General features: G+C 69.1%; 437 protein-coding genes, 5 tRNA genes and 1 pseudogene (1 of these 443 only partly in view). 205 read left to right on the forward strand and 238 right to left on the reverse strand.

The features are described 5' to 3' along the window. Positions 1-48: 48 nt before the first annotated feature. Positions 49-534 carry a DUF3592 domain-containing protein gene (locus EV668_RS04530; RefSeq protein WP_166652338.1) on the forward strand — a complete coding sequence of 162 codons (486 nt, stop codon included), beginning with the start codon at positions 49-51 and terminating at the stop codon, positions 532-534. Here the strand turns inward: EV668_RS04530 and EV668_RS04535 are convergent. Next, positions 506-1285, reverse strand: a complete 780-nt coding sequence (locus EV668_RS04535) for a GntR family transcriptional regulator (RefSeq protein ID WP_166652339.1) — start codon at positions 1283-1285, stop codon at positions 506-508. The two genes, EV668_RS04530 and EV668_RS04535, sit on opposite strands and share 29 nt — an antisense overlap. 163 nt (positions 1286-1448) lie before the next feature. On the opposite strand from EV668_RS04535, the gene EV668_RS04540 reads away from it, so the two are divergent. Beyond that, positions 1449-2615: an MFS transporter gene (locus EV668_RS04540; protein ID WP_166652340.1), complete on the forward strand. Its 1167-nt coding sequence runs from the start codon at positions 1449-1451 to the stop codon at positions 2613-2615. A gap of 32 nt (positions 2616-2647) precedes the next feature. Here EV668_RS04540 and EV668_RS04545 read toward each other — a convergent pair whose 3' ends face one another. Next, positions 2648-3535, reverse strand: coding sequence for a LysR family transcriptional regulator (locus EV668_RS04545; protein ID WP_133768634.1), 888 nt, complete (start codon positions 3533-3535; stop codon positions 2648-2650). 92 nt (positions 3536-3627) lie between these two features. Between EV668_RS04545 and EV668_RS04550 the strand changes: the two genes are divergently transcribed. From EV668_RS04550 to EV668_RS04565, 4 genes are all read left to right on the forward strand, one after another. Next, positions 3628-4245, forward strand: coding sequence for a pyridoxamine 5'-phosphate oxidase family protein (locus EV668_RS04550; protein ID WP_133768635.1), 618 nt, complete (start codon positions 3628-3630; stop codon positions 4243-4245). Between the two features lie 125 nt (positions 4246-4370). Continuing rightward, complete coding sequence (locus tag EV668_RS25190; RefSeq protein WP_133768636.1) at positions 4371-5150, forward strand: ImuA family protein; 780 nt, start codon at positions 4371-4373, stop codon at positions 5148-5150. After that, positions 5041-6789: a Y-family DNA polymerase gene (locus EV668_RS04560; protein ID WP_133768637.1), complete on the forward strand. Its 1749-nt coding sequence runs from the start codon at positions 5041-5043 to the stop codon at positions 6787-6789. Before EV668_RS25190 ends, EV668_RS04560 begins: the two co-directional genes overlap by 110 nt. Further along, entirely contained in the window at positions 6786-10154 is a 3369-nt protein-coding gene (locus tag EV668_RS04565; RefSeq protein WP_133768638.1) for an error-prone DNA polymerase, read from the forward strand. Before EV668_RS04560 ends, EV668_RS04565 begins: the two co-directional genes overlap by 4 nt. A 22-nt stretch (positions 10155-10176) precedes the next feature. Here EV668_RS04565 and EV668_RS04570 read toward each other — a convergent pair whose 3' ends face one another. Both EV668_RS04570 and EV668_RS04575 read right to left on the reverse strand, forming a co-directional pair. Continuing rightward, on the reverse strand, positions 10177-11010 hold the full coding sequence (locus tag EV668_RS04570; RefSeq protein ID WP_133768639.1) for an OmpA/MotB family protein: 834 nt from the start codon (positions 11008-11010) through the stop codon (positions 10177-10179). 10 nt (positions 11011-11020) lie between these two features. Further along, positions 11021-11791: a motility protein A gene (locus EV668_RS04575; protein ID WP_133768640.1), complete on the reverse strand. Its 771-nt coding sequence runs from the start codon at positions 11789-11791 to the stop codon at positions 11021-11023. A gap of 108 nt (positions 11792-11899) precedes the next feature. Here EV668_RS04575 and EV668_RS04580 point away from each other — a divergent pair, with 108 nt between their 5' ends. From EV668_RS04580 to EV668_RS04600, 5 genes are read left to right on the forward strand one after another with little or no spacing between them, the layout of a single operon-like run. Further along, a complete protein-coding gene (locus tag EV668_RS04580) occupies positions 11900-13060 on the forward strand; it encodes a DUF3095 domain-containing protein (protein WP_245512840.1) in 1161 nt (386 codons plus the stop codon). Positions 13061-13101: 41 nt separating this feature from the next. Next, positions 13102-13953 carry a dihydropteroate synthase gene (folP, locus tag EV668_RS04585; protein WP_208111514.1) on the forward strand — a complete coding sequence of 284 codons (852 nt, stop codon included), beginning with the start codon at positions 13102-13104 and terminating at the stop codon, positions 13951-13953. Further along, positions 13950-14315, forward strand: coding sequence for a dihydroneopterin aldolase (gene folB, locus EV668_RS04590; RefSeq protein ID WP_133768643.1), 366 nt, complete (start codon positions 13950-13952; stop codon positions 14313-14315). The genes folP and folB overlap by 4 nt, the downstream gene beginning before the upstream one ends. Next, positions 14308-14820: a 2-amino-4-hydroxy-6-hydroxymethyldihydropteridine diphosphokinase gene (gene folK / locus EV668_RS04595; protein ID WP_133768644.1), complete on the forward strand. Its 513-nt coding sequence runs from the start codon at positions 14308-14310 to the stop codon at positions 14818-14820. The genes folB and folK overlap by 8 nt, the downstream gene beginning before the upstream one ends. Further along, positions 14817-15107, forward strand: a complete 291-nt coding sequence (locus EV668_RS04600) for a 4a-hydroxytetrahydrobiopterin dehydratase (RefSeq protein WP_133768645.1) — start codon at positions 14817-14819, stop codon at positions 15105-15107. The genes folK and EV668_RS04600 overlap by 4 nt, the downstream gene beginning before the upstream one ends. A 49-nt stretch (positions 15108-15156) precedes the next feature. Here EV668_RS04600 and EV668_RS04605 read toward each other — a convergent pair whose 3' ends face one another. The 3 genes from EV668_RS04605 to ligD all read right to left on the reverse strand — a co-directional run bounded on the left by EV668_RS04605 (position 15157) and on the right by ligD (position 20945). After that, entirely contained in the window at positions 15157-17718 is a 2562-nt protein-coding gene (locus tag EV668_RS04605; protein WP_133768646.1) for a DUF3772 domain-containing protein, read from the reverse strand. 111 nt (positions 17719-17829) lie between these two features. Then, complete coding sequence (locus tag EV668_RS04610) at positions 17830-18117, reverse strand: hypothetical protein (RefSeq protein ID WP_133768647.1); 288 nt, start codon at positions 18115-18117, stop codon at positions 17830-17832. An 83-nt stretch (positions 18118-18200) separates the two neighbouring features. Further along, positions 18201-20945, reverse strand: a complete 2745-nt coding sequence (gene ligD / locus EV668_RS04615) for a DNA ligase D (RefSeq protein ID WP_133768648.1) — start codon at positions 20943-20945, stop codon at positions 18201-18203. Between the two features lie 97 nt (positions 20946-21042). On the opposite strand from ligD, the gene EV668_RS04620 reads away from it, so the two are divergent. Next, positions 21043-22389 carry a malonyl-CoA decarboxylase gene (locus EV668_RS04620; RefSeq protein ID WP_133768649.1) on the forward strand — a complete coding sequence of 449 codons (1347 nt, stop codon included), beginning with the start codon at positions 21043-21045 and terminating at the stop codon, positions 22387-22389. A 299-nt stretch (positions 22390-22688) separates the two neighbouring features. Continuing rightward, complete coding sequence (locus EV668_RS04625) at positions 22689-24194, forward strand: malonate--CoA ligase (protein WP_133768650.1); 1506 nt, start codon at positions 22689-22691, stop codon at positions 24192-24194. 116 nt (positions 24195-24310) lie between these two features. Here the strand turns inward: EV668_RS04625 and EV668_RS04630 are convergent, their stop codons facing one another. Beyond that, positions 24311-24646: a hypothetical protein gene (locus EV668_RS04630; protein WP_133768651.1), complete on the reverse strand. Its 336-nt coding sequence runs from the start codon at positions 24644-24646 to the stop codon at positions 24311-24313. A gap of 200 nt (positions 24647-24846) precedes the next feature. Between EV668_RS04630 and EV668_RS04635 the strand changes: the two genes are divergently transcribed. Genes EV668_RS04635 through EV668_RS04645 form a run of 3 tightly spaced genes read left to right on the forward strand, consistent with a single transcriptional unit; the run spans position 24847 to position 27341 of the window. After that, entirely contained in the window at positions 24847-25641 is a 795-nt protein-coding gene (locus tag EV668_RS04635; RefSeq protein ID WP_133768652.1) for an ABC transporter ATP-binding protein, read from the forward strand. Beyond that, positions 25634-26491 carry an ABC transporter permease gene (locus EV668_RS04640; protein WP_133768653.1) on the forward strand — a complete coding sequence of 286 codons (858 nt, stop codon included), beginning with the start codon at positions 25634-25636 and terminating at the stop codon, positions 26489-26491. The genes EV668_RS04635 and EV668_RS04640 overlap by 8 nt, the downstream gene beginning before the upstream one ends. Positions 26492-26504: 13 nt before the next feature. Further along, positions 26505-27341 (forward strand): universal stress protein, encoded by an 837-nt coding sequence (locus tag EV668_RS04645; protein ID WP_133768654.1) that lies wholly within the window; start codon positions 26505-26507, stop codon positions 27339-27341. An 18-nt stretch (positions 27342-27359) separates the two neighbouring features. Here EV668_RS04645 and EV668_RS04650 read toward each other — a convergent pair whose 3' ends face one another. The 5 genes from EV668_RS04650 to EV668_RS04670 all read right to left on the reverse strand — a co-directional run bounded on the left by EV668_RS04650 (position 27360) and on the right by EV668_RS04670 (position 31753). Then, positions 27360-28286: a dihydrodipicolinate synthase family protein gene (locus EV668_RS04650; RefSeq protein WP_133768655.1), complete on the reverse strand. Its 927-nt coding sequence runs from the start codon at positions 28284-28286 to the stop codon at positions 27360-27362. Between the two features lie 52 nt (positions 28287-28338). After that, a complete protein-coding gene (locus EV668_RS25720; RefSeq protein WP_133768656.1) occupies positions 28339-28665 on the reverse strand; it encodes a DUF559 domain-containing protein in 327 nt (108 codons plus the stop codon). Next, positions 28586-30307 carry an L-arabinonate dehydratase gene (gene araD / locus EV668_RS04660; RefSeq protein ID WP_133768657.1) on the reverse strand — a complete coding sequence of 574 codons (1722 nt, stop codon included), beginning with the start codon at positions 30305-30307 and terminating at the stop codon, positions 28586-28588. Before araD ends, EV668_RS25720 begins: the two co-directional genes overlap by 80 nt. A 250-nt stretch (positions 30308-30557) precedes the next feature. Then, positions 30558-31277, reverse strand: a complete 720-nt coding sequence (locus tag EV668_RS04665; RefSeq protein WP_133768658.1) for a ribonuclease activity regulator RraA — start codon at positions 31275-31277, stop codon at positions 30558-30560. A gap of 92 nt (positions 31278-31369) precedes the next feature. After that, complete coding sequence (locus tag EV668_RS04670) at positions 31370-31753, reverse strand: PaaI family thioesterase (protein ID WP_133769979.1); 384 nt, start codon at positions 31751-31753, stop codon at positions 31370-31372. A gap of 294 nt (positions 31754-32047) precedes the next feature. Here EV668_RS04670 and polA point away from each other — a divergent pair, with 294 nt between their 5' ends. Further along, complete coding sequence (polA, locus tag EV668_RS04675) at positions 32048-35326, forward strand: DNA polymerase I (RefSeq protein WP_245512843.1); 3279 nt, start codon at positions 32048-32050, stop codon at positions 35324-35326. 64 nt (positions 35327-35390) lie between these two features. Here the strand turns inward: polA and EV668_RS04680 are convergent, their stop codons facing one another. The 6 genes from EV668_RS04680 to EV668_RS04705 form a co-directional block, all read right to left on the reverse strand. Further along, positions 35391-35684 (reverse strand): hypothetical protein, encoded by a 294-nt coding sequence (locus EV668_RS04680; protein ID WP_245512845.1) that lies wholly within the window; start codon positions 35682-35684, stop codon positions 35391-35393. A gap of 104 nt (positions 35685-35788) precedes the next feature. After that, positions 35789-35974 (reverse strand): hypothetical protein, encoded by a 186-nt coding sequence (locus EV668_RS04685; RefSeq protein ID WP_133768659.1) that lies wholly within the window; start codon positions 35972-35974, stop codon positions 35789-35791. Positions 35975-36065: 91 nt separating this feature from the next. After that, the gene (locus tag EV668_RS04690) at positions 36066-36551 is read right to left on the reverse strand and encodes a DUF3828 domain-containing protein (protein ID WP_166652342.1); all 486 of its coding nucleotides are present in this window, start codon (positions 36549-36551) and stop codon (positions 36066-36068) included. An 11-nt stretch (positions 36552-36562) separates the two neighbouring features. Continuing rightward, the gene (locus EV668_RS04695; RefSeq protein ID WP_133768661.1) at positions 36563-38611 is read right to left on the reverse strand and encodes a protein meaA; all 2049 of its coding nucleotides are present in this window, start codon (positions 38609-38611) and stop codon (positions 36563-36565) included. Between the two features lie 142 nt (positions 38612-38753). After that, complete coding sequence (poxB, locus tag EV668_RS04700) at positions 38754-40484, reverse strand: ubiquinone-dependent pyruvate dehydrogenase (protein ID WP_133768662.1); 1731 nt, start codon at positions 40482-40484, stop codon at positions 38754-38756. Between the two features lie 42 nt (positions 40485-40526). After that, the gene (locus EV668_RS04705; protein ID WP_133768663.1) at positions 40527-41786 is read right to left on the reverse strand and encodes a glycosyltransferase family 87 protein; all 1260 of its coding nucleotides are present in this window, start codon (positions 41784-41786) and stop codon (positions 40527-40529) included. 174 nt (positions 41787-41960) lie between these two features. On the opposite strand from EV668_RS04705, the gene EV668_RS04710 reads away from it, so the two are divergent. Beyond that, complete coding sequence (locus tag EV668_RS04710; protein ID WP_245512849.1) at positions 41961-42917, forward strand: alpha/beta fold hydrolase; 957 nt, start codon at positions 41961-41963, stop codon at positions 42915-42917. 45 nt (positions 42918-42962) lie between these two features. Here the strand turns inward: EV668_RS04710 and EV668_RS04715 are convergent, their stop codons facing one another. The 6 genes from EV668_RS04715 to EV668_RS04740 form a co-directional block, all read right to left on the reverse strand. After that, complete coding sequence (locus EV668_RS04715; protein WP_245512851.1) at positions 42963-45239, reverse strand: TonB-dependent receptor family protein; 2277 nt, start codon at positions 45237-45239, stop codon at positions 42963-42965. A gap of 176 nt (positions 45240-45415) precedes the next feature. Beyond that, the gene (locus tag EV668_RS04720) at positions 45416-46420 is read right to left on the reverse strand and encodes a DUF1775 domain-containing protein (protein WP_133768665.1); all 1005 of its coding nucleotides are present in this window, start codon (positions 46418-46420) and stop codon (positions 45416-45418) included. A gap of 40 nt (positions 46421-46460) precedes the next feature. After that, positions 46461-46826, reverse strand: coding sequence for a hypothetical protein (locus tag EV668_RS04725; RefSeq protein ID WP_133768666.1), 366 nt, complete (start codon positions 46824-46826; stop codon positions 46461-46463). Positions 46827-46913: 87 nt separating this feature from the next. Then, entirely contained in the window at positions 46914-47933 is a 1020-nt protein-coding gene (locus EV668_RS04730) for an NADP-dependent oxidoreductase (RefSeq protein WP_133768667.1), read from the reverse strand. 255 nt (positions 47934-48188) lie between these two features. Further along, entirely contained in the window at positions 48189-49079 is an 891-nt protein-coding gene (locus EV668_RS04735) for an NAD(P)-dependent oxidoreductase (RefSeq protein WP_280960085.1), read from the reverse strand. Positions 49080-49122: 43 nt separating this feature from the next. After that, positions 49123-50355, reverse strand: a complete 1233-nt coding sequence (locus tag EV668_RS04740) for an ABC transporter substrate-binding protein (RefSeq protein WP_166652343.1) — start codon at positions 50353-50355, stop codon at positions 49123-49125. A 95-nt stretch (positions 50356-50450) separates the two neighbouring features. On the opposite strand from EV668_RS04740, the gene EV668_RS04745 reads away from it, so the two are divergent. Beyond that, on the forward strand, positions 50451-51575 hold the full coding sequence (locus EV668_RS04745; RefSeq protein WP_133768668.1) for a zinc-dependent alcohol dehydrogenase family protein: 1125 nt from the start codon (positions 50451-50453) through the stop codon (positions 51573-51575). A 13-nt stretch (positions 51576-51588) separates the two neighbouring features. On the opposite strand, the gene ada is transcribed toward EV668_RS04745, so the two are convergent. After that, entirely contained in the window at positions 51589-52656 is a 1068-nt protein-coding gene (ada, locus tag EV668_RS04750) for a bifunctional DNA-binding transcriptional regulator/O6-methylguanine-DNA methyltransferase Ada (protein ID WP_133768669.1), read from the reverse strand. Between the two features lie 96 nt (positions 52657-52752). Continuing rightward, a complete protein-coding gene (locus tag EV668_RS04755; RefSeq protein ID WP_133768670.1) occupies positions 52753-53925 on the reverse strand; it encodes a hypothetical protein in 1173 nt (390 codons plus the stop codon). Positions 53926-54018: 93 nt separating this feature from the next. On the opposite strand from EV668_RS04755, the gene EV668_RS04760 reads away from it, so the two are divergent. The 3 genes from EV668_RS04760 (at position 54019) to der (ending at position 56718) form a co-directional block, all read left to right on the forward strand. Continuing rightward, positions 54019-54600, forward strand: a complete 582-nt coding sequence (locus tag EV668_RS04760) for an NnrU family protein (RefSeq protein WP_133768671.1) — start codon at positions 54019-54021, stop codon at positions 54598-54600. A 107-nt stretch (positions 54601-54707) separates the two neighbouring features. After that, a complete protein-coding gene (locus tag EV668_RS04765) occupies positions 54708-55373 on the forward strand; it encodes a tetratricopeptide repeat protein (RefSeq protein WP_133768672.1) in 666 nt (221 codons plus the stop codon). Positions 55374-55383: 10 nt separating this feature from the next. Beyond that, a complete protein-coding gene (gene der / locus EV668_RS04770) occupies positions 55384-56718 on the forward strand; it encodes a ribosome biogenesis GTPase Der (protein WP_133768673.1) in 1335 nt (444 codons plus the stop codon). Between the two features lie 112 nt (positions 56719-56830). On the opposite strand, the gene EV668_RS04775 is transcribed toward der, so the two are convergent. The 11 genes from EV668_RS04775 to EV668_RS04825 form a co-directional block, all read right to left on the reverse strand. After that, positions 56831-57163: a hypothetical protein gene (locus tag EV668_RS04775; RefSeq protein ID WP_133768674.1), complete on the reverse strand. Its 333-nt coding sequence runs from the start codon at positions 57161-57163 to the stop codon at positions 56831-56833. Next, positions 57160-58368, reverse strand: a complete 1209-nt coding sequence (zigA, locus tag EV668_RS04780; protein WP_133768675.1) for a zinc metallochaperone GTPase ZigA — start codon at positions 58366-58368, stop codon at positions 57160-57162. Before zigA ends, EV668_RS04775 begins: the two co-directional genes overlap by 4 nt. Before the next feature lie 417 nt (positions 58369-58785). Then, positions 58786-59280, reverse strand: a complete 495-nt coding sequence (locus tag EV668_RS04785) for a DUF3617 domain-containing protein (protein ID WP_133768676.1) — start codon at positions 59278-59280, stop codon at positions 58786-58788. Positions 59281-59498: 218 nt separating this feature from the next. Further along, the gene (locus tag EV668_RS04790; protein ID WP_133768677.1) at positions 59499-60236 is read right to left on the reverse strand and encodes an SDR family NAD(P)-dependent oxidoreductase; all 738 of its coding nucleotides are present in this window, start codon (positions 60234-60236) and stop codon (positions 59499-59501) included. Positions 60237-60240: 4 nt separating this feature from the next. Beyond that, a complete protein-coding gene (gene purF, locus EV668_RS04795; protein ID WP_133768678.1) occupies positions 60241-61725 on the reverse strand; it encodes an amidophosphoribosyltransferase in 1485 nt (494 codons plus the stop codon). An 86-nt stretch (positions 61726-61811) separates the two neighbouring features. Further along, positions 61812-62381: a CvpA family protein gene (locus tag EV668_RS04800; RefSeq protein WP_133769985.1), complete on the reverse strand. Its 570-nt coding sequence runs from the start codon at positions 62379-62381 to the stop codon at positions 61812-61814. A 201-nt stretch (positions 62382-62582) separates the two neighbouring features. Then, positions 62583-63956, reverse strand: a complete 1374-nt coding sequence (radA, locus tag EV668_RS04805; protein ID WP_133768679.1) for a DNA repair protein RadA — start codon at positions 63954-63956, stop codon at positions 62583-62585. Next, the gene (locus EV668_RS04810; RefSeq protein WP_133768680.1) at positions 63956-64276 is read right to left on the reverse strand and encodes a type II toxin-antitoxin system RelE/ParE family toxin; all 321 of its coding nucleotides are present in this window, start codon (positions 64274-64276) and stop codon (positions 63956-63958) included. The genes radA and EV668_RS04810 overlap by 1 nt, the downstream gene beginning before the upstream one ends. Further along, entirely contained in the window at positions 64273-64632 is a 360-nt protein-coding gene (locus EV668_RS04815) for a hypothetical protein (protein WP_133768681.1), read from the reverse strand. The genes EV668_RS04810 and EV668_RS04815 overlap by 4 nt, the downstream gene beginning before the upstream one ends. After that, positions 64629-65753, reverse strand: coding sequence for an alanine racemase (gene alr / locus EV668_RS04820; RefSeq protein ID WP_133768682.1), 1125 nt, complete (start codon positions 65751-65753; stop codon positions 64629-64631). The genes EV668_RS04815 and alr overlap by 4 nt, the downstream gene beginning before the upstream one ends. 4 nt (positions 65754-65757) lie before the next feature. Beyond that, complete coding sequence (locus tag EV668_RS04825; RefSeq protein ID WP_133768683.1) at positions 65758-67251, reverse strand: replicative DNA helicase; 1494 nt, start codon at positions 67249-67251, stop codon at positions 65758-65760. A 325-nt stretch (positions 67252-67576) separates the two neighbouring features. Between EV668_RS04825 and EV668_RS04830 the strand changes: the two genes are divergently transcribed. Continuing rightward, positions 67577-67825 (forward strand): hypothetical protein, encoded by a 249-nt coding sequence (locus tag EV668_RS04830; protein ID WP_133768684.1) that lies wholly within the window; start codon positions 67577-67579, stop codon positions 67823-67825. Between the two features lie 6 nt (positions 67826-67831). Here EV668_RS04830 and EV668_RS04835 read toward each other — a convergent pair whose 3' ends face one another. From EV668_RS04835 to rpsF, 5 genes are all read right to left on the reverse strand, one after another. After that, positions 67832-68197 carry a GrlR family regulatory protein gene (locus EV668_RS04835; RefSeq protein WP_133768685.1) on the reverse strand — a complete coding sequence of 122 codons (366 nt, stop codon included), beginning with the start codon at positions 68195-68197 and terminating at the stop codon, positions 67832-67834. A 232-nt stretch (positions 68198-68429) separates the two neighbouring features. Beyond that, the gene (gene rplI, locus EV668_RS04840) at positions 68430-68996 is read right to left on the reverse strand and encodes a 50S ribosomal protein L9 (protein ID WP_133768686.1); all 567 of its coding nucleotides are present in this window, start codon (positions 68994-68996) and stop codon (positions 68430-68432) included. A gap of 29 nt (positions 68997-69025) precedes the next feature. Continuing rightward, positions 69026-70000, reverse strand: coding sequence for a DUF2232 domain-containing protein (locus EV668_RS04845; protein ID WP_133768687.1), 975 nt, complete (start codon positions 69998-70000; stop codon positions 69026-69028). A 128-nt stretch (positions 70001-70128) separates the two neighbouring features. Then, positions 70129-70371 carry a 30S ribosomal protein S18 gene (gene rpsR, locus EV668_RS04850; protein ID WP_133768688.1) on the reverse strand — a complete coding sequence of 81 codons (243 nt, stop codon included), beginning with the start codon at positions 70369-70371 and terminating at the stop codon, positions 70129-70131. A 2-nt stretch (positions 70372-70373) separates the two neighbouring features. Next, positions 70374-70793 carry a 30S ribosomal protein S6 gene (gene rpsF / locus EV668_RS04855; protein WP_133768689.1) on the reverse strand — a complete coding sequence of 140 codons (420 nt, stop codon included), beginning with the start codon at positions 70791-70793 and terminating at the stop codon, positions 70374-70376. A gap of 314 nt (positions 70794-71107) precedes the next feature. Between rpsF and EV668_RS04860 the strand changes: the two genes are divergently transcribed. The 7 genes from EV668_RS04860 (at position 71108) to era (ending at position 75579) form a co-directional block, all read left to right on the forward strand. After that, a complete protein-coding gene (locus tag EV668_RS04860; protein WP_133768690.1) occupies positions 71108-71302 on the forward strand; it encodes a hypothetical protein in 195 nt (64 codons plus the stop codon). A 66-nt stretch (positions 71303-71368) separates the two neighbouring features. Beyond that, positions 71369-72124: a pyridoxine 5'-phosphate synthase gene (locus tag EV668_RS04865; protein ID WP_133768691.1), complete on the forward strand. Its 756-nt coding sequence runs from the start codon at positions 71369-71371 to the stop codon at positions 72122-72124. Between the two features lie 11 nt (positions 72125-72135). Continuing rightward, complete coding sequence (gene acpS / locus EV668_RS04870) at positions 72136-72540, forward strand: holo-ACP synthase (protein WP_133768692.1); 405 nt, start codon at positions 72136-72138, stop codon at positions 72538-72540. A 299-nt stretch (positions 72541-72839) separates the two neighbouring features. Further along, a complete protein-coding gene (locus tag EV668_RS25195; protein ID WP_245512853.1) occupies positions 72840-72953 on the forward strand; it encodes an SEC-C metal-binding domain-containing protein in 114 nt (37 codons plus the stop codon). A 162-nt stretch (positions 72954-73115) separates the two neighbouring features. Then, positions 73116-73886 (forward strand): signal peptidase I, encoded by a 771-nt coding sequence (gene lepB, locus EV668_RS04880; RefSeq protein WP_133768694.1) that lies wholly within the window; start codon positions 73116-73118, stop codon positions 73884-73886. Positions 73887-73955: 69 nt separating this feature from the next. Next, the gene (gene rnc / locus EV668_RS04885) at positions 73956-74672 is read left to right on the forward strand and encodes a ribonuclease III (RefSeq protein ID WP_133768695.1); all 717 of its coding nucleotides are present in this window, start codon (positions 73956-73958) and stop codon (positions 74670-74672) included. Beyond that, positions 74665-75579: a GTPase Era gene (era, locus tag EV668_RS04890; RefSeq protein WP_133768696.1), complete on the forward strand. Its 915-nt coding sequence runs from the start codon at positions 74665-74667 to the stop codon at positions 75577-75579. Before rnc ends, era begins: the two co-directional genes overlap by 8 nt. A 20-nt stretch (positions 75580-75599) precedes the next feature. On the opposite strand, the gene EV668_RS04895 is transcribed toward era, so the two are convergent. Further along, the gene (locus EV668_RS04895; protein ID WP_133768697.1) at positions 75600-76697 is read right to left on the reverse strand and encodes a DUF2865 domain-containing protein; all 1098 of its coding nucleotides are present in this window, start codon (positions 76695-76697) and stop codon (positions 75600-75602) included. Positions 76698-76821: 124 nt separating this feature from the next. Between EV668_RS04895 and recO the strand changes: the two genes are divergently transcribed. Next, positions 76822-77553, forward strand: a complete 732-nt coding sequence (gene recO, locus EV668_RS04900; protein WP_133768698.1) for a DNA repair protein RecO — start codon at positions 76822-76824, stop codon at positions 77551-77553. 21 nt (positions 77554-77574) lie between these two features. Here recO and EV668_RS04905 read toward each other — a convergent pair whose 3' ends face one another. Next, the gene (locus EV668_RS04905; protein ID WP_133768699.1) at positions 77575-78936 is read right to left on the reverse strand and encodes a cytochrome P450; all 1362 of its coding nucleotides are present in this window, start codon (positions 78934-78936) and stop codon (positions 77575-77577) included. Between the two features lie 59 nt (positions 78937-78995). On the opposite strand from EV668_RS04905, the gene EV668_RS04910 reads away from it, so the two are divergent. Further along, positions 78996-79673: a TetR/AcrR family transcriptional regulator gene (locus EV668_RS04910; RefSeq protein ID WP_133768700.1), complete on the forward strand. Its 678-nt coding sequence runs from the start codon at positions 78996-78998 to the stop codon at positions 79671-79673. A 12-nt stretch (positions 79674-79685) separates the two neighbouring features. Here the strand turns inward: EV668_RS04910 and EV668_RS04915 are convergent, their stop codons facing one another. Further along, positions 79686-80294 (reverse strand): PilZ domain-containing protein, encoded by a 609-nt coding sequence (locus EV668_RS04915; protein WP_133768701.1) that lies wholly within the window; start codon positions 80292-80294, stop codon positions 79686-79688. A gap of 186 nt (positions 80295-80480) precedes the next feature. After that, positions 80481-81068, reverse strand: a complete 588-nt coding sequence (locus tag EV668_RS04920; RefSeq protein ID WP_133768702.1) for a PAS domain-containing protein — start codon at positions 81066-81068, stop codon at positions 80481-80483. Positions 81069-81304: 236 nt separating this feature from the next. Between EV668_RS04920 and EV668_RS04925 the strand changes: the two genes are divergently transcribed. Together EV668_RS04925 and EV668_RS04930 are read left to right on the forward strand one after the other, a co-directional pair. After that, positions 81305-82075: a rhomboid family intramembrane serine protease gene (locus EV668_RS04925; RefSeq protein ID WP_245512855.1), complete on the forward strand. Its 771-nt coding sequence runs from the start codon at positions 81305-81307 to the stop codon at positions 82073-82075. Positions 82076-82138: 63 nt separating this feature from the next. Beyond that, positions 82139-82570, forward strand: a complete 432-nt coding sequence (locus tag EV668_RS04930) for a CBS domain-containing protein (protein WP_133768704.1) — start codon at positions 82139-82141, stop codon at positions 82568-82570. On the opposite strand, the gene EV668_RS04935 is transcribed toward EV668_RS04930, so the two are convergent. Both EV668_RS04935 and hisI read right to left on the reverse strand, forming a co-directional pair. Next, positions 82552-83538 carry a patatin-like phospholipase family protein gene (locus EV668_RS04935; RefSeq protein ID WP_133768705.1) on the reverse strand — a complete coding sequence of 329 codons (987 nt, stop codon included), beginning with the start codon at positions 83536-83538 and terminating at the stop codon, positions 82552-82554. The genes EV668_RS04930 and EV668_RS04935 overlap by 19 nt on opposite strands. Positions 83539-83632: 94 nt before the next feature. Continuing rightward, positions 83633-84031 carry a phosphoribosyl-AMP cyclohydrolase gene (gene hisI, locus EV668_RS04940; RefSeq protein WP_245512857.1) on the reverse strand — a complete coding sequence of 133 codons (399 nt, stop codon included), beginning with the start codon at positions 84029-84031 and terminating at the stop codon, positions 83633-83635. Positions 84032-84130: 99 nt separating this feature from the next. Here hisI and EV668_RS04945 point away from each other — a divergent pair, with 99 nt between their 5' ends. Next, complete coding sequence (locus EV668_RS04945; protein WP_133768707.1) at positions 84131-84568, forward strand: iron-sulfur cluster assembly scaffold protein; 438 nt, start codon at positions 84131-84133, stop codon at positions 84566-84568. 2 nt (positions 84569-84570) lie between these two features. Beyond that, a complete protein-coding gene (yidD, locus tag EV668_RS04950) occupies positions 84571-84951 on the forward strand; it encodes a membrane protein insertion efficiency factor YidD (RefSeq protein ID WP_133768708.1) in 381 nt (126 codons plus the stop codon). Here the strand turns inward: yidD and EV668_RS04955 are convergent. After that, positions 84882-85808: a hypothetical protein gene (locus tag EV668_RS04955; protein WP_133768709.1), complete on the reverse strand. Its 927-nt coding sequence runs from the start codon at positions 85806-85808 to the stop codon at positions 84882-84884. The genes yidD and EV668_RS04955 overlap by 70 nt on opposite strands. After that, positions 85805-88303 (reverse strand): YfhO family protein, encoded by a 2499-nt coding sequence (locus EV668_RS04960; protein ID WP_133768710.1) that lies wholly within the window; start codon positions 88301-88303, stop codon positions 85805-85807. Before EV668_RS04960 ends, EV668_RS04955 begins: the two co-directional genes overlap by 4 nt. A gap of 263 nt (positions 88304-88566) precedes the next feature. On the opposite strand from EV668_RS04960, the gene EV668_RS04965 reads away from it, so the two are divergent. Next, complete coding sequence (locus tag EV668_RS04965; RefSeq protein WP_133768711.1) at positions 88567-89130, forward strand: nitroreductase family protein; 564 nt, start codon at positions 88567-88569, stop codon at positions 89128-89130. 7 nt (positions 89131-89137) lie between these two features. Further along, positions 89138-89749, forward strand: a complete 612-nt coding sequence (locus EV668_RS04970; RefSeq protein ID WP_133768712.1) for a flavin reductase family protein — start codon at positions 89138-89140, stop codon at positions 89747-89749. On the opposite strand, the gene EV668_RS24675 is transcribed toward EV668_RS04970, so the two are convergent. Next, positions 89670-90518, reverse strand: coding sequence for a hypothetical protein (locus EV668_RS24675; RefSeq protein ID WP_166652344.1), 849 nt, complete (start codon positions 90516-90518; stop codon positions 89670-89672). The two genes, EV668_RS04970 and EV668_RS24675, sit on opposite strands and share 80 nt — an antisense overlap. Before the next feature lie 132 nt (positions 90519-90650). Between EV668_RS24675 and EV668_RS04980 the strand changes: the two genes are divergently transcribed. Both EV668_RS04980 and EV668_RS04985 read left to right on the forward strand, forming a co-directional pair. After that, entirely contained in the window at positions 90651-91682 is a 1032-nt protein-coding gene (locus EV668_RS04980) for a lytic transglycosylase domain-containing protein (protein WP_133768713.1), read from the forward strand. Then, positions 91679-92890, forward strand: coding sequence for a DUF2336 domain-containing protein (locus tag EV668_RS04985; protein ID WP_133768714.1), 1212 nt, complete (start codon positions 91679-91681; stop codon positions 92888-92890). Before EV668_RS04980 ends, EV668_RS04985 begins: the two co-directional genes overlap by 4 nt. A gap of 12 nt (positions 92891-92902) precedes the next feature. Here the strand turns inward: EV668_RS04985 and hmgA are convergent, their stop codons facing one another. Continuing rightward, positions 92903-94258: a homogentisate 1,2-dioxygenase gene (hmgA, locus tag EV668_RS04990; RefSeq protein WP_133769986.1), complete on the reverse strand. Its 1356-nt coding sequence runs from the start codon at positions 94256-94258 to the stop codon at positions 92903-92905. A gap of 303 nt (positions 94259-94561) precedes the next feature. On the opposite strand from hmgA, the gene EV668_RS04995 reads away from it, so the two are divergent. Next, the gene (locus tag EV668_RS04995) at positions 94562-94996 is read left to right on the forward strand and encodes a MarR family winged helix-turn-helix transcriptional regulator (RefSeq protein WP_245512859.1); all 435 of its coding nucleotides are present in this window, start codon (positions 94562-94564) and stop codon (positions 94994-94996) included. 182 nt (positions 94997-95178) lie between these two features. On the opposite strand, the gene EV668_RS05000 is transcribed toward EV668_RS04995, so the two are convergent. From EV668_RS05000 to EV668_RS05020, 5 genes are all read right to left on the reverse strand, one after another. Continuing rightward, positions 95179-96153, reverse strand: a complete 975-nt coding sequence (locus EV668_RS05000) for a TAXI family TRAP transporter solute-binding subunit (protein WP_245512861.1) — start codon at positions 96151-96153, stop codon at positions 95179-95181. A gap of 38 nt (positions 96154-96191) precedes the next feature. After that, on the reverse strand, positions 96192-97139 hold the full coding sequence (locus EV668_RS05005) for a TAXI family TRAP transporter solute-binding subunit (protein WP_133768716.1): 948 nt from the start codon (positions 97137-97139) through the stop codon (positions 96192-96194). Between the two features lie 65 nt (positions 97140-97204). Next, the gene (locus EV668_RS05010; RefSeq protein WP_245512863.1) at positions 97205-99226 is read right to left on the reverse strand and encodes a TRAP transporter permease; all 2022 of its coding nucleotides are present in this window, start codon (positions 99224-99226) and stop codon (positions 97205-97207) included. 143 nt (positions 99227-99369) lie between these two features. Beyond that, the gene (locus tag EV668_RS05015) at positions 99370-99744 is read right to left on the reverse strand and encodes a helix-turn-helix domain-containing protein (RefSeq protein ID WP_133768718.1); all 375 of its coding nucleotides are present in this window, start codon (positions 99742-99744) and stop codon (positions 99370-99372) included. A gap of 9 nt (positions 99745-99753) precedes the next feature. Continuing rightward, positions 99754-100008 carry a type II toxin-antitoxin system RelE family toxin gene (locus tag EV668_RS05020; RefSeq protein ID WP_133768719.1) on the reverse strand — a complete coding sequence of 85 codons (255 nt, stop codon included), beginning with the start codon at positions 100006-100008 and terminating at the stop codon, positions 99754-99756. Positions 100009-100112: 104 nt separating this feature from the next. Here EV668_RS05020 and EV668_RS05025 point away from each other — a divergent pair, with 104 nt between their 5' ends. Beyond that, positions 100113-101711, forward strand: coding sequence for an OpgD/OpgG family glucan biosynthesis protein (locus EV668_RS05025; protein WP_133768720.1), 1599 nt, complete (start codon positions 100113-100115; stop codon positions 101709-101711). Positions 101712-102013: 302 nt separating this feature from the next. Here EV668_RS05025 and EV668_RS24680 read toward each other — a convergent pair whose 3' ends face one another. The 3 genes from EV668_RS24680 to EV668_RS05035 all read right to left on the reverse strand — a co-directional run bounded on the left by EV668_RS24680 (position 102014) and on the right by EV668_RS05035 (position 104022). Beyond that, positions 102014-102169 carry a hypothetical protein gene (locus EV668_RS24680; RefSeq protein WP_166652346.1) on the reverse strand — a complete coding sequence of 52 codons (156 nt, stop codon included), beginning with the start codon at positions 102167-102169 and terminating at the stop codon, positions 102014-102016. A 5-nt stretch (positions 102170-102174) separates the two neighbouring features. Further along, positions 102175-103131: an acetyl-CoA carboxylase carboxyltransferase subunit alpha gene (locus tag EV668_RS05030; RefSeq protein ID WP_133768721.1), complete on the reverse strand. Its 957-nt coding sequence runs from the start codon at positions 103129-103131 to the stop codon at positions 102175-102177. Positions 103132-103215: 84 nt separating this feature from the next. Further along, complete coding sequence (locus EV668_RS05035) at positions 103216-104022, reverse strand: undecaprenyl-diphosphate phosphatase (RefSeq protein ID WP_133768722.1); 807 nt, start codon at positions 104020-104022, stop codon at positions 103216-103218. A gap of 188 nt (positions 104023-104210) precedes the next feature. On the opposite strand from EV668_RS05035, the gene EV668_RS05040 reads away from it, so the two are divergent. Genes EV668_RS05040 through EV668_RS05050 form a run of 3 tightly spaced genes read left to right on the forward strand, consistent with a single transcriptional unit; the run spans position 104211 to position 107109 of the window. Then, complete coding sequence (locus EV668_RS05040) at positions 104211-104885, forward strand: glutathione S-transferase family protein (RefSeq protein ID WP_133768723.1); 675 nt, start codon at positions 104211-104213, stop codon at positions 104883-104885. Between the two features lie 11 nt (positions 104886-104896). Beyond that, complete coding sequence (gene queG, locus EV668_RS05045; protein ID WP_133769988.1) at positions 104897-106021, forward strand: tRNA epoxyqueuosine(34) reductase QueG; 1125 nt, start codon at positions 104897-104899, stop codon at positions 106019-106021. Next, complete coding sequence (locus tag EV668_RS05050; protein WP_133768724.1) at positions 106018-107109, forward strand: SDR family oxidoreductase; 1092 nt, start codon at positions 106018-106020, stop codon at positions 107107-107109. The genes queG and EV668_RS05050 overlap by 4 nt, the downstream gene beginning before the upstream one ends. 171 nt (positions 107110-107280) lie before the next feature. Here the strand turns inward: EV668_RS05050 and EV668_RS05055 are convergent, their stop codons facing one another. Both EV668_RS05055 and EV668_RS05060 read right to left on the reverse strand, forming a co-directional pair. Further along, positions 107281-108801, reverse strand: coding sequence for a bifunctional aminoglycoside phosphotransferase/ATP-binding protein (locus tag EV668_RS05055; RefSeq protein ID WP_133768725.1), 1521 nt, complete (start codon positions 108799-108801; stop codon positions 107281-107283). A gap of 89 nt (positions 108802-108890) precedes the next feature. Then, positions 108891-110276: an aspartate aminotransferase family protein gene (locus EV668_RS05060; protein WP_133768726.1), complete on the reverse strand. Its 1386-nt coding sequence runs from the start codon at positions 110274-110276 to the stop codon at positions 108891-108893. Positions 110277-110531: 255 nt separating this feature from the next. On the opposite strand from EV668_RS05060, the gene EV668_RS05065 reads away from it, so the two are divergent. Further along, positions 110532-111086 (forward strand): gamma-glutamylcyclotransferase family protein, encoded by a 555-nt coding sequence (locus EV668_RS05065; RefSeq protein WP_133768727.1) that lies wholly within the window; start codon positions 110532-110534, stop codon positions 111084-111086. Beyond that, positions 111083-111373: an acylphosphatase gene (locus EV668_RS05070; protein WP_133768728.1), complete on the forward strand. Its 291-nt coding sequence runs from the start codon at positions 111083-111085 to the stop codon at positions 111371-111373. Before EV668_RS05065 ends, EV668_RS05070 begins: the two co-directional genes overlap by 4 nt. A 4-nt stretch (positions 111374-111377) precedes the next feature. Here the strand turns inward: EV668_RS05070 and EV668_RS05075 are convergent, their stop codons facing one another. After that, positions 111378-111935, reverse strand: a complete 558-nt coding sequence (locus EV668_RS05075; RefSeq protein WP_133768729.1) for a CoA-binding protein — start codon at positions 111933-111935, stop codon at positions 111378-111380. A 2-nt stretch (positions 111936-111937) separates the two neighbouring features. After that, complete coding sequence (locus tag EV668_RS05080) at positions 111938-112753, reverse strand: enoyl-CoA hydratase (protein ID WP_133768730.1); 816 nt, start codon at positions 112751-112753, stop codon at positions 111938-111940. Positions 112754-112833: 80 nt separating this feature from the next. Here EV668_RS05080 and EV668_RS05085 point away from each other — a divergent pair, with 80 nt between their 5' ends. The 5 genes from EV668_RS05085 (at position 112834) to rpsI (ending at position 114950) form a co-directional block, all read left to right on the forward strand. After that, a complete protein-coding gene (locus tag EV668_RS05085; RefSeq protein ID WP_133768731.1) occupies positions 112834-113265 on the forward strand; it encodes a PaaI family thioesterase in 432 nt (143 codons plus the stop codon). 31 nt (positions 113266-113296) lie between these two features. Continuing rightward, entirely contained in the window at positions 113297-113560 is a 264-nt protein-coding gene (locus EV668_RS05090; protein WP_133768732.1) for a CopG family ribbon-helix-helix protein, read from the forward strand. Then, positions 113557-113835, forward strand: a complete 279-nt coding sequence (locus EV668_RS05095) for a type II toxin-antitoxin system RelE/ParE family toxin (protein ID WP_133768733.1) — start codon at positions 113557-113559, stop codon at positions 113833-113835. The genes EV668_RS05090 and EV668_RS05095 overlap by 4 nt, the downstream gene beginning before the upstream one ends. 172 nt (positions 113836-114007) lie before the next feature. Next, positions 114008-114469 carry a 50S ribosomal protein L13 gene (gene rplM / locus EV668_RS05100; protein ID WP_133768734.1) on the forward strand — a complete coding sequence of 154 codons (462 nt, stop codon included), beginning with the start codon at positions 114008-114010 and terminating at the stop codon, positions 114467-114469. Between the two features lies 1 nt (position 114470). Further along, positions 114471-114950: a 30S ribosomal protein S9 gene (gene rpsI, locus EV668_RS05105; RefSeq protein ID WP_133768735.1), complete on the forward strand. Its 480-nt coding sequence runs from the start codon at positions 114471-114473 to the stop codon at positions 114948-114950. Positions 114951-115056: 106 nt separating this feature from the next. Here the strand turns inward: rpsI and EV668_RS05110 are convergent, their stop codons facing one another. Together EV668_RS05110 and EV668_RS05115 are read right to left on the reverse strand one after the other, a co-directional pair. After that, positions 115057-115926 carry a sigma-70 family RNA polymerase sigma factor gene (locus tag EV668_RS05110; RefSeq protein ID WP_166652347.1) on the reverse strand — a complete coding sequence of 290 codons (870 nt, stop codon included), beginning with the start codon at positions 115924-115926 and terminating at the stop codon, positions 115057-115059. 2 nt (positions 115927-115928) lie between these two features. Further along, complete coding sequence (locus tag EV668_RS05115) at positions 115929-116387, reverse strand: carboxymuconolactone decarboxylase family protein (protein ID WP_133768736.1); 459 nt, start codon at positions 116385-116387, stop codon at positions 115929-115931. Positions 116388-116579: 192 nt separating this feature from the next. Between EV668_RS05115 and EV668_RS05120 the strand changes: the two genes are divergently transcribed. Continuing rightward, positions 116580-116654: transfer RNA gene (locus EV668_RS05120), tRNA-Val, on the forward strand. 32 nt (positions 116655-116686) lie between these two features. On the opposite strand, the gene gph is transcribed toward EV668_RS05120, so the two are convergent. Continuing rightward, positions 116687-117382 carry a phosphoglycolate phosphatase gene (gene gph, locus EV668_RS05125; RefSeq protein ID WP_133768737.1) on the reverse strand — a complete coding sequence of 232 codons (696 nt, stop codon included), beginning with the start codon at positions 117380-117382 and terminating at the stop codon, positions 116687-116689. 96 nt (positions 117383-117478) lie between these two features. Here gph and rpiA point away from each other — a divergent pair, with 96 nt between their 5' ends. Genes rpiA through gor form a run of 3 tightly spaced genes read left to right on the forward strand, consistent with a single transcriptional unit; the run spans position 117479 to position 120112 of the window. Next, positions 117479-118216: a ribose-5-phosphate isomerase RpiA gene (gene rpiA / locus EV668_RS05130; RefSeq protein WP_133768738.1), complete on the forward strand. Its 738-nt coding sequence runs from the start codon at positions 117479-117481 to the stop codon at positions 118214-118216. Then, positions 118207-118710 (forward strand): DUF2059 domain-containing protein, encoded by a 504-nt coding sequence (locus EV668_RS05135; protein WP_133768739.1) that lies wholly within the window; start codon positions 118207-118209, stop codon positions 118708-118710. Before rpiA ends, EV668_RS05135 begins: the two co-directional genes overlap by 10 nt. 13 nt (positions 118711-118723) lie before the next feature. Then, positions 118724-120112 carry a glutathione-disulfide reductase gene (gene gor / locus EV668_RS05140; protein ID WP_133768740.1) on the forward strand — a complete coding sequence of 463 codons (1389 nt, stop codon included), beginning with the start codon at positions 118724-118726 and terminating at the stop codon, positions 120110-120112. Between the two features lie 30 nt (positions 120113-120142). On the opposite strand, the gene hspQ is transcribed toward gor, so the two are convergent. From hspQ to EV668_RS05175, 7 genes are all read right to left on the reverse strand, one after another. Further along, positions 120143-120484 carry a heat shock protein HspQ gene (gene hspQ / locus EV668_RS05145; RefSeq protein ID WP_133768741.1) on the reverse strand — a complete coding sequence of 114 codons (342 nt, stop codon included), beginning with the start codon at positions 120482-120484 and terminating at the stop codon, positions 120143-120145. Between the two features lie 69 nt (positions 120485-120553). Beyond that, entirely contained in the window at positions 120554-121582 is a 1029-nt protein-coding gene (locus tag EV668_RS05150; RefSeq protein WP_133768742.1) for an HpcH/HpaI aldolase/citrate lyase family protein, read from the reverse strand. A gap of 80 nt (positions 121583-121662) precedes the next feature. Next, on the reverse strand, positions 121663-125115 hold the full coding sequence (locus tag EV668_RS05155; protein ID WP_133768743.1) for a chromosome segregation SMC family protein: 3453 nt from the start codon (positions 125113-125115) through the stop codon (positions 121663-121665). Between the two features lie 192 nt (positions 125116-125307). Next, entirely contained in the window at positions 125308-125925 is a 618-nt protein-coding gene (locus EV668_RS05160) for a thioredoxin domain-containing protein (protein WP_133768744.1), read from the reverse strand. A gap of 22 nt (positions 125926-125947) precedes the next feature. After that, positions 125948-126589 carry a DsbA family protein gene (locus EV668_RS05165; protein ID WP_133768745.1) on the reverse strand — a complete coding sequence of 214 codons (642 nt, stop codon included), beginning with the start codon at positions 126587-126589 and terminating at the stop codon, positions 125948-125950. Between the two features lie 37 nt (positions 126590-126626). After that, a complete protein-coding gene (locus EV668_RS05170) occupies positions 126627-127127 on the reverse strand; it encodes a DUF721 domain-containing protein (protein WP_133768746.1) in 501 nt (166 codons plus the stop codon). Between the two features lie 45 nt (positions 127128-127172). Further along, the gene (locus EV668_RS05175) at positions 127173-127985 is read right to left on the reverse strand and encodes a formyltransferase family protein (protein ID WP_133768747.1); all 813 of its coding nucleotides are present in this window, start codon (positions 127983-127985) and stop codon (positions 127173-127175) included. A gap of 112 nt (positions 127986-128097) precedes the next feature. Between EV668_RS05175 and mutY the strand changes: the two genes are divergently transcribed. Then, positions 128098-129216: an A/G-specific adenine glycosylase gene (gene mutY / locus EV668_RS05180; RefSeq protein WP_133768748.1), complete on the forward strand. Its 1119-nt coding sequence runs from the start codon at positions 128098-128100 to the stop codon at positions 129214-129216. Here mutY and EV668_RS05185 read toward each other — a convergent pair. The 6 genes from EV668_RS05185 to EV668_RS05210 all read right to left on the reverse strand — a co-directional run bounded on the left by EV668_RS05185 (position 129194) and on the right by EV668_RS05210 (position 135163). Then, positions 129194-130372, reverse strand: coding sequence for a site-specific DNA-methyltransferase (locus EV668_RS05185; protein WP_133768749.1), 1179 nt, complete (start codon positions 130370-130372; stop codon positions 129194-129196). The genes mutY and EV668_RS05185 overlap by 23 nt on opposite strands. Before the next feature lie 139 nt (positions 130373-130511). Continuing rightward, positions 130512-131147, reverse strand: coding sequence for a ribonuclease HII (locus tag EV668_RS05190; RefSeq protein WP_133768750.1), 636 nt, complete (start codon positions 131145-131147; stop codon positions 130512-130514). Positions 131148-131394: 247 nt separating this feature from the next. Next, complete coding sequence (locus tag EV668_RS05195; protein WP_133768751.1) at positions 131395-132573, reverse strand: PA0069 family radical SAM protein; 1179 nt, start codon at positions 132571-132573, stop codon at positions 131395-131397. Positions 132574-132760: 187 nt separating this feature from the next. Then, on the reverse strand, positions 132761-133306 hold the full coding sequence (moaB, locus tag EV668_RS05200) for a molybdenum cofactor biosynthesis protein B (protein ID WP_133768752.1): 546 nt from the start codon (positions 133304-133306) through the stop codon (positions 132761-132763). A 16-nt stretch (positions 133307-133322) separates the two neighbouring features. Further along, positions 133323-134231: a KPN_02809 family neutral zinc metallopeptidase gene (ypfJ, locus tag EV668_RS05205; RefSeq protein ID WP_133768753.1), complete on the reverse strand. Its 909-nt coding sequence runs from the start codon at positions 134229-134231 to the stop codon at positions 133323-133325. Between the two features lie 80 nt (positions 134232-134311). Then, entirely contained in the window at positions 134312-135163 is an 852-nt protein-coding gene (locus EV668_RS05210; protein ID WP_133768754.1) for a uracil-DNA glycosylase, read from the reverse strand. Between the two features lie 159 nt (positions 135164-135322). Between EV668_RS05210 and EV668_RS05215 the strand changes: the two genes are divergently transcribed. The 5 genes from EV668_RS05215 (at position 135323) to EV668_RS05235 (ending at position 141150) form a co-directional block, all read left to right on the forward strand. Then, positions 135323-137002 carry an electron transfer flavoprotein-ubiquinone oxidoreductase gene (locus tag EV668_RS05215; RefSeq protein WP_133768755.1) on the forward strand — a complete coding sequence of 560 codons (1680 nt, stop codon included), beginning with the start codon at positions 135323-135325 and terminating at the stop codon, positions 137000-137002. 24 nt (positions 137003-137026) lie between these two features. Then, the gene (locus tag EV668_RS05220; protein ID WP_133768756.1) at positions 137027-137440 is read left to right on the forward strand and encodes a hypothetical protein; all 414 of its coding nucleotides are present in this window, start codon (positions 137027-137029) and stop codon (positions 137438-137440) included. 187 nt (positions 137441-137627) lie between these two features. After that, complete coding sequence (locus tag EV668_RS05225; RefSeq protein ID WP_133768757.1) at positions 137628-139457, forward strand: tetratricopeptide repeat protein; 1830 nt, start codon at positions 137628-137630, stop codon at positions 139455-139457. 9 nt (positions 139458-139466) lie between these two features. Further along, positions 139467-140504 carry a 4-(cytidine 5'-diphospho)-2-C-methyl-D-erythritol kinase gene (locus EV668_RS05230; RefSeq protein WP_133768758.1) on the forward strand — a complete coding sequence of 346 codons (1038 nt, stop codon included), beginning with the start codon at positions 139467-139469 and terminating at the stop codon, positions 140502-140504. A gap of 160 nt (positions 140505-140664) precedes the next feature. Beyond that, on the forward strand, positions 140665-141150 hold the full coding sequence (locus EV668_RS05235) for an invasion associated locus B family protein (protein WP_133768759.1): 486 nt from the start codon (positions 140665-140667) through the stop codon (positions 141148-141150). Positions 141151-141525: 375 nt separating this feature from the next. On the opposite strand, the gene EV668_RS25015 is transcribed toward EV668_RS05235, so the two are convergent. Then, positions 141526-141969 carry a hypothetical protein gene (locus EV668_RS25015; RefSeq protein WP_208111478.1) on the reverse strand — a complete coding sequence of 148 codons (444 nt, stop codon included), beginning with the start codon at positions 141967-141969 and terminating at the stop codon, positions 141526-141528. A 428-nt stretch (positions 141970-142397) separates the two neighbouring features. On the opposite strand from EV668_RS25015, the gene EV668_RS05245 reads away from it, so the two are divergent. The 6 genes from EV668_RS05245 to EV668_RS05270 all read left to right on the forward strand — a co-directional run bounded on the left by EV668_RS05245 (position 142398) and on the right by EV668_RS05270 (position 145771). Continuing rightward, the gene (locus tag EV668_RS05245; RefSeq protein ID WP_133768760.1) at positions 142398-143636 is read left to right on the forward strand and encodes a tyrosine-type recombinase/integrase; all 1239 of its coding nucleotides are present in this window, start codon (positions 142398-142400) and stop codon (positions 143634-143636) included. Continuing rightward, a complete protein-coding gene (locus tag EV668_RS05250; RefSeq protein WP_133768761.1) occupies positions 143633-144028 on the forward strand; it encodes a hypothetical protein in 396 nt (131 codons plus the stop codon). Before EV668_RS05245 ends, EV668_RS05250 begins: the two co-directional genes overlap by 4 nt. Before the next feature lie 118 nt (positions 144029-144146). Next, positions 144147-144335, forward strand: coding sequence for a helix-turn-helix transcriptional regulator (locus EV668_RS05255; RefSeq protein ID WP_133768762.1), 189 nt, complete (start codon positions 144147-144149; stop codon positions 144333-144335). After that, positions 144335-144577 carry a hypothetical protein gene (locus EV668_RS05260; RefSeq protein WP_133768763.1) on the forward strand — a complete coding sequence of 81 codons (243 nt, stop codon included), beginning with the start codon at positions 144335-144337 and terminating at the stop codon, positions 144575-144577. Before EV668_RS05255 ends, EV668_RS05260 begins: the two co-directional genes overlap by 1 nt. Positions 144578-144641: 64 nt before the next feature. Next, the gene (locus EV668_RS05265) at positions 144642-144947 is read left to right on the forward strand and encodes a hypothetical protein (RefSeq protein ID WP_133768764.1); all 306 of its coding nucleotides are present in this window, start codon (positions 144642-144644) and stop codon (positions 144945-144947) included. Continuing rightward, a complete protein-coding gene (locus EV668_RS05270; RefSeq protein ID WP_133768765.1) occupies positions 144944-145771 on the forward strand; it encodes a hypothetical protein in 828 nt (275 codons plus the stop codon). Before EV668_RS05265 ends, EV668_RS05270 begins: the two co-directional genes overlap by 4 nt. A gap of 1015 nt (positions 145772-146786) precedes the next feature. Here EV668_RS05270 and EV668_RS05275 read toward each other — a convergent pair. Beyond that, a complete protein-coding gene (locus EV668_RS05275) occupies positions 146787-147089 on the reverse strand; it encodes an HU family DNA-binding protein (protein ID WP_133768766.1) in 303 nt (100 codons plus the stop codon). Positions 147090-147176: 87 nt separating this feature from the next. Between EV668_RS05275 and EV668_RS05280 the strand changes: the two genes are divergently transcribed. Then, positions 147177-147413, forward strand: a complete 237-nt coding sequence (locus EV668_RS05280; RefSeq protein ID WP_133768767.1) for a hypothetical protein — start codon at positions 147177-147179, stop codon at positions 147411-147413. 327 nt (positions 147414-147740) lie between these two features. Here the strand turns inward: EV668_RS05280 and EV668_RS05285 are convergent, their stop codons facing one another. Further along, positions 147741-148196 (reverse strand): hypothetical protein, encoded by a 456-nt coding sequence (locus EV668_RS05285; RefSeq protein ID WP_133768768.1) that lies wholly within the window; start codon positions 148194-148196, stop codon positions 147741-147743. A gap of 285 nt (positions 148197-148481) precedes the next feature. On the opposite strand from EV668_RS05285, the gene EV668_RS05290 reads away from it, so the two are divergent. The 4 genes from EV668_RS05290 to EV668_RS05305 all read left to right on the forward strand — a co-directional run bounded on the left by EV668_RS05290 (position 148482) and on the right by EV668_RS05305 (position 152544). Continuing rightward, positions 148482-148751: a hypothetical protein gene (locus EV668_RS05290; protein WP_133768769.1), complete on the forward strand. Its 270-nt coding sequence runs from the start codon at positions 148482-148484 to the stop codon at positions 148749-148751. Between the two features lie 303 nt (positions 148752-149054). Further along, complete coding sequence (locus tag EV668_RS05295) at positions 149055-150167, forward strand: phage major capsid protein (RefSeq protein ID WP_245513052.1); 1113 nt, start codon at positions 149055-149057, stop codon at positions 150165-150167. A gap of 209 nt (positions 150168-150376) precedes the next feature. After that, a complete protein-coding gene (locus tag EV668_RS05300; RefSeq protein WP_133768771.1) occupies positions 150377-151846 on the forward strand; it encodes a hypothetical protein in 1470 nt (489 codons plus the stop codon). Further along, the gene (locus tag EV668_RS05305) at positions 151846-152544 is read left to right on the forward strand and encodes a hypothetical protein (protein WP_133768772.1); all 699 of its coding nucleotides are present in this window, start codon (positions 151846-151848) and stop codon (positions 152542-152544) included. The genes EV668_RS05300 and EV668_RS05305 overlap by 1 nt, the downstream gene beginning before the upstream one ends. Before the next feature lie 71 nt (positions 152545-152615). Here EV668_RS05305 and EV668_RS05310 read toward each other — a convergent pair whose 3' ends face one another. The 3 genes from EV668_RS05310 to EV668_RS05325 all read right to left on the reverse strand — a co-directional run bounded on the left by EV668_RS05310 (position 152616) and on the right by EV668_RS05325 (position 156723). After that, positions 152616-152822: a hypothetical protein gene (locus EV668_RS05310; RefSeq protein ID WP_133768773.1), complete on the reverse strand. Its 207-nt coding sequence runs from the start codon at positions 152820-152822 to the stop codon at positions 152616-152618. Between the two features lie 94 nt (positions 152823-152916). After that, a complete protein-coding gene (locus EV668_RS05315) occupies positions 152917-153783 on the reverse strand; it encodes a transglutaminase family protein (RefSeq protein ID WP_133768774.1) in 867 nt (288 codons plus the stop codon). A gap of 2583 nt (positions 153784-156366) precedes the next feature. Beyond that, positions 156367-156723: a hypothetical protein gene (locus EV668_RS05325; RefSeq protein ID WP_133768776.1), complete on the reverse strand. Its 357-nt coding sequence runs from the start codon at positions 156721-156723 to the stop codon at positions 156367-156369. A 743-nt stretch (positions 156724-157466) separates the two neighbouring features. On the opposite strand from EV668_RS05325, the gene EV668_RS05335 reads away from it, so the two are divergent. Genes EV668_RS05335 through EV668_RS05345 form a run of 3 tightly spaced genes read left to right on the forward strand, consistent with a single transcriptional unit; the run spans position 157467 to position 158421 of the window. Then, on the forward strand, positions 157467-157826 hold the full coding sequence (locus EV668_RS05335) for a hypothetical protein (RefSeq protein ID WP_133768777.1): 360 nt from the start codon (positions 157467-157469) through the stop codon (positions 157824-157826). Further along, positions 157823-158035: a hypothetical protein gene (locus tag EV668_RS05340; protein ID WP_133768778.1), complete on the forward strand. Its 213-nt coding sequence runs from the start codon at positions 157823-157825 to the stop codon at positions 158033-158035. Before EV668_RS05335 ends, EV668_RS05340 begins: the two co-directional genes overlap by 4 nt. Further along, on the forward strand, positions 158032-158421 hold the full coding sequence (locus EV668_RS05345; RefSeq protein ID WP_133768779.1) for a hypothetical protein: 390 nt from the start codon (positions 158032-158034) through the stop codon (positions 158419-158421). The genes EV668_RS05340 and EV668_RS05345 overlap by 4 nt, the downstream gene beginning before the upstream one ends. A 322-nt stretch (positions 158422-158743) precedes the next feature. Here EV668_RS05345 and EV668_RS05350 read toward each other — a convergent pair. Continuing rightward, positions 158744-158818, reverse strand: a tRNA-Asn gene (locus EV668_RS05350). 272 nt (positions 158819-159090) lie between these two features. Here EV668_RS05350 and EV668_RS05355 point away from each other — a divergent pair. Continuing rightward, positions 159091-159164, forward strand: a tRNA-Cys gene (locus tag EV668_RS05355). Between the two features lie 104 nt (positions 159165-159268). Here the strand turns inward: EV668_RS05355 and EV668_RS05360 are convergent. Further along, the gene (locus EV668_RS05360; RefSeq protein WP_133768780.1) at positions 159269-159499 is read right to left on the reverse strand and encodes a hypothetical protein; all 231 of its coding nucleotides are present in this window, start codon (positions 159497-159499) and stop codon (positions 159269-159271) included. A 262-nt stretch (positions 159500-159761) separates the two neighbouring features. Here EV668_RS05360 and EV668_RS05365 point away from each other — a divergent pair, with 262 nt between their 5' ends. The 4 genes from EV668_RS05365 to EV668_RS05380 all read left to right on the forward strand — a co-directional run bounded on the left by EV668_RS05365 (position 159762) and on the right by EV668_RS05380 (position 164706). Continuing rightward, on the forward strand, positions 159762-160418 hold the full coding sequence (locus tag EV668_RS05365; RefSeq protein ID WP_133768781.1) for a protein-L-isoaspartate O-methyltransferase family protein: 657 nt from the start codon (positions 159762-159764) through the stop codon (positions 160416-160418). A 255-nt stretch (positions 160419-160673) separates the two neighbouring features. Continuing rightward, positions 160674-162011 carry a TolC family outer membrane protein gene (locus EV668_RS05370; protein ID WP_245512864.1) on the forward strand — a complete coding sequence of 446 codons (1338 nt, stop codon included), beginning with the start codon at positions 160674-160676 and terminating at the stop codon, positions 162009-162011. 140 nt (positions 162012-162151) lie between these two features. Then, the gene (locus EV668_RS05375) at positions 162152-162766 is read left to right on the forward strand and encodes a PopZ family protein (RefSeq protein ID WP_133768783.1); all 615 of its coding nucleotides are present in this window, start codon (positions 162152-162154) and stop codon (positions 162764-162766) included. Between the two features lie 287 nt (positions 162767-163053). After that, positions 163054-164706, forward strand: a complete 1653-nt coding sequence (locus EV668_RS05380; RefSeq protein ID WP_133768784.1) for an acetate--CoA ligase — start codon at positions 163054-163056, stop codon at positions 164704-164706. 34 nt (positions 164707-164740) lie between these two features. On the opposite strand, the gene EV668_RS05385 is transcribed toward EV668_RS05380, so the two are convergent. Together EV668_RS05385 and EV668_RS05390 are read right to left on the reverse strand one after the other, a co-directional pair. Beyond that, on the reverse strand, positions 164741-165649 hold the full coding sequence (locus EV668_RS05385) for an MBL fold metallo-hydrolase (protein ID WP_133768785.1): 909 nt from the start codon (positions 165647-165649) through the stop codon (positions 164741-164743). A 39-nt stretch (positions 165650-165688) separates the two neighbouring features. Then, a complete protein-coding gene (locus tag EV668_RS05390; protein ID WP_133768786.1) occupies positions 165689-166270 on the reverse strand; it encodes a DUF2939 domain-containing protein in 582 nt (193 codons plus the stop codon). Between the two features lie 165 nt (positions 166271-166435). Here EV668_RS05390 and EV668_RS05395 point away from each other — a divergent pair, with 165 nt between their 5' ends. After that, positions 166436-167116, forward strand: a complete 681-nt coding sequence (locus EV668_RS05395; RefSeq protein ID WP_133768787.1) for a YoaK family protein — start codon at positions 166436-166438, stop codon at positions 167114-167116. A 538-nt stretch (positions 167117-167654) separates the two neighbouring features. Here EV668_RS05395 and EV668_RS05400 read toward each other — a convergent pair. From EV668_RS05400 to EV668_RS05415, 4 genes are all read right to left on the reverse strand, one after another. After that, a complete protein-coding gene (locus tag EV668_RS05400; RefSeq protein ID WP_133768788.1) occupies positions 167655-168800 on the reverse strand; it encodes a DegT/DnrJ/EryC1/StrS family aminotransferase in 1146 nt (381 codons plus the stop codon). 15 nt (positions 168801-168815) lie between these two features. After that, positions 168816-170186 carry a nucleotide sugar dehydrogenase gene (locus EV668_RS05405; RefSeq protein ID WP_133768789.1) on the reverse strand — a complete coding sequence of 457 codons (1371 nt, stop codon included), beginning with the start codon at positions 170184-170186 and terminating at the stop codon, positions 168816-168818. A gap of 89 nt (positions 170187-170275) precedes the next feature. Next, positions 170276-170689, reverse strand: a complete 414-nt coding sequence (locus tag EV668_RS05410) for a hypothetical protein (RefSeq protein WP_133768790.1) — start codon at positions 170687-170689, stop codon at positions 170276-170278. Further along, complete coding sequence (locus EV668_RS05415; protein ID WP_133768791.1) at positions 170686-170937, reverse strand: type II toxin-antitoxin system prevent-host-death family antitoxin; 252 nt, start codon at positions 170935-170937, stop codon at positions 170686-170688. Before EV668_RS05415 ends, EV668_RS05410 begins: the two co-directional genes overlap by 4 nt. Before the next feature lie 104 nt (positions 170938-171041). On the opposite strand from EV668_RS05415, the gene EV668_RS05420 reads away from it, so the two are divergent. Next, positions 171042-171986, forward strand: a complete 945-nt coding sequence (locus EV668_RS05420) for an NAD-dependent epimerase/dehydratase family protein (protein ID WP_133768792.1) — start codon at positions 171042-171044, stop codon at positions 171984-171986. A gap of 263 nt (positions 171987-172249) precedes the next feature. Next, positions 172250-174205, forward strand: coding sequence for a nucleoside-diphosphate sugar epimerase/dehydratase (locus tag EV668_RS05425; protein ID WP_133768793.1), 1956 nt, complete (start codon positions 172250-172252; stop codon positions 174203-174205). A gap of 15 nt (positions 174206-174220) precedes the next feature. Here the strand turns inward: EV668_RS05425 and EV668_RS05430 are convergent, their stop codons facing one another. Further along, positions 174221-175255, reverse strand: a complete 1035-nt coding sequence (locus tag EV668_RS05430) for an L-idonate 5-dehydrogenase (protein WP_133768794.1) — start codon at positions 175253-175255, stop codon at positions 174221-174223. Positions 175256-175418: 163 nt separating this feature from the next. Here EV668_RS05430 and EV668_RS05435 point away from each other — a divergent pair, with 163 nt between their 5' ends. Then, a complete protein-coding gene (locus EV668_RS05435) occupies positions 175419-176234 on the forward strand; it encodes an ion transporter (protein WP_133768795.1) in 816 nt (271 codons plus the stop codon). On the opposite strand, the gene nth is transcribed toward EV668_RS05435, so the two are convergent. Then, positions 176194-176904, reverse strand: coding sequence for an endonuclease III (gene nth, locus EV668_RS05440; protein WP_133768796.1), 711 nt, complete (start codon positions 176902-176904; stop codon positions 176194-176196). The two genes, EV668_RS05435 and nth, sit on opposite strands and share 41 nt — an antisense overlap. Before the next feature lie 20 nt (positions 176905-176924). Between nth and EV668_RS05445 the strand changes: the two genes are divergently transcribed. Further along, positions 176925-177440: a DUF2244 domain-containing protein gene (locus EV668_RS05445; protein WP_133768797.1), complete on the forward strand. Its 516-nt coding sequence runs from the start codon at positions 176925-176927 to the stop codon at positions 177438-177440. A 44-nt stretch (positions 177441-177484) separates the two neighbouring features. Here EV668_RS05445 and EV668_RS05450 read toward each other — a convergent pair whose 3' ends face one another. The 5 genes from EV668_RS05450 to EV668_RS05470 all read right to left on the reverse strand — a co-directional run bounded on the left by EV668_RS05450 (position 177485) and on the right by EV668_RS05470 (position 180840). Then, a complete protein-coding gene (locus EV668_RS05450; RefSeq protein ID WP_133768798.1) occupies positions 177485-178144 on the reverse strand; it encodes a transglutaminase-like cysteine peptidase in 660 nt (219 codons plus the stop codon). 232 nt (positions 178145-178376) lie between these two features. Beyond that, a complete protein-coding gene (locus tag EV668_RS05455; RefSeq protein ID WP_133768799.1) occupies positions 178377-179009 on the reverse strand; it encodes a transglutaminase-like cysteine peptidase in 633 nt (210 codons plus the stop codon). Between the two features lie 187 nt (positions 179010-179196). Continuing rightward, entirely contained in the window at positions 179197-179898 is a 702-nt protein-coding gene (locus EV668_RS05460) for a DUF899 domain-containing protein (protein ID WP_133768800.1), read from the reverse strand. Between the two features lie 40 nt (positions 179899-179938). After that, positions 179939-180478, reverse strand: a complete 540-nt coding sequence (locus EV668_RS05465; RefSeq protein ID WP_133768801.1) for an SRPBCC family protein — start codon at positions 180476-180478, stop codon at positions 179939-179941. Beyond that, positions 180475-180840, reverse strand: a complete 366-nt coding sequence (locus EV668_RS05470; protein WP_133768802.1) for an ArsR/SmtB family transcription factor — start codon at positions 180838-180840, stop codon at positions 180475-180477. The genes EV668_RS05465 and EV668_RS05470 overlap by 4 nt, the downstream gene beginning before the upstream one ends. 147 nt (positions 180841-180987) lie before the next feature. Here EV668_RS05470 and parC point away from each other — a divergent pair, with 147 nt between their 5' ends. The 6 genes from parC (at position 180988) to EV668_RS05500 (ending at position 188981) form a co-directional block, all read left to right on the forward strand. Then, the gene (gene parC / locus EV668_RS05475) at positions 180988-183234 is read left to right on the forward strand and encodes a DNA topoisomerase IV subunit A (RefSeq protein ID WP_133768803.1); all 2247 of its coding nucleotides are present in this window, start codon (positions 180988-180990) and stop codon (positions 183232-183234) included. Positions 183235-183252: 18 nt separating this feature from the next. After that, positions 183253-184035 carry a bestrophin-like domain gene (locus EV668_RS05480; RefSeq protein WP_133768804.1) on the forward strand — a complete coding sequence of 261 codons (783 nt, stop codon included), beginning with the start codon at positions 183253-183255 and terminating at the stop codon, positions 184033-184035. A gap of 167 nt (positions 184036-184202) precedes the next feature. Further along, complete coding sequence (locus tag EV668_RS05485) at positions 184203-185345, forward strand: TRAP transporter substrate-binding protein (RefSeq protein ID WP_133768805.1); 1143 nt, start codon at positions 184203-184205, stop codon at positions 185343-185345. 80 nt (positions 185346-185425) lie between these two features. After that, entirely contained in the window at positions 185426-186094 is a 669-nt protein-coding gene (locus EV668_RS05490; RefSeq protein ID WP_133768806.1) for a TRAP transporter small permease subunit, read from the forward strand. Beyond that, a complete protein-coding gene (locus EV668_RS05495; protein WP_133768807.1) occupies positions 186091-187839 on the forward strand; it encodes a TRAP transporter large permease in 1749 nt (582 codons plus the stop codon). Before EV668_RS05490 ends, EV668_RS05495 begins: the two co-directional genes overlap by 4 nt. A gap of 77 nt (positions 187840-187916) precedes the next feature. Continuing rightward, on the forward strand, positions 187917-188981 hold the full coding sequence (locus tag EV668_RS05500; protein WP_245512866.1) for an alpha/beta fold hydrolase: 1065 nt from the start codon (positions 187917-187919) through the stop codon (positions 188979-188981). 169 nt (positions 188982-189150) lie between these two features. Here EV668_RS05500 and aqpZ read toward each other — a convergent pair whose 3' ends face one another. The 6 genes from aqpZ to EV668_RS05530 all read right to left on the reverse strand — a co-directional run bounded on the left by aqpZ (position 189151) and on the right by EV668_RS05530 (position 194197). Then, entirely contained in the window at positions 189151-189879 is a 729-nt protein-coding gene (gene aqpZ, locus EV668_RS05505; RefSeq protein ID WP_133768808.1) for an aquaporin Z, read from the reverse strand. 289 nt (positions 189880-190168) lie between these two features. Beyond that, complete coding sequence (locus EV668_RS05510; RefSeq protein ID WP_133768809.1) at positions 190169-190915, reverse strand: arginyltransferase; 747 nt, start codon at positions 190913-190915, stop codon at positions 190169-190171. A 154-nt stretch (positions 190916-191069) separates the two neighbouring features. Beyond that, positions 191070-191564: an RDD family protein gene (locus EV668_RS05515; RefSeq protein ID WP_133768810.1), complete on the reverse strand. Its 495-nt coding sequence runs from the start codon at positions 191562-191564 to the stop codon at positions 191070-191072. A 33-nt stretch (positions 191565-191597) separates the two neighbouring features. After that, positions 191598-192884, reverse strand: a complete 1287-nt coding sequence (locus EV668_RS05520; protein ID WP_133768811.1) for a threonine ammonia-lyase — start codon at positions 192882-192884, stop codon at positions 191598-191600. Positions 192885-192970: 86 nt separating this feature from the next. Then, positions 192971-193372 (reverse strand): hypothetical protein, encoded by a 402-nt coding sequence (locus tag EV668_RS05525; RefSeq protein WP_133768812.1) that lies wholly within the window; start codon positions 193370-193372, stop codon positions 192971-192973. A gap of 57 nt (positions 193373-193429) precedes the next feature. Continuing rightward, entirely contained in the window at positions 193430-194197 is a 768-nt protein-coding gene (locus EV668_RS05530) for an NUDIX hydrolase (protein ID WP_133768813.1), read from the reverse strand. 161 nt (positions 194198-194358) lie between these two features. Here EV668_RS05530 and metC point away from each other — a divergent pair, with 161 nt between their 5' ends. Next, positions 194359-195543: a cystathionine beta-lyase gene (gene metC, locus EV668_RS05535; protein ID WP_133768814.1), complete on the forward strand. Its 1185-nt coding sequence runs from the start codon at positions 194359-194361 to the stop codon at positions 195541-195543. A 130-nt stretch (positions 195544-195673) separates the two neighbouring features. Here metC and EV668_RS05540 read toward each other — a convergent pair whose 3' ends face one another. The 6 genes from EV668_RS05540 to EV668_RS05565 all read right to left on the reverse strand — a co-directional run bounded on the left by EV668_RS05540 (position 195674) and on the right by EV668_RS05565 (position 201020). Continuing rightward, the gene (locus EV668_RS05540) at positions 195674-196540 is read right to left on the reverse strand and encodes a penicillin-binding transpeptidase domain-containing protein (RefSeq protein WP_133768815.1); all 867 of its coding nucleotides are present in this window, start codon (positions 196538-196540) and stop codon (positions 195674-195676) included. Positions 196541-196612: 72 nt separating this feature from the next. Next, positions 196613-197374, reverse strand: coding sequence for a sulfite exporter TauE/SafE family protein (locus tag EV668_RS05545; protein ID WP_133768816.1), 762 nt, complete (start codon positions 197372-197374; stop codon positions 196613-196615). Positions 197375-197398: 24 nt separating this feature from the next. After that, entirely contained in the window at positions 197399-197743 is a 345-nt protein-coding gene (locus EV668_RS05550; RefSeq protein WP_133768817.1) for a lipid-A-disaccharide synthase N-terminal domain-containing protein, read from the reverse strand. 4 nt (positions 197744-197747) lie between these two features. Beyond that, positions 197748-198479, reverse strand: a complete 732-nt coding sequence (locus tag EV668_RS05555; RefSeq protein ID WP_133768818.1) for a glycosyltransferase family 2 protein — start codon at positions 198477-198479, stop codon at positions 197748-197750. A 2-nt stretch (positions 198480-198481) separates the two neighbouring features. Beyond that, positions 198482-200200 (reverse strand): ArnT family glycosyltransferase, encoded by a 1719-nt coding sequence (locus tag EV668_RS05560; RefSeq protein WP_133768819.1) that lies wholly within the window; start codon positions 200198-200200, stop codon positions 198482-198484. A 184-nt stretch (positions 200201-200384) separates the two neighbouring features. After that, on the reverse strand, positions 200385-201020 hold the full coding sequence (locus EV668_RS05565; RefSeq protein ID WP_166652349.1) for a PRC-barrel domain-containing protein: 636 nt from the start codon (positions 201018-201020) through the stop codon (positions 200385-200387). A 472-nt stretch (positions 201021-201492) separates the two neighbouring features. Here EV668_RS05565 and EV668_RS05570 point away from each other — a divergent pair, with 472 nt between their 5' ends. The 9 genes from EV668_RS05570 to blaOXA all read left to right on the forward strand — a co-directional run bounded on the left by EV668_RS05570 (position 201493) and on the right by blaOXA (position 210616). Next, a complete protein-coding gene (locus EV668_RS05570) occupies positions 201493-201852 on the forward strand; it encodes a hypothetical protein (RefSeq protein ID WP_133768821.1) in 360 nt (119 codons plus the stop codon). Between the two features lie 18 nt (positions 201853-201870). After that, positions 201871-202677 (forward strand): DUF3108 domain-containing protein, encoded by an 807-nt coding sequence (locus EV668_RS05575; protein ID WP_133768822.1) that lies wholly within the window; start codon positions 201871-201873, stop codon positions 202675-202677. Between the two features lie 123 nt (positions 202678-202800). Continuing rightward, positions 202801-206289 carry a helicase-related protein gene (locus EV668_RS05580; protein ID WP_133768823.1) on the forward strand — a complete coding sequence of 1163 codons (3489 nt, stop codon included), beginning with the start codon at positions 202801-202803 and terminating at the stop codon, positions 206287-206289. 28 nt (positions 206290-206317) lie between these two features. Next, positions 206318-206623 carry an RNA-binding S4 domain-containing protein gene (locus tag EV668_RS05585; RefSeq protein WP_133768824.1) on the forward strand — a complete coding sequence of 102 codons (306 nt, stop codon included), beginning with the start codon at positions 206318-206320 and terminating at the stop codon, positions 206621-206623. A 108-nt stretch (positions 206624-206731) separates the two neighbouring features. Then, positions 206732-207067 (forward strand): ferredoxin FdxA, encoded by a 336-nt coding sequence (fdxA, locus tag EV668_RS05590; protein WP_133768825.1) that lies wholly within the window; start codon positions 206732-206734, stop codon positions 207065-207067. A 229-nt stretch (positions 207068-207296) separates the two neighbouring features. Beyond that, complete coding sequence (gene leuD / locus EV668_RS05595) at positions 207297-207899, forward strand: 3-isopropylmalate dehydratase small subunit (RefSeq protein ID WP_133768826.1); 603 nt, start codon at positions 207297-207299, stop codon at positions 207897-207899. Between the two features lie 119 nt (positions 207900-208018). Next, entirely contained in the window at positions 208019-208357 is a 339-nt protein-coding gene (cutA, locus tag EV668_RS05600; RefSeq protein ID WP_133769992.1) for a divalent-cation tolerance protein CutA, read from the forward strand. A gap of 1 nt (position 208358) precedes the next feature. After that, positions 208359-209798 (forward strand): hypothetical protein, encoded by a 1440-nt coding sequence (locus EV668_RS05605; protein ID WP_133768827.1) that lies wholly within the window; start codon positions 208359-208361, stop codon positions 209796-209798. 29 nt (positions 209799-209827) lie between these two features. Next, complete coding sequence (gene blaOXA / locus EV668_RS05610) at positions 209828-210616, forward strand: class D beta-lactamase (RefSeq protein ID WP_133768828.1); 789 nt, start codon at positions 209828-209830, stop codon at positions 210614-210616. Positions 210617-210638: 22 nt separating this feature from the next. Here blaOXA and EV668_RS05615 read toward each other — a convergent pair whose 3' ends face one another. Then, entirely contained in the window at positions 210639-211598 is a 960-nt protein-coding gene (locus tag EV668_RS05615) for an alpha/beta fold hydrolase (RefSeq protein ID WP_425359583.1), read from the reverse strand. 172 nt (positions 211599-211770) lie between these two features. Here EV668_RS05615 and EV668_RS05620 point away from each other — a divergent pair, with 172 nt between their 5' ends. After that, positions 211771-212232, forward strand: a complete 462-nt coding sequence (locus tag EV668_RS05620; RefSeq protein ID WP_133768830.1) for an Hsp20 family protein — start codon at positions 211771-211773, stop codon at positions 212230-212232. Between the two features lie 78 nt (positions 212233-212310). On the opposite strand, the gene EV668_RS24685 is transcribed toward EV668_RS05620, so the two are convergent. Then, on the reverse strand, positions 212311-213258 hold the full coding sequence (locus EV668_RS24685; protein WP_166652351.1) for a hypothetical protein: 948 nt from the start codon (positions 213256-213258) through the stop codon (positions 212311-212313). A 93-nt stretch (positions 213259-213351) separates the two neighbouring features. Continuing rightward, entirely contained in the window at positions 213352-214425 is a 1074-nt protein-coding gene (locus EV668_RS05630) for a threonine aldolase family protein (protein WP_425359584.1), read from the reverse strand. 425 nt (positions 214426-214850) lie between these two features. Here EV668_RS05630 and gltB point away from each other — a divergent pair, with 425 nt between their 5' ends. The 3 genes from gltB (at position 214851) to EV668_RS05645 (ending at position 221512) form a co-directional block, all read left to right on the forward strand. After that, entirely contained in the window at positions 214851-219548 is a 4698-nt protein-coding gene (gltB, locus tag EV668_RS05635) for a glutamate synthase large subunit (protein ID WP_133768832.1), read from the forward strand. Between the two features lie 112 nt (positions 219549-219660). Then, a complete protein-coding gene (locus EV668_RS05640; protein ID WP_133769994.1) occupies positions 219661-221085 on the forward strand; it encodes a glutamate synthase subunit beta in 1425 nt (474 codons plus the stop codon). Between the two features lie 10 nt (positions 221086-221095). Next, positions 221096-221512: a PaaI family thioesterase gene (locus EV668_RS05645; RefSeq protein ID WP_245512869.1), complete on the forward strand. Its 417-nt coding sequence runs from the start codon at positions 221096-221098 to the stop codon at positions 221510-221512. A gap of 15 nt (positions 221513-221527) precedes the next feature. Here the strand turns inward: EV668_RS05645 and EV668_RS05650 are convergent, their stop codons facing one another. Further along, complete coding sequence (locus tag EV668_RS05650; protein ID WP_133768833.1) at positions 221528-222373, reverse strand: EamA family transporter; 846 nt, start codon at positions 222371-222373, stop codon at positions 221528-221530. Positions 222374-222672: 299 nt separating this feature from the next. On the opposite strand from EV668_RS05650, the gene dgcN reads away from it, so the two are divergent. The 6 genes from dgcN to EV668_RS05680 all read left to right on the forward strand — a co-directional run bounded on the left by dgcN (position 222673) and on the right by EV668_RS05680 (position 227333). After that, positions 222673-223695 carry an N-acetyltransferase DgcN gene (gene dgcN, locus EV668_RS05655; protein ID WP_133768834.1) on the forward strand — a complete coding sequence of 341 codons (1023 nt, stop codon included), beginning with the start codon at positions 222673-222675 and terminating at the stop codon, positions 223693-223695. 3 nt (positions 223696-223698) lie between these two features. Beyond that, a complete protein-coding gene (locus EV668_RS05660; RefSeq protein WP_133768835.1) occupies positions 223699-225162 on the forward strand; it encodes an MDR family MFS transporter in 1464 nt (487 codons plus the stop codon). After that, entirely contained in the window at positions 225159-225794 is a 636-nt protein-coding gene (gene queE, locus EV668_RS05665) for a 7-carboxy-7-deazaguanine synthase (RefSeq protein WP_133768836.1), read from the forward strand. Before EV668_RS05660 ends, queE begins: the two co-directional genes overlap by 4 nt. A 10-nt stretch (positions 225795-225804) precedes the next feature. Continuing rightward, on the forward strand, positions 225805-226161 hold the full coding sequence (queD, locus tag EV668_RS05670) for a 6-carboxytetrahydropterin synthase QueD (protein WP_133768837.1): 357 nt from the start codon (positions 225805-225807) through the stop codon (positions 226159-226161). Between the two features lie 2 nt (positions 226162-226163). Continuing rightward, positions 226164-226781: a GTP cyclohydrolase I FolE gene (gene folE, locus EV668_RS05675; RefSeq protein ID WP_133768838.1), complete on the forward strand. Its 618-nt coding sequence runs from the start codon at positions 226164-226166 to the stop codon at positions 226779-226781. A 249-nt stretch (positions 226782-227030) separates the two neighbouring features. Next, positions 227031-227333, forward strand: coding sequence for a hypothetical protein (locus EV668_RS05680; RefSeq protein WP_133768839.1), 303 nt, complete (start codon positions 227031-227033; stop codon positions 227331-227333). 2 nt (positions 227334-227335) lie between these two features. Here the strand turns inward: EV668_RS05680 and EV668_RS05685 are convergent, their stop codons facing one another. From EV668_RS05685 to EV668_RS05710, 6 genes are all read right to left on the reverse strand, one after another. Further along, on the reverse strand, positions 227336-228232 hold the full coding sequence (locus EV668_RS05685; protein ID WP_133768840.1) for an alpha/beta fold hydrolase: 897 nt from the start codon (positions 228230-228232) through the stop codon (positions 227336-227338). Continuing rightward, positions 228229-228639 carry a type II toxin-antitoxin system VapC family toxin gene (locus EV668_RS05690; RefSeq protein ID WP_133768841.1) on the reverse strand — a complete coding sequence of 137 codons (411 nt, stop codon included), beginning with the start codon at positions 228637-228639 and terminating at the stop codon, positions 228229-228231. The genes EV668_RS05685 and EV668_RS05690 overlap by 4 nt, the downstream gene beginning before the upstream one ends. Next, positions 228639-228878, reverse strand: coding sequence for a type II toxin-antitoxin system VapB family antitoxin (locus EV668_RS05695; RefSeq protein ID WP_133768842.1), 240 nt, complete (start codon positions 228876-228878; stop codon positions 228639-228641). Before EV668_RS05695 ends, EV668_RS05690 begins: the two co-directional genes overlap by 1 nt. Before the next feature lie 286 nt (positions 228879-229164). Then, positions 229165-230442, reverse strand: a complete 1278-nt coding sequence (purD, locus tag EV668_RS05700; RefSeq protein ID WP_133768843.1) for a phosphoribosylamine--glycine ligase — start codon at positions 230440-230442, stop codon at positions 229165-229167. A gap of 130 nt (positions 230443-230572) precedes the next feature. Continuing rightward, positions 230573-230977 carry a type II toxin-antitoxin system VapC family toxin gene (locus EV668_RS05705; protein ID WP_133768844.1) on the reverse strand — a complete coding sequence of 135 codons (405 nt, stop codon included), beginning with the start codon at positions 230975-230977 and terminating at the stop codon, positions 230573-230575. Continuing rightward, positions 230977-231231 carry a type II toxin-antitoxin system Phd/YefM family antitoxin gene (locus EV668_RS05710; RefSeq protein WP_133768845.1) on the reverse strand — a complete coding sequence of 85 codons (255 nt, stop codon included), beginning with the start codon at positions 231229-231231 and terminating at the stop codon, positions 230977-230979. Before EV668_RS05710 ends, EV668_RS05705 begins: the two co-directional genes overlap by 1 nt. 104 nt (positions 231232-231335) lie before the next feature. Between EV668_RS05710 and xseA the strand changes: the two genes are divergently transcribed. Next, positions 231336-232931: an exodeoxyribonuclease VII large subunit gene (gene xseA / locus EV668_RS05715; RefSeq protein WP_133768846.1), complete on the forward strand. Its 1596-nt coding sequence runs from the start codon at positions 231336-231338 to the stop codon at positions 232929-232931. Positions 232932-232957: 26 nt separating this feature from the next. Then, positions 232958-233173, forward strand: a complete 216-nt coding sequence (locus EV668_RS05720) for a DUF2093 domain-containing protein (protein ID WP_133769996.1) — start codon at positions 232958-232960, stop codon at positions 233171-233173. 57 nt (positions 233174-233230) lie between these two features. Here EV668_RS05720 and lpxK read toward each other — a convergent pair whose 3' ends face one another. Genes lpxK through EV668_RS05745 form a run of 5 tightly spaced genes read right to left on the reverse strand, consistent with a single transcriptional unit; the run spans position 233231 to position 237355 of the window. Then, positions 233231-234226 carry a tetraacyldisaccharide 4'-kinase gene (lpxK, locus tag EV668_RS05725; RefSeq protein WP_133768847.1) on the reverse strand — a complete coding sequence of 332 codons (996 nt, stop codon included), beginning with the start codon at positions 234224-234226 and terminating at the stop codon, positions 233231-233233. Then, a complete protein-coding gene (locus EV668_RS05730) occupies positions 234223-235527 on the reverse strand; it encodes a 3-deoxy-D-manno-octulosonic acid transferase (protein ID WP_133768848.1) in 1305 nt (434 codons plus the stop codon). Before EV668_RS05730 ends, lpxK begins: the two co-directional genes overlap by 4 nt. Beyond that, positions 235524-236273: a lysophospholipid acyltransferase family protein gene (locus tag EV668_RS05735; RefSeq protein ID WP_133768849.1), complete on the reverse strand. Its 750-nt coding sequence runs from the start codon at positions 236271-236273 to the stop codon at positions 235524-235526. The genes EV668_RS05730 and EV668_RS05735 overlap by 4 nt, the downstream gene beginning before the upstream one ends. Positions 236274-236282: 9 nt before the next feature. Continuing rightward, positions 236283-236525 (reverse strand): DUF4170 domain-containing protein, encoded by a 243-nt coding sequence (locus tag EV668_RS05740; RefSeq protein WP_133768850.1) that lies wholly within the window; start codon positions 236523-236525, stop codon positions 236283-236285. A 29-nt stretch (positions 236526-236554) separates the two neighbouring features. Further along, positions 236555-237355, reverse strand: a complete 801-nt coding sequence (locus tag EV668_RS05745) for a 3'(2'),5'-bisphosphate nucleotidase CysQ (protein ID WP_133768851.1) — start codon at positions 237353-237355, stop codon at positions 236555-236557. Between the two features lie 276 nt (positions 237356-237631). On the opposite strand from EV668_RS05745, the gene EV668_RS05750 reads away from it, so the two are divergent. Next, positions 237632-238090: a DUF6101 family protein gene (locus EV668_RS05750; RefSeq protein WP_133768852.1), complete on the forward strand. Its 459-nt coding sequence runs from the start codon at positions 237632-237634 to the stop codon at positions 238088-238090. Positions 238091-238146: 56 nt separating this feature from the next. On the opposite strand, the gene EV668_RS05755 is transcribed toward EV668_RS05750, so the two are convergent. Then, a complete protein-coding gene (locus EV668_RS05755; protein ID WP_133768853.1) occupies positions 238147-238602 on the reverse strand; it encodes a hypothetical protein in 456 nt (151 codons plus the stop codon). A gap of 154 nt (positions 238603-238756) precedes the next feature. On the opposite strand from EV668_RS05755, the gene EV668_RS05760 reads away from it, so the two are divergent. The 4 genes from EV668_RS05760 (at position 238757) to EV668_RS05775 (ending at position 242639) form a co-directional block, all read left to right on the forward strand. Continuing rightward, the gene (locus EV668_RS05760) at positions 238757-239500 is read left to right on the forward strand and encodes a 16S rRNA (uracil(1498)-N(3))-methyltransferase (RefSeq protein ID WP_133768854.1); all 744 of its coding nucleotides are present in this window, start codon (positions 238757-238759) and stop codon (positions 239498-239500) included. Positions 239501-239623: 123 nt separating this feature from the next. Then, positions 239624-240997, forward strand: coding sequence for a glutamate--cysteine ligase (locus EV668_RS05765; protein ID WP_133768855.1), 1374 nt, complete (start codon positions 239624-239626; stop codon positions 240995-240997). A 324-nt stretch (positions 240998-241321) separates the two neighbouring features. Further along, positions 241322-241678 carry a DUF6481 family protein gene (locus tag EV668_RS05770; RefSeq protein ID WP_166652425.1) on the forward strand — a complete coding sequence of 119 codons (357 nt, stop codon included), beginning with the start codon at positions 241322-241324 and terminating at the stop codon, positions 241676-241678. A 67-nt stretch (positions 241679-241745) separates the two neighbouring features. Then, a complete protein-coding gene (locus EV668_RS05775; RefSeq protein ID WP_133768857.1) occupies positions 241746-242639 on the forward strand; it encodes a DUF937 domain-containing protein in 894 nt (297 codons plus the stop codon). Between the two features lie 11 nt (positions 242640-242650). Here the strand turns inward: EV668_RS05775 and EV668_RS25725 are convergent, their stop codons facing one another. Then, positions 242651-243100 carry a DUF1127 domain-containing protein gene (locus EV668_RS25725; RefSeq protein ID WP_133768858.1) on the reverse strand — a complete coding sequence of 150 codons (450 nt, stop codon included), beginning with the start codon at positions 243098-243100 and terminating at the stop codon, positions 242651-242653. Between the two features lie 27 nt (positions 243101-243127). On the opposite strand from EV668_RS25725, the gene EV668_RS05785 reads away from it, so the two are divergent. Beyond that, entirely contained in the window at positions 243128-244024 is an 897-nt protein-coding gene (locus EV668_RS05785; protein ID WP_133768859.1) for a LysR substrate-binding domain-containing protein, read from the forward strand. 16 nt (positions 244025-244040) lie between these two features. Here EV668_RS05785 and EV668_RS05790 read toward each other — a convergent pair whose 3' ends face one another. Further along, positions 244041-244253 carry a Flp family type IVb pilin gene (locus tag EV668_RS05790; RefSeq protein ID WP_245512871.1) on the reverse strand — a complete coding sequence of 71 codons (213 nt, stop codon included), beginning with the start codon at positions 244251-244253 and terminating at the stop codon, positions 244041-244043. A gap of 232 nt (positions 244254-244485) precedes the next feature. Here EV668_RS05790 and EV668_RS05795 point away from each other — a divergent pair, with 232 nt between their 5' ends. Together EV668_RS05795 and rnhA are read left to right on the forward strand one after the other, a co-directional pair. Then, on the forward strand, positions 244486-245454 hold the full coding sequence (locus EV668_RS05795) for a homoserine kinase (protein ID WP_133768860.1): 969 nt from the start codon (positions 244486-244488) through the stop codon (positions 245452-245454). Further along, the gene (gene rnhA / locus EV668_RS05800; protein ID WP_133768861.1) at positions 245451-245909 is read left to right on the forward strand and encodes a ribonuclease HI; all 459 of its coding nucleotides are present in this window, start codon (positions 245451-245453) and stop codon (positions 245907-245909) included. Before EV668_RS05795 ends, rnhA begins: the two co-directional genes overlap by 4 nt. 39 nt (positions 245910-245948) lie before the next feature. Here the strand turns inward: rnhA and EV668_RS05805 are convergent, their stop codons facing one another. Then, positions 245949-246446 carry a peroxiredoxin gene (locus EV668_RS05805; RefSeq protein ID WP_133768862.1) on the reverse strand — a complete coding sequence of 166 codons (498 nt, stop codon included), beginning with the start codon at positions 246444-246446 and terminating at the stop codon, positions 245949-245951. 129 nt (positions 246447-246575) lie between these two features. Between EV668_RS05805 and EV668_RS05810 the strand changes: the two genes are divergently transcribed. Further along, positions 246576-247202: a YqgE/AlgH family protein gene (locus EV668_RS05810; RefSeq protein WP_133768863.1), complete on the forward strand. Its 627-nt coding sequence runs from the start codon at positions 246576-246578 to the stop codon at positions 247200-247202. A 12-nt stretch (positions 247203-247214) separates the two neighbouring features. On the opposite strand, the gene EV668_RS05815 is transcribed toward EV668_RS05810, so the two are convergent. The 3 genes from EV668_RS05815 to thrC form a co-directional block, all read right to left on the reverse strand. Beyond that, entirely contained in the window at positions 247215-250100 is a 2886-nt protein-coding gene (locus EV668_RS05815) for an EAL domain-containing protein (protein ID WP_425359585.1), read from the reverse strand. A gap of 259 nt (positions 250101-250359) precedes the next feature. Beyond that, a complete protein-coding gene (locus EV668_RS05820) occupies positions 250360-251643 on the reverse strand; it encodes a M16 family metallopeptidase (protein ID WP_133768864.1) in 1284 nt (427 codons plus the stop codon). Continuing rightward, positions 251640-253055, reverse strand: coding sequence for a threonine synthase (gene thrC / locus EV668_RS05825; protein ID WP_133768865.1), 1416 nt, complete (start codon positions 253053-253055; stop codon positions 251640-251642). Before thrC ends, EV668_RS05820 begins: the two co-directional genes overlap by 4 nt. 104 nt (positions 253056-253159) lie before the next feature. Here thrC and sugE point away from each other — a divergent pair, with 104 nt between their 5' ends. Continuing rightward, a complete protein-coding gene (gene sugE, locus EV668_RS05830) occupies positions 253160-253474 on the forward strand; it encodes a quaternary ammonium compound efflux SMR transporter SugE (RefSeq protein ID WP_133768866.1) in 315 nt (104 codons plus the stop codon). A 9-nt stretch (positions 253475-253483) separates the two neighbouring features. Here sugE and EV668_RS05835 read toward each other — a convergent pair whose 3' ends face one another. Together EV668_RS05835 and EV668_RS05840 are read right to left on the reverse strand one after the other, a co-directional pair. Further along, positions 253484-254845 (reverse strand): aminotransferase class I/II-fold pyridoxal phosphate-dependent enzyme, encoded by a 1362-nt coding sequence (locus EV668_RS05835; protein WP_245512873.1) that lies wholly within the window; start codon positions 254843-254845, stop codon positions 253484-253486. Further along, positions 254842-262278: a type I polyketide synthase gene (locus EV668_RS05840; protein ID WP_245512875.1), complete on the reverse strand. Its 7437-nt coding sequence runs from the start codon at positions 262276-262278 to the stop codon at positions 254842-254844. The genes EV668_RS05835 and EV668_RS05840 overlap by 4 nt, the downstream gene beginning before the upstream one ends. Before the next feature lie 292 nt (positions 262279-262570). Between EV668_RS05840 and EV668_RS05845 the strand changes: the two genes are divergently transcribed. Beyond that, a complete protein-coding gene (locus tag EV668_RS05845; protein WP_133768867.1) occupies positions 262571-262747 on the forward strand; it encodes a DUF1328 domain-containing protein in 177 nt (58 codons plus the stop codon). A gap of 87 nt (positions 262748-262834) precedes the next feature. Here EV668_RS05845 and EV668_RS05850 read toward each other — a convergent pair whose 3' ends face one another. Both EV668_RS05850 and EV668_RS05855 read right to left on the reverse strand, forming a co-directional pair. Continuing rightward, a complete protein-coding gene (locus EV668_RS05850; RefSeq protein ID WP_133768868.1) occupies positions 262835-263386 on the reverse strand; it encodes a sigma-70 family RNA polymerase sigma factor in 552 nt (183 codons plus the stop codon). Next, positions 263383-263649 (reverse strand): NepR family anti-sigma factor, encoded by a 267-nt coding sequence (locus tag EV668_RS05855; protein WP_133768869.1) that lies wholly within the window; start codon positions 263647-263649, stop codon positions 263383-263385. The genes EV668_RS05850 and EV668_RS05855 overlap by 4 nt, the downstream gene beginning before the upstream one ends. Before the next feature lie 105 nt (positions 263650-263754). On the opposite strand from EV668_RS05855, the gene EV668_RS05860 reads away from it, so the two are divergent. Next, a complete protein-coding gene (locus tag EV668_RS05860; RefSeq protein WP_133768870.1) occupies positions 263755-264552 on the forward strand; it encodes a response regulator in 798 nt (265 codons plus the stop codon). A gap of 71 nt (positions 264553-264623) precedes the next feature. Next, the gene (locus EV668_RS05865) at positions 264624-264941 is read left to right on the forward strand and encodes a hypothetical protein (RefSeq protein ID WP_133768871.1); all 318 of its coding nucleotides are present in this window, start codon (positions 264624-264626) and stop codon (positions 264939-264941) included. A 447-nt stretch (positions 264942-265388) separates the two neighbouring features. On the opposite strand, the gene EV668_RS05870 is transcribed toward EV668_RS05865, so the two are convergent. Next, the gene (locus EV668_RS05870) at positions 265389-265589 is read right to left on the reverse strand and encodes a con-10 family general stress protein (protein WP_133768872.1); all 201 of its coding nucleotides are present in this window, start codon (positions 265587-265589) and stop codon (positions 265389-265391) included. Positions 265590-265872: 283 nt separating this feature from the next. On the opposite strand from EV668_RS05870, the gene EV668_RS05875 reads away from it, so the two are divergent. Both EV668_RS05875 and EV668_RS05880 read left to right on the forward strand, forming a co-directional pair. Further along, a complete protein-coding gene (locus tag EV668_RS05875; RefSeq protein WP_133768873.1) occupies positions 265873-267330 on the forward strand; it encodes a DEAD/DEAH box helicase in 1458 nt (485 codons plus the stop codon). A 163-nt stretch (positions 267331-267493) separates the two neighbouring features. Next, positions 267494-268813, forward strand: coding sequence for a TMEM43 family protein (locus EV668_RS05880; protein WP_133768874.1), 1320 nt, complete (start codon positions 267494-267496; stop codon positions 268811-268813). 161 nt (positions 268814-268974) lie between these two features. On the opposite strand, the gene EV668_RS05885 is transcribed toward EV668_RS05880, so the two are convergent. The 7 genes from EV668_RS05885 to EV668_RS05910 all read right to left on the reverse strand — a co-directional run bounded on the left by EV668_RS05885 (position 268975) and on the right by EV668_RS05910 (position 273822). Continuing rightward, entirely contained in the window at positions 268975-269211 is a 237-nt protein-coding gene (locus tag EV668_RS05885; protein ID WP_133768875.1) for an Lrp/AsnC ligand binding domain-containing protein, read from the reverse strand. Positions 269212-269272: 61 nt separating this feature from the next. Beyond that, positions 269273-269914 (reverse strand): pyroglutamyl-peptidase I family protein, encoded by a 642-nt coding sequence (locus tag EV668_RS05890; protein ID WP_245512877.1) that lies wholly within the window; start codon positions 269912-269914, stop codon positions 269273-269275. Continuing rightward, a complete protein-coding gene (gene meaB, locus EV668_RS05895; RefSeq protein WP_133768876.1) occupies positions 269914-270891 on the reverse strand; it encodes a methylmalonyl Co-A mutase-associated GTPase MeaB in 978 nt (325 codons plus the stop codon). The genes EV668_RS05890 and meaB overlap by 1 nt, the downstream gene beginning before the upstream one ends. Before the next feature lie 67 nt (positions 270892-270958). Next, positions 270959-272107 carry a YbfB/YjiJ family MFS transporter gene (locus EV668_RS05900; RefSeq protein ID WP_166652353.1) on the reverse strand — a complete coding sequence of 383 codons (1149 nt, stop codon included), beginning with the start codon at positions 272105-272107 and terminating at the stop codon, positions 270959-270961. A gap of 259 nt (positions 272108-272366) precedes the next feature. Next, positions 272367-273107: a DUF3750 domain-containing protein gene (locus tag EV668_RS05905; protein WP_133768878.1), complete on the reverse strand. Its 741-nt coding sequence runs from the start codon at positions 273105-273107 to the stop codon at positions 272367-272369. Between the two features lie 91 nt (positions 273108-273198). Further along, on the reverse strand, positions 273199-273366 hold the full coding sequence (locus EV668_RS24690; RefSeq protein WP_166652354.1) for a hypothetical protein: 168 nt from the start codon (positions 273364-273366) through the stop codon (positions 273199-273201). A 78-nt stretch (positions 273367-273444) separates the two neighbouring features. Further along, complete coding sequence (locus EV668_RS05910; protein ID WP_245512879.1) at positions 273445-273822, reverse strand: metalloregulator ArsR/SmtB family transcription factor; 378 nt, start codon at positions 273820-273822, stop codon at positions 273445-273447. Positions 273823-273975: 153 nt separating this feature from the next. Here EV668_RS05910 and EV668_RS05915 point away from each other — a divergent pair, with 153 nt between their 5' ends. Both EV668_RS05915 and mfd read left to right on the forward strand, forming a co-directional pair. Continuing rightward, positions 273976-274941, forward strand: coding sequence for an acyl-CoA desaturase (locus EV668_RS05915; protein WP_133768879.1), 966 nt, complete (start codon positions 273976-273978; stop codon positions 274939-274941). 97 nt (positions 274942-275038) lie between these two features. Then, complete coding sequence (gene mfd / locus EV668_RS05920; protein WP_133768880.1) at positions 275039-278674, forward strand: transcription-repair coupling factor; 3636 nt, start codon at positions 275039-275041, stop codon at positions 278672-278674. Here mfd and EV668_RS05925 read toward each other — a convergent pair. Continuing rightward, on the reverse strand, positions 278628-278972 hold the full coding sequence (locus EV668_RS05925; RefSeq protein WP_133768881.1) for a response regulator: 345 nt from the start codon (positions 278970-278972) through the stop codon (positions 278628-278630). The two genes, mfd and EV668_RS05925, sit on opposite strands and share 47 nt — an antisense overlap. Positions 278973-279226: 254 nt before the next feature. On the opposite strand from EV668_RS05925, the gene EV668_RS05930 reads away from it, so the two are divergent. Then, positions 279227-279976 carry an invasion associated locus B family protein gene (locus tag EV668_RS05930; protein ID WP_133768882.1) on the forward strand — a complete coding sequence of 250 codons (750 nt, stop codon included), beginning with the start codon at positions 279227-279229 and terminating at the stop codon, positions 279974-279976. Between the two features lie 126 nt (positions 279977-280102). Here the strand turns inward: EV668_RS05930 and EV668_RS05935 are convergent, their stop codons facing one another. Beyond that, entirely contained in the window at positions 280103-281110 is a 1008-nt protein-coding gene (locus EV668_RS05935) for an OmpA family protein (RefSeq protein ID WP_133768883.1), read from the reverse strand. Positions 281111-281272: 162 nt separating this feature from the next. Here EV668_RS05935 and EV668_RS05940 point away from each other — a divergent pair, with 162 nt between their 5' ends. Then, positions 281273-281635: a hypothetical protein gene (locus EV668_RS05940; protein WP_133768884.1), complete on the forward strand. Its 363-nt coding sequence runs from the start codon at positions 281273-281275 to the stop codon at positions 281633-281635. Between the two features lie 4 nt (positions 281636-281639). On the opposite strand, the gene EV668_RS05945 is transcribed toward EV668_RS05940, so the two are convergent. Both EV668_RS05945 and EV668_RS05950 read right to left on the reverse strand, forming a co-directional pair. Beyond that, complete coding sequence (locus tag EV668_RS05945) at positions 281640-282074, reverse strand: MarR family winged helix-turn-helix transcriptional regulator (RefSeq protein ID WP_166652355.1); 435 nt, start codon at positions 282072-282074, stop codon at positions 281640-281642. After that, on the reverse strand, positions 282071-282844 hold the full coding sequence (locus tag EV668_RS05950) for a ferredoxin--NADP reductase (protein ID WP_133768885.1): 774 nt from the start codon (positions 282842-282844) through the stop codon (positions 282071-282073). The genes EV668_RS05945 and EV668_RS05950 overlap by 4 nt, the downstream gene beginning before the upstream one ends. Positions 282845-283042: 198 nt before the next feature. Here EV668_RS05950 and EV668_RS05955 point away from each other — a divergent pair, with 198 nt between their 5' ends. Next, positions 283043-284242 carry an amidohydrolase family protein gene (locus EV668_RS05955; protein ID WP_133768886.1) on the forward strand — a complete coding sequence of 400 codons (1200 nt, stop codon included), beginning with the start codon at positions 283043-283045 and terminating at the stop codon, positions 284240-284242. 15 nt (positions 284243-284257) lie between these two features. Here the strand turns inward: EV668_RS05955 and EV668_RS05960 are convergent, their stop codons facing one another. Next, the gene (locus EV668_RS05960; protein WP_133768887.1) at positions 284258-284791 is read right to left on the reverse strand and encodes a TMEM70/TMEM186/TMEM223 family protein; all 534 of its coding nucleotides are present in this window, start codon (positions 284789-284791) and stop codon (positions 284258-284260) included. Positions 284792-285064: 273 nt separating this feature from the next. On the opposite strand from EV668_RS05960, the gene EV668_RS05965 reads away from it, so the two are divergent. From EV668_RS05965 to EV668_RS05975, 3 genes are all read left to right on the forward strand, one after another. Further along, positions 285065-285493 carry a hypothetical protein gene (locus EV668_RS05965; protein ID WP_133768888.1) on the forward strand — a complete coding sequence of 143 codons (429 nt, stop codon included), beginning with the start codon at positions 285065-285067 and terminating at the stop codon, positions 285491-285493. 90 nt (positions 285494-285583) lie between these two features. Further along, positions 285584-287584, forward strand: a complete 2001-nt coding sequence (locus tag EV668_RS05970; RefSeq protein WP_133768889.1) for an acetyl-CoA carboxylase biotin carboxylase subunit — start codon at positions 285584-285586, stop codon at positions 287582-287584. 137 nt (positions 287585-287721) lie between these two features. Next, complete coding sequence (locus tag EV668_RS05975; protein WP_133768890.1) at positions 287722-288486, forward strand: SDR family oxidoreductase; 765 nt, start codon at positions 287722-287724, stop codon at positions 288484-288486. 7 nt (positions 288487-288493) lie between these two features. Here EV668_RS05975 and EV668_RS05980 read toward each other — a convergent pair whose 3' ends face one another. Continuing rightward, positions 288494-289684 carry an O-antigen ligase family protein gene (locus tag EV668_RS05980; protein ID WP_166652356.1) on the reverse strand — a complete coding sequence of 397 codons (1191 nt, stop codon included), beginning with the start codon at positions 289682-289684 and terminating at the stop codon, positions 288494-288496. Positions 289685-289791: 107 nt separating this feature from the next. Beyond that, complete coding sequence (locus EV668_RS05985) at positions 289792-290160, reverse strand: hypothetical protein (RefSeq protein ID WP_133768892.1); 369 nt, start codon at positions 290158-290160, stop codon at positions 289792-289794. A 186-nt stretch (positions 290161-290346) separates the two neighbouring features. On the opposite strand from EV668_RS05985, the gene guaB reads away from it, so the two are divergent. The 4 genes from guaB to EV668_RS06005 all read left to right on the forward strand — a co-directional run bounded on the left by guaB (position 290347) and on the right by EV668_RS06005 (position 294263). Continuing rightward, the gene (gene guaB / locus EV668_RS05990) at positions 290347-291843 is read left to right on the forward strand and encodes an IMP dehydrogenase (RefSeq protein ID WP_133768893.1); all 1497 of its coding nucleotides are present in this window, start codon (positions 290347-290349) and stop codon (positions 291841-291843) included. Positions 291844-291867: 24 nt separating this feature from the next. Then, positions 291868-292431 (forward strand): hypothetical protein, encoded by a 564-nt coding sequence (locus EV668_RS05995; protein ID WP_133768894.1) that lies wholly within the window; start codon positions 291868-291870, stop codon positions 292429-292431. A 99-nt stretch (positions 292432-292530) separates the two neighbouring features. Beyond that, a complete protein-coding gene (locus tag EV668_RS06000) occupies positions 292531-292998 on the forward strand; it encodes an MAPEG family protein (protein WP_425359586.1) in 468 nt (155 codons plus the stop codon). After that, positions 292995-294263 (forward strand): RsmB/NOP family class I SAM-dependent RNA methyltransferase, encoded by a 1269-nt coding sequence (locus tag EV668_RS06005; protein ID WP_133768895.1) that lies wholly within the window; start codon positions 292995-292997, stop codon positions 294261-294263. Before EV668_RS06000 ends, EV668_RS06005 begins: the two co-directional genes overlap by 4 nt. Before the next feature lie 13 nt (positions 294264-294276). Here the strand turns inward: EV668_RS06005 and EV668_RS06010 are convergent, their stop codons facing one another. From EV668_RS06010 to EV668_RS06040, 7 genes are all read right to left on the reverse strand, one after another. Further along, positions 294277-294552, reverse strand: coding sequence for a DUF2312 domain-containing protein (locus tag EV668_RS06010; protein ID WP_133768896.1), 276 nt, complete (start codon positions 294550-294552; stop codon positions 294277-294279). A gap of 294 nt (positions 294553-294846) precedes the next feature. Further along, positions 294847-296277, reverse strand: a complete 1431-nt coding sequence (locus EV668_RS06015) for an FAD-linked oxidase C-terminal domain-containing protein (RefSeq protein WP_133768897.1) — start codon at positions 296275-296277, stop codon at positions 294847-294849. Between the two features lie 343 nt (positions 296278-296620). Next, complete coding sequence (kce, locus tag EV668_RS06020) at positions 296621-297547, reverse strand: 3,5-dioxohexanoate:acetyl-CoA acetone transferase (protein ID WP_133768898.1); 927 nt, start codon at positions 297545-297547, stop codon at positions 296621-296623. Between the two features lie 223 nt (positions 297548-297770). Then, complete coding sequence (locus tag EV668_RS06025; RefSeq protein WP_133768899.1) at positions 297771-298709, reverse strand: 3-hydroxyacyl-CoA dehydrogenase; 939 nt, start codon at positions 298707-298709, stop codon at positions 297771-297773. Positions 298710-298883: 174 nt separating this feature from the next. Then, the gene (locus tag EV668_RS06030) at positions 298884-301403 is read right to left on the reverse strand and encodes a branched-chain amino acid ABC transporter ATP-binding protein/permease (protein WP_133768900.1); all 2520 of its coding nucleotides are present in this window, start codon (positions 301401-301403) and stop codon (positions 298884-298886) included. Then, positions 301403-302278, reverse strand: a complete 876-nt coding sequence (locus EV668_RS06035) for a branched-chain amino acid ABC transporter permease (protein WP_133768901.1) — start codon at positions 302276-302278, stop codon at positions 301403-301405. Before EV668_RS06035 ends, EV668_RS06030 begins: the two co-directional genes overlap by 1 nt. A 179-nt stretch (positions 302279-302457) precedes the next feature. Further along, a complete protein-coding gene (locus tag EV668_RS06040; protein ID WP_133768902.1) occupies positions 302458-303729 on the reverse strand; it encodes an ABC transporter substrate-binding protein in 1272 nt (423 codons plus the stop codon). A 200-nt stretch (positions 303730-303929) separates the two neighbouring features. Here EV668_RS06040 and EV668_RS06045 point away from each other — a divergent pair, with 200 nt between their 5' ends. Beyond that, on the forward strand, positions 303930-304616 hold the full coding sequence (locus tag EV668_RS06045) for a GntR family transcriptional regulator (protein ID WP_245512881.1): 687 nt from the start codon (positions 303930-303932) through the stop codon (positions 304614-304616). Positions 304617-304648: 32 nt separating this feature from the next. Continuing rightward, positions 304649-305425 carry an SDR family oxidoreductase gene (locus EV668_RS06050; protein ID WP_133768904.1) on the forward strand — a complete coding sequence of 259 codons (777 nt, stop codon included), beginning with the start codon at positions 304649-304651 and terminating at the stop codon, positions 305423-305425. Positions 305426-305434: 9 nt separating this feature from the next. Here the strand turns inward: EV668_RS06050 and EV668_RS06055 are convergent, their stop codons facing one another. Together EV668_RS06055 and EV668_RS06060 are read right to left on the reverse strand one after the other, a co-directional pair. Further along, positions 305435-306382, reverse strand: coding sequence for a Bug family tripartite tricarboxylate transporter substrate binding protein (locus EV668_RS06055; RefSeq protein ID WP_133768905.1), 948 nt, complete (start codon positions 306380-306382; stop codon positions 305435-305437). 30 nt (positions 306383-306412) lie between these two features. After that, the gene (locus tag EV668_RS06060) at positions 306413-307633 is read right to left on the reverse strand and encodes a CaiB/BaiF CoA transferase family protein (RefSeq protein ID WP_133768906.1); all 1221 of its coding nucleotides are present in this window, start codon (positions 307631-307633) and stop codon (positions 306413-306415) included. Positions 307634-307698: 65 nt separating this feature from the next. On the opposite strand from EV668_RS06060, the gene EV668_RS06065 reads away from it, so the two are divergent. The 8 genes from EV668_RS06065 (at position 307699) to EV668_RS06100 (ending at position 321494) form a co-directional block, all read left to right on the forward strand. After that, positions 307699-308625: a LysR family transcriptional regulator gene (locus EV668_RS06065; protein ID WP_166652357.1), complete on the forward strand. Its 927-nt coding sequence runs from the start codon at positions 307699-307701 to the stop codon at positions 308623-308625. A 154-nt stretch (positions 308626-308779) separates the two neighbouring features. Next, positions 308780-313405, forward strand: a complete 4626-nt coding sequence (locus tag EV668_RS06070; protein WP_133768908.1) for an nSTAND1 domain-containing NTPase — start codon at positions 308780-308782, stop codon at positions 313403-313405. 7 nt (positions 313406-313412) lie between these two features. Continuing rightward, positions 313413-314780 carry a protein kinase domain-containing protein gene (locus EV668_RS06075; protein WP_133768909.1) on the forward strand — a complete coding sequence of 456 codons (1368 nt, stop codon included), beginning with the start codon at positions 313413-313415 and terminating at the stop codon, positions 314778-314780. Further along, the gene (locus tag EV668_RS06080; RefSeq protein WP_133768910.1) at positions 314777-315595 is read left to right on the forward strand and encodes a PP2C family serine/threonine-protein phosphatase; all 819 of its coding nucleotides are present in this window, start codon (positions 314777-314779) and stop codon (positions 315593-315595) included. The genes EV668_RS06075 and EV668_RS06080 overlap by 4 nt, the downstream gene beginning before the upstream one ends. 295 nt (positions 315596-315890) lie before the next feature. Then, on the forward strand, positions 315891-317366 hold the full coding sequence (locus EV668_RS06085; RefSeq protein WP_133768911.1) for a PrsW family intramembrane metalloprotease: 1476 nt from the start codon (positions 315891-315893) through the stop codon (positions 317364-317366). A gap of 28 nt (positions 317367-317394) precedes the next feature. Further along, positions 317395-318834 (forward strand): PrsW family intramembrane metalloprotease, encoded by a 1440-nt coding sequence (locus tag EV668_RS06090; RefSeq protein WP_166652358.1) that lies wholly within the window; start codon positions 317395-317397, stop codon positions 318832-318834. 46 nt (positions 318835-318880) lie between these two features. Then, the gene (locus EV668_RS06095) at positions 318881-319600 is read left to right on the forward strand and encodes a vWA domain-containing protein (RefSeq protein ID WP_166652359.1); all 720 of its coding nucleotides are present in this window, start codon (positions 318881-318883) and stop codon (positions 319598-319600) included. 25 nt (positions 319601-319625) lie between these two features. Next, positions 319626-321494, forward strand: coding sequence for a hypothetical protein (locus tag EV668_RS06100; RefSeq protein ID WP_166652360.1), 1869 nt, complete (start codon positions 319626-319628; stop codon positions 321492-321494). A gap of 111 nt (positions 321495-321605) precedes the next feature. Here the strand turns inward: EV668_RS06100 and EV668_RS06105 are convergent, their stop codons facing one another. The 3 genes from EV668_RS06105 to EV668_RS06115 form a co-directional block, all read right to left on the reverse strand. Then, positions 321606-322052, reverse strand: coding sequence for an NfeD family protein (locus tag EV668_RS06105; protein WP_133768915.1), 447 nt, complete (start codon positions 322050-322052; stop codon positions 321606-321608). 15 nt (positions 322053-322067) lie between these two features. After that, entirely contained in the window at positions 322068-323048 is a 981-nt protein-coding gene (locus tag EV668_RS06110; protein WP_133768916.1) for an SPFH domain-containing protein, read from the reverse strand. A gap of 95 nt (positions 323049-323143) precedes the next feature. After that, positions 323144-324082, reverse strand: a complete 939-nt coding sequence (locus tag EV668_RS06115; RefSeq protein WP_133768917.1) for a LysR family transcriptional regulator — start codon at positions 324080-324082, stop codon at positions 323144-323146. Positions 324083-324236: 154 nt separating this feature from the next. On the opposite strand from EV668_RS06115, the gene EV668_RS06120 reads away from it, so the two are divergent. Continuing rightward, complete coding sequence (locus tag EV668_RS06120; protein WP_133768918.1) at positions 324237-324935, forward strand: type 1 glutamine amidotransferase domain-containing protein; 699 nt, start codon at positions 324237-324239, stop codon at positions 324933-324935. Between the two features lie 134 nt (positions 324936-325069). Continuing rightward, on the forward strand, positions 325070-325918 hold the full coding sequence (gene sseA / locus EV668_RS06125; protein WP_133768919.1) for a 3-mercaptopyruvate sulfurtransferase: 849 nt from the start codon (positions 325070-325072) through the stop codon (positions 325916-325918). A gap of 111 nt (positions 325919-326029) precedes the next feature. Here sseA and EV668_RS06130 read toward each other — a convergent pair whose 3' ends face one another. Genes EV668_RS06130 through EV668_RS06170 form a run of 9 tightly spaced genes read right to left on the reverse strand, consistent with a single transcriptional unit; the run spans position 326030 to position 337765 of the window. Continuing rightward, entirely contained in the window at positions 326030-327190 is a 1161-nt protein-coding gene (locus EV668_RS06130; protein ID WP_133768920.1) for an ABC transporter permease, read from the reverse strand. After that, positions 327187-328209, reverse strand: coding sequence for an ABC transporter permease (locus tag EV668_RS06135; protein ID WP_133768921.1), 1023 nt, complete (start codon positions 328207-328209; stop codon positions 327187-327189). The genes EV668_RS06130 and EV668_RS06135 overlap by 4 nt, the downstream gene beginning before the upstream one ends. Then, positions 328206-330260: an ABC transporter substrate-binding protein gene (locus EV668_RS06140; protein ID WP_133768922.1), complete on the reverse strand. Its 2055-nt coding sequence runs from the start codon at positions 330258-330260 to the stop codon at positions 328206-328208. Before EV668_RS06140 ends, EV668_RS06135 begins: the two co-directional genes overlap by 4 nt. Beyond that, a complete protein-coding gene (locus EV668_RS06145) occupies positions 330257-332125 on the reverse strand; it encodes an ABC transporter ATP-binding protein (RefSeq protein WP_133768923.1) in 1869 nt (622 codons plus the stop codon). The genes EV668_RS06140 and EV668_RS06145 overlap by 4 nt, the downstream gene beginning before the upstream one ends. Then, the gene (locus EV668_RS06150; protein WP_133768924.1) at positions 332122-332904 is read right to left on the reverse strand and encodes a polysaccharide deacetylase family protein; all 783 of its coding nucleotides are present in this window, start codon (positions 332902-332904) and stop codon (positions 332122-332124) included. The genes EV668_RS06145 and EV668_RS06150 overlap by 4 nt, the downstream gene beginning before the upstream one ends. Further along, positions 332901-334049 (reverse strand): glycosyltransferase family protein, encoded by a 1149-nt coding sequence (locus EV668_RS06155; protein WP_133768925.1) that lies wholly within the window; start codon positions 334047-334049, stop codon positions 332901-332903. The genes EV668_RS06150 and EV668_RS06155 overlap by 4 nt, the downstream gene beginning before the upstream one ends. Beyond that, complete coding sequence (locus tag EV668_RS06160) at positions 334046-335203, reverse strand: glycosyltransferase family 4 protein (protein ID WP_133768926.1); 1158 nt, start codon at positions 335201-335203, stop codon at positions 334046-334048. Before EV668_RS06160 ends, EV668_RS06155 begins: the two co-directional genes overlap by 4 nt. Then, entirely contained in the window at positions 335200-336492 is a 1293-nt protein-coding gene (locus EV668_RS06165) for a glycosyltransferase family 4 protein (RefSeq protein ID WP_133768927.1), read from the reverse strand. Before EV668_RS06165 ends, EV668_RS06160 begins: the two co-directional genes overlap by 4 nt. Before the next feature lie 7 nt (positions 336493-336499). Then, positions 336500-337765: a glycosyltransferase family protein gene (locus EV668_RS06170; protein ID WP_133768928.1), complete on the reverse strand. Its 1266-nt coding sequence runs from the start codon at positions 337763-337765 to the stop codon at positions 336500-336502. Between the two features lie 189 nt (positions 337766-337954). Between EV668_RS06170 and EV668_RS06175 the strand changes: the two genes are divergently transcribed. From EV668_RS06175 to EV668_RS06185, 3 genes are read left to right on the forward strand one after another with little or no spacing between them, the layout of a single operon-like run. Next, complete coding sequence (locus EV668_RS06175) at positions 337955-340735, forward strand: ABC transporter transmembrane domain-containing protein (protein ID WP_133768929.1); 2781 nt, start codon at positions 337955-337957, stop codon at positions 340733-340735. Positions 340736-340755: 20 nt separating this feature from the next. After that, on the forward strand, positions 340756-341202 hold the full coding sequence (locus tag EV668_RS06180) for a cyclic nucleotide-binding domain-containing protein (RefSeq protein ID WP_133768930.1): 447 nt from the start codon (positions 340756-340758) through the stop codon (positions 341200-341202). Between the two features lie 44 nt (positions 341203-341246). Then, positions 341247-341999 (forward strand): SDR family NAD(P)-dependent oxidoreductase, encoded by a 753-nt coding sequence (locus tag EV668_RS06185; RefSeq protein WP_208111479.1) that lies wholly within the window; start codon positions 341247-341249, stop codon positions 341997-341999. Positions 342000-342041: 42 nt separating this feature from the next. Here the strand turns inward: EV668_RS06185 and EV668_RS06190 are convergent, their stop codons facing one another. Further along, positions 342042-343253 (reverse strand): PQQ-dependent sugar dehydrogenase, encoded by a 1212-nt coding sequence (locus tag EV668_RS06190; protein ID WP_133768932.1) that lies wholly within the window; start codon positions 343251-343253, stop codon positions 342042-342044. A gap of 143 nt (positions 343254-343396) precedes the next feature. On the opposite strand from EV668_RS06190, the gene EV668_RS06195 reads away from it, so the two are divergent. The 3 genes from EV668_RS06195 (at position 343397) to EV668_RS06205 (ending at position 345478) form a co-directional block, all read left to right on the forward strand. Beyond that, entirely contained in the window at positions 343397-343927 is a 531-nt protein-coding gene (locus EV668_RS06195) for a gamma carbonic anhydrase family protein (RefSeq protein WP_133768933.1), read from the forward strand. Positions 343928-344006: 79 nt separating this feature from the next. Next, on the forward strand, positions 344007-344750 hold the full coding sequence (locus EV668_RS06200) for a VWA domain-containing protein (protein WP_133768934.1): 744 nt from the start codon (positions 344007-344009) through the stop codon (positions 344748-344750). Then, a complete protein-coding gene (locus EV668_RS06205) occupies positions 344747-345478 on the forward strand; it encodes a DnaJ domain-containing protein (RefSeq protein ID WP_133768935.1) in 732 nt (243 codons plus the stop codon). Before EV668_RS06200 ends, EV668_RS06205 begins: the two co-directional genes overlap by 4 nt. Positions 345479-345515: 37 nt before the next feature. Here EV668_RS06205 and EV668_RS06210 read toward each other — a convergent pair whose 3' ends face one another. Beyond that, positions 345516-346976, reverse strand: coding sequence for a D-alanyl-D-alanine carboxypeptidase (locus EV668_RS06210; protein ID WP_133768936.1), 1461 nt, complete (start codon positions 346974-346976; stop codon positions 345516-345518). Positions 346977-347298: 322 nt separating this feature from the next. Here EV668_RS06210 and EV668_RS06215 point away from each other — a divergent pair, with 322 nt between their 5' ends. From EV668_RS06215 to EV668_RS06235, 5 genes are all read left to right on the forward strand, one after another. Next, on the forward strand, positions 347299-347631 hold the full coding sequence (locus EV668_RS06215) for a phasin family protein (RefSeq protein ID WP_133768937.1): 333 nt from the start codon (positions 347299-347301) through the stop codon (positions 347629-347631). A gap of 250 nt (positions 347632-347881) precedes the next feature. Beyond that, positions 347882-348247 carry an ATP-dependent Clp protease adapter ClpS gene (gene clpS, locus EV668_RS06220; protein WP_133768938.1) on the forward strand — a complete coding sequence of 122 codons (366 nt, stop codon included), beginning with the start codon at positions 347882-347884 and terminating at the stop codon, positions 348245-348247. A gap of 110 nt (positions 348248-348357) precedes the next feature. Then, positions 348358-349044, forward strand: coding sequence for an ATP-dependent Clp protease adaptor ClpS (locus EV668_RS06225; RefSeq protein ID WP_208111480.1), 687 nt, complete (start codon positions 348358-348360; stop codon positions 349042-349044). Then, positions 349025-351481, forward strand: a complete 2457-nt coding sequence (clpA, locus tag EV668_RS06230) for an ATP-dependent Clp protease ATP-binding subunit ClpA (protein WP_133768940.1) — start codon at positions 349025-349027, stop codon at positions 351479-351481. Before EV668_RS06225 ends, clpA begins: the two co-directional genes overlap by 20 nt. Beyond that, positions 351481-351777, forward strand: a complete 297-nt coding sequence (locus tag EV668_RS06235; protein WP_133768941.1) for a hypothetical protein — start codon at positions 351481-351483, stop codon at positions 351775-351777. The genes clpA and EV668_RS06235 overlap by 1 nt, the downstream gene beginning before the upstream one ends. A 298-nt stretch (positions 351778-352075) precedes the next feature. On the opposite strand, the gene EV668_RS06240 is transcribed toward EV668_RS06235, so the two are convergent. Continuing rightward, positions 352076-353980, reverse strand: coding sequence for a SurA N-terminal domain-containing protein (locus EV668_RS06240; protein WP_133768942.1), 1905 nt, complete (start codon positions 353978-353980; stop codon positions 352076-352078). Between the two features lie 148 nt (positions 353981-354128). Between EV668_RS06240 and tpiA the strand changes: the two genes are divergently transcribed. From tpiA to EV668_RS06255, 3 genes are all read left to right on the forward strand, one after another. Further along, a complete protein-coding gene (tpiA, locus tag EV668_RS06245; protein WP_133768943.1) occupies positions 354129-354890 on the forward strand; it encodes a triose-phosphate isomerase in 762 nt (253 codons plus the stop codon). A gap of 136 nt (positions 354891-355026) precedes the next feature. Further along, the gene (secG, locus tag EV668_RS06250) at positions 355027-355434 is read left to right on the forward strand and encodes a preprotein translocase subunit SecG (protein ID WP_133768944.1); all 408 of its coding nucleotides are present in this window, start codon (positions 355027-355029) and stop codon (positions 355432-355434) included. Between the two features lie 138 nt (positions 355435-355572). Further along, positions 355573-357201, forward strand: a complete 1629-nt coding sequence (locus tag EV668_RS06255; RefSeq protein WP_133768945.1) for a CTP synthase — start codon at positions 355573-355575, stop codon at positions 357199-357201. Positions 357202-357207: 6 nt separating this feature from the next. Here EV668_RS06255 and EV668_RS06260 read toward each other — a convergent pair whose 3' ends face one another. Then, positions 357208-357708, reverse strand: coding sequence for a hypothetical protein (locus EV668_RS06260; RefSeq protein WP_133768946.1), 501 nt, complete (start codon positions 357706-357708; stop codon positions 357208-357210). A gap of 150 nt (positions 357709-357858) precedes the next feature. Here EV668_RS06260 and EV668_RS06265 point away from each other — a divergent pair, with 150 nt between their 5' ends. Both EV668_RS06265 and EV668_RS06270 read left to right on the forward strand, forming a co-directional pair. After that, complete coding sequence (locus EV668_RS06265; protein ID WP_133768947.1) at positions 357859-358254, forward strand: DUF350 domain-containing protein; 396 nt, start codon at positions 357859-357861, stop codon at positions 358252-358254. Positions 358255-358336: 82 nt separating this feature from the next. Beyond that, the gene (locus tag EV668_RS06270; protein WP_133768948.1) at positions 358337-358618 is read left to right on the forward strand and encodes a YARHG domain-containing protein; all 282 of its coding nucleotides are present in this window, start codon (positions 358337-358339) and stop codon (positions 358616-358618) included. Between the two features lie 61 nt (positions 358619-358679). Here the strand turns inward: EV668_RS06270 and EV668_RS06275 are convergent, their stop codons facing one another. Beyond that, positions 358680-358994, reverse strand: a complete 315-nt coding sequence (locus EV668_RS06275) for a putative quinol monooxygenase (protein WP_133768949.1) — start codon at positions 358992-358994, stop codon at positions 358680-358682. A gap of 129 nt (positions 358995-359123) precedes the next feature. Between EV668_RS06275 and EV668_RS06280 the strand changes: the two genes are divergently transcribed. After that, on the forward strand, positions 359124-359546 hold the full coding sequence (locus EV668_RS06280; RefSeq protein WP_245512883.1) for a hypothetical protein: 423 nt from the start codon (positions 359124-359126) through the stop codon (positions 359544-359546). Between the two features lie 70 nt (positions 359547-359616). Then, complete coding sequence (locus tag EV668_RS06285) at positions 359617-361077, forward strand: L-lactate permease (RefSeq protein ID WP_133768950.1); 1461 nt, start codon at positions 359617-359619, stop codon at positions 361075-361077. Between the two features lie 23 nt (positions 361078-361100). Here the strand turns inward: EV668_RS06285 and EV668_RS06290 are convergent, their stop codons facing one another. After that, positions 361101-362090 carry a Bug family tripartite tricarboxylate transporter substrate binding protein gene (locus tag EV668_RS06290; RefSeq protein WP_133768951.1) on the reverse strand — a complete coding sequence of 330 codons (990 nt, stop codon included), beginning with the start codon at positions 362088-362090 and terminating at the stop codon, positions 361101-361103. 98 nt (positions 362091-362188) lie between these two features. Next, positions 362189-362611 carry a YciI family protein gene (locus EV668_RS06295; RefSeq protein ID WP_133768952.1) on the reverse strand — a complete coding sequence of 141 codons (423 nt, stop codon included), beginning with the start codon at positions 362609-362611 and terminating at the stop codon, positions 362189-362191. A 74-nt stretch (positions 362612-362685) separates the two neighbouring features. On the opposite strand from EV668_RS06295, the gene tenA reads away from it, so the two are divergent. Next, entirely contained in the window at positions 362686-363357 is a 672-nt protein-coding gene (tenA, locus tag EV668_RS06300) for a thiaminase II (RefSeq protein ID WP_133768953.1), read from the forward strand. 180 nt (positions 363358-363537) lie between these two features. Here tenA and EV668_RS06305 read toward each other — a convergent pair whose 3' ends face one another. The 5 genes from EV668_RS06305 to cpdR form a co-directional block, all read right to left on the reverse strand. Then, positions 363538-364482 carry a hydroxyacid dehydrogenase gene (locus EV668_RS06305; protein ID WP_133768954.1) on the reverse strand — a complete coding sequence of 315 codons (945 nt, stop codon included), beginning with the start codon at positions 364480-364482 and terminating at the stop codon, positions 363538-363540. 88 nt (positions 364483-364570) lie between these two features. Next, positions 364571-365542 (reverse strand): Bug family tripartite tricarboxylate transporter substrate binding protein, encoded by a 972-nt coding sequence (locus tag EV668_RS06310; RefSeq protein WP_166652361.1) that lies wholly within the window; start codon positions 365540-365542, stop codon positions 364571-364573. 77 nt (positions 365543-365619) lie between these two features. After that, positions 365620-366183, reverse strand: a complete 564-nt coding sequence (locus EV668_RS06315) for a GNAT family N-acetyltransferase (RefSeq protein ID WP_133768956.1) — start codon at positions 366181-366183, stop codon at positions 365620-365622. A gap of 16 nt (positions 366184-366199) precedes the next feature. Next, positions 366200-368080, reverse strand: coding sequence for an ABC-F family ATP-binding cassette domain-containing protein (locus EV668_RS06320; protein WP_133768957.1), 1881 nt, complete (start codon positions 368078-368080; stop codon positions 366200-366202). A 58-nt stretch (positions 368081-368138) separates the two neighbouring features. Further along, positions 368139-368501 (reverse strand): cell cycle two-component system response regulator CpdR, encoded by a 363-nt coding sequence (gene cpdR, locus EV668_RS06325; protein ID WP_133768958.1) that lies wholly within the window; start codon positions 368499-368501, stop codon positions 368139-368141. 188 nt (positions 368502-368689) lie between these two features. On the opposite strand from cpdR, the gene EV668_RS06330 reads away from it, so the two are divergent. Further along, entirely contained in the window at positions 368690-369580 is an 891-nt protein-coding gene (locus EV668_RS06330) for an N-formylglutamate amidohydrolase (RefSeq protein ID WP_133768959.1), read from the forward strand. A gap of 266 nt (positions 369581-369846) precedes the next feature. Continuing rightward, positions 369847-370635, forward strand: coding sequence for a histidinol-phosphatase (hisN, locus tag EV668_RS06335; protein WP_133768960.1), 789 nt, complete (start codon positions 369847-369849; stop codon positions 370633-370635). 34 nt (positions 370636-370669) lie between these two features. On the opposite strand, the gene EV668_RS06340 is transcribed toward hisN, so the two are convergent. Next, entirely contained in the window at positions 370670-371764 is a 1095-nt protein-coding gene (locus tag EV668_RS06340) for a branched-chain amino acid aminotransferase (protein ID WP_133768961.1), read from the reverse strand. A 236-nt stretch (positions 371765-372000) separates the two neighbouring features. Between EV668_RS06340 and EV668_RS06345 the strand changes: the two genes are divergently transcribed. From EV668_RS06345 to hisE, 9 genes are all read left to right on the forward strand, one after another. Beyond that, the gene (locus EV668_RS06345) at positions 372001-373269 is read left to right on the forward strand and encodes a glutamate-5-semialdehyde dehydrogenase (RefSeq protein ID WP_245512884.1); all 1269 of its coding nucleotides are present in this window, start codon (positions 372001-372003) and stop codon (positions 373267-373269) included. A 26-nt stretch (positions 373270-373295) separates the two neighbouring features. Beyond that, the gene (locus EV668_RS06350; RefSeq protein WP_208111481.1) at positions 373296-373877 is read left to right on the forward strand and encodes a nicotinate-nucleotide adenylyltransferase; all 582 of its coding nucleotides are present in this window, start codon (positions 373296-373298) and stop codon (positions 373875-373877) included. A gap of 166 nt (positions 373878-374043) precedes the next feature. Beyond that, positions 374044-374376: a ribosome silencing factor gene (rsfS, locus tag EV668_RS06355; protein ID WP_133768962.1), complete on the forward strand. Its 333-nt coding sequence runs from the start codon at positions 374044-374046 to the stop codon at positions 374374-374376. 23 nt (positions 374377-374399) lie between these two features. Further along, positions 374400-374891: a 23S rRNA (pseudouridine(1915)-N(3))-methyltransferase RlmH gene (gene rlmH / locus EV668_RS06360; protein ID WP_133768963.1), complete on the forward strand. Its 492-nt coding sequence runs from the start codon at positions 374400-374402 to the stop codon at positions 374889-374891. After that, entirely contained in the window at positions 374891-376276 is a 1386-nt protein-coding gene (locus EV668_RS06365; protein WP_133768964.1) for a murein hydrolase activator EnvC family protein, read from the forward strand. The genes rlmH and EV668_RS06365 overlap by 1 nt, the downstream gene beginning before the upstream one ends. Further along, positions 376276-377628, forward strand: a complete 1353-nt coding sequence (locus tag EV668_RS06370) for a S41 family peptidase (RefSeq protein WP_133768965.1) — start codon at positions 376276-376278, stop codon at positions 377626-377628. The genes EV668_RS06365 and EV668_RS06370 overlap by 1 nt, the downstream gene beginning before the upstream one ends. Before the next feature lie 204 nt (positions 377629-377832). Further along, positions 377833-379032 carry a divergent polysaccharide deacetylase family protein gene (locus EV668_RS06375; RefSeq protein WP_133768966.1) on the forward strand — a complete coding sequence of 400 codons (1200 nt, stop codon included), beginning with the start codon at positions 377833-377835 and terminating at the stop codon, positions 379030-379032. Continuing rightward, positions 379029-379589 carry an RNA pyrophosphohydrolase gene (locus EV668_RS06380; protein WP_133768967.1) on the forward strand — a complete coding sequence of 187 codons (561 nt, stop codon included), beginning with the start codon at positions 379029-379031 and terminating at the stop codon, positions 379587-379589. Before EV668_RS06375 ends, EV668_RS06380 begins: the two co-directional genes overlap by 4 nt. Further along, positions 379589-379924 carry a phosphoribosyl-ATP diphosphatase gene (gene hisE / locus EV668_RS24695; RefSeq protein WP_166652362.1) on the forward strand — a complete coding sequence of 112 codons (336 nt, stop codon included), beginning with the start codon at positions 379589-379591 and terminating at the stop codon, positions 379922-379924. Before EV668_RS06380 ends, hisE begins: the two co-directional genes overlap by 1 nt. Before the next feature lie 45 nt (positions 379925-379969). Here hisE and EV668_RS24700 read toward each other — a convergent pair whose 3' ends face one another. Then, a complete protein-coding gene (locus EV668_RS24700; protein ID WP_166652363.1) occupies positions 379970-380602 on the reverse strand; it encodes a S24 family peptidase in 633 nt (210 codons plus the stop codon). A gap of 172 nt (positions 380603-380774) precedes the next feature. Between EV668_RS24700 and EV668_RS25200 the strand changes: the two are divergent. Both EV668_RS25200 and EV668_RS25205 read left to right on the forward strand, forming a co-directional pair. Next, a pseudogene (locus tag EV668_RS25200) lies at positions 380775-381113 on the forward strand (DUF952 domain-containing protein); the annotation flags it as partial. Positions 381114-381284: 171 nt separating this feature from the next. Beyond that, positions 381285-381569, forward strand: a complete 285-nt coding sequence (locus EV668_RS25205; protein ID WP_280960098.1) for a PaaI family thioesterase — start codon at positions 381285-381287, stop codon at positions 381567-381569. Between the two features lie 57 nt (positions 381570-381626). Here EV668_RS25205 and EV668_RS06395 read toward each other — a convergent pair whose 3' ends face one another. Both EV668_RS06395 and EV668_RS06400 read right to left on the reverse strand, forming a co-directional pair. Further along, positions 381627-381890, reverse strand: a complete 264-nt coding sequence (locus tag EV668_RS06395) for a DUF6460 domain-containing protein (RefSeq protein ID WP_133768969.1) — start codon at positions 381888-381890, stop codon at positions 381627-381629. Between the two features lie 13 nt (positions 381891-381903). Beyond that, positions 381904-383136, reverse strand: a complete 1233-nt coding sequence (locus tag EV668_RS06400) for a glycosyltransferase family 4 protein (protein ID WP_245512885.1) — start codon at positions 383134-383136, stop codon at positions 381904-381906. Positions 383137-383210: 74 nt separating this feature from the next. On the opposite strand from EV668_RS06400, the gene EV668_RS06405 reads away from it, so the two are divergent. Continuing rightward, the gene (locus EV668_RS06405) at positions 383211-384023 is read left to right on the forward strand and encodes an alpha/beta hydrolase (RefSeq protein ID WP_133768970.1); all 813 of its coding nucleotides are present in this window, start codon (positions 383211-383213) and stop codon (positions 384021-384023) included. Here the strand turns inward: EV668_RS06405 and EV668_RS06410 are convergent. The 4 genes from EV668_RS06410 to EV668_RS06425 all read right to left on the reverse strand — a co-directional run bounded on the left by EV668_RS06410 (position 384002) and on the right by EV668_RS06425 (position 387750). Beyond that, entirely contained in the window at positions 384002-384265 is a 264-nt protein-coding gene (locus EV668_RS06410; protein ID WP_133768971.1) for a BQ00720 family protein, read from the reverse strand. The genes EV668_RS06405 and EV668_RS06410 overlap by 22 nt on opposite strands. Positions 384266-384326: 61 nt before the next feature. Next, on the reverse strand, positions 384327-384755 hold the full coding sequence (locus EV668_RS06415) for an Hsp20 family protein (protein ID WP_133768972.1): 429 nt from the start codon (positions 384753-384755) through the stop codon (positions 384327-384329). Between the two features lie 135 nt (positions 384756-384890). Next, the gene (locus EV668_RS06420) at positions 384891-386579 is read right to left on the reverse strand and encodes a sensor histidine kinase (RefSeq protein WP_133768973.1); all 1689 of its coding nucleotides are present in this window, start codon (positions 386577-386579) and stop codon (positions 384891-384893) included. Between the two features lie 160 nt (positions 386580-386739). After that, positions 386740-387750, reverse strand: coding sequence for a cysteine synthase A (locus tag EV668_RS06425; protein ID WP_133768974.1), 1011 nt, complete (start codon positions 387748-387750; stop codon positions 386740-386742). A gap of 125 nt (positions 387751-387875) precedes the next feature. Between EV668_RS06425 and EV668_RS06430 the strand changes: the two genes are divergently transcribed. The 3 genes from EV668_RS06430 (at position 387876) to infC (ending at position 390064) form a co-directional block, all read left to right on the forward strand. Next, positions 387876-388193 (forward strand): polyhydroxyalkanoic acid system family protein, encoded by a 318-nt coding sequence (locus tag EV668_RS06430; protein WP_133768975.1) that lies wholly within the window; start codon positions 387876-387878, stop codon positions 388191-388193. Positions 388194-388212: 19 nt separating this feature from the next. Further along, complete coding sequence (locus tag EV668_RS06435) at positions 388213-389331, forward strand: malate/lactate/ureidoglycolate dehydrogenase (RefSeq protein ID WP_133768976.1); 1119 nt, start codon at positions 388213-388215, stop codon at positions 389329-389331. Positions 389332-389533: 202 nt separating this feature from the next. Continuing rightward, positions 389534-390064, forward strand: a complete 531-nt coding sequence (infC, locus tag EV668_RS06440; protein ID WP_133768977.1) for a translation initiation factor IF-3 — start codon at positions 389534-389536, stop codon at positions 390062-390064. Between the two features lie 68 nt (positions 390065-390132). On the opposite strand, the gene EV668_RS06445 is transcribed toward infC, so the two are convergent. Continuing rightward, positions 390133-390459 (reverse strand): NIPSNAP family protein, encoded by a 327-nt coding sequence (locus EV668_RS06445; RefSeq protein WP_133768978.1) that lies wholly within the window; start codon positions 390457-390459, stop codon positions 390133-390135. Positions 390460-390599: 140 nt separating this feature from the next. On the opposite strand from EV668_RS06445, the gene EV668_RS06450 reads away from it, so the two are divergent. Then, positions 390600-391763 (forward strand): 2'-deoxycytidine 5'-triphosphate deaminase, encoded by a 1164-nt coding sequence (locus EV668_RS06450; RefSeq protein WP_245512887.1) that lies wholly within the window; start codon positions 390600-390602, stop codon positions 391761-391763. Between the two features lie 182 nt (positions 391764-391945). Beyond that, positions 391946-393787: an ABC transporter ATP-binding protein/permease gene (locus EV668_RS06455; RefSeq protein ID WP_166652364.1), complete on the forward strand. Its 1842-nt coding sequence runs from the start codon at positions 391946-391948 to the stop codon at positions 393785-393787. A gap of 13 nt (positions 393788-393800) precedes the next feature. Here EV668_RS06455 and EV668_RS06460 read toward each other — a convergent pair whose 3' ends face one another. The 5 genes from EV668_RS06460 to EV668_RS06480 form a co-directional block, all read right to left on the reverse strand. Continuing rightward, complete coding sequence (locus EV668_RS06460; RefSeq protein ID WP_133768980.1) at positions 393801-394076, reverse strand: hypothetical protein; 276 nt, start codon at positions 394074-394076, stop codon at positions 393801-393803. A 99-nt stretch (positions 394077-394175) separates the two neighbouring features. Next, positions 394176-396206, reverse strand: coding sequence for a DNA topoisomerase IV subunit B (parE, locus tag EV668_RS06465; protein ID WP_425359611.1), 2031 nt, complete (start codon positions 396204-396206; stop codon positions 394176-394178). A gap of 212 nt (positions 396207-396418) precedes the next feature. Beyond that, a complete protein-coding gene (locus tag EV668_RS06470) occupies positions 396419-397204 on the reverse strand; it encodes an enoyl-CoA hydratase/isomerase family protein (RefSeq protein ID WP_133768982.1) in 786 nt (261 codons plus the stop codon). A gap of 68 nt (positions 397205-397272) precedes the next feature. Next, positions 397273-398085 carry an arylamine N-acetyltransferase family protein gene (locus tag EV668_RS06475; protein WP_133768983.1) on the reverse strand — a complete coding sequence of 271 codons (813 nt, stop codon included), beginning with the start codon at positions 398083-398085 and terminating at the stop codon, positions 397273-397275. A gap of 110 nt (positions 398086-398195) precedes the next feature. Next, positions 398196-399254 (reverse strand): transglycosylase SLT domain-containing protein, encoded by a 1059-nt coding sequence (locus EV668_RS06480; protein WP_133768984.1) that lies wholly within the window; start codon positions 399252-399254, stop codon positions 398196-398198. 112 nt (positions 399255-399366) lie between these two features. Between EV668_RS06480 and EV668_RS06485 the strand changes: the two genes are divergently transcribed. After that, on the forward strand, positions 399367-399876 hold the full coding sequence (locus EV668_RS06485) for a hypothetical protein (RefSeq protein WP_133768985.1): 510 nt from the start codon (positions 399367-399369) through the stop codon (positions 399874-399876). Positions 399877-399952: 76 nt separating this feature from the next. On the opposite strand, the gene EV668_RS06490 is transcribed toward EV668_RS06485, so the two are convergent. From EV668_RS06490 to EV668_RS25555, 5 genes are all read right to left on the reverse strand, one after another. Beyond that, positions 399953-400423 carry an META domain-containing protein gene (locus EV668_RS06490; RefSeq protein WP_133768986.1) on the reverse strand — a complete coding sequence of 157 codons (471 nt, stop codon included), beginning with the start codon at positions 400421-400423 and terminating at the stop codon, positions 399953-399955. Continuing rightward, positions 400420-400833: a hypothetical protein gene (locus EV668_RS06495; RefSeq protein WP_133768987.1), complete on the reverse strand. Its 414-nt coding sequence runs from the start codon at positions 400831-400833 to the stop codon at positions 400420-400422. The genes EV668_RS06490 and EV668_RS06495 overlap by 4 nt, the downstream gene beginning before the upstream one ends. Positions 400834-400923: 90 nt before the next feature. Then, positions 400924-401664, reverse strand: a complete 741-nt coding sequence (locus tag EV668_RS06500; RefSeq protein WP_342636819.1) for a spermidine synthase family protein — start codon at positions 401662-401664, stop codon at positions 400924-400926. Next, on the reverse strand, positions 401661-401897 hold the full coding sequence (locus EV668_RS06505) for a hypothetical protein (protein WP_133768988.1): 237 nt from the start codon (positions 401895-401897) through the stop codon (positions 401661-401663). The genes EV668_RS06500 and EV668_RS06505 overlap by 4 nt, the downstream gene beginning before the upstream one ends. Positions 401898-402085: 188 nt before the next feature. Further along, complete coding sequence (locus EV668_RS25555; protein ID WP_133768989.1) at positions 402086-403273, reverse strand: calcium-binding protein; 1188 nt, start codon at positions 403271-403273, stop codon at positions 402086-402088. 223 nt (positions 403274-403496) lie between these two features. Here EV668_RS25555 and EV668_RS06515 point away from each other — a divergent pair, with 223 nt between their 5' ends. Then, a complete protein-coding gene (locus EV668_RS06515) occupies positions 403497-403817 on the forward strand; it encodes a hypothetical protein (RefSeq protein ID WP_133768990.1) in 321 nt (106 codons plus the stop codon). A gap of 396 nt (positions 403818-404213) precedes the next feature. Here the strand turns inward: EV668_RS06515 and EV668_RS06520 are convergent, their stop codons facing one another. From EV668_RS06520 to EV668_RS06555, 8 genes are all read right to left on the reverse strand, one after another. After that, positions 404214-404789, reverse strand: a complete 576-nt coding sequence (locus EV668_RS06520; RefSeq protein WP_133768991.1) for a hypothetical protein — start codon at positions 404787-404789, stop codon at positions 404214-404216. Further along, on the reverse strand, positions 404786-406015 hold the full coding sequence (locus tag EV668_RS06525; protein WP_166652365.1) for an HD domain-containing protein: 1230 nt from the start codon (positions 406013-406015) through the stop codon (positions 404786-404788). Before EV668_RS06525 ends, EV668_RS06520 begins: the two co-directional genes overlap by 4 nt. A gap of 744 nt (positions 406016-406759) precedes the next feature. Beyond that, positions 406760-406837: transfer RNA gene (locus EV668_RS06530), tRNA-Pro, on the reverse strand. Between the two features lie 100 nt (positions 406838-406937). Continuing rightward, entirely contained in the window at positions 406938-407375 is a 438-nt protein-coding gene (locus EV668_RS06535) for an acyl-CoA thioesterase (protein WP_133768993.1), read from the reverse strand. Beyond that, positions 407372-408847, reverse strand: a complete 1476-nt coding sequence (locus tag EV668_RS06540) for a tripartite tricarboxylate transporter permease (RefSeq protein WP_133770011.1) — start codon at positions 408845-408847, stop codon at positions 407372-407374. Before EV668_RS06540 ends, EV668_RS06535 begins: the two co-directional genes overlap by 4 nt. Before the next feature lie 37 nt (positions 408848-408884). Then, positions 408885-409388 carry a tripartite tricarboxylate transporter TctB family protein gene (locus tag EV668_RS06545; RefSeq protein WP_133768994.1) on the reverse strand — a complete coding sequence of 168 codons (504 nt, stop codon included), beginning with the start codon at positions 409386-409388 and terminating at the stop codon, positions 408885-408887. Between the two features lie 4 nt (positions 409389-409392). After that, positions 409393-410376, reverse strand: a complete 984-nt coding sequence (locus EV668_RS06550) for a tripartite tricarboxylate transporter substrate binding protein (RefSeq protein WP_133768995.1) — start codon at positions 410374-410376, stop codon at positions 409393-409395. Between the two features lie 245 nt (positions 410377-410621). Beyond that, positions 410622-411947 (reverse strand): hypothetical protein, encoded by a 1326-nt coding sequence (locus EV668_RS06555; protein ID WP_133768996.1) that lies wholly within the window; start codon positions 411945-411947, stop codon positions 410622-410624. A gap of 239 nt (positions 411948-412186) precedes the next feature. Between EV668_RS06555 and EV668_RS06560 the strand changes: the two genes are divergently transcribed. Next, complete coding sequence (locus EV668_RS06560; protein ID WP_245512890.1) at positions 412187-412963, forward strand: lytic transglycosylase domain-containing protein; 777 nt, start codon at positions 412187-412189, stop codon at positions 412961-412963. 16 nt (positions 412964-412979) lie between these two features. Here EV668_RS06560 and EV668_RS06565 read toward each other — a convergent pair whose 3' ends face one another. Further along, positions 412980-414407, reverse strand: a complete 1428-nt coding sequence (locus EV668_RS06565) for an amidohydrolase (RefSeq protein WP_245512891.1) — start codon at positions 414405-414407, stop codon at positions 412980-412982. Between the two features lie 350 nt (positions 414408-414757). On the opposite strand from EV668_RS06565, the gene EV668_RS06570 reads away from it, so the two are divergent. Next, a complete protein-coding gene (locus EV668_RS06570; RefSeq protein ID WP_133768997.1) occupies positions 414758-417148 on the forward strand; it encodes a TonB-dependent hemoglobin/transferrin/lactoferrin family receptor in 2391 nt (796 codons plus the stop codon). Between the two features lie 198 nt (positions 417149-417346). Here EV668_RS06570 and scpA read toward each other — a convergent pair whose 3' ends face one another. The 4 genes from scpA to gltX all read right to left on the reverse strand — a co-directional run bounded on the left by scpA (position 417347) and on the right by gltX (position 423026). Further along, the gene (gene scpA / locus EV668_RS06575; RefSeq protein ID WP_133768998.1) at positions 417347-419512 is read right to left on the reverse strand and encodes a methylmalonyl-CoA mutase; all 2166 of its coding nucleotides are present in this window, start codon (positions 419510-419512) and stop codon (positions 417347-417349) included. 149 nt (positions 419513-419661) lie between these two features. After that, the gene (locus EV668_RS06580) at positions 419662-420054 is read right to left on the reverse strand and encodes a VOC family protein (RefSeq protein ID WP_133768999.1); all 393 of its coding nucleotides are present in this window, start codon (positions 420052-420054) and stop codon (positions 419662-419664) included. Positions 420055-420146: 92 nt separating this feature from the next. After that, the gene (gltA, locus tag EV668_RS06585) at positions 420147-421439 is read right to left on the reverse strand and encodes a citrate synthase (RefSeq protein ID WP_133769000.1); all 1293 of its coding nucleotides are present in this window, start codon (positions 421437-421439) and stop codon (positions 420147-420149) included. A 129-nt stretch (positions 421440-421568) separates the two neighbouring features. Continuing rightward, the gene (gltX, locus tag EV668_RS06590) at positions 421569-423026 is read right to left on the reverse strand and encodes a glutamate--tRNA ligase (RefSeq protein WP_133769001.1); all 1458 of its coding nucleotides are present in this window, start codon (positions 423024-423026) and stop codon (positions 421569-421571) included. 168 nt (positions 423027-423194) lie between these two features. Between gltX and EV668_RS06595 the strand changes: the two genes are divergently transcribed. Then, positions 423195-425492 (forward strand): ComEC/Rec2 family competence protein, encoded by a 2298-nt coding sequence (locus EV668_RS06595; RefSeq protein ID WP_245512892.1) that lies wholly within the window; start codon positions 423195-423197, stop codon positions 425490-425492. A gap of 228 nt (positions 425493-425720) precedes the next feature. Here the strand turns inward: EV668_RS06595 and lexA are convergent, their stop codons facing one another. Next, positions 425721-426413, reverse strand: a complete 693-nt coding sequence (gene lexA / locus EV668_RS06600; protein ID WP_133769002.1) for a transcriptional repressor LexA — start codon at positions 426411-426413, stop codon at positions 425721-425723. 282 nt (positions 426414-426695) lie between these two features. Between lexA and argC the strand changes: the two genes are divergently transcribed. Continuing rightward, the gene (argC, locus tag EV668_RS06605) at positions 426696-427664 is read left to right on the forward strand and encodes an N-acetyl-gamma-glutamyl-phosphate reductase (protein WP_133769003.1); all 969 of its coding nucleotides are present in this window, start codon (positions 426696-426698) and stop codon (positions 427662-427664) included. A gap of 13 nt (positions 427665-427677) precedes the next feature. Further along, positions 427678-428928 carry an MFS transporter gene (locus tag EV668_RS06610; RefSeq protein WP_133769004.1) on the forward strand — a complete coding sequence of 417 codons (1251 nt, stop codon included), beginning with the start codon at positions 427678-427680 and terminating at the stop codon, positions 428926-428928. Here EV668_RS06610 and EV668_RS06615 read toward each other — a convergent pair. From EV668_RS06615 to EV668_RS06660, 10 genes are all read right to left on the reverse strand, one after another. Continuing rightward, on the reverse strand, positions 428843-429304 hold the full coding sequence (locus tag EV668_RS06615; RefSeq protein ID WP_208111482.1) for a hypothetical protein: 462 nt from the start codon (positions 429302-429304) through the stop codon (positions 428843-428845). The two genes, EV668_RS06610 and EV668_RS06615, sit on opposite strands and share 86 nt — an antisense overlap. Next, positions 429301-429513: a cbb3-type cytochrome oxidase assembly protein CcoS gene (gene ccoS / locus EV668_RS06620; protein ID WP_133769005.1), complete on the reverse strand. Its 213-nt coding sequence runs from the start codon at positions 429511-429513 to the stop codon at positions 429301-429303. The genes EV668_RS06615 and ccoS overlap by 4 nt, the downstream gene beginning before the upstream one ends. Beyond that, positions 429513-431780 carry a heavy metal translocating P-type ATPase gene (locus EV668_RS06625; RefSeq protein ID WP_133769006.1) on the reverse strand — a complete coding sequence of 756 codons (2268 nt, stop codon included), beginning with the start codon at positions 431778-431780 and terminating at the stop codon, positions 429513-429515. The genes ccoS and EV668_RS06625 overlap by 1 nt, the downstream gene beginning before the upstream one ends. A gap of 9 nt (positions 431781-431789) precedes the next feature. Then, a complete protein-coding gene (locus EV668_RS06630) occupies positions 431790-432575 on the reverse strand; it encodes a DUF2189 domain-containing protein (protein ID WP_133769007.1) in 786 nt (261 codons plus the stop codon). A gap of 24 nt (positions 432576-432599) precedes the next feature. Beyond that, positions 432600-432821, reverse strand: a complete 222-nt coding sequence (locus EV668_RS06635; protein WP_133769008.1) for a hypothetical protein — start codon at positions 432819-432821, stop codon at positions 432600-432602. Then, a complete protein-coding gene (gene ccoP / locus EV668_RS06640; RefSeq protein ID WP_133769009.1) occupies positions 432818-433696 on the reverse strand; it encodes a cytochrome-c oxidase, cbb3-type subunit III in 879 nt (292 codons plus the stop codon). The genes EV668_RS06635 and ccoP overlap by 4 nt, the downstream gene beginning before the upstream one ends. After that, positions 433687-433857, reverse strand: coding sequence for a cbb3-type cytochrome oxidase subunit 3 (locus tag EV668_RS06645; RefSeq protein WP_133769010.1), 171 nt, complete (start codon positions 433855-433857; stop codon positions 433687-433689). The genes ccoP and EV668_RS06645 overlap by 10 nt, the downstream gene beginning before the upstream one ends. A gap of 5 nt (positions 433858-433862) precedes the next feature. Continuing rightward, a complete protein-coding gene (gene ccoO, locus EV668_RS06650) occupies positions 433863-434594 on the reverse strand; it encodes a cytochrome-c oxidase, cbb3-type subunit II (protein ID WP_133769011.1) in 732 nt (243 codons plus the stop codon). A 5-nt stretch (positions 434595-434599) separates the two neighbouring features. Continuing rightward, entirely contained in the window at positions 434600-436252 is a 1653-nt protein-coding gene (gene ccoN, locus EV668_RS06655; RefSeq protein ID WP_208111483.1) for a cytochrome-c oxidase, cbb3-type subunit I, read from the reverse strand. A 172-nt stretch (positions 436253-436424) separates the two neighbouring features. After that, the gene (locus tag EV668_RS06660) at positions 436425-437153 is read right to left on the reverse strand and encodes a Crp/Fnr family transcriptional regulator (RefSeq protein WP_133769012.1); all 729 of its coding nucleotides are present in this window, start codon (positions 437151-437153) and stop codon (positions 436425-436427) included. Positions 437154-437257: 104 nt separating this feature from the next. On the opposite strand from EV668_RS06660, the gene EV668_RS06665 reads away from it, so the two are divergent. Both EV668_RS06665 and EV668_RS06670 read left to right on the forward strand, forming a co-directional pair. Further along, a complete protein-coding gene (locus tag EV668_RS06665) occupies positions 437258-438436 on the forward strand; it encodes an NnrS family protein (protein ID WP_133769013.1) in 1179 nt (392 codons plus the stop codon). 92 nt (positions 438437-438528) lie between these two features. Beyond that, positions 438529-439284, forward strand: coding sequence for a Crp/Fnr family transcriptional regulator (locus tag EV668_RS06670; RefSeq protein WP_245512893.1), 756 nt, complete (start codon positions 438529-438531; stop codon positions 439282-439284). On the opposite strand, the gene EV668_RS06675 is transcribed toward EV668_RS06670, so the two are convergent. Then, a complete protein-coding gene (locus tag EV668_RS06675) occupies positions 439217-439975 on the reverse strand; it encodes a Crp/Fnr family transcriptional regulator (RefSeq protein WP_133769014.1) in 759 nt (252 codons plus the stop codon). The genes EV668_RS06670 and EV668_RS06675 overlap by 68 nt on opposite strands. A gap of 292 nt (positions 439976-440267) precedes the next feature. Here EV668_RS06675 and EV668_RS06680 point away from each other — a divergent pair, with 292 nt between their 5' ends. Next, a complete protein-coding gene (locus EV668_RS06680) occupies positions 440268-440786 on the forward strand; it encodes a cysteine dioxygenase family protein (RefSeq protein WP_133769015.1) in 519 nt (172 codons plus the stop codon). A gap of 54 nt (positions 440787-440840) precedes the next feature. Here EV668_RS06680 and EV668_RS06685 read toward each other — a convergent pair whose 3' ends face one another. Further along, positions 440841-441305: an Lrp/AsnC family transcriptional regulator gene (locus EV668_RS06685; protein ID WP_245512894.1), complete on the reverse strand. Its 465-nt coding sequence runs from the start codon at positions 441303-441305 to the stop codon at positions 440841-440843. Positions 441306-441511: 206 nt separating this feature from the next. Between EV668_RS06685 and EV668_RS06690 the strand changes: the two genes are divergently transcribed. From EV668_RS06690 to EV668_RS06705, 4 genes are all read left to right on the forward strand, one after another. Then, positions 441512-442279, forward strand: coding sequence for an SDR family NAD(P)-dependent oxidoreductase (locus EV668_RS06690; protein WP_133769017.1), 768 nt, complete (start codon positions 441512-441514; stop codon positions 442277-442279). A 47-nt stretch (positions 442280-442326) separates the two neighbouring features. Beyond that, positions 442327-443127 (forward strand): enoyl-CoA hydratase/isomerase family protein, encoded by an 801-nt coding sequence (locus tag EV668_RS06695; RefSeq protein WP_133769018.1) that lies wholly within the window; start codon positions 442327-442329, stop codon positions 443125-443127. Between the two features lie 182 nt (positions 443128-443309). Then, positions 443310-444173, forward strand: coding sequence for a glycosyltransferase family 2 protein (locus EV668_RS06700; protein WP_133769019.1), 864 nt, complete (start codon positions 443310-443312; stop codon positions 444171-444173). A gap of 14 nt (positions 444174-444187) precedes the next feature. Beyond that, positions 444188-444280 (forward strand) — tRNA-Ser (locus EV668_RS06705). Between the two features lie 48 nt (positions 444281-444328). Here the strand turns inward: EV668_RS06705 and EV668_RS06710 are convergent. From EV668_RS06710 to EV668_RS06730, 5 genes are all read right to left on the reverse strand, one after another. Further along, positions 444329-444943 carry a TetR/AcrR family transcriptional regulator gene (locus tag EV668_RS06710; RefSeq protein ID WP_245512895.1) on the reverse strand — a complete coding sequence of 205 codons (615 nt, stop codon included), beginning with the start codon at positions 444941-444943 and terminating at the stop codon, positions 444329-444331. Between the two features lie 47 nt (positions 444944-444990). After that, complete coding sequence (locus tag EV668_RS06715) at positions 444991-446811, reverse strand: AMP-dependent synthetase/ligase (protein WP_245512896.1); 1821 nt, start codon at positions 446809-446811, stop codon at positions 444991-444993. Next, positions 446808-447617, reverse strand: coding sequence for an ABC transporter ATP-binding protein (locus tag EV668_RS06720; protein WP_133769021.1), 810 nt, complete (start codon positions 447615-447617; stop codon positions 446808-446810). The genes EV668_RS06715 and EV668_RS06720 overlap by 4 nt, the downstream gene beginning before the upstream one ends. A 30-nt stretch (positions 447618-447647) precedes the next feature. After that, entirely contained in the window at positions 447648-448832 is a 1185-nt protein-coding gene (locus EV668_RS06725; RefSeq protein WP_133769022.1) for an ABC transporter substrate-binding protein, read from the reverse strand. A gap of 61 nt (positions 448833-448893) precedes the next feature. Continuing rightward, positions 448894-449150: the 3' portion of a branched-chain amino acid ABC transporter permease gene (locus tag EV668_RS06730; RefSeq protein ID WP_133769023.1), read on the reverse strand. Its footprint extends 784 nt past the window's final position; 257 of the gene's 1041 nt are visible here — the last part of the coding sequence; its start codon lies off the right edge, out of view; the stop codon is at positions 448894-448896.

Below are 449150 nucleotides of genomic sequence, written 5' to 3' on the forward strand. Positions count from 1 at the left end.
CCTGCGCACGGCTACGGTAGGTTCGCCTCGATCGGAGGGGAGATCGGCTTGTATCGGATGGTGTTGGGTGTGCTGCTGAGCGTCGTCGCGGCGGGGCTGCTCTATGTCGGAGGGGCGAAGATCGTCGAACAGGAAAGGCGCGCCGCGACGATGAAGCGTGCCACCGGCACGAGCCTCGGCACCAGCGCGCCCGGTCATGGCCGCAACCGTGACCGGTGGGCGGTGGTGGAGTTCCGGACGGAGGACGGGGGCATCGTCAAGACGCGCTATCCGGTCATGGGCGACTTCCTGGTGCCGGACGACGGCACGCCGACCGAGGTCCTCTACGATCCCCGGGAGCCCGGCGCGGTCCTGCCCGCCTCCCTGGTCCGGCGGCTCTTCGCCCCGGTCCTGGGTGTCTTGACGACGGCCGTCGGCCTTGTGCTCGGCCTTGCCCTCGCCGTCTCCTGCTGGCGTTCGGTCCGCCGCGCGACGACGCCTCGGAGCCCCGTGACGGCGCGACCGGCTAAATCCCCGCGTCGCGGCGCAGGGTGATCGCGTAGGTGAAGCTGTCGGCGAGGTGCCAGTTGATCGAGGTCAGCATCGGTCCGCCGCCGATGTCGAGATAGCGCCGGATGACGCGAATGCCGGCGGTCCCCTGCGGGACGCCGAGAGCGTCCGCCGCCGCCGCCGGCAGCGTGCCGCCCGTGATCACCTGGCGGGCCTCGATGACGAGTTCCCCGGTCCGCTCTTCGATGGTCGCATAGACCGGGCCGGTCTGATCGCGGATGTCGTGCAGGGCCGGCGCGAAGCGCAGGTGCACGAACACGATCGAATAGCTGACATCCTCGCGCGTCGCCGTCGTGCGGCGGACGCCCGTGATCTTCAGCCAGCGGGAATCCGGAGCCGCCGGAATGTCGTCCCCGCCGGTTTGCGGCGACACCTCCACGATCGAAACGTCGCCGATCTCGAGGCGCGTGTCGCGCGTGTACTGGAAGATTTCCGACAGCGTGTGCAGGCTGTGCACGTAGTCCGAGGGCTCAGCGCGCGCGATGACGCGGGTTCCGGCGCCCTGCCGACGCTCGACGAGGCCCAGATCGCCGAGGATGCGCAACGCCTCGCGCACGGTGTGCCGGCTGACCCCGAACCGCTCGCACAGCTTCGCCTCGGTCGGCAGCCACGAGTCGACCGGGAACTGGCCGAGCGCGATCTCGGTGCGGATCGTATTGGCGATGCGGCTGTAGAGGAGGGCGTCGGACCCTGTCCGCTCCCCTGAGCCGCCGCGCTCGGGAGATGCCTTGCCCACGAAGGTTATCCTGTCCTGCTCGGATCGGGGCTTAGCGGCGCCGAACCCGCCGGTCAACGAAGCGTCGGCGGGCTCTTCCCTGTTGCGGCGGCCGGGTTATGAAGCCGTCGCGATGGGAGGGCCGCAGACTTTGCCGACAACCACACGTCTCAGGTCGCCGAGGATGGGGCAGGCCGCGATCTTCTTCGCTTTGTTCAGCAACGTGGTCGGACAGACCTTCCTCCTGGCCGTGCTGCCGCCGATGGGACGGCGCCTCGGTTTCTCCGATATCGAGACTGCCTCGATCCTCAGCGTCTCGGCGCTCGTGCTGATCGTCGCGGCGCCGATCTGGGGCTATCTCAGCGAACGGATCGGGCGCCGGCCGGTTCTGCTGGCGGGCCTCGCGGGCGGCGCGCTCGGGCCCTGCGCATTCGGAGCGGTGGTCGGCCTGCGGCTCGACGATGCGATTCCCGTCGCCGCGGCCTTCGGGTTGTTCTTTGCCGCTCGCGTCGCTCAGATGCTGGTCACGGCCGGCCTGCTGCCGGCGGCTCAGGCCTACATGGCCGATACGACCCCGCCCGATCGGCGGGCCGGCGGGATGGGGCTGATCGGAGCCGCCTACGGCCTCGGCGCCATCGGAGGGGCCCTGCTCGCCTGGCAACTGGCCGATCGCTTCATGCTCGCCTTCGGGTTGGTCGCGGGGCTCGTCGGCCTCGCCTTCGCGGCGATGCTCCTGCTGCTCCCGGAGCCCGCCCGGCACGCGCGCGAGGCGGAGGCCGGCCGCCTCGAGATCGGGCGCATCTGGCCCTGCATGGCCATCACCCTCGTCGCATTTTCCTCCTACAGCATCGTCCAGCAGGTCCTGGCGCTGCAGCTTCAGGACGTCCTCGGCTTCTCGTCCGAGGCCTCGATCGCGCGGGCGGGCCGGGCGCTGATGCTGGCGGCGCTGGCGATGGTCGTGGTGCAGACGCTGGTGATGCGCTTCTTCCTCGGCAGGCCCGAGCATCTGCTGGTCGTCGGCACGGCCCTCGGCGCCCTCGCCATGCTGCTCTGCGGCTGGGCGCGGAGCTATGGCGAGATCACGGCCGTCCTCGCCCTGTTCGGTGCTGCGCTCGGCTGCATCTTTCCCGGCAATCTCGCGATCATCAGTCTTCGCTCCGGGACGGGAGCGCAGGGCAAGGCGGCGGGCTGCAACATGATCGCCCAGGGCTTCGGCCTGATGATCGGCCCCCTGATCGGTGCGGTGCTGCATCAGGTCTCGCCGCAGGCGCCCTTTGCCGCCGCGGCGGCCTTTCTCACTCTGGCCTTCGCCATCGCCGTCGCGACCGTCCGGATGCGGGCGAGGGGGTAGGCGGCCGTCATCTGCCGGCGGGGGGCGGGCGGTCAGTCCCAGCCGGCCCGGGCGCGTTCGCGCATGCCGTCGATGAAGAGACGGAGGGCGGGCATCCGGGCGCGGCTGGCATGGAACAGCAGGTGGACCGGAACCGGGGGCGGGGCATGGTCGTCCAGCACGCTGCAGAGCGTGCCCGCGGCGAGGGCCTCGGCGGCCTGGTAGCTCAGCACGTTCGTCATCCCGAGCCCTGCCGCAGCGGCGGCGATCTGGGCGTCGATCGAGGTCACGGTCAGCCGCGGCGCGATCCGGATGGCGTCCATCCCGGGTCCGAAGCGCCATTGAGCGCCGGTCCGGATGGTGTCGCCTGCGATGAGATCGTGCCCGGCAAGATCCTGCGGCCGAGCCGGACGGCCCCTGTCGGCGAGATAGGCCGAGCTCGCGACGATGACCTGCCGCACCGATCCGATGGCGACCGTCCGGAGGCTGCTGTCCTGCAACTCGCCGATCCGGACGGCCACGTCGATCCCCTCCTCGACGAGGCGGATGTTGCGGTCGAGCAGCATGAGCCGCGCCTTCATCTCCCGATATCCGGCGAGGAGGCTCGCGAGGACAGGGAGGACGTGCAGGCGGCCGAAGACGACGGGGGCCGTGACGTGCAACTCGCCCTGAGGGGTCGACTGCCCGCCCATCACGACGCGCTCCGTCTCCTGCAGTTCGGCCAGGATCTCGCGCGCCCGGTCGAGCAGGGCGACGCCCTCGCCGGTCAGGGCGAGGCTGCGGGTCGAGCGGCGGAACAGCGAGACCCCGAGATGCCGTTCGAGCGCGGCGATCATGCGCGTCACGGCAGGCGGGGAGGAGCCGAGATGGCGTGCGGCCGCGGCGAAGCCGCCCTGATCCGCAACGGCGACGAAGGTCTGCAAAGCCGCGAAGCGGTCCATCGGCAGGGCTCCGCAATTATTCCGTAAAGTGGAATTCTGAAGTGAACGCTTGGCTTATTATAGGCGCCGAGTGAAGCGATTATCTTCCGACCATGTCCAAGGCCTATTTCCATCACCTCTTCGGCGAGACGGCGCGTGCGCTTCAGGCGGAAGCCGGCTCGCGAGCCAGCTATGCGAGGCGCGAAGCCGCCTCGCCGGAGGATCGCGATGCGCTGACGGAGCGGGAATTGTCGTTCCTGGCCGCCCGTGACAGCGTCTATCTCGCCAGCGTCGCCGCGGAGGGCTGGCCCTATATCCAGCACCGCGGCGGGCCGGTGGGCTTCATCAGGGCCCTCGGCGACAACCGGATCGGCTTCGGCGACTATGCCGGCAACCGCCAGTACATCTCGCGCGGCAACCTGATCGAGCGGGAGCGGGTGGCCCTCTTCGCGATGGATTATGCGGCGCGCCGCCGCCTCAAGCTCATCGGCCATGCCCGCCTCGTCCCCGCCTCGGAGGATCCGGACCTCGTCGCCCGCGTCGCGCATCCCGACGCTCCGGCAGCCGAGGCCGTCATGGTCATCGACGTCGTGGGCTTCGACTGGAACTGTCCGCAATTCATCGAGCCGCGCTTCACGCAGGCCGAGGTCCGGCACGCCGTCCGCCCGCTCCTGGCGGAGAATGCGAGCCTGCGGGCCGAACTCGCGCGTCTGAAGGGAGACGCAGCCTGAGGGCGCGAGGGCGAGCTTCCGCTTTCGGGGAGGGCGGGCGGCATTCCGGCCGCTCCGGCTGCCTTGACTCTTTCATCGGGCAGGAGCGTTATAAGAACAAACCAGGAACATTATGACCTTCCGCCATGCCCGATCTGTCTGCGTTGAAACGCGCCATCGCGGCGCTCGAACCCGATTCCGCCCTCCGGCCCGCCGATCTCTTCGCCTTCGGCGAGCCGGGGATCGACGGCCCGCTGGGCGGCGGGCTCGCGCGGGGCGCGCTGCATGAGGTCTATGCCCGCCGCGTCTCGGTCAGCGCGTCGGCGGCGGGTTTCGGGCTCTGCCTCGCGCTCCGGGCCGGGGAGGGGCGGCCGCTCGTCTGGGCCCGGCAGGATTTCGTCGATGTCGAGACCGGTGCCCTCCACGGGGAGGGCATCGCGGAATTCGGCGGCGATCCCGACCGGATCGTCGTCGTCAGGCCCCGGGACGCGACCGGCGTCCTGCGGGCCGCCCACGAGGCCGTCCGCTGCGCCGCGATCGGGGCTGTCCTCGCCGAGATCTGGGGCGAGCCGAAGGTCGCCGATCTCCGGGCGAGCCGGCGGCTCGGTCTCGCGGCGGCGGGGTCCGGGGTGACGCTCGTCCTCATCCGCCGGGGCGCCGCCCCCCAGCCGAGCGCGGCCGCGAGCCGCTGGAGCGTCGAGGCGGCGTCCTCGACCCCGCTCGAGGCGGGTGCTCCCGGTCCGCCGGCCTTCGATGTCGAGTTGTTGCGTCATCGGGCGGGATGTCCGCCCCGGCATTGGCGTCTGGAGTGGGATCGTGACAGCCTGTCCTTCGCGGCCCCGCCGCTACCTCGCCCTGTGGTTCCCCTTCCTGCCGATCGAACGGTCGCGGCAGCGGACGGAACGCCCTGGCGCCTCGCCGGGTGAGGGCGCACCAACTCCCCTCGTCCTCGCGACCCCCGTCAAGGGCGCGCTGCGGATCGCGGCGGCGAGCCGGGAGGCGCTGGCGCTTGGGATTTCGCCGGGGCTCGCCCTCGCCGATGCGCGCGCCCGGGTGCCGAACCTCGCCGTGCGCGACCATGAGCCGGAGGAGGATGCGGCCTTCCTCGTGCGGCTTGCGCAGATCTGCGACCGCTGGACGCCGCTCGTCGCGCCCGCGCCGCCGGACGGGCTGATCCTCGACGTGACGGGCTGCGCGGCTCTCTTCGGCGGCGAGGAGCGCCTGCGGGACGATGTCCTGCGCCTCTTTCGCGCCGGCGGCCTCACCGTGCGGGCCGCGCTGGCGGGCACGCCGGAGGCCGCCCGCTCCCTCGCACGCCATGGACGGGTTGCGATCGTGCCTCCGGGAGAGGAAGGGCTGGCCTTGCGCCCCCTGCCGGTCGCCGCCCTCGGCCTCGCGGAGACGGAGCGGATCGCGCTGTCGCGCGCGGGTCTGAAACGCATCGGCGATCTCGCCGATCTGCCCTCGGCCGCGCTGGCGTCGCGCTTCGGCGAGGAGATCAATGCCCGCCTCCGGCGGCTCCTCGGCCGCGAGGATCTCCGGCTCACGCCCCTGCGCCCGCCGCCGCCCTACCGGATGGACAGGCTCCTCGCCGAGCCGATCGGCGACCTGACCATGGTCGAGCAGGTGCTGGACGACCTCGTGCGGGAGGCCGTCGCGCGGCTGGAGGCGGAGGGCCGGGGTGGGCGGGTCTTCGAGGCGGATGTCTTCCGGACGGACGGGGCGGCGCGGCGCATCGCCGTCTCGACGGGCCGTCCCTCGCGCGACGCCCCGGCCATCCTGCGCCTCCTCCGCGAGAAGCTCGACGCGCTCGCCGACCCGCTCGATCCCGGCTTCGGCTTCGACCTCGTCAGGCTTTCCATCCCCGTCGTCGAGCCGCTCGCCCAGGCGCAGGCGGGGCTGGACGGCCGGGCGGTCGAGGAGGACGAGGTCTCCGATCTCGTCGACCGTCTCGTGGCGCGGTTCGGTCCCCGGCGCGTCCTCCGCTTCGTCGCCGCCGACAGCCACGATCCGGTCCGCGCCTCGCAGTTGCGGCCGGGGAGCTTTCCTCCTCAGAGCCTGACGGGACAGAGGCCTCCCTCCCTGCGTCATGCTGAGGAGCGTCTGGAGGCCGCGCCTCGAAACACGCCCCAACAGGTCCGAGCGTGCTTCGAGACGCATCGCTGCGCGACGCTCCTCAGCATGACGCAGGGAGGGAGGGGCCGATCGGTCCCGAGCCGGAAGGAGCGGGGAGGGGCCGTATCCGGATTTCTCCAGCCCGCCCCCCTCGAGCCGCCCACACGCCCGCTCCAGGTCTTCGATCCGCCCCAGCCGATCGAGACGATCGCGGAGTTGCCGGACGGGCCGCCGCTCCGCTTCCGCTGGCGGCGCGTGCTGCATCGGGTGGTGCGGGCCGAGGGACCCGAGCGCATCGCCGCCGAATGGTGGCGCGCGCCCGACGATCCGACGCGCGACTATTACCGGGTCGAGGACGACGAGGGCCGCCGCTTCTGGCTCTACCGCGCCGGGCTCTACGGCCGGGAGACGGATCGCCCGCTCTGGTATGTGCACGGGCTGTTCGCATGAGCGCGGCCGGTGTCCCGTCCTATGCGGAGCTCGTGGCCGCGACCAATTTCTCTTTCCTGCGCGGCGCCTCGCATCCGCAGCACATGGTGCTGGCCGCCCTCCTCCTCGGCCAGAGCGGGATCGGCATCGCCGACCGCAACACCGTCGCGGGGGTGGTGAGGGCCCATAGCGCATTGCGCCAGCTTCGCGAGGACGGCGCGCCGCCTCCGGAAAAGGTGCGCGAGGGGTCGGGGCCCGGCGAATACACCCTCGTCGAACCGTCTTCCGCTCTCGACCTCGTCCTGACGGAGGAGGAACTGAAAAGCCGCGCCAAGGCATTCCGGCTCGCGGTCGGGACGCGGCTCGTCTTCGCCGACGGCACGCCCGACATCGTCGCCTATCCGACCGACCGGGTCGCCTGGGGGCGCCTCTGCCGCCTCCTCAGCCTCGGCAACGGCCGGGCGAAGAAGGGCGAGTGCATCCTCCGGCTGGAGGATCTCCTCACCGACACGACCGGCCTCCTCCTGATCGTCGTGCCGCCCGCGCGGCCTGAAGGGCTCGGGACGATCCTCGATCAGGCCGCCGAGGCCGCGCCGGGCTCGCTCTGGCTCGGGGCCGCCATGCACCGGCGCGGGAGCGACCTGCGCCGCCTCGAACGCCTGAAGGCCATTGCGCGGGCAGCCGGCATCCCGCTCCTCGCCGTCAACGACGCGCTCTACGACACGCCGGAGGCGAGGGACCTGCAGGACATCCTCACCTGCATCCGCGAGGGCGTGACGATCGAGACCGCCGGGCGCCGGCTGGAAGCCAATGCCGAGCGTCACCTGAAGACCCCTTCGGAGATGGCGCGCCTGTTCCGGACGGCCCCGGAGGCGCTCGCCGAGACGCAGGATCTCCTGGCCCGCATCGACTTTTCCCTGGACGAGCTGAAATACGTCTATCCCGACGAGCCCATCCCGCCCGGCTGGACGCCGCAGGCCTGGCTCGAGAGCCTCACCTGGCGCCATGCCGCGATCCGCTATCCAGGGGGAATCCCGGACAAGGTCGAGAGATTGCTGCGCGACGAACTCGTTCTGATCCGGAAGCTCGACTACGCGCCCTATTTCCTCACCATCCACGACATCGTCCGCGTCGCCGAGGACAAGGGCATCCTCTGCCAGGGGCGCGGCTCGGCCGCCAATTCCGCCGTCTGCTTCTCGCTCGGCATCACCTCGGTCGACCCGGCCGAGAACGACGTCCTCTTCGCGCGCTTCATCTCCGAGGAGCGGCGCGAGCCCCCCGATATCGACGTCGATTTCGAGCACGAGCGCCGCGAGGAGATCATCCAGCACATCTACCGTCGCTATGGGCGCGAGAAGGCCGGCATCGCCGCGACCACCATCTGCTACCGCCCGCGCAGCGCGATGCGCGAGGTCGGCAAGGCGCTCGGCCTCACCGAGGACATCACGGCCCGCCTCTCCTCCACGCAATGGGGGAGCTGGGACAGGATCGACGATCGGCGCATCCGCCAGGCGGGGCTCGATCCGCAGAACCGGGTCCTCCGCCGGGCGCTCGATCTCGCGCGGCGCCTCCTCGGCTTCCCGCGCCATCTCTCCCAGCATGTCGGCGGCTTCGTCCTGACGCGCGGGCGGCTCGACGAGACGGTGCCGATCGGCAACGCCGCCATGCCCGAGCGCACCTTCATCGAATGGAACAAGGACGACATCGACGAGCTCGGCCTGATGAAGGTCGACGTGCTCGCCCTCGGCATGCTGACCTGCATCCGCAAGGCCTTCGACCTGATCCGTGCGCACGAGGGCCGCGACATCCAGCTCGCCGACATCAAGAGCGAGGACGACGATACGGTCTACGCCATGCTCCAGCGCGGCGAGTCGCTCGGCGTCTTCCAGGTCGAGAGCCGGGCGCAGATGAACATGCTGCCGCGCCTGAAGCCCCGCACCTTCTACGATCTCGTCATCCAGGTCGCGATCGTCCGCCCCGGCCCGATCCAGGGCGACATGGTCCATCCCTATCTGCGGCGGCGGGCGAAGATCGACGCGGTCGACTATCCCAAGCCGGGACCTCCGCACGATCCGAACGAGCTGAAAAACGTGCTCGAGAAGACCCTGGGCGTCCCGCTCTTCCAGGAACAGGCGATGAAGCTCGCCATGGTCGCCGCCGAGTTTTCGGATTCGGAGGCGAACCAGTTGCGGCGCGCCATGGCGACCTTCCGCAATGTCGGCACCATCGGCACCTTCGAGGCGATGATGGTCGAGCGGATGGTGGGGCGGGGCTACGAGCGGGCTTTCGCGCAGCGCTGCTTCGAGCAGATCAAGGGCTTCGGCTCCTACGGCTTCCCCGAGAGCCACGCCGCCTCCTTCGCGAAGCTCGTCTACGTCTCCTCCTGGATCAAGCACTACTACCCCGCCGTCTTCGCGGCGGCGCTGCTCAATTCCCAGCCGATGGGCTTCTACGCGCCGGCGCAGATCGTGATCGACGCGCAGCAGAACGACGTCGAGGTGCGCCCCATCGACATCAATCACAGCACCTGGGACAACATTCTGGAGCGCGGGGAGGGCGGCGCGCTCGCGCTCCGGCTCGGCTTCCGGCAGGTCGATGGAATCGGCGACAAGGAGGGACCGTCCATCGCCTCGAAACGGGGGGCGGGCTACCCGGATGTCGAGACGCTGCGGACGCGCGCAGGCCTGTCAGCCCGCACCCTGCGGCGCCTCGCCGACGCGGATGCCTTCCGCTCGATCGGCCTCGATCGGCGGGCGGCCCTCTGGGCGGTGCGGCGCCTGCCCGACGATTCCCCGCTCCCGCTCTTCGCCGCGGCGGATGCGCGCGAGCTCGGGAGCGATCCCGACGTGCGGCTGCCGACGATGCGGCTCGGCGAGCATGTCGCGGCCGATTACCAGACCACCCGCCTGTCGCTGAAGGCCCATCCGATGGCGATCCTGCGGCCCGTCTTCCGGGCCGAAGGCATCGCGAGCGCCGCGGAGACTTCCCTGAAAGGCGACGATTCCTGGTCCCGGACGGCGGGCATCGTCCTCGTCCGCCAGCGGCCGGGCAACGGCAAGGCGATCTTCGTCACGCTCGAGGACGAGACGGGGATCACCAATGTCGTGATGTGGGCCTCGGTCTTCGAACGCTTCCGCGGCCCGGTGATGAGCGCGCGGCTGATGCTGGTCGAGGGGCGGGTCCAGAAGAGCCCGGAAGGGATCGTCCACCTGATGGCCCGGCGCATCCTCGACCGGAGCGGCGACCTCGCCCGCCTGTCCGAGGACCACGATCCGACGCTCACGCTCTCGCGAGCCGACGAATTCGTGCATCCCCAGCATCCGCGCAATCTTTCCGGCCACCCCCGGAACGCCCGGGTCATGCCGAAATCCCGCGACTTCCATTGAGGCCGCCGCCGGGGCGATCCGGCTAAGGCTTCGCCCCGGCCGGGATCGGGGGCTCCTCCTTCAGCAGCGTGATCGTCACGCGCCGGTTGGCCGCGATATACGGGTTGTCCGGGAACATCGGGTCGGTATCCGCCTTGCCGGCGATCGAGGCGAAGCGGTCGTCCGGCACGCCGTTCTCCGCCAGGATCGAGCGGACCGCCGTCGCCCGCGCGGCCGAGAGGTCCCAGGCCGGGCCTTCGGGCTTCTGTCCGGCCCGCGGTGCGGCCGTGTGCCCGGTGATGGCGACGCGCTGGCTGCCCCGCCGCAGCGTCGGCGCGACGGCTTCGAGGATCTGCCGCAGCCGGTCGTAGGGCTTGGCCGAGCCCGCTCCGAACATCGAGCGCCCGTCATGATCGACGAGCGAGACGTTGAGGCCGTTCGGCGTGTCCTCGAAGACGATGTGCTTCGAGAGTTCGGCGATGTCGGGCAGCGCCTGGAGGGCCTGCCGGAGCGAGGCCGCGGCGAGCGAGGTGCCTCCCGGCCGCCCGGGAAGGTCGCGCCCGTCCGGATCGTGATGGTCGCTGCGCGGGGAGGGGCGGTCCGTCGACATCTCGGGCGGCACGTCGCGCGCGTTGCGCACATGGCCGTCCTGGACCGGCAGCCCGCCGACCTCGACGATGCCGGAATAGCGGCTCTCCTTGGAGACGCCGAAGGCGTCGCGCATCGAGCCGGCGACGAGCTGGAGCTTCTTCTGGTCCTGCGTCGAATAGGCGGCGATCATGACGAAGAAGCTCATCAGGAGCGCCATCAGATCGGCGAAGGTCACGAACCAGCCGTGACCGCCATGGTCCCCGCCGCCCTTCTTCTTGCGCGCCATCGGCCGGGCCTCAGGCCGCCTCGGCCAGTTCGTGCCGGGTGTGCTCCGGCAGGTAGGCGACCAGCATCTCGCGGATCAGCGAGGGGCTCTTCGCGTCGCGCAGCAGCAGCACCCCGTCGATGATGAGCGTGCGCGAGATGTCCTCCTCCTCCTTCTTGACGTGCAGCTTGTCGGCGATCGGCAGGCAGAACATGTTCGCGATCACCGCCCCGTAGAGCGTCGCGAGGAGGGCCGTCGCCATGGCGGGGCCGAGCTTCGAGGGGTCCGACATGTTGGCGAACATCGTCACCATGCCGACGATGGTGCCGATCATCCCCCAGGCCGGCGCGCAGTCGCCATAGGCGCGGTACACCTTCGAGCCCTCGTCGAGATGCTGGAGGAAGATGTCGCGGTCCGTCTCCATCGTCGTTCGGATGAATTCCTTGTCGTAACCGTCGACGATGTAACGGATTCCTTGCGCCAGGAACGGGTCCGGGATCTCGACCGATTCGAGAGCCATCGGGCCGCCCTTGCGCATGATGTCGGCGATCTTCGTTAGCTCCTCGATCAGCGCGCGGGGATGCATCGCGCGGCCGCCGAAGGCGAACTTGATCCCCATCGGCAGGCCGTGGGCGATGACCGAGAACGGGAACCGCGTCATCGTCGCGGCGGTCGCGCCGCCGAAGATGACGAGGACGGCGTGCTTGTCGAAATAGGCGGCGAAGTTGCCGCCATCCATCATGATCAGGCCGACGACGACGCCGACCCCCCCCAGAAGCCCTGCGGCTGTTGCGATGTCCATGAGTCGGGGGCAGTCCGGAAGGGCGCGATGAGGCACGCTAGGCGGACCCGCTAAAGGAAGCGTAAAGGTTACCGCCCTGCTGCCTCGATGGCGGCGAAAGAGGCGGTCATGAGCCAGAACCCCGGCGCGCCCGCTCTTCCGGCGGAGGTCCCGACCTTCGAAAGCTTCGCGCGGATCGCCGAGACGGATCTCTACGCGCCGCTGCCCGACGATTGGATCGTCGGCACGGCCGACATCGTCGATTCGACGCTCGCCATCGAGGCGGGCCGCTACAAGACGGTGAACATGGCCGGCGCGGCCGTGATCGCCGCGGTCTCGAACGCCGTCGGCCAGCGCGACTATCCCTTCGTCTTCGGCGGGGACGGGGCGAGTTTCGCCGTGCCGCCGCCATGGGCGGAGGCCGCGCGCGGCGCGCTCGCCGCGACGGCGACCTTCGTCGAGGAGGAGTTCGGCTTGTCCCTCCGCGTCGCCGCCGTGCCGGTCGCCGCGATCCGCGAGGCGGGGCTCGACCTGCGCGTTGCGCGGTTCGCGGCCTCCCCGCATGTCAGCTACGCGATGTTCTCGGGCGGCGGCCTCGCCTGGGCCGAGGAGCAGTTGAAGGCCGGGCGCTTCGCCGTGCCGAAGGCGCCGGCCGGGTCGCGGCCGAATCTCGATGGCCTGACCTGCCGCTTCGACGCCGTACCCTCGCGGCGCGGGGTGATCCTGTCGCTGATCGTCCGCCCGCGCCCTGCCGGCGATCCGGAGCGCTATCGCGCGACGATCGCGCGGGTGCTCGCGCTTGTCGGGAGGGCGCGGGACGAGGGCCGGCCCTTGCCGGCGCAGGGTCCCCGCTTCGGCGCGCCGACGCGCTGGGTCGGCAGCGAGGCCCGGATCGCGGCGCCGCCCGGACGGGGGCGCTGGGCGACGCGGATCGGACTCGTGCTGCGCGGCATCCTCGCCTATGTGTCGCTCACTTTCCGCATCCCCGTCGGACGTTTCGATCCCGCGCGCTACATGGCCGACCTCGTCGCGAATTCGGATTACCGGAAGTATGACGACGGTCTGCGCATGACGATCGATTGCGCCCCCGAGGTCGCCGACGCGATCGAGGCCTTTCTCGCCGAGGCGGCCGGGCAGGGGGATGCCCTGTATGGGCTCCACCGTCAGGATGCGGCGCTCGTGACCTGCATCACGCCCTCGCCCTTCGAGCGGGACCATATCCATTTCATCGACGGGGCGGCGGGCGGCTATGCCCAGGCGGCGCTCCGGCTCAAGGCCAGCATGTCATGATCGCGTCGCCCCAAGCCCTCGCCGGAGCCGCCGGCTCCGCGATGCCTCTCCCGCCCGTCCTGCCGGAGGGGCTGACCGGACCCGGCCGCCGCACCCTGATCATGGGCGTCCTGAACGTGACGCCCGACAGCTTCTCCGACGGCGGCCGGTTCGCGCGGCGTGACGATGCGATCGCGCAGGCGCTCCGGCTCGAGGCCGAGGGCGCGGCGATCGTCGATATCGGCGGTGAATCGACCCGGCCGGGCCACGCCCCGGTCTCCGCAGCCCAGGAGATCGCCCGTGTCGTCCCCGTGATCGAGGCGATCGCGCCCCGCCTTGCCGTGGCGGTCTCGATCGACACCTACAAGGCCGAGACGGCGCGGGCGGCGCTCGCGGCCGGTGCCCGGATCGTCAACGACGTCTGGGGCCTGCAGCGCGATCCCGCGATCGCCGAGGTCGCCGCCGAGTTCGGCGCGCCGGTCGTCGTCATGCACAACCGCGAGGCGCCCGATCCCTCGGCCGACGTGATCGACGAGTTCCGGCGCTTCTTCGACATCTCGATCGGGATCGCGCGCCGGGCCGGCATCCCGGACGGGCACATCATCCTCGATCCGGGCATCGGCTTCGGCAAGACGCCCGCGCAGCAGATCGACGCGCTGCGGCGCCTTCCGGAGCTTTGCGCCTTCGGTTTCCCGGTCCTCGTCGGCGCCTCGCGGAAATCCATCCTCGGCCGCATTGCCGATCGCGAGACGCGGCCGGACGAGCGCCTTCATTCCTCGATCGCCGCCCATGTCCTCGCGGCCTCCCTCGGCGCCGCGATCGTGCGGGTCCACGATGTCGGCCCCCATCGCGAAGCGCTCCGCGTGATCGACGCGGTGATGCACGGATCGACGGCACTCCGGGAGCCCGCATGAGCGATCGCATCATCGTCGATCGCATCGCGGTCTTCGCCCATCACGGCGTGCTGCCGGAGGAGCAGAAGACGGGACAGCGCTTCTACGTCTCGCTCGATTGCGAACTCGATCTCCGGGACGCCGCGTCCCGCGACGATATCGGCGCGAGCGTGAACTACGCCGAACTCGCCGGCCGCGCCGCCGCCATCGCGGGCTCGCGCCGCTTCTTCCTGATCGAGGCGCTCGCCCAGGCCATCGCCGAGGATGCGCTCGCCGCCTTCGCCCGGATCGAGGCGATCACGGTGCGTGTCGACAAGCCGAGCGCCCCCGTGCCGCATCTGCTGGAGGGCATCGCGGTCGTGATCACGCGGCGCCGTGGCTGAGCCCGGCCCGGCCGAGCGCGAAGCCTGGCTCTCGCTCGGCGCCAATCTCGGCGACCGGGAGGCCGGTCTTCGCGAGGCCGTGCGGCGCCTCGGGGCGACGCCCGGGATCGTCGTCGAGGCGGTCTCCAGCCTCTATGAGACGCCGCCCTGGGGCGATGCCGACCAGGGCCCGTTCCTCAACTGCGCGGCCGCGATCCGGACCACGCTCGCGCCGCAGGCGCTGCTCGGCGCCGCGAAGGCGATCGAGGCCGCGATCGGGCGGACGGAGACGCGGCGCTGGGGGCCGCGCGTGATCGATATCGACATCGTGCACATGGCCGGGATCGCGCTCTCGGACGAGACCCTGACCCTTCCCCACCGCCATTGGCGCGAGCGCGCCTTCGTCCTCGTGCCGCTGGCCGAGATCGCACCGGAACTCGTGATCGATCGGACGGCCGTCACGGCGGCGCTGGCCGCCTGCGACGTCTCGGGCATCCGGCGACTGGACGGGGAGACAAGAGCATGACGCGCCTGACCGACGACGCGATCGAGGCCGCCCTCGTGCGCCTTCCCGGATGGCACCGCGACGGCGAGGCGATCGTGCGGATTGTCGCGCTGAAGGGGTTCATGCGTCCGCTGCTGCTCGCGAACGCGATCGGCCATCTCGCCGACCAGGCGGACCATCATCCCGAACTCACCGTCGCCTGGGGCTCGCTGACGATCCGCCTCTGGACGCATGTGGCGGGCGGCCTGACGCAGCGCGACTTCGACCTGGCGGAGCGGATCGACAGGATCGTGGACGTCCCGCGATGAGGCGAACCGGCGGCGCCCGGCTGCCGGCGGCCGCGACGTTCCCGCAGCGTCAGCTCGCCTTCGCGGCCCCTTCCGACTGGCTAGTCTTGCCGCCGATCGCCTCCGCGATCTGCTGAAGCGCCGTCTGGACAGGCTCGAGACCGCCGACATTCATGGCGCCCGGGCCGGGTGTCGGGAAGATCCCTTCGGTGACGAGCGACTTCAGGATCGCGAAGTTCAGCTCGCTCTGAACGCGGCCCTGTTTCGACACGTCGTCGACGAAGCAGACGAGGTCGAATTCGAGGAACGTGTCGCCGATCTTCTTGAAGAAGACGCGGGGCGGCGGCTCCTTCATCACGTCGGCATTGGACGTCGCCTGTTCCACGAGAAGCTCGGCGGCCCTCACCGGGTCCTGCGTGCGCGCGACGTTGATGCTGATGACGATGCGGCTGATGGTGTCCTGCCGCATGCGGTTCTTCACCGTGCCGGAGATGAGGCTGGAATTGGGCACGATGAGCGTCGAGCGGTCGAAGGTCTGGATCTCGGTCGCCCGCACGCTGATCTTGCGGACATGCCCCTCGTCCCCGCCGACGACCACGAGATCGCCGACCCGGATCGGCCGTTCCCAGAGCAGGATGAGGCCCGAGACGAAGTTGTTGACGATCGATTGCAGGCCGAACCCGATACCGACCGACAGCGCTCCGGCCACGATCGCGATCCGCTCGAGGGAAAGACCGAGATAGGCCATGGCCGCACCGGCGGCGAGGAAGAAGCCGAGATAGCCGGCCGCGGTCGAGAGAGAGTTTCGGAGGCCGGCATCGAGATCGGTCGTCGGCAAGAGTGTCGACGAGAGCCAGCGCTGGACGAGACGCGTCGCTCCCATCACCGCGCCGAACAGCAGGAAGGCGCTGATTATGGTCGAGAGGGAGATCGTCACGTCGCCGATCCGGAAGCCGAAGAAGGCCAGGCGGAAGCTGGACGTGAAATCGTCGGACTGGATGCCCCAGGATGCGAGGGCCAGCATCGCGGCGGAAACCCAGAGCATCACCCGGATCACGCCGCTCGCCACCACGCCGAGCTGCTGCAGGGCCTTGCGGCGAAGGCCGAGATTGGTCTGCAGGATGGTCGAGATGCGACTGTCCTGCTCCAGCGTGCCGCCGATGAAGTGGTCGCAGGCCTTGAGGGCGAGATAGAGGATCCCCGCCAGCGAGGCGATCCAGGTGATCTGGTCGAGAAGGAAGCTCGAGAACGCCACGTAGCCGGCGATGGTCCCGCCGATGATGAGGATCACCAGAAGCCAGCCCAGCATCCGGATCGGGCCGGCGACGGCCGCGCCCGTCGGGATGTAGGGGCCGAGGCAGGCATCCTCCGGCGGGGCATTCTCCGCAGCCAGTCGGTGGAGCAGAAGAGCGAGGGCAGCGGCCGCGACGATCGCGGTGATGCTTTTGACGGCGATGCTGAGCGGCAGCCCGGCGGCGATGGCTTGGTTCACGGAATCGGCGATGCGCCCGATCACGACGATCAGAGCGAAGGTGGCGCTGAGCGCGAAAATGGGAGTGATGACGGAATCGGGCATCTCGACCAGCCGCCAAGCCGGTCGGCTCGGAGCGAAGATCGCGTCGATCAGACCCCGCACGAACGCCAGGAAGGCGATGCCGGCGAGCAGCGTCCAGGCGACAGGGACCGCCCGGATCGGCAGCACGTCGAGAAGAATGAGCGCCTGGTAGAGGACGATGCTCGCGAGCACCGCCGGCAATGTTTCGACCGCGAGAACCCCGAGCGCCGAGAGGATCTTGCGCCCGGCGCTGACGCGGGTGACGTCGGGGTCGCGGTGGATGAGGCGCGGGATGAACTTCCGCCGGACGATGTGGAGGCCGATGCAGATGCCGAGCGCCAGGGCGAGGAGCCCGTTCGTCGCCGGCGAGGATCGCAACTGGAACCGCCAATGTGCATCGTGGGCGAGCATCTCCAAGGCCGCGAGGTCGCGCGGGAAACTGCTGGCGGCCGCCACCCACAGGCTCGGGCTGAGGATGCTGTAGCTGCGTTGGAACAGCGCCCGCGTGAAGGTTGCGCGGCGGCGGTCGCTGATCTGTGCCGTCAACTGCTCGGCCTGAACCAGAAGCGCACGGCTCCGCTTCAGGATGTCGTCGAGCTGACCGACCTCCGCCGTGCGCTCCACCCTGTCGCGGGCGACCTCGGCGCCTTCCGCTTCGCTGGGCTTCGGTCCGAGCTGGTTCAGGCGAACGCGCGCCGCATCGAGCTTCGGTTCGAGGCCGAGGATCGTCTGCCGCAGGCGATCCGTGAGCGGATCGACGAAGGCGCGCAGTTCCTGAAGACGGTCGCTGGTGGCCTCCGGATCCGCCGCGTCCTTCTCGGCGCGCTCGATATCCTTTCGGATGCCGTCCAGCGTGGCCTGGAGTTCCTTGATCTCCGGCGACGGCTCCGGCGGCGCAGGGGCGGGCGCCGGGGCAGGGGCCGGAGTTGCTGGCGCCGCGGGCGCTTCGGCCGGGGCTGCGGCGGGTGGGCGGTTCGCGACGGGAGCCTGAGCTTCGAGGGGAAGCGCACCGGCGATGAGAACCAGAACGACGAGAAGGAGCGTCAGAGCCCCCGTGAAGAACGGTCTGAAGGTCATGCGGCTCCGCCCGGGACACTGGCGCCGAATCGGGACGGGCGCCCGAGAGCGCCCGTCCATCACGCGATTCGTAGGGGAAGAATAGGGCAGGGCAAGGACCCGGCCCCCGCCTTATTGCGGGTTCGCGCCGCCCTGCGGAGCCGCCTCGCCTTGCGGGTTCGCCGACGGAGCGGCCGGAACCGGGTAGGCCGGATTGCCGGCCGGGACTCCGGACGTATTCGACGACGAAGTCGAACCCGTGGTGGCCGGCTGCTCGCTCGGCGGGGAGGTCGTCCCGCTCCATCCGACCATGGTGATCAGATAAACCCCGACCAGCGCGAGGCTGGCGATGAGCACGTACAGAACCGGCCGCCCCGGAGGAGCCTGTCTTGCCTTGTCGTCCTCGACCACTTTGGTCATGACGCACCTCTCTCCTTTGCGTTGCTGCCTTTGGTCGGCAACTCGGGCCTGCTGGACAGGTTCCGATCTTCGTCCGGAAGCCTTCAGCCCCGGCGGCGGGAGGCGGGCGTTTTCGCGGGAGGCAGCGACTGACGGAGCTCGGTCAGGCTCGCCCACGGATCGCGCTTCAGCGAGGCGAGGCGCGCCGGCACCGTCTCGGTCGTGTAGGACGAGGGTTTCAGCGAGGCCTTGAGTTCGCTCCAGTCGAGCGGCACCGCCACGGGCGCGCCCGGCCTGGCACGGCTCGAATAGGCGGCAATCGCCGTCGCGCCGCGCCCGTTGCGCAGGTAGTCGACATAGATCAGTCCCCTGCGCGCGCTCTTCGAGGCTTTTGCGATGTAGCGGCCCGGATCGTCAGCCGCCATCTCGTCGGCGAGGGCCTTGGCGAAGGCCTTGACCTCCGGCCATGGGGCCTCGCCCGAGAGAGGCACCACGACGTGCAGCCCCTTGCCGCCGGTCGTCTTCACGAAGCTTTCGAGCCCGAGCGTGCGGAGCCGCTCCCGCACGTCCTTCGCGGCGGCCATCACCTCGGCGAAGGCGACGCCCTCGCCCGGATCGAGATCCATGGTGATCCGGTCCGCCCGTTCGACGTCGGCCATGGTGCAGCCCCAGGGGTGGATCTCGAGCACGCTCGCCTGGACCAGCGCAACGACGCCGGCGATGTCGCGGACGTAGAGCACTTCCTCCTCGCCCTTCGCCTCCCGGACGGTTTCGCGCAGGATGTGGTCCGAGAGACCGGCCCAGGAATGCTTCTGAAAGAAGCACTGCCCGTCGAGCCCGCCGGGGCAGCGCACGAGCGAGAGCGGGCGATCGGCGACATGCGGCAGCAGCCAGGCGGCGATGCTCTCGTAGAATTCCGCGAGGCGCTGCTTGGTGATGCCCGCATCGGGCCAGAGCACGCGCTCCGGGTGGGTGAGAGCGACGCCGGCGATCTCGGCCGTTCCGCTGCGGGGACGCTTGACCGCCGCGTTCGCGGCGGGTCTCGCCGGCTTCCGGGCCGCCGTCTCGGCGGGCAGGTCGCGGGGGCGCTCGCGCACGACCTCGTCCGGGCTCTTGTCCTCGCGCAGGCCCTTGAACGCGGCCTGACGCAATCGGCCATCGTCGGTCCAGCCCCGGAACTCCGCCTCGGCGACGAGCGCGGGCTCGACCCAGACGACGTTGCGCCGCTCGTCCGTGCTCGGCCGCGCCGCGAGCACCGGCGTCTTCCGGCGCAGCGGGTCGAGACGCTTGAACAGGTCGCGGGCGATCTCGGCGGTGTAGCCGGTGCCGGCCCGGCCCGCGAGCCGGAGATCGCCTTCCTCGTGATAGGCGAGGACGAGCGAGCCGACCGCGCGGCGTGAGGCGGAGGACGGCATGAAGCCGACGATCACGAATTCCTGACGCTCGGTGCACTTGACCTTGAGCCAGTCGTCGCCGCGACCCGACCGATAGGGGCGGTCGCGCCGCTTCGAAATGATGCCTTCGAGGCCGAGCCGGCACGCGCTGCGCACCATGGCCTCGCCGTCCGCCTCGAGATGTTCGCCGAGGCGGAGGTGCCCGGTGCCGCCCGCCGGAACGAGGTCCGCGAGCCGGGCCTTGCGCTCCTCGAGGGGGAGCGGGCGGAGGTCGTGGCCCTCGAGATGGAGAAGGTCGAACGCATAGAAGACGGCCTCATGCGCGATCTTTCCGTTCGTGTCGGACAGAGCCTGCTGGAGGGCGGAGAAGCTCGCGACGCCGTCCTCGCCCTCGATCACGGCTTCCCCGTCGAGGATCGCGGTCGATACCGGAAGCGCTGCGACGGCCTCCGCGATGGCGGGAAACCGCTTCGTCCAGTCCAGCCCGCGCCGTGTCGTCAGCCGGACGCCTTTGGCGGTCTTGAAGGCGATCAGACGGTAGCCGTCCCACTTGATCTCGTGCAGCCAGCGGTCGCCCTTCGGGACGACCGTCGCGAGGGTCGCGAGGCAAGGTTCGACGGAGCGGGGCATCGGCGCCTTGGCCGCCGTCTCGGTGTTCTTCCCCTCCTCATCCTGAGGTGCGCCGCGGAGCGGGGCCTCGAAGGACGTACCTCGGCTGCGCGTGCTTCGAGGCCGGCCTTTGGCCGGCACCTCAGCATGAGGAGGATTGGAATCCGTCCCGCCCTTCGCTCGCGCAGCGGAGCGTGACGGGGGCTTGGTGGCGCCCGCCTTCCGCGCCTCCGCCGCGACGCCGCGGCTCGAATCCCAGACCTTGCCCGACGCGTCGCCCGCGATCTCGCTCATGCTCCGGCCGGTCGCGACGGAGAGGGGCTTCTCGTCGAGGATATCGGGCTCGCCCTCGCCGCGCGCCGCCTCGTCCTCCGTCTTGATGAGGAGCCAGTTCTCGCGCGTCTCGCCCGGCTTTCCCTTCATCCGGACGAGATGCCAACCCCCGGAGAGCTTCTCGCCGTCGAGCCGGAACTCGAGATGGCCCTTGGCATAGCCCTTCCGGGCATCGCCCTCCGGAAGCCAGTGGCCACGATCCCACAGCAGCACCGTGCCGCCGCCATACTGGCCCTGCGGGATCGTGCCTTCGAAGCTGTTGTACTCGACCGGGTGGTCCTCGACATGGACCGCGAGCCGCTTCTCGCCCGGTGAAAGGCTCGGTCCCTTCGTCACGGCCCAGCTCTTCATCACGCCGTCGAGTTCGAGCCGAAGATCGTAATGGAGGCGCGTCGCGTCGTGCTTCTGGACGACGAAGGCGAGCCCGTCTCCGGCCTTGCGCCGCTCGCGGCCCTTCGGTTCGGCCGTCCTGTCGAAATCGCGCTTGGCGCGGTAGGCCGCAAGCTTCGCCATTCCGACCGAACGCCGCCGCCCCAGCGCCCGTTCCCTCGTGCGCTCAGCGACGATGGTGCAGGCTGACCACGGCCCCGCTTTCGGCTAAGCATGGCGTATGGCGACTTCGTTCCTCAACGATCTGATGCAGACCCTGAGCGATCGGGGCCGCTCCTGGATCGGCCGGCCGCGGGAGGCTGCCCGTCCGGGCGATCTCGCCGAACTCGGCGATGCGCTGCTCTCACGTCGCGGCGAAGCCTCGGGGGTCGTGCTGGCGCGCGCTCTTCTCGACGGCTATGCGGCCGCCCCCCTCGCGGCACGGCTCGCCTTCCTGACCGCGCTCGCGGACCGGTTCGGGCCAGATCGCGAGAGGCTCGACCGGGCCATCGCCGCCTATCAGGCCGATCCGACGGCGCGGGCGATGCACGAGCTTCAGGAGGCGGCCGAGCCGCGCCGGCAGGAACTCGTGCGCCGCCTCAATCTCGCGCCCGGCGGCACCGCCGCGCTCGTGCGCATGAGGCAGGAACTGCTCGGCCATCTGAAGTCGCGCCCCGATCTCGCCGAGGTCGACCGCGACTTCACGCATCTCCTCTCGTCCTGGTTCAACCGCGGCTTCCTGGTGCTGCGTCCGATCGACTGGACGACGCCCGCCAACATCCTCGAGCGCATCATCCGCTACGAGGCCGTGCACGCGATCGACGGTTGGGAGGATCTGCGCCGCCGGCTCGAACCCGCGGACCGGCGCTGCTACGCCTTCTTCCATCCCCAGCTCGTCGACAAGCCGCTGATCTTCGTCGAGGTCGCGCTGACGAACGGCATTCCCCGCGCCATCGCTCCCCTGCTCGATTCGAACCGCCTGCCGCAGCGGGCCGAGGATGCCGACACCGCCGTCTTCTATTCGATCTCGAATACGCAGAAGGGGCTCGCCGGCGTCTCCTTCGGCCACTTCCTGATCAAGCAGGTGGTCGAGGAACTGAAGCGCGACCTGCCGAACCTCAAGACCTTCGTCACGCTCTCGCCCGTGCCGGGCTTCGCGCGCTGGCTCGACAGCGAGCGCCGGCTCGATCATTCGCGCTATTTCAACGCCGACGCGAAGGAGGTGCTGTCCGCCCTCGACACGCCCGGCTGGCATCAGGACAAGGCCATCGCCGAGCGCGTGCGCGCGGAGCTTCTGCCCGCCGCGGCGGCCTACTTCCTGCGCGCCCGCAGTCCAGGCGGCCGGCCGGTCGATCCGGTGGCGCGTTTCCATCTCGGCAACGGCGCTCGGCTCGAATTCCTGAACTTCCTCGGCGATCTCTCCGAGAAGGGGTTGAGCCAGGCCCACGGCCTGATGGTGAATTACCGCTACGATCTCGACGAGATCGAGCGCAACCACGAGCTCTATGCGGAGAAGGGCGACGTCGTCGCCGCGCCTGGCGTCCGCAAGCTCGTCAAGGCCGAGGCGCCGGTCCGCGAATTGGCGTGAGGCCTCGGCACAGCCGGCAGCCCGCCATGCCGGGAGGCCGATCCCGGCTCCCGATATGCTCATGTCGAGGTCGCCGGCACAGCCGGCCCTCGAAGCACGCGGCACCGTTGTGGGTCCTTCGAGGCTCGGCGTCGCCGAGCACCTCGGAATGACGAGCAGCGTGAGTCTGGGGCGAGGCTCAAGCCGGAGCCCGTAATTTCTTTGACTCGCCAGGCCGCGCCTGCCGCGGCGCTTGTTCTCGCCGCCGGAACGGCGCTATCTCGGTTCCCTGCCCGAGCGATCCTTCCGAGAGCGAGCCCGTGAACGCGAACCTTTTCCAGCACATCTCCGACGCCGTCCAGGAGACAGGCAAGGTCGCGATCGAGGCCAGCGACCGGAACTGGACCTATGAGGACCTGTTTCTCGCCGCGGGCCGCACCGCGAACGCGCTCGTTGCGAGGGGCGTCGTGCCGGGGGATCGTGTCGCCGCGCAGGTCGAGAAGTCGGTCGAGGCGCTCGTGCTCTATCTCGGGTGCCTGCGTGCCGGCGCGGCCTTCCTGCCGCTGAACACCGCCTATACCCCGGCTGAGGTCGAGTATTTCGTCACCGATGCCGAGCCGGCCCTCGTCGTCTGCGATCCCGCCCGGGCCGAGGCCGTGAAGGGGTTTGCCGGCAAGGCCGCCGTCGAGACCCTGGATGCGAAGGGGCGGGGGAGCCTCACCGATCTCGCCGCCGAGCAGTCGCATGCCTTCCCGACGGTGGTCGTCGGCGAGGATGACCTCGCCGCGATCCTCTACACCTCGGGCACGACCGGGCGCTCGAAGGGCGCCATGCTGACCCACGGCAATCTGGGTTCGAACGCCCTCACGCTCCGCGAATACTGGCGCTTCACGTCGAACGACGTCCTCATCCACGCCCTGCCGATCTATCACACGCACGGCCTGTTCGTGGCCTCGAACGTGGTGCTGCTCTCGGACGCCTCGATGATCTTCCGGCCGAAATTCGACGCCGACGAGGTTCTGAAGCTGATGCCCCGCGCGACCTCGATGATGGGCGTGCCGACCTTCTACACGCGCCTTCTGAAGAATCCCGGCCTCACCCCCGAGGCGACCAAGACGATGCGCCTCTTCATCTCGGGCTCGGCGCCGCTCCTCGCCGAAACCCATCGCGAGTGGCAGGAGAAGACCGGCCACGCCATCCTCGAACGCTACGGCATGACCGAGACGGGGATGAACACCTCGAACCCCTATGACGGCGACCGCATCGCCGGCACGGTCGGCTTCCCCCTGCCGGAGGTCGAGGTCCGGGTGGTCGATCCCGAGAGCGGCGCAGAGCTGGCGCAGGACGAAGTCGGCATGATCGAGGTGCGCGGCCCGAACGTGTTCAAGGGCTATTGGCGCATGCCGGAGAAGACCAAGGCCGAGATCAAGCCCGACGGCTTCTTCATCACCGGCGATCTCGGCAAGATCGACGAGCGCGGCTACGTGCACATCGTCGGGCGCGGCAAGGACCTCATCATCACCGGAGGCTTCAACGTCTATCCGAAGGAGGTCGAGAGCGAGATCGACGCGATCGCGGGCGTCGTCGAAAGCGCCGTGATCGGCATCGCCCATGCCGATTTCGGCGAGGCGGTCACGGCCGTCGTCGTGCCGACGCCCGATGCCAAGCTCGACGAGAAGGCGATCCTCGCCGCGCTCGACGGGCGTCTCGCCAAGTTCAAGCTGCCGAAGCGCGTGATCTTCGCGGACGACCTGCCGCGCAACACCATGGGCAAGGTGCAGAAGAACGTCCTGCGCGAGCAGAATGCCGGGCTCTACCAGGCCTGAGGAGCCGATCGCGAAGCGAACGGCGTCCCGGAGCACGCACGGGGCTTTCCGCGCCAAGGACGCGAATCTGAACGGCGGTCCCGCCGTTCAGGAGGACAGCGATCGGCTTGGATCGATCAGGACGCGGCCGGACGCAGCCCGTCTTCGGCGGGCAGGGCGTCGAAGGACGGCCGGGACAGGCGCCAGGGCCGGGTCATCGAGAGGCGGGCCACTTCGGAGGGGCGCAGCTTGCGCGCCGACCCGTCGGTGTTGATTTCCGAAATGTTAAGAAACCCGAAGACCTGAAGACGCGACGCCAGCGCTTTGGTCTCGCGGTCATCCGCAGCGACCATCATGGCGCCGCTGGTATACACCATATCCAGAAGACCTTTTTGCTCGGTCTTGCTCGACTTCAGCGCGCGGGGGCCAGGAAAGCGGATAACATTGGAGGAAACCGCGGCGGAAGAACTCATGGACGCAACTCACTGAGCGATTCGACACGCGCAATTTGATCCGAAACACTTAAGGCGTGGCTAACTCTGACCGCGCTCCCGATCGAACGGTTCCGGGACTTTCGCGAACGGCGAAGCTCGGGCAGTGTGCCCGCCGCGGCCGCACGAGACGGCAGGGAGGGGCAGATCAGGATGATGGCGAGGACAGGCGAGGGCGGCCGATGACGGCGCTCCTCGAGGTGGACGGCGTTACGCTGACCTACAAGACGCCGCAGACGCTCGTGACGGCGACGCGGCGCGTCAGCTTCCATGTCAACGAAAGCGATCGCTACGTGCTTCTGGGGCCGTCGGGCTGCGGGAAATCGACGCTGCTCAAGGCCGTCGGCGGCTACATGAAGCCGACCGAAGGACAGATCCGCATCAAGGGGCGCGAGGTTCAGGAGCCGGGCGCCGACCGGATGATGGTGTTCCAGGAATTCGACCAGCTGCTGCCCTGGAAGACGGTGCTCGAGAACGTGATGTTCCCGCTCAGCGTCGCGCGGAAGCTGCCGCGGAAGGAGGCCGAGGAGAAGGCCCGGGCCTATGTCGAGAAGGTCAAGCTCACGCGCGCGATCGACGCCTACCCGCACACGCTGTCGGGCGGGATGAAGCAGCGCGTCGCCATCGCGCGCGGCATGGCGATGGAGCCCGACATCCTGCTGATGGACGAGCCCTTCGCGGCGCTCGACGCGCTGACGCGGCGGCGGATGCAGGACGAGTTGCTGCAGCTCTGGCAGGACACCCGCTTCACGGTGCTCTTCGTCACCCATTCGATCGCCGAGGCCATCCGCATCGGGAGCCGCATCCTTCTCCTCTCGCCGCATCCGGGAGAGGTGAAGGCGGAGGTCGAGGACGTCGAGAGCGCCGCGACCACGGAAGGCGGCGCCCAGCGCCTCGAGAAGGAGATCCACGATCTCCTCTTCTCCGACGAGGTCGAACCGGAAGCCGAGGACGAGGAGGAGGCCGCCCATGGCTGAGCCGCGAATCATCCTCCACGAGACCGGCCAGGCCCTGGCGGAAGGGGCGGTCGAGCGCGAATTGCCGCTTCTGGAGCGGCTCTGGGCCAGCGCCGTCGTCCGCAAGACGCTCCTGCTCGTCGCGCTGGGCCTCGTCTGGGAGATCTATGCCCGCCATCTCGACAACCCGCTGCTCTTCCCGACCCTGACGGAAACGCTCGGCGCCGTGATGGAGCGGACGCGCGACGGCACCTTGCCGGCCCGCGCGGCGACGTCGCTCCGCATCCTGCTGATGGGCTATGCGGCGGGCATCCTGCTCGCGGCGATCATGACGGTGCTCGCGATCTCGACCCGGATCGGCACGGATCTGCTCGAAACCCTGACGGCGATGTTCAACCCGCTGCCGGCCATCGCGCTCCTGCCTCTCGCGCTGATCTGGTTCGGGCTCGGCTCGGGCAGCCTCGTCTTCGTGCTGATCCATTCGGTGCTCTGGGCGGTGGCCCTCAACACCCATGCCGGCTTCCTCGGCGTCTCGCAGACGCTGCGCATGGTCGGCAAGAATTACGGCCTCAAGGGGCTGTCCTACGTCCTCCGCATCCTCGTCCCGGCGGCCTTCCCGTCGATCCTGACGGGACTCAAGATCGGCTGGGCCTTCGCCTGGCGCACCTTGATCGCGGCGGAACTCGTCTTCGGCGTCTCGTCGGGGCAGGGCGGGCTCGGCTGGTTCATCTTCGAGAACCGGAACGTGCTCGACATCCCCTCGGTCTTCGCCGGCCTCTTGACGGTGATCCTGATCGGGCTTGTGGTCGAAAATCTGGTATTTCGCGTCATCGAGCGCCGCACCGTGCGGCGCTGGGGTGTTCAATCCTGAGGAGGACCGGACGATGCTGAACCTGCTCGTTCCGACCGAGCCGCACGACGTGATGGGGTCCGTGCTTCAGACGGCGTTGCTGTGTCAGCGGCGCTTCGAGAGCTACGTGGAGAGCTTTGCTCTCCGCCCCGCGATCCCGGACTACGTTCCGATCGACATGGTCTCGGGCCTCGCCTGGCATGTCGACGAGAAGGCGGACGAGGATGCGCGCCGCGAATCGCACGCCATCTTCACCAAGTTCGCCGAGGCGAACGACCTTCCGGCGGCCCGCCCCGGCATCGTCGAGCCGGGCTGGGGCTGGCATCCGAAGGCGCCGGCGGGCGATGCCTTCCTCGCCAGCCACGCGCGCATCTTCGACGTCACGATCCTCGGCCGGCCGATCTCGGGCAAGGCCGTTCCCTCCATGGCGACGCTCGAAGCCGCCCTGTTCGAATCGGGCCGGCCGATCCTGATCGCCCCGCCGACCCCGCCGACCAGCATCGGCGAGACCGTCGTGATCGCCTGGAACGGGTCGTCGGAGACGGCCCGGACGGTGGCCTATGCCGGCCCCTTCCTGCGCCAGGCGAAGCAGATCCTCGTCCTCACGATCGAGGGCTGGACGACGCAGGGGCCGACCGGGGAGCAGCTCGCGATGTCGCTCCGCCGGAACGAGGTCGCGGCCGAAGCGATCCATGTCGCGCCGGGGCGCCGCTCGATGGGCGAGGTCATCCTCGAGGAGACGACGGCGCGCGGCGGCGACCTTCTGCTGAAAGGCGCCTATACGCAGAGCCGGCTGCGCCAGATGATCTTCGGCGGCGCGACGGCCCACGTCCTCGCCGCGGCCGACGTCCCGGTCCTGATGGCGAACTGAGCGAGGGCAGGGGCCGGCTCAGCCGGCCGCCGCCCGGGCGTCGACGAGGCCCCAATCCGCCAGCATCGTCCCGAGCTTGCGGCTCTGCGCCTCGGTGAGGGGCCAGGCGGAAGGCGGACGCGTCGGCCCGCAATCGTTGCCCATCAGCGCAAGCGCAGCCTTCACGCCCGTGACGTTCGTGCCGTTCTGCTCCTCGGCCCGGATCTCCTCGAAGCCCTGCATGATCGCGATGAGGCGGTTCGCCTCCTCGTAGCGGCCCGCATCGAGCGCCGCGTGGATCGCGACCGAATGGGCCGGCCAGACATTGATCAGGCCCGAGGTGAAGCCGCGCGCGCCGACCGCGTAGAGGGGAGGGGCCCAGGTCTCGGCGAGGCCGCCGACCCAGACGATGTCCGGGCTCGACCGCCGGATCGCCTCGGCGAGCTTCAGCGGCGTCGGGCAGGCCCATTTGACGCCCGCGACGCCCTCGACGGCGCAGAGCTTTTCGATCGTGTCGAGGCCGATGCCGTCATTGCGCAGGTAGAGCATCAGCGGCAGGCCGTCCCCGGCTTCCGCCACCCGCTGCACATAGGCGACGACCCCGCGCGGGGACACGAACGGATCCGGCGGCTGGTGAACCATGAGCGCGGTCGCGCCCGCCTTCTTCGAGGCCTTGGCCAGAGCCACCGCATCCCCGACAGAGCGCCCGACGCCGCCAAGCAGCGGCACCCGCCCTGCGATCTGCTCGGCGACGGATTGCACCATCGCCTCGGCCTCCGCTGTCGTCAGGCCGTAGAACTCGCCCGTATTGCCGTTCGCGACGAGGATATGGACGCCGGCTCCGATGGCTCGGTCGATGATCGGCTTCAGCTTGCCGGGCTCGATCCGGTCATCCGCATCGAAAGGCGTCACGAGGATGCCCGAGATGCCGGTGAGGGCTTGGCGGAAGGCGGGGGAGATCGTCATCGAAGTTCTCCGGGTATTGCTTCTCCCCTTGCGGGAGAAGGTAGCCCTTGCGTCAGCAAGGGTCGGATGAGGGGGCGCGCGCCAACGCTTTTCGGATTTCCTTCAAAATCAGATCGCCGGAGCCGGCGAGCAGAAGATCGTTTGAGAAGCGGAGCACCCGAAATCCTTGTGCCTCCAGCCATCGGCTGCGTCGAGCATCATCATCCATCTGGGCCGGAATCGGTGCGTCATCACCCCTCATCCGACCCTGCTTCGCAGGGCCACCTTCTCCCACAAGGGGAGAAGGGAATGCGTCAGCCTCAATGAATCTCCGGCTCCGGGATGCCCTGCGCGCCCTCGAGATAGTCGAAATCGCAGCCCTCATGGGCCTGGAGGACATGCTGCGCGAACATCTTGTAGTAGCCGCGCGGATAGTTGCGCGGCGGGGGCGTCCAGGCCGCGACGCGCGCCTGGATCTCCTCGTCCTCGACATGGAGGTGGATCGAGCGCTTCGTGACGTCGACCGTGATCAGGTCGCCCGTCCGCACGGCCGCCAGCGGGCCGCGGATCGCCGATTCCGGGGAGACGTGCAGGATGCAGGCGCCGTAGCTCGTGCCGGACATCCGCGCGTCCGAGACGCGCAGCATGTCGCGCACGCCCTCCTTCAGCAGCTTCTTCGGGATCGGCAGCATGCCCCATTCGGGCATGCCCGGCCCGCCGATCGGGCCGGCATTGCGCAGCACCATGACGTGGTCGGGCGTGACGTCGAGATCCATGTCGTTCACCGCCTTCGACATCTCGTCGTAGCTGTCGAAGACGATGGCCGGGCCGGTATGGTGCAGGAGGCGCGGATCGGCGGCCGGCGGCTTGATCACGCAGCCATGCGGCGCGATGTTGCCGTAGAGGATCGCGGTGCCGCCCGAGGCCGCGATCGGCTTGTCGAGCGGGCGGATGACGTCGTCGTTATAGACCTCGGCCCCCTCGAGCCCCTCGCCGATCGTGCCGAAGACCGTCCGCGCCTCGAGATGGAGCAGGTGCTCCAGCCGCTTCATCAGCCCGCGGATGCCGCCGGCGATGAAGAAATCCTCCATCAGCCACTCGCCCGAGGGGCGGAGGTTGCAGATCACCGGCACCTTCTGGGCGAAGTCGTCGAAATCGGTGAGCTTGATCGGCACCCCCGCGCGCCGGGCCATGGCGACGAGATGGACCATGGCGTTGGTCGAGCCGGCGAGGGCGTTGTGGATGACGAGGGCGTTCTCGACCGAGCGCCGGTCCATGATGTCGGAGGGCTTCAGGTCCTCCCACACCATCTCGACGATGCGCTTGCCGCATTGCATCGCCATGCGCGAATGGGCGGCGTCGCCGGCCGGGATCGAGGACGAGCCCGGCAGCGAGAAGCCGAGCACCTCGGCGATCGAGGTCATGGTCGAGGCCGTGCCCATCGTCATGCAGGTACCGGCCGAGCGGGCGATGCCGGCCTCCATGTCGTTCCATTGCCGCTCGGAGATCGTGCCCGCCTCCTTCTCGGCATAGTATTTCCAGACGTCGGAGCCCGAGCCGAGGATCTTGCCGCCGAAATGGCCGCGCATCATGGGGCCGGCCGGCATGAAGATCATCGGCAGGTCCATCGAGATGCCGCCCATGATGGTGCCGGGCGTGGTCTTGTCGCAGCCGCCCATCAGCACCGCCCCGTCGACCGGATGCGAGCGCAGCAATTCCTCGACCTCGAGCGCGAGGAGGTTGCGGTAGAGCATCGAGGTGGGCTTGACGTATTGCTCGGAGAGCGAGAGCGCCGGCAGCTCGACCGGGAAGGCTCCGGCCTGCCAGATGCCGCGCTTGATGTCCTCCACCCGCTGCGGGAAATGGGTGTGGCACTGGGCGAGGTCGCTCCAGGTGTTGATGATGCCGATGACCGGCTTCGCCATGAAGTCGTCGAGGGCATAGCCCATCTGCATCATGCGGGAGCGATGGCCGAAGCTGCGCAGGTCCTTCGGCCCGAACCAGCGCTGGCTGCGCAGTTCCTCCAGCGTCTTCCTCGCCATCGCGCTTCCTCGTGCTCCCGTTTGGGACCGTTCTAAGCCTTGCCATCCGTCATTGCGAGCGCAGCGAAGCAACCCAGACCGGAAAGGCAGGCAGACTCTTTACGCCGCCCGCTTCTCCCCTTGCGGGAGAAGTCGAGTCACGCCTCGGCGTGACCGGATGAGGGGGAACCCGCTATCGGCGTCGAGCCGCGCCCCTCATCCGTCAGCGCTTCGCGCTGCCACCTTCTCCCGCAAGGGGAGAAGGGCGCGCCTATCGTCCCCGTTCCTTCCGCCAGGCGGCGAAAACCTCGAGGTTGCTCTCGTCGGTCGGCGGATAGAGGCCGAGGATGCTCTGGCCGGCGAGGACGCGCTCGGTGACGAAATCCTCGTAGGCCGTCATCTCGGTCGCCTCGTCGGCGATCTCGTCCGCGAGATGGGCCGGGATGACGAGGCAGCCCTCGGCGTCGCCGACGATCACGTCGCCGGGGAAGACCGGTGCATCGCCGCAGCCGATCGGCACGTTGATGTCGATCGCCTGGTGCAGGGTCAGGTTGGTCGGGGCCGAGGGCCGATGGTGGTAGCAGGGGAAGTCGAGCGTCTCGAGCTCCGGCGTGTCGCGGAAGCCGCCATCCGTGACGATCCCAGCCGCTCCGCGCACCATCAGCCGCGAGATCAGGATCGAGCCGGCCGAGGCCGCGCGTGCGTCCTTGCGGCTGTCGATGACGAAGACGCAGCCGGGCGGGCATTGCTCGACGGCTGCGCGCTGGGGGTGGTTGCGGTCGCGGAAGACGGTGATCGGGTTCAGGTCCTCGCGGGCCGGCATGTAGCGGAGCGTGAAGGCCTCGCCCACCATCGTGCCGGCATTCGGATTGATGCGGCGGACGTCCTGGATCCACTGGTTGCGCAGGCCGCGCTTGAACAGGGCCGTCATGATGGTCGGCGTCGCGACCGCCTTCAGCTTCTCCCGCGTCGCCTCCGACAGCGAACCCATGGCTTTCCTCCGATTGCGTTCTTCCGGCGGCCATCGGTGGGCTTCGGCGCCGGCGCGTCAAGGGAGAATGGCGTGGGCCGCGCCAGACGGGCTCAGTCGCCGATGCCCTCGCGGCCCTGGATCGTCATCAGCGTCGCCGTGAGGAGCGCGATCAGCCGCTCCTTGCCCTCCGCCTCGGCGAAGACCTCGGCCTGGGCGAGGGTCAGGGTACGGCCCGCCTTCACCACGCGGCCTCGCGCGACGATCCGCTCGCCGGTCGCAGGCGCGAGGAGGTTGATCTTGAACTCGGTCGTGAGCACCCCGGCCCCGTCCGGCATCAGGCTCAAAGCCGCGTAGCCCGCCGCGCTGTCGGCAATGGCGCTGACGGCGCCGGCATGGACGAAGCCGTGCTGCTGCGAGACGGCCGCAGCCGGACGGAGCGCGATCTCGACGTGGCCGGGCGAGACGGCCTCCAGCGTCGCTCCGAGCGTCGCCATCAGGCCCTGCTTGGCGAAGCTCGCCCGTATGCGCGCGTCGCAATCCCTCGACGTAGCGTCCACACCTTTCTCCTTTCACGCCTGTCGGCGCCTCACCCCGTCCTCATCCTGAGGAAGGCCTGTGAAAGCAAGCCGTCTCGAAGGGCGCGCCACGTCGAGCGTGCTTCGAGACGGCCCGCGAGCGGGCCTCCTCAGCATGACGCAGGGCGAAGGACCATGCAGCGTCGATCTCCGACCCTTCCCCCGCATCATGCCCCAGTGGCATCGGGGCCGGCGAGGGGCTATCTCCTTGCCATGAGCGCAGCCCCGCCCCCGCTTCCCGGCCCCGGCGATCAGGTCTTCCTGGTCGACGGCTCCTCCTTCGTGTTCCGGGCCTATTTCCAGTCCATGAACCAGGACCGGAAATACAACACCCGCGCCGGCGACAACCTGCCGACGGGGGCCGTCCGGCTCTTCTGCACGAAGCTGATGCAGTTCATCAGGGACGGGGCGACGGGCCTCAAGCCCACCCATCTCGCCATCGTCTTCGACAAGTCAGAGGTCTCGTTCCGGAACGAGCTCTACGCCGATTACAAGGCCCACCGGCCCGATCCCCCGGCCGAGCTGATCCCGCAATTCGGCCTGATGCGCGAGGCGGTGCGGGCCTTCGGCCTCGTGCCGATCGAACAGGGGGGCTTCGAGGCGGACGACATCATCGCGACCTATGCCTGCCAAGCCTCCGCGAACGGGGCGGAGGTGCTGATCGTCTCCTCCGACAAGGACCTCATGCAGATGGTCCGGCCGGGTGTGACCATGTACGATTTCGAGAGCGGCATTCCGGGCAAGCCCGGCCACCGGCCCGAGCGCCGGCTCGATCGCGACGGCGTCATCGACAAGTTCGGCGTGCCGCCCGAGAAGGTGATCGACGTCCAGGCGCTGATCGGCGACCCGACCGACAACGTGCCGGGCGTGCCGGGGATCGGCCCTAAGGCCGCGGCGACGATTGTTTCGGAAGTTGGATCGATAGACAAAATCCTGTCGTACAAGGGGCGCGCCTCTGAACTTGATGCCTTTTTGCAGGAGAAGCTCAATAAGTATCAATCTGATATCGATGAGGTGGCCGGGAGATCGATAAAGATTGGTTCAGGTGCGCAGATTGCCGATATTCTGCAGACAAGATTTGGTATATCTGATTTGCCGAGAGATAAGAAAGGGAGTGCGACGATCGATGCTGCTCTCCTGGAGTCGTTAGCGATAGAGAACGAATGGTGTCGTGCGATTGTTCTTGCTCGTAATTTGTCGCGAGTGATTGGCAGTGCCGTTCAGAAAATACTTGATGCCGATGAACAGGCCCGCATCTCGAAGAAGCTGGTGACGCTCACCTGCGACATGGAGGTCGACGTACCGCTCGGGGTGACGCGGATCGGCGATTTCGACCCGAAGCCCCTCGTCGCCTTCGGCAAGGCCCTGCGGCTCGACGCCTTCGTCAAGCGCGTCGCGACCCTCTACGATGTCGATCCGGATGCGGTCGATCCGGACCCCGTCCTTTCGCGTCCCTGGGATGCGGCGAGCGGCGCCTGGCTCGACGGCGATGCTCTCGCACCTCCGGTCGCGCAGGCGGCGGACGAGAGCCGCGGAAGCGAGGGCGCGACGAGCGCGAACGGCTCCGCCGGCCCGAGCCCGGCGCGGACGCCCGCCGTCCTCGCGGAGGAGCGCAAGGGTGCCATGCGGGCGCTCGCTTTCGACACCGCCCGCTACCGCACGCTCTCCGATCTCGCCGAACTCGACCGCTGGATCGCTGCCGCGCGCGAGCATGGCGAGGTCGCGATCGACCTCGTGACCGAGGGGCCGGACCCGATGCGCGCGGCGATCGTCGGCATCGCGCTGGCGCTCGAGCCGGGCCTTGCCGGCTACATCCCGCTCGCCCATCGCTCGGGCGAGGACCTCCTGTCGAACGGCCTCGTGCCGGACCAGATCGCGGAGGGCGAGGCGCTGGCGCGGCTGAAGCCGCTGCTTGAGGACGGGGCCGTCCTCAAGGTCGGGCAGAACATCAAGCGGGATGCGCTGACGCTCCGCCGCCACGGCATCGACATGGCGCCGCTCGACGACGTCATGCTCGTCTCCTACGCGCTCGATGCCGGCCGGGCCGGGCTCGCCAATCACGGGCTCGATGCCGCCTCCGCGTTCTATCTCGGCCACGCGCCCGCCGCCGTCACCGAGGTGACGGGCAAGGGTCGGGGCGCGGTCGCCTTCGCGCTCGCGCCCCTCGACCGCGCGACCCAGCACGCGGCCGAGAGCCCGGATGTCGCGATCCGCCTCCATCGCGTCCTGAAACCGCGCCTCGCGGCCGAGCGGATGACGACGGTCTACGAAACGCTGGAGCGGCCGCTCGTCCCCGTCCTCGCCCGGATGGAGGAGCGCGGCATCCAGGTCGACCGCCAGATCCTTTCGCGCATGTCCGGCGATTTCGCGCAGACCATCGCCCGCGTCGAGGACGAGGTCTACGAGACGGCGGGCGAGCGCTTCACCATCGGCTCCCCGAAGCAGCTCGCCGAGATCTTGTTCGGCAAGTTCGGCCTGCCGGGGGCGAAGAAGACGGCGACCGGGCAATGGTCGACCGGCGCACGGCTGCTGGAGGATCTGTCGGAGACCTCGGATCATCCGCTGCCGCGCAAGGTGCTGGAATGGCGCCAGCTGACGAAGCTCAAGAGCTACACGGACGCGCTGCCGACCTACATCCATCCCGAGACCGGCCGCGTCCACACCTCGTATTCGCTGGCAGCGACGACGACGGGCCGGCTGTCATCGACCGATCCGAACCTCCAGAACATCCCGATCCGCACCGAGGAGGGCCGCAAGATCCGGCAGGCCTTCGTGCCGGCGCCGGGGATGAAGCTCGTCAGCGCGGATTATTCGCAGATCGAACTGCGCATCCTCGCCCACATGGCCGACATCCCGCAGCTCGTCGACGCCTTCGCCAACGGCATCGACATCCACGCGACGACGGCCTCCGAGATGTTCGGCGTGCCTGTCGAAGGGATGCCGCCCGAGATCAGACGGAGGGCCAAGGCGATCAATTTCGGCATCGTCTACGGCATCTCGGCCTTCGGGCTCGCGAACCAGCTTGGCATCCCGCGGGCCGAGGCGTCCGACTACATCCGTCGGTATTTCGAGCGTTTCCCCGGCATCAAGACCTACATGGACGAGACGAAGCGCTTCTGCCGCGAGACCGGGTATGTGCGCACGATCTTCGGGCGCCTCTGCCATTACCCCGACATCACCGCCTCGAACCCGTCTCTGCGCGCGGCGGTCGAGCGGCAGGCCATCAACGCGCCGATCCAAGGCTCTGCCGCCGACATCATCCGCCGCGCCATGGTCCGGATGGAGGATGCGCTGGCCGAGGCGAAGCTCTCCGCCCGGATGCTGCTTCAGGTCCACGACGAACTCGTCTTCGAGGTGCCGGACGAGGAGGTCGAGGCGACGCTTCCGGTGATCTCGCGGGTGATGCAGGACGCGCCCCATCCCGCCGCCGCGCTCAAGGTGCCGCTGGCCGTGGATGCGCGGGCAGGCGCGAACTGGGACGCGGCGCATTGACAAGCGGCGCCCCGAAGCGGGCGCCGCTCCTCGTCCGCTGCGAGAAGCGGCGCCGCGGTCCGGCTTAACGGTAGCGCGGGCCGCCGCTCACATTGCCGAGATTCTGCTGGTGAGCGGGGCGCGACGGATTGCGCGCATGCGGCGAGCCGGCGGCGCCATAACCGCGACGATAGTGCATCCGGCGCGCGGCGCGGCGCTGCTGGATCCGATGGCGCCTCGTGTGCCGGACGCTTTCCACCTGGAGTTCGGGGGCTGCGACCGGTCCGAACGTAACGGGCGCCGCCTGAGCGGGGGCCGTGGGGGCGCCGATCAGCAGGATGCCGGCTGCCATCACGGCCGGAACGATGAAACGCATCATGGGAAGATTCTCCGATCGATCGGTATGTCGTCGGAGCATCCAAGGCGGGCACGCCGCCTTTGTTCCTGATTCGAGGCTCTTTCCGCCCGCGCAGCGGCCAACGGTCAGGAAAAAGACGAGCCTTGCACGAATTCCGAGCTCTTCCGCTTCGTCCGCTTCTTCTTGGACTTCGTCTTCTGCTCGTAGCCGCCGCCGGCTCCCGGGCCTGCGCTGGCGGGGGAGGGGGCGAGGGTCGTTGCCGCGAACGCGAAGGCGCCGAGGAGGCCGGAGAGGATGAGAAGGGACCGCATGGGCACTGGGCTCCGATGATCGCACTGGGTGAACGCTAAGCGCGGGGTCGTTTCGGCCCGATGTCGTCGCCTCGCGAGCACGCTGCGTGCTCTAACGCGCCCGACCGCCCTTCTTGGGCGACAGCAGCGTCGTCAGGCGCCAGCGGAAATCCTTGGGCTGGAGCGCCACGATGTCGTCGAGCCTCCAGGCCTCTCCCTCGCGGATGAACTCGTACCGGGTCTCGTGGCGGCCGCCCATGTTCAGGAAGCGGGCCGTCACGTTCGCCCTGTCGCCTTGCGTGTCGACCGGCGAGACCTCGACCTTCTCGATCTTGTAGTCCTGTCCGTTCACGATGAAGTCGAAGCCGAGATTGCAGATGCTGTTGGTCCTGCGTGTGCAGGCCTCGTCGCGGTCGAGGAGGGTGCGCAGCCGCTTGCTCGTGATCGGGCGGACGGTCTTCGTCGCGTCCGGCGCGTCGGCCCCTTCCTTCTCGTAGGGGCGGTACAGATCGCGCACGCGGCCGCCGAGGTCGTCGGCAAGAGCGCCCCCCGCGAGGACGAGGAGACCGGCGACGAGAGGTATCGAAACACGAAGCATGGCCGCTCCGATCAGTGCGAGCCGCCTGCGGTGCGCCATTCCGGTTCGGGACGGGCGACCGATGCGGGCGGCGCATCTTGGCGCCGAATCCGCGCTCTGTCGATGACGCCGACCATGCCTTTCATGATGTCGTCGAGCACGTAGTCCTTCGGCGTGTAGACGGCCGTCACGCCCATGTTCTTGAGGACGTTCTCGTCCTCGGCCGAGATGATGCCGCCGACGACGACGGGGATGTGGTCGAGGCCTTCGACGCGCAGCCGCGACATCACCTCCCGCACCAGCGGCACATGCGAGCCCGAGAGGATCGAAAGCCCGATCAGGTGCGTCTCCGTCTGGCGGGCCTTGGCCACGATCTCGGACGGCGTCTGGCGGATGCCGTCATAGGTCACATCCATGCCGACATCGCGGGCACGGAGCGCGATCTGCTCGGCGCCGTTGGAGTGGCCGTCGAGGCCGGGTTTGCCGACGAGGACGCGCGGGGTGGCGTCGAGCTTCTCGGCGAGTTCGGCCACCATGAGCCGGACCTCGTCGGTTGCGGGCGCCGTGATGGTTTCGATCGTCACCCCGGTCGGGGCGCGATACTGGCCGAAGACCCGGCGAAGGGTCTCGCCCCATTCGCCGGTCGTCACGCCCACTTTCGCGGCGGCGATCGAGGCCGGCATGATGTTGCGGTCCTCGCGCGCGGCGGCTTCGAGCTCTGCGAGGGCGGCTTCGACCGCACCCGCATCCCGCGCCGAGCGCCAGGCCCGGATCCTCGCGACGGCGTCCATCTCAACCGTCTCGGGCACCGACAGGAAGATGCCGTCGCCGGCCGTGAGAGGGGAGGATTCGGCCTCGGTGAAGCGGTTCACCCCGACGACGATCTGTTCGCCGGTTTCGACCTTGGCGATGCGGCGGGCGTTCGATTCGACCAGCGCCCGCTTGAGGCTGCCGGATTCGACGGCCGAGATCGCGCCGCCCTCGCTGTCGATCCGCGCGAGTTCGGCGCGCGCGGCCTCCTTTAGCGCCTCGACCTTCCGCTCCATCACGACCGAACCGTCGAACAGGTCCTCGTGTTCGAGGAGGTCGGTTTCGTAGGCGAGGATCTGCTGCATGCGCAAAGACCATTGCTGGTCCCAGGAGCGCGGCAGGCCGAGGGCCTCGTTCCAGGCCGGAAGCTGCACGGCGCGCGCCCGCGCCTTCTTCGAGAGCGTGACGGCCAGCATCTCGATCAGGATGCGGTGGACGTTGTTCTCGGGTTGCTGCTCGGTGAGGCCGAGGGAGTTCACCTGCACGCCGTAGCGGAAGAGGCGCTTCTTCGGGTCCGCGACGCCGTAGCGGTCGCGCGTGATCTCGTCCCAAAGTTCGCTGAAGGCGCGCATCTTCGCGATCTCGGTCACGAAGCGCAGGCCCGCATTGACGAAGAACGAGATGCGCGAGACGGCGTTGGCGAAGACCTCGTCGTCCACCTCGCCGGAGGCTTTCACCGTGTCGAGCACCGCGACCGCTGTCGCGAGCGCGAAGGCGAGCTCCTGGACCGGCGTCGCTCCCGCCTCCTGCAGGTGGTAGGAGCAGACGTTCATCGGGTTCCACTTCGGCATCTCGGCCGTCGTGAACAGGATCGTGTCCTTGATGAGCCGCATGGAGGGCGCGGGCGGGAAGACGTAGGTCCCGCGCGAGAGATACTCCTTGATGATGTCGTTCTGCGTCGTGCCCTGGAGAGCCCGGCGATCCGCGCCCTGCTCCTCCGCCACGGCGACGTAGAGCGCGAGCAGCCACGCCGCCGGCGCGTTGATCGTCATCGACGTGTTCATGGTGGCGAGCGGGATCTGGTCGAACAAGGCCCGCATGTCGCCGAGATGGGCGATCGAGACGCCGACCTTGCCGACTTCGCCGCGCGCGAGTTCGTGGTCGGGGTCGTAGCCCGTCTGCGTCGGCAGGTCGAAGGCGACGGAGAGGCCGGTCTGTCCGCGCGCGAGGTTCGAGCGGTAGAGGGCGTTCGATTCCGTCGCTGTCGAATGGCCTGCATAGGTGCGGAACAGCCACGGCTTGTCGCGTTCGCGCTGGGCGGGATCCATCATGGCTCTCCGTCGGGTTTCGACCCGGACATTGTGCATTGCGGCACGAAACCCGTCGAGCGAAAACCCGGCCTTTTGGATGAGATGGCGCGATGCCCGGCCCCTCCGCTCGTCCCGGCTTTCGCCGGGACGAGCGGAGATCGGATCACCGCAGCAGGTTGCTCTTCGCGAGGTCGAGCAACTCGTCGCCGCGGCCGCTCATCACCGTCTTCAGCGCCCAGAGGCTGAAGCCCTTGGCCTGTTCGAGGGTGATGGAAGGCGGCATCGCGAGTTCCTGCGGGTTCGAGACGACGTCGAGCAGCGCGGGGCCATCGCTCGCCAGGATGTCTCGCAGGGCTTCGTCGAGATCGCTCGGATCATCGACCCGGATCGCATGGAGACCGGCTGCCCGCGCCACGGCCGCGAAATCGGGATTCTGCAGGTCCGTCCCGATCTCGAGGAAGCCGGCCGCCTTCATCTCGAGCGCGACGAAGCCGAGCGAGCCGTTGTTCAGGACGATCACCTTCACCGGCAACTTCTCCTGGACGAGCGTCAGGAGGTCGCCCATCAGCATGGCGAAGCCGCCGTCGCCGGACAGGCTGATCACCTGCCGGCCGGGGAAGGCGGCCTGCGCGCCGATGGCCTGCGCCATGGCGTTCGCCATCGAGCCGTGGACGAGCGAGCCGAGGAGGCGGCGCCGGCCGTTCATCCGCAGGTAGCGCGCGGCCCAGACCGTCGGCGTGCCGACGTCGAAGGCCATCACGGCATCGTCGGCCGCTCGCTCGCTGACGAGCCGGAAGAGGTGCTGAGGATGCACGATCTTGCGATCGGACTCGCCCGTCGCGAGGGCGTCGAGGCCCTTCCGCGCTTCGCGGTAATGGGCGAGGCTGGTGTCGAGATGCTTGCGGTCGTCCTTGGGCTCGAGCATCGGGACGAGGGCGGAGAGGGTCGTCTTCACATCGCCGACGAGGCCGAGATCGAGCCGCGTCCGGCGCCCGAGATGCTCCGGCCGAATGTCGATCTGCGCCACCTTGGCCTTGGCCGGGTAGAATTGCCGGTAGGGGAAGTCGGTGCCCAGCATCAGCAGCGTGTCGCAGGACAGCATGGCGCGATAGCCGGACGAGAAGCCGATGAGGCCCGTCATGCCGACGTCGTAGGGGTTGTCGTGCTCGACGAATTCCTTGCCGCCGAGCGCGTGCACGATCGGTGCTTTGAGCACCTCGGCGAGTTCCAGCAGCTCGGCATGGGCGCCCGCGCAGCCTCGCCCGGCGAGGATGGTCACGGCAGAGCCGTCGTCGAGCAGTTCGGCGAGGCGGTCGAGGTCGTGATCGGCCGGCCGCACGATGGGGCGTCCGAGATCGAAGGAGGCGGGATCGGAGATTGCCGCGCCCTTGATCGCGCTCAGAGCGACATCGCCCGAGAGCACGATGACGGAGACGCCGCCCCGCCCGATCGCCGTGCGGATGGCGGCTTCGAGCACGCCCGGCATCTGCTCCACATGGGTGATCGCCTGGCAGAAATGGCTGCATTCCTGAAACAGGGCGACCGGGTTCGTCTCCTGGAAATAGCCGCGCCCGATCTCGGCGCTCGGGATGTGGGCCGCGATCGCGAGGACCGGGGCGCCCGAGCGATGGCAGTCGTAGAGGCCGTTGATCAGATGGAGATTGCCCGGCCCGCAGCTTCCGGCACAGACGGCGAGCCGACCGGTGAGCTGGGCCTCGGCCCCGGCCGCGAAGGCGGCGACCTCTTCGTGACGCGTATGGACCCAGCGGATCGAGCCGTCGCGGCGGAGCGAATCCGTCAGTCCGTTCAGGCTGTCCCCGACGACGCCGAAGATGCGCGAGACGCCCGCCGCGCGCAGGGTGGCAAGGACGACATCGGCAACGGTTTCGGACATGAGGGCTCCTTCGCGGCGCGAGGATGGCCGACGGTCCTCACGCTATGATGACGGGCGGGCCGAAGTCGAGGCGCTTGTCCGATCGGGCCACGCGACGACCAGCCTGCCCGCGACGACAGCGCCGACGAGAAGTGCGGCGGCGTAGCCGAGATGGGCGCGCGTCATCATCGTGGCGATGAGGCACAGCATGGCGAGGAGGAGGAGGGCGATCTCGCCCCGTCCGGCGCCTTCGGCCCTGGCGAGGCGCCACCAGAACGCCATCGCGACCGCGAGCATCGCCTCGTCGTAGATGAAGACATAGGGCTGGACGAGCACGATCGCGACGGCCGCGACGGCCGCCTTCAGGTCGCTCGGCAGCGGCCGTGCCCAGGCGAGGCAGGCGAGGATCGCGATGGCGACGCCCCATGCGGCCTGGATCGACCAGGCGAGAGCGGGCGCGACATCGAGATGGCGCAGCACGCCGAACAGGCTCTGCACCTTGCCCCAGCCGGTGCGGCCATCGCCGAGCACGGTCCCGCCCGCCTCGGCGAAGGAGTGCAGGAAGCCTGCCCAGGTCTCGGGCCCGAAGGCGAGGAGCGAGGCCAGCATCAGCGCCGAGGCGGAGAGGGCCGCGCCGGCGAAGGCGCGCCAGTTCCCGCTCGCGGCGAGGAGGAACGGGAAGAGCACCGCGAGCTGCGGCTTGATGACGAGCGCGCCGATCAGGATACCGCCGAGCCATGGCCGCGCCGGGAGCAAGACCAGCGCCGCCCCGACGATCGCGGCCGTGAGGAGGCCGTTCTGCCCGGAAACGACGTTGAGGAAGACCACGGGCACGGCGAGGGCGGCAAGCACGATCCGCGGATGCGGCTCGATGCGGCGGGCGACGACGAGGAAGGCCGCGAGCGTCGCCGCGAGCCAGGCGACCTTCGCCGCGACGTAGCCGAGGAGACCGAGCGGCGCGACGACGAAGAGGAAGGGCGGAGGGTTCAGGTATTCGTGGGCGCGCGCCACCGGTCCGAGCGCCTCCCGCACCACGGCGCCCTGCCGCGCCTGATCGTAGACGAAGGCCGCCTCGCCCGAGACAACCATGCGGCCGGCCGACCAGAAGGCGGCGAAATCGGTCGAGACGTGATTGCGCACCTCGCCGGCGAGCCAATCGTGCTGAGCGAGGACGAAGAGCCAGAGGGCCCAGATCGCGACGATGACCGATGCGCCGACGAAGAACCAGTCGATCCCGCGAAGGCGGTCGCCGATGCTCGGACGCACGGTCGGGCGCGCGGTCGGGGATGACGCGCCCGAGGCGAGGGAGAGAGGGCCGGCCATACCGCCCCTTACCGGAGCGCCGTTAATGGGCGCTTGCGGCGATCGGATAGTCTTGGCCCGATCATCGCCGCCGCTCTGCCTCGTGTCGGAATTCGATGCAGCACGTGCGAAGTCGCGCACCGGGTCGCCGATCCGTATGCCAGAGTTCCGTCGTTGGAGGCTCGTCGGTGCATGATGGATCGTCGGTTGTTCGGACGGGGGGCGGCGCAATCGGTCTTGGCCGGCGTCGCGTTGGTCGCGGCTGGTGAAGCGATGGCCGAGCGGGATTCCCGGCTGCCTCCGCCCGCCGATCCGCCTCTGCCGACCGGAGCGGAAAGCCGGTTCGCAACCGTCAACGGCATCCGGATGCATTACGTCGTCGCGGGACAGGGACCGACGGTCATCCTCCTGCACGGCTGGCCGCAGACATGGTTCGCCTGGCACGGTCAGATCGAACGGCTGGCCCGCCGGTTCCGCGTCGTCGCTGCCGACTTGCGGGGGACGGGGCTCTCGGAGGTGACGCCGTCCGGCTATGACAAGCGCACGATCGCCGAGGATATCCGCGCGCTGATCGGGCATCTGGGCGTTCCGCAAGCCCATGTGGTCGGCCACGACATGGGCGGCAAGGCGGCCTACATCCTCGCGCATCTCCATCCGGGGGTGGTCTCGAAACTCGTCCTCGTGGATTGCCTGCTGCCGGGAACGGAGAACATGGACGCCCTGCGCGGGGGCGCCTGGCATTACGGCTTCCACATGGCGCCGGACTTTCCCGAGATGCTCACGAAGGGCCGGGAGCGGGATTACATCGCGGCGCAGATCAGAGCCTGGTCACACAGAAAGGACGCGATCGGGGAAGATGCCATCACGGTCTTCGCCGCGCATTATGCGCAGCCGGGCCGGATGACGGCCGGCTTCAACTATTATCGGGCGCTCCGCGAGGACGCGCCTCTGGCCGCCGAGCTCCGTGGGCGCAGGCTGCCGATGCCCGTGATGGCGGTTGCCGGGCGACAATCGGGGGGATCGCGGCTGGCCGATTCCCTGCGCGCGGAGGCGCCCTCGCTGACGAGCGTCATCATCGACGATTGCGGCCATTTCGTCGCCGAGGAGGCGCCGGACCCCTTCGCCAAGGCGGTCGAGACCTTCCTCGCGTGAACGGCATGCGGGCCGGCCGCCCCGCCCGCATGCCCCCGGCGCCCGTCAGTAGACGTAGCGCAGCCCGGCGAAGACGGACCGGCCTTCGCCGGGATAGAAGTTCGCGGCCGGCGTCGTCACCGCGTTCGTCACCGGTCCGAGATCGCTGATGTAGCGCCGGTTGGCGAGGTTGCGGGCGTCGACATAGACCGAGAGGCCGTTGCCGAAATCCATCCCGGCCTGAAGGCCGATCAAGGTGTAGCCCGGAACCTTCAGGGCATTGGCGTGGTCGGCAAAGGCGCCGACCGGGACCCAGTCGAGCGTCGGCGCGACATAGAAGCCGTCAGGGCGCCGATAGGCGAGGATCGTACGCAGAACGTGAGGCGGCAGGCCCGCGATGCGGTTGTTGCCGTAGGCGGCGTCGCCCACGAACCGCGCGTCGGTCATGGTCCAGATCTGGCTGATGCTGATCGTATCGCCCGCTCCGGGCCCCGAGACGTCGCGGACGAGATCATAGGAAGCCGCGAGTTCGATGCCCGTGCGCGAGGTCCGCGGGGCGTTGAAGGTCGTCGCCGGTACGCTCCCGTTGCCGGTGCGCGAATAGGTCAGCAACTCGTCCCGGATCGTCGAGTGATAGAAGGTGACGTCCCAGCGCAGGCGGTCCCAGCGTCCGCGCGTGCCGATCTCCGCCGTCCAAGCCTTCTGCGCCTCGAGCGGCACGAACATCAGCTGGTAGTTGTTCGATTGGGCGAGGTCGCTGAAATCCGGCACGTCGCGCGAGCGGGTGAGGTTCGCGAAGGCCTGGATGTCGGGGGTCGGCTGCCAGAGGACGCCGATCTTCGGATTGAAGCCCTGGTAGGTCCGGTCGGCCCTCTGAGCCGGGACGGTGAACAGGTTCGTCAGGTCCCGGTCGTGACGGAGCCATTTCGCTCCGGTGGCGAGCGCGAGTTGCGGGTTAAGCCAGAAGCGGTTGTCGACGAAGGCTTCGAGGTTCCGGGCATGCTGGCGGGCGCTGGCGGTCAGCGCGCCCGTCTGCCCGGAGATGTTGACGTATTGCCGAGCCGCGTTCTCGCCCGCATAGGCGCGCCCGCCGACGAGGAAGTCGTTGCGGTGGCCGGCGATGTCGAAGCTGCTCGTCCAGCGCGGCGCGATGCCGTAGGTCAGGCCATCCTGGTCGATCACCTGGAAGATCGGGTGGTACAGCCGCTTGTGGATCAGCCAGCTGTCGAGGTCGAACCGGCCGGCCTCGAACTCGAACGTCGTGCGGTTCGCGATGCGCGCCATCGTGACGTCGCGCTTCTGGTTGCCCGAGATGGTGGTCGAGGACGCGCGTTCGGGGAAGGTCAGGGCCTGGAAGAGGTCGAGCGTGCCCGGCAGCTTCTGATCGGTGCGGTTGTAGCCGAAATAGAACCGGGTCTCGGCGCCCGGGGCGAAGCGGTAGCCGACATTCCCGTTGAGCTGGAGATAGTCCTGCGCCTGGTGGCGTCGGAAGCCGTCCTGATGGGAATAGGTCGCGCTGATGAGCCCGTCCGCGGCGCCCTCGATGCGCGACGCCTGGACGTTCGTCCGAAGCGCTCCGAACGAGCCGCCCTCGATCCGGACCATGTTGGGCGCGATCGCGTTGTGGGCCGTGGGCGTCACCGCGTTGATTGCGCCGCCGAGGGTGGTCGCGCCGAAGGCGAGGGCGTTGCCGCCGCGATAGATCTCGAGCGAGCGCAGCGACAGCGGGTCGATGCCGTAGAAGTCGCCCGATCCGTCGGCGAAGTTGAGCGGGATGCCGTCCTGAAGCAGCTCGACGCCGCGCAGGTGGAAGGCGCGGCCGAGGCCGGAGCCGCGGATCGAGAGCCGGATCTCCTGCCCATAGCGCGTCTGCGCCCAGACGCCCGGCTGCTCCTTGAGGATGTCGGGCAGGCTGTTGGTGTAGCGGTTCTGGAACGAGGTCGCATCGATGAAGGAGACGGCGCCGGGGATGGCGAGAACGCTCGCGCGCTGTGCCTGGACGGAGGGTGCCGTCGGCGAACCTCCCGTGTTCGGGCCGGCGGACGGATCGAGGCCGGGGACGGCCACGGGCGACGGCCCGGCCTGCGCGGACGGCGCAGGCGCATCCGCCTGACGGGACGCCGCGCGCCGGTTCCGGGCCGGCAGGCGGGCCTGCCGCCTCGGCGCGACTGCGCGCGCAGCGGGCCGCGCGCTCCGGACGGCTTGCCGCGGCGCCTGGACCGTCACGGGAGGCAGGATGTTGCCGCCGGCGGGGGGCGGCTGCTGCGCCAGGCCGGTGCCCGCGAGGAGGAGGGCAGGAAGGGACATCAGGACGGGACGGATCGTCCTCGAACGACGGGACATGATGGAACTCCGGAAGCGGTGCCGCGCTCGCCGTGGCGCTTCTCCAGGGGGCGGCCCGCGCGCGGCCGGCGCTGCGCGAGAGGGCGCTCGCGACCGCGCGGCCGCAATGAGGGAGGGCCCGCGCCGGGAGCGCGGGCGATGGGGGTGAACCGGCCCGCCTCGCGGGCCGGAGCGGATCAGTGGTGGTGGTGGCCGCCGCCGGCCTTGCCGGCCGCACCCGCATCCGGGGAGCGCGCGCCGAGGGCGCCGACCTCGAAGACGACCTCGACGGTGCCGGCCTTCTCGAAGACGAGCGTCCCCTTCACGCTCTGGCCCTGGCTTAGGCCGCCCTTCAGCCCCATGAACATGAGGTGGTTGCCGCCGGGCTTGAGTTCGACCGTCTCGCCGGGAGCGAGGACGAGGCCGCCCTCGATCTCGCGCATCTTCATGACGCCCGCCTCGGTCTTCATCTCGTGCAACTCGCCGCGTTCGGCGAGCGGGATGGAGGTGCCGACGAGGCGGTCCGGCGCCTTGCCGGCATTGGTGATGCGGACATAGCCGCCGGCGACGCGCGCACCGCCGGGCGTCGCCCGCAGCCACGGCCGCTCGATGACGAGGTCGCCGGCCCGGATCGTCGTCGCGGCCGAGGTCTTGGCCGAGGTCGCGGCGGGAGCGCGCGCCTGCGCCTCGACGATGCGCAGGGCCGGCGCGGGCTCGGCGAGGTCATGGGCCGATTGGCCGGCCGCCGGGATCTGGACCCAGCGATGCGCCCCGGTCTCGCAGGTCTGCTCGACGGGGACATGGACCGTCTCGCCCGGCTTCAGATCGTCCGAGAGGCGGGCCGAGAAGGTGAACTCGTCGAAGGTGTCCGCCGAGAGCTTTCCGCCGCTCCAGACGATCTCGCGGACGCCTTCGGTCAGCGTGCCATGCGGGCCCGCATAGGGCTTGGCATAGGGACGCCGGATGGTCTCGATCGACCAGCCGGGTTTGGCCATGGGCTTCGCGCCGACCATGCCCTCGGGCACGGTCACGCGGACGGAGATCGTGGGAGAGCCCTTGCAGCCATGCGGGACCTGAAGCACCGCGCGATATTGCGATCGGGCGGGAGCCTCGGGCCTGTCGAGGAAGACGTGGGCGGAGGCCGAGGAGATGCAGGCGAGGGCGGCGGCCGCGACGGCGCTGCCGAACAGGGAACGTGACATGAGGTGAAATCCCGACAGGAGTGATCGAAAGGGCGGTCGATCACGCGGCCGGGGGACCTCGCGGAGCATGAGCGTGGACGGGCGGCCCGCGGGCCGGAGGGGGCGCGGAGGCCGGGAAGGAGACGGCGACCGCCTGGCGATGCGACCACGCGGCCGGCGCCGCCGAGGCTTCGGGCACGGGCGCGGCGAGCGGGGAACAGGCCAGCGTGCAGCAGGCTTGGTGCGGCTGCTTGGCCGGGCTCTCGCCCGCATCCTGCACGGGCGCGCAAAGCTCGGCGAAGCCATGAGCGTCGGCGCCTCCGATCGGGACGAATCCCGTCAGGAAGGCCTGCAGCACGAGCCCATAGAGCGCGATGACGGCGATCGTCGCGCGCGCTCCCCTGGACAGGCTGCTCCGGCTGGACATGGCTTGGGTTTGATCCGGACGGACGGTTCCGTCAATCGCGCCGGAGCGAGATTGACGGGCCGTGGCGCCGATGACGCAGTGGTGCCGCTATCGCACCTTCACCAGCAGCTTGCCGAAGTTGCGGCCCTTGAGAAGTCCCATGAACGCCTCGGGTGCGTTCTCGAGACCTTCGACCACGTCCTCCCGGTACTTGATCCGGCCCTCGCGGATCCAGGCTCCGGCCTCCCGGTAGAAGTCCTTCGCCTGGGAGGCGAAGTCCCGCACGATGAAGCCCTGGATGCGGAACCGCTTCGTCAGGATCGCGCCGAAGAGCTGCGGGGTCCGGTCCGGGCCCGGAGGCAGTTCGGTGTCGGAATAGTTCGCGACGCGGCCGCAGACCGGGATGCGCGCGAAGTCGTTCAGGAGCGGGAAGACGGCCGTCCAGACGTCCCCGCCGACATTCTCGAAATAGATGTCGATGCCGTCGGGGCAGGCGGCCTTGAGCTGTTCGGGAAAGTCCGGAGCGCGGTGGTCGACGGCGACGTCGAAGCCGAATTCCTCGATCAGGGCCCGGCATTTCTCGGGGCCGCCCGCGATCCCGACCGTTCGGCAGCCCTTGATCTTGGCGATCTGCCCGACCGTCGCTCCGACGGGGCCGGTGGCGGCGGCCACGACCAGCGTCTCGCCCTCCTTGGGCTGGCCGATATTGAGAAGGCCGGTATAGGCCGTCATGCCCGGCATGCCGAGGACGCCGAGCGCGGTCTGGATCGGCGCTTCGGCCGGATCGACCTTGCGCAGAAGGCTCGCATCCGCGAGGCCGTATTCCTGCCAGCCCCAATGGCCGAGCACGATGTCGCCCGGCTTGAAGCGGTCGCTCGTGGACGAGATCACCTCTCCGACCGCGCCGCCCTCCATCACGTCCCCGATCTCGACCGGCTTCGCGTAGGATTTCCCGGCATTCATGCGCCCGCGCATGTAGGGGTCGAGAGACAGCCACAAGGTCCGTGCCAGGACCTGACCCTCGGAAGGGGAGGGGACGGGAGCGGTTTCGAGGCGGAAATTCTCCGCCACGGGTTCGCCGTGCGGGCGGCTTGCGAGCACGATTCGGCGGTTCTCGGCGTCTGACATGGCGTTCCCTGCTGAGGCCGGTTTCCGGTGCGGCCTTCCATGTCCCGGCGACCGCTGCGGCCGGCATCGGCGCGACCGCGACAGGAGCGGGACGGATCGTCGTTGGACGCCGAGAAGAGCATTCGAGGGGTCGAATGTCCATCGGTGCGCCAAGGCGGGCTCGCATGCGCGTTCGCTGCGAGCCGCCGATCCGATGAAAGCGCCGGCAGCGCTCGGACCTCGCCCGTCCCCGCACCGGCGGGGACGGGTGTCGGGTCAGCTCTTCGGCTTGGCGACGTAGGCGTCGATCGCGGTGTGGTCGGCCTGAGGGCCAAGGGCGTCGGTCGCTTCCGTCCAGAGGTCGCTCGTCGCCTTCGAGAAGGGCGCGGGCACGCCGAGATGGCGGGCGAGATCGTCCGCGGTGCGGAGGTCCTTCGCCATCAGGCCCATCGAGAAGCCGGAGGTGTAGCTCTGCGGGATCACGAAAGGCTTCAGCTTCACCTCGGTCGAGTTGTTGCGGCCGGTCGAGACGTTGAGGATGTCGGTCATCAGCTCCGGATCGAGGCCGAACCCCTTGCCGACCTGAAGCGCCTCGCAGGCGGCGGTGAGGCCGGCGGCGGAGACGTAGTTGTTCAGCGCCTTCATGGCGTGCCCGGAGCCGATCGGCCCCGTCTCGAAGATCGCCTTGCCCATCTGGTCGAGGAGCGGGCGCACCTTCGCGATCACCGTCTTGTCGCCGCCGGCCATGATGGCGAGAGAGCCGTCGACCGCGCGCTTGACGCCCCCCGAGACCGGCGCGTCGATGAGGTCGATCCCCTGCCCCTTCAGGTCCTCGGCGAGGTCGCGCGTGCCGACCGGTGCCGAGGAACTCATGTCGATGACGACCGCGCCCGGCGCGAGACGTCCTGCGATGCCGCCCTCGCCGACGAGGACCGCGCGGACGGCCTTGCCGTCCGGCAGCATCGTGATGAGGACCGCGGCCCCATCAGCCGCCTCCGCCGCGCTCGCGGCGACGGCGCCGGCATTGCCGCGATGCGCCTCGCGCGCCGCTTCGAACGGGTCGAACCCGACGACCGTGTAGCCGGCCTCGATGAGCCGGGCAGCCATGGGAACGCCCATCTTGCCGAGGCCGAGGAAGGCGATGCGGGAGGTCTTGTCGATCGTCACTGGCTGCGTCCTGCGATGGGGGGCGGAGAGGGAGAGGAAGCCCTCAGGTCTTCTTCAGATACGGGCAGCGCGTTTCGGAGAGCGGCTGCATGGCCTCCGCGCCCGCGATCTCGCCCACCGGCTTGTAATAGTCCCACGGATACTTCGACTCGGCCGGGCTCTTCACCTCGACGATGTAGAAGTCGTGCACGAGGCGCCCGTCGGGACGGATCACGCCGTCCTTCGTGAAGACGTCGTTCACCCGCATGCCACGCATCGCCTCGGCGACGACGCGGCCGTCCTCGCTCTTCGCCTCCTTCATGGCGCGCAGATAGTGCAGGACCGAGGAATAGACGCTGGCCTGGATCTGGCCGGGCATGCGCTTGGTCTTGTCGAAGAAGCGCTTCGACCAGACGCGGCTCTCGTCGTTCCGGTCCCAGTAGAACCCGTTCATCAGCAGCAGCCCTTTGGCCTGCTCGAGACCGAGGGCGTGGACGTCGCTGATGACGGCACCGGGGAGGTAGAATTTCTGCTGGCTGGAGATGCCGAACTCGCTCGCCTGCTTGACGCAGTTGATCGTGTCCGAGCCCGCGTTCAGAAGGCCGATGACCTGGGCGCCCGAGGCCTGAGCCTGGAGCAGGAAGGACGAGAAGTCGGGCGAACCCGTCGGATGCTGGGCGACGCCGAGGACCTTGCCGCCTGCCTTCTCGACGCTCTTGGTGAGATCGGCGCGCATCTGGTGCCCGTAGGCGTAGTCCGCGACGATCAGGAACCAGGTCTTCTTGCCCTGCTCCATCAGGATGCGCGAGGGGCCGACCGTGTTCGAATAGGTGTCGAGCGCCCACAGGAAGCCTGTCTTTGAACAGGCCTCGTTCATGAGCGCGCCGCTCGCCGGCCCCGACAGAAGCGTGATCTTGCCCCGCTCGGAGGCGAGGTGCTGGACGGCCAGCGCGACGGAGGAATTGGGCAGGTCGGCGATGGCGCCCACGCCTTCCCGGTCGAACCAGCCGCGCGCGAGATTCGCTCCGACATCGGCCTTGTTCTGATGGTCGGCCGCGAGGATCTGGATCGGGCGGCCGAGCACGGTCCCGCCCATGTCCTCGGCTGCCATCTCGGCCGCCGTGACGCAGGTCGGGCCGCTGTAGTCGGACAATTGCCCCGACAGGTCGCTCAACACGCCGACCTTGACCGGCGCGCCGGCCTGGGCCCGGGCCTCTTGGCGCAGAAGGGCCGGCATCGCGAGCGCGGAACCGGCTGCGGCCAGAACGAGCCGGCGGCTCGGAAGACCTCTTGTCATGGCGTTTACTCCCAAAATCGGCCGCCCTATGCGACAGCTTTTCTGTCCAGTCAACATATTGTAAGACAATCTGTCAGACAGTCAGGATGTCCATGATGAAGTCGAGATCCGCGCTCCTTCGCAACGCGCCCGTGCAGCGGCCGTACAAGGACACGAAACCCCTCACGATCGAGGAGGTCGACCTCGATCCGCCGGGCCGCGACGAGGTGCTGATCAAGATCGCCGCCGCGGGCGTCTGCCATTCGGACCTGTCGGGCATCAACGGCGATCGGCCGCGGCCCACCCCCGTCGCGCTCGGCCACGAGGCCTCCGGGACGGTCGCGGCGCTCGGGCCGGGCGTCGACGATCTCGAGATCGGCGACCACGTGGTCATGTCGTTCCTGCCCGTCTGCGGCCATTGTGCGCCCTGTTCGGAGGGTCGCGGCCAGCTCTGCGAGCCGGGTCACGCTGCGGGGATGAAGGGAACGCTTCTCTCGGGCGAGCGCCGCATCCGCTGCGAGGGCGTCGAGATCAACCATCACAGCGGAGTGTCGGCCTTCGGCCAGTACTCGGTCATCTCGCGGCGCTCGGTCGTGAAGATCACGAAGGACGTCGATCTCGTCGAGGCGGCCCTGTTTGGCTGCGCCGTGATGACGGGCGTCGGCACCGTCATCAACACCTGCCGGGTGAAGATGGGCGAGAGCGTCGCGGTGATCGGCCTCGGCGGCGTCGGGCTCTCCGCCGTGCTCGGCGCGGCGGCGGCGGGCGCGAGCCGGATCGTCGCCATCGACCTCAATCCCGGCAAGTTCGAGACGGCGAAGGCGGTCGGGGCGACCGATACGCTGCTCGCGAATGATCCGGACATCGTCGCGAAGGTGAAGGCGATCACGGGCGGCGGCGTCGACCACGCCGTCGAGATGGCGGGCGCGCCGGCTGCCTTCGACCTCGCCTTCCAGATCACGCGCCGCGGCGGGACGACGGCGACGGCCGGCCTCGCGAACGCGAATTCGCGCTTCCAGCTCCCGCCCGTGGCGCTGGTCGGCGAGGAGCGGACGATCAAGGGCTCCTACATGGGCAGCTGCGTGCCGTCCCGCGACATCCCGCGCTTCATCGAGCTGTGGCGACAGGGCCGGCTGCCGGTCGAGAAGCTGATGTCGAGCAAGGGGCCGCTCGAGGGCATCAACGAGGCCTTCGACCGCCTCGAGCGCGGCGAGGTCGTCCGGCATCTCATCGTGATGTGAGGGGCGAGCGGCGTCAGCCGCCCGCCTCCCTTGCGAGGAGGTCGCGCTTGCGCTCGACGCCCCAGCGGTAGCCCGAGAGCGAGCCGTCGGTCCGCACGACGCGGTGGCAGGGAATGGCGACCGCGATCGTGTTCGCGGCGCAGGCTCCGGCCACCGCCCGCACGGCCTTCGGGTCGCCGATCCGGTGGGCGATCTCGGCATAGGTCGAGGTCTGTCCCGCCGGAATCTGGCGCAGAGCCGCCCAGACGCGCTGCTGGAAGGCCGTGCCGCGGATGTCGAGCGGCAGATCGAGGCCGATCCCGGGCGCTTCGACGAAGCCGATGACGGCCGCGACCGTGGCTTCGAACGCCGCATCGCCGCCGACGAGCGAGGCGCGCGGGAAGCGGTCCTGAAGCTCGCGGACGAGCGCCTCGGGATCGTCTCCGATCGCGATCGAGCAGATGCCCTTGTCGCTCCGCGCCACGAGGATCGAGCCGAGCGAGCATTCGCCGATCGCGAACAGGATCTTGGCCTCCGCGCCGCCGTTCCGATAGGCCGTGGGCGTCATCCCCAGCACCGCGTTCGACGTCTCGTAGAAGCGGCTCGAGGCGTTGAAGCCGGCATCGTAGATGGCGGCGGTGACGCTGCCGCTGCCGGCCTCGAGCTGGGCGCGGACGCGTTTCGCCCGCTCCGCGACGCCGTAGGCGCGGGGCGTCAGCCCGGTTTCCGTCTTGAACAGCCGGTGGAAATGGAAGGTGCTGAGCCCAGCCTCCGCCGCGAGGTCGCCGAGGCTCGGCATCTCCTCGGCCTCACGGATCGTCCGGCAGGCCTGGGCGACGATCCGCGCGCGACGGCCGTCCGAGCGGTCCTCGTCCGGCCGGCAGCGCTTGCACGGACGAAACCCGGCCGCGCGGGCCTCGGCTCCGGTCTCGAAGAAGGCGACGTTCTCGGGCCGCGCGGGACGGGCGGCGCAGGACGGGCGGCAATAGACGCCGGTCGTCCTCACGGCATAGACGAAACGCCCGTCCTCGGCGGCATCGCGCCGCCGCATCGCGGCGAAGCGGGGATCGTCGGTGATCGCCCCGGTCGTCATGACACTCATCTCTCGCTCCTCGATCATGTCGGGAGAGATACGGGAGGGCTCAAGGCCCCGAACTCCGCCGCTTGCGGGCGAATTCGGATCGCTCCACCGGCGCGGCTACGGCCAGACCTTGATCGCCACATGCCGGCGCAGCAGGTCGCGGTCGGACGTCGTCTTGCAGCCGTCGACGACAAGGCGCGTGTAGTAGAGGTCGGCGCTGTCGCCGACATCGTCGAAGTTCCGCCCCTCGGCCTTGGGGTCGAGGAGCGACGGATAGTTGATCAGCGTCCCCCCCGAGTCGCAGGCGCCGTCGTAGAGCGTCGGTCCCGCGAGGAGCAGGCGCGGCTTGTCCCATGAGATCAGGTCGCGCGAGGCGGTGGTGTAGAAGCCCGATTGCGGAAAGCGTCCCCCGTCGCCCTTGGCCTGGAACACGGCGAGCCAGGCTCCCGTCCCGCGATGCCGCACGATGGCGCCGACGGGGGCGGGGAAGGGCGCGATGACGCGGCAGGGCGCCGGCTTCGCGTCGCTGCGATAGGGATCGCCGTAGCGGATCGAGAACTCCTTGCCGTCGAAGGCGCGCCAGGAGGTCGGGTCGGCCGGGTCGGCGGTCCGGAACAGGCAGGGTCCGCTTGCCTGGCCCGGCCAGCCGGTGGTCGAGACCATCATGTACCGGTGGCGGCCATGCGCGACGATGTTCGACGGGTTGAAGAAGCCGCGATGCCGGCCCTGGCCGACCTCCTGCCGGAAGGGCGGCGCCGCCACGACGACGGGCGGGCTCGCGCGCTCGAAGGTGCGGCCTCCATCCATCGAACGGGCCGCGACGACGGTGTTGTACCAGCAGGCGAGGTACTCCTTGTGCGTGCACCGGCCGGGATGGGTGTTCGCCCGGTATTCGTGGTGGAGCAGCGCCTCGATCCGCCGGCCGTCCTCAGTCCAGGTGGCCGTGATCCAGGTCGCGTCGTCATAGCGGGCCGGATCGGCGTCACCCTGCGAGGGGAGGGGCGAGGCGCAGTCGATCTTGAGGTTGGCGAGATCGGGTCCGCGCAGGGCGCGGTTCTTCATGTGCATCGCGAAGACGACGACCGAACCCGTCGCGTCCCGGAAGGCGCGGGCATTGGCGTCCGGGACGTCGTCGCCGTCGCAGGCATCCCGCTTCGGCGTGAAGACGGTCTCGACGGCGCCGACGATCGTCACGGCCGCGAGCGGCGGATCGGCGGCCCGAGGCGTTCCGCCGCACAGAAGAAGGCCTGCGAGAAGCGCCGCCGTGGGGATCGCACGCACCGTGCTCATCGCCTTTCCGTTTCGATCTGGTCTAAGTCGTAACACGTCGTCCTATGGGCACCGTAGGCCGTTCGGGTTGTCAGGCCGTTTCGGAGATCGTCGATGTTGCCGCTGATCGCGGGCCTTGTGCTGTTTCTCGGCATCCATGCCGTCACCATGCGGAGGGGGACGCGCGCCGCCCTCATCGAGCGGTTCGGCGCCGGCCCCTACAAGCTGGGCTATTCCGTCGTCGCCCTGATCGGCCTCGTCCTCGTCTCCTACGGCTTCGGCCTCTACCGGCGCGAGGGCTGGATCGACGTCTGGTACCCGCCGCTCTGGACCCGCCATCTCGCCTTGCTGCTGGTCTGGCCCGCCTTCGTGTTCTTCGTCGCCGCGTATCTGCCGGGACGGATCAAGCGGGTTCTGAAGCACCCGATGCTGGCGGCCGTGAAACTCTGGGCGCTCGCGCATCTTCTCGCGAATGGCGACCTCGGCTCGATCCTCCTGTTCGGCTCGATCCTCGCCTGGGCGGTCGCGGCCCGCATCAGCCTCAAGCGCCGGGCCGACGCGGTCGACCTCGCTCCGGGGCCGCCGCAGCTCTGGGCGGACCTCGCGGCTTTCGGGATCGGCACCGCGGCGTGGTTCGTCTTCGCCCGCTGGCTGCATCCGATGCTGATCGGGGTTTCGGTCTGGCCGGGACAGTAAGACGCCGCGCGCGGCGCGCGTGCGGTGAGACGCGCCTCGCCTTGATGACGCTCTCGTGTTAGGCGGCGCGGCTGAGAACGATCACGGCCGGGACGCAGCGGGACCGAATGGACAATTTCATCCGTGAAGTGGACGAGGAGTATCGCCGGCAGCGGATCAGCCAGATCTGGAACCGCTTCGGCATCCTCATCATTGCGCTCGTCCTGCTGGTGGTCGCCGGCGTCGGCGGCTGGCGCTATTGGCTGCATCTCGACGCGAGGAAGCAGGAAGCCGCCGCGACCCGCTTCGCCGAGGCGGTGCAGCTGTCGCGCGACGACAAGAGCGCCGATTCCGAGGCTGCCCTCAAAGGGATGATCGCGGATGCCCCCGCCGGCTATCGCCTGCTCGCTCGGTTCCGGCTCGCGGCCGAACTCGGCAAGAGCGGCAGCGGCGAGGACGGCGCCAAGGCCTATGACGCCATCGCGGCCGACGCCGCCGTCGAGGCGCCTCTGCGCGATCTCGCCCGCATCCGCGCCGCCGCGCTCCGGCTCGAAGCGGGCGAAAACGCGGCCTCGCTCAAGGAACTCGAATCGATCGCGGTGCCGACGAATCCGTGGCGGCATTCGGCACGCGAACTCCTCGGCCTGACCGCCCTCAAGACCGGCGATTTCGACGGCGCGGCGAAGTGGTTCGATCAGATCGCCGCCGACCGGACCGCGCCGCAGAATCTCCGCGGGCGGCTCGAAATCTATTCGGCTCTTGCGGCGGGCGGCCCCGTCCAGACCACGCAGTAAGGTTCACGTCATGGCGGTCGTCGCGATCGTCGGCCGGCCGAATGTCGGCAAGTCGACCCTTTTCAACCGGCTCGTCGGCCAGAAGCTCGCGCTCGTCGACGACCGGCCCGGCGTCACGCGCGATCGGCGCGAGGGCGAGGCGCAGCTCGGCGACCTCTCCTTCCGCATCATCGACACGGCGGGACTGGAGGAGGCGGAAGCCGGCTCCCTGTCCGACCGCATGCGCCGCCAGACCGAGGCGGCGATCGACGAGGCCGATGCCGTCCTCTTCCTGATCGATGCGCGCAGCGGCATCATTCCCGACGACCGCGCCTTCGCCGATCTCGTGCGCCGGGCGGGCCGGCCGGTCATCCTCGTCGCCAACAAGGCGGAAGGGAAGGGCGGCCTTGCCGGAGCCTACGATTCCTTCTCGCTGGGGCTCGGGGACCCGGTTCCGTTTTCCGCCGAGCATGGCGAGGGGCTGAGCGATCTCTACGACGCCCTGGCGCCCATCGTCGGCGAGGAGGGCGAGGACGGCGAGCGCGGCGACAAGCCCCTCAAGGTCGCGATCGTCGGCCGCCCCAATGCGGGCAAGTCGACCCTCGTCAACCGGATGGTCGGCGCGGACCGCCTGCTGACGGGTCCCGAGGCCGGCATCACGCGCGATACGATCTCGCTGGAATGGCGCTGGAAGGGCAAGCCGATCCGCCTCTTCGACACCGCGGGCCTGCGCAAGCGCGCCCGGATCGAGGACAAGCTCGAGAAGCTCTCGGTCGCCGATGCGCTGCGCGCGATCCGCTTCGCCGAGGTGGTGGTCGTCCTGCTCGACGCGACGATCCCGTTCGAGAAGCAGGACCTGACCATCGTCGACCTGATCGAGAGCGAGGGCCGGGCCGTCGTGATCGGGCTCAACAAATGGGACCTCGTCGCCGACCAGCCGGGCCTCCTGAAGGAGCTGCGCGAGGAGGCGACGCGGCTCCTGCCGCAGGTGCGCGGCGTCCCGGTCGTGCCCCTGTCGGGGCTTGCGGGCAAGGGGATCGACGCGCTGATGGGCGCGGTGGTGAAGGCGGCCGAGGTCTGGAACCGGCGCGTCTCGACGGCGCGGCTGAACGACTGGCTCGGCGAGGCCCTGGCCGCCCACGCGCCGCCGGCCGTCTCCGGTCGGCGCATCAAGATCCGCTACATGACGCAGGTGAAGGCCCGCCCGCCGCATTTCGCCGTCTTCGGCAACCAGCTCGACGCCCTGCCGAAGGCCTATTCGCGCTACCTGACGAACGGCCTTCGCGAGGCCTTCGACCTTCCCGGCACGCCGATAAGGCTGTCGCTGAGGTCCGGCCCCAATCCGTTCGACCGGAAGAAGCGCTGAGCCGCACGTCTTCCGTCTTTGCGAGCGGAGCGAAGCAACCAGGCAGGCCACATCCCAGGCCTCCTGGCTTGCTTCGTCGGCTTCGCCTCCTCGCAATTGCGCAACCGGCGCCTCACCACGTGGGGAGCGTGTCTGCCGCGCACGGACACGACCCGGCGACCTCTCCTGCCAATTCCCGGCACGCCGCCTCGATCTCCTCCTCGGTCACATCCGCGACGGCCGCCGCGATCTTGTAGGCGCGGGGCCGCTCTCCGGCTCTCATCAGCAGGATCACCGTCTCGATCCCCGGGCAGGCGGGATCGTGGCAGACGATCTCGCTGAGCGTCAGGGAATCGTCCTCGCCGAGGGCGAGGTGCTCGACGAAGCGGGCCTTGAGCGCGCGTCGCCGATCGGCCTCCTCCGTCGAGCGCTTCCGCGAACCGCGGAAGCCGGCGAGAAGGCTCATGCGGCGCGCCGCCAGACCGGAAACGGATCGGGCAGATCGCGATAGGCATCCGCGTCGAAGCGGGGCGCCGTGGCGGAGCCGAGAAGGCAGGAATCGAGCGCTGCCCGCATCGCCCCCTCGTCGAGATTCGTGCCGATGAAGACGAGTTCCTGGCGCCGGTCGCCCCAGGTCGGGCTCCAGTGCCGCGAGATCAGAGCGGTCCAGTCCGGATGGTCCGGCCAGCGCGATTTCGGGACCGCGGCCCACCAGGTGCCCATCGGAGTGACGCGGCTGATGGCGCCTGCGATCGAGAGCTCGCCCACCCAATCAGGCCGCGTCGCGAGCCAGAAATGGCCCTTCGCCCGGATCAGTCCCGGCCAGGCGCGGTTGAAGACCTCGTTCAACCGTGCCGGATGGAAGGGGCGGCGGGCGCGGTAGACGAAGCTGCCGATGCCGTATTCCTCGGTCTCGGGCTTGTGCTCGTGCGGCGCATACAGCTCCTTGTACCAGAGCGGATGGCGCTGGGCCTTCTCCTCCTCGAAGAGCCCCGTATCGAGCACCGTATCAAGGGGCACGCGGCCGAAATCCGCTTCCACGATCCGCGCATCGGCGTTCAGCCCGCGGACGACCTTGCGGCAATGGTCGCGCTGTTCGGCGCCGACGTCGCCCGCCTTGTTGATCACGACGACGTCGGCGAATTCGATCTGCTCGACCAGGAGGTCGACGATGGTGCGCTCGTCGTCCTCGCCCGCCGTCTCGCCCCGCTGCCGCAGGAAGTCGTGCGAGCCGTAATCCCGCAGGAGATTGATCGCGTCGACGACCGTGACCATCGTGTCGAGCCGGGCGACGTCGCTCAGCGAACGCCCGGCCTCGTCGCGGAACGAGAAGGTCGAGGCGACGGGAAGGGGCTCGGCGATGCCGGTGCCTTCGATCAGGAGATAATCGTAGCGACCCTCGGCGGCGAGCCGGCCGACCTCCTCGAGCAGGTCGTCGCGCAGGGTGCAGCAGATGCAGCCATTGGTCATTTCGACGAGCTTCTCGTCGGTCCGCGAGAGGTCCGCCCCGCCCTCCCGCACGAGGTCGGCATCGATGTTCACCTCGCTCATGTCGTTCACGATGACGGCGACGCGCCGTCCCTCGCGGTTGTTCAGGACATGGTTGAGGAGGGTCGTCTTGCCGGCGCCGAGGAAGCCGGAGAGGACGGTGACGGGGAGACGATGGGGCATGGCATCCAAGCGCTACGGCATGTTTGATATGTTATAATATAACATACTCTGAAGCGGCAAGGGAACGGGTCCGCGTGACGTCAGGGGCCGAACGGTCCGGGACCGTGCAAGCCAGCCGTGCGGCGGTGTGGTTCAGCGGCTCAATGCGGAATGTTCATCCCCAGCGGATGAACCGCGGGAGTTTGCCGATGTCGTTGATGCGCCTGTCTCTCGCCGCTGCCCTGGCGGCGCCGACGCCTCTGGGCCGGTCTGACGGCCCCGCTCTTACGGCTCGGCAGGAGCGCATGAGACCCGCCATGATGGTGCGCTGCGCGAGGAGCCTGAAGGGCCAGGAGCGCAGCGCCTTCGTGTGCACCTGCCTCGAGGGCTGATGCTCGGAGGCGGCCCCGAGGGACCGCCTCGCCTCAGGACGCCGCTTTACTTGGCGCCCGGCATCTTCACGACCTGGCCGTTCGGCATGATGACGTCGCCGGGCGACTGGCCGGCCGCGCAGTCGCCGGTGCGCTTGGTCTCGATCACCATCTTCTGGACCATCGGATTGGGCATGTTCGGCATCTTGATGCTCGTCGTCATGTCCATCTTGATGGCGCTGCTGAAGTCGCCGGTGATCGTTCCCTTGCCCTCGGCCGTCATGCCCTGGACCGTGCAGACGGATTCGATCTCGTAGCCAGCCGCCACCTTGCGGATCTCGCGCTTCGAGCAGGTCGCGCCGGGGGCGGCCGCCGATTCAGCGAGCTTGTCGGTCTTCTCGTCGATGCACTGCTTGATGGCCGGGCTCGCGGGCGCGCCGGGTGCAGTGATCGTCATCTCCCACAGGCCGGGTTTGCGCGACGGCAGCGTGTCGGCAGCGCTCGGCAGGGTGCCGGCGAGCAGCAAGGGCGCGACGGACAGCGCGACAACGGCGAATCTCATGAGAACTCCTTCGATTGAGGACGCGTGCCGTGATCCCGCGAGGAGACCGAAATAAGGCCGATATCGCCGCCGGAGGGGATGAACGGTGCCGCTCGCCGCAATGCAGCCCGGCGCAGAACGCAGTGCGCGCGCCGTCGCAGGACGCTTCGATCAGCGCTTCCGGCGTCGCGGGAGGCGCGCCGCTGTTCTCGGCGGCGCCAGGCGCGCCGGCCGGATTGTCAGCTCGGTCGGTTGAAGTCGAGGACGCGATCCTGCGGGAAATCGTAGAGCTTGCCGCTCTCCGTCCACGAGGGCGAGGCCATCCGGACGATGTGGGGCACAAGCTCCTCGGGCGTCTTCAGGGTCGCCGGGTCCTCGCCCGGCATGGCGGAGGCGCGCATGCGGGTGCGGAGGGGGCCGGGATTGACCATCATCACCTTGACCGGCGTCGTCGCCGTCTCGGCGGCGTAGGTGCGGGCGAGCGCTTCGACGGCGGCCTTCGAGACCGAATAGGGACCCCAATAGGCGCGGCAGGAATGCGCGGCGCCCGACGAGACGACGATCGCACGGCCGGCATCGGAGGCTTGCAGCAACGGGCCGAGCGAACGGATCAGCCGCCAGTTCGCGGTCACGTTCACCGCCATGACGTCGTCCCAGATCTTCTGGTCGTAATGGCCGAGCGGAGCGAGGCCGCCGAGGAGGCCCGCATTGGCGAAGAGGATGTCGAGCTTGCCCCAGCGCTCGAGGATGGCCGCGCCGAGCCGGTCGAGCGCGTCGTAATCCTTCATGTCGACCGGCACGAGAGTTGCCGAACCGCCTCCGGACTGGATCTCGTCGTCGAGTTCCTCCAGGGCGCCCTGGGTGCGGGCGAGGGCGATCACATGCGCGCCGGCCTTCGACAGGGCGAGCGCAGCCGCGCGTCCGATTCCGCGGGACGCGCCCGTCACGACCGCGATGCGGCCGTTGAGTTCCGTCATGATGTCAGCCGGCTTCTGCGAGGAGCGAGATCTGCTTCGAGGCCTCGCCGAGATGGTCCGAGATCGGCGTCGGATACTCGCCCGTGAAATAATGGTCGGTGAACTGAGGCATCGCGTTGTTGCGGCCGGGCTGGCCGAGCGCGCGGTAGAGCCCGTCGATCGACAGGAAGGCGAGGCTGTCGACGCCGAGATAATCCGCGATCTCCTGGACCGACATGCGCGCCGCGATCAGTTTGTCCTGCGAGGGCATGTCGATGCCGTAATAGTCGGCGAACTTGATCGGCGGGCAGGCGATGCGGAAATGGATCTCCGCCGCTCCCGCCTCGCGCATCATGGCGACGATCTTGCGCGAGGTCGTACCGCGGACGATCGAATCGTCGACCATCACGATGCGGCGTCCGGCGACGACGGCCTTGTTGGCCGAATGCTTCATGCGCACGCCGAGTTCGCGCCCCGTCTGGCTCGGCTGGATGAAGGTGCGCCCGACATAATGGTTGCGGATGATGCCGAGCTCGTAGGGAATGCCCGATTGCTGGCTGAAGCCGATGGCGGCGGGCACGCCCGAATCCGGCACCGGAACCACGACGTCGGCCTGGACCGGGCTTTCGATGGCGAGGGTCGCGCCGATCTTCTTGCGGACCTCGTAGACGTTGTGACCGCCCAGCACCGAATCCGGCCGGGAGAAGTAGACGTATTCGAACAGGCACGGCCGCGGCCGCAGGGCAGGGAAGGGGCGCAGGCTCTCGATCCCTTCGGGACCGACGATCACGACCTCGCCATTGGCGATCTCGCGCACGAAGCGCGCGCCGATGATGTCGAGCGCACAGGTCTCGGAGGTCAGGATCGGGCACCCGTCGAGGTCGCCGAGGACCAGCGGGCGGATGCCGAGCGGATCGCGCGCGCCGACCATCTTCTTGTTGGTCATGCCGACGAAGGCATAGGCACCCTCGACCTGCGAGAGCGCGTCCGTGAAACGGTCGACGAAGCGGTTGCGTCGCGAGCGCGCGACGAGGTGCAGGATCACCTCGGTGTCGGAGGTCGCCTGGAAGATCGCGCCCTCGCCGATGAGCTGGCGGCGAAGCGTCAGGCCGTTCGAGAGATTGCCGTTGTGGCAGACGGCGAAGCCGCCGGTGCCGAGTTCTGCGAAGAGGGGCTGGACGTTCCGCAGGATCGTCTCGCCGGTCGTCGAGTAGCGCGTGTGGCCGATCGCGGCCCGACCCGGCAGGCGCTCGATCGTCGACGCCTTCGAGAAGGCATCGCCGACAAGACCGAGGCGGCGCTCCGAATGGAAGCGCTGCCCGTCGAAGGAGACGATGCCGGCCGCTTCCTGGCCACGATGCTGCAGCGCGTGCAGGCCGAGCGCCGTGATGGCCGCCGCGTCGGGATGGCCGAAAATGCCGAAGACGCCGCATTCCTCGCGCAGATGATCTGCGTCGAGGTCGTCATCGTCGTGACATTGATCGGGTGAAATCTGCGATCCTGGCGCCATGGGCCGGAGTCCCTTTCGCATTAAGGGCACAATCTAGGGCAGGGCGCGCCGTTTTTCTACTACGGCCGCCGCGACGCTGCAGCGCGTCAGCCGCGCGGAGGGGTCGTCGGAGCCGGGGTGGGGGCCGGAGTTCCGTCGCCCTGGCCTTCCTGGCGCTTCTTGAACTGCGCCATCACGCCGTCCGGATCGGGAAGCATGGAGATCAGGGTCGCGCTGGAGTTCTCGAGCATGGGCCGGGCGCGGGCGTTCGTCGCCCATTCGGGCAGCTTGCCCTGAACGAGCCAGGCGAGGCCCGCCCAGCCGATCACGCAGATCAGGAAACCGCGAGCGGCGCCGAACAGGAACCCGAGCGTCCGATCGAGCGCGCCGATGCGGGAATCCAGGATGAAGTCCGACAGCTTCACCGTGATGATCGAGACGATCAGCAGCACGACGATGAAGACGCCGCCGATCGCGATGGCGAGCGCGATGTTCGGGTTGGTCACATATTCCTTCACGCGCGGCAGCACGAGGGGATGGAACACCCAGGCGGCAGCCGCCGCCGTGACCCAGGCCACGATGGCCAGCACTTCGCGCGTGAAGCCGCGGACTGCGGCGAGCAGGGCGGAGATGAGGATCACCCCGATCACGACGAGATCGAGGATGGAGATGGGCATCGAGGCCATGAAATCCTGTCCGAGATGGGGTCGGCCCTGGCCGCGCGATCGGCGCCCCCTATAGCGGTCCGTCCGTCACGCGTCATCCGACTGCGAGGTCGCGGGAGGGAGTTTGCGGAACTCTGTTGCCGCTGCGCATCGGGGCTCAACGGACGCTGCGAACGCCTTGAACTCGTTGGCGCATCGTCGCCGGCGCCCCGATCAGCGCTTCCCGCCGCCGCCGGATGCGATCCGCGCCACGAGATCGGCGACATGGGCGAGGGCGGCCGGCGGGGCGGCCTCCCCGGGCGGCGGAGGCCCGATCGCACGCGCGAAGCCGAGCTTCTGAGCCTCCTTGATTCGGGCGCCGATCTGCGTGACGGGGCGCACTGCGCCCGACAGGCCGATCTCGCCGAAATAGGCGCCGTCGGTCGGAAGCGGCGTGCCCGTGAGGGACGAGACGAGGGCCGCCGCGGCGGCGAGATCGGCGGCCGGCTCCTGGATGCGCAGGCCCCCCGCGACGTTGAGATAGACGTCGTGCTGTCCGAGCCGGACGCCGCCATGCGCCTCGAGCACGGCGAGCACCATCGACAGCCTGGCCGGGTCCCAGCCGACGACGGCGCGGCGCGGCGTGCCGAGCGGGGACGGGGCGACGAGGGCCTGGATCTCGACGAGAAGGGGGCGCGTGCCCTCCATCCCGGCGAAGACGGCGGTGCCGGGGCTCGCGAGGTCGCGCCCGGCGAGGAACAGTTCGGACGGGTTCGGCACCTCGGCGAGGCCCCGATCGGTCATCTCGAAGACGCCGATCTCGTCGGTCGGGCCGAAGCGGTTCTTGGAGGCGCGCAGGATGCGGAAATGATGGCCTGCATCGCCCTCGAAGGACGCGACGCAATCGACCATGTGCTCGACGACGCGAGGCCCCGCGATCTGCCCGTCCTTGGTCACGTGCCCGACGAGGATGATCGACGTGCCGTGCTGCTTGGCGAAGCGGATCAGCGCCTGGGCCGAGCCGCGGACCTGGCTGACGGTGCCGGGCGCCGATTCCACGGTCTCGGTCCACATGGTCTGGATCGAGTCGATCACCGCGAGGCGGGGCGGGGCGCCGGAGCCGAGGGTCGCGACGATGTCTTCGACATTGGTCTCGGCGGCGAGCTCGACGGGGGCCGAGGCGAGGCCGAGGCGCTCCGCCCGCAGCCGCACCTGCGCCACCGCCTCCTCGCCCGAGATATAGGCGACGCGGTGCCCGGACCGGGCGAGGGCGGCGGAGACCTGGATCAGGAGGGTCGACTTGCCGATGCCGGGATCGCCGCCGAGCAGGATGACGGAGCCCGGCACGAGCCCGCCGCCGGCCACGCGGTCGAACTCGCCGTTGCCGGTGCGGATGCGGGGCGCATCCTTGGTTTCGCCCGAGAGCCCTTCGAGCGGGAAGACGCGGCCCTTGGCGCGGGACGGCCGCATGGACGAGGGGCCGACCATCGGATGCGAGGCCGCCTCTTCGGCAACCGTGTTCCAGCCGCCGCAGGCCTCGCACTTGCCGCGCCAGCGATTATAGACCGCGCCGCAGCTCTGGCAGGCGAAGGAAGGGGATTTGGCCATCAGACCGGCTCCTCTGGCCAGCCCGGATCGCGCAGCAGTTCCACGTCGATGGCCCTCGATCCGCGCATCACGCGCGTGACGAGAACGTCCTCTTGGCGAACCAGATAGAAGATGAGGAACGATCCTTCGATGAGGCGCCGCAAGGCGATGCCATCGTGTTCGGCCACGACGCGTCCGCGTGCGGGATGCTCCGACAGGCTCGCGAGCCGCTTGAGAAGGTTGGACTTCAGCCGGCGGGCGGCCATCGGATTGTCGCGGCCTATGAAATCGACGATGTCGCGGAGATCGCGCCGGGCGGCTGACGATGTCCTGACCTTCATTCGGCCGCGTCTCGCCGGGCCTCGTGTTCCCGAATGATGTCGTCCAGTTCGGCGGAAATCTCGTCGAGATCGTGGGTGCGGCCCGCCGCGAGATCAGCGAGCCCGTCGGCGATCTGCGCCTTGAAGGCTGCGATCTGATCGTCCTGTCTGCGGTGGAGGTCGTCGAGCAGGGATACAGCCTTGCCCACGAGCGCGTCGGCGCTATCGTAACGCCCGCTCGCGAGAAGACGGTCGACGACGACGTCGAGTTCCGGGCTCAAGTGGATATGACGCGGCATCGCGATGCGGCCTCCGCTGGAACGGTAGCATAACCGATGCCGCGCAAAAAATGCGTCGATTTCCCTGCCGCGGGTCATGCCGCATCGAGATACCTCCGCCCGTAGCGCCGTCCGAGGCCCGTCAGCATCTCGTAGCCGATGGTGCCGGCACGGCGCCCGACCTCGTCGATGTCGAGCGCATCCCCGATCAGCGTCGCGACGGAGCCGCGCCGCGCCTCCGCCTCCGGGACGTCGGTCACGTCGAGCACGATAAGGTCCATCGAGACGCGCCCGGCGAAGGGGCAGAGGCGCCCGGCGACGAGCGCGGCGCCGCCGTCGTGAGCGTCGGTGGCGCTGGCCTGACGCAGATAGCCGTCGGCATAGCCGACCGAGATCGTCGCGAGGCGGCGAGGCGCCTTCGCCGTCCAGGCTCCGCCATAGCCGACCGGCGTACCCGCCGGGATCGTGCGGGTCTGCACGATGCGCGCCTCGAGCCGCACGACCGGCCGCATCGGGTTCGGATGGCCCGGAACCGGATTGCCGCCATAGAGCGCGTAGCCCGCACGCGCGACGTCGTAGGCCGGTGTCGGATCGAGGAAGTGGCCGGAAGAATTGGCGAGGGAGGCCGGAACGCCCGGCAGCGCCGCACGCGCACGGTCGAAGGCCTCGACCTGGAGCCGGCTCGCCGGCTTCTCCGGTTCGTCCGCGGAGGTCAGGTGGCTCATCAGGAGAGCCGGCTCGATCGCGCCAAGGCGCGGATCGGCGGCGAGCCTCTCGACCTCGTCGGGCTGGAAGCCCAGGCGGTTCATGCCCGTATCGACATGGATCGCGGCCGGCAGGCGCCGCCCGGCGTCGCGCGACGCCTCCGCCCAATCGGCGAGTTCGTCGAACGAGCCGATCACCGGCCTGATCCCGTCCCGCACGAAGGCGGCGGACGCGCCGGGAAGAAGCCCGTTCAGGACGTAGACCGTCGCATCGGGCGCCGTCGCTCTGACGCGGACGGCCTCGCCGTGATGAGCGACGAAGAAGGTGCGACAGCCAGCCTGGTGGAGGGCTCCGACCGCCGGCTCGATCCCGATCCCGTAGGCATCCGCCTTCACCACCGCCGCGCAGTCCGGCGCACCGGAGCGGTCGCGCAGGAGGCGCCAGTTCGCCGCGAGGGCCGCGAGGTCGATCGTCAGGGTGGCGGGAGCGGATTCTGGAGAAGGAGAGCTGGTCACGACATCAATCACCGTAGGGTTCCGGCAACTTGTCCTCGTCGGCGAGATTCGTGAAGCGCGTGACGTCGGCCTGGAAGGCGAGCTGCACGGCTCCGGTCGGGCCGTGGCGCGACTTGCCGATGATGACCTCGGCCTTGCCGTGGACCCGCTCCATCTTGCTCTGCCAATCCTGATACTCGGGGGTGCCGATCGCGGGCTCCCTGCCCTTGAGGTAGTATTCCTCGCGAAAGACGAAGAGGACGACGTCGGCGTCCTGTTCGATCGAGCCCGATTCACGGAGGTCGGACAGCTGCGGCCGCTTGTCGTCTCGTGATTCGACCTGGCGCGAGAGCTGGGAGAGCGCGACGATCGGCACCGCCAGCTCTTTGGCGAGGGCTTTGAGGCCGGTCGTGATCTCCGTCACTTCCTGAACGCGGCTTTCACCCTTCTTGGAGCTGCCGGACAGGAGCTGGATATAGTCGACCACGAGGAGGTCGAGGCCGCGCTGGCGCTTGAGGCGCCGAGCCCGCGCGACGAGCTGGGCGATCGAGATGCCGCCCGTCTGGTCGATGTAGAACGGGATCGTCTGCATCTCGCGGGCGGCGTCGGTGATCTTGTAGAAATCGTCCTCGCGCATGTCGCCGCGGCGGATCTTGTAGGACGGCACGCCCGATTGTTCGGCGATGATACGGGTGGCGAGCTGCTCGGCCGACATTTCGAGCGAGAACAGGCCGACGATGCCGCCGTTGATCGTCTTGAGCGAGCCGTCGGGCTGCTTCTCCCCCTCGTAGACCTTCGCGATGTTGAAGGCGATGTTGGTGGCGAGTGCCGTCTTGCCCATGCCGGGACGCCCGGCGAGGATGATCAGGTCGGAGCTTTGCAGGCCGCCGAGTTGCCGGTCGAGATCGGCGAGGCCGGTCGAGATGCCGGAGAGCTTGCCGGCGCGCTTGTAGGCCGCCGCTGCCATGTCGATGGCGGCGGCCATCGCGTTCGAGAAGGTCTGGAAGCCGCCATCGGTGCGCCCGGTCTCGGCGAGTTCGTAGAGCCGCTTCTCGGCCGCCTCGATCTGGTCGCGCGGCGAGGATTCGACCGGCGCGTCATAGGCGACGTTGACCACCTCCTCGCCGATCGAGATCAGGTTCCGGCGGATCGCGAGGTCGTAGATCGTGCGGCCGTAATCCTCCGCGTTGATGATCGTCGTCGCCTCGGCCGCGAGGCGCGCGAGGTATTGTGGCAGCGTGATGCCGCCGAGATCCGCGTCGCCGAGGAAGGTCTTCAGCGTGATGGGGTTCGCGACCTTGCCCGCCTTGATGAGGCTCGACGTCACCTCGTAGACGCGCCGGTGCAGCTCCTCGTGGAAATGCGGGGGAAGGAGGAAGTCCGAAACCCGGTAGAAGGCGTCGTTGTTGACGAGGATCGCCCCCAGCAGCGCCTGTTCCGCGTCGACGTTGTTCGGCGCCTCGCGGAAGGCGCGCTGGTCCTGATCGAGACGGGCGACAAGCGCGGTGGCGGAAGCCATGGTGACGATGATCCTCGAGACGATCTGACGATGGGCGCGATTGGCCCGATTCGGGGACGGGCTGATAACCCGAATTCGCGCTCTCCCCGCAACACACAGGCTTGCTGTCTTACGATATCGCCTTTCGGCTCGGAACACATCAAGAACAAATGCGCGGCGGGCCTCGTGCGCCGCCGCAGCCGTGCTAAGCAGGTCGGCTGGCGGTGGAGCATGCTCCGGAAATCGGGATCCGATTGTCCGAGTAAAGCACGCTCCTACCGCAACCTGGAGCATGCCGCCGTGTCCGCGACACAACGGCATGCGCTGGCTCAACGTGGAGACATGGATGCTGCAATCCTGGTGGAATCTCGCGCTTCTCGCGACCGAGTCCCAGCACGTCGTCTGTCTGCGGCTGATCAAGCTCGGAAGTGGTGGCTTCGAGGCGCAGGAGGAGGCGTGCCTGATGGTGTCGGAGAAGGTCGAGGCCGGCATCCAGACCGGTCTCGCGGTGATGATGGGCGGCTCGCCCGACCGGATCGTCTCGACCTATCGCAGCAGGGTTCAGGCCAACGTGGCGCGGCTGTCGAAAGCGTAGGGTGCCTCAGGCCGCCGGAGGGTCCGTGTCCTCCAAGGCGGCCAGGAACATCAGCGAGGCGCGGAAGATCATGCTCTCCCGCCCGACGAGTGCGGTCCCGTCGAGGACGATCCGGCCACCCGAATCGGTCCCGCTGAAGCCGATCCCGACCTGTCGTCCGCCGAAAAGGGGAAACTGGCTGGTGCTGGGCGTGTGCTGGTTCACCACCACCTCGCCGTAGAGGGTCTCTCCGCGAGCCTCGTAGCTGCCGACATAGTGCAGGAACGAATCGCCGCCGAGGATGCGCCCGTCCCGCAGAACCAGGACGCCGCTGCCTTTGCCGGTCCGGCCGTCGCCGAGATGGACGTGGATCGAGTACAGACCGTTCTTCATCGCGCTCGCCCCGAGCCGGGCCGCCGGCACGCGCGTCGTTCCGCCTCGTGAAAGCGGAGGAGCTTTCGACTAGAGCGCTTTCCGCGGAAGCGAAAGCCGCTGTTCTCCGTCTGTCCCTATAAAACTGACGATAGAGTCAAGATCCGAACCGCACCCCTTCGTGGCGAGGGGCGCGCGCCCGGACGGGGGCGGCCCCCTCCGAGCCGACAAGACCCGGAGGGAGCCGTGGAACTCAGAGTTCCTCGCCGGGGCCGGCCTCGGCCAGGGCGGCGCCGACTTCGAGGTCGAGCTCGTCGAGATCGAATTCATCGCGCTCGAAGACGCTCTCGCCACGGGCCTGACGCTCGGCCTCCTCGGGGCTGCGGGCGACGTTCAGAGTGATCTCGACCTCGACCTCCGGGTGGAGCGAGACCGGGATGGCATGCAGTCCGAGCGTCTTGACCGGCTTGTTCAGCATGAACTGGTCGCGGCCGACCTTGAAGCCCTCGGCGGTGACGACCTCGGCGAGGTCCCGCGCGGCGACCGAGCCGTACAGGATGCCCGTGTCGCCCGCCTGGCGGATGATGGTGAAGCTCTGCCCGCCGAGCTTCTCGGCGACGGCCTCGGCATCCGAGCGGCGCTCGAGGTTGCGGGCTTCGAGCTCGGCCTTCTGGTGCTGGAAGCGCTCCTTGTTGGAGGCGGTGGCGCGGAGCGCCTTGCCCCGGGGCAGGAGGAAGTTGCGGGCATAGCCGTCCTTGACGCGGACGGTCTCGCCCATCTGGCCGAGCTTGGCGACCCGTTCGAGAAGAATAACCTGCATGACGTGAACTCCTTCGATTGGCTGAGTGATCAGATTGAGGGGGGAGGCGGCGCGGCCCGGCCCTTGCGGAAGGGCAGCAGCGAATCCGCGAGGCCGAGGAGAGCGAAGACCGGCAGAAGGACGTAGCTGAAGAGAGCCACGAACACGTAGGTCGTCGTCAGGATCAGCGATCGCGCCTGTTTTCCGCGCGTGACGTCGTGCATCACCGCCATGCCCTGGAGGGCGAAGGCGACGCCCAGAGCGCCGATGAGCGACATCGCGGCGAAACCGGCGAGGCCGGACATGCCGGTCGCGAGGATCGCTGCGAGCAGCACGATCGCCGCCGCGGCCGGCATCCGTGTCAACGGGATGTCGGGCCACGGCCTCACGAGCCGTCCCGAGATCGCAACCGCCTTGCTCGCGAGCCACAGATTCGCCGCCAGCATCAGCGTCAGCGCAAAGCCGAAGGCGGCAGGAGCCAGCCAGAGCATCATGGCCGCGAAGTCGCGGGCCGGGATGCCGAGCGATTCCGGAGAGGCGCTGCCGCGCCCGGAGCCGGACGAGCGTTGCATCAGTTCGGTCGCCGTCTGTTCGAGCGCCTCACGATAGCGTTCGAGGTCGCCCCCGGTCGCCGCATAGATGGCGGTGCAGGCGATGGCCGCGGCCGTCATGGCGAGCCAGAACAGGATATGCCCGACGGGAAGCCAGCGCAGGGCGCCGCCGTCATTGGCGGAGAGGGGCGGGCGGGCGAGAAGAACGAGATAGGCCGGAAACCAGGCCGCGAAGCCGGGACCGAGAGCGAAGGCGATGCCTGTCGAGGAGCGCAGGCCGACCGACAGGGCGAACGCGCCGACGGACAGCGCGAGCAGGCCGAGCAGATGGTGCCAGCCGAGCGCGACGATGAGGATGGGAAGCGGCGCGAGATAGATCAGCATCGCGCTCGCGACCGAGCCCGTGCTGGCGGCCGCGAAAAGGATGGCGGAGACGAGGCCGGCCGCGATCCCGAGGGTTACATAAGTTATCATCGCTCGCTGTCCCGCCGCGGCGTCGCGGGGTTAGGGACGGAATGTCCCAGCGTGGCGCGGGCGGCTCGTCCGCCCGTGCCGAAGGCGCGGCGGGATCCCGGAGGATCCCCCGCACCGGTTTCACGCGCTTACGCGATCACGTAGGGCAGGAGCCCGAGGAAGCGAGCCCGCTTGATCGCCTGCGACAGCTCGCGCTGCTTCTTGGCGGAGACCGCCGTGATGCGCGAGGGCACGATCTTGCCGCGCTCGGAGACGTAGCGCGAGAGCAGCTTGACGTCCTTGTAGTCGATGACCGGCGCGTTCGGGCCCGAGAAGGGGCAGGTCTTGCGACGACGGAAGAAGGGGCGACGACCCCCAGCAGCCATGGACATGATCAGGCTCCCTCACCCTGCTGGGCTTCGGGAGCACCGCCGAAGCCGAAACCTTCTTCTTCACGGCGACGACGCTCGCGATCCTTGCGCTCGTCGCGGTCGCGCTTCTGCATCATCACCGAGGGAGCCTCGTCGTGAGTCTCGACCTTCAGCGTCATGAAGCGGAGCACGTCCTCGCTGAGGCGCATCTGACGCTCCATCTCGGCGACCGCCGGGGCGGGGGCCGTGATGCCGAGCATCGTGAAATGCGCCTTGCGGTTCTTCTTGATGCGGTAGGCGAGGGACTTCACGCCCCACAACTCGATCTTCTCGACGGCACCGCCGCCGGCCTCGAGGACGCCCTTGTACTGCTCGACCAGCGCCTCGACCTGCTGCGCGGTCACGTCCTGGCGCACCAGGAAAACGTGTTCATAGAGTGGCATTGTGAGCCCTTGCTTGTGTGGACGAACGGGCTCGCGATGTCGGATGATGTCCGAGCCTGTCCGTACGCTCTCCTCGGCGCCAAGCCCTTCGAGCCCTGCGGCTCGAGCGGTTGTCGAAGGCGGAGACACCGGACGGCGGGTCCGAGAACCCTACCGGTCTGCAGGCAGCCGGCCGTCCGTTCAGCCCCCAGCCGAGGCGAACGTGAAGCGCGGCTCTTAGAGCGATCCCCGCGAAAGTGCAAGAGCGCCCGGCCCTCGCTGTGGCCGCGCAGCCGAATGGTGTCTGGCGTGCGCGTTGGTGCTATTCAACCGGCATGGACGATATCGACCGCCTGATCAGCCTCATCGAATCGGCGCGCGATGAGGCGGCGCGCCTCGGCCCGCGCACCGCGGCGATCGCGGCTCGACTCGAAGAGGCGGTGACCGAGGCCCGCTCGCTGCTGGCATTGGAAGGCCGTGCCGACGAGGGACGTCGGCCTGAGGACCTCTCCAGCGCGAACGACGGCTGACGGAGCCTCCGCGCCGCATTGTTTTCCGGCGCCGACGTGAAAGGCGCCGCAGACCGGATGACCGACATGCCTCTCCCGCCCCTTCGCCTCGGCGTGAACATCGACCACGTCGCGACGCTCCGTAATGCGCGGGGCGGGTTCTATCCGGATCCCGTCCGGGCGGCGCACGAGGCCATCATGGCCGGCGCCGACGGCATCACGGCGCATCTGCGCGAGGATCGCCGCCACATCGTCGACGCCGATATCGAGCGCCTCAAGCGCCAGATTCTCACGCCGCTGAACTTCGAAATGGCGGCGACCGCCGAAATGATCGCGATCGCGAAGCGCATCAGGCCCCATGCGGCCTGTCTCGTGCCGGAGAAGAGATCGGAACGCACGACCGAGGGCGGCCTCGACGTGACCCAGACCGACCATCTGAAGCCCGTCGTCGACGAGCTTCGCGACGCGGGCATGCGGGTGTCGCTCTTCATCGAGCCGGAGGTCGCGGCGCTCGAAGCCTCCGCCGCCCTCGGCGCTCCCGTGGTCGAGCTCCATACCGGCGCCTATGCGGAGGCCTGCCTCGCGGGGGAAGCGGAGCGGATCGCGCGCGAACTCGCCCGCCTCTACCACGCGGCCGAGCGCGGCGCCGCGCTCGGGATCGAGGTCCATGCGGGACATGGCCTCAACGAGGAGAACGTCGCCCAGGTCGCGGCGATCCCGCAGGTGGTGGAGCTGAACATCGGCCATTCGCTGATCGCGGCGGCGGTTTTCGTCGGGCTCGGCGACGCGGTCCGCGCCATGCGCGAGGCGATGGAGAAGGGGCGGCGAAGCATCGCCGCCTGATCGGAGAACCCATGATCCTCGGCATCGGCTCGGACCTCTGCGACATCCGCCGGATCGAGCGTTCGCTCGAGCGCTTCGGCGAGCGTTTCACGCACCGCATCTTCACCGAGCTCGAGCGCCGCCGGAGCGACCGCCGGGCGAACCGTGCGCCGTCCTATGCGCGCCGCTTCGCCGCCAAGGAGGCCTGTTCGAAGGCCCTCGGCACCGGGCTTCGTCTCGGGGTCTTCTGGCGGGACATGGAGGTCGTGAACCGGCCGGGCGGCCAGCCCACGATGCGTCTTTCGGGCGGCGCGCTCGAACGCCTCCGCGAGATGATTCCCGAGGGGCACGAGGCCCGCATCCACGTCTCGCTCACCGACGATCCGCCGCTCGCCCAGGCCTTCGTCGTCATCGAGGCCGTGCCGCTGGGCACGTAGCGGGGTCATCGGCCCGGCATGGACGAGGGCCGACGCGTCGCGATCGCCTTTATCGCTGCTTGAACCCGGCCGGCGCCTTGAAGCGATCGTTCCGAGATGAATGTGAGGACGTGATCAAGATCGTCCAGCGCCGGTCGCGCATCGACCTCGCCCTGCCTTGACGTCGACTTGTGTCTTCGCCATCGAACGGACGCCAGAGAAACGGGAGGCCGTCATGCGCAAGCCACGTCACCTCGCCGACCAGCCCTGCTTTTGAGATCACCTCGAAGCGGCGTCGGTCCTATCCATCGGAAACCCGCGTGAAGCGGGGCGATCGCGTCGTCCACGGCGACGTCGAACTGATCGAGCGCCTCGGGCGCAACGACCTCTGCCCCTGCGGCTCGGGACGCTTGTTTCAAGCGCTGCTGCCGTAACGGCGGGCGCTACGATGGCGCCGAACGCGCCCATTACTTTCAGGGAATGAGACCGGATGGCGGCGGCGATCGGCCGCCGCCAGTGACGCGCCGCATTGCGGGGGGGCGTCCTATGCTCTAGATGCGGCGCCGGTCGTGACCGACGGCCGGAGGATCATCAGGATGGCCCGTGCCGACATGGGCGGTAAGACAAAGGTGAAGGACGAAGGCGGGCTCTGGGAGACCATCAAGGTCATCGTCCAGGCGCTGCTGATCGCGCTCGTGATCCGCACCCTTCTCTTCCAGCCGTTCAACATCCCCTCGGGTTCTCTGATCCCGACGCTCCTCGTCGGGGATTACCTCTTCACGACGAAATACAGCTACGGGTATTCCCGGTACTCGATCCCCGGCGGCCTGCCGCTGTTCCAGGGGCGCGTCTGGGGCGCGGAGCCGAAGCGGGGCGACATCGCCGTCTTCAAGACGCCGAAGGACAACTCGACCGATTTCATCAAGCGCGTGGTCGGGCTGCCCGGCGACGAGGTCCAGATGGTCGGCGGGATCCTGCACATCAACGGCAAGCCCGTGCAGCGCAAGCGCATCGAGGACTTCGTCACCTCCGACCTCTACAATCGCCAGACGGCGGTTCCGCAATATATCGAGACCCTGCCGAATGGCGTCTCCCACCGCGTCATCGAGGCGGACGGCGACAATTCGTACTGGGACAACACGAACGTCTACAAAGTGCCGCCCGGTCACTTCTTCATGATGGGCGACAACCGCGACCGCTCGGCGGATTCGCGCGACGATACCGTGGTCGGCTACGTGCCGTTCGAGAACTTCGTCGGACGGGCCGAGATCATCTTCTTCTCCATCGACGAGCGGTCCTCGGCCTGGAAGATCTGGGATTGGCCCTGGTCGGTGCGCTGGAACCGACTCTTCACGGTGATCCGGTAGTCCGGGATGGCGGTGATGCGACGAGTTGTGCTCGCCTTCGCCCTGCCGATGGCGGGCAGGCGCTAGGTCATGGCCGCGAAGCCCGACCCGGCCGCGCTTGAGGCGCGTCTCGGCTATTCCTTCCGTCAGCGCGGCCTCCTCACCGAGGCGCTGACCCATGTCAGCCGCAGCGGCGGCGGCCCGACCTATCAGCGGCTCGAATTCCTGGGGGACCGGGTCCTCGGGCTCGCGGTGGCCGACCTTCTGATGCGGAGCTTCCCGACGGCGAGCGAGGGCGACCTGTCGCGCCGCCTCGCCGAGCTCGTCCGGCGCGAGACCTGTGCCGAGGTGGCCCTGGCCTGGGAGATCGGTCCGTATCTGCGCCTCGGCGGCGGCGGGACCGGCGCGATGCGCCGTAACGTCTCGATCCTCGGCGATGTCTGCGAGGCCGTAATCGGCGCCGTCTTCATGGATGGCGGGTTCGAGGAGGCCTCGGCCCTGGTCGGCCGCGCCTTCGCGCCCCGGCTCGAGGCGCTCGCCGAGGTTCCCGCGAACCCGAAGACCGTCCTTCAGGAATGGGCCGCGGCGCGCGGATTGCCGCCGCCGGTCTATGCTATCGTCGACCGGTCGGGCCCCGACCACGCGCCGACCTTCCGGATCGCGGCCCGCGTGCAGGGGCTCTCCGAAGGGTTGGGGGAGGGGAGTTCGCGCCGCGCGGCCGAGCAACTCGCGGCCGAGGCGGTGTTGATCCACGAAGGTGTGACGCGCCCGGCCGCGGCCGGGCAGGAGGAGGTAAGCCGTGGTTGAGGGGCAGGAGGCAGCGGCGACGCGCTGCGGCTTCGTCGCGCTCATCGGGGCGCCGAATGCCGGAAAGTCGACGCTGATCAACAGCCTCGTCGGCTCGAAAGTGTCCATCGTCTCGCACAAGGTCCAGACGACGCGGACCCAGGTGCGCGGCATCGCCATCGACGGCGATGCGCAGATCGTCTTCGTCGACACGCCCGGCATCTTCAGCCCGAAGCGGCGGCTCGACCGGGCCATGGTCACGTCCGCCTGGGGCGGCGCGGGCGACGCGGATATCGTCGGCCTCCTGATCGATTCCCGTCGCGGCCTCGACGAGGAGGCGGAGGCCATCGTCCGCAAGCTCGCCGATGTCCGCCGGGCGCGCATCCTGATCCTGAACAAGATCGACCTCATCGAGAGAGGCAAGCTGCTCGCCCTCGCATCCGACCTGAACGCGCGGCTGCCGTTCGAGAGCACCTTCATGATCTCGGCCCTGACGGGCGACGGCGTCACCGATCTCCGGCGCGATCTCGCCGCCCGGATGCCGCCGGGGCCCTGGCTCTATCCGGAGGACCAGATCTCGGATGCGCCCCTGCGCATGCTCGCCGCCGAGATCACCCGCGAGAAGATCTACGAGCGGCTCCACGAGGAACTGCCCTACCGCTCCACCGTCGAGACCGATTCCTGGCAGCAGCGGCCGGACGGGTCCGTCCGGATCGAGCAGACGATCTTCGTCGAGCGCGACAGCCAGCGGAAGATCGTGCTGGGCAAGGACGGCCAGACCATCAAGGCGATCGGCCAGTCGGCGCGGCGCGAGATCGCCGAGATCGCCGAGACCCGCGTCCACCTCTTCCTGTTCGTGAAGGTGCGCGGGAACTGGAGCGACGATCCCGCCCGCTACCGCGAGATGGGCCTCGACTTCCCCGGCTGAGCCGGGAGCCTCGCCCCCTTCTACGGAAGCGTGATGATCCGGGCGCCGGAGCCCGCGATCCGGCCTGCCTCCGGATCGATCGTGTAGACCCGCACCCTCCGGGACCCCGCCGGCGCCTCGATCTCGCGGAACGCGTTGCGCGCGGCGGAGGCCGGCGCGGCATCGGACCTCGTGCCGACGCCGAGGGAGGCCTCCCTCACGCGCTGGCTGCGCTCATAGGCACGGGCGATGGTGGCGCGATGCGAGGTGCCGATCGTCCGGTCGACCAGCCGCTTCGATTTCGGCCCGAGGGCGCGGCTGCGCCGGTAGTCGGAGAAGGCCTGCCGGGACAGCGGCAGGGCTCCCGTGCCGGCATAGGCCTGGGCCTCTCCCTTCTCGTCGACCACGATGTCGCCCGTCCGGATCGTCGGGTCGAGCAGGATCGGCAGAGGCTGCGCGATGTTGTCCGGGCCTTGGCAGGAGCAGTCCGCAACCAGCTTGCTCCGGTACAGGAAGGCCGTGCGCAGGCGGCCGTAGGTCTCTCCGCTCGAGACCGAGCGCGCCGCGGCGGGCTGCTCGAAGGATTGGCCGGGATTGAGCGTGTAGAGCTGGGTCTCCGCCCCGGGGCAGGCCGCCGCGCAGGCCGTGCGGTGGGTCGGAAGATCGCTCGACGCGCGCAGGATGCCGAGCGGGAAGGCGTAGCCGTCGCAGGTGCGCACGCACATCGTGCGGCGCCCGGCGATGACCGAGCCGAGGGAGCCGAGCTCGACGCGAGCCCTTCGTTCGACGGGCTTTCTCGGCGTTCCGGGACGGGCGTGCTTCGCCTCGGCCGCTTTCGGGTCCACCCGGCGCGCCGCCCGGCGGCGGGCCTCCTCGCGAGGCCGCACGACGTAGCGCGGAGCGTCCGCGTAGCGCGGCCTCAGCCTGACGGGATCGATGATCCGGTCGAGGGATTGATTCCGAAAGAAGTCGAAGAATCCGACATCGTCGGCCGCACGCACGAGGGTCACGCCGGATGCGGCGAGGCCGAGCCCGCAGAGGATCGAGGCGAGGCCGAGAAGAGCGGGCGATCCGCTCAGGTAGCGGCGAGCGCCTCTTCGCGAATCAGGCGACGACGACGGCGTGGCGTCGGATGACATCGAGAATGCTCCACCAACTGCCGCATGATATCCTTAACGTGGCGGACGGTTTATGGTCAACGAACCCTCAAGGGATCGCCTGACCGGCCGGCGACTTGGGATCCGGTGTCCGCTTCTTCGACGCATGAACTGGTCCGACCGCGCCTTCGTCCTCGGCTGCCGCCCCTTCGGGGAGAGCGGCGTGATTCTCGAGGCCATGACCCGCGAGCACGGGCGCCATCTCGGCCTCGTCCATGGCGGCCGCTCGCGCCGGTCGAGGCCGGTGCTGCAGGCCGGCAATTCCATCGCGGTGGCCTGGCGGGCGCGGCTCGACGACCAGCTCGGCACCTTCACCGTCGAGGAGGAGGTCTCGCGGGCGGGACGGCTCATCGCCCGGCCGGCGGCCCTGCTCGGGCTCGCGACGCTCGCGAGCCATCTGCGCCTTCTCGCCGAGCGCGACCCTCACCCGCATCTGTTCGATGCCGCCGAATCCCTGCTCGACCGGCTCGACGATGCCGAGGTCGGGCCCGGCCTCTTCGCCCTGTTCGAGCTGGCGCTGCTGGCCGAGTTCGGCTTCGGCCTCGATCTCGCCTCCTGTGCCGCGACCGGGACGACGGAGGATCTGATCTATGTTTCGCCGCGGACCGGCCGCGCGGTCTCCCGCATGCCGGGCGAGCCGTATCACGACCGCCTCCTCCCGCTGCCGCGCTTCCTGCGGGAGGCGACGGACGTCGCGCCCGATGCCGGCGAGATCGCCGCCGGCTTCCGGCTGACGGGCTTCTTCCTGACCGAGCATCTCTACGCCCCGCGCGACCTCTCGCTCCCCGACGAGCGGGCGCGCTATCTCGGCCTTTCGGGATCTGGCGGCGCGGTCTGAGGGCGTCGAGGCCGCCTCCGGTCAGTGCAGGCGCGATCGCTCGACGCGGAGCAGCAGAGGGCGCGAAGGCCTGAGCGTGATCTCGAGACGCGGTTCGGGCGGGGCCGCCTCCACCGAGACGAACCGGAGATCCCGCAGCAGGACCGCGAGGATGGCCACGGCTTCCAGCATCGCGAAGCTCGAGCCGATGCAGACCCGTGGGCCGGCTCCGAACGGGAGATAGGCGTAGCGCGGCCTCGCGGCGGCGGCCTCGGGAGAGAAGCGGTCGGGATCGAAGACGTGCGGCGCTTCCCAGAGCGCGGCATGGCGATGCACGGCGAAGACCGGGATGAGGATGCGCGTCCCGGACGCGAAGGTCCGCCCGCCCAGCGTCATCGGCTCGACCAGTCGGCGCACGATCATCGCGGCGGGCGGATAGAGGCGCATGGCCTCCTCCAGCACCTGCCGCACATAGGCGAGGCGGGGGAGGTGGTCGGGCGTCACCGCATGGCCCTCCGTCACCGTCGCGATCTCGTCGCGGGCGCGGCGGCCGATCTCGGGGTGGCGGGCGAGGAGATCGAGCGTCCAGGCGAGCGCGAGCGCCGTCGTCTCATGGCCGGCCGTCATGAAGGTCGTCAGGTTGTCGGTGATCTGGATGTCCGTCATGCGCTGGCCGGTCGTCGGGTCCTCGGCGGCGAGCAGCAGGTCGACGAGGTCGCCTCCGCCCGCGTCGCCGGCCGCACGCCGCGCGGCGACGAGCCCCTCGATCTCGCTGCGCAGATACCGCGCGGCATCGAGCGCGCGTCGGCGGCCGGGCAGGGGAACCCAGTCCGGCAGGCCGAGCAGGGACGAGAGATTGGCCCAATGCGTCTGGTGCAGATAGGCGGTGACGCTCGCGCCGGCCCTGTCGATGTCGATGGAGCCGCGCCCGGACAGCATCGTCTCGGCGATGATGTCGAAGGTCGTGCGCATCATCTCGTGATTGACGTCGGCCGGTCCGGCAGCGGCGGCGAGCCGGCCGTGAGCGCGTTCGGCGGCCGCCAGCATCGCGGGCACGAAGCGGTCCACCCCCGCCGCGCGGAAGATCGGTGCGATGGCGCGGCGCTGCCAGCGCCAATCGGCACCTTCCGCCGTCAGGAGCCCGTCGCCGAGCGCTGCGCCGAGCGGGCGGCGGACGGACTCGCCCTTGTCGGTCGCCTGGGCGTCGCTCACCAGCACCTGCCGGATCAGATCCGGATCGGTGACGAGAGCGACCTCGTGCTGCAGCACGCGCCAATACGAGAGAGGCTCGACATAGGCCTCGGCCGGAATGGCCTCGATCGGGTTCCGAAGCGTCTTGTGGACCAGCTTCAGGCCGCGCCCGAGATAGGGCGGAGACGTGTTCGCGACAGCATCGGGGATCATTCCGCAACCTCATGCTAAGGTGGGTACCTTAATGCGGAAATTTAGGTGTGCACCTTAGAATGCGCAAGGCAGCGGGGAGGACGGCCTCCGGCCGTGTCCGGGGCGAGACGCGGCGGCGGACGCTCGAAAGCGCGCGGATGCTGTTTAACGGGCGCGGCGTCGCCCGCGTGACGACACGCCTGATCGCCGAGACCGCCGGCATCAACGAGGGAAATCTCTATTACCACTTCCGGACCAAGGCCTCGCTGGTCGTCGCCCTCTTCGCGGCCTTCGAGGAGGAGGCTGCCGGCCTTGCGGCTCCGGACGGCGCCGAACGCCATGAACTCGCTCCGCATGTCGAGGTGCTGCGGCGCTGGTTCGTGCTGACCTGGCGGTACCGGTTCCTGTTCCAGGACATGGCGGCGGTTCAGGCCGAGGCCCCGAGCCTGCGTCCTCGGCTCGTCCGCCTGAGCGCCCGCCTGCAGGCCGAAACGCGACGCAGCGTCGCCGATCTGGCCGAGGCCGGCCTCATCGCCATCCCGCCGGGATTCGAAGAGCCTCTCCTGGCCAATGTCTGGATCGTGTCGAGTTCGTGGATCGGCTTTCTGGTGCTCAACGAGCGGGTGCGCGCCGTCCGCGAGACGCATCTTCGCTGGGGCTACAACCAGGTCCTGAGCCTGTATCTGCCCTATCTCACGGAGCCGGCGCTCGTCGCGCTCGCCGCCCTGCCCGAGCCGTCCTTTTCCGGCGAGGCCTGATCGTCAGGCAGCTTACAGGACGACGCCTTCGTCGAGCCGGTCGGGAGAGAGCATCAGCCGGAACTCGACCGCGATGCCGCCCTTGAAATGCCGGACGACGATGGCGGGCGTGTTGCCGACCGTGACGGGCGTGCCGAGCGGCAGCTTCTGCTCGAGCGCGAGCCCCGCGCCGGAGAGCGAGACGTCGATGATCCGCGCGCCGAGTTCCCGGCCTGATTCGAGGCGCACGACCGTCGAGGTCAGACGCGGTGCGACACGCTCGTGGCGGCGGTCCTCCGGAAGGCCGAGATCCTGGCGGTTGGCGAGCCAGGTGAGCTGCGAGGCGATCTTGTCGCGCTTGCGCATCGCCGCCGCGATCGAGAAGGCGAAGCCCTGCTCGGTATGACGCGTGATCTCGCCTTCGAGGCGCCCGATATGTTCGAGATAGGCGATGACCCGCTCGCCGATCTCACCTTTCACGGGGCCCGCGACATGCGCTCCCCCGGGGGACATGTCGATGGTCTGGCAGGGATATTCCTGACGGTCGGCCAGCATGTAGCGGCCCAGCAGAGCGATCGGAACCCGCTGATGCCGGCGCCGCTCGAGCTTGCGGGGAAGAGGACGAGGCGCGTTCGCCAGCATGACCGGTTTTCTGGAGCGTGACCGTTCGGGATCGGTCGACCATAGTCCGGCGGGGTTAACGGGCCATGCGCTCGACCCTCGAAAATCCCGAAACCATTCACCGCAACCTGGCGGCCAAGTATTTAACGGACGATATTGGTATCAAACACTTGTCGTGTTGTCTTCGCGTAAGATCGACGCTCGGTCTCAGGCGAGCCCGCCCTCATGGACCACGAACATGCGCCGCCGTTCCTCCGAGGTCGGAAGGATGAAGGGCTCGTCGTCTGCCGGCGGGGACAGCGAACCCGGCTCGATGACCCGCAGCGACCGCACCGAAATCTCGCGCAGCGGAACGAGGCCGGCCCAGCCGGGCACGGTTGCCGGCGAGAGCGTGCCGATCAGGCGATCGTGGGTCCTTCCCCGGTGGCGGAGCGGCAGGAGCAGCATCTCCATCGGCAGTTCCGACCCGTTGTGGTTCCAGGCTCGCAGGCCCGCCACCACCCCGGCGGTGTCCTCCAGGACGATGTCCGCCAGACGCTCGGCATCCTCCTCCTCGTCGCCCGCCCACAGGCTCCGCAGCGGCGCGTTGCGGAGGTCGCGACCCAGCAGAGCGCAGATCCGTGTGCCGGCCAGCCGGAAGGTCGCGATTCGGTCATCCTCCCGAGCGACGATGAAGGTGTCGGCGAGGATGTGGCGTATGGCGCCCGGCTGGATCTCTGCGCGATCGGGAGCCGCGCGCTCGCCTCTGAGCGCGTCCCAATAGGCGAAGAGCATCCGGGAGGTCGCGTGTTTCATTTTGAGACGGGCCGCTGCGCGGATCCTTTTCGGTGTGCCGTCTCGCGACCAGGAGGTGGCGCGGCGAGACTCGCTGCGTGTAGACGGTGCAGGTCTGCACGCGGCAGGCCAATGGCCGGAAAGCCGCTGTTCACACCTAATCCAGCCCCATCCCCAGACCGTTCGCTCCCGGCCGGCTTGCCGAAGCGGCGAACGGCCCCCACCCTTCCTCGATGCAGGCTCCCCATCCGATGCACGTGCCGATCGTCACCAGGCGGGAGCCCGCCATCAACATCCCGGCCTTCCTGGTGGCCTGGATCGGGCTCCTCGTGGTCATCCACGCGGTCCGGACGCTGGTCCTGTCCGACGACACGGATCTTCGCCTGCTGCTCGAGACGGCCTTCATCCCGGCGCCATGGTCGGTCGCGAGCGGTTATGCCAGCGGCGAGGCCGTCATTCATGCCGCCGCGGCCGCCCAGGGAGGCGCACCGGCGGAACTGCGCATCGCGCTCGCCCGCTATTTCGCGGCCGAGACGCCCCGGCTCTGGTCGCCCCTCTCCTATGCCTTCCTGCACGGATCCTGGACGCATCTCGGCCTGAACTGCCTGTGGCTCGTCGCCTTCGGGACCTCCGTCGTCCGCCGCGCGGGCACGTCGCGGTCGGTGATCCTCGGCGTCGCGGCGGCGCTGGGCGGAGCCCTTGCGCAATGGCTCTCCTCGCCGCTCGGGACCGAGATCGTGATCGGGGCTTCGGCCAGCGTGTCCGGCTTCATGGCCGCCGCCGCGACCTTCATGTATGCGCGGCCGGGCGACGGGCGCTGGGCCTTCCTCGCCAATCGCGGCGCCCTCATCTTCATCGGGGTCTGGCTGGTCGCCAACCTGATCTTCGGCTTCATCGCCGTGCCGCTCGGCATGTCGGACGGCGACGTCGCCTGGCAGGCTCATATCGGCGGGCTCGTCGTCGGTCTCCTGCTCTTTCCGCTCCTCGATCCGTTCCATCGGGAACCGAGCAGGGCATTCGGTTCTTGAACCCTGGAACCAGTTTAGAGAGGATGGTGTCCGGGTAGCCCCATCCGGGCAGGGGAGGCGGCGATGAGCGTGGCGCAGATTTTGGCCGAGAAGGGCCGCACGGTCGTGACGATCGGGAGCGAGGCCACATTGGCCGAGGCCGTGGAACTCCTGACACGGCATCGGATCGGCGCGCTCGTGGTGGTCGATCCGTCCGGCGCCGTGGGCGGCATCGTCTCCGAGCGGGACGTGGTCCGCGCCGTCGGCCAGTTGGGCATGGAGGGCTTGAACCAGACGGTCGCCGACCGGATGACGCGCAAGGTCGCGACCTGCACCCCGACGGCGTCCCTGCAGGAACTGATGACCATGATGACGGAGGGGAAGTTCCGCCACGTCCCGGTCGTCGAGGACGGCAGCCTCGGCGGAATGGTGTCGATCGGCGATATCGTCAAGCACCGCCTCGCGGAGATGGAGGCGGAATCGCAGGCGCTTCGGGACTATATCGGCGCGGCCTGAGGCGGTCCCGGCTGGAGCTCCCCGAGGATCTCGAGGAGCTCCGGAAGCCTGCGGCGGGCCGCTTCGGCGCCGAGTTCGATCGTCTCGGCCGCCCGGTGGAACTCGAACAGGCCGACCCGCTGCATCTTCGGCGCCAGCATCAGGTCGGGCGGATCGCCCGCGAGGCGGGAGCGCGAGATGCGGTCCTGGATGATGTTGAAGGCCTCGATCATGACCGCCGCCATGCCCGGCGCGCTTGCCGACGGCTTCGCGCGCCCGCGGAAGAAGCCGCGAGGCTGCTCCGTCAGCGCCTCGACCACCGGATCGCCCGGCGGGGTCTGGACGACGGTGCCGCCGCGCGCCTTGATCTCGGCATTGAGGTTGACGCAGATGACGAGGTCGGCGCCGAGCGCGCGTGCGACCGTGACCGGGACGGGATTGACCAGGGCGCCGTCGACGAGCCAGCGCCCGCCGACCTGGACCGGATCGAAGATGCCGGGCAGCGCGTAGGACGCCCGAAGGGTCTGCACCAGCGGCCCTTGGGTCAGCCAGAGTTCGTGGCCCGTCGCGAGTTCGGTCGCGACGCCGGCGAAGCGGATCGGCAGGTCCTCGACGAGCAGCTCGCCGAGATCGACCTCGAGCAGGCGGCGAAGGCGATTGCCGCCGATGAGGCCCGAGCCGGTGATGTGGAAATCGAGCAGGCCCATGATGCGGCGCTTCGTCAGCGTGCGCGCGAAGGCCTCCAACTCGTCGAGCTTGCCGGCCGCGTAGCACCCGCCGACCACGGCACCGATCGAACAGCCGGCGATGATGTCGGGCCGCAATCCGGCTTCGTCGAGAACCCGAAGGGCGCCGATATGCGCCCAGCCGCGCGCGGCACCGCCGCCGAGCGCAAGCCCGATCTTGGGGCGCCTCGCCGTCGGCGCGGTCTGATCCGGCAGATCGCCCGTCAGACCGAAGGCGCGCCGCGCGAAGCCATCGAAGAACATGGCCCGTTCCCCGTCTCTACCGGGCGCGATGATGGCACCGGGGCCGTGAAGCCATTGTGAATGCGGCTCGGGCCTCCTGTCGCAGGTGGCGGGGTCAGACGGCGAGGAGGGGCGTGCCGTCGCTGGCGCGTTCGACGCGCCGGTAGAAGCAGCTTCGGCGGCCGGTATGGCAGCAGCCGCCGTCCCCCGCGACCGAGACCCGGATCCAGACCGCGTCCTGGTCGCAATCGATCCGCATCTCGCGGACCGTCTGGATCTGCCCCGATGTCGCGCCCTTGTGCCAGAGTTCGGCGCGGGAGCGTGACCAGTACCAGGCCTCTCCCGTCTCGATGGTCCGGGCCAGCGATTCGCGGTTCATATGCGCGACCATGAGCAACTCGCCGGTCTCGTGGTCGGTCGCGACGCAGGTCACGAGACCGTCGGGGCCGAAGCGGGGCGTCAGGCGCAACCCTTCCTCGAGTTCGCTTTTCGGTCCCGGCGCGGGAAAGTCCAAACTCGCCTCCTCTCGCGCATCGCCCTCGCGGCGGCGCGCCTGTGCGCCTATATCAGGTTCGGCTCTCATCACCGCAAATCGGAGCACATCGGGCGGTCCATGCTGGACGACATCTATAACGGCCGCATCCTCGCATTGGCGGCCGACATCCCGCGGCTCGGCCGTCTCGCGCGGCCCGATGCGAGCGCGACCGCGCATTCGCGCCTCTGCGGCTCGACCGTGACCGTCGACCTCGTGACCGACGGGGAGAAGGTCACGGATTTCGCCCACGAGGTGAAGGCCTGCGCGCTGGGCCAGGCCTCCTCGTCGGTGATGGGTCGCCATGTCGTCGGCTCGACGACGGAGGAGTTGCGGGCCTTGCGCGAGGCGATGCGGCGGATGCTCAAGGAGAACGGGCCGCCGCCCGACGGACGGTGGGCGGAACTCGCCGCACTCGAGCCGGTGCGCGATTTCAAGGCCCGTCACGCCTCGACGCTCCTGACCTTCGACGCGGTCGTCGAGGCGCTCGACCGCGCCGAGGCGGCGCGCGCAGCCTGACGATGCTGGCGCGCCGGGCTGCCCGCGTGGCGATCCGCACCTATCAGCTCACCTTATCGAGCCTGATGGGCCGGCAGTGCCGGCACCTGCCGAGCTGTTCGGACTACACCGCCGAGGCGGTCATGCGGCATGGCGTCTGGGCGGGGAGCTGGATGGGGTTCGCCCGAATCTGCCGCTGCGGTCCGGGAGGCACGTCGGGCCTCGATTTCGTCTGTGACGAGATCCCGGAAGGGGCCGCCTGGCACAGGCCCTGGCGCTACGCCCGTTGGCGCGGGACGAACGAGGTTCCGCCGGGGGGAGGCGCCACGGCCGCTCAGCCCGAATCGACCAGCACCTCGATATCGGAATTGAGCCCGCTCTCGACCCGGAACTCGCGCGTATAGACCTTGCCGTTGTGCCGGGCGATCACGGTGTATTCGCCTTCGGCGAGCACGACGGTCGGGAAGGCGCCGATGGCCTCGCGGATGACGTCGCCGCCCGGGGTGAGGACGCTGAAGGCGGTGCCGGCGAAGGCCTCGCCCCCGGCCGCCGCGACGAGTTTCAGCGTCACTGTCGCCGCGCGGTGGTTCAGCGTCGCATCCGTGATCTTGCCGCGGTCGACCCGGAGATCGGTGCGCATGATCGCGTTCGATTCTCCGTAGGTCGAGACGACGTGATAGGTCCCCTCGGGCAGGCGCACCAATTCGCCGGCCTTGACGTTGGCGGCGACGAGGCGCCCCTCGGAATCGTTCGGCAGCGGCTGATAGATCGAGAACATGACCCGCTCCGGCGGGATCGGGATGTCGCCGATGGCGCCGCTGAGCTGCAGCGCTCCCGCCTCGATCGCGAGCCGCTCGTCGATGGGCGACGACGCGACGGTGATCCGGCGCGTGGTGGCGGCGAGGCCGTAGGCGGCATGGACGATGTAGCTCCCGGGCGGCAGCGTGGTCGTCGGCGTCGGCGTCGTCAGCTTCTCCTTGAACTCCGGCGCCGCTTCGCTCCCACGGTCGAGGAAGATGCGCCAGACGATGCCCGAGCGGATGGGCTTCGAATCGCCCGACAGGAAAGCGCTGAGCGTGACCTGCTGCGGACCGCTCGGAGCATCGGGCGGGGGGATGGTCGGCGAGGCGACCGGCGGCAGGCTCGGGGTGGCCAATCCGTCGCGGATGGCCGGCGGGGGCAGGGGCTGAGCCTGCGCGACGGCCGGCACGAGCGCGACCAGGGCGACGCAGAGGCCGGTGGCAGGACGGAGACGCGTCACGGGGTGGTTCGCTCCGCCTCGCCGAGGCCTGCGGCGGACGACGTGCGGTGGGCGAGGCCGCGCGTCGCGGCGACGAGATTTCCGGCCGAGAACGGGCGGAAGACGAACTCGACCCGATGCTTTCCGGGGCCGACCTCGACCCCTCGGAACAGGATGTTCGTCCGCAGGATGCGGGCAGGCTTGCCGTCCACTGTCGCTTCCCAGCCGGGATAATAGATGTCGTGGAGGACCACGACGGCGTCGCGGTCCGTATCCACGTCGAGTGAGACCGCATTGCGGCGATACTCGGTGATCGAGACCGAACCCGCGGCGGGCGCGGGGTCCGGCGAATCGTCGCCCGTGCCGAAATCCGCCTCGAGCAGCTCGGCCTGCTCGTCCTCGATCAGGGCCGTGGTCCGGCGATCGAACTCGGGCAGCTCGGCCTCGTGCAGGACCTGCTCGGAATCGACCTTCAGGAGCCGCGTCGCCAGATAGGCGCGCGGCGCGCTCGGGGCCAGCCGATAGATCCACATCGAGCCGGCGCCGTAGAGGAGAGCCGCTCCCGAGATGCGGGGGAAATGCTTCGGCAGCCGCTCCAGCGGCCGGTCGAGCACGAGGTATTCGAGACCCAGCAGGCCTGCGAGGCGGCACTTGTAGCCCCGGAACGTTCCCGGGAACCGGCGCAGGCTCGGATCGACGGCATTCTCGCCGGGGCCGACCGCTCGCTCGTATTCGGAGAGCCTGAGGGGATTGTAGCCGATCGTATCCTCGAGCCCGAGCATCATCGACGCGTTCTGCCAGCCTCCGGTGAGACCGAGGATCTCGACGCGCGGACGCTCTCCCTTGGCGTGGCGGGCATCGAGTTCAGCCTTGAGCAAGCGGAGGCCCTGGGCCTGGTCGGGCGCGAGCGTCTCGAACACGCCGTAGCGGTTCGCGGGCTCGGCGTTGAGCGAGCAGGCGGCGTTGCGCCAGATGAGCTCGCCACCCGTCGCGGCGACGAGGATCGCGGCGGCGACGCGCCGCCCGCCGATGTCGCCGTTCCAGCGCCGGATGAGGATGACGGCCGCGGCTGCGATCGCGATGGCGATGGCGATCTGGGCGAGGGCCGGCGCCAGCATTCCGGCACGGATGGCGAAGACGAGCCCCGTGCCGAGCGCCGATGCGACGAGGCCGACCGCGACCGCGACGGGCAGGGCGGCGGCGGGCTGCTCCCGGAGGGCCGTGAGACGGGGCGCGCCCTCCTGGACGAAGCGGTGGACGAGATAGCCGCCGGCGAAGGCGAGCGCGATGTTGAGGAGGAAGGTCGCGTCGGCCGGACGGCGGTAGAGGGCGACGCCCGGCAGGCTGTCGAAGACGACCGAGAAGATCGGCGTGTAGCGCCCCAGCGCATAGACGAGCGACACGAGGCCGAACACGAGGAAGAAGCGGAACTCCCGCGCGAGGAGGCGCCGGCCGGCGATCCCGTGCCACAGGACCAGGACGGCCGGCACGGTGCCGACGAAGAGGTAGTTGATGGAGCGGTCGGTCCAGGTCCCCTCGCGCAGCGAGTGCCAGTCCGGGCCCCAGTAATCGTAGGTCCAGCGCAGCGAGCCGAAGATGTTGCCGACGAGGATCGTCGCGAGGCTTTCGGGCGGGAGCGATCCCATGGCCGCGACCCCGAAACCGAAGGAGGGGCGCGTCGAGGTGCCGAGGAACTGAAGGGTCAGGATGACCGGCACGGCGAGCAGCGCCGCGCCGAGGCCGCCCATCAGCGCGAAGACGCCGATGCGCCGGCGAAGATAGGCGAGCGGCCGATCGGACTGCGCGATCATGACGGCCGCGAGCGCGAGGAGCGAGAGCGCGCAGAGGAACGCCACCTGGTCGCGCCCGACGACCATCAGGCTTGCGACGACCGCGAAGGCGGCCGCGAACCGATACGAGACCCGGTCGAGCGCCTCTTCGAGCAGGAGGAAGGCGAGGGGATAGAGGCCGTAGCCGAAGATGATGCCGGTATGCTGGAGGCGCCCGGCCGCCGATCCGCCGAGCACGAAGATCATGGCCGCGACGACCGCTCCCGCCGGATGCCAGCCCCGGCGGCGGAAGATGAAGGGCATGGCGAGGGCGCCGGGTAAAAAATGCGCGAAGACGACCAGGTCGAACACCATCATCGACGGCTTCGGCACGAGCCAGCCGAACAGCAGCATGCTCGGGGTGAACAGCAGCGATTGCGGGTCGGCGGCGGCCGGGTGGCCGCTGAAATGATAGGGATTCCAGAGCGGCAGCTCGCCATGGGCGAGCGAGTCCCCCAGATAGCGCAGCATCGGGTAGAAGTGGTTCTTCGAATCCCAGGGGACCACCATTCCCGTCAGCGGCCAGACGAGCGCCGCCGCGAGCCAGAAGACCAGCACCGCCCCGATGGCGAGCGCGAGGTCCCGGCTCGCCCACCGATAGGTGACGGCGGCAATGGGCGCCGAAGCGGATGCTCGCAGCGGAGGCAGAAGGAGGCCCGAGGCGGTGCCGGCGAAAGCGGGGCGCATGGTGTCAGGCTCGCGGGCCGCGGCGCATTGCGCCGCTCGACAGGGCTCGGCCAGGTGCAGTAGAGGGCCTCAACACCGATCTCATCGACGCTGACTCACTTCCCGACCGAAAGATATTCGGATGGCCCGGCCGGCGCGTTTGTCGGCGACCGCTCTTTCGTCCGGCGGCATGTCGACACCATGCATGGTCGGCCGGAGGCAGAGCGGCCTAGCTCATTCCGTGCAGGCCGTCCAATGCTTGATCGAAGGCGCATGAAGGCACCATGAACGAATTCATCGACCTCCTCGCCAAGCGGCGGACCGTCCCGATCCCGAAGCTCGAAGGCCCTGGCCCGGATGCAGAGGAACTGCAGACGCTTCTCACCATCGCCGCGCGCGTGCCGGATCACGGCAAGCTCGTGCCCTGGCGCTTCCTCGTCATCGAGGGCGAGGCGCGCCAGCGGATCGGCGAGGTCATCGCCGCGGCGTTCCAGGCGGACGAGCCAAGCGCCTCGCCGGAGCGGATCGCCCAGGAGCGCGGGCGCCTCGCCCATGCGCCGCTGGTCGTCGGCGTCGTCTCGTCCGTCCGGCCCCATGCGAAGATTCCGGACTGGGAGCAGCAGCTCTGTGCCGGCGCGGTCTGCATGAACCTGATCGTCGCCGCGCGGGCGATGGGCTTCTCCGCGACCTGGCTGACGCAATGGTTCGCCTTCGACCGCCGCGTCCTCGACGTGCTCGGCCTCGAGCCGCACGAGCGCATGGCCGGTTTCCTGCACGTCGGCCGCCCGCGCGAGATCCCGGCCGATCGAGACCGGCCCGACCTCGCCAAGATCGTCACCCGCCTCTGAGGTTCCCATGTTCTACGACGCCGTCGCCAACGATCACGGGCTGCGCCACAATCCCATCAAGGCCCTGATCGGCCCGCGGCCGATCGGCTGGATCACGGCCCTCTCGGCGAAGGGCGAGTTGAACCTCTCGCCCTATTCCTTCTTCAACATGGTCGGCGAGAACCCGACCATCGTCGCCTTCTCCTCCACCGGCTACAAGGACGCCGTCGCCTTCGTCGACGAGACGAAGGAGTTCGTGTGCAACCTCGTCACCTGGGACCTGCGCGAGCATATGAACCTCACCGCCGCCCCGCTTCCGCGCGGCGAGAGCGAGGTCGCTCATGCGGGGCTCACGACGATCCCGTCGCGCTTCGTCAAGCCGCCGCGCGTCGCCGAAGCGCCGGCCGCCCTCGAATGCCGCCTGCTCCAGACGATCCGGCTCGAGACGGTCGAGGGCGCGGCCATGGACCAGTACCTCGTGCTCGGCCAGGTGATGGGCATCTTCATCGACGACCGCTTCGTCAGCGACGGCATGGTCGACACCGCCGCGATGCGGCCCATCATGCGGGGCGGCTACCACGATTATTTCGTCGCGACGCCGGAGACGAAGTTCTCGATGACCCGACCGACGAAGGCCTGAGCGCCGCGGCGAGCCGGGGCTCGTCGAGGATCATTCCGGCGAAGCCCTCGCGGCGGGCGGCGATGGCGGCATCCTCAACGCGGAGGCCCGGCCACAAGCGCGCTCCCTCGCCATCCTGAGGCCCATCGGACCGAGGAGAGGTGACGTCGCGGCCGTCGAGGTCGCCTTCGCTCTCCAGTAACGCGATCGCCGGCACGCCGCAGGCCGAGGCGGCAAGGATGGTCGTTGCGGCGGCGTGGCACAGGGCCTGCGCCTCCGGGGCGCAGCCGAGCGAAGCGGCCAGCGCCGCCCGGTCGAAGACGAGCCCGGCGAGGCGCGGGTGAGGCCGCAGTCCCGCGAGCGCGAGTGCGCCGGCTGCCTCGTCGGCGACGGACGCGACGATGCCGATGCTGCCGGCGGGGCGGCCGTGCTCGGCTTCCAGCACCGCGAGCTTGGCGCCGAGCCGCTCGATGTCGGGTCTGCCGATCGCGCCCCGGAGGAGGATGCCGTCAGGCTCGAACGCCATCGCCGATGCGAGCGCGTCCTCCATCGACGACGAGGAGAGGGGCGGCACGCGCACCAGCAGGACTGGGCCGGATCCGCGCCCGCGCGTGAGAAGGTCGCTGTGGCCTGAGGCGGCACCGCGCGGCTCCCCGCGCCGCCTTTCCACCAGATCGGCGGCGTCGGCCCCGTGGTGAGAGGCCGGATCCAGCACCAGCGCGTCGGGCGCGGCCGCGAGGGCCGCCTCGAGGGCCGACGCCGTCGATTCGGTTCGAAGCAGGATCAGCATGGGCGGCGAGGTCGCCGGGAAAGCATCGTGCGCTTCGATCCGGGCTGCGTCGGGTCGCGACGGGCGCCGCCGATTTCAGCCTTCATTTACCATGTTCGTTCACGGTCATGGTCGATCTCCGGGCGTCCTGCCATGTTCCTGTTCACGACGCCGACTTCCGCCGCGTCCTCTCCGACGAGTAGCACCGTCACCGCGCCTCCGGCGAGCGGGCCGATCCCGGATGCGATCCGCCGGGGCGCGGCCGCGACCGGAACCGATTTCGACTATCTCCTGCGCACGGCCAAGCGCGAATCCGCGCTCGACCCCTCGGCCAAGGCGCCGACCTCCTCGGCGACCGGCCTCTTCCAGTTCATCGAGCAGACCTGGCTCGGCGTGGTGAAGAACGAGGGCCCGCGCCTCGGCCTCGCCAACGCGGCGGCGGCGATCGTCGCGAGACCTGACGGGACCTATGCCGTTCCCGATGCGGCGGCGCGGCAGGCGGTCCTGCGGCTGCGCGAGGATCCCGCCGCCGCCTCGGCCATGGCGGGCGCCCTGACGCGGCGCAACCGCGATGCGCTCGCCGCCGCGACCGGGCGTGCGCCGACGAATGGGGAACTCTACCTCGCCCATGTCCTCGGCGCCCGGGGGGCGGCCGGCCTGATCGCGACCGCCCGGTCGACGCCGGACCGGGCCGCCGCGCTCGATTTCCCCGAAGCCGCGCGGGCCAACCGGTCCATCTTCTACGCGAAGGGCGGCCGCGCCCGGAGCGTCGCCGAAGTCTATGCCGTCCTGACCTCGACGAAGGGGGAGGGCGGGGGCGCGGCCGGAGGCGAGATCCGCCTGGCCGCGACCGACCAGGCGCCGCCGGGCATCTACGGCCTCTTCCAGACGGGGGCGCGGCGCGCGCCCGTCTCCGATGCGGTGGCCCGCATCTGGCGCGGGCAGACGGGGACGAAGGCTGGCGCGGCGGCGCCGTTCTTCCCGCGCTCGACGTCGGCCGCGGCCGAGGCCACCGCTGGCGAGCCATCGGCCGATCAGCCGATCAGGCTCGCGGCGGCGAGTTCCCTTCCAGCGAGCGCACCGCTCCCGCCCGCGAAGCCGGCTTTCGCCGCCGCGCGCCAGGCGGTCCGGGACGCTCTGCCCGGCATCCTTCTTCCGTACAACGCCAAGGTCGTGCAGCCGTGATCGTCAGCCGTTTCCTGCTCTGGGCCCGCGAGGCCCCTCCCGGACACCGTGCCGAGGCGACGGCGGCGCTGGCCCGCGCGTTCCTCTATTCCGACCTGTCGCTCGAGGATCGGCGCGAGGCGGAGACGGCGCTGACGGCGATGCTCGACGATTCCTCGACGCTGGTGAGGCGTGCCATGGCCGACGCCCTCGGCTCGGCGGCCGGCGCTCCGCGCCATCTGATCGTGGCGCTTGCGGGGGATGCGAGCGAGGTCGCGGCGATCGTGCTCGGCCGCTCGCCCCTCCTGCGCGACGGCGATCTCGTCGATGCGGCCGCGATCGGCGACGAGCGCATCCAATCGGCCATCGCGGCGCGCCCCGGCCTGTCCCGCGCGGTCTCGGCCGCGCTCGCCGAGATCGGCACGGCGCCCGCGCTCGCCATCCTGGCGCGCAACCTCGACGCGGACATCCCGGATTTCAGCCTCGCCCGCATGGTCGAGCGGCACGGCGAGGACGCCGAGCTGCGCGAGGCGCTGCTCGCGCGGCCCGACCTTCCGGTCGAGATCGCGCAGGCCGTGGCGACGGCTCTGGCCGATGCGCTCGGCCGCTTCGTGACCGATTGCGGCTGGCTGAGCCCCGAGCGCTCGGGCCGCGTCACGCGCGAGGCGCGCGAGCGCGCGACGGTGGTGCTGTCGGACCGTGCGGACGACGAGGGTGCGGCGCGGCTCGTGGAGCACCTCCGCCAGGCGGGCCAACTCACCCCAGCTCTCATCCTCCGGGCGATCCTCTCGCGCGGAATGGCGTTCGCGGAGGCCGCCTTCGCGGATCTCTCGGGCATCGCGGTCGAGCGCGTCGCGGCGATCCTGCGCGACGAACGCGGGAGCGCCTTCCGCTCGCTCTATGCGCGGGCCGGGATGCCGCTGCCGCTGCGGCCCGCCTTCGAGGCCTCGCTCGCGGCCTATCGGGAGACGCGGCGGGGTGCGAACCCCTCCGACGGTGCGGCCCTGTCGCGGCTCATGGTGGAGCGGGCGCTCGCGGCTTGCGAGGCCTTCCCGCCGGAGGAGACGGGCCGGCTCGTTGCCCTCCTCCGGCGCTTCGAGGCGGAGGCCGCCCGCGAGGAGGCGCGGAAGGCGGCGGCCCATCTCGCTGACCGTGCCGCGCTGGCGCTCATCCTCGAATATGCCCCGCAGGTGCTCGAGGACGCAGAGGACGGCCGGATCGCGGCGTAGCCGCTCGCGCGGTCAGGGCTTCGACGGATCGAAGTGCTTGGCGAGCTTGCGGCCATAGCCGGCATAGCTCTTCTGGAAGGCGGGGCTCTCGGCGGCGAACGCGCTGATCGCCTGGGGGAAGCGCGTCTCGAACATGAAGGCGAGCGTGCCTTCGAGCTTGTGCGGCTTCAGCTCGACGGTCGATGCCTTCTCGAAGGCGTCGACGTCTGGCCCATGGGGCAGCATCATGTTGTGCAGCGAGCAGCCGCCGGGCTGGAAGCCGCCCCCCGTCTTGGCGTCGTAGACGCCATGGACGAGCCCCATGAACTCGCTCATCACGTTCATGTGGTACCAGGGCGGCCGGAAGGTGTTCTCCGCCACCAGCCAGCGGTCGCAGAAGACCACGAAGTCGATATTGGCCGTGCCGGGCGTCTCGGAGGGCGAGGTCAGCACGGTGAAGATCGACGGATCGGCGTGATCGTAGAGGATCGGGCCGACGGGAGAGTATTTCCGCAGGTCGTATTTGTAGGGCGCGTAGTTGCCGTGCCAGGCGACGACGTCGAGCGGCGAGCGGTCGAGGTCGCAGACCCAGAGATCGCCGCCCCATTTCACGTACATCTTGGAGGGCGCCTCGCGATCCTCGAAGGCGGCGCAGGGCGTGAGGAAGTCGCGCTGGTTCGCCATGCAGTTCGCGCCGATCGGGCCGCGCTCGGGCAGGGTGAAGGCGCCGCCGTAATTCTCGCAGACATAGCCGCGGGCGGGGCCGCCGAGCAGCTCGACCCGCATCTTCACCCCGCGCGGGATCACCGCGATCTCGCCGGGCTCGATGTCGATGATGCCGAATTCGGTCCAGAGGCGCAGTTGACCCTCCTGCGCGACGATCAGCATCTCCCCATCCGAGTTGTAGAAGTACTCGTCCTCCATCGAGCGGGTGACGAAATAGAGATGCGCGCCCATGCCCGCCTGCGCGCCGGCATCGCCCGCCGTCGTCATCGTCCGGATCCCCTCGACGAAGGACAGGGGCTCGGCGGGAATGGCGATCGGATCCCAGCGATAGGGGGCGATCGGAAGCCTCGTCTCGGGGGAGGGGGCCGTGCGCCACAGTCCGATCTCGGCAGGGTGGAACTCTCCGAAATGGGTCACGGTCGGGAAGATGCGGTAAAGCCACGAGCGCTCGTTCGCGACGCGCGGCGCCGTGAAGGGCGAGCCGGACAATTGCTCGGCATAGAGGCCGTAGGGGCATCGTTGCGGGGAGTTGCGGGCGACGGGCAGGGCGCCCGGAAGGGCCTCGCTCTCGAAGCCGTTGCCGAAGCCCGACATGTAGCCGGGCGTGAGTCCCGAGCCGCTCGCAACATGGCCGGCAGGGGCCTGCTGGAAAGCGGACGGCATCTGCACGTTCATGGCGTTGCCCTTCCCTGTGCGACCTATTAGTTTCGTTTGAAACTGATGGCCATCGGATAGTTTCGTTTGAAACCACTGTCAAGCAAATGGCGGGGCCAAGCAACCTCCACCTCTCCCCATGCTGAGGTGGCGACCGAAGGTCGCCCTCGAAGCACGGCCGACGGTGGTGCGTCCTTCGAGGCCCCCGGGACAAGCCCGGGCGCACCTCAGGATGAGGAGGGAGGGGATGTCCCCTCGGCACTCACGCTCGCCGCGTTCCTTCCCTACCGCCTCAACGTCGTCGCGGCTTTGGTGAGCGACGGGCTGGCCACCCGATATGGCGAGCGTTTCGGCATCTCGATCCCCGAATGGCGGGTTCTGGCGACGATCGGCGAGTTCGGATCCGTCACGGCCAAGGCGATCGGGCGGCACGCCCATATGGGCAAGGTCAAGGTCAGCCGGGCCGCAGCGTCGCTGGAGGCGCGCGGTTTTCTGCGCAAGCTGCCGAATGAGGAGGACCTTCGCGAGGCCTTCCTCGTCCTGACCGATGCGGGGCGGTCCGTCTATGCCGAGATCGCGCCGCTGGCTCTCGATTACGCCGCGCGGTTGATGGAGGGCTTCACGCCAGCGGAACGGGATGTCCTCGACGTTCTGCTTTGCAAGCTGCAGGGGAGGGCCGAGGCAATGGCCGACGATCGGAGCCCCAGCCTCGGAGCCGGCCGAACGCTCCCCCGCTCCCCATCCTGAGGTGCCTCGCGCATCTCGGCTGTTGCCGAGATGCGCTCTATCGGATGTTCAAGTCGGCAACAGCCGACTTGAGTGAGCGAGGCATCGAAGGACGCACCGCCGTCGGCAGTGCTTCGAGGCCGGCCTCCGGCCGGCACCTCAGCATGAGGGCAGGGGACGGTGTCCCGTCTTTGATCGGGGTCTCAGCCCTTTACGCCCTTCTCCTGGAAGTACTTCAGTGCACCGGGATGGAACGGGATCGGCGAGCGCACCTGGACCTGGTTGTCGAGCGTGAACGAGGCCGCCTCCTTGTGCACGGCGACGAGGTCGCTCTTGTTCTCGACCAGCGTCTTGACGATTGTGTAGGCATCGTCGTCCGACATCTTGTCGCCGGTGACGAGGATGTTCCAAACCTCGGTGTTTTTGTTGTCGCCGGCCATGCCCGGATAGACGCTCTTCTCGATCGTCGACGGGGCGTAGAGCTTTCCGTACTTGGCATTCATCTTGTCGGCGAGATCGGCATGGTCGATGAACTTGATCTTGGTGCCGGGCGTCGCGCCGAGATCAGTGACGGCCGCCGTCGGCAGGCCGCCGACCCAGAAGAAGGCGTCGATCTTGCGGTCCTTGATGGCGTTGACGCTCTCGGCGACCGAAAGGCGCTCGCGCTTCATGTCCTTGTCCTTGTCGAGGCCAGCCGCCTCGATGACGCGGAAGGCCATGACCTCGGTCGCCGATCCGGGCGAGCCGGTCGAGACGCGCTTGCCCTTGAGGTCGCTCATCTTCTCGATGCCGGTCCCCTCGATGGTCACGACATGCATCCGGTTGGGATAGAGCACGAGCAGCGTCTGCAGCGGCACCTTGCCGGACTTGAACTTGTCCTTGCCGTCGAAAGCGTCGAGGGCGGCGTCCGACATCGTGAAGCCGATCTCGCTCTGGCCCGAGGCGATGAGCTTGAGGTTGTCGACCGAGCCGCCGGTGACTTCGGCCGTCGCCTGGACGCCCGGAAGATGCTTCGTCAGGACGTTCGCCACCGCTCCGCCGAGCGGATAATAGACGCCGCCGGTGCCGCCCGTGCCGATGGCGTAGGTCTTCTTCGCCTGGGCGAGGACCGAGCCGATCGCCTTGGGGGCCGCGAGGACGGAGGCCGCGAGGCCGAGGAGGGTGCGTCGCTTCATCATGGTCGTTTCTCCCTGTCTGGTCCGGTGATCGAGGGGCGTCAGAAGGCGACGCCCTTTTCCTTGAGGTAGCGGATGGCGCCGGGGTGATACGGCGAGGCCGAGAAGGCGGGGCCCTGCGTCTTGAGGTCGATGTTCTCGGCCTCCTTGTGGACCGCGACGAGGTCCGGCTTGTTCTCGAAGATCGCCTTGGTGATCGCGTAGGCCGTCTCGTCGGACATCTTGTCCGAGGCGACGAGGCCGTTCCAGAAGGCGAAGCCCGGCGCGTCCTTGTCCTGACCCGGATAACTGCCGGCCTTGATCACGCTCGGCCCGAAGACCTGGCCGTATTGCTTGACGATCGCGGGAAGCAGCCCGTCGATGGCGAGGATCTTGATCTTGGTGCCGGGCGTCGCCGCGAGGTCGGTCACGGCCGCGGTCGGCACGCCGCCGCCCCAGACGAAGGCGTCGATCTTGCGATCCTTCAGTGCGTTGGCGGATTCGGCGACCGAGAGGCGCTCGCGCTTGACGTCCTTGTCCCGGTCGAGCCCGGCCGCCTCCAGCATGCGGAAGGATTGCGTCTCGGTCGCGCTGCCGGGTGCGCCCGTCGAGATGCGCTTGCCCTTGAGGTCGGCGAAGGCCTCGATCCCGGTTCCCTCGATCGTCACGACGTGGATCGGGCTCGAATAGAGATTGACCAGCGTCCGGAGCGGGACCTTCTCCTTGAACCGGCCGCGCGCCGCCATGGCGTCGCCGGCGACGTCGGTGCCGATCATGCCCATATGGGTCTGGCCCGAGGCGATGAGACGGATGTTGTCGACGCCGCCGCCCGTCACCTCGGCCGTGGCCTGGGTGTTCGGCAGCTTCGTCGACAGGAGGTTCGCGATCGCGCCTCCCAGCGGATAGTAGATTCCGCCGGTCCCTCCGGTCCCGATCGCGAGCGTGGTCTGAGCGGAGGCTCCCCCCGCGAGCGCGGCGCATGCCGCGAGACCCAACCAGAACGCCTTCATTCACTTCCTCCCTGAAGCCGCCCCGCTTGTGCGCGGGGTCGGCGATGGTGTCGCTCGCTCCGGCCTCAGGCCGGAGCGGGGGGCGTCCCGCGCGCCTTCTGGGCGGCGATGACGATGGCACCGAGGACGATGCCGACCGCCCAGGTATAGGCGATGTCGCGGCCGACGATCAGTTCCGCGAGGGCTTCCAGCAGGCTCGGGAAGACCAGGAACAGACCGGCAATGGCGAGGACCACGCGCTCCCAGGCGAGCGTCCGGCGCAGGGCCCAGCCCTGGGCGGCCGCCGCGAGGGCGAGGAGCCCGAGCGAGGTCTTGAGCGTGATCCAGACGATCGTCCAGACCGATCCGTCCTTCGGGATCTTCATCAGGAGGCCGATCCCATCCGGATCGAGCACGAAGACGAAGGGCACGAGGAAGGCCGGAAGCGTGTATTTCCAGCTCTGCAACGTCGTCTTGTAGGGGTCGCCGCCCGTGATCGCCGCTGCCGCGAAGGGCGCGAGGGCGGTCGGCGGGGAGACCTCCGAGAGGACCGCGTAGTAGAAGATGAACATGTGGGCGGCGTAGTCCGGCACGCCGAGCTGCGTCAGGGCCGGGGCCGCGATCACGGCGCAGATGATGTAGGAGGCGGTGACGGGCACCGCGAGTCCGATCACCCACACGATCAGGGCCGTGTAGAGGGCCGTGAGGAGGAGGCTGCCGCCGGCATAGGCGATGACGATGGCGGAGAATTTCAACCCGAGCCCCGTCAGCGTCACGATGCCGACCACGATGCCGGCCGAGGCGCAGGTCGTCGCCGCGTTGAGGACGCCGATCGAGCCGTCGGAGAGCGCCTTCACGAATTTCCGCGGATAGAGAGCGGTCTCAGGCCTCAGGAACGACAGCGCGAAGGTCACGGCCGTCGCGTAGAAGACCGACAGCATGGGCGAGTAGCCCCAGACCATGAAGCCGACCACCGCGACCAGCGACAGGAAGTGGAAGCCGTAGCGACGCAGCAGCGTCGGGATCGGCATTTCCTGCGCGTAGTCGATCGCCTTGGCGCCGAAGCGCTTGGCGTCGAACTCCACCATGATCAGCAGCGACAGGTAGTAGAGGATGGTCGGAATCGTCGCCATCCAGAGGACGTCGAGATAGGAGATCTTGAGGAACTCGGCGATGAGGAAGGCCGCCGCGCCCAGCACGGGCGGCGAGAGGATGGCGCCGAGCCCGCCGGCCGCGAGCAGGCCGCCCGCGGCATTCGCCTTGAAGCCGGCCTTCTTCATCATCGGATAGGCGACCGACCCGATCATCACCGTGGTCGCGACGCCCGATCCCGAGGGGCCTCCGAGGAGGAATGACGAGAGGACGACCGTCCGTCCCGGCGCATTCGCCTTGCCGCGCATGAGGCCGAGGGAGAAGTCGATGAAGAACTTGCCGGCGCCCGAATGCTGCAGGAAGGCGCCGTAGATCGTGAACAGGATGATCAGCGTCGCCGAGACGTCGACGGCGACGCCGAAGATGCCCTCGAGCGTGATGAAGAGGTGCCCGACGATCCGCGTGATCGTGTAGCCGTGGTGCGTCCAGGGCGGCGGCAGGTAGGGGCCGAGCATCGCGTAGGCGATGAAGCAGATCGCCACCACCGGCATGATCGGCCCGGTCGTGCGGCGCGTCGCCTCCAGTAGGAGGACGATGAAGATCACGCCGAGGACGACGTCCATCCGGTCGGGAACCGTCGCGCGGTCCGTGAAGTCCTCGCCTCCCGCGAGGGCGTAGCCGATGATGGCGACGCAGGAGAGGCCGAGGAGCACGTCCCACCAGGCGATCCGGTTGCGGAATCGCGCCGAGACGGGGAAGAGCAGATAGGCGAGCAGCAGGACGAAGGCGACGTGCGTGTAGCGCAGCTCCTGCGTCGGCACGATCCAATAGGCGGCGTAGAGGTGGAAGAGGCTCATCGCGACGGCGATCGAGATCACGATCCGCCCGCCCCAGCCGGTCAGCCGGTTGGTCGCGCCTTCTTCCTGCTCGATGAACTCCTCGGCCTTCTTCAGGGCCTCGTCGGAGATCGCCGGATCGGGGATGTCCGGCCTTGCCGCCGCATCGCCCTGTCCCACACGGATATTCTTTGCCTCGGTCTCTGGCCGTGCCGCCCCCACCATCCAGTCCCCTCCCTTTTTGTTGTCTGTTCGTTAGCACGGCCAAGCTGGCTTGGCTCTATACGACGAAGGGAGAACGGCGAGGACTGTTCGAGGCGACGCTATCCGGCGAGATCGTCGAGACTTACTCTGAGTACGGTCGCGACCTTGCGAAGCGTGTCGAGGCTGCCTTCGCGCTGACCGGACTCGATCTGGGACAGGAAGCCCTGACCGATTCCTGCTGCCCCGGACAGCGCCGTGAGGGAAAGTCCTCGGTGCTCGCGCCAGATCCTGATGCGGTTCTCACCGGCAAGAATACGTTCCACCATCGTGTCGGGAAGCAGTTCCTCGTCGCCTGCTGCCAGCTTTCGTTGGAAATCGCTAACGGCGGCCTGATCTTCGGCGTCTTCGGCGGCCTCGACAAGCTTTCGGAAATCCTCTTCGGCCAGGACGACGAGCCGTTCGCCAGATGGGGTCACGATGGTTTGCGCGTTCATGTCGTCCTCCTACTCATAGGCGTCACCGCGTGTGGACACCGCGATGATCGCTATGACCTGTCCGTCCTCGCTGAACAGAACGCGCCAGTCGCCGACGCGCAGGCGTAGAATCCCCGGCTCTCCTTTGAGGGCCTTGACGTTGTTGGCCAAGGAGGACGGATCGGTCGCGTATTGATTGATCTTCTGACGGATCAGCGCCGCCGAATTGCGCGGCATGCGCATCAGCGTTCGCAACGAGGATTTGCTAAACGCGATCTCTTTCACTTGTCGAGTATCGCACAAGGCGATGATCTCGCCAATGCCGCATTGACGCCCCCCGGCCCGCTTCCTATCTCCGGCCCTCCTTGCAGCTCGACGACCAGGGCCCGATGATCGACCGACGCCTTCTCCTTCGCTCGGCCGCGGCCGCCACGGCGGGACTTGCCGCGAGCGGCTTCTCGCGGGAGGCCATGGCTCAGGCGGGGCTCGTCTACGGGCCGGCCGCGCCGTTCAGCTTCGACCGGCTGAAGGAGGATGTCCGCCGCATGGCCCGGTCGGCCTACGCCGCGCCGCAGCCCTCCGAGCCCGACGTGCTCTTCCGGATCGATTACGACGAGCACGGCAAGATCAAGTACAAGACCGATCTCGCGCTCTGGGCGAATGGGCCGAGCGCCTTCCCCGTCACCTTCTTCCACCTGGGCCGCTTCTTCCAGAAGCCCGTCCGGATGCATGTCGTGCAGGGTGGGCAGGCCAAGGAGATCCTCTACGACGAGGCCTATTTCGACATGCCGGCGGATTCGCCCGCGCATGAACTGCCGAAGAATTCCGGCTTCGCCGGCTTCCGGTTCCAGGAGCGGCGCGACGGCAAGCTCGACTGGCGCAACAACGACTGGGTCGCCTTCCTCGGCGCCTCCTATTTCCGGGCCATCGGCGAGAACTTCCAATACGGCATCTCGGCGCGTGCCATCGCCATCGACACGGTGGTCCACGGCAAGCAGGAGGAGTTCCCCGACTTCACGCGCTTCTGGTTCGAGACGCCCGATGCCGGCAGCGACACGGTCGTGGTCTATGCTCTGATGGACGGGCCGTCCGTCGTCGGCGCCTATCGGTTCACGATGACGCGGGACGCGCGGGTCACGATCGACGTCGAGAGCATGATCGTGCTGCGGCGCGACGTCAGCCGCCTCGGCATCGCGGCGCTGACGTCGATGTACTGGTTCTCCGAGACGGCGAAGCCGACCATGATCGACTGGCGGCCGGAGGTGCACGATTCCGATGGCCTCGCGATGTGGACCGGCGCCGGTGAGCGGATCTGGCGCCCGCTGAACAACCCGCCGGCCACCCAGGTCTCTGCCTTCGCCGACCGCAGTCCGCGCGGCTTCGGGCTGCTGCAGCGGGACCGCGACTTCAACAACTATCTCGACGGCGTCTATTACGATCGCCGCCCGTGCCTCTGGGTCGAGCCGCGCGGCGATTGGGGGCAGGGGAGCGTCCAACTCGTCGAGAATCCGACCGACGACGAGATCCATGACAACATCGTCGCCATGTGGGTGCCGGCCGAGCCCGCGACGGGCGGGCGCGAGCTCAGTTTCGCCTACCGCACGGTCTGGGCCTCGGACGAGCCGAACCCGACGCCGCTCGCCCGCGTCGTCGCGACCCGGCTGGGCAATGGTGGACAGGCCGGAACCGACCGGCCGAAGGGGATGCGCAAGTTCCTGGTCGAGTTCCTCGGCGGCCCGTTGAAGGACTTGCCTGCGGGCGTGATGCCGGAACCGGTGGTGACCGCTTCCCGCGGGACGTTCTCCAACATCCGCCCCGAGGCCGTGCCGAACGACGTGCAGGGCCATTGGCGGGTGCAGTTCGACCTTCTGGTGGAGGGGCATGAGCCGGTCGAGATACGCTGCTTCCTGCGCGGCGCGGCGAAGGATGGCGGTGCACCGCCCGTCCTGAGCGAGACCTGGCTCTACCAGTACCACCCGCAGGGGTGAGGGCTCCGTAGGCGCTCCCGCTTCTCCCCCTTGCGGGAGGAGCCGGGTCACGCGTCAGCGTGACCCGATCAGGGGTTGAGGACACGCAGGTGAGGGTGGCGCGCACCCCTCACCCGGACGACGCCTTCGGTGTCGCTCGACCTCTCCCGCAAGGGGAGAGGTCTGCGCGCGACCTGTCCGGATCCGCCGGCCCCGCGCGGCTTCCTCCCCGAGAGGCAGACTGGCCGCATGGAGGGAGCACCATGACCAGGCCGTGCGTGCCTGCGTGACGTGCTGCCGGACGGTCTTCCGTACGGCCCGCCTCACTGCCCCGCGAAGGTGGTGAAGAAGTACATGAACACGATGAAGAGCGAGAGCGGCACGAAACGCTTCAGCACCGCGATCAGGCGCTGATTGCGGTCGCCCTCCCGCCATTCCTCGATAAAGGTCTTCGGCGGGCGTTCGGGGGCGGGCGGCATCGCCGTCAGCCGATCGTGCGGCCGATGGCCTCGAACTTCTCGGCGCGCAGGCGCCGAAGTTCGTCAGGCTCGCGGCCGGCGAGATCGCGGAGAGCGGCTTCGATCGCGTCGCCCGCCCGGTTCATCATCTCGTGGGGGCCGCGATGCGCACCGCCGGTGGGCTCGGGCACGATCTCGTCGATGATGCCGAAGCGCAGGAGGTCCTGGGCGGTGATCTTCATCGCCGTCGCGGCGTCCTGGGCGCGGCTCGGATCGCGCCACAGGATCGAGGCAGCGCCTTCCGGGGAGATGACGCTGTAGACCGAGTGCTCGAGCATCAGCACCTTGTTCGCGGTCGCGATCGCGATCGCGCCGCCCGAGCCGCCCTCGCCGATGACGAGGGAGATGTTCGGCGCCCCGAGCGCGAGGCAGGCCTCGGTCGAGCGGGCGATGGCCTCGGCCTGGCCACGCTCCTCGGCGTCGATGCCGGGATAGGCCCCGGCCGTGTCGACGAAGGAGAGGACCGGCAGGCCGAAGCGGTCCGCGAGCTCCATCAGCCGGGCGGCCTTGCGATAGCCTTCCGGGCGGGCCATGCCGAAATTGTGCCGCAGCCGGGTCTCGGTATTGGTGCCCTTCTCCTGGCCGATCACGCAGACGGGCTCGCCGCGGAACCGCGCGAAGCCGGCGAGGATCGCCTCGTCCTCGCCGAACTTGCGGTCGCCGGCGAGCGGGGTCCATTCGGTCAGGAGGGTTTCGGCATAGGCCAGGAAGCGCGGACGGTCCGGATGGCGGGCGACGAGCGTCTTCTGCCAGGGCGTCAGATTCGCGTAGAGGTCCTTCAGCGCCGCGGCCGCCTTCGCCTCGAGGCGAATAACGTCGTCGCCGATCGCGACCCCGTCGCCGTTCTCGCCGAGCGCGCGCAACTCGTCGACCTTCGCCTCGAGTTCGGCGACCGGCTTCTCGAAATCCAGGAAGGCGCGCATGAAGGAGAGGGTTTCCGCTGAGGCGGATGCGCCTCCGGCCCCGAGTTAAGGCGGCGAGGGCCGCGGTTCAACCCGCCGCCGCGTTCAGCCGAAGACGAGGAGGCCGGCGAGACCCGCCGAGCCGACCACGATCCGCCACCAGGCGAAGGGCGCGAAGCCGTGACGCGAGATGTAGTCGAGCGCGGTCTTCACGACGAGGAGACCCGAGACGAAGGCGGCGGCGAACCCGATCGCGATCATCGCGACGTCGTTCAATTCGAGGAACTTGTAGCTCTTGAGGAGATCGTAGGCGAAGGCGCCGGCCATGGTCGGCATGGCGAGGAAGAAGGAGAACTCGGCCGCCGAGCGCTTGTCGGCTCCGAAAGCCATCGCGCCGACGATGGTCGCGCCCGAGCGGGAGACGCCGGGGATCATGGCGAGGCACTGAACGAAGCCGATGCCGAGATACATCGGCAGGGGAAAACCTGTGGCGTCCTTGTAGCGGACCTTGAGCGGCAGCCGATCGACGACGAGCAGCACCATGCCGCCGACGACCAGCGACACGCAGACGACGAAGGGATTGAACAGCACGCCCTTGATGAAGGAATGGGCGAAGGCCCCGATCACGGCCGCCGGCAGGAAGGCGACCAGGACGCCGATCACGAAGCGGCGCGCATCGGCGGAGGTGGGCAGGGCGAGCGCGATGCGCAGCAGCCGGCCGAAATAGACCGAGAGGATCGCGAGGATCGCACCGAGCTGGACGAGCACGGCGAAGGTCTTGTTCGCCTCGCCGTCGAGGCCGAAGAAGTGCTGGAGGAGGAGGAGATGGCCGGTCGAGGAGACGGGCAGGAACTCGGTCGCCCCCTCGACGAATCCGAGGATGAGGGCCTGCCACCATTGCATCGTGCCCATGGATCCGTCCCGAGCTGTCGTAGGTTCACCGCGGCCGCTGCGCCGCCGGAAAGCCATGCTCCCGCGTGGTTAGCGGGTGCTTAACGTCGCTTTCACGACCCTCGGGGCGGGGCGACATGGTTACCGGCCGTTAACTGGGCCTGGGCTTGATGGGGGCCGAGCTTCCGCTTCGCCCTGCTGCCGAGTCCATGGCCGTCCTCCACCATCATTCCTTCTGTCCGCATTCCCGTTTCGTGCGGCTCGCCATGGGCGAGATCGGGCTGGAGCCGCAGACCGCAGAGCGCAAGCCCTGGGAGCGCGACACCGACTTCCTGCTGCTCAATCCGTCGGGGACGACGCCCGTCTTCGAGGAGAACGAGATCGCGATCCCCGGCGCGAGCGTGATCGCCGAATATCTCGACGAGACGCGGGGGCTCGGCGTGCAGGGTCGGCGCCTCCTGCCGGCCGATCCGGCCGGGCGCGTCGAGGTCCGGCGTCTGCTCGATTGGTTCAACGGCAAGTTCTACGACGAGGTGACGGCCCATCTCGTCACCGAGAAGATCTACAAGCGCTTCACCGGCGGATCGCCGGATGCGGGGGCCATCCGTGCGGCACGGGCCAATATGCGCTATCATCTGCGCTATATCGGCTATCTCGCGGCGACGCGGGATTGGCTGGCCGGAAGCGAGATGACCTATGCCGATCTCGCGGCCGCGGCTCATCTGTCTTGCGCGGATTACCTCAGCGACGTTCCATGGGAAGAGGACGAGATGGCCAAGACCTGGTACGCCCGGGTCAAGTCGCGCCCGGCCTTCCGGACGCTGCTGGCCGACCGCGTGCCGGGCATGATGGCGCCGGCCCATTACGCGGATCTCGACTTCTAGCCGCCGACCGCCTGAAGGCGGCGCTCGCGGAACGCGCGGCGGCGCTGGGCTTCGACCTCGTCCGGATCACCGGACCCGAAGCGATCCCCGAGGCGCCCGCCCGTCTCGCCCAGTGGCTGGGGGAAGGCCATCAGGCCGGGATGGACTGGATGGCGGAGGGGCAGGAGCGCCGCTCCGACCCGGCCGCGCTCTGGTCCGAGGTCCGCTCGATCGTCATGCTGGGTGCGAGCTACGCCCCTCCGCATGATCCGCTCGCGCTCCTCGCGCAGAAGGACAGGGGCGTGCTCGCCGCCTATGCCGCGCGGCGCGATTATCACGACGTCATCAAGGGGCGGCTCAAGGAACTCGCGGGGTTCCTCGTCGCGCGTGCCGCAGGGTCGGACGTCAAGGTCTTCGTCGACACGGCGCCCGTGATGGAGAAGCCGCTCGCCGCCGCGGCGGGGATCGGCTGGACCGGCAAGCATTCCGTCGTCGTCTCGCGCGAGCATGGCGGTTGGCTGCTGCTGGGCGCCATCTTCACGACGGCGATCCTGCCGCCCGACGCGCCGGAGCGCGAGCGCTGCGGCTCCTGCACGCGCTGCCTCGACATCTGCCCGACGGGGGCCTTCCCGGCGCCCTACCAGCTCGATGCGCGGCGCTGCATCGCCTATTGGACGATCGAGCATAAGGGGCACATCCCGGCCGAGTTCCGGGAGGCGATCGGCAACCGCGTCTTCGGCTGCGACGACTGCATCGCGGTCTGCCCCTGGAACAAGTTCGCGGCCACCGCGCACGATGCGCGCATGGCCTTCCGCGAGGACCTTGCCGCGCCCCCGCTCGCCGATCTCGCGCGGCTCGACGATGCGGCCTTCCGCGCCCGCTTCGCCGGCACGCCCGTCAAGCGCACCGGGCGGGACCGGCTCCTGCGCAACGTCCTGATCGCGATCGGGAATTCCGGCGATGTGGCACTTGCGGCCGAGGCCGAGCGCCTGCTCGACGATCCGTCCTGCGTGGTGCGCGCGGCGGCGATCTGGGCGCTCGGCCGCCTGCTTCATCACGACCGCTTCGCCGCGCTCGCCCGCCGCCATGCCGGAGCCGAGACGGACGAGGCGGTCCGGGCCGAGTGGTCCGCCGCCGAGAGGAAAGAAGCCGCATGAAGCTCGTCGTCTTCGGCCTCGGCTATTCGGCGGCGGTCTTCGCCCGGCGCATGGCGCCCCGCGCGGAGCGCATCGTCGCGACGAAGCGCGATCCCGGGACGTGGTCTCATCCTCCGCTGACGGAGAATCCGGTCGACGGGTCGATCCGCGACGTTGGGCGCCTTCCTTCCCCCTCGCGGGGAAGGTGGCCCGAGCGAAGCGGAGGGCCGGATGGGGGGCAAGGCGCTCGCGCTGAGGTCGGCGCGGGCGGCGCGCCCCCCACCCCCGGCCCCTCCCCGCAAGGGGGAGGGGAGGCGCGCGCGGCTCCCTTGCAGCAGCTTGTCGACGCCGTCATGTCCGAGGGCGGCGGCTCGCTCGTCCTGCGCGCCTTTCCCGGCGAGGAAGTGGCTTTGGCCGCCGATATCGCCGAGGCCGATGCGATTCTCGTCTCGGTCCCGCCCGGCCGGGAGGGTGATCCGGTCCTCGCGGCCTTCGCCGGGGCGATCGCCGCCGCCCCCCGGCTGCGCTGGCTCGGCTACCTCTCGACGGTTGGCGTCTACGGCGACCACGGCGGGGCCTGGGTGGACGAGACGACGCCGCCGCGTCCGAGGAAGGGCCGCTCCGACGACCGGCTCCTGGCCGAGGAGGCTTGGCTCCGCCTGCAGCGCGAGCACGGCGTGCCGGTCCACATCTTCCGCATCGCCGGCATCTACGGACCCGGCCGAAGCGCCTTCGACAAGCTCGCCGCCGGCACGGCGAAGCGGATCGTGAAGCCCGGGCAGGTCTTCAACCGCATCCATGTCGAGGACATCGCCGCGGTGCTCGAAGCCTCGCTCGACCGGCCCCGTCCCGGCGCGATCTACAACCTCGCCGACGACGAGCCCTCGCCGCCCCAGGACGTGATCGAGGAGGCCGCGCGCCTCGCCGGGCTGCCGCTGCCGCCCGAGGTGCCTCTGGCGGAGGCCGGCCTGTCGCCGATGGGGCTGAGCTTCTGGGGCGAGACGAAGCGCGTCTCGAACCGACTCATCCGCGAGGAACTCGGCGTCGAGCTGATCGCGCCGACCTATCGCGAGGGCCTCCGCGCCATCCTCAGACTCCGCTCGGAATAGAAACCTCTTCCTCTTCCTGCCGAGGTGGCAACTGAAGGTCGCCCTCGACGCACGCATAGCCGTCCTTCGAGGCTTCGCTTCGCGAAGCGCCTCAGGATGAGGAGGGAGGGTATTTTTCCGGGCAGCCGACCGCCAAGGTACCGCGCTGGCGGCATGGCTGCGACCTCGTCCTCACGCGCCGATGAGCGCGAGCGCCTTCTCCGCCACGGCGGCCGCGTCCCGATCCGCGGCGAGATGCGGCCAGTCGGGCGCGGCGCCTCGGCGCGCGATCTGGGCGAGGACCACGTCGGGCGTCGCGTCGGACGGGTCGCCGCGTCGTGCGGCGACGCGCCGGATCAGCACCTCCTCCGGCGCGTCGAGCCAGACCCCCTGGAAGCGCAGGCCGGCCTCGCGGGCGATCCAGGCCATGCGGTCGCGGTCCTCCTGCCGGTCGAAGACCGCGTCCGCGACGACCGCCCATCCCTGGGGAAGGATGGCCCGCGCCGTCTGGCCGATCGCGTCGTAGGTGCGTGCGGAGGCCTCCGCCCGGTAGGCCTCGGGCGGCAGCCGCGTTTCGGGGGCGACGCCGAACAGCCGCTTCCTCAGCCGGTCGCTCGAGGCGATGCGGGCGCCGGGCGCGAGGCCGATATGCGGGGCGAGCGCCGCCGCCACGGTCGACTTCCCGGAGCCCGAAAAGCCGCCGACCGCGACGAGGATCGCCGGCTTCGCGTCGAGCAGCCGGAGGCCGAGATCGAGATAGGCCCTCGCCTCCGCCGTCAGGGCCTCCGCTTTCTCATCCGCTCGGGCGGCGCTCGTCGCGCTCACATGGGCGCGCACCGAGGCCCTGACGGCCATGAAAAAGGGCAGCAGCGCGAGATCGGCTTCGTCTCCCGTGATGTCGAGGTAGCGGTTGAAGAGCGCGTTGGCCAAGCCGGCAAGGCCGCGATGCCAGAGGTCCATCAGCACGAAGGCGAGATCGTAGAGGACGTCCGTCGTCGCGAGGTCCTCGTCGAATTCGAGGCAGTCGAAGAGGACCGGCTTGCCCTCCGCCAGATAGATGTTGCGCAGATGCAGGTCGCCGTGACAGCGGCGGACCCGCCCCTCCCGCTCCCGCTTCTCGATCAGCGGCGCGAGCCGGGCGAGGGCGGCACGAAGCGTCCCGGTCAGGCGGGCGCAATCCTCGCGCGGCAGAACGCTCGTCTCGGCGAAGGCGCGTTCGTTGAGGGCGAGGACGCGCTCCATCCGCGCGGTCCCCTCGGCCTCGGCGGCAGGCTCGGCCGAGCCATGGAGCGCGGCGACGCTGGCCGCGAGCGCCGCCATGTCGGCAGGCGTGAGCCGTCCCTGCCGCGCCTGGTCGTCGAGGATGAGGCTTTGGTCGAAGCGCCTCATGGCGAGCACGGCATCGACGAGCGGGCCGGCGCCGTCGAGAGCCAGCGTCCCGTCCGCTTCGCGCGTGATGCGATGGACGCCGCGGTAGAGATCCGGCGCCGTGCGACGGTTGAGCTCGAACTCGCGCCGGGCAAGGGCGAGGCGCCGCTCGGGCGTCGACAGGTCGAGATAGGGTAGCGCGACGGCGCGTTTGAGCTTCAGCGCGCGCGGGCCGGCGAGGAACACGCGGGAGATGTGGGTGACGATCGTCTCGACCGGCTCCCCGCCGGTCGCCATGACACTTTCGACGAACCGGATCGTCTCGCTCTGCTCGGAGGCCGACATGCGCTCTCCCGGCTGGCGCGTCGGAGGGAAAGTGCCGGCGGCATGCGCCGCCGACACCGATCGGCCCTGGAGCCCGATCCGCGCCGGGACTAGGCCGCTGGCATGCCCGCCGCGATCCAGGCCTGGGTGTCTTCGAGGGCGCGGGCGAAGCGCGCGATGACCTCGTCGACCTGCTTTTCGGTGATGATCATCGGCGGGCAGAAGGCGATCGAATCCTGCATGTTGCGGATGATCAGGCCGTGCTCCTGGGCACGCTCGAAGAGGTACGTGCCGACCTTGCCGGGCGGATCGAACTTCTCCTTCGTCGCCTTGTCCTTGACGATCTCGACCGCGCCGATCAGGCCGACGCCGCGGACCTCGCCGACGAGCGGATGGTTGGCGAAGCCACGCAGGGCTTTCTGCAGATGGGCGCCGACCGTCGCGGCGTTCTGAACGAGGCCGCGCTCCTCGATGATCGCGAGGTTCTCGAGGCCCACCGCCGTCGCGACCGGGTGTCCGCTGGCCGTGTAGCCGTGGCCGAAGGTGCCGAGCGTCTCGCTGTGATCGGCGACGGCCTGATAGATTGCGTCGCTGAACACCACCGCCGCGAGCGGCTGGTAGGACGAGGTGATCTGCTTCGACAGGACCAGCATGTCCGGCCGGATGTTGAAGTGCTCGCTGGCGAACATGGTGCCGATGCGGCCGAAGCCGTTGATGACCTCGTCCGCGACGACGAGGATGTCGTTCTTCCGGCAGATCTCCTGCACCCGCTCCCAGTAGCCGACCGGCGGCACGACCACGCCGCCCGCGCCCGTCACCGGCTCACCGATGAAGGCGGCGATCGTGTCCGCGCCCTCCTCGGCGATCACGTCCTCGAGTTCCTTGGCGAGCCGGTCGGTGAAGGCCTGCTCGCTCTCGCCCGGCAGGCCGAAGCGGTAGAAATGCGGCGTCGTGATGTGGCGGACGAAGGGGAGGGGAAGGTCGAAGCCCTTCTGGTTCACCTGGATGCCGGTGAGGCTGCCCGAGGCCACGGTGATGCCGTGGTAGCCGCCGACGCGCGCGATGAACTTCTTCTTGTTCGGGCGGCCCAGCGCGTTGTTGTAGTACCAGGCGATCTTGACGACCGTATCGTTCGCCTCGGAGCCCGAATTGGTGAAGAAGACGTGGTCGAGGCCGGCAGGCGTGATCTTGACCAGCTTCTCGGCGAGCGCGATCGAGGGCTCGTGCGACTTGTGCGTGAAGGTGTGATAGTAGGGCAGCTTGCTCATCTGCCGGGTCGCGGCCTCGACGAGCCGCTTCTCGCCGAAGCCGACGCCGACGCTCCACAGGCCCGCCATGCCCTCGATATATTCGCGGCCCTGGTCGTCATAGACGTGGATGCCTTCGCCCCGCTCGATCACCATCGGCCCGATGCGCTCGTGGCGGCGGGCATTGGTGTAGGGGTGCATCTGGTAGGCGATGTCCCGGGCCTGGAGGGAATTGGGCAGGACGGTCATCAGGGAACATCTCCGAAATGGGCGGACGCCCGCGATGGGGCGCCCGTTAGCGGGCGGGCGTCGGGTCCCATGTAGCTGAAGAGACGGCGCAAGCGCCACCCGTCTCTCTGCTGCGACGCAAGGCAACTGCCGCCCGGCGCGGCATTTCGCATCCGCCCGTCAACTCGCTCCACGGGACGGCGGCTTTGCGGGGCATCCTTCTGGATTCCGGTCGATCCGCGTGCTCAGATGCGGCCCTCCCCGATCAGAAATCGCATGCCCTTCTATTTCGCCTATGGCTCGAACATGGACCGTGCCGCGATGGCCGCGCGCTGTCCCCGTGCACGCATGCTCGGCCTCGCCCGGCTCGAGCGGCATCGGCTGGCGCTGATGCGCGAGGGCTATCTCACCGTGATGCGGGATCCGCGCCGGGCCGTGCACGGCCTCCTGTGGGATCTGCCGCTCGCCGACATGCCCGCGCTGGATCGCTACGAGGGCGTGTCCGCCGGTCTCTACACCAAGATGCAGCAGCCGGTGGTCGGCGAAGCCGGCATCCGCAAGGCGCTGGTCTATCTCGGCACCAATGCAGGGTCCGGCGCGCCGGCCCCAGGCTATCTCGAGGGCGTGCTCGACGCGGCGGTCCAGGCCGGCCTGCCGCCGGCCGCGCTGGCCGAGATCACGGCCTTGGCCGGAGGGCGGATCGGCCGGCCCGGGCCCGCGGCTCCCGCGCGGCCACCCGCGGGTCCGGTCGCCGCCGTCCGCCCGACGCGGGCGACGCCGCGCGACGCGCCCCGCCCTGCCACGAAGCCCGGCTGGAATTGGACACCGTGAGCGAGGCCACGCAGGTCCGAGCCATCATCCACGGTCGTGTCCAGGGCGTCGGCTTTCGCGCCTGGACGGCATCGACGGCGCGCGAGGCCGGGCTCGACGGCTGGGTGCGCAACCGGCGCGACGGCACGGTCGAGGCCGTCTTCCGCGGTCCTGAGGAGCGGGTGCGGGCAATGCTCGACCTCTGCCGCGAAGGGCCGCCCGCGGCGCGCGTGGATCGGATCGAGACCGGGCCGGCGGAACCGGGCGAGGCCGTGACGACGGGCTTCGAGCAGCGGCCGACCGTTTAGGAGCCTACAGCTTCCGGTCGATCGTGAGCTTCTGGAAACCCTTGCCGGCGAGGGCGGGGCGCTTCGCGGACAGGATGCGCGAGTTGATGCCCTGCCAGCCGATCTCGCCCGAAAGCCGGCCGTATTCGATCTTGGGGCAGCGGTTCATGATCACGGTCACGCCCTTCGCCTCGGCGAGGGCGGCGGCCTCGTCGTTGCGGACGGAGAGCTGCATCCAGATCACCTTCGGCAGGGGATCGAGCGCGAGGGCCTCCTTCGTCACGCCGAGCGCGTCGGCGCTGTTGCGGAAGATCTCGACCATGTCCACCGGCCGCCCGATCGCGGCGAGCGAGCCGTAGCAGGGCGCGCCGAGGAGCGTCTTCACCGCGAGTTTCGGATTGACGGGCAGGACCTCGTAGCCGCGCTCGAGCATGTATTTCACGACGATGTAGCTCGGTCGCGCCGGATTGTCGGAGGCGCCGACGAGCGCGATCGACTTCACCTCGCGCATGAGCCGGCGGATCAGCGCGTCGGCATAGCTGTCGTGGTGGGCGAGGGGAGGCGTGGGCGAGGCGGCGTCCATGATCACTCCCCCGTCCAGACCGGCTGGCGCTTCTCCAGCACGGCGCCGATGCCCTCTTCGGCGTCGCGTGCCAGCATGTTCTCGGCCATGACGCGGGAGGCGTGGTCGTAGGCGTCGGCGAGCGGCATCTCCGCCTGTTCGTAGAAGGCCTTCTTGCCGATCCGCACCGTCAGCGCCGATTTCGAGGCAATGATCGCGGCGAGCCGCATCGCTTCCGCCAGGGCGTCCCCGGCCGGCACGACCCGGTTCACGAGGCCCATCCGCGCCGCCTCGCCGGCCGGCAGCATCTCGCCGAGGAGCAGCATCTCCATGGCGTGCTTACGCGACAGGTTGCGCGACAGGGCGACCATCGGCGTCGAGCAGAACAGGCCGATATTGACGCCCGGCGTGCAGAACCGCGCCTCCTCGCCGGCGACCGCGAGGTCGCAGCTCGCGACGAGCTGGCAGCCGGCGGCCGTGGCGACGCCCTCGACCGCCGCGATGACCGGCTGCGGCAGACGCACGATTCGCTGCATCATGGCCGAGCAGCGGGCGAGGACATCCACGAAATAGGCGCGGCCCCGGTCGGCATCGCGCCGGCGGGCCGTCATCTCCTTGAGGTCGTGCCCGGCGGAGAAGACCGGGCCGCCGGCGGCGAGCACGACCGCCTTGATGCTCCGGTCCTCGGCGATCCGGTCGAGGCTGTGGCTCAATTCGCCGATCAGCGTCTCGGACAGTGCGTTGCGCGCCGCCGGGCGGTTGAGCGTGAGGATCGAGACGCCGTCGCGGTCTTCGCGCAGGAGCGAGGGGTCGGCGTCGCGGATCGGCTGGGCATTCATCGTTCTGGTCCCATCATTGGTCCTATTGTCGGATGAGGCGGCAATGGTGCAAGTCGCCCCGAACGGGAGGGTATGTCGGGATGGCGGCTGGACCTGTCATGAGCGTCGCGGAGATCGAGGCGTTCCTCGACCGCGAATTCCCTCAGATCCATCTCGGCGGCCGCGTCTATTCGGTCGAGGCCGTGGGGCCGATGACGGCCCGGATGCGGCTTGCGGCCGACGAGCGCCACCTGCGGCCGGGCGGCACTGTCTCGGGTCCTGCGATGATGACGCTTGCCGATCTCGTCCTCTATGTCGCGATCCTCGCCCAGATCGGCCCGGTGGGGCTCGCGGTGACGACGAACCTCTCCTTCAACTTCCTGCGCAAGCCCGAACCCGGCGACCTCGTCGCCGAGTGCCGCCTCCTGAAGCTCGGCAAGCGCCTCGCGGTCGGCGAGGCGAGCGTGTTCTCGGGCGCCTCGCCGGAGGCCGTCTGCCACGCGACCGGGACGTATTCGATCCCGCCGCGATGAGTGGTAAGCTTCGCCGAGAAAGGCTCACGCGATGGCCATGCACGCATTGAAGGCCGACATTCCGGAACCCCTCGCCGACAAGCTGGCGGAGGTGGCGGAGCAACTGCACCTGACGACCGATACGGCGGTCAGCGAGGCCTTGGGGAACTGGCTCGCGCTGCAGGAAAAGCGTCGTTTGATGACTCTGGAGGCCATGGCCTCGATCGAGGCCGGCCAGTTCGTCGAGCATGAAGATGTCCGAGCGTGGATCGACAGTCTGGAAAGCGATGACCCGCTCCCGATGCCGCGGCCGTGAAGGTTCGGTGGTCGCCTGAAGCGGTGGGCGACCTGAAGCGGCTCCATGGCTTCCTCGCGAAGGTCAATCCGCTTGCGGCCGTTCGGACCCTTCGTCGCCTCGAATCGGCCCCCGACAGGTTGATCGCCCATCCACGCATCGGTCGGCGGCTGGAGGTCGAGCCTGCCGCACGGGAGGTCCGCAGCTTCTTCGAGCGCCAGTACGAGATGAGGTACGAGATTCAAGGGGAGACCATCTACATTCTGCGCGTATGGCACGGTCGCGAAGACCGGTAGCCGATTGCGGCGGGGTGAGGTAATATGATACCTCATGCCCTAAATCGCTGAATTCCAGCGCTTTTCGCTTGACCACGATCCGCCATATGCCTAAACGGCTGCCATCCGCCGCCGCGGTTTCGCGTGCGGCGTTTCGTTATGGGCGGGACTTCCGCCCCATGTGGAATTTCCGATGAAGACTTTCTCCCTCAAGCCGGCCGACGTCGAGAAGAAGTGGGTCGTGATCGATGCGGAGGGCCTCGTGGTGGGCCGTCTCGCCTCGATCGTCGCCATGCGTCTGCGCGGCAAGCACAAGCCGGCCTACACCCCCCATGTCGATTGCGGCGACAACGTCATCGTCATCAATGCCGACAAGGTGAAGTTCACCGGCCGCAAGCTGGAGCAGAAGGTGTACTACCACCACACCGGCTATATCGGCGGCATCAAGGAGCGTTCGGCCAAGTCCATCATGGCCGGCAAGTTCCCCGAGCGCATCGTCGAGAAGGCCGTCGAGCGGATGCTGCCGCGCGGCCCGCTCTTCCGCCAGATCCTTGGCAATCTGCGCGTCTACAAGGGCGCCGAGCATCCCCACGTCGCCCAGTCGCCCGAGGCGCTCGACGTCGGGGCTCTCAACCGCAAGAACGTGAGCAACTGACATGGCCGTCCTCCAGTCCCTCGCCGATCTCGGCCAGTCGGTCAGCGGCACCGAGAACCAGGACGCTCCCGTCCGTGAGAAGAAGGTCGACGCCCAGGGTCGCGCCTACGCGACCGGCAAGCGCAAGGACGCGGTCGCCCGCGTCTGGATCAAGCCGGGCACCGGCAAGATCACGGTCAACGACCGCGACGTGGAGGTCTATTTCGCGCGCCCCGTGCTGCGCATGATCATCCAGCAGCCGCTCGATGTCGCGAGCCGCAAGGACCAGTACGACATCGTCGTCACGGTCGCCGGCGGCGGGCTCTCGGGCCAGGCTGGCGCGGTCCGTCATGGCCTCTCCAAGGCGCTGACCCATTACGAGCCGGAACTGCGCTCGCCGCTGAAGCGCGAGGGCTTCCTCACCCGCGACTCGCGCGTCGTCGAGCGCAAGAAGTACGGCCGCAAGAAGGCCCGCCGGTCGTTCCAGTTCTCGAAGCGCTGAAAACTGCGATCATCGGTTTTTTCGAGGGCGGCCTGCGGGCCGCCCTTTTTCGTTTGCGATCCCTTCGAGGCCCATCGCGCCCTGCTGCACCGCGCTCGATCAGGGATCAATCCGCCGGCCCGCGCGGGATGTGGCGCAGCTTGTCGGGGTTTCGCACGACGTAGATCCCGACCACCTTGCCGTCCGCGATCTCGAGCGCCGTCGTCTGGAGCGTGTCGTCGGCCTCGATCGTCACGAAGCCGGGCAGGCCGTTGATCCGGCCATAGCGCAGGAGGCGCGAGGGATGCGCCTGGAAGAGACGCGCGAGGCCGGCATGGAGGCGCAGGACGTCTTCGAGGCCGGCGATCGGCTCGGCGACGGCTGGCTTTCGTCCCCCGCCATCGGCCCGGATGACCACGTCCGCCGCGAGCAGCCCCCGCAGCCGGTCCATGTCTCCGTCGCGGGAGGCCTGGAAGAAGGCGGCCGCCATCGCCAGGCCCCGCTCCCTCGACAGCGGAAAACGCGGCCGGCCGGCCCGGACATGCGCGCGGGCGCGGCTCGCGAGCTGACGGCAGGCTGCCTCGTCCCGCCCGATCGTGCCGGCGATCTCGGCGAAGCTCGCGCCGAAGACGTCGTGGAGCAGGAAGGCCGCCCGCTCGAGCGGCGAGAGCCGTTCGAGCGCGAGGAGGAGAGGCAGGGTGACGTCCTCGATCTCGTCGGCTTCGTCCTCGACGACGGGTTCCGGCAGCCAGGGACCGACATAGATCTCGCGCCGGCGACGGGCGGATTTCAGCACGTCGAGGCAAAGCCGGATGACGGTCCGGCGCAGGAACGCCTCCGGTTCGCCGACCGCCTCGCGATCGGCCGCCTGCCAGCGCAGGAAGGCGTCCTGCGCGACGTCCTCCGCATCGGCGACCGAGCCCAGCATCCGGTAGGCGATGCGGATGAGGCGCGGCCGGAACGGCTCGAAGGAGGCGGCCGCGTCGGCCCCGGCCATGGTCAGGCGGCCTTGCGGGGCAGGGGCGTGCGGTCCGTAATGCCGAACCCGACATTGATGCGGTTGAAGCCGTTGATGGCGACGATCATCAGCGTCAGCTTCACCTGCTCCTCCTCCGTGAAGGTGGCGGCAAGGGCCATCCGGGCCTCGTCCGGAACGCCGTGCGGCGACAGCTGCGTCAGCGCCTCGGTCCAGCCGAGGGCCGCGCGTTCGCGCTCGCTGTAGAGGCCCGATTCGCGCCAGGCATCGAGCATGTAGATGCGCTCCTCGCTCTCGCCCATCGCGCGCGCCTCCGTCGTGTGCATCCTGAGGCAATAGGCGCAGGCATTGATCTGCGAGGCGCGGATCTTCACGAGTTCCATCAGGCTGGGTTCGAGCATCGCCTGGACCGTCGTCGCGAAATCGATCAGCGGCTTCACGAGGTCGGGATGCTGGCCGTAGGGGTTGATGCGTCTGGTCATCGTCGGGTCCTTTCGGTGGGTCCGACGACAGGACGAGCGACGGCGGGCGAACGTGACATCGAACGCGAGATGCCGGACGCGATTTCGCCCGAACGCGCCTGCGCTGGATTTGTCCGCGTTGCAGGTTGACGGCGCGGCGCTTCCTCCATAGGAGAGGCCTCCGTCGACGCGGGGACCACCTGCGATCGCCGAGGGCGCGTAGCTCAGCGGGAGAGCATTCGCTTCACACGCGAAGGGTCACAGGTTCAATCCCTGTCGCGCCCACCACCGTCCCTCGCTTCCGTTCGATCAGCGATCTGTCAGCCGGCCGGTACGAGGCCGCGATGGTTGTCGAGGCGGCCGATGGCGGCGACCAGCTCGGCAAACCTGTCGATCACGAGATCCGGCCCGAGTTCGGCCACGGGCGTGTCCGTATAGCCGAAGGGCACCGCGATCACGGGGATGCCGGCCGCCTTGGCCGTGTCGATGTCGGTCCGCGAATCCCCCACCATCACCGCGCGGCTCGGATCGCCGCCCGCGACCTCGATGGTCATGGTGAGATGGCGGGCATCGGGCTTGTACCAGGGGAAGGTGTCGCGGCCGCAGATCGCCGCGAAGCGGTCGGCGATGCCGAGGGCGTCCAGAAGCTGCCGTGAATGCTGCTCGAACTTGTTCGTGCAGACCGCGAGCCGGTAGCCGGCGGCGGCGAGGTCGTCGAGGCTCTCGGCGACACCCGGGAAGAGATGGCTGCCGACGCAGAGGTTCTCGCCGTAGATCGCCAGGAACTGCCGGAAGAGCGCCTCGGACCGCTCGGGGGTCAGTTCCTGCTTCGCCAGTTCGAAGCCCCGCTCGATCATCGCCCGCGCGCCGGCACCGATCATGTCGCGGGCCCTAGCGAGGGGAACCTCCGGCAATCCCTCCTGCCGCATGAGGACGTTGAGGCTCGCGATGAGGTCGGGAGCCGTCTCGGCGAGCGTGCCGTCGAGATCGAACACGGCGATCGGAGGAAGCGTCATGACGGTTGGCTATCGTTCCCGACAAAGAGGATCAAGCTCTGCAATTTCCTCCGCCGATGGTCTAAGCGGGGGCGCCGGACGGAAAAGGAGAGCGGCGTGAGCGGGAATGACGAGAAGCGGGCTGCGGCGGAGAAGGCCGCGCTGCTGGTCGAGCCGGGGATGAAGGTCGGGCTCGGCACGGGCTCGACGGCTGCGCTGCTCGTCGACGCGTTGGGGCGGCGCTGGACAGAGGGGCTGCGCTTTCTCGCCGTGGCGACCTCGGAGGCGACGCATCGGCAGGCCGAGGCGCTCGGCATCCGGCTCGCGACGCTGGACGAAGAGCCGACCCTCGACCTCACCATCGACGGCGCCGACGAGATCGGCCCGGGCCTCGCCCTCGTGAAGGGCGGAGGCGGGGCGCTCCTGCGCGAGAAGCTCGTCGCCGCGGCCAGCGGCCGCATGGTCGTGATCGCCGATGCCTCGAAGCGCGTCGCGACGCTCGGCCGTTTCCCGCTTCCGATCGAGATCATGCCATTCGGCGCCGAGACGACCCGCCGCCGCGTCGCATCGCTTCTCGAAGCCGAGGCGGGCCGTCCGGTCGATCTCTCCCTTCGCGCTGGGAAGGACGGCGCGCCTTTCGTCACCGACGGCCAGCACTGGATCCTCGACGCCGCCCTCGGCCGCATCGCCGATCCTGCCCGCCTTGCGGGTTCGCTCAAGTCCGTTCTCGGCGTCGTCGAGCACGGGCTCTTCGTCGACATGGCCGAGGCCGCCTTGATCGGGACGCCCGACGGGGTCATGGAGGAGACAAGGGAGGGGCAGGCCCGCCCCGGAGACTCGTCGACATGCGCCTGAGAACGGTTCCCCTCGCGGCCTTGCTGGCCGGCCTCCTCCTCTCGGCCGCTCCGGCCCGCGCCCAGCAGCCGGAAGCGAGCCTCGATCATCTGGCCGCCGCGCGCGAATTGCTGATCGCGAGCGGCGCGGCCGCCAGCGTCGACCGGATCCTGCCGGTCCTCGTCAACGACATCCGGCGCCTGGCCCTGACCCGGCCCGAAATCTCGAAGGACCTCGACGCGATCCTGAAGGAGCTCGAGCCCGAGATGGAGAAGCAGAAGCAGCAGGGCTACATCGTCGCCGCCCGCGCCTATGCGGCCCGGCTGACCGAGCCGGAGATCAAGGAGATCGTGACGTTCTTCAAGTCTCCCGTCGGCGCGAAGTACGTCCGGGTCCAGCCCGAGATCACCGAAGACATCGTCAACAACGTCACGACCTGGTCGCAGAGCACGGGCGAGTACATCTTCCAGCGCGTCCGCTCGGACCTGCTGAAGCGCGGGCACAAGATCCAGTAGGCCGGGCGAGACCATGGCGATGGCTTACGACGTCGATCTCTTCGTGATCGGTGGCGGCTCGGGCGGCGTGCGGGCCGCGCGGATCGCGGCCGGCCACGGCGCCCGCGTCATGCTGGCCGAGGAGTACCGGCTCGGCGGAACCTGCGTGATCCGCGGCTGCGTGCCGAAGAAGCTGATGGTCTATGCCAGCCGCTTCGCCGACGAGTTCGAGGACGCTGCGGGCTTCGGCTGGACGCTCGGCGAGGCGCGATTCGACTGGTCGGTCCTGAAGGCCAATCGCGACGCCGAGATCGCGCGGCTCGAGCGGATCTACCGGTCCCTCCTCGATTCCTCGAAGGTCGAGGTGGCCGACGAGCGCGCGAGGATCGTCGACGCCCACACCGTCGAGCTCGCCTCCGGCCGCCGCGTGAGCGCTGGCCACATCCTGATCGCCGTCGGAGCCTCCCCGACGATGGAGCCGAGGATTCCGGGCGGCGACCTCGGCATGACCTCGAACGAGGTCTTCGAACTCGAGAACCAGCCCGAACGCATCCTCGTGATCGGCGGCGGCTATATCGCGGTCGAGTTCGCCGGCATCTTCGCCGGGCTCGGTACGAAGACGACGCTGCTTCACCGCGGCGACAAGCTCCTGCGCGGCTTCGACGAGGATCTGCGCGATGCGCTCGGCGATGCCTATGCGAAGCGCGGCATCGATCTCGCCCTCGGCCTCACCCTCTCCCGGATCGACCGCGACGGAGGGCGCCTCGCGGCGACCTTGTCGGACGGGCGCGTCGAGACCTTCGACCGGGTTCTCGTCGCGACGGGGCGGCGCCCGCTGACCGCCGGGCTCGGGCTCGAGACGGTCGGCATCGCGACCGACGGAATCGGCGCGATCCCGGTGGATGCCTATTCGCAGACGGCGGTTCCCTCGATCTACGCGGTCGGCGACGTGACGAACCGCGCGAACCTCACCCCGGTCGCGATCCGCGAGGGCCATGCCTTCGCGGACACGGTCTTCGGCGGCAAGCGGCATTGCGTCGACCATGGCCTCATCCCGACGGCGGTCTTCTCGACGCCCGAGATCGGGACGGTCGGGATGGGCGAGGAAGCGGCGCGGGCGAAGCACGGCGACGACGTCGTGATCTTCAAGGCGGGCTTCCGGCCGATGAAGGCGACGATCTCGGGCCGCGACGAGCGTACGCTGATGAAGATCGTGGTCCAGGGCTCGACCGACCGGGTCCTCGGCGTCCATGTCGTCGGTCACGATGCCGGCGAGATCATCCAGATGGCCGGGATCGCGCTGACCATGGGTGCGACGAAGGCCGATTTCGACCGCACCATCGCGGTCCATCCGACGGCCTCGGAGGAACTCGTGACCATGCGGACGCCGCATGTCGTCAAGGCGCCGGTCGGCGTCGGGTAGCAGCCGGCGCGCCCGGCCGCCGCGCGGCGGTCAGTGCGTCGCGCGGGCCCGGTGGCGGTAGGCGCCGTTGGAACTCTTCTCGAACATCTCGCCGAGCTGGGGATGGCGCAGCGGCTCGCCGCTCGTATCGGGCAGAAGGTTCTGCTCCGAGACATAGGCGATGTACTCGCTCTCCTGGTTCTCGGCGAGGAGATGATAGAAGGGCTGGTCCTTCGAGGGACGCATCTCGGCTGGGATCGCCTGCCACCATTCCTCGGAATTGGCGAAGACCGGATCGACGTCGAAGATCACGCCCCGGAACGGATGGATCCGGTGCTTGACCACCTGCCCGACCGAGAACCGCGCCTGCCTGAAGGGATCGCTGTCTGCCATCCCGTCATAATACAGTCGAACAATGCGCTCCGGAAGAGCTTTGCCGAGCCTCGCCTCGGGCGCGGCGGCTCACGAGGCGGCGGCGGCCTTCTCCTTCGCCTCGACGAGATCGGCGAGGTCGGCCAGGACCTTGGCCTGCTTCCAGGTCGCGTCGTCCTGCATCTTCCCGTCGATCATGACTGCCCCGGTGCCGTCCGGCATGGCGGCGAGGATCCGGCGGGCGAAGGCGACCTCGTCCGGATCGGGTGAGAAGACGCGGCGGGCGATCGCGATCTGGGAGGGGTGCAGCGTCCAGGCGCCGGCGCAGCCCATCAGGAAGGCGTTGCGGAACTGCGCCTCGCAGGCCTCGGTATCGGAGAAGTCGCCGAAGGGGCCGTAGAAGGCCTTGATGCCGCTCGCCATGCAGGCATCGACCATGCGCGCGACGGTGTAGTGCCAGAGGTCCTGCTGGGCCGAGCCACGGGCGCCCTCGCCGGGATCGGAGAGCACGCGGTAATCGGGATGGCCGCCGCCGACCCGGGTCGTCTTCATGCCGCGCGAGGCGGCGAGATCGGCCGGGCCGAGGCTCATGCCGTGCATGCGCGGGGAGGCCTGCGCGATCTCCTCGACGTTCTTCACACCCTCCGCCGTCTCGAGGATGGCATGGACGAGGATGGGCTTCCGCGCCCCGGCCTTGGCTTCGAGCTGGGCGAGGAGCTGGTCGACATAGTGGATGTCCCAGGCGCCCTCGACCTTCGGCACCATGACGACGTCGAGCTTGTCGCCCACCGCGCCGACGATCTCGACGAGATCGTCGAGCCCCCAGGGGCTGTTGAGCGCGTTCATGCGGATCCACAGGCCCGTCTCGCCGAACTCGGTCGCCTTCGCCATCTCGATGAAGCCGCGCCGCGCATCGAGCTTCGCCTCGACCGGGATCGCGTCCTCGAGGTTGCCGAGGACGACGTCGACCTGCCGCACGAGGTCCGGCACCTTCGCCCGCATCTTCTCCACGTGAGGCGGCACGAAATGGATCATCCGCTCGAGCCGCACGGGAAGAGCACGGAGCGGTTCGGGCGCACCGATGGCGAGCGGCTGGAAGAAGCGGCGGGGCAGTTTCATCATGGGCATCCGATCGATCCCCCGCGATGCATCATGAAGCGCGGCCGGGCGCAAGCGCGGGCCTCCTCGCGGCTCCGGCTCTATCCGGCGTCGCGCAGCCTTTCGGCGGCCTGAAGATCGACCGAGACGAGCTGAGACATGCCGCGCTCGGCCATGGTCACGCCGAACAGCCGGTCCATCCGCGCCATCGTGATGGGGTTGTGGGTGATGACGACGAAGCGCGTGTCGGTCTCGGACGCCATCTGCTGGAGGAGGTCGCAGTAGCGCTCGACATTGGCGTCGTCGAGCGGCGCATCGACCTCGTCGAGCACGCAGATCGGCGAGGGGTTCGTGAGGAACACCGCGAAGATGAGCGCCGTCGCGGTCAGCGCCTGCTCGCCTCCCGAGAGGAGGCTCAGCGATTGCGGCTTCTTGCCCGGCGGTCGCGCGACGATCTCGAGCCCCGCTTCGAGCGGATCGTCCGAATCGACCAGGGTGAGCTCGGCCTCGCCGCCGCCGAACAACGTCGTGAAGAGGCGCTTGAAATGCCCGCTGACGATGCCGAAGGCCGTGTTCAGGCGTTCGCGACCCTCGCGGTTGAGGTTGCCGATCGCCTGGCGCAGCCGCTTGATCGCCTCGGTGAGGTCGTCTCGCTCGGCGGCTAGTCGGTCGCGCTTCGATTCGGATTCCTCGAGTTCCTCCTCGGCCCGGAGGTTGACGCCGCCGAGCCGCTCGCGCTCGACCTTGAGCACCGCGAGCCGCGCCTCGGCTGCCGCGGCGTCGAAGGCGGTGGCCTCGTTCAGCCCGGATTGGATGGCGAGCTCGCGCGGGCTCGTCTCGAACCGCTCCTCGACAGCGTGGCCGAGTTCGGCGACGCGGCGGCCGAGAGCCTCCGTCAGCGCCGCCGAGGCGGCCCGCTTCTCGCGCGCGCCGGACAAGGCTTCGAGCGCAGCACGGGCGGCCCGCGCCGTGTCCTGGACGCGGCGATCCGCGCCGGACAGCCGGTCCGCCGCCTCGGACCGGCGGGCTTCGGCGTCCTTCAGCGCGACGGCGAGGGCGGAGCGGCGCTTGGCGAAGGTGTCGGGCGCGTCCCGAAGCTCCTGGCGCTCGGCAGCGGCCGCCTCGGCTCGTTCCGCGAGGTCCGACGCCGCCGCGATCGAGCGCTCCGAGCGCTCGCGCCAGGAGCGGATATCGGCGGCGAGCGCCTCGCGCCGGCGCGAGGCCGCCTCCTGTTCGCGGGTGAGCGCGCCGAGCGCGGCCCGGCCGTCGGCGACGCGCGCGCGCTGCTCGGCCGCGACGGCGCGCGCTTCGAGATGGCGCGTCTCCAGCGCCGTCCCGTCGGGCAGGGCGGCGAGCTGCATCCGCGCCTCGCCCGCCCGAACCCGCGCATCGCGCTCGCCCGCCTCGACCCGGCCGATCGCCTCCGTCAGAGCCGAGAGACGGGCCGCGCCCTCGCTCGCCTGCCGCTCGGCGCGGGCGAGCGCCTCGCGCGCCTCGTCGAAGGCGCGGCGGGCGCGTTTCGCGGCCTCGATGGCGGCGCCTTCCGCCCTCGACGCCTCGCGGGTGGCGGCCTCGGCCGCGGCTGCCACCGTGCGGCGGTCGTCGGCGATGCGGCGCGCCTCGGTTGCCTCGGTCTCGAGGCCGGCGAGCCGGTTGCGTTCCGCCAGCCGGCGAGCGGCCGGGGAGGGGGCTTCGGCCGCAGCGGCGAGCCCGTCCCAGCGCCAGAGGTCGCCCTCGCGCGTGACGAGGCGCTGGCCGGGCGCGAGCGTCGCCTTGAGCGCGGAGGCCTCGTCGCGCGTCACGAGGCCGATCTGGCGGAGGCGCCGGGTCAGGGCCGGGGGACCGGAGACGAAGCCGGCGAGCGGCGCCGCGCCGCCGGGCAGAGGCGGATCGCTCTCGCCGCTCCCGGTATCGTGCCAGGCGAGGGGCGCCCCGAGATCGGGCGAGGCGTCGAGATCGTCGCCGAGCGCAGCCGCGACGGCCGTCTCGCAGCCGGGCTCGACCCGCATGGCGTCGAGCATCGTCGGAAAGCGCTTTCCGGGTGATGCGGCGAAGAGCTTCACCAGCGTCCGATGCTCGGTTTCGAGCCGTTGCGCGGCACGCTCGGCCTCGTTCGCGCTGCCGCGCTCGCGTGCCTCCGCCTCGCGCGCGGCGGCGAGCGCCTGCCGGGCCGTCGAGACCGCGTCCTCCGCCTCCTTCGCCGCGATCTCGGCCGCCTCGCGGGCGGCTCCGAGCGGGGCCGTGCCGAGTGCCTGGCGGCTCGCTTCCAGCGCGGCCTTCTCGGCCAGGAGACGCGCGACCTCCTTGGCGCCGCGCTCGGCCCGCTCGGTCTCGGCGGCGGCCTCGCGCTGAAGCGCGCTTCGCTTCGCCGTCTGCTCGGCCGCTTCGGCCTGGACGGCGGCGAGCGCGGTCTCCGCCCGCGCGAGATCGGCCTCCGCATCCGAGAGGCCGCCCTCCAGCCCCTCCCGGCGCGAGGACGCCGCCGAGACCGTTTCCGCGAGGTCGGTCGCTTCCTTGTCGAGGCGCGCGATCGTGTCGGCGGCGTCCTGCCGGAGCTGAGTCTGCCGGGCGGCGTCGCGTTCGATCTCGACGATCCGGCGTTCGAGATCGGTGAGGCGCTGGGCCGCGCGCTTCTCCTCGCCGTCGAGATCGGACTTCGCCTGGACGAGGCGGCGCAGGGCGGCGGAGGCGGCGCCCTGCGCCTCGCGCAAGGGGCCGACCTCGTGGGCCGCAACGGCCTCGAGCCTCGCTGCCTCGGCCTGGGAAGTGGTCGCGTCGGCGACGGCCCGGACGTCCTCACGCTCGGCCGCCTCGGCCTCCGCCCGCTCGCGCTCGGCGGCGAGCCAGGCAGCGGCCGCGAGGCGGGCGTCGATCAGGCGGATCTCGGCCGACAGGTTCCGGTAGCGCGCGGCCTGCCGTCCCTGTCGCTGCAGGGCCGTGACCTGCGTCTCGATCTCGCGCAGGACGTCCTCGACGCGCAGCAGGTTCTCCTCGGCCTGCCTCAGCCGAAGCTCCGCCTCGTGCCGGCGCGCGTGGAGCCCCGCGATGCCGGCGGCGTCCTCCAGGATGCGCCGCCGCGCCTGGGGCTTCGCCGCGATGAGTTCGCTGATCTGCCCCTGGCGGACGAGGGCGGGCGAGCGGGCGCCGGTCGCGGCGTCGGCGAAGAGCAATTGCACGTCCCGCGCCCGCACCTCGCGGCCGTTGACGTGGTAGCTCGAGCCATGGGAGCGCTCGATCCGCCGCGAGACCTCAAGCGCATCCGCATCGTTGAAGGCGGCCGGGGCCTGCTTGTCGGCATTGTCGATCGCGAGCGTCACCTCGGCCGTGTTGCGGGCCGGGCGGCTCGACGAGCCGGCGAAGATGACGTCGTCCATCCCCGTCGCGCGCATGTTCTTGTGCGAGCTTTCGCCCATCACCCAGCGGAGCGCCTCGACGAGGTTCGACTTGCCGCAGCCATTCGGCCCGACGACGCCGGTCAGGCCCGGCTCGATCAAGACCTCGGTCGGCTCGACGAAGGTCTTGAAGCCGACGATGCGCAGGCGCGTGAGCTTCACGGGAGGGGCCTCCCGCAGGCGATCCCTCCCCGCAGGGGAGGGCCGAGTCGAAGCGAAGCTTCGATCCGGGGCGGGGAGTAACCCGGCCGGCGCGGCACCCCACCCCGGTCGGCTGACGCCGACTCGCCCTCCCCTGGAGGGGAGGGATCGGGCACGCCTGTCCCGCCGCCCTCGCGCCGGGGGCGCGGGCTGTCAGAGGCCGAGGATCGGCTTGATGGCGGCGTCGAAATCCTCAATCGAGAGTGCGCCCTGCCTGCGCTGCCCGTTGATGAAGAAGGTCGGGGTCGCGTTGACGCCGAAGGTCTTCGCGGCCCGGTCCCTCACGCCCTGCACGCCATCCAGAAGCGTCTGGTCGCGCAAGACCCGATCGATTCTTTCCTGTGTGAAACCGGCCGGCTCCAGGACTTTGCGCAGGGACGGGGCGGGATTGTCCGCATAGGCCCAGTCCCGCTGCCGCTCGAACAGCAGATCCACGACCTCGTAGAACCGCGAGGGCTCCGAACGGGCGAGCATGAAGGCGGCGGTCGAGAGCGGATCGAGCGGGAAGGCGCGCATGGCGAACCGAGCATGACCCGGATCGATGTAGCGCGCCTTCAGCGCCGGCCAGGTCGTGCGGTGGAACTCCCCGCAGCGCGAGCAGGTCAGCGAGGCGTATTCGATGATCGTGACCTTGGCCGTGGCCGGGCCGAGCCAGATGTCCTCGATCGGGCCCGGCTTCAGCAGCTCGGCCGAGGCGATCTCCCGCCCGAGCACAGGCGCCGCCGCGAGGGCGGCGATGGCTCCGGCGACGGCGCTGCGGCGGTCGATCATCGCGGCGGCCTCCGGTCCGGGATCAGGCGCCGAGGATCGGCTTGATGGTCTTCTCGAAGCTCTCGATGTCGTTGTTGCCCTGGTGACGCTTGCCGTTGATGAAGAAGGTCGGCGTGGAATCGACCTTGAACACGTCGGCCGCGCGGGTGCGGGAGGCATTGACGCCGTCGAGCAGCTTCTGGTCCTTCAGGATCTGGTTGAAACGCTCGTCCGAGATGCCGGCCTGACGCAGGAGCTGCTTGACGGAGGCGAGGACCTTCGCGGCCTCCGGCTCGCGCAACCAGCTCGCCTGCGTTTCGAACAGGAGATCGGTGATCGGATAGTACTTCGCGGGGTCCGACCGCGCGACCATGTAGAGCGCCGTGTCGATCTGGTTGAGGGGAAACTCGCGCAGCGTGAAGCGCACCTGTCCGGTGTCGATGTAGCGCTTCTTGAGTTCCGTGTAGGTGGTGTTGTGGAAGGCGGCGCAATGGTTGCAGGTCAGCGACGCGTATTCGACGATCGTGACCTTCGCGCCCTCGGGGCCTTGCCAGATGTCGCCGAGCGGGCCGGGCTCCATCAACTGGGCGACGTCGACGTTCTGCGCGAAGGCGGGCCCGATTCCGGCCCAGGCGGTCGCGGCAGCCGCCGCCATCAATCCCACTGTTTCGCGGCGCGTGATCATGGATTTCGGTCCTTGCAAGTGCCGATGAGCTAAGGCGTCAGCGGGAGCGTGACAAGGCGGGGCCGCCGGCTGCGACGGCATGGCCCAGCCGCGTCAGCGCCTCGCGGAGCGCCGCATCCTCGACGGGCGTGGTGGCGGCGGCGACGCGCCGGCAATCGTCGGCCGTGGGGAGGGGCGGAATGGCGCGCGCCCGGCGCGTCTCACGGCCGACCGGGCCCTGCTTCAGCACGATCCGGCCGATGCAGCGCCAGCCATAGACCGCATTGATCCGCTCGACGAGCACCGGCGCCATGTGCTGCAGCTCCAGCGCGAAGGCGCTCTCGACCCGCACGACGAGGCGGGCGGGATCGGAGGCGGCCGCCTCGCCGGGGCGCCGGCGGGGCCATTCGACCTTGACCGGGCGGCAGAAGCCGGCGAGCCGCTCCCCGACGATCTCCGGCCAGGAGGCGACGAGGTCCTGCCCGGTGAATCCCTGCGCGGCGAGCGCGGGATCGAGCGCGGACCCGATCAGATCGGCGAGGGGCTGAAGGCGTGCCATGGCCGCGAAAGGATAGCGGCTCGGCGGGCCGCTGTGAACGCGGCTTCAGCCCCGCAAAGCCTCGCCGACGTCGGACAGCCCCGCTGCCCGGCGCCCCTTGCGAGCCAGTGCCGCCATCTCCGCGCGGGTGGGGAAGGCGCGATAGGGCAGGACGGGGAGCGGGGTTTCGGACGCCGATCCGGCCGCGATCTCCGGCAGCACGCGGTCGAGTAGGGGGAGGGCGGCCTCGTGCAGGCGTGCGGCGGCGGCGAGGGCGGTGAGGCCCGGCGCGTCAGCCATCTCGGTCTGGGCGAGGAGGCCGCCCGCATCGATTCGCGGCGCGAGCCGATGGATCGAGACGCCGAGCCGGATCGGCTCGTCGAGCAGGGCGTGGATCGTCGGGACGGGGCCGCGATGCAGCGGCAAGAGGCCGGGATGGACGTTGATGCCGCCGAAGGGGGCCGCCGCGATCGTCTCGGCGGTCAGGATCTGATCGAAATGGAAGCTCACCAGGAGCTCGGCGCCGGAAGCGGCCAAGGCATCCCGGAAGGCGGGCCCGTTCACATCCTCGACCTTGGCCGTCGGGATGCCGCGCTCGGCGCAGGAGCGGGCGAGCGGCGTCCGGTCGACGTCGCCGGGCGGCGCGCGGCGCAGGGCGTCGACGAGGCCGGGCAGGGCGAAATTCAGCACGAGATAGGGCAGGATGCGCGGCCCGGACCGACGGAGCCGCCGCCAGGTCTGGCCGAAGGCCCCGCCCGCCTGTGGCCGATAGGGATCGGACAGGCCGACGAGGGCGATGTCGTCCGCATGCGCGGCCACGAATCGGCGCACGGCGCGCCGGTTGGCCAGAGCCTCGAGCGTCAGGAGGGCGATGCGCAAAGGCGGGACCTCGAGGATATGCGAGCGCGCTCGCCCCGCTTCAGGTTAGAGGAGATCGAGATCAGCATCGACCGATTCGGCCTCCGTCCTGTCCGCCCGAACCGACCCGCCCATTAGCAGACGCGCCGCGCCCGCCAAGGCTGCGGCGGAGGACGGCGCGCGCGCCGAGGACCTCCTCGCCTGGTACGATCGCCACCGCCGTGACCTCCCCTGGCGCGCGAAGCCGGGCGAGGGCGTCGAGCCCTATCGCGTCTGGCTGTCGGAGATCATGCTCCAGCAGACGACCGTGCAGGCCGTGCGGCCCTATTTCGCGAAGTTCCTCGCGCTCTTCCCAAATGTCGAGGCGCTGGCGGAGGCGCCGACCGATGCCGTGATGAGCGCCTGGGCGGGGCTCGGCTATTATTCTCGCGCGCGCAACCTCCATGCCTGCGCCAAGGCCGTCGTCGAAGCCGGCGGCTTTCCCGAGACGGAGGAGGGGCTGCGCAAGCTGCCCGGGATCGGCGCCTACACGGCGGCGGCCGTCGCCGCGATCGCCTTCGGCCGTCCCGCGGCGGCGGTGGACGGCAATGTCGAGCGCGTGATGTCGCGGCTCCACCTGATCGAGACGCCGCTGCCGGCGGCGAAGCCCGAGATCAGGCTCCGGGTGCTCGATCTCGTCCCCGCGGACCGGCCGGGCGATTTCGCGCAGGCGCTGATGGATCTCGGCGCGACCCTCTGCACGCCGAAGCGCCCCGCCTGCGCCCTCTGCCCCTGGATGACGCCGTGCCGGGCGCGCGCGGCGGGCCTTCAGGAGACCCTGCCGCGCAAGATGCCGAAGCGCGAAGGGGAACTCCGGCGCGGCGCGGCCTTCGCGGCCTTGCGCAGCGACGGCACCGTGCTGCTGCGGACGCGGCCGCCGAAAGGCCTCCTCGGCGGCATGGCCGAGGTGCCGACCAGCGAGTGGCGGAGCGATTACGATGTGGCGAAGGCGCTGCTCGACGCGCCGCTGGAAGGGCGCTGGCGGCGGCTACCCGGCACGGTGCGGCACGTCTTCACGCATTTCCCGCTCGAACTCGTGGTGTTCCAGGCGAAGGTCGCGGCCGGCACCGAGGCTCCGGAGGGGATGCGCTGGGTGCCGCAGGAGAAGCTTCCGGGCGAAGCGCTGCCGAACGTGATGCGCAAGGTGCTCGCCGAGGCGTTCGGCGAGCCGGCATCGAAGCCGAAGGCCGTCAGGCCCCGCCGCGCGCCCTGATCTCGGTCCGGAAGGCGTCGATCGGGATGCGACTTCCGTCCCGCTCGGCATGCCAGAAGGTCCAGCCGTTGCAGGCCGGCAGGCCCTGGAGCAGGGCGCCGATCTTGTGGATCGAGCCGATGGCGGGCGGGGCGTGCAGCGTGCCGTCCGCCCGGATCGTCGCGCGGTGGCGTCCGGCGGAGCAGGTCAGGACCTCGCCGGGCTGCACGTAGCCGGCCTCGACGATGCTGAGGAAGGGGATCCGCGGCTCGGCGCGTTTCGCAGGCGCGGTGGCGACGGCGTCCTCCGGCAGCGGCTCGACGGCCGCGATGCGGCGGCGTGCGAAACCGGCATAGGCCTCGTCGCGTTCGATGCCGACGAAATGGCGCCCGAGCCGTCGCGCCACGGCGCCCGTGGTGCCGGAGCCGAAGAACGGGTCGAGCACGACGTCGCCCGGATGGCTCGCCGACAGCATGATGCGCGCGAGGAGCGCCTCGGGCTTCTGGGTCGGATGGGCCTTGCGGCCGCTCTCGTCCTTGATCCGCTCCTCGCCGGTGCAGAGCGGGAAGAGCCAGTCGGAGCGCATCTGCAGGTCGTCGTTGCCGCCCTTCAGCGCCTCGTAATGGAAGGTGTAGCGCTTGGCCTCCTGGCCTTTGGAGGCCCAGATCAGGGTCTCGTGCGCATTGGTGAAGCGCCGGCCGCGGAAATTCGGCATCGGGTTGGCCTTGCGCCAGACGATGTCGTTCAGGATCCAGAAGCCGAGATCCTGCAGCGTCGCGCCCACGCGGAAGATGTTGTGGTAGGAGCCGATGACCCACAGCGTGGCATTCGGCTTCATCACCCGGCGCGCCTCGGCGAGCCAGTCGCGCGTGAAGGCGTCGTAGGCGGCGAAGGAGGCGAACTTGTCCCAATCGTCATCGACCGCGTCGACGAGCGACTGGTCGGGACGCGAGAGCGCACCCTCGAGCTGGAGGTTGTAGGGCGGATCCGCAAAGACCAGATCGACGCTCTCCGAGGGCAGACGCCTCAGGGCTTCGATGCAATCGCCGACGATGATCTCGTCGAGCGCCAAGACCTCCGAACGAGGAGGGTTCCGTGGCGCCGGCGCGGTCGACCCGGTACGCGAGACCTGTTTCCGGGCGACGGCGCCGGCTGCCGCGGTACGCAGGGTACCCATGGCCAAACACCGGTTACGCAACTGACGACGCGGTTATGCGTCGGGCAGGGTAAAGACCGGGTTTTCTGGGAGCGCCCCGCCGCGTTTCGTTTTGGGGCTGCAGATTTTGCCGACCGCGCGGCAATGGTTTCGATCGGGTTTAGGCGGCGCTTTTTTCTTGCATCGCCTCGGCGAGGCGCACCGGCGCGAAGGAGCGGCGGTGATGGGGGCAGGGACCCTCGTGGCGGAGGGCGGCCAGATGCGCCGCCGTCGAATAGCCGACATTGGTCGTGAAGCCGTAGGCCGGGAATTGCAGCGCGAGGCGCTTCATCAGCCGGTCCCGAACGACCTTGGCGACGATCGAGGCCGCGGCGATGGACGGGACCGAGGCGTCGCCCTTGATCACCGCCTCGACGTCGCAGGGCAAAGGCGGCGGGTCGTTGCCGTCGACCAGCGCCGCGTCCGGCCGGCAGGGCAGGGCGGCAAGCGCCCGGCACATGGCCTGGAGCGAGGCCTGGCGGATGTTGATCCGGTCGATCTCCCAGGCCGGAACGGCCGCGATCCCGACCGAGGCGCAGCGCAGGATCTCGCCATAGAGTTCCTCGCGGCGCTCGGCCGCGATCGCCTTCGAATCGCCGAGCCCCTTCGGGATGCGGCGCATGTCGAGCACGACGGCTGCCGCGACGACCGGCCCGGCGAGAGGCCCCCGCCCGACCTCGTCGAGCCCCGCGACGAGCCCCTTGCCGCAGCGGATCAGCTTGCGTTCGCGGGTCGGCTTGAGGATCGGTAGGGGCATCGGGCAGGCGGTGGCGGTGGAACGGGACGGATACCCGAACCGACCGGACCCCGATTCGCAATCGCGGGAAGGGGCGCGCGACGGCGAACATGTCGTCCAGGCCGATCGGACACGTCCGCCCTCCTCATCCTGAGGCGCCCCGCGCAGCGGGGCCTCGAAGGACGCACCACGGTCATGCGTGCTTCGAGTGCGACCTTCGGCCCCCACCTCAGCATGAGGAGGGGAGTGCGGCCTTGCCGCTGAGAGCTCAGAACAGCGCGAGCTGACCCGTCTCCTTGGCCGGCCGCCTGAACAGGTCGGTGCGCAGGCGCGTCCGCTCGGTGTTGAAGCCGAGACGGCCCGCTGCCGCCTCGAACCTGCGGCCGATCATCCAGGCGTAGGGGCCGACGCCCGTCTGGCGCTGGCCGAAGGCCGAATCGTAGAGCTTGCCGCCCCGCGTCTCCTCGACGAGCGAGAGCACGTGCTTCATGCGGTCGGGATAGTTCTCGGCCAGCCAGTCCCGCACGATGCCCTTCAGCTCGTGCGGCAGGCGCAGCAGGACGTAGCCCGCCTCCCGCGCTCCGGACGCGTAGGCCGCCCGCAGGATGCTCTCGATCTCGTGATCGTTGATGGCCGGGATGAGCGGCGCGACCAGGACCGAGACGGGAATGCCGGCCTCGGTGAGCTGGCGGATCGCCGAGAGACGCTTCGTCGGCGTCGCCGCGCGCGGCTCCATCCGGCGTGCGAGGCGCGGATCGAGCGTCGTGACCGACAGCGCGACCTTGGCGAGACCGCGTTCCGCCATGCGCGACAGGATGTCGATGTCTCGCGTGACCAGGGCCGATTTCGTGACGATGCCGACGGGATGGCCCGCCTCTTCCAGGACCTCCAGCACCTGCCGCGTGATCCGGTAGTGACGCTCGATCGGCTGGTAGGGGTCGGTGTTCGTCCCCATCGCGATCATGCGCGGCTCGTAGCCCGGCGCGGACAGCTCCTTGCGCAGGAGTTCGGGCGCGTTCGGCTTGGCGAAGAGCTTGGTCTCGAAATCGAGCCCGGGGGACAGGCCCTGATAGGCGTGGCTCGGCCGCGCGAAGCAATAGACGCAGCCATGCTCGCAGCCCCGGTAGGGATTGATCGAGCGATCGAAGCCGATATCGGGCGAATCGTTCTTCGTGATGATCGTGCGCGGCTTCTCGATCGTGACCTCGGTGCGGAGATCGTCGATCTCCTCGTCGATGTCCCAGCCGTCGTCGATGCGCTCGCGCTGGACCGGCTCGTAGCGCCCGTCGGGATTGGCCGTCGCACCGCGTCCGCGACGACGATCCGTCTCGACCGGTCCGTAGGTGCGAAGATCGGGACGCCGCCGATCGATGACAGGTGCGGGGACGCGTGGCGCGGGGCGGGTCCCGTCTATGAAATTCCGCGGGCGAAGGAGCGTGTCGACCATGGTCGCCTCCTGCGAATCAGTGAATGTTCTCCTTTATAGAACAAAAGAAGAACATTGCCATTGTCGTAATCCGTACACTCCCGCGAGGGGTGGATTCCCCAGGGGAGGCGGGTGTCGCAGAGCGAACGAACCGTGATCGAGCTCGTTCCGACAAGGCTGTGGATAAGTTGGATAACTCGCTGGGGCCTCAGCGAGCGCCGCGCCGCAGGTGCTCGTCCAGACGAGGCATGATCTCGACGAAGTTGCAGGGCCGGTGGCGATAGTCGAGCTGGGCGGCGAGGATGCCGTCCCAAGCGTCGCGGCAGGCGCCCGGCGATCCCGGCAGGACGAAGACATAGGTCGTGCCGACGAGGCCGGCCGTCGCGCGCGACTGAATCGTCGAGACACCGATCTTGTCGTAGCTGATGCGATGGAACACGGCCGAGAAGCCCTCCATCCGCTTGTCGAACATCGGCTCGACCGCCTCGGGCGTCACGTCGCGGCCGGTGAAGCCGGTGCCGCCGGTGGTGATGACGACGTCGACTTGCGGGTCGGCGCACCAGGCGGCGACGGCGCCGCGGATCACCTCGACGTCGTCGGCGACGACCTTGCGGCCGGCGAGGGTGTGGCCCGCGCCGGTCAGACGCTCGGCGAGCGTGTCGCCCGAGCGGTCCTCCGCGAGGCTGCGGGTGTCGGAGACGGTGAGGACCGCGATGCGCAGCGGGATGAACTGCTTCGTCGCATCGAGGGCCATCGATCGTTCCCCGTCGTCAGAGGCGCGAGGTGCGGAAGGTGTCGCAGCTCTGGACCTGACCCGACTTGAAGCCGGTCAGGAGCCAGCGCACGCGCTGCTCCGAGGAGCCATGCGTGAAGCTGTCGGGCATGACCTCGCCGCGCCCGCGCCCCTGGAGCCGGTCGTCGCCGATGGCCTGGGCCGCGGCGACGGCCTGGCGCATGTCCTTCTCGGTGATGGCGTTGAAGCGGTCGTTCGAGTTCCTCGCCCAGACGCCCGCGAGGCAATCGGCCATCAGCTCGACGCGCCGCGAGAGGTCGTTGGCCGTCCGCTCGTCGACCTGCTGCTGCCGGTTCTGCACCTTGGGCAGGATGCCGAGGAGGTTCTGCACGTGGTGGCCGACCTCGTGCGCGATGACATAGGCATAGGCGAAGTCGCCGCCGGTGCCGAACTTCTGCTGCATCTCCTGGAAGAAGGAGGTGTCGATATAGACCTTGCGGTCGAGCGGGCAGTAGAATGGACCCATCTGCGATTGCGCGCCGCCGCAGGCGGAGCGGGTTGAGCCCGTGTAGATAACCATCCCGGCGGGCGCATACTGCCGGTTCATCTGGGACGGCAGGACCTCTTTCCAGACATCCTCGGTGTTGCCGACGACGCGAGCGACGAAATTGCCCATCTGATCGGACGGCGCGCCCTTCTGCCCCGGCTGCGGCGCGGGAGCCTGGCGCTCATAGCCGCCGCGATTGCCGCCGAGCATGTCCGCGCCCGAGATGAGGATGCGCGGATCGATCCCGAGCGCCCAGGCGATGATGCCGATCACGATCATGGTGCCGATTCCGAGACCGCCGCGCCCGCCGGGCATCGGCATGCCGAACCCGCCGCCGCCGCCGCCCTGGCCGCGCCGGTCCTCCACATTCCCGGAGGGGCGAAAATCTTCCCAACGCATCGCGTGTCCTCGAACGGCTACCGGCTCGCGCCGCGGGTCAAATCCGGCACCCGGGACCGGTTCCAGGCAGATGTGTGGCTTTAGACGCCCCGGTCAAGCTCGCGGCGCAGCAGGCGCAGGTCGCGCCAGGCGAAGCGCTTGTGGAGCGGCTGGCGCAGAAGATAGGCCGGGTGCAGCATCGGCAGGACGCGCAGGCTCCGCTCGCCGAGGGCGTAGTCGTACCAGCGGCCGCGCGTTCGGGTGATGCCTTCCTTCAGGCCGAGGATCACCTGCGTCGAGGGCGCGCCGAGGGTGAGCAGGATGTCGGGGGCGGCGAGTTCGATCTGCCGCTGTGTGAACGGCAGGCAGATCGCGACCTCCTGTGGGGTCGGCGTCCGGTTCCCCGGCGGCCGCCACGGAACGATGTTGGCGATGTAGACACAGTTCCGGTCGAGCCCGATCGCGCCGAGCATGCGGTCGAGCAACTGGCCCGCCCGGCCGACGAAGGGCTTGCCCGTCCGGTCCTCCTCGGCGCCGGGAGCCTCGCCCAGGATCATGACGCGCGAGCCCGGCGTGCCGTCGGCGAAGGCCAGTTGCCGCGCGGTCCCCTTCAGCGCGCAGCCGTCGAATGCGTCGAGGAGGGCGCGCAACTCCTCGAGGGTTCGGGCGCTCGCAGCGCGCGCCCGCGCATCGGCCGCGATGACCTCAGCCGGCTGCGTCGCCGCATTGGGGAGCCCCGGAAGGCGCTGTTCGATGCGGGGCTCCGGGCTCGGTGCCCGTTGCGGCTCCTCCGGCTGGACGGTCAGGGGGGGGCGCGAGACAGCCGGCAGCTCCGGCCGGTCGGCCTCGGCGAAGCGGTCGTGCGGAGCCTCGTCGAGCGCGACGTCGACTCCCGCCGCGACGTAGAAGTCGAGCAGGGCGATCCACTGGTCGCGGTCGGCGGCGGCGTCCATCCCCGCCTTCTAGAGGCTGTGCCGGCCCTTCGATAGGGTCTGGATGCGCTGCCTGCTCGTCCCGCCCGGCCTTGCGGTCTCGCCCACGGCTTGTCACGGAACCGACTGGACCCCATACGTCGTTGGATGTGTTCCAAGGTATCTGGAACGGGAGAGAGTATGTCCGAGCAGGACGACGCGCTGCCGGCGCGGGAATCGATGGATTACGATGTCGTGATCGCGGGGGGCGGCCCGGCCGGGCTCGCGACCGCGATACGGCTGAAACAGATCGCCGCGGAACGCGGCGAGGATATCTCCGTCGTTCTCGTCGAGAAGGGGTCCGAGATCGGTGCGCATATCCTCTCGGGCGCCGTCATCGACCCGAGCGGCCTCGACGCCCTCATGCCGGAATGGCGCGACGATCCCGATCGCCCGCTCAAGACCGAGGTGACGAAGGACGAGTTCATGTATCTCGGCGCGGGAGGCGGCGTGAAGCTGCCGACCTTCGCGATGCCGAAGCTGATGGACAACCACGGCAACTACATCGGCTCGCTCGGCGATGTCGCGCGCTGGCTGGGGCGGCAGGCCGAAGCCCTCGGGGTCGAGATCTATCCGGGTTTCGCGGCCTCCGAGGTGCTGATCGAGGACGGAAAGGTCGTCGGGATCGCGACCGGCGACATGGGCATCGACAAGTCGGGCGAGCACAAGGGCGACTACACGCGCGGCATGGAGCTTCGCGGCCGCTACACGATCCTGGCCGAGGGCTGCCGCGGCAGCCTGACGAAGCAGGTCCTCGACCGCTACAAGCTCAACCAGCACAGCGACCATCAGAAATACGGTCTCGGCGTGAAGGAGCTGTGGCAGGTCAAGCCGGACCAGTTCCGCAAGGGGCTCGTCCAGCACGCCATGGGCTGGCCCCTCGGGAACCGCGTCGGCGGCGGCTCCTGGCTCTACCATTTCGACGACCATCTCGTGTCGGTCGGCTTCGTCGTCCACCTGAACTACGAGAACCCGACGCTCTCCCCCTTCGAGGAGATGCAGCGGTTCAAGACGCACCCGATGATCCGCGAGACCTTCGAGGGCGGCAAGCGCATCGCCTATGGCGCGCGCGCCATCATGGAAGGCGGCTGGCAATCGGTCCCGAAGCTCGTCTTCCCCGGCGGCTGCCTCGTCGGGGATTCGGCCGGCTTCGTGAACGTGCCGAGGATCAAGGGCTCGCATAACGCCATCCTGTCGGGGATGCTCTGCGCGGACCATCTCGCGCCGGCTCTCGCCGAGGGTCGCTCGCACGACGAACTGACGGCGTACGACGAATCCTGGCGCGGCTCGCCCATCGGGCGGGACCTCTACAAGGTGCGCAACGTCAAGCCGCTCTGGTCGAAATACGGGACCATGATCGGCGTCGGCCTCGGCGGCCTCGACATGTGGACGAATGAGCTGATCGGCTCCTCGTTCTTCGGCACGCTGCCGCACGGCAAGTCCGACTTCCAGACCCTGAAGCCGGTCTCGGAGGTGAAGAAGATCGAGTATCCGCGGCCCGACGGCGTGCTGACCTTCGACCGCCTGTCCTCGGTCTTCCTGTCCAACACCAACCACGAGGAGGACCAGCCGGCCCATCTCAAGGTGAAGGACATGGAACTGCAGAAGCGCTCGGAGCACGACGTCTTCGGCGGCCCGTCGTCGCGCTATTGCCCGGCGGGCGTCTACGAATGGCTGGAGGAGCCCGGCACCGAGCCGCGCTTCGTGATCAACGCGCAGAACTGCGTCCACTGCAAGACCTGCGACATCAAGGACCCGAACCAGAACATCAACTGGACCACCCCTGAAGGCGGCGGCGGGCCGAACTATATCGGGATGTGAATCGCCGAGGTTCGGAGGACCGACATGGCCAATCACGATCTGGCCGATCACGATCTGACGGGAATCTGGCAAGGGCTCTATTCCTACGAGGGGATCGGGCCTCATGTCGGCTTCACCGCGACCCTGCTGGAGACCGGCGGTGCGCTGTACGGCATGACGCACGAACGCGAGCCCTGGGCTGGCTCCTCGGATCTTGAGGCGAGCCTGTCGGGCTTGCGGTCCGGTCAGGCCGTCGTGTTCACGAAGGCCTATTCCGTTCAGGACGAAGCTCATCCGCCGATCGCGTATGACGGGACCGTCAGCGCCGACGGGACCGAGATCGAAGGCACCTGGATGCTCTCGACGCTCCATCGCGAGACCATGTCCGGCCGCTTCCTGATGAGCAGGCCCGAACGCCGCGCCGTGGAGAGAGAACGGGCCCTCGCGGAGCGGCGCTGAGTTCGGCGGGACGGTTCGGGGCTCGGCATCCGGCAGGATCGCGTGTCGGCACGCTCCATGCGAAGGCAGTCGGGCGACGGGCGGCCGAGGGTGGCGCGCGGCAACGGGGCGCCTTGCCGCCCCGCGGCCGCGATGGCAAACCAGCGGACGCTCCCGATTCAGAGGCATCATCGGGACTGGAGCCGACATGCTGGTTTTCTCTCGCCGTGAAGGCGGCGATCTGCGCCGCGGAGCGGCCTCGTCGGGACTTGTTCGCGTGCTCGCGCTTGCGGCGCTGTCGTCCTGTCTCTGGACCGCGACCGCAGAGGCGCGCCGGACGCAGTCGCCCGCCCAGCCGTCGCCGCCGGCACCCCACGCCGCCGCCGACAGCCTCGAGGGGAACTATCTCTCGGCCTATATCGCGGTCGCCGCGCGCGACACCGTGGCCGCCGCTCATTTCTACCGCGAGGCCCTGCGCGAGGATCCGAACAATCCGGAGCTTCTCGAGCGGGCTTTCATCTCCCTCCTCGCCGATGGCGACTTCGACAGCGCGGCGCGCGCGGCAGAGCGTCTCGCCGTCCGCGATCCGAATAACGGCCTCGCTCAGTTGACGCTTGCGGTGCGAGCCTTCCGGAACCGGCATTTCCAGACGGCGCGCAACCATCTCTCGCGGGGCACGCGCGGCCGGGCGGCCGACGTCACGGCGACGCTCCTCACCGCCTGGTCCTTCGCCGGTTCGCGCGACGGCCGGCGGGCCCTCGAGACGACCAACGCCCTGCGAGCCGAGCGCGGCTTCGCGGTGTTCCGCGATTATCACGCCGGGCTCATGGCCGAGCTGACCGGCAACAGGGCCGAGGCCGAGCGGCGCTACAAGGCGGCCTACGACGTCGACAAGACGACGCTGCGGATCACCGACGCCTATGGCCGCTTCCTCGCCCGCAGCGGGCGGAAGGAGGAGGCCCTCGCCGTCTATCGGGCCTACGAGGCGAGCACCGCCCGCCATCCGTTCGTCAAGCAGGCGATCGCGGCCCTCGACGCCGGCAAGCCGCTGACGCCGCTGATCCCGACCGCCCAGGAAGGGGCGGCCGAGGTTCTCTACGGCCTCGGCTCCGCCAGCACCCAGCAGGGGGATGAACTCGCCTCGCTGATCTACCTGCGGCTCTCGCAGGTGCTGAGCCCCGACAACGCTCTCGCCCTCGTGACGATGGCCGACGTCTTCGAGCGCATGAAGCAGACGGACCAGGCCATCGCCACGCTCCGCCGCATTCCCGAGTCCTCGCCCCTGAAGATGAGCGCGGACGTCCAGATCGGCCTCAGCCTCGAACAGCTCGGCAAGGGCGACGAAGCCGTGGCCCAGCTCGACAAGGTCAAGCTCGAGCATCCGGAGGAGAACGACGTCCTCGTCGCCCTCGGCAACGTGCTGCGGTCGCGCAAGCGCTACGCGGAGGCCGCCGAGATCTACGGCCAGGTCCTCGACCGCATGTCCGAGACCGATCCGGGGCGCTGGCCGATCCTGTATTATCGCGGCACCGCCTATGAGCGGGCCAAGGACTGGGACAAGGCGGAAATCGACCTCAAGGCCGCGCTGGCGCTGGTCCCCGACACGCAGCCGCTCGGCAAGTCCCAGGTGCTCAACTATCTCGGCTATTCCTGGGTCGATAACGGCCGCAATATCGAGGAGGCCTTCAAGCTCCTCAAGCGGGCCGTGGAGCTCAACCCGCGCGACGGCATGATCATCGACAGCCTCGGCTGGGCCTATTACCGCCTCGGCCAGTTCGACGACGCGGTGCGGGAGCTCGAGAAGGCGGCGGAGCTGAAGGCGGGCGATCCGGTCATCAACGACCATCTCGGCGATGCCTATTGGCATGTGGGCCGCCGTCTCGAAGCACGCTTCCAGTGGCAGCACGCCAAGGATTCGAATCCGGAGCCCGAGGATCTGAAGAAGATCGAGGAGAAGCTCCAGGGCGGCATGCCGGAACTGCCGAAGCCGGCCGAGGCCGGCACCAACCTCAACGAGCAGTTCAAGCAGGGCGGCTGACGCGCCCCCATGACCGGATTCGTCGACGGGCGTCCTTCGGACGATGCCGCGGACCTGCTGTCTCGCCGGGAGACGGGGCGGGGCAGGGGGGATGGGCTGCCGGCACCCCTCCGGGCCCGTTTCCTGGCAAAACCCCGATTCGACCTCGGCGAGGTCGGCATCTCGGACCAAGGCTGTTTGCGCACCCGCGCGCCGGCCAAGGTGAACCTCACCCTTCAGGTCCTCGGGCGCAGGGCGGATGGCTACCACGAGCTCGAGAGCCTCGTCGCCTTCGCCGGTGCCGCCGATCTGCTGGAACTCCGGCCGGGCCCCGACCTCGGGCTGACCGTCGAGGGCCCGACGGCCGGCGCGGCAGGCCCGACGGGGGACAACCTCGTCCTCAAGGCAGCGCGCGGGCTCGCCGGACGGCTGCCGGGGCTGAAGCTCGGCACCTTCCATCTGACGAAGCGCCTGCCCGCGGCGGCCGGAATCGGCGGCGGCTCGTCGGACGCCGCGGGCGCCCTTCGGCTTCTCGCGCGCCTCAACGGCCTCCCCGCCGATCATCCGGCCGTGATCGAGGCGGCGCGGGAGACGGGCGCGGACGTGCCGGTCTGCCTCGATCCCCGCGCCCGCATGATGCGAGGGGCGGGCGAGGAGGTCGGATCGGCCTTGAGCCTCCTGCCGCTCGCGGCGCTGCTCATCAACCCGGGCGTCGCGGTGCCGACAGGTGCCGTCTTCCAGCGGCTTGGGCTCGCGCCCGGAGACGCGATGCCGGAACGGGAGCCGCGCCGGGTGCGGCACGACCAGGGGCCGACGACCGACGCCATCCTCGCGACGATTCGGTCGCTCTCCAACGACCTCGAGGCGCCGGCTCTCGCCCTCGCGCCCGTCATCGGGGTGGCGCTCGACCGTCTCCGCGGCGCCGATGGCTGCCGTCTCGCACGGATGTCCGGATCCGGTGCGACCGTGTTCGGGCTCTTCGACGATTGCCATGCGGCGGCCCGCGCGGCGAGCGCCGTCAGGGCGGAGCAACCGAGATGGTGGGTGAAGCCGACCCTGCTGCGCTGAGGCTCGCGGTGCCGAACCTCGCCGCGGGTTGCGCCAATATGCCCCTGCCGAAACGCGCGTTGCCCGGCCGACCCGGTAGGATCATCGCAACTTGATGCGATTATCTTCGGGCTCGGTTTACCAAAACGCAGCGAAAGGAGACGGGATGCAGCCTCGCGCGATGGCAGCTCTGGCAGCGGTGATCATGTTCCCGACGGTGGCGACGGCGAATGTCGCGCAGACCGTGGGCAACTTCGAGAAGTGGTCCGTCCTGACCTACAAGAAGGGGAAACAGGAGTTCTGCTATCTGTACGGTCAGCCGACCAGCAAAAGACCGACCAACGTCGATCACGGCGACATCCATTTCTTCGTGCAGAAGCGCACGGGCTCGACCGGCACCGAGGCGAGCTTCCAGGCCGCCTATCCCTTCAAGAAGGGTTCGGTCGTCCAGGTCGAGATCGGCGACACCGCTTTCAGGCTGGCGACGAGCGATCGCTCGGCGTGGCTGCTGAAGCCCGAGCGCGAAGCGGAACTGCTCGCGACGATGAAGCGCGGCGCCGACATGACGATCGCCGCGGTCTCCGCGAGGGGCACCGACACGAGCTACGTGTTCTCGCTCCAGGGCGTCACGGCGGCTTCGACGCGCCTCATGTCGTCGTGCCCCTGACGACGTCAGCGGGAACCGGCATCCGCTTGCCGCTAGCGCATGCTCCGGAAAGCGGAAATCGGTTTTCCGACAGCAGCATGCTCGCACACTAACTTAGCGTAGGCTGGTGCAGCGCTGCTTTCGCTGGACGCGCCCACTCCGCTCCGACCTTGCCGCCGCCCCATGGGGTGACGGCAAGGTGGGTGCGACCGCGCCGAAGGCCGGCCCGGCTTCCACTGCAGGATCGGACGCGGCACGGGAAACCGGCCGTCGGATGACGGCAGGCTTCGTTTTGACGTGATCGGACGCGCTGCTGCGCGCCGCGAGCCCCGGTTCGACTTGCATTGCAGCACCCGCGCCGACGATCAGGCCGGGGCGGGCGCCTGCACGATACCGTTACGGCCGACCGTAGCCGCCGTAGCCGTAGCCGGGCCGAGGACCATAACCGGGACGTTGGCCATAACCGGGACGTTGGCCGTAGCCGGGCTGCTGGCCGTAGCCGGGCCGCGGGCCGTAGCCGGGCCGCGGGCCGTAGCCGGGCCGGGGGCCATAAGCGGGCTGCGGGGCGTATCCCGGACGGGGCCCATAGCCGGGCCGGGGGCCGTAGCCGGGCCGGGGGCCGTAGGCCGGATAGCCGCGACCGGCCCGCATCGCCTGATCGATCATCTGGAGCCGACGGCGCTTGGCCGGGGTCATGGCGTATTCCGGCGGACGCTTGTCCAGCAGGTCGGTGATGTCGGGCGGCAGAACCTGGCGGGGACCTGCGGCTTCGGCGATGCTAGGCGAGGCGGTGAGAATCAAGGCCCCGACGAGGCCGGCCATGAGCGCGTTCAGTTTCATCGTGTTCCGTCCGTTAGCGGCGAGACGTCGTGACGAGCCGCCTGAAAGGTTCCGACCTCCACGGCCTTATGCCGCAGCCGGAGGGCTCGCGCTCATCTGCGCGCCGCCGAATCTCGAAATAGCACACCCGCCTTAGCTTCGCCTTAAATCAAGCGACGATTCGAATCGGTCGGCACGCAAAAAAATGCGCCCACGGCGAATCCAATCCGCCGCGTGCTCGATCTGACCGATGATGAGGGGATGTCCTTGGCTCCGCGGGTAGGATTAAACCTATCCTTTCGGGGCATTTCACCGTTTTTCACGCTGTCCGATTTCAGCTTTTGAATCAGCGATATGGCTTGCATTTCGGTGTCAGGCTGTTTCATTGATTTTCGCCCGATAGCACGTCAGTGATAGGGCACGTGATAGGGCAGGGGAGTTTAATCCCGATGTCGCGGACCCTGAATCGTCTCTCTGCGCGCTTCGTTCAGACGGTCGTCGAAGCCGGCCGGTATGCCGACGGCGGCAACCTCTATCTGTCGGTCAGCCCTAACGGTGGCCGGCGCTGGGTCTTCATGTTCCGCTTCGGAGGGAAGATCCGGGAGATGGGGCTTGGCTCGGCGCGTGAGGTTAGCCTCGCCAAGGCCAGGGAGAGGGCTGCAGAGGCGAGGGCCCATCTCGTCGACGGCCGCAACCCGATTGCGGAGCGAGCTACGGTCGCGCCCGATGTCGTTACCTTCGGCAAGGCTGCCGACGAGTTCATCGCCGCGCGAGAGGCGGCGTGGAGCGAGCGGACAGTGGCCGGCTGGCGCTGGACGCTGACAGAGTACGGCAAGCCGATCAGGGACAAGTCGGTCGCCGACATCGGCGTCGAGGACATCCTCGGCGTGCTCAAGCCGATCTGGATCGAGAAGCCGGAGACGGCGCGCCGTGTCCGAACCCGGATCGAGGCTGTGCTGGACGCGTGCAAGGTCCGAGGGCAGCGATCAGGAGAAAACCCGGCGACGTGGAAAGCGAACCTCGCCGCGCTCCTCCCCGCCGCTCAGAAGCTCAGCCGCGGGCATCACGCAGCGATGCCCTACCGCGACGTGCCCGGCTTCGTGCGTGCCCTCCGTGAGGTCGGTAACACGTCCTGCCTCGCGCTCGAGCTCGCGATCCTCACGGCCGCGCGCTCGGGGGAGATCATGGGCGCCAGGTGGGAGGAGATCGACCTCGCCGACAAGCTGTGGCGCGTTCCCGCTGCGAGGATGAAGGCGAAGCGCGACCACGTTGTCCCGCTCGCACCGCGGGCGATCGAGATCCTCGATCAGGTTCGACCTGATGAGGAGGAGCCCACGGGACTCGTTTTCCGCGGGGCTCGGCCGGGGCGCCCGACGAAGGCGAATCGGGCAGCCGAGAAGCCGCTCTCATCCATGGCGCTCACGATGGCGCTGCGCCGAGCCGGCGGGGATGACGCGACGGTCCACGGCTTCCGGTCGAGCTTCCGTGATTGGGCGGGCGACGAGACCGGATTTCCTCGCGACGTCGTCGAGGCCGCGCTCGCTCACTCTATCCGGGACGCGACCGAGGCGGCCTACCGCCGCGCGACGGCTCTAGAGAAGCGCCGGTCGCTGATGCGGGCGTGGGGCGAATTCATCAACGGCAAGAAGGCCGGCAAGGTCGTGTCGCTGTCGGAGGCTCGGCGATGACCGGGAAACGTCGTCTGACCCCGAACGAACGAGCCGCCATCGAACGCGATTGGAAGTCGACGAATGCGGTTCGCGATGCCCGCCGTCACGTTGTCACGGCATCGAAGCTCATTGAAGAACTCAAGCTTCTCCACGAGGGCACTGGCGACGATCGCTTCAGCGCCGCCTTGATCGCGCTGGGCGAACTCCGCCTCATCAAGGCCGATGGGGGCTTTCGCCGGCTCGGCCCGAAGAGGGCCGTTTCGGATGCAATCGCTCGCAGCGTTCTGCTCAACCATATGAAGGAATACGAACAGACGTCAGCATGCATCGTGACGGCCCGAGACTGCATGATTGATGCAGCGAACCTAACCTCCGCTGCGAAGCAGGTCGAAAGGCTGCTGAGGGAATGATCGGACAAAAAGTGATGATCAGATGTCTGTCGGTCGGACATATGTGACCACCAGATGTCCGAACAAAGGAGGAACATCTCGTAATAGATGAGTGTCGCCCGCAATCAGGAGCGACACGATGCAAGACCGAATCCTCCGGTGGCCCGAGGTCAAGGCCAGGACCGGATTAAGCCGCACGTCAGTGTGGCGCGAACAGCGAGCCGGCCGCTTCCCGCCTGCGATCCAGATCAGCGCCAACGCGGTTGGATGGCGCGAGAGCGACATCGCGGCCTGGATCGCATCTCGCACTGCATCGGTGGCCGCGTGATGGCCGCCCGCTCCGATCACTCCCGGCGTCAGCGCGCCGTTGGTCCCAACGATATCGACCACGTCGAGGTCTGGGGCGGCATCGCCAAAGAGCAGCGGATACCGGTCTACGGCGTCGAATACGTGCTCGGTGACGGCAGCCGCATCTGCATGAGCCTTCGGCCGGATCTCGCGGAGGCGATGCTCGATGCCCGCGAACTGGCCGACGGGCGCCGGTACCCGATCGTCGAGGGTTCGCCATGACGAGCCGCTCCCTGACGCGCCAGCAGGTCCGGGCAACCATCCTCGAAACGAAGGCGATCGCGGGGTGACCGACCTCTTCGACTGGAAGCCGCCGCGCGACGAGACGGAACCTCGGACCGCTGTCATCTCCCGCGAGGAGCTGCAGCAGCAAGTCCTCGCGCAGATCGTCGCCGTGATGGCCCGCTCCGGCGAGACGGGCCTCTCGGCCATTCAGACTGCGCGAGAGCGCTTCCCTGGCACCCCGAACGGGGTCCTGATGCGCGCCTATTCGATCTGGTCGACGAACCGAGAGGAGGCGTGGTGGCGCGCGCTCGAGGACGGCGTGAACGCTCCGACCGTCCGCCGCGCCCTGGAGGGTCCGAAGCCATGAGCATCGCTGTCGAACCATCTTCAGACGAGCTGCGCAGCTTTACGTCTTGGAAGCTCGACGTGCTCAATGCGGCCAGCGCCGACACTCGGCTCAAGTCCGGCCCGTTCCGCGTCTTGTACCGCGTCGTGAAGTACATGAACGCGGTGACGCGCGAGGCGATCGTATCCGACGAGACCCTGTCGGACGACCTCGGAGTGACCCGGTCGGCGCTCCACGACGCGCGCAAGCAGCTGGCAGAGCTTGGATGGTGGCGGTACCGGCCGGGCCGCTACGGCAGAGGGACTATCTACACGATCCTGGACGACAACGTGAATGGGATCGAAAATCGCCTTCTGGACGAGCGCGAGATCCGTCGCGATCGTCGCAATGTCGTCCGCAGGCCACATAGTGACGGGGCTCGCAATGTCGCCTCTGCTCCACATTGCGAGCCCATCAATGTCGTCGACAAACTACACTGTGAGCAAGATGACAGTGTCGTCGAGAGACGACATTGCGATATCCCTCAGTGTGGCCCGGAGACGACGTCCAGTGTCGTCGCTGCTCCACCCATACACCTTGATACACCTGCACGAAGAAAAGATGGCTCGGCGATAGGAAGGTCAGCTTATACGCGCGCGCACGCGCGACCCTCTCCATCAGGTCCGATCGTGATCCCTGCTGGGGATGACATGGCGCTTCTGATGCGGCTGGGCGGCGGCAGTTGGGTGCGAGGATCTGATCGGCTCGAGAAGACGGGCGATGCGTCATTCCGGCGGGAGCGCGTGAAGGCTTATGGCCTGACGGCGGGCGAGGTCGCTGCGATCGAGGGACGGGGCGCGGCGTGAGGCTCGATGTCTAGCGTTACACGGGGCCGCTCGCTTCCGCGTGGCGGCCCCTGCTGACGGTGAACGGTCACTGCGCCATCGTGAACAGCAACAAGACCCATACGCCGACCAGCGTGAGCAACGCGAGGGAGAGAGCGATGCGGAGAGGGGTCCAGGTCATTCGCGATCTGCTCACAGTCGCGGCTCGGGTATCGCGGCAGAGGCGGCGCGAGCCAATATGATCAATCGGCCGGAGGCAGCCGAACGCCGACCCCGCACCAAATCGAAACTCTCTGAAACGCCACCATCGCGGTCATCCGTGCGGCGGTCTGAGTATATCCCGTAACCATGAGCCAGTCGGCCTCGGGGCTTGTTACGACGTACATGCCGCAGCGCGTGAGGGAGTACGATAGTTGGATGAGGGGTTGCTGACTAAGCGAAAGCCGGGCGGCGCTTCGCGCGTCTTGCACGGTCTGCTCGGACGGGATGGCGTCCATAGTAGTGCCTCATCGCGTCCGACAGACGAGCATCACGGAGTGCCTGACAATGTCAGCATCATATGAAATATACCGAGACAGACAATGAATGCCGATATTCCAATCAGCAGATAATAGACTATCGACGACAACGGCGTAGGTGGCCGCTTTAACGGCGTCGGCGGTCTTCTGCCTGATATTATCACAGCAATTCCTCTCGTCAGGTCGCTGTCTTCGCCACTCCATAGACTAGGGGCTAGAACGGGCCGGGCAGAAACGCGACAAGCGCGAAGATCAGCACATAGCTGACGATCATTACCGACGCTCCGAAGAGGGCAGGACTCCTCATCAGATTCCGCCGAAAGAAGATTTTTGGCTGACGAGCAATCGCAGGCTCAAGCGACACGGGCATCGTTTTGTCCTTTCCGTGAGACGAAAATCTCACTTCGGACCTGCCAATGCCAGGCTCGATAATTGATTAATAAGTAATAACGCTTGATAATACAAGTGAGATATTTATGTCGATACTCGGCAGCCGGTGCATGAAACCCGGACGGGCGTCAGAGTTCGCCCGGCGGTAGGTGCCAGCGCGACCGGCGCCCGGTCATCGCCGATCCATAGGCATCGAAGCGGATGGTTCGCCGCCCCTCGGTCTGGATCGTTTCCCCTGTTGCGAAGTTGCGTGCGACCCTCCGGCCCGTGCTGGCGATCCGGAACCGCCCGAAACCATCAATCGCAACCTCGCCGTCCTGACGAAGGCGCTCCCGGATCTCATCGAGCAGCGCATCCAACATGCGCCCCGCCTCGGTCCGCGGCCGGCAGGTGCGCTTCGCCATCGCTGCCACGATTCGGCTGTCGGCCATTGCGCATCGCCCTCCATCGATCTATAACTATCGTGCATGGACTAGACATTATCAATCACGTTTCATTATATAAATCTGAGGCGACCGATGCCGACGGTTAGCGAGCCTGCCGAGCCAATCATCGCCGCGATCCTCCCGCGCGGATGCACTGCGCTAGCCGAGCATCTCCTCTCCGCGATCCTGCTAGATCTCGCCGATCGAGGTGTCCGGGCCACTCCGCTGGGGGTGATCCACTACGCGCTGACCGTCGGGGTGCCCGAGGACATCGCCGCGGACCTGGGCCGTCTCGTCGAAAGCCAGGAGGAGGCGCGCCTTGCTGCCTGAGCCCGACGACGATCTCCGTCAGTTCGGCCGTGAGATCGCGGCCATGACAGCCGAGGCGATCCGCACCATTCCGCCTGGCGCCTCGGATGTCGGCGAGAGGCTGGTTGCGATCAACGACCGAACCGAGCGGGCCCTCCGCCAAGCCGCCGAGCATCGTCGTCAGGCTGGGATGTGTGAGCCCGAGGTTGCGGCCTGGCTCTCTGCAGCTCGAGCCGGATGGCAGGCTGGCATGGACGCCGAGCGAGGCTTCCTCGCTGCCTCTCACGATGGGCCGGTGAGGCCGCAATGAGCGCGCCGGCAGCTTCAGGCAGACGGGAAGGGACCGTCCTACGGCTCCCGCCTGCATTCAGCGAAGAACACGGATGCTCGTCGCGCCGGAATGGTCTTCGATGTCGTCCACATCAGGGAGCCCCGTCCCTGAGCGTCGAGCTCAACCTGATACACCTCCACCGTCTGCAGCGGGTAGGTCGCGACGAGGCTGAAGTCGGTATCGGTTCCGCCTTGTACACGCGTCACAGATGCACCGTCGGATCGAGCGCTGAACTCGCCGGCCAAGCCCCGGATGGTCAGGTCGTATTCGCCTCCGGCATTCCGAAGGATCGTAATACGACCTCCGCTCAGCCCGTCGTCCACCCACCGATATCTCTGTCCGTGGAGGATCGCGCTCCTGCCCTGTGGCGCCTCGCAGATCGTGACGACCTCGGCACCTTGCGCCACGACTGGATCGGCGACGCAGCAGAGAGCCGAGCAGGCGGCGAGAACGGCGAAGATGAGCGCGCGCATGGGCACCTTGGAGTCAGGGTCTCCATCGTAGCGAGGCGGGAGGGGGGGAGCAAAAGTCCGGACCCCTTGGGGGCTGGCGACCGCATCGGGGGCCACGCGCACAATTTTTTCCGGCCGGCCCGAAATCTCGAAGGAGTGAGTTTTTGTACAAAAACTCACTCATCCGCCGGCGCGCATCATGTAGCGCCCAGACGTCACCACCTAAACGTCTGAACGGCATGAAGAATGTGAACGATTACGCCTTGCGACATGGGCGGTTTTCATCGGTTTCAGGAGGGCTTCGGCATGGAAAGTGAACGCAATTCGCATCAGGGCGATGGCGCCGGCCCGAGTGCCGCGGATGTGGCGAAGCGGCTCGCTCAGAGCTGGCGGGGCGGCGCGGCGCAGCTATCGGAGCGAGGGATCGGCGCGGTCGAGATCGGATCCTCGCTGCTCGCTGTCGGGGTCGAGCAACTGCTCGCCGCCGAGCCTGCCGAGATGGTCGCTGCGCAGCTTCGGGGGATGGCCGATCAGGTCGATGGCGCCGAGCGGCGTAGCAGCGGGCCCGCCAATTGATAGGCGCGGCCTATCGGTGTTGACGCACCGATCGGTTCATCTTATGTCCCTTCTCAGGTCAACGAGGCACGCCGGGCGCTGCCTCGTCCCCCGCACGCCGGGCGCTGCGAGGGTGGACAGAGCGAGGGTGAGCAGAAGCCGCCTTCGATGATCCTTCCATCACTCGACGATCGAGGTGCGCCCATGCGCTCGCTTTCTTCCATCCCCGGAATCCGTCCGATCCCTTCCGCCGTTCTCGGCACCGTCCGCGCGGAGAACGACCCGCGCCAAATGATCGCCCAAATAAAGGCCGCGGCGGATCACATGCGCGGCGAGTTCGAACAGCGCCTTCGCGGCGTCGAGGCAGCCGTTGACGATCAGGCCAAGCTGACCGGTGCCCTTCGTGCTGGCGGCTCCGGTGCCATCGCCTCCCGAGATGCCGGGATCGATGCCGCGTACACCGAGGGTGCGCTCGACTACGTCCGCCGCGGCCATATCGCCGACAACTTCGCGCAGGCGAACCGCGAAGGGCATCGGCAGCAGATCCGCGCCGCGATGACGTCCGGGTCGCCCGGCGATGGCGGGTACGTGACGCCGATCGAATGGGACCGCCAGATCGTTCAGGCGCTCCGCGTAGAGAGTCCGCTCCGGCAGCTCGCAACCGTCGTCACGACCGGCGGGCCGGGCTTCTCGACGGTGTGGAGCAACGGCGAGTGGGGCTCGGGATGGGTCGGCGAGACGGCCGCGCGACCGCAGACCACGACGCCGTCGCTGGCCTCGCTGCAGTTCAAGAGCGGTGAGCTTTACGCCAACCCGGCCGTGTCGCAGCAGCTCCTCGAGGACGCCGACTTCGACTTCGGGAAGTGGTTGTCCGACGAGGTCTCGCTCGTCTTCGCGGCGCAGGAGTCGATCGCGTTCCTTTCCGGTGACGGCGTGAACAAGCCGCAGGGTCTCCTGACCTACGTCGGGAGTGGCACGACTCTGCATCCCGGCGGCGAGCCGGGCGTAACGGTCAGCGGGCATGCTTCGCAGATCACCGGCGACGGCATCCTGACGCTGATCTACGCCCTGAAGGCGCCGTATCGGCAGGGAGCGACCTTCCTGATGAACTCGGCGACCGCCGGGGCCATGCGCAAGCTGAAGGACGGGCAGGGGAACTACCTGTGGCAGCCCTCCATGATCCTGGGCCAGCCGAGCACGCTCGCCGGCTATCCCATCGCGATCGACGAGAGCATGCCCGACGTCGGAGCCGGCGCGTACCCGATCGCCTTCGGCAACTGGGCGCGAGCCTATGTGATCGTCGATCGGCTCGGCACGACAGTCCTGCGCGACCCCTACACCGCGAAGCCCTTCGTGCTGTTCTACACGAGAAAACGCGTCGGCGGCGGTGTCCGCGATCCGAATGCCTTCCGCGTCCTGAAGGTTGCGGTGAGCTGATCGGAACCGGCCCGGCCGCTGTCCGGCGGCCAGGCCAAGCCGAGACCTGAACCATCTCGGCCGGACCAGACGGCGAGTGTCCGGAACAACCCCGTCAGCCCGCGGCCTCCCACGTCATGGGGAGGCGCGGCGGGCGCCCTGCACCCGCCCCAACGCGACCGCGGAGGAACCGGCGCGGCTGGGGCGGGGCGCAACCTTCGGAGACAGCGATGAGCGCAGGATCTCTAGCCGAGCTTGGCCGCGGCTGCGCCGGGCTGCTCGGCAACCTCATCTCGCCAGCTTTCGGCACCCCGAAGCAGGTCGACCTTCCCTCGCTCCTGCCGACGAGCACCATGACGGTCACGGCCGCCACGGTGATCATCAACAGCGTGACCGGGCCGCAGAGCCTGATGGGGGGCGCCGGCAGCATCCTTGGGACGAACCCGGCCAGCGGGCAGTCAATGCAGGGAGCCGGCAGCGGCATCCTCGGCTTCGGCCTCGCCGGCGCGCAGAGCCAGGGCGCGCAACAGGCCGGATCGGGCCTGCTCTCCTTCGGCTTCGGCGCGAACGGGATGCGCACGCCCGGCGGCGGCGGCGGTGACATCATGGGTCGCTTCCTGAGCACGGCTCAATCCGGCGGCCTCACCAACCCTTACGCTCTTGCGACCCTGGCCGCTTACGGCAAGCACGAAAGCGGATGGTCGGCCCGAAATATCGGAGGGTCGTGGTCGGACCCGTCGCAGTCCGGAGCGCCTGGCACCTCCGGAGGCCTGCTCTCGTGGCGGAACGAACGCCTATCGGCCATGCGAAGCTTCACGGCCGGCGACACCGATCCCGTCTCGGCGCAAGCCCGGTTCTTTCTCCGGGAGAATCCAAGCTTGATCCGGCAGCTTCAGGGCGCCGGCAGCTTGGAGGAGGCCAACCGCCTGATGGCAAACGCCTGGAAGTTCCAGGGCTACAATAGCGCTGGCGGAGAGTTTGGCGCCCGGCTCGGTACTTCTCGATCCTACCTGGATCAGATCGGCGGTGGGCATGGCGGCCGATCGCTCCTCGAGCGGCGATCCGATGCGGGTTCGATCGACTTCGACGGCGCTGCCAAGAGCTTCGCGCAATCGACCGATCAGGCCTCGCAATCCCTGACGAGCCTCGCCGACGCGACAGCGCAGCTGCCGGCGGGCGCCGATGCCGCCGCCTCGTCGCTCACGAACCTGCTCGGATCGCTTTTCAGCGGAAAGGGAGGAGGCGGCGGAATCCTCGCCAGCCTCTTCGGCGGCGGAGGCGGCGAGACGGTCACGGCAGCGATGGCCGATGGAGGCCTCCTCCGCGGGCCCGGCGGTCCTCGATCCGACAGCCTGCTCATCCGGGCGAGCGCGGGCGAATACGTCGTCAATGCCCGCTCGACGTCCCAGCACCGTGGCCTGCTCGATGCGATCAACTACGGCGGCGCGTATGCCGATGGCGGCTACGTCACGCCTCTCCCGGTCGAGATGCCGCCGATGCTGGCTACGGCGCCAGCCCCGGCACCGTCCGCAGCGAACAACAACACGGCTCCGATCCACTACGCCCCGACCTACCACATCCCGCCGCTGGCCAACGGCGTGACGCCGCAGGACGTGGTGCGAGCGATCGAGGACTACGACCGGCGGCTTGATCGGCAACTGCCCGGACGCGTCGCCAACGCTCAGAAGCGGTTCGGGTGATGAGCGCCGCCAACATCTTCCTCTTCTCGAACGCGATCGTCGTCTGGACCGACGGCGCGCTCTATCGGAGCGACGGCACGCTCAGCTCGGTCGGGCCGAAGGTCGGGCTCATGCCGCATCTCTCGGCGGCACTCGTCACTCGCGGCCCGGCCTTGGCGGTGCCGTTCCTGACGCATTTCCTGTCCGTCAGGTTCGCCACGTTCGACGAGCTGGTTGCCGGCTTCGGGAAGGCAACGAGGACGGCAGCCGAGATCTACGCCGAGGCCTTCGCTATCTGCGAGCACGGTGCTGATTTCGAGGCCTACGTCGCGGGCTGGCCGAAGGACCGTCCCGAGCCCGAGGTCTATCGGGTGTCGAGCCTCGATTTCGACGACGTCCAGAAGCTGCGGAGCGTCACGGTCGCGCCCGGACGCCCGGACATCATCGCCCAGCTCGAGGCGGAGTATGGGCACCTCGGCCATGCCGGCCTCAGCCTCCCCGAGGTTGGCTTGCGGCTGCTCGAGCTTCAGCGGGAGAGGATCCGTCGTGAGCAGGTGCCGGGCGGGCCGGAGATCTGCGGCATCGGCGGTTTCGCCCAGGTCACCACGATCACCCGCGAGCTTGCCCAGACGCAGATCTTGAAGCGCTGGCCCGATCGGATCGGCGAGCGGATGGGCCAGGAATACGAGGCGGTGCCGGAGGGAGCGACGCTGCAATGACCCGCGCCCTCACTGCCGCCGCCTTCACCCTTCTCGTCGCGATCGTCTCGGCGCCGCTATGGCGGTGACGCTCAGCCAACGCCCGGATCGGCCTCGTCCTCGGGTGTCGGTGAAGGACCGGCCCCATCGCCGGGCGTGTTGACCTCGTCCCTCTCCTCTTTCAGGGAAGGCGGATCCTTGCGCCCCGTCACCTCGTCCCAGCCGGGTTCGTCCTGCGACCGCAACGGAGCCGCGTTCGGCGGCGCCGTGTCCTGATTGCCGTAACCTTGCGTTGCCATGCGTATGACCTCCTGCGAGGCCAACGCCGGGATGGGACAGCGGTTCGGGCGGCATGCGCCAGCGGCGGGATCAGCTCGACGCACGCCGGCTGACCTATGCGCATTCCGTGACGGAAACAGCGACATCCATCGACTGAAACGCGCTCGCAGCCCCGACGAAGCTTCCCGTGATGGGCACGATCTGTCTGACGTCCTGAGCCACCGCAACGGGGATCAGGTTCGCTCCGCCCATGGCTCGATTGGTTGGGTCAAAGGTGATCCAGCCGGCTCCCGACAGATAGATCTCGGCCCAGGCATGGGTTGAACCGGAATCGGCTGAGCCGAGAAGCGTGCGCGTCGGATCATGGAGGTAACCGGATACGATGCGGGCACCGAAACCAAGGCTTCGTGCTGCTTCGACGAATAGCGTCGCGAGATCCCGGCACGAGCCTGACTTGAGTGCGAGGGTTTCGCTCGGCGATTGCGTCCCTTCGTTTTCTCGCGCCGAATACACGGCACTCATGGCGACACCGGCGTTGAGATCCTTCAACAGCGAGAGGGTGTCGGTCGGATTGCTCGACACGAAGCTCTGCGCCCATGCCCGCAATTCTCCCTGATCAAGGTAGCGACGGACGGTCAGCGAGCCGAGATCTGCCCAATCGTCGCTCTGGTAGCGAAACGGGAACGAGATTGCGTCCGCAGCGATCCTGAACACCGGATAAGCAGCAGCCGAAAGCTCAACCCGCGCGAGGCTCTCGATCACGAGATGGTCGCTCGGTTCGCTGAAGGTCGCTGTCGCGACGGCGTTCCCCGCAACGTCACTCGCCCAGACGAGATCGGGCTCGGGGCGAATGGTGAGAGTGTAGATTGGGAGCCGTACTTCGCGCGTTTCCCGAGGCCGAAGCATTAGCCTGTGCGGCCCAAGGCTGACCGGATGGCGATATCGGTAGGTCGTCGCGTGGCGAATGTGCAGACTGATCAAGAGCGGTCCCAAGTCTGTCGAAGGTCTGCTGGACGTCAATCCGGCGATCAACGCCGCTGGGACAGCGCGGTTCGGGCCGGCCATCCCCAGCCGTGCGCCTCGCGTCCGGTTGCCCCCCGGCCTGAGGGGAAGCCGCCGCGTCAATCTGATTCTGACGAGCGATCCGCGTATGGCGGCACGTCGACGAGCGTTCCGATCAACCGCAATACAGCTTGATGCTCGGGGCCGTTCGGATCCCCGGCCAGAAAGGCGCCCAGCTCGATGTGCGAAAGGCGAGCACCGGAGGGCCCATTCGCTTGATGGATCACGAAGGCGCGACCGTTCGTCGGCTCTCGCCCGAGGAACCAGCTCTCTCCATTCGGGCTTCGGTACAACTCTCTACGGTCAGACATGCTGGCGGCCGATTAGAACGGTCCAGGGAGAAATGCCACTACAGTGACAATCAGCGCGTAGCTGACCACCATCCCCACGGTTGTCCATAGGACGGCGCTTTTCATTGCGCCCCCGCGAGACAAATGATTCTTTGGTTTAGGTTTCGTATTTTCGAGTGACGTCGGCATCAAGCATCCCCTCTTCGAGGTTTCTCACCCCGATCCGGGCTTGCTCCTACCGCAGCTCGATAATGGACAGTGCGCTGATTATTGGAAAAGGACAAGTGCCATTATTGCACCATGGCACGTCCCTCTGGCGTCGCCATCCATACTATTATACGTTTTATCAAACGGCAGTGTCGGCCGTTAAGGGCTCAACCAGATGGCCAAGGGCGAGAAACGAGGGAACCGGGAGGCAAAAAAGCCGAAGAAGGAGGTGCAAAAGACGATCGCAGCGAATCCGTCGACAAAAAACATTGTCTCGGCGATCAAGAAATAGAACCCGCGGAAACGCCCGATCGGCATCACAGCCGGTGGTCGCCGATGTATTTGCCTGTCGCACCGGACGATCTGTCGGAGCGGCGGGTGGACTATTGCTCACACCTCACCTGTGCGAAGCTAGCGGTTGCATGGCGCATGTTGTGACCGTTTACTGGAGGATCGCGATATAGGCATGAAACCACTCACACGCGGAGAAAAGGCAGAGCGGGTGGAAGCCCAGAGGGCCTCGGCGCGTCAGGCAATGGCCGATTACCACGGCGAGGAAGATCGCATCGAAGCAAATCGCGCTCGCCTAAAAGCGCTGCGATTGGAACGAGAAGGTGAGGTAGCGGCTGGCTGCGAGTTGTCCGCGGCCACGAAGAAGAGCGCGCCTCGGCGGGATCGGAAGATCTGACTACGCCCGGCTGGTAACATTGGGCGCAGCGCGTGTTCCTTTTTGTCCTGACGATCGCCACCGCAGCAGTAACGCGCGATTGGCGACGGGCTCACCATCGGTGGCATGATCGCAGATGGCTCCGTCGACGCCAGCGGCACCGGCATCAGGGAGCGGACGGCGGGGCGTGGTGAGTTTCGGCCCAACACAGTGCTCGTGGCCAAGTTGGCCACGGGCAGCCCCGCTTGGGCTGGAACCCCACGAATTCCGTCGAGGTCTGCCCGTCACGGTCACACCTGCATCTCCGTTAAGGAGGCGCAGCCCCCAGCCGTACGCGGAGCGCATCGGCACCGAGGATGCCACGCGGGCGGCCGTAGCCTATGATCGCGCCGTCTCGATCCTCTCGCTCAACGACCGGTACTATGTGCCATCCTGCGAGGTCCGCCGGGACATGCTCGACGCCATCCTGGCTGCCGGACGAGAGCACGGCTTCAACGAGGATCGGATGACGCTGGCTGCCCTCGCAGCGGCGCGGATTGAAGGCGACTGACGTCGGTCGAGCACCTGCCCCATTTCGACCGGCAGTTGGGGAACAGCGAAATCGTCTTGCTTTGGTCCGATCCTGCACCATAATTCGACGGCGACCTCAGGGATGCCGGGCCGGGCGCGGTTCGTTCTCTGGTGCTCGCGCGGGGAGGCGTGAGGTGCCGACGGGTAGGACGGATGAGCTTACGCGCCGCTTTGGCAGCGAGGCCGCAGCCGCTATCACAGCAGCATATGAGGCGGTCGTCCTGAACTCGAAATCATCACTCCTCGCGATGAGTACCGAGCATAGGTTGGATCTGGTGCAGATGCTGATTCATGAGGTCGAAGCCGGTCGGCGGGAACCCACCCACCTCAAAGAGGCCGCGTTGGGCTTTGTCGGGTTTAGTGCAAGGACTACGTCATCGGTGGGATAAGCGCGGGCGAGCACCAGCTCCCGCCCGAGAAACCAGCGATAACCCTTCGGACCGCGTTCCACTTCCCGGGCGCTCGGTCATCGGATCAGTGCTTGGCATAATCATCTCCTTCAGCGAGGAAGGCGTCTCGGAGGAGAGCTAGCCTACGCCGACGACCGAGGTGGCCCCGGCCCGAGGGTGTGAGCGCAACTGCTGGCCCCGTGCGCGGTACCGAAGGGCTCGGTAGAGAAAAATTCAATCCGTTCAGGGCGTGAAGAAGCCCATTTTGCACCGAGCCACCGGTGCATGCCGGGGTGCAGAGAAGCCGTCCGCCAGTCGGTCAGGGTCGGATACCAGCCCGGCTCAGATGGAACATGGCCCTCCGTACTGATCCATTCGGTCATTTCGTTCTCCCCATTGACGGCCAGCGCTTCGTGGATGATTTCGACGCTCCAGAAACGCCAATATTTTCCGTATATCTCTCAATCGAATTTATTGCGCTGATTATAATCGAGAGATTGTTGTCGATTTCTTCCAGTCGATAAATATCGAGATCGTCTTCATTCCACCACCGACCTCTATCGGAAGATATCACTAGCTTAGCCATGAGCATGTGGGCGTCGGCCAGTTTGGAAACGATCTCTTTGTGTTGGTTGTTGTAAATCGACGAAGCGCTCCGGGAGGAGAGTTCGGGGCCGCACAGCCGACAGCTTCCACCATCCGTCTCCCACTGCGAGATTGCGACATGATAGGTCATGATCTCCTCTCTGTATCGAGGCGGTTTCGATCAGTTGATGGCGAGATAAGTCAAATACAGCGTGGCGCCAAATACGGCCACTATCGTAAAGGCAAATTCCGCAGAGCCGCTGTAGATCCATCTGTGGATCGCGCTAAACATCGTTCAGGAGACCCGGAGACAAATTTCTCTTGATAAAGATCGGGATCCAGGCTCACGATTACAATGTGTGATATATTTATTTTTTAGAATACCGCGCGCTTGAAAATTAAGTTGGCCGGAGACCTTTTTGCTTAGCTCAAGCATCTCGCGTCGGGTTGGGCTCGTCCGTCAGCGCTCGGCGGCGGCGGACCTTCTCGTCCGCAGTCGCATCCGTGTCCTGCATCGCGACATCCGCAGCACCGCCGGCACGCGATCGAGCCTCGGTAGCATCCAGCGCGCTCTTTGTGGCTCGCTTCCTGCCTCCGGCCTCACTTTCATCCCGAGGCGGCCCTAACCTTTCCGCCAGCACGCGCCGGATCGCCTCGGGCCGTGACGGCTTCGGATCGGGCTGAGCGGCGATGTGGGCGTCGAGCGCGGCGAGTTCCGCAGGGGGTAGCCGAACGCCGACTGACGTGGAGCCAACCCGCGGCCGTCCGCGCGACTTTTTTCTGTCATCAGATATTGACGTCATGGTTAATTGATGACAGAAAATAGCGAGCCGGACAAGGAGGTGGTGCTCCTGCCCGGCTCTCACCGAAACCCGAACCTCAGGAGTTCAGGGAATGGCTACGGCTACCCTTAGCATACTCGCGCCTTCAGCGCGCTCCCGCCGGCGCCCCTGGCACGCATACCGGCCCGAGCTCGAAGCCCTCATCCAGCGCCTCGTCGACATCCTCGACGCCATCGACGGCGACGCGGACAGCGAGCCGAGTCTCGGTTTTCCGGAGCGCCAGCCGCGCGGCATTGCCCCCGGCTTCGCTCCTCCTCCGGTCGACTACGCCTCCAGTCAGATCGGTTGGGACTATGGGCGATCCGACGATCGTGAGGACGACGCCGGCGACAACGCCGAGCAGCCGGGCGTGATCCTGCACTACGGCGAGGCGATCCCCGAGACGCGTCGGGTCCGGAGGGCGCGCGCATGAAGCCGCCTTTCCTCTCCCCTGGCGTTGACGACCACGCCAGCCACATCGTCGGCATGAGCGAGATCCTGATCGCGCTCGGTTGCCTGCCGAAAGACTACGAACTGGACTACGACAGCCTGAACGAGCTCGGGCGCGTGATCCGCGACTCGGCCGAGGAGATCCTGCGCATCGTCCAGAACGAGCGCGGCGCGAGGAGGGCGGCACCATGACCGGCCCTCACGATCGCCGAGGCTTCCTCCGAGGCCTCGCCAGCCTGCCGCTCATCGGCGGCGGCGTGACGCTCATCGGCCGGCCGGTGGCGGCGGCAGTGCCCGTCACGGACGCCCTGCAAGAACGCTACCTGACGTGGCTCGCTCACGAGCACATGGCTGCCGTGAAGGAGCACGCCTATCGCAAGAGCCTTGAGGCGGCGCTGCGTTGGGGGCCGGCGAAACGAGAGTGTTCGCCCGAAGCCTACGCGCGAGGCTCGGAGGAGTGCGCCGGATACGTGAACTGGATGCCGCCGGCGCCAGACATCGAGGCGATGACGAAGCTCACGCGCCCCTCGACTCGCGCCGCCGTCATCCTCAGCGCGGCCGGCGTGCCGCTCCGATGAGGCTTGTCCTCGCCCTCCTGGCCCTCGCTCGCGCCCGTCTCGACGGCTGGCGCGAGCGGAGGAGGCTGAACCGAATCGCATGGCGCGTTCGGAAGGCTTCGGCCCTCCGGCGCCGGGCCGATCATCTCGATGAAGAGGCGGTGCGCCGCTTCAACGCCGAATATCCGATTGTCGCGGGGCAACGGCGGTAGGGTAGGGGAGGTTCGGCGCTCGGCGGGTCAACCGCCGGGCAATGCCTCGGCGGTGATAGGGCCGAAACAGGGGCACGAATTGCACCTGCGGGCCAAAATCGCAGCGACTTCAATATGTTAGGAAAAAGTTCTGGCTCCGCGGGTAGGATTCGAACCTACGACCAGCCGGTTAACAGCCGGCTGCTCTACCACTGAGCTACCGCGGATCACGAGGCGGGGGATACAGAAGCGAGGCGGGCGAGGCAAGAGCCATGTGACGGGAATGTCGTGTTTGACGCGGTCGGCTGGGGATAGCGGTCGCGGATCGCGGTGCGGGCGCCGCTCGCCGCCTCTGGCTCGTCGTCGTCGGCGCGAGGGTTACGTACGGATACGGTCCTGCATCCGCCGACCTGTCCCGGATCGTGGAGAAACACCAAGAGCGGCTTGCTCCCCCGCGTTTGGGCGCGTATGACCCGCCTCGCAGCGCTCCGGCGCGCGAGGCCTCGTGGCGGAGTGGTTACGCAGAGGACTGCAAATCCTTGCACCCCGGTTCGATTCCGGGCGAGGCCTCCAATCACGATCGCTCTCTTCGCGAGCCCTGTCGGCCAAGTAGCGCTTCGCTAGGCATAGGGTGACGGCCGGGAGAGCCGAAGCCACCCCGGCCGCACCGAATCACATTACATCGCCTGCTGCGGCGCCTTCTTCTTGGCTCCCGAGCGTTTCACCTTCTTCTTGGTCATCTTCCTCGCGGGCGCGGCACCCGGTTCCATGGTGCTCACGCCCGGATTGGCATCTCGGGCGGGGCCGCCGGAGCTCTGCCCGGTAGCCGATTGCTGGGCCATCGCGGGCATCGCCAGCAGACCCAGCGACAGGCCGAGCGCCGCGGCGAGGGGAGCGGTCTTCTTCATCGTGGTGTCCTCGTTCGACGGCCGATCGCAGTGCCGTCTCGGGGTGGATGTCCGTGCCTGCGAGCACGATCGATGCGAGCCCAACGGCACCACCGCGAACCGGTTCCGCATCACCACCGAGCCTTGCAATCGCGCCTCCGATCTCCGACAAGCCGGGCGACCGGGGCTGTCCGAGCGGAGCGGCGTCGTCGCAGGCCGGATTCGGTCTCGTCGAACTCGCGACGGCGTCGCCCCCGGGAAAGCATTCACGCCGGAGCCCGCGATGTCCTCTTTCGACACTGCTCGCCGCACGATGGTCGATTGTCAGTTGCGCACGTTCGACGTGAGCGACCGGGCTGTCCTCGCGGCCATGGCTGAGGTCCCGCGCGAGCGGTTCGTGCCTCCCGGGCGGGAGGCGCTCGCCTACCTCGATCGGAACGTTCCGCTCTCCGGCCACGGGCCCGACGCGCGGGTCATGCTGGCTCCGATGCTGCTCGCGCGACTCATTCAGGCGCTGGCGGTCCAGGATGGCGACCGGGTGCTCGATGTCGGCGGGGGATTCGGCTACCCCTCCGCCGTCCTCTCCGCCATGGGCGGGAAAGTCACGCTGCTCGAGAGCGAAGGCGACCTGGCCGAGGGTGCGTTGAAGCACACTTCGGATTGGGGCGTCACGGTGCGCTCGGGGCCTCTGGAAGCCGGCTCGAAAGAGGACGCTCCCTTCGACTGCATCCTGATCAACGGCGCGGTCGAGGAGCGCCCCGCCGCGCTGCTCGACCAGCTTGCCGAGGGGGGGCGCCTGGCGTGCTTCTCGACCGAGGAAAATGCAGGCCGCGCCTTGCTTTACGTGAGGTCGGCGGGGGGCTTCGGCTTCAGGCCCCTGTTCGACGCCGTGGTGCCGCCGCTCGCAGCTTTCCGGAAGGCGCCGAGCTTCACGTTCTGAGCGCCGGCGGCGGGCCTGGTGAAGCCCGTTATGGGGGTGTCGCCTTTTTGCGGCACTGCTTCGTTAATCTCGGCTGAAACCGGACGGTGGCGCTTCCGCCTCGGGACCAGTTCGCTACCATGAACGGACAAGGGCTGAGGTGGGGCATGCCGGAGCGACCCGGCGTGCTCGCGTCTGAAAAGGCCCCAGGTTAGGCATCGCGTGTTGGCACTTCGACCAAAAATGGGGGCGCGGGCTTCCGTGGCTCTTGCCGGCTTGGCAGCAGCGGCCCTTGGGGCGGCGCCTGCCCAGGCGGAAACGATCGCCTCGGCTCTCGCGCGGGCCTATGTCGGCAATCCGTCGCTCGGCGCCCAGCGGGCGTCGGTGAGAGCGGTCGACGAGAACGTTCCGCGTGCGTTGTCGGGCTATCGCCCGACCATCACCGTCGGGGCGAATGCCGGAACGAGCTGGGCTCAGGGCCATCTCTCGGGCCAGAACTACCGGCAGACGATGTTTCCGCGCAGCGTCGGCGTTCAGATCAACCAGAATCTGTTCGACGGCTTCCGGACCACGAACTCGACCCGACAGGCCGAAACCCAGGTTCTCGGCGCCAGGGAAGGGCTGCGGGACGTGGAGTCGAGCACCCTGTTCGCCGGGGTCCAGTCCTACATGAACGTCCTGCGGGACACCGCGATCCTCGACCTGCAGCGGAACAACGTCGACGTGCTCGAGGAGCAGCTGTCGCAGACCCGGACGCGCTTCCAGGTCGGCGAGGTCACGCGGACGGACGTCGCCCAGGCGGAATCCCGCCTCGCGGCCGCCCGCTCCTCGGTCAGCGCCGCGGAATCGAATCTGCAGACCTCGATCGCGACCTACCGGCAGATCATCGGCATCGAGCCGCGCCATCTGGCCCAGGGGGCGCCGATCGATCGCCTCGTGCCGCGGTCGCTGACGAACGCGGTCCAGGTTGGGCTCGAAGAGCATCCGGCCATCATCGCGGCTCTGCACGCGGCCGATGCCGCAGACATCCAGGTCAAGATCGTCGAGGGTGAACTGGCGCCGACCCTCGGGGTGTCCGGCAGCCTCGTTCAGGCCTACGACAATCAGACCCCGGGTGATCGCGCGCTCAACGCGACCATCGTCGCTCAGCTCAACGTGCCGATCTACACGGGCGGCGAGACCCATGCGCGTGTCCGCCAGGCCAAGGAGACGGCCGGCCAGCGCCGGATCGAGGCCGACGCGACGCGCGATCAGGTCAGGGCGGCGATCGTCTCCGCCTGGGGCGGCCTCGAGGCGGCGAAGGCCAGCATCCGCGCCTCGCAGGCGCAGGTCGACGCGGCGAATATCGCGTTGATCGGCGTGCGCGAGGAGGCTCGCGTCGGACAGCGCACGACCCTCGACATCCTGAACCAGCAGCAGGAGCTGCTGAACGCCCGGGTGAACCTCGTCGTCGCCCAGCGGGATCGGGTCGTCGCATCCTATCTCGTGGCGCAGTCGATCGGGCGGCTCTCCGCGCGCAGCCTCAACCTGAACGTCCGACTCTACAACGCCAAGCTTCACTACGATCAGGTTCGCGACCTCCCCTGGGGATTGCGGACGCCGGACGGCCGCTGAGCCCCCCGAGGGTGAAAGTGCTGTGAGCCGGGGAGCGGCTCGCTTGATCGGTCGAGTCCCGGTGCAATACTGCGGGGTATGCCGAATCCCGTCGCGAATCGGAGACGGGCGGATTGTTCCGCTGAATTGGACCGAACGCCATGAGCGCCGCGCCTGCGAAGACCGCCGATCCGTCGATGGAGGAGATTCTCGCCTCGATTCGGCGCATCATCGCGGATGACGACGAGGTGCGGCCGGCGATGAACGCGACCGAATCCAACGGTGCCGCTGTCCCTGAGCGGATTGGTGCGGCCGACGACGACGAGGTTCTCGACCTCGCCGAGACGCCGGACGCCAAGCCTGCCGCGAGGGCGAGCCTGGACATCGAGGTCCCCGACATCCAGTTCGAGACCAGCCCGGCTGGGCCCGCCGACGCGGAGCCCGTCATCGTCCCTCCGCCGCCCGAGGCATCGCGAGAGAGCGAGCCGTCGCCTGCGCCTGCCGCGCAGCGACCGGCCTTGGCGTCCGCAGCACCGCAGGCTGCGCCGCCGCCCGCAGCGGAGGATCTCATGTCGGCCGAGGCGAAGAACAGCGTGGGGCAGGCCTTCAACCTCCTCTCGCACACGATCCTGAGCCAGAACGCGACCACGCTCGAAGACCTCGTGCGCGAGATGCTGCGGCCGATGCTGAAGACCTGGCTCGACGACAATCTGCCGCCTCTGGTCGAACGCCTCGTCGCGGCGGAGATCGAACGGGTCGCTCGCGGCCGCCGCTGAAGCGGGCCTCCGACCCGGCGGCCGGCACTCGTCGCCCGCCACCATCACGACGATGATCTCCGAGCGGTGCCGGCGGCACGGGCCGATTGGCGCTGGCTGCACGCGGGCTGTCCGTCAGCCGTCTTCGCGGCGCTCGCGCATCCTGGGGTGAAGTCGGAAGCGGTTTCGGGTAGCCAGGACCCGACCGTCACGCCCGATGCCGAAGCTGCCGCGCCTCTCTGCGCGCTGGGCAAGGGGCACGAGCACGGGGAGGAGAGGGCGGCCTAAGCCGCTCCGAGGAGAACATGATGCGGGACGTCTTTGCATCCGCGGCCGAGGATCGGGGTGAGCCGAGCTACGCGGATCTCTGCGCCGGCTTCCGCTGGGAGGTGCCGGAGACCTTCAATTTCGGAACCGACGTCGTCGACCGCTGGGCGCGGGAGCGTGACGGTCCGGCCCTGATCTGGTCGAACGAGGCCGGGGAGGAGCGGCGTCTCTCCTATTCCGACGTCGCCGCTCTCACCGATCGTTTCGCCAACGTCCTGCGGAGCCACGGCATCGCCAAGGGCGACCGCGTGCTCGTCATGATGCCGCGCCGGCCCGAATGGATGATCGCCATGGTCGGCGCTATGAAGATCGGGGCGGTCCCGATTCCCTGCATCGAGATGCTGACGGCCCGCGATGTCGGCTACCGCGTCGAGCATGCGGAGGCGCGGGCCGTGGTGTGCCGCGCCGAGCATGTCGGCAAGTTCGACGCCGTTGCCGAAGCCGTGCCGGTTCGGGTCGCGCTCGGCGGCGCCTCGGGCTGGCTCGACTGGGAGGACGAGATGGCGGCAGCCTCTCCGACCTGCGAGCCGGAGCGGGTCGCGGCCGACGATCCCGCCGTCATGTACTACACGTCCGGCTCGACCGGGCATCCGAAGGCCATCGTCCATGCCGCGCGCGCCGTCTTCGCCTGGCGCGGTTCGGCCATCTACTGGCTCGATCTGAAACCCGGCGACCGCATGTGGTGCACGGCGGATACGGGCTGGAGCAAGGCCGGGACCTCGATCCTGTTCGGCCCCTGGTCGTGCGGCGCCTGCAGCGTCCTCTATGACGGCCCGTTCTCGGCGACCGAGCGCCTGAAGCTCCTCGAACGTCGGCAGGTCACCGTGTTCTGTGCCCCGGGCACGGAGCTGTCGCGCCTCGTGGACGAGCCGATCGCCAGCTACGACCTTTCGCACCTGCGCCGGACCGTCACCTCCGGCGAGGCGCTGAGCCCCGCCATCGCCGATCGCTGGCAGGCGGCGACGGGCGTGCGGATCGACGAAGCCTACGGCCTCACCGAATGCCTGATGGTGTCCCTGAACTATCCCGGCGAGGAGGTGCGGTACGGCTCCATGGGCCGGCCGTCGCCGGGCGTCGACCTGGACGTCGTCTCGCCGTCCGGAGAGCGTCTGGCGGTCGGACAGGAGGGCGATGTCGCGCTCCTGACCCCGCATCCGCAACTGATGCTCGCCTATTGGGGAGAGCCCGACCGGCTCGCGGCCTCCCTGCGCGAGGGTCCGGAGGGGCGCTGGTTCCTCACCGGCGATCGCGCGGAGCGCGATGGCGACGGCTACCTCTGGTATCGCGGTCGCTCGGACGACGTCATCAGCTCGGCCGGCTACCGGATCGGGCCGCTCGAGGTCGAGAACGCGCTGCTGGAGCACGAGGCGGTGCAGATCTGCGCCGTGGTCGGCTCGCCCGATATCGAGCGCGGGGAGATCGTGAAGGCGTTCGTCGTGCTGCGCCAGGGCTTCGAGAGCTCGCCGGCTCTCACGAAAGCGCTGCAGGACCACGTGAAATCCGTCACCGCCCCCTACAAGTATCCCCGTGCGATCGAGTACACGAGCGCGCTGCCGACGACCGCCACGGGCAAGATCCGGCGCCGCGATCTGCGCGACAGGGAATATGAGGCCGCCGGGAAGGCTGCGGGATGACGCCCGCAGCCGCGTGCCGCAGGGCCGCCGCCGGTCAGGCCGGCTCGTAGATGCCGTCGAGCTGAGGAGCGCCCTCGGTGCGGGCGAGGCCCCGCGTGACGAGATCTTCGAGATGGGCGAAGGTCGAGAGCCCGGCCGCGCGGATGAGAGCCGGTTTCAGGGCAGGGTAGATGGCCGGGACGATCTCGGCGATCGTCCGGTCTCCGGCCGCGAGTCGGCCGAGGATCGACGCCTCCCGGGCCCGCCTGTGGCCGATCAGCGCCCGCAGGAAGCGCTGCGGCTCCGTCACCGGGCCGCCATGGCCGGGCCAGTAGATCCGGTCCGAGCGCCCGCGCAGTTTCTCCAGCGAGGCCATGAAGGCCGTCATGGAGCCGTCCGGCGGCCCGACGATTGTGGTCGACCAGGCCATGACGTGGTCGGCCGAGAACAGCGTCTCCTCCTCGGCCAGGGCGAAGGCGAGGTGGTTGGCCGTGTGGCCGGGCGTCTCGACGGCCGCGAGGCTCCAGCCGGGTCCGGTGATCGTGTCGCCCTCCCGCATCTCCTCGTCGGGCCGATGCTCGACGTCGCCCGATCCTTCCATCGTGTTCGCCTCGCCGTCGGAGAGCTGGCGAGCGGCCCGGTGCGGCGAGCAGCCGACGATCGGCGCTCCGGTCGCCTCCCGGAGCGCGCGCGCGCCGGGGGAATGGTCGCGATGGGTGTGCGTGACGACGATGTGGGAGACCGTCTCGCCCGAGACGGCCGCGATCAGCGCATCGAGGTGAGCCTGGTCGGCGGGGCCGGGGTCGATCACCGCGACCGTCCCGCGCCCGACGACGTAGCTGCAGGTCCCGGTGAAGGTGAAGGGACTGGCATTGCCCGCCACGATGCGCCGGACGAGCGGGCTGATCTGCACCGCATGGTCGGTCGGAGCGGAGAAGTCGAGGTCGAAGGCGAGGTCTGACATGGGCTCACTCGGAGGGCGGCGCGCCGCCGAAGCGCCAGCCTATCGGCGGCCGACGCGGCGCTGCAACTCGGCCGCGATCTGCTGACGAAGAGAGGGCGGAAGCTCGAGCGCGACGAGGCGCCAGCGCATTTGGCCGAGGCGCAATTGCAGCCGGAACCGCTCCTCGCGCGGCGCGCCGGCCGGGAGGCTGACATAGACGCTCCTGAAGCCGCGCCAATGCGATGCGCCGAGGAACTCGTCGATATCGGCGAGGCCGACCGAACCGCCGCCGAGGACCGTTTTGGTCACATCGCCGGAAGCCGACGTTCGCAGGAGGCGGATGAGGCCTTCGGGCGAGGTCACGCCATCGAGGATGGGGTCGGCGAGCGCCAGGGCCGCGCTCGCCGCGAGCTGGGCTTCCGCCGAGGCGATGCCGCCCATCGGCTGGGCCGCGGCGATGTCGGTCGCCACCTGTCGTGCAAGGGAGAAGCGCAGGGCGCGTGCGTTGACCCGCGCGGCGACCTCCGCCACGTTGCCGGCCTCGACCGCCCGTCCGAGGCGATACAGTGCGTAATACGGCGACGAGACGTAGAAGCCCCAGACGGCGATCAGCGCGACAATCGTTGCCACGGTCCAGCGCATGAGGACGTTCGCTGCTCTCCGCTCGGTGCGGCCGTGCCGTGAAGGGCTTCGCCAGGCGGCGAAGGGATCGGGATTCGTCGCGTCAAGCCTTAGCGCCGGCGCGGAACTCCCTCAACCCGTCCGCCCTCCTTCGTCCGCGCCCGCCTCGTCCGGCGTCTCCATCGCATGAACGGCTGGAGGTTCGGCCTCGGCCTGCTCCTGACCGGAGCGGCCGGCGCGGTGGATGCGATCAGCTTCACGCGTCTCGGAGCGGTGTACGCCTCTTTGATGAGCGGCAACACGATCCAGGTCGGCATCCATGCGGCGCTGCGCGACATCGGCCCGTTCCTGGGCTTCCTGACGCTGATCGGGTTGTTCCTGCTCGGCAGCTTCGTCGGGGCCATCCTGCTGGCGAAGCTCGGGCCTTGGCACCTGCCGGCCATCCTGACGCTGGAGGCGGCGGCGCTCGGGATCGCGGTCGCCCTCGACACCGTCTACCGGCTGCCTCTGGCGAGCATCGCGCCCCTGTCGTTCGCCATGGGCGCCCAAAACCATCTCGTCGTGCTGGCGCGCGGTGCGAATGCGGGCACGACCTTCGTCACCGGCACGCTGTTCCGGTTTGCCGACGCCTTGGCGCAGCGCGCGATGGGGCGTGACAGGGACGGCGCCTGGCGGCTCCACCTCTCCGTGTGGAGCGCGTTCGTCGCGGGCGCGACGCTCGGCACGCTGCTGCAGGTCTTCCTCGCCGATTACGCCCTCGTTCCCGTGTTCGTCACGGTCGGCGTGGCCGCCGCAGCGTCGACCGCGCATCTAGCGCGGCGCTTCGTCAGCGAGCCGGGCCGAGGCCGCGCGGCAACGAAGCCTTAACCATGCTCGCCTACCCATGATCACGGCATCCTGGGGTCCATGCATCACAGGATGCCGTGCCGGGGAACGGGAAAGGATCACAGGATCGGAGGATCAGGGCCCGCAAGGATCACGGCACGGTCGGCACGCTGGTCCAGTCCGCGACCGGGATCGCCTCGGGGCCGTCTCGCAGGTCGGTCCGTGAGGCTTCCGGCCCGCCGGACGACCGAACCAGCCGAGCCCGATGGGTGCGACGAGGCGACGAGCGCTGGACCGGGCCGGAGCTGGTCTCCGCGGTCTCGCGGCGCCGACGTGCCGCATGCATGCGGCACGGATGGGGAGATCGTGAGGCGCCTTCACCGGGTGCAGGGTAGGTCGGTGATGGTGCGCTTCGCCGGCCCTGTTCGAACAGGATCTCAGCTCGCCTGGAACAGGGTTCCGTTTCAGGTCGTTGCGTGAAATGTCTCGAGTATCATCTCAGCTCGACGCTCACGCTTATGAAGATGGTGAGCGATCTTCGACATCGTGTTGACAGGTCGATTGAATCGACCCTGTCAGATCACGACAGGGCGGCTTTCACGGCCGCGACGATGCGGTCCTGGGTCGGCTCGTCCAGATAGGGGTGGATCGGCAGCGAGATCACCTCGCGTGCCAGCTTCTCCGTCACCGGCAAGCCGTTGCCGACGCTCGGGAAATGCTGATACGCCGAATAGCGGTGGACCGGCCGCGGATAATACATCCCGGTCGGGATGCCCTGGGCCTTGAGCTGCGCGGCGAGATCGGCCCGCTGCTCCGGCTTCACGCGCACGGTGTAGATCGCCCAGCTCGACATGCTGTCCGGCCGGATGTGGGGCGGCGTCAGCACGTCGCCGAGGGCTTCCGAATAGCGCTGCGCGATGACCTGCCGGGCGGCGAGCTCGTCCTCGAAGATCTTCAGCTTCTCGATGAGGACGGCCGCCTGGATGGTGTCGAGACGGCCCGTCATGCCGATGTGCTCGTGGTCCGAACGGTCGGCGCTGAGGCCGTGGAAACGGAGCGAGATCAGTGCCTTGGCGAGGTGGTCGTCGTCGGTCGTCACGGCTCCACCGTCGCCGTAGCAGCCGAGGGGCTTGGCCGGGAAGAAGCTCGTCGTCGTCGCGAGCCCGAAGGTGCCGACGCGCCGGCCCTTGTAGAGGGCGCCGAAGCTCTGCGCCGCATCGCACAGCATCCAGAGGCCCTCGCGCTCGCAGATGGGCGCCAGGGCATCGACATCGGCCGGCTGGCCGAAGATGTCGACCGGGATGACGCCGACCGGATCGAGCCCCGACCGACGAGCGGTTTCGATGGCGGCGATCAGGCTTTGCGGGTCGATGTTGAACGTGTCTTCGAGCACGTCGACGAAGACGGGCGTCGCGCCGATCCGGGCGATCACCTCGGCGGTCGCCGTGTAGGTGAAGCTCGGGCAGAACACCGCATGGCCCGGTCCCGTGCCCTTCGCCATCATGACGAGGCTGAGCGCATCGGTGCCGTTGCTGCAGGAGATGGCATGCTTGGCGCCGCAGAAGGCGGCGAGCTGCGTCTCGAACTCCGTGACCTCGGGGCCGAGGATGTAGGCGCCGTGGTTGACGACCTTGAGGATGGCGTCGTCGATCGCGCTCCCGAGCCGTCGCCGCTGCGCACCGAGATCGATGAAGGGCAGGGGCGCTGGCTGCACCGGCTGGGTCATGAAGGGTCTCCTGCCTCAGGCCTTGACGATGGTCGGGCCGCTAAATCCGGCCCGGCCGAAGGCGTTTCGGGTATCGACGATGAGCCGCGCATGGCGGGCGATGAGCGGAAGATCGAGCGAATCGTGGTCGGTCGCGAGCACGACCGCGTCATATCTCTGTAATGATTCCGGCGACAGATCGACGGATCGTCGGCCGGCAAGAGCGGCGTGTTCGCGGGTCGGCGGCAGGACCGGGATCAAAGGATCATGGTATCCTGCCCGCGCGCCGCGCGCCTCGATCAGCTCCATCAGGCGCAGGGCCGGGCTCTCGCGGGTGTCGTCCACGTTGCGCTTGTAGGCGAGGCCGAGGACGAGAATCTCCGCGCCGTTGAGCCCGCGCCCGACGCTGGCGTCGAGCGCCCGGGCGAGGCTGTCGACGACGTGTTTCGGCATCGCCGTGTTGATCTCGCCGGCGAGTTCGATGAACCGCGTCGCGACGTCGAACTCCTTCGCCTTCCACGTGAGGTAGAAGGGGTCGATCGGGATGCAATGGCCGCCGAGCCCCGGCCCCGGCTGGAAGGGCATGTAGCCGAAGGGCTTCGTGCTCGCCGCCTCGATCACCTCCCACACGTCGATGCCCATGGCGTCGTAGACGAGCTTCAACTCGTTCACGAGGGCGATGTTGACGGCGCGGAAGATGTTCTCGGTGAGCTTCACCGCCTCGGCTGCCGCGGGCGAGGAGACCGGCACGACCTGCCGGACGATGGCGCCGTAGAGCGCGCTCGCGGCGCGCAGGGCGTCCGGCCCGTCGCCCGCGACGACCTTCGGGATCGAGGCCGTGCCGTGGATCGGATTGCCGGGGTCCTCGCGCTCGGGCGAATAGCCGAGGAGGAAATCGCGCCCGGAGCGCAGGCCGCCCTCCTCGAGGATCGGCCGCATCACCTCGGTGGTGGTGCCGGGATAGGTCGTGGATTCGAGGACGACGAGCTGTCCCGGCCGAAGGCGGGCCGCGATGGCTCGCGTCGTCCGCTCGACATAGGTGAGGTCCGGCTCGCGATGGGTGCCGAGCGGCGTCGGAACGCAGATCAGGATCGCGTCGGCCTCGGCCAGGAGGTCCATGTCGGCGGTGGGCCGGAAGCGGCCGCCGGAGGCCAGCCGCTCCGTCGCCTCGTCGGGGATCTGCCGGATATAGGACCGTCCGGCGGCGAGGCTCTCGATCTTGGCGGGGTCGATGTCGAAGCCGATGACCGGAAATCCGGCATCGGCCGTCGCGACCGCGAGCGGCAGGCCCACATAGCCGAGCCCCACGACGGCGATCGTGGCGGTGCGGCCCTCGATCGCGGCGACGAGACGATCCGCCGGACCCGCCGAAGCGGCCGTCACCTCGGAGGCGAGGCCTGAAGTCATGACAATTGGTCCATCGCCGCACCGGGCGGGCTCGCGCGCATCTACGGAAGGAGGGGAGGTCAGATCAAGCGGAGCGGCGCGCGGACCCGTCAGGATCGGCGGGACACGCGATTGGCCAGCCTCGCCCTCGAAATGAACTCGCGGATCAGAGGAGCGAGGAAGGCGCGACTCAGATGACCGAGCGGTGCCGTCGGCTCCAGGTAGTAGGACCGTCCCACGACATCCTCGTTATATTCGTCGAGGATCAGCCAGAGGCGCGCATCCCGGTCGAGACCGCCCCGCTGCTTTTCGATATCCGGAATTTCGACGGCGAAGCGGCCTGAGCCCGGTGGAGCGCTCGTGATCGGAAAGAGCGCCAGGAGGTCTCCGTCCGGCCGCGGGATACGGAGGCCGACCGCTGCGGGGCGCTTCTTGCGCCCTTCCGATTCTCCTGCCGCCTGTTCGCGCGCCCACAGATACGGATACCGGACGACCGCTCCGGTCTTGAGCGCATCGAAGCTCAAGGGGATTCGTCGCCGGCTTCGTAGGCATCGAGAGCCGCCTCGAACTCGGCGAGGCGTTCGTCGGAGATCGTATCGATCGTTCCGACGCGGCGTGTCTCGCCCCTGGCGACGAGTTGCCGGTAGTCTTCAATGCTGAGCAGCACGAGACGGGGCTTGTGCCGTTGCGTGATCGTGACGGGCCGGCGGAGCGCTTCGGCGATGATGTCGCCGGATCTACGACTGAGGTCGCTGGTGGAAAAATCGGCCAACTCGGATCATTCCTGTGATTGACGACAATTACAGCAATGCTGCGATTGTTGGCAATCGAAGCCGGGGCCTTGAGCGCGCGCCTTGACCCGGCTAGTCGCGCTGCATGGATGATGGCGCGATCCTCGTCACCGGCGGGACCGGCTTCGTCGGCAGGCGGGTCGTCGAGCGGCTGCGTTCGTCGGGCCGGAGGCTCACGCTCGCGACCCGCCATCCGATGGAGGCACCGCCCGGCTGCCGCGTGGTCGTCGTCTGCGATATCGGGCCGGAGACCGCGTGGCGGGAGGCGCTGGCGGGTGTCTCGGCCGTCATCCACCTCGCGGCCCATGTCCATGTCGCGCCTGAAAGGGCTCTGGCCGAGGCGGGCCTGTTCGATCGGGTCAACCATCTCGGCACCGTCCGGCTTCATGACGAAGCGGCGGCGGCCGGCGTGCGGCTGTTCCTCTTCCTTAGCAGCATCACCGTCATCGGCGGGGCGAGCGCGCCGGGCCGCCCCTTCGACGAGGCCACGGAGCCGCGTCCGGAGACGCCGTACGGGCGCTCGAAGCTCGCGGCCGAAGAGGCCCTGCGCGCGGGGTCCGGCCCTGACCTCGTGATCCTGCGCCCCCCGCTCATCGCGGGACCGGGCGTCGGCGGAAATCTGCGCAGCCTCGCGCGGCTCGCGGCCTTGCCGGTGCCGCTGCCCTTCGGCGCGATCCACAACCGCCGCACCCTCCTGTCGCTCGACAATCTCGGCTCGGCGATCGAGGCGGTGCTGGCCCGGCCGTCTCCCGGCACCTTCGTCATCGGAGACCGCGCTCCGCTGTCGACGGCGGAGATCGTCGCCGCGCTCAGGGCGGGGCTCGGCCGGCGTCCGGGGCTCCTGCCGGTTCCCGCGGCTCTCATCGGCTCGGCGGCGCGGCTCGCCGGCTTCGGCGGCCATGCCCAGCGGCTGCTCGGCGATCTCGAGGTCGATTCGTCCGCGTTCCGGGAGCGCTACGGCTGGCGGGACGAGGTCGAGACGGAGGCCGTGCTGCGCCAGACGGCGGCGTCGCTCGCGGGCCGCACTTAGTTCTGGAGATCGGTTGGGTTCACCCCTCATCCGACCCTTGCTGAAGCAAGGGCCACCTTCTCCCGCAAGGGGAGAAGGAAAAGGCGGAAACGTTGGCACCGCCCCTTCTCCCCTTGCGGAAGAAGGTGGCAGCGCAAAGCGCTGACGGATGAGGGGTGCGCTTCGCACGCTCCCCGGCCCGCTCCCCGCCACTGTCGCGCCGCACGGGTTGTGGTAGGGATGCCGTTCGGGCGGGCGCCGGGCGCCGCCGTCGAGGAATCCGCTTGACCCGTCGGCAGTTGATCATCGTGGCGCATGACGCCGTCGTGACGGCGGTCGCGCTGTTCTTCAGCTTCTTTCTGCGCTGGGGATCGACGGAGTTCTTCGCGCGGCTGGACCGTATCGCCGTCGTCTGCGCGCTGACGGTGCCGATCGCGGCCGCCGCTTACTGGGTCGCGGGCCTGCATCGGCTGCCCTGGCGCTTCGTGTCGATGCCGGATCTGACGCGCATCGCGATCGCCGTCACGATCCCCGCCGTCGTCCTCGCCCTCGCCGATTTCTTCGCGCGCGGGCAGGTCATCGTCCCGCGGACCGTGCCGGCGATCTACTGGCTGGTCCAGGTCGCGCTGCTCGCCGGCCCCCGCGTGCTCTACCGCGCCCATCGCACCCGCCGCCGCGACCGGCGCGCCTTCAAGAACGCCTATCGGGTGCCCGTCCTCCTGGCCGGAATCGGCGAGGAGACCGAGCAACTCATCCGGCGCCTGCGGCGCGACGCGGTCAGCGCGCTCGAGCCGGTTGGTCTCCTGACGCCGAAGGAGCGCTATATCGGCAGCCGCATCCAGGGCGTGCCGGCCCTCGGAGGCTTCGGCGACCTCGAGGCCGTGATGCGGCGTCTGGAGAGCCGGGACAGGAAGCCCCGGCGGCTCGTCCTGACCCGCGAGGTGCTCGAGAGCGAAGGCATCGACGACCTTCTCGCCGCGGCGCGCCGGCTCGGCCTTTCGACCGTGCGGGTCTCGGAGGCGATGACCCAGCTCGGCGGCGGCGAGGGAGCGGCGGTGAAGCTCGCGCCGGTCTCGATCGACGACCTGCTCGGACGCTCGGCGCGCGAGCTCGACCTCTCGGCCGTCCGTGCGCTGGTGGGAGGGCGGCGCGTGCTCGTGACGGGGGCGGGCGGCTCGATCGGCTCCGAGCTCTGCCGGCAGATCCTGGACATGGAGCCGAGCGCCATGCTCCTGCTCGACCTGTCGGAGCTGGCACTCTGGTCGATCGGCAAGGAGATGCGGGTGCGCGATCCCGAGGCGCGGACGCGCCAGCATCTCGGCAGCGTCACCGATGCCGGCGATCTCGCGGAGGCGTTCCGCGACTTCCGGCCGGAACTCGTCTTCCACGCCGCCGCGCTGAAACATGTCGACCTCGTCGAGGCCCATCCGGTCGCAGCGGCCGCGACGAACACGCTCGGCACGCTCGAGGTGGCGCGGCTCTCGCGCGAGGTCGGGGCCGTCTGCGCCGTCTTCATCTCGACCGACAAGGCGGTGCATCCGGTCTCGGTGCTGGGTGCGACGAAACAGGCCGGCGAGCACGTCTTCGCGGCCGCCGACCGGGCGGCGCGGGCCGCGGGCGAGCCGACGCGGTTCCTCAGCGTCCGCTTCGGCAACGTGCTCGGCTCCTCGGGCTCCGTCATCCCGCTCTTCACGCAGCAGCTCCGCGCCGGCGGGCCGATCACGGTCACGCATCCCGAGGTCGAGCGCTACTTCATGACCATCCGCGAGGCGGTGACGCTGGTCCTGATGGCTTCGGCCGAGGGTGTCCAGTCCGCCGAGCGGGCGCCGGTCTTCGTCCTCGACATGGGACAGCCGGTCCGCATCGTCGATCTCGCCCGCCGGATGATCCGGCTCGCGGGGCTCGAGCCGGATATCGACATCGCCATCACCTTCACCGGTCTCCGGCCGGGCGAGCGCCTGCAGGAGGCGCTGGAGAGCGAAGGCGAGGACCTGCGGCCGACCGCGGTGCCGGGCGTGCGCGCGACCTCCGCGCGGCCGGTCGAGGCGGAGGTGATGCAGGGCCTGCTCGACCGCCTGCGCAGGGCCGTGGCGGAGCATGACTCGGCGGGCGTGCTGGCGACGCTGCGCAGGCTCGTCCCGGATTACCACCCCGACGGCACCGGCCCCTCCCTGCCCGACGATGCTACCGCCGCGCCGGCCGGTGCGCGGCAGGCGCGGCTGCGCATCGTCAGCGGCTGAGGCGGGGCGCCGCAATCAGAAGGCGAGATGCACCTTCATCGCCTCGCGGCGGTTGCCGGCGAGTTCGAAGGCCGTGATCGCCTCCTCGACAGGGTAGGTCCGGGTCAGCAGCGGCTTGAGATCGATCTCGCCGGAGCCGATCAGCCGGGCGGCGGTCGCGAATTCCTCGTGGAAACGGAAGGAGCCGAGGAGCGTGATCTCCTTGGCCACGACGAGATTGAGGGGCAGGGGTACCTCGCCGCCCGCGATCCCGAGCTGAACCATCCGGGCGCGGGGGCGCAGGGTCGGAAGGGCGGCCTTGATGGCCTCGCCGTTGCCGGAACATTCCACGAGGAGGTCGAACCGGCCCTTGCCCGCCGCATGGGCGGCCAGAGCCTCGGGCGCGGTGGCGACGTCGATCGTCTGCGTCGCGCCGAGCCGGCGGGCGAGGGTGAGCGGCTCCTCGACGACATCCGTCGCGACGATCTCCGCCGCGCCGCCATGCTTCAGGACGGCGACGGCGAGGGCACCAATCGGGCCGCAGCCGGTGACGAGCACGCGCAGGCCCGCGGGCGATCCGGCGCGCCCGATCGCATGCAGAACGACCGAGAGCGGCTCGCACAGGGCGAGTTCCTCGAAAGGGATATCCGGCGGGCCGATTTCGCATTGCGCCGCCTCGCAGACCAGCGTCTCGCGGAAGGCGCCCTGGACGTGCGGGAACGGCATCGCGCTGCCGTAGAAGCGCATCGCCTCGCAATGGTTGAACAGGCCCTCGGCGCAGTATCGGCACCGGCCGCAGGGGCGGCTCGGATTGACCGCCACGCGGTCCCCGACCTTCAGCCCGGCGACGTCGGCCGCAGCCGCGACCACCTCGCCGGCCACCTCGTGGCCGAGGATCATCGGCTCCTTCACGCGCACCGTGCCGAAGCCGCCATGGCGATAGTAATGCAGGTCCGAGCCGCAGATGCCGCCCGCCCGGATGCGCACGGCCACCTGGCCCGGACCCGGCGCCTCGGGCGTGTGATCCTCGACCCGCAGGTCGTGCGGCGGATGGATGACGACGGCCTTCATGGCTTCCTCCCGCGTCTGGCGCGCGGCCCGTTCGGGGGCCGTTCAGCGATGACAGATCAGCCTTTCGAGCCCAGATCAATCGCGCCGGGGCCTGGACGATCCGCCGTCTCGACGGAGTGTCGCCGCCGCCGGAGCGAGAGCCGCCTTTCCCTCAAGGATCGTCATGCTCGCCCGCCTGCTCGCCCATCCGCTGACCGAGCGCATCGTGCTCGGCCTGATCGTCTTCAACGCGATCACCCTCGGCCTCGAGACCTATCCGGCCGTGACGGCGCGGTACGGTCCTGTGCTCCAAGCGCTCGACCATATCGTCCTGTCGATCTTCGTCGCCGAGATCCTGGCCCGGATCACGGTGCACCGCCTCGCCTTCTTCCGCGACCCTTGGAACGTGTTCGACTTCCTGGTGATCGCCATCGCGCTGGTTCCGATCAGCGCCGGGTTCACGGTGCTGCGGGCGCTGCGGATCCTCCGGGCGCTGAGGCTGATCACCGTCGTCCCCTCGCTCAAGCGCGTCGTGCGCGGCCTCGTCTCGGCGCTGCCCGGGATGGGCTCGATCATGCTGCTGCTGATGCTCGTCTTCTTCGTCTTCGCCGTGATCGCCTCGAAGCTCTACGGGGAAGCGAAGCCGGAGCTGTTCGGCAATCTGGGCCTTGCCGCCTACACCCTGTTCCAGGTGATGACCTTCGACGATTGGTCGGCCGGCATCGTCAAGCCGCTGCTGGACGACCACCCCTTCGCCTGGGCCTTCTTCATCTCGTTCATGGTGCTGTCGAGCTTCATGGTGCTGAACCTCTTCATCGGCGTCGTCGTGACGGCACTCGACGAGGAGACGGCCGCGGACGCGCCGAAGATCGCCCATCCGGGCGGCGTCGAGGAGCGCATCCTCGGGGAACTCGCCGCGCTTCGGAGCGAGGTCGCGGCCCTGCGGGCCGGCGAGATCCTCAGGCCGTCTTCGCCGGATAGCGGCACAGGTCCTCGATGAGGCAGCGTCCGCATTCCGGCGCGCGCGCCTTGCAGACGTAGCGGCCGTGCAGGATCAGCCAGTGATGGGCGTGGAGCAGGTACTGCTTCGGGATACGCCGCTCGAGCCCGATCTGGATCTCGTCCGGCGTCTTGCCGATCACGATGGGGATCCGGTTCGAGATCCGGAAGACATGGGTGTCGACGGCGACGGTCGGCTCGCCGAAGGCGATGTTCATGACGACGGACGCGGTCTTGCGGCCGACGCCCGGCAGGCTTTCGAGCGCGACGCGGGAGGGCGGGACGATGCCGCCATATTGCTCGACGAGGATGCGCGAGAGCGCGACGACGTTCTTCGCCTTGTTCCGATAGAGGCCGATCGTGCGGATATGCTCGGTGACGGCGTCCTCGCCGAGCGCCGCCATCGCGGCGGGATCGGCGGCGTCGCGGAAGAGTTTGCGCGTCGCGATGTTCACGCCCTTGTCGGTCGCCTGGGCGGAGAGCACCACGGCGACGAGGAGCGTGTAGGGATCGGTATGCTCGAGTTCGCCCTCGGGATGGGGATTGGCCGCCTCGAAGCGACGCATGATCTCGGCCAGGGTCGCATCGTCGACGGGCTTCGGGCCGACGGCTTTGGCGGCGGCAGCGCTTCTGCCGGTTTTTTGCGCCGTGGGCGGCTTTCGGGCGGACATCGGCGCGTTATATTGAGCCGATGAGCGCGGGCAATCCCGACCTCCCCGGCGAGATGCCGGGTTCCTCCGCTGCTGCGGTCTTCGCCGCGACCATCACGCCGCATCGCTCGCTCGGGCCCGAAGGCTTCCGGGTGATGATGGTGGTGCTCAGCGTCGTCGCGGCGATGATGGCGCTGCGCTTCGTCTCGCTCGGCTTCTGGCCGGTCTCGGGTTTCATCGGGCTCGACATCCTCGCCCTCTACATCGCCTTCAAGGTCAGCTACCGGCGCGGCCGCGCCTTCGAGGAGATCAGGCTGACGCCGGTCGAACTCCGCTTCCGGCGCGTCAGCCATCGCGGGGAGGAGAGGGAATGGCGCCTCAACCCGCTCTGGACGCGGCTCGTCCGCGAGACGCACGAGGAATTCGGTCTCCAGCGCCTCGCGCTCGTCTCGCGCGGGGAGCGCATCGTCATCGCCCAGGAGCTCTCTCCCGACGAGCGGGCGCATTTCGCCGACGAGTTCGGCCGCGCCCTGATGCAGGTGAAGAGTTCCTTCTGAGGAGCGCAGCCCGCCCGACCGAGGGCTCCGCCTCGACGCGAACCCTACCGGTTCGCGGTCGTGATGGGCGAGGAGAGGTCGCCGAGCGAGACCCACTGGCGGCTGTCCTGGCCCTCGCGCTTGACGAAGACATAGCCGGTCTGGTGCCACGCGAGCACCGCGTCGCGCTTGTTGTCGAGGATGAGCTCGCCCTCGTTGGTGCGTACCATCAGGACGGCATGGCCCTCGCCCTGCTCGTCGATGACGACGGTCATGCGCAGCGCGCGGTTCGGCACGCCGTGCTTCTCGACCAGCAGCTTGCGCTTGAGGAGCTGGATGTCCTCGCAATCACCGGCGCCGTCCGTCGGCAGGTCCCAGCGGTCCACCACGCCCCAATGATCCTGGTCGGTCATCGGCTTGATGGTGGCGTTCACATGCCGGTTCACGGTGTTGAGGGCGCGCCACAGCCTGGGGTTCAGCGTGACGATCGCCGGTTCGGACGTGTCGACGTCGCAGCCGCCGGCATAACGCTCGCAATAAGACACCCAGGCCCGGACGGGGCGCGCAGAGCCGGTGACGTCGAGCCGCCCGACCGTGCCGCTCTTGGGCAGGGCCGCGAAGGTCTGAGCTTCGGCCACCGAGGGAGCGGCGATCCAGAGGCCGGCCAGCAGGAATGCGGCTGCGGCGAGGATCTTCGACACCCGGCTCCCTTCGATCGTCTTCATGCCCCACCGCCGTGATTAACGATTGATTAACCGTCTCATGGCGGGCGGCCTCGCTCAAGCATGAAGGTAAATTGTCGTTAACGTGTCGGGCGAAGTGTTGTCGGAAAGCCGCGCGGCTTGCGGCGCTGTCGAGCGCGGCTGGGCCGAAATAAGGCGGGACCGGCCCGTTTCCGGACCGGTCCCTCGTCGTTCCAGCCTTGGGGATGCAGGGGCGGGCCGGGCGGACGAAGGCTCACCGGTTCGCGGTGATGGTGGGGGAGACGGCGCGTCCGAGGGAGGCCCAGCCGAGGCGATGCTCGCTCTCCCGCTTCACGTAGACGTAGCCGGTCTGGAACCAGGGCAGGATCGCGCCCCGCTTGTTGTCCAGGATGTAGTCGCCGCGATCGGTGCGGATCATGAGAACGGCGTGGCCCTCGCCTTCGCCGTCGATGACGACGGTCATCCGCATCGCGCGGCGGGGGAAGCCTTCCTTGGCCAGGAGATGACGCTTCAGGATCTGGAAGTCCTCGCAATCGCCGGCGCCGTCGGTCGGCAGGTCCCAGCGGTCGGCGACGCCCCAATGCTCCTCGTCCGTCATCGCCGTGACGGCGTTGTTCACGCGGTTGTTGATCGACACCATCGTCGCCCAGTTGCGGGCCGTGAGCTGCACGACGGCCGGCCCGTCCGGGTCGAACGCACATTCGGAGGGCATGCGGCGGCAGAAATCCACCCAACCCTGGATGGGCCTCGCCTCGCCTTCCGTCGCGGCGGGCAATGTCTGCGACGGCAGGGAAGCGTAGGTCTGCGCCTCGACGGTCTGGCCGCCCAGCATCGTGCCGAGCGCCACCAGACCCGCGTAGACGATCCCCTTCGTGATCTTGATCATTGCCTTGCCCCTGTCTTGGGCCTGACAATGACGACCGCATCTGCGTCCGCGCTGAAATCAATACGTACAATTTGACCGAATTGCACGAGACCGAATTCTTGACGGATATTAAGATGAAGCAGAGCTTGCGGCGATTGCCGCGAATTCTCGGTATCTCGGTTGGAAACCGATCAGGAGCCGTTGCGCCTCAGTAGCTGTCGTGTCGGCGCACCCATTCCATGGTGAATTGAAGGCTGTCCTCGTCGCGCCCTTTCGGTACGAGATCGAGGATCTGATAGGCGCCGTTGATCATGTCGATCCCGCGTCCGTAGCAGGAATAGGTGTGTAACACCTCGCCCTTGTCGCTCCGGGCGAAGACGCTGATGCCGGGCTGCTCCGGCCCGTCGATCGGCTGGCGCTTGTAGTTGTAGACGGCCTCGCCTGCGGCGACCTCCCCGGGCGTGAAGGAGACACGGTAATCGAAGTTGAAGTCGCTGCCCTCGGACGAGACCCAGGGGAAGCTCCAGCCCATCCGCGCCCGATAGGCCTCGATCCGGGCGATGGGCGCGCGCGAGACGGCGGTGAAGGCGACGTCTCGGTGCTTCAGATGGATCGGGATGCCGTCGAAACCGTCGACCCAGAACGAGCAGGACTTGCAGCCCGCCTCCCAGCCCGGGGCGAGCATGAAGTGGTAGACGACGAGCTGCGAACGCCCCTCGAAGAGATCGAGGAATGTGAGCGGGCCGCGGGGGCCTTCGAAGAGGTAGGGCTTCTCCACCCGCTCCCAGGGCATGGCCATGCGCCTGCGCACGAGGGCGTCGCGCTGGCGCGTGAAGTCCTTCTCCGCCGCGAGGAGGTCGAGGCGCGCCTTCAGCCATTCCTCGTGCGGGACGATCGTCGGTGCGGTCATTCGCCTTCTCCACGTCGATGATGGCGGGTCGGGGAAGCAGTCAGGCCGGCAATCTCGTTTCGTACTCCCGGCGCAACCTGCTCCAGTGGTCCCAGAACGGCTCGGGTGTCTCGCCTCTCGCGCGGGCGGCGAGAACGTCGAGATGGGCGTGCCAGCCGGAGCTGACGTTGAGAAGGATGGTGCGATCGGGAACGCGGCGGTGGACGATCGTGAGCACGACCTCCTCGCCCTCCGGCACCAGCGTGAAGGCGACCTCGCCGGCCTCGTTCGCGCCCCAGGTGATGACGAGGCGGCGCGGCGGATCGAGTTCCGTGATGCGGCATGTCATCCGGTGTTCCTCGGACGATTCGTCCGGGCGTCGGCCGGGCGGATCGGTCAGTTCGTCGTTGCGCCAGACGAACTCGAACGGCGCACCGACGCGCATCTCCATCTCGCCCGCGGCCAGCCATTGGCGGCGCAGATCGCTCTCGGTGAGATAGGCCCAGATGCGCTCGATCGGGCCGGGCAGACGGCGTTCGATCGTGAGCGTCGCCGGCGCCGTCAGGACGCCGTAGGCCGCGAGTGTCGCGAGGTCGGTCATTTGGGCTCTCCTTGGGGCAGGCTGGTCTTGCGTCGATCCTCTTCGCGAAGGAGGTGCTCGAGAGCGTCCAGGCGCGTGGTCCAGAAGCGTTCGTAGAAGCCGAGCCAGGCATGAGCGCCGGCGAGTGGGCCGGGTTCGAGCCGGCAGACATGCATCCGCCCGCGGACCTCGCGCCGGATCATGCCGGCCTTCTCCAGGACCTTGACGTGCTTCGAGGCCGCGGCGAGCGACATCGCGAAGGGCTCGGCCAATTGGCCGACCGTGCGCTCGCCCCTTGCGAGATCGGCCAGCATGCGCCGCCTCGTCGCGTCGCCGAGGGCATGAAAGGCGGCGTCGAGCCGTTCGGGATGATGATCAACCATTTGGTTTAGCATCATGTCGTGCAATCAGATTGTCAACCGGATGGTTGATCTTTGTCCGGTGCGGCACGCCCCGTCTCCATCCTGTCCGCCCGAGTCTGCTATCCATCGCCATGGTCACGGGACCGATTCGGTCCGGAGTGGAGCGTCATGAACAAGCCGGTCGACCCACCGGAAGACGACGGCGTCGAGATCGTCAGCCTGAAATCGGCTCTCGAGGAGCGCTATCTGTCCTATGCGCTCTCGACGATCATGCACCGGGCGCTGCCGGATGCGCGCGACGGGTTGAAGCCCGTCCATCGCCGCATCCTGCACGGCATGAACCTCCTGCGGCTCAATCCCGGCGGCCCCTTCAAGAAATCCGCCAAGGTCGTCGGCGACGTGATGGGCTCGTTCCATCCCCACGGCGACCAGGCGATCTACGACGCGCTGGTGCGCCTCGCGCAGGATTTCGCCTCACGCTATCCGCTCGTCGACGGGCAGGGCAATTTCGGCAATATCGACGGAGATAGCGCCGCCGCCTATCGCTACACCGAAGCGCGGATGACGGATGTCGCGCGCCGGCTGCTGGAAGGCATCGACGAGGACGCGGTCGATTTCCGGCCGAACTACGACGGCACGACGGACGAGCCGGCGGTCCTGCCGGCCGCCTTCCCGAACCTCCTCGCCAACGGCTCGCAGGGCATCGCGGTCGGCATGGCGACCTCGATCCCGCCGCACAATGCGGGGGAACTCTGCCAGGCCGCGCTCTATCTGATCGAGCGTCCGGCCGCGACCTCGGAGCAACTCGTCCAGTTCGTGCCGGGCCCCGACTTCCCGACCGGAGGCATCCTCGTCGACAAGGCGGATGCCATCACGGAAGCCTACCGGACGGGCAAGGGCTCCTTCCGCGTCCGCGCGCGCTGGTCGAAGGAGGAGACCGGGCGCGGTACCTGGGTCGCCGTCGTCACCGAGATCCCCTACGGCGTGCCGAAGTCGCGGCTGATCGAGAAGATCGCCGAGCTGATCAACGAGAAGAAGCTGCCGCTCCTCGCCGACGTGCGGGACGAATCCGCCGAGGACGTGCGGGTGGTGCTCGAGCCGCGGGCGCGAACGGTCGATCCCATCATGATGATGGAATCGCTGTTCCGGCTGACGGAGCTGGAAGCCCGCGTCCCCCTCAACATCAATGTCCTGACGGCGGGCGGGAAGGTGCCGAAGGTACTCGGCCTCGCCGAATGCCTGCGCGAATGGCTCGACCACCGGCGCGACGTGCTCCAGCGCCGCTCGCGCCACCGCCTCGCCGCCATCGAGCGCCGGCTCGAGATCCTCGGCGGCCTCCTGATCGTCTATCTGGACCTCGACCGCGTCATCAAGATCATCCGCGAGGAGGACGAGCCGAAGACCGAGCTGATGCGGGTCTTCGAACTCACCGAGCTCCAGGCCAATTCGATCCTCGACACGCGGCTGCGCTCGCTGCGCCGGCTCGAGGAGATGGAGCTGAAGCGCGAGCAGAGCGAACTCGTGGCCGAGAAGGGCTCGATCGAGGAGCTGCTCGGCTCCGAGGCCAAGCAGTGGAAGACCATCGCCTGGCAGATCCGCGAGATCAGGAAGGTCTACGGGCCGGAGACCGCGATCGGCCGCCGCCGCACCTCGATCGAGGACGCGCCCGATCTCGGCGAGGTCGATTTCGCCGAGGCCATGGTCGAGCGCGAGCCGATCACCGTCATCGTGTCGGAAAAGGGCTGGATCCGGGCCATGAAGGGCCACCAGCCGGATCTCGCCAAGGTCGAGTTCAAGGGCGACGACAGCCTCAAGACCTCCTTCTTCGCCGAGACGACGTCGAAGATCCTCGTCATGGCGACGAACGGGAAGTTCTACACGCTCGACGCCTCGAAGCTGCCGGGCGGCCGGGGCTTCGGCGATCCGATCCGCCTCATGGCCGATCTCGACGAGGGGACGGACGTGGTCGCGGCCTTCCCGTTCAGGGCCGGCACGAAGCTGCTCCTCGTCGCCTCGGACGGGCGCGGCTTCGTGGCGGCCGCCGACGACCTCGTCGCGACGACGCGCAAGGGCCGCAACGTGCTCGGCGTCGATGCGCAGGGGAGGGCGGTCATCGCCGCGCCCGTCGCCGGCGACCATGTCGCCATCGTGGGCCAGAACCGCAAGCTCCTCGTCTTCCCGCTGAGCCAGCTTCCCGAGATGACCCGCGGCAAGGGCGTGCGCCTCCAGCGCTACAAGGACGGCGGCCTCTCGGACGCGAAGACCTTCGCGCTCTCCGACGGCCTCACCTGGAAGGACACGTCCGGGCGGACCTGGACGGTCGCGGAGACCGAGCTGCGGGAGTGGATCGGCAACCGCGCCGAAGCCGGCCGCCTGCCGCCGAAAGGCTTTCCGAAGTCCAACACCTTCGGGTGAGGGGAGGGGCGGGTTGCGATGATCATCGAGTATTGGCTCGACCAGTCCGTGCCGATGATCTTCGGCCTCCTGACGCTGGCTCTCGCGCTGACAGGGGCCGCGTCCCTGGCCCTGTTCGAAAGCCGCTGGACCCGGGGCTGGGTCGCGGCCTCGTCGGGCGTGGTGGCCCCGTTCTTCACCGCGGTCGCCGTCCTGTTCTCTCTGCTGACAGGCTTCGCGGCGAACGACGCCTGGGAGCGGGTCAGACAGGCGAATCGCGCCGTCCTCGCTGAGCGCGACGGCCTTGTCGCGCTCTATGACGTCAGCCTCGCCGCCTCGCCCGACATGGCGCCGATCCGAGCGACCGTCATTCGGTATCTCGAGGCCGTGATGGTGGACGAGTGGCCCCTGATGCGGGACGGGCGCACGGCGCCATCGGCCACGGCGGCCTTCTCGGAGCTCCTCGCCGAGCTGGCGAAGCCTTCGCTCTCGGCTTCGGCCGGGCTTGCGGTCCATGAGACCCTGCTGGCGTCCTGGCAGAAGGTCAGGGCGGCCCGCAGCGATCGGGTGGTGCTCAGCGAGCAGTTTTCCGACCATCCGAAATGGTGGACCATCTTCGTGCTCGCGGTCCTGACGCAGGTCGCCTTGGCGCTCGTCCATATCGGCAAGCCGATCCCGGCCGCGGTGGCGATCAGCCTGTTCACGGTGGCGGCCGTCGTGACGCTCAGCCTCGTCGCGGTGAAGGAGAGGCCTTTCGACGGCCCGCTCGCGACGCCGCCGACCGCGCTGGCGGAGGCGCTCGCCGAACTGCGCAAGAATTGAGGCTGCAACAACCGGCCCGAACCCGCCCCTTAATCTAAAGACTGATCCCTGCGCCCCTTGCGTCAGGGTGTCGCTCTGTTCTTCCTGAGATCAGGCCGATCCGGCATCGGATCGGACCGAGGGGCGGCCGCATCTGGCCGTCACCATAAAAATCTTCGGAGGAAACGATGAAGGACGCGAAGGTCGCGCCGAAGGGCTCTCGCCGCAAGTTCCTCAAGGGAGCGGCGGTCGCCTCGGCAGCGGTGGGGGCAGCGGCGCCGGCGGTCGCGCAGAGCGCCGGACCTGTCTCGATGCGGTGGCAGAGCACCTGGCCCTCGAAGGACATCTTCCACGAATACGCGCAGGACTACGCCAAGAAGGTCAACGACATGACCGGCGGCGACCTGCGGATCGAGGTCCTGCCGGCCGGCGCGGTCGTCCCCGCCTTCCAGCTGCTCGAGGCGGTCTCGAAGGGCACGCTGGACGGCGGCCACGGCGTCTCCGCCTATCATTACGGCAAGCAGGCCGCTCTGGCGCTCTGGGGCTCGGGCCCCGGCTTCGGCATGGACGCCAACATGCTGCTCGCCTGGCACAAATACGGCGGCGGCAAGGAGCTGCTCGACAAGCTCTATGCCTCGATCGGCGCGAACGTCGTCTCGTTCCTCTACGGCCCGATGCCCACCCAGCCGCTCGGCTGGTTCAAGAAGCCCGTCACCAAGGTCGAGGACCTCAAGGGGCTGAAGTTCCGCACGGTCGGCATCTCGATCGACGTGTTCCAGGGCCTCGGCGCGGCGGTGAACGCGCTGCCGGGCGGCGAGATCGTGGCGGCCATGGATCGCGGCCTCCTCGACGCGGCCGAGTTCAACAACGCCTCCTCGGACCGGGCGCTCGGCTTCGCGGACGTCTCGAAGGTCTGCATGCTGCAGAGCTTCCACCAGAACGCCGAGCAGTTCGAGATCCTGTTCAACAAGGACAAGTACAACGCATTGCCCGAGAAGATCCGGGCCATCGTGTCCTACGCGGCCGAGGCGGCCTCGCAGGACATGCATTGGAAGGCGATCGATCGCTACTCCAAGGACTACCAGGAGCTTCAGGGGAAGGACGGCGTGCGGTTCTACAAGACCCCGGATGCCATCCTCAAGAAGCAGCTCGAGGTCTATGACGAGGTGGTCAGGAAGAAGTCGGCCGAAAACCCCCTCTTCAAGGAGATCATCCAGTCGCAGATCGCCTTCGCGCAGCGCACGACCCGCTGGGAGCAGGACACGCTGGCCCAAAGGCGCATGGCCGTCGACCATTACTTCGGCAAGGACGGAGCCGCCAAGAAGCTCTGAGCACGAAGCAGATCTCCGTCATGGCCGGGCCTTGTCCGGCCATGACGTGAAGGGGGCACGAGGATGAGGCGAAACCGACGATGACCGTCGAGCGTTTCCTGCACGCGATCGACGGCCTCAGCACCTGGATCGGCAAGGCTTCGGCCTGGCTCATCATCGCGCTGATGCTCCTCGTCTGCGGCGAGGTCTTCAAGCGTTACATCCTGAACGCGCCGACGGCCTGGATCTTCGATGCCTCGAACATCCTCTACGGCTCGTTCTTCATGCTGGCCGGGGCGTACACGCTGGCGCAGAACGGGCACGTCCGGGGCGACTTCCTCTACAGCTCGATGCGGCCGCGGACGCAGGCATCCTTCGACCTCGTCCTCTATCTCGTCTTCTTCGTGCCCGGCATCGCCGCCCTGATCTATGCGGGCTACGACTACGCGGCGATGTCCTGGCGCATCGGCGAGCACTCGACGACGACCGCCGACGGCCCGCCCGTCTATCACTTCAAGACCGTCATCCCGATCGCGGGCTCCCTCCTTCTCCTCCAGGGCGTCGCGGAAATCGTCCGCTGCATCATCTGCCTGCGGACGGGCGTCTGGCCGAGCCGGCTGAAGGACGTGGCCGAGATCGACGTGGTCGAGGAGCAGCTCGCGCAGAGCGAGCATGTGGACGAGGAAACGCGAAAGGCCGCGATCGCGCGCGCCCAGCGCATCGACGAGGAGGCGCGGCAGCGCGGCATGGGATCGGACCTGCAATCATGAGCGATCCCGCCCTCGGCATCCTGATGCTGTGCCTCATCGTGGTCACGATCATGATGGGGTTCCCGACGGCCTTCACGCTGATGGGCCTCGGCATCTTCTTCGGCTTCTACGCCTTCTACGATCCGAGCCAGCACTGGATCGACAATCGGGTCTTCGACCTCATGGTCCAGCGCACCTACGGCGCCATGACCAACGACGTGCTGATCTCCATCCCGCTCTTCGTGCTGATGGGCTACGTGATGGAGCGCGGGGCGCTGGTCGACAAGATGTTCTATTCGATCCAGCTCTCCTTCCGGAAGCTGCCGGCCTCGCTCGCGGTCGCGACGCTGATCGTGTGCACCTTCTGGGGCATCGCGAGCGGCCTCGTCGGGGCGGTGGTGGTGCTGATGGGCGTCATCGCCTTCAACCCGATGCTGCGGGCAGGCTACGACGTGAAGCTCGCTGCCGGCGTCATCACGGCCGGCGGCACGCTCGGCATCCTCATCCCGCCCTCGGTGATGATCATCGTCTATGCGGCGGTCGCCGGTCAGTCGGTCGTGAAGCTCTACGCCGCGACCATGTTCCCGGGCTTCTTCCTCGCCTTCCTCTATCTCGTCTACGTCATCGGCTGGGCGATGCTCAGCCCGAAGATCGCGCCGCCCCTGCCGCCCGAGCAGACGCGCGTGCCCGTGCCGGGCTGGATGCGCGCCTTCCAGGGCGCCTATTCCCAGAACATGTTCGCCGGCCTCGCCAAGGCCCTGGTTTCGCCGCGCCGCGCGGCGGCCATCGCCGACGAGGACGGGCGCGTCTCCTACTGGGACCTCGTCCGCAACTTCACCTACGCGCTCGTGCCCTTCATGCTGACGGCCGGCACGATGGCGCTCGTCTGGTGGTACGTCGTCATCCACCAGCAGAAGACGGCGGAGGAATTGCCCGAGGGGCTCGAGCAGCTCGGCGGCGGCCTGTCCGATCCGGTGCCCGCCGCAGCCGCCGCGGGCGGGGTCTCGCCCACGTTCTACTGGGTCTTCGGAGCCCTCTGCATCCTGCTCGGACTGCTGATGGCCCGCTACTATTCCCGGATGGGTGCCGAGCGGCTCCAGATCATCAAGCTCCTGACGAGCTCGGTCATGCCGCTCGCCATCCTCTCGGTGCTGGTGCTGGCCGTCATCCTCTTCGGGATCACGACGGCGACGGAATCGGCGGCGGTCGGCGCGGCGGGCGCCTTCGTCCTCGCCTTCCATGCCCGCACGCTCGACTGGAAGAAGATCAAGGAGGCCGTGTTCCTCACGGCGAAGACGACGGCGATGGTGTGCTGGCTCTTCGTCGGCTCCGCGATCTTCTCGGCCGTCTTCGCGATCCTGGGCGGTCAGGCCCTGATCGAGAAGTGGGTCCTCTCGATGGACCTCACGCCGATCCAGTTCATGATCCTGTCCCAGGCGATCATCTTCATCCTCGGCTGGCCGCTCGAATGGACGGAGATCATCATCATCTTCGTCCCGATCTTCCTGCCGCTCCTGAAGCATTTCCAGATCGACCCGGTGCTCTGGGGCGTCCTCGTCTTCGTGAACCTCCAGGCGGCGTTCCTGTCGCCTCCGGTCGCGATGTCGGCCTTCTACCTGAAAGGCGTCGCGCCCCCGCACGTCACGCTGAACCAGATCTTCGGCGGGATGATGCCGTACATGCTGATCGTCATCATCTGCATGGTGTTTCTGTATCTCTGGCCGGGCCTGACGCTCTGGTTTCCGAACTACCTGTACGGCGGCTGAGGCGGCGATCGTCGCGCGGCTTGCGCCGGGACCCGATCCGGCGCTTTCTCGTCCTTCCACGGGAGGGACGAGGGACGATGGCGCAGTGGGAGATGCAGAGCGGGGTCTTCGCGCTCGGAGACCTCGTCACCCAGGCGGGCGGGACGCTGCCGGATGCGCGGCTGAGCTGGAAGACGCATGGCACGCTGGCGCCGGGGCGCGACAACGTCCTGCTGTATCCGACCAGCTATTCGGCGCAGCATCCCGATCTCGAATGGCTGATCGGGCCGGACGGAGTTCTCGATCCGACGCGCTGGTTCATCGTCATCCCGGACATGTTCGGCAACGGCCTGTCCTCGAGCCCGTCCAACAATCCCGGCTGGCCGGGGCTCGTCACCGCCTTCGACAACGTCCACGCCCAGAGGCGTCTTCTGCGCGAGGTCTTCGGCATCGAGCGGCTTCATGCCGTCTACGGATGGTCGATGGGCGCGCAGCAGGCCTATCACTGGGCGGCTCTCTTCCCGGGCGAGGTGGAGCGGGCCATCGTCAATTGCGGCAGCGCGCGCACGGCGACGCATAACCGCGTCTTCCTCAAGGGCCTGATGGCGGTGCTCGAAGGCGCGCCCGAGCATGACGGCCGGGGCTTCTTCCCGGCCGAGCCCGCCGCGGCGCTCAGGGCCTTCGGGCGCATCTATGCGGGCTGGGGCTTGAGCCAGGACTTCTACCGCGCCGACCTGCACCGGTCGGCACTCGGCGCGCCCGATCTCGACACGTTCCTGCGGACCGATTGGGAGGAGCGCTTCGCGCGTCGCCGGGCCGCCGATCTCCTCGCGCAACTGCGCACATGGGAGGCGGCCGATATCAGCCGGAACGAGCTCTATGGCGGCGATCTCGAGCGCGCGCTCGGGGCGATCGAGGCGCGCGTGCTTCTGATGCCGGGCGCGACGGACCTCTATTTTCGCGTGGCCGATAACGAGGCCGAACTGCCCCATCTGCGCCGCGCCGACTTGCGGCCGATCCCGTCGATCTGGGGCCACCGGGCCGGCAACCCGTCGTCGAACGCCGAGGATGCCCGCTTCCTGAAGGACGCCGTGCGGCACTGGCTCGATGAGGCGGGTCCGCTTCTGCCCTCGCGGGAGACGTCGCGTCACGCGTCAGCGTGATCGGATGAGGGGTAGGGATCCACGCCGCTCGCGGCGGCGCGCATCCCTCACCCGGCCGGCGGCTCCGGCGCCGTCAGACCTCTCCCGCAAGGGGAGAGGCGATGCCGAGGCTGTCCCGGCATGGGCCGCTTCGCATCCGTTCGAGCGGCGGAAGCGGCCCGTTCGCTCGTCAGGCGCGCGGCTTGTCGGTGCCGACGACCGGAGCGGACGGCTCGGCGCTCAGCCAGCGATAGAGGAAGCCGCCGACCGCGCCGCCGAGGAGCGGGGCGACCCAGAACAGCCAGAGCTGCGCGATCGCCCAGCCGCCGACGAAGAGGGCGGGACCCGTCGAGCGCGCCGGGTTGACCGAGGTGTTCGTCACCGGGATCGAGATCAGGTGGATCAGGGTCAGGCCGAGGCCGATCGCGATCGGGGCGAAGCCGGCCGGGGCCTTGCCGTGGGTCGCGCCCATGATGATGAACAGGAACACGCCCGTCAGGACGAACTCGGCCACGAAGGCGGCGGTGAGGCTATACTTGCCGGGCGAATGCTCGCCGAAGCCGTTGGACGCGAAGCCGCCATCGAGGCTGAAGCCGGCAGTGCCGCTGGCGATCACGTAGAGCACCGCGGCGCCGGCCACGGCGCCCAGGACCTGCGCGACGATGTAGGGCAGCACCTGGTTCGCCGGGAAACGGCCGCCGGCCGTCAGGCCGATGGTCACGGCCGGGTTGAGATGGCACCCCGAAATATGGCCGATCGAATAGGCCATGGTGAGCACCGTCAGGCCGAAGGCGAAGGATACGCCGAGGAGGCCGATCCCCACCTGCGGAAACGCCGCGGCCAGCACCGCGCTGCCGCAACCGCCGAAGGTCAGCCAGAAGGTGCCGATCGCTTCCGCTACGTATTTCTTGCCGTTCATCTCTTCCCCCGCTCCAAAATGGGTCAGCAGCGCGATCTATGCCCAGGACGATCCTGAATGGAAGCTTAGCCTTGGCGGCGAGGCGGCGGGTGCGAGCGAAAACGTGGCCGGATCCATCGAAACAGGCAGTTGCGGCGGCGCAATTTGCGGTGGATGACGCGGCGGCGGGGTGATCTGCCGCCACGACGGCGGCGTCCCGCCCTGACCGCGCTCGATGCGCGAGGCCGATTCGCGGCTCATGTCGGCCGCCACTCACATATGTTGGATTCTCGCCGGACGAGGGCGCCGGCTAGGTCGCCCGGACCCAGCCTGACGCCAGGAGGCGCTCCTGCGGAACGAAGCGCTCCTTGTAGGCCATCTTCTTCGACTCCCGGACCCAATAGCCGAGATAAAGATGCGGCAGCCGCCGTTCGCGGGCGCGCCGGACATGATCGAGGATGAGATAGGTGCCGATGCTGCGGTCGGCGAAATCGGGGTCGAAGAAGGAATAGACCATCGACAGCCCGTCGGAGAGTTCGTCGATCAGGCAGACGGCGACGAGCGGACCCTGGCCGCGCCCATGCACGGCGGTATCGGGTCCGCGACGCCGATACTCGACGAGATGCGTCTCGACATGGCTGTCCTCGATCATGAGCGCGTAGTCGAGAACGGTCATGTCGACCATGCCGCCCTCGCCGTGCCGCGCCTCGAGATAGCGGCGGAACAGGGCGTATTGCTCGGAGCTCGGGCGGTTCGGGATCTCGGTGCCGACGAGGTCGTCGTTGCGCCGTAGGACCCGGCGCATGCCGCCGGTCGGGCTGAATTCGTCGACGAGAACCCGCACGGATACGCAGGCCTGGCATTGCTCGCAGGCGGGCCGGTACGCGATCGTCTGCGAGCGGCGGAAGCCGCCTTGGGTGAGGACCTCGTTGATCTCCCGCGCACGCCGCCCGACGATGTGGGTGAAGACCTTCCGCTCCTGGAAGCCCGGCAGATAGGGGCACGGGGAGGGGGCCGTCAGGTAGAATTGCGGCGTGTCGCGGGGATGGCTCGTCACCGTGGTGATCTCGTCACGCCGAGTGCTCCTCGCCGCCGTGGTCGGCCGTCCATCGACTCGGCCCCTGGCCGGCGGGCCGGACGACGGATGCGACGCCCGTCACGATGCATGAAGCGGGCCGCGCTTCAAGCCGGGCGCCAAGCGTTGTCTGCCGTCAGCGGCGGACCACGATGATGTCGGCCAGGAGATCGTGGCCGAGACGGCGGTCGCTGCGGGCGAGGCCGATGACGACGTCGAGCACGAACAGGAGGAGCGTGCCGATGCCGACATAGAACAGAAGCGCATGCAGCCCGGCGACGATCACGCCGGCCGGCTGCCCGGACGAGGCGTCGACGGCGGCGAGGCCGGAGAGCCGCATCCCGATCGTGCCCATCGAGGCGCCGCCGATGGTGAGGGCGCTGTAGAGGATCGCCGTGCCGGGGATCAGGATCACGTACAGGCCCCAGGTGAGCCCGAGCGTGAAGATGCCGGAGATGAAGATCAGGATGGCGAAGAGCACGACCAGAAAGCTGATCACGACGAGATCGATCAGATAGGCGATCACGCGTCGGCTCAGTACGCCGTCCGTCCGCCCGTCTGCGATCGGCGACATCGCGTAGATCGATTGCGGACCGGCAGAGCTGCGTGACGCGTAATCGGAGTTCGACATCGTTCCCTCGTTCGGCCCTCTCGCGGGCGTCCCTCAATAAGTCGTCTCGGACAGGCCGGTCGGGCCGATCGGGCGCGGATCGAGACCATCCGACGCCAGCGCAGCAAGAACGTCCGAGGTGTGCGTTCCGTTTCGTGTCTCGATCGTCACATCCACCGTGACGCTCTTCGCCGGTACGTCGAGGAAGAGTCGGCCATGCGACACCTCGAGGATATTGGCGCCGAGCGAGCCGAGCCGGCTCGCGATCGCGCCGAGGAGCCCCGGCCGGTCGGCGGTCGTGATGCGGAACGAGGCGATGCGATTCTCGCGTTCGAGCTCCCGCACCATCACGGCTGCGAGGAGGCGCGCATCGATGTTGCCGCCGGACAGGACGAGGCCGACGCGTCGGCCAGCGAAGAGATCTGGACGCGACAGCACGGCTGCAAGGCCCGCCGCGCCCGCGCCTTCGGTCATGCTGCGCGAATGCGTGGCGAAGGAGGCGACGGCCCGCTCGATGGCCGGCTCGTCCACGCAGACGATGTCCGAGACGAGGTCGCGGACGATGGGAAGCGTCAGCGTGCCGACGGTCTTCACCGCGATGCCCTCCGCGAGGGTCGGGCCGCCGATCGGGGCATCTTCGCCCCGGAGCGCGTTGGCGAAGGACGGATAGAGCGCGGCCTCCACTCCGACGACGCGGATGCCGGGTTTCACCGCGCGGGCCGCGACGGCGACGCCGGAGACGAGGCCCCCGCCGCCGATCGGGACGACGAGGTCGTCGAGATCGGGCGCCTCGCCGAGCATCTCGAGCGCGAGGGTGCCCTGGCCGGCCATGACGCGCGGATCGTCATAGGGATGGACGAAGACGAGGCCCCTCTCCGCGGCGAGGGCGCGGGCATGCGCCCCGGCTTCGACCAGCGTCTCGCCGACGAGCTGGACCTCGGCCCCGTGGCCGCGCGTGTTCTCGGCCTTCACCAGCGGCGTGCCGACGGGCATGACGATGACCGCCGGGATGCCGAGCCTCCTGGCATGGTAGGCCACGGCCTGGGCGTGGTTGCCCGCCGACATCGCCACGACGCCGCGCCGTCGCTCCTCCGCATCGAGGCCCGAGAGCTTGTAGAGCGCGCCGCGCTCCTTGAACGAGCCGGTCGCCTGCATGTTCTCGTGCTTGACGGCGATGGTCGCCCCGGTGAGGGCGGAGAGGCCGGGCGCCGGCACGAGCGGCGTCGCCAGCACCTGCCCGCGCAGGACCTCCGCGGCGGCCCGGACGTCGTCGATCGTGATGGCGTGGGGCAATCGGCAGTCTCGCGATCGAGGACAGGCTCGGCGTGCGCGTCCGGCCATGATTGCCGGCCCGCCGCCTTCAGGGAAGGCCGATGCGGGCGTCTCCCACAGCGGAATGCCATGCCGGCGGCTTTCGGGCCGGTTCGCTACTTCGCCTTGCCCGGCTCGCCGGCTGCTCCGGGATCGGCCGCCGCGCCCGCCTCGGTCTCGATATAATAGCGCTTCAGCAGATACACGGTCGCCCCGGGGACCGTGCCGCGATCGGTCGTGATGGCGTCGAGATCCGCGCGGCGTCCAAGCGCGAACCGGCATTCCGCGAAGCGCTCGAGGCCCTCGCCCGGTCCCAGCGCCGCGCGGTAATCGACCCTGACGCCGTTCTCGATCGCCCGGGTTCCGACGATGGCGATGCGCGTGCCGGCCGGCTCCAGCGCGGGCAGGGCGATGCGGCAGATCCGAGCCTTCTCGGCATCGATCACGGAGCAGGCCGGGAGCGTCAGCATGGCCACGCCGAGCCCGACGGCAGCGCCGCGCGAGACGATGCTAGCCACGGGGCGCGGATGGCCCATCAGCCTGCCGGGCCGGGGCCATTCGGCGGCGCCGCGTCCCTAGAGGTCATTCGCGCCGACCGCGCCGTATCCGGCATCGTCCGGGATGGTCACGCGGCGCCGGCCGTCGATCGTGACGACCTCGGGCAGGACGGTGCGGATAGGACGCGACGCGGCGCCGGCGAAGGCTTCGGCGGCCGAGTTCGAACGCGCCAGCAGCTCGAGATTGAGCCGCGTCGGGAAAATGATGGTGCGCTCGCCGGCCGCTCCGAGCCGCAGGGCCTCCGCCGGTGCGATCCATTCGGCATCGACCGTCTCGCAGCCGTCGCAGGCCGCGACCTGATCGGGCGGGGCGGCCATCAGATAGAAATGGGTGTCGAAGCGCTTCGGCAGCGGCGTCGGCGTGATCCAGTGGGCGAACCGCGTCATGGCCGACAGGTCGAGGTCGAGCCCGAGTTCGGTCATGAAGGTGATGAAGGGCAGCTTGCCCGTCGCGACCGCCTCGCGGGCCGCCGCCGCCCGGTTTCCGAGGGCGGGGATCGCGTCGCGCTCGTCCCGCGCGAGGAGGATGCCCGATTCTTCGAAGGCCTCGCGGGCCGCGCAGATGCGCAGCGCCCGCTCCTCGTCGGAGAGCCCGTCGAGGCCGTGGACCCGTCCCGTCCAGGCCGGGTCGCGGTCGCTCGGATCGAGCTTGCCGCCCGGAAAGACGAGCGCGCCGGAGGCGAAGTCGATGCGATGGTGACGGCGCACCATCAGCACCTCGAGATCGGGCGTCTCGCGGACCAGCATGACGGTCGCGGCGGGGAGGGCGGGGGCGGCATCCTGCATGCATCTGTCCTGGCAAAGGGCGAGGCGGTTGTCGACTGGTCCGTTCGGCCTCCCGCCGGGAGCGCAGCGCAGGGGCGACTTTTGACGCTTGCACTCGCCCGGCCTCTCGCGTTCACCTGCCGGCGCCCCTTCGGGGCTCAGCAGGATCACGCCGGAACGACATGCCCCAGAAGCCCTCCTCCCATCTCGGCCGCTATGGCGAGCGCACGCGGCTGGTCCATGCGGGCCGGGATCCCTTCCAGCAGCACGGCTTCGTGAACACCCCGATCTATCGCGGCTCGACGGTGCTCTATCCGACGACGGACGACTTCCTGCACCGGCGCGCCCCGTTCACCTACGGCACCCACGGCACGCCGACGATCCGCTCGCTCGAGACGGCCTGGAGCGACCTCGCGGGCGCGGCGACGACCGTCCTCACCCCCTCCGGCCTCGCGGCCATCACCATCGCCCTGATGAGCGCGGTGAAGGCCGGCGACCACATCCTCGTAACCGATTCCGTCTACAGGCCCACCCGCACCTTCTGCGAGGGCATGCTGACGCGCTTCGGGATCGAAACCACCTATTACGATCCCGCCGTCGGAGCGGGCATAGCCGCCCTGATGCGCCCGAACACGACCGTCGTCTTCACGGAGGCGCCGGGGTCCCAGACCTTCGAGATGCAGGACATCCCCGCCATCGCCAAGATCGCCCATGCGGCCGGCGCCTGCGTGATGATGGACAACACCTGGGCGACGCCGCTCTTCTTCCCGCCGCACGAGCGGGGCGTCGACATCTGCATCGAGGCCGGCACGAAATACCTCTCGGGCGGCTCGGACCTCCTCCTCGGCCTCACCTCGGCCAACGAGGCCTGGGCGAAGAGGCTGCGCACGACGTTCGACGCCTTCGCCATGTGCGCGGGGCCGGAAGACGTCTTCCTCGGCCTCAGGGGCCTGCGCACCATGGCGCTGCGGCTGCGCGAGCACGAGAAGCAGGCCTTCGACATGGCCCGCTGGCTCGCGGAGCGGCCGGAGGTCGCGCGCGTCCTCCATCCCGGCCTCGAGAGCGACCCCGGCCATGCGATCTGGAAGCGGGATTTCACCGGCGCCTCGGGCCTCTTCACGGTGATCCTGAAGGAGGCCTCGCCGGCCGCGCTCGCCGCCATGCTCGACGGGCTCGAACTCTTCGGGATGGGTGCCTCCTGGGGCGGGTTCGAGAGCCTCGTCCTGCCCTTCGATCCGGCGACCTACCGCACCGCGACGCGCTGGCAGGCCGAAGGCCCGGCGCTCCGCTTCCATATCGGACTCGAGGACCTCGACGACCTGAAGCGCGACCTCGACGCGGGCTTCGCCCGGCTGCGGGCGGGGTAGGAGAGCGACCTCCGCTTCTCCCCCTGCGGAGGAAGTCCGGTCACGCGTCGGCGTAACCGGATCAGGGGTCGGGAGACACGGCGTCTCTGGAGCGTGCGCACCCCTCGCCCTGTCGACGCCGGAGCGCCTGTCACCACAGCCCGAGCTGCTTCAGCGCCTTCAGCGCGATCTCCTTGCGCGCCCTGGCGTGTTCGGGCTTCGTGATGTCGAGGTTGAGGGCGAAGGTCGCCGTCACCGCGCCGTCCTTCCTGATCCAGCCGACGAACCAGCCGAGCTCCGGCGTCGTCGTGAAGACGTAGCCGGTCTTGGCGTAGAGCCGGCCTTTCTCGCTCTCCTCCTGGAGGAGAGGTTGCGCCATCGCCTCGATATGGTCCGTCTGGAAGGGGAGGCGGCCGGCCAGCATGCGGTCGAGGAAGCCGACCTGATCGGCGGCCGTGATCTTCAGCGCTCCGGTCAGCCAGAAATCGTCGAGCGTGTCGTCCGTGACGACGGCCGGCCCGTAATTCATGCGGACGAGGAACTCGTTATAGGAGGCGACGCCGATCCGCCCGGCGATCGTCTGGTAGACGGGAATGCAGGAATTCACGAGCGCGGCCGCGAGCGTGATCGGGGCGTCGCAGGCCGGCGGCAGGATCGGCTTGCCGCGCACGAGATAGGGCTGAGCCGGCGGAGCGAAGACCTCGTCCATCCCCGAGGCGGCGCCGAGACGCAGCGCGAGCAGGGTGTTCGGGATCTTGAACGTAGATGAGGGCGAGTAGGGCGTCCGTGCCCGCGCCTCGTCGGAGACCACGGTCGTGTCGCGGCCATAGGCGTGGACGACGATCGTCCCCGTCGTGCCGGCCTCCGCGAACAGCGCCCCGAGATCCGGCTTCTCCTCCACGTGCTGGGCCCGCGCGCCGCTGACGGCGGCGACGAGCGCAAGGACGGCGATCGGGACGAGACGGCGGAGCGCGTGCGCGCGCCGCGCCTGGATGCATTGGGTCGTGTCTTCTGGCATCGGCGAGCCCTCCGTCGCGCCCCGATCCGCGACATCGGGCGCGGCAGGACTATCTGCCCGTTCCGGTCGCTCTTACGTGCTCCAGATCACGCGCGATCCGTCGACGATCAGCTTCAGTCCGATCGCGACCAGCAGCCAGTAGATGATCGTATAGAAGCGCTCGGGTGGGATCCGGCGGACGAGCCAGATTCCGGCAAAGGTCGCGAGGATCGCGAGCGGCAGGAGCCCCGCCGCGATGGCGAGATTTGCCGACGACATCTCCCCGAGCGCGATGAAGGCCGGAAGCTTCGCGAGGTTCACGGCGGCGAAGAAGAGCGCCCCCGTCCCGACGAAGACGGGCGGCGGCAGACGCTGCGGCATGGTGTAGATCTGGAAGGGCGGGCCGCCTGCATGGGCGATCATGCTGGTGAAGCCCGAGATCGCACCCCAGATCGTGCCGCCCAGCACGGTCGCCTTCGTGGCCGGACCCTTGGGCTTGTTCCCCGCGGTCAGGCGGCGGATCGCGAAGCCGAGCGAGATCAGCCCGATCACGAGCGAGACCGCGGCGTCGGAGACCATGGTGGCGAGAAGGTAGCCGGCGAGGATGCCGACGAGCGCCCCCGGCATCAGGGTGGCGAGGTTCCAGGCGTCGAATTCCCGGCGGAAGGACCAGACCGAGACGACGTCCTGCGCGATCAGGAGCGGCAGCATGATCGCGGCGGCTTGGACGGGCGGCATCACGAGCGACATCAGGGGGAGGGCGAGGAGCCCGAGCCCGCCGAAGCCGCCCTTGGCGAGGCCCATCAGGATGACCGCCGGGATCGTCGCGGCGAGGAAGGCGGCGTCGAAGGCCATGGAACGCTGCCCGCCGCCTTGCGATCAGGAGACCTTCTGGCGCTCGGCCTTGGCTTCCCTGCGCTCCTTGAGGATCAGCTGCAGGTTCCGGACGTAGATGAAGACCGAGAGCACCTGGCCGATGATGATGATCGGCTCCCGCTTCACGAGGCCGTAGATCAGCGTGAGCAGTCCGCCGGCCATCGAGAAGAACCAGAAGGCCATCGGGATGACGCTGCGCCCCTCCTTCTCGCTGGCGAGCCATTGCACGACGAAGCGCATGGCGAAGAGCACCTGCGCGACGATGCCGAAGACGAGCCAGAGATCGAACTTGGCGACGAAGACGTCGTAGAGGTAGTCGCCGATATCGCGAGACAGCTGGATCAGCACGGCGCTACTCCACGATCCTCTGGACCCGCTTGCGGCGGCGCAGGAGCCACCAGACTCCGAACAGGTCCAGGATGCCGCTCCAGAGGCGATCGAAGAAGCCGTAATGCGACGTGCCGGCCATGCGCGGCCGGTCGACCACGTCGACATGGACCACGCCGTAGCCCTCGCGTTTCGTCAGCGCGGGCAGGAAGCGGTGCAGCGAATCGAAGAAGGGCAGGGCGAGGAAGAGGTCCCGCCGGATGACCTTGTGGCCGCAGGCCGTATCGCGCGTGTCGTCGTTGAGGATCGCGCGGCGGACGCGGTTCGCGACCTTGGACTGGAGCTTCTTGAAGCGTCCATCGCCGCGCCGCAGACGCTGGCCCACGGCGAGCCCGATCCCCGGGCCGCCCTTCTCCAGAGCCTCGACCAGCGGGATGACATAGGCCGGATCGTTCTGCCCGTCGCCGTCGAGGGTCGAGACGATCGGGGCGCGGGCGATACGGATGCCGGTGAGCAGCGCCGCGCTCTTGCCGCAGCTCTCGGCGTGGCGGACGATGCGCAGCCAGGGGCGCGCCTCGCGCGCCAGCACCGCCAGCGTGTCGTCGGTCGAGCCGTCGACGACATAGACCACCTCGAAGGGGGCGAGGGGAGCGAGGACGCGGTCGAGTTCCGCGAACTGCTCGGCGATCGAGCCCGACTCGTTCTTGGCCGGGATGACGACCGAGAGGCGAGGCGGTTCGGAGGTCGGCTCGGCCATGTTCAGCGCGGGACCCTGTAGAGGCCGAGCTCCTGCCGCCGGCCGCCGTTGATGTTGAAGCCGCGGATGCGGCCGAGCGCCTCGAGATGCGTCACCTGACGCTTCTGCAGCGCGTCGCGGAAGTCGGAGATGAAGCGCTCCTCGACGATCGTCACGCGGCATCCCGGCCCCGTGGCGAAGGCTGCGGCCTGGTCCGCGCTCTCCACCATCTCGAGCGAGGTGCCGACGAGGAAGACGAGGCTCGGTTCGCGGTAGCCGAGTGTCGCGACCGCCGGATCGGCGCAGGGAGCGGTGCGCGCGAGCGCCGCGGCGCGGCCGGACAGCCGCAGCGAATCCAGCACGGGCTGGGCGAGCCCGAAGACGCCGACCGACATCAGCACGGAGGCCGCGATGCTCGCCAGCAGCGAGCGCGTGACCTCGGCGCGGACGAAGAGGTACCAGGCCCAGAGCGAGACGAGGCAGCCCGCCACCATCAGCGGCAGGCCGAATTCCGGCAGCCGCCCGTCGAGCCACCAAGGGCCGAGCGTCACGACGGTCGTGAGGCCGATGGCGACGAGGGGCAGGGCCCCGAAGCCGAGCTTCGCGCCCCAGCGCCACGGCCCCGAGAAGCCGCGCGAGACCGCGATGACCGTCGCAATGGCGAGGGCGGGGTACAGCGGCATGACATAGTGCGGAAGCTTGGTCGGGACCGCTTCGAAGATCAGCCAGGCCGGCACCACCCAGGCGATGAGGAAACAGGCCCAATCCTCGCGCCGCTCGCGCAGGACGAGGGGGAGGGCGCCGACGGCCCAGATGGCGCCCGGCCAGAAGGTGGCGAAATAGGCGACGATGTAGAAGCCGGGAGGCGCGCCGTGCTTCTGCTGGCCCTCGACCACCTTGCCGAGCATGTCGTCGCCGACCGCGAGACGGTAGAACTCGCCGCCGCTCTTCCAGGCGATCGCGGCGAACCAGGGCACGACCGCCAGCAGCACGAAGACGAGGCCGAGCCAGGGCCGCAGCCCGCCGAGCCAGCGCAGCGAGCGCTCGCGGAGCGACAGCACGAGCGCGGCGAGGCCCGTGAACATGACGACCATCGGCCCCTTGATCAGGATGCCGATCCCGATGGCGAGCCAGAAGATCACGACCGTGGAGAGCGGCTGCCGCTCCAATCCTCGCGCCAGCCAAGCACGGGCGAGCGCGCCCATCGCCGCGACGCAGCAAGCGAGCAGCATGGCGTCGGTCTTGGCGAGCCTCGCCTCGATCATGAGGATGAGCGAGGTCGCCATCAGCGCGGCGGCGACGAAGGCCTCGCGCCGGCCGGCGAAGGCGAGTGCCGCCCAATAGGTCAGCAGCACCGCGGCGAGCGCGCCGAGCAGCGAGGGCACCCGGTAGACCGCGATCGTGGTCCGGGCTTCGGGAAGGCCGGTCGCTTCGGCGAGCTTCACGCTCGCAACCTGCATCCAATGGATGCCGATCGGTTTCTTGTACCGCGGCTCGTCCTGGAAGCGGATGTCCACGTAGTCGCCCGTCTCGACCATCTGCTTCGAGGCCTGGGCGAAGCGCGGCTCGTCGCGATCCATCGGCTGGAGCGTGACGAAGCCCGGCAGGAAGCAGACGAGCGAGAGGAGCAGCAGCGCGGCGGCCGCGCGTGCATGGCTGCCTTCGATGAAGGCGAGAAGGCGTTCGGACCAGGAGGTGGCTCGGCCCGAGAGGGTTTGGGAGGTCGCGGCGATGCCGGGCATCGGGGGCGGGGTCTCGTCGATGAGGCGAAACCGGGCGTGTCGGGCAATCGGCCCGCGAAGTCAAACGCCGGACAGCGGAGTTCGGCCTCCGAGCCATGCGGCATCGGAGCGCCTCCACGCCGCCCAGACAGGCGAAGCCCGGCCGAGTGGCCGGGCTTCTGACAACCCCGAAAGGGGGCTCAAGTCACTGGCGGGTCGCCGGAGCCGGCGCGTTGGACGCCTTCTCGCCGAAATACTCGAAGGTCGGCGCCGATTCGAGCTGGGCCTTCGTCAGCGCGACCTTTCCGTGGGCCGGATAGCCGTTATACGCCGCCTGCTCGGCAGGGCTGCGCGTGGCTGTCGCCGGAGGCGTCGTTCCGGCCGCGGTCGGCGCGCGCGTGGCCGTGCTGCCGGTCGCGGTCGGCTCCGTCCGCGCGGCGCTCTTCGTGGGCGGCGCGTCGTTCGACCAGGTCACGGCCGACCACGGCATCGCGACCGACTTCTGGCCGATGCCGAGGAAGCCGCCGACGCCCACCACGACCGCCTTGGCCATGCCCTTGTCGTCGAGGATCACCTCGCTGACGTCGCCGATCTTCTCGTTCTCGCTGCCATAGATGTCGACGCCGACGAATTTCGAGGCGCGGAACTCACCGACGCCCTGGCTCGTCACGAAGCTGCCCGAGGCCGCCATCGGCGCAGGGGGCGTCGTCGGTGCAGTCGTGGTCGGCGCAGTCGTGGCCGGTGCGGTCGCGTCCGATGTCTGCGCCATGGCTCCGCCGGCCACGAGGCTGGTCGAGAGCAGAAGGGCCGCGAAAGTAGTTCCCATCGTCGTGGATCGCATCGTCATCTCCCTGATCGTTCACGCGCCAGGCGCGCTTCGATGAGATAACGACGATCGTCCGGAGGGGTTCGACCCAACCTGGACTGTTCGGCCTGTTGCGGCGGGTATTGTCTAAAATCGGACGTTTGAAGCTTCGGTGTTCGCTCGGTTCATCGTCCGATCCAATGGCTAAGCTTGGGTTGTGCCATTTGCGACTGGGCGGCGTCTGCCGAATTGGCTCGACCTCGCCACCGCCCGATCCACCGATCGAGCCGCGTCGCTACCCTCTCACCCCCAGGATCACCCGGCGATGGCGGACGCCGTATCCGCGAGGCAAGGGGGCCCGTGCCTCGTAGTGGGTCGGCAAGCCGCCAAGATTCAGAGCGGAGACGGGGATGTAGGTGGCGGCAGGCGGCATCGGGCAGCTGAACGGAAGGCGCTCGTAGCAGGACGGCCAGCGGGGATGGGTGACGCGCCAGGGCCACACGATCCGATGACCCCCGACCACGTAGGAACCGCCACGGTGCCGAACATGGCTCCGGTGATGACGGTGCGCATGATGACGCACCTGTCGATGATGGACGTGTCGATGACCGACATGCCGACGATGGCTGGCATAGGCTTCGGCACCGGCCGCCGTGACGGCGGGTGCGGGCTCTGCGGCTCGGACCTGCCCGGTCATCGCCAGGGCGATGCCCATCGATCCGGCCAGCGCCAGAGCCAGCGTCATCACACGTCGCATCGTCACGCCCGCTTCTCCGATCGCATCGGCCGTCAAGCCGCGGCGCCGGGCGTAGTTCCAGCTTCGCCTCGATTTGGCAATCTCTCCATGCGAGTCCTAGCCAACCACTGATTCGGCCCGATCCGCGCCATGCGTCTTCTCAAGCGTCTGTCCTTCGCATTTGCCGCCCTGTCCGTGGTCGCTCCATCGGCCGCGTCGGCGCAGTCGGCTTCGCTCCGCGTCGATTACGCGATCACGCTGGCCGGCCTCGCGCTCGGCAATGCGGGGCTCGACGGAACCTTCGACGATACCCGGTACGATATGAAGCTCACCGGCAAGCTGACCGGGCTCGTCGGTGCGCTGTCCGGTAATTCCGTCGGCGGCGCCGCGGCGCGGGGTGTCGTGTCCAACGCGCGGGTTGTGTCGAACGGCTTCTCGGCCCAGGCCCGGTCGGGGTCGAACGAACGCACGGTGATGATGGGCGTCGCCTCGGGCAACGTCACCTCGATCTCGATCGTGCCGCCCTTCGAGCGGCGCCACGAGGTCGTGCCGCTGAGCGACAACGACCGGCGCAACATCGTCGACCCGCTGAGCGGCCTCGTCACCGTCGCCGCCAATCCCGGCAAGCTCGACGACGCGGCCAATTGCAACCGCACCGTTCCGGTCTTCGACGGCACGCAGCGCTTCGACATCGTGATGAGCTATGGCGGCATGCGCGTCGTGCGGAAGCCCGGTTTCACCGGCCCGGTCGTCGTCTGCAACGTCCGCTACAGGCCGGTCGCCGGCCATCGCGCCGACAGGCCATCCGTCGAGTTCATGCGGAACAACCGCGAGATGTCGGTCTGGCTGGCGCCGGTCCAGGGCACTCGCCTCCTCGTGCCGATCCGCATTTCGGTCCAGACCATGGTCGGGCTGAGCGTGGTGGAGGCACAGCGCTGGGCCGTGAACGGGCGCTGAGGTCGCTCGGAAGGCGAGAGCCTCGCTCCGACCAGGGCCGAACGCCCCGAGGTGCCAAATACCGGGGCGGGGTCTATAGGGAGCGGGTCGTCCCGTCCGCATCGCCGGAGTTCTCCGCACTCGATGCCACCGCCTCTCAATCGGATTTCGCGCGCCCGCGGCGTCACCGCGGTGCTCGGGCCGACCAATACCGGCAAGACGCATCTCGCCATCGAGCGGATGGTCGCGCATTCCTCCGGCATCATCGGCCTGCCGCTGCGGCTCCTCGCCCGCGAGGTCTATAGCCGCGTCGTCGAGAGGGTCGGCCCGGAACAGGTCGCGCTCATCACGGGCGAGGAGAAGATCAAGCCGGACAAGGCGCGCTACTGGATCGCGACCGTCGAGGCCATGCCGCGCGATCTCGACGTCGCCTTCGTCGCCATCGACGAAATCCAGCTCGCCTCCGATCTCGACCGCGGCCATGTCTTCACCGACCGGATCCTGAACCATCGCGGCCGCGAGGAGACGCTCCTCATCGGCTCCCTCACGATGAAGCCGCTGGTCGAGAAGCTGCTGCCGGGCGTGAATGTCGTCACGCGTCCGCGCCTGTCGACCCTCGCCTTCGCCGGCGACAAGAAGATCTCCCGCCTGCCGTCACGCTCGGCCATCGTCGCCTTCTCGGCCGAGGAGGTCTACGCCATCGCCGAACTCATCCGGCGCCATCGCGGCGGGGCGGCCGTCGTGCTCGGAGCCCTGTCGCCCCGGACGCGGAACGCCCAGGTCGCGCTCTTCGAGGCGGGCGAGGTCGATTATCTCGTCGCGACCGACGCGATCGGGATGGGGCTCAATCTCGACGTCCACCACGTCGCCTTCGCCGCGCGCCAGAAATTCGACGGCTTCCAGTTCCGCGACCTCAATCCCGCCGAGGTCGGCCAGATCGCGGGGCGCGCCGGGCGCCACATGCGCGACGGCACCTTCGGCTCGACCGGTCGCTGCGAGCCCTTCGACCCGGAACTCGTCGACGCGGTCGAGAATCACCGCTTCGATCCGCTGCGCATCCTGCAATGGCGCAGCCGCGACCTCGACCTGCGCAGCCTGAACGGGCTTCTCGCGACGCTCGGCGAGATTCCCGACGAGCCCGGGCTCACCCGCGCCCTCGTCGCCGACGACGAGGCCGCGCTCGTCATCCTCGCCCGCGAGGAGGAGCCGAGGCGGCTCGCCTCGAGCGCTGCGGCCGTGAGGCGGCTCTGGGAGGTCTGCGCGCTGCCCGATTACCGGCGCGTCTCGCCGGCCGGACATGCCGATCTCGTCGGCGGCATCTTCGCCTTCCTGATGAAGCAGGGACGCGTTCCGGCGGATTGGTTCGCCCGGCAATTGGCGATGGTCGACCGCACCAATGGCGACATCGACACGCTGTCCCAACGCCTCGCGCATGTGCGCACATGGTCCTTCGTCGCGAACCGGCCGGACTGGTTGCCTGATCCGGAGCATTGGCAGGGCGTGACGCGTCGGATAGAGGACAGCCTTTCCGATGCCCTGCACGAGCGTCTGGCGGCCCGGTTCGTGGATCGTCGCACGAGCGTGCTCATGCGCCGCCTGAGAGAGAAGGCCAGTATGGAAGCCGAGATCACCGCCTCAGGAGAGGTCACCGTGGAGGGCCAGCATGTGGGCCAACTCCTCGGCTTCTCCTTCGTGCCCGATCCGGCGGCGGAGGGGACCGAGGCGCGGGCCGCTTTGCGCAATGCGGCGGCTCAGGCGCTCGCGGGCGAGATCGAAGGCCGCGCCGAGCGCTTCTCCTCGGCGCCGGATACCTCGCTCGTCCTGTCGAACGACGGCACCATCCGCTGGACCGGCGATCCGGTCGGAAAGCTCGAGCCGGGCGATCACATCTACCGGCCGACCGTCCGAATCCTCGCCGACGATCAACTCACCGGCCCGGCCCGCGAGAAGGTCGACAACCGGCTGAAGGCCTGGCTGAAGGCCTATATCGTCCGGCTGCTCGGCCCCGCCCAGGAGCTCGAGACGGCCGCCGACCTCACCGGCCTCGCCCGCGGCATCGCCTTCCGCGTCTCGGAGGCGCTCGGCATCCTCGAGCGGGCCAAGGTGGCGCAGGACCTCAAGAGCCTCGACCAGGCCGGCCGCGCCGCCCTCCGCCAGAAGGGCGTCCGGTTCGGCGCCTACCACGTCTACATGCCGGCGCTCGTGAAGCCCGGGCCGCGGATCCTCGCCGCGCAGCTCTGGGCGCTGCGCCATGGCGGCCTCGATCAGCGCGGCATCGACGAGATCGCGCATCTGGCCGGTTCGGGCCGCACCTCGTTCCCGGTCGAGGCCGAGATCGCAAGGGGCCTCTACCTCGCCGCCGGATTCCGCGCCTTCCCGACCCGCGCGGTCCGCGTCGATATCCTCGAGCGCCTCGCCGACCTCATCCGGCCGGCCATCGCGTATCGGCCCGGCACGACGGCCGGCGAGCCGCCGCCCGGCGCCGCCGATGACGAGGGCTTCGTCCAGACCGGCTCGATGACCTCGCTCGTCGGCACCTCGGGCGATGGGTTCGCCGAGATCCTGAAGTCGCTCGGCTACGTGGCCGAGACGCGGCCCGGTCCCGCCATCACCGTCGCGCTCGTTCCGGCCCGGCCGAAGCCTGTTCCGGCAGCGGCGCCCGAAGCACCCTCCGACGCGCCGGCTTCCGAGGCAGCGGCTTCCGAGGCAGCGGCCGAGGTCGAGGGAACCGAACCCGTCGCGGAAGCCGAGGCTCCGCCCGAAGGTCATGTCGTCGAGATCGGCGCGACCGCCGCTGCCGACGAGCCCGATCCCGGCATCCAGGACGAGCCGGATGCGGCCGCGTCCACTGACGGTGCCACCGACGAGGCGGAGACCGCGCCGCTCGCCGATCCGACACCGGACGAGGTCGCCGAGACCGCGCCGGATCTCGCCGAGCCGGAAGCGGCCATCGCGCCCGCCGAGGCGGAGGCCACGATCGAGCCGGAGGCGTCGGCTCCCGAGCCTGCTCCGACGACCGAGGCGGTTTCGGAGGGCGAGCCCGTTCCGGAGCCGGCGGCCGAGGCCGAATCCGCTCCGGAGGAGGCCGCAGAGATCGACCCGACGGCGCCCGTCGCCGATGCGGACCTGGCGGCGGCCGAGCCGGCCGTCCCCGAAGCGCCCGCCGAACCGGAGGCGCCTGCGGAGGTACAGATCTGGCGGCTGCAGCGCTTTCGCCGCGAGCAGCATCCGCGCGGTCGCGACAATCGCCGGGGGCAGGATCAGCGTCCCCGCGGCGACAGGAGGCCGGACGGACAGGCGCCGGGCGCTCAGGCCCAGGACGGCCAGCGAGATGGCCAGCGCGACGGACAGCAGCGCCGCGATGGCGGCCGGCCGTCGGGACGGCCTCAGGCCGGTCCGGGCGGAGCCTTCGGGCGCGGCGGACGCGGCCCGGCCGGCGGGGCGGGCAACCGGCCTCCGGGAGGCGAGGGGCGTCCGGGCGGCGGCAGGCCGGATCGGCGGCCCGGTCGCGACGAGCGGCCGCGCTTCGAGAACCGGCCCGAGCGGCGCGAGCGCCAGCCCGATCCGGATTCGCCCTTCGCGAAGCTCGCGGCCCTGAAGGCCAAGCTCGAGGGCAAGCCGGACGGGCAATGACGGGCGCGCTGGATCGGACGGTGCGCGCGTGAGCGAGGGACGCCAGCGCCTCGACAAGTGGCTCTGGTTCGCTCGCTTCGCGAAGACCCGCACGCTCGCCGCGAAGCTCGTCGAGGCAGGGCATGTCCGCGTCAACGGCGTCCGCAGCCAGGTTCCGGCGAAGGCGGTCGGCCCCGGCGATGTCCTGACGATCGCGGTCGCTCATCGGACGGCGGTCGTGCGGATTCTGGACCCGGGCCTGCGCCGAGGTCCGTTCGAGGAAGCGAGACGCCTGTACGAAACGCTGGACGGGGGCGACAACGCTGCCCTTGTCACGGCGGCGCCGGATGATTAACCCACCGGGAAGAGTGCGAGGCGTATCTCGCCGACCGAATGTAGAAACCCCGCCCCCGCCAAGATCGGTCGCCCATCCGCAGCGCCGGACCGCGCCCAGGACCCAGAGATGACCTACGTCGTCACCGAGAACTGCATCAAGTGCAAGTACATGGACTGCGTGGAGGTGTGTCCGGTCGACTGCTTCTACGAGGGCGAGAATTTCCTCGTCATCCATCCGGACGAGTGCATCGATTGCGGTGTCTGCGAGCCGGAATGCCCGGCCGAGGCGATCAAGCCCGATACCGAGCCGGGCCTCGACCAGTGGCTGACGCTGAACGCCGATTTCGTGAAGAACTGGCCCAACATCACGCGCAAGCGGAACCCGCCGGAGGATTCCAAGGATTGGGATGGGAAGCCTGGGAAGCTGGAGCTTCTGTCGCCGAATCCCGGCGAAGGCGACTGACCGCCTGATTGCCGACTCCAAAGCGGGAGGGCCGGTTCATCCGCGGTCCCTCCCGTCTCTGGGTCGAAGCGGGAGACCCGCTTCCCGTCTGTCTAGCGCAAGATGGTTACGGATTTGTTACCGGGCCGTTGATGGCCGCGATCCCGCGCGGGCGAGCGCCGCCGGACTACCCTTGCTTGACCTCGCGCCTCGCTGGGTTAGATCAGGGTCAGAGGAAAAGAGCCCTGCCATGCAAGCCTTCACGACCCTGACCGGCGTCGCGGCCCCGATGCCGACCGTCAATATCGACACCGACCAGATCATCCCGAAGAACTACCTCAAGACGATCAAGCGCACGGGGCTCGGCAAGGGTCTCTTCGCCGAGAAGCGCTATAACGACGACGGGTCCGAGAACCCGGATTTCGTCCTGAACAAGCCGGCCTACCGGAAGGCCGAGGTCATCGTCGCGGGCGACAATTTCGGCTGCGGCTCCTCGCGCGAGCATGCGCCCTGGGCGCTGCTCGATTTCGGTATCCGCTGCGTGATCTCGACGAGCTTCGCGGACATCTTCTACAACAACTGCTTCAAGAACGGCGTCCTGCCGATCAAGGTCTCTCCCGAGGATCTCGAGAAGCTGATGGACGATGCCGACCGCGGCGCCAACGCGACGTTGACGATCGACCTCGAAAGCCAGACCATCAAGGGGCCGGACGGCGGCACCCTCCATTTCGAGATCGATCCCTTCCGCAAGCATTGCCTGCTGAACGGCCTCGACGATATCGGCCTGACGCTCGAGAAGAACACGGCGATCCAGGATTACGAGGCGAAGCTCGCCCAGCGCGAATGGGCGTGATCGGCGGAGCTAGCCGTTCAAGACCGGATCCCATCGCGGGAGAAGGCGTCACCGCGAAGCGTTGACGGACGAGGCACGCGGGTCGCCTGAGAACGCCCGATCGATCGAGGACAGCCATGATCGAGCAGCCCCTCCTCGTCTACACGACCTTTCCCGACGAGAAGACCGCGCTCGCCATCGGCGAGCCGCTGGTCCGGGACGGCCTCGCCGCCTGCCTCAACATCCTGCCGGGGATGCGGTCGGTCTATCGCTGGGAAGGCAGGATCGAGCAGGGCGAAGAGGTCGTCGGGATCATCAAGACCGTCGAGGCCCGGCGGGAGGCTCTCACGGCCGCCCTGAAGGACCTCCACCCCTACGACACGCCCGTCATCCTCTATCTCGCGCCGGAGGCCGATCCGGCGACGCTCGCCTGGCTGGTCGCGGCGACGCGCACGGCCGATGGCGGGGTTTCGGCTTGAGATGGGCACCTATTTCGCACAGGCCCTGACGGTATCGGGTGATCCGGAGGCCGTGTCGGATTTTGCCCGGCGCTGCCTGACGAAAGGCGAGGATGGCGCCTGGTGTGGGTTGGAGCCCGAGCGGATCATCCCCGTGCCCCGGACGCTGCCGGGCGTATCGATCTCCACCCTGTTCGGCCGTGATATCGAGGTCGGGGTCGAAGCTCTGACCGGGCGTACGCCTCTCAGGATCATCGAAGGGATCGAAATATCGGCGCCAAGCGTCCTCGATCAGCCGGAATGCCGGAAACGGCGCATCAAGACACATGAGCAGCTTCTCAATTGGCTCGAGAAGAAACACCCCGAGGTGATCGCGGCTGGGCGCGCCGCCATCGAGAGCCACGCAGCGACGGGATACTGGGACCGCGAGAGTTGGGCCTTCGACCATTGGGGAGGGGCCCATTACCTCACCGACCTCGCCGCGGAGCAGGAGCAGACTGGCAGGCTCGTGCTGAGGTTTACGACCAAGGACATGCCCATCAGCCCACTGGTGCGTCACCTGGGCTGCGCTTTCCCAGCGCTCGAATTCCGGCTCGCCGGAATCGATGGTGACTATGAATTTCCATTCGTTGTCACTGTCAAAGACAGTATGTATCGGGAACGAAAGGTCAAAGAAACCCAGAAATTCGTAAATGAGATTGGCGGGCCGCAACCGGATCCGATCATGTATGATCGCAGTTCGGAAAAAATACATCGATTGTGGGTATGGATGCCCCATCATCTTCTGGCGCGCTCCAGATTGCGTCGGCATATAAAGGATTATCCAGTATTTTCACCGCCGGTTCCCGGTTTTTCATATTCGATGTCGGCTGAGCAGGCTGCTATAAATTTTGAATACTTTCTTTCTAAACGCATTGAAAGAAAGAGGAATCTAGTTAGATTTTTTAGAAAATTTGGAATAGATCTTAATAGTACAGATCAATCTCTTGATGATATCGATCATTGGATTAGAAAATATGGACCGTATCTTCCGCCGATCGTTTTCGACAGGAGTTTCGAAGGCCGTTTTCCCGAATGGACCGGGGCCAGACTCGGTTACAACGTCATTCTCGATCTTGGAACCTTTCTCGGCGACGTGATCATCGACCGGAATGCCGGTTTCGCGTGGGAAATTTTCGATGGCGTCCGCGCATCGCGCCAAAGAGACAGCCTCGATTTCCAGAGCATCGTGATCCGATCGCAGCGAAGGTCGGATCGAGGTCGCATCGATCCAATATCGGATGTGTACAATGCTTGCATTTTTCGTCGACTAGCGGTGGAACCCCGAGAGTCAGGAGCACCGCGTCTTCCCCGCGATCTCGAGGCCACCTATCGCCGTACCGCGAGCCTCATCGTCGCGACGGCCCCCGATGTGGTCGCGCGGCCCGGTCAAAGTTTCGCGTACTTGAGGTCGGTCCGATAGGGTCCTTCGGTGCCGCCTGGGAGCAAAGCATGAGGCATCTCGCCGTCCTCCTCGTCCTCCTCGCCTCGGCCTTTGCCGCCCCGGCGCAGGAGCCGGCCTGCTCGCTCGTCGTGGATGCCGCCACGGGAGCCGTGGTCGAGCGGCAGGGCCTCGCCTGCGCGGAGCGCGTCACGCCGGCCTCGACCTTCAAGGTTCCGCTCGCCTTGATCGGCTTCGAGGAGGGTATCCTCCAGGATTCCCATGCCCCCGTCTGGACGCCGCAGCGCGGCGACGAGACGCTCCTGCCGAGCTGGAAGGGACCGGTCGATCCGACGATCTGGGAGCGCGACTCGGTCGTCTGGTACTCGCAGGAGTTGACGCGGCGGCTCGGCATGAAGCGCTTCCAGGGCGCCGTCGACCGGCTCGCCTATGGCAACCGGGACCTGTCGGGCCAGCCGGGCCGGGATGACGGCCTGACCCATGCCTGGCTCAGTTCATCGCTCGCGATCTCGCCCGAGGAGCAGATCGCCTTCCTCCGCAAACTCCTCTCCGACCCCTCCGATGCCGCGGCGAAGACGCTCGCGATCATGCCCGATTTCGGGTCGGCGCCCGGCTGGACTTTGCGCGGCAAGACCGGCAGCGGCTTCGCGCGCCGCCCCGACGGGTCCCTCGACAGGGTCCGGCAGATCGGCTGGTTCGTCGGCATTGCCGAGCGGGGCGCGAAACGGCTCGTCTTCGCCCGGCTGATCCGGGACGAGGTCAAGACGGAAGGCTATGGCGGCCCGCGCGCCCGCGATGCCATGCTGGCCCATCTGAAGGACCTGCTCGCGCGCCTCTGAGGATGCGCTCGGGGCGACGTCCTCAGGCGACTTCGTTCACCGGCAGGTCGGCCGCTTCGGCGACGAATCCGTCGAAGGCCGCCCAGAAGGTCGCGAGGATGGCGTCGGTCTCCATCAGGATCTCGTGGCGCGCCTCCGGAATGGTCAGCACGTGGCCGCGGCCCAGCGCGTGGCCGAAGGCGGTCATGGCCGGCGTCGAGCAGACCGGATCGCTGCCGCTGAGCACGAGGAGCGTCGGGATGTCGATCGCGGCGGCGTAGCCCGGGCTCATCAGCCGCTCCATGGCGGCGTAGGCCGTATCCAGCCAGCCGATCGTCGGGGAGCCGATCGCGGCCCATTCGAGGAGGCGGGACAGTTCGGCGTTGCGCGCGTAGCGGGCCTCGTCGGTCGACAGGCGGTTGCCGGGGAAGGGGCGCATCGAGATCGAGTGCAACTCGCCGTTCGGAACGATCCGCCGCCCGAGGCCGGCCCGCGCGAGCACACGGGCGAGGCGCCTCGAGAAAGCCGGAGCCCTCACGAGGCTCAGCCCCACCATGGGATTCGTGCAGGCGAGGCGCTCGGCCTGCAGCCGGCCGTCATGGGCCGCTTCGAGCGCGACGGCCGCCCCCATCGAATGGGCGAGGACGACCACCCGCTCGTCCGCGATCGTCGCGTGGACGGCCTCGTAATCGAGCAGGAAGTCGTCGAACCGCGCGACATGGCCGAGTTGCCGGTTCGGGAGGGCCCGGTCGGACCGCCCCTGGCCACGCCAATCGAAGGTGACGACGGCGAAGCCGCGCGCGAGCAGCGCGTCGATGGTCTCGAAATACTTCTCGATGAATTCGGCCCGTCCCTGAAGAAGCAGGACGGTTCCCCGCGGCTCCGCTCCCGCGAGCCGAGGCCAGGACGCGACCCGGAGTCTGACGCCGTCCCGCGTGACGAGGGGCGCACAGGCGCCTGCGGGTGGGATCGGGTTCTGGGGTCGGTCGAGCAGCTCCAACACGATCTCGCTTTCAGCTCCGAGGATGTGCCCGGATGCAATGATTTTTCGATGGCAAGGTCTTGACGGTTCGAAGACCCCTAACCACCTCCCGCACGTGCCGGCCATGACGGCGGCACAAGATCCGGCCCTCGGGCGGATCTTGGTTTGCATGTCGCTTTACGGAGGATATGCCATGCGACAGTACGATCTTGCTCCCCTCTACCGGAACACCGTCGGTTTCGACCGTCTGTTTTCGATGCTCGACAATCTTGGCGGCGTCGAGTCCGCACCATCTTATCCGCCCTACAACATCGAGCGCACCGGCGAGAACGCCTATCGCATCTCGATCGCGGTGGCCGGCTTCACCCAGGGCGACCTCGCCATCGAGTCGAAGGAGAACACGCTCTCCGTCAAGGGCGAGAAGACGCTCGACCAGGACCGGAAGGCGGACGTGCTCTACCAGGGCATCGCGGCCCGCAGCTTCGAACGCCGCTTCCAGCTGGCCGATTACGTCCAGGTCACGGGTGCGTCGCTCGAGAACGGGCTCCTGCACATCGATCTCGTGCGCGAGATTCCGGAGGCGAAGAAGCCGCGCCAGATCGCGATCGCCGGTTCGGCTCCGAAGACCATCGAGAACATCAAGGCGGCCGCCTGACCGTCTCCTGATCCCGTTGCCGGCGGCGTCAGCCGCCGGCCTTCCGCGCCCCGGCCAGCCGGGGCGTTTTTCGTTGTCCTACTCGCCGGTCGGCGGCGCCGGGGAGGGAGGCTGCGGCAGGCTGTCGAGCTGCGACAGGTCCGAGCCACCGGCCTCCCCGTTGATCTGATTGCCCGCCATCGGCGTCACCCCCTGGATCACGCGTACGGGCCGGTCCGACCTCGGCTGCGAATCGGCCGTCGAAGCGGGAGGGGTCGTCGTGGCTGGGGTCGTCGTGGCTGGGGGCGCCGAGGGCTTCGCTGCCGGCTTCGGCGCGGGCGCTGCCGGTGCGGCCGGCGCCGGATCGATCGCGTAGGGTCGCGGCGTATCGGCGGGTTTCGACGAGCGGGGCGGCTCGGCCTTGGCCTCGCGGTCCGGCGTGCGCCGCTCCGGCGGGCGCGTGGCGCGCGGCTGGCGCGGCTCGGCCGACGGGTCCAGCCGCGGATCGGCGGGCGGAGGCAGGCCGGGACCGCCCGACGAGGCCGGACGGTCGACCTCCACCGGATCGCGGGTCTCCGCAGGCTGCCGCGCGGCCTCCCGGCGGGGCGGCTGGCGCCGCGGCCGCTCGACGCTCGGCTCCGGACCCCACCGGTCGGGGGAGGGGCCGGCGATGACGACACGGTTCAGGATCATCCCGCGGATCGCGTCGACGGTGACCTCCTGGCGCATGCCGTCAGGGGCGGTGGCCTGCACGATGTAGAGCGATCCCGTGAAGCGGGGACGCCCGACCTGACGGTAGCCCATGGCCTGGAGGTGGTTGACGACCGTCCGGGCGGAGATCGGCCGCGGGCCGGGCCGGGGCGCCTCGTCGTAATATCCGCCATACATGGGCGGCGGCGGCCCGTAGCCGACCATGGGAGGCGGCGCGTTATAGGCGTAGGGGGCGGGCGGCGGCCCGTAGTAATACTGGGCCGACGCGGCGCCGGCCGCGAGAGCGGAGGCGGCAAGCAGCGTCGAGCGCAGAAGCGTCATGCGCATGAGAGACATGGGACACCCTGTCGGACACTCGTTGCCGCGACCATCGTTGCAGATTGGGGCGGCGGCGGGGCGAAGTAACGGTTCGTCAACACTCGTGACGCGTCAAGACGCGCCGCCGGCCGAGCGCGCGGCCGCCAGGAGGGAATCGACCTTCGCCTCGCTCGTCGCGAACGAGGTGACGAGCCGCACCAGCACTTCGCCCGGATTCACCGTCTCCTCGGGAGCGAGCGCACGGGCCGACCATGGATGATAGAGCGCGCCCGCATTCCGCAGCGCCCGGTCGAGCCCCTCGGGCATGATCGCGAAGAGGCTGTTGGTCTCGGCCGGCCAGGCTGCCCGCACGCCCGGCAGGGCGAGGAGGCCGCGCGCGAGCCGCTCGGCCATCGCATTCGCGTGGCGCGCATTGGCGAGCCAATGGTCGCCGTCGAGATAGGCTTCCAACTGAGCCGCGATGAAGCGGGCCTTCGAGAAGGTGTGCCCGGCGCGCTTGCGGCGATAGGCGATGCTGGCGGCGAGTGCCGGGTCGAACACGATGACGGCCTCGGCCGCGAGGCAGCCGTTCTTCGTCGCGCCGAAGGACAGGATGTCGATCCCGGCCTTCCACGTCATCTCCGCCGGCGTGCAGCCGAGCCGCACGAGCGCGTTCGCGAAGCGCGCCCCGTCCATGTGGAAGGCGAGTTGGCGGGAGCGGCAAACCTCGCCGAGCGCCGCGATCTCGGACACGGAATAGACGAGCCCGCTTTCCGTCGCCTGGGCGATGGAGAGCGCCTGCGGCGGCATCTGCTTGACCGCCTTCGGCAGGGCGTCATGAGCCGCCGCGACCTCCGCTGCAACGAGCTTGCAGCCCGTGCCCGGCAGGCCGATCAGCTTGGCGCCGTGGGCATAGAATTCCGGAGCTCCGCATTCGTCGTCGATGACGTGGGATTCGAAATGGCAGAGGCAGGATCCCCAGGGCGAGACCGAGGCCGCGATCGACAGGGCATTGGCGACGGTGCCCGTCGCGACCGGGAAGACCGCGACCTCGCGCTCGAACATCGCGGCGAAGCGCGACTCGACTCGCGCGGTCCAGGGATCGGCGCCATAGGCCGGAGCGGGGCCCGCATTGGCCCGCAGCACGGCATCGAGAACCGGAGCACTCGCACCCTCGATGTTGTCGCTGGCGAAATTCAGGTCCATGCTTTGGGGCCTCCCCGCCCGGCTGCTGACGCCGTGCGCCCAGCCAGATGGGCCAGGGAGCACGAGCCGGCAAGGCTGTCGTTTTTTGATGATGACGGGCCGCATACCCGCTTGTGCGGTGCGGGAAAATCTGGCACGGTTCAAAAGTAGGACAGGTATACTGTCCTAACCAGCCCGGTTTCGGGCGTCCGAGAGGCCTTTGGCGTGGCTACCGAGACGACGACGAAACGAGACACGGAAGACACCCGCGAGGGTGTTTGCGGGTTTGCGCGGCTGAGCTGAAGCTGCGCGCGCCCGCCTGCGGCGGGCGCGAAAATCGGGTCGCGGCCGCCTGATAGGCGACGAACGACCCGGGACGATCCCCACAATCGCTCCGGGCGAGACACGGCAAAGTCCGTTCTCGAAGACGGGCAAGGCAGGGGACGATGCGGAAGAGACTCATCATCGAAGGAGACCGGCACGTAGAGGCCGCGACGCGGCCGTCGGTGCAGGCGGTGGATCCGCTGCTTCCGTCGGCCCAGGGCCTCTACGATCCCTCTCAGGAAAAGGATTCCTGCGGCGTCGGCATGGTTGCCGACATCCACAACCGCAAGACCCACGCGATCGTGCAGCAGGGGCTGCAGATCCTCAAGAACATCGATCATCGCGGCGCCGTCGGCGGCGACCCGACCATGGGCGACGGATGCGGCATCCTCGTCCAGATCCCGCATCGCTTCTTCGCCGAGGAATGCGCGACGCTCGGCATCGCCCTGCCGGAGCCCGGTTCCTACGGCATCGGCCACCTGTTCATGCCGCGTGACGCGGAGGCCTGCCGCGAGGTCGAGGCCATCGTCACGCAAGCGGTCGCCGACGAGGGGCTGACCCTGCTCGGCTGGCGCGAAGTGCCGGTCCGCTCCGAGGACCTCAGCGACTCCGTCCGGGCGACCGAGCCGCGCCAGCGTCAGATCTTCATCACCTCGCCGAAGGCGGTCGAGGATGCCGACGTCTTCGAGCGTCAGCTCTACATCGTCCGCAAGGTGATCTCGAACGCCGTCTACGAGCGGCGCGATCCGAAGCTCCTCGAATTCTACCCGGTCTGCCTCTCGTCGCGGACCATCGTCTACAAGGGCATGGTGCTCGTCCACGAGCTCGGTCACTACTACCGGGACCTCGAGGATCCGCGCTTCGAGAGCGCGCTCGCCCTCGTCCACCAGCGCTTCGCGACCAACACCTTCCCGTCCTGGCGTCTCGCCCATCCGTACCGCTTCGTCGCCCATAACGGCGAGATCAACACGCTGCGCGGCAACGTGAACTGGATGGCCGCGCGGCAGGCCTCGGTGGATTCGGAGCTGTTCGGCAACGACATCTCCAAGCTCTGGCCGATCTCCTACGAAGGCCAGTCCGACACGGCCTGTTTCGACAACGCGCTCGAATTCCTCGTGCGCGGCGGCTACTCGCTGACCCATGCCATGATGATGCTCGTGCCCGAGGCCTGGGCCGGCAACCCGCTCATGGACGAGGACCGGCGCGCCTTCTACGAGTATCACGCCGCGCTGATGGAGCCGTGGGACGGCCCGGCCGCGATCGTCTTCACCGACGGGCGCCAGATCGGGGCGACGCTCGACCGCAACGGCCTGCGCCCGGCCCGCTTCCTCGTCACGGAGGACGGGCTCGTCGTCCTCGCCTCCGAGGCCGGCGTGCTGCCGATCCCCGAATCCTCGATCGTTCAGAAGTGGCGCCTGCAGCCCGGCCGCATGCTGCTGATCGACCTCGAACAGGGCCGCATCGTCGAGGACGAGGAGATCAAGCGCGATCTCGCGACCGCCAATCCCTACAAGGATTGGCTGCGCCGCACGCAGATCGTGCTGGAGGATCTGCGCAAGGTGCAGCCGCGCGAGCCGCGCCACGACGTCTCACTGCTCGATCGCCAGCAGGTCTTTGGCTACACGCAGGAGGACCTGAAGCTCCTGATGCAGCCCATGGCCGTGACCGGCCAGGAGGCCGTCGGCTCGATGGGGACGGACACGCCGATCTCGGCGATCTCCTCCCGTTCCAAGCTGCTCTACACCTATTTCAAGCAGAACTTCGCCCAGGTGACGAACCCGCCGATCGACCCGATCCGCGAGGAACTCGTCATGAGCCTCGTCTCGTTCATCGGGCCGCGGCCGAACATCCTCGACCTCGAAGGCACGAGCCGGCGCAAGCGGCTGGAGGTGCGCCAGCCCATCCTCACCAACGAGGATCTGGAGAAGATCCGCTCCATCGGCCATTTCGAGGACCGGTTCGACACCAAGACGCTCGACATCACCTATCCGAGCGAGAGCGGGGCGGCGGGGCTCGAGGGGGCGCTCGAGCGGCTCTGCAACCGCGCCGACGCGGCCGTCTTCGGCGGCTACAACATCATCGTCCTGTCGGACCGGGCCGTCGGGCCGGACCGCATCCCGATCCCGGCGCTGCTGGCGACGGCGGCGGTGCATCACAACCTGATCCGCAAGGGGCTGCGCACCTCCGTCGGGCTCGTGCTCGAGACGGGCGAGGCGCGGGAGGTGCACCATTTCGCCTGCCTCGCCGGCTACGGCGCGGAGGCCATCAACCCCTATCTCGCCTTCGAGACCCTGCTCGACATGAAGGACGAGATGCCGCCGGAGGTGGACGAGAAGGAGATCGTCTACCGCTACATCAAGTCGATCGACAAGGCGCTCCTGAAGGTCATGTCCAAGATGGGCATCTCGACCTACCAATCCTATTGCGGCGCGCAGATCTTCGATGCGGTCGGCCTGCGTTCCGACTTCGTCGACAAGTATTTCTTCGGAACGGCGACCAAGATCGAGGGCGTCGGCCTCGCCGAGATCGCCGAGGAGACGATGCGCCGGCACAACGACGCCTTCGGCGACGCTCCGGTCTACCGCAACGCCCTCGATATCGGCGGTGAATACGCCTACCGGCTGCGCGGCGAGGACCACGTCTGGACGCCCGACAGCGTCGCGGCCCTGCAGCACGCGGTCCGTCTCAACGCCAAGGAGCGCTATCAGGAATTCGCGCGGCTGGTGAACCGGCAGGACGAGCGGCTGAAGACGCTGCGCGGCCTCTTCCGCATCAAGTCCGCCGAGGAGATCGGCCTCGCTCCCGTGTCGATCGAGGAGGTCGAGCCGGCCGCGGACATCGTCAAGCGCTTCTCGACCGGCGCCATGTCCTATGGCTCGATCTCGCGGGAGGCGCACGAGACGCTCGCCATCGCCATGAACGCGATCGGCGGCAAGTCGAACACGGGCGAGGGCGGGGAGCTGTCCGAGCGCTACCGGCCGCTGCCGGACGGGCGCTCCAAGCGCTCGGCCATCAAGCAGATCGCCTCCGGCCGCTTCGGCGTCACGACCGAGTATCTCGTCAATTCGGACATGATGCAGATCAAGGTCGCCCAGGGCGCGAAGCCCGGCGAGGGCGGCCAGCTTCCGGGCCACAAGGTCGATGCCAAGATCGCCAAGGTCCGCCACTCGACGCCGGGCGTCGGCCTGATCTCGCCGCCGCCCCATCACGACATCTACTCGATCGAGGACCTGGCCCAGCTCATCTTCGACCTGAAGAACGTGAACCCGGCGGCGGATGTCTCGGTCAAGCTCGTCTCCGAGGTCGGCGTCGGCACGGTCGCCGCGGGCGTCGCCAAGGCGCGCGCGGACCACATCACGGTCTCCGGCTTCGAGGGCGGCACGGGCGCCGCGCCCCTCACCTCGATCAAGCATGCCGGCTCGCCCTGGGAGATGGGCCTCGCCGAGACGCATCAGACGCTGGTGCTGAACAAGCTGCGCGGGCGCGTCGCGCTCCAGGCCGATGGCGGCATCCGCACGGGGCGCGACTCGCTCGTGGCCTTCCTGCTCGGCGCCGACGAGATCGGCGTCTCGACCGCGCCGCTCATCGCGGCCGGCTGCATCATGATGCGCAAGTGCCACCTCAACACCTGCCCGGTCGGCGTCGCGACCCAGGATCCGGTGCTGAGGAAGCGCTTCAAGGGCGCGCCCGAGCACGTCATCAACTACTTCTTCTTCGTCGCCGAGGAGCTGCGCGAGCTCATGGCGGCGATGGGCGTGCGCCGGATCGAGGATCTCGTCGGCCGCTCCGACTATCTCGACCGCGAGACCGCGGTGGAGCACTGGAAGGCGAACGGGCTCGATTTCAGCGGCATGTTCCACCGTGTCGAGGCGGGCGAGGGCATGGCCACGCGCCATGTCGAGCGCCAGCACCATCCGATCGAGGACGTGCTCGACCGCCGCCTGATCGCGCAGGCACGCGCGGTCATCGATGGCGGCGATCCCGTCGCGATCGAGGAGCGCGTGACCAATGTCGACAGGACCGTCGGCGCGATGCTCTCGGGCGAGATCGCGAAGGCCCACGGCCATGAGGGACTACCGGACGACAGCGTCGCGATCCGGCTGACCGGGACGGCCGGCCAGAGCTTCGGCGCCTGGCTCGCCGCGGGCGTGACGCTGACGCTGGAAGGCGATGCCAACGACTATGTCGGCAAGGGCCTTTCAGGCGGCAAGCTCATCATCAAGCCGTCGGCCGAGACCCAGGCCGTGGCGGAGAACTCGATCATCGTCGGCAATACGGTGCTGTACGGGGCGGTCGCCGGCGAGTGCTATTTCCGCGGCGTCGCGGGCGAGCGCTTCGCGGTGCGCAACTCCGGCGCCATCGCCGTGGTCGAGGGGACCGGCGATCACGGCTGCGAGTACATGACGGGCGGCGTCGTGGTCGTGATCGGCAATACCGGGCGCAATTTCGCGGCCGGCATGTCGGGCGGCATCGCCTATGTCCTCGACGAGGACGGCACCTTCGCCAAGCGCTGCAACCTCTCCATGGTCGATCTCGAGCCGGTCGAGGAGGAGGAAGACCTGATGCAGCGCACGCATCAGTCGGGCGACCTCGAGACGAAGGGACGGATCGACATCATGTCCGACATGTCCGGCCGCGACGAGGAGCGCCTCACCGATCTCCTCACGAACCACCTCGCCTATACCGGCTCGGCGAAGGCGAAGGACATCCTCGACAACTGGGCGGAGTACCGGACGAAATTCGTCAAGGTGATGCCCGTCGAGTACCGCCGCGCCATCCGCGAGATGGAGCGCGGACGGATGCTCCAGGCGGCGGAATAACGTCATGCCGTCCCGGACGCCGCGAGGCGGCGATCCGGGATCGCCAACCGGATCGAGTGTTTAACGGTCTCGGCTCGTCGCGTCGCGACGGCCGGGATGACGGGTGGATGATATGGGTAAGGTCACGGGCTTTCTGGAATACGACCGGCAGGAGCAGAAGTATCAGCTCGCCGGCGATCGCGTGCGCCACTTCCGGGAGTTCACGCTCCCGCTGGATGACGGCGATCTGCGCAAACAGGCCGCCCGCTGCATGGATTGCGGCATTCCGTTCTGCCATGGGCCGACCGGCTGCCCGGTGCACAACCAGATCCCGGATTGGAACGACCTCGTCTACCAGTCGGACTGGGAGGAGGCGCTGCGCAACCTCCACTCGACGAACAACTTCCCGGAATTCACCGGCCGCATCTGCCCCGCGCCCTGCGAGGAGGCGTGCACGCTGAATCTCGAGAACCAGCCGGTCGCCATCAAGACGATCGAGCAGGCCATTGCGGACAAGGCGTGGAGCAGCGGCTGGATCCGGCCCGAACCCGCCGCGATCCGGACGGGTCGGCGCGTCGCCGTGATCGGCTCCGGCCCGGCCGGCCTCGCCGCGGCCCAGCAGCTCGCGCGCGTCGGCCATGAGGTCCATGTCTTCGAGCGCGAGCCGAAGGCGGGCGGCCTTCTGCGCTACGGCATCCCCGACTTCAAGATGGAGAAGCATCACATCGACCGGCGCGTCCAGCAGATGGAGGCGGAAGGCGTCGTGTTCCATTACGGCGTGCATGTCGGCGTGACGCGCAGCCTGTCCTCGATCGAGGAGGAGTTCGACGCCGTCCTGCTCTCGGGCGGTGCCGAGGACCCGCGCGATCCGCAGCTTCCCGGGCAAGAGCTCGTGGGCGTGCATTTCGCCATGCCATTCCTGGTCCAATCGAACCGGCGCGTCGGTGGCGAGCCGGAGACGAGCGAGGAGCCGATCCTCGCCACCGGCAAGAACGTCGTCGTCATCGGCGGCGGCGACACGGCCTCGGACTGCGTCGGCACCTCCTTCCGGCAGGGCGCCTTGTCCGTGACCCAGCTCGACATCCGTCTCCGTCCGCCGGAGCGCGAGGACAAGCTGATCGTGTGGCCCTATTGGCCGACCAAGATGCGCACCTCGTCGAGCCAGGCGGAAGGTGCCGAGCGCGAGTTCCAGACCGCGACGCTTCGGCTCGAGGGCCGCAAGGGCAAGGTGACGGGTGTCGTCTGCGCCCGCGTCGACGAGAAGAGGCAGCCGATCCCGGGCTCCGAATTCGTCCTCCCGGCGGATCTCGTCTTCATGGCGATCGGCTTTGCCGGCTCCCTCAAGACCGGGATGCTGGAACAGGGCGGCTTCGCGCTCGATCGGCGCGGCAACGTGGTCGCGAACGAGAGCGACTACCGCACCTCGCGCGAGAAGGTCTGGGCCGCCGGCGACATGCGGCGCGGCCAGTCGCTCGTCGTCTGGGCGATCCGCGAGGGGCGCCAGGCCGCGCGGGCCATCGACGAGGCCCTGATGGGCGCCTCGGTCCTGCCGCGCTGAGGAACTCGTCATGAGCGATGCCGGCGAGGACCTGCTCGAACTCTTCGCGCTGAACGATTCGCCGATGGCGCAGGGTTTCGGCTTCAGGACGGTCAGCGCCTCGCGCGACTGCGTGGTGGCCGAGCTTCTGGTCGAGGAGCGCCACAGCAACCGGAACGGCGTGCTGCACGGCGGGACGATCATGGCGCTCGCCGACAACACGGCCGGGACCGCGACCTTCCTGAACCTGCCCGAGGGCTTCGGCACGACGACCGTCGAGAGCAAGACGAACTTCTTCGCCGCGATCAAGGTCGGAGACCTCGCCCGCGCCGAGGCGACGCCGCTCCACCGGGGTCGCACGACGATGGTCTGGCAGACGCGGATCACGCGTCCGGACGGCAAGCTCGCGGCGATGGTGACGCAGACCCAGCTCGTGATGAAGAAATAGCGCTGCGAGCCGGGTTCAGCCGAGCCGCACCAGCACGAGGCCGAAGAGGATCACCACCGCCGCCAGCGCCCGCGTCCATTGCAGCGGTTCCTTGACGACGATCACGGCGATCGCGACGGCAAACAGCACGCTCGATTCCCGCAGTGCCGCGACGAGGGCGATCGGTGCGATCGTCATGGCCCAGATGGCGATCCAGTAGGAGGCGAGAGACATCGTCCCGCCGACGACACCCTGACGCCAATAGCCGAGTGCCTCCCTCAGCTTCTTGCCGCCCCGGCGCCAGGCGGCGTAGGCCGAGAGCGTGATGCCATCGGCGACGAAGAGTGCGGCCGTATAGGCGTGAGGACTGCCGGAGGCCCGCGCGCCCAGGCCATCCGACAGGGTGTAGCCGCAGATCGACGCTGCCGTCAGGAGCGCCAGTCCGATGGCGAGAGGGTCGACGCGCCCACCGCTCCGGCGGCCGAGGATCGACATGGCGGCGACGCCGAGGCCGAGAGAGGCGATGCCGAAGAGCTGCAAGGCGCTCACGGGCTCCTGAAGCAGGAGCGCGGAGGCGAGCGCGGTCATCAGCGGAGCGCCCCCGCGGGCGATCGGATAGACCTGCCCCATATCGGCCCGAGCATAGGCTGAGGTGAGAACGATCGAATAGGCGAGATGGAGCGCGATCGAGGTCGCGAGCCAAGGCCAGGACGACCGCGGCGGAAGCCCGAGCACGATAAGGGCCGGGAGGGCGACGAGCCCCGCGAAGCCCATGATCAGCGTCATCGCCAGCAGCGGCTCGAGGCGGAGCTTCAGGAACGCATTCCAGCCCGCATGCAGTGCGGCGGCCGCGAGCACGGCCGCGAAGACGTGAAACTCCATGGGGCGGCGGCTTCGGTCCCGAGGGATGGAGACGGAGGACTGGACCGACGAAGCCGATGCGGCGGCGAGAGCCCGCTGTCAACGAAACGTCATGGTCTCCTTCGCGCGGACGGCGCGGAATTCGGTGTCGGCCAGCTCCACCTCCCTGCAACCTGCATCGTCTTCTCGCCGTCTGCGTGAAACGCCGGGGGGATGCACAAGAGAGAAGCTTTTCCGCCACCCTTCCAGCCGCTAGAGACCTCGCGTAGCCCCCGCCCTGGGGCGGGCCGCCCGACCAGACCGCGTGACGGATTACCGAGATGCAGATCAACCCTCCCTACCTGATGTTCCTGGGCGACGTCCCGGACAAGCTCGCGGCCAAGACGGCTTACGGGATCGTGGATTGGCGCCGCGACTGGTGCCTCGGGCAGGTCAGGCTCCCGGGATGCAAGGCGGATCTCGGCATTCCGGACATGTCGGTGAAGGATGCGGCCGCGAAGGGCGCCAAGACGCTCGTCGTCGGGATCGTCAATGCGGGCGGCGTGCTCAACGAAGCCTGGATCCCCACGATCATCGAGGCGCTGGAATCCGGCATGGACGTCGCCAGCGGTCTGCATATCCGTCTCGGTACCGACGAGCGCATCGCGACCGCTGCTCAGAAGCACGGGCGCGCCCTCCACGACGTCCGCATGTCGGACCAGCGCTTCGCCACCGGCAAGGGCACCAAGCGCCCCGGCCTGCGGCTGCTCACGGTCGGAACGGATTGCTCGGTCGGCAAGAAGTACACCGTGCTGGCGATGGAAAAGGCGATGCGTGATCGCGGCCTCGACGCCGATTTCCGGGCGACGGGTCAGACGGGCGTGTTCATCTCCGGCCGGGGCGTCGCGATCGACGCGGTCGTGGCCGACTTCATCTCCGGCGCCGTCGAGTGGATCAGCCCCGCGGGTTCGCCGGGTCACTGGGATCTCGTCGAGGGGCAGGGCTCGCTGTTCCACCCGTCCTTCTCCGGCGTCACGATGGGCCTCCTGCACGGCGCGCAGCCCGACGCGTTCGTGGTCTGCCACGAGCCGACCCGGACGACGATGCGCGGCGTCCAGCACCCGCTGCCGACCATCCAGGAGGTGATCGACCTCACCATCCAGTGCGGCAAGCTGACGAACCCCGCCATCAAGCCGGTCGGAATTTCGGTGAACACGCAGGCTCTCGGCGAGGAGGAGGCGAAGACCTATCTCGCGGGTCTCGAGAAGGAGCATGGTCTCCCGGCGACCGATCCGATCCGGTTCGGTGTCGAGGGGATCGTCGACCGCGTCCTGGCCGACTTCCCGGCGACCAAGACAGCCTGATCGATGGGCACGGATGCCGGGCCGGGATCGGCCCGGCAGCCTCTGACACAGGCCGATATCAGGTCGGTCTTCATCGGCATGATGCTGGCGATGTTCCTGTCGGCCCTCGACGGGACCATCGTCGCGACCGCGATGCCGACGATCGGCCGCGAACTCGGCGACGTCCAGCACCTGCCCTGGATCGTCACCGCCTATCTCCTCGCCTCGACGATTGCGACGCCGCTCTACGGCAAGTTCGCGGACATGCATGGGCGGCGGGTGACGATGCTCGTCGCCGTCGCCGTGTTCATCATCGGCTCGATCGCCTGCGCCCTTGCCCCATCCCTCCTCACGCTGGCCCTGGCGCGGGGCGTTCAGGGTCTTGGGGGAGGGGGCCTCATCGCTCTCGCCCAGACGATCATCGCCGATCTGGTGACGCCGCGCGAACGGGGGCGCTACCAGGCCTATTTCGGCGGCGTCTTCGCGGCCGCGAGCGTGCTGGGGCCGGTGCTCGGAGGCTTCTTCGCGCAGATGCTGCACTGGTCGCTGATCTTCTGGATCAACCTGCCGCTCGGGCTGTTCGCCTTCTGGCTCATCAACGACAAGCTCAAGCGGTTGCCGCGGCGCGAGCGGCAGCACCGGCTCGATCTGCCTGGCGCCGTCCTCCTCGTCGGCGCCACGACGAGCCTGATGCTGATGATGAATTGGGGAGGGCATGACTATGCGTGGCTCTCGCCTCAGGTGCTGGGCCTCGCGGCGGTCTCGCTCCTCGCCTGGATCGGCTTCTTCGCCCGCCTCGCGACGGCGCACGAGCCGCTGATCCCGCTCGCCATCCTTGCCGATCGCGTCGTTGCCGCCGCCACCTTCTCCGGCGCCCTGTGCGTCGGTACCTATGTCGGCCTCTCGATCATGGTGCCGATCTTCTTCGAGACCAGCCTCGGCCTGTCCGCGCGGCAATCGGGCCTTGCGCTCATCCCCTTCATGATCGGCGTGCCGATCGGCGCGACGATCTCGGGCCGGACCATGGCGGTCGTCGCGAACTACAAGGCCGTGCCGACCGCTGGACTCGCATTGTCCGTCCTCTGCTTCGCCGCCTTCGCGCTCCTGGCGGGCGACGAGCATTTCTGGCTGTGCGAGGTTCTGCTGGCCGGGACGGCCTTCGGCATCGGCACGGTGTTCCCGGTCGTCACCGTGGCCCTGCAGAACGCCGCGCCGATCCACCATCTCGGAACCGCGACCGCCACCATGAACTTCATGCGTCAGCTCGCCGGCGCCATCATCGTCGCGATCTTCGGCGCCATCGCGCTCGGCGGCGGCGGGCTCGCCGTCGAAGGGTTCGAGCGACGCGGTGCTGTCGATGCGGCGGCTTTCCGGATCGTCTTCTTCATCGCGGTCGGAATGCTCGCGGCGGCGCTCGCGATCTTCGCGCTGATGGAGCAGCGTCCGCTGCGGGATACCGCACCACCCGAGGAGCGGAGCGGCTCGTGAAGCGCTACGCGGTCAAGGAAATCTTCTACACGCTGCAGGGGGAGGGGCGGCAGAGCGGCCGTGCCGCCGTGTTCTGCCGCTTCGCGGGCTGCAACCTGTGGACCGGACGCGACGGCGACCGGGCCGCGGCCGCGTGCCGGTTCTGCGACACCGATTTCGTCGGCGTCGACGGGGAGGGGGGCGGCTTCTTCCGCGGCGCGGAGGCGCTCGCCGATGCGGTCGCCGGCTGCTGGGGGCCGGGCGAGGAGCGCCGCTTCTGCGTTCTGACCGGGGGCGAGCCGCTGCTCCAGGTGGACGAGGCGCTGGTCGACGCGCTCCATGCGCGCGGGTTCGAGATCGCCGTCGAGACGAACGGCACGCTCGAGCCGCCGCGCGGCATCGACTGGATCGCCGTCAGCCCCAAGGGCGAGGCGCCGCTCAGGCTGACGCGCGGAAACGAGCTGAAGCTCGTCTATCCGCAGGAGGATGCGCCGCCGGAGCGCTTCGCCGGCCTCGCCTTCGACGATTTCTGCCTCCAGCCGATGGACGGCCCCGATTCCGCCCGGAACACCGCGCTCGCCGTCGCCTATTGCAAGGCCCATCCGCGCTGGCGTCTCAGCCTCCAGACTCACAAATGGCTCGGTATCCCGTAAAGGGGACCCCATGAAGATCACCCAGGCTTTCACCTTCGAGGCGGCGCACCGCCTGCCGAACGTGCCCGAGACGCATCGCTGCTTCCGGATGCACGGCCATTCCTACAGGATCGAACTGACCCTCGAGGGGCCGGTCGACCCGCGCAGCGGCTTCGTCATCGACTTCTTCGACGTCGAGGCGGTCTTCGCCCCGCTGCTCGAGCGGCTCGATCATCATTGCCTGAACGAGGTCGAAGGGTTGGAGAACCCGACGGCGGAGCATATCGCGATCTGGATCTGGCAGCGCGTGAAGCCGCTGCTGCCGCTCGTCTCATCCGTGCGCGTCTACGAGACGCCGCAGAGCTGGGCCGAGTACGAAGGCGTTTGACGATGAACGAGCACGCACTCCCGGCCGGCCGCGCGGGGAACGACGAGGGGGCGGGCCGCCCGACGCGCGAGGAGGCCGAGGAGGCCGTCCGCACGCTCATCCGCTGGGCGGGCGACGATCCGCGCCGCGAGGGCCTCGCCGACACGCCGTCGCGCGTCGTGCGCGCCTACGAGGACTGGTTCGCCGGCTATCGGCAGGACCCCGCCAGCGTCCTCGCCCGGACCTTCTCGGAGATCGCCAAGTACGACGAGATGGTGATCCTGAAGGACATCCCCTTCTCTTCGCATTGCGAGCACCACATGGCGCCCATCCAGGGCAAGGTCCATGTCGGCTACCTGCCGAGGAAGCGCGTCGTCGGCATCTCGAAGCTCGCGCGCCTCGTCCAGGCCTTCGCCCGCCGCCTCCAGATCCAGGAGCGGCTGACGGCCGAGATCGCGGACGCGTTGCAGGCCGAACTCCAACCCCTCGGCGTCGCGGTCATGATCGAGGCGACCCATGCCTGCATGACGACGCGCGGCGTCCATGCCCGCGAGGCCGTCATGACGACGAGCCGCATGCTCGGCATCTTCCGCGAGAACGCCAAGACCCGCGCCGAATTCCTGGCCGCGATCGGCAAGTAGGTAACCCTCCCTTGGAGGGGGAGGGTCGACGGCGAAGCCGGCGGGGTGGGGTGAAACCCACCTCGGGTCATCGCAAACGCCTGCGAGCCGTAGGCCGCGCGTCACCCCACCCCGGCCCTTCGGTCCGACCCTCCCCCTCCAGGGGAGGGTGGCGTCGGCAAAGCCGCAATCTGCGGCAGGATTGTCACCCTCCGCCGCGGCGTCCCTGCTATAATCCGAGCCGTTGTCATTGCTTCCGGGAGGGTCGGCTTGCTCGCGATCAGACGTCTCGCGCTCGGCGCCATCGCCGCCGGCTCGCTTCTGTCCGGTGCCGCGCAGGCGGAAAGCGTGCCGCCCTTCTTCGGCTATTCGGGCTATTTCGGCGGTCCGTCGCCCTATTACACGCCTCATTCCGACGTCCACCAGACGACCCGGATGGAGCACGGGACCCAGGCCTTTGGCGTGCGCACCTATACGCCCGGCGGGCCGTTCTGGCGCTATCAGCTCAACAACGAGGGCTTCCGTGCCCATCGCCGGCATCACCGCCGCTCGTCGATCCGCGTCCGCGGCTGATCTCAGCCGAAAAACCGCTGCAGAGCCGCGAGGGTCTCGTCCGGCCGTTCCTCGGCCAGGAAGTGGCCGCCATCGACAGACGCGCCGTCGATGCGCGGCGCGAAGGTGCGACGCCAGGATTCGAGCGGAGCCTCCGCGCCGGCCTTCTCGAGATAGCCCCGGCTCCAGACGAGGAAGGACGGGCAGGCGATGGTCCGGCCGGCGGCGAGGTCGCGCGCGTCCTGCTCGCGGTCGAGCGTGCGTCCGGCCCGGTAATCCTCGCAGAAGGCGTGGATACGGTTCGGTTCGTTGCAGCTCTGGCGGTAGGATTCGAGCGCGGCCGGATCGAAGATGTCGAGCTCGCCCTTTCCGGACCATTTGCGCATGAGGCCCTCGAAATAGGGCAGGGGATCGCGTCCGATCTCCTCCTCGGGCAGCGGGGCGGGCCGGCTCAGGAAATCCCAATGGGCGGCGGGCTGGAGACCGGCTTCGATCCGCTCCCAGGCGACGAGGGTCGGCACGATGTCGAGCAGCGCGAGGCGCTCGATCCGGCCGGGCTCGTCGAGGGCGAGGCGATAGGCGACGCGCCCGCCCCGGTCGTGCCCGACGATGCCGAAATGGACATGGCCGAGCGCCTCCATCACGGCGACGGCGTCGCGGCCCATCGCCCGCTTCGAATAGGTTTCATGGCCCTCTCCGTCCCTCGGGACGGAGGACCAGCCATAGCCGCGCAGATCCGGACAGACGACGCGGTGGGTCCGCGCGAGAGCCGGCGCGATCCTGTGCCAGGCCGCATGGGTCTGCGGGAAGCCGTGCAGCAGGAGCAGCGGCGGCCCCTCTCCCCCGGCCCGCGCGAAGATGCGGCCCGCTTCGGTGTCGATCCAATGCGAGTCGAAGCCGGGAAAGAGGTCTCGGGTCATGCCGGATGGTCCTCGGGCAGCCACGCGGGCTCGATATCGGTCAGGGCGAAGCCGTCGCCCTTGAACAGGAGCGGGGCGGCGCGCTGGCGCGCGAGCCCCATGACGAGGCAGTCGCCGAAGGTCAGCGCGGCCGGATGGCGCCCCTGCCCGTAGGAGGCGAGGGCCGCCCGCGCGAGGGCCGTCTGCGTCTCGTCGAAGGGCACGACCTCGATGCCGAGGACCACGAGCAGCTCGTCCAGCGCCTTGCCCTCGTAGCCCGGAAAGCGGCGGCGGAGCAGGACGTCCGTTTCGAGGACGACGCCGGTCGAGGTCGCGACGCCGGGCATCTGGAGGATGAGATCGGTGAAGAAGGCGCGTTCCGGCTCGTTGAACAGGATCGCGGCGAGCGCCGAGGTGTCGACGACCATCAGACGAGGTTCTCCTCGATATCCTCGTCCGCGGCCTGCTGGCGCGGAAGGGCGTCGAAATAATTGGTGATCTCGCGCAGGCGGCGCCTGCGGCGGGCGATCTCCTGCTCGTTCGGGGACATGCGGGCGAGCCGCTCGGCGATGGAGATCCGCACGGCCTCCGTGATCGCTTCTCCGGTGCGGATCGACAGCTCGCGGATGAGATGCTCGACTTCGGCATCCCTGATGAGAACGGCCATGGCGCTCCTCGCGGGTGGCGGTGAATCGGCCTTATAGCCCGCCCCCGATGTCCGGCCCATGCCTGCGGGATCGATGAGCGGTCGGACTCAGGAGCAGGGAACAAACCCTCCCCTGGAGGGGGAGGGTCGGACCGAAGGTCCGGGGTGGGGTGATGCACGCCATTCACTACACTGCGCATGACGACTCGGAGAGGCCGGTTTCACCCCACCCCGCCGGCTTCGCCGGCGACCCTCCCGCTCCAGGGGAGGGTGATCGTCCCCCGCTGGAGGAGCCCCGCCGACCGTCTCAGCCGCGCTCCCGCGCCACCGCCCGGAAGCCGATGTCGCGCCGGCAGAAGCCTTCGGGCCACTGGATCGCCTCGACGCCGCGATAGGCGAGGCTCTGCGCCTCGGCGATGGAGGGGGCGAGGGCGGTGACCGCGAGGACGCGCCCGCCCGAGGCGACGAGGTCCTCGCCCGAGCGGGCCGTGCCGGCCTGATAGACCGTGATCCCGCCGATCGCTTCGGCCGCGTCGACGCCGCGGATCACCGAGCCCTTTCCGACCGCGCCGGGATAGCCCTTCGTCGCCATCACGACGGTAAGGGCGGCATGGTCGGACCAGCTCGGCTCGAGCGTGTCGAGCGTGCCGTCCCGTGCGGCGATCATCGCGGCGAGAAGATCGGTGCGCAGGCGCGGCATCAGCACCTCGGCCTCGGGATCGCCGAAGCGGACGTTGTATTCGATCAGCTTCGGGCCGTCCGCCGTCAGCATGAGGCCGGCATAGAGGATGCCGAGGAAGGGCGTGCCGCGCGCACGCATCCCGTCGAGGGTCGGGCGGATGATCCGCGCCATGATCTCCTCTTCGAGGGCGGGCGTCACGACGGGCGCGGGCGAATAGGCGCCCATGCCGCCGGTATTCGGCCCCTCGTCGCCGTCGAAGGCGCGCTTGTGGTCCTGGGCTGTGCCGAAGAGCACGGCATGGGTTCCGTCGCAGAGCGCGAAGACGCTTGCTTCCTCGCCGACGAGGCATTCCTCGACGACGATCTCCGCTCCTGCCGCGCCGAGCCCGCCGCCGAGCATCGAGCGCGCGGCGTCTTCTGCCTCCGCGACCGTGGCGGCGACGACGACGCCCTTGCCGGCCGCGAGGCCGTCCGCCTTGACGACGATCGGCGCGCCGGCCGCACGCAGATGGGCGAGGGCGGGGTCGAGATCGGAGAAGCGGGCGAAGGCGGCGGTCGGGATGTCGAACTCGCTCGCCAACTCCTTGGTGAAGGCCTTCGAGCCTTCGAGCTGCGCGGCGGCCGCGCTCGGGCCGAAGCAGCGGAACCCGGCGGCTTCGAGATCGTCGGCGAGTCCGGCGACGAGCGGCGCTTCCGGACCGATGACGACGAAGCCGATGGCCGCCTCGCGGCAATAGGCGATGACGGCTGCGTGGTCGGCGACGTCGAGCGGCACGTTGGTGCCGTGGCTGGCCGTGCCGGGATTGCCGGGGGCCGTGAAGAGGGCGTCGCAGAGCGGGCTCGCCGAGAGCGCCTTGGCCAGAGCGTGTTCCCGGCCGCCGGAGCCGATGAGAAGGATGTTCATGCCGGGTGCCTAGCGGGGAGGGCGGCGCGCGGCAACGGCAATGCGACCTTTCCCATCCGCTCACCCCGGCTTTCGCCGCGAGGGGCGGAGGGGGCGTGGCGCAACCCGGTGGGCGCGAGCAGGTCTGCTCTCAGCCTCGATTCCACGGATCGACGATCGACACGCCCGTATCGACGAAGTCGGCGACGTTGCGGGTCACGAGGATGAGGTCGTGGACGAGCGCCGTCGCTGCGATCAGCCCGTCGGCATCGCCGCGCGGCCGGATGGCCGAGAGCCGGCCCCATTCGACGGCGACCTGGTCGGTGATCGGAAGGATCCGGTCCGCATGGTCGCGCCGCAGGCGGGCGAGCCATTCGGCGAGATGGCCTGCGGCGACGGGGTCGCTGCCGCGGCGCAATGCGATGCCGCGCATGATCTCTCCGAGCGTGATCACGCTGAGATGGATTCCTCCGGGATCGACCGATCGCAGCCAGGACACCGCCTCGGGCGATCGCCGCCTCGCCTCCGACAGGACGTTGGTGTCGACGAGATACATCAGAGCGGAACGTCACGGCTCGGCGCCGAGGAGCGCTTCGTGATGTCCTCGATCAGGCCCTCGTCCCAGTCGGGACCGGCGAGCAAGGTATCGACGATGCTGGGCCTTCCCGCCTTCAGCGCGTCGAAATCCTCGGCGGAGAGGATCACGGCGGCCCTCTCGCCTCGGAGCGTCACCGTTTGCGGGCCTTCGGCGCGAGCCCGCCTCACCACTTCGGAGAACTGGTTCTTCGCATCCTGCAAGGCCCAAACCATCGCGGGTCTCCTGGCTAGTCTAGCCAGTTTAGCATGAGACGCCGGTCGCGGATATGGGACGAGCGGTGACGGCGGGCCGATGGCATCCGTGCTACAAGCCCGCCATGCCCGCAGCGCCCGAATCCACCAAAGCGCCCGACAATGCGCCCGAATGGTCCGTCGCCGAACTCGCCGGCGCGCTGAAGCGCACGCTGGAGGACCGGTTCGGCCTCGTGCGGGTGCGCGGGGAGGTATTCGGTTATCGCGGCCCGCATTCCTCCGGCCACATGTATTTCTGCCTGAAGGACCGCGACGCGCGGCTCGACGCCGTGGTCTGGCGAAGCGCGGCCTCGCGGCTGCGCTTCAAGCCGCAGGAGGGACTAGAGGTCGTCGCGACCGGGCGCATCACGACCTTCCCCGGCAAGTCGACCTACCAGATCGTTGTCGAGCAGCTCGAACCCGCCGGCGCGGGCGCCCTCATGGCGCTGCTCGAGGAGCGCCGGAAGACGCTTGCGGCGGAGGGGCTCTTCGCGGCCGAGCGCAAGCGGCCGATCCCCTACCTGCCGCGCGTGATCGGCGTCGTGACCTCGCCGACCGGCGTCGTCATCCGCGACATCCTCCACCGCCTCGCCGACCGCTTCGAACGCGACGTCGTGCTCTGGCCCGTCCGCGTCCAGGGCGAGACGTCCGGAGCCGAGGTCGCGGCCGCCATCGCCGGGCTCAACGCCCTGCCGAAGGGCGGCCCGATCGCACGGCCGGACGTGATTATCGTCGCCCGCGGCGGCGGCTCGCTGGAGGACCTGTGGGGGTTCAACGACGAGGCTGTGGTGCGGGCCACCGTCGCGAGCGCGGTCCCGATCATCTCCGCGATCGGCCACGAGACCGACTGGACGCTGCTCGACCACGCCGCCGACGTCCGGGCGCCGACGCCGACGGGCGCGGCGGAGATGGCGGTGCCGGTCCGGTCCGAACTCGTCATGCAGGTCGCGGGCCTCGCCTCCCGGCTCGAACAGGGGGCGCGGCGGGGCGTCGAGACCCGGCGGCGCGACCTGCGCGGCGCGGCGCGGGCGCTGCCCTCGCCGGACATGCTGCTGGCCGCACGGCGTCAGCGCCTCGATCTCGCCAGCGCGCGGCTCCCGCCCGCGCTCCTCGCCAATGCGCGCGACCATGAGGCCCGGCTGCGCCGGCTCGCCGACCGGCTCGGGCGCCATTCGCCGCGCGTCGCCCTCGCGACGGCGCGCGCCCGTCTCGATGCGCTCGCCGCGAAGCCCGGACCGGCGCTGTCGCGGCTCCTGGCGGAGCGGGGGCGTCGGCTCGAGGATCTCGCCGGCCGTCTCGCGGTCGGCCGCCTGACGGCGCTGCGGGCGGAGACGATCAGGCTGGAGCGGGCACGCGAACGCCTCGCCGCCCTCGCGGCGCGGAGCGCGCGCGCCTTGGCCGGCGGCGTGGAGCGGCGCGAGGCGCGGCTCTCCGCTCTTTCGGCCCTGCTGGGCAGCCTCGGCTACCGCTCCGTGCTGGAGCGCGGCTATGTGGTGGTCCGCTCGGCCGAAGGCCATGCGCTGCCGCGCGCGGACGGGATCGCGTCGGGGCAGGCGCTCGAGCTCGAATTCGCCGATGGCCGCCGCCGGGTCACGGCCGAGGGCGGCGGTCCCGGCCAGCGCGTGAAGCGGACGGGGGCGTCCGATCGCGCCCTTGCCCAGCCGAGCCTCTTCGAGCAGTAGACGTCACCGGAACGGATGTGGCCGTGATGAACAGACATGCGGGCGGCGGCGAGGCCGTCGTGGAATACCGGGATTCGAACATCCGGGTCGTGCGGCCCGGCCGCTACGTGCTCTGTGCGCAGACGAAGCAGCAGATCCCGCTGGACGATCTCAAATACTGGAGCGTCGAACGGCAGGAGGCCTATGTCTCGCCGGCGGCCGTGCTCGACCGACTCGGCCAGCCGCAGCCGAAGGGCGTGTGATCCGCGCGTCCCGCTGATTTCGGCCCGCCATCCGCCGGCGCCATCTCGAGCGGGGTGTCACCCGATGCGATCCGACAGAAGCCGGCGCACGTCGTCCGCCTCGTCGAAGGCGCAGGTGATCGGGACGGTCTGGATCAGGCCGAGCCGGGGTTCGCCCCCCCGGAGCCCTGCGAGCCGGACGGCATCCTTCTGCGTCGTGACGGGGACGAGGCCGGCCCGCTCCGCCTCGTCGAGCAAAGCGGCGATCTCCACTGCGCGGTAGGGGTGGTGATCCGGGAAGGCGCGCTCGGCTTCGACCAGGAGCCCGAGTTCTCGGCACGTCTCGAAGAACTTCGCCGGCCGTCCGATCCCGGCGAAGGCGAGGGCGCGTCGCCCGGCCAGGCGGTCGGCGACGTCCGGATCCGGCCGGAGGCGCGCCCGGAACACGGGGATCGCCCGGGAGGCGGCATCCTCCGCCACGCGGTCGCCGGCCTCGCCGGCCCCGATGACGATCGCCGCATCGATCCGCGGCCATTGCGCCCCGAGCGGCGCCCGAAGGGGGCCCGCTGGCAGCACGCATCCGTTCCCGATTCCGACCGCGCCGTCGAAGACGGCGAAGGAGAGGGTCTTGGCGAGCGACGGGTTCTGGAGCCCGTCATCCATCACGATCACGTCGGCGCCGAGCGAGGCGGCGAGGGCCGCACCCGCGGGGCGGTCGCGGGAGACGATGCTGGGTGCCCCCTGCGCGAGGAGAAGCGGCTCGTCCCCCGCTTCGGCGCTGCCGTGCCGCGCCGGATCGACCTGCACCGGGCCGGCCAGCGAACCGCCATAGCCCCGCGTCAGGAAGGACGGCCGCCGTCCCGCGTCCCGCAGCAGGGCGGCGATGGCGAGCGCGGTCGGGGTCTTGCCCGAGCCGCCGACCGTGACATTGCCGATGCAGACGACCGGAACGGGCGGCGTCACGCCCGGCTTCGCCATGCGGCGCCCGGCGACGAGGCCGTAGATCGCGGCTGCCGGCGCCAGGGCCGCCGATGCGAGACCGGGCGGCCGCCACCAGAAGCCGGGCGCCTTCACGCCGGGTCCCTGCTTCCGGCCGGGTTCTCCGGCGGCAGATAGGGGGCGAGAGCCTCGAGCGTCCGGGCCAGCGCGCCGCCGAACCGGCCGAGGGTCGCGTGGCCGGCCCGCGCCATGCCGCGGATCAGGCCCGGCTGGCGCAGGAGTTCCGCGACCGTCGCGGCGAGGCGCTCGGGCGGGTCGACGGCGAGGGCGCCTCCGGCCGCGTCGAGAGCCTCATAGATCTCGGCGAAATTCGCGACATGCGGGCCGTGCAGCACCGCGGCGCCGAGCCGTGCCGGCTCGATCGGGTTCTGTCCCCCATGAGGGACGAGCGAGCCGCCCATCAGCACGAGCGGCGCGATGCGGTAGAACAGCCCGAGATCCCCGACCGTATCGACGAGATGGAGGTCTCCGGCCGCTTCGGCCGGCTCGCCCAGCGATCGGCGCGTGACGGACAGCCCCGAGCCGCGCGCATCCTCGGCCAGGGCGTCGCCGCGCTCGGGGTGGCGGGGGGCGAGGATCGTCAGCAGCCCCGGCCGCTGCGCGCGGAGCGCGAGATGGGCGGCGACGACCTCCTCCTCCTCTCCGGGATGCGTGCTGGCGGCCATCCACAGCGGCCGGCCCGCGAGCCGGCCGGCGAGAGCCTCGACGTCGGCGGGATCGGCCGGCAGCGGAGGGATGTCGAATTTGAGATTGCCGGACACCGCGGCGACGGGCGCACCGAGCAGCGCCAGGCGTTCGGCATCGCCCTCGCTCTGCGCGAGGCAGAGCGTGAAGCGCCCGAAGACGGCGCGTCCGGTCATGGGCGCGCGCTGCCATCCCGCGAGGGAGCGGGCCGAGAGCCGGCCGTTGACGAGGGCGAGCGGGATCGCGCGGCGGTCGATCTCGACGAGGAGATTCGGCCAGACCTCCGATTCCGCGAAGAGGGCGAGCGAGGGCTGCCAATGGTCGAGGAAGCGCCGCACATAGCGCGGCACGTCGAGCGGAAGGTATTGATGGAAGGCGCCCGCCGGCAGCCGCTTCTCGAGGATCTCCGCCGAGGTGCGCGTGCCGGACGTCACGAGGACGGAGAGGCCCCGTCCGACGAGGGCCCCGATGAGCGGCAGCAGCGACTGGGTCTCGCCGATCGAGGCGCCATGCGCCCAGACGAGGGGGCCGTCGGGACGCGGGCGATCGGTGCGGCCGAACCGCTCTCCGAGCCGCTCCGGCTCCTCCTTGCCGCGATCCGCGCGTCTGCGCAGATACGGCGCGGCGAGGGGGGACAGGAGCGTCGCGGCGATCCGGTAGGCCGCGAGCGGGGCGGGAACGGGCCGGCTCACGCCGCTCGGCCCGCCGCCGGGGATCGCGACAGCTCGGCGAGGCCGCGCCCGGGATCGTCGCGGCCGACGAGCGCGAAGGCCCGCCGATGGACGTCGTCGAGGCCGCTCTCGACGGTACGGCGGACCGCCTCGAGGGCGACCGCGTCGGCATCGCGGTCCACCGAGACGAAATCGCCGACGACGATGGCGCAGCGGCCGAAGGGGAGGCCGATGCTCGCCTTGTCCCAGCTGTCGAAGGAGAGGCGCCGGCTTGCGGTCACGGCGACCGGGACGATGGGACGTCCCGAGAGCCGCGCCAGCGTCACGATCCCCTCGCCGCAGCGCCTCGCGATCTTCGGCACGTCGGCGGTGAGGACGATGCTCTCGTCGTTCGAGAGGGCCTTCAGCATCGCCCGCAGGGCCGCGGCGCCGCCCTTCGCGCGCGGGTCGCGGCCGCGCGCGCCGGACCCTCGGATCGCGTGGATCCCGAGTTCCTCGAGGGCGATGGCATTGAACTCACCGTCCCGGGAGCGTGAGACGAGGCTGGCGATCCGGTCCGTGGGACGCCGCAGATAGGGCAGCATGAAATGCTGGCCGTGCCACATCGCCACGATCACTGGCCAGTTTGCGTCGAAGGGCGGGTAGGGATCGGCGGGCTCGACGACGATCCGGTTGGTCCGGTGGACGAGGCGCAGATAGCCGGCGAGGGCGCGACCGATCGTCCTCTGAACCCCCGGCCGTCGGCCGAATTCCTTGAGCCAGCCCACAGCCGCGACTCAGGCGGCGTCCGGATCGAGCAGGCGGTGCAGGTGGACGACGAAATAGCGCATTTGGGCGTTGTCGACCGTTCCCTGCGCCTTCGCCTTCCAGGCGGTGTAGGCGGTGGCGTAGTTGGGATAGATGCCGACGATATCGAGCTTCGACAGGTCGCGGAAATCGGCCTTGCCGAGATCCGTCAGTTCGCCGCCGAAGACGAGGTGCAGAAGCTGTTTGCCGGGTTGTTCAGCGTGTTCGCTCATCATGTCGCTCCGCGAAGGGGGATCGGACGTCACGCTCTGATGGCGTCGATGAGGCCATGTTGCAACTGCGAAGGGCTCGCCATCATCTCGGGATGGACGGGCTCGAGCCGATTGTAGCCGATCGGCAGGCCGTCGAGGTCGAACAGCGCGCCGCCGGCCTCGCTCAGGATCATGTCGGCGGCCGCGATGTCCCAGTCGCGGGCGTTCGACGAGACGAGCCCCACATCGACCGCGCCTTCTGCGACGCGCGCGATGCGGAGCGCGAGAGAGGGGATGCGCGGCGCCCGCGTCAGGGCCGGATAGCGGCGCGCCAGCCGGTCGACGAAGGGGACCGGCCCCGCAACGCTGGCGGTGTCGAGATCGTGCCGGGCGGATACCGCCATCCGGCTGCCGTTTCGGAACGCGCCCCGCCCGGCCGTCGCTTCGTAGAGCGTTTCGTGAGCCGGGGCGTTGACGATGCCGAGCACCGGACGGCCGGCGACCAGCAGCCCGATCGCGACCGACCAGTCCCGGTTGCCTCCGAGGAACGCGCGGGTGCCGTCGATCGGATCGACGATCCAGACGAGATCGCGCTCGAGGCGGCGGCGATCGTCCGTGGTCTCCTCGGACAGCCATCCGGCCTCGGGGAGCAATTGGCTGAGATGGACCTTGAGGTAGGTGTCGACGGCGACATCCGCCTCCGTCACCGGCGATCCGCCGGCCTTCGACCAGATCCGCGCCGACGTCGAGCGCTCCGGATGGAAGAAGCGCATGGCGAGACGCCCTGCCTCCTCGGCGATGTCGCGCACGCGGGGCAGAAGGCGGCTGGGGAGTTCGTCGGAGGCGATCATCGAGAGACCGAGCAGTAGGGGAGGGTGGCCGGCCCGGCAAGCAATCCGAGGCCGCGATGCAAGGCGAAAATTCAAGGTATCGCGGCAAGGCTCCGTTCAGGATGGCGCCGGAAACCAATGGATCCACAAAGCTTTAACTCTTCCGATTAAGCGCTTTGCGGCCTCCCGCGGGCCAGTCTGCAGCCACTGAACGACCGGGCAACAAGGGTCGTCGGTTCAACGGGCGATCCAGTCGGGACCATCGGTCCCTCGGATCTTCGGCAGGGCGAGGCGGTGATGGTGTGTGACGGAATAAGGCTGGCGGAGGACGATCGGAGCTTCGAGGCTTCGCCCCTCCCCGTGATGGACGCGCAGGGATCGGTTCCCGGGGCGGGCCGCCCGGTCGGGCTCGCGCTCGAATTCGAGGAGGGACGGTTCGCGATCCATATCAGCGGTCCGGACGACGAGCCGCTGGTGACGCTCGGCCTCTACGACCATGAGGACGTGATCGCGGTCTGGCGGGCGATGGCCGCGTCGTCGGGTCTTCCGCTCCTGCTTCCCGGCCCCGACGGGCGCCTTCAGCAGCCCTATCCGCAGATCGGCCGGCTGGTCGTGGGCGCGTGCATCGAGCGCCGTCGCCTCGGCGTGCTGTCGGGCCGCAGGCCCCGATTCCTCGCACGCCGCAAGTCCTCCCGGCTGCCGCGCCGGCCCCTCGTCCACCGCAATACCGAGATCGTGGAAGGGCGCGCGCTCTGAACCTTGGGCGAAGCGCGCTCGAATCGTTGTCGTCGCAGCGCCGCGACGGGCTCGGATCAGAGGGCGCCGCGCGGGAGGGCCGTCGAGCCGGTCAGGCCGCCGCCACCGAGAAGCCCGCCGCCCTGGCCGCTCTTGGCCTGCTTCTCCATCTGCTGGACCTTGGCGGCGATGTTGCAGGCCCGCGCGCGGATCGCCGTGGCCTTGGCGTGATCGCCCTTGATGCTCTCGATGAAGGAGTCCGGAATCTGGCACCACTCCTTGTTGGTCGTGGTCCATTTCAACAGCGTCTCGCCGTTCGCGACCAGGCGGCCGAAGCCTGAACAGGCGAACTTCGCGTCGAGCTGCTTGCCCTTGGCCGGCTGCAGGCTCTGCGCGATCGTCCGGCGCTGGTCGAGGTGCTTCTGGACATCGCCGCAGCCGGACGCCTGAGCCCAGGCCTGCCCGCTGACGGCGCTAACCGCAATGGCGGCAAGGCCCAATGCGATGGATGGCGCACGCAACTTCGGCGACATGATCGTCCCCCCAAATCTCGACCCTGCTCGGACGAGGAAAAATAGCACGGATCCGGAAAGCGTTGGAAACGGCCGCATCGGATCGATGATAACCGAAAACACGAGATTGTGGCGTCTTTTGCGTCACTGCTGAACGAGAGTGCCGGAGACCGACTTGGCAGAATACGATTTTGCGGCCCAGCGGCTGTTCGTCGATTCGGATCTCGCGGCCGATGCCCTCGTTCCGCTCGAGCGCCAGGCGGCGCATTATCTGTTGTCGGTCCTGCGGCTCGGCGCCGGCGATGCGATCCACGTCTTCAACGGGCGAGACGGCGAATGGCGCGCCGTGGTCGAGCCGTCGGGGCGGAAGGCGGCCCATCTGCGCGTCGGCAGCCGCGTCAGGGAGCAGACCGCCCGGCCCGACCTCGCCTTGCTCTTCGCGCCGCTGAAACATGCCCGGCTCGACTACATGGTGCAGAAGGCCGTCGAGATGGGCGTCTCCGAGCTTCGCCCCGTCCTGACGCGGCGGACGGTCGCGACGCGGGTCAATCTCGAGCGCATGCGCGCGAATGCGGTCGAGGCCGCCGAACAATGCGGCGTCCTCGCGCTGCCCGGCATCGTCCCGGAGGCGCGCCTGCCGCAGGCTCTCGACGCACTTCCGGCCGATCGCCTCGTCGTCTTCTGCGACGAGGACGCGCCGGTGGTGGACCCGGTCGCGGCGCTGGCATCGGCCGGTCCGGCGGTGGGATTCGCGCTCGTGATCGGCCCGGAAGGCGGTTTCGACCCCTCGGAGCGCGAGGCGATCCTCGCGCGCCCCCGTGTCTGCCGGCTCTCGCTCGGGCCCCGCATTCTCCGCGCCGATACGGCCGCGGTCGCGGCGCTGGCCGTCCTCCAGTCCGCGCTCGGGGACTGGAGGTGATGCGCAAGCCTGAGACCGTCGTTGCAGCCTCCCTCATGGAGCCCTATAGCCGAGCGCCCTTGGAGCGTCGCTGTTCGGCTCGCTCCGTCTTGCGGGTTTCGTCCCGCCCAGCCGAGGTTGCCCATGGCGCGTGACGTCACCGACGCGACACCGATCTCGTCGCGTGACGAGATGGTGGCCTGGGTCGAAGCCGGCGAGAAGCCCTCCTCCCAGTGGAGGATCGGCACGGAACACGAGAAGATCCCCTTCTACCGGGCCGGTCATCGGCCCGTTCCCTATGAGGGCGAGCGGGGGATTCGGGCCCTGGTCGACGGACTTGGGCGGGCGATCGGCTGGGAGCCGATCGTGGAGGATGGCCGGCCCATCGGCCTCGCGGATCAGGCCGGAGGCGGGGCGATCTCGCTCGAACCGGGCGGGCAGTTCGAATTGTCGGGCGCACCGCTCCAGACGGTCCATGAGACGGCGCGTGAGCTCGAGCAGCATCTCGCGGCGGTTCGGGGCGTCGCCGATCCACTCGGCATCGGCTTCCTGACGCTCGGCATGAGTCCCGCCTGGACCCGCGCCGAGACGCCGGTCATGCCCAAGGGCCGCTACGGCATCATGGCCGCCTATATGCCGAAGGTCGGACAGCTCGGCCTCGACATGATGTTCAGGACGTCGACCGTCCAGACCAATCTCGATTTCGGCTCCGAGGCCGACATGGTCGCCAAGCTTCGCCTGTCGCTGGCGCTTCAGCCGATCGCGACCGCGCTGTTCGCGAACTCTCCCTTCACCGACGGCAAGCCGAACGGCTTCGTGTCGATGCGCTCCGAGATCTGGCGCGACACAGACCGGGCGCGGACGGGCATGCTGCCCTTCGTGTTCGACGAGGGCATGGGCTACGAGGCCTATGTCGACTACGCGCTCGACGTGCCGATGTATTTCGTCAAGCGCGGCGACACCTACCACGACGTGACCGGGCAGTCGTTCCGCGACCTGCTCGCCGGCCGGCTGCCGGGGCTTCCGGGCGAGAGAGCCACGTCGTCGGACTGGGCGAATCACCTCTCGACCATCTTCCCGGAGGTCCGCCTCAAGCGTTTCCTCGAGATGCGGGGTTCCGATGTCGGGCCCCCCGAGATGATCGTCGCCCAGAGCGCGTTCTGGACGGGGCTTCTGTACGATTCGGCCGCGCTCGACGGCGCGATGGAGATCGTCCGCGGCTGGTCGGCCGAGCAGCGTCAGGGGCTCCGCGATGAGGTGCCGCGACAGGGCCTGCGGGCGACGATCGCGGGCCGGACGGTGCGCGAGGTGTCGCGCGAGGTCCTGGCCCTGGCGCGAGCGGGGCTCGCCAAGCGGGCCCGCGCCGATGAAGGCGGGAGCGACGAGACCCGGCATCTCGATGTCCTCGACGCCATCGTCGCGGACGGACGCACACAGGCTGATGCCTGGCTGGACCGGTTCAACGGCGACTGGGGAGGCTCCGTCGAGCCGGCCTTCGACGAGGCGGTGTTCGGCTGAGTCGCCGACCGGATGAGGGCGGCGCTTCCGGCGTCGCCGTGTTCCGCATCGAGCGATGCGCCCGTCGGCCCGTCCTGCCATGCAGCCAGGACAATACCCCTCAGCCTTGAAATTTCGTGCGATTTAGGGCAAATGCGCGCCCGAGCCCGGCAAGCGTGACGACGTCTCGCCCATCGCGGCCGGGCTCTGCCCTCCGACCCATGGGACAGGAGCCGCGTCCGATCCGGACGCGTCACGGCTTTCGCCGGGGTGAAGGGGCGGAACAGGCACGCCGAGCGGCATCATGGATGACGTGAGGCGCGCCGCTGCAAGGAGCAGAATTTGCTGAAGGACCACAAGTTTACCGAGCGCGCGTCGAATTCGGTTGCCGCCAAGCAGGCGATGCTGGAGCGTTTCAGGTCGCGCCCCAGCGTGGATGACCCCGAGGTGCAGGCCCGCCGGGCCGAGCGTGCGGCCATCGCGGCAGCTCGCGAGGCGCGGAAGGCGGAGCGTGAGCGTCTGCGCCGTGAGGACGAGGCTCGTCGCGAGGCCGAACGCATCGCCTTCGAAGCGGCCGAGGCCGAGCGCAAGGCGCGCGAGGAAAGCGAGCGGGTCGAGCGCGAATTGGCTCTCGAGGCGGCTCGCAAGGCAGCCCGCGACGCCCGCTACGCGGCTCGCAAGGCGGCCAAGCGCCGAAAGTAATAAGACCGAGACAGGTTTTTCGTCTGTCTTCGAGAACGGGCCGTGATAGGCTCGTCTCGGAGACGCCATGGTCAATCTCTTCGACATCGCCCGCCAATCCGGCAGCGGTATGGGCCTCGACATCTTGTCGAGGCAGTTCGGACTCGCGCCTGCGCAGACGATCCGTGCGGTCGAGGCCGTGCTTCCCGCCTTCACGCTCGCCTTCCAGCGCGCCGCGCTCGATCCGGCTGCGTTCGGCGAGCTGATGCGCACGATCGGATCCGGCCGCTACGCTCCCTTCTACGACGCGCCGAACGCGGCTCAGGCGGCCGCGAATGGCGGCGCGATTCTCGATCAGCTCTTCAAGTCGCCGGAGGCGAGCGGGCAGATCGCGGCTCAGGCCGCGGCGCTCGCCGGCGTCGGCACGCAGGCGCTTCAGGAAATGATGCCGGCTCTCGCCGCGACGATCGCGGGCGGCGCCTTCCGGGTGGCGACGGTCGAGGGATTTGCCGATCACCTGCGCCAGTGGGGCGATGCCCTGAAATCGGCGAGCGTGCGCATCAATCCCCCGCGGCCCCAGGATCCCTGGTCGGCGTGGCAGGACGCGGTGTCGTCGATGATGGGCGTGCGGCCCGAGCCGGCGCCGGCCGCGCCCCCCGCCTCCGCCGAACCCGCGACGGTGCTCGACGCCTGGGTGGCCATGGTGGGCAGCATGATGGGCGCTGCTGCTCCCGAGGCAGGGACGACGGGGTCTTCGTCCTCCTCCGAGCCCGATGCGGTCGCCCAATCCGGTGAGAGCCCGGCGCAGGCGGATTCCGACCCCGGGAGCGATGCTCCCGAGGCGGAGTCGAAAGCCGGCGAGCCGAACCCCTTCGCGGCCTTGTCCGAGATCTTCGAGAGCGGCCGCACCATCCAGGACCAGCATCTCGCCGCCTTCCAGTCGATCCTGGACGGCGTCTGGGGACAGTCGCGCCCGACCTGACGGCCGGGCCGTCAGGCGGCTGCTTTCTCACACGGGTCCGGCGTTACGCACCGCATCGCAACCTCTCGCGTGCGGGGTCGAAGCCTGATGTCCGTGCGTCGAAGGTAGGCTCCTACGGAGCCATCCCCACCGCGGCCTTTGTGCGAACCCCGCATGATGTCGTAGCGCAGCAGGCCGATATCCCTGAGCATCCGGTCGTCGAGTTCATGGAGCCGCGCGAGTTCCCGGCGCACAGCCACCCCTTGCCAGATGGCTCGGATGGACGAGACGGCACGGCGGATCACGCCGCCTGGGCGGAATGCAGTCTCGGCGGAAGTGGGCTGTTGGTCGAGCGGTGTCATGGCGTGTCCGGAACGGCCTCCTGATGGTCTCTGGCGGAGCGGAGCCGCGGAAAGGCGCGGCCGGAGGACTATCGGCGCGCAAAATCTATGAGTAAAACGAATGCTTGAGATGAGACGCATCACGTTTCCGTGATGGAGTTTGCGCCCATGCCGACCATGCTGGACATCGATCAGCTTCGGACCCTCGTCGCGATCGCCGATACGGGCTCGTTCACGCGGGCGGCGGAGATCGTGCACAAGACGCAATCGGCGGTCTCGATGCAGATGAAGCGTCTCGAGGAGAGGATCGGCCGCGAACTTTTCGAGCGAGATGGGCGGACGTCGCGACTGAACGAGGACGGCGAACGGCTCCTCGATTACGCGAGACGCATCGTGCGGCTGAATGGCGAATGCGTGGCGGCCCTGTCGGATAGCGACCTGACCGGCCGCGTCCGCCTCGGCCTGCCGGACGATTACGTCGATCGCTACCTTCCCGAGATCCTCGCGACCTTCGCCCGATCGAACCCGCGTGCCGAGGTGACGGTCGTCTGCGAGCCGACGCCGCATCTCGTCGAAGCGATGCGGACCGGCGATCTCGACCTTGCGATCGTCACCCATACCGATGGCCGTGGCGGATCGGAGATCGTGCGCGTCGAGCAGTTGCTCTGGGTGACGTCGGCCCGCCACTGCGTTCACGACGAGGACCCGCTGCCGCTCGCGACAGGGCGCGCGAATTGCTGCTGGCGCCACGCGGCCGTCTCTGCCCTCGGCGAGGTCGGCCGGGCCTATCGCACGGCCTATGTGAGCTGGAACTCGACGGCCGTCGGGGCCGCGGTCTTGGCCGGGCTCGCCGTCTCGATCCTCCCGGAGAGCGCCGTGAAGTCCGGGATGCGCATTTTGGGCGCTCGGGACGGCTTTCCGCCTCTTCCGACCTCGAAGATCGGCTTGATCCAGGCAGCTTCGGGGAGCAACGATCTGGCCGACGCGCTGGCGGACCAGATCCGGGTCAATCTCGACAATCTCGGATCGGGACGGCTCGTCGGGCTGGCGGACGCGGCGGAATGACGGGGGAAGGTCGCGCTCAGCTTCCGCTCAGATGGGTTTTGAACGCCGTCTCGATGGTGCCGTAGAGCGATCCGGTGCCGGTTGCCATCATGTTCAGGCCGCCCACGATCGCGATCGAGATCAGGCCCGCGATGAGGGCATACTCGATCGCCGTCGCGCCGCCCGCGTCATGACGCCATCTCTTGAACATGCAGGACCCAGCCATTCGGACTCGTTCGTAGCCGGCCATTGCTTTTGATTCGATTAAGCCGAACCGGCGATCTCTTGGAAGCAACGTGCCGGATCGGCGCCGAATCTTGCAGGCGCGAGTATAGTGAACGCTTGTCTTGGTCCGGCCCCGAACCGGATCGCGTATTGCGGTGGCGGGGCGGCATCTTCGGGCGGTTCCGGCGGGCGCGCCTTGACAGCCGCATCGCCCTCTCGCAGATGCCGGCCATGTCGCACTTGATCCCGGCCGCGTGATGGCCGTCTACACCGATGTCTCGGACGAGGACCTGCGCGCCTTCGTCGCCGGCTACGATCTCGGCGACGTGCTCTCCTTCAAGGGGATCGCGGAGGGTGTCGAGAACTCCAATTTCTTCCTCCAGACGACGAGCGGCCCCTTCATCCTGACGCTCTACGAGAGGCGGGTCCGGGAAGAGGACCTGCCGTTCTTCCTCGGCCTGATGGAGCACCTGTCGGCGCGCGGCCTCAATTGCCCGGTTCCCGTGCGCAACCGGGCCGGCATGGCCCTCGGCCGCCTCGCGGGCCGGCCGGCCGTCATCGTGACCTTCCTCGACGGCCTCGCGGTCAAGCGGCCGTCGGCGGCGCATTGCCGGGCGGTGGGAGCGGCGCTCGCGCGCCTTCACGAAGCGGGTCGCGACTTTCCGATCGAGCGCGCCAATGCGCTATCGCTGCCCGGCTGGGCGCCGCTCTTCGCGCGGGCGGAAGCCGAGGCGGACCGCGTCGCCGACGGTCTCGCGGGACGCGCGCGCCGCGAACTCGCTCATCTCGCAGACGCCTGGCCCTCCGGCCTCCCGAGCGGCGTGATCCATGCCGATCTCTTCACCGACAACGTCTTCTTCATCGGACCGGAGCTGTCGGGGCTGATCGACTTCTACTTCGCCTGCACCGATGCCTTCGCCTACGATCTCGCGATCTGCCTCAACGCCTGGTGCTTCGAGGCGGATTGCTCCTTCAACCTGACGAAGGGCACGGCGATGATCGGCGGCTACCAATCCGTCCGTCCGCTCGAGCCGGCCGAGGTGGCGTCTCTGCCGACGCTCTGCCGGGGCTCGGCCCTGCGCTTCATGCTGACGCGCCTCGTCGACTGGTTGAACGTGCCGCCGGGGGCGCTGGTGCGGCCGAAGGATCCTCTCGAATACGATCGCAAGCTCGCCTTCCATCGACGGGTCGAGACCGCGCGGGAATATGGATGGATGGCGCGATGAGCGAGCGTGTGACGATCTACACGGATGGGGCCTGTTCGGGGAATCCGGGCCCGGGTGGCTGGGGCGCGCTCCTGATCTTCGGCGAGGCCGAGCGGGAGCTTTCGGGCGCCGAGCCGCACACGACGAACAACCGCATGGAGCTGATGGCGGCGATCTCGGCTCTCGAGGCCCTGAAACGCCCCTGCACGGTCGATCTGCACACCGACAGTCAGTACGTGCGCAACGGCATCTCGACCTGGATCGCCGGCTGGAAGAAGAAAGGCTGGCTGACGGCCGATCGAAAGCCGGTCAAGAACGAGGATCTGTGGCGCCGCCTCGATGCCGCGCGCGAGCGGCACGAGGTCAGCTGGCATTGGGTCAAGGGCCATGCCGACGATGCCCGCAACAACCGGGTCGACGGCATGGCGCGGGGCGCCATCGAGGCGATGCGGCGGGGTCCGGTCGGAAACCCGTGATCCGCCGCCCCGCCTGAGCGCCGCGTCAGGGAGAGGCGATCAGCCCTCGCCCCGGAGCGCCTTGAGCAGGGCCTCGGCGCCCGAGACGTCGGCCTTGCCGGGCGTGTCCTCGACCGCGAGGGACGTCACGGTGCCGTCGTCGACGACCATGGCGTAGCGCTGGGAGCGGATGCCGAGCCCGAAGCCCGAGCCGTCGAAGGACAGGCCGATGGCCTTGGCGAAGTCGCCGTTGCCGTCGGAGACCATCTCGACCTTGCCGTCCGCGCCGGCCGCCGTGCTCCAGGCCTTCAGAACGAACACGTCGTTGGTCGAGGTGACGAGGATGGCCTCGATCCCGCCTGCCTTGATGTCGTCGGCATGGGTGACGTAGCCGGGAAGGTGGTTGCGGTCGCAAGTCGGCGTGAAGGCACCGGGAACGGCGACGAGCACGACCTTGCGCCCCTTGAACAGGTCGTCCGTCGTCTTGGCGGCCGGTCCGTCGGATGTCATCACCCGGAACGTCGCTTGGGGGAGTTGGTCGCCGACCTTGATCGCCATGAATACGTCTCCGCTGAAAGAGGATTGACCGCTTACAGCGGCCACGCGGCCGCGTCGAGGACACGCGGCGCAGGCGGCCGCGACCGGGAGGCGGGTGGACAAGCTTTCGCTTCCGCGTAGCATGAGCCCATGACACGATCCGGGCTCTCACCAGCGAGCAAGGCGCGCGGCGGCCAATCGGGCTATCTCGATGGGCAGATGCTGGTCGCCATGCCCGGCATGGACGACGAGCGCTTTCGGCGCAGCGTCATCTACCTGTGCGCCCATTCGGACGAAGGCGCGATGGGCATCGTGATCAACCGTCCGGCCCCCGATCTCAGCTTTCCCGACCTGCTGGTCCAGCTCGGCGTCATCCCTGCCGGCGGCGGGATCCGGCTGCCGCAGCATGCCGAGCGGATGGCGGTGCTCATGGGCGGCCCGGTCGAGACGAGCCGTGGCTTCGTCCTCCACACGCCCGACTTCTTCCTCGACGAGTCGACGCTCCCGATCGACGACGACGTCTGCCTCACCGCGACCGTGGACATCCTGCGCGCCATCGCGCGGGGGAAGGGGCCGGAAAACGCGATCCTGGCCCTCGGCTATGCGGGCTGGCGGCCGGGTCAGCTCGAGAGCGAGATCCAGGCAAACGGCTGGCTGAACTGCCCGGCCGATCCGGGCCTGATCTTCGGGCCGGCCCTCGACGCCAAATACGATCTCGCCCTGCGCAAGATCGGCATCGATCTCGGCATGCTGTCGACGCAAGCCGGCCACGCCTGAGCGGGCTGGCCGTCAGGCTGCGTCGGCCCGGCCCGCACCCACGAGTTCCCGAGCCTGCGCGGACGTCATCGCCTCGCCGAAGACGAAGCCCTGCGCGTAGTCGCAGCCGAGATGGAAGAGTTCGATCGCCTCGGACTCGCTCTCGACCCCCTCGGCCACGACATCCATGCCGAGCTCCTGCGCCAGCCTCAGGATCGAGCGCAGGATGAGCGGCTTGCCGTTGGCGAGGTCGCGCACGAAGGACTGGTCGACCTTGATCGTGTCGAAGGGGAAGCGCTGGAGGTAGGACAGCGCCGAGTAGCCCGTGCCGAAATCGTCGAGCGACAGGCCCGCGCCGAGATCGCGGATCCGGGTCAGGATCTGGGCGGCATATTCCGGGTTCTCCATCACGAGGCTCTCGGTGAGCTCGAGCTTGAGGGAGCCGGGCACGATGGCGGTGCGGCTCAGCACCGATTTCAGGTCGTGCAGGAGGTCGTGCTTCAGGAGCTGCCGGCTCGAGACGTTGACCGAGGCGAAGATCGGCGGATCGACATCGAGCGCGCTCTGCCAGACGGCGAGCTCCCGCGCCGCGCGGTCGAGGGCGAACAGGCCGAGATCGACGATGAGCCCCGTCTCCTCCGCCAGCGGGATGAAGGTCTGCGGCCCGATGGCCCCGAAGCGCGGATGGTCCCAGCGCAGCAGGGCCTCGAAGCCGGCGATGGTGCGGTCCTCCAGCCGGACGATCGGCTGGAACGCCACCCGCATCTCGCCGCGGTCGAGGGCGCGCCGGAGATCGCTTTCGAGGCCGAGGCGATCGCCGCGCGTCGTCTGCCGCATGGCGGGATCGTAGCGCTCGACCTGATCGCCGCCGAGGCGCTTGGCATGCGCGACTGCGATCTCCGCCTCGCGCACCAGCTCCTCCGGCTTGGCCCGGCGGCTCGGATCATGCCGCGCGATGCCGGTCGAGCCGGTCACGAAGATCTCGCGCTCCGCATAGGTGATCGGGCTCGAGATGGATTGCCGGATCTGCTCGCCGAGGATCTCGATCCGCTCGTCCTGCTGCTCCGAGAGCAGGAGGATCGCGAAGGTGTCTCCGGACAGCCGCGCCAGCGTGTCCTGCGGGCGGATCAGCCGCGAGAGGCGGCGCGAGAAGGTCAGGAGGATCGAATCCCCGGCCGAGTGGCCGACCGAATCGTTGATGTGCTTGAAGCGGTCGAGATTGACGACGATGACGGCCGGCCGCCATTCGTCGTCCTCAGCCCCCAGCGCCAGCGCCGCCTCGATCCGGTCGAGGAAGAGGTGGCGGTTCGGCAGACCCGTCAGATTGTCGTGGACCGCGTCCTGGAGGATGCGCTCCTCGGCGGTCTTGGCATCCGTGACGTCGGTCAGCGTGCCGATGATGCGGATGACCTCCCCGTCCGTCCCGATCACGGGCCGGGCCTTGAGCCGAAACCAGTGGAAGGGGCCGGCGGTCGAGCGCAGTCGGAAATCCTGGCAGAGCCGTCCGCGCCGGTTCTCGATCACGGCGTCGAGCGCGGTCCGGTAGCGGTCGCGGTCGAGCGTGTGTACGGCGTCGAGCCAGTCGAGCGAGGAGCCGCCGAGCGTGCCTCGCCTCAGGCCGAGCGAGTGCTCGACCTCGGGCGAGACGTGGATCTTGTCGCTGGCGACGTCCCAGTCGAACACCATGTCGCCGGACCCGGCGAGCGCGAGCGCGCGCCGTTCCGCCTCGCTCCCCTGGCCGCCCGCGATGGCGCCGCCCGAGAAGGCGTGCTGCATCACGGTGAAGCCGATCAGCATCACGATCAGGACGAGGCCGCCGATGAGCGCCGGCTGTGCCAGTTCGGTCGAGATGCGGTCCGCCACCGTCAGGCCGGCGGCCGCCACCCAGACGCAGAGAAGAAGCCAGGTCGGGATCAGCATGATCGCGCGGTCGAACCCGCGCACGGCGAGGTTCAGAACGAGGATCAGCCCGACCGCGGCGAGGACGCCGATCGAGATGCGCGAGATGCCGGCGGCCGTCGCCGGGTCAATCACGGCGAAGCCGGTCAGCGCGCCGAGGAAGAGCAGCCACAGCAGCGTGACCGTGCTGTAGCGGATATGCCAGCGGCTGAGGTTCAGATAGGCGAAGAGGAAGACGAGGAGCGTGATCGCGAGAACCGCCTCGGCCCCCGCCCGGTAGATGCGCTCGGTCGCGTCGCTGATCGAGAAGATGCGCTGGAAGAAGCCGAAATCGATGCAGGCATAGGCGAGGACGGCCCAGGCCAGCGCCGCGGCCGCCGGGAAGATCAACGCGCCCTTCACGACGAAGACGATGGTCAGGAAGAGGGCGAGGAGACCCGCGATGCCGATGATGATGCCCTTGTAGAGCGTCAGCCCGTTGAGCTTGCGGCGATAGGCGTCGGCCTCCCACAGGACGACCTGGCCGATCCGGGGGGCGGCGAGTTCGGCGACGAACGTGACCGTGGTCCCGGGGTCGATCGTGATCTGGAACAGGTCCGCGTCGGGCGAAGGCTCTCGCTCCGGCCGGATGCCTTCGCTGGCGGTGATGGCGGCGATGCGGGTCGAGCCGAGATCGGGCCAGATGATGCCGGAGCCGACCAGCCGGAAATGCGGCGCCACGAGAAGCCGTTCGATCTGCTCGTCGGACGAGTTCGTGAGCGCGAAGACGATCCAGCCCTGGGTCGAGCCGCCGTCGCGCGCCTTCACCGCGATGCGCCGGACGATGCCGTCGCGGCCGGGCGCGGTGGAGATCTGGATCGTGTCCTCGGTGGTGTCGTAGCGCTCGATCTTCGACGTGAGGTCGATCGCAACGCTCTTGGGCGTCACGCGCACGGCTTCCACGGCCGACGCATGGCCGGAGATCAGGACGATGCCGGCGAGGAGGGCCAGAACGGCGAGGAGAGGGCGGATCGCGCGCAAAATCGGGAAAGGTCCGGGTCGAGTCAGCCGGCCCACGAATCCGTACCGGGCACGGGGCGTTGCGGCAAGGCGTAGGGCGGGACGGTCCGCCCGAGATCGTCGTGGAGAAGGGTCGGGTCGGTCGCCAACGGCAGGGCCATGCCGGCCTCCGAACGGAAGGAGCCCGGCGAGCCTCTGCCAGCGGCGCTGCATCGGCTGTGGATGGGCCTGCATTGCGGCTGAAAGAGGTCCTCGGGGATGGCCCTTCCCGGTGCCGTCCTCATGCCGCGAGCGCGGCGGCGATCCGCTCGAGAGGCGGAAGCGAGCGGATCGGCCCGATGGCGGCCAGCGTGAGCGGGCCGGCGAGCGTCCGCCGCCCGGCTGCCCGAACCTCCTCGACGGTGACAGCGTCGATATGGGCGACTGTCTCCTCGGCGGGAATGATCCGGCCCCAGGCGAGAAGCTGGCGGGCGGCGCGCTCGATCCGTCCGCCCGGCGTCTCCAAGGCCGCGAGCAGGGAGACCTTGAGCGAGGCCCGTCCCCGCGCCAGTTCCTCGGGTTCGAGCCCCTCGGCGGTCTCGCGGGCCGTGGCGGTCGCGACCTCGATCAGTTCGGGCAGGTCGCGATCGGCCGTGCCTGCGCCGATGCCGAACACGCCGCAATCGCTGTAGGGCCAGTGGAAGGCGTCGATCTCGTAGGCGAGGCCGCGCGTCTCGCGCACCTCCTGCCAGAGCCGCGAGGTCAGGCCGCCGCCGAGCGCCTGCGCGAACATGTGCATCGCGAAATAGCCGGGATCGCGGAACGAGATCCCGGGAAGGCCGATCACGACATTGGCCTGTTCGAGACGCCGCTTCAGCCGCGCCTCGCCACCCGTATAGGTGGCCGGTGCCGTCTCGGGCGCGCTGCGCGCGACGAGGCTGCCGAGCGCGGCCTCGGCCGCCTCGACGACCTGGGCGTGGTCGACGGCGCCGGCCGCCGCCAGCACCATGCGGGCGGGCGTGTATTCGCGCTCGATGAAGGCCCGGATGCCGGCCGGCTCGAAGCGGCGGATGGTCTGCGGCCGGCCGAGGATCGGACGTCCGATCGCCTGGCCGGAAAAGGCCTTCTCCATGAACGCGTCGCCGACCACCTCGTCGGGTGAATCCTCAATGGAAGCATATTCCTGGAGGATGACGTTGATCTCGCGTCTCAGCTCCGTCTCGTCGAAGAGCGAGTTCGTCAGGATGTCGCCCAGGACGTCGATCGCGAGCCCGACATCCTCGCCGAGAACGCGGGCGGTGTAGCTCGTGAACTCGCTGGAGGTCGCCGCGTTGATCTCGCCGCCGACATTCTCGATGTCCTCGGCGATCCGGCGCGCATTGCGGCGGGGCGTGCCCTTGAAGGCCATGTGCTCGAGGAGGTGCGAAAGCCCGTGTTCGTCGGGCTGTTCGTGCCGCGAGCCGGCCGCGACCCAGACGCCGGTCGTGGCCGTCCTGACGCCGGGAAGCGCCTCGGTCGCGACCGTGACGCCGTTCGAGAGCGTCGTGATGCGGACGCCGGCTTCCGTGCGGTCGGTCCGGCTCATGCGGCCTGCCCGCGTACGGCGCGCGCTTCGCGCGAGAGGAAGGCCGCGACGGCATCGACATCGTTCGGCAGAACCGTGAAGCGCTCGGGCCGCCCCATGAGGTCGGCGAGGTGCGGGGGCAGCGGCGGCCGCACGCCCGAAGCGGCCTCCACGGCGTCCGGGAACTTGGCGGGATGAGCGGTCGAGAGCGCGACGACGGGCGTCGCCGGATCGCGCGCGAGCCGCGTGCGGGCGGCCTTCACCGCGATGGCGGTGTGGGGGTCGAGGAGATAGCCGGCCTCGCGCCAGGTCGTGCCGATCTCGCCCGCGACCTCGGCCTCGCCGATGGCCTCGGCCTCGAACTCCGAGCGGATCCGGGCGAGGGTCTCGGGCGCGATGGTGAAGGCGCCCGATTGCCGCAGCGAGGCCATCGCGCGGCGCACGGGCTCCGGGTCGCGCCCGCCGGCGTCGAACAGCAGCCGCTCGAAATTGGAGGAGACCTGGATGTCCATCGAGGGCGAGGTCGTCGGCACGACGCCCGTCACCTCGTAGCGCCCGCTCGCCAGCGAGCGGACGAGGATGTCGTTGGCATTCGTCGCGATGGTGAGGCCCGCGATGGGCAGGCCCATGCGCCGCGCCACCCAGCCGGCGAGGACGTCGCCGAAATTCCCGGTCGGGACCGAGAAGGCGACTTCGCGGTGCGGCGCGCCGAGGGCGACGGCCGCGGTGAAGTAATAGACGGCCTGCGCCGCGACTCGCGCCCAGTTGATCGAATTCACGCCCGACAGCCGCATCTCGGTGCGGAAGTCCTCGCGGCCGAACAGCGCCTTCACGATGGCCTGGCAATCGTCGAAGGAGCCCTCGATCGCGAGGGCGTGCACGTTCGGCGCCGCGACGGTCGTCATCTGCCGGCGCTGCACCTCCGAGACGCGACCATGCGGATAGAGGATGAAGACGTCCGCGCGGCTCGAATTCTCGAAGGCCGCCACGGCCGCGCTGCCGGTATCGCCGGAGGTCGCCCCGACGATGGTCGCCCGCTGCCCCCGCGCCGCGAGGACGTGGTCCATGAGGCGCCCGAGGAGCTGCATCGCCACGTCCTTGAACGCGAGCGTCGGGCCGTGGAACAGCTCGAGGACGAACAGATTGTCGGCGAGCTGCACGAGCGGGCAGACGGCCGGATGACGGAAGCCGGCATAGGCGTCCTTGATCATCGCGGCGAAAGCCTGCGTCTCGATCTCACCGTCCGCGAGGAGACCCAGGACCTCCTCGGCGACCTCGGCATAGGGACGCCCCGCGAAACCCGCGATCGCGTCGTGCGACAGGGCGGGGAAGCGTTCGGGCAGGTAGAGGCCGCCGTCGCTTGCGAGGCCCGTCATGAGCGCGTCGGTGAAGGGCAGGGCGGGAGCCTCGCCGCGGGTGGAGATATGCAGCATCGCGATGTCCGGATCGTTGGCGGATCACTTAAGGGCAGCGCTCCGGAACGCCAAGCCGGAGCGGGGAGTTGCGTCGGGCCGGCCGGAGGCCTACCGCCCCGCCGATGACCTGGTTCATTCTCTTCGTCGCGGGCCTGTTCGAGATCGGCTGGGCCATCGGCCTGAAATACACCGAGGGCTTCACACGCCCCATCCCCACCATCCTGACGCTTGTCTGCATGGTGGCGAGCGTCCTGCTTCTCGGCGTCGCGCTGAAGACCCTGCCGGTGGGGACCGGCTATGCGGTCTGGACGGGAATCGGCACCGTCGGCACCGCGATCCTCGGCATGATCCTGTTCGGCGATCCGGCGACGATCCTGCGCATCGCCTGCATCGGCCTGATCCTCGCGGGCATCATCGGCCTCAAGGTCGTCAGCTAGCCGCCGCTCCTACGACAGCGACCGGGCCATGGCCTGAACCGTCTCGGCCGTGCTCGGCAGGCCGGCGGTCTCCTCGGCCGTGATGGCGGCGGCCTCCCGGACCTGCTCGAGCGTGTGCTCGGAGGTGATGAAGAAGCGCAGGCGAGCGAGGCGCTCCTCGACGGCGGGGTGGAGGATCGGCATCGCGTTGATGCCGCGCTTGGCGAGGCGATCGGCGAGGGTCGCGGCCTTCAGCGATTCGCCGAGGATCACCGGCGTGATGGCGAGCCCCATGCTGTCGCCGGCATCGAGCCCGTGCGCGCGGCAGGCGGAAAGGAAGGCGGCGCCGTTCTCGTGCAGCCGCCGCACGCGGTCCGGCTCCCGCAGCATGATGCGAAGCGCCGTATGGCTCGCGGCCGCGACCGGCGGGGAGAGGCCGACGCTGAAGACGAAGGCGCCGACGCTCGTGCGGATGAAATCCGTCAGCGGGCGGGGCCCGGCGATGTAGCCGCCCGCGCCCGCCAGCGTCTTCGACAGCGTCCCCATCCAGATGTCGACGAGGCGCGGATCGAGCCGCGCATGTTCGGCGAGGCCCCGACCGGTCGTGCCGAGCACGCCGAGGCCGTGGGCGTCGTCCACCATCAGCCAGGCGCCGAAGCGCTGCTTGATCTCGATCAGACGCGCGAGGTCGGGCGCGTCCCCGTCCATGCTGTAGAGACCCTCGACGATGATCAGGCAGCGCGTATGGCTGCCCCTGAGGCCGGTCAGCAGCCGGACCAGCTCGTCGAGGTCGTTGTGCGGGAAGGCGCGCCGGGTGGCGCCGGAAAGCTGCGCGCCGAGATAGATCGAGTTATGCGCGAGCTGGTCGTAGACGACGAGATCGCGCGGGCCGACGATCGCCCCGATCGTGCCGACATTGGTCGCGTGGCCGCTGACCATGGCGACGCAATCCTCGGCGCCGTACAGCTCGGCGAGCGCGGCTTCCAGCTCCCGGTGGATCGGGCGCTCGCCCGCGACGAGCCGGGAGGCGGAGGTCGAGGTGCCGTAGCGGTCGATGGCTGCCTTGGCGGCGTCCTGCACCTCCGGATGCCCGTTCAGGCCGAGATAGTCGTAGGAGCCGAAATTCAGATAGGTCCGGTTGCCGATCAGCGTCTCGGCGCCGGCCCGCTCCTCGTGGACCCGGAAGAACGGATTGCCGAGCCCGATCATCTCCGCGAAGGAGCGCTGCGTCTGCAGCTCGCGATAGCCCGGCAGCGTCGTGAAGTCGGTCGCGCCCGGGGGGATCGGGATCGGCCGCTCGCGGACGGGGCCCGGCGCGCTCTTGCGCGCGAGCCGGGCGAGAAGGGCTTCCTTGTCGCCGGCGGTGAGCCGCCGGCTCCGTTCGTCGCTCAATGGGTCAGGCCCTTCACGTCCTTCGAGCGCGTCGCCAGAACCTCCGCCACGGTCGCGGCGCCGTCCTGGTCATAGGCGAGGCCGGCATGCCGGTCGTTGACCGACTGGACGGCGCGGGCCGCATCGTCCGCCTGTCCGGCCGAGACGATGGCGATGATCTGGTCGGCGAGCCCGAGCGTCGTCATCGCGGCGACCGAACCGGTGGGCGGATCGTCGAGGCCGAGCCTGTCCTGAAGCGCGGAGGCGAGTTCGAAGGCCATCAGCGAATCGAGGCCGAGTTCGCCGAGCCGCTTGGTCATCGCGATGTCCTGGCGCGGAACGCGGAGCACGGCCGCGATCTCCTCGACGATCGTCTCGGCCACGCGCTTGCGCACCGCCTCCTCGGGCTCGCTCGCGAGGAGCGCGCGCAGGTCGATGCTCTTGCGCTCGCCCGTCTCCGCCGTACCGCCTTCGCGCATCAGGCTCGCGAAGGTCGGCGAGGCGAGAGCCGGAAGGCGCCGCGCCGCGTTCCAGTCGAGCGAGCCCACCGCCATCACGGCGGGGCTCGTCGCCGGATCGGCGGACAGGGCCTGCGCCATCAGGTCGAGCGCCTCGCGGGCCGGCATGCCGATGACGCCGACGCGCTTGGCGAGTGCCTCGGCGAGCCCCTTCTTCCGGGCCAGCACGCCGACATCCGAGATCGCACCCCAGGCGAGGGCGAGCCCCGGGAGCCCCTTCTCGCGGCGCCGCCGGGCGAGGCCTTCGAGATAGGCGTTCGCCGCCACATAGGCGCCCTGGCCGGGATTGCCGATGAAGGTCGTGATCGAGGAGAAGAAGACGAGGTAATCGAGCGCCATCCCCGAGGTGAGGCGGTCGAGATGATCGGCCCCCGCGACCTTCGGGGGCAGGACGCGGTCGAGCTGCTCGGCCGTGAGATTGGCGGCCAGGCCGTCCTCCAGCACCATCGCGGCATGCAGGATGCCGGCGAGCGGGGGCATCTCCGCCGCGATCTCGTCGAGGGCCCGTCTCACCGAACGCTCGTTGCCGATGTCGCACCGGATCGCGCGGAGCGAGACGCCGCGCGCCTCGAGTTCCGCGACGAGCGCGGCCGCGTCTTCGCTCGCGGCGCCGGAGCGGCCGAGAAGAGCGAGATGGCGCACGCCGCGATCGACGAGCCAGCGCGCGGCTTCGAGGCCGAACCCGCCGAAGCCGCCGGTGATGAGATGCGTGCGGTCCGGATCGAAGGCGAAGGGCCGGTTCTCGACGACCGGCATCGGCCGCTGCGGCGGCCGCACGAGGATCTTCCCGACATGGCCGGATTGCTGCATCAGCCGGAAGGCCTCGGTCGTCTCGCCTTCGCCGAAGACGCGGTAGGGCAGGGGCCGGAACTCGCCCGCCTCGAACAGGGCCATGATCTCGGCGAAGATGCCGCTCGCCTGGTCGCGGTCCGAGAGCAGCTGGTCGACGTCGACGCCGAAATAGCTGAGGTTGCGTTTGAAGGGGCGCAGGCCGATCCGGGTGTTGGCGACGTAGTCGCGCTTGCCGAGCTCGATGAAGCGCCCGAAGGGCTTCAAGGTCGCGATGGAGCGCTCCATCGCCTCGCCCGAAAGGCTGTTCAGCACCACCTCGACGCCCTGGCGGCGGATGCGCCGGATGTCGTCGGCGAAGGCCGTGGAGCGCGAATTGAGCACATGCTCGACGCCGAGCGCGCGCAGGAGATCGCGCTTCTCGCGCGAGCCCGCCGTCGCGACGACCGTCGCGCCGCGCCATTGCGCGATCTGGATCGCGGCGAGCCCGACCCCGCCCGCGGCGCCGTGGATGAGCACCCAGTCGCCCGCCTTCAGGCGGCCGAGCGTGACGAGGCCGTAATAGGCGGTGAGGAAGGCGACCGGGACGCCCGCGCCGGCTTCCGTCGTCCAGTCGGCCGGGACCGGCATGACGACGCCTTCCGGCACGCAGACGCTGGACGAAAAGGCGGAGGGCGCGAAGGCGAGGACGCGATCGCCGGGCTGAAAGCGTGTCGCGCCCGGACCGACGCGGCGGATGCGGCCGGCGCATTCGAGACCGAGCGTCGGCCCCGCGAAACCGTCCTCCAGGATGTCGTCCGGCAGGAGCGACATCGCCCACATCACGTCGCGGAAGTTGAGGCCGGTCGCCTCGACCTCGATCTCGACCTCGCCGGCCTTCGGCGCGGACGCCTCGGCCGGCGCCCAGGCAAGGCCCGACAGGCCGCCCGCCGATCCGCGCTCCAGCTTCAGCGAGGTGGTCGTCCGCGCGCCCTTCGGCTCGCGCATCGCAAGCGGGATGAAGCGGAGGCAACGCGTTCCGTCCGGCCCGATCTCGATGTCGCTCTCGGTCTGGGGCGTCAGGAGCAGGGCCGCGAGCGTCGCCGCGGCGATCTCGGGGGCGCAGGCCCGCGAGACCTCGATGCGCCGGATGGTGATCGCCGGCATCTCGTTGGCGAGGGTGCGGGCGAAGGCGAGGAGGCCCGATGCGACCGGATCGGCCGCCTGGCCGGCGGCCTCGCCGGCGGAGGCGACGACCCAGAGTTCGCCCTTGTTGCGCGGGCAGAGTTCGGCCGTCTTCAGCAGCGCGAGGATCGCATCGTTCAGCGTCCTGACGTTGTCCCTCGCGGCTTCCGGATCGAAACAGGCGACGGTGATCGTCCCCGCCGGCAGAGGGACCTCGTCCGCCGAGGACCGGCCGCCCGGCCCGATCTCGACGTCATGGCCGTCCAGCGCCTCGGCGAGTCTTTGCGACAGCCGCCCGGCCCGCTGCTCGACGAGCGGGCGGATGAGGATGCGGCTCGGTTCGGCCACCGGCTCGTCCCGAGCCTCGCCGGCTGCGGCGACGAGCAGGGTCGCCTCCTCGGCTTCCGTCGCGAGGGCTGTCGCCGATGGGTCGCGGAAGCCGGCCAGCGACAGCGCGTCCGACCATTCCGCCGCGTTCCGGAGGGGGCTGACCGCGCCGGTGCCGAACCAGTCGGTCCCGAGACCGAGCACGAGATCGCGGAACAGCGACGGTTCGGGCTCGACGGCGATGAGGAGGCCGCCCGGCGCGAGCGCCTGGCGCAGGGCCGGCAGGAGCGCGCCCGCGCGTTCGGGCCGATGGAGCCCGGCCGCCGAGACGATGAGATCGAAGCCGCCCGCCGGCAGGGCGTCGAGCGCGTCGGCGAAGGCCACATGCCCGCCGTCGAGGGACAGTCGTGCCCGCTCGATGCGGCGCGCGTCGAGATCGAGGATCGTCAGCCTCGCGCCCGCCTCGCGCGCCTTCAGCGACAGGCCGAAGGCGAGGGGAGAAAAGCCGACCTGAAGGATGCGCAGGCCCGGCGTCGCGGCGGAGAGCAATCCGGTCGCGTCGAGCAGGCGGTCGATCGCGTCGCCTGCCGCGCGCACGGCGATGCCGCCGAGTTCGAAGCCATCGACGAAGGCGATGGCGGGAGGCGCGGCCTCGCCCGAGGCGGTCCCGTCCGGCGTCCAGGCCGTGAGGCGGCTCGCGAGCAGCAACTCGGCCGAACGCGACGGATGGTCGGAGGCGAGCGTGCGCAGCACCATGTCGGCGGCCGGCAGTCCCTCCTTGGCGGCGAGGCGCCAGCCGTCCTCGGCTTCCTCGGCGAGCCCGTGTCCCGCGAGGGCATGGAGGATGGCGGTGGCCCAGGACGCCGTCGCCTCGTCGAGCGCGACGAGCCGGTCGCGGCCGAGGTGGTCCGATCCGGCGATGCGCCGCAGGATGGCGAGCCCGGCCGCGACGGCCCAGGCATCGAGCAGCATCTGATCGTCGGTCCGGCGATCGTCGGCCTCGTCCGCTGTCGCGGCCGCGGCGAGGATCGCCTCCACGGTGACGGCGAGGCCGGGACGGCCGATGGCGCCTGCGTCGATCGGCACCCATTCCGCCGCCAGGGCCTTCTCGCCGAGCGAGGAGCCGCGCTGGATCCGCGCCGCCTGGAAGCGGGCATCGGCGATCCGGCCGATCGGCAGGCCCTCGCCGTCGAGCAGGGTGAAGTCGGCGAGGATCGAGCCCTCGCCCGCCTTCGTGATCTCGATCAGCGCCCCCGCGAGCGGCACGCCGCGGCGGTAGAGGCGGATCGCGCCGAAGCGCACGGGAATATACGCCATGCCCCGGCCGGCGGCCCCGAGCCGGGCGAAGAGCGAGAACAGGCCGTGGAAACAGGCGTCGAGCCGGGCGGGGTCGATGCCGTAGCGCGGATCGGTCGTCTCGGCCGGTTCGAGATCGACGAGGAGCCGGTCGTCCACCGTGCGGCCGACCGACCGCAGCAGGCGGAAGGCCGGGCCGTAATGGAGGCCGACGGATTCGGCGGCCTGGTAGATCGCCTCCGCGCCGATCGTCTCGACGATCTCGGGCCGGCCGGCCTCGACCGCCTCCGGCTCGCCGGCCGTCAGATGCGCCGCCGCGTGGCTCGTCCAGCCGCCGCGCGCCAGCCGGGGACGGCTCAGGATCTCGAGGGTCGAGGTCGCGGGCGAGAAGCGGGTCTTCAGCTCGCGGCTGCGATCGGCCTCGATCGGGAGCGGCTGCGAGATGTCGAGTTCGAGCAGCGCGGCGTCGTCCGACCCGAACCATTCGCGCGCGGCCTCGAGCGCGATCTCGACGAAGGCGGCACCGGGCAGGATCGCCTGGGCGCCGACACGGTGATCCGCGAGTTCCGGCAGAATGGTGCTGTCGAGGAGGCCCGACCATTCGGTCGTGTCGACGCTTCCGCGCGCGCCGAGCAGCGCATGCCAGCGGGTGTTGAGGATCGAGGCCTGGGATTCCGTCGTCTCGACCGGGCGGAACTCCCGGCGCGCCCAGGCATAGCGCGGCAGGGTCACGGTGCGGCTCGGCTTCGGGCCGAAGAGCCGGTCGAGCTCGATATTCGCGCCGCGTGTGAAGGCCGAGAGCACGGCCGGGCGGATCGGATCGCTGTCCTCGGGCTTCTCGTGCCGCTCGAGCACGCCGAGCGTGGTGCAGGGCAGGCCCGTCGTCTCCAGCACCTCGTTGAGGTTCGACAGGAGGATGCTGCGCGGGCCGATCTCGACGAAAATCCGGGCGCCGAGGCGGGCGGCGCGCTCGGCCGCTGTCGCGAACAGGACCGGATCGCGGACGTTGTGCCACCAGTAGTCGGGGCCGAGCGGGCCGTCGACCACATCGCCCGTGACCGTCGAGATCATCGGGATCGACGGCGCGCGACCCTCGATCGGCGCGAGGTCCGCGATCAGCGGGGCCCGGACGTCGTCGATCAGCCAGCAATGGAAGGGGTAGTCGAGATCGAGCTGCCGGGCGGCGATCCGGCGCTGGCGCGTGACCCGGATCAACTCCTCGACCGATTCGGTCAGGCCGGACACGGTGAAGGCCCGCGGCGCGTTCTCGGCGGCGAGCGTCAGGCCGCCGATCTCGGCGCAGAGCGCCTCGACCTGCTCGCGCTGCGCGGCGACGACCGCCATGCGTCCCGCGTCGCGCGCGATCTCCTGGCGCGTGCTGCGCGCCTGGATCACAGCGATCGATTCGCGGAGCGTCAGCGCGCCCGACACGGCGGCGGCGGCGATCTCGCCGACGCTGTGGCCGAGGGTGAAGGCGGGCTCGAGCCCCTCCGCCCGCAAGGCGCGCGCGACCGAGATCTGCGTCGCGAAGATCAGGGGCTGGGCGATGTGGGTGAGGCGAAGGCGCTGTTCGAGATCCTCGGCGAGGAGCGCCTCCGTGACCGACCAGCCGAAATCGGAATCGAAGATCGCATCGATCTCGTCGAAGGTCTCGCGGAACCGGCGGCTCGTGGCGTAGGCGCCGCGGCCCATGCCCGGCCACTGGCCGCCATTGCCCGAGAACACGAAGGCGACCGGGGCCTTGGCTTCGGTGACGGCACCGCGCGTGATGCCGGGGATGTCGGCTTCCTTGTCGGCGAAGCGCTGGAGCTTCCGGACGAGGTCGCGCGGCGAATCCCACTGGATGACGGTGCGCTCGGGGAGGAGTTCGCGCTGATGCGCGGCGGCGGCGGCGGCTTCCGACGTCGCATCGATGCCGGTCGTCGCCAGCGTGTCGGCATAGCCCCGGGCGAGGTCGCGCAGCGAGGCATCCGTCGCGGCCGAAAGCGGAAAGAGGTCCGACTGGTAGCGGACGGCCTTGCCGTTCTTCGTCTTCGCGGGGAGGGGATCGGCGAGGACGACATGGGCGTTCGTGCCGCCGAAGCCGAAGGAGTTCACGCCGGCATAGCGGACCGCCCCGTTCCGAGGGATCGCGGTGGGCTCGGTGCAGACCGCGAGGTTCAACTCGTCGAAGGCGATGTCGGGATTGGGCTCGTCGAAATTGACGGAGGGAGGCAGGCGATCGTGCTCGAGCGCCAGCATCGCCTTCAGGACGCCCGCCAGACCGGAGCCGGGCTCGAGATGGCCGATATTGGACTTGATCGACCCGACCAGCAGCTTTTCGGACCGGCCCTGGCCGATCACCTTGCCGATCACCGAAGCCTCGATGGGATCGCCGACCCGCGTGCCGGTCCCGTGGGCCTCGATGAAGGCGACGTCGTCCGGCGCGATATTGGCCCGGCGATACACGTCGCGGAGCAACTGCTCCTGCGCATAGGGGGAGGGCAGGGCGATCCCGTTGGTGCGCCCGTCCGAATTGACCCCCGACGCGACGATGCGGCTGTGGACTCGGTTGTCGTCAGCCGCGGCCTTGGCGGCGCTGCGCAGCACGAGGACGACGCCGCCTTCCGCCCGGACATAGCCGTCGGCCTTGGCGTCGAAGGTCCGGCAGAGCCCGCCGGGCGAGAGCATCGAGGCCTGGGAGAAGAGGATGAAGCCGAAGGGCGACAGGAGGACGTTCACACCGCCGACGATGGCCGTGTCGATCACGCCCGAGCGGAGGGCGGAGAGGGCCTGGTGCAGCGCCACGAGCGAGGACGAGCAGGCGGTGTCGACCGTGAAGCTCGGGCCGTGCAGGTCGAACGCGTGGGAGATGCGGTTCGAGACGATCGAGAGCGCGCCGCCGGTCGCGGTGTAGCCGTCGACGCTCGCGATGTCCGCGTTGCGGATGTTCTGGTACTCGGTCGAGGAGGCGCCCACGAAGACGCCGACATTGGTCCCGGCGATGTCGGAGCGGCGGATGCCGGCATCCTCCAGGGCCTCCCAGGTCAGTTCGAGCAGGATGCGCTGCTGCGGATCGGTCTGCTCGGCCTCGCGCGGCGACATGCCGAAGACGGACGGATCGAAGCTCCAGACGTCGTCGATCGTCCCGGCCGACCAGACGTAGCTCTTGCCCGCCTCGCGCTGTCGCGGATGGCCGTGCTTCGCCAGAGCCCAGCGGTCGTCCGGGACCCGGCCGATCGAACAGCGGCCGGCGAGGAGATTGGCCCACAGATCCTCGACGGATGCAGCGCCGGGAAGGCGACACGATCGGCCGACGACGACGACATCGCTAGGCTGGCCCAGTTTCCGCATCTGCCCCTGCATCGATCGGCTCGCCACATGTCGTCCGAGCCAGGCCCCGTATCCGGAGTCGGGATCGCACAGACGATGTCCCCACGGTCTGCCGCAGCCGCCTCGTGTAACGCCTCCGCCACAGCGCAGCAACACTGTCGGCGGAAGCGGTATCCTCACCCCTTAGAGGGTGGTGATGTATGGATTAAGGCAGATGCCGCCCAAGTTGTGGGCGTTCTGCGTCCAGCCTCGGACGAGATGACGCAGGGGGCGGGAACCGCAAAGCTATCTCGGGGTTCTCAAAACAGGCCGAATCTCCGGCACCTACTGCGAGGAACCAATGATTGGCTGGGCTCTGACATTTCTGGTGGTGGCGCTCGTCGCCGCGGTCCTCGGCTTCGGCGGCATCGCAGGAACCGCGGTCGAGATCGCGAAGCTGATCTTCTTCGTCGCCATCGTCCTGTTCGCCATCTCGGCGGTGGTCGGGTTGATGCGAGGCCGTTCGCCGACGGTGTAGGATCGCGGCGACCGGGACACCGAAGGCCGGAGGCGGTACCGCCTCCGGCCTTCGTTTTTTGTGATCGGCTTCGTCCGTCCGGGTCGATCAGCCGGCCGCCTGAAGGGCGGCCCGGGTCATGTTGTCGGGGCCGAGATCCCCGACATCGTCGACCGCGAGCAGGTTCGCGAGCCGCGAGCGGGCCCGGTTGACCCGGCTCTTGATGGTGCCGACGGCGCATTCGCAGATCGCTGCGGCCTCCTCGTAGGAAAAGCCCGATGCGCCCACGAGCAGGAGCGCTTCGCGCTGTTCTGCCGGAAGCTTCGCCAGAGCGCTTCTGAAATCCTCGAAGTCGAGCCGCGCGCCTTGCTCGGGCTGCGTCTTGAGCCGGCCGGCATAGGAGCCGTCCGGGTCCTCGACCTCCCGTCGCCGCTTCCGGTATTCGGAATGGAACAGGTTGCGCAGGATGGTGAAAAGCCAGGCGTTGAGGTTCGTCCCCCGCTCGAACCGGTCGATATGGGAGAGCGCCCGCAGCAGCGTGTCCTGGACGAGGTCGTCCGCGCGATCGACCTGGCCGCAAAGCGATATGGCGAAGGCACGAAGGCTCGGCACGGCGCCCAGGAGAGCGTCGCGGATTTCGGGTTCGGGACCCGACGTCACGCCTCGTCCCCCGATGAGGGCTGGCCGAGGCGGGCGAGGATCTGCGTCAGCCGGTCCGGAACCGGCTGCTCGGAGAGTTCCCCGTACATCGCACGCAGCTTGTCGCCGATCTGAGCCTGGATGACCCGGTCCAGGGACGGACCTTTGCCTAATCGTTGAACCGCCCCGTTCACCGCGGCATTAGGGTTCGCGCCCCGCTTCGCCGAACTCACCATCCCCACCCCGAACTGACCGTAACGAACGGCCCTAAACGCCGTCGGCATGGCAATGGTTCCAGCCCGGCCGGAACATTTCCGTCGCTTGCGGGTTGGGGACGGATTGACTACCACGTCAACAACTTCTCTCTCTTCATTGCCCGAGGCTTTTGGATGTCGCCAGCACAGCTCGTGGTGCAATACCTCCCGTATCTTCGTCGTTATGCGCGTGCTCTCACCGGAAGCCAGGTCGCGGGAGACGCTTACGTCGCGGCGACGCTCGAAACTCTGGTCAGCGACCCCGCCGCGATCGGTCCGCATTCGAACGTCAAGGTTTCCCTGTTCCAGGTCTTTACTCGGATCTGGAATTCGCTGGCGGTGAACGGGGAGAACGAGCCGGCAGGCCGCGATCTCCCGGCCGAGATCCGGCTGGGTCAGATCACGGCGCTGCCCCGCCAGGCCTTCCTGCTGTCGAGCCTCGAAGGCTTCTCGGAGGAGGAGGCGGCCGTCATCCTCGATGCGAGCGTGGACCGCGTGCGCGAACTCGTCGACGAGGCCGGCCGCGAGCTGGCGGCGGACATCGCGACCGACATCATGATCATCGAGGACGAGCCCCTCATCGCGATGGATCTCGAATCCCTCGTCGAAGGCCTCGGCCACCGGGTCACCGGCGTCGCCCGCACGCGCACCGAGGCCGTCGAACTGGCGAGCTCGAAGCGTCCCGGTCTGATCCTCGCCGATATCCAGCTCGCCGATGGCAGCTCGGGCCTCGACGCGGTGAACGACCTCCTGCAGACCTTCGAAGTGCCCGTGATCTTCATCACCGCCTATCCGGAGCGCTTCCTCACGGGCGAACGGCCCGAGCCGGCCTTCCTCATCGCGAAGCCGTTCCAGCCGGCGAACGTCTCGGCGGTCATCAGCCAGGCGCTGTTCTTCCAGCAGACAGCCCGGCGGCGCGAGCGCGCCGCCTGAGGCCGCATTCCGCGGGGGAACTTCGCCCCCATGGTTGCGTTTGATCCCCGCTCAATCAGCGGGGGCGGATCATGCGGGACGGACGGACGTTGCTGTCGATCGGAGCGGTCTCGGCCGTTCTCGCCGCGTTGGTCCCCGGCGTCCTCGCCCCGAACGCGACGCCGCTGGGCTCGATCGATCGCGATGCGGTCGCCTCGCCCGTCCTCATGTCGGCCTTGGAACGTCCCGCCGAGCTTCCTGCGGCGACTCCCACGGCGCCGGATCGGCAGCCTCCGGTGACGAGGGCGAAGCCGGATGCGTCGGCTTCCGTGCCGCCCGGTTGCGAGCGTCTCGTCAGCTCCCTCGCGCGGTCCGTCGCATCCCGCACCATCAGCCGCTGCATCACCTGATCGGTGCGCTGGTCGGTAGAGACCGGACATCCCGTTGGACCATGCAGTCGGGATGACGAAGCGCTTCGACGGATCGCTGCCGGCGCGGATAGGCCGCGCCGATCCGCGACCAACGCCCTTCCGACATCCTGATCGAGGAACGGTTGCCGGGACACCGTACCGTCGGGCGTGGGCATGAGCCACGCGCGGCATTCGCGGCCCGGACCAGCGACGGCCGACATCTGAGCGAGGGGTAGCCTCCGCCCGCGATCACGCCTCGGCGGATCACCTCCAGCTGAGCAGCCGCATCCGCCCGGCGCGCCTGTCAGCCAAGAAAAAGGGCGTGACCGCTGTCGCAGTCACGCCCGAGAAGGTGCCGGCCGATGGGGGCAAAGCGGGGCCGGTTGACTTAAGAACGAATCGAGCCTGCGAAAGGTTCCGCAAGCCGACCGCTTTTCTTGGACCCCCTCAAAATTGCTCGGCGGGCTGGCGAGGGTGTCCCGATGCCTGTCCGCCCTTTCGCCCGGCTTCGGAGGCGAGTTCGCGATCCTGCGAGAACGAGCGCTTCTCGGCAGGCACGCTCCGTCCTCCTTTGCTCGCGATCTCGCGCTGACGCATTTCGTCCATCGATGCGAAGCCGCGTGTCGATGTCAGATGGCCTCTCGGCATTCGTTCCTCCTCGATTGCGATGGTGGTCAACGAGGAGGCGAACGGCCTAGTTCCCGCAAATCCGCCCGCCCGCCATTGACGCAGCGCAGCAAATCTCTACATCTCACCCATCCGGTGTCAGCGGTCGACGAGATCGCTTGATCGGGGCTGCGTGACGCCCGCACCAAGCGGCCGGCCCCCTCTTCATTCGCCGGTCCTCCCGGAATGCCCCGATCACGCGGGCAGCCACGATGAAGACGCGCGGCTTTCGGCCGCCCGGCTCGTTTTGAAAGACTCCCATCCTTTGACAAGTTTCCAGCAATTCGGACTTGCGGCGCCGATCCTGAAGGCGCTCGAGGAAGAGGGCTACGAGAGCCCGACTCCGATCCAGTCCAAGGCCATCCCCGACGTCATGGCAGGCCGCGACCTGCAAGGCATCGCCCAGACCGGCACCGGCAAGACGGCGGCCTTTGCGCTGCCGATCCTGCATCGTCTCGCCGCCGATCCGAAGCGGCCGCAGCCGCGCTCGGCTCGCGTGCTCGTCCTCAGCCCGACCCGCGAACTCGCGAGCCAGATCGCTGAGAGCTTCCGCAGCTACGGCCGGCATCTGCGCCTGTCGACCACCGTCGTCTTCGGCGGCGTGCCGATCGGCCGCCAGCAGCGCGCTCTCGCGGGCGGCGTCGACGTTCTCGTCGCGACGCCGGGGCGGCTGCTCGACCTCATCGACCAGCGCAGCCTGACCCTTCAGGGCGTCGAGATCCTCGTCCTCGACGAGGCCGACCAGATGCTCGATCTCGGCTTCATCCATGCGCTCCGGCGCATCGTGACGCTCGTGCCGACGAAGCGGCAGACGCTGTTCTTCTCGGCGACGATGCCGAAATCGATCGAGCAGCTCTCGGCGCAGTTCATCACCGATCCCGTCAAGGTCGCGGTGACGCCCGTCGCGACCACTGCCGAGCGCATCGCCCAGAGCGTGATGTTCGTCTCGCAGGGCGACAAGCCGGTCCTGCTGCGCGACGTCCTCACGGCGCGCGAGATCGATCGCGTGCTCGTCTTCACCCGCACCAAGCACGGCGCCGACCGGGTCGTCACCCAGCTCGACCGGTCCGGCATCCGGGCCGCGGCGATCCACGGCAACAAGAGCCAGGGCCAGCGCGAGCGCGCGCTCGCCGATTTCAAGGCCGGGCGCAACCGTGTCCTCGTCGCGACCGACATCGCCGCGCGCGGCATCGACGTCGACGGCGTCTCCCATGTCGTCAATTTCGACCTTCCGAACGTGCCCGAGAGCTACGTCCACCGCATCGGCCGGACGGCGCGCGCCGGCGCGGAAGGGGAGGCGATCTCCTTTTGCAACCAGGAAGAGCGGGCCTATCTGCGCGACATCGAGAAGCTGACGCGGCTCAAGGTTCCGGAGGCCGACTACCCGGCGGGCTTCGTTCCGTCCGAGTCGCCGTCGCGGCCGGTCGAAGAGCCTGCCCGTGCGCCGCGCGGCCGCGGACAGCGCCAAGGCCAGGGCCAGGGCCAAGGGCGGCCCGGCAATGGCGGCGGCCGTCCGAAGCCGGCGGCTCAGCGGTCCGAGTCCGGTCCGGCTCGCGATCGGCGCGAAGGCCAGGGTCACGAACGGACCCCCGGTCCCGCGCAGGCGCGCGGTGGCGGCAGGCCCTCGCGCGGCAACGCCTCGACGGCGGGGCAGGGCGGCGGGCGCCGCGAAGGCGGCGACATCGCCTGGATCCAGCGCAGCGGTCCGCGCTCCCCGCGCTGAGCATGGTGCGGGAGAGCGGAATCCGCTCTCCCGACAACAAAAGCGTGATCCGGCGGGAGGCGATCGTTTCGCGATCTTTACGCCCGGCGCAATCGGCCCGACATTGGCGTCGCCGATGAAGGGCCGATCCGTTCCGTCAGGGGCGGACGCGCGGGGGTGAGCGATGGCGAACGACGGTCAGGGCTCGGCGGGGCCGAGCTTCTCCCAGCCCGGCGGCTCGTTCCCCGACCCGGCCTCGCCGGGCGGCAATCCCGACGGCTTCGGCGGCTTCGCCTCGAACGAGGCTGCGGGCGAGGGCAGCTTCACGCAGACGACCCATGTGTCCTGGGGTCAGAAGCTGATGGAGTCGATCGTCGGCGTCGGCATCGGCTTCCTCATGGTCTTCGCCATGGGCGTGCTCCTGTTCTGGAACGAGGGTCGGGCGGTCCGGACGGAAAAGTCCCTCAGCGAGGGTGCCTCGGTCGTCGTGCGGGCCGATGCCGGCAGGATCGACCCGGCCAACGAAGGCAAGCTCGTCTACGTCCAGGGCGATCTCTCCGCGCCGGACGCCGTCGCCGATTCCGCGCTCGGCATCCGCGCCAAGGCGGCGCGCCTCGTCCGCCATGTCGAGATGTACCAGTGGAAGGAGGAGAGCCGCACCGAGACCAAGAAGAATCTCGGCGGCAGCGAGGAGCGGACCACCACCTACACCTATTCGCGAGTGTGGTCGGACCGGCGGATCGACTCGTCGCGCTTCCACGACCAGGGCGGACGCCAGAACCCGCAGATGCGCTTTTCCGCCTTCGAGGCGACGGCGGCGGATGCGACGCTCGGCGCCTTCCGCCCCGGCGCTCAGGCGCTCGGTAGGCTGCCGGCGAACGAGGCCAAACCCATCCCGGCCGACGCCGCCGCGACCCTCGCGCAGAATGCGGGCCTCGGCCCGACGCAGGTCGTCGACGGCGCGCTCTATCTCGGTCAGAACCCGGCCGATCCGCGCGTCGGCGATCTCCGCATCACCTACAAGATCGCTCCCCTCGGTCCGGCGAGCTTCATCGGCCGCCAATCCGGTTCGGACCTCCAGGAATATCAGACGAAGGCGGGCGACAGGTTGCTGCTCGCCAGCACGGGCAAGGTCGCGCCGGAGGCGATGTTCGCCCAGGCCGAGGCCGAGAACCGGATGATCACCTGGCTGCTGCGCCTCGTCGGCACGATCTTCATGTTCGTCGGGTTCCTGCTGATCCTGCGCCCGCTCGCCGTTCTCGGCGACGTCGTGCCGTTCATCGGCTCGATTCTCGGCGCGGGCACCGCCCTCGCGGCCCTGGCCCTGACGATGGTCGCGGCGCCGCTGGTGATCGCGCTCGCCTGGTTCTTCTTCCGCCCGCTCGTCTCGGTCCTGGTCCTCGCGGTCGGCGCGGCTGCCGTCTACGGCCTCGGCGTGCTGGCCCGGAAGCGGCGCGAGGCCAAGGGCGGGGTGTTCGCGCCAGGCACCGCGCCGGTGGGGTGAGCTCTCGCTTCTCCCCTTGCGGGAGAAGTCGAGTCGCGCGTCAGCGCGACCGGATGAGGGGTTCGCGACACGCCGACGACGGAGCCGAGTACCCCTCACCCGGCCGACGCCTTCGGCGTCGCTCGACCTCTCCCGCAAGGGGAGAGGTGTCAGCAAGCGCGTCAGAACGCCTTGAACGTGATCACCGTCCGGGTATCGGCGATATCGGGCAGGGATTGCACGTTCTCGGCGACGAAATGGCCGATATCGACGTCGTCCTCGATGTGGAACTTGGCCAGGATGTCGTAATTCCCCGCCGTCGAATAGATTTCCGAGGCGATTTCCCGGTCGGCGAGCGCGCTCGCGACCGGATAGGTCTTGCCGAGCTTGCATTTGATCTCGACGAAGAAGGTCTGCATCCGGAGAAGTCCTGACAGCGGTTCGCGGCGCCGATCCGGGCCGCGCGTGGCGTTCACTCGATCACAACGCGGCTGATCTGTCATCACGCCGGGCGGCGACCGCCATGGCGAGGACGACGTCGACGAGCGCGGCGCGAAGGCGCGCATTCCACTCCGCCCGGCCGGGCCTGCGGCTGCGCCCGGGCCGCGCCGCCCGCAGCCGCGGCTCCCTCGGGATGTGGACGAACAGGGCGGCCGCGTGCTGTCCCAGCGCGCGGAAATAGGCCGCGTTGCAGAGGTAGCGGCCGGCATCGCGGGAGAGGCGCACAGGCAGGCCGCGCCGGCGGACGGAGTGCAGCGCGCCTAGGGTCCCGGCGCGCGTGCGTCTCGCCTCGGCGGTTCGCCGCACGCCCCCGACCGGAGCAGCGGTCTCGCCGGCGACGTCCGGGAACAGGGTCGAGCGGCGCGAGGTCGCCCGGGTCTCGATCCGCACCCAGGGCGTCCGCGCCGCGACGCCGATCAGCAGGACGATGTCCGGGCGGTCCGCGAGACGCGGATCGAGTTCGCCCGGCAGCGTCGCATAGGCGGTGGTGAGGATCCGGCACAGCGGCGCGATCCCGTGCAGCTTGAGGCGGGGCGACGCGGCGACGGCCCGGGCCAGAGCGGCGCTCGGATTGCGCGGCATGGTCGGGAAGGGGCCGAAGCCGGCGACGAGAAGGCGCATCAGAGCCCGATCAGGCCCGCAAGCTCGTCCGCCCCGGCGGCGGGCGAGAGCGCTCCGTTCGCGACGGCCGATTCGAGTTCGGGCAGGCGCCCGCGCACGATGGGGCTTGCCCGCATGTGGTCGCGCAGGCGCTCCTCGACCATGGCCCACATCCAGCGCGTATTCTGGGTCCGGCGCTTCTCGGCCAGCGCGCCCGTCGCCTCCATCTTGGCGCGGTGAGCGAGCACGGCCTTCCAGAGGTCGGCGAGGCCCATCTCGACGAGGCCGGAGACGAGGAGGACGGGCGGCATCCAGGGCGCACCGGGCGGGATCAGGATGCGGAGCGCCGCGCGGTATTCGGCGGCGGCGGTCGCGGCGCGTTCGGCGCCCGGCCCGTCGGCCTTGTTGACGGCGATGATGTCGGCGAGTTCGATCACGCCCTTCTTGATGCCCTGCAATTCGTCCCCCGCGCCCGGCAGAGCCAGGACGAGGAAGGTGTCGGTGAGTTCGGAGACCGCCGTCTCCGACTGGCCGACGCCGACCGTCTCGACGAGGATCGCGTCGAACCCGGCCGCCTCGCAGAGCAGCATGGCTTCGCGCGTCTTCGCCGCGACGCCGCCGAGCGTGCCGGAGGAGGGGGAGGGCCGCACGAAGGCCTCCGGCTCGATGGCGAGACGCGCCATGCGGGTCTTGTCGCCGAGGATCGCGCCGCCCGTGCGGCGGGAGCTCGGATCGACGGCGAGCACCGCGACCTTGAGCCCCTGTTCGACGAGATGGGCGCCGAGGGAGTCGATCATCGTCGATTTGCCGACGCCCGGAACGCCCGTGATGCCGACGCGGATCGCGCGTCCCGTGCGCGGCATCAACGCGTCGAGGAGCTTGCGGGCGGCGGCGCGGTCGTCGGCGCGTTTCGATTCGACGAGCGTGATCGCCCGGGCGAGGGCCGAACGGTCGCCCGCGGCGACGGCATCCGGATCGGGTGGAAGGCGGCGGCTCATGCGCCGCTTGTGCCGTGTCCGGGCCGTTCCGTCGAGGCGCGGTGGGTCGGCGTGCGGAGGCCGGCGGTCACGCGGGCCGGCCCTGGCGGCCGAGAACGGGCGCGAGCGCCGCGATCGAGAGCGCCAGCGCGACGGCGAACAGCAACTCGTGCGACCCGGTCCTGGCGAAGAGCGGAGCCATGAGGAGCCCCGTCACCGCCTGGGCGAGGGCGAAGGCGGCCGTCGTCCGTGCCCAGATGGCGCCGACGGCCGGGCCGGCGAGATCGCGCGCGCGGGCGAGCGTGACGGCCGTCAGGCCCACCGAGGCGAAGCCGCCGAGGAAGGCCGAGAGCAGCAACGCGGGTCCGGAGGGCACGAAGGCGAGCGCGACGGCGGCGACCTGAAGCAGCAGCCAGATCCGGTAGGCGGTGAGAGACCCGACGCGATCGGCGACGCGGCCGCCGAGGAGGGGGCCGGTCAAGCCTCCGATCGCGAAGGCGAGGAAGGTCGCGGCGCCATAGGTCAGCGGGAGCCCTCGGCCGCGGACCGCGAAATCCGACAGATAGACCATGTGCGGCACGAACCCGGCCGCCGAGAACCCGTAGGACAGGACCAGTGTCGCCGTGCCGGCCGGCAACGCGTCCTTCGTGATCGTCACCGGCGCGTCGGGCCAGACCTGCCGCGCGACCAGCCACAGGACGAGGACGAGGGCCGCAAGGCCGAGCCATGTCGCCGCGACCCCGGCGGAGAGGAGCGCCGGCACGCCGAAGGCGCCGACGACGCAGCCCGTCCCGACGCCGGTCATGAGGATGCCGCCGGCAAGGCCGCGCCGGTTCGGGGCGACGGATCCCTGCACGGCCGGGCCGGCCACGACCATCAGGATGCCTCCGGCGATCCCGGCGAGGCAGCGGCAGGCCGCGAGCCAGGCGGCGCCGCCGTTCCAGCCGCAGCCCGCGAAGGCGAGGACGACGAGGACCATGCCGAGATCGAGGGCGCGCGTGGTCCCGATCCGCTGGGCGATGCGGCGGGCGACGAGGACGCCGATCAGGTATCCGGCGAGGTTCAGCGCGCCGAGCAGCCCGGCCTCGCCGCCGCTGACCCAGCCCGCCGAGACCATGGCGGGAAACAGCGGCACATAGGCGAAGCGGGCGAGGCCGAGGCCGGAAAAGGTCGCGCTCGCGCCGGCGAAGGCCGGAAGGAGGCTGTTCGTCGGAGGCTCGGCCGGGATCGTGCTCACCGGCCTACCTTCCCGAAGGCGCGACCCTGCGTCCAGGGCGCCCGGTGCATGGCAGGGAAGGCGACGAGGCCGTGATGCGATGCAGTACGGCAGCGCAGGCGGACACTCCCCTGGTGGGGGAGGGTCGGACCGAAGGTCCGGGGTGGGGTGATGCGCGGTCGATGTGTCGAAGAGGTTGGACGTGGGGAGAGGTGGTTTCACCCCACCCCGCCGGCTCTGCCGGCGACCCTCCCCCTCCAGGGGAGGGTGGGGGCGGTCGTCAGGCTTCCATGCCGATCCGGCCCCAGCCCGGCAGCTTCAGCGCCGGCCGGCGGATGTCGAGGCCCGTGACGAGGCCGAGCACGTTCATCTCGATCCCCTCGACCCAGCCGATCGCCAGGCCCAGGAATCCGCCGAGCTGCACCTGGAAGCCGGTATGGCTCGGCGTCGGGCCGACCACGTCGTCGAAGGCGTGGAAATCCTTGCCGAGCGCCGTCGGCGGCAGCGCGACCTGCAGTTCGGGCACGCGTGAGACGACGAAGGCGACGAAGGTGTTGGAGTTCGGTCCAGGCCAGACCCGGTAATCACCCCAGTTGCGATAGGGGTATTCGGCGATGGCCTGGGCGATCTTCGGGATCAGCCTGTCGGCCTCCGCGCCGTCGATCGCGAGGACGACGTCCGGCGTGTTGCCGAACCAGCGCGCATCGGCGGGCCAGCCGTCCGAGCGGACGGGCGAACCCCAGCCGACCTTGTCGAAACGCGCATAGCGCGCGGCCCCCTCAGGCTTGATCACGATCCAGCTGTGATGGGCGAAGATGCCTTTCCAGCGCCCGGTACGCGCGGCGTAGATGCGGATCAGCGCCGGCTGGTGCGCCGTCGCCTGCGGCAGGATCCGCGCGCTCGACCAATCGGCGCTGCGCCAATCGGGCGCGAGCCCGTCGCGCGTCGACCACCATACGGCGTGGGTCGCGAGCGGCAGGATGAAGAGGATCAGGAAGGCGGCGAGAAGGCGGAGCAGCATCGAAGGGCCAAGCGGGGCAGCCAGATATGGGCGCGCCCACGGCGTTCCGCCAGCGGCCGGATCGCCGCTGCCGCCTCCGCCTGCCCGGCGCTCAGCGCGCCGATTCGAGGAGGGCGGCGATCTTCTGGAGGCGTTTCGCCGCGTCCTCGAGTTCGTAGAGGGCGATGGATTTCGTGCCGGCCTTGATGGCGCGCTCGCAATCGTCGAGCTGCATCTTCACGACCTTGCGGATTTCGGCGGCGATCTGGGTCTTGGTCATCACGGCTCCGGCGGGACGGCGCGGCGCCGGTCACCATGCCGGGCAATGGTCAAGCAGGCGTTACGGCGCGGGGCGCGGTCAGCCCTCCGCCTTCTCCCGCCCCTTGGCGGCCGCCAGCGCCTTGCTCTCGCGCTTGATGGGGCGGGCGACGGGGCAGACGTCCTGCACGAAGCCGTTCAGCGTGTTGGCGAGGTTGTTCTCGACCAGCGAGTAATGGACGAATTGTCCCTTGCGCTCGCGCGCGATGAGGCCGGCGACCTCCAGCACGTTCAGGTGCTGCGAGATCGAGGGCTTCGACATGTCGAACCGCGCCGCGATCTCGCCCGCCGTCAGGGACGAATGCGAGAGATAGGCGAGGATCCGCCGGCGCGGCGCCGAGGCCAGGGCCTCGAAGACGCGCTGGATGCCCGCGCCCGTTGCCGGCTCGTCCCCGCCGGCCTGTGCTTCCTTGCTCACCCGACCACTCCGTTCCCGTCTCTGTCGCCGCCGGCACGCGGCAGGCCGGCCAGAAATTAGGTCATTGCCTAATTATCTAATCATCGATATCGATAGTTAGCTCATCACCTAAATGATGGGGATCGCGCCGGAACGCAAGGCGGAGGGCCACGCATGCACATGATCTCGACGCAGAGAATGATCTCGGAGGAACGGAGCGACGCGGAGGACGGGCGCGTCATCTGGGTGGCGCCGAAGTCGCTCTGGACCGGCGGGCTGACGGCCGTCGCGCTCGTCGCCGGGCCGCTCACCTTCACCTGGGACGCTTTTCTCCTCTTCGTCGTGACGAGCGCCGTCACGATCTGCGCCGGCCATTCCGTCGGCATGCACCGCCTGCTCATCCACCGCTCGTTCAAGGCGCCGATCCTCGTCGAACATGCGCTGGTCTATCTCGGCGTCCTGGTGGGCATGGCGGGGCCTTTCGGCATGATCCATGCCCACGACATCCGCGACTGGGCCCAGCGGCAGGCGCGCTGCCACGACCTGCACGCGCATCGGCGCTCCTTCTTCGTCGACGCCTTCTGGCAGATGCATTGCGCCGTGGCGCTCCGGCATCCGCCGCGCTTCGTCGTCGAGCCGCGCGTCGCGAACGATCGATTCTATCGCTTCCTCGAACGGACCTGGATGGCGCAGCAGATCCCCTGGGCGATCCTGTTCTACGCCCTCGGCGGCTGGTCGTGGGTGGTGTGGGGCATCGCCGTGCGGGTCTCGGTGTCGCTGACCGGTCACTGGCTCGTCGGGCATTATGCGCATCGCCGGGGCGAGCAGGGTTGGACGGTCGACGGCGTCGCCGTGCAGGGCTACGACCTGCCGCGCTTCGGGCTCGTCACCTTCGGCGAGAGCTTCCACGGCAACCACCACGCCTTCCCGGAATCGGCCCGGCTGGGGCTGGAACGGGGGCAGGTCGATCTCGGCTTCGTCTTCATCCGCGTGCTCGCGGCTTTGGGCCTCGCCCGCGATCTGAAGCTGCCCGGCGACACCGCGCGGCGAGCCGGGCTGCGCCGGGTCGGGCCGCCGGCCGAGGCGCTTCTGGCCGAGCGCCAAGCCGACGCTCGCAATCACGCGGGCGGCGTCCTATAACGGGTGATGGTCCCGACGCGCCGCATCGCGGCTTCGAGGGACCTTCCTGACCCGTCTCGACTAAAGCGTCCGCGCCTCCGCGCGGCCCGAACCCGCCATGGCACGACCCAAAACCTTCCTCACGGGCCCGATCGCCCGCGCCCTCGACGCGCTCAAGAAGGGCGACGGCGCGACGCTCGCCGGCGTGCCGGACGGGTTCGACGCGATGCTCGTCGCCGACCTCGCCCGCGTCCTGTCGCAGAATGCGGACGGGCCGGCCGTGCTCGTCCACGTCGCCCGCGACGGGCAGCGGCGGCAGACCTTCGAGAACGCGCTGAAGTTCCTCGCCCCCGAGATCGAGGTCCTGTGCTTCCCGGCCTGGGACTGCCAGCCCTACGACCGCGTCTCGCCGACGAGCGCCGTGACTTCCCAGCGCATGACCGCGCTCGCGCGGCTCGCCCGCTCGCGCAGTTCCGAGGAGAAGCCGCGCATCCTCTCGACCACGGCAAACGCCGTCGTGCAGCGGGTGCCGCCCCGCGCGAAGATCGCGGCCGAGACCTTCTCGGCTGCGCCGGGCAACGCGGTGAAGGTCGAACAGCTCGTCGCCTGGCTGGAAGCCAACGGCTCGACGCGGACGGGGACGGTGCGCGAGCCCGGCGAGTATGCGGTGCGCGGCGGCATCGTCGACCTGCATCCGCCGGGCCTTCCCCTGCCGGTGCGGCTCGATTTCTTCGGCGACACGCTCGAATCGATCCGGCCCTTCGATCCCGAGACGCAGCGCTCGACGGGCCAGCTCCGCTCGCTCGACCTCGTGCCGGTGAGCGAGGTCCAGATCACGAGCGAGTCGATCCGGCGCTTCCGGCAGGCCTATGTCGCGACCTTCGGCGCGCTCCAGCGCGACGACCGGCTCTACGAGGCCGTGAGCGAGGGGCGGCGCTATCCGGGGCTCGAACATTGGCTGCCGCTCTTCCACGAGCGGCTCGACACGCTGTTCGACTACGTGCCCGGCGTGCCGGTGGTCTTCGACGCGCTCGTCGAGGATGCGGCCGGCGAGCGGCTGGCCCAGGTCCACGACTACTACGACGCCCGCGCCTCGATGTCGGGGCAGGGGGGCGGCACGCCCTATCGGCCGCTGAAGCCCGAGGCCCTCTATCTCGAACCCGAGGAATGGGCCGAACGCGTCCGCGACCTGCCGCTGGCCCGGCTGACGCCGTTCTCGGAGGCGCAGGGCGGCGGCCGCGCCGTGATCGACCTCGAAGCACGGCGCGGGCGCGACTTCCTGGCCGAGCGCACCGATCCGAACGCCAACGTGTTCCAGGCTGCGGCGGACCACATCAAGACGCTTCAGGCGAACAAGAAGCGCGTGATCGTCGCGTCCTGGTCGGAAGGCTCGCGCGAGCGGCTGGGCCATGTCCTCGAGGATCACGGCATCGAGGCGCAGACCGTGGCGCGCTTCGCCGAGACGACCGCCTGGCCGCGCAACAAGGCGCTGCTCGCGGTCTGGGGGCTCGATACGGGCTTCGAGGCGGGCGATCTCGCCGTCGTCGGCGAGCAGGACATCCTCGGCGACCGGCTCGTGCGCCAGAAGCGGGCGAGCAAGCGTCCGCAGGACTTCCTGGCCGAGGTCTCGGCGCTGACGCCCGGCGACCTCGTCGTCCATGTCGACCACGGCATCGGGCGCTTCGACGGGCTGAAATCGATCGAGGCGGCCGGCGCTCCGCACGATTGCCTCGAGATCACCTATGCGGGCGACGCTCGCCTCTTCCTGCCGGTCGAGAACATCGAGCTTCTGAGCCGCTACGGCTCCGAGGAGACCGAGGTCCAGCTCGACAAGCTCGGCGGCGGAGGCTGGCAGGCCCGCAAGGCCAAGATGAAGCAGCGCATCCGCGAGATGGCGGGGCAGCTCATCAAGGTGGCCGCGCAGCGCTTCCTGAAGCCCGCGCCGAAGATCACGCCGGCCGAGGGGCTCTACGACGAATTCGCCGCGCGCTTCCCCTACGACGAGACCGAGGACCAGCTCGGGGCCATCGAAGCGGTGATGGAAGACCTCGCCGCCGGCCGGCCGATGGACCGGCTCGTCTGCGGCGATGTCGGCTTCGGCAAGACGGAGGTGGCGCTGCGCGCGGCCTTCGCGGTCGCGATGTCGGGCAAGCAGGTCGCGGTCGTGGTGCCGACGACCCTGCTCGCGCGGCAGCACTTCAAGGGCTTCGTCGAGCGTTTCCGGGGCCTGCCGGTGAACGTCGCCCATGCCTCGCGCTTCGTCTCCGCCGCGGAGCTCAAGGCCGTGAAGGCCGGCGCTGCCGACGGCTCGGTGGACATCGTGGTCGGCACCCATGCGCTGCTCGGCAAGGGGATGTCCTTCAAGGATCTCGGCCTCATCATCGTCGACGAGGAGCAGCATTTCGGCGTCGCCCACAAGGAGCGGCTGAAGGAGCTGCGCGCCGAGGTCCACGTCCTCACGCTGACCGCGACGCCGATCCCCCGCACCCTGCAGCTCGCGCTGACGGGCGTGCGCGAACTCTCGATCATCGCGACGCCGCCGGTCGACCGGTTGGCCGTGCGCACCTTCGTCACGCCCTTCGATCCGCTCTCGATCCGCGAGGCGCTCCTGCGCGAGCGCTACCGGGGCGGGCAGGCCTTCTACGTCGTGCCGCGCGTCTCGGACCTCGCCGACATCCGCTCGTTCCTGGCGCGGGAGGTGCCCGAGGTCAGCGTCGCCGTCGCCCATGGCCAGATGGCCGCGACGCAGCTCGAAGACGTGATGAGCGCCTTCTACGACGGCAAGTTCGACGTGCTGCTGTCGACGACGATCGTCGAATCGGGCCTCGACATCCCGACCGCCAACACCCTGATCGTCCATCGGGCCGACATGTTCGGCCTGTCCCAGCTCTATCAGCTGCGGGGCCGCGTCGGGCGCTCGAAGACCCGCGCCTATGCGCTCTTCACGGTGCCCGAGAAGAAGCCGATGACGGTGCAGGCCGAGCGGCGCCTGAAGGTGCTGCAATCGCTCGACACCCTCGGCGCCGGCTTCCAGCTCGCGACGCACGACCTCGACATCCGCGGGGCGGGCAACCTCCTCGGCGACGAGCAGTCCGGCCATATCAAGGAGGTCGGCTACGAACTCTACCAGCAGATGCTGGAGGACGCGATCGAGCAGCTCAAGGCCGGGATCGACGATCCGCCGCCGGAGCAATGGTCCCCGACCATCCAGGTGGGCGCGCCGGTCACGATCCCGGAGAGCTTCGTCTCCGATCTCCAGCTCCGCCTCGGCCTTTATCGCCGGCTCTCGACCTTCGAGACCGAGGAGGAGATCGCGGCCTTCCGGGCCGAACTCGTGGACCGTTTCGGCAAGCTGCCGAAGGAGGTCGACCAGCTCCTCGCGGTGGTGGGCATCAAGGTCCTGTGCCGGCAGGCCAATATCGAGCGCGTCGAGGGCGGGCCGAAGGGAATCATCGTGTCGTTCCGCGAGAACGAATTCGCGAACCCTGCGGGACTCGTCGCCTATGTCGCCGAGCAGGGCACCTTCGCGAAGGTCAGGCCGGACATGAAGGTCGTCTTCCTGCGCGACGTCGACGACGTCGCCGGGCGGCTCGACACGACGAAACGGCTCGTCCGCGATCTCGTCTCGGTCTCGAAGGGAGAGCCCGCCTCGGCGCTGAAGCCTCTCCCGGCTCCGCGTCCCGCGACGCGTCCGGTCGCGGTGCCGGTCAGGTCTCGGGGGCGTGCAGGGCCTGCGGGCCGATGGCGGCCTTGAGGAGCGCGGAGACGCCTCCGACGGAGAGGGCCGCTTCGCGCGTCCATTCGATGATCGGCACGCCCGCGGTCCGGTCGGAGCCCCGAAGCGTCGCCGCGAGGCGGCGCAGGGGCTCGAGGCCCTCCGGCCGGCCGGGCATGTTCATGAAGACCGCGGAGGGCAGGTCCATCATGTCGAGCACGGCCTCGGCCGCCTCGACGGAGGTCGTGATGCTCGCGAGACCCAGCTCGGCCAGTTCGGTCGAGAGCAGGTCCGTCTCGGTGCGGTGGCCGCTATCGACCACGAGCACTTTCCTCAACGCCACCATGTCGCCCCGCACAATATCATGCCGCAGTGCAAGATTTCCGACAGGTAGGAAGTTGTCGCACAGCGGTCAAGGTTCTGTCGTCATTCGGGCTGGCCAAGGCGTGGCAAAGCGGTTAACGAGCCGAACTCGCCTCACGGCCCTGCGTCATGCCCTTGCCTCATTGAGCAGGGATGGACGGGGACATGAAGCAGGGACGTCTCGCCGGCCGCGACGACAGCCGACAAAGCCGACATAAGGATGTAGGGATGTTTTCAGCGACCCGTCTCGCATGGTTGTCCGCCGTTCTGGCGGTCGGCGTGAGCGGTGCGGCCCAGGCGCAGCAGAAGCCTCGGCCGGCCCAGCAGCCCGCGCAGCAGCAACCCGCCCAGCCCGCTCAGGGCGCGCCGGAAGGGCAGCAGAATACCGGGCCTCTCGTGGTTCAGGTAAAGGCCGAGCCGTCCCAGGCGGAATGGACGAAGGTCTGCGGCAAGGATCCGGGCTCGGCGGCCGAGGTGTGCTACACGACCCGCGACTTCGTGTCCGACCAGGGCCAGCCGGTCCTCGCGGCGGCCGTCTACGACGTGAAGGGTCCGCAGACCCAGAAGATCGTGCGCTTCCTGATGCCGCTGGGCCTTCTGCTCCGTCCGGGCATCCGCTTCGCGGTGGACCAGCAGGCCCCGGCGGCCGGCGCCTACACGATCTGCTTCCCGAACGGCTGCTTCGCCGAAGCGACGGGCCTCAAGGACGACTTCACGAACGCCCTCAAGAAGGGCACGAACATCAATGTCAGCGTCCAGAACCAGGTCGGCCGCGAGGTCACGTTCCAGGTGCCGCTGGCCGGTTTCGCCAAGGCCTTCGACGGGGCTCCGATGGACCCGAAGGTGCTCGAGGAGCAGCAGAAGAAGCTGCAGGCCGAGCTCGAGAAGCGCAGCGAGGAGCTTCGCAAGAAGCTCGAGCAGCAGGGCCAGGCCGGCGGCGCGGCTCCGACGACCCCGTCGGGCGCGGCTCCGAAGTAACCTTCGGACCCTTTGCGGATCTGATCGGGCCGGCGCTCCACAGCGCCGGCCTTTTTCGTGTGCTCGACGTCAGGGTCGGAGCGCGCCGTGTTCGGGAGGCCGGATCCGAACCTCCCGCAGCAGGATCTAGCGGCGGATCAGCTCCACGCGCCGGTTGAGGGCGCGGCCGGCCTCGTCCGCGTTGGAGGCGACGGGCTGGTCCATGCCCATGCCGCGGGAGGTCAGGCGCCCGGCGGCGACGCCGTAGCGGGCGGTGAGCTCGGCGACGACCGCCGCCGCGCGGTTCTGCGAGAGGCGCAGATTGTAGGCCTGTCCGCCCTGGTTGTCGGTATGGCCGACCACCTCGACCGAGATGCCCGGATTGCGCGCCATCAGATCCGAGATCTCCTTCAGCTGCGGCGCCGATTCCGGCTTGATGTCGGCTTTGTCGAAGTCGAACAGGATGCCGTAGATCGTGGTGCGGCCGCTCTGGTCGAAATCCTTCTTGATCTCGGCCTGCTGCTTCACCTGGATCTTGCCGGTTTCCATCTCTCCGGATTCGATCACGCGCGCGATGACGGCGCGGCCGCCGCGGCTCTCGTCGTCCGCGATGGCGAGGCTGACATGCACGGTCGCTCCGCCCTGGCTGCGCTTCGCGTAGAGATAGCGGCCATTGCCGTTGTAGAACTGGTTGCGGACGAAATCGCCGTCGAATTTCGGCAGGTCCGTCTTGCCGTCGAGGGCGAGGCCGAGGAAGAGCCCGGGCCGGCGCTCGTTGCCGGTGAAGCAGGTTCCGGCCTCCGTCGAGCAGACGAAGGGGACCTCGAATCCCTTCTGCTGCAGGCTCTGCTGGAAGTTGCGGATGCCTTCCAGCGAGGAGCGGCCCGGCGGCAGGCGGTAATACAGGGTGAAGACCTTCCCTTCGAGCGTCTGCCAGCCCGTCCCGCGCTGCTCGGTCGAGCCCTTCTCCTCGATGGGGCCGACGATGATGGTGGCTTCGTCGTAGCTCGCGACCTGGTGCCCGACCTGCTTCGAGCCCTCGTAATGCCCGAGAAGCGGGTGATCCTGGGCGAGTGCCGCGCCGGCAGTGAAGGTCAGGCCACAGGCGATGATGCTTGCCGGGCCAACCCGCGACCCTTGCCAAAATCCAAACATGAATCGTTCTCCGTCCGCCGCGATGATGGCGTCGCTACGATGAAACGGAAAGCGCGCATGCGGGCGGACAACCGTCGCGCGGAATCTTTGTCCGTAACGGGCGCGCCGTTCCGTCTATCCTGTCGGCGGCCTTGGCGGTCGCGGGAGGGCGTTGCGATGCGAATGAGGTTGGCAGTCCGCACCGGTGCGCTGGTGCTCTCCATCGGAGCCGGGGCCGGGTCTGCCGTGGCCCAGGATGCGCTGCTCGCGGCCCGGCGCGGATTGGTGGAGGATTTCGCGCAGGTCGTCGCGGGCACGCAGGTCTGCCCGCGCTACCAGCCGAACGCGACGCTGCTCGGGCTGCTCGCGCTCCGCTACGGCCTGCGCTTCGACGATCCCGTGGTGGAGGCGAGGCTGGAGGAGCGCGCCGCCTTCCACGCCGCCCGGATCAAGGGCCGATCGGAGGCGGATATCTGCGCCGCTCTGCTCCGCCTCTTCGGCCCCGAGGGCTCGAACGTGAAGAACCTCGTCAGGGCCGCGCCCTGAGGCGTCAGCGCAGACGGTCGAGGAGACGGAGGAGGGTCGCCTGCTCGGTCTTGGAGAGCGGAGCGAGGGTTTCGGAGGAGACGTCGAGGGCCGTCGCGGCGCGGGTCCGGTAGGCGTCGTGCCCGGCTTCCGTCAGCCGCAGCAGGAGACGGCGCCGGTCGGCGGGATCGGCGCGCGTCTCGACGAGGCCTCGGCGGATCAGCCGATCGGCGATGCCCTTGATCGTCGCGACATCCGTCGCGATCAGCCGGCCGAGATGGTTCTGCGAGCACTCTCCGGCCTCGGCCAGGCGGACCAGCGCCGACCATTGCGTCGGCGTCATGTCGTCGCCGAACGCGGCCGCGAAAATCCCGGTATGCCGCTGCTGGACCTGGCGCAGGACGAAGCCGACCTGCTCGTCGAGCCGATAGGCCGGCTCTGGCGCGGAGACCGCGCTCACCGCTCCGCGAAGGCCTTCTCGACGACGAACTCCCCGGCCTCGCCGTGATTGCCTTCGACGAAATCCGCGCTTTCGAGGATCGTCCGGAGATCGACCAGCATTGCGGGCGAGCCGCACAGCATCACCCGGTCCTGCTCACGGCCGAGCGCGGGCAGGCCGATATCCTCGAACAGCTTGCCGGAGGTGATGAGATCGGTGATCCGGCCGCGGTTGCGGAACGGCTCGCGCGTGACGGTCGGGTAGTAGATCAGCTTCTCGCGGATGAGGTCGCCGAGCATCTCGTCTTCCGGGAGGTCCTTGGTGATGGTCTCGCCATAGGCGAGTTCGTTCACCTGGCGGCAGCCATGGACCAGCACGATCTTCTCGAAGCGATCGTAGGTCTCGGGGTCCTTGATGATGGACAGGAAGGGCGCGAGGCCGGTCCCGGTTCCCATGAGGTAGAGGTTGCGGCCGTCCTTGAGGTTGTCGAGCACGAGCGTGCCGGTCGGCTTCTTGCCGACGATGATCGGATCGCCGACCTTGAGATGCTGCAGGCGGGAGGTGAGCGGGCCGTCCTGCACCTTGATCGAGAAGAATTCCAATCTGTCTTCGTAATTCGCCGAGGCGATCGAATAGGCCCGAAGCAACGGCTTCGCATTGACCTCGAGCCCGATCATCACGAACTCGCCGTTCCGGAACCGGAACGCCGGATCGCGTGTCGTCGTGAACGAGAACAACGTGTCGTTCCAGTGATGGACCGACAGAACCTGCTCCGTGTTCATCTTGCTCATCGGGCGATGATCCGCTTTCTTCATCGCGCGGCGTGACGCGCTCGGCGACGCTGTCGACCAGAGCTGCCCGGCCGTCAAGCCGCCGGGGCGTCGCGCAGGCGCGATGGTTGTCATGCTGCAGATTGTTAGTACACTAACGATCCGGGGCCGCGATTTCAATGGCGATAGAGCGGTGCGGCCATCGATGGAGAGGTCCGCATGGCTCATGACGCGTCCGCGGCTGTCGATCCGAACGCCAAGCTCGTCATCCGCAACATCGGCATTCTGCTGTCGGGAGACCTCGAACGGCCGATCCTCGACGCGGATACGGTGGTCGCGGTCGGCGGCAGGATCACGGCCATCGGCCGCTCTAAGGATGTCGATCAGGAGGGCGCGACGACGGTCGTGGATGCCCGGGGCTCCGGCCTCGCGCCCGGCCTCATCGACAGCCATGTCCACCCCGTCGCCGGTGACTGGACGCCTCGGCAGAGCCAGCTCAACTGGATCGATTCGACGCTCAATGGCGGCGTGACGACGATGATCTCGGCGGGCGAGGTGCATACGCCCGGCCGGCCGCGGGACGTCGTCGGCGTCAAGGCGATGGCGATCTACGCGCAGCGCTGCTTCTCGGCTTTCCGGCCGGGCGGCATGAAGATCCATGCCGGCGCGCCTGTCATCGAGCCCGGCATGGAGGAGAGCGATTTCAAGGAACTCGCCGATGCGGGCGTCAGGCTCCTCGGCGAGGTCGGGCTCGGCAACGTCAAGGACGGGCCGACGGCGAAGCGGATGGTCGCCTGGGCGCGGAAATACGGTATCCAGTCGACGATCCACACGGGCGGACCGTCGATCCCCGGCTCCGGCCTCATCGATGCGAGCGTCGTGCTGGAGGCCGATACCGACGTCGTCGGCCATATCAACGGCGGCCACACGGCGCTGCCGGACCGCGAGATCCGCTGCATCTGCGAGGGCTGCGGACGCGGGCTCGAACTCGTCCATAACGGCAACGAGCGCGCGGCGCTCTACACGCTGCGCCTCGCCCGGGAGATGGGCCAGCTCGACCGCGTCATCCTCGGCACGGACGGGCCGGCCGGCTCGGGCGTGCAGCCGCTGGGCATCCTGCGGATGATCGCGATGCTGTCCTCGCTCGGGGACCTGCCGCCCGAACTCGCCTTCTGCCTCGGCACCGGCAACACGGCGCGGGTGCGCTCGCTCGACGTGGGGCTGATCGAGGAGGGCAGGGCGGCCGATTTCGTCCTGATCGACCGCGCCCAGCATTCGGCCGGGACCGATCTCCTCGACAGCGTCCGCCTCGGCGACCTGCCCGGGATCGGCATGGTCGTCATCGACGGCGTGCCGCGGATCGGACGCTCGCGGAATACGCCGCCGGCGGAGCGGGTGCCGGAGATCGTCGCGCAGTAAGACCGGCGCGGGGGCTCAGGACCTCCGCTCCCGTTGCCGCCGCGCCTCGGTGAACAGCCTCGACAGGGCGTGCCGGTCCACGAGTTCGGCCTGGAGATCGATCAGGTAGATCCGTCCCGCGAGCCTGATCGTCATCCACGGCGTGTTGACCCGGTGGGTGAGCGTGCTGAAGCGGCCGTCATGCTCGCGTCCCGGCGTCACCTGCGCGACGGGGATGCGTCGCTCCGAGGGAGCGGGCCAGCCGACGAATGTCACGATCACCTCGCCGCCCTGCCGGATCAGGCCGGCCACGTAGCGCCTGACGTAGAGGATCATGCCGGCGAGCGGCAGGAGGCCGACGGCGACGACGATCGCGGCCACCGTCAGCCGCCAGGACAGCGGCTGGAGGACGCCGCCATCGCCGGGCGACAGGCCATAGGTCCGGGACAGGTCCCAGCCCCAATAGGCGCAACCTATGAAGAGCGGCACGCAGGCCCAGAAGAACCACCGAACCTTGCGGGCCTGATAGGTGTTCGCGACGAGAACGGTGGTTTTCGCGGGCGACGACATGGAGGCGACGGCTCGGCTCGAAGGGCAGCGCCGCCCTGTGAGGCAGGCGTGTTTCGCGCCGATGTCGTGCCGTCGCGCAGGGTGGTCGGCAGCCAGATGGCGCGGATGACGTCGAATGTGTCAGGAATTCAGCAACCACGCCGCGTCACCAGCGTTTAACCTGAAAATCCGTTCAGATTTCGACTTTAACCAGTTGGCTGGACAGTTTACGCAAAGGTTTATCCCATCGAAGGGCCAAACAATTGGCTCCGACAAAATGATGGGGCAGAGAACATGATCCGGGCATCTCTCGAATCTTTCGTCGAAACGGTCACCTCTGCCGGCGTCATCACCCTGGCCGACGTGCGCCGGCTGCAGCGGGAGATCCTGGTCGACGGCCCCGAGAACCGGGACGAGGTCGACACGCTGCTCGGGCTCGACCGGGCCGTGGCGCAGAAGCACGGCACCTGGTGCGCCTTCGCCATCCAGACCATCGTCGATTACGTCGTCTGGACCTCCCGCCCGACCGGCTATGTCGATCACGAGACGGCGTCCTGGCTCGTCGCATCCCTCTCGGCCGGCACCGGCCCGACGCCGGTCGCCGAGGCCATCGCCTTCGAGGTGGCGCGCGAAGCCGAGCGGACCGACCACGCGCTGCTCGCCTTCGTGATGCGCTCGGCCGCGGGCCGGATGTCCGAGGCGGCGATCCAGCCCTTCGCCTGAGCGGGCGCCAGCGTCCATTTTGCGACGGGGCTTGATCTGACGGACAGGGTGCCGCATGTCGCAGCGTCCCTTCCTCCCGGTCCGAGACGCATGTTCGACAAGATCCTGATCGCCAATCGCGGCGAAATCGCTTGCCGCGTGATCAAGACGGCCCGCCGAATGGGCATCAAGACCGTCGCCGTCTATTCCGATGCCGACCGCGACGCGCTTCACGTCCAGATGGCCGACGAGGCGGTGCATATCGGGCCGGCACCCGCCGCCGAATCCTATCTCGTGATCGACAAGATCCTGGAGGCCTGCAAGCAGACGGGCGCCCAGGCCGTTCATCCCGGCTACGGCTTCCTGTCCGAGCGTGAAGCCTTCCCGAAGGCGCTCGAAGCGGCCGGCATCACCTTCATCGGCCCCCATCCGGCCGCCATCGCCGCCATGGGCGACAAGATCGAATCCAAGAAGGCGGCCGCCGAGGCGAATGTCTCCACCGTCCCCGGCTATCTCGGCGTCATCGAGAGCCCCGAACAGGCCGTGACGATTGCCGAGGAGATCGGCTTCCCGGTCATGATCAAGGCCTCCGCCGGCGGCGGCGGCAAGGGCATGCGGATCGCTCATTCGTCGGCCGAGGTGGCCGACGGCTTCGCCCGCGCCCGCTCCGAGGCGGCCTCGTCCTTCGGTGACGACCGCGTCTTCGTCGAGAAGTTCATCACCGATCCGCGCCATATCGAGATCCAGGTCATCGGCGACAAGCACGGCAACGTGATCTATCTCGGCGAGCGCGAATGCTCGATCCAGCGCCGCAACCAGAAGGTCATCGAGGAGGCCCCGTCCCCGCTCCTCGACGAGGAGACGCGGCGCAAGATGGGCGAGCAGGCCGTGGCCCTCGCCAAGGCGGTCGGCTACGACAGCGCCGGCACGGTCGAGTTCGTCGCCGGCCAGGACAAGTCCTTCTACTTCCTCGAGATGAACACCCGGCTCCAGGTCGAGCATCCGGTGACGGAGATGATCACCGGGCTCGATCTCGTGGAACTCATGATCCGCGTCGCGGCCGGGGAGAAGCTGCCTTTGGCCCAGGGCGACGTGAAGCTGAACGGCTGGGCGGTCGAGAGCCGCGTCTACGCCGAGGACCCGACCCGGAACTTCCTCCCCTCCATCGGCCGGCTCGTGACCTACCGGCCGCCGGCCGAAGGTCCGGACGGCACGGCGACCGTGCGCAACGACACGGGCGTCCAGGAAGGCGGCGAGATCCCGATCTTCTACGATCCGATGATCGCCAAGCTCGTCACCCATGCGGCGACGCGCGAGGAGGCGATCGAATCCCAGGCGCGCGCGCTCGACGCCTTCGCGATCGAAGGCATCCGCCACAACATCCCGTTCCTGTCGGCGCTGATGGCGCATCCGCGCTGGCGCTCGGGCAACCTCTCCACCGGCTTCATCGCCGAGGAGTTCCCGGAGGGCTTCTCGGAGACGCCGCCGGAAGGCGACGTCGCCCGGATCATCGCCGCCGTGGCGGCCGCGATCGACCACCTCCTGAACGAGCGCAAGCGCGGCATCAGCGACCAGATGCGGCCGGGCGCCGTGCAGTTCGAGCGCGAAAGGGTCGTCCTCCTCGGCGCCGAGCCTCATGCCGTGACGATTTCCGACGAGGACGAGGCGACGATCGTCGCCTTCGAATCGGGCCAGCGCCTGTCGGTCTCCTCGCATTGGACGCCGGGACAGCCGGTCTGGACGGGCACCGTCGGCCCCCATGTCGTCGCGCTTCAGGTCCGCCCCATCCCGAACGGCGTGCATCTCACCCATGCCGGGGCGGCGGCCGCCGTGCGCGTCTACACGAAGCGCGAGGCGGAACTCGCCGCGCTGATGCCCGAGAAGACCGAGAGCGGCGCCGGCAAGGCCTTGCTCTGCCCGATGCCCGGCCTCGTGAAGTCGATCCCGGTGAAGGTAGGCCAGGAGGTCAAGGCCGGCGAGGCGCTCGCCGTCGTCGAGGCCATGAAGATGGAGAACGTGCTGCGCGCCGAACGCGACGGCACGATCGCCAAGATCCTGGCCAAGGAGGGCGAGAGCCTCGCCGTCGACGCGGTGATCCTCGAATTCGCCTGACCGCCCGGCCGGATCCGAGCGGCCGGCCGTAAGCGCCCGCCGCCGAGACCGATCTCTCCCGCGCGACGTTGTGGCCGGCTTTCGGGCCGGGGCCTCGGCTATGGTATCGAGGCCGAAACACCGTCGGGAGGGATGCCTTGACACTGTTCGACCTCACGGGGCGGATCGCCCTCGTCACCGGATCCAGCAAGGGCATCGGCCACGGCCTGGCGCGCGGGCTGGCGGAGGCCGGGGCGCGCGTCGTCCTGAACGGCCGCGACGGCGCCCGGCTCGCGATCGCGGCCGCCGGACTGACGACGGGCGGTCAGTCGGGGGTCGAGACGGCCGCCTTCGACGTGACCGATCCCGGCGCCGTTGCCGCGGGGATCGAGGAGGTCGAGGGCCGTGTCGGGCCGATCGACATCCTCGTCAACAATGCCGGGATGCAGTTCCGCGCACCGCTCGAGGACTTTCCGGTCGAGAGGTGGTCCGAACTCATGCGGACCAATCTCGATTCGGTCTTCTATGTCGGCCAGGCCGTCGCGAAGCGCATGATCGCTCGCGGCCGGGGCAAGATCATCAACATCGCCTCCGTCCAGAGCGAACTTGCCCGGCCCGGCATCGCCCCCTACGCGGCGAGCAAGGGCGCCATCCGGCAGCTGACGCGGGGCATGGCCACGGATTGGGGACCGCACGGGCTCCAGATCAACGCGATCGCGCCGGGCTACTTCAAGACCGAGCTCAACCAGGCCCTCGTCGACAACCCCGATTTCTCGAACTGGCTCGCGCAGCGGACGCCGGCCCGGCGCTGGGGCGAGGTGCGGGAGCTGGTGGGGGCGGCCGTCTTCCTCGCATCCGACGCCTCCTCCTTCGTGAACGGCCACGTGCTCTACGTCGACGGCGGCATCACGGCCTGCCTGTAGGCCGCGTTCAGCGCGGCTCGGGAAGCCTCGCGAGCCAGAAGGCCGCCGTCCCGATCACCGCGCTCCACCAGCCCTGCCAGATGCCGTGCCCGACCAGCAGGACGGCCGCCGCCGAGGCGACGAGCGCCGCCGTTGCGATGGCCGCTGGGCGGGGCAGGCGGCCGATCCCGAAGGCGAGCAGCATCAGGGCCGCGCCGGCGAGGAGCGCGCCGACCGCGCCCGTCTCGGCCCAGATCTGAAGATAGCCGTTATGGGGGTGCCAGGCGCCGAGCATCACCCGGCGCTCGGCCGGCACCTCCTGGGCCACGGGCTCCTGGGCCATCTTCGTGCTCGTGCCGAAGCCGGCGCCGCCGATCGGGCGCCGCTTCACCACCTCGCCGAAGCTCTGCCAGACCTCGAGGCGCTGGTCGGCATGGGCGAAATGCAGCCGCTCGACGATCCTCTCCGGCAGAAGACGCTCGGCCGCATCGCCGAGAACGGGCGCGACGGCGAGCGCGAGCCCGAGCGCCGCCGCGATCGCAAGGGAAGCGGTCCTCTGCGAGAGGGCGGCAAGGCCGGCGAGGGCGAGACCCGCCGCGAGCCCCATCGCGGCACCGCTCGAATGGGCGGCATAGATCGCGATCGCGAAGAGGAGGAGCAGGGCTCCGGCGATGGACCGGCGGCCCGTGATCCAGAGATAGGCAGCGATCGGCCAGAACAGGACCAGCATCGCCGTGACCGAGCGCTTGAAGATGAAGACGAAGTTCCTCGCCCCGAGGCTGCCGCGGATCGCCATGCCGCTCGCGAGTTCGCCGAGGATCGTCACGCAGCCGAGCGCCATCGCGGCGACGGCGAGCTTCCAGGCCCATGACGGCACGGGCCGGGGCAGGGCGGCATGCAGCACGAGCGCCGCGCCGGCCGAGCCCGCGACCTCCGCGAACATCGAGATGGAGGTGCGCGGATGGTGTCCCCAGGTGATCGAGACCAGCGCGAAGGCGAGGTAGGCGAGGCAGACGAGGCCGAGGGGGCGGCGCAACGTCCGCTCCATCCGTCGGCGCGTTTCCGCCAGTTCGCCGCAGGAGGCGCGCGCGGCAAGGGCGGCCAGCATCGCCGCGATCAGGATCGGCTGGGCGGAGCGGTTGATGAGGGCCATGCCGAGCGGCATCACCGCGAGCAGGCCGAAGGCGAGCGCGTCGAGCCGGTCCGACAGCGCCGGCATCCCCGATCGGTGCCCGCCGCCCGTTGTGAGCCGTTGTTCTGCCGCCATGGTCGACGGCGTTAGGCAGGCGGGGCGACGCGGTCAATGCGGCCCGTCGGCCGCGCCCGCTATTGCTGGGTGAAGAAGGTCAGCAGCACCTTGCCCTTGTCGCCGATCAGGCAAAGGTAGCGGTGCGGCTTCTCGGTGCCCTTCCGCTCGAGATAGGCGTCGCCCATCACGACGACCCTGACGGGCGTGTCCTCGACCTTGGTGTCGGCCTTGGCTACGACGCTGCTGTCCGGATCGAGCACGAGGTCGGAGACCGGCGGGTTGCGTTCCTTCAGCGCCATGAGTCCCGTCGTGCGGCAGGCGTCGAGCTCCGGGCTCGGCGGCCGCTTCGGCGCCTCCTGGGCCGAGGCGCCTCCGGACATGGCAGGCAGGATGACCGCCGCCGCGGCGACGAGGAGAGTCGTGAGGGCCGATTTCGAGGAGCGCATCGGAATGTCCAGCAAAGTTGTCCGCATCAAACCGGAGCCCTTCGCTCAGTTCCCACCTCCATTGCGCTGCAACAGGGTGGCGGCCGGCGCGAGCGCGTGATAGCGGCCCTCGTCAACTCGAAACCTGCAAAGCCGCAGCCTGATCGTCTCGCCTCCGGGGCGGTCGGACCGAATCAGAGGGTTGGCATGATCAACGGAACGCAACCCCGCTTCATCGAAGGCCTGACCTTCGACGACGTGCTCCTTCGGCCGGGTCGCTCGGAGGTCCTGCCCTCCGATACCGCGATCAAGACCAACGTCACCCGCTCGATCAGCCTCAACATGCCGATCATCGCCTCGGCGATGGATACGGTGACCGAGGCGAAAATGGCGATCGCCATGGCCCAGGCCGGCGGGCTCGGCGTGATCCACCGGAACCTCGACGCCGACGCGCAGGCCGAGCAGGTCCGGCTCGTCAAGAAATACGAATCCGGCATGGTGATGAACCCCATCACCATCTTCCCCGACGAGACGCTCGCCGACGCGCTGGCGACGATGAAGCACAACGACATTTCGGGCATTCCCGTCGTCGAGCGGGGGCCGAACGGCGGCAAGGGCAAGCTCGTCGGCATCCTGACGAACCGCGACGTCCGGTTCGCCTCGGCGCCCGGCCAGAAGGTCGCCGAGCTGATGACGAAGGACCGGTTGATCACCGTCCGCGAAGGCGTTGACCAGGAGGAGGCAAAGCGCCTCCTGCACCAGTTCCGGATCGAGAAGCTGCTGGTCGTCGACGACCGCTATCGCTGCATCGGCCTCATCACCGTCAAGGATATCGAGAAGCAGGTCGCCTATCCGAACGCCGCGAAGGACGAGCAGGGCCGCCTGCGCGTCGCCGCCGCGACGACCACGGGCGAGGACGGCTATGCCCGTTCCGAGCTCCTGATCGATGCGGGTTGCGACCTGATCGTCGTCGATACCGCGCACGGCCATTCGGTGAAGGTCCTCGACTCGGTCAGCCGGGTGAAGAAGCTGTCGAACGCCGTCCAGGTCATCGCCGGCAACGTCGCGACGCGCGAAGGCGCGAAGGCGCTGATCGATGCGGGGGCCGATGCGATCAAGGTCGGGATCGGGCCGGGCTCGATCTGCACCACGCGCATCGTGGCCGGCGTCGGCGTGCCACAGCTCACCGCCATCCTCGAAGCCGTCGAAGCGGCGGCGGCCACCGGCACACCCGTCATCGCCGACGGCGGCATCAAGTATTCGGGCGATCTCGCCAAGGCGCTCGCGGCCGGAGCCTCCGTCGCCATGGTGGGCTCGCTTCTCGCCGGAACGGACGAGGCCCCCGGCGAGGTGTTCCTGCACCAGGGCCGCTCCTACAAGGCCTATCGCGGCATGGGCTCGGTCGGAGCGATGGCGCGGGGCTCGGCGGACCGCTATTTCCAGGCCGAGGTGCGGGATGCGCTGAAGCTCGTGCCGGAGGGCGTCGAGGGGCAGGTGGCCTACAAGGGCCCGGTCTCGAACGTGCTGCACCAGCTCACCGGAGGCCTCCGGGCGGCGATGGGCTATGTGGGCGCGGCCGATCTCGCCGAGTTCCGCGAGAAGGCCCAGTTCGTCCGCATCACGGGCGCGGGCCTGCGCGAGAGCCATGTCCACGACGTGACCATCACCCGCGAGAGCCCGAACTATCCGGCAGGTCGGGGGTGATCGGCGGCGGCCACGTCCAATGATGTGAGACGCGAGCGGTCGCGCCTGCCATTCCCCTATGCCGAGCGGGCACGGGCCGTCGAGCAGGCGCGGAACGCGGTGAACTCGGCCTTCCAGGCGATGAAGGCGGCGGGCGCCGCCCGCAACGATCCGACGGCCGTTGAGGCTCTCGCCTGGCGCGCCGCAGCGCGACAGTTCCACGTCTGCATCGAGCGTGCCTATCCGCCGCTCTTCTGGGATTGCGTCGGAGCCGTGAGGCGCGGCGAGAGATCGGGGCTCGACGAGGTGATCGGTTTCCTGGAGGCCGACCCGTGGTTCTTCCGCTCCGGATACGTGAAGGCGGACATCCTCGTTTCCCTGAAGAGGGTCGCGCTCGAACGCGGCCATGAGCGGCGGCTTCGTGCCGTCCTTCTCGCCGTCGTGGACGGCCGGGACAGGCGCGAGTTCCGGTCGTATTGCCACCTCGCGCCTCGGCTCGCGACGCCGGAGTTTCGGCGCGAACTCGCAGGACGTGCCGCCTCGCCGGACCGGGCGGTCGCCCGCCGTGGCGCCTGGATGCTGGCGGCCTTGGGGCGGGCGGAGCCTTGACCCTGGGGCAGCCTTGACCCGGGGGTGGGCTGGCCGCACCCCGGCTTCTCCCTTAGAGACGGAAGGGGTCCTCGTTCTCGTCGAGGTGCGAGGCACGAGATGCCATCCGCCGGCCCGCCCTTCCACCGGAACGCCATGTCCATCCAGGCCATCCTTCTCCCCGTCTTCCTCCAGGTGCTCCTCGTCTTCGCCCTGGCCGTCGTGATGGGGCGCCGCCGCTATGCCGCCGTGCAGGCGCGCGAGGTGCGCCGGGAGGACGTGATTCTCGGCCAGAAGAACTGGCCGGCGGGCGCTCAGGCGTCGGCCAACGCCTATTCCAACCAGTTCGAGCTGCCCGTTCTGTTTTTTGCCCTCGTCCCGCTCGCGATCATCACCCGCAAGGCGGATCTTCTTTTCGTCGTGCTGAGCTGGGTCTTCGTCGCCAGCCGCTACGTCCATGCAGGAATCTACGTGTCGTCCAATGCCATCCCGCTGCGCTTCGGCGCCTTCGCCGTCGGCGTCGTCGCGCTGCTCCTGATGTGGGTCGTCTTCGCCGTCCGCATCCTCGCGACCCCGGCATCCCTGTGACACCCGCCGCACGCCTCTCCGCCGCCATCGAGGTCCTGGCCGATATCGAGGCCCGCCGCCGTCCCGCTCCGGACGCGCTGAAGGACTGGGGTCTGTCCCACCGCTTCGCCGGGTCGGGCGACCGCGCGGCCATCGCGAGCCTCGTCTACGATACCTTGCGCCGGCGCGCCTCGGCGGCCTGGCTGATGGGAGAGGCGACGCCGCGCGCCGTCCTCCTCGGCGCGCTCCATCTCGCGCGCGGCCTGTCGAGCGGCGAAATCGCGGCCCTGTGCTCCGGCGAGCGCTTCGCGCCGTCGCCGCTCACGGATGACGAGCTGTCGTCGCTGGATGCGGGAAGCCTGGGCGAGGCGCCGGCCCCGGTCGCGGGAGACTTCCCGGATTGGATCGCGCCTTCGCTGGCGCGGGCTTTCGGCGAGGATATGGTGGCGGAGATGCAGGCTCTCGCCGAGCGAGCCCCCCTGGACCTGCGCGTCAATCTCCTCAAGTCGCAGCGCGACGCCGTCGCGGCGGATATCGCCGTTTGGTCGCCGACCCCGACGCCGCTGTCCCCCTGGGGCCTGCGGTTGCGGCTCGGCCCGGATGGGCGAGGCCCTTCGGTCCAGAGCGATCCGGTCTTCCTGCGCGGCGAGGTCGAGATCCAGGACGAGGGCTCGCAACTGGCGGCGCTCCTCTCAGGCGCGCTGCCGGGTGAGACGGTGGTCGATCTCTGTGCCGGCGGTGGCGGCAAGACGCTCGCGCTCGGCGCGATGATGGGAGGCCGGGGACGTCTCCTCGCGACGGACGCCGATCCGCGCCGCCTCGCCCCGATCCATGCCCGTCTCGCGCGGGCCGGCGTCGAGGCCGAGGTGCGCACGCCGCGCGGCAAGCAGGACGCGCTGGCGGATCTCGATGCCGGGGCCGATCTCGTGGTGGTCGACGCGCCCTGCACGGGCACGGGGACCTGGCGGCGCAATCCCGACGCCAAATGGCGCCTGCGCGCGGGCAGCCTGTCGCTCCGCGTCTCGGAACAGGCGAAGGTGCTGGACCGTGCCGCGCAGCTCGCAAGGCCCGGGGGGCGGATCGCCTACATCACCTGTTCGGTGCTGCCCGAGGAGAACGACGACGCTGTCGCGGCCTTCCTGCATCGCCACCGGGGGGCGGAGGTGGAGCAGATCCCTGAGGCCGCACCGCTCGCCCACGCCGTGCGGACGACCCGGTACGGCCTTCAGATGACGCCGCTGCGCACCGGGACGGACGGGTTCTACGTCGCCCGGCTGCGCTGCTGAAGGAAGGGGGCGGTTAGGCCGCTTCCTTCATGGTCTCGGGCTCGTCGGCGGCCTCGATCGCGCGCATGTAGACGTCGAGGAGCGTCTCGTGCTCGTCGCGCTCTTCCTTGTCCTGCTTGCGGATCTTGATGATCTCCTTGAGGATCTTGACGTCGAAGCCTTCGCCCTTGGCCTCGGCGAAGACCTCCTTCTTGCCCTCGTTGAGCTCGGCGATCTCCGTCTCGAGCTGCTCGATCCGCTCGACGAACGACTTCACGCGGTTCCCGGCGATTCCGATCTCGTCCGACATGGTGACCTCTTCCTTGATGGGGAGGCGGAAACTCGACCGATAGGATTGCTGAAGGCTTAAGGTTCGTCGCGGCCGAGGCGTCGTCCCCAGCCCTTCTCCCATCCCGGTCATCATCATGCTGAGGTGCGCGCCGAGGGCGGCGCTCGGAGCACGCATGATCGGCGTGCGTCCTGCGAGGCCCCGCTCACCCAAGTCGGCTGTTGCCGACTTGGGCATTGATAGAGCGCATCTCGGCAACAGCCGCGATGCGCGGGGCACCTCAGGATGAGAAGGGAGGGAGTTCCCCGCCGCCCCTCAGGCCGCGAGGCGGCCGTCCAGCGGGAACACTTTGGCGGGATTGAGCAGCCAGGCGGGGTCGAACACCGCGCGGACCCGCATCTGCTGGGCGAGGTCGGTGGGGTCGTATTGGCAGGTCATGAGGTCGCGCTTCTCGATGCCGACGCCGTGCTCGCCCGTGAGGCAGCCGCCGACCTCGACGCAGAGCCTGAGGATGTCCTCGCCCGCGCGCTCGGCCTTCTCCATCTCGCCCGGCTTGTTGATGTCGAACATGATCAGCGGGTGGAGGTTGCCGTCGCCGGCATGGAAGACGTTCGCGACGCGAAGGCCCTCGCGCTTCACGATCTCGTCGATGCGGGTGAGGACGTGCGGCAGCTGCCCGGTCGGGATCGTGCCGTCCATGCAGATGTAGTCGGAGACGCGGCCGGTGGCGCCGAAGGCGGATTTCCGGCCCTTCCAGATCGCGGCGGCCTCCGCCTCGGATTTCGCGACGCGCACGGCCATGACCTTGTGGCGCTCGGCGATGGCGGCGATGCGCCGGAGCTGCTCGTCGATCTCGCTGTCGCAACCCTCGACCTCGGCGATCAGCATCGCCGGCACGTCCGGATAGCCCGCCTTCGAGAAGTCCTCGGTGATCTGGATGGCCTCGCGGTCCATGTATTCGAGCGCGACCGGCACCATGCCCGAGGCGATGATGGCCGCGACGCAGGCTCCGGCATCCTCCGCCGACGGGAAGCCGAGGAGGACGGGGCGCGCGCCCTCGGCAGCCCTCAGGATGCGCACGGTCGCCTCGGTTACGATGCCGAGCTGGCCCTCCGAGCCGATCACGAGGCCGAGGAGGTCGAGCCCGCCGGAATCAAGATGATCGCCGCCGATCTCGACGACCGTGCCGTCCAGCAGCACCATGGTCACGCCGAGGATGTTGTTGGTCGTGACGCCGTATTTCAGGCAATGGGCGCCGCCCGAATTCATCGCGATGTTACCGGCGATGGTGCAAGCGAGCTGGCTCGACGGGTCGGGCGCGTAGAAGAAGCCCTCGTGGCTCACCGCGCCGGAAATCGCGAGGTTGGTGATCCCGGATTCGACTTTCGCGGTCCGGTTCTCGAAATTGAGATCGAGCACGCGGTTCATCTTCGAGACGCCGAGAATGATGGCGTCCTCCTGCGGGATCGCGCCGCCCGCGAGCGAGGTGCCGGCGCCGCGCGCGACCACCTTCACGCCCTGCGCGTTGCAGAAGGCGAGCACGGCCGAGACTTCGGCCGTCGAGGATGGCAGCACGACCGCGAGAGGCATCCGGCGATAGGCGGTCAGCCCGTCCGTCTCGAAGGCGCGGCGCTCGTCTTCCGTCACGATCAGCGCCTCGGGAGCGACGAGGCCGGCGAGTCCCGCGACGATCTCCTCGCGCCGGGCGAGGATGGCCGGATCGGGCGTCGGAAATGCGATCGACATCGGGCGGTTCCTAGAGACGGACTCAGTCTATGCCGGATGGCGGGCGAGAGCGAGGCGTGCCGTTCAGTAGTTGCGGCGCTTCGCGTGACGGACCGTCAGGACCCACAACTCTTCGGTTGGCTCATGGGTGTCGACGAAACGCCACGCTCACCGCCTCGTCCGGTGGGAGTGCGGAAAACCACACGCGCCGTCATGGCCGGGCTTGGCCCGGCCATGACGGGGAGGGGGGCGACTTGCGCCCTGTGCCCTGAGTGTTCGAGGAAGGCCGCTTTGGCCGCCATCCGACATCCTCGATCGGTCGGCTCGCCCCGGCTCTCTCACCGGGGCGAGCGGGGAGGGCCGCCTAGAAGTTCGTCCGGTCGGCGCCCTTCAGTTCGAGCGTCGCGCGGGCGTCCTCCGGGGTTGCGATCTCGAGGCCGAGATTCTCGATGATCGCGCGGACGGCGCGGACCTGCTCGGCATTCGATTCGGCGAAGCGGCCGGCCTTGAGCCAGAGCGAATCCTCGAGACCGACGCGCACGTTCCCGCCCATGGCGGCGGCCTGGGCCGCGATCGGGAGCTGGTTGCGGCCGGCGCCGAGGACCGACCAGCGATACTGGTCGCCGAAGAGCCGGTCGGCCGTGCGCTTCATGTGCATCACGTCCTCCGGATGCGGGCCGATGCCGCCGAGGATGCCGAAGACGCTCTGCACGAAGAAGGGCGGCTTGATCACGCCGCGATCGGCCATGTGCGACAGCGTGTAGAGATGGCCGATGTCGTAGCACTCGACCTCGAACCGCGTGCCGTTCTCGGCGCAGGTCGTCAGGATGTATTCGATATCGGCGAAGGTGTTCTTGAAGATGCGGTCGCGCGAGCCTTCGAGATAGGGCTTCTCCCAATCGTGCTTGAACTCCTTGAAGCGGGCCAGCATCGGGTAGAGGCCGAAATTCATCGTGCCCATGTTGAGCGAGGCGACCTCGGGCTTGAAATGCGCCGCCGGGCCGAGCCGCTCCTCGAGCGCCATGGTCGGCGAGCCGCCCGTCGTGATGTTCACGACCGCGCTCGTGCGCTGCTTGATGACGCCGAGGAACTTGTCGAAGGCGGCGGTGGATTGATCGGGCTTGCCGGTCTGCGGATCGCGGGCATGCAGGTGGACGATGGCGGCGCCGGCCTCGGCGGCACCGATCGCGGCGTCCGCGATCTCCTCGGGCGTCACCGGCAGGTGCGGCGACATCGAGGGCGTGTGGATCGCGCCGGTGACGGCGCAGGTGATGATGACTTTACGGGCCATGGGTCAGTCTTCCTTGGGGTTCGGTGATGAGATTGCCGGCGTCTCGTGCGCGTCCTTCTCCCCTTGCGGGAGAAGGTGGCACGGCGAAGCCGTGACGGATGAGGGGTGGAACGCTGTCGTCAACGTCGAGTCTCGTCCCCTCATCCGACCCTCGCTGACGCGAGGGCCACCTTCTCCCGCAAGGGGAGAAGGGAGGCGGCACTGCAGGTCATGGCGTGTCCTCTCACGCTTCTTCGCTCTTCTGTCGCTTCTTATGAGCGGCGAGGGCCGCGAGGCGGCGGTCGCGGCGTGCGCTCAGGGTGGCGAGGTCGGCGGGAGAGGGCGTGCCGCCCCAGGCCTCGACGATGCGGCCGACATTCTCCTCGCCATAGACCGACGCCCCGGCCGGCGCGTCGGCGAGGCGCTTGTAGAAGCCGGTATAGCGCGCGCAGTAATCGGGGATGCCGCCGGGGGCGTTGAGCTCGATCGTCGCGAAGGGGCCGAGGAAGGACCAGCGCAGCCCGAGCCCATCCGAGATCGTCTTGTCGAGATCCTGGGGTGAGACCACGCCCTCGCCGACGAGGCGGAAGGCTTCGGCGAGGAGGGCGCCCTGAAGTCGGTTGAGCACGAAGCCCTCCACCTCGCGATGGACGGTGATCGGCACCTGGTCGACCGCCGCGTAGATGGCCCGCGCCCGCGCGATGGCGTCTTCCGATGTCCAGGGGGCGCCGCACAGCTCGACGATCGGCACGAGATGCGGCGGGTTGACCGGATGGGCGACGAGGCAGCGCGCCCGGCCCGGCAGGTCCTCGGTGAACAGGGAGGCCACGATGGCAGAGGTCGAGGAGGCGAGGATCGCCTCCTTCGGCGCGACGCGGTCGAGTTCGGCGAAGATGGCGCGCTTCGCCTCGACGGTCTCGGGCCCGTTCTCCTGCACGAGGTCGACGCCCTCGGCCGCCTCCGCGATGCTCCCCGCCACGCTGACGCGGGCGGCGGCACCGGCCGGATCGGCGACGAGGCCGTGGCTCGCCTGATCGTCGAGCCCCTCGCGGATCAGCCGCGGGGCGGCTTCCAGGGTCGGCGCGTGCGGGTCCGTGATGCGGACGGTCCATCCCGCCCGCGCGAAGACCTGGGCCCAGGCCCGGCCGATCAGGCCCGCCCCGACGATGGCGACTGTGCTCAAGTCGTTAGTCTCCGTTCATGCGCGGTGCCTTCTCCCCTTGCGGGAGAAGGTGGGCCTGCGTAGCAGGCTCGGATGAGGGGTGGAAACTCAGCGTCGACGGCGTGGTGCACCCCTCATCCGTCAGCGCTTCGCGCTGCCACCTTCTCCCGCAAGGGGAGAAGGAATCCGGGCTCATCACAGCCACAGCACCTTCCTCCGCAGGTCGAGGTCCTCGCGCAGGTCGCGCGAGGGGCCGCGATGCATGACCCGGCCCCGCTCCAGCGCCACCGTGTTGTCGGACAGGGCGAGGGCGAGGTCGAGATTGTGGTCGACAATGATGATCGAGACCTCCCGGCGCAACCGGTCGAAGCTGTCGAACAGGCTTTCGACGATGGCGGGCGCGAGCCCTTCGAACGGCTCGTCCAGAAGGAGGACCCGCACGTCGCCCGAGAGCGCGCGGGCGACCGCGACCATCTGCTGCTCGCCGCCGGAGAGGTAGTCGGCGGGCGATTTCAGCCGCTCGCCGATGCGCGGGAAATACTCGACGATCCGCTCGATGTCCCAGTGGATGCCGTTGCCGGTGCGGCGGCGCAGGCGGCCGAGTTCGAGGTTCTCGGCGACCGTCATGCCGGCGAAGAGGCCGCGGCCCTGCGGCACGTAGCCGATGCCCTGGCGCGCGATCCGGGCGGCGGAGAGGCCGACGAGCTCGGTTCCCGCAAGCGTGATCGAGCCGGAGGCCGGCGGGGCGATGCCGATGATGGATTTCAGCAGGGTCGACTTGCCGGCTCCGTTGCGCCCGAGCAGGGCGAGGATCTCGTGCCGGCAAAGATCGAAGGTCACGTCCGAGAGGATGTGGCTCTTGCCGTAATAGGTCTCGACGCCCCGCACGGCGAGAACCGTCTCGCCGATCGGCACCGTCTCGCGGGGCTTCGCGGCGACGGCGGAGACGCCCGAGCCGATATAGACCGCCTGGACCTCGGCGCTCGAGCGCGCATCTTCGACCGTGCCGTCGACGAGCACGCGGCCCTCGTTCATGCAGGTCACGGCATCCGCGATCTGGAAGACGCGGTCGATGTCGTGCTCGACCAGCAGCACCGGCAGATCGGTCGAGAGGCGCTTGATGAGATCGCCGATGCGCTGGCGTTCCGCGACGGAGAGCCCGGCGAGCGGCTCGTCGAGGAGGAGGAGCCGGGGCTTCGTCGCGACGGCAACGCCCATGTCGAGGAGGCGCTGGCCGCCATAGGAGAGCGAGCCCGCCTCGGCGTTCTCGATCCCGGCGAGCCCGAGATAGCGCAGCAGGGCGGCCGTTTCGGTCCCGATCTCGTCGATCGAGCGGGCATTGCGCCACGGGTCGAAGCGCGACGCGTGGCTCGCCTGGACGGCGAGGCGCAGGTTCTCCTCGACCGTGAGGGTCGGAAACAGGTTCGTGATCTGGAACGAGCGGCCGAGACCCGCCTCCGTCACGCGCTCGGGGGACAGCCCTGCGATCGGGCGGCCCGCCAGCGCCACCGTGCCCTCGTCCGGCTTGAACATGCCCGAGACGAGGTTGAAGGCCGTCGTCTTGCCGGCGCCGTTCGGTCCGATCAGGGCGTGGAGCGAGCGGTCCCGGACGGCGAGGTCGACGCCCTGGACGGCCGCGATGCCGCCGAAGCTCTTCTTCAGCCCCGTCGCGACGAGGAGCGGGCCGTCGACATGATGCTTCGGCCGCAGGAAGGCGGGGAGGGGCTCGTCCGAGACCCTGCGCGCCGCCATGGCGGCATCCTCCGTCACGACCTTGCGGAAGAGCGCCAGGAGGCGCTGGGCGACGCCGACGAGGCCGGTCGGCGAGAACATGATGAAGCCGACGAACAGGATGCCGAAGAAGAACAGCCAATGCGGCGTCCAGATCGACAGGAACTCGCGGAAGAGGATGTAGAACACCGCCCCGAGGGCCGGGCCGAGGAAGCTGCGCATGCCGCCGATCACGACCATCGCGATCAGCTCGCCCGAGAAGGCGACGGCGAGCGGCTCGGCCGAGGCGAAGCGATGGTTGAAGACCGACAGCGCGCCCGCGATGCCGACGATCGTCGCGGAGACGACGAAGCCGATGAGCTTGTAGCGCTGGGTCGGGTAGCCGACGAACCGCGCGCGCTGCTCGTTCTCCCGGATGGCGACGAGGACGGTGCCGACCGGGGAGGCGTGGAAGCGCCAGAGAAGGACGGTGACGAGGAAGCCGATCGCGGCGACGACCGCGTAGTAGATGGCGTCCCGCTCGAGATCGACGCCCAGGACCGTCGCGCGCGTCACGCCGCCGAGGCCGCTTTCGCCGCCCGTGAACTCCGTCCAGCGATAGCCGATGGCGAAGAGGAGGGCGGTGAAGGCGAGGGTGAGAAGCGAGAAATAGACGCCGCGCCGGCGCAGGATCAGCGCTCCCGCCAGCGTCGCGGCGACCATCACGAACAGGATCGTGAACAGGAGCGGCACGACGAACTGGTTCGGGAACAGGTGCCGCTGCGAGAGCGCGGCGGCATAGGCGGCAAGGCCCCACCAGGCGCCGTGCCCGAAGGAGACGAGCCCGGTATTGCCGACGAGGACGTTCAGCCCGAGGCAGGCGATCGCGAAGACGACGACGTCGATGGACGAGCGCAGCGGCAGGCCGACGAGATCGAGAGCGAAGGGGAGGGCGAGAAGGGCGATGGCCGCGATGACGAGCGGCGCCGGGTTGCGCGAGGTCATCACTCGAACCTCAGGATGCGCTCGCCGAGGAGGCCGCGCGGACGGACGAGGAGGACGAGCGCCATGAGGAGGTACATGGACGCCTCACCCCAGGAGGGGTTGATGAAGATCGTCACGCCCCGGACGACTCCGACGAGCGCCGCGGCGAGGATCACCCCCCAGAACGAACCGAGCCCGCCGATCACGACGACCACGAAGGCGGCGGTCAGGATCTCGGCGCCCATCGCCGGATGCACGCCCGAGATCGGCGCGAGGAGCACGCCCGCGAGGCCCGCAAGGCCGATCCCGAGGGCGGCGATCGCGGTCATGTAGGGCTGGAGCGAGATGCCGAGCGCCCCGACCATGTCCGGGTTCTGCACGCCGGCCCGCACGACGCGGCCGAAGGTCGTACGATAGACGACGAACCAGGTCGCGGACACGGCCGCGAGCGCGATGGCGAAGATGATGAGGCGGTAGCGCGGATAGATGAAGTCACCGACGAGGACCTGGCCGCGCAGCTCCGGCGGGATCGAGAAGGGCTGCGGCGCAGCCCCGAAGATGAGGCGCAGCGACTGCTCGATCACCATGGCGAGGCCGAAGGTCAGGAGCAGGCTGAGGATGGGGTCGGATCGATAGAACCGCCGGAAGAACAGCCGCTCGACGACGACGCCGATCATGGCGACGAGGAGCGGCGAGGCGATGAAGGCGCCCGCGAAGCCGATGCGCGGCGCGAGCGTGACCGCAAGATAGGCGCCGATCGCGTAGAAGCCGCCATGGGCGAGGTTCACCACCCCGCCGAGCGAGAAGATGAGCGAGAGGCCGAGCGCGATCAGGAGGTAATAGGCGCCGACGAGCAGCCCGTTCAGCACCTGTTCGAGAAGGAAGACGAATTGCATCGGAGAGGCTCCACCCTCCCCTGGAGGGGGAGGGTCGGACCGCAGGTCCGGGGTGGGGTGACACGCGGCGTCGGCTTCACACAGGACGGAGATGCGGGAGGGCCGGTTTCACCCGACCCCGCAGGTTTCGCCGTCGACCCTCCCCCTCCAGGGGAGGGTGGGCTTGCGCCCCGTTCGCCTCACGCCGGCATCTTGCAGGTGCCGTCCTTCTCGGGGGCGAGGACTTCGAGGTCAGTCCCGGCCGCGGGGACGACGCCGAGCGGCTCGTAGATGTCCCACTTGTCCTTCATCTTGGACGCGTCCTTCGCCTTCACGGCGTACATTTCCTGGATCATCTGGTTGTCGTAGGCGCGGAAATAGCCTTCGCGGCCCTTCAGGATGTCGAATTTCGCACCCTTGCGCAGATGCTCCTGAAGCTTCACCGGATCGGTCGATTTCAGCTCGGCGAAGGATTGGGCGACGAGCTTCAGCGAATTGTAGTCGCCCCAGGCCTGGTTCTCGGGGAGCCTGCCGTATTTCTTGCTGAACCCCTCGACGAACTTCTTCGAGGACGGGTTGTCGACCAGGTGGTGCCAGATCAGCGGCCAGATGCCGGCGAAATTGCCCTGGCCGGCACCCCAGGCGACGGCCGTGTCGAAGCCGAACCCGGTGATCGGCATCTGCAGGCCGTATTCGGCATATTGCTTGATGAAGTTCGTGATCTGGTTGCCGGCGAGGTTCGAGGCGACGATGTCGGGCCGCGCCTGCCGGATCTTCAGGAGATAGGGGCTGAAATCGGCCGAGTCGGTCGGGACGAGGTCCTCGCCCGCCATCTGCGCGCCGTTGGCCGTCACGTATTTCTTGGCGACCTTGAGGAGGTCGTGGCCGAAGGCGTAATCGGCCGTCAGCATGTACCACTTCTTGCCGGAGATCATGTTGGCGGCCTTGAGGTAGTTGCCGACCGTCTGCACCATCATCGAGTTCGCCGCCTCGATATGGAACATGAAGGGGTTGCAATCCTTGCCGCGGATGGCGTCCGAATTCGCGCCCGTATTGATGAACACGGTCTTGGTCCGGGCCGCGATCTGGCCGATGCCGAGGGCGGTGGCGGACGAGATCTCGCCGATGATCATGGCGACCTTGTCGCGCTCGATCAGGCGCTCGGCCTTGGCGGAGCCCGTCTGCGGATTGACCGAATCCTCCATGACGAGCTCGATCTTGCGGCCCATCACGCCGCCATTGGCGTTGATCTCGTCGGCGGCGAGCCGCACGCCCATCTGCGCATATTCGCCGAGCGGGCCGAGAAAGCCCGTGACCGGCGTCAGGTGGCCGATGCGGATCGCGTCGGCCTGCCCGTAGGAGATGGCGGGGCAGGCGACGGCCCCGACCGTGCCCGCGATGCCCGCGAGCGCCTGGCGACGCGACAGGCCCCCCGGAGCGATGCCGATGATCCCACGACGATCCCCGCTCATAGCCTTCCTCCCTGTGGCGGCGCCCGGGATTCGAGCCCGGATCGTCCGCACTGCTCTTGTCGTGATCTGTGATCACAGATAGGCTTGCAGATATGCAATCACCTGTCCAGCCCCTGCCGGAAGCGGAGCGGCACGAGCGCCGAAGACGGCGAGCCGCGAGGGACGCGGCTCATCCGGCCGACCAGGGAGATCGCCCCTTCGTGCTCGACGAGATCGGGGCATTGCCCCGCGAAACGCTCGGCGAGCGCGTCACCGAGACCTTGCGCGGCCTGCTCGTCGCCGGGCGGCTCGCTCCCGGCGAGAAGCTTTCGCTGCGGAGCGTCGCCGATTCCCTCTCCGTCTCGATGATGCCCGTGCGGGAAGCCGTGGCGCGGCTCGCGGCCGACGGCGCGCTCGAGGTTCTGCCGGGACGGGCCGTGCGCGTGCCGATCCTGACCGTCGGGCAGTTCAACGAGCTCACCCGCATCCGGCTCGCGGTCGAAGGCTTCGCGGTCGAGGAGGCCGCGCGGAACCGGCCGGACGATGCGCTCGCCGCGATGGCGGCCCATGCCGAGGTCTTCCAGGCGGCCGCGGCGAGCGAGCCGTCGGACGCGGCCGAGGCGGTGGCCGCGAACCGGGATCTGCATTTCGCGGTCTACCGCGCGGCCGGCCTGCCGACGCTGATCGACATCATCGAGCGGCTCTGGCTGAAGGCCGGACCGATCCTCAATCTCGACATGCGGGACGAGCCGCGACGTCTGCACGGGGGCAGGGCGGTCCGCGCCCATGCCGCTCTCGTCGAGGCCGTCCGGCGGCGCGATCCGACGGCCGCCCGGGCCGCGCTCGAGAACGACATCACGACCGCCGCGGCGCATATCGTCGGTCTCGGCCGCCTCGTGGCAGGGTGACGCCACACGACATCAAGCAAGAGGGAGGAACCATGGAACTCGGTCTCAACGGCCTGCGCGTGCTGATCACGGCGGGCGCCGGCGGCATCGGCCTCGAAGTGGCCCGCGCTTTCGCGGAGGAGGGCGCCCGCATCCATGTCTGCGACGTCGACGAGCCCGCTCTCGCCGCCCTTCGGGCCTCGCACCCGGCGATCACGCAGAGCCGCACGGATGTCGCCGACCGGGGAGCCGTCGCCGCCCTCTTCGCCGATGCGCAGGCCGCGCTCGGGGGGCTCGACGTGCTCGTCAACAATGCCGGCATCGCCGGCCCCACGGGCCGCGTCGACGAGATCAACGTCGAGGACTGGGACCGCACGATCGAGGTCTGCCTGACGAGCCAGTTCAACTGCGCCCGGCTCGCCGTGCCGCTGCTCAAGCAATCGAAGAACCCCTCGATCGTGAACCTGTCCTCGGCGGCCGGAAAGTTCGGCTTCGCTCTCCGGAGCCCCTATGCGGCCGCGAAATGGGGCGTGATCGGTTTCACGAAGTCGCTCGCCCGCGAACTCGGCGAGTTCGGCATCCGCGTGAACGCGATCCTGCCCGGCGCCGTCGCCGGCGACCGTCAGCGCCGCGTGATGGAGGCGAAGGCGCAGCAACTCGGCATCCCCTTCGCCGAGATGGAGACGCGCGTCCTCGCCAACGGCTCGATCAAGGAATACGTGACCGCGCGACAGCTCGCCGACCAGATCCTGTTCATCTGCTCGGAGCGCGGCCGCACCATCTCCGGCCAGGCCCTCTCGATCGACAGCGACCTCCAGGCGCTGTTCTGAGGGGGCGGGTCACTCAACCCGAAGCCCGGAATCCTTCACGATCGCGCCCCAGCGCTCGTGCTCGCCGCGCAGGAACCCCGGGAGATCCTTCGGGGCGTCGACGAATGTCCGCACCCCGATCTTGTTCAGTCTTTCGACGATATCGGGGGCGTTCATGACCTTCGTGATGGCGGCGCCCAGCCGGGCGATCCGCTCGGGCGGGGTCTTGGCGGGGGCGACGACCATCAGCCAGGGCGCGAAACTGAAGCCGGGATAGCCGAGTTCGGCGATCGTCGGCGTGTCGGGGAAGGCGGCCAGCCGCTTGTCGGTGGCAACGGCCAGAAGCGTCAGCTGCCTGTCGCGGATGAAGGGCTCGGTGACGGTGACCGTGTCGATCGCCACGTCGACCATGCCGGCGATGAGGTCGGTCAGCGCGGGCACGCTGCCGCGATAGGGCACATGGAGCATGGAGGTGCCCGAGAGCTTCTTCAACGTCTCCATGCTGAGATGCGACAGGGTCCCGCTGCCGGACGAGGGGAAGGTGATCTTCCCCGGATTGGCTTTTGCCCGCGCGATCAGGTCCGGCAGGGACGTCAGCCGACGCGAGGGGTTGGCGACCATGAGCATCGGCAGGTCCACCACGAGTGCGACCGGCGCGAAATCCGTGAGGCTGTCATAGCCGACCGTCTTGTAGAGATGCGGATTGACCGCCAACGAGGCGAGGGGCGCGAGAACCAATGTCGAGCCATCGGGCGCGGCGCGAGCGAGGGCCCCGAGGGCGATGCTGCCGCCCTGGCCCGGGCGGTTCTCGACGATGACGTTCTCTTGGAGTTCGGGGCCGAGGCGCTCCGCGATCAGGCGTGCGACGATATCGGTGGTCTGCCCGGCGGGGAAGCCGACGACGATCCGTGAGAGGTCGGCCGCGTGCGCGGATGTCGCGCTCCCGATCAGCCAGACGATCAGAATAAGAACCCGCATGTTTTCCTCCCTCTGATTTTTTTGTTCTGCTTAGATTATCTGTTTTTCTCCGAGAGCCCTCTGCTCCTCTGCCGAAAGGCCGAGTTCCGCATAGACCTCTCCGTTATGCTGGCCGAGCGAGGGGCCGGCATGCCGGATCGAGCAGGGCGCCTCCGAGAAGCGCGGCACGATGCATTGCATGCGCACGGGGCCCAATTCGTCGTCCGGAACGCTGACGATGGCCTCGCGCGCTCTGAATTGCGGGTCGGCGAAGACGTCGGCCGCATCGTAGATCGGAGAGAAGCCGACCTCGTGGGCATGAAGACGATCGCGCAACTCCTCCAGCGTCAGGCGCTCGATCGCGCCCTGCACGATCGCGTCGAGGGCGCGGTTGTTGCGGACGCGCGAAGGGTTGTCGGCGAAGCGCGGATCGCGCGGCAGCTCGTCGAGCCCGAGGGCGGCGCAGAGCCGGACGAAGATGCTCTGCGTGGAGGCCGCGATCGAGGCCCATTTGCCGTCCCGCGTCGCGTAGATGTTGCCGGGGGCGGCATATTGGCTGCGGTTCCCGGTGGCGGTTCTGGTCTGCCCGAGCTGGTCGTACTCGATGGCAAGGAACTCGAGCGTCCGCAGCATCGCCTCGGTGACCGAGCAGTCGATCTCCTGGCCGCGCAGGGACGGGTCGCCCTTGAGACGATACAGGTCCGCGAGGATGCCGAGCGCCCCGAACAGGCCTCCGACGGCATCCGAGATCGGGTAGCCGAGATGGAGCGGCACGCCATCCTCCTCGCCGCACATCCGTGTGAAGCCGCTCATCGCCTCGAAGATGCGAGCGAAGCCGGGGCGGTCGCGGTAAGGGCCGGTCTGGCCAAAGCCCGTCACGCGCAGGATCGTCAGGCGGGGATTGATGGCCTGGAGCCATTCCCGGGTGATGCCCCAGCGATCGAGCGTTCCGGTCCTGAAGTTCTCGACGAGGACGTCGTGGTTCGCGACGAGCCGGCCGAGCAGGTCCTTTCCCTCGGCCGTGCGCAGGTCGAGCGTGATGCAGCGCTTGTTGCGATTGGTGACCTTCCACCAGAGAGGGACCCCGTCCTTGTGCGGAGCGAGGCGACGGAGGGCGTCGCCGGTCCCCGGCTCCTCGATCTTGACGACGTCGGCGCCGAGGTCGGCGAGCAGGGTGGAGGAGAATGGGCCGGCGATGACGCTCGATGCGTCGATGATCTTCAGGCCGGCGAGCGGCCCCGTGGCGGATGGGCGGGCGAGGGGTGTCGACATGCGGGCATGATAGAAGCCGCCTCCGAATGCGATATTGTCATGCGAGCCATTTCAGAATTGCCAAAATGACATATCCGATCCTCGATCTCGCCCGGCTCAAAGCGTTCGTCGAGGTGGCCTCGCACGGCAGTTTCGCGCGCGCGGCCGCGACGCTCGGCACGGCGCAATCCGTGCTCAGCCGGCAGGTCTCGGCGCTGGAGCGCGATCTCGACGGGCGTCTCTTCGATCGGACCGGACGGGGCGTCGTCGTGACGGCGCTCGGCGAGAGGCTGCTGCCGCGCGGGCGGGCGCTGATCGCGGAGGCCGGCGCGTTCCGGGAGGCGAGCCGCAGCGGCCGGGAGGCGCCAAGCGGCGAAGTGACCCTCGGCGTCGTCCCCGTGGCGTCCCGGCGGCTGGTGGCGGCCGTCGTCGGCGCGGTGCGCGATCGGTATCCGGACATCCGCCTTCGGGCGATCGAGGCGTATAGCGGACAGGTCGAGGAGATGCTGGCCACGGAGAGGATCGAGATCGGGATCTTCAACCGTTACCGGGAGGCGCGCCTCCCGGGAGCCGACCTCCTGCTGCGCGGCGACATGCATGTCATCACCCGTACCGGACACCCTGCCGCCCTCGGAGCCGAGATCGCGCTGGGCGACTTGACGGGCGTTTCACTGGCGCTGCCGCTGCGTCCGAACAGCCTGACGAGCCTCCTGACCGGGCTTGCGGCCTCGCATCATCTCACGCTCGACATCCGGTTCGAGTCCGGCTCGACGTCGCTCACGCGCGAGGTTCTGCTGGCTTCGGACCTCGCGACGATCTCCGCCTATCACGTCTTCGCGGCCGAGATCGCGTCCGGCCAGGTCCGGGCGACCCGCATCGCCCATCCGGCCATCCGGCAGATGACGTGGATGTCGCTTGCGTCGCACCGCCCGCCCTCCGAGGCGACGCGTGCGGTCGCCGCCCTCTTCCGTCGGATGGCGGCCTCGCCGGAGCGCCTGCGTCCCGACGCCTGACAGCCACGACATCGCGCCGAAACAATGCGTCCCCAAGGAGCGAGCGACAGGAACGGGACCCCGTGCCGCCTTTGCAGCCTCTCGCGCCCGCCGTAAGCACTCTCTCCCGTCGGCCGGCCGAGCCGGGCCGTCCCTGAACCCGCGAGCAGGACCGGTGAGCCGTCAGCGCCTTCGCATCTTCATCTCTTCGCCCGGCGACGTGCAGGAGGAGCGGCTCCGCGCCCATCTCGTCGTGCAGAAGCTCGCACGCGACTATCAGCGCTTCTTCCGGATCGAGCCCTATCTCTGGGAATACGAGCCGATGCTCGCATCGGGCCATTTCCAGGACGCGATCGAGCCGCCCAGCCAATCCGACGTCATGGTGCTGGTCGTCTATTCGCGGCTCGGCACGCCGCTGCCGGAGCGGACGGCGGCGCGGGAATATCGCGGCCTCGACGGGCGGGCGCCCGTCACCGGTACGGAATGGGAATTCGAGGACGCGCTCGACGCCCACCGCAAGCTCGGGGCGCCGGACCTCCTCGCCTATCGCAAGCTCGGGGACCCGCAGACCTCGCTCGCCGATGCCGGCAAACGCGCCGAGCAGGAGCGGCAATGGCAGGCGCTGGAAGGCTTCTGGGCCCGCCATTTCGAGGGCGGCGGCGTCTTCCTCGCCGGAAGCGCCAAGTTCCAGACGCTCGAGGAGTTCGATTCCAAGCTCGAGACCGATCTCGTCCGCCTGATCGAGGGCAAGATCGCGCAGGGGCTGCGGGACGTCTCGGGCACCGACGAGGCGACCTGGCTCCAGGGCAGCCCGTTTCCGGGCCTCGCGGCCTATGATTTCGACGATGCGCCCGTCTTCTTCGGGCGGGACGCGCAGATCCGCGAGGCCTCGACGCGCCTCCAGGCGGCCGCGGATCACGGGACGGCGTTCCTCCTGATCCTCGGCGCCAGCGGTTCGGGAAAATCCTCGCTCGCCCGGGCGGGCCTCCTGCCGGCGCTCTTCGCCGCCAAGGCCGTGCCGGGCGTCGGCCTCTGGCGGCGCGTGATCCTGCGACCCGGGGAGGGAGGCGAGGATCCCGTGCTCGGCCTCGCCAAGGCCCTCGTCGCGGGTGATCCGGCCGCCGGGGAAGGGCTGCCCGAACTCCTCGCCTCCGGCGCGACGCCCGAGGCCCTGGCCTCGCATCTGCAGGCGGCGCCGGATGACCCGTCCTTCCCCTTCCGGCAGGCGCTGGCCGGCATCGCCGGCGAGGCGCGCTCGAAGCGGGGCCTCCTGCCGCACGAAGAGGCGCGCCTCGTCATCCTCGTCGACCAGCTCGAGGAGCTTCTGACCCGCGAGCTGGACCCGGAGCGCCGGGCGCTCTTCGTGCGCATCCTCGCGGGCCTTGCCCGCTCGGGCGTCGTCTGGGTGGTGGCGACCGTCCGCAACGACCTGTGGCACCGGGCGGCGGAGATCCCGGCGCTGGTGCAGCTGACGGAGGCCGGCGCCCGGCTCGACCTGCCGGTGCCCGGCGGGGCGGAGATCTTCGAGATCGTCCGCCGGCCCGCTGCCGCGGCCGGCATCGTCTTCGAGAAGGATCCCGAAAGCGGCGTCGGGCTCGACGCGGTGATCGCGCAGGCCGCCTCCGAGGAGCCCGGCGCGCTGCCCCTCCTCTCCGTGCTGCTGCGCTCGCTCTACGAGCGCGACATCGTCGAGGGCCATGGCCGCGCGCTGACCTTCGCCGGCTACCGGGCCCTCGGCGAACTCAAGGGCGCCATCGCCCGCCGCGCCGATCAGGCGCTCGAGGCGCTGAAGGGGAGCGATCCCGAGGCCGCGGCCGCCCTGCCGCGCGTGCTACGCGCCCTCGTCACGGCCGCCGGAGACGGCACGGCCACCGCCCGCGCCGCCCGGCTCGACGCTTTCGCGCCGGGCGGGCCCGAGGCGCGGCTCGTGGCGGCCCTGCTCGCGCCCGAAAACCGGCTCCTCGTCGCCTCCGAGCGGGACGGGGTCGCGGAGGTGCGGATCGCGCACGAGGCGCTGCTCGAGAACTGGCCGAGCGCGCGCGAGCAGATCGCGATCGACCGGCGCGACCTCCAGACCCGTGCGCGGCTCGAAACGCTGCAGCGCCGCTGGCAGGAGGCCGGCCCGGCCGAGCGCAAGACGGCGCTCCTGACATCCCTCAACCTCGCCGAGGGCACAGATCTCGTCCGGCGCTGGGGCATCGCGCCCGAGAGCTCGCTCGGCAGCTTCGTCGCGCAGTCCCAGGCGGCCGAATCCTGGCGTCGCCGCCGCTTCGCCGTCGCGGCCGGGATCGTCGCCGTCATCTTCGCCGGCATCGCCGCCCTCGCGAGCCTGCAATGGCGGCGCGCGGAGGAGCAGACGCTCGTCGCCCGAGCCGCCGAGGAGACGCAGCGCGAGGCGCGAGGCCAGGCCGACTCGGCCCGGCGCGAGGCCGAGCGCGAGCGCGACCGCGCCGATACCGAGCGCCAGCGCGCGCTGGAGGCGCTGAAGGAGGCCAAGCGCAACACGGCGCGCACCCTCGCCGCCCAGGCCGAACTCGCGGCGGGGCGGTCGGAGATCGGCCGCGCGCTCACCCTCGCCGTCGAGGCGGGGGAGACGGAGGCCGACATCCTCGCTGCCGGCGAGCGCGGGGCGAGCCATGTCGCGCTTCTGCGCGCCCTCGCCGACAAGCGGGCGGTGCTGCATCTCGACCGGCCGAAGGGCCAGGGTCACGTGATCCCGCACGACTTCTACGGCGAGGCCGCGATCGCCTATGCCGACATGAATCTCGGCATCTTCCTCACCGAACTGCCCTCGGGCCGTATCCGCCGGCTCGCCACGCTGCCGGAGGAGACGCTGCCGCTGCATGTGCGCGCCGCCGAGCCGCTCGGCCTCGTCGCGACGACGAGCGTCAAGAACCTGTTCGTCGTCGATGTCGCCAAGGCGTCCGTCCGCGCGCAGATCGGCTTCGAGGAGCGGATCGGGGCGCTCGAAATCCACCAGGGCAGCCGCACCGCGGCCCTCGGCACGGGAGCCGCGATCACCTTCGTCGATCTCGACAACCCCAAGAAGGGCGAACTGATCGCCGTCCCGGAGCCGAAGCCCGAATACCTCGTCGGCCAGGTCCGGTTCCTGCCCGGCGGCCGCAAGGTCCTCGTCACCTATGGGGCGACGATCTACGAATACGACCGCGATGCGAAGAGCTGGAGCGATCCGCTGCCCTTCGACCTGTCCGCCGAGACGACGGGGCTCACCCGCGACCTCTCGGACAAGATCGCCTCGCAGGCCATCGTGACGATGATCGAGCTGAGCCCCGATCCGCAGCGCGACCGCTTTCTCACCTATTCCAGCCTGCATCTGTCGGCCTTCCGGCGCGACGGGCGCCGCTACGATTACGACCGCGAGACGCTGGAGGGCGTGCTCTGGGCCGGCCTGAACGGGCCGGACAGCACGGGCGAGGCCATGGCGGTGCTGGGGCGGCGGAGCGAGGCGGGCTACGACCTGAAGGTCGTCTTCGTCTCCGAGGAGAAGAAGCCGCTCGTCTTCGACAGCTTCCGTGTCTCGGCGGCCGATCTCTCGAACGAGCAGCTCCAGGGCTGCAAGCTCTCGCGCGGCAACCGCTTCCTCGCCTGCCATTACAACGGCAAGGCGAGCCAGGGCCTCCATGTCTGGCACGTGGTCGGCGGCAAGCACCGGGATGCGCGGCTGGCCGGAGCGATGCTTCACCAATCGTCGGCCGCGTCCCTGCCGGACGGACGCCTTCTTGCGGGCGAGGGCGGCGGCCTCCGCCTCCTGCCCGGCGGCGAGCGGCCGCAGGGCAAGGTCGCCTGGGGCGACACCTGGCGGATCGGCGCCCCGGTCGGGGACTACGTTCCCGCCTCGGCGCCGGGTCAGGTCCAGGTGCTGCGGGTCTCGGGCGGCAAGGTCGAGACGGTGCTGCCGCCTCAGGCGGGGCGGGCCGTCGCCCTGACGCCGGGTCTCGACCGCGCGCTCGTCCTGAAGACGGACCAGATCGTGCTGCACGAATTGCCCTCGGGCCGGCAGCTCTTCGCCGTCCCGGGCCTCGCAGGGCTCGCCGCGGCAGGTGCGCGGGCCGATGGCAGCGAGATCGTCGCCGCGACGCGCGAGGCCGTCTACGCGATCGACGGGGCGAGCGGCCGCATCAAGGCCTCCTGGCCGATCCGGATGGCGGCGGGGAGCCTCGCGGCGGTCGATGCGGAGCGCCGCGTCGTCGTGTTCGCGGGCGTGAAAGAGCTCGAGGTTTTCGATCTCGCCTCGCGCGCGACCCGGCCGGCGGCGCCGGCGCTCGGCGAGGCGAAGGTCATCCACATCGCTTTGGCGCTCGATCGCGATCGGATCGTGCTCGCCCTTGACGGCGGGGCCGTGGTGGCTGTCGATGGGACGGGCCGGGCGGCCTGGGCGCTGAAGCCCGCCGCCGACGAGACCTTCGAGGTGAATGCCATGCCCGGCCAGAAGGCCCACGGCACCGTGCTCCAGCTCGCCGTGTCGGGGGGCGGGCGGCTCGCGATCGTCCGCCAGGACATGCCGCAGATCGACCTGCACGAGATCGAGACCGGCCAGTACCTGACCCAGCTCACGCCGCCATGGATGGCCGGCGTTCCGTCCCATGTCGGCTTCGGCCGGGAGGATCGGATCGCGAGTTCCTGGGCCTTGCACGCCATCGTGCGGGAGAAGCCCAACGCCGTCTCGCTGCACGCCCTTCCGCTGACGCGCCCCGAGGCGCTGGAGGCGGCGAAGTCCGCCTTGCGGACGCTCACCCCCCGCCTTCCCGACGGCTCGCCCCGTTCGGCCAAGACCCCCTGAGGCGGCGATGCTGCGTCTGTTCGGAGCCGGCTCCGGCGATCTCTCCCTCGGGCAGGAATGCCGCCTGCGCAATGCCGGGACGGTCGGCATCGTGGGGCGCAAGCTCGGCGCCGGAGGGCAGGGCGCCGTCTACATCGTGGATGTCGGCGGCCGCGAGCTCGCGCTGAAATGGTACCATCCGCATGTCGTCGACATCGACACGACGTTGCGGTCCCGGATCGAGCGCCTCGTCCAGGAGGGGCCGCCCGATAACCGCTTCCTGTTCCCCTTCGACCTCGTCACGGTCGAGGGGCGGCGGGAATTCGGCTACGTCATGCCGGTCGTCTCCTCGGACCGGCGGCCCTTCAGAGACATCCTCGCCCCGGCGCCGAAGCGGCTCGATCTCGGCCTCGAGGCGCGGGCGACCGCCTGTTACGAGATCGCCGATTCCTTCCAGCAGCTCCACACGCGCGGGCTCTGCTACCAGGACATCAATTTCGGCTCGTTCTTCATCGATCCGATCCGCGGCGGCATCCTCATCTGCGACGCCGACAACATCACCGTCGAGGGGCTGCAGGGCGGGGTGCTCGGTACGCCGAAATTCATGGCGCCCGAGATCGTGCGGCGGGAGACGATCCCCTCCTCGCGCACGGACCTCTACTCGATGGCCGTGCTGTTCTTCTACGCGCTCTTCCAATGGCATCCGCTGGAAGGGATGCGCGACGCGGCGGGCGGGCAGAAGACGCCGGACGAGGTCATGCGGCTCTACGGCCGCGACCCGCTCTTCATCTTCGATCCGCGCAGCAGTGACAACGCGCCCGTCCCCGGCGCGCATGACTGGGTCGTCGCGCGCTGGAAGGCGATGCCGGCTTCGCTGCGCGATCTCTTCACGCGCTCCTTCACGGACGGGCTCTGGAACCCGGACGCACGCGTCGTCGAGACCGAGTGGCGGGCGGCCATGGCGCGGCTGCGCGATGCCGTGACCCATTGCCCGACCTGCACCTTCGAGATCCCGCTCGACATGAGCGCGAGCGAGGCCCAGCCGCGCTGCCCGGTCTGCGCCACGGCCGTGCCGCGCCCGACGCGGATGACGCTCGGCCGCTATCTCGTCGCCATGCAGGCGGATCGCCGCCTCTTCGCACACCATGTCGAGCCGACGGCGCCGATCGCGATGCGGGACTCGGTGGCGGCGGTGGACAAGCATCCGACCGACGAGTCGATCCTCGGCCTCCGCAACCTCACCCAGGCGCCCTGGCGCGGCCGGACGAGCGGCGGCCAGCCCGTCACTATCGTGCCCGGGCGGACGGTGCGCATCATCGATGGGCTCGGGATCGATTTCGGCCGGCGCGAGGGCGTCGTCGCGGGGGCGGATCCGTCGGCGAGGAGCGCGGCGTGAGCGCGCCGGCCCTGAACCCGGTGCCCGCCGCCATGCCCGTGGCGGTCGGCGGGGTCTCCGTGCGCGGGACCTCGCACATCCTCGCCAACATGCCGAACCAGGACGCCCATGCGCATGAGCGCGACGGCGACTGGACCTATCTCGCCGTCGCCGATGGACACGGCTCCTCCCGGCACTATCGCAGCGACCGGGGATCGGCCTTCGCGGTCGCGACGGCGCTCCTCCTTCTCCGCCGCGCGGCGCGTGCGATCGAGGCCGGAGGGCATGGCTCGGTCCTCGCGACCGTCGCCGACGATCTCGTCGGAAGCTGGCGCGAGCGGGTCGAGGCGGATATCCGGCTCTGGCCGATCCCGGAGGCGCCGGGCTTCGACAGCCACGCCGTCTACGGCTCGACCTGCATCGCGGCCGCGATCGGGCCCGGCTGCTCCCTCTTCCTCCAGATCGGCGATGGCGACGTCCTCGCCTCCGCACCCGGCGGCGAGGTGGACCGGGTGGTGCCGCTCGATCCGCATCTCGTCGGCGCCGGGACCTATTCGCTGTGCCAGCCCGACGCCGTGGCGCGGGTGCATCTGCGGCTCTTCACGGCGCCGCATCCGCTGAGCGCGCCCGATTTCGTGATGGCCTCGACGGACGGGCTGTCGAAATCATACACGCGCGACGAGGATTTCCTGCTCGTCGCGCGGCATTTCCGCTCCTCGCTGCGCTCCCTCCCGCTCTCGCGCTTCCTGCGCGATCTCGAACCCTGGCTCGCCGAATGCTCGGGCCGGGGCAGCCGGGACGACGTCACCGTCGCCCTGTTTTCGGGGATGGCGTGATGCGGGGGGCCGTCTTGCCCACCGGCGGGCATCTGCCTTCCCTCCTCATGCTGAGGTGCCGGCGGCAAGCCGGCCTCGAAGCACGGACGGCCGTCGTGCGTCCTTCGAGGCCTCGCTTCGCGAGGCACCTCAGGATGAGGAAGAGCGAGACAAGCCATCCGCCGCGGTTCCTCCATCCAGGACATCGCGCGGCCTCGACCCCAACCCCGAATGAATCCCTTTGCCGGCTGCCGGCCCCCGCCTTAGAGCGATCGTGCAGGACCGTCCGCTCAACCCCTTTGCGAGGATCACTCTGATGGCCCAGATGCCGCCTCTGCCTCAGCAGCCGGACACGGGATTGACCGCGACGGAACTGATGCCGTTCCGCTCGAAGAAGATCAGTCTCCGCAAGAGCCGCGCGCTGATCCCCCTGATCGCGGTGGCGCTCACCTGCGTTCTGCTTTTTGTCCTGAAGTTCCAGATCAAGGACAAGGGCGACGTCGTCGCCTACATGAACGTCCTCGCGGCCTTCATGCTCTTCGCCATGTTCGCCACGGTCTATTTCTATTCCGGCGAACGCAAGAACATGCTGTGGTACCTGGTGCCGGCCTCCATCGTCATGTGGCAGTTGGATACGCGGGCAATACTCGGCGGCTTCATCTACGTCTTCCGGACGATCCTCCCGGGCGACATGAAGGGCGAGGGCTTCATCCCGAATTTCATCGGCATGTTCTTCGGAGCGGGCCTGATGGAAGAGCTGATGAAGGGGATCCCGATCCTCCTGGCACTGCTCCTCGCCTATTGGCTCAGGCGTTCGGGCAAGCCCGGCAACTTCCTCACGCGCAACCTCGCGCTTCAGGGCCCGCTCGACGGCCTCCTGATGGGCGTCGCGGCCGGGGCCGGCTTCATCGCCTTCGAGACGATGGCGCAATACGTGCCGATGGAAGCGGCCAAGGCGCGCGGCAACGAGGCGCTCGGCCTGCTCCACGCTCTGCTGCTGATGCTGCCGCGCGTGCTGAACGGCCTCGTCGGCCACATGGCCTATGCCGGCATCTTCGGCTATTTCATCGGGCTCGCGGTCACGCATCGCCGCTCGCTCTGGACGCTGCTCGCGATCGGCTGGGTCCTCCCGTCCGTGCTGCACGCCTTCTGGAACTCGTCCTACCACCTGATGGGGACCTGGGGCTTCTACGCCTCGGCCGGCCTGACGCTGTTCTTCTTCCTGGCCTGCCTGCTGAAGGCGAAGCAGCTCGAGGTCTCGCGGCTCGGTGGTCCGATCGGCGGCGGCTCGATCCTCGCCGCCTCGCCCGCGCCCGGCACCGCGCCGCTCGCTCCGGCCGGTGTCGTGCCTCCGCCGGCGCCGGGCGTCGCCGGCGTCTTCACCGGAATCGCGACCGCGGCCGAGAAGCTGGCCGGCGTCACCGCGCGGACGACCGTGCCCAATCCGGGTGCCGTTCCGGCCGACGCGGCGGGCGCCGTTCCCGCCGCCGCTCCGATGCCGGCGAGCGGGCTATCGATCGGCAACGGCGCGGCGCGCTATGCGCTGGCTCCGGACCAGTCGATCGACTTCTCCGCTTTGTTCGGCTCGGCCGGCGTGCCGCCGGGCTGCGCGGGCGTCATCGCCCAGGCGGCCGATGGCGGGCTCGACATCCGCAACACCGGCACGGCCTCCTGGGCCTTCACGACGCCCGACGGCGCGACGACCTCGGTGCAGCCGGGAGCCTCGCTCCGGCCGGTCGCAGGTTCGAAGCTGCTGCTCGGCTCGGCGACGATCGAGATCTCGGCCTATTGAGGCGGCGCCGGCCTCGATCGGAGGGCGCATGTCGCAGAACCCGCTGTCGCAGAGTCCTCTGCCGCCTCAACCGACCCAATCGGGTCCGGACCTGTCGAAGAGCGACCTGATCCCGCTGCTCTCGGGGCGGGTCCGGCTGTGGCGCAGCCGGGCGCTGATCCCGATCGCGGCCGTGACGGTGACGAGCCTTCTCCTGTTCGGCTGGAAGGTCCAGAACGTCCACGACATCCTGAAATACATGTACGTGCTGACGACGTTCGTCCTGCTGATGACGTTCGTGGCCCTCTACGTCTATTCCGGCGAGCGCAAGAACATCCTGTGGTATTCGGTGCCGGCGGCGATCACCGCCGCCCAGCTGCACTATTTCCTCGGGCAATACATCTACGTGTTCCGGGAGGTCCTTCCCGGAAAGACGGACACCACCGGCTTCGTGCCGACCTTCATCGGCATGTTCTTCGCAGCCGGTCTGATGGAGGAAGTCCTCAAGGCCGTCCCGATCCTCCTCGCCCTGGCCCTGGCGCTGTACCTGCGCAGCACCGGCTCGCGCGGGAACGCGCTCACACGGGGGCTCGCGCTTCAGGGGCCGCTCGACGGCGTCCTGATGGGGGCCGCCGCGGGCGCCGCCTTCATCTGGATCGAGACGCTGCTCCAATACGTGCCGCGCCAGATCGTCCAGGCGAACGACCCGAAGCTCGGCGTGATCATGGGCTTCCTGCTGCTCTTCCCCCGCATCATCAAGGGGATCGTCGGCCATATGGGCTATGCGGGCATCCTCGGCTATTTCATCGGGCTCTCGGTGACGCATCCGAAGGCGGCCTGGAAGCTCATCCCGATCGGGATCGTCCTCGCTTCGCTCCTCCATGCCTTCTGGAATTCGGCGAGCGAACTCTCCCGCGATTACGGCTCCTATCTCGCCGCCCCGCTGATCGCGATCGTGTTCCTCGCCTGTCTGATGAAGGCCCGCCAGCTCGAGGCCTCGCGGCTCGGCCGACCGGTCGACGGGCAGTCGATCCTCGCCGTCTCGCCGAGCTATGGTCCCGCGCCGATCATGCCGGCCGGGATCGTGCCGCCGTCCCCGCCCGGGATCGCCGGCGCTCTGGCGGGTGCCGCGACCCTGATCGAGCGCGCCGCCGGCGTCACCAGCCGCACCACGGCGGCGAGCCCTCCGGCGCCCATGCCCGCGAGCGGCCTCGCCATCGGGACGTCCTCCGCACGCTACGCGCTTGCGGCGGGCGTGCCGATCGACCTGTCGGCCCTGTTCGGGCCGGACGGCGTGCCCGCGGGCCATACGGGCCTGATCCTTCCCGCGCCCGGCGGCCTCGCGATCCGGAACATGGGCGCCGCCTCGTGGTCCGCCGCGACGCCGGACGGCGCCGCGTGGACCGTGTCTCCGGGCGAGGATCTCCCGGCCGTCGCCGGAACGACCTTGCTGATCGGCGCCGCGACGATCGGCATCGGGGCCTATTGAACGGGCCGGCCCGCCTCGGCCACGATCCGCGTCCATGGATTCGCAGATGACGAGCACAGACAGGGCGGCCCCGCCGGGGCTTGCGGAGCCGACGGAGGCAGATGCGCGGCAGGCGGCGAAAGCCGCGCCGCCGCCGTTGCCGTTGCTGGTCGTCTTTCTCGTCGACGGGTCCGGCTCGATGGCGGGCGAGCGGATCGCCTCGTTGAACTGGGCCGCACGGGCCGTGGTGCCGGCGATGCGCGAGGCGGCGGCCGAGCATCCCGAGGTCGACCTGCGCATCCGCGTCATGCGCTTCTCGAGCGGAGCCGACTGGGTCCAGCCCGCCGCGACGCCGGCCGGGCGGTTCATCTGGACGAACCTCGCCGCGGAGGGCGAAACCGATCTCGGCGCGGCGTTCCGTCTCCTCGCGGGCGCGTTCTCGGCGCCCGCGCCGGGGGCGGAGGAGACGCTTCCCCCCGTGATCGTCCTCCTGACGGACGGCTATCCGAGCGACGATGCCGAGGCGGGGCTCGCCACCCTTCTCGCCACTGCCGAAGGGGAGCGCGCCATCCGCATTCCGATCGCCATCGGTCCGGATGCCGATCTCGAATTCCTGCGGGCCTTCGCGGGTGAGGGGGGCATCGCGCCCCTGCGGGCCCACGATGCCGAACGGCTGATCGGCCATATCCGCTGGGCCGCGACGGCCCCGATCGCGGCCGGCGGCGCGATCCCCCTGCCGCCCGACAGCGGCCAGAAGGAGGGGGAGGCGGACAGCCTCCTCTGGTGACGCGATGACGAAGGGGATCGAAACCATGCGCGACCACGTCGTCGTGATCGGAGACAGCCGCGTCGCGCGGGCCCTGGCTCGCCAGCAGGCGCGCAACGCCGTGGTCGTCCATGCCGGCCTGCGGCCGATCGGTACGGGTGCTGACGGCGAGGGGATCGTGGAAATCCCGCTGGACAGCGATCCGGAGACCCTGCATCGCGCCGCCGGCTCCGCCGAGGCGAGTTTCGTCGGGATCGACCTCGCGGACGATGCGGCGACGGTGGCCGTCCTCGCCGCGCTCGTCGAGGCGACACGGAACGGCGCCCGCCCGCAGATCGCCGCCCATCTTCGCGACGCCGCTCTTCGGCGTGTCGTCGACGACAATCTCTTCGCGGCCGGAATCGAACCCAGACCGCGCCTCGTCGGCACGGCCTCGCTGGCGGCCCGCGATGCGGTCGCGGCGATCCGGCCCCACGACCTCGCCTATTGGCGCGGCCAGACGCGGCTTCATGCCGTCGTGATCGGGTTCTCGACGCTCGGCCACGATTGTTTCGAGGAACTCGTCCTCGCCGGGATCGCGGGCGGTCTCGACAGGCCGCAGATCACGATCCTCGACCGCGACCCGCTCGGCGTGCGCAAGCGTCTCAACCGCGACATGCCCGAGATCGAGATGTCCGCCGATATCGGCGTCGCGGCGTTCGATCGCCTCACCTTGACGGCTGAGGACGGCCCGCTCGTCGCGGCGGCGGCGATCGCGCCGCTCACCCTGATCGTCGTCGCGCTCGACGAGGCGGAGGCGGTCCTCTCCGTGATGAACTCGCTCGCGCGCATGCAGGAGGGGGAGGGGCAGGCCATCGCAGCGGTGCTGGTCCTGACCGAGGGCCAGCCCTCGCTCTTCGAGCTCGCGAAGCCCGCCGCCCGGCCCCGCGATCTCGGCCGCAGCTTCACCGTCCGCGGCGGCATCGAAGGCGATCCCGATCTCTTCGACCTCATCGCCTCCCGCGCCGACGAACTGGCCGAGCGCATCCACGAGACCTACCGGGCGCGGTTCGGCGCGTCAGGGCCGGCGGGCGTGCCCTGGGCCGCTCTGCCGGAGACCTATCGCCGGGCCAATCGGCGGGCCGCCGACCATCTGCCGGCCAAGCTCTGGACGATCGGCCTGCGCGAGCCTGGCGCCTCGGCCGATCCCTTCGCGGTCGACCCGCATAGCGACGAGAACGTCATCAAGCCCTGTGCGGCCAGCACGGCCGAGGATGCGCTGCTGCGCCGGCTCTCGCGCATCGAGCACGATCGCTGGTCGGCGGAGCGCCGGCTCGACGGCTGGCGCTTCGGCGAAGTGCGGGATGACCGCCGCCGCATCCACCCGAAGCTGATCGGCTTCGACGATCCGCGCTTCACCGACGAGGATATCGAGAAGGATGCCGATCAGGTCCGGTTCCTGTTCGGCCATGTCGTCAAGGCGGCGCCGGACGGAAGCGTGACGCCGCTCGTCATCGGCATCCTGTCCGCGCCCCACCCGACGCCGGGCATCGACGTCGCCTCCGCCGCGGCCCTCTGCGGCAAGGAGGATTGGCGGCCGGTCGTGATCGTCAGCGGCCTCGTCGATTCCGCCGAATGCACCGCCCTCGCGTCGCTGGACCGCGACCTGACCGCGGCGGGGCGGTCCTGGCGCCTCGTCGTGCCCGAGGTCTCGCGCGACAACCGGGAGATCCGGGCGATCGTCGAGCCGGGCGATCTCGCGCTCCTGCGCGGCTTCCTCGAACGGCCGTCGACGCTGTTCGCGCCGATCGGCGGCGTGAGCGAGCCGGCCGATCTCTGGGCCGATCCGAGCGCGCCGGACCCGCATATCGAGGCGATCGCCGCCTATATCGCGGCCCGCGCCTCGGCCATCGTCGATACGACTGAGGCGGTGTGAGCGCCCTGCGCGGCGCCTCGCCCCTCATCCTGTCGCGCTGACGCGCGACGCGGCCCTCGGGTCGAGCCCGGGGGCCTGCTTCTCCCGCAAGGGGAGAAGCGACGGCGCCGGTTACTCGGCCGGCTCCACCGTGAGCCGCGCGCCGTCGGCCTGCGTCACGCGGACCTTCGCACCGGCAGGAAGCTCGGGGCCGGTGACGCCCCAGACGCTGTCGCCGACGCGAATGCGGCCCTGGCCGGAGATGATGGCGCGGTCGAGCAGGAACTCCCGGCCGACGAGCGCCACGGAGCGGCGGTTCAGCGTGGCCCCGTTGGCGTAATCCTCGTCCTTGCGGCGCGTGATCAGCCAGCCGGTGAGGCACGCCAGCAGCGCCAGCATGGCGAAGACCACGAGATTGACCTGCCACGACCAGCCGAAGGCCCAGTCGATGACGCCCGTGAGCAGGGCGGCGATGCCGAGCCAGATGAAGAAGATCCCGGGCAGCATCGCCTCGAGTGCGATCAGCACCATCCCGATGACGAGCCAGGTCCAGGGTCCGAAGGTGAGGAAACCGTCCATGCTGCCGCGGCCCCGTCAGGAGCCCTGCCGGCCGGAATTCGGCGGCAGGCCGCCGGTGCGGCGCTGATCGGCCGGGCGGCCGCCATCGCCGAAGACCTGCTGGGTCATCGCCGCGATGCCGCCGAGCGTCCCGGCGAGCGCAGCCGCCTCGATCGGGACGACCACGACGCGCTGGTTGGGAGCGGTGGCGATCGCCTTCATCGCCTCGACGTATTTCTCGGCGACGAGGAAGTTCGCGGCCGCGAGATCGCCCTTCGAGATCGCGTCCGAGACCATCTGCGTCGCCTTCGCCTCCGCTTCCGCCAGACGCTCGCGCGCTTCCGCGTCGCGGAGCGCCGCCTCCTTGCGGCCCTCGGCCGCGAGGATCTGAGACTGCTTGTCGCCTTCCGCCCGCAGGACCTCGGCGGCCCGTAGCCCCTCCGCCTCGAGGATCGCGGCGCGCTTCTCGCGCTCGGCCTTCATCTGCCGCGCCATGGCTCCGGCGAGATCGGCGGGGGGGAGGATGTCCTTGATCTCGACGCGCGTGACCTTGACGCCCCAGGGCTCGGCGGCGGCATCCATCACCTTGAGCAGCCGCTCGTTGATCTCGTCGCGGTGGGAGAGGAGTTCGTCGAGATCCATCGAGCCGACGACGGTGCGGATGTTCGTCATCGTGAGCACGAGCAACGCCTCGGTGAGGTTCGTGATCTCGTAGGCGGCGCGGGCGGGATCGAGGATCTGGTAGAAGGAGGCGGCGTCGATCTTCACCCCGGCATTGTCGCGCGTGAACGCCTCCTGCGAGGGGATGTCGAGCACCTGCTCCATGATGTTCACCTTGTGGCCGATCCGGTCGACGTAAGGCACGATGAGGCCGAGGCCCGAGCCGAGCGATTTGTGGTAGCGGCCGAACCGTTCGACGGTGAAGACATAGCCCTGCGGGATGGTGCGCACGCCCCACGCGATCGTCACGAGCGCGAGGACCGCCAGCGCGATCACGAAAATGGTGAAACCCGTCATGCCTTCTCCCCTTGGCGGCGCCTGAGCCGCCGGACCATGCCATGAACCACGACGCGATGTCGCCGTGATTGCGTCGCACGGAGCGGGTGCGAGGTTCAGATCCCGGCGGGCGCGGCCTGCCTCTCGCGCTCGTCCGCCATCAGCTGCGCCGCGAGATCGGCAATGACCCCGCGAAGCCAGCGGTGCGCGGGATCGTTGCGGTAGCGGACATGCCAGCCCATCTCGACGGGGAACGTTCCGAGGTCGACCGGCGCGGGGAGCACCTTCAGCCGTGCGTCCCGCTCGAGGGCACGGCAGACCAGCCTCGGCAGCGTCGCGCAGTAATCCGTCACCGCGAGCATCTCGGGCACCGCCAGGAAATGCGTGACGGACACCGCGACGTCGCGCTTCAGGTTCCGCTGCGCGAGCGCCTGGTGGAGGCCGGCCCGCAAGCGGCCGGGCGGCAAGACGTTGACGTGTTTCAGCCTCTCATAGACGGCTCTGGTGAGCGCGGCCTCCACCTCGGGATGGTCCGAGCGCACGACGCAGGCGAGACCGTCCTGCATGAGGTGCTGTACGACCAGATTGTCGGGCGGATCCACGATCCGGCCGAAAACCATCGCCGTCGTGCCGGAGACGACGCCCGTCTCGGCGAGATCGTTGCCGAAGGGCGTCAGGCGCAGCCTGATGCCGGGCGCGAGCGCGCGAAGCCGCGCCACGAGCGGCGGCATCAGCACGAGTTCCGCGTAGCTGTTGGGGGCGAGCGTGAACAGGTGCTCGGCTTCGCCGGGCTCGAAGGCCTGCCGGTCGAGTACAACGGAATCGAGCTGGGCGAGGGCCGCCTCGATGGCCGGCGCGATCTCTTCGGCCTGAGATGTCGGCCGGATGCCATACCGCTCCCGGATGAAGAGCGGATCGCGCAGCGTGTCCCGCAAGCGGCTCAACGCGTTCGACAGGGCGGGCTGGGTGATCCCCAGGCGCAGCGCGGCCCGCGTCACGCTCCGCTCCTCCATCAAGGCGAGGAACACGCGCAGCAGGTTCAGGTCGTACCGCATCGAGATATATTGCTGGCACGATATCTAAGATCAACGAGATAAATTTCAGGAATGTCTCGGTGAGCCCCATCTTGGCGTCTCGAAAGCTGGCGCGGCAGGTCCTCGGGACGTCCCCGAGCCTCTCCGCGGCGGCGCCATAACAGGGGACGGTCCGATGAAGGTTCTCATGGTTCTCACGTCGCACGACACGCTCGGCGACACCGGACGGAAGACAGGGTTCTGGCTCGAGGAGCTGGCCGCGCCGTATTACGTGTTCAAGGAGGCCGGCGCCGAGATCACGCTCGCCTCGCCGAAGGGCGGACAGCCGCCGCTCGATCCCAAGAGCGACGAGCCGATGTTCCAGACCGATCTCACGCGGCGCTTCAGCGCGGACGCGGCCGCCCAGGCGCAGCTTGCCCGAACCGTGCGCCTCGACAGCGTCGATCAGGCCGATTTCGACACCGTCTTCTATCCCGGCGGCCACGGCCCGATGTGGGACCTCGCCGAAGACGAGACCTCGATCAGGCTGATCGAATCCTTCGTCGCGGCCGGCAAGACGATCGCCCTCGTCTGTCACGCTCCCGGTGTCCTGCATCGCGTCCGGAATGCCGACGGCACGCCGTTCGTGGAGGGGCGCCGCGTGACGGGCTTCACCAACAGTGAAGAGAAGGCGGTCGGCCTCGAGGAGGTCGTGCCGTTCCTGGTCGAGGACGAACTCGTCTCTCTCGGCGCCATCTTCTCCAAGGTGAAGGACTGGGGCGTCCAGACGGTCGTGGACGGCCGGCTGATCACCGGGCAGAATCCCGGCTCGTCGGCCGACGCGGCCGAAGCGCTCGTCACGGCACTGGGCCGCGCCGGCAACGGCGCCGCCTGAACCGGTCTCCCTGCCGCTGGCGGCAGCGATTGCCGCCTGAACACGGGCGGACGGTGAGCGCGGCCTCTACGCAGGGGCCGCGCGGCATCGTAGAGATGATCTCGGGAGGCCGCTCGGCCTCGACGGGAGCGGACATGGACAGGATCGAACTCGTCACCGCGGACTGGCTGTTCGAGCGCCTCGGCGATCCCGGCATCGTCGTACTCGACGGCTCCTATTACCTGCCCGCCGCGAAGCGCGATCCCGAGGCGGAGTTCCTCGCCGGACATATTCCCGGCGCGGTCCGGTTCGACCTCGACGCGGTGAAGGATCGGAATTCCGCCCTGCCGCACATGCTGCCGGAACCCGACGAATTCGCCGCGGCCGTGGGGCTGATGGGCATCTCGGACGAGCACATGATCGTCGTCTATGACGGCGCCGGCATCTTCGCCTCGCCGCGTGTCGCCTGGACCTTCCGCACCTTCGGCTCGCGCAAGGTCGCGATCCTCGACGGCGGCTTCCCCGCCTGGCTCGCGGCCGGGCTGCCCGTCCAGGCGGGCGAGCCCGCTCCGCGCGTGGCGGCGGATTTCCTCGCCCGCTACGACGATGCGGCCGTGGCGAACCTCGTGGACGTCCGCGAGGCGCTCGAGGCGGGCACGGCGCAGGTGCTCGATGCCCGTTCGGCCGCCCGCTTCAGGGGCGAGGAGGCCGAGCCCCGCGCGGGCATGAGGTCGGGGCACATGCCCGGCGCCCTCAACCTGCCCTTCGGCGCGGTGCTGAAGGACGGCCGCCTCGCCGATCCGGACACGATCGAGGAGGCTCTGACGACGGCCGGGATCGATCCCTCGCGTCCGATCGTGACGACCTGCGGCTCGGGCGTCACCGCCGCGATCCTGCTTCTCGCCATCGAGCGGACCGGACGGCCCGCGCCGGCGCTCTACGACGGTTCCTGGTCGGAATGGGGCTCACGCGAGGACACGGAGGTCGTGAGCGGGCCGGCCTGACCATCCGGCAGGACATCGGAATCCCGACTTTCCTCATGCCGAGGCGGCGACCGGAGGTCGCCCCCAACCACGCACGACGGCTGCGTGTCCTTCGGCCCTCGCGGATCGGCCTCAGTGATACGGATCGGCGGCGTCGCGGAGGCCGTCGCCCATGAAGCTGAAGGCGAGCACGACCAGCACCACCGGCAGGATCGGCAGCAGCAGCCAGGGATGAAGCTGCACGGCGGCGAGGTTCTGAGCCTCGTTGAGCAGCACGCCCCAGCTCGTGATGGGCGGGCGGAGGCCGAGGCCGAGGAACGAGAGCGCCGTCTCGCCGAGGATCATCGAGGGGATCGACAGCGTCGCCGAGGCGATGAGATGGCTCATGAAGTTCGGGATGAGGTGGCGCGCGATCACGCGCGACTTCGAGGCCCCCATGAGTTCGGCGGCCCGCACGAAATCCTCCTCGCGCAAGGCGAGCAGCTTCGAGCGCACCGCGCGGGCGAGACCCGGCCAGTCGAGCATGCCGAGGATGATGGTGATGCCGAAGAAGACGAGGAGCGGGCTCCAGTTCGCCGGCAAGGCAGCAGACAGGGCGAGCCAGAGCGGCAGTTCGGGCAGCGAGCGGATGATCTCGATCATGCGCTGGACGACGTTGTCGACCCAGCCGCCGAGATAGCCTGCGAGGCCGCCGAAGAAGAGCCCCAGGGTGAAGGAGACCGCGATGCCGACGAGGCCGATCGTCAGCGAAATGCGCGTCCCGTAGATGATGCGGGAGAAGAGGTCGCGGCCGAGCCTGTCGGTGCCGAACAGGAACATCGTCCCGTTCTCGGGCGGGCAGACGAGATGGAAGCTCGCCGGGAACAGGCCCCAGAACTCGTAGGAATCGGCCGAGCAGAAGAAGCGGAGCGGCTGCGGCTTCGAGGTGTCCACCACGTAGTCGCGCCGGAAGGTCTCCATGTTGAAGGTGAAGCGATAGGGATAGACGAACGGGCCGACGAAGCGCCCCTCGTGGACGAGGTGGACCTGCTGCGGCGGCGCATAGATGAAGTCGCCATGCCGCTTCGTCTGGTTGTAGGGCGCGACGACCTCGACGAAGGGCACGAGGGCGTAGAAGGCGAGCAGCACGAAGGCCGCCGCCACCGCCACCCGGTGCCGCCTGAACTTCCACCAGGTCAGCCGCCAGGCGGAAGCCCGGTAGAAGCTGTCGTTCTGCGCTCCGCCGGGCTCGCTGAGACCCGGATCGAAGGGAGCCTTGTCGACGAAATGCCCCGGTCCGGTCGGCGCGCTCACCGGGCTCTCCCGGCGAGCCGGATGCGCGGATCGAGCATCGCCAGGAGGAGGTCGGAGACCAGCATGCCCACCACGGTCAGGACCGCGACGAACATCAGGATGAACCCGGCCAGGAACTGATCCTGGGTCTTGAGGGCCGCGAGCAGGATCGGGCCGACCGTCGGCAGGCTCAGGACGAGCGAGACGAGGACCGAGCCCGAGACGAGGTGCGGCAGGAGGTTGCCGATATCGGCGATGAAGGGGTTCAGCGACATGCGGAAGGGGTACTTCAGCAGCGCGCGGGTCGGCGGCATGCCCTTGGCCTTGGCCGTGACGTAGTATTGCTTGCCGAGCTCATCGAGGAGATTGGCCCGCATCCGGCGGATCATCGCGGCGGTGCCGCCGAGGCCGATCACGATGGTCGGGACGATCAGGTGCGACAGGAGCGACTGGATCTTCGGCCAGGTCCAGGGCTGGCCCGCATATTTGGCGTCGTAGAGGCCGCCGATCGAGATCCCGAACCAGCGGTTCATGTAATAGAGAAGGATGAGCGCCAGCAGGAAGCTCGGGGTCGCGAGGCCGATATAGCCGACGAAGGTCGCGATATAGTCGCCGATCGAATATTGCCGCGTCGCCGAATAGATCGCGATCGGGATCGACACGACATGGACGAAGACGACGACGACGAGGTTGATGAGCAGCGTCAGCCAGAGCGCGTCGCCGACTACCTCGGTCACTGGCCGGTCGTATTCGAAGGACCAGCCCCAATCGCCCTGGAGCAGGCCCGAAAACCCGTTCGGACCCGGCCAGACGCCGATCCAGACGAGATATTGCTGCCAGATCGGCAGATCGAGCCCGTATTGCCGGATCAGGAACTCGGCCTTCTGGATGGAGGCGGTCTCGCCCTGGGCGCGCAACTCGGCTATCTGGTTCGTCAGGAAGTCGCCGGGCGGCAGCTTGATGATGAAGAAGACGAGCGCGGAGATGATGGCGATCGTGACCGCCATGGTCGCGGCTCGGTTCAAGAGGAAGCGGATCACGGGCGCGGTGCCTCCGCCGCGGCGGATTTCGGTGATCCGTGCCGGTTGGCCGAAGCCCCGGACGGCTGCGCCTCGCCGGCCGTGACGCGATGGCGCCGCCGGATGGGCGGCAGCCAGGCCTCCTTCGAGCGGACGCTGTCCCAGAACAGCTCGTCGATCCGGTAGACGCCGAGCATCGAGGTCGGATCCCAGGAATAGACCGCCCGCTGGGGCAGGTTCCGCAGCCCGTCTCGGACCACGATCGGCTGGAGGGCGCCGGCGACGGTGCCGATCGACCAGAGGTTCTCGGCCCGGTTCTTGAGCATGGCCTTCCAGATGCGGGTCTGCTCGGCATCGTCGGCCGTCGACAGCCAGCTCTGATAGAGGTTCATCAGCTCGACGGCTTCGGGAATGTCGCAGCTCTCGCCCGATTTCCCCCTGGTCTCGTGATACTGCCCCCAGCGCGACCAGGCATAGTTGTCCTGGCGCATCGGCGCGAGCTCGCTCGGCGGCATGTCGGCCGTGGGCAGGGCGAGGTCCAGCCCCTGAGCCGCGACCATCACGGTGAGCCCACTATAGGTGCGGTTGCGCAGGACGGTGCGGTCCTGCGGCTTGATGAAGAGCTTGATGCCGACGTCGCGCCAGAACTCGCCGATCAGGGTCAGCCCGTCGACGATCATGCTGCCGTCGCCGTCCGTCTCGACGATGATCTCGAGTTCGCGCCCGTCGGGAAGAAGCCGGATCCCGGCACTGTTGCGCTTCGTCAGGCCGATCTCGTCGAGAAGACGGGACGCCTCGCCCGGGTCGTGCTGGGCATGCAGCGTCCGGAACTCCGGCTCGAACAGCCTGCTTTGTTCCGTGATCGTGTCGTTGCCCTCCGTGCCGATGCCGAAGAGGAGGGCGTTGTTCAGGATGTGGCGGTCGATCGCGAGCGAGAGGGCGCGGCGGTAGCGCGGGTCCCGGTTGAGCTTGCGCCACACCGGATCCTTCGTCGTGAGGTTCGGGTAGAGGGCGAGCTCGCTTCCGCGCGCATACGGCCAGAGAAGCGTCTTGTAGCGCTGCGCCTTCTCGCCTTCCTTCAGGATCGGGATGTCGCCCATGGCGAGCCCGCGGAAGAGGATGTCGGCATCGCCCGAATTGGCCTTCGCGGCCATCAGCCCGCTCGACGAGACATCGAAGATGACCCGGTCGAGATAGGGCAGTTGATGCCCTTCGGTGTCGACCCGGTGGTAGTAGGGATTGCGCTCGAACACGAAGCGGTTCGCCGGCATCTTCGTCGTCGGCCGCCAGGGCTGAAGCGTCGGCAGGGCCGGGTTCGTGTTCTCGAACATGTCGTCGAGCCGGTTGTGGAGCGCGGCCCAGGATTTCAGCTTCTCCTTCTTGGCCCAGTCGTCGAGCGTCTTCTGGTCGACGTAGTGGTTATGCGCCTTTCCGAGGTAATGGGCGGGCCGGTAGATGAAGGGATCGCGCGGCTGCGCGAGGGTCGGCAGGAAGCGTGGATTGGGCTTCGGCCACGTGTAGCGAACGGTGCGGGAATCGAGCACCTCGAAGAGCGGCTCCTCGCCGTCGACGAGCAGGAAGTCCGGAAGGCCGGCCGGGTTCAGGTCCTTGTTGAGCGCGACCTCTTCCCAATAATAGCGGAAATCCTCGGCGGTGAAGGGGTGGCCGTCGGACCAGCGATGGCCCTCCCTGATCACGAAGGTGAAGGTGCGGTCGCCCTGGTTCTCCAGGCTTTCCAGGAGATCGGGGCCGAGATTGAGCTGTTCGTCGTAGCCGACGAGGCGGGCGTAGGAATTCGCCGAGAGATAGCGGATGTCCCGCGCGCGGGAGACGAGCGAGATGATCTGCCCGCCGGGCTTGCCGATCTCGCGCCCGGTCGCCTTCAGATCGACGACCAGCGGGCTCTTCGGAAGCCGCTCCGCCACGGGCGGCAGCTGGCCCGCCGTCACGGCCTCCTCGAACATGGGCGTCTCGACGGGCGCGAGCGCCCGCGCGCCGCTCGCCAGCGCGCTCCAGCAAACGAGACACGCCGCGGCAAGACGCGCGGTCGTCCGGATGCGGAGGCCCGTCATGCGGCCTCGCCGAGAGAAGCTGCCGTCATCATCCGCACCTTGTGGTCCGGGGCGAGCGACATCATCCGCCCCGAATCGCCTCGCGCCAGCCTGAACGGCTCCGGCCAGGCCGAGGGATCGGAGAACTTGTCGGACCTGAGCCGCGCGAAGTCCAGCGGGCGGTCGATGTCCGGATCGGGCACCGCGGCGAGGAGGGCCTTGGTGTAGGGGTGGGCGGGGGCGCGGAACAGCGTCTCGGCCGCCGCCTCCTCGACGATATGGCCGCGGCACATCACGGCGATCGTATCGGCGACGTAATCCACCACCGCGAGATTGTGGGACACGAAGATGTAGGACAGTCCCAGCGCCTTCTGCAGGTCCTTCAGGAGGTTCAGGACCTGGGCCTGAACGGAGACGTCGAGGGCCGAGACCGGCTCGTCGCAGAGGAGGACCGCGGGTTCGAGCGCGAGGGCGCGGGCGATGCCGAGGCGCTGCCTCTGGCCGCCCGAGAAGGAATGCGGATAGCGGCGCAGGCTCTGCCGGTCGAGCCCGACCATGTCGAGCAGGGTCTTCGCCCGCTCGAAGCGCTCGTCGCTCGTGCCGATGCCGTGGATGATCATCGGCTCGGTCAGGATCTCGTAGACCGTCATGCGCGGGTTCAGGGACGAGAACGGGTCCTGGAACACGAACTGCACCGTGCGCCGATAGCGGGTCAGCGCCTCGCCGGAGAGCTGATGCACGTCCTGAGGGCCGGTCCCGTCGTCGAAGAGGACGCGGCCGGCATCCGGAACGAGGGCGCGGGAGATCATCTTCGAGAGGGTGGTCTTGCCGCAGCCCGATTCCCCGACGAGGCCGAGGGTCTTGCCGGAGAGCAGCGAGAGGTCGACGGAATCGACCGCCTTGATCTCGCGCAGGTTGCCGCTGAACACGCCCGCCCGGAGCGTGAAGGTCTTCGTGAGGTTCTCGACGGCGAGAACCGTGCGGTCGGGCGGGGTTTCGACGGTCGGCGGACGGGCGGGGAGAGCGGCCGTTGCAACCTCGCGCAGCGGCGTCAGGCGCTCGCCGGGTTCCATCCCGAAACGCGGCACGGCCCTCATCAGGGCGCGCAGATAGGGGTGCTGGGCGCGCCGGAAGATGTCGTCCCGGCTACCGGCCTCGACCACGCGGCCCCGGTACATCACGACGACCTCGTCGGCCATGTTCGCGACGACGCCGAGATCGTGCGTGATGAGGAGGACGGACATCCCCGTCTCGCCCTGCAGCTCGCGGATCAGATCGAGGATCTGCGCCTGCGTCGTGACGTCGAGCGCCGTGGTCGGCTCGTCGGCGATGAGGAGAGCCGGCCGCGTGATCAGCGCCATCGCGATCATGGCGCGCTGGCGCAGCCCGCCCGACAGCTCGAACGGATAGGTCACGAGCGCCCGCTGCGGATCGGGGAAGCCGACGCGCCGGAAGACCTCGACGGCCTTCTCCTTCGCCTCCTCGGCGCTGACGCGCGCGTGGAGCCTCAGCGCCTCCGTCACCTGGTCGCCGACCGTGTGGAGCGGCGAGAGCGAGGTCATCGGCTCCTGGAAGATCATCGCGATCCGGCCGCCGCGGATGCGCCGCATCGTCTCGCTGCCGTCGGGGATCCCCGCGATGTCGAGCGGCGGATGGCGGTCGGCGGGATCGTCGAAGACGACCGATCCGCCCGCGATCCGGGCGACCTTGGGCAGGATGCGCATGATCGCCTGCGCGGTCACGGACTTGCCGGAGCCGGATTCGCCGACGATCGCCACCGTCTTGCCGGTGGGGATGGAGAGGTTGAGCCCGTCGACGGCCTTGAAGGTCGTCCCGTCGGCGCTGATCTCGACGACGAGGTCCCGGATGTCGAGGAGGGGTCTCATGCCGCCGCTCCGAGGAGCGAGGCATCCGCGGCGCCGCCGGCGAGCCGGTCGATCAGCGGCTGCGACAGCCCGATCGGCCGGGTGGCGGGATGGTCGGCGGCGAGGGCGGCGACGCCTTCGACGAAGCTCCAGAGGACATCGTCGAACATCAGGTGATGGGTCAGGAAGCCGATCCGGGTCACGCCCCGGTCGATCGCACGGTCGAGCTGCGCCGTGAGCGCGTCCGGCCTTGCGAGACTGCGCCCGCCGCGCCAGTCGACGGGATCGAGATGGGCATCGAGCCGGGCGAGCGGGCCGCCATGTTCGGCTCCGCCGAAACACGACAGGGCGCGGTATCCGAGCCGGGGCAGGGCGGCGGCCGCCGCCGGAGCGATCCGGTTCCACGGCGGCACGAAGACGGGAAGCGCGCGCTCGCCGAATGCCGATGCCAGGCGGTCGCGGCCGTCCCTCATCTCGCGGTCCATCTCCGCGACCGCACGATGCGCGCCGAACTCGGCCGTCTTCTCGTGGGGCGGGGCATGATTCGCATGGGTCCAGCCATGCACGAGAACCGTGACGTCGTCTCGACCCGCGAGCCGTTCGGGAAGGGACGGCCGGGCGAGGGCCGGGATCACCGCGAGGCAGACCGGCCAGCGGGCCGCCTCGGCGAGACCGAGGAGCCGATCCAAAGCCGGCGTCGCCTCCACCGCATCGTCGTCGCGCCACCAGAGATCGACGACGCGACCCGCATCGGCCAGCCGGTCGAACCGAGCCGCGAGAGCGTCGAGCGCCGCGGTCATGAGCGGCCCTCCCGCGCCAACGCCTCGATCGCCTGCGCCGCGCGGTCGTGACCGTCGAGCGCGATGCCCTGGAAGGTCGGCCGTGGCCGGCCGGCGGCATGGGCGATAGCGGCGCCGAGGGCAGTCGGCGTGAGGTCGCCTTCCGCCAGCAGCGTCGCGAGGCCGGAGGCCGCGAGGCCCTCGGCCCGCAGGCGCTGTTCCGTCTCGCGGCCCTGTTCGAAGGGGACGAGGACGGATCGGGCATGGGTCGCGACGATGTCCATGACCGTGTTGTAACCGGCTTGGCCGACGAAGACAGCGGCTTTGGCGAGAAGGAACACAAAATCCGGACGCGCCCGCTCGACGATCGCGTTCGGCGGCGCCGCGTCCCGGAGTTCGCCGTGATCGGCTTCGCCGACGGCCTTGCCGACGAGGATGCGCCAGGGGCGCCCGGCATCGGCCCGGGCGGCCTCGATCGCCGCCCGGTAGAGGGGGAGGGCGGCGGCGCTCGATCCGCCGGAGACGAGCACCGAGCCGTCATCCTGCGTGCCGGGCGAGGCAAGAGCGGCCTCGGGACCGATATAGCCCGTATAGACGAGACGGCGTCGGAGCGCGTCGTCGACGGGCCAGGACCGCTCGAGCGGCACCGTCGCCTCGTCTCCATGGACGAGGACGGCGCGATAGCGCCGCGCGATGACGGCGTGAGCCGCCTCGGCCTTCTCGGGCCGGGATGGCGGGGCGAGGATATCGCGGACCGAGCAGAGGATGACGGGTCGCAGCTCCGCCGCGTCTGCGGCGTCCAGCAGCGCCTCGAACTCCGTCCGGAGGACGCGGCGCCCGAACGGGTAGAGCTCGGTTACGACGACGTCCGGCCGCGCCGCGGCGAAGGCTGCGAGGAGCGTGTCGCGGCGGCTCGCCAGATGGTCCGGTTCGATGGGGCGGCCATTCGCGTCGAGCAGCGTCGTGAAGTCGCCGACCCGCGTGCGGACGGGCGGCAACTGCACGACCGCCATCGCCGCCATGTCGACCAGCGGCGTCGGCGTGCCTCCGGTGACGAGCGTGACCCGGTGGCCGCGACGGGCGAGCGCTCGCCCGATCGCCGCCGCCCGCGTCAGGTGGCCCGCTCCGAGGAGATGCGTGACGGCGATCAGGACGGAGAGCGTCACGCCGGCTCCTCCCGCACGGCCCCGGCCGCCAGCGGGCCGAGCGCCGCACGCAGGATCGCCGCCGCGCCGTCGAGGCTGCGCTCCTCGCGGACGAAGCGGCGGGCAGCCTCCCGCATGGGCGCGAGGATGGCGGGGCGCTCGGTCAGATCGCGCAAGCGCCCGGCGAAGGCCGCGGCGTCGCGCGGAGCGACGAGGAAGCCGGTTTCCCCGTCGCGTAGAACGGCGGGAACGCCGCCTTCCCGCCCCGCGAGGACCGGGCAGCCCGTCGCCTGGGCCTCCAGGAAGACCATGCCGTAGGCCTCGTTGACCGCCGGCCAGACCAGGAGGTCCGCGGCACGGTAGAAGGCGACGAGGCCCGCCGGTTCGGGCACGGCGCCGTGGAACCGGATTCGGTCTCCGAACGCCGAGAAGGCGGCCTCGACCTCGCCCCGAGCCGGGCCGTCGCCGACGATGTCGAGGCTCCAATCGCTCTCCGTGCCGAGACGCGCGAGCGATTCCGCCAGCAGGCGATAGGAGGCGAGCTTGTCCCCGGGCCGCATCATCGCGACCGCGAGGAGGCGGAGGGGGCCTGACGGACGATCCGGCTCGGTGCTCCCCGCCGCTGCCCCGAGCGGGAACTCCCGGCGCTCCGCGTCGAGAAACGGCGGCAGGTCGGTGATCGTCTGCCGGGGTGGTCTCGCCCGGTCCAGCGCCTCGCGGTCCTGGGGAGCCATGACGAAGAGGTGATCGGCGCGGTCGAGGGCCGCCTCGGCTGCCTCGTGCCAGTGGCCCCAGGGGCCGACGGCGCGCTTCGGGGCGCGGGAGCCTTCCGCGACGACATAGGGGATGGCGAGCGCCGCCGCGACGCGCGGGCCGACGAGGTCGGGCGCCTTGTAATAGCAGTGATAGGTGAACCAGAGGCGCGGACGGCGTTCGGCCGGCTCCGCGCGGAACGACGCGACCAGACGCGCGGTCTCGGCGTCGGCGCGGCCGGCGATTTCGGCCTGCAAGACACCGTCTCCGCGGATATCGAGGCTGCGCAGGTCGCTCGCGAGGACGGGGTCGAACCCGGCATGGCGCAGGGCGCGCATCAGGAGGCGGGCCATGGTCCGGTCGCCGGACGGGACCGGGTCCTCCGGGCTCTTCAGGGGGGCGTAGAATGCGAGCGGGATCATCCGCCCGCCGCGTCGGCCCGCCGTGCCCCCGTGTCCTCCTCGGCGCCCTCCGAACCGGCCCCGCCGAAGCGGACGGCCAGCCGGTCGAGGCCGCCGGCGGCCGAGAACTCGGCCCGGAGCCGCCGCCCCGCCGCGCGCCCGAGCGCCTCCCGCCGGGCGGGATCGCGGATCAGCAGGTTCAGCGCGTTCGACAACGGCTCCCAATCGCCCGGCGGCACCAGCTCGGCTTCGGCATCGGGCCTGACGAATTCCAGGATTCCCGGCAGGCGCGTCGAGAGGATGGCGAGGTCCTGCGAGGCGGCCTCCATCAAGACGTTGGGCAGTCCGTCGCGGTCCCCGTCCTCGGCCTCGCGGGAGGGCAGCGCGAAGATGTCGGCCTCCCGCATCAGGTTCACGATATCGGGCTGAGCCCTCGTGCCCATGAAGGCGATCCGCGGGCCGATCCCGGCCGCTTTCGCCTTGGCCTTCAGCGTGTCGAGGAGCGGTCCGCCGCCGCAATGGGCGAGGGTCCAGTGCAGGTCCGGCGGGAGGACGGCGAGAGCCGCGATCAGGTCGTCGAAGCCCTTCTTCTCGACGGCCCGGCCGACCGCGAGGATGCGGATCGGATCGGCCGGGTCGCTGCCGTCGCGCGTCGGGCGGCTCTCCGGCGGCGCGGGGAAGCGGTCGAGATCGAGACCGTGATAGAGGAGGCTCACGCGCTCCGGCTCGGGCGCGAGGGTTTGGAGATGCGCGAGGGCGTGCCGGGTGCAGGTCACGCCCCATTCCGCCTCCGCCATCTTCTCGCGCTTCTCCCAGTCGGGCGTCGTCCAGATGTCCTTGGCGTGGGCCGAGAAGCTCCAGGGCAGGCCGGTGAGGATCGCGGCGTAGCGCGTCACCGAGCCCGGCGTATGCAGGAAATGCACGTAGAGATGGCCGATCGCTGGGTCGAGTTCGCGCGCGAGCACGGCCGCCTGGCCGAGGCGGCGCAGCCGGTTCGGCGTCGGGTCGCGGCGCAGATCGGCTGCGAAGACGCGCAGCAGCCGCCCGAATCCGGGCCGCCGCACCGCCGCGAGAAGCCCCTTCAGCACGCGGAACGGCGCCTCGTAGAGGTATTCGGGCAGATAGCGCACCGGGGCCCGGATCGCCTTGTGCATCGGGTGGAGCACACGGTCCGTCGGCTGGCGGAGCGACCAGATCTCGAGCGGGATGCCGCGCCGCTCGAGGCCGAGCAGTTCCTGCGCGACGAAGGTCTCCGACAGACGCGGATAGCCCTTGACGACGACCGCGACGCGGCCCGGACCCGACACCATGCTCGGGCTATTCCGCCGCTTCGGGCAGGGAGCCACGGGGTTCGGCGGGGTCGAGGATCGCGGAGACCCGGCTGCGGATGACGTCGAGCCCGTCCAGCAGCCCGGGGATCACGACATCGGACGGGCGCGGCCGCGTCGGCAGAGCGTGGAGGGCGCGGGCCATGGCTTCGGGAGCCCGGACGCCGTCCTCGGCGACGAGCATCGAGACGAGGCCGAGGCGGGATGCCTCCTCGGCGCGGATGAGCTGCTCGCGCCGGGGCTTCGTGCGCGGCACGATCAGCGAGCGCTTGTCGAGCGAAAGGATCTCGCAGAACGTGTTGTAGCCGCCCATCGCGACGACGGCCTCGGCCCGGCTCATCAGGACTTCGAGCTTGGTGTCGAAGGAGATCGCGTCGAGCTTCGGATGGCGTGCGATGCGGGCCATGAAGCCGCGCCGCCGGTCGCGGTTGATGAAGGGCCCGAACACCACGACGGCGGGGAGGGGGATCGACGGGTCGGCCTCGTAGGCCGACAGCACCCATTCGATCACGTCGTCTCCGTCGCCACCACCGCCGGTCGTCACGAGGATGAACGGCCGCCGCGTCAGGCCCGGATAGCGGGTGAGGATTGGCTCCGCCGGCAATTCCCGGCGCAGATAGCCGGTATAGGCCGTGTCGCGGACGAGATGCTCGGGCAGGTCGAACGCGGCGAGGGGACGGTAGATCTCCGGAAGGCCGTAGACCCAGACTTCGTCGTAGCAGCGCGCGAGCACGTCCGCCGCCCCCTTGCGCTCCCATTCCGGGACGAGGAGCGCCGGATCGTCCATGACGTCGCGCACGCCGAGGACGATGCGCGCGCCGCGCCGGCGCATGAGGTCGAGCGTTGGCACGATCTCGCCCCGAAAGCCGGTCGGTTCCTTGTCGACGATGAGCACGTCGGGGTCGAAGGTTTCGGCCGTCTGGCGGATCAGGGCCTCACGCAGCCCCGTCGCCTCCTCGATCGAGAGATTGAGGTTCAGGCTGCGATAGTCGCCGTCGGGCAGCTTGGTCACGCCCGGCACGCGCACGTAGTCGACGCCCGAGCCGAATTCGAAGGAGCCGATCACCGGGGAACCGGACACGATGATCGCCGAGAAGCCGGGCCGCTCGCCGACGAGGGCGTTGGCGATGGCGCGCGAGCGACGCAGGTGGCCGAGCCCGAACGTGTCGTGGCTGTAGATCATCACGCGCGAGCGCCCGGTCTCACCTCCGGAGCGCGGCGCGGCCCGATCCGGCTCTCCGCTCGCAAGCAACATTCGACGGGTCCCGGGCCGGTTGTGGTACCGCTGTTTGCGGATTGTGGCCTCCGACCCCATACCACGATCCGCGGCCGGATCATCCCCCGGCCGGCAATTCCCCGTTGCCGAGAGGTCGGCCGGCGCGTGCGCGGATGAACGCGCCGAGCATATCGCGACCCTCAGTCACCATGCTACGATGACCGTCCGATGACGAAGAGTCTCTTCCGCTACATCTGGCGCCATTCGCGGCGAGACCAGCTCATCATCTTCGCGGTGGTGCTCGGCTCCCTGCCGTTCTTCTACATGTCGCTCGATCTGCCGCGGAAGATCGTCAACGAGGCGATCCAGGGCCGGGCCTTCGAGGACGGCCGCATGACCGCCCCGTTCCTCGATTTCGCGATCCACTGGCCCAGCTGGCTCGGCGGCGGCGAGACGCAGATCGTCGAAGGCGTTCAGGTCGGGCGCCTGGAGCTGCTCTTCGGCCTGTCGTTCCTGTTCCTGTTCTTCGTGCTCGTGAACGGGTTCATCAAGTACTGGATCAACGTGCAGAAGGGCGCGCTCGGCGAGCGCATGATGCGCCGGTTGCGTTTCGAGCTCTTCTCCTATGCGCTCCGGTTCACGCCCGAGGCGCTCCGCAACGTCCGCTCGGCCGAGGCCGCGACCATCATCAAGGACGAGGTCGAGCCGATCGGCGGGTTCATCGGCGACGCCTATATCCAGCCGCTGATGCTCGGCACCCAGGCCGCGACCGCGCTCACCTTCATCCTCATCCAGAGCCTGTGGCTCGGCCTCCTGGCGGCGGCGATCGTCGGGGCGCAGTTCATCATCATCCCGCGGCTGCGCCGGCAGCTGCTCGTCCTCGGCCGCCAGCGCCAGCTCGCCTCGCGCGAATTCGCCGGGCGCGTGAGCGAGGTCATCGACGGCATGGAGGCCGTCCAGGTCCACGACACCGCCGCCTGGGAGCGGGCGGAGATCGGCGGGCGGCTCCATCACCTCTTCGATATCCGCTTCAAGATCTACAAGCGGAAGTTCATCGTCAAATTTCTGAACAATCTGCTCGCCCAGATGACGCCGTTCTTCTTCTACGCCGTCGGCGGGTATTTCGCCTTGTCGGGCAAGCTCGACATCGGCCAGCTCGTGGCCGTCATCGCGGCCTATCGCGAGCTGCCGCCCCCGCTGAAGGAACTGATCGACTGGGATCAGCAGCGCCTCGACGTTCAGGTGAAGTACGATCAGGTCGTCGCCTATTTCGCGCCGGAGCGGCTGCGCGTCGTCGAGGATGCCGCCGACGAAGACCGGGGCGACGCCCCGCTCGAAGGCGCGCTCGCCATCAAGGCCCTTGCGACCTTCGACGGCCATGGCAGCCCGCTCATCCGGGGAGGAGACGTCTCGCTCGACCTGCCGAGCCGCGTCGCCATCCTCTCGGACGGCACGGCGGCCGCGAGCAACCTCGCCCGGATCCTCGCCCGCCGCGACGAGAGCTATGGTGGGGAGGTCACGATCGGCGATCGTCATCTTTCCGCGCTGGGCCACGGGACGGTCGGGCGCCGGATCGCCTATGCGGGGCCGGAGCCGATCCTGTTTCCGGGAACGATCCGCGACAACCTGATCTACGGGCTGAGGCAGCGCCAGATCGAGGACATCGAGGCGGACGAGGAGGAGCAGCGCCGGATCGTCGAGGCGAAACGCACCGGCAATCCGCTCGATTCCGTCGCCGGGAGCTGGATCGATCTCGATCGAAGTGGCGCGAAGGACCATGTCGCGCTGGATGCGGCGCTCCTGATCCTGCTGGACCGGGCCGGGCTCGGCGACGACGTCTACCGCTTCGGGCTCACGGGCCTGATCGATCCCGAGCGCCAGCCCGGACTCGCAGAGCGCGTCGTCGAGGCGCGTCACCGGCTGAGGGAGCGTCTGGAACGCGAGGGGAAGTCCGAACTCGTCGAGAGCTTCGATCAGGACGCCTACAACGCGCATGCGACGGTCGTCGAGAATCTCCTGTTCGGCATGCCCACCTCGCCGGCGCTCAAGGGGCGGGCGATCGTCGAGCATGCCGGGTTCCGGGCGGTTCTCGACCAGGAGAAGCTGACCGACGATCTCGTGCGCATGGGCGTCGCCATCGCCGAGACGATGACCGACATCTTCGAGGGGCTGCCGCAGGGGCATCCGCTCTTCGAGCAGTTCGCCTTCGTCCACGCCGACGAACTCGACGAATTCGCCGCGATCGTGAAGCGTTCCCACGGAAAGGGGCGCGGCGGCCTGACCCGCGACGACCGCGAGCGCCTGCTGGCCCTGCCGCTCGAATATATCGAGCCCCGGCATCGTCTGGGCATCCTCGACGAGGCGTTCCGTGAACGCCTCCTGCAGGCGCGCAAGCACATGCGTGCGATGCTCGAGGAGCGCGACGATCCCGGGGTCGAGTTCTACGATCCCGATCGCCTGACCCTGGCGGCCCCGTTGCAGAACAATCTCATCTTCGGCCGCGTCAATGCCAGCATCGCCGATGCGCGGGAGCAACTCCGTGCCGTGGGCGCGGAGGTCGTCGCGGAGATGGATCTGTCGTCCGAGATCGAGCGCGTCGGTCTCGACCACGCGGTCGGCCCGGCCGGGCGGCGCCTGACCGCCCATCAGCGCGCCATCGTCAATCTTGTGCGCTGTCTCGTGAAGCGGCCCGACCTTCTCGTGGTGGACGGCGCACTGGCGCCGTTCGGTGAGAAGCGCGTCGCCGAGCTGACGGACTTCCTGCTCGAATCGGTCGGCACGCATTCGCTGGTCATGGTGCTGCCGAACGACCGCCACCTCGCGCGGTTCGAGAAGGCGATCGCCTTCGAGGACGGCCATCTGGTCGCGATCGAGCCCCATCCATCCGCGGCTCCGGAGCCGCGGGAGGCGCCGTCGGAGGACGATGGCGAGGAGCGGGGTGGCGAAGACGGTCTTTCCGAGGCAAAAGAGGGTCAGCCCGGCGCCTCGCGACGGCAGGCGGCGGAGTAGCGCCGGCAGAAGGGGAGACCATGACGCTCGAGACGGAAGTCCAATCCCTTCGCCAAGTGCCGATGTTCCGGGGGATCGAGCCGTCGCGGCTGAAGCTTCTCGCCTTCACCTCCGAGCGCATCCGGTTCACCGCGGGCCAGACGTTCTTCTCGCAGGGGGACGCGGCGGACGCCGCCTATGTCATCCTCGACGGCAGGGCGGACGTCCTGCTCGACGCCGCGGGCGGCCAGTTCAAGGTCGCGGAACTGGGCCGCAACGCCCTCGTCGGAGAGATGGGCATCCTGTCCGAGACGCCGCGGAGCGCGACCGTCGTAGCGGTCGAGCAGACCATCGCGCTGCGGATCGATAAGCGCGTCTTCCTGGACCTCCTGACCCAATTCCCGCAAATGTCGATCGCGGTGATGCGCGAGTTGGCGAGCCGGCTCGAGCGCACGAACGCACAGCTTTTGGCGCGATCGGGCCAATAAGGCCCCGCGGACGACAGGGAGGAACGGGTTTGGATCTCGGGGCGATGCTAAAGGGGCGCCACGTCTTCGTGACGGGGGCGTCGAGCGGGCTCGGTCAGCATTTCGCGAAGCTCTGCGCGAAGAACGGGGCTCTCGTGACGGTCGGCGCGCGGAGGCGGGACCGCCTCGAAGCGCTGGTCGGAACGCTGCTGGAACTCGGGGCCGCAGGCGCGCACGCGGTCGATCTCGACGTCGCCGATGCCGAATCGGTTTCGTCCGCGCTCGAGCGCGCTGCGGCAGCCTCGCCGATCGACGTGGTCGTGAACAATGCCGGCGTGACCGACAACAGGCCGGCCCTCGACATCGACGAGGAGCTCTACGACAAGGTCGTCGACACGAACCTGAAGGGCGTCTGGGCGGTCTCGACCCGCGCGGCGCGCGGCTGGCGCGAGGCCGGACGGGGCGGGGTCATCGTGAACATCGCCTCGATCCTGGGGCGCCGCGTCTCGGGAGCGGTCTCCGTCTACGCGACGACGAAGGCGGCGGTCATCCAGATGACGGCCGCGCATGCGCTCGAATGGGCCCGCTACGGCATCCGCGTGAACGCGCTCGCCCCCGGCTATATCGCGACCGAGATCAACGACGACTTCTTCCAGTCCGATCCCGGTCAGGCGCTGATCAAGCGGATCCCCCAGCGGCGGCTCGGCCAGCCGGAGGATCTCGACGGCGCCTTCCTGCTGCTCGCGACGGACGCGTCGCGCTGGATGACCGGCAGCTGCGTCGCCGTGGACGGCGGACACACGGTCTCGGCGCTGTAGCGGAAGCGGAAGGAGGGGAGCAGACGCTCCCACCCCTCGCCCTCACGGCCGCGGCGCCAGCCTCAGGATGCGCGAGCCGCCCTTGTCGCGCTCGGTGAGCGCGTAGACGGCGCCGTCCGGCCCCTCCCTCACGTCGCGGATGCGGGCGGAGAGCGGGATCCGCTCCTCCGTCGCGACGCGGTCGTCGGCCATGCGCAGGACGACGACGCCCTGGCTGACCAGGCCGCCGACGATCATCGCTCCGCGCCATTCGGGAAACAGCGCGCCGCGATAGATCGCGAGCCCCGAGGGCGCGATCACCGGATCCCAGTAATAGACGGGCTGCTCGGTGCCCTCCCGCTGCGTCAAGCCCCGGCCGACGCGGTTGCCGCTATACTCGGCACCGTAGGTCACGAGCGGCCAGCCGTAATTCTTGCCCGCCTCCGGCCGGTTGAGTTCGTCGCCCCCGCGCGGGCCGTGTTCGACCGTCCAGAGCCGTCCGCGCGCGTCCAGAGCGGCCGATTGCAGGTTGCGATGGCCATAGGACCAGATCGACGGAACCTTGCCCGGCTGTCCGACGAAGGGGTTGTCCTTCGGGATGGCGCCGTCCGCCTCGATCCGGAAGACCTTGCCGAGCCCGCTGCCGAGATCCTGCGCCTGCCCGCGCGCCGCCGCGTCCGAGCGCTCCCCGACCGTGATGTAGAGCCGGCCGGCATCGTCGAAGACGAGCCGGGAGCCGAAATGCATGTTGTTGTTCCAGGAGGGCTCCTGGCGGAAGATCACCCGGACGTCCTCGAGCCGCGCCCGTCCGCCGTCCTCGACGAGGCGTGCGCGGCCGACGGAGGTTCCGTTGCCGGGATCGCGCGGCTCGGCGAAGCTGAAGAAGACGAGCCGATCCTCGGCGAAGCGCGGGCTCGGGGCGAGATCGAGCAGGCCTCCCTGGCCGCGCGCATCGACCCGCGGCACGCCCGCGACCTCGGTGATGCGGCCGTCCTTGCCGACGATCCGCATCTCCCCCGCCTTCTGCGCGGTCAGGATGCGCCCGTCCGGCAGAAAGCCGAACGACCAGGAATGCGGGAGGCTCTCCACGACCGTGCTGACAGCAAGCGATGTCGCCTTCGGCGGCGCCTCGGCCCTGGTCTGGCCGGCGAAGGCCGGTCGCTGCCAGGGCGCGTTCGGCGCTTCGGTCTCGGCCGGGGCGGCGAGCGCGGGGGCGGGGGGTGCGAGGATGGCCGCGAGGCCGAGCAGGAACGGTCGCAGGGTCGGTTTCCTCAGGTTGGACCCGGCCGATATGGGTGCTCACCTCCGGTGACGCAAACGGGGCGGCGAGGGGCCGCAACGCCGCGACGCGGTTCGCCGGCGCTTGACAGGCGGGAGCCCCGCGCCTTCCCTCCGAAGAAATCTGGAGGATTTTGCCCGTGCCGATCTACAGCCTCGACGGAATCGCCCCCGAGCTTCCGGACGATGCCGCCTTCTGGGTGGCGCCCGATGCGCACGTGATGGGGGCGGTGCATCTCGGCCGGGATGTCGGGATCTGGTTCGGTGCCGTCCTCCGGGGAGATAACGAGGCCATCACCATCGGGGAGGGGACCAATATCCAGGAGGGGGCCATGCTCCATACGGACATGGGTTTCCCGATGACGATCGGAGCCCATTGCACCATCGGTCATCACGCCATCCTGCACGGCTGCACGATCGGCGACGGGGCGCTGATCGGAATGGGCGCGACGGTGCTGAACGGCGCTCGGATCGGCGCCGGCTCCCTGGTCGGGGCGAATGCGCTCGTGACCGAAGGCAAGGCCTTCCCGGACCGTTCCCTGATCGTCGGCTCGCCGGCGAAGGCCGTGCGCCAGCTCGACGACGCGACCGTGGAAGGCCTCCTGCGCGGCGCGGCCGGCTATGTCAGCAACTGGAAGCGGTTCGCGGGCGGCCTCAAGCGTCTGGATTGACGCGACGGACACGCGGGCGAGCGGCCGCGCCCTGCGAGCGGGCACGGATTCGATTTGCACCCCGGCCGCGATCTCCCACATGGTGGCTGCGATGACGAACCGGCCGCCTGCCTCCCTGCCCGAGTCGCGCTCCTCGGCGCGTGAGATCGATGCGTTCCTGAAGGAGGCGCATCGCGTGGCCGCGCCGGCCGCCGGAGCGGCGCGGCTCGTCTTCGCGCTCGATGCCACCATGAGCCGGCAGCCCACCTGGGACATGGCCTCCCGCGTCCAGGCGGCGATGTTCCACGCGGCGGCGGCGGTCGGGGGCCTGTCGGTCCAGCTCGTCTATTTCCGGGGCTTCCGAGAGTGCCGCGCCTCGCGCTGGGTGGCCGATCCCCGCAGGCTGGCCGAACTGATGGGCAAGATCCGGTGCGAGGCTGGGGAGACCCAGATCGCCCGCGTCCTCGGCCATGTCCTCGAGGAGGGGGGGCGCGAGCCCATCCGCGCGCTCGTCTATGTGGGCGATGCGATGGAGGAGGGGCTCGACGGGCTGTGCGCGAAGGCCGGGCAGCTCGGCCTCCTCGGGGTCAAGGCCTTCATGTTCCACGAAGGCGGACAGGATGGGGTCGCGGCGGCCTATGGCGAGATCGCGCGGCTCACGGGCGGTGCCGCCTTCGCCTTCGATTCGCGGGCTCCGGCCGAACTCGAGGCGCTTCTGCGTGCGGTCGCGGCCTATGCCGCGGGGGGACGGGCGGAACTCGACCGACTCGCGGCGCGGGATGCCGGCGCGCGGCGGCTCGCAGCCTCGTTGCCTCGCCTCGGCGGCCCGGGAGGGCGGCCATGACCCTGCTCGGCGTCATCGGCGCGGCGATCCTCGCCTGGTGGGGGCTGAAGTTCTTCGGCGTCACCGGGCGGGCGCAGATCGGCAAGGTCGCGCGTGTCGGCGGAGGGTTCGCGGCCCTCGCCGTCGCAGGGCTTCTCGGCCTCAGAGGCCGCATGGACATGGCGGTGGTGGTGGGGAGCTGCGGCGCCTGGCTGCTGGGCTGGGCCGCCCTGCCGGCTTTTCTCGGCGGTGGCGCGTCGCCCTTCGGCGGCGGCTCGTCCGCGCGCTCGGCCGGATCGACCTCGAAGGTGAAGTCCCGGCGGATCGAGATGGTGCTCGATCACGATAGCGGGACGATCACCGGCCGGGTGCTGGCGGGGGCCTTCTCCGGCCGCCCGCTCGAAAGCCTGTCAGACCGCGAGCTGCTCGCCCTGCGCCGCGAGTGCCTCGCGGACGATCCCGATGGGAGCCGGCTGATCGAACAATATCTCGACGGCCGGTTTCCCGGCTGGCGTGAAGACGCTGAGCCGGGTCCGCACGGTGGGGGCCGGCCCCAGGCGCAGCTCGGCACGATGACGCAGCAGGAAGCTTACGAGATCCTGGGGCTTCAGCCAGGAGCGTCCGAAGACGCCGTTCGGCAGGCGCACCGGTCGCTGATGAAGCGGCTTCACCCCGATCAGGGCGGATCGACCTGGCTCGCGAGCCGGATCAACCAAGCCAAGGACCTTCTGCTGGGGCGACATGCCTGAACTCCACGCGGACCGGTCGGATAAGGGCTAGGGGCCGTCAGCTTCGCGTGGCGAAGCAGGCGAAGCCGCGGCTCTTGAGGGTGCGGCAGGCCTCCTGGGCCTTGTCCGCCTCGGCGAAGCCGGAGAAGCGAGCGCGGTAGAGCGTCGTCCCGCCGCGGCTGATCTTCTCGGTGAAGGGCGCAGCGCGGGCGAGGGCGCGGCCGCTGGCGGCCTTGGCATCGTCGAGCACGCTCTTCGCGCGGCCCTCGTCGCCCTCGGCGGCGAGCTGGATCACCCAGGGCGTGACCGCGATCGGACGCGTGACCGTCTCGGCCTGTTTCGCGGCGGGCGTCGCCTTCACCGGAGGCGTCGGGACGAGGGAAGCGGTGCGGACGGGCGCGGAGACCGGAGCGCGCGCGGCAGCCGCTTCGGCATCCCCGGCCGACGGGGGCATGGGCACGGCCGGCGCGAAGGGGAGGCGGGCCTCGATCTTCTGGCCCGGCTGCAGGGGCTTCTGCGGCGGCAGGACAGCGACCGGCGCTGCGGGCGGGCGGGGAGCTTCGACGGCGCGGGTCGGCAGGGAGCCCGTGGTCTCGACGTCACCGACCGAGGCGAGCTGCGTGCGGACGGCGACCGGCGCATCGTCGTCGTCGTCATCCTGCTGGAGGCTGGCGAAGACGGAGGACCGCCCGCTCGTCGCGGCGCGCGCCATGTTGGTGCGGATGAGGCCGGCCATGATGTTGTCGCGGCTGGCACCGGACCGTCCGCCCAGGACGATGGCGACGACGTGGCGTCCATCCTGCCGGGCCGAGGTCATCAGGTTGAAGCCGGACGCGTTCGTGAAGCCGGTCTTGATGCCGTCGACGCCCTCGACGCGCCCGAGAAGGCGGTTGTGGTTGCCGATGCGCTGGCCGGCATATTCGAAGACGCGGGTCTGGAAGTAGCGGTAGTAGCGCGGGAACTTCTCCTGCACCGCCCGGGCGAGGATGGTGAGGTCGCGCGCCGTCGTGACCTGATCGGGGTTCGGAAGGCCCGAGGCATTCCGGAAGACGGTCCGCGTCATGCCGAGGGAGCGAGCCTTGCGCGTCATGCGGGCCGCGAAGGCCTCTTCGGAGCCCGCAAGGTTCTCGCCGATGGCGCAGGCGATGTCGTTGGCCGATCGCGTGATCAGCGCCTTGATGGCGTCTTCCACCGCGATGGTGCTGCCGGGCCGCAGGCCGAGCTTGGACGGCGCCATCGACGCGGCGCGGCGCGAGATCTTGAGCTCGGAATCGAGCTTCAGCCTGCCGCGCTGCAGCTGCTCGAACAGGAGATAGAGCGTCATCACCTTCGTGACGGACGCGGGATGACGGAGCGCGTTCTCGTTCACCGCGTGCAGCGTGCGACCCGTATTCGCGTCCACGACCATCGCCGCATAGGGCGGCGAATACGGAGCTGCCTTCGCGACCTTGGCGGGAGCCCGCCGCGGCTTGTTCCGACGGGCATCCGCCTCCGTCGTGCAGACCAGCGACGCTACCATCGCAACAAGGCCAGCCGTGACCGCAACACGGACCTTGCTTACGCCGACGCAACCCAACATTCGTCCGACCCCGCCTCTCGGCCTCGAGGAACACCGGCCTGCTCGCAACCGCGAACGCGGCCGGTTCGACACGTCGGATGACGCTACGGAGACGCCGTTACGGATGGGTTAAATGCGAGTCGAATTGTAATTGTGCACTGCACAATGATATCTTGACGTTTGATTGTGCGCTGCATATAGTCCGGGAGTTGGCCCGTCTGCGAAGCGGCGGGCGCGACCCAACTCTAGACAGGGACGGGAGCTCACTGCCCCGCAGACGACGATGGTCAATCTCGATTCGTTCACGAAGCTCAGCCGCGAGGGCGCCGATGCGGCCCTGAAGTCGTTCACCGCATTGTCCACCGGCGCACAGGCCGTCACGAGCGAGAGCGTCGACTACGTGAAGCGCTCCTTCGAAGCGGGCCAGAAGGCCTCCGAGCAGCTCCTGGGCGCCAAGACGCTCGACGTCGCGATGCAGATCCAGGGCGATTATCTCCGTTCGAGCTACGAGGGCCTCGTCGCCCAGACGGCCAAGATGGGCCAGCTCGCGGTGTCGGTCGCCAAGGACGCGGCCGCCCCCCTCGAGACGCTGATGGCGAAGCCGACCGTCTCCTGACGTCCGGCTCCGAACCGGTTGCGACGCCCGGCCTCGTGCCGGGCGTTTTCGTTTTGAGATACCCTCCTGGCGGCGCGATGCGCGACGCTTCGTGCCATCGCCGAGCCGCTTCAATTGTTCGAGACTGGCGCCGCATGACGGGAGCCATGACGAGAGCCCCTGGCGAAGGGCGGTCCCGGCCTTTAGATGAGATGGCGGATTCGGCGGGCCATGCGCGGCGCCGATCGTATGGTGAGGAGGTGGGCGCGGAATGGTCGGGACGGTCGATCATCTGAAGGTGCGGTCCGCCGCCGGCGTCCCCGGGGGCGGCGACGACGGGCGCTCCGGCACGGCCATCATCGCCAAGCCGAAAACCAAGACCAAACGGCCCAATCTTTACCGCGTCCTGCTGCTGAACGACGATTACACCCCGATGGAATTCGTGGTGCTCGTGCTCGAGCGCTTCTTCAACAAGAGTCGGGACGACGCGACGCGGATCATGCTCCACGTCCATCAGAACGGTGTCGGCGAATGCGGCATCTTCACCTACGAGGTCGCCGAGACCAAGGTGACGCAGGTGATGGATTTCGCCCGGAAGCACCAGCACCCGCTCCAGTGCGTCATGGAAAAGAAGTGACGGCCTCGGCGGCCGGGCGCTCTTCGCCGGAGACGCCCTGGCCGGAGGGGCTGGCGAGGCTTGCCGACTACGCCTGGTGCCGCTGCGCGAGCCCCATCGATCTCCTGGCGATGCTGCTGGACGACGACGATGTCGGGCCGGCCCTCGAGAGGAGTGGCGTTTCGGCCGACGCCATGAGGCGGGCGGTCAGCGTGCGTCGCGCCGCGAAACGATCGCTCGCGGCGAGGTGCTCCGATTTCATCGGAGGTCTGCGGCGACGGGCGGACGAGCCGAGTCCCGAGGAGAGGGTGGTCGAGCGCGTGCTGCAGCGGGCGATCCTGCGCGCCGGCTCGTCGGACGGGCAGCCGGTCCGGGCGCTGGACCTCCTGGTCGCGATCTACGACGAGCCCGAAGGCGATGCAGGGGCCATCCTGCGCGATGCCGGCCTCGAGCGATACGACCTCCTCAACGCCATCTGCCACGGCCTCGCAAAAGGCGAGGCCGATGCCCATTTGACAGATGCACACGGCGTGGGGGACGCTCGTATCCTTCTTCACAACGACAAGTTCACGCCGATGGAGTGTGTCGTCTCAGCCTTGAAGACCCTCTTTGGGAAAGACGACGAAGGCGCCGTCCGGATCATGCTGGCGGCGCATCATGATGGCGCCGCGGTGGTCGGCGCCTTCGACGTCGAGACGGCACGGAAATTGGTCGCCGACGTGACCCAATTCGGCCGAAGTCATCAGGTTGCCTTGCGATGCACGATCGACAGGGCCGAATCAATTCAGCGAGGGCCTCATGCCGAGCTTCTCACGTAGCCTGGAACAAGCCCTGCACAGGGCTCTCGCGCTCGCCGGCGAGCGGCGTCACGAATACGCGACCCTCGAACATTTGCTGCTCGCCCTCGTCGACGACCAGGACGCGGCCGCCGTGATGCGCGCCTGCAACGTCGATATCGACGCCCTGCGGCGCAACCTCGTCGAATATGTCGATACCGAACTCGCCAATCTCGTCACCGACGGCCGGCAGGATTCGAAGCCGACCGCCGGGTTCCAGCGCGTCATCCAGCGCGCCGTGATCCATGTTCAGTCGTCCGGACGCGAGGAGGTCACGGGCGCGAACGTGCTCGTCGCGATCTTCGCCGAGCGCGAAAGCCACGCGGCCTATTTCCTGCAAGAGCAGGAAATGACCCGCTACGACGCCGTGAACTACATCAGCCACGGCATCGCCAAGCGGCCGGGTCTCGCCGAGGCGAGGCCTCCCCGTGGAGCCGAAGAGGAATCGACCGAACGCCCGACGGGCACGGACGAGGAGACCCGGCAGAAGAAGAAGGGCGATGCGCTGGACGCCTATTGCGTCAACCTCAACAAGAAGGCGAAGGACGGCAAGATCGATCCGCTGATCGGCCGCGAGGCCGAGGTGATGCGCACGATCCAGGTCCTCTGCCGCCGGCAGAAGAACAACCCGCTGCTCGTGGGCGACCCGGGCGTCGGCAAGACGGCGATCGCCGAGGGCCTCGCCCGCAAGATCGTGCGCGGCGAGGTGCCGGAGGTGCTGGAGAAGGCCACCGTCTTCTCGCTCGACATGGGCACTCTGCTCGCCGGCACGCGCTATCGCGGCGATTTCGAGGAGCGCCTCAAGCAGGTCATCAAGGAGATCGAGGCGCATCCGAACGCCATCATGTTCATCGACGAGATCCACACCGTCATCGGGGCGGGTGCGACCTCGGGCGGCGCCATGGATGCCTCGAACCTGCTCAAGCCCGCCCTCTCGTCGGGCTCGCTCCGCTGCATCGGCTCGACCACCTACAAGGAGTACCGCCAGTACTTCGAGAAGGACCGCGCCCTCGTGCGCCGGTTCCAGAAGATCGACGTGAACGAGCCGTCGATCCCGGACACGATCGAGATCGTGAAGGGCCTCAAGCCCTATTACGAGGAGTTCCACAAGCTCCGCTTCACGGGTGACGCGATCAAGGCGGCGGTCGAACTCTCGGCCCGCTACATCAACGACCGCAAGCTGCCCGACAAGGCGATCGACGTCATCGACGAGACCGGCGCCTCGCAGATGCTCATCCCCGAGCATCGGCGGAAGAAGACGATCGGCATCAAGGAGATCGAGGCGACCATCGCGACGATGGCCCGGATCCCGCCGAAGACCGTGTCGAAGGACGACGCGGAGGTGCTGGCCCATCTCGAGACGACGCTGAAGCGGGTCGTGTACGGGCAGGACACGGCGATCACGGCGCTGACGGCGGCGATCAAGCTCGCTCGTGCCGGCCTGCGCGACGCGGAGAAGCCGATCGGCTCCTATCTCTTCGCCGGCCCCACGGGCGTCGGCAAGACGGAGGTCGCCAAGCAGCTCGCCACCTCGCTCGGCGTCGAGATGCTGCGCTTCGACATGTCGGAATACATGGAGCGCCACACGGTCTCGCGCCTGATCGGTGCGCCTCCCGGCTATGTCGGGTTCGACCAGGGCGGCCTGCTCACGGACGGCGTCGACCAGCATCCGCATTGCGTGCTGCTGCTGGACGAGGTCGAGAAGGCCCATCCCGACCTGTTCAACATCCTCCTGCAGGTGATGGACCACGGCAAGCTGACCGACCACAACGGCAAGCAGATCGATTTCCGCAACGTCATCATCATCATGACGACGAATGCGGGAGCGTCGGACCTCGCGCGGGCCGCCTTCGGGTTCACCTCCAGCAAGCGCGAGGGCGACGATATCGAGGCGATCAACAAGCTGTTCGCGCCCGAATTCCGCAACCGGCTCGATGCGATCATCTCCTTCGGCCGGCTGCCGAAGGAGGTCGTCGCCAAGGTGGTCGACAAGTTCGTGCTCCAGCTCGAGGCGCAGCTCGCCGACCGGAACGTGGTCATCGAGCTCTCCGACGAAGCGCGCGACTGGCTCTGCGAGAACGGCTACGACGAGGCGATGGGCGCTCGGCCGATGGCCCGGCTGATCCAGTCGACCATCAAGACCCCGCTCGCCGACGACGTGCTGTTCGGCCGGCTCAAGGGCGGCGGCGCCGTCCAGGTCGTCGTGGCCCGGGACGAGACCGGCAAGCTGGGCCTCGCCTTCGAGTATCCCGAAGGACCCGTGACGCCGCGGCCCGAAAAGGTGGTCGCCAGCGCCAAGGACCAGAAGCGCCGGCCGCGCGGCGCCGCCAAGCGACCGGCCGGGCCGAAGGATTCCGGTAGCGGCCGAGGCAAGGGCGGGGTAGGGACCTCGCCGAAAGGTCCCCTGGTGCGTGTCTGATGAGTGATTTGCATGCTGGCCCGCTGAGCCAAGCCTCTCCGGAGGACGAGCATCATGCCGGGCCGCTTGCGCCGGCGGCGAAGCCTTCGCCGGCCCGCTACAAGAAATCCTGGCGCGAAAAGCGCTGGGAGCGGCGCCGTCGTCGACGCTTCGTCGAGGAGGTCCTCGGTTGGGTGCTCGTGCCGGTGATCCTCATTGCCTGCTACTGGGCGGCCAAGGCCAGCCTCAATGCGATGGGGACGAACTTCACGTCCCTGGTCGAGGGCATCAAGCTGGCGATGTCCGGCAAGATCTGACGCGGCGGCCTGACGCCGCCCTGATCGGCGCGCGCAACGCGCGGTTCGTCCCGACCTGCCTCTAGGCCTCGCGCGCGATGTCGGCGCTGGCCGGCGCGTCCGTCGAGACGGCGCTTCGCATCCTTGATGTCGGTGCAGACGATGCCCGCGAAGCGGGCGGCGTCTGCACGCGCTCACCGGCCGTCCCGGGCGGAAGACCTCAGAACCGGCGACGTCGCATCCTATCCCGCCCCATCTCCGGATTCGCGGCGGGCGGCCCGCCGCGAATCCTTCGCATCAAGCAGCGTGCGATCCGGCCTCAGCCCTCGCCGCCGATCGCCCGGCGGATGTTCTGGCGGTAGACCTGCACGCCGATCCGCCTTTCGACGTCGGAGAGATACTCGGCCAGGATGTCGTCCGTCATCAGCGTGCGGAGCTGGCGCTCGGCGCCGGCGGCCTCCTGCGTCGTGGTCACGAAGGGCGGCACCGACGCGCCCGTCACCTTGAACAGGACCCGGTTCTCGTCGTCGGGCGCGGCGCTGCCGGCTTTGCCGACAGGCGTCGCGAAGATGCGCGTGACGACGGGGGCCGGGAGGTCGTCCTTCGCCTGCCCGCGGGCGAGGTCGGTGACGGTCTGCCACTTGAGGCCGAGGGATTCGGCCACGGCTTCCACGGTCTCGCCCTTGTCGATGCGCTCCACCAGTGCCGTCGCCTTCTCGGAGAGGAGCCGGGCGATTTCCGCCTTGCGCCATTCCGCGACCACCTGATCGCGGATCTCGTCGAGCGGCCGGTCGCGCGCCGGCTCGATCTTGGTGACCTCATACCAGATGTAGCCGCCATCGAGCGTGTTGACGGCCTCGTTGTCGGAGCCCGGCTCCGTGCGGAAGAGCCCCTGCAGGAGGGCGGGCTGGCCCGCGAGGGCGGCCACCGGCTGGCCGTCCTTGCCCCGGCCGTTGCGGTCGAAGGCGGGGATCTCGACGAGCGGAAGCTTCTTGTCCCGCGCGATCTCGGCCATCGGCTTCGCGCCGGCGCGCTGGTCCTCGATCGTGTCGTGGAGGGCCTGGAGCTCGTCTCGCGCGCGCTCCAGCGCGATATCCTTCTTCACCTCGCCGACGACCTCCTCGAACGGCTTCATCGCCGCCGGTTCGATCTTGGCGACGCGCACGACGGCGGTGCCGAAGCGCCCCTCGATCGGATCGCTGATTCCGCCCTCCGGCAGCTCGAAAGCGGCCTTGGCCGTCGCCTCGTCCAGAACCTCGCCGCGCGTCAGGGTGCCGAGATCGAGCGTGGCGTCGTCGATGCCGAGCTCCTTGGCGATGGCCTCGAACGACGTTCCCGCCTTGATCTTGGCGACGGCCTCCGCGGCGGCCTCCTTCGTCGGGAAGAGGATCTGCTGGATCGCGCGGCGCTCCTGGCTGCCGAAGCGGCTGTCCTTGACCTTGGCGTAGTATTCGCGTGCCTCGGCATCGGTCACGGCGTCCGGCTTGGCGATGGTGGCCGGGGTCAGCGTCATGATGGCGCCGATGCGGTATTCCGGCGCGCGGAACGAGGCCTTGCGCTCCTCGTAGAAGGCCTGAAGCTTGTCGTCGGCCGGAGCGGGCAACTCGCCCGCCTGCGCGGCGCCCAGCCGGATGATCTCCGCCGTGCGGCGCTCCGACTGATAGCGGTGGACGGCCTCACGCATGGAGAGCGGGATGCGCAGCGCGCCGCTCAGCGCCTCGGCGAGCTGCTGGCGCGCCATCACGAGCCGCTGCTCGCGGACATATTGCTGCTCGCTCATGCCGTTCTGGCGCAGCAGGTCGCTGAACTGGTTGCGGTCGAAGGCGCCGCTGGGTCCGCGGAAGGTCGGATCCTCCTGGATGGCCTTGATCACGAGCTCGTCGGACACCGTGATGCCGTGGCGCCTCGTCTCGTGATCGAAGGCGGCCTCGGACACCAGGCGCGCGAGGACCCTCTCCTCGAGCCCGAGCGCCCGCGCCTGGTCCGGCGTCACCGAACGGCCGGAGCGCCGGATGAGCGCCTGGTATTCCGTCTGGTAGGCGTTCCGGTAGGCTTCGCCCGTGATGTCGACGCCGCCGACGGTCGCGACCTGCGTTCGCACGTTGCCGCGGAACACGTCGCCGATGCCCCAGATGGCGAAGCTGACGATCAGAAGGGCGAACAGAACGGCGACGAGCACGCGGCCGACCCAGCTCTTCCCGATCCGGTTGATCCCCTGAAGCATCGATCCCTTCCGACGCCTGCCGGCGTCCCCTCACGTATCCTTCCGGCCGCCCTAGCGTAATGGCGCGCGCGGGGGAAGGCCGCAGGCTCGTGCGCGTTGCCGCGCCCCGCAGCCTCTGTTACGCCGCGCCGATTGCTGGAGGGACGAGATGCCGGGTCGCACGCCGAAGCCTTTGGTCGCCGGAAACTGGAAGATGAACGGCTCGGCCGCCTCGCGTTCCCTGCTGGCGGAGATCGCGGCCGGCTACGGGCCGGACCTGCAAGCGAAGACCGACCTTCTCGTCTGTCCGCCCGCCGTGCTCGTGCCGATGGCCGTGGCGACGACGGCGGCGACGACCATCGCCGTCGGCGGCCAGGATTGCCATGCGAAGGTCTCCGGCGCGCATACGGGCGACATCGCGGCCGCGATGCTGGCCGAGGCCGGTGCGACCTTCGTCATCGTCGGCCATTCGGAGCGACGCACGGATCACGCCGAGACCGACGCCGTCGTGAAGGCGAAGGCCGAGGCCACGCTCGCGGGGGGACTCACGGCGATCGTCTGCGTCGGCGAGACCAAAGACGAGCGCGAAGCGGGCAGGGCGCTCGCGGTCGTCGAGGCGCAAGTGCGCGGCTCGCTCCCGGCCGGGGCCTCCCCGGCGAATACGGTGATCGCCTACGAGCCCGTCTGGGCCATCGGGACGGGGCTCGTGCCGACCGTCGCCGATGTCGAGGCGATGCATGCCGACATCCGCCGCGTGCTCGGCGACCTCGTCGGGCAGGACGCGGCGGGCATGCGCATCCTCTATGGCGGCTCGGTCAAGCCCGGCAACGCCAGGGAACTGCTCGGCGTCGCGAATGTCGACGGCGCTCTCGTGGGCGGCGCGAGCCTCGTGGCGGCGGATTTCCTCGGCATCGCGGCGGCCTATTCCTGATCTGCCGACGGGTGGTCCGGCAGCCGCGCCGGACCACCCGTCCGACGTCGCCTTTCATTCGCCACCGATCGCGTGCTAGGGAGCGCGGCAACGCGCCGGCCGCACCTGTTCCCGTTGCCGCGCCTTTGAGCTTCTCATGCAAACCGTCGTCATCGTCATTCATCTTCTCATCGTCCTCACGCTGATCGGCGTCGTGCTGCTGCAGCGCTCCGAGGGCGGCCTTGGCCTCGGCGGCGGCGGTGGTGGGGGAGGCGGCGGCGGCGGCGTCGGCGGCTTCATGACCGGCCGTGGCCAGGCCAATGCGCTGACCCGCGCGACGGCCGTCCTGGCGACCGCCTTCTTCGCGACGAGCCTGATCCTCGGGATCATGGCCCATCGCGGCGCGGCGCCGAAATCCATCTTCGACGGGGCGCCGGCTGCCCCGGCCTCCGCGCCCGCCGGTCAGGCTCCCGGCGGCTCCGAGCCGCTTCAGCTCGGCACTCCGCCCGCTTCGGCTCCTGCCCCGGCTGCCCCCGCCGCGCCGCAGGTTCCGCAGTCGCGCTAAGCTCCGCGCCGGCACCAGGCCGGCGCGAATCTCCATCACCCGACATCGCGCCCGCGTCGTCCAGCTGTGGACGGCGCGGATGTGCCGCGCGTTTCGGGTCTGTTCAAACGACGGTGCGATCGGTATGCGGAAAACCCCATGACGCGGTATGTTTTCATCACCGGCGGCGTGGTCTCCTCGCTCGGCAAGGGTCTCGCTTCAGCCGCTCTCGGCGCGCTGCTCCAGGCGCGTGGCTTCACGGTCCGCCTGCGCAAGCTCGACCCCTATCTCAACGTCGATCCGGGCACGATGAGCCCGTATCAGCACGGCGAGGTCTTCGTGACCGACGACGGCGCGGAGACCGACCTCGACCTCGGCCATTACGAGCGCTTCACGGGCGTTCCCGCCACCAAGTCGGACAACATCACGACCGGGCGGATCTATCAGGACATCATCGCCAAGGAGCGGCGCGGCGATTATCTCGGCGCGACGATCCAGGTGATCCCGCACGTGACGAACGCCATCAAGGATTTCATCCTCGACGGGAACGAAGGCTACGACTTCGTGCTGGTCGAGATCGGCGGCACGGTCGGCGATATCGAGGGCCTGCCCTTCTTCGAGGCGATCCGCCAGCTCGGGCAGGAACTCGACCGCGGCCAGGCGCTCTTCGTGCACCTGACGCTCCTGCCCTTCATCCCCTCGGCCGGCGAGCTGAAGACGAAGCCGACGCAGCATTCCGTCAAGGAGCTGCGCTCGATCGGCATCCAGCCCGACATCCTGCTCTGCCGCTGCGATCGCGACATCCCCGTGGAGGAGCGCCGCAAGCTCGCGCTGTTCTGCAACGTGCGCGAGAGCGCCGTGATCGAGGCGCGCGACGTCGGCACCATCTACGAGGTGCCGCTCTCGTACCATAAGGCCGGACTCGACGACGAGATCCTGCGCATCTTCGGGGTGCGCCAGTCGAAGAATCCCGACCTCTCGCGCTGGACCACCATCGTCGAGCGCACGCGCAGCCCCGAGGGCGAGGTCACGATCGCCATCGTCGGCAAGTATACCGGCCTCAAGGACGCCTATAAGTCCCTCATCGAGGCGCTGCATCACGGCGGCATCGCCAACCGGATCAAGGTCAATCTCGATTGGATCGAGAGCGAGATCTTCGAGAAGGAAGACCCCGCGCCGTTCCTCGAAGGGGTCAATGGCATCCTCGTTCCCGGCGGCTTCGGCCAGCGGGGCGCCGAGGGCAAGATCCGAGCGGCCCGCTTCGCGCGGGAGCGGCAGGTGCCCTATTTCGGGATCTGCTTCGGCATGCAGATGGCCGTGATCGAGGCGACGCGCTCGCTTGCGGGCGTGCCGGACGCCGATTCGACGGAGTTCGGCCCGACCAACGAGCCCGTGGTCGGACTCCTCACCGAATGGCTGCGCGGCAACGAGCTCGAGAAGCGCATGGCGAACGGCGAACTCGGCGGGACCATGCGGCTCGGCGCCTATCCGGCCCGGCTGAACCCCGGCAGCCGCGTCGCCGGCATCTACGGCTCCGCTGAAATCTCCGAGCGCCACCGGCACCGCTACGAGGTCAACATGGCCTATCGCGAGCGGCTGGAGACCAAGGGGATGGTCTTTTCCGGCCTCTCGCCCGACGGCATCGTGCCGGAGATCGTGGAGCTCGAAGGCCATCCCTGGTTCATCGGCGTGCAGTTCCACCCGGAGCTGAAGTCGCGGCCGTTCGAGCCCCATCCGCTCTTCACGAGCTTCGTCGGGGCGGCGCTGGAGAAGTCCCGGCTGATGTGAGGGGCGCTACCGCGCCGCCACCGTGTCGTTTCGGGGGCGGCAGGCGCGCGGGACGGGACTGGGGCTCGGCCTCCGCGCAAGCTCGAACGTCGTGCAGTTCAGGCCGGCCACGCGCCCTTCGAAACGCCTGCCGTCGCGGGCGACGTGGCCGAGAAAATCGACCGTGACGTAGCCCTCCGGCCGCAGGAGCCAGCGACCTGCCTGGAGGGCCAGTCGGCCCGTGACCGGATCGAAGCTGCCCTCCATTTCGAAACAGCCCGTCGGGACGCCCGGATTGGTCGGCGCCTCATAGAAGTGGAACAGCGCCCGGACGTCCTGCGGATTGCCGCGCGTGATGGAGAGCGTCAGCCCCGTCAGGCCCTGGTTGCAGACATATTCGCCCGACCATGTGCCGACGAGCCCGGCATTCCCCGCCGCGGGTTCGGCCGAAACCGGGCCGAGCAGCGCCGCAAGCCCGATCGCCGCGAGGGCCGCTCGAAACGGAAGCTCCAGCCGTCGGCCGACCATGTCACGTCCCTTTCGGATTGCCCCGCGAGGGATAGCAGCCCGGCGGCGTGCCAGCGAGGCCCGAGGGTCACGTCGGAGATTTTCTTGAGGGAGCCGGGTTCGCATCTCCGGGAAATGGTCTAAGCCCGCGATGCAGCAAGGGAGCAGGGCGTGACGGCGATTGCGGGGCTGGCGAATTTTCTCGTCTATTTCGGCACGGCTCTCGGGCTCGTGGCGCTCTATCTCGTCGTCTACACGCTCTCGACCTCCCAGAACGAGATCGCGCTGATCCGCCAGAACGTGACCTCGGCCGCGCTGGCGCTCGGGCTCAGCCTCGTCGGCTTCGCGCTGCCCCTGTCGAGCGCCGTCGTCTACGCGCAGGAGGTGCTCGATGCGATCGTCTGGGGCGTCGTCGCCATCGCCGTCCAGATCCTCGCCTATTGGCTCGTCCGGCTCCTCGTGCCGCGCCTGCCCCAGCGTATCGCCGCCGGCGAGATGTCGGGCGCCATCCTGCTCGGCGCGGCCTCGCTCGCGGCGGGGATCATCAACGCGGCGGCGATGCGCTGATTCGGCGGCCGGGCGTCTCCGGCCGCGAAATGCTCCGGACACGGGACAGCGCTAGACGCGCTGGTCCGAAGGAGAGTTCAGCATGACCTTGCATCGAATCGGCACCGGGCTCGCCATTGCGTGTCTGGCGGCCGGAACGCTGATGCTGCCATCCGGCGCCGCCCTGGCCCAGGGCGCCTGCGAAAGCCTCTGGCATCAGCGCAACGCCATCTACGCGCGCAACGGCTTCTGCTTCCGGTCCGAACGGGCCCGCGCCGTCTTCGGCCCGGGCTGTTTCCCGCCCTACGGCGAGCTGTCGCGCGGGGAGAAGCGGCGCGTCGCGGCCATGCAGGCCGAGGAGGATGCGCTCGGCTGCCCGCGCTGAGCGGCTCGGAGCGAGGATCGCCGCACCCGTCGCGGAGCGGCGATCCGTCGAGCCGGTCCTGTCAGCCCTTGTGCGGGGTGACGATGTGGATCGTCCGGCTCGCCAGCAGGTCCTTCACCTTGGCGCCGTAGGCGGCCATGTGCGGCGCGGCGGCATGGGCCTTCAGGTCGTCCATCGTCTCCCACTTCTCGACCACGACGAAGGTGTCGGTCCCGAAGGCGGTCTGGATGGCGCCGGCGCCCTCGACATCGACCGTCGGCACGTATTCGAGGCAGCCCTTCTCTGCGTGGACGGCGGGGACGTTGGCGTGGAAATGCTTCAGAACCTCGTCGCGCTTGCCGGGCTTGGCCGTGATGATGGCGAGAACATGAATCATGGACGTCGATCTCCCTGAAGGCGCAACGGGCGCCCGGCCGTTTGGGCCTGGCCCCTCCTGCCGGAAGGATGCGATGCTGCCAAGCGCGAATGAGGACCCGATGCGGTCGCCTCGGCGGGGAGGATGAGCATGACGACATCAAGGGCATTTCGCCCGCGCGTGCTCGTGCCTGCGTGCTGCGCGCTGGCTGCGGTGACGCTTCTCGCCGCCCCCGCCCGCTCGGCCCCGCCGAAGCAGGTCGGGACCTGCGACCGGACGACCATCAAGCTGATCGGGACGCGCTTCGAGGAAGGGCTGGTCAAGCCCAAGCCGGGCTCGATCGACCAGGGGACCAGCGTGATCCTGACGAACGGCGTCGTCGGGATCTCCTACGCGTTCGTGCCCGCCGTCGCGGCCTCGAAGGTGGGCGATTCCGTCATGACCTGTCTCATCTCGGTGCCCAAGGGCTGTCCGAAGGGCGACGAGCGCGGACGGGTCTACACGACCACGAATCTGCGCACGCAGGATTCCTGGACGCTGCCGGACGCCCAGCACATGTGCGGCGGGGCGTGAGCCTCCCGAGGGAACGCGGTCCCAGCCTGGGGACCGGCGTCGCTTCGGCCGGTGAGAGCAGGACAGTGGCGTGACCTATCTTCTCTGGGCGTCGCCGGCCTTCGCGGTCATCGCCGCCATCGCGACCGGACGGACCGGCAGCCTCGGCGCCGCGCTGATCGGGCTCGCGGTCGCCTGCGCGGTCGCGCTGGCCGTCCCCCCGCAGGCCTTCCATCTTCTCGAGGCGGGCACGGCACTCGCCCGCGGCGCCTGGATCGGCTGGATCGTCGTCCCCTACATCCTCGGCGGCCTGTTCTTCTGGCAGATCGCCCTCGGTTCGGCGCGGGGTGCGACGCCCGAGGAGACGCCGGTCGACGCCCGCGCGCGTCGTCGGATGCTGTTCGCCGCCTGCTTCCTGATCGGGCCTTTCGCCGAGTCGGCGACCGGGTTCGGCGTCGGGATCGTCGGCACGATGGCTCTGGTGCGCCGGCTCGGCGTCGCGCCGATCCCGCTTCTGGTCTTCGGTCTCCTGAGCCAGACCATGATCCTCTGGGGCGGCATGGGCAGCGGCGCGATCGTCTCCGCGGCCTTCGCCCGCATGGACCCGACGGAACTCGCCGTGAACAGCAGCCTGTTCATGGTCGCGTTCAACCTCCTCTGGCTGCCCTGCTACTGGCGGGTGGCGGATGCGTCCGGCGTCGGGTCCGGCTGGGGCGAGCGGGTGAGCGAGGCGCTCTGGCTCGGCGCGGCGCAGGTCTCGGTCATCGCGGCGACCGCGGGGCTCGGTCCGGAGGCCGCGATGCTCGCCTCGTACGGACCGATCATCGTCCTGCGCTATCTGATCGACGAACGTCCGGACCGCGAGCGGCTCCTCCGGGCGGCTCGCCGGGTCGCGCCGTTCGCGGCCCTGATCGGGTGCATGGTCCTGACGCGGCTGGTGCCGCCGCTGAAGGAGTTCCTCGAGGCCACGGGTCGGATCCAGCCTTTCGACGGCGTTCCCGCCTGGTCCCCGCTCTTCCACGCGGGCTCCTGGCTCGTCCTGGCCGGCCTCGTCACGGGGTGGCTGCGGGGCCGCGGCCGGGATTTCCCGCGCGAGGTGGGCGCGGCCTGGCGCACGGGCCGGCTTGCCGTCCTGACCATCATCGCCTTCGCCATGATGGCCGAGCTGCTGTCGGGGTCTGGCATCGCGGACGGGCTCGCGCGCGGGATGTTCGAGGCGCTCGGCCGCTGGTCGCTCCTGCTGACGCCGATGCTCTCGGCGGTGTTCGGTGCCCTCGCGAATAGCGGCAACGCGGCGAACGGCCTCTTCATGGCATCGCAACTGAGTCTCGCGGCCGAGGCCGGTCTCTCGGTCGCGGCCGTCGCCTCGCTGCAGCAGGCGGCCGCCCTGTCGCTGAACATCGTCTCGCCGGTCCGCATGTCGATCGTGTGCAGCCTCGCGGGAACGCCCGGCAGGGAGCGCGAGGCCTATCGTGCGATGTTCCCCTTCGCAGCGACCGCGATCATCGTCCTGCTCGTCGGCGCTGCGCTGATCGTGACGAGGGTGATCTGAGCCATCTGAGAAGAGGCTCCCGATCAGTCCAGCGAGAGGCCGAGATCCTTGATGATGGGCCACCAGATGGCACGCTCGGCCGCGACGAGCGCGGTGAACTCGGCCGGGCTGCCTTCGAGCGGATCGAGGCCGATCGCCAGCATGCGCTTGCGCACGGCATCCTGTTTCAGCGCCGTCCCCAGGACCTCGGTGAGGCGCGCCACGATCGGGTCGGGGGTCTTCGCGGGCACCACGACGCCCTGCCAGGAATAGGCTCTGAAACCCTCGAGGCCGAGTGCTTCCGTGATGGTCGGCACGTCCGGCAATCCATCGAGCCGCGTCGCGGAGGCCACGGCGAGGGGGCGCAGCGTGCCGTCCGTCAGGACACCGCGCCCGGCGGCGAAATCGACGAAGCCCGCCTCGACGACGCCGGCCATCATGTCGTTGATGACCGGGGCCATGCCCCGATAGGGGACATGCGCCATCTTGATCCCGGTCTCCTTCATCAGCCGCTCCATCGCGAGATGATGCGGCGAGCCGATGCCCGGCGAGGCGTAGTTGATCGTTCCCGGCGCAGCCTTGGCGCGCTCGATCAGATCCCGCGCCGTCTTGACGGGGGAATCCTTCTTCACCGTCAGAAGCAGGTGGAAGCGGGCCGTGAGGCCCGCGGGGCGGAAATCCTTGTCCGGATCGAAGGGCAGCTTCTTGTAGAGGGCGGGGTTGTAGACCAGCGTCTCGATCGCGGCGGTGAAGAGGGTGTAGCCGTCGGGCTCGGAGCGCGCGACTTCGCCCGCCGCAAGGTTGGTCGCCGCGCCCGGTCGGTTCTCGATGACGACCTGCTGGCCGAGCGCGGGCGAGATCGCCGCGCCGAGAAGGCGCGCCAGCACGTCCGTGCCGCCGCCCGCGGGATAGCCGACGATCCATTTCACGGGGCGTGTCGGATATTGCTGCGCGCTCGCAGCTGATGCCGGAACGAGCCCTGCCGCGGCGAGGCCGGCCATGGCGGTGCGGCGCGAGATGACGGTGCGGTCCATCGGTTTCCACCCTGTGCGATTGCGCGATCCTAGCGCGACGCGCGGCCGCGCGCCTCATAGACTCAAGGCGAGCCCGGTCGGCACGCGGCAGGCCCGCGTCAGGGTTTCGCGACGGTCGCGCGCAGCCTGGCTTCCTGCTCTGCCAGGTCTGGGGTGAGCGCATCGCCGAAATCGGCCGCCTCGAAGATCGGCCTGATCTCGAGTTCGCTCGGACCGGGCATCGGGTTCGGGCAGCGCTCGGCCCATGCGACCGCCTCGGCCATGTCCTTCACCTCCCAGATCCAGAACCCCGCGACGAGGTCCTTCTCGGGTGTAAAGGGGCCATCCGTCACGGTTCGGGAGGGACCGTCGAAGGCGACGCGCTTGCCTTTCGCCGAGGGGTGCAGTCCCTCGCCGGCCTTCATGATGCCGGCCTCCGCCAGGTCCTCGTTGTACCTGCCCATGGCGCTCAGCAATTCGGTCGACGGCATTTGGCCGTCCTCGCTGTCCTTCGTCGCCTTGACGATCACCATCACGCGCATCGGGCGTCCTCCCTCCGGAATGCGGGGGAAGTTTCGGACTTCCCTTCCGGTTCCATCCGCGCGACATCCGCTCCATGGACGTCTTCGACCGCCTCAAAGCCGCCGCGCCCGATGCCTGGGCGAGCTATGTCGAGCATGATTTCGTGCGCCGGATGGGGGAGGGCTCCCTGCCGGAAGAGGCCTTCCGGACCTACCTCGTCCAGGACTATCTCTTCCTCATCCAGTTCGCCCGCGCCTATGCGCTCGCGGTCTACAAGGGGCGCAGCCTCGCGGATATGCGGGCTGCGCAGGCGGGACTGTCGGCGATCCTCGATGTCGAGATGGGCCTCCATGTCCGGCTCTGCGCCCGCTGGGGCCTCTCGCCGGACGACCTCGAAGCCGCAACCGAGGAAACCGGCACGGTGGCATATACCCGCTTCGTCCTCGATGCCGGCGCGGCAGGCGATCTCCTCGACCTGCATGTCGCTCTCGCGCCCTGCGTCATCGGATATGCGGAGATCGGCCGGCGGCTCGCGGAGGAGATCGGCCCGGGCCTCGCGACGCATCCCTATCGCGAGTGGATCGGCGAATACGCCGGTGAGGCCTATCAGGAGCTCGCGACCTCCGCGCGACGCCATCTCGGCGACCTCGCCGCGCGGGCGATGACCGAGAGCCGCTTCCCGGATCTCGCGCGCCTCTTCGCGCAGGCCTCGCGGCTCGAGGCCGATTTCTGGCAGATGGCCCTGGACCCGCGCGGCCCACGCTGACGGTTGGCCCCCGCTCCTCATCCTGAGGTGCTCGGCATGCGTCTCGCGTGTTCGCGCGATTCACTGAAGGCGCACTGACCGTCAGCCGTGCTTCGAGGGCCGCCTCCGGCGGCCACCTCAGCATGAGGACGGTTGGAGCGCGGGGAGCGCGTCCGACTGGGCCCCCGACCCCCGCGGGCCTCAGCCCTCCGACAGGTGCTTCGCGATCCTCTGCGCGGTCACGGTCGAGACGCGGCGGTTGGATTCGACGGTCAGGCCGGCGATGTGCGGGGTCAGGATGACGTTCGGCGCGCCGCCGAAGACGACGCCCTTCGCTTCGGGCAGCGGCTCCTCGTCGAAGACGTCGAGGGCGGCCCCGCCGAGCTTGTTCTCCTTCAGCGCCTGCGAGACCGCCTCCTCGTCGACGACCCCGCCGCGGGCCGCGTTGATGAGGATCGCGTCGCGCTTCATCAGCGCGAGGCGGCTTGCGTCGATGAGGTTTCGCGTCTCGTCCGTGAGCGGGACATGGAGCGAGACGACGTCCGAGGCCGCGAGCAATTCGTCGAGGGGCAGCCGTTCGACCTTGCCGAAGGGCTGCGTCCAGGCCGGTGCGTCGGCCGGCACGTGAGGATCGTAGGCCGAGACCTGCATGCCCATGGCGGCGGCCCGGACGGCGACCTCTTTTGCGATCGAGCCGAACCCGACGAGGCCGAGCCGCTTGCCCGCGATCTCGCGGCCCCCGATGAGGCGGCTCCGCGGCCAGCGTCCGGCGATGACCTCGAAGGTCGCGTAATAGGTGCCCCGCAGCAGGAACAGCGCGGTGCCGATGACGTATTCGGCCACCGAGACGTCGTTCGCCCCCGTCGCCGGATAGACCGCGATGCCGCGCTTCTCGCAGGCGGCGACGTCGATATTGTCGAGCCCGACCCCGAGGCGCCCCACCGCCCGCAGCTTGCCGGCGGCGGCGAGGAGATCGCCCCGGAGCTGCGTGCTGTTCCTGACGATCACCCCCCGAGCGCCGGCGACGGCCTTCGTCAGCTCGTCCGGCTTGTCGACGAGATGAGGATCGTAGAGCACGTCGAACCCGGCGAGGCAGGATGCGATCGCCTCCTCGTCCATGAACTCAGTGATGACGATGTCGGCCAAGTCGCTCGCTCCCGGATGGGCGGCCCGCCCGGGGCCGCCGCCTGTCTGTCGCTCTGTCGCATTCCCGGCCTGAACCGCAAGCCTGCCGTTACGCCGGCTTCAATCCGAGCTTCTCGGCGATGGCCTTCTCGCGCGTCATGATGCCGGGGATCGACGCGGCGTAGTCCTGGGGATTGAGGTACTCGACCTCCTGCCCGAGCGTGCCGAGGACCCGTAGCACGGCCGGATCCGACAGCGAGGCCTTGAAGGCGTCGTGAAGCGCGGCGACGACCTGCGGCTCCATGCCCTTCGGGCCCGCGAGGCCGTAGGGCGAGGTCGAGACGAGATCGTAGCCGAGCTCCTTCAGCGTCGGCACGTCGGGATACGGCTTCGAGCGGCTGGCGCCCCAGGTGTTGAGCAGGCGGAAATCGCCGTTCTGGACCTGCGGCGCCCAGCCGGAGGCGTCGGCGACGCAGGTGACGTCTCCCGCGAGCAGCGCTTTCGTCGTCTCGGCGCCGCCCTTGTAGGGCACGTGGGTCCACTCGACGCCGAGGATCTCGCCGAGCTGGATCATGCCGACATGGAGCGAGGTGTGGGTGCCCGGCGAGCCGTAGGTCACCTTGCCGGGATTGGCCTTCGCATAGGCGACGAGGTCCGCGAAGGTCTTGTAGGGCGACTTGCCCTGGACGACGATGCCGAACGTGTAGCCCGTGAGCTGGATGATGTAGGTGAAGTCCTTCGACGGATCGAAGGACACCTTCGAGGTGAAGGGGTAGCGGTACACCGTCAGCGGGAATTGCGAGATCGTGTAGCCGTCGGGCTGCGTGCGCCCCGCGAGGTCGATCGCGCCGCGCACGCCCGCGAGGCCCGGCTTGTTCTCGATGACGATGTTGCCCTTCAGATGCCGCGCGGCCGCTTCCGCCATCACGCGCAGCGCCGCATCGGAGGAGGAGCCGGGGGTCCAGGGCACGATCATCGTGATCGGCCGGGTCGGGAAGCTCTGGGCCCGCAGGATCGTCGGGGCTGTGATCAGAGCGGCGGCCCCCGTCAGGGCGGCTCGGCGAGTCGTCGTGCTGGGCATGGTCGTTTCCTCCGGTCTTGTTATCGCTCCTTTATGGCGTGGCGGCCGATGGCCGGGAAGGCTGGCCGCCCTCAGCCTTACGTCGGAATGCGGTAGACGAGATGGCGCGAGCCGGGTGCGTGGCCTTTGCCTCGCTCGCCCGCGAGACGCCCGCCGCATTTCTCGATGATGCGCAGCGAGGCCGTGTTGGTCGAGTCCGCGGTGATCTCGATTTCGGTGAGACCCACCTCGCGCGCGACCGGGAGGATCGTCCGCAGGGCGGCCGTGGCGTATCCGCGCCGCCGCTTCCACGGGACGATCGCATAGCCGACATGGCCGGTGACGTAGGGCGGAAGAGCATCGGTGCCGTCCTGCCAGCGCAGCCCGATCACGCCGCAGAACGCCCCGTCCCAGAGCCAGAGCACGCGGTTCGGCAGGCGTGGAACCTCCTGTCCGTCCGCAAGGCGTATCGTGCCCGACTGTGCGGTGAGGGAGGCGAGGAAGGCCTCGGGATCCGCCGCGATCGCGGCAAGCTGCTCGCTGCCGACGTCGCGCAGGTTGTTCGGAGACCAGCCACGGCGCAGCGCGTCCGCGTAGTCGCCCAGCCATTCGGGGCAGGGCGGGGCGAAGACGAGATCGCCGGCAGGCGGCCCGCCGATCATGTCGCCAGCCGCTCCGTCATGCCGACGCGGCCCCGGCCCGCTCGATCTCCTCGCTGATGGTGAGCCAGTCCTCCTCGGCCCGCGCCAGGGCTTCGGCAGCCTCGCCGCGCTTCTTGGCGAGGTCGCCGGCCTTGACCGGGTCCTCGGCATAGGCGCGCCCACCCGCCATCACCGTGTCGATCTTGGCGATGGCGGTGCCGAGCTTGTCGATGCGGATCTCGAGATCGTGCAGCTTCTTCCTGAGCGGGGCGACCGCAACGCGGCGCTCGGCGGCGAGCCGGCGCTCCTCGGCCTTGTCGGCGGGGCGCTCCTCCGGCTTCGCCTTCGGCGGCTCGGCCTCGCCCGACAGGACGTAGCGGCGGTAATCGTCCATGTCGCCCTCGAAGGGCTTCACGGCGCCGTCGCCGACGAGCCACAGCCGGTCGGCGCAGGCCTCGACGAGGAAGCGGTCGTGGCTGACGAGGATCACGGCGCCCTCGTAGTCGTTGATCGCTTCCATCAGGGCCGTGCGGCTGTCGATGTCGAGGTGGTTGGTCGGCTCGTCGAGGATGAGGACATGCGGGCCGTCGAAGGCCGCGAGCCCCATCAGCAGCCGCGCCTTCTCGCCGCCCGAGAGGTTCTCGATCCGCGTATCGGCCTTCGCGCCGGGGAAGCCGAACATGGCGCAGCGCGCGCGGATGCGCGATTCCGGCTGGCCCGGCATGCGCTCGCCGACCTGCACGAAGGGCGTCGCGCCGGGACGCAGCTCGTCGAGCTGGTGCTGGGCGAAATAGGCGACGTCGAGCTTGGCCGAGCGCCGCATCGTGCCGGCCTGCGGTTCGAGCCGCCCGCCGATCAGCTTGCAGAAGGTGGATTTGCCGCGCCCGTTCTGGCCGAGGAGCGCGATCCGGTCGTCGGGCAGGATGGTGAGATCGAGGCGCTTCAGGATGGTCCGCTCGCCATAGCCGGCCGCGACGCCTTCGAGCGCGATCAGGGGCGGGGAGAGCGCGCGCTCCGGCGAGGGGAGGATGAAGGGGAGCGTCGTCTCGTCGATGGAGACGGAGGCCGGCTCCATCTTGGCGAGCCGCTTCAGGCGCGACTGCGCCTGCCGCGCCTTGGTCGCCTTGGCCCGGAAGCGGTCGACGAAGGCCTGCAGGTGCTTGCGCTCGGCCTCCTGCTTGGCCGCGAACTTCGCTTCCAACCGCCGCTTCTCGGCATATTGCCGGGCGAAGGAGGAATAGCCGCCGCGGTAGAGGGTGAGCTTGCCGCGTTCGAGATAGAGGATGTGGTCGACCGAGTTCTCGAGGAGATCGCGGTCGTGGCTGATGACGAGCACCGTGTGCGGATATTTCGCGAGGTAGTCGTAGAGCCAGAGCGTGCCTTCGAGGTCGAGATAGTTGGTCGGCTCGTCGAGGAGGAGGAGGTCGGGCTCGGCGAAGAGCACCGCCGCCAGGGCGACGCGCATGCGCCAGCCGCCCGAGAAATCGGAACAGGGGCGCTGCTGGGCCTCCGAGTCGAAGCCGAGGCCGTGCAGAATGGTGGCCGCGCGGGCGGGCGCGGCATGGGCGCCGATATCGGCGAGGCGCGTCTCGATCTCGGCCCGCCGCATGCCCTCGGCGGTCTCGGCCTCGGCGAGCAGGGCCGCGCGCTCGCGGTCGGCCGCGAGCACGACCTCGACGAGGGTCTCGGGCCCGCTCGGGGCCTCCTGCGCGACGGCGCCGATGCGGGTGTTGCGGGGAAGGGAGATGCCGCCGGATTCGGAGGCGATCTCGCCCTCGATGATCCGGAACAGCGTCGACTTGCCGGCCCCGTTGCGGCCGACGAGCCCGACGCGCGCGTCCGGCGGCAGGGCGGCCCCTGCGCCGTCGAGGATCAACCGCTCGCCGATGCGGTAGGTCAGGTCGGAAATGTGAAGCATGTCCGCTGCCTATCCGGGCAGCGGTGTAGCGGCAACCTCGGGAGAGGTCAGGAGCGCGTCACGCCGCCTGCTGCAGCAGCTTCTCGACCTCGTTGACGAGCTCGCGCAGATGGAAGGGCTTCGACAGCACCTTCGCGTCGCGCGGGGCCTTGAGGTCCGGGTTCAGCGCGACCGCGGCGAAGCCGGTGATGAACATCACCTTGATGTCCGGATCGAGCTCGGTCGCCCGGCGGGCGAGTTCGATCCCGTCCATCTCCGGCATGACGATATCCGTCAGCAGAAGCTCGAAGGGCTCCTCGCGAAGCCGGTTATAGGCGGAGGCGCCGTTGTCGTAGGACGACACGTCGTAGCCGGCATTCTGCAGCGCCTTGGCCAAAAACCGCCGCATGTCGTTGTCGTCTTCGGCCAACAAAATCTTCATTGCGGCTGCGCCCAAGGGAATCTGGAGGACATGTGTCCCATAAAGCGCGAACAGGGTAAACGAGTGGTGAAAAACCGAGGCGTGAGGCGACGTGCCGGCCGCGATGCTCGCCGGCCGGTCCGTCCCGGCCATGGACAGGCCTGCGCCGGCCCGGCACATTGCGGCATGTTTCCTCCGGTCCGTCCGACTTGACCCGCTTCCGCCCCGATCCCGAATTCGATCCGCCCTTCGATGTCGCCGAACCGACGCGGCAGCTCGCCCCGTTCGTGTTCAATGCGCCCCATTCGGGGAGCGTCTACCCACAGGCGCTGCTCGATGCGTCGGTGCTTGACGCGCGGGGATTGCGGCGGTCGGAGGACGCCTTCGTCGACCGCCTCTTCGCGGCGGTCGTCCCGCTCGGGGCGCCGCTGATGAGCGCGCGTTTCCCGCGCGCCTATCTCGACGTCAATCGGGAGGAGCTCGAACTCGATCCGCGCATGTTCGAAGGACGCCTCCCGGCCCGGGCCAATACCCGCTCGATGCGGGTCGCCGGCGGCCTCGGCACCGTGCCCCGGATCGTCGCCGACGGACACGAGATCTATCGGCGCCGCCTCCCGGTGGAAGAGGCCCTGCGGCGGATCGAAACGCTCTACCGGCCCTATCACCGCGCGCTCGACCTGCTCATCGGTCGCACGATCGAGCGTTTCGGCCAGTCGGTCCTGATCGATTGCCACTCGATGCCGTCCGGCAGCCTCGGGCGCGACGAGGCGAAGGCGGAGATCGTGCTCGGCGACCGCTACGGCACGAGCTGCGCGCCGGCGCTCACCGAAACGGTCGAGCGCGCTCTGCAAGCGCGGGGCTTCACCGTGATCCGGAACAAGCCCTATGCCGGTGGCTTCATCACGGAGCATTACGGGGCGCCTCCGATCGGGCGGCACGCGCTCCAGATCGAGATCAACCGTGCGATCTATATGGACGAGCGCACCCTGACGCCTCTTCCGGCCTTCGCCGATGTGGCGGGCCGGCTCACGGCCGTGTGCTCGGAGGTGATGGCGACGCTCGAGCTGCACCCGCCCGGCTTGCGGATGGCGGCCGAATAGCTCACCCCTCGCTCGAGAGGGGCGGGGCAAGCTCATCGGTACGCACAAAAAAAGGAGCCGCCCCGAAGGGCGGCCCAAGTCTAGGGAGGAAACGCCCAAGGAGGGCAGCAACGTCAAAGACGCTGCGATGCACAAAATAGGGTGCGGCGCACAAAACGCAAGGCCTGTCCGTGGCCGATGATGCATTTTCGCGATGCATCGTGGTTAAAGATTGGGCGGGCCTGGATTTTCACCCTGTTCGGCCGTTCATGTGGAGATGCGGATTGATGAGACCCGTGGATTTCGCCGGTTTCGTGGACGACCTCGCGACTCAATCGGGGCGGGCGATTCTGCCGTTCTTCCGGACCGCGCTGACCGCGCTCGACAAGTCCTCCGGCGGCGTCTTCGATCCGGTGACGGAAGCCGACAAGGCGGCCGAGGTCGCGATGCGCCGGCTGATCAAGGCGTCCTTTCCCGAACACGGCATCGTCGGCGAGGAGTTCGGCTCCGAGCGGGAGGATGCGGAACTCGTCTGGGTGCTCGATCCCATCGACGGGACGCGCGCCTTCATGTCCGGTCTGCCGCTCTGGGGCACGCTGATCGGCCTGCTGCGCGGGGGCAGGGCCGCGTACGGGATGATGCATCAACCCTTCATCGGCGAGCGGTTCTTCGGAGACGGCGGCAGCGCGAGCTATCGCGGCCCGCATGGCAACCGGACCCTGCATACGCGCCGCTGCGCGTCCCTGGCCGAAGCGACGCTCTCGACCACGAGCCCGACCCTGTTCAAATCCGAGGAGGCGGGACGCTACGGCGCGGTCGAGGAGCGGGTGAAGCTCACGCGCTACGGCTACGATTGCTACGCCTATTGCATGCTGGCGGCCGGGCATCTCGACATCGTGGTCGAGGCCGGGCTGAAGCCCTACGACATCGTCGCGCTCGTCCCGATCATCGAAGGGGCCGGCGGGATCGTCACAACCTGGACCGGAGACCGGCCCGAGAAGGGCGGGACGATCGTCGCGAGCGGCGACCGGCGCCTCCACGAGGAGGCGCTGGCCCTTCTGGGCGGCGAGGCCTGAACGGCGCGGAGGGCTGGGCCCTCCGCAGCCCTCGTCAGAACAGGCGCTGGACCCAGCCGTGCGGGTCCGGCGCCTTGGCGCGCTGGATGTCGACGAGCTGCTGGCGGAGCGAGGTCGCGACCGGGCCGGCCTCGCCGTCCGCGATCTTGAACGCGCCGTCGCGGCGCTTCACGGTGCCGATCGGCGTGATCACCGCCGCGGTGCCGCAGGCGAAGGCCTCGCGCAGGCGGCCGCTCGCCGCATCCGCCGCCCATTGGTCGATGGCATACGGCTCCTCGCGCACGGTGCGGCCGGCGTCGCGGGCGAGGGTGATGAGCGAGTCCCGCGTGATGCCCGGCAGGATGCTGCCGCCGAGGGGAGGGGTCAGCAGCGAGCCGTCCTCAAAGACGAAGAAGACGTTCATGCCGCCGAGCTCGTCGATCCAGCGCCGCTCGACCGCGTCGAGGAAGACGACCTGGTCGCAGCCGTTTTCCGTCGCTTCCGCCTGCGCCTTGAGGCTCGCGGCGTAGTTACCGCCGTATTTCGCCGCTCCGGTCCCGCCGGGCGCGGCGCGGACGTATTCGTCCGACACCCAGATCGAGACGGCGCTCGCGCCCCCCTTGAAATAGGCTCCGACCGGGGAGGCGATGACGAGGAAGAGATATTCCGAGGAGGGCTTCACGCCCAGGAACACCTCGTTCGCGAACATGAAGGGGCGGAGATAGAGGCTGCCGTCCGGAGAATCCGGGATCCAGGCCCGGTCGGTCGTCGTGACCAGGCGGCAGGCCTCGACGAACATCTCTTCCGGGACGGCCGGCATCGCCATGCGCTCGGCCGACAGCCGGAAGCGGCTCGCATTCTCGCCGGGGCGGAACAGCACGGCGCCGCCATCCTCGGCCCGATAGGCCTTAAGGCCCTCGAAGATCTCCTGCGCGTAATGCAGAACGGCGGAGGCCGGATCGAGCGGGATCGGAGCGCGCGCGGTGATACGCGCATCGTGCCAGCCGCGATCCTGGCTGTAGCGTACGATGGCCATGTGATCGGTGAAGACCTTGCCGAAGCCCGGATTGGCGAGCAACGCGGTGCGCTGCTCCGCCGGGACGATGCCCGGATGGGTGTCGACGACAAAATGCTGGTTCGGCTGGTCCATGCGCGCGTCCCTTGGCGCCGTTTCGATCGATCTCGGCCCGGCGGGTCGCGACGCTTCTACTCGGGTTCCGTGGAAAAATGCCAGACGGCGTTATGAACGCGTGGCGGGCGCGAGGCAACGAGACGTCTCCCTCGCGTGAAGGCCCTTCGGCGTGATAGGAGCGCGCTGAAACGGAAAGGACCGCGAGCATCATGAGCGCCGCAATCGGAGAGGATCGGAGGACGGATTCGGGTGGCATGGCGCCTCCGGTTCCGGCGCTGATGTCCGAGATCGGCCAGCGTGCCCGGGCCGCGATGCGGGTGCTTGCGCTCGTCCCGGCCGAGGCGAAGAGCGCAGCCCTCCGGGCCGCGGCGGCGGCGATCCGAACCGCGGGCCGCGGCATTCTCGCCGCGAACGCGCTCGATCTTGCGGAGATGCGAGCGGCCGGCCGCGCCTCGTCCTTCATCGATCGCGCGACGCTCGATCCGGGAAGGATCGAGGCGATGGCGCGCGGCGTCGACGAGATCGCGGATCTCCCCGACCCCGTCGGGCGGGTGCTCGCCCGGTTCGAACGCCCCAACGGCCTTCTGATCGAGCGCGTCTCGACGCCGCTCGGCGTCGTCGGGGTGATCTATGAGAGCCGCCCGAACGTGACGGCGGACGCGGCCGCGCTCTGCCTGATGGCCGGCAATGCCGCCATTCTGCGCTCGGGCTCCGAGACCCTGCGCACGGCCGAGGCCATCGCCGCCGCCATGGCGCGCGGCATCGCGGAGGCCGGGCTGCCGGTCGATGCGGTGCAACTCGTCCCGACGCGCGACCGGGCTGCGGTCGGCGAGATGCTGGCCGGGCTCGGCGGGACGGTCGACGTCATCGTGCCGCGCGGCGGGCGCAGCCTCGTCGAGCGCGTCCAGAGCGAGGCGCGCGTGCCGGTCTTCGCGCATCTCGAGGGGCTCTGCCACGTCTTCGTCCATGGGCAGGCCGACCTCGCCATGGCGACCGGCATCGTCCTGAACGCCAAGATGCGGCGGACGGGCGTCTGCGGCGCGGCCGAGACGCTGCTCGTCGACCGCGCCTGCGCCGACACGCATCTGACGCCGCTCGTCGAGGCGCTGCTTCAGGCAGGCTGCGAGGTGCGGGGCGACGAGGTGGTCCGGGCCGTCGATCCGCGCGTCGCGGCGGCGTCCGAGGCGGATTGGTCGACGGAATATCTCGACGCGATCATCTCGGCGCGCGTCGTCGACGGGCTCGACGGGGCGCTCGCCCATATCGACCGCTATTCGTCCCACCATACCGACGCGATCGTCACGGCCGACGATGCAGCGGCGGCGCGGTTCCTGGCCGAGGTCGATTCGGCCATCGTCCTGCACAACGCCTCGACCCAATTCGCCGATGGCGGCGAGTTCGGCTTCGGCGGCGAGATCGGCATCGCGACCGGCCGGATGCATGCGCGCGGCCCCGTCGGCGTCGAGCAGCTGACCTCGTTCAAGTACCGCATCCACGGCAGCGGCCAGACGCGTCCATCGTGATCCGGCTGCCCCCGCATCGGCCGGGCATGCGGATCGGTCTGTATGGCGGGAGCTTCGATCCGCCTCATGCCGGCCATCGCCATGTCGCCGAGACGGCGTTGCGGCGCCTCGATCTCGACCGCGTCTGGTGGATCGTCACGCCCGGCAATCCGCTCAAGGAGCGGCACCCGGCCTCGCTGCCGGAGCGGCTCGCGGCGATGCGGGCCATGGTCCGGCACCCGGCCATGGAGATCACCGACATCGATAGCGCGATCGGCTCGCGCTACACGATCGACACGATCCGCTACCTCGTCCGTCGCTGTCCGGGCGTGCGCTTCGTCTGGGTGATGGGCGCCGACAGCCTCGCCGGCTTCCATCGCTGGCGGGACTGGCGCGCCATCGCCCGGCTCGTGCCGATCGCGGTGGTCGATCGGCCGGGCTATACGCTGGGAGCGCTGCATTCGCGCATGGCCCGGACCTTCGCGGCGAAACGCCGGCCGGGCGGGGCCGCGGCGCGTGTCTTCGCCTCGAGCCGCGCGCCGGCCTGGGTGTTTCTAATCGGTCGCAGATCGAACCTTTCGTCGACCGCCCTGCGGGATAAGTCGTCGAAGGTCGGATCCATGCGTTGAAAAACCGAACGACGTCACCTTATCTTCTCATTGCGCCGTTTTTCTTGGACGGCGACAGGAGACTTCGACGCTGAGCGAGCTGCATTTCACCGAGGCCGCGGCCTTCGCGCCTCCGCCCCCCGCAGGATCCGAGACCGCCCAACCCGCCTCGGCCGGTCCGGGTGACATGAGGGCGATCGCCCGCGCGTGCCTCGAGGACATGAAGGCGCTGGAGATCGTGGAGATCGATCTCGCCGGGAAGACGGCCATCGCCGACGCGATGTTCATCGCCTCCGGTACGTCCCAGCGCCATGTCGGCTCGATCGCGGACCGGATCGTCGAGACCCTGAAGGAGAAGGGCTTCGGCCGGGTCCGGGTCGAAGGCATGACCTCCTGCGACTGGGTCCTGATCGATGCCGGCGACATGATCGTGCACGTCTTCCGTCCGGAGGTCCGCAGCTTCTACAATCTTGAGAAGATGTGGGGCGAGGACAGGCCGTCGGAGCGCCTCGCCGTCTGACAGGGTCCGCCGCGGGCGCCGCGATGCTGATCCGGATCGTCGCCGTCGGCCGCCTGAAGGCCGGGGGCGAGCGCGAGCTCGTCGACCGCTACCATGGCCGGGCCGTCGCGATGGCGCGCGGGCTCGGCTTCTCCGGTCCCGATATTGTCGAACTTGCCGAATCGAAGGGTCGCCGCACCGAGGAGCGGCAGGCCGACGAGGGGAGCCGCATCCGCGAGAGGGCCGGTTCCGCCGCGCTCGTCGTCCTCGACGAGACGGCGCCGAGCCCGACCAGCGAGGCGTTCGCTTCCCGCCTCGCGGCCTGGCGCGACGAGGGCCGCGCGGGTCTCGCCTTCGTCGTCGGGGGACCCGACGGCCTCTCGTCCGAGGTGAGGCAGGCGGCGGCGTGGTCGGTCTCCTTCGGCCGCCTGACCCTGCCGCACCAGATCGTGCGGGCTCTCCTCGCCGAGCAGATTTACCGAGCTTTGACCATAATCGCCGGTCATCCGTATCATCGGAGCGGAACGGGCGAGTGATGGCGACGCTGTGGGGGCAGGGTGAGCGGGGGCGAGGCCCGTCGCTGGCTCGCGGAATGCTCTGCGCCGCGCTCGCGGCCGGGCTCGGCGGTCTGGCCTCTGTCCCTCTTCCCGTGCGCGCGCAGGATGCTCCCGCTTCGGCTGCCCCCGAACGGCCGCCCGACGACGCGCGCGAGAAGCGACGGCGCGAAGAGCGGCTGCGCAGCCTCGAGCAGAGCGCCCGCACGAGCGCCGAATCGCGCCAGGCGCTGGAGCGGGAGATCGCCGCGTTGAAGGCCGATCAGCCGAAGCTCGCCGCGGCTCTGGTCGCGGCCGGCCAGCGCGCCCGCGATGCCGAGAACCGGGCGAGGGCGACCGCGACCCGGCTCGATTCGCTGCTGTCCCAGGAGGCCGCCATCCGCCGTTCCCTCGCCTCGCGCAGGGGCGTTCTGGCGGAGGTGCTCGGTGCCTTGCAGCGCCTCGGCCGCAATCCGCCTCCTGCGATGCTCGTCTCGCCGAAGGACCTGATGGCGGCGATCCGCAGTGCCATGCTTCTGGCGGGCCTCACGCCGGCCCTGCGCGAGGAGGCGCGGAGGCTCCTCGCCGATCTCCAGACGCTCGGGCGCCTCAAGGCCGCCATCACCGCCGACCGGATGGTCCTCGACGCCGAATATGTCGCCCTCGCCGGTGAGCGCGACCGGCTCGGCATGCTGATCCAGGCGCGCCAGGAGCGGCTGGCGCATGCCGAGGCCGACATCCGCCGCGAACGCAACCGCGGCGAGCGCCTCGGCCAGGAGGCCAAGACGCTTCGCGACCTTCTCGAGCGCATGGAGGCGGAGGCCGAACGTGCGCGGCGCGCCGAGGAGGAGGCCAAGGCGGCCGCGGAAGCCGAGACCCGGCAGGTCCGGGAGCGAATCGCCGAGGCGGAGAAGCTCGCACCCGCGCGCCTCGCGCCGCGCAGACCCCTCGCCGAGCTGCGCGGCAACCTCGTCAGGCCCGCCGCCGGAGAGGTGGCCCGGGCCTTCGGAGCCTCCGACGGTCGCGGCGGCGCGATGCGCGGCGCCGCCATCACGACGATGGCCCGCGCCGTGGTGAGCGCCCCGGCCGACGGGACCGTCGTGTTCGCCGGGCCGTTCCGCTCCTACGGTCGACTCTTGATCATCAATGGCGGCGGCGGCTATTACTTCCTGCTCGCAGGCATGGACGCGATTCAGGTCGAGGTCGGGCAATTCGTGCTGGCGGGAGAGCCGGTCGCTCAGATGGGCGAGGCTGCGGCACCCGCTGCGGCTTTGGGCGTCGTTGAGAGCGACGCACCCGTTCTCTATGTTGAGTTACGGAAGGACGGGTCTCCGATCGATCCCGGTCCGTGGTGGGCGAGAACTCAGAGCGAAAGGGCTCGAGGCTGATGCGGAAACTGTCTCTCCTGTTCCTCGGGGCCGCCGCCGGCGCCTCCGTTGCGACGGTGGCGTCCAACACGTCCCTCCTTTCGTCGACGAGCGCCATCGCCGCCTCGGCCGAGACCTACCGTCAGCTGAGCCTCTTCGGCGACGTGTTCGAGAAGGTCCGGACCGACTATGTCGAGAAGCCGGACGAGGGGAAGCTGATCGAGGCCGCCGTCAACGGCATGCTCGCCTCGCTCGACCCGCATTCCTCCTACATGGACCGGAAGAGCTTCCGCGACATGCAGGTGACGACGACCGGCCAGTTCGGCGGTCTCGGCATCGAGGTCACGATGGAAGACGGGCTGATCAAGGTCGTCACGCCCATCGACGAGACCCCCGCGGCTCGCGCCGGGATCATGGCGAACGACGTCATCGTCCAGATCGACGACGACCAGGTCCAGGGCCTGACCCTGAACCAGGCGGTCGACAAGATGCGCGGCCCGGTCAACACGGCGGTCCGGCTGAAGATCCAGCGCGCCGGCAAGGAAGCCTTCGAGGTCAAGCTGACCCGCGACGTGATCCGCATCCGGCCCGTGCGCTCGCGCGTCGAGGGCGGCGGCGACGTCGCCTTCCTGCGCGTGACGCAGTTCAACGAGCAGACCTTCGAGGGCCTGCGCACCCAGATCGAGAAGCTCACCAACGAGATCGGGGCCGACAAGCTCAAGGGCTTCGTCGTCGATCTGCGCAACAATCCGGGCGGCCTGCTCGATCAGGCCATCATGGTCTCCGACGCCTTCCTCGACCGGGGCGAGATCGTCTCCACCCGCGGCCGGAACTCGGACGAGAACCAGCGCTTCAATGCCAAGCCCGGCGATCTGACGCGGGGCAAGCCGATCGTGGTCCTCATCAACGGCGGCTCGGCCTCTGCCTCGGAGATCGTCGCGGGCGCCCTCCAGGATCACAAGCGGGCCCTCGTCATGGGCACGCGCTCCTTCGGCAAGGGCTCGGTCCAGACCGTCATTCCGCTCGGCTCGAACGGCGCCGTGCGGCTGACGACGGCGCGCTACTACACGCCGGCCGGCCGCTCGATCCAGGCCAAGGGCATCGAGCCGGATCAGGAGGTCCTGCAGGAGATCCCGCCGGAGCTGAAGGGCAAGGACGAGACCAAGGGCGAGGCGGGCCTGCGCGGCCACCTGAAGAACAGCGACGAGAAGGGCGGCTCCTCCGCCTATGTCCCGCCGGATCCGACGAAGGACAAGCAGCTCATCGCGGCCGTCGAGTATCTGCACGGCGTGCGCAAGGGAGCGGCAAACACGACGCCGGCTCCGACCGCGCCGGCGGCCGGCGGAACCGAGAAGCCCGCCGTTCCGAACTGAGGCGGCGCCCCGGCGGGGCGGGCGGAGCGTTGTCTCGCCCGTCCGTCGAGCGGAAGGTGTGGCCGCTTTGACTCACGCGGGACCTTCTTGCGCCTGGGCCGTGTCGTCGCTGTGCGCGCATCGGCACGGCGCTCTATCATGACGCCTTGACCTGATTCGCGCGGCGTCGCCGCGCGTGCGGGGCTGAGCAGGACCTGCCGGCGCGTGACAGCGGCTCCCGACGATCTGACGAGGCCGCTCGGCCTCAACCGCCCGAAACGCGGGTCGCGTCGTCCTGTCGGGCGGATCGCCGGCGTCGCGCTCGGCATCGCATTGGCCGGCCTGATCGCCGTGTTCCTGGGGAGCGCCATCTACGGCGACCCGCGCGGCGGCCGCCCGGTGGCCCGCACCGAGATCGTGGTCCGCGGCCCGGCGGAGGCAGCCCCCGCCGCGCAGCAGCCTGCGGCCCGCCCCGACCAGATGCCCGGCCGCCGCGACGCGGGAACCGTCGAGGCGGATTCCGGCGTCCACGTCGTCCGCGGCGGTGGAGCCGAGGCTCCTCCCGCGATCGTCGTGGCCGTGCCCGACGCCGTCTCGCGCCGCCTCCCTGCGACGCCCGATCTGCGCCTCGTCGAGGAATCCCGCCATGGCGCGCTGCCGCGCATCGGGCCGGACGGAGCACGCGCGATCGAGGTCTATGCACGGCCGGAGGGCGAGCTTCCGGGCGGACGCCAGCCGCTCGGCCGGATCGCGCTCGTCGTCGGAGGCCTCGGGCTGAGCCGGACGGCGACGGAGGAGGCCATCAGCCGATTGCCGCCCGCCGTGACGCTGGCCTTCGCGCCCTACGGGCTGGATCTCGCGCGCGAGAGCCGCCGCGCGCGCGATGCGGGCCACGAGATCATGCTCCAGATCCCCATGGAGCCGTTCGATTACCCCGATAGCGATCCGGGTCCGCGCACCCTCATGGCTGGCTCCAAATCGAGCGAGAACGCCGAGAATTTACGCTGGGCCATGGGTCGTTTCACCGGCTATGTCGGCCTCATGAACTATATGGGCGGCAAGCTCACGGCGGACGACAAGGCGTTGCAGCCGATCCTGCGGGAGGCCGGACAGCGCGGGCTCGGAATCCTCGATGACGGCTCCTCGTCGCGGTCGCGGATCGGCATCCTCGCCGGCGAGACGCGCTCAGGCCGGGCCGACGTCGTCGTCGATGCCGTGCCGAGGGCCGACCTGATCGACGCAGCGCTCGGGCGGCTGGAGACGCTCGCCTTGTCGGGCAAGCTCGCCGTCGCGACGGCGAGTGCCCTGCCGGTCACGATCGAACGGATTGCGCGCTGGTCCGAGACGCTGGAGGCGCGGGGCATCCTCCTCGTTCCCGCCACCGCGGCCCTCGGGGGACAGCGCCGGGAGAGTGCGAGCCGATGAGTCGTCGTCAACCGTCGGCGCGTTCGCTCGCCGATCTGCCCTATCGCCCCTGTGTCGGGATCACCGTGCTCAACCGGGAGGGGCTCGTCTTCCTGGGCCGTCGCAAGAGCGAGGCCGGCCCCGAACACGTGGACGACGGCTATGCCTGGCAGATGCCGCAGGGCGGCATCGACCCGGGCGAGGACCCCTATGCGGCGGCTCTCCGGGAATTGTACGAGGAGACGAATATCCGCTCCGTCGAGCTTCTCGCCGAGGCGCCGGATTGGCTGAGCTACGACCTGCCGTCTGCAGTGGCGGGCCGGGCTTGGCGCGGCCGTTATCGCGGACAGACGCAGAAATGGTTCGCGCTGCGCTTCACGGGCGATGAGAGCGAGATCGACATCCATCGGCCGGGCGAGGGGCGTCACAAGCCGGAATTCGATGCCTGGCGCTGGGAGCGGCTCGCATTGTTGCCGAGTGTCATCATACCGTTTAAGCGCCCGGTCTATGAGAAGGTCGCCGAGGTTTTTTCCGGCTTGGCCGCATCACAGCACGTGGCAGGGGAAGGACCCCGATAATGGCAGAGGCCGTCGATCGTCTCTATGCGGCGATCCTGGATGCGCGCACGCGCGATCCTCAAACCTCCAAGACGGCGAAGCTTCTGCGCGAGGGCATGACCAAGATCGCAAAGAAGGTCGTGGAAGAGGCGGTCGAGGTGTCGCTCGATGCCGTCCAGGGGGACAGGCAGCGCGTGATCGAGGAGAGCGCCGATCTCGTCTACAACGTCGCCGTCCTCTGGGCGGAGACGGGTGTCACGCCGACCGATGTCTGGAACGAGATCGCCCGGCGGGAGCGCACCTACGGCATCGCCGAGAAACTGCCGAAGGATACCTCCCGCAAGGACGACCGATAGCGTCTCCGGGAAGGCTCCGCTGCGCTCCCTCGTTCGAGCGCGCGCCTATTGCCGGGCCCAGAGGATGCGGGCGACCCAATCGACCTCCGTCACAGGCACGGTGCGGCCGGGATGGTCGGGATTGAGGGAGGCGAGTTCGAGGCTCTTGGCCGTCTTCCGCTTCAACTCCTTGGCCATCACCTCCCCGTCGCGGGTGCGGACGACGACGCGGTCGCCCTTTCGGATGGCTGCGAGGCGCGAGACGATGAGAATGTCGCCGTCCCGATAGAGCGGTCGCATCGAATCGCCCTGCACTTCGACGGCGAAGGAGCCTTCGCCGCCCATGTCGGGAAACTCGACAGCCTCCCAGCCGGCGCCGCCGGCCGGCACGCCGTCATCCGAGAACAGGCGTCCCGCGCCTGCCTGGGCCATGCCGAGCAGGGGAACCGTCGTGCGCGAGGGGCCCGCCTCGGGCTCGATCAGGCGCATGAACTCGTCGAGCGAGGCGCCGGTCGCCGCGAGGATCTTCGAGATGGATTCGGTCGAGGGCCAGCGGTCCCGGTTGTCGGGGCCGACCCGCTTCGACCGGTTGAAGCTCGTCGCGTCGAGCCCGGCCCGTCGGGCGAGGCCGGACGTCGAGAGGCCGTGACGCTCGGCCAGCCGATCGATGGCAGCCCAGATGCGGGCGTGAGACAGCATGGAAGGCTCCGCTCTCACCGGACGCAAGGAAGATCGACCTAATACTAGGAATGAATGCTGCGGGCAAGAGCTGGCGGACCAACGCGCCCCGCTCGCCGGGGGGCGGCTGCGATTTCGCGAAAGGGAGAACGGTTCTAAGAGACGCCGTCCGCCATTACCGGAGCCCGACTGGATGACCGTGATTTACAAGATATGCCCCGCCTCGGCATGGCAGGAGGCGAGGCAGGCGCGCGTGTTCCGTGGTTCTCCGGTCGATCTCGCGGACGGGTTCATCCACTTCTCGACGGCGGTGCAGGTGGCCGACACGGCGGCGAAGCATTTCGCGGGGCAGGACGATCTCCTCCTCGTCGCCGTGCGGGCCGAACCTCTGGGCAAGGCGCTGCGCTACGAAGCCTCGCGCGGCGGAGACCTGTTCCCGCACCTTTATGGCGACCTGCCGCTGACGGCCGTCCGCTCGGCGGTGCCGCTGCCGCTCGGCCCCGACGGCCGTCACGCCTTTCCGGCCGAGGTCACGGCACCGAAGCCGTTCGACCCGGCGGAAGAGGGCTGGGTCGAGGCCTTCAGCGACAACTATCTCTCCCTCGTCGGGCCGATCTGGGCGCGGCCGGACGAGACGGACAACCCGCCGGGTCAGCGCCGCTTCGGCTTCCTGGCCGAGGAGCGTCACCTCAACCGCAACGGCATGGTCCATGGCGGGATGGTGATGACCTTCGCCGACCATGCGCTCGGCCTCGCCGCCCGCTCCGTCAACCGCACCCATGCCCAGGCGACCGTCCAACTCGACACCGCCTTCCTGTCGGGCGTCGAGGAGGGCGAGTTCGTGGAGGCGCGCTGCCGCATGCTCCGCGAGACGAAGTCGATCCTGTTCATGAGCGCCGAGATCGCCGTCGGCGACCGGGCGGTGGCGAACGCGACCGGCCTCTGGAAGATCCGCGGCCCCGAGGCGACCCCGCGCGGCTCGATCTAGCCACGCTGCGGCGAGACGCGAGTGCGCGCCGATGTCGCCGAGAAGCGGCGGCGCGTTCTACCGCCGCGCGCTCGCGAGCCGCGTGATGAGCCAGATCGGGATGACGATCACGGCGCCCGTCAGGACGTAGCGGCCGATATCCTCGACGGCGTCCCAGCCGAAGCCGAACAGGCTTTCGATCGAATGGGCGACGGAGCGAAGGAGGCTGAGCGGGGTGAGGCCGAGGGCGTGAAGGATCACGCCCACGATGAGAGAGAGGACAATCAGCCTGAGCAGGACGCCGAGGGGCGAGCCGCCGAGCCAGCGATCGAGTGACGACACCGTCGGTTCCCGTTCATCCGCCCTCGAGGGGAGGGCTCAGCAGCGCCATATAGGTGTCGAGCGTGGCCTCGACCATCCGCTCGAGCGAGAAATGCGCCTCGACATGGCTCCGGGCCCGCTCGGACATGGCCGCTCGGGCCGTCGCGCCGAGGCCGAGGGCTTCGGCGAGCGCGGCGGCGAGAGCCGGCGCGTCGCCCGCCGGGACGCGCCAGCCGGTCCGCGCGGAGGCAGGCTCGGAGGGCGGGGCGAGGACGGTCTCGGGGACTGCGCCGAGATCGGACACGACGACCGGCGTGCCGAGCGCCTGCGCCTCGACGGCCGCGCGGCCGAAGGCCTCGGGCTCGACGGAGGGCACGGCCACGACCGAGGCGGCGCGGAAGGCGGCGGCCATGTCGGCGCAATGCCCGACGCGCCGCACGATCCCGTCGAGGCCGCGCGCCGCGATCAGCGCATCGAGTTCGGCGACGTATCCGTCGCGGCCCTGCGGGTCGCCCGCCACGATGTAGACGACGTCCGACAGGCCGGATTCCCGCAGCAGGCTCGCTGCCTCGATCAGGACCTTCTGGCCCTTCCAGGGCGTGAGCCGGGCTCCGACCAGGACGATCCGTTCGTGCGGTGAGACGCCCCAGGCGCGACGCAGGTTGTCCACCCGATCGGGCGCGACCGCGGAGGGCGAGAACCGGGCGAGGTCGGTGCCGCGATGGACGACGCGGATGCGCTCGTCCGCCCAGGGATAGAAGGAGCGGATGAGGCCGGCGGTGTAGTGGGAATTGGCGATGACGACGTCGCCGCGCGCCATCACGGAATTGTAGAGCTTCTTCGGCGGGGAGGGCGACAGCCCCGAATAGCTGCCGTGATAGGTCGTCACGAAGGGGATGCCGAGGACGCGCGCCGCCCCGAGCCCGACCCAGGCCGGAGCCCGCGAGCGGGCATGGATCAGGCCAGCCTTCTCGTCATGCGCGATCCGGGCGAGGCGCCTGACGTTCCACGCCATCGAGAAGGGGTTCTTCGTGCCGGCGGGGAAGGGGATCCATTCCCCGCCCCGGCTTTGCAACTCGCCGACGAGCCGGCCGCCCTCGGTCGCCACCAGCGCCCGCGCGCCGACCGCCGCGAGAGCCGCCGCGATGTCGACGGCCGTCCGTTCGGCGCCGCCGGTCTCGAGTTCCGGAATGATCTGCAGCACCGTCTTGCCGGCGAGGGGATGCGCCGGGCCGCGCTGGAAGCTGCTATAGGTTCGCGAAGGCACGGAGCGGTATCTGCGGGCTGCCGAAGAAGGGCGGATCGCCAAGGTCCGCGGAACGGGTTGAGGACGGGTTAAGCATGGCTTCGGAGATCACGGTCGGCGAGGGCGAGGCGGGGCGGCGGATCGCCGTCGAAAGCCGCGAGGGCGCGGAACCGGCCGTCGTCTGGTTCGGCGGCTTCCGCTCCGACATGACCGGCACCAAGGCCGAAGCCCTGGATTCCTGGGCAGCGGAGACGGGACGGGCCTTCGTCAGATTCGACTATAGCGGCCACGGCGCCTCGGGCGGCCGGTTCGAGGACGGCACGATCTCGCGCTGGCTCGAGGAAGGTCTCGCGGTCCTCGACGCCCGCACGACGGGCCGCCCGATCCTCGTCGGATCGTCGATGGGCGGCTGGATCGCGCTCCTCGCGAACCGCGCGCTCCGCCGGACCCGGCCCGACCGGGCTCCTGCGGCCCTCGTCCTCATCGCTCCGGCGGCCGACTTCACCGAACGGCTGATGTGGGACGCGTTTCCGCCTGAGGCGCGTGCGAGCCTTATGGAAACGGGCGTCTATCTCCGCCCGTCCCTCTATTCGGAGGACGGCTACCCGATCACGCGGGGGCTCATCGAGGACGGACGCAACCATCTCCTCCTCGACGGGACGATCGAGACCGGCTGCCCGGTCCATATCCTCCAAGGCATGGACGATCCCGACGTGCCCTGGGAGCACGCGATGCGGCTCGTCGAGCATCTGCCGGGGGAGGCGGTCCAGATCACGCTAGTGAAGGACGGCGATCACCGCCTCTCCAGGCCCGAGGATATCGAGCGCCTCGTCGCGGCCGTCGCGGCGGCGGGGCGGCCGCCGCAGCCGGTCGAGGCGCCGGGGCCTCAGTTGAGGCTGACCGTCTGAAGATCGTGCGCCCAGGCATTCGCGACGGCGGTGTCGCGCGAATCGGTCAGAAGGATCGGGGCGCCGCTCGCCGACAGGAGGGCGAAGAGCGTCAGGCCAGGCTGGAGCTCGGGGGCCTGCGGGAAGATGCGTTTCACCTCCTCGGAGGAGATCGGCTTCACATAGGCGACCTGGCCCTCGCCGAGGGCGGCGAGCGCGCTGGGATCGAGCGCCGGACGGGGTGTGGTGTTCAACTCGGTCATGATGCCCTCCTTTGAGCGGCAACTTGCTCCAATGGTCGGACGCGGAGCTGCGTTCCGATGGTCAATCGCGCGTCTGGATTCCGATCCGACGGACGATCCGGGCCGGTTCCGGCCGCATGAGATCGATCGACAGGAGGCCGTTCGATAGATCGGCCCCGGTCACTTCCATCCCGTCCGCGAGGACGAAGGTCCGCTGGAACTGCCGCGCGGCGATGCCGCGATGGAGAAACTGGCGCTCGCGGTCGTCGGCCTGGCGGCCTCGGACGACGAGCTGGTTCTCCTCGAGCGTCACCTCGAGCTGTTCGGCCGCGAAACCTGCCACCGCGATCATGATCCGGAGCTTTTCCGGCTCCGTTTCGGTTCGGCCGATCCGCTCGATATTGTAGGGCGGGTAGCCGTCCCCGGAGGATTTCGCGAGGCGGTCGAGCGCCTGCTCGATCTCGTCGAAACCCAACAGGAAGGGATGGCCGAACGGCGATTGACGCGACATCTCTCGAAGCCCTTCCGGCACTTCGCGGTCTCCGGGCCCGGAATTGGCACCCTTTCGACCTCACGAGAGGGATATTGGGATCGAGGCCCGCGGGGTCAAGATGGAACGGCGCTCGACGGCCGGCCGCTCCGGCTCTCACGTCGCCGGGGCGGAGGTCAGCGGCGGGACGGTCGCCGCCACCGGCTTGCCCAGCGGGAAGCGCACGATGAAGGTCGACGAGCCCGGAGCCGGCTCCTCGAGCTCGCCGCCGATCTGCTGGACGAGCTTCTTGACCATCGTCAATCCGAGCCGCCGGCGGGCGGCCGGGTCGTGGCTCACCCCGACGCCGTCATCCTCGATGCGCAACGTCGCGGTGTCGCCCTCCTTGTGCACCTCGACGGTGATCCGGCCGGAGCGCCCGTCCGGGAAGGCGTGCTTGAACGAGTTGGTGAGGATCTCGACCGCGATGAAGGCGAGGGGCACCGCCGTGTCGAGCGGCATCCGCATCGCTTCGGCGTTGAGGATGGACTCGATCGAGCGCTTTTCGGCCGAGAAGCCTTCCGACAGCTCGCGCAGAAGCTCTTCGAGGTAGTCCCGGAAGTCGATCGAGGCGAGGTCGGGCGAGTTGTAGAGCAGCGTGTGCACGCGGGCCATGGCGCCGATGCGGCGGACGGCATCCTCGAAAGGCTCCCGCTGGCCGGGCTTGAGGTCGCGCGATCCGAGCCGCAGCAGGCTCTGCACGATCTGAAGGTTGTTCTTCACGCGGTGGTAGATCTCGCGGAGCAGAACCTCGCGCTCGGACGCCGCGCGACGCTGGTCGTTCAAGGCGTCCTGCGAGGTCGCCAGCAGGCGGGCGTCGAGCTCGCCGAGCGCCCGCGAGGCCGCGAGGCGCTCGTTGCTGACACGCCGTTCCGTGATCGTGTGGATGATGAAGACGGCGAGGATCGCCGCGAGCGCCAGGCTCAGGGCGCCGGCCGCGATCGTCGCCCAGGTCGATCGGGTCATCAGCTGTTCGTGGCGCTCGCGGCCGAGGCCGGTCGCCGTCACCCAGCCCGTGAGGTCAGAGCGGACGAAGGCCGCCGCCATGGGCTCGCCTTCGAGGGAATCGAACTCGATGAGGCCGGACGGACGCCCGGCGATGCCGTCCTTGAAGGCTCCCGCAATCGGTTGGCCGATCCGGCGGTCGGGATCGAGCGAGCGGGCGAGCACGCGGTCCTTGCGGTCCACCACGATGGCGAGGAGATCCCGCGGCAGCCCTTTGCCCAGAACGACCTGGATGTCGCGCGCGTCGAGATCGAGCAGCAGCACATGCGTCGCGGCATCCTCGCGGACGATCGGGACATAGATCAGGACCGAGCCCGCACGGCCGTCGGCGGGAGGCCGCGTTTCGATCGATGCGCGCTTGCCGGTGATCGTCGCGGCGACGCGATCCGCATCGATGCGATCACCCAGGTCTTCCCCGACGGAGAACAGGACGCGCGCGGAGCGGCCGTCGATCAGGGCGAGGCCGGTCCAGTGCTCGATCTGCTTCACGGCGCGGCGCGCCGATTCCTCGAAGGTCCCCACATCCTGCTCGAGCGACGGCACGGCGCCGAGCGCGTCGAGGGCGGAGATCTGCCGGTCGATCTCGCCGTCGATGCGTTGGGAGAGGGTCGCGGCCTGAGCGCCGAGGAAGATCTCGACGTCGCGCTGACCCTTGCCGAACTCGGCCCGGATCCAGAACCCGGCGAACAGGATCAGCGGGACGAGCGCCGCCATCACCGCCGCCGCGACGATGTACAGGGTCTGGAGCCGGCGGCGGGTGAGGCCGAAATAGCTCTCGCGGTCGAGAAGAGACCAAGCCATCGCCGCTAGGTCTCCGAAGAGCCTGATCGATGAGGACGAACGCGCCTCGAGGATTGACGATTTCGGCGCAACCGAAAGTGTCCCGAGTAGTGGCTAAGTTGTTCGGCAACTCGCCGTCTCTGGCCGGGTTCCGAACCGGATCGGCGTGGTGCGGGCCCGGTCACGCCGCGGACACCATCCAGTCGGGCCGGGGCAGCCCTTTCTCGCCCAGGAAGTCCGGGTTGTAGAGCTTCGACAGGTAGCGCGCGCCGCCGTCGCACAGCACGGTGACGACCGTCGAGCCGGGTCCGATCTCGCGTGCCAGTCGGATCGCGCCGGCGACGTTGATGCCGGACGATCCGCCGAGGCACAGGCCCTCGTGCCGCAGGAGGTCGAACAGGATCGGCAGCGCCTCCTCGTCGGGGATCTGGAAGGAATGGTCGACCGACAGGCCTTCGAGGTTCCTGGTGATGCGGCCCTGGCCGATGCCTTCGGTGATCGACGTGCCGGAGGATTTCAGCTCGCCCGTCGTGTAGTAGCTGTGCAGGGCGGCCCCCATCGGGTCCGACAGCGCGATGCGGATGTCGGCGCGCCGGGCTCGCAGGCCGAGCGCCACCCCGGCCAGCGTCCCGCCGCTCCCGACGGCGCAGGTGAAGCCGTCGATCCGACCCTCGGTCTCCTCCCAGATCTCGGCTGCCGTCGTCGCCTCGTGCGCGTCGCGGTTGGCGGTGTTGTCGAACTGGTTCGCCCAGATGGCCCCGTTCGGCTCCGTCCGCGCGAGGTCGGCGGCGAGCCGCTCCGAATGGCGGACGTAGTTGGCAGGGTCCGAATAGGGCACGGCGGGGACCTCGACGAGCTCGGCTCCCATGAGCCGGAGCATGTCCTTCTTCTCCTGACTCTGCGTGCGTGGAATGACGATGACGGTCCTGAATCCGAGCGCGTTGCCAACGAGGGCGAGGCCGATGCCGGTATTGCCCGCCGTGCCCTCGACGATCGTGCCGCCGGGCCGAAGCTGTCCCTTCGCCATGGCGTCGCGGATCATGAAGAGCGCGGCACGGTCCTTCACCGAGCCGCCGGGGTTCATGAACTCCGCCTTGCCGAGGATCGTGCCGCCCGCGAGTTCCGAGGCGCGCCGCAGCCTGATCAGGGGCGTCTTGCCGATCGCGGCGAGGACATCGGGGCGAATATCCAAGGCTCTGCTCCTTTCGAAGGGGGCTGCGGCATACCACATCGCCTTGGCCGATCTGTTGTCGTCACGCAATCGCCCTGCGCTCGACGGCGGGCCTGCCGATGCGTAAGAATCGCCGCGAGGATCCCATGCCGAAGCCACTCGTCGTCGTCATTCCCCACGAGCTCGGTCAGGCCGGCGCCCGCCGACGGCTCGAGACCGGCCTCGAAGCCGTGAAATCGAAATTCGGCGCCCAGATCACCTCGATCGATTCGAGCTGGACGGGCGAGCATCTCGACGTCGTGGTGAAGGCCGTCGGCCAGAGCGTGACGGCAGGGCTCGACGTCGCCGAGGACACCGTCAGGGTCGAGGTTCAACTCCCCTGGATGCTGGCCCTGCTCGCCGAGAAAGCGAAGAATCTCATCCAGAAGGAGGGTACGCTCCTGCTGGAAAAGAAGAAGACGTGATTCGGGAGACGAGACGCCGATGGCCAAGACGGGCGACCCGCGCATTGCGGTGGGGAGATTGCACGATTTCGTGACCGCGACCTTCGCGGCCGCAGGGTGTTCGGAGGACGAGGCGAAGGCGGTGGCGACCTTCCTGGTCGATGCCAACCTCGCCGGTCATGACAGCCATGGCGTCGGCCGCGTCCCGCGCTATCTCCACTGGATGAAGGAGGGCACGGTTCGTCCCGGCCGAACCGCGACCCTCGTCGCCGATGCGGGCGCCCTGTCGGTGATGGACGGCAATTTCGGGTTCGGCGCGACGATCGGGCGCGAGGCCGTCCTGCACGGCATCGAGAAGGCCAAGGCGGGCGGCGTCGCGATCGTCGCGCTGCGCAGTTCCGGCCACCTCGGCCGCATCGGCCAATGGGCCGAACTCGCCCTCGAGCACGGCATCGTCTCGCTTCACATCGTCAATGCGGGCGGCTCGATGCTGGTCGCGCCGTTCGGCGGCGTCGACAAGCGCTTCTCGACGGCGCCGATCGCCTTCGGCTTCCCGCTGCCGGGCGAGCCGCCGGTCGTGCTCGATTTCGCGACCTCCGCCGTCGCCGAGGGCAAGGTCATGGTCGCCTCGAACGGCGGCAAGGCGCTGCCGCCGGACGTCCTGATCGACGAGGACGGCCGCCTCTCGAACGATCCGGCGACGCTCTACGGGCCGCTCGTCCCGGGCGGTCTGCGCGAGCACCAGTTCGGAACGGGCGCCATCCGGGCCATGGGCGAGCACAAGGGCTCGGGCCTCGCGCTCATGTGCGAATTGCTCGGCGGCGTGCTGACCGGCTCGGGCTGCGCCGGTCCGCCCCGCGACCAGCCTTTCGCCAACGGCATGGTGTCGATCTACATGTCGCCGGCGCATTTCGGCTCGGAGGACGCGATGGCGCGCGAGACGCGCAGCTACATCGATTTCGTCCGCTCCTCGCGGCCGGCGGTTCCCGGTCAGCCGGTCCTGCTGCCGGGCGAGCCCGAGCGCATCGCCCAGGCCGATCGGACGGCCAACGGCGTGCCGATCCCGCGCGAGGCCTGGCTCGGCATGATGGCGGCGGCGCGCTCGGTCGGGCTCGGCGCGAACGATCCGCGCATGCTGCCGGAGCCGCCGGCGGCCTGACCGCAGGTCTCGGCGAGGTGTGACGGCGCGATCACGCCCCGAGGCGGGCGCGATCCGCAACCATCAAAGTTGACGACCGTCATTGACTTGGCGGAGCGATATGCCACATGTCGCCTACGGTCGTCCGCATTGGAAACGCACACCTCCCGTGGCGGGCCGCCGGCATCGCAACGGTTGAGGAGAAGCCCCCATTCGCAGACCCATGAGAGCCCCGCCGACCCCGCAGAAGGACGGGCCGCGTGCCAATCGCGACATCCGGGGCGTACGCGACGTGCAGTTGATCGACGATACGGGCCTGAACCGAGGCGTCGTGCCGTTCCTTGATGCCATGCGCATCGCGGAAGAGGCGGGGCTCGACCTCGTCGAGATCGCACCCAATTCCGTGCCGCCCGTCTGCAAGCTGCTGGATTACGGCCGCTTCCGCTTCCTCGAGCAGAAGAAGCAGAACGAGGCGCGCAAGAAGCAGAAGACGGTCGAGGTCAAGGAGATCAAGCTCCGACCGGGCATCGACAAGCACGATTACGACGTGAAGATGAAGGCCGTGCACCGCTTCTTCGAGGAGGGCGACAAGGTCAAGGTGACCCTGCGCTTCCGCGGCCGCGAAATGGCGCACCAGGATCTCGGCCTGAAGCTGCTTGAGCGCGTGAAGGCCGAGACGGCCGAACTCGCCAAGGTCGAGAGCGAGCCGATGCTGGAAGGCCGGCAGATGATCATGATCCTCGCGCCTCGCTGAGGCGCCAAGGATCGTTCAGGGTTCGACGAGGCGTGGAGACTGGCTCCACGCCCGCGCCCGTTCGGGCCTTACTTCACCGACGAGAATGCGGTCGGAGCCAGGAACGAGCTCTCGATATGGGCGACGATCTGGCCGTCCGCCTCCGAGGCCGCACGCTTCTCGACCCATTCCGGATCGGCCTGGAAGACGTTCCACTTCTGCTCGCGCTCGGCGAGCGACTCCCATGCGAGCAGATAGGTCAGGGCCTGGTTGGAGGGCCCGATCAGCGTCGTCCAGAAGCCGGCCTGCCTGATGCCGTGACGCTCCCAGATGCCGAGCGTGGTCGACTCGAAGCGCTTCAGCAGGGCCGGCAGCCGGCCGGGCAGGCAATGGTAGACGCGCAGCTCGTAGATCATTGTTTTCCTCCGTGGCCTCGTCGGCCACAGGCCTCGTACGGCCTCGCACCGCGCCTGCAAAGCGCGAAGGCCGCGAATCAGGCTTGAAAGGCGGGCGAGGACGCTGGAGAAAACTCGGCGTCTCCAATAGCGTCCCGCGCATGAGTGACTTCGACGATCTCGCCGGCGCGCGCACGCGTTCGGTCCTGAAAGGCCCCGCAGGGCTGATGCCGCGTCAGGGCATCCGCGACCTCGTCGCGCGCGACATCCTGCGGGCGATGGAGCCGATCCGCGACAGCCAGTATCAGCCGGCGAGCCTCGACCTGCGCCTCGGCCATCGCGCCTACCGGGTCCGGGCGAGCTTCCTGCCGGGGAGCGAGGCGAGCGTCGAGGACAAGCTCGCGACGCTCGGCTGGGAGGAGATCGACCTCACCGAGGGCGCGATCTTCGAGCGCGGCTGCGTCTATGTCGTCGAGCTGATGGAATGGCTCGAGCTGCCGGCCAGCGTCTCGGCCTCCGCCAATCCGAAGAGCTCGACCGGACGGCTCGACGTCTTCACGCGCCTCATCGCCGACCGCTCGGAGGTCTTCGATGCGGTCTCGGGCGGCTATCGGGGCCGGCTTTATGCCGAGGTCTCGCCGCGGACCTTCTCGGTGAAGGTGCGCAAGGGAACGCGGCTGAACCAGATCCGCTTCCGCCACCGCAACGCGCGCCAGGACGAGCATGACGATTTCCGCCTGACGGATGCGGAGCTCCGCGCCCTGCATGCGGCCTCGCCGCTCGTCGACGGCGCGCTCTCGGTGCGCAACGGCCTCGCGCTGCGCATCGAACTCGCCGGCCTCGGCGCCATGAGCCTCGTCGGCTACCGGGCCCAACGGCATACGGATGTGATCGATCTCGACCGCATCGGCCATTACCGGCCCGAGGATTACTGGGAGGCGATCCCGGCGCGGTCGGACCGGCGCCTGATCCTCGATCCGAACGAGTTCTACATCCTCGTCTCCAAGGAGCGGCTTCACATCCCGCCGAGCCTCGCGGCCGAGATGGTCCCGATCGACCCCGTCATGGGCGAGTTCCGCGTCCATTACGCCGGCTTCTTCGATCCGGGCTTCGGCTACGCCCCCGGCGGCCATCCGGGCAGCCGCGCGGTGATGGAGGTGCGCAGCCACGAAGTGCCCTTCAACCTGGAGGACGGTCAGATGGTCTGCCGCCTCGCCTACGAGCGCATGGCGGAGGAGCCCGATGCGCTCTACGGCGCGATCGGCACCTCCAACTACCAGGGGCAGGACCTGAAGCTCTCGAAGCAATTCGCCCCGGCCCCGTAGCGAGCCTGCCCCCATGGTCCTGCGGCGATCGCCATGTCTTTCCCCGAAGCTCCGGGGTCGGCCGATGCGCTGTCGGATCCTGACGAGGCCGGATGACCTTCCGCCTGAGAGGAGCCGCGACCGCGGCCTCCGGATCGGGTCCCGACTTCAGCTCTGCGTGCCGCATGCCGGACGGTGCGTTCGTGCGCCCCGCTGATCCCGCGAGCGAGGGAGCGGAGCCCGCTTCGTCGGCCTCGCCCTCGCCGATCGCGACGGCGCGCAGCTTCTTTCGGATCGCGGGTGGGTTCTGGCAGGGGGAGACGGCGCGGACCGCCTGGTGGCTCTGCGCCATCGTCTTCGCGCTGGTGCTGGTCAATCTCGCCGTCGCGCTGCTGCTCAACCGCTGGAACAAGTTCTTCTTCGACGCGATCGAGCGCAAGGACGTCGCCAATGTCGGCCTCGGCGTCGTTCTGGTCCTCGGCCTCGCCCTCGCCGCCGCGGCGGTCGCCGTCGGGATGGTCCATGCGCGGATGCGCCTGCAGCTCGCCTGGCGGCGCTGGCTGACGCGGAGCATCCTCAAGCGCTGGCTGTCGGAGCGCCGCTTCTACCAGCTGACGATCGTCGCGCGGGAGGGCTCGCATCCCGAGTTCCGCATCGCCGACGATGTCCGGCTCGCGATCGAGCCGCTCGTCGATTTCGCGATCGGGCTCGTCAACGCCATCCTCGCTGCGGCGGCGTTCTTCGGCGTGCTCTGGCTCGTCGGCGGCTCGATCCGGCTCGGGCCGGTCACGGTGCCCGGCTACATGGTCGTCGCCGCCGTGCTCTACGCGACCCTGACCTCGACCGCGATGGTCTTCGTCGGCCGGCCGCTGATCCAGAAGGTCGAGCGGAAGAACACGGGCGAGGCGCGCTTCCGCTACGAGCTGACTCGGGTGCGGGAATCCGCCGAGAGCATCGCGCTCGTCGGCGGGGACGACGACGAGCGCGGCCGTCTCGAGGAGACCTTCTCGGACCTCGCCGCCCGCTGGCTCCGGGTCATCGTCCAGCAGGCCCATATGACCTGGATCTCGAATGCGAATTCGGTCCTCGCGCCCGTCGTGCCGCTGCTCCTCGGCGCCCCGAAATACCTCGCGGGCGACCTCTCGCTCGGCGAGTTGATGCAGATCGCGACGGCCTTCACCCAGGTTCAGATCGCGCTCAACTGGCTGATCGACAACGCCGTGCGCCTCGCCGAGACGCTGGCCTCGGCTCAGCGCGTGGTCGGGCTGACCGACGCCCTCGCGGAACTCGACACCTCGATCGGCAGCTACGGCGCGAAGGGCATCGTCGTCCTCGGCGACAGCCCCGACGACGCGATCCATATCGAGAACCTGTCGCTCACCCAGCAGAACGGCACCCTCATGATCGAGGGCGCCTCGACGCGGATCGGCAAGGGCGAGAAGGTGCTGGTCAAGGGCGAATCCGGGACGGGCAAGTCGACGCTCATCCGGGCGATGGCCGGGCTCTGGCCTTGGGGCTCCGGGCGCATCCTGCGTCCGCGCGGGGCGGAGGTCGCCTTCATGCCCCAGCGGCCCTATCTGCCGCTCGGCACGCTGCGCCACGTCCTGCTCTATCCGAAGAGCGACGAAAGCCGGGTCTCGGGTGCGCGCATCCTGCACGTGCTCCGAGAGGTCGGCCTGTCGCATCTCGCCGGACGTCTCGACGAGGAGGATCAGTGGGACCAGATCCTCTCGGGCGGCGAGCGCCAGCGCATCGCCTTCGCGCGGGTCCTGCTCAACCCGCCCGACATCATCATCATGGACGAGGCGACGTCGGCGCTCGGCGAGGTCAGCCAGGCCAAGATGATGGCCTTCCTGCACACCGAGCTCGCCGAGGCGACCGTGCTCAGCGTCGGCCACCGGCCGGGCCTCGAGGAATACCACGACCGCGAGATCTATCTCGTGCGCGAGGACGATGCGGCCTCGTCGCGCGCCGAGCATCGCGCCTATCCCGGGCTCACCCGGTTCTGGCGCATCCTGAAGGGGGAGAGGAACGAGGCTCCGTAACCGGCCGCGGCGCCTATCGCAGCGTCATCGAGCAGGGATCGAACCTCGCCGCACCGGCACGGGCCGCGAGCGACCCCGTCGTCAGGGGCTCTTCGATCACGCCCGCGCCGGCGCGACCGGCGAGAACGGCAAGCCCCTCGCGATCGGTCGAGGAGATCCAGTTGGCGGCCATCCAGGACAGGGCGGCGACGCAGGCCACGGTCTTGATCGTGGTCCAGACCGGGGACCACCGCCTGATGCCGGCGGGCTCCGCGGCGTCCGACGCACCTGTTTTCCCCGAACCGGACATCCCGTCGCCTCGCTACCCAGCGTTGACGGAACGATGGCCCGGCATGGTGAAGTTTCGGTGAAGAGGCGGGTCTTCTTCTGAACCCGGCAACGGATCGGCTCAGATGTCGAGCGCGTTCTCGTTGGCGAAGGCGGCGCGCTCTTGGATGAAGGCGAAGCGGGCTTCGGGCTTGTTGCCCATCAGCCGCTCGATCGTGTCGCCCGTTCCCTCGGCCTCGTCATCCGTGACGACGACCCGCAGCAGCGTGCGCTTTCTCGGGTCCATCGTCGTTTCCTTGAGCTGCGCCGGCAGCATCTCGCCGAGGCCCTTGAAGCGGCCGACATCGATCTTGCCGGAGCCCTTGAAGGCCTTCTTCAGCAGTTCCTCGCGATGGGCCTCGTCGCGCGCATAGACGGTCTTCGCGCCCTGGGTCAGCCGGTAGAGCGGAGGCACGGCGAGATAGAGGTGGCCCTTCTCGATCAGCCGCGGCGTCTGCCGGTAGAAGAAGGTGATGAGGAGCGAGGCGATATGGGCGCCGTCCACATCGGCGTCGGTCATGATCACGACCTTCTCGTAGCGAAGGTCGGCATCCTTGTACTGCGTTCCCGTTCCGCAGCCGAGGGCCTGGATCAGGTCGGAGAGCTGCTGGTTGGCGACGAGCTTGTCGCGACCGGCCGAGGCGACGTTCAGGATCTTGCCGCGCAGGGGCAGGATCGCCTGGCTCGCCCGGTCGCGCGCCTGTTTGGCGCTGCCGCCGGCCGAGTCGCCCTCGACGATGAAGAGCTCGGAGCCGGCGGCTCCCGCCTTCGTGCAATCGGCGAGCTTGCCGGGCAGGCGGAGCTTCCGCGTCGCGCTCTTCCGCGCGACCTCCTTCTCGGCGCGGCGGCGCAGGCGCTCCTCGGCGCGCTCCACCACCCAGTCGAGGAGCTTGTTCGCCTGCTGGGGCGAGGCGGCGAGCCAATGGTCGAAGGCGTCGCGCACCGTGCTCTCGACGATGCGGGTCGCCTCCGTGGTCGCGAGCTTGTCCTTGGTCTGGCCCTGGAATTCCGGCTCGCGGATGAAGACCGAGAGCATCGAGGCGCATTGCGCCATGACGTCGTCGGTCGTCACCGCGTTCATGCGCTTCGCCTGCCCGACGCGCTCGGCATGCTCGCGCAGGCCCCGCAGCAGCGCGACCCGGAGCCCGCTTTCATGGGTGCCGCCGTCGGGCGTCGGGATGGTGTTGCAATAGGAGGTCGAGAAGCCGTCCGCATCGACGAGCCAGGCGACGGCCCATTCGAGCGAGCCGTGGCTGCCGGGCCTGGTGATCTTGCCCGAGAAGATGCCGTCGGCGATCTGCGTCGTGCCCTCGATCTCCTTGAGGAGATAGTCGCGCAGGCCGCCGGGGAAGCGGAAGACCGCCTCGGCCGGCACGTTCTCGACGCCTGCGAGGAGGGCAGGGGCGCAGCGCCAGCGGATCTCGACGCCGCCGAAGAGATAGGCTTTCGAGCGCGCCATCTTGAAGATGCGGCGCGGGACGAAATGCGCATCCTCGCCGAAGATCTGCGGATCGGGGTGGAAGCGCACGCGCGTGCCGCGACGGTTATGGACGCGGCCGACCTCCTGGAGCGGTCCCTGCGGCAGGCCGCGCGAGAAGGTCTGCCGGTAGAGCACCTGCTCGCGCGCGACCTCGACCTCGAGGAGGTCCGACAGCGCGTTGACCACCGAGACGCCGACGCCGTGCAGGCCGCCGGAGGTCTCGTAGACCTTCGAATCGAACTTCCCGCCCGCGTGCAGCGTCGTCATGATGACTTCGAGCGCGGACTTGTCCGGGAACTTCTTGTGCCGGTCGACCGGAATGCCGCGGCCGTTATCGGTCACGGTGAGGAAGCCGGCCTCCTCGAGCTCGACCTCGATGAAGGTCGCGTGGCCCGCGACCGCCTCGTCCATCGCGTTGTCGATCACCTCGGCGAAGAGGTGGTGCAGGGCGCGCTCGTCCGTGCCGCCGATATACATGCCCGGCCGGCGGCGCACCGGCTCGAGCCCCTCCAGCACCTCGATGGCGGAGGCATCGTATTGGGGGGAGGGAACAGGCTGAAGGACGGGCTTGGCGCGGCCGGCCGGCGGTCGGCTCGTGGCTTGCTGTGCCGCCGCGGGCGTCACCGCCCGCATCGCATCCGCCACCTTCCGAAGGGCGGCCCCACCGCCGCCAAAGAGATCCCGCTCGGCCATTCGAACTCACGCACGCTGATTCGCCGTCGATCTACCTTAACAGGATGACGGTAAAGAGAACAAACCATGTACCTCCACGGCCTGTGGATGGCGTGTTCGAGAGAGGCGGCCCTGAAACGGGTCGCTGCGGGGCAGGGGGGCCGGCGGGCCGTTCAGCGCCCCTCGAAGACCGGCTTGCGCTTGCCGAGGAAGGCGGCCCGCCCCTCCGCGAAATCGCGGCTCGTATAGAGCGCGGCCTGGGAATCCGCCTCGGCCCGCAGGACGTCGTCGAGCGTGCCCGGCATGCGGGCGAGGAGACGCTTGGCGAAGGCGTTGGAGAGCGGCGCCGTGGTGGCGGCGATCCGCCGGGCGAGGGCGGTGGCCTCGGCGAGCGCGCCGCCCGTCTCGGTGAGGATTTCGGCGAGACCCCAACGCTCGGCCGACTCGGCTTCGAAGGTATCGCCCGTCAGCATGATCTGGCGGGCCCGGCCGATCCCGGCGCGCATCGGCAGAAGCCAGGCCGCGCCGAAATCGGCGACGAGGCCGAGGCGGTTGAAGGAACAGGCGAATTTCGCCGTCCGCGCCGCGACGACGATATCGGCCGCGATCGCGAGGGAGAGGCCGGCGCCGACCGCGTAACCCTCGACCGCGGAGATGACCGGCGTCTCGCCTTCGATCATCGCACGCACGATGCGGTGGCCGCTCGCGAGGCGGTTGCGTCCCGAGATGGCGTCGACGCCTCCCATGCCGCCGATGTCGCCGCCCGCGCAGAAGTGCTCGCCGGCGCCGGTCAGCACGATCGCCCGGCAGGCCGGATCGGCAATCGCCGCGTCGAGCGCATCGGCCAGGTCTTCGCGCATGGGCATCGCGAGCGCGTTGCGCTTCGAGACGGCATTCAGCGTCAGGGTGGTGACGCCGTCGCCGGTTTCGACGGTGACGAGGGGCTGAGCGTCCGACATGAGAGCATTCCTTCCGGGCGCCATTCGCCATGAGGGCGCGCCGGTTCGCAAGAGCGGGGAGCGCTGTCCTATCGCATCATGCGCCGCATCGCGTCGCTCCAGGTGGCGTCGTCCGGCTCGATGCCGAAGCGATCGGCCAGGACATCGCGCAGCTCGTCGTCGCTCCCGATCTCCGTCGAGCGGGAGGGGGCATCGAGGCTGTGCTCGGTCAGCCGGTGGTTCTGCAGGGTGAGTCGTCCGCGCGGGAGGATGAGCGCCGCGACCAGCGTCGTCGTGAAGCCCGAATGCGGGTGGGTCGCGACATAGTGGTTGCCGACCTCGCAATCGATCGGGAAGGCCGGATCGAGCGTGAACCGATAGAGCGCGCGCCAGGTGCCCGCGACGAGCGCCCGAAGCATGTAGGCGCCCTCGCGGGCGTCGAGCCGATAGGGCTCGTGCGGCGTCTCCTGGACAGGGCCGGCTTCGAGCCGGATCGGTCCCGTCAGCACCTGACCGCCGAATCCCGTATCGGCGACGAGGTCCTCGCCCTCGCAGCGGATGCGCAGGAGGAGATGGGTCCGCGGCGTCTGCGCATCCTCCGGCAGGCCGAGCAGCACGCGCCCGAGCAGCGGCTGCGGGCGGAACCCGAAGGCTTCCAGGGCCGCCTTGAACAGCGCGTTGTGCTCGAAGCAATAGCCGCCGCGCCGCGAACGGACGAGCTTCGTCAGGAGCGCGGGAAGGTCGAGGGCCGGCGTGCGGCCCGAGAGCGAGTCGAGCGTCTCGAAGGGGATCGACAGCACGTGCCGGAGTTGGAGTTCGGCAAGGGCGGCCCGGGTCGGGGCGACGGGGCCGCCGTACCCGATACGGTCGAGATAGGCGTCGAGATCGGCCGGAGACAGCATGGCTGCGATCTGGCTTCCGCGCGGGCGGAGGGCAACCCCGCGTCAGGATGGCCGCGTGCCCGGCCGCACCCGGGCTCCCGTCTCTCGTCCCCTCCGCGAGGAGGGGTGCGTCAGTTGCGGAGTTCGGCCGCGGCGTAGGTGGCGACGCCCCCGAAGCGATCCATCCGGCTCTCCATCATGCCCTGGATCTTGCCGTAGACCTCGGGGACGGTGAGGCTCGGGCGCGCCCAGCGGCGGCCGCGGCGCGCGCGCGTCGCCGGCCCGTAGAAGATCGCCACATTGGCCCGCGCGGCGGCGGGGAACGCGTGCGAGGCGACCGCCGGCTCCTTCTCCTCGCGCAGGGCCAGGAAGCGCGCCGCGTCCTCGATGCCGAGGAAATGGGCGAGATACATCTCGGCGGTGGTGAGCCGGCGGCCGAACTGGAAGCCGATCTCGGCGGCGTCCTTCTTGAGCATTTCCGCGGCCATGATCGCGGAAAGGTAGGGCTCGTTGCGGAGCGCGAGGATGCGCTCGCGCATCGCCTCGTCCTCGACGAACGGCCGCTCCCGCTCTCCGAGCACGATGCCGATCGCCGCGGCCTCCTCGGCGAGGCCGTGATCGGGTCCGAAGCGTCGGACGACCTCGAGCCAGGTCCGATCGATGAACTGGTAGAGGCCCTGCGCGCTCGAGGTCGAGGCCTTCACCTCCGGCCGGAAGCCGGATTCCTTGTCGGCGAGCGCCATGAGGTAGATCGGGTCGACCTTCGTCACGTTCGCCGCCTTGACGATCGCGTCGACGATCGGCCGGGGCACCTCGCGATTGCCGAAGCGGAGATATTGGTCGATCTGCGCGCGCACGGCGGCAAGGCCGTCCTGAAGCGTCGCGGCGGGGGGCGGCGTGATCGGGATGAGCGCCGTGACCGTCGGGGGCGGCGCCAGGCTGAACGGCGCGAAGGCCGCGCGGGCTTCTCCGAGAGGGGCGAGCGCCGTGCCGGGAACCATCGCGGAGATGACCATCCCGCCGGCGAGACAGGCGCTTGCGCGGGCGGCCCGGATCCGGACCTGCGACGGGCGGGCCGGAACGGGCCGCATCACGGCCTCCGCCCGCGGCGTCAGCCAGACGACATCCTCGCAGCCCGCCGGCAACGCGGCGCGGGCGCGCGCGAATCGCTCCTCCGTCCAGGATCGCATGGAGCCCCCGATCGATTGCGCCCTCGTTTTTGTGCGCACGGCCAGATTGCCGCCGCGATGTGGCCTGAATGGGACGGGATCGAAACTTTTCGGCACGGTCGGGGAGGGGACGATGGTGGGGCATCGGACGCGGCGCGGGGCGACATGCCGGCTCGCGTCGATCTGCCTCCTCGCGGTCGTGCTGGGCTCGGGCGGGCGCGGCGCGGCGGCGGAGGACGGCGTCGCTCCGTTCGGCGACCTCGCCCTGCGCTACGATCCGGAGGTCTGGGACGTCGCCGCCCGGCCGGACGGCTTCACGGCGAGCTGCCGCCGCCCCGATTGCCGCGGGCGGCTCGTGCGGGGGGAGGTTCTGGCCGCATGCGAGGGCATGGGATCAATCCGCGAGGAAGGTGCCAGGGAGCCGGTTCCGGCCAGGTGGCTCGAGAGCCGCGGCCTCTCCTGGGACGTCAGGCTCTGGTATCGCGGCTGCCGGAACGCGCATCCGCGCTCGATCGTCGCCTGCACGGAGGCCGGCGGCCGTGCCTATCGCGTGGCCGCGCGGCTCCTCGATTGCCGGACCGCGCCGCTCTACGGCTCGGAGGAGCGGATCATGGACCTCATCCGGCAGATCGGGCCGCGTTAGAACATGCTGCGGACGAGGTGGCAGCCGGCTTTCCGGCCGCAGCATGGCCCACACCTCGCGGCGATCGCGATGAGCGTCAGCCGCGCCGCAGCAGCAGCACCGTCCGCTTGCCGGACTTCAGCAGCACCGCGCCCCGCCGGCTGCGGGCGAAGCCGTCGACGCGGCCGATCGCCTTGAAGAAGCGGGCCTCGACCTCCATGCCACGTCCGGCGCAGGCCATCCGCGTCGCGGCCAGGTTGCCGAAGGAGAGAGAGGTCGGGGTGAGGGTATAGGGCCCGGTGAAGCGGTTGCAGCCGCTCCGTCCCGAGACATGACCGGGCGCCCCGAACTCGATCGTGACGAGGAGTCCCGAGGGCACCCTGACGCCGTCGATGCGCTGGACGCGCCAGCGGCCGCCGAAGTCGATCCTGGCTGGCGCCCGGGCTCCATGCAGCGACGCGTAGGTCGCCGGGGTCGAATGCCGCGCCTCTTCCGCGCGGGACGGTGCCGCCAGGATCGCTCCTGCGATCAGGGCGATCCCGAACGTTGAGCGCAACGCTCCCCTCATGATCCCGTCCTCTTCGTTGCGAGCCGGGACTTTCCCCGAGCCTTCGCCACCATGGCTGGTTTCTCGACGAGCGCGCGGCGGCGCGTCGCCTTCACGTCGGCCGGGGCCTCGATCTGGCCGAGGGCCACGTCCGCCGCGTTGGCGGCTTTCGTGCGGGCCCTGGCCGCCTTCTCCGCGACGGCGGGAGAGGCGGCGGCGGGAGCCGCCTTGCGGCCGCGCTTCTCGAACCGGTCCGCCAGCACGCGCCGGATCGCCTCGGGGCGCGTCGGCTTCGGGTCCGGCTGGGCGGCGATATGGGCGTCGAGCGAGGCGAGGAGGTCCGGCAGGAGGCGGACGCCGAGCATGGTTCCCGTGCCCGTGGTCACGGGCCGGCCGCGCGATTTCGGAGCGTCGTCGATGGGTGTCGTCATGGATTTATCGATAACACGAAATGGGTCGGCGCGGAAGCCCGAGGCGTCCCGCCGCCGCCCGGAATCGGCCGGCTCCGCGGCGGCGCCGGCTCACCAGGCCGCGTGCTCGGGCTTCGTCGCGAACCAGATGACATGCCGGCGATTGAACCGTCCGTCCGAATGGAAGCGGCGCTCCTCGACGTCGAAGCCGCAGAGGCGCAGCCGCGCCTTGAACTGGCGGTTGGGAGACCCGCTCCAGACCGCCAGGACCCCGTTCGGCTTCAGGGCGAACCGTGCGCGCTTGAGCCCCCATGCATCGTAGAGCCGGTTGTTGGAGCGCTGCGTCATCCCCTGCGGGCCGTTATCGACGTCGAGCAGGATCGCATCGAATTGCTCGGCCCCGGATTGGATGGTGCGGCGCACATCCTCGATCCGGATCTCGACGCGCGGGTCGTCGAGACAGCGGCCGAAGACGTGGCCGAGAGGCCCGCGCGCCCATTGCTCGACGGCCGGCATCAGTTCCGAGACGACGATCCTGGCGCTGGGTGGGAGTTCCGCGAGCGCCGCGTTGAGCGTGAACCCCATGCCGAGGCCGCCGATCAGCACCGTCGCCTGGGGCGTGTCGTGCAGATGCGCGCAGCCCATGCGCCCGAGCGCCTGTTCCGATCCGCGCAGGATGTTGGTCATCAACTCGGCCGTGCCGATGAGGATCGAGTACGCCTCGCCCCGCTGCACGAGCCGCATCGGCTCCGCCTCGCCCGGGATGGCGGCGCGCGCCACCTCCTGCCATCCCTCCCCGGTCGAGCGTCCTGCCCGGGTGCCGCGATCGGCGGAAGCCGAGGCGTCGATCATCCCTCCCGCGTCCGCACGCCGGCGGTGGCGAAGGCCTCGGGGAGCACGTCGCGCACCTGGCGTAGCACCTCGGCCTGGTCCGCGCCGCGTGCCGTCGTGACCTCGATGCCGACGGAGCCATCGGCGTCCGGACGTGCCGTCTTGTAGCCGAGGATCGTCCCGGCTTTGACGAGGCCGTTGAGCGCAATGTTCAACTCGCCCCATCCGCTGGGGCTCTTGGGTTTCGCTGCCATGGTGGAATGTCCCGTGCCGTTGGATCGGCGGCCATTGCCGCGATCGCATTCTCCGGGTCAGCGATAGATCGTCGTTCCCCCGATGAACAGGTGTGAGGTCGTCGCGAGCGGTGTCCTCATGCGTTTGTGATCACGCGACGACGTCCGGCCGGGGAGGGCGGGGCCTTCGCCCGGCCGCGCCCTCCCGCTCAGATGACGATGTCGAAATGCGCCGCGGTGAGGGTCGGGTTGGTCGTGAGGACGGCGATGAGCTGGGGCGCCTCGTCCCGGCCGGAGCCGTCGGCATCGTAATAGAGATGCCCCTTGCTCTCGACATAGAGGAAGCGGTCCGTCGCCGAGGTCGCCCGGCCCGTGGTGCTCAGCACGAATTGCTCGGGCGTGAGCTCGTCCCCGGCGACGAGCCCGCCGCCGAAGAGGGAGGCGCTGATCTGGAGCATGTCCTCGGCCGCGACGAAGTCGCGGATCATGTCGCGGTCCGGCGTCGTCGCGGAGAGCACGAAGGTGTCCGCGCCCGTCCCGCCATAGAGGTTGTCGATGCCCGCGCCGCCGATCAGCGTGTCGTTGCCCGCGCCGCCGCGGAGCGTGTCGCGCCCGCCCCCGCCGAAGAGGACGTTGTCGCCCCCGTTGCCCTGGAGGACGTTGTCGAGGTCGTTGCCGGTCGCGGTGGTGACGCCGTCGCGCAGGATCAGGCGCTCGACCGAGACGCCGTCGGCGAGGACGTAGCCGTCGACGCCCAGCATGGCGGTGTCGTAGCCCTCGCCCGCCTCCTCGACCATCACGTCGCCGAGATCGTCGATGTAATAGATGTCGTTGCCAGTACCGCCGATGAGGGTGTCGGCACCGCCCCGCCCGTCGAGCCGGTCGTTGCCGGCTCCGCCCGAGAGGGTGTTCGCGCCGCTATTGCCCTGCAGGAGGTTGTCGAGCGCGTTGCCCGAGCCGCTGAGATCGGCCGTGCCCATCAAGATGTCGTTGCCGGCGCCGCCCCACATGGTATCCGCGCCGAGGCCGCCGTCGAGGCGGTCGTCGCCCTCGCGGCCATCCAGCATGTCCGCTTCCGAGCCGCCGCGGAGGACATCGCCGAAAGTGCTGCCGCTGATGTCGGCAACCCCCCAGACGTCCGAAAAATCAACGTAGACGCTGGTGCTGGGCTGGCTGCTAGGCGGCAAATCAAAGGTTATTAGGTACAATTGTGACGATACGGGGTCGTTGTAGCCAAATGTATCATAACTCCATCTCCAAAATTGATGCTCGCTACCTTCGTATACATCAACAGCATCCGTGGATGTCGCGGGGACGCTTATTTCTTCTCGGTATATAGCGCTTTGCGATCCACGGATTATAGGCACGGCAAATTCTCCCTCTACCCGCCGCTTCATGCTTCTTGAGCGGAGAAGTGACAGCAGACACCCACAACGGCAAGTCGATCCTTCGCCCGATCACGTACGGGCAGACAAACACCTCTCGCGGTCAGGTCGGTCGGGATCATGGCAGGTCGGGCGATCGAGAGGACGGCCCCGGCGACAACGTCGAGCAGCCGGGCGGGCTCCTGCACTATGGCGAGGTGGTCCCCGAGACCCGTCGCGTTCGGAGGGCTCGCGCATGACCGGGCCTCACGATCGGCGCGGCTTTCTCCGCGGCCTCCCCTCGCTCCCGCTCGTCGGCGGCTCGGTGGCGTTGCTCGGGCAGCCGACGGCGGCGGTCGTACCCGCCACCCACGGCCTGCTGCGGAACTACGGCTCCTGGCTCTTCATGGAACGGCGCCTGCTGTCGTTCGAGATGTACGGGGAGGATCGGCAGTACCACGTGCCTAACACCACTAGCGGTCACTTCCATGGGGAGGAGGTGCGCGCCGGGATCGTGTATCCGTCGTCTCGCCCCGCCGTCATCCTCAGCGCGGCCGGTGCGCCCCTCGAACCATGAGTCCCGTCCTCGCCCTCCAGGCCTTCGCTCGCGCCCGTCTCGACGGCTGGCGCGAGCGGAGGAGGCTGAACCGAATCGCATGGCGCGTTCGGAAGGCTTCAGCCCTCCGGCGCCGGGCCGAACAGCTCGACGAAGAGGCGGTGCGCCGGTTCAATGCCGAGTATCCGATCGTTGGCGGACGGCGGCGGTGATTCCGTACCGATCATAACCGCCGTGCCGTCACGGCGCCGTCACGGGCAAAATGAGGGCGGGAAGGCTGCGGGCTCTGCCTTCCTAACATACTGATCTCAGAGGGAAAATTTGGTCGGAGCGAGAGGATTCGAACCTCCGACCCCCTAGGCTTCGGCTTCGGTGTCTCGGTCGTCATGCCGACACTGGTATCGCTTAGGGGCGATCTCACTCGATGCTCGGAGCACTGATCCTCTGCAGTAGAGGCTTTACCTCCTCAGTCAAACATCTCTCGGCTTCATCACGCCTGTATTTCGGCTTGAGCGAAATTAATTTTTCGACAAGCGAATCGTCGGCTTCGTTTGGACTGCGCCGCTTGTGCAAAAAGACCATGGTGGAGAGAAGTTCAAGGTGGTTGACATTCGAGCTGTCGAACAAGGATGCAAAACTATCAAGTCCACTTTCAACAGAATCAAGATAAGCATTGGCCTTGTATTTAACTGCTTCGCAAGAAGACCCGGCCTTCACGATATATCTATTATCATAATCTACATAAGTTATATCAACGCCTCCCACTGCTGACGCGATATCGAGGTCGCCCGCTAAGTCGCGGCTGAATGCACCATATGTATAGATTGTGAAGGTATAGCCGGTATTTACACCCAATCCCTCATCAAGGATGTGGAATATCTTTTGAACTGCCTTTTTCCCTAGCCGGCCGCTGGAGCCGAAGCGCTCAGCGACGCGAGAGATCAAGCCGAGCTTTTCCATCGTCCGTACAGGCGCTGGTGCGACGTTGGTCATGCTGCCCCCAAGCGATGAAGAGCCTCGGCACGTTCATTTTGTGCTACGTATATGCGACGCTGATTCACAGTTTGCAGTCCATTAACAACCGGCGACCGAGTCGCCAAGGGAACTGAGCGTACGCCCCGCCCGAAGGGTTCTCGCAGGCGAATTTCTTCTCGCTGAAATTTATACCAAGATTTCTTAGCGTCTCTGATAACAATGTCGAGGTCATCCAGCTTGGCTTTGACTTCATCAAATTTCTCAAGGTCTTCGAGTCCTGGCACCTCGGGTGTATTGAAGATCAATCGATGATGATCCCTTGAGCAGATCGCAGAACAGGAAGCATTGCTGGATTCTGAAGCGATTTCACTCAGCATTCTCCAATCGTCCCACTTCAAATATTCTTCGATCTCGCCTTCGTTCGGCGACGGGAATGTGCCGCCGTGTTTTTCTAAAACATGGCTTGCGGCCTCTGCGTAGTGATGATCATATATCACTCTGGTCTTATGAAAATAAACCTGCGTAAACATCATGTATCTTGCAATAAGCAATCCTTCAACAGCGTGAATACCATCGTCCTCCACGCCGATTACGTGACCGAATCCGTCCTCATCGTCGCAAAGACACACTGTATTGACGACACGATCAAGGTCGTACCGGCCGTACGTTACGCCTGTATGATAACTGTCGCGGAGCAGATAGTCCATTCGATCTGCATCCATCTGGCCGGCAATTATATCCTTCCAGACTATAGATTTACCCACGTCCGCGCTGCCCTCGAACATCGACGAGATATCGGAGAATTTTATTCCATAGTTGTTCTTATTTATGGGATGATTTTCGATGATATCGGCGAGTTTATATTTTACGGCTGCGGCGGAGTATTGTTCGTGCACGAACCTCTTCCCGGTCTCCTCGTTGACAGGGAAGCTTTCTTCCGCGGCATGCGATAGCGGACCGTGACCGAGGTCATGGGTTAGGGCGGCGAGCCTGATTATTTGCTTCTGACGCTTGAGACCTGCTTCATCGAAGCCATGCTCCGTACGGAGCAGGTCGGCATCTTTCGTCGCGATGCCTTCGAACAAGCGCGTTGCTGTATGGCATACCCCAAGCGAATGCTCGAAGCGAGTATGTGAAGCGCCCGGGTAGACGTAGTCGGTCCAGGCGAGTTGCTTGATCCGACGTAGGCGTTGAAACGGTGCCGAATTGATGATCTCCCACTCCAGCGGGTTGAATTCTATCATCCCGTGGATTGGGTCTCTGATAGCGTAACGCTGAGTTAGCCGAGACATGGGCGCCCGCGACCTTCGACCTGGGCGCCAAAGATGGACGCTCCTCACGATCACGTACGGGCAGGTCAGCCGCCGGTCAAAGGTGGGCGGGCTGAGGAGGATTGCTTTCCCCAGGAAACATCAGAGCGTCGAAGCCTAGCCGAGCTTGTAACCAGCGGTGGAATCTAGGGCTGCGTACGATGATAGTCGACGCCACCGGACCCGGCGAGGACCCCGAGCACGGCGACCGACTTCATGCGTCTGCCGTCCGCTTCGCCCGCGCTTTCGCGACCATGGCCGGCTTCTCAACGAGCGCCTTCCGGCGCGCCGCCTTGACCTCGGCCGGAGCCTCAACGCCCTTCAGCGCCTCGTCGGCCGCGCTGGCGGCCTTAACGGGCGCGGGCGGCCTTCTCCGCGACAGTCGGCGCTGTCGCGCCTGGCGCCTTTGCCGAGGCCTTCGGAGCGCTCATCGAACCGCTCGGCGAGGACGCGCCGGATCGCCTCGGGCCTCGCCTTGGAGCCTCGGCGGCTGAGAGGCGCACCCCGGCCACGTCGCGCGGCCGGGCAGGGGGACGTCGGCCGCGACGACTTGTCCCCAGGATTGGGGCGGGGGTTCAGACCCCCCGGATTTGAACCCCCGGTGACCCCCCCGTGCCAAAAACGAAGAAAGCCGCCTCGCGGCGGCTCCTCGTATCTCTCTGATTCAGAGGGAAAATTTGGTCGGAGCGAGAGGATTCGAACCTCCGACCCCTAGTCCCCCAGACTAGTGCGCTAACCGGGCTGCGCTACGCTCCGACGTCCCGGCCGAGTCCGACCGGGTGGGGACCGGTTTCCTAAGGCGTTCGGCGCGTTCCCGCAACCCTCTTTTGATGCGCATCGCGTGTTCCGCAGAGGATCATGCCTCCAGCGGGGCGAGGACGCCGAGAAGCGTCTCGGGGAGCGGGACGGGGCGGCTCGTCGCGCGGTCGACATAGACGTGGACGAAATGGCCCTCGGCGGAGGCCGAATCCTCCTCGTTCCTGAACAGCCCGATCTCGTAGCGCACCGAGGAGCGCCCGCGATGGCCGATCCTGAGGCCCGCCACGACCGTGTCGGGGAAGGTCATCGGCGCGAAATAGCGGCACTGGCTCTCGACCGCGTAGCCGATCACCGTGCTCGCACGGATGTCGATGGCGCCGCTCTCGACGAGATAGCCGCTGACGGCCGTGTCGAAATACGAGTAATAGGTCACGTTGTTCACGTGGCCATAGACGTCGTTGTCCATCCAGCGCGTCGGGATCGTCCGGAACAGGCGGTAATCGGAGCGCCGGCCGGGAGGCTGGCGGGTGCTCATGCCGGCTGGGCCCGCTTTGCGGCCTTCGGCCGTCCCCAGAGCCAGATGGCGACCGGCCAGAGCAGCGCCGCGAAGGTCATGGCGGCGAGGATCGCCGAGACCGGGCGGTCGAAGAACGGCAGGATCGAGCCGTCCGACTTGATCAGCGATGTCACGAAACTCTGCTCCACCATCGACCCCATCACGATCCCGAGCACCATGCCCGCGACCGGATAGCCGTTCGCCTCGAGGACATAGCCGATGATGCCGAAGGCCGCCACGATGAGCACGGCCGAGAGGTTGTTGCCGGTCGCGAAGGAGCCGACGGCGGCGCAGACCAGCACCACCGGCATGATCGCGGCGCGCGGCGCCCGCATGACGTGGCTCGTGCCGCGGATCATCATGATCCCGAGCGGGATCATGATGATGTTGGCGATCAGGAAGATGATGTAGAGCGCATACATGCTCGAGGCGCGCTCGGTGAAGAGCGTCGGGCCGGGATTGAGGCCCTTCATGTAGAGGACCCCGATCGCGATGGCGGTGATCGTGTCGCCCGGGATGCCGAAGAGGAGCGAGGGCACCCAGCCCGAGGCGAGGCTCGCATTGTTGCTGGCGCCGGCCTCGACCAGCCCCTCCGGATGGCCGGTGCCGAATTTCTGCGGCTCCTTCGAGAACTTCTTCGCCATGGCGTAGCTGACCCAGGCCGCCATGTCGGCGCCGGCGCCCGGCAGCACGCCGATGATGATGCCGATAACGTTCCCGCGCGTCATCTGCTTCCAGTATTGCTTGGTCAGCGCGATCTGGCCCGCGAGGATCGAGCCGAACCTGCGGTGGGCGAGCTTGGGCGGCTCCGGCTGAAGGAGCGCGCGCATCACCTCCGAGACGGCGAAGGCGCCGACCAGCGCCGGCACGGCCTCGATGCCGCCGAGGAGGTCGGTGAGGCCGAAGGTGAAGCGCGGCACGCCGCCCGGATTCTCCATGCCGACGCAGGAGATCAGGAGCCCGAGCAGCATGGAGGCGATGGCCTTCACGGGCGAGGAGCGCGCCACCAGCGTCGCGCACATCAGGCCCATGATGCCGAGCCAGAAATACTCGTAGGTCGAGAAGGAGAAGGCGATCTCGGCGAGGAGCGGCGCCATGGCCACGAGCGAGATCGTCCCCGCGATGCCGCCGATGGCGCTGAACCAGAGGCAGATGCCGAGGGCCAGTTCCGGCCGGCCCTTGCGGGTCATCGCATAGGCTTCGTCCGTATAGGCGGCGGAGGCCGGCGTGCCGGGGATGCGCAGCAGCGTGCCGGGGATGTCGCCGGAGAAGATCGCCATGGCCGAGGCGGAGATGATCGTCGCGATCGCGGCGATGGGCGAGAGGTAGAAGGTGACGGGCACGAGCAACGCCGTCGCCATCGTCGCCGAGAGGCCGGGAAGGCAGCCGACGACGAGCCCGTAGATCGACGACAGCAGGATCGCGAGGACCACGTCGGGCGCCGCGACCATCCGCAGGGCTTCGAGGACGGTGCTCACGCGTCGGACCTCACGACCAGGGCATCGGCAGGAGGCCGGCGGGGAGGGGCACGCGCAGCAGCTTGTAGAAGACGAGATGGACGGCGACGGGGCCGATGGTGCCGAGCGCGAGGGCGAGCCGCCAGCGGCCGCCGAAGGCGAAGACCATGGCGACGATCATCAGGAAGGTCGTCGGCACGAAGCCGAGCCGGTCGACCGCGAGGACGTAGAACAGGAGCAGGGCGGGCGGCAGGGCCGCCTTCAGGCTTCGCAGCGGCGTCGGCGGCGCGGCATGGGGCGCGCCGTGGGCCACTTCGCTCTCCTCGACGGCGGCCTCCGCCTCGTCCTCGAAGCTGCGCCCCACGCCGAAGGCGATGAGGCCGCCGCACAGGATGAGCAGGAGACCGATGAGGGTCGGGAAGGCGGCGGGGCCGACCTCCTGGCCCGGAACGGGCGGAAGCTGTGCGCCGACATAGGCGGCGGCCGCGCCGAGGGCGGCGACCGCGCCGCCCGTCACACGGTCGGAGAGCAGCACGGCGTCAGGATTTCGCGAGCCCGGCCGCCTTCATGGCGGTGCCCATCTTCTTGTCGCCATCGTCCATGAACGCGGCGAAATCGGCTCCGTCGGCCCATTTCATGCCGAAGCCGCGGTTGTTCATGAACTCCTTGTAGCCCGCGCTGTCATAGACCTTCTTCAGCGCCGCCCGGAGCTTCGCCGCCACGTCCTCGGGCAGGTTCCGAGGTCCGGCGATGCCGCGCCAGGCGCCGGCGGCATAGACCTGGCCGAGCTCCTCGCCCACCGTCGGCACGTCGGGGAATTGGGGATTGCGCTTCTCGGCCATGATGGCGAGGGAGCGGGCGCGCTTCGCCTCGATCATCGCCCGCGCTTCGGGGACCGAGCAGGGCACGATGTCGAGCCCGCCGGCGGCGAGGTCCTGCATGGCGGGGGCGGCTCCGTTCGAGGGCACCCAGGCGACATGGTTCGGTGCGAGGCCCATGCTCTGCAGCCAGCCGATCAGGGCGAGATGCCAGATGCCGCCCTGGCCGGTGCCGGAGGCCTTCAGCCTGCCGGGCGGGCTCTTCTTGATGGTGTCGGCGAGGTCCTTGAGGGTCTTGTAGGGCGCGTCCGCCTTGACCTGGATGCCCGGCGGATCCTCGTTGACGAGGGCGAGCGGCGTGTAGCTGCGTGGGGTCAGCTCCGTCAGGCCCTGCCAGTGCATCATGCTGATCTCGACCGTCAGGATGCCGAGCGTGTAGCCGTCGGGCGCCGCCGCGGCGATCGCCGCATGGCCGACGACCCCGCTGCCGCCGGTGCGGTTGATCACGTTCACGGGCTGGCCGAGTTCGCGCTCCAGCAGCTGCGCGACGATGCGGACGGTGGCGTCCGTCCCGCCGCCGGCGCCCCAAGGGCACAGCATCGAGATGGGCCGGTTCGGATAGGTCGCCTGGGCGAGCGCGAGGTGAGGGGCGGCAAGGGCGCCCGCCGCGGATGCGAGGATCGCGCGCCGATTGAGCTTCGTCATCGATGTCCTCCCGCAACGGGCGCTGTACCGCGCCTTCGTCGTCTGGCCCGGACGTTATCAGCACGCGGGCCAAGCTCAACGGCAGTCTCTCGGAAGACATCCCCCCTTTAGTCTAATCCCCCGGGTCCCCGTCGGGCCGCCTTCGCTTGCGCGAGAACGGCGACAACCCGGCGGAGACCTTCGAATTCTGCGGATGACGACGCCGCGCTCAGATGACGATGTCGAAATGCGCCGCGGTGCGAACCCTAAGGCCCGTGCCGTCTGTCAGCGTCGGCGCGATGGTATGCCTGCTCGATCTCGACGAGCGCATCCACCAGCGAAAAAATTCCGGAGAGCTCCGCTTCGAGGGCAGTCACGTGCGCCTCGACATCACGGCTGAGCGGATTCGGCGGTTTGAGCAGGTTCCGCAGGTCCCAACAGTGAAATCCAGCACGCATTTGCGTGCCCTCGAGAAGAATAAAGGGAGGAGCGAACCCTTTGCCGTCGGCCATCGTGAGGATCCGACGGCCGATTGCAGATGTGAGCCATTGTCTCGCTCCGGCCTTATTGTCGGTAAAGGTCGCATAGATCGCGTCGAACGTATCGTCGCCGATAGAGATCGGCTTCAGGGCACGTCCGTTGGACACTGGCAGTTCTGTCCCGGCCTCGGCATCCCGCATGATCGTGGTAGAGCCAAAGGGGCCGGAAGCGGCCAGTTCTATCAGCGGGCCTCGAAAGACGATCGACCACCGGGTCGACCAGCCTGTCCGGAAAGACCTCTCCAGCGTGATTTCGGTGATGGTGACGCATCGATCGCGATAGATCCCCGAGATCCTCATATCGGCCGTCATTCGGGAGTGGCGCGGTAGAACGCCTGTTTCGACGAGCCGACTTATGTCCGGCTTCTCGTCGGCTTTGGAGTGAAATTCTCCGAAGTTCGCGAGAAGTCTCGGTATGGTCGTGTCCTTGAGTTTCTGAGCGAAGTCCTTCTCCGGAACGAATGTGGCCAGGAACCAGCCGCCGGCTGCGCCGAGCCCGACCATGATGGGCAAGAACATCCCGGGCGAGGCTTGCCACCTCCCGCCCCATGTCATCAAGAAGAAGAGACCGAACGAGATTGCGATGCCGGCTGGTATAAACAGCCGTTTCCGGCGTGAGACCGATTCCTGTGCTTGGGTTCGTAAATATTCGAGCGACGCGAGCGTCGAGGGCTCGATCGCAGCTTGGGCAAGCTTTCTGAGCTCCGGGTTGCCGGCAGCGGATCCGCCTGCCCGAGACTGACCCGAGGCTTGATCCGATGGCGGTGTCCCAGGACGATTGCGCGAGACAATTGTCCAAGCGATGCCTGCCAGGATCGCCAGCGGGATAGCGACCTGAAACACTGACGAAAACAATGACAGGATTGTCCAGATGAAATAGCTGAAAAGCCCGCCGCCCGTACCGAATAATGTCAATAACAGATAGAGGGCAAGAGGAGCGATAAAAACAAACAGAAAGCCGATGGATAGAAGACGTTTGGCTTTTCGGGCGGCGAGTTTTGTCCTCACCGACGAGGCGTTCCAATCTTCATTTTTGAAGATGTTCCTAGTCATGCCCTCGCACCTGTCATCGATCGCGCCATGAGCTTCCGGTCCCAGCGGGTGGTCCGGAGTGATTATAAAAGCACGGCGTCCCGCGACACCATGGCGGTCCAGAAGGGCGCGTCGCCCTCGGTAACGAACTCGACAGCCCGCACGGATAGGGTCGGATCCGGCGCTTCATGTCGACGGACGTGGCGTGTCCTCGGGCTCGCGATGGCCCGGGCGGCGTTTGGAGAGCGTAGAAGGGGCAGATGGGCATTCGGCGACCGATGCTGTTCGGCGCGAGCCTTCGACTGGGTGCGGTCATCGCGGCCTGCTCGTGGGGCGCAGCCCTCGCGACAGAGCCTCCGATGCCGCCGGCTCGCCCGTCCGCTCTCGACGCTACGGCCGCCGTGGCTGCCGCGCGTCCCAAGGCGGGCGCTCTGCCGCGAGGCCGGGAGAAATACTTCCCGCTGGCCGAGGAGGAGGCGCGCAAGCACGGCCTGCCGGCCGAGGTCGCGGATGCCGTGATGCGGGTCGAGAGCGGCTACGACCCCGGCGTCGTCGGCGGGGTCGGCGAGCGCGGGCTGATGCAGGTCCTGCCCTCGACAGCAGCCATGCTGGGCTTCTCCGGCACGCTCGACGAACTCGCCGAGCCGAGCACCAATGTCCGTCTTGGCGTGCGCTACCTCGCCGGAGCCTGGCGGCTCGCCGGCGGCGATCTCTGCCGGACGCTGATGAAGTACCGCGCGGGGCATGGACAGGAGCGGATGTCGGCGCTGTCGGTCGAGTATTGCCGCCGCGCGAAGGTTCACCTCACCGCGCTCGGCTCTCCCCTCGGGCAGGGCGAACTGCCGGCCGTGACGCTGGGTCCGGCGGCCGCATCGCCGCGCGTGGCGTCGGCCGGCGCCGCCTCGACGGGGCTCGCCGTCCGGGGACGGCGGCGCGTGGTCGTCGACGGCAATGCCTTCTGGGCGGCGCACAAGGCGCGCGTGAAGGCGATCGAGAGCCGGCTCAGCTGGAAGCGGAAGGCGCTCGCCTCGCGGTGAGGCGAGGATCGCCCCGTCAGCCCGCCCGGCTCATGTCGAGGGCGGGCGCCACCTCGGGCGGGATCGGGCATTCGTAGCCGTTCGGGCCACGCCGCTCGGCGAACTCGGCCGCCACCGCCGTCCTCAGATCCTCGTCGCGCAGAAGGTCGACGGCGGTTCCGGCCATGACCTTCGCGACATGGACGAGGCCCTTATGGGCCGCCGCCGCCTTGCCCTGGCCGGTGAACTGCCAGGAATGGAAGGGCGTGCCGATGGCGAGTGTCGCACCCCAGGCCTGGACCGTCGGCACGACCCAGCTCACGTCGCCGACATCCGTCGAGCCGATGCCGCCGATGCCGCCCCGCTCGAGCGGCAGGACCGCGTCGCAGAGCGGCTGGCCGGCCTCGACGGGCAGCCCTTGCGCCTCGAAGGCGGAGGAGATGTCCTCGGGCGCCAGCGTCGCCTGGAACTGCGCCGCGAGCGCGCGGTCCTCGGCGTCGAAATCGGGCGGGCCGAGCCGCATCAGGTTCTCGTGCATGGTGCGTTCGAGCGGGCGGTTGCCGAGGAGGTTCGACATGCCGGCGATCACCGTGGTCTCGACCCGGGTCTCCGTCATCAGCGCCGCGCCGTCCGCGACCTTGCGCACGCGCTCGGCCAGCGCCTTGAGCTGGCCGATATCGGCCGCGCGAACGATGTAGCGCACCTTCGCGTGGGCCTGGACGACATTCGCGGCGATGCCGCCGGAATCGAGCACCGCGTAATGGATGCGCGCGCCGTCCGGCATGTGCTCGCGCATGTAGTTGACGCCGACATTCATCAGCTCGACCGCATCCAGCGCCGAGCGGCCGAGATGCGGCGCGGCGGCCGCATGGGCCGCGCGGCCGGCAAAGGCGAAGTCGATGATCGTCATGGCGAGCGATTTCGCCTTGCCGACGCCCGAGAAATGGGCCGGATGCCATGAGATCGCGACATCGACGTCCGAGAAGATCCCGTCGCGGGCCATGAAGGCCTTGGCCGAGCCGCCCTCCTCGGCGGGGCAGCCGTAATAGCGGACGCGGCCCTTGACCCCGTGCGCGGCGAGCCAGTCCTTCACCGCCGTCGCGGCGAGCATCGCCGCCGAGCCGAGGAGGTTGTGGCCGCAGCCATGGCCGGGTCCGCCGGCCTCGACGGGCCGGTGCTCCGCGACGCCCGCCTCCTGGCTGAGGCCGGGGAGGGCGTCGTACTCGCCGAGGATGGCGATGACCGGGCCTTCATCGCCCGCCTCGCCCATGACGGCCGTCGGGATGCCGGCGAGGCCCGTCGTGACGCGGAAGCCTTCCGCCTCGAGCGTCTTGCGGTGCTCCTCGGCCGAGCGATGCTCGGCATAGTTCAGCTCCGGCATGCCCCAGATCCGGTCGGACAGCGCGACGAAGGTCTCGCGCTTGGCGTCGACATGGTTCCAGATCGGCTCGTCGTTCTGTCTCAAGGTGACATCCTCGCCCGCTGCACCCCGGGAGGAGGGGCCAAGCTCGGGAGGGCGTCAAGGGGCCTCGCCGGCCGAGCCTCGTCTCGGGAGAAGCGGACGCGCCCGGCATGGCTGGCTCCCGCTGGTCGGATGGGCTGCGCGGCGCCGACGCACAGTCTGTAATTGATATAAAGAAAATAGGCTATCAAGCTTGTAATTATTATAATATCGACTTTCGATAATGATCGATACAATTCGTTGACATTCGTTATTCGGTGAAATAGCTCGCCGATCAGTCACGATGCTTTGCGCAGTTCATATCGATTCAAAGAAGAACACAAGCGCGGCACGATCGACGATGTGGGGCGCTGATGATGAACGGTCTGTTGCGGGCTTTGTATTGCGGAACGGCGGTCGGGGCCGTTCTTGTGGCCGCGCCGGGTTCGGCCCTGGCCCAGGCGCCGGGCGGCGTGTTGCCCCCGGTCACGGTCGATGCGCCGCATCAGGCGAGGCCGCGCGCCGCAGCCTCACGCCAGGCGGCCGGGGGCGCCGGCCCGCGCCAGAGGGCGCGAGACGTGCGCCGCGCCGCTCCGCGTCCTGCGGCGGCGGCGGTCGTGCCCGTCGTGCCGACCACCCCCGCACCGACGCCGGCTTTCCTGCCCGGAAGCTCGGGCCGGCCAGCCGGCTCGCCGCTGCTCCAGGGTCCGACCACCACCACCACGACCCGCGCCGAACTCGACCAGCTTCAGATCCAGAGCATCCAGGATCTCGGCAGGTCGGTCGAGGCGGGCATCAGCTTCAACCGCAATAACAACAGCATCAACATCCGCGGCCTCGACGGCCCGCGCGTGCTGACGACCATCGACGGCATCCGGCAGTCCTTCATCACGGATACGCGGGTCGGCAGCAGCGCGACGAACGCCTTCGACTTCGATTCCCTGTCCTCGCTCGATCTCGTGCGGGGTCCGGGCGGCGCGAGCCTCGTCGGACCGGGCACGCTCGGCGGCGCGCTGGCGGTGCGCACGCTCGATCCGCGCAATCTCATCCAGGGCAACAACACCTACGGCGGCATGGCCAAGACCGGCTATGACAGCATGGACCGGGCCTGGTTCGGCAGCGCCGCGGGGGCTGCGCGCCTCGGCCAGACCTACTTCATGCTGCAAGGCAACGTGCGCGACGGCGAGGAGACCGAGAACCACGGCCGCGTGGCGACGATCGGATCGACCCGCACCAAGCCCAACCCGGCCTCGTTCACGCAATACGGCATCCTCGGCAAGATCCACCACTATGTCGACGAGGTGCACCGCTTCGGCATCACCGGCGAGGTGTTCCGGCGCGGAGACCGCATCCAGACGCGGACCTCCACGGTGTCCGCGGCCGGCAATTATCGTCCGGGCTTCCATTCCAGCGGCGAGGACGTCGCGCGCGACCGCATCTCCCTGACCTACGACTACAAGGATGCGGGCGGCTGGCTGGATGAGGCCTCGGCCAATCTCTACTGGCAGCGCGTGAAGCGGAACTCGCTCGTGAACGCCTATCGCTTCACGAGCGTGCGGGGCCCCTTCGGCCGCGACAACGAATACGAAGAGAACGCCTTCGGCTTCATCGGCCATGTCGCCAAGTCGATGACCACGGGCATGTTCTCGCACCGGCTGCTGGCGGGCACGGAACTGCGGACGACGTCGCTGACGCAATATTCGACGGGCGTCGACAGCTGCAGCTTCGCCTTCTCGCCGGCCTGCAACAACCTCCACACCAACCAGGCCGACATGCCGAAGGTCGAAGGCCAGATGGTCGGCCTCTACGTCCAGGACGAGATCGGCGTCTTCGACAACAGGCTCCGCGTCACGCCGGGCGTCCGGTTCGACTGGTACGAGGAGCGACCCCAGAACACGCCGTCCTACACCAATGGCGGCTCGCATCCGGTCGGCCTGCCGCCGTCCTCGAGCGACTCGGCCTGGTCGCCGCGCGTGCGGGTCGAATACGACGTCGTCCGCGACACGCCGTGGCTCGGCACCGTCACGGCCTTCGCGCAATGGTCGAAGGGGTTCCGGGCGCCGACGGCGAACGAGCTTTACAGCCGGTTCGGCGCGGTCGGCACCTACCTGCGGACCGGCAATGCCGACCTCAGGCCGGAGAAGAGCGACGGCATCGATGTTGGCGTCCGCTTCGGCGACGCCCGCTTCGGCGGCTCGATGACGTATTTCCATACGAACTACAAGAACTTCATCGAAACCATTCAGACGGCACCGCCCGGCGGCCTCTATCCGCAGGGTGGCATCAGCAGCTATCGCAACATCGCGCGGGCCGAAATCCACGGCTTCGAGGCGAACGCCCATTACTTCTTCCTCGAGAACTGGCGCGTGCGCGGCTCCTTCAGCTACGTCCGCGGGATCAACAAGGACGACGATACCTTCATCAACTCGATCCCGCCGATGCAGGGCATCATCGGCCTCGCCTACGATACGGGCGTGTGGGGCACCGAGGTCTCGACCAAGATCGCGGCGAAGCGCGACGACGTCGCGTCGCTCACCGGGGGGACTGCCGGCTTCGTCGCGCCGGGCTACACGATCTGGAACGTGACCGCCTGGTGGCAGCCGACGCAGCTTCCGAACGTCCAGTTCTACGCGGGCGTCTACAACGTGTTCGACCGGAAGTACTTCGATGCCGTCACGGTCCCCGTCGGCACGCTGAGCCAGCCGCGCGACTACTACTCGGAGCCCGGCCGGACCGCGAAGGTGACGATGAAGTACCAGTTCTAAGGGAGGGGAGGGGCCTCGCCCCTCCAACCGCCGACGGCCTGATCCCTCCCCGGAGGGGAGGGCCTGCTCGACGCGAAGCGTCGAGCCAGGTGGGGAACATCCCTGCCGAGCCGAGCCCCACCCCGGTCGGCTGGCGCCGACTCGCCCTCCCCTGAAGGGGAGGGATCAGGCAGGTGTTCTGCTGCTCGCCGTCTTTCCCTACTCCGCCGCTTCTTTCGCCCCGTATCCCAGTCGGCCGTTCAGCTCGTGCAGCAGCTTCTCGGCCGCATCCGCGATGACGGTGCCGGGCGGGAAGATGGCCGAGGCGCCCGAGGCGTAGAGGGCGTCGTAATCGCCGGGCGGCACGACGCCGCCGACCACGATCATGATGTCCTCGCGGCTATATTCCTTCAGCGCGGCCTTCAGCTCCGGGACGAGCGTCAGGTGCCCCGCCGCGAGGGATGAGACGCCGACGATATGGACGTCGTTCTCGATCGCCTGCCGTGCCGCCTCGCCGGGGGTCGCGAAGAGCGGCCCGATATCGACGTCGAAGCCGAGATCGGCGAAGGCGGAGGCGATGACCTTCTGGCCGCGATCGTGCCCGTCCTGCCCCATCTTGGCGACGAGGATGCGCGGGCGGCGTCCGTCATCCTCCTCGAAGGCCTCGACGAGGACGCGCACCCGATCGATCGCCGGCGACATCGCACCCGCCTCCCGCCTGTAGACCCCCGAGATCGCCTTGATCTCGGCCTTGTGGCGCCCCCAGACGCGCTCCAGCGCCTCCGAGATCTCCCCGACCGTCGCCTTCTCGCGCGCGGCGTCGATGGCGAGGGCGAGGAGGTTGCCCTGACCCTCGCTCGCGGCGCCGGCGAGCTTCGCGATGGCCGACTTCACCGCCGCCTCGTTGCGCTCGGAGCGCAGGCGCTTCAGCTTGTCGAGCTGCATCGTGCGGACGGTCGAGTTGTCGACGCGCAGGACGTCGATCTGACGATCCTCCTCGGGGCGGAACTTGTTGACGCCGATGAGCGACTGAGCGCCGGAATCGAGCCGCGCCTGGGTGCGCGCCGCCGCCTCCTCGATGCGCAGCTTCGGGATGCCGGCCTCGATGGCCTTGGCCATGCCGCCGAGCTTCTCGACCTCCTGGATATGGCTCCAGGCCTTTGCGGCGAGATCGGCCGTCAGCTTCTCGATGAAGTAGGAGCCGCCCCAGGGATCGATGATCCGCGTCGTGCCGCTCTCCTGCTGGAGGACGAGCTGCGTGTTGCGCGCGATGCGGGCCGAGAAGTCGGTCGGCAGCGCCAGCGCCTCGTCGAGCGCGTTGGTGTGGAGCGATTGCGTGCCGCCCTGCGTCGCGGCCATCGCCTCGATCATCGTCCGCGGCACGTTGTTGAAGACGTCCTGCGCCGCGAGCGACCAGCCCGAGGTCTGGCAATGGGTGCGCAGGGGCAGCGACTTCTCGGATTTCGGCCCGAACTGCTTGACCAGCTTCGCCCACAGGAGGCGGGCGGCGCGCATCTTCGCCACCTCCATGTAGAAATTCATGCCGATCGCCCAGAAGAAGGACAGGCGCGGCGCGAACTGGTCGATGGTGAGGCCGGCCGCGAGGCCGGCACGGATGTATTCGACGCCGTCGGCGAGCGTGTAGGCGAGCTCGAGATCCTGCGTCGCCCCGGCCTCCTGCATGTGGTAGCCGGAGATCGAGATGGAGTTGAACTTCGGCATGTTCTGCGCCGTGAAGGCGAAGATGTCGCCGATGATCCGCATCGAACCCGCGGGCGGGTAGATGTAGGTGTTGCGGACCATGAACTCCTTGAGGATGTCGTTCTGGATCGTGCCGGCGAGCTTCTCGGGCGGCACGCCCTGCTCCTCGGCGGCGACGACGTAGAGCGCGAGGATCGGCAGCACGGCGCCGTTCATCGTCATCGAGACCGACATCTGGTCGAGCGGGATGCCGGCGAAGAGCGTCCGCATGTCGTAGATGGAGTCGATCGCGACCCCGGCCATGCCGACATCGCCCGAGACGCGGGGATGGTCAGAATCGTAGCCGCGGTGGGTCGCGAGGTCGAAGGCGACCGACAGGCCCTTCTGCCCGGCGGCGAGGTTGCGCCGGTAGAAGGCGTTCGAATCCTCGGCCGTGGAGAAGCCCGCATATTGCCGGACCGTCCAGGGCTGGTTGACATACATCGTCGGGTAGGGGCCGCGGAGGTAGGGCGGCAGGCCCGGATAGGTGTCCAGGAAGTCGAGCCCGGCACGATCCTCGGGGCCATAGGCGGGTTTCACCGCGATGCCCTCCGGCGTCAGCCAGGAAGCGGCCGACGCGGCGAGGGGCGGCACGGCCGCGGCCGTGAAATCGAGGGTCGAGAAATCAGGGATCCGGCTCGTCATGTTCGGATCATAGCGCAGATCGGAACCGAGATCACGCTGCCCCGCACCGCCGCTCTCCCTGGAGAAAGCCGAGGCCCGCCCGCGGGATCGGATCCCGGCTTTCGCCGGGATGAGCGGAGTGAGCGACGCGCCGGCACGAAGGTTTGGCGTCAGTATTCGGCGTAGATCTCGACGATGTTTTCCTCCGGGTCCCGGAAGAACAAGGTCCGATGCCTCCAGTCCGGCAGGTCGGTCGGTTCCCGCAGAATAGGCACGCCCCTGGCGGACAATTCCGCATGCCAGGCGTCGACGTCCGGCGGCGGTACGCGGAACGCGAGCTGCACCGAAGCCGCGCCGGGAACCGCCGGCCCATCGTCGCAGACGCTCCAGGCCCCGCGTCGGCGAAGCGTCAGCAACATCGCGCCGATCCTGAAGCTGACCCAATTCGGCTTGTCGGTTTCGACCGGGAAGCCGAGCACGTCGGCGTAGAACGCGCGTGTCTCCTCCATCCGGGCGCAGAGAAGAACGGTGTAGTCGAAGCTGCGGATGGGGCTCGGTCTCATATCGTTTCCTGCTGCCGGACTGCCTGCCAGGGCCAACGAAAAGGGCGCCCGAAGGCGCCCTGATCCGTCTCGCGATCCGCGTGCCGAACGCCTCAGCGGCGCTGGGCGATCGTCGTGTAGTCGCGCTGCGTCTCGCCGGTATAGAGCTGGCGCGGGCGGCCGATCTTCTGGGACGGGTCCTCGATCATCTCCTTCCACTGCGCGATCCAGCCGACCGTGCGGGCGAGGGCGAAGAGCACCGTGAACATCGAGGTCGGGAAGCCCATCGCCTTGAGGGTGATGCCCGAATAGAAATCGATGTTCGGGTAGAGCTTCTTCTCGATGAAGTACTCGTCCTTCAGCGCGATCTGCTCGAGCTCGATGGCCGTGTCGAGCAGGGCATCGTCCTTGATGCCGAGTTCGGAGAGAACCTCGTGCGTCGTCTTCTGCATGATGCGGGCGCGCGGGTCGTAGTTCTTGTAGACCCGGTGGCCGAAGCCCATGAGGCGGAAGGGATCGTTCTTGTCCTTCGCCTTGGCGACGTATTTGGCGACGTTCTCGGGGCCGCCGATCTCGGCCAGCATCTTCAGCGCCGCCTCGTTCGCGCCGCCATGGGCGGGACCCCACAGGCAGGCGATGCCGGCCGCGATGCAGGCGAACGGATTGGCGCCCGAGGACCCGGCCAGCCGCACCGTCGAGGTCGACGCGTTCTGCTCGTGATCCGCATGCAGGATAAAGATGCGGTCCAGTGCGCGCGACAGAACCGGGTTGACCTTGTAGTCCTCGCACGGAACGGCGAAGCACATCTTGAGGAAATTCGACGTGTAGTCGAGATCGTTCGTCGGATAGACGAAGGGCTGACCGATCGAATACTTGTACGCCATGGCGGCCAGCGTCGGCATCTTCGCGATCATGCGAATCTGCGCGATCATCCGCTGGTTTTCGTCATGGATGTCGGTGGAGTCGTGGTAGAACGCCGACAGCGCGCCGACCGAGGCCACCATGATCGCCATCGGATGGGCGTCGCGGCGGAAGCCGGAGAAGAACCGGTTCATCTGGTCGTGCACCATGGTGTGGCGCGTGACCCGGTTGACGAAATCGGCCTTCTGAGCCGACGTCGGCAATTCGCCGTAGAGCAGGAGGTAGCAGCTCTCCAGGAAGTCGCCATGCTCGGCGAGCTGCTCGATCGGATACCCGCGATAGAGGAGAATGCCCTGATCGCCGTCGATATAGGTGATCTTGGATTCGCAGGCCGCGGTGGAGGTGAAGCCGGGATCGTAGGTGAAGGCGCCCGTCTGGGCGTAGAGTTTCGAAATGTCGACGACATCAGGCCCAATCGTTCCCGACTTGACCGGGAATTCCACGGTCTTGTCGCGCAGGGTCACAGCGCTGCTGTTGCCGTTCATATGGGCATGCCTTTCTGACCAGGGGGCTCGCGGCGACATGCATCGGGCGAGCCAGTTCGACCTCACCGCCGAGATTGGGAATTCGGCGGGGCGGCGTTCCCGCGTCGGTATCGGATCACCATGACACGTTCAAGCAGCGTTCATCGGAGCCGTGTCGCCAGTGCGGGCCTGAGCGTCGATCCGGGCGAGCGATGTTTCGCGTCCGAGGATCTCCATCACCTCGAAAAGGCCCGGTGAGGTGCCCCGCCCCGTCACGGCCGCGCGCAGCGGCTGGGCGATCTGTCCGAGCTTGAGCCCTGTCCTCTCCGCATGGGCGCGGATGGCGGCCTCCAACGCGGCGGCGTTCCACTCCGCGGTCTCGGCGAGCAACGCCCGCACCGCACCGAGCCTCGCACGGGCGGCGGCGTCGAGGATCGAGTCGGCCTTGGCGTCGAGCGCGAGCGGGGAGGGGGCGTAGAGGTAATAGGCGCTGTCGAGCAGCTCGACGAGCGTCTTCGCCCGTTCCTTGAGCCCCGGCATCGAGCGCAGCAGCATCCCGCGCAGGGCCGGCGTCAGCTCCGGCCCGAGGCCCCGCGCCGGCCCGAGGGTCGGCAGGAGGCGTCCGATGGCCTCGACCAGCGACTCGTCGTCGGACTGGCGCATGTAGTGGCCGTTCAGGTTCTCGAGCTTGGCGAAATCGAACCGGGCGGGCGAGCGGCCGATCTGGCCGAGGTCGAAGGCGGCGATCATCTCGTCCTGGCTGAACATCTCCTGGTCGCCGTGGCTCCAGCCGAGCCGCACGAGGTAGTTGCGGAGGGCCGCCGGCAGGTAGCCCAGCTCGCGATAGGCATCGACGCCGAGCGCGCCGTGGCGCTTCGAGAGCTTCGCCCCGTCCGGGCCGTGGATCAGCGGCACATGGGCCATGCGCGGCACGCCCCAGCCGAGCGCCTGGTAGATCTGCGCCTGACGGGCCGCGTTGGTGAGGTGGTCGTCGCCGCGGATGACCTGGGTCACGCCCATGTCGTGATCGTCGACGACGACGGCGAGCATGTAGGTCGGGTTGCCGTCCGAGCGCAGCAGGACGAGATCGTCGAGGTCCTTGTTCTGCCAGACGACGCGGCCCTGGACGGCGTCCTCGATCACCGTCTCGCCCTCCTGCGGCGCGCGGAGGCGGATCGCGGGCTTCGCTCCGGCCGGAGCCTCGGACGGATCGCGGTCGCGCCAGCGGCCGTCATAGCGGGCGGGCCGCCCCTCGCGCCGCGCCGCCTCGCGCATCTCGGCGAGCTCCTCGGGCGTCGCGTAGCAGCGATAGGCGCCGCCGGTCGCGAGCAGCGTCTCGACGACCTCGCGGTGACGCTCGGCCCGCGCGAACTGGTAGACCACGTCGCCGTCCCAATCGAGGCCGAGCCAGGACAGGCCGTCGAGGATCGCGGCGATGGCGGATTCGGTCGAGCGCTCGCGGTCGGTATCCTCGATCCGCAGCAGCATGGCCCCGCCGAAGCGGCGCGCGTAAAGCCAGTTGAACAGCGCCGTCCGCGCGCCTCCGATATGCAGGAAGCCGGTCGGAGAGGGCGCAAAACGCGTGACGACGGGAGCGGACGGGGCCATGGCGGGTCTCGGGGGAGAAGCGGCGGGCGCGACGGCGCCGACGAACCGGAACGCGCTCTCTACAGCATTTTCTCTGCGGGTGGAGCCCGGATCGCACCGGGAAAACGAGGTCGCGGATCCCGCTCCCCTCGCCGCGCGAAAATGATCTAGCATGCACCCGGATGCGGCATGGAGCCCGACGGCTCGATGCCGCAGGCGGCTGGTCCAGAGGGCAGCGGCGCGCCCCGCCGGGCGCGGATGGCCGCGCGCGCCCTCGGCGCATCCGGCTTTGCCGGAAGCGGGGTCGGGGCGTTCGATCTCGGACGCCTCCGCAGCGAGGTCGGGGACGGGCTGCGGCTCTGCCTTCGCCGCGAGATCGAGGAGCGGCGGCTCTTCCCCTGGCTCGCGGTCGCCTTCGGGGGCGGCATCCTCCTCGCCTTCGCCGCCGAAGGGCCGCCGTCGCCCTGGCCGGCGCTGGTCCTCGGCATCGTCTCCGGCGGCGCGGCCTTCGCGGCGCGGGCGCGGTTCGGCCTCTCCATCGCGCTGCTCGGCGCGGCGGCCCTGCTCCTCGGCTTTGCCGCGGCTCTGCTGCGGATCGAGGCCCTGCGTGCCCCTGTCCTCGACCGCACGCTCGTCGCGAAGGTCGTGGGCTTCGTCGAATCGATCGACCAGCGGGCCTCGGGCGGTGGCCGGGTGGTGCTGCGGGTCGTCTCGATCGGCACGCTCAAGGAGGGCGAGCGCCCGGAGCGGGTGCGCCTCGTCGTGAGATCGCTCGCCGGGCTCGCGCCCGGGCAGCGGGTCGAAGGCACGGCGCGGCTCCTGCCGCCGCCCGAAGCCGCCCGGCCCGGCGGCTACGACTTCGCCCGCGACGCCTATTTCCGCGGCATCGGCGCGGTCGGCTCGGCCTCGGGCGCCCTGAAGCCCGTCGCGGGGGAGGGGGCCGACTCCTCCCTCCGCTTCGCCGCCGCGATCGACGGCGCCCGGAACGCGCTGACGGAGCGGATCGCGGGGGCGATCGGCGGACAGGCGGGAGCCGTCGCCGCGGCGCTCGTCACCGGCAAGCGCGGCCTCATCGAGGAGGCGACCAACGACGTGTTGCGGGCGGCCGGCATCTACCATGTCGTGTCGATCTCGGGCCTGCACATGGTGCTCGCCGCCGGGGTCTTCTTCTGGCTGACGCGGGCGCTCCTCGCCCTCTCGCCCGCGCTCGCCCTCGGCTGGCCCATCAAGAAGATCGCCGCGCTCGTCGGGATGGCGGGGGCGAGCGCCTATTGCATCTTCTCGGGCGCGGAGGTCGCGACCGAGCGCTCGCTCGTGATGATCCTCGTCATGCAGGGCGCGATCCTGTTCGACCGGCCGGCCCTCTCGCTGCGCAACCTCGCGCTCTCGGCCCTCGTCGTCCTCGCGCGCGAGCCGGAGGCGCTGCTCGGCCCTTCCTTCCAGATGTCGTACGGCGCCGTCGCGGGGCTGATCGCGCTCGCGGAAGCCCTGCGGCGCTGGCGGCGGCCGGCCGAGCCGGGCGATCCGCTCCGGCGGGTGGGGCTATGGCTCGGCGCGCTCGTCCTCGGCACGATCGGCACGACCCTCGTCGCCACCATCGCGACCGCGCCCTTCGGGACCTTCCATTTCCACGCCCTCCAGCCCTATGCGCTGATCGGGAACGCGGCGACGCTGCCCCTCGTCTCCTTCGCCGTCATGCCGGCGGCGGTGCTCGGCACCCTGATGCTGCCCTTCGGGCTCGACCGCTGGGTCTGGATCGTCATGGGCTGGGCGGTCGAGGGCGTGCTGCAGCTCTCGGCCTGGGTCGCGTCCTTCCCGAGCTCGACCGTGCTCGCCCCGGCCTTCGGCACGGGTGCGCTCCTGCTGCTGGCGCTCGCCCTCCTTCTCGCGACGCTCCCCGTCTCGCGCCTGCGCCTCCTCGCGCTCGTGCCGCTTCTCGCCGGGCTGCTGCTGGCGGCGCGCGCCGAGCGGCCGGACGTCATCGCGGCGCGGGACGGATCGGGCGCCGCGATCCGAGGGGCCGACGGACGGCTCGTCCTCGTCGGATCGGTCGCCGCCTTCACGGCGACGCAATGGCTTCGGGCCGACGGCGATGCCCGCGATCCGAAGGACCCGACGCTGCGCCGGGGCGTCTCCTGCGACCGGATCGGCTGCACGGCCCGGCTTCCCGACGGGCGCGCGGTCTCGCACCTGACCGACCGACGCGGCTTCGCCGAGGATTGCCGGCGCGCGGCGGTGGTCGTCTCGCGCCTCCCGGCTCCGCCCGGTTGCGCGGCCGCCGTGATCCTCGACCGCGACCGCCTCGCAGCCCAGGGCGCGACGAGCCTGCGGACGGGACCCGGCGGCGGCTTCGTCATGGAGACGGCGCGACGCCCCGGCGAGACGCGTCCCTGGCTGCCGAGGCGTCCGGCCCCCTCCCGGACGGCCCCGAGCGTTCCATCGGAAGCCGCGCCGTCATCCGCCACGGAGGACGACGCGGAGCCCTGAGCCACGGCGTCCGGCGACCATTCCACACCTCACCTCATGCCGAGGTGCGAGCGGAGGTCGCCCTCGAAGCACGGCCGACGGTGGTGCGTCCGTCGAAGCTCGGCACCCCAAGTCGGCTGTGCCGGCTTCGGCATCCTTCGGAGCGCATCTCGGGACCGTCCGCGATGCGGGCCGAGCGCCTCAGGATGAGGAGCGAGGGAGTATCCGGCCCCCTCTCATGACGGCCCCTCAGTAGCGCCGCACGAGGCTCACGAGCTTGCCCTGGATGCGCACGCGGTCGGGTCCGAGCACGCGCGTCTCGTAGGCCGGGTTGGCGGGTTCGAGGGCGATCGAGGAGCCGCGCCGGCGCAGGCGCTTCAGCGTCGCCTCCTCGTCGTCGATCAGCGCGACGACGATGTCGCCCGTGTTGGCGACGTCCTGCTTCTTGATGACGACCGTGTCGCCGTCGAGGATGCCGGCCTCGATCATCGAATCGCCCTTCACCTCGAGCGCGTAATGCTCGCCGCCCGACATCAGGAAGTCGGGCGAGAGGGTGATCGCGTGCGAGGGGTGCTGGATGGCCGAGATGGGCGTGCCGGCGGCGATGCGTCCCATGACCGGGATGGAGACGGGGCGAGGCCCCTCGGCGACCGCGGCCGGCGCGGGGGCGCGGGCCTTGCCGAAATTCCCCTCGACGACGTTCGGCGGCAGGCGCGGACGGGCGATCCCCTCGGGCAGCCGGATCACTTCGAGCGCCCGGGCCCGGTTCGGCAGGCGGCGGATGAAGCCGCGCTCCTCCAGGGCCGTGATGAGCCGGTGGATGCCCGATTTCGACTTGAGCTCCAGCGCCTCCTTCATCTCGTCGAAGGACGGGGGTACGCCGCTGTCACGCACCCGCTCGTGGATGAAACGCAGGAGTTCGTTCTGTTTGCGGGTCAGCATGGTCGCCTCCGGACCCGAGTACCTGCCACGGCCGACTCGGAATGTCGAAACAAAGCAGGAACATAGTAACCGTTCCGCTAATGTTCCGCAAGGCGCCCGATGGGTGGGACGCATTGACAGCAATGGGCGCGGACGACATATCCCGCCCATGATGACGCGACGACCGATCCGACGTTCCACGCCCTAGCGTGCTTTGTCGCGGGCCTGCGAGGTCCTGTCGTCGGAGCCGCGCCGCCGCGCGGCTTTTTCGTATCCAGCATTCTCCGAACCGGGTGACGATCCATGAGCAGCACGCTCGCAGAGGTTCCCAGCAAGGCCGAGACCAAGGCGCGGGTCGCCCGCGTCTTCATCGACGGCGAGGCCGGCACGACCGGCCTCGGCATCCGCGAACGGCTCGCCGGGCGCGCCGACCTCGAGATTCGCAGCATCGATCCGGCGAAGCGCAAGGATCCGGCCGCGCGCAAGGCCATGATGGAGGAGGTCGATCTCGTCATCCTCTGCCTGCCGGACGAGGCCGCGAAGGAGACCGTCGCGCTCGCGGACGAACTCGGCGCCTCGGCCCCCCGTCTCCTCGACGCCTCGACCGCGCATCGCGTCGCGGAAGGCTGGGCGTACGGCTTCGCCGAACTCGCGCCCGGCCAGCGCGAGGCGATCGCCGCGGCGAAGCGCGTCGCCAATCCCGGCTGCTACCCCACCGGCGGCATCGCCCTCATCCGGCCGCTCGTCGACGCCGGGCTGGTCCCCGCCGATCATCCGATCTCGGTCAACGCCGTCTCGGGCTATAGCGGCGGCGGGAAGGGCATGATCGAGCTCTTCGAAGGCGGTAAGGGCAATTCGTTCGAACTTTACGGTCTCGGCTTCGAGCACAAGCACCTGCCGGAGCTGCAGGCCTATGCACGGCTGACCCGGCGGCCGATCTTCATCCCCTCGGTCGGGAATTTCCGGCAGGGGATGCTGGTCTCGGTGCCGCTGCATCTCGCGACGCTGCCGGGGCGGCCGTCGCCGTCCGATCTCGAGGCCGCGCTCAAGGCGCATTATGCGGCCGACGGCCAGGTCACGGTGGTCGCGGCATCGCCCGGCGACCGGCTCGAGCCGGAGGCCCTGAACGAGACGGACCTGATGGAGCTGCGCGTCTACGGACGCGGCGACCAGGCCCTCCTCGTCGCCCGGCTCGACAATCTGGGCAAGGGCGCCTCGGGCGCGGCGGTGCAGAACGCCGAGATCATGCTGGGGCTCGACCCGCGGGGCTGAGCGGGCTCCTCCGGTGAGCGCCGTCTTCCGGTCGCTCGCGGGGTTCAACTACCGCGTCTGGGCGGCGGGGGCGCTGGTCTCGAACATCGGGACCTGGATGCAGAGGACGGGCCAGGACTGGATCGTCCTCGCCGAACTGACCGACCGGAACGCGACGGCGGTCGGAATCGTGATGGGGCTGCAGTTCGGGCCGCAGATCCTTCTGCTGCCCGTGACCGGCTGGGCCGCCGACCGCTTCGACCGCCGGCGGCTGCTCTTCGCGACGCAGGCGGCGATGGGGCTGCTGGCGCTGGGTCTCGGCGCCCTCGTCGTGACGGGCCTCGTCGCGCTCTGGCACGTGTTCGTCTTCGCCTTCCTGCTCGGGTGCGTGTCCGCCTTCGATGCGCCGGCGCGCCAGACCTTCGTGTCCGACCTCGTCGACGAGGCGCATCTGTCGAACGCGGTCGCCCTGAATTCGGCCTCCTTCAACCTCGGACGGACGATCGGCCCGGCGATCGCGGGCTTCGTCATCGCGGCCGCCGGCAGCGGCTGGGTCTTCCTCGCCAATGCACTCTCCTTCGTCCCCGTGCTCGTCGCGCTCGGGCTGCTGCGCCGCGTCGGCGCCGGGGCGAGGGTGCGGCCGATCCTGACGGCGGGTTCGCTGACCGACGGCCTCCGCTACGTCTCGGGCCGTCCAGACCTGCGGGCGATCCTTCTGATGCTCTTCTTCATCGGCATGCTGGGGCTGAACTTTCCGATCTTCATCTCGTCGATGTCGGTTCAGGTCTTTCAGGTCGGCTCGGCCGAATTCGGCCTCCTGACCTCGTGCATGGCCGTCGGCTCCGTGGCGGGCGCGCTTCTGGCCGCGCGCCGGGAGCGGCCGGGCATCCTCACGCTGACCGGGGCCGCGGCCTTGTTCGGGCTCGGCCTCGCCGTCGCCGCGGCGATGCCGAACTACGCCCTGTTCGGCCTCGTGCTCGTCCTCGTCGGGATCGCCACCCAGAGCTTCACGACCGGCGCCAACAGCCTCGTCCAGCTGTCGAGCGAGCCTGCGATGCGGGGGCGGGTGATGGCCATTCACATGGCGCTTCTCATGGGCACGACGCCGGTCGGCGGCCCGCTCATCGGCTGGGTCGCGGACACGTTCGGGCCGCGCTGGGCGATCGCGGTCGGGGCGGCCGCCGGCCTCGCGGCGGCTGTTATCGGCCTGCGCTATCTCGTCCGGGACGAGGGGCTGCGATCTGCCATGCTGCGATCGCGCCCGTGGCGAGGACGACGACCTTGAGCAGTTCGATCGCGATATAGACCATGTGCAGGTGAGACGGGGGAGGGACCTGTCCCGCCTGGTAGATCGAGACCCGCCGATCGAGATCCGGGATCAGCGCGAAGACCTGGATCGCGACCAGCACCGCCATGGCGAGAGCGGTCGCGGCGGCCATCCGACGGATGTCGGTCGCGAGGGCGGACGCCGCGAGCAGGGCGACGACGACCCACTCGACCTTCGCGAAGGTCGCGAAGGTGTGTCGGCCGACATCGAGCGCGACGGGCAGCGAGAGGCTGGGCGCGAGGAACTTCGCGGGCGTCGCCAGGAACGACACGCCGAGCACCATCCCCGCCCAGAGGAGGCAGACGGCCGCGAAGAGGAAGCGCGATGCCGTCACGGCTTCGGCCCTCGGCTGGGCGCTGGGGAAGGCGAGGGCGAGGGCGAGGGCGCGGAGGAGGGACTGTCGCGGTCGTCCTCGAACAGGATGCGCTCGGCGGCCCCGTCGAGATCGTCGTATTGGCCGCTCCTGAGCGACCACATGAAGGCGAGGAGGCCCGCCAGCCCGAGGGCGAGGGCGATGGGCACCAGGAACAGGAAATCGTCCATCACGCGACCTGCGACGACAGGGTGGGAGCCGGCGCGGCCGGTTCCCGCCGGACGGGCATGGTCCGGCCGGACAGGCGCAGGGCATTCGCGACGACGATGATCGAGGACAGCGACATGGCGATCGCCGCGACGAGAGGCGTGACGTAGCCGAGCACCGCGATCGGCACGGCGATCGCGTTGTAGCCGATCGCGATGAAGAGGTTCTCGCGCACCAGCGTCCGGGCCTCCCGCGCCACCGACAGGGCCTGGGGCACGGCGAGCAGGCTCTCGCGCAGGAAGACGAGGTCGGCGGCGTTGCGGCCGATATCGGCCGCGTTGGCCGGCGCCATCGAGGCATGCGCGGCGGCGAGGGCGGGGGCGTCGTTGAGCCCGTCGCCGACCATGAGGACGCGCCGGCCCTCGCGCGCCCGCTCGGCGATATGGGCGACCTTGCCGCTCGGCACCATGCGCGCCCGCCAGGGAAGTCCGAGGGCCTGCGCGACCTGCCGCACGGGGGGCTCGGCGTCACCGGACAGGATTTCGGCCGAGAGCCCGTTCGCGGTCATCGCAGACACCGCCGCGCGCGCATCCTCGCGGAGGCGATCCTCGAACCGGAACGTGGCGACGAGCCGGCCGTCCCGGGCGAGGACGACGCCGTCCGAGCCGCGGCCCGGCGCGTCTTCCGCCAAGGCCCAGTCGGCCCGTCCGAGACGCCAGAGCGCGCCGTCGAGCCGGGCCTCGAGGCCGGAGCCCGGATGGTCGCTGACATCGCCCGGCGCCACGGGCGGCACCGGACCGAGGCGCGCGCGTGCGGCCTCCGAGACCGCCTGCGAATAGGGATGGCGGGAATGGGCGGCGATGGCGGCCGCGATGCCGAGTGCGGCCTCGTCCACCGCCTCGCCCGCGACCAGTCTCGGCTCGCCGCGCGTCAGCGTCCCCGTCTTGTCGAGCACCACCGCGTCGATCTCGGCGAGCCGTTCCAGCGCGCCGCCGTCCTTGACCATGATTCCGGCCTCGAACAGCCGCCGGGCGGCGACGACCTGGACCATCGGCACCGCGAGGCCGAGGGCGCAGGGGCAGGTGATGATGAGCACCGCGATCGCGATGGTGATCGCGCGGTGCCAGTCGCCGGTCGCGAGGACCCAGCCGAGGCAGGTCAGCGCCGCCGCGAGATGGACGACCGGCGCATAGAGCCGCGATACCCGCTCGGCGATGCGCTGGTAATGCGACCGGCCGGCTTCGGCGGCCTCCATCAGGCGCAGCATCTCGGCGAGGAAGGAATCGCCCGCGCTCGCCTCGGCCCGCACCACCAGCGGCCCCGTCAGGTTCAGCGTCCCCGCTTCGAGCCGCGTCCCCGGGACGACGTCGCGCGGAGCGCTCTCGCCGGACACGAGCGAGGCGTCGAGATCCGAACGTCCGTCGAGCACCAGCGAATCGACCGGCACGCGCTCGCCCGCCGCGAGGAGGATCGTCATGCCGGGCTCGAGCTCCGGCAGCGGCCGGTAGCTCCGCGAGCCGTCGGCCTCCAGAACCAGTGCGCCCCGCGATGCGAGGCCGCGAAGGCCCTTGACCGCGACACGGGCACGCTCCCGCATCACGTGGTCGAGCGTGCGGCCGATCAGCAGGAAGAAGAGGAGGGAGACCGAGGCGTCGAAATAGGCATGCGGGCCGCCATGCGCCGTCTCGTAGACGCTCATGCCGAAGGCGAGGAGAACGCCGATCGAGATCGGCACGTCCATGTTGGTGCGGCCATGCCGCAGCGCGCTCCAGGCCGAGCGGAAGAAGACCTGGCCGGCATAGGCGAGGGCGGGGAGCGCGATCAGGCCCGACAGCCAGTGGAACAGGTCCCGCGTCTCGGGCTCGGCGCCGGACCAGATCGAGACCGAGAAGATCATGATGTTGCTGGCGGCGAAGCCCGAGACGGCGAGCGCCCGGATCAGCTGGCCGAGGGTCCGGTCCTTCGGCTCGTCGGTGCCGTCGTCGAGATGGGCCGCGTAGCCGTCGGCGGCGAGGGTCTCGATCAGGGGAGGGGGCGCCTCACCGCGCCAGCGCACGGAGACGCGCCGCGTCGAGAGGTTGACGCGGGCATGCTCGACCCCCGGCAGCGCCCCGAGGACGCGCTCGATCCGCTGGATGCAGGCGCCGCAATGGATCGAGGGAACGGAGAGGTCGCTCTGCCGCAGATCCGGGCCGATCTCCCGGCTCGCGAGCAGCAATTCCTCGCGCGGCCGCGAAGCGAGGTCGGAGCCTTGCGCCGCGATGGCGAGCGAGGCGGCGCAGCAGGTCACGGCCGGCCCTCAGTCCCGCATCGCACGATAGGCGTGCCAGGTGCCGTGGCCGAGGACCGGGAAGACGATGATCAGTCCGAGGAGGCTGGTCGCGAGGCCGACGAGGAAGAGGCCGACGACGATCGCGCCCCAGGTCAGCATCACGGGCAGGTTGTGCCAGACCAGCGCCGTGCTGCGGCCCATCGCGGTGAGCGCGTCGATCCGCTGGTCGAGCATCATCGGGACCGAGAAGGCGCTGATGGCGAGGGCGAAGGCGGCGAAGAGGCCGCCGATCGCCGTGCCGACGATCAGCATCGCCCAGCCGGTCCCGGTCGTGAACAGCATCGCGGCGACGTGTTCGAGGCCCGGGAAGGGGCGCAGGCCGAAGAACAGGGCGTAGATGATGACGGCCGTGCGCATCCACAGCAGCATCAGCATGCAGAGCAGGACGCCCATGAACAGCAACTGGCCGCTCGAGGCCGCCTTCACGAACAGCATGTCCCTCAGCGAGAAAGGCATGCCGAGCTCGATCCGCCGGCTCTTCTCGTAGAGTCCGACGGCGAGGATCGGCCCGACCACCATGAAGCCCGCGAAGGCCGGGAACAGGATGTAGTCCCAGCCGAAGCGGAACAGGCCGATCACGGTCGCGACCGAGATCAGGAAGACGGAGGCGCCATAGACGAGGCTCGTCGAGGGGCGGACCAGAAGGTCGCGCCAGCCGGCGGCCAGCCATTCCGTCGCGGCGGAGGGCGTGAGGTCGCGCTTCCAGCGCGACTTCGGCGCGAGGGGAGGAGCAACTGCGGGGAGCGTCGTCATCGTCGGTTTCGTCCCGTCAAACCGTCAGCCGGATGCGCAGGCGGATCGTGCCGCGGCGAAGCCGGATGGCGAACCCCCGGCCTGGCCGGGCTTCATATGGGCCACGCAATCGGGCTGCGAGCTGAAAGCCACGTAGACGAGATGCGCGTTGGCTGCGCCGAACAGCGCGAGGCCGGCTCCGACCAGGAGCCAGACCGTCAGGCGGCGGCGCGAACGCCGCGGCGCGTGCTCGGCGGGCTCGGTCACGGGCTCTTCCTCAGGTCCATGAGGTAGAGCGTCAGGATCTTGCGGTCGACCGGGCTGAGCCGATCCTCCCACGACGGCATGTGGCCCTGGCGACCGTTCCAGATCGTGGTCAGGATCGACTGCGCGTCTCCGCCATAGATCCAGTGCCGGTCGGTGAGGTCGGGCGCGCCGAGATCGGCCTTCCCCTTGCCGTCCTCGCCGTGACAGGACACGCATTGCGCGGCGAAGGTGGCCTTGCCGGCGGCGAGCTGCTCGGGCGTCGCCTTCCGCACCGGGGGCTGGCCCGAGAGGGTCAGCACGTAATCCAGCACGTTGTCGACGTCCGCCCGCTGAAGGATGCCGTCGCGGCCGAAGGCCAGCATCTGCCCGACCCGCGTCTTCGGATGCGTGGCGTTAATGCCGACCCGGATGGTTTCGGCGATGCTGTCCGCATCCGAGCCCCAGAGCGGCGAGCCCGAGACGAGGCTGGGATAGCCGTGGCCGCCCTTCGCGTCCGTGCCGTGGCAGACGGCGCAGTTATCGGTGAAGAGCGTGCGCCCGGTCTGCCGCACGGAGCGCATCAGAGCCGGATCGGCCGCGACGTCCTGATAGCTGCCGGTCTCGATGCGCTTCGTCCAGACGGCGCGCTCGGCCGCGGCGTCCTCGACGGCGCGCGTGACCTCGCGCCGATCGTCGAGCCCGAGCAGCCCCTTCGTGAAGGTGACGCCGAGCGGGATGGCCGGCATCAGCACGATATAGGCGACGGTGAACACGACGGTCGCGATCAGGAAGACGTAGACCGCCTTCGGCACCGGCGTGTTCAGCTCCTTGATGCCGTTCCACTCGTGGCCGGTCGTCAGGTAGCCGGTATGGGAATCGCGTTCCTCTATCGCCACGGCTTGTCCTCCTCGCGGAGGATCGACCCCGCGGCCTGATCGAAAGACGACTTGTTCGACGGCCAGAACGCGTAGGCGACGACGGCGAGCGACAGGCCGATGAGGTAGAAGAGCCCGAAGGACTTCGAGAACCAGACGAGGGTTTGGTGATCGACTTCCATCGCGGTCACTTCTCCGCCGAGGCGACGGGCTTGGTGGCCGCGTCGGTGAGCCTGCCGAGGATCTGGAGATAGGCGACCAGCGCGTCCATCTCCGTCAGCCGGCCGGCATTGCCGTCGAAGGCGCGCACGTTCGTCGCCTCGCCGTACCGCTTGGTGACGCCCTCGGCCGCCGACGAGTCGGGGGCCGACTGGCCGTAGGCGTCGTTCGAGGCGTGCTCGATCATCTCGTCGGTATAGGGGACGCCGACCCGGCGCAGCGCCTTCAGGTGCAGCCCGAGATCCTCGCTCGCGAGCGAGGTCCTCGCCAGCCAGGGATAGCCCGGCATGATCGATTCCTTCACGACGTCGCGCGGATTGATGAGATGCGCGACGTGCCAGGCATCCGAATACTTGCCGCCGAGCCGGGCGATGTCCGGCCCCGTCCGCTTCGAGCCCCACAGCATCGGGTGATCGTACTTCGATTCCACCGCGAGCGAGTACGGGCCGTAGCGCTCGACCTCGTCGCGGAGCGTGCGGATCATCTGCGAATGGCAGGCGTAGCAGCCCTCGCGGATGTAGATGTTGCGGCCGGCGACCTCGAGCGGCGTGTAGACGCGCATGTTGGGTGCGTCCTCCACCGTCTGATGGATCGTGAACAGCGGCGCGATCTCGACGAGGCCGCCGATCGAGGAGACGCCGATGATGGCGAGCACGAGCCCGATCGCCTTGCGTTCGAGGCGATAATGAAGACCGAACATCGTCCTTACTCTCCGGGCTGGAGAACCGGCGCGCCCGCGGCGCCGGGTTCGGGCCTGTCGGCCTTGGCCGATTCACGCGGCGCCATGCGGATGGTCATCCAGATGTTGTAGCAACCGACCAGGGCGCCGAGCAGGAACAGCAGGCCGCCGATGGCGCGTGCGATGTAGTAGGGCCGCATCGCCACGAGGGATTCGATGAACGAATAGGCGAGCGTTCCGCTGTCGTTGTAGGTCCGCCACATCAGTCCTTGGATGATGCCGGAATTCCACATGGCGAAGACGTAGATCAGCGTTCCGGCCACGGCGAGCCAGAAGTGAACTTCGACGAGCTTGGCCGAATACATCCTGTCCTGTTTCCAGAGCCAGGGCACCGAGGCGTAGATCGCGCCGAAGGTGATCATCGCCACCCAGCCGAGGGCGCCGGCATGGACGTGGCCGACCGTCCAGTCAGTGTAGTGCGAGAGCGAGTTCACGGCGCGGATCGCCATGAAGGAGCCCTCGAAGGTCGAGAGGCCGTAGAACACCGCCGCGACGAACATGAAGCGCAGCGTCGCGTCGTCCCGCACCTTGTCCCAGGCGCCGTTGAGCGTCATCAGCGCGTTGCCGGCCGAGGCCCAGGAGGGCACCAGCAGCATCACCGAGAAGGTCATGCCGAGGGTCTGAACCCATTGCGGCAGGGCCGTGTAGTGCAGGTGGTGGGAGCCGGCCCACATGTAGAAGAAGGTGATGCCCCAGAAGCTGATGATCGACATCCGATAGGAGTAGATCGGCCGCCCCGCCCGCACGGGCAGGTAGTAGTAGAGCATCCCGAGGAAGCCGGCGGTGAGGAAGAAGGCGACGGCGTTGTGGCCGTACCACCATTGCGTCATCGCATCCTGCACGCCGGAGAAGGCGGAATAGGCCTTTTCGCTGCCGAAGGAGACCGGCACGGCGAGGTTGTTGACGATGTGCAGGACCGCCACGACCAGGATGAAGGCCATGTAGTACCAGTTGGCGACGTAGATATGCGGCTCTTTCCGCCGCGACAGCGTGCGCAGGTACAGCAGGAAATACACGACCCAGACGACGACGAGCCAGAGATCCGCGTACCATTCCGGTTCGGCATATTCCTTCGACTGGGTGACGCCCATCAGGTAGCCGGTCGCGGCGATGACGCAGAACAGGTTGTAGCCGAAGAGCACGAACCAGGGCGTGACCTGATCGGGCAGGCGGGCCCGGCAGGTCCGCTGCACGACGTAGAAGGAGGTGGCGATCAGCGCGTTGCCGCCGAAGCCGAAGATGACGCCGCTCGTATGAACCGGCCGCAGACGGCCGAAGCTCGCCCAGGCGGCGTCGAAGGTGAGATCCGGGAAGACGAGCAGCCAGGCGATCCAGTCGCCGACGAAGAGGCCGGCCACCGCCCACACCATGGAAATGATGATGCCGACCTTGGTCGGGTCGTCGTAATAGGCGTTCAGCCGATCCTCGGCGGGATCGGGAAGCTTCAGCGTCGCGGTCATGGCGAAGATGCCGACGACGGCGATCATGAGCACCAGGCCGCCATGGACGCCGAGCAGCGAGTTGCGCCCGCCGATCGTCATGACGAGACCGCCGACCGCCATCGCGATCAGGATGGCGAGCGCATTCTGTCGCTCGTTCTTCGTGAGTTGGCCGATCACGGCACCCGCCCCTTGCTTCGCTCCGGACCCGAGGCCGACGGTCCGCGACCGGCTTCATGTCCGCAGCCTTGCGACCCGCGACGACAATTGCCGCAGACTCAGCTGGGCCGGTTTTAGCGAAGCGGGTGGGGGCGTCTTTGCGCCAGCGCAATGGGCTCCGCCGGCCCTTGCCCTAGCGGCGCGCCGATTCCGGCCCGTCCGGCTGCGTGGTCTCGCCGGAGGCGAGCGCGGTGAGCCTCTCGGCATCCAGGATGTGGATCCTGCGCCGCCCGCCCCCGACGAGACCCCGTGCCTCCCAGGCGCTGAGGATGCGGCTCACGGTGTGCAACGTCGTCCCGGTCATCTCGGCGATGTCCTGGCGCGAGAGCGGCATGTCGATCTCCGTGCCCGAGGGGAGCGGACGTCCGGCCTGGCCGGCGAGGCGGAGAAGGGCATGGGCGATGCGGCGTTCGACGGATTGCGTCGACATCTCCACGACCTGCGCATGGGCGTCGCTCAGGCGATCCCCGACCGCGTGAAGCGCGGCCGTCGCGAAGGGCGGGCAGCGTTCGACGAGACGGTGCCAGGCCGAGGACGGCCAGACGAGAGCGTGGCTGTCGACGAGGGGCATGGCGGTCGCCGGGTAGACGGGCCGGCCCATCGCGACGGCGATGCCGAAGAGTTCGCCCGGCCCGACATGACGGACGATCACCTGCTCGCCCTCCGGCGTGAGCTTGATCGCTCGCAATCGGCCCTCGAGCAGAAGCCAGAACGACTCGGCCCTGTCTCCCTGCCGGAAGATCGGGTGCCGCTTGGGATAGGCCGTTTGGCGCGCCTCTGCGAGAATCGCCTCGATCTGTGCCGGCGAGGCTCCCGAGAACACGGGAAGCCCGGCAATCCGGGCCGCGTCGATATCCTTCATATCCGGATGGCCTCTCGTCGCCGCGGCATCATGCCGATCTCGACCGAGCCGCACTCCTTGATCAAGCGCAAAGATCGCGACGTCACCGGGCGCTAGCCCGAGCCATGGCACCGATTCCCAGGCTCCGGGACTATAGTGGCCCCGCCATCCTTTCCTACGGCTTCAGGCCGTTCTTCCTGATGGGCGCCCTCCAGGCCGCGCTGGCGATGGTGCTGTTGCTGCCGCTGTGGTTCGGCTGGATCGACGTCCCGACGGCCTTCGCCCCCCGAGACTGGCATGTGCATGAGCTGCTCTACGGGTACCTGCCGGCCGTCACCACGGGTTTCCTCCTCACCGCGATCCCCAACTGGACCGGCCGCATGCCGCTCCAGGGCAATCCCCTTCTCGGGCTGGTTCTCCTATGGGCGGCGGGTCGGCCGGCCGTGGCGTTCTCCGCCGTCATCGGCTGGCAGGCGGCCGCCGCGATCGATTGCGCGTTCCTGATCGGCGTCGTTCTCGTCGTCGCGCGGGAGGTCGTGACCGGGCGGAACTGGCGCAACCTGCCGGTCCTGCTGCTCGTCACCTGTTTCGCGCTCGGCAACGTCACCTTCCACATCGAAGCGGCGCGGCACGGAACGGCCGAGACCGGCATCCGGATCGGGCTCGCCGTCGCCATCCTTCTGGTGATGCTGATCGGCGGCCGCATCATTCCGAGCTTCACCCGAAACTGGCTGGCCCGGCGGGGCGAGGGGCGGCTGCCGGTGCCGTTCGGACGGTTCGATATCGTCTCGCTCGCGATCGGCCTCGCGGCTCTGGCGGCGTGGGCCGCGGCGCCGCAATCAGCCTGGACGGCCGCCTCGCTGATCCTCGCGGGTTGCATCCAGGCGGTCCGGCTCGCCCGTTGGGCCGGGGATCGGACCCTGTCCGACCGTCTCGTTCTGATCCTGCATCTCGGCTACGTGTTCGTGCCGATCGGCTTCGTGCTCCTCGGGGCGGGCATTTGGGGCCTCGTCCCGGAGACGGCCGGCATCCATGCCTGGACCGGCGGCGCCATCGGCGCCATGACGCTCGCCGTCATGACACGGGCGAGCCTCGGCCATACCGGGCGCGACCTCGTCGCGGACCGCGCGACGGAGGCCGTGTTCGGCCTGGTCCTCGTCGCCGCCGTCGCGCGGATCGGAGCGGCCCTCGTGCCGTCCGCCGCGTGGCTTTTGTGGATCGCGGGACTCGCCTGGGTGGCGGCGTTCGCGGGCTTCGCACTCGCTTACGGCCCGATCCTGTGCCGCCCGCGCCTGTCCCGCTGAGCGCGGGCCACCTGCAAACCGAAGGCCTCGTTTTCCCCGGCGAAGTTGATCCAGGTCAAAGTCCCGTCAGCCGCAACGGCTAGGATCGCGGGATGATGCCGCCTTCAGACGCGCTCCTCCTCGACGCTCCGCCGGATCTGCCGGCGGCTCTGCTCGCCCCGCAGGCGGGGTGCATGAACTGCGACTTGAGGCCGGTCAGCATCTGTGGCGCGCTGGTCGACGAGGAACTCGCCGAACTGGCCCAGCTGTCCGAGCGCCGGAGTTTCGCCGCGCGCGAGGTTCTGACGATCCAAGGAGACCGGTCCGACGTCGTGTTCAACGTCCTCGCCGGCACGATCCGCCTCTATTCGCTCCTGCCGGACGGCCGGCGGCAGATCGTCGGCTTCCTGCTGCCGGGCGATTTCCTCGGGCTGTCGATGGAGGAGCGCAGCCCGTTCTGCGCCGATGCGGTGGTCGATTCGCGCGCCTGCTGCTTCCGCCGCGCCGGTTTCCAGGAATTCCTGGACCGCAAGCCCCACCTCCTGCGCCGCCTGCACCGGGCTGCGGTGCAGGAAATGACGATGGCGCAGCATCACCTCGTCCTGCTCGGCAAGGCGCGGGCGGAGGTTCGGGTCCTGTCCTTTCTCCTGCACATGCGGCGGCGCTGGTCGGCCATCGGCGGCCGCAGTTCCGTGACGGTTCCCCTCCCGATGAGCCGGCAGGACATCGCCGATTACATCGGCCTCACGATCAGCACCGTCAGCCGCACCCTGACGGCTCTCGAGCGCGACCGGCGGATCCTCATCGTTCCGGATGGCGTTCGGCTGCTCGACCTGCCGGGGATCGAGGCAAGCGTCGCCGGCGGATGATCCCGCGCCGGCCCTCGGCCCTCTCCTCGAGACGTCTCTGGTCGCAGACGAGGATGCGCGGCCGGCGGTTGGCGATGAGGGCCTCCTCCTCCCAGTCCTTCAGGATGCGGCTCACGGTGAAATGCGTCGTGCCGGTGAGCTCGGCCAGGTCCTGACGCGACACGGGCGGAGTCTGGATGACGATCCCGTCCCGACATTGCACCGCGATCCGCAGGACGGCGCGCGCGAGCCGCTGCTCGACCGGCTCGGTGACGATTTCCTGAAGCTGCGCCAGCATGGCGTCGTTTCGGTCGCAGAGGAATTGCACGGCGCCGCGCAGGAGCGCCGGGTCCGCGCTCGCGACCGCCTCGAAATCGGCCCGCGACCAGCGCAGCACCCGCGTCTCGGTGACGGCCCAGGCCGTCGTCGCGTAAGGCGTCGCGCGCAGAGCCGACGGCCAGCCGACCGGATCGCCCGGACCAGCGAAGCCGAGCCCGATATGGGCGCCGCTGGCCGCCATATGCGCCAGCCTGAGACAGCCCTCCTGGACGAGGTGGAAATGCGTCGGCACGTCCCCCTGACTGGTCACGCGCGCGCCGGTCGAGATGACGTGGAACTCGGCCGTGTCCTCGAGCCGCTCGATGGATTGCGGGCGGAGAGCGCCGAAGACGACGCCGAGATCGGGAAGAGCGAATCCTGGCCCGCGTGACATGCGCTGTTTCCCGCGTTGATCCCCGGCGGCGTCAAAAGGGGAGGGTGCCTCCGCCGACTGCCCGAACCGTTCCTACGCGCGATGCGGCCGGTTGGATTTGCGTCAGCACAAAGGGCGCGAATCGTCCGGGGTACGCAAGGCGGACCGCAGCCCCGCGGCGGTGCGGGAAACGTGATTGCTCCGTCCGGGCCGAGCCGGAAATGAGGTTTCAAGGGCGGTCCTGGAACGCATCACAATTGAGACCTCATCCCACCGGAAGCGACGCATTCTTGTGTCGTCGGAAAGGTGGGACATGGATTTACGCGCGCTGCCTGAGCACGGAACTCTCCTCGCCGGTCTCGGTGCGGCCGCCGCCGCGCCGGTCGAGGTCTATCTCTCCACGGCCCGCCGCATGCTGGAGCGCATGGTGGCGCAGCCCGATTGGGTGTCCGGCCTCGCGCTCGAGCGGAAGCCGGGCGGCTATACGCGCAACTTCCTGTTCGGCGAGGGGGGGATCAGCGTCTGGGCCATGGTCTGGAGCCCCGGCGCGACGACATCCGTGCACGACCATCACTGCTCATGCTGTTTCGGCGTCGTCCGGGGCGCGGTGCGGGAGGTCTGGTTCCGGCCGATCAGCGACACCCACGCCGTCGCCACGGGGGAGGCCGATCGCGGGCCGGGCTACGTCGCCTGCATGCTGCCGAGCGGTCCCAACCTTCATCAGATGATCAATGCCGGGAGCGAGGAGGCCGTCTCGATCCACGTCTACGGCTACGACCATCACCTCCATGCGAGCTCGGTCGACCGGGAATACCAGATCGCCCGCCTGTAGCGGCCTGCCGCGCTCGCGCCGGGCCGGCCGCCGGGCCGACATGGAGCCGCCCGCTCACTCCATGTAGGTCGTCGGCATCGCGGTCGTGAATTTCATCTCCTCCATCGCGATGGAGGCCGAGATGTTCGAGAAGTCGAGCCGGGTGATCAGCCGCTGGTAGAAGCCGTCATAGGCCGCGACGTCCGGGACGACGACCTTGAGCAGGTAGTCGATGTCGCCCGTCAGGCGCCACGCCTCGACGACCTCCGGGAAGCCGTCGATCACGCGGCGGAACGCCTCCGACCATTCCGCCGCATGGCGCGGCGCCTTCACGGCGATGAAGACGGTGGTGGCGAGGTTGAGCTTGCGCCGGTCGACGACCGCGACGCGGCGCTTGATGACGCCTTTCTCCTCCAGCCGCTTGATCCGCCGCCAGCAGGGCCCGCTGCTGAGCCCGACCCGTTCCGCGACGGTCGCGATCGGGAGCGAGGAATCCTCCTGGAGGACGTCCAGGATCTTGCGGTCGATCGCATCGAACACGGCCGAGATATCTCCGTTCCCGCCACCACGGCGAAAGGGGCGATCGCGCAAGACGCCTTGCATGGCGCGCGCCCGCCCTACTCGCCTCGCCGGCGGCAACCCTCTATCAGCGATGCGACCGGAGCGTGCCACAGGTCGGCCTCGTCCGCGAGGCCGATCCTCGCGACGCGCGGGCGGCGGTGCGGACGACAAAAGGGCAGGGCGGGATGAGCGGAGGACGATTGGCGGGCAAGGCGGCGCTCGTCACCGGGGCAGGGCGCGGGATCGGGCGCGCCATCGCGCTCCGTCTCGCCGGGGACGGGGCACTCGTCTGCGTCCATTACGGGAGTTCGTCGGCCGCCGCCGAGGCGGTGGTCGCCGAGATCGCGGCGGCGGGCGGCGCGGCCTTCGCGGTGGGGGCGGATCTGCGCGACCCGCAGGCCATCCCGACGCTCGTCGAGGACGCCTGCGCCGGCGTCGCGGAGCGGACGGGGCAGGGCGGCCTCGACATCCTCGTCAACAATGCCGGGATCGGCACCCGCGCGCGCTTCGAGGACGTGACGCCGCAGATGCTGGACGATGTCGTCCAGATCAACCTGAAGGCCCCCTTCCTCCTGATCCAGGCGGCCGCGCCGCGGATCCGGGCGGGCGGGCGAATCGTCAATATCGGCTCGATGGCGAGCCTGTCGGCCTTCCCCGACCTCGTCGCCTATGCGCCGACCAAGGCCGGGCTCGACGCGCTGACCCGCGCGCTCGCGGTGCATCTCGGCCCGCGCGGGATCACGGTCAACGCGGTCCTTCCCGGCGCCACCGCGACGGAGATGAATCCGCTTGCGGAGGGTTCGGAGCGGGCGAAAGCGGTGGCCGCGACGACGGCCATCGGGCGCGTCGGCCAGCCCTCGGACATCGCCGACGTCGTCGCCTTCCTCGCCTCCGACGAGGCGCGCTGGGTGACGGGCGAGCTGATCCGGGCCACGGGCGGACAGAGGCTGTAGGGTCCCGCGATGAATGACGTCGTCCCGCTCTTCCGACGGAGGCTCCCGTGACGGCCACGGAGGAGACGGCCGGCCCGCCGATCCTGACTATCGACGGCACCGTTGCGACCCTGCGGCTCGCCCGGCCTCGCCACCTCAACCGGATCGAGCCGGAGGACCTCGTCAGTCTGCATGAGAGCCTCGACCGGCTCGAGGCGATGCGCTCCGTGCGCGTCCTCGTCCTGACCGGCACCGGGCGGGCCTTCAGCTCGGGCTATCATCTCGGCGATCTCGCGCGCCGGAGCGCGGCACCGGCCGCCGCGGAGCCGGAGGACGGCGGCGAGACCGCCTTCGAACGCCTCGCCAACCGGATCGAGGATTTCGCGCTTCCGACCATCTGCCGGCTGAACGGCGGCGTCTATGGCGGCTCGACCGATCTCGCGCTCGCCTGCGACTTCCGGATCGGGACGGAACTGACGAAGATGTTCATGCCGGCGGCGCGGCTCGGGCTCCACTATTATCGCGGCGGCATGGTGCGCTACGTGACGCGGCTCGGACCGGACGCGGCGAAGCGTCTGTTCCTGACGGCGGAGACCCTGGAGGCCGCCGAGATGCTGCGGATCGGCTACCTCACCGACCTCGTTCCCTCGGCCGAGCTCGATTCCCGCGTCGCCGACCTCGCCGGCCGGATCGCCGCCAACGCGCCCCGCGTCACCCAAGCGATGAAATGCACGATCAACGAGATCGCGCGCGGAGACCTCGATCGCGCGGAGGCGAACCGTCGGCACCACGACAGCCTTCGCGGCGCGGAGATCGCCGAGGGCATGCGAGCCTTTCGGGAGAAGCGGGCGCCCGTCTTCGAGGACTGACCGGCCGAGGAGCGTCATGCATCCCGGCCCGAAGCGCGCCGGCACGAGGAGCGGATGAAGCTCTTGCATTCGCCCCAGGAGCGAGGACGGCGAGGCCGAATCGCCCGCCCTCGGCACCCGTCATCCTGGGCATCGCGGCCCGATCGGTCTATGCGGGCGCGATTTCGCGGGATTCCGACCACGTGACCTATCGCTCGAACCGGGACGGGCCGGATGACACGTCCGCTGCGCGCCAGCCGCTCTCGGTCTTCTTCATCGCCCGCAACGAAGCCGACCGGATCGGCGCGGCCATCCGGGCCGCGCGCGACCTCACGGACGACCTGATCGTCGTCGATTCCGGCTCGACCGATGCGACGGTCGCGATCGCAGAGGGGCTCGGTGCGCGCGTCGTCCACCGGGATTGGGAGGGCTACGGGCCGCAGAAGCGCTTCGCCGAGGAACTCTGCCGGCACGACTGGATGCTCAATCTCGACGCCGACGAGATCGTCACGCCGGAATTGCGGGCCGAGATCCGCTCCCTCTTCGCTCGGGGCGAGCCCGAGGAGGACGGCTACCGGATCGGCATCGCCGAGGTCTTTCCCGGGGAGGAGAGGCCCCACCGATTCGCCTATACGCTCCACCCGGTGCGGCTCTACCGGCGCAGCCGTGGACGCTATTCGGCCTCGCCCGTCCATGACAGGGTGGACATGGCGGAGGGCGCGCGGATCGGCTCGCTCCGCGCGATCCTGCATCATTTCTCGGTGCGCTCCCTCGCCGACCAGCTCGCGAAACTCGACCGCTATTCCGACCAGCAGGCCGACGATCTCGCGGCGCGCGGAATCGTGATCCCTACCTGGCGCATCCTGTTCGAATTCCAGGCATCGTTCTGGAAGGCCTACATCATCCGGCGGCATTTCCTGCGCGGCACCTACGGCTTCCTGACGGCCGCGAACTACGCGATCGCCCGGCACATGCGCGTTGCCAAGCACTACGAGCGCAGCCGCGGCCTCACGCGCGGGCCCTTGTCCGACGCGACCTCTGTTGACCCGCCGCAGGCGAAGCCCTAATCCACCGCACCTGAGGTGACGTGGCCGAGAGGCTGAAGGCGGCGGTTTGCTAAACCGTTATACGGTCAAAAGCCGTATCGAGGGTTCGAATCCCTCCGTCACCGCCAGCGATCCGGCACTCTGCCCGGTCGTGGCGCGCGGTTTCGGCCGATGGCTCAGCCTCGGATCCCATCCACGATGAACGACACCGTCTCGCGGGCGATCTGGTCCGGCGAGAGCGGGCCGTCGGGGTCGTACCAGCGCGCGATCCAGCTCAGGGCGCCGGCCGCGGCGAAGGCGAGCATGCGCGGATCGCAGGGGCGGATGGAGCCGTCCGCGATGCCGGTCTCGACGAGGGAGCGGAAGCGCCGGTCGATGCGGCTCTTCAGCGTGCGCAGCTCCTTGCGAGCGGCCGGAGGAAGCGGATCCTCGCCGACCAGGATCAGGCAGCGGCCGAAATCCTCCGTGACGATGTGAGCGTATTCCGTCCAGAGGACCGTCAGCCGGTCGAGCCCGGTCGCGACGCCTCCTTCCGCCGCCACCGCGGCGGAGGCGGCATCGAGGCGCTCCAGGCCGAGCCTGACGCATTCGCACAGGATGTCGTCCTTGCTGCGGACGTAATGGTAGATCGTGGGCTTCGAGACCTTCAGCCGATCCGCGACGTCGTCGAGCGAGGTGCCGTGGAAGCCCTGCTCGCTGAAGGCGCGGGCCGCCGCGCGCAGGACCGCCTCGCGCTTCAGCGCCCGTTCGGCCTTGCGCTGCTGCGGCGTCTTCCAAAGCGACGCCGACATCAGCGCTCGCTCCCGCAGGCAAAGGACTTGCCCATCTCGACTGTTCCTCAGGCCGGCTCCGGAACGCGCTCCGGCCGATAGAGCGCCTCGATCTCGGCGGCGTATTTGCTGGCGATGTTCGCGCGGCGGACCTTCATGGTCGCCGTCACCTCGTCGTCGTCATGGTCGAGCTCCTTGGTGAGGAGGTGGAAGCGCTTCAGCTGCGCGACGGGCGCGAGAAGCGCGTTCGCCGCGCCGATCTCGGCCTCGATCAGCTCGCGGATGCGCGGATGCTCCGCGAGGCTCCGGAAATGCGTGAAGGGGATGCGGTTCTCCTCCGCCCATTTCCCCACGGTCTCCGCGTCGATCTGGACGAGGGCCGACGGGTAGCGGCGGCCATCGGCCACGACGATGCATTCCTTGATGAAGGCGCTGCCCTTGACCGTATTCTCGATCTCGGACGGCGAGAGGTTCTTGCCGCCGGCCGTGATCATGATGTCCTTCAGCCGGTCCACGATCCTGACCTGCCCGCCCTCGAGCACCGCGACGTCCCCCGTATGCAGCCAGCCGTCGCGCAGCACGGCCCCGCTCGCCTCCGGGTGTCGGAAATAGCCCTCGAAGACCATCTCGCCGCGCACGAGGAGTTCCCCGTCCGGGCCGAGCTTCGCGGTCGCGCCCGCCACCGCCTCGCCGACGGCGCCGGGCCGCATCGTGTCCCGGCGCTGGCCGGTGGCCATCCCGGAGGTCTCGGTGAGCCCGTAGACCTCGACGAGCGGCACGCCGATCGTGCGGAAGAAGGCGACGATCCGGGGCGGGATCGGGGCCGCGCCCGTGAGCGCCACCTGCGCCTTGCGCAGCCCGACGAAGTTCTGCAGGGCGCGGAAGACGGTGAGGTAGTAGAAGCCGAAGAGCGCGCGCTCGCGCAGGCTGCGCTCGTGCGGCGGCTTGCAGGCGAAGGGCGCGCAGGCCGCGAGCCCCGCCTCGAACAGGCGCCGGCGCCAGCCGCCCGCCTCCATCATCTTGATGTGGATCGCGGCGTGCAGCTTCTCCCAGATGCGGGGCACGCCGAGGAACAGACTCGGCGCGACCTCGCGCAGGTCCTCCTGAACGGTGCGGACGGATTCGCCGAAGGAGACGCAGGATCCGGCATAGATCGGCGCCATCGTGGTCAGCATCTGCTCCGCGACGTGGCAGAGCGGCAGATACGAGAGGTTGGTGGTCTGCGCCCCGACGCCGAGCCGCTCGATCACGCCGGCGGCCTGCGCCCGCATGTTGCGGAAGCTGAGCATGGCGCCCTTCGGCTTGCCGGTCGATCCGGAGGTGTAGACGATCAGCGCGAGATCCGAGAGCGTCTGCGCGGCGAGCCGCGTCTCGATCGCGTCGGGAGCCGCGGCGTCCCTCTCGGCGCCGAGCGAGAGCAGCTCGGCGAAGGAGACGATCAGCGGGCTCTCGTAATGCCGCAGGCCCTTCGGATCGACCACGACGATCCGTTTGAGGCGCGGCAGTTCGCCGAGCCGCTCGAGCACCTTGTCGGTCTGCTCCTGGTCCTCGCAGACGACGATCTCGGCCTCGGAATGGCCGAGGACATAGGCCACCTCGTTGGCGGGGCTCGTCGGGTAGACGCCGATGGCGACGCCGCCGACCATCCCGGCCCCGAGCTGCGCCACGACCCATTCCACCCGGTTCTCGGACAGGATGCCGACGTGGCCGCGCTCCGACAGGCCGAGCGCGAGGAGGCCGAGGCCGAAATGCCGGGCCCGGCGATCGTACTCCGCCCAGGTCACGGGCTGCCAGATGCCGAAATCCTTCTGCAGCAGCGCGAGCCGAGAGGGCATCGTCTGCGCGTTCCGCCGCAGCATCTGCGGCAGCGTCAGCTCGGGGAGCGTCACGAGAGCCACCGCTTGCGGCGCTTGTAGTGCTTGACGTCGCGATAGGAGCGCTCGCCGCCCGCGCCGCCGAGGCCGAGATAGAATTCGCGCACGTCCTGATCGCGCATCAGCCGCTCGACCGGCCCGTCGATCACGACCTTACCGGTCTCGAGGATGTAGCCGTAATGCGCGACCGCGAAGGCGACGGCCGCGTTCTGCTCGACGAGAAGCATCGAGACCTTCTGCTCGGCATTGATGCGCGCGATGATGGCGAAGATCTCCTCCACCAGCATGGGCGCGAGGCCGAGAGAGGGCTCGTCGAGCAGCATCAGCGAGGGACGGGCGACGAGAGCCCGCCCGATGGCGAGCATCTGCTGCTCGCCGCCGGAGAGATAGCCCGCGAGCCCTCGCCGCCGCTCGCGCAGTCGCGGAAAGTACTCGTAGACCATGTCGAAATCGGCGGCCGCGCCCGCCCGTCCGGCCAGCGCGAAGGTCGCCGCCGTGAGGTTCTCCTCGACGGTCAGGTCCTCGAAGATGCGCCGCCCCTCCATGACGTGGAAGAGGCCCCGCCGGACGAGGCCGTGCGGCGGGTCGGCCGCGACGTCCCGGCCCTCGAACCGGATCGAGCCGGCCGTGACGGCGCCGTCCTCGAGCGCGAGCAGGTTCGAGACGGCCTTGAGCAGCGTCGACTTGCCCGCTCCGTTCGAGCCGAGCAGGGCCACGATCTGGCCCTGCGGCACCTGGAGCGACAGGCCGCGCAGGACCTGGACGGTCCTGTTATAGACGACCTCGACATTGTTCACGTCGAGCAAAGCGGCTGCGGCCATCGCCCCGGATCCCCTGTGCGGACCGGCCGCCTAGAGCTTGATCCAGTCCGAAGCCGGCTGCATCTGCTTCGCCTTGGCATCGAAGCGATAGATGCGGCCGACCGGGACGGAGTTGCCGGGGATCGAGATCGGCACGCCGAAGAGGCCGCCCGTGTCGAAATCCTTGATGCTGTTCAGCCCGGCCTTGAGGTTCGGCCCGGTGAGGTCCTTGCCGGCATCGAGCGTCCGCTTGGCCGCTTCGGTCAGCAGCATGGCGGTGACGAAGCCCTGCAGGTAGCCCGTCGACTGGTAGTCCGGCCGCATCTGCCTGATCCGGTCCAGCATCGGGGCGGAGCCGTCGCGGTCGTAGTAGTAGCGGTAGGGCATGACGCCCATGAAGCCCTCCGCGGCGTCGCCCATGCGCTGGACGGTCGAGTTGTCCATGGTCCAGAAGGTGCCCATGAAGGCCGAGCGCATGCCCATCTGCTTGGCCTGCGTGATGAATTCGGGGATCGGCGCCAGCACGTAGCCGTGGAAGATCGTGAAGTCGGGATTGGCCCGGCGCAGCTTCAGCACCTCGGTCGAGACGTCGACGCTGCCCGGCGGCGTGACGATCTTCTCGACGACGGCGAGCTTCAGCTCCTTGGCCAGCGCCTCGCCCAGCACGATCGGATCGCGGCCGAACTCGGTGTCCGAATAGACGAAGGCGACGCGCGCGCCCGGCTTCTCCTTGGCGATGTAGCGCAGGAGGATGCCGAACATCTCCGTGTAGTCCGGCCCCGCCATGAACTGGAGCGGGTATTTCTTGGGATCGTTCAGCTCGGTCGCGAAGGATGCGCCGGCCATGATCATGGTGCCGCGCCGGTCGAGCTCGGAATTGATGGTCTTCGCGAAGCCGGTCGAGTCGCCGTAATAGAGCGACACCTTCTCCTGGCTGTTGATCTTGTTGAAGGCGGCGACCGAGGCGTCGACCTTGTAGGCGGTGTCCTCGGCCACGTACTTGACCGGCCGGCCCTTGATGCCGCCGCCGTCGTTCAGGATCTTGAGATAATCCTGGATGCCGGCATGGATGCCGATCCCCGCGAAGGCGAAGACGCCCGTGAGGGGGATCGAGCCGCCGAGCACGATCGGCGCGCCGGCCTGGGCGGACGCTCGTCCGAACCCGAAGGCCATGGCGCCCGCTGCGGCGGCGGTTCCGGCGATGATCCGCCGGCGGTTCGGTTCAAAGGCCGTCATGTCTCGTCCTCCCTTGGTTGCCGCCCTCTCGCGGGGCCTTGAAGACCGTGCTCGCCATCCGTCAGGTCCGGAACGGCCACAGATGGAAGAAGCGCCGGATCCGCACCCAGATCTCGACGAGCCCGCGCGGCTCGAAGATCAGGAAGCCGACGATCAGGGCTCCGAAGACGATGGTGCGCACCGGCGCGAGCGCCGAGAGGGCGTCCGGATAGATCGGCGTCAGCCAGTTCGCCCCGAATTTGAGGAGTTCCGGCACGAGCGTCATGAACACGGCGCCGAGGATGCCGCCGAGGATCGTGCCCATGCCGCCGACGATGA

It is taken from the genome of Enterovirga rhinocerotis (assembly GCF_004363955.1).
GTDB classification, from domain to species: domain Bacteria; phylum Pseudomonadota; class Alphaproteobacteria; order Rhizobiales; family Beijerinckiaceae; genus Enterovirga; species Enterovirga rhinocerotis.

Coding starts and splice junctions, on each gene's coding strand:
- hisE (WP_166652362.1), top strand. CDS start 379,589: ATGGCAGAGGCCGTCGATCGTCTCTATGCGGCGATCCTGGATGCGCGC.
- kce (WP_133768898.1), bottom strand. CDS start 297,547: ATGGCCCGTAAAGTCATCATCACCTGCGCCGTCACCGGCGCGATCCAC.
- EV668_RS06720 (WP_133769021.1), bottom strand. CDS start 447,617: ATGGCCGCAGCCGCTTTGCTCGACGTGAACAATGTCGAGGTCGTCTAT.
- EV668_RS05690 (WP_133768841.1), bottom strand. CDS start 228,639: ATGGTCGTCGACACCTCGGCGCTCGCCGCGATCCTGTTCAACGAGCCG.
- purD (WP_133768843.1), bottom strand. CDS start 230,442: ATGAACATCCTTCTCATCGGCTCCGGCGGCCGGGAACACGCTCTGGCC.
- rpsR (WP_133768688.1), bottom strand. CDS start 70,371: ATGTCCATGGCTGCTGGGGGTCGTCGCCCCTTCTTCCGTCGTCGCAAG.
- tenA (WP_133768953.1), top strand. CDS start 362,686: ATGGACGTCTTCGACCGCCTCAAAGCCGCCGCGCCCGATGCCTGGGCG.
- EV668_RS04775 (WP_133768674.1), bottom strand. CDS start 57,163: ATGAGCCTTCTCGCCGGCTTCCGCGGTTCGCGGAAGCGCTCGACGGAG.
- EV668_RS06015 (WP_133768897.1), bottom strand. CDS start 296,277: ATGTCGATCGCATTTCCGACGCCCGATCCGGCCATCCTCGCCCGGCGC.
- EV668_RS06350 (WP_208111481.1), top strand. CDS start 373,296: ATGCGGATCGGTCTGTATGGCGGGAGCTTCGATCCGCCTCATGCCGGC.
- EV668_RS05795 (WP_133768860.1), top strand. CDS start 244,486: ATGGCCGTCTACACCGATGTCTCGGACGAGGACCTGCGCGCCTTCGTC.
- aqpZ (WP_133768808.1), bottom strand. CDS start 189,879: ATGAACGGCAAGAAATACGTAGCGGAAGCGATCGGCACCTTCTGGCTG.
- EV668_RS06405 (WP_133768970.1), top strand. CDS start 383,211: ATGGCTTCGGAGATCACGGTCGGCGAGGGCGAGGCGGGGCGGCGGATC.
- EV668_RS05290 (WP_133768769.1), top strand. CDS start 148,482: ATGGAAAGTGAACGCAATTCGCATCAGGGCGATGGCGCCGGCCCGAGT.
- EV668_RS06365 (WP_133768964.1), top strand. CDS start 374,891: ATGGCGACGCTGTGGGGGCAGGGTGAGCGGGGGCGAGGCCCGTCGCTG.
- EV668_RS05305 (WP_133768772.1), top strand. CDS start 151,846: ATGAGCGCCGCCAACATCTTCCTCTTCTCGAACGCGATCGTCGTCTGG.
- EV668_RS06500 (WP_342636819.1), bottom strand. CDS start 401,664: ATGATCGACGCCTCGGCTTCCGCCGATCGCGGCACCCGGGCAGGACGC.
- EV668_RS05490 (WP_133768806.1), top strand. CDS start 185,426: ATGACCGTCGAGCGTTTCCTGCACGCGATCGACGGCCTCAGCACCTGG.
- EV668_RS24680 (WP_166652346.1), bottom strand. CDS start 102,169: ATGCCGCCCGCCCCCGAACGCCCGCCGAAGACCTTTATCGAGGAATGG.
- EV668_RS05400 (WP_133768788.1), bottom strand. CDS start 168,800: ATGACCCAGCCGGTGCAGCCAGCGCCCCTGCCCTTCATCGATCTCGGT.
- ypfJ (WP_133768753.1), bottom strand. CDS start 134,231: ATGCGTTGGGAAGATTTTCGCCCCTCCGGGAATGTGGAGGACCGGCGC.
- EV668_RS05905 (WP_133768878.1), bottom strand. CDS start 273,107: ATGCTGCTCCGCCTTCTCGCCGCCTTCCTGATCCTCTTCATCCTGCCG.
- EV668_RS06200 (WP_133768934.1), top strand. CDS start 344,007: ATGGTGGCTGCGATGACGAACCGGCCGCCTGCCTCCCTGCCCGAGTCG.
- scpA (WP_133768998.1), bottom strand. CDS start 419,512: ATGACGAGCCGGATCCCTGATTTCTCGACCCTCGATTTCACGGCCGCG.
- EV668_RS05785 (WP_133768859.1), top strand. CDS start 243,128: ATGCCGACCATGCTGGACATCGATCAGCTTCGGACCCTCGTCGCGATC.
- EV668_RS05015 (WP_133768718.1), bottom strand. CDS start 99,744: ATGAACGCGCAAACCATCGTGACCCCATCTGGCGAACGGCTCGTCGTC.
- EV668_RS04865 (WP_133768691.1), top strand. CDS start 71,369: ATGCCTCTCCCGCCCCTTCGCCTCGGCGTGAACATCGACCACGTCGCG.
- EV668_RS04710 (WP_245512849.1), top strand. CDS start 41,961: ATGGATCGTCGGTTGTTCGGACGGGGGGCGGCGCAATCGGTCTTGGCC.
- EV668_RS06570 (WP_133768997.1), top strand. CDS start 414,758: ATGATGAACGGTCTGTTGCGGGCTTTGTATTGCGGAACGGCGGTCGGG.
- EV668_RS05885 (WP_133768875.1), bottom strand. CDS start 269,211: ATGCAGACCTTCTTCGTCGAGATCAAATGCAAGCTCGGCAAGACCTAT.
- EV668_RS05660 (WP_133768835.1), top strand. CDS start 223,699: ATGGGCACGGATGCCGGGCCGGGATCGGCCCGGCAGCCTCTGACACAG.
- EV668_RS05580 (WP_133768823.1), top strand. CDS start 202,801: ATGCCACCGCCTCTCAATCGGATTTCGCGCGCCCGCGGCGTCACCGCG.
- EV668_RS05705 (WP_133768844.1), bottom strand. CDS start 230,977: ATGTATCTCGTCGACACCAACGTCCTGTCGGAGGCGAGGCGGCGATCG.
- EV668_RS06055 (WP_133768905.1), bottom strand. CDS start 306,382: ATGCGGGTTCTTATTCTGATCGTCTGGCTGATCGGGAGCGCGACATCC.
- EV668_RS05225 (WP_133768757.1), top strand. CDS start 137,628: ATGCTGGTTTTCTCTCGCCGTGAAGGCGGCGATCTGCGCCGCGGAGCG.
- radA (WP_133768679.1), bottom strand. CDS start 63,956: ATGGCCAAATCCCCTTCCTTCGCCTGCCAGAGCTGCGGCGCGGTCTAT.
- guaB (WP_133768893.1), top strand. CDS start 290,347: ATGATCAACGGAACGCAACCCCGCTTCATCGAAGGCCTGACCTTCGAC.
- EV668_RS05000 (WP_245512861.1), bottom strand. CDS start 96,153: ATGATGAAGCGACGCACCCTCCTCGGCCTCGCGGCCTCCGTCCTCGCG.
- EV668_RS05115 (WP_133768736.1), bottom strand. CDS start 116,387: ATGACCAGACGCATCAACCCCTACGGCCAGCATCCCGACCTCGTGAAG.
- EV668_RS06480 (WP_133768984.1), bottom strand. CDS start 399,254: ATGCGATCCTGGACGGAGGAGCGATTCGCGCGCGCCCGCGCCGCGTTG.
- EV668_RS06170 (WP_133768928.1), bottom strand. CDS start 337,765: ATGTTGCTTGCGAGCGGAGAGCCGGATCGGGCCGCGCCGCGCTCCGGA.
- infC (WP_133768977.1), top strand. CDS start 389,534: ATGAGAGCCCCGCCGACCCCGCAGAAGGACGGGCCGCGTGCCAATCGC.
- blaOXA (WP_133768828.1), top strand. CDS start 209,828: ATGAGGCATCTCGCCGTCCTCCTCGTCCTCCTCGCCTCGGCCTTTGCC.
- EV668_RS04565 (WP_133768638.1), top strand. CDS start 6,786: ATGAGCGCGGCCGGTGTCCCGTCCTATGCGGAGCTCGTGGCCGCGACC.
- gltX (WP_133769001.1), bottom strand. CDS start 423,026: ATGGCCCCGTCCGCTCCCGTCGTCACGCGTTTTGCGCCCTCTCCGACC.
- EV668_RS05985 (WP_133768892.1), bottom strand. CDS start 290,160: ATGCGCTCCTCGAAATCGGCCCTCACGACTCTCCTCGTCGCCGCGGCG.
- EV668_RS05435 (WP_133768795.1), top strand. CDS start 175,419: ATGCTCGCCCGCCTGCTCGCCCATCCGCTGACCGAGCGCATCGTGCTC.
- nth (WP_133768796.1), bottom strand. CDS start 176,904: ATGTCCGCCCGAAAGCCGCCCACGGCGCAAAAAACCGGCAGAAGCGCT.
- EV668_RS05135 (WP_133768739.1), top strand. CDS start 118,207: ATGCGCCTGAGAACGGTTCCCCTCGCGGCCTTGCTGGCCGGCCTCCTC.
- EV668_RS04715 (WP_245512851.1), bottom strand. CDS start 45,239: ATGTCCCGTCGTTCGAGGACGATCCGTCCCGTCCTGATGTCCCTTCCT.
- EV668_RS06680 (WP_133769015.1), top strand. CDS start 440,268: ATGGATTTACGCGCGCTGCCTGAGCACGGAACTCTCCTCGCCGGTCTC.
- EV668_RS06595 (WP_245512892.1), top strand. CDS start 423,195: ATGGAGCCCGACGGCTCGATGCCGCAGGCGGCTGGTCCAGAGGGCAGC.
- EV668_RS05720 (WP_133769996.1), top strand. CDS start 232,958: ATGAACAGACATGCGGGCGGCGGCGAGGCCGTCGTGGAATACCGGGAT.
- EV668_RS05520 (WP_133768811.1), bottom strand. CDS start 192,884: ATGGCCGGACGCGCACGCCGAGCCTGTCCTCGATCGCGAGACTGCCGA.
- xseA (WP_133768846.1), top strand. CDS start 231,336: ATGCCCGCAGCGCCCGAATCCACCAAAGCGCCCGACAATGCGCCCGAA.
- mfd (WP_133768880.1), top strand. CDS start 275,039: ATGGCACGACCCAAAACCTTCCTCACGGGCCCGATCGCCCGCGCCCTC.
- parE (WP_425359611.1), bottom strand. CDS start 396,206: ATGCGGGCGGTGACGCCCGCGGCGGCACAGCAAGCCACGAGCCGACCG.
- folP (WP_208111514.1), top strand. CDS start 13,102: ATGCCTCTCCCGCCCGTCCTGCCGGAGGGGCTGACCGGACCCGGCCGC.
- EV668_RS06295 (WP_133768952.1), bottom strand. CDS start 362,611: ATGCGCGTGATGGTGATCGTCAAGGCGACGAAGGACAGCGAGGACGGC.
- EV668_RS06210 (WP_133768936.1), bottom strand. CDS start 346,976: ATGGTAGCGTCGCTGGTCTGCACGACGGAGGCGGATGCCCGTCGGAAC.
- tpiA (WP_133768943.1), top strand. CDS start 354,129: ATGCCGGGTCGCACGCCGAAGCCTTTGGTCGCCGGAAACTGGAAGATG.
- EV668_RS05170 (WP_133768746.1), bottom strand. CDS start 127,127: ATGGCACGCCTTCAGCCCCTCGCCGATCTGATCGGGTCCGCGCTCGAT.
- EV668_RS06320 (WP_133768957.1), bottom strand. CDS start 368,080: ATGCTTCACATTTCCGACCTGACCTACCGCATCGGCGAGCGGTTGATC.
- EV668_RS05495 (WP_133768807.1), top strand. CDS start 186,091: ATGAGCGATCCCGCCCTCGGCATCCTGATGCTGTGCCTCATCGTGGTC.
- EV668_RS04600 (WP_133768645.1), top strand. CDS start 14,817: ATGACGCGCCTGACCGACGACGCGATCGAGGCCGCCCTCGTGCGCCTT.
- EV668_RS04945 (WP_133768707.1), top strand. CDS start 84,131: ATGCTGGACGACATCTATAACGGCCGCATCCTCGCATTGGCGGCCGAC.
- EV668_RS06275 (WP_133768949.1), bottom strand. CDS start 358,994: ATGATTCATGTTCTCGCCATCATCACGGCCAAGCCCGGCAAGCGCGAC.
- EV668_RS05970 (WP_133768889.1), top strand. CDS start 285,584: ATGTTCGACAAGATCCTGATCGCCAATCGCGGCGAAATCGCTTGCCGC.
- EV668_RS25725 (WP_133768858.1), bottom strand. CDS start 243,100: ATGCGTCTCATCTCAAGCATTCGTTTTACTCATAGATTTTGCGCGCCG.
- EV668_RS06535 (WP_133768993.1), bottom strand. CDS start 407,375: ATGAGCACCCGCCAGCCTCCCGGCCGGCGCTCCGATTACCGCCTGTTC.
- EV668_RS06140 (WP_133768922.1), bottom strand. CDS start 330,260: ATGACGGGCCTCCGCATCCGGACGACCGCGCGTCTTGCCGCGGCGTGT.
- EV668_RS04685 (WP_133768659.1), bottom strand. CDS start 35,974: ATGCGGTCCCTTCTCATCCTCTCCGGCCTCCTCGGCGCCTTCGCGTTC.
- EV668_RS05470 (WP_133768802.1), bottom strand. CDS start 180,840: ATGGTTGATCATCATCCCGAACGGCTCGACGCCGCCTTTCATGCCCTC.
- EV668_RS05955 (WP_133768886.1), top strand. CDS start 283,043: ATGGCTCATGACGCGTCCGCGGCTGTCGATCCGAACGCCAAGCTCGTC.
- EV668_RS05055 (WP_133768725.1), bottom strand. CDS start 108,801: ATGTCGGCCTCCGAGCAGAGCGAGACGATCCGGTTCGTCGAAAGTGTC.
- EV668_RS05540 (WP_133768815.1), bottom strand. CDS start 196,540: ATGCCAGAAGACACGACCCAATGCATCCAGGCGCGGCGCGCGCACGCG.
- EV668_RS05845 (WP_133768867.1), top strand. CDS start 262,571: ATGATTGGCTGGGCTCTGACATTTCTGGTGGTGGCGCTCGTCGCCGCG.
- EV668_RS06315 (WP_133768956.1), bottom strand. CDS start 366,183: ATGATCGGCGGGCCGCCTGCCGGCGATCTCGTCTTCGCCCCGCCCTGC.
- EV668_RS05245 (WP_133768760.1), top strand. CDS start 142,398: ATGTCGCGGACCCTGAATCGTCTCTCTGCGCGCTTCGTTCAGACGGTC.
- moaB (WP_133768752.1), bottom strand. CDS start 133,306: ATGGCCCTCGATGCGACGAAGCAGTTCATCCCGCTGCGCATCGCGGTC.
- EV668_RS06520 (WP_133768991.1), bottom strand. CDS start 404,789: ATGACCAACGTCGCACCAGCGCCTGTACGGACGATGGAAAAGCTCGGC.
- parC (WP_133768803.1), top strand. CDS start 180,988: ATGAACAAGCCGGTCGACCCACCGGAAGACGACGGCGTCGAGATCGTC.
- EV668_RS06240 (WP_133768942.1), bottom strand. CDS start 353,980: ATGCTTCAGGGGATCAACCGGATCGGGAAGAGCTGGGTCGGCCGCGTG.
- EV668_RS06475 (WP_133768983.1), bottom strand. CDS start 398,085: ATGCTGTCTCCGGCCGATCTCGACGCCTATCTCGACCGTATCGGGTAC.
- EV668_RS05620 (WP_133768830.1), top strand. CDS start 211,771: ATGCGACAGTACGATCTTGCTCCCCTCTACCGGAACACCGTCGGTTTC.
- acpS (WP_133768692.1), top strand. CDS start 72,136: ATGATCCTCGGCATCGGCTCGGACCTCTGCGACATCCGCCGGATCGAG.
- EV668_RS04640 (WP_133768653.1), top strand. CDS start 25,634: ATGGCTGAGCCGCGAATCATCCTCCACGAGACCGGCCAGGCCCTGGCG.
- EV668_RS06630 (WP_133769007.1), bottom strand. CDS start 432,575: ATGACGACGCTCCCCGCAGTTGCTCCTCCCCTCGCGCCGAAGTCGCGC.
- EV668_RS05480 (WP_133768804.1), top strand. CDS start 183,253: ATGATCATCGAGTATTGGCTCGACCAGTCCGTGCCGATGATCTTCGGC.
- EV668_RS05420 (WP_133768792.1), top strand. CDS start 171,042: ATGGATGATGGCGCGATCCTCGTCACCGGCGGGACCGGCTTCGTCGGC.
- EV668_RS05935 (WP_133768883.1), bottom strand. CDS start 281,110: ATGTTTGGATTTTGGCAAGGGTCGCGGGTTGGCCCGGCAAGCATCATC.
- EV668_RS05110 (WP_166652347.1), bottom strand. CDS start 115,926: ATGGCCGGGGCCGACGCGGCCGCCTCCTTCGAGCCGTTCCGGCCGCGC.
- EV668_RS05325 (WP_133768776.1), bottom strand. CDS start 156,723: ATGACCTATCATGTCGCAATCTCGCAGTGGGAGACGGATGGTGGAAGC.
- lexA (WP_133769002.1), bottom strand. CDS start 426,413: ATGCTGACCCGCAAACAGAACGAACTCCTGCGTTTCATCCACGAGCGG.
- EV668_RS06540 (WP_133770011.1), bottom strand. CDS start 408,847: ATGGTCGCGGCGCCCGACGTGGTCCTCGCGATCCTGCTGTCGTCGATC.
- EV668_RS04755 (WP_133768670.1), bottom strand. CDS start 53,925: ATGAGCACGGTGCGTGCGATCCCCACGGCGGCGCTTCTCGCAGGCCTT.
- EV668_RS04650 (WP_133768655.1), bottom strand. CDS start 28,286: ATGACGATCTCCCCCGCCTTCCGCCAAGCCCTCACCGGCATCTCGGGC.
- EV668_RS04960 (WP_133768710.1), bottom strand. CDS start 88,303: ATGCGCCCCGCTTTCGCCGGCACCGCCTCGGGCCTCCTTCTGCCTCCG.
- EV668_RS05745 (WP_133768851.1), bottom strand. CDS start 237,355: ATGATCGCCTCCGACGAACTCCCCAGCCGCCTTCTGCCCCGCGTGCGC.
- rlmH (WP_133768963.1), top strand. CDS start 374,400: ATGCTGATCCGGATCGTCGCCGTCGGCCGCCTGAAGGCCGGGGGCGAG.
- EV668_RS06000 (WP_425359586.1), top strand. CDS start 292,531: ATGCCATCCGCCGGCCCGCCCTTCCACCGGAACGCCATGTCCATCCAG.
- rnhA (WP_133768861.1), top strand. CDS start 245,451: ATGAGCGAGCGTGTGACGATCTACACGGATGGGGCCTGTTCGGGGAAT.
- EV668_RS06290 (WP_133768951.1), bottom strand. CDS start 362,090: ATGGACCGCACCGTCATCTCGCGCCGCACCGCCATGGCCGGCCTCGCC.
- EV668_RS06410 (WP_133768971.1), bottom strand. CDS start 384,265: ATGACCGAGTTGAACACCACACCCCGTCCGGCGCTCGATCCCAGCGCG.
- clpS (WP_133768938.1), top strand. CDS start 347,882: ATGGTCGGGACGGTCGATCATCTGAAGGTGCGGTCCGCCGCCGGCGTC.
- EV668_RS24700 (WP_166652363.1), bottom strand. CDS start 380,602: ATGCTGTCTCACGCCCGCATCTGGGCTGCCATCGATCGGCTGGCCGAG.
- EV668_RS06260 (WP_133768946.1), bottom strand. CDS start 357,708: ATGGTCGGCCGACGGCTGGAGCTTCCGTTTCGAGCGGCCCTCGCGGCG.
- EV668_RS05515 (WP_133768810.1), bottom strand. CDS start 191,564: ATGTCGAACTCCGATTACGCGTCACGCAGCTCTGCCGGTCCGCAATCG.
- rsfS (WP_133768962.1), top strand. CDS start 374,044: ATGAGGGCGATCGCCCGCGCGTGCCTCGAGGACATGAAGGCGCTGGAG.
- EV668_RS06100 (WP_166652360.1), top strand. CDS start 319,626: ATGCGCGACCACGTCGTCGTGATCGGAGACAGCCGCGTCGCGCGGGCC.
- metC (WP_133768814.1), top strand. CDS start 194,359: ATGCCCCAGAAGCCCTCCTCCCATCTCGGCCGCTATGGCGAGCGCACG.
- ligD (WP_133768648.1), bottom strand. CDS start 20,945: ATGGCGAAGCTTGCGGCCTACCGCGCCAAGCGCGATTTCGACAGGACG.
- EV668_RS06580 (WP_133768999.1), bottom strand. CDS start 420,054: ATGAGACCGAGCCCCATCCGCAGCTTCGACTACACCGTTCTTCTCTGC.
- EV668_RS06670 (WP_245512893.1), top strand. CDS start 438,529: ATGATGCCGCCTTCAGACGCGCTCCTCCTCGACGCTCCGCCGGATCTG.
- EV668_RS06110 (WP_133768916.1), bottom strand. CDS start 323,048: ATGACGGGTTTCACCATTTTCGTGATCGCGCTGGCGGTCCTCGCGCTC.
- EV668_RS05765 (WP_133768855.1), top strand. CDS start 239,624: ATGGCGCGTGACGTCACCGACGCGACACCGATCTCGTCGCGTGACGAG.
- EV668_RS05165 (WP_133768745.1), bottom strand. CDS start 126,589: ATGATCACGCGCCGCGAAACAGTGGGATTGATGGCGGCGGCTGCCGCG.
- EV668_RS06180 (WP_133768930.1), top strand. CDS start 340,756: ATGACGCTCGAGACGGAAGTCCAATCCCTTCGCCAAGTGCCGATGTTC.
- EV668_RS05365 (WP_133768781.1), top strand. CDS start 159,762: ATGTCCTCTTTCGACACTGCTCGCCGCACGATGGTCGATTGTCAGTTG.
- EV668_RS05465 (WP_133768801.1), bottom strand. CDS start 180,478: ATGACCGACCTCGCGACACTCGCGGCCTACGGCGTCCTGACGGCGCCG.
- EV668_RS05250 (WP_133768761.1), top strand. CDS start 143,633: ATGACCGGGAAACGTCGTCTGACCCCGAACGAACGAGCCGCCATCGAA.
- EV668_RS06665 (WP_133769013.1), top strand. CDS start 437,258: ATGGCACCGATTCCCAGGCTCCGGGACTATAGTGGCCCCGCCATCCTT.
- EV668_RS05300 (WP_133768771.1), top strand. CDS start 150,377: ATGAGCGCAGGATCTCTAGCCGAGCTTGGCCGCGGCTGCGCCGGGCTG.
- EV668_RS05090 (WP_133768732.1), top strand. CDS start 113,297: ATGGCCATGCACGCATTGAAGGCCGACATTCCGGAACCCCTCGCCGAC.
- EV668_RS05640 (WP_133769994.1), top strand. CDS start 219,661: ATGGGTAAGGTCACGGGCTTTCTGGAATACGACCGGCAGGAGCAGAAG.
- EV668_RS05485 (WP_133768805.1), top strand. CDS start 184,203: ATGAAGGACGCGAAGGTCGCGCCGAAGGGCTCTCGCCGCAAGTTCCTC.
- EV668_RS05405 (WP_133768789.1), bottom strand. CDS start 170,186: ATGACTTCAGGCCTCGCCTCCGAGGTGACGGCCGCTTCGGCGGGTCCG.
- EV668_RS06205 (WP_133768935.1), top strand. CDS start 344,747: ATGACCCTGCTCGGCGTCATCGGCGCGGCGATCCTCGCCTGGTGGGGG.
- EV668_RS04905 (WP_133768699.1), bottom strand. CDS start 78,936: ATGATCCCCGATGCTGTCGCGAACACGTCTCCGCCCTATCTCGGGCGC.
- EV668_RS05755 (WP_133768853.1), bottom strand. CDS start 238,602: ATGTCGCCGAAGTTGCGTGCGCCATCCATCGCATTGGGCCTTGCCGCC.
- EV668_RS06145 (WP_133768923.1), bottom strand. CDS start 332,125: ATGAGACCCCTCCTCGACATCCGGGACCTCGTCGTCGAGATCAGCGCC.
- poxB (WP_133768662.1), bottom strand. CDS start 40,484: ATGTCCGAAACCGTTGCCGATGTCGTCCTTGCCACCCTGCGCGCGGCG.
- EV668_RS06160 (WP_133768926.1), bottom strand. CDS start 335,203: ATGATCCCGCTCGCATTCTACGCCCCCCTGAAGAGCCCGGAGGACCCG.
- EV668_RS05750 (WP_133768852.1), top strand. CDS start 237,632: ATGGTGTGTGACGGAATAAGGCTGGCGGAGGACGATCGGAGCTTCGAG.
- EV668_RS05500 (WP_245512866.1), top strand. CDS start 187,917: ATGGCGCAGTGGGAGATGCAGAGCGGGGTCTTCGCGCTCGGAGACCTC.
- EV668_RS06150 (WP_133768924.1), bottom strand. CDS start 332,904: ATGACCGCGGCGCTCGACGCTCTCGCGGCTCGGTTCGACCGGCTGGCC.
- EV668_RS04630 (WP_133768651.1), bottom strand. CDS start 24,646: ATGAGTTCTTCCGCCGCGGTTTCCTCCAATGTTATCCGCTTTCCTGGC.
- EV668_RS06515 (WP_133768990.1), top strand. CDS start 403,497: ATGACCGGGCCTCACGATCGGCGCGGCTTTCTCCGCGGCCTCCCCTCG.
- EV668_RS06555 (WP_133768996.1), bottom strand. CDS start 411,947: ATGACTAGGAACATCTTCAAAAATGAAGATTGGAACGCCTCGTCGGTG.
- EV668_RS05235 (WP_133768759.1), top strand. CDS start 140,665: ATGGCAGCTCTGGCAGCGGTGATCATGTTCCCGACGGTGGCGACGGCG.
- EV668_RS05230 (WP_133768758.1), top strand. CDS start 139,467: ATGACCGGATTCGTCGACGGGCGTCCTTCGGACGATGCCGCGGACCTG.
- EV668_RS06675 (WP_133769014.1), bottom strand. CDS start 439,975: ATGTCACGCGGGCCAGGATTCGCTCTTCCCGATCTCGGCGTCGTCTTC.
- gltA (WP_133769000.1), bottom strand. CDS start 421,439: ATGAACGGCAACAGCAGCGCTGTGACCCTGCGCGACAAGACCGTGGAA.
- EV668_RS04930 (WP_133768704.1), top strand. CDS start 82,139: ATGAGCGTGGCGCAGATTTTGGCCGAGAAGGGCCGCACGGTCGTGACG.
- EV668_RS05865 (WP_133768871.1), top strand. CDS start 264,624: ATGCGGGACGGACGGACGTTGCTGTCGATCGGAGCGGTCTCGGCCGTT.
- EV668_RS05570 (WP_133768821.1), top strand. CDS start 201,493: ATGACCCCCGACCACGTAGGAACCGCCACGGTGCCGAACATGGCTCCG.
- EV668_RS05040 (WP_133768723.1), top strand. CDS start 104,211: ATGGCCGTCCTCCACCATCATTCCTTCTGTCCGCATTCCCGTTTCGTG.
- EV668_RS04785 (WP_133768676.1), bottom strand. CDS start 59,280: ATGAGATTCGCCGTTGTCGCGCTGTCCGTCGCGCCCTTGCTGCTCGCC.
- polA (WP_245512843.1), top strand. CDS start 32,048: ATGAGCGCAGCCCCGCCCCCGCTTCCCGGCCCCGGCGATCAGGTCTTC.
- EV668_RS04810 (WP_133768680.1), bottom strand. CDS start 64,276: ATGAAGGTCAGGACATCGTCAGCCGCCCGGCGCGATCTCCGCGACATC.
- EV668_RS06105 (WP_133768915.1), bottom strand. CDS start 322,052: ATGGACGGTTTCCTCACCTTCGGACCCTGGACCTGGCTCGTCATCGGG.
- dgcN (WP_133768834.1), top strand. CDS start 222,673: ATGCAGATCAACCCTCCCTACCTGATGTTCCTGGGCGACGTCCCGGAC.
- EV668_RS05080 (WP_133768730.1), bottom strand. CDS start 112,753: ATGAATGCCCAGCCGATCCGCGACGCCGACCCCTCGCTCCTGCGCGAA.
- EV668_RS04550 (WP_133768635.1), top strand. CDS start 3,628: ATGTCCAAGGCCTATTTCCATCACCTCTTCGGCGAGACGGCGCGTGCG.
- EV668_RS06255 (WP_133768945.1), top strand. CDS start 355,573: ATGACGCGGTATGTTTTCATCACCGGCGGCGTGGTCTCCTCGCTCGGC.
- EV668_RS05050 (WP_133768724.1), top strand. CDS start 106,018: ATGAAGCTCGTCGTCTTCGGCCTCGGCTATTCGGCGGCGGTCTTCGCC.
- EV668_RS05860 (WP_133768870.1), top strand. CDS start 263,755: ATGTCGCCAGCACAGCTCGTGGTGCAATACCTCCCGTATCTTCGTCGT.
- EV668_RS05390 (WP_133768786.1), bottom strand. CDS start 166,270: ATGCGCTGGACCGTGGCAACGATTGTCGCGCTGATCGCCGTCTGGGGC.
- EV668_RS04720 (WP_133768665.1), bottom strand. CDS start 46,420: ATGTCACGTTCCCTGTTCGGCAGCGCCGTCGCGGCCGCCGCCCTCGCC.
- EV668_RS04725 (WP_133768666.1), bottom strand. CDS start 46,826: ATGTCCAGCCGGAGCAGCCTGTCCAGGGGAGCGCGCGCGACGATCGCC.
- EV668_RS06165 (WP_133768927.1), bottom strand. CDS start 336,492: ATGGTGTCGGGTCCGGGCCGCGTCGCGGTCGTCGTCAAGGGCTATCCG.
- EV668_RS05210 (WP_133768754.1), bottom strand. CDS start 135,163: ATGGACGCCGCCGCCGACCGCGACCAGTGGATCGCCCTGCTCGACTTC.
- hspQ (WP_133768741.1), bottom strand. CDS start 120,484: ATGGCAGACAGCGATCCCTTCAGGCAGGCGCGGTTCTCGGTCGGGCAG.
- yidD (WP_133768708.1), top strand. CDS start 84,571: ATGCTGGCGCGCCGGGCTGCCCGCGTGGCGATCCGCACCTATCAGCTC.
- EV668_RS06010 (WP_133768896.1), bottom strand. CDS start 294,552: ATGTCGGACGAGATCGGAATCGCCGGGAACCGCGTGAAGTCGTTCGTC.
- EV668_RS06185 (WP_208111479.1), top strand. CDS start 341,247: ATGCTAAAGGGGCGCCACGTCTTCGTGACGGGGGCGTCGAGCGGGCTC.
- EV668_RS05950 (WP_133768885.1), bottom strand. CDS start 282,844: ATGAGCAAGATGAACACGGAGCAGGTTCTGTCGGTCCATCACTGGAAC.
- EV668_RS05395 (WP_133768787.1), top strand. CDS start 166,436: ATGAACGGCTGGAGGTTCGGCCTCGGCCTGCTCCTGACCGGAGCGGCC.
- EV668_RS06435 (WP_133768976.1), top strand. CDS start 388,213: ATGGCCAAGACGGGCGACCCGCGCATTGCGGTGGGGAGATTGCACGAT.
- EV668_RS04765 (WP_133768672.1), top strand. CDS start 54,708: ATGGACAATTTCATCCGTGAAGTGGACGAGGAGTATCGCCGGCAGCGG.
- EV668_RS04545 (WP_133768634.1), bottom strand. CDS start 3,535: ATGGACCGCTTCGCGGCTTTGCAGACCTTCGTCGCCGTTGCGGATCAG.
- rplI (WP_133768686.1), bottom strand. CDS start 68,996: ATGCAGGTTATTCTTCTCGAACGGGTCGCCAAGCTCGGCCAGATGGGC.
- EV668_RS06085 (WP_133768911.1), top strand. CDS start 315,891: ATGGCCCAGATGCCGCCTCTGCCTCAGCAGCCGGACACGGGATTGACC.
- EV668_RS05215 (WP_133768755.1), top strand. CDS start 135,323: ATGTCCGAGCAGGACGACGCGCTGCCGGCGCGGGAATCGATGGATTAC.
- EV668_RS24675 (WP_166652344.1), bottom strand. CDS start 90,518: ATGCTGATCCTGCTTCGAACCGAATCGACGGCGTCGGCCCTCGAGGCG.
- EV668_RS05940 (WP_133768884.1), top strand. CDS start 281,273: ATGAGGTTGGCAGTCCGCACCGGTGCGCTGGTGCTCTCCATCGGAGCC.
- EV668_RS04620 (WP_133768649.1), top strand. CDS start 21,043: ATGGCGACTTCGTTCCTCAACGATCTGATGCAGACCCTGAGCGATCGG.
- hmgA (WP_133769986.1), bottom strand. CDS start 94,258: ATGCCGTCCGCTTTCCAGCAGGCCCCTGCCGGCCATGTTGCGAGCGGC.
- EV668_RS06505 (WP_133768988.1), bottom strand. CDS start 401,897: ATGGCAGCGAAACCCAAGAGCCCCAGCGGATGGGGCGAGTTGAACATT.
- EV668_RS05345 (WP_133768779.1), top strand. CDS start 158,032: ATGACCGGCCCTCACGATCGCCGAGGCTTCCTCCGAGGCCTCGCCAGC.
- EV668_RS04730 (WP_133768667.1), bottom strand. CDS start 47,933: ATGTCAGACGCCGAGAACCGCCGAATCGTGCTCGCAAGCCGCCCGCAC.
- EV668_RS06445 (WP_133768978.1), bottom strand. CDS start 390,459: ATGATCTACGAGCTGCGCGTCTACCATTGCCTGCCCGGCCGGCTGCCG.
- sugE (WP_133768866.1), top strand. CDS start 253,160: ATGACCTGGTTCATTCTCTTCGTCGCGGGCCTGTTCGAGATCGGCTGG.
- EV668_RS04815 (WP_133768681.1), bottom strand. CDS start 64,632: ATGACCCGCGGCAGGGAAATCGACGCATTTTTTGCGCGGCATCGGTTA.
- EV668_RS05160 (WP_133768744.1), bottom strand. CDS start 125,925: ATGATCGACCGCCGCAGCGCCGTCGCCGGAGCCATCGCCGCCCTCGCG.
- EV668_RS05740 (WP_133768850.1), bottom strand. CDS start 236,525: ATGAGCGAACACGCTGAACAACCCGGCAAACAGCTTCTGCACCTCGTC.
- EV668_RS06035 (WP_133768901.1), bottom strand. CDS start 302,278: ATGCAATTCGTCTTCCTTCTCGAACAGGTGCTGAACGGGCTGCTCGTC.
- EV668_RS05855 (WP_133768869.1), bottom strand. CDS start 263,649: ATGCCGACGGCGTTTAGGGCCGTTCGTTACGGTCAGTTCGGGGTGGGG.
- EV668_RS06215 (WP_133768937.1), top strand. CDS start 347,299: ATGGTCAATCTCGATTCGTTCACGAAGCTCAGCCGCGAGGGCGCCGAT.
- EV668_RS04645 (WP_133768654.1), top strand. CDS start 26,505: ATGCTGAACCTGCTCGTTCCGACCGAGCCGCACGACGTGATGGGGTCC.
- EV668_RS05545 (WP_133768816.1), bottom strand. CDS start 197,374: ATGGCCTTCGACGCCGCCTTCCTCGCCGCGACGATCCCGGCGGTCATC.
- EV668_RS04895 (WP_133768697.1), bottom strand. CDS start 76,697: ATGTCATCCGACGCCACGCCGTCGTCGTCGCCTGATTCGCGAAGAGGC.
- EV668_RS05530 (WP_133768813.1), bottom strand. CDS start 194,197: ATGCAGGATGCCGCCCCCGCCCTCCCCGCCGCGACCGTCATGCTGGTC.
- EV668_RS06690 (WP_133769017.1), top strand. CDS start 441,512: ATGAGCGGAGGACGATTGGCGGGCAAGGCGGCGCTCGTCACCGGGGCA.
- EV668_RS06485 (WP_133768985.1), top strand. CDS start 399,367: ATGGTGGGGCATCGGACGCGGCGCGGGGCGACATGCCGGCTCGCGTCG.
- EV668_RS25190 (WP_133768636.1), top strand. CDS start 4,371: ATGCCCGATCTGTCTGCGTTGAAACGCGCCATCGCGGCGCTCGAACCC.
- EV668_RS05445 (WP_133768797.1), top strand. CDS start 176,925: ATGAGCGCGGGCAATCCCGACCTCCCCGGCGAGATGCCGGGTTCCTCC.
- EV668_RS05695 (WP_133768842.1), bottom strand. CDS start 228,878: ATGGCCGTTCTCATCAGGGATGCCGAAGTCGAGCATCTCATCCGCGAG.
- EV668_RS04580 (WP_245512840.1), top strand. CDS start 11,900: ATGAGCCAGAACCCCGGCGCGCCCGCTCTTCCGGCGGAGGTCCCGACC.
- EV668_RS06420 (WP_133768973.1), bottom strand. CDS start 386,579: ATGGCTTGGTCTCTTCTCGACCGCGAGAGCTATTTCGGCCTCACCCGC.
- EV668_RS05295 (WP_245513052.1), top strand. CDS start 149,055: ATGCGCGGCGAGTTCGAACAGCGCCTTCGCGGCGTCGAGGCAGCCGTT.
- EV668_RS04910 (WP_133768700.1), top strand. CDS start 78,996: ATGCGCAAGGCAGCGGGGAGGACGGCCTCCGGCCGTGTCCGGGGCGAG.
- EV668_RS04920 (WP_133768702.1), bottom strand. CDS start 81,068: ATGAAACACGCGACCTCCCGGATGCTCTTCGCCTATTGGGACGCGCTC.
- EV668_RS04635 (WP_133768652.1), top strand. CDS start 24,847: ATGACGGCGCTCCTCGAGGTGGACGGCGTTACGCTGACCTACAAGACG.
- EV668_RS05870 (WP_133768872.1), bottom strand. CDS start 265,589: ATGCCGAGAGGCCATCTGACATCGACACGCGGCTTCGCATCGATGGAC.
- EV668_RS05150 (WP_133768742.1), bottom strand. CDS start 121,582: ATGAAACTGCCCCGCCGCTTCTTCCAGCCGCTCGCCATCGGTGCGCCC.
- recO (WP_133768698.1), top strand. CDS start 76,822: ATGAACTGGTCCGACCGCGCCTTCGTCCTCGGCTGCCGCCCCTTCGGG.
- EV668_RS05560 (WP_133768819.1), bottom strand. CDS start 200,200: ATGCCCGGCATCGCCGCGACCTCCCAAACCCTCTCGGGCCGAGCCACC.
- EV668_RS05575 (WP_133768822.1), top strand. CDS start 201,871: ATGCGTCTTCTCAAGCGTCTGTCCTTCGCATTTGCCGCCCTGTCCGTG.
- EV668_RS04575 (WP_133768640.1), bottom strand. CDS start 11,791: ATGGACATCGCAACAGCCGCAGGGCTTCTGGGGGGGGTCGGCGTCGTC.
- EV668_RS04740 (WP_166652343.1), bottom strand. CDS start 50,355: ATGACAAGAGGTCTTCCGAGCCGCCGGCTCGTTCTGGCCGCAGCCGGT.
- lepB (WP_133768694.1), top strand. CDS start 73,116: ATGGCCCGTGCCGACATGGGCGGTAAGACAAAGGTGAAGGACGAAGGC.
- EV668_RS04705 (WP_133768663.1), bottom strand. CDS start 41,786: ATGGCCGGCCCTCTCTCCCTCGCCTCGGGCGCGTCATCCCCGACCGCG.
- folE (WP_133768838.1), top strand. CDS start 226,164: ATGAACGAGCACGCACTCCCGGCCGGCCGCGCGGGGAACGACGAGGGG.
- EV668_RS05310 (WP_133768773.1), bottom strand. CDS start 152,822: ATGGCAACGCAAGGTTACGGCAATCAGGACACGGCGCCGCCGAACGCG.
- EV668_RS06270 (WP_133768948.1), top strand. CDS start 358,337: ATGACCTTGCATCGAATCGGCACCGGGCTCGCCATTGCGTGTCTGGCG.
- EV668_RS05930 (WP_133768882.1), top strand. CDS start 279,227: ATGTTTTCAGCGACCCGTCTCGCATGGTTGTCCGCCGTTCTGGCGGTC.
- zigA (WP_133768675.1), bottom strand. CDS start 58,368: ATGCCCCATCGTCTCCCCGTCACCGTCCTCTCCGGCTTCCTCGGCGCC.
- EV668_RS04695 (WP_133768661.1), bottom strand. CDS start 38,611: ATGATGGATCCCGCCCAGCGCGAACGCGACAAGCCGTGGCTGTTCCGC.
- EV668_RS05650 (WP_133768833.1), bottom strand. CDS start 222,373: ATGGAGTTTCACGTCTTCGCGGCCGTGCTCGCGGCCGCCGCACTGCAT.
- thrC (WP_133768865.1), bottom strand. CDS start 253,055: ATGCTGCATATCTCCACCCGCGGCGAGGCTCCCGCCCTGCCCTTCACC.
- rplM (WP_133768734.1), top strand. CDS start 114,008: ATGAAGACTTTCTCCCTCAAGCCGGCCGACGTCGAGAAGAAGTGGGTC.
- EV668_RS05360 (WP_133768780.1), bottom strand. CDS start 159,499: ATGAAGAAGACCGCTCCCCTCGCCGCGGCGCTCGGCCTGTCGCTGGGT.
- hisN (WP_133768960.1), top strand. CDS start 369,847: ATGAGACCCGTGGATTTCGCCGGTTTCGTGGACGACCTCGCGACTCAA.
- EV668_RS06030 (WP_133768900.1), bottom strand. CDS start 301,403: ATGACCTCGCGCAACCCGGCGCCGCTCGTCATCGCGGCCATCGCCCTT.
- EV668_RS06060 (WP_133768906.1), bottom strand. CDS start 307,633: ATGTCGACACCCCTCGCCCGCCCATCCGCCACGGGGCCGCTCGCCGGC.
- queD (WP_133768837.1), top strand. CDS start 225,805: ATGAAGATCACCCAGGCTTTCACCTTCGAGGCGGCGCACCGCCTGCCG.
- EV668_RS25555 (WP_133768989.1), bottom strand. CDS start 403,273: ATGAAGCGGCGGGTAGAGGGAGAATTTGCCGTGCCTATAATCCGTGGA.
- EV668_RS05890 (WP_245512877.1), bottom strand. CDS start 269,914: ATGCGCCTTCTCGTCGCCGGCTTCGGCCCCTTCCCGACCATGCCGCGC.
- EV668_RS06075 (WP_133768909.1), top strand. CDS start 313,413: ATGCTGCGTCTGTTCGGAGCCGGCTCCGGCGATCTCTCCCTCGGGCAG.
- EV668_RS05775 (WP_133768857.1), top strand. CDS start 241,746: ATGGTCAATCTCTTCGACATCGCCCGCCAATCCGGCAGCGGTATGGGC.
- EV668_RS04680 (WP_245512845.1), bottom strand. CDS start 35,684: ATGATGCGTTTCATCGTTCCGGCCGTGATGGCAGCCGGCATCCTGCTG.
- EV668_RS06645 (WP_133769010.1), bottom strand. CDS start 433,857: ATGGAAGTCGATCACCAAACCCTCGTCTGGTTCTCGAAGTCCTTCGGG.
- EV668_RS05340 (WP_133768778.1), top strand. CDS start 157,823: ATGAAGCCGCCTTTCCTCTCCCCTGGCGTTGACGACCACGCCAGCCAC.
- EV668_RS06310 (WP_166652361.1), bottom strand. CDS start 365,542: ATGCCCAGCACGACGACTCGCCGAGCCGCCCTGACGGGGGCCGCCGCT.
- EV668_RS05605 (WP_133768827.1), top strand. CDS start 208,359: ATGGGCACCTATTTCGCACAGGCCCTGACGGTATCGGGTGATCCGGAG.
- rpsI (WP_133768735.1), top strand. CDS start 114,471: ATGGCCGTCCTCCAGTCCCTCGCCGATCTCGGCCAGTCGGTCAGCGGC.
- EV668_RS05820 (WP_133768864.1), bottom strand. CDS start 251,643: ATGAGCCGGACCGACCGCACGGAAGCCGGCGTCCGCATCACGACGCTC.
- EV668_RS05285 (WP_133768768.1), bottom strand. CDS start 148,196: ATGCGCGCGCTCATCTTCGCCGTTCTCGCCGCCTGCTCGGCTCTCTGC.
- EV668_RS05685 (WP_133768840.1), bottom strand. CDS start 228,232: ATGACCCGAGACCTCTTTCCCGGCTTCGACTCGCATTGGATCGACACC.
- EV668_RS06280 (WP_245512883.1), top strand. CDS start 359,124: ATGACGACATCAAGGGCATTTCGCCCGCGCGTGCTCGTGCCTGCGTGC.
- EV668_RS05810 (WP_133768863.1), top strand. CDS start 246,576: ATGACACGATCCGGGCTCTCACCAGCGAGCAAGGCGCGCGGCGGCCAA.
- sseA (WP_133768919.1), top strand. CDS start 325,070: ATGGACAGGATCGAACTCGTCACCGCGGACTGGCTGTTCGAGCGCCTC.
- EV668_RS06710 (WP_245512895.1), bottom strand. CDS start 444,943: ATGTCGGCGTCGCTTTGGAAGACGCCGCAGCAGCGCAAGGCCGAACGG.
- clpA (WP_133768940.1), top strand. CDS start 349,025: ATGCCGAGCTTCTCACGTAGCCTGGAACAAGCCCTGCACAGGGCTCTC.
- EV668_RS05185 (WP_133768749.1), bottom strand. CDS start 130,372: ATGGGTACCCTGCGTACCGCGGCAGCCGGCGCCGTCGCCCGGAAACAG.
- EV668_RS05645 (WP_245512869.1), top strand. CDS start 221,096: ATGAGCGATGCCGGCGAGGACCTGCTCGAACTCTTCGCGCTGAACGAT.
- ccoS (WP_133769005.1), bottom strand. CDS start 429,513: ATGGACGATTTCCTGTTCCTGGTGCCCATCGCCCTCGCCCTCGGGCTG.
- EV668_RS05270 (WP_133768765.1), top strand. CDS start 144,944: ATGAGCATCGCTGTCGAACCATCTTCAGACGAGCTGCGCAGCTTTACG.
- ccoO (WP_133769011.1), bottom strand. CDS start 434,594: ATGTTCGGTCTTCATTATCGCCTCGAACGCAAGGCGATCGGGCTCGTG.
- EV668_RS06370 (WP_133768965.1), top strand. CDS start 376,276: ATGCGGAAACTGTCTCTCCTGTTCCTCGGGGCCGCCGCCGGCGCCTCC.
- EV668_RS04935 (WP_133768705.1), bottom strand. CDS start 83,538: ATGTTCTTCGATGGCTTCGCGCGGCGCGCCTTCGGTCTGACGGGCGAT.
- leuD (WP_133768826.1), top strand. CDS start 207,297: ATGCAAGCCTTCACGACCCTGACCGGCGTCGCGGCCCCGATGCCGACC.
- EV668_RS04915 (WP_133768701.1), bottom strand. CDS start 80,294: ATGCTGGCGAACGCGCCTCGTCCTCTTCCCCGCAAGCTCGAGCGGCGC.
- EV668_RS04965 (WP_133768711.1), top strand. CDS start 88,567: ATGAACGAATTCATCGACCTCCTCGCCAAGCGGCGGACCGTCCCGATC.
- meaB (WP_133768876.1), bottom strand. CDS start 270,891: ATGAGCCGCCGCCTTCCACCCGATCCGGATGCCGTCGCCGCGGGCGAC.
- EV668_RS05385 (WP_133768785.1), bottom strand. CDS start 165,649: ATGTCAGACCTCGCCTTCGACCTCGACTTCTCCGCTCCGACCGACCAT.
- EV668_RS05260 (WP_133768763.1), top strand. CDS start 144,335: ATGGCCGCCCGCTCCGATCACTCCCGGCGTCAGCGCGCCGTTGGTCCC.
- EV668_RS04610 (WP_133768647.1), bottom strand. CDS start 18,117: ATGACCAAAGTGGTCGAGGACGACAAGGCAAGACAGGCTCCTCCGGGG.
- EV668_RS05275 (WP_133768766.1), bottom strand. CDS start 147,089: ATGGCCGACAGCCGAATCGTGGCAGCGATGGCGAAGCGCACCTGCCGG.
- EV668_RS05335 (WP_133768777.1), top strand. CDS start 157,467: ATGGCTACGGCTACCCTTAGCATACTCGCGCCTTCAGCGCGCTCCCGC.
- EV668_RS04800 (WP_133769985.1), bottom strand. CDS start 62,381: ATGCCCATCTCCATCCTCGATCTCGTCGTGATCGGGGTGATCCTCATC.
- EV668_RS05915 (WP_133768879.1), top strand. CDS start 273,976: ATGCACATGATCTCGACGCAGAGAATGATCTCGGAGGAACGGAGCGAC.
- EV668_RS05980 (WP_166652356.1), bottom strand. CDS start 289,684: ATGCCGGCGCTGTCGGACCGGCTCGACGCGCTCGCCTTCGGCCTGCTC.
- EV668_RS05085 (WP_133768731.1), top strand. CDS start 112,834: ATGGCGGCTGGACCTGTCATGAGCGTCGCGGAGATCGAGGCGTTCCTC.
- EV668_RS04835 (WP_133768685.1), bottom strand. CDS start 68,197: ATGAAGAACGGTCTGTACTCGATCCACGTCCATCTCGGCGACGGCCGG.
- EV668_RS06225 (WP_208111480.1), top strand. CDS start 348,358: ATGCTGCTGGACGACGACGATGTCGGGCCGGCCCTCGAGAGGAGTGGC.
- EV668_RS05565 (WP_166652349.1), bottom strand. CDS start 201,020: ATGCGATCCACGACGATGGGAACTACTTTCGCGGCCCTTCTGCTCTCG.
- EV668_RS06340 (WP_133768961.1), bottom strand. CDS start 371,764: ATGGACCAGCCGAACCAGCATTTTGTCGTCGACACCCATCCGGGCATC.
- EV668_RS06120 (WP_133768918.1), top strand. CDS start 324,237: ATGAAGGTTCTCATGGTTCTCACGTCGCACGACACGCTCGGCGACACC.
- EV668_RS25015 (WP_208111478.1), bottom strand. CDS start 141,969: ATGAAACTGAACGCGCTCATGGCCGGCCTCGTCGGGGCCTTGATTCTC.
- fdxA (WP_133768825.1), top strand. CDS start 206,732: ATGACCTACGTCGTCACCGAGAACTGCATCAAGTGCAAGTACATGGAC.
- EV668_RS06345 (WP_245512884.1), top strand. CDS start 372,001: ATGGCGCCTCCGGTTCCGGCGCTGATGTCCGAGATCGGCCAGCGTGCC.
- EV668_RS05960 (WP_133768887.1), bottom strand. CDS start 284,791: ATGTCGTCGCCCGCGAAAACCACCGTTCTCGTCGCGAACACCTATCAG.
- EV668_RS25205 (WP_280960098.1), top strand. CDS start 381,285: ATGGTCCATGGCGGGATGGTGATGACCTTCGCCGACCATGCGCTCGGC.
- EV668_RS06490 (WP_133768986.1), bottom strand. CDS start 400,423: ATGAGGGGAGCGTTGCGCTCAACGTTCGGGATCGCCCTGATCGCAGGA.
- ada (WP_133768669.1), bottom strand. CDS start 52,656: ATGAGTGTCATGACGACCGGGGCGATCACCGACGATCCCCGCTTCGCC.
- EV668_RS05630 (WP_425359584.1), bottom strand. CDS start 214,425: ATGGACCTGAATTTCGCCAGCGACAACATCGAGGGTGCGAGTGCTCCG.
- EV668_RS04670 (WP_133769979.1), bottom strand. CDS start 31,753: ATGGCGACGCTCGGAGCGACGCTGGAGGCCGTCTCGCCCGGCCACGTC.
- EV668_RS05380 (WP_133768784.1), top strand. CDS start 163,054: ATGCGGGACGTCTTTGCATCCGCGGCCGAGGATCGGGGTGAGCCGAGC.
- EV668_RS05805 (WP_133768862.1), bottom strand. CDS start 246,446: ATGGCGATCAAGGTCGGCGACCAACTCCCCCAAGCGACGTTCCGGGTG.
- rpsF (WP_133768689.1), bottom strand. CDS start 70,793: ATGCCACTCTATGAACACGTTTTCCTGGTGCGCCAGGACGTGACCGCG.
- EV668_RS06415 (WP_133768972.1), bottom strand. CDS start 384,755: ATGTCGCGTCAATCGCCGTTCGGCCATCCCTTCCTGTTGGGTTTCGAC.
- folB (WP_133768643.1), top strand. CDS start 13,950: ATGAGCGATCGCATCATCGTCGATCGCATCGCGGTCTTCGCCCATCAC.
- argC (WP_133769003.1), top strand. CDS start 426,696: ATGAGCAGCACGCTCGCAGAGGTTCCCAGCAAGGCCGAGACCAAGGCG.
- EV668_RS06065 (WP_166652357.1), top strand. CDS start 307,699: ATGACATATCCGATCCTCGATCTCGCCCGGCTCAAAGCGTTCGTCGAG.
- EV668_RS06175 (WP_133768929.1), top strand. CDS start 337,955: ATGACGAAGAGTCTCTTCCGCTACATCTGGCGCCATTCGCGGCGAGAC.
- EV668_RS05025 (WP_133768720.1), top strand. CDS start 100,113: ATGATCGACCGACGCCTTCTCCTTCGCTCGGCCGCGGCCGCCACGGCG.
- EV668_RS05280 (WP_133768767.1), top strand. CDS start 147,177: ATGCCGACGGTTAGCGAGCCTGCCGAGCCAATCATCGCCGCGATCCTC.
- EV668_RS04825 (WP_133768683.1), bottom strand. CDS start 67,251: ATGGCTTCCGCCACCGCGCTTGTCGCCCGTCTCGATCAGGACCAGCGC.
- EV668_RS05455 (WP_133768799.1), bottom strand. CDS start 179,009: ATGATCAAGATCACGAAGGGGATCGTCTACGCGGGTCTGGTGGCGCTC.
- EV668_RS05035 (WP_133768722.1), bottom strand. CDS start 104,022: ATGGGCACGATGCAATGGTGGCAGGCCCTCATCCTCGGATTCGTCGAG.
- EV668_RS05220 (WP_133768756.1), top strand. CDS start 137,027: ATGGCCAATCACGATCTGGCCGATCACGATCTGACGGGAATCTGGCAA.
- EV668_RS06525 (WP_166652365.1), bottom strand. CDS start 406,015: ATGATAGAATTCAACCCGCTGGAGTGGGAGATCATCAATTCGGCACCG.
- EV668_RS06050 (WP_133768904.1), top strand. CDS start 304,649: ATGGAACTCGGTCTCAACGGCCTGCGCGTGCTGATCACGGCGGGCGCC.
- gor (WP_133768740.1), top strand. CDS start 118,724: ATGGCGATGGCTTACGACGTCGATCTCTTCGTGATCGGTGGCGGCTCG.
- EV668_RS06660 (WP_133769012.1), bottom strand. CDS start 437,153: ATGAAGGATATCGACGCGGCCCGGATTGCCGGGCTTCCCGTGTTCTCG.
- cpdR (WP_133768958.1), bottom strand. CDS start 368,501: ATGAAGATTTTGTTGGCCGAAGACGACAACGACATGCGGCGGTTTTTG.
- EV668_RS06380 (WP_133768967.1), top strand. CDS start 379,029: ATGAGTCGTCGTCAACCGTCGGCGCGTTCGCTCGCCGATCTGCCCTAT.
- EV668_RS06460 (WP_133768980.1), bottom strand. CDS start 394,076: ATGTCCGGTTCGGGGAAAACAGGTGCGTCGGACGCCGCGGAGCCCGCC.
- EV668_RS04980 (WP_133768713.1), top strand. CDS start 90,651: ATGTTCCTGTTCACGACGCCGACTTCCGCCGCGTCCTCTCCGACGAGT.
- EV668_RS06095 (WP_166652359.1), top strand. CDS start 318,881: ATGACGAGCACAGACAGGGCGGCCCCGCCGGGGCTTGCGGAGCCGACG.
- araD (WP_133768657.1), bottom strand. CDS start 30,307: ATGGCGAGGAAGACGCTGGAGGAACTGCGCAGCCAGCGCTGGTTCGGG.
- EV668_RS05880 (WP_133768874.1), top strand. CDS start 267,494: ATGGCGAACGACGGTCAGGGCTCGGCGGGGCCGAGCTTCTCCCAGCCC.
- EV668_RS24685 (WP_166652351.1), bottom strand. CDS start 213,258: ATGTCTCTCATGCGCATGACGCTTCTGCGCTCGACGCTGCTTGCCGCC.
- EV668_RS04665 (WP_133768658.1), bottom strand. CDS start 31,277: ATGGGTTCGCTGTCGGAGGCGACGCGGGAGAAGCTGAAGGCGGTCGCG.
- EV668_RS05075 (WP_133768729.1), bottom strand. CDS start 111,935: ATGGACGCCGCCTCGCCCACGCCTCCCCTCGCCCACCACGACAGCTAT.
- EV668_RS04690 (WP_166652342.1), bottom strand. CDS start 36,551: ATGCTTCGTGTTTCGATACCTCTCGTCGCCGGTCTCCTCGTCCTCGCG.
- EV668_RS06235 (WP_133768941.1), top strand. CDS start 351,481: ATGAGTGATTTGCATGCTGGCCCGCTGAGCCAAGCCTCTCCGGAGGAC.
- EV668_RS04970 (WP_133768712.1), top strand. CDS start 89,138: ATGTTCTACGACGCCGTCGCCAACGATCACGGGCTGCGCCACAATCCC.
- EV668_RS05190 (WP_133768750.1), bottom strand. CDS start 131,147: ATGCCCCTACCGATCCTCAAGCCGACCCGCGAACGCAAGCTGATCCGC.
- EV668_RS06560 (WP_245512890.1), top strand. CDS start 412,187: ATGGGCATTCGGCGACCGATGCTGTTCGGCGCGAGCCTTCGACTGGGT.
- EV668_RS04570 (WP_133768639.1), bottom strand. CDS start 11,010: ATGGCGCGCAAGAAGAAGGGCGGCGGGGACCATGGCGGTCACGGCTGG.
- gltB (WP_133768832.1), top strand. CDS start 214,851: ATGCGGAAGAGACTCATCATCGAAGGAGACCGGCACGTAGAGGCCGCG.
- EV668_RS05430 (WP_133768794.1), bottom strand. CDS start 175,255: ATGAAGGCCGTCGTCATCCATCCGCCGCACGACCTGCGGGTCGAGGAT.
- EV668_RS06450 (WP_245512887.1), top strand. CDS start 390,600: ATGAGTGACTTCGACGATCTCGCCGGCGCGCGCACGCGTTCGGTCCTG.
- EV668_RS04745 (WP_133768668.1), top strand. CDS start 50,451: ATGAAGTCGAGATCCGCGCTCCTTCGCAACGCGCCCGTGCAGCGGCCG.
- der (WP_133768673.1), top strand. CDS start 55,384: ATGGCGGTCGTCGCGATCGTCGGCCGGCCGAATGTCGGCAAGTCGACC.
- EV668_RS05060 (WP_133768726.1), bottom strand. CDS start 110,276: ATGACCGTCCTGCCCAATTCCCTCCAGGCCCGGGACATCGCCTACCAG.
- EV668_RS05255 (WP_133768762.1), top strand. CDS start 144,147: ATGCAAGACCGAATCCTCCGGTGGCCCGAGGTCAAGGCCAGGACCGGA.
- EV668_RS04605 (WP_133768646.1), bottom strand. CDS start 17,718: ATGACCTTCAGACCGTTCTTCACGGGGGCTCTGACGCTCCTTCTCGTC.
- EV668_RS06725 (WP_133769022.1), bottom strand. CDS start 448,832: ATGACGGCCTTTGAACCGAACCGCCGGCGGATCATCGCCGGAACCGCC.
- EV668_RS05030 (WP_133768721.1), bottom strand. CDS start 103,131: ATGCGCGCCTTCCTGGATTTCGAGAAGCCGGTCGCCGAACTCGAGGCG.
- EV668_RS05375 (WP_133768783.1), top strand. CDS start 162,152: ATGAGCGCCGCGCCTGCGAAGACCGCCGATCCGTCGATGGAGGAGATT.
- EV668_RS04830 (WP_133768684.1), top strand. CDS start 67,577: ATGCTGCAATCCTGGTGGAATCTCGCGCTTCTCGCGACCGAGTCCCAG.
- EV668_RS06470 (WP_133768982.1), bottom strand. CDS start 397,204: ATGTCGGACGCTCAGCCCCTCGTCACCGTCGAAACCGGCGACGGCGTC.
- EV668_RS24690 (WP_166652354.1), bottom strand. CDS start 273,366: ATGACCAAGACCCAGATCGCCGCCGAAATCCGCAAGGTCGTGAAGATG.
- EV668_RS05195 (WP_133768751.1), bottom strand. CDS start 132,573: ATGGTCGACACGCTCCTTCGCCCGCGGAATTTCATAGACGGGACCCGC.
- EV668_RS04540 (WP_166652340.1), top strand. CDS start 1,449: ATGGGGCAGGCCGCGATCTTCTTCGCTTTGTTCAGCAACGTGGTCGGA.
- gph (WP_133768737.1), bottom strand. CDS start 117,382: ATGACGCTTCCTCCGATCGCCGTGTTCGATCTCGACGGCACGCTCGCC.
- EV668_RS06550 (WP_133768995.1), bottom strand. CDS start 410,376: ATGACGAAGCTCAATCGGCGCGCGATCCTCGCATCCGCGGCGGGCGCC.
- EV668_RS06040 (WP_133768902.1), bottom strand. CDS start 303,729: ATGAGCGGGGATCGTCGTGGGATCATCGGCATCGCTCCGGGGGGCCTG.
- EV668_RS04860 (WP_133768690.1), top strand. CDS start 71,108: ATGGACGATATCGACCGCCTGATCAGCCTCATCGAATCGGCGCGCGAT.
- EV668_RS05555 (WP_133768818.1), bottom strand. CDS start 198,479: ATGGCCGAGCCGACCTCCGAACCGCCTCGCCTCTCGGTCGTCATCCCG.
- EV668_RS05710 (WP_133768845.1), bottom strand. CDS start 231,231: ATGGTTTGGGCCTTGCAGGATGCGAAGAACCAGTTCTCCGAAGTGGTG.
- EV668_RS04760 (WP_133768671.1), top strand. CDS start 54,019: ATGTTGCCGCTGATCGCGGGCCTTGTGCTGTTTCTCGGCATCCATGCC.
- EV668_RS06090 (WP_166652358.1), top strand. CDS start 317,395: ATGTCGCAGAACCCGCTGTCGCAGAGTCCTCTGCCGCCTCAACCGACC.
- EV668_RS05005 (WP_133768716.1), bottom strand. CDS start 97,139: ATGAAGGCGTTCTGGTTGGGTCTCGCGGCATGCGCCGCGCTCGCGGGG.
- EV668_RS06430 (WP_133768975.1), top strand. CDS start 387,876: ATGCCGAAGCCACTCGTCGTCGTCATTCCCCACGAGCTCGGTCAGGCC.
- EV668_RS05065 (WP_133768727.1), top strand. CDS start 110,532: ATGCCCTTCTATTTCGCCTATGGCTCGAACATGGACCGTGCCGCGATG.
- EV668_RS05460 (WP_133768800.1), bottom strand. CDS start 179,898: ATGACCGCACCGACGATCGTCCCGCACGAGGAATGGCTGAAGGCGCGC.
- EV668_RS05965 (WP_133768888.1), top strand. CDS start 285,065: ATGATCCGGGCATCTCTCGAATCTTTCGTCGAAACGGTCACCTCTGCC.
- EV668_RS04790 (WP_133768677.1), bottom strand. CDS start 60,236: ATGACGGAACTCAACGGCCGCATCGCGGTCGTGACGGGCGCGTCCCGC.
- EV668_RS04845 (WP_133768687.1), bottom strand. CDS start 70,000: ATGATAACTTATGTAACCCTCGGGATCGCGGCCGGCCTCGTCTCCGCC.
- purF (WP_133768678.1), bottom strand. CDS start 61,725: ATGGCGCCAGGATCGCAGATTTCACCCGATCAATGTCACGACGATGAC.
- rnc (WP_133768695.1), top strand. CDS start 73,956: ATGGCCGCGAAGCCCGACCCGGCCGCGCTTGAGGCGCGTCTCGGCTAT.
- EV668_RS05450 (WP_133768798.1), bottom strand. CDS start 178,144: ATGAAGACGATCGAAGGGAGCCGGGTGTCGAAGATCCTCGCCGCAGCC.
- secG (WP_133768944.1), top strand. CDS start 355,027: ATGCAAACCGTCGTCATCGTCATTCATCTTCTCATCGTCCTCACGCTG.
- EV668_RS05790 (WP_245512871.1), bottom strand. CDS start 244,253: ATGGCCGGCTACGAACGAGTCCGAATGGCTGGGTCCTGCATGTTCAAG.
- EV668_RS06495 (WP_133768987.1), bottom strand. CDS start 400,833: ATGACGACACCCATCGACGACGCTCCGAAATCGCGCGGCCGGCCCGTG.
- EV668_RS06115 (WP_133768917.1), bottom strand. CDS start 324,082: ATGCGGTACGACCTGAACCTGCTGCGCGTGTTCCTCGCCTTGATGGAG.
- EV668_RS25720 (WP_133768656.1), bottom strand. CDS start 28,665: ATGTCCTCCAGGCCCATGAGGGCTGCGATTTCGACTATCTCGAGGGCG.